At 71.9% G+C, this 457692-nt stretch carries 395 protein-coding genes, 8 tRNA genes, 1 other RNA gene, 5 pseudogenes and 1 riboswitch (1 of these 410 running past the window's edge); of the genes and pseudogenes, 224 read left to right on the top strand and 185 right to left on the bottom strand.

The window, feature by feature from the left end; all coding sequences use genetic code 11:
* Window positions 1-991, top strand: partial view of a PP2C family protein-serine/threonine phosphatase gene (locus tag DEJ47_RS12340; RefSeq protein ID WP_150167739.1) — the 3' portion only. Its footprint begins 155 nt before the window's first position; the window shows 991 of its 1146 coding nt (coding positions 156-1146); the start codon falls outside the window, past its left edge; it ends in the stop codon at window positions 989-991.
* Here DEJ47_RS12340 and DEJ47_RS12335 read toward each other — a convergent pair.
* Entirely contained in the window at window positions 948-2144 is a 1197-nt protein-coding gene (locus DEJ47_RS12335) for a cation:proton antiporter (protein ID WP_150167737.1), read from the bottom strand. The two genes, DEJ47_RS12340 and DEJ47_RS12335, sit on opposite strands and share 44 nt — an antisense overlap.
* 233 nt (window positions 2145-2377) lie before the next feature.
* On the opposite strand from DEJ47_RS12335, the gene DEJ47_RS12330 reads away from it, so the two are divergent.
* The 3 genes from DEJ47_RS12330 to DEJ47_RS12320 are packed head-to-tail and all read left to right on the top strand — an operon-like array spanning window position 2378 to window position 6155.
* Window positions 2378-3223: an ABC transporter ATP-binding protein gene (locus DEJ47_RS12330; RefSeq protein WP_223828323.1), complete on the top strand. Its 846-nt coding sequence runs from the start codon at window positions 2378-2380 to the stop codon at window positions 3221-3223.
* Entirely contained in the window at window positions 3223-5679 is a 2457-nt protein-coding gene (locus tag DEJ47_RS12325) for an FtsX-like permease family protein (RefSeq protein WP_150167735.1), read from the top strand. Before DEJ47_RS12330 ends, DEJ47_RS12325 begins: the two co-directional genes overlap by 1 nt.
* The gene (locus DEJ47_RS12320) at window positions 5676-6155 is read left to right on the top strand and encodes an HD domain-containing protein (RefSeq protein ID WP_150167733.1); all 480 of its coding nucleotides are present in this window, start codon (window positions 5676-5678) and stop codon (window positions 6153-6155) included. The genes DEJ47_RS12325 and DEJ47_RS12320 overlap by 4 nt, the downstream gene beginning before the upstream one ends.
* Before the next feature lie 6 nt (window positions 6156-6161).
* Here the strand turns inward: DEJ47_RS12320 and DEJ47_RS12315 are convergent, their stop codons facing one another.
* Window positions 6162-7370 carry an acyltransferase family protein gene (locus DEJ47_RS12315; RefSeq protein ID WP_150167731.1) on the bottom strand — a complete coding sequence of 403 codons (1209 nt, stop codon included), beginning with the start codon at window positions 7368-7370 and terminating at the stop codon, window positions 6162-6164.
* Window positions 7371-7924: 554 nt separating this feature from the next.
* Between DEJ47_RS12315 and DEJ47_RS12310 the strand changes: the two genes are divergently transcribed.
* Together DEJ47_RS12310 and DEJ47_RS12305 are read left to right on the top strand one after the other, a co-directional pair.
* Window positions 7925-8119, top strand: coding sequence for a hypothetical protein (locus DEJ47_RS12310; protein WP_055570088.1), 195 nt, complete (start codon window positions 7925-7927; stop codon window positions 8117-8119).
* A gap of 87 nt (window positions 8120-8206) precedes the next feature.
* Entirely contained in the window at window positions 8207-10354 is a 2148-nt protein-coding gene (locus DEJ47_RS12305) for a serine/threonine-protein kinase (RefSeq protein WP_150167729.1), read from the top strand.
* A 49-nt stretch (window positions 10355-10403) separates the two neighbouring features.
* Here DEJ47_RS12305 and DEJ47_RS12300 read toward each other — a convergent pair.
* Window positions 10404-10474, bottom strand: a tRNA-Gly gene (locus tag DEJ47_RS12300).
* A 143-nt stretch (window positions 10475-10617) separates the two neighbouring features.
* Between DEJ47_RS12300 and DEJ47_RS12295 the strand changes: the two genes are divergently transcribed.
* The 5 genes from DEJ47_RS12295 to clpX all read left to right on the top strand — a co-directional run bounded on the left by DEJ47_RS12295 (window position 10618) and on the right by clpX (window position 15447).
* Window positions 10618-10694 (top strand) — tRNA-Pro (locus tag DEJ47_RS12295).
* A gap of 126 nt (window positions 10695-10820) precedes the next feature.
* Complete coding sequence (tig, locus tag DEJ47_RS12290) at window positions 10821-12209, top strand: trigger factor (RefSeq protein ID WP_150167727.1); 1389 nt, start codon at window positions 10821-10823, stop codon at window positions 12207-12209.
* 421 nt (window positions 12210-12630) lie between these two features.
* Window positions 12631-13236, top strand: coding sequence for an ATP-dependent Clp protease proteolytic subunit (locus DEJ47_RS12285; RefSeq protein ID WP_190329594.1), 606 nt, complete (start codon window positions 12631-12633; stop codon window positions 13234-13236).
* 61 nt (window positions 13237-13297) lie between these two features.
* Window positions 13298-13993, top strand: coding sequence for an ATP-dependent Clp protease proteolytic subunit (locus DEJ47_RS12280; protein ID WP_150167725.1), 696 nt, complete (start codon window positions 13298-13300; stop codon window positions 13991-13993).
* Window positions 13994-14160: 167 nt separating this feature from the next.
* Entirely contained in the window at window positions 14161-15447 is a 1287-nt protein-coding gene (gene clpX / locus DEJ47_RS12275; RefSeq protein WP_150167723.1) for an ATP-dependent Clp protease ATP-binding subunit ClpX, read from the top strand.
* Between the two features lie 93 nt (window positions 15448-15540).
* Here clpX and DEJ47_RS12270 read toward each other — a convergent pair whose 3' ends face one another.
* From DEJ47_RS12270 to DEJ47_RS12260, 3 genes are all read right to left on the bottom strand, one after another.
* Window positions 15541-16554, bottom strand: a complete 1014-nt coding sequence (locus DEJ47_RS12270) for a hypothetical protein (protein ID WP_150167721.1) — start codon at window positions 16552-16554, stop codon at window positions 15541-15543.
* Between the two features lie 124 nt (window positions 16555-16678).
* Window positions 16679-17746 (bottom strand): hypothetical protein, encoded by a 1068-nt coding sequence (locus DEJ47_RS12265; RefSeq protein WP_150167719.1) that lies wholly within the window; start codon window positions 17744-17746, stop codon window positions 16679-16681.
* Between the two features lie 206 nt (window positions 17747-17952).
* Window positions 17953-18942, bottom strand: a complete 990-nt coding sequence (locus tag DEJ47_RS12260; protein ID WP_150167717.1) for a hypothetical protein — start codon at window positions 18940-18942, stop codon at window positions 17953-17955.
* Window positions 18943-19078: 136 nt separating this feature from the next.
* On the opposite strand from DEJ47_RS12260, the gene DEJ47_RS12255 reads away from it, so the two are divergent.
* Entirely contained in the window at window positions 19079-21703 is a 2625-nt protein-coding gene (locus DEJ47_RS12255; RefSeq protein ID WP_150167715.1) for a valine--tRNA ligase, read from the top strand.
* 282 nt (window positions 21704-21985) lie between these two features.
* Here DEJ47_RS12255 and DEJ47_RS12245 read toward each other — a convergent pair whose 3' ends face one another.
* On the bottom strand, window positions 21986-22693 hold the full coding sequence (locus tag DEJ47_RS12245; protein WP_190415370.1) for a hypothetical protein: 708 nt from the start codon (window positions 22691-22693) through the stop codon (window positions 21986-21988).
* A gap of 189 nt (window positions 22694-22882) precedes the next feature.
* Between DEJ47_RS12245 and DEJ47_RS12240 the strand changes: the two genes are divergently transcribed.
* Window positions 22883-24043 (top strand): sensor histidine kinase, encoded by a 1161-nt coding sequence (locus DEJ47_RS12240; protein ID WP_150167713.1) that lies wholly within the window; start codon window positions 22883-22885, stop codon window positions 24041-24043.
* A 27-nt stretch (window positions 24044-24070) separates the two neighbouring features.
* Here the strand turns inward: DEJ47_RS12240 and DEJ47_RS12235 are convergent, their stop codons facing one another.
* On the bottom strand, window positions 24071-25087 hold the full coding sequence (locus tag DEJ47_RS12235) for a rod shape-determining protein (RefSeq protein ID WP_150167712.1): 1017 nt from the start codon (window positions 25085-25087) through the stop codon (window positions 24071-24073).
* Window positions 25088-25264: 177 nt separating this feature from the next.
* Between DEJ47_RS12235 and folC the strand changes: the two genes are divergently transcribed.
* The 18 genes from folC to obgE all read left to right on the top strand — a co-directional run bounded on the left by folC (window position 25265) and on the right by obgE (window position 48639).
* Entirely contained in the window at window positions 25265-26791 is a 1527-nt protein-coding gene (gene folC / locus DEJ47_RS12230) for a bifunctional tetrahydrofolate synthase/dihydrofolate synthase (RefSeq protein ID WP_150167709.1), read from the top strand.
* Between the two features lie 6 nt (window positions 26792-26797).
* The gene (locus tag DEJ47_RS12225; protein WP_150167707.1) at window positions 26798-27163 is read left to right on the top strand and encodes a DUF4233 domain-containing protein; all 366 of its coding nucleotides are present in this window, start codon (window positions 26798-26800) and stop codon (window positions 27161-27163) included.
* Window positions 27164-27234: 71 nt separating this feature from the next.
* The gene (gene ndk, locus DEJ47_RS12220) at window positions 27235-27648 is read left to right on the top strand and encodes a nucleoside-diphosphate kinase (RefSeq protein WP_150167705.1); all 414 of its coding nucleotides are present in this window, start codon (window positions 27235-27237) and stop codon (window positions 27646-27648) included.
* 356 nt (window positions 27649-28004) lie between these two features.
* Window positions 28005-29024, top strand: a complete 1020-nt coding sequence (locus tag DEJ47_RS12215) for a rod shape-determining protein (RefSeq protein ID WP_030362602.1) — start codon at window positions 28005-28007, stop codon at window positions 29022-29024.
* A 163-nt stretch (window positions 29025-29187) separates the two neighbouring features.
* Window positions 29188-30141: a rod shape-determining protein MreC gene (gene mreC, locus DEJ47_RS12210; protein WP_150167703.1), complete on the top strand. Its 954-nt coding sequence runs from the start codon at window positions 29188-29190 to the stop codon at window positions 30139-30141.
* Window positions 30142-30153: 12 nt separating this feature from the next.
* Window positions 30154-30828: a rod shape-determining protein MreD gene (mreD, locus tag DEJ47_RS12205; protein ID WP_150167701.1), complete on the top strand. Its 675-nt coding sequence runs from the start codon at window positions 30154-30156 to the stop codon at window positions 30826-30828.
* Window positions 30825-32999 carry a penicillin-binding protein 2 gene (gene mrdA, locus DEJ47_RS12200; protein WP_150167699.1) on the top strand — a complete coding sequence of 725 codons (2175 nt, stop codon included), beginning with the start codon at window positions 30825-30827 and terminating at the stop codon, window positions 32997-32999. The genes mreD and mrdA overlap by 4 nt, the downstream gene beginning before the upstream one ends.
* Complete coding sequence (gene rodA / locus DEJ47_RS12195; protein ID WP_150167697.1) at window positions 32999-34195, top strand: rod shape-determining protein RodA; 1197 nt, start codon at window positions 32999-33001, stop codon at window positions 34193-34195. Before mrdA ends, rodA begins: the two co-directional genes overlap by 1 nt.
* 59 nt (window positions 34196-34254) lie before the next feature.
* The gene (locus DEJ47_RS12190; protein WP_150167695.1) at window positions 34255-35811 is read left to right on the top strand and encodes a CYTH and CHAD domain-containing protein; all 1557 of its coding nucleotides are present in this window, start codon (window positions 34255-34257) and stop codon (window positions 35809-35811) included.
* Window positions 35812-35861: 50 nt separating this feature from the next.
* A complete protein-coding gene (locus DEJ47_RS12185; protein WP_150167693.1) occupies window positions 35862-37787 on the top strand; it encodes a TIGR03960 family B12-binding radical SAM protein in 1926 nt (641 codons plus the stop codon).
* 15 nt (window positions 37788-37802) lie between these two features.
* Window positions 37803-38348, top strand: coding sequence for a GNAT family N-acetyltransferase (locus DEJ47_RS12180; RefSeq protein WP_190415369.1), 546 nt, complete (start codon window positions 37803-37805; stop codon window positions 38346-38348).
* 6 nt (window positions 38349-38354) lie between these two features.
* Window positions 38355-39518, top strand: coding sequence for a hypothetical protein (locus DEJ47_RS12175; RefSeq protein WP_398334136.1), 1164 nt, complete (start codon window positions 38355-38357; stop codon window positions 39516-39518).
* A 47-nt stretch (window positions 39519-39565) separates the two neighbouring features.
* Window positions 39566-40363, top strand: coding sequence for a TIGR03936 family radical SAM-associated protein (locus DEJ47_RS12170; RefSeq protein WP_150167690.1), 798 nt, complete (start codon window positions 39566-39568; stop codon window positions 40361-40363).
* A gap of 231 nt (window positions 40364-40594) precedes the next feature.
* Complete coding sequence (locus DEJ47_RS12165; protein ID WP_150167688.1) at window positions 40595-44701, top strand: ribonuclease E/G; 4107 nt, start codon at window positions 40595-40597, stop codon at window positions 44699-44701.
* Window positions 44702-44923: 222 nt separating this feature from the next.
* Window positions 44924-46276, top strand: coding sequence for a phospholipase D-like domain-containing protein (locus tag DEJ47_RS12160; RefSeq protein WP_150167686.1), 1353 nt, complete (start codon window positions 44924-44926; stop codon window positions 46274-46276).
* A gap of 187 nt (window positions 46277-46463) precedes the next feature.
* Window positions 46464-46784 (top strand): 50S ribosomal protein L21, encoded by a 321-nt coding sequence (gene rplU / locus DEJ47_RS12155; RefSeq protein ID WP_055566950.1) that lies wholly within the window; start codon window positions 46464-46466, stop codon window positions 46782-46784.
* Between the two features lie 14 nt (window positions 46785-46798).
* Window positions 46799-47053 carry a 50S ribosomal protein L27 gene (gene rpmA / locus DEJ47_RS12150; RefSeq protein ID WP_150167684.1) on the top strand — a complete coding sequence of 85 codons (255 nt, stop codon included), beginning with the start codon at window positions 46799-46801 and terminating at the stop codon, window positions 47051-47053.
* A gap of 137 nt (window positions 47054-47190) precedes the next feature.
* A complete protein-coding gene (obgE, locus tag DEJ47_RS12145; protein ID WP_150167682.1) occupies window positions 47191-48639 on the top strand; it encodes a GTPase ObgE in 1449 nt (482 codons plus the stop codon).
* An 83-nt stretch (window positions 48640-48722) separates the two neighbouring features.
* Here obgE and DEJ47_RS12140 read toward each other — a convergent pair whose 3' ends face one another.
* Entirely contained in the window at window positions 48723-50813 is a 2091-nt protein-coding gene (locus DEJ47_RS12140) for a hypothetical protein (RefSeq protein WP_150167680.1), read from the bottom strand.
* 310 nt (window positions 50814-51123) lie between these two features.
* Between DEJ47_RS12140 and proB the strand changes: the two genes are divergently transcribed.
* The 5 genes from proB (at window position 51124) to DEJ47_RS12115 (ending at window position 56216) form a co-directional block, all read left to right on the top strand.
* Window positions 51124-52251 carry a glutamate 5-kinase gene (proB, locus tag DEJ47_RS12135; RefSeq protein ID WP_150167678.1) on the top strand — a complete coding sequence of 376 codons (1128 nt, stop codon included), beginning with the start codon at window positions 51124-51126 and terminating at the stop codon, window positions 52249-52251.
* Window positions 52252-52466: 215 nt separating this feature from the next.
* Complete coding sequence (locus DEJ47_RS12130; RefSeq protein ID WP_150167676.1) at window positions 52467-52955, top strand: hypothetical protein; 489 nt, start codon at window positions 52467-52469, stop codon at window positions 52953-52955.
* 88 nt (window positions 52956-53043) lie between these two features.
* The gene (locus DEJ47_RS12125; protein ID WP_150167674.1) at window positions 53044-54336 is read left to right on the top strand and encodes a glutamate-5-semialdehyde dehydrogenase; all 1293 of its coding nucleotides are present in this window, start codon (window positions 53044-53046) and stop codon (window positions 54334-54336) included.
* A gap of 50 nt (window positions 54337-54386) precedes the next feature.
* Window positions 54387-55001, top strand: coding sequence for a hypothetical protein (locus tag DEJ47_RS12120; protein ID WP_150167672.1), 615 nt, complete (start codon window positions 54387-54389; stop codon window positions 54999-55001).
* A gap of 81 nt (window positions 55002-55082) precedes the next feature.
* Window positions 55083-56216, top strand: a complete 1134-nt coding sequence (locus DEJ47_RS12115) for a hypothetical protein (RefSeq protein ID WP_150167670.1) — start codon at window positions 55083-55085, stop codon at window positions 56214-56216.
* Between the two features lie 18 nt (window positions 56217-56234).
* Here the strand turns inward: DEJ47_RS12115 and DEJ47_RS12110 are convergent, their stop codons facing one another.
* Window positions 56235-57335, bottom strand: a complete 1101-nt coding sequence (locus DEJ47_RS12110) for a M48 family metallopeptidase (protein ID WP_150167668.1) — start codon at window positions 57333-57335, stop codon at window positions 56235-56237.
* Window positions 57336-57434: 99 nt separating this feature from the next.
* Between DEJ47_RS12110 and DEJ47_RS12105 the strand changes: the two genes are divergently transcribed.
* The 9 genes from DEJ47_RS12105 to DEJ47_RS12070 all read left to right on the top strand — a co-directional run bounded on the left by DEJ47_RS12105 (window position 57435) and on the right by DEJ47_RS12070 (window position 62252).
* Complete coding sequence (locus DEJ47_RS12105; protein ID WP_150167666.1) at window positions 57435-57692, top strand: hypothetical protein; 258 nt, start codon at window positions 57435-57437, stop codon at window positions 57690-57692.
* Between the two features lie 86 nt (window positions 57693-57778).
* On the top strand, window positions 57779-57943 hold the full coding sequence (locus DEJ47_RS36410; protein ID WP_165283532.1) for a hypothetical protein: 165 nt from the start codon (window positions 57779-57781) through the stop codon (window positions 57941-57943).
* A gap of 51 nt (window positions 57944-57994) precedes the next feature.
* Complete coding sequence (gene nadD / locus DEJ47_RS12100; protein ID WP_055568631.1) at window positions 57995-58633, top strand: nicotinate-nucleotide adenylyltransferase; 639 nt, start codon at window positions 57995-57997, stop codon at window positions 58631-58633.
* Between the two features lie 16 nt (window positions 58634-58649).
* Complete coding sequence (locus DEJ47_RS12095) at window positions 58650-60323, top strand: LCP family protein (RefSeq protein WP_150167664.1); 1674 nt, start codon at window positions 58650-58652, stop codon at window positions 60321-60323.
* Between the two features lie 122 nt (window positions 60324-60445).
* Complete coding sequence (rsfS, locus tag DEJ47_RS12090) at window positions 60446-60889, top strand: ribosome silencing factor (protein WP_150167662.1); 444 nt, start codon at window positions 60446-60448, stop codon at window positions 60887-60889.
* Window positions 60886-61527 carry a histidine phosphatase family protein gene (locus DEJ47_RS12085; protein ID WP_150167660.1) on the top strand — a complete coding sequence of 214 codons (642 nt, stop codon included), beginning with the start codon at window positions 60886-60888 and terminating at the stop codon, window positions 61525-61527. The genes rsfS and DEJ47_RS12085 overlap by 4 nt, the downstream gene beginning before the upstream one ends.
* Before the next feature lie 93 nt (window positions 61528-61620).
* Window positions 61621-61693 (top strand) — tRNA-Ala (locus DEJ47_RS12080).
* 139 nt (window positions 61694-61832) lie between these two features.
* Window positions 61833-62015 carry a hypothetical protein gene (locus DEJ47_RS12075; RefSeq protein WP_150167657.1) on the top strand — a complete coding sequence of 61 codons (183 nt, stop codon included), beginning with the start codon at window positions 61833-61835 and terminating at the stop codon, window positions 62013-62015.
* Window positions 62016-62018: 3 nt separating this feature from the next.
* Window positions 62019-62252 carry a hypothetical protein gene (locus tag DEJ47_RS12070; protein ID WP_023588762.1) on the top strand — a complete coding sequence of 78 codons (234 nt, stop codon included), beginning with the start codon at window positions 62019-62021 and terminating at the stop codon, window positions 62250-62252.
* Here DEJ47_RS12070 and DEJ47_RS12065 read toward each other — a convergent pair.
* Entirely contained in the window at window positions 62221-63432 is a 1212-nt protein-coding gene (locus DEJ47_RS12065; protein ID WP_223828322.1) for a glycosyltransferase 87 family protein, read from the bottom strand. The two genes, DEJ47_RS12070 and DEJ47_RS12065, sit on opposite strands and share 32 nt — an antisense overlap.
* Window positions 63433-63553: 121 nt before the next feature.
* On the opposite strand from DEJ47_RS12065, the gene DEJ47_RS12060 reads away from it, so the two are divergent.
* Window positions 63554-63626, top strand: a tRNA-Ala gene (locus DEJ47_RS12060).
* 65 nt (window positions 63627-63691) lie between these two features.
* Here DEJ47_RS12060 and DEJ47_RS12055 read toward each other — a convergent pair.
* Together DEJ47_RS12055 and DEJ47_RS12050 are read right to left on the bottom strand one after the other, a co-directional pair.
* Window positions 63692-65284: an NADH-quinone oxidoreductase subunit NuoF family protein gene (locus DEJ47_RS12055; protein ID WP_150167655.1), complete on the bottom strand. Its 1593-nt coding sequence runs from the start codon at window positions 65282-65284 to the stop codon at window positions 63692-63694.
* Window positions 65281-66387, bottom strand: a complete 1107-nt coding sequence (locus tag DEJ47_RS12050) for a hypothetical protein (RefSeq protein ID WP_223828321.1) — start codon at window positions 66385-66387, stop codon at window positions 65281-65283. The genes DEJ47_RS12055 and DEJ47_RS12050 overlap by 4 nt, the downstream gene beginning before the upstream one ends.
* A gap of 408 nt (window positions 66388-66795) precedes the next feature.
* Here DEJ47_RS12050 and leuS point away from each other — a divergent pair, with 408 nt between their 5' ends.
* The 6 genes from leuS to DEJ47_RS12020 all read left to right on the top strand — a co-directional run bounded on the left by leuS (window position 66796) and on the right by DEJ47_RS12020 (window position 76638).
* Window positions 66796-69696, top strand: coding sequence for a leucine--tRNA ligase (gene leuS / locus DEJ47_RS12045; protein ID WP_150167653.1), 2901 nt, complete (start codon window positions 66796-66798; stop codon window positions 69694-69696).
* A gap of 190 nt (window positions 69697-69886) precedes the next feature.
* Entirely contained in the window at window positions 69887-70639 is a 753-nt protein-coding gene (locus DEJ47_RS12040; protein ID WP_150167651.1) for a hypothetical protein, read from the top strand.
* A gap of 77 nt (window positions 70640-70716) precedes the next feature.
* A complete protein-coding gene (locus tag DEJ47_RS12035; protein ID WP_150167649.1) occupies window positions 70717-71562 on the top strand; it encodes a DegV family protein in 846 nt (281 codons plus the stop codon).
* Window positions 71563-71732: 170 nt separating this feature from the next.
* On the top strand, window positions 71733-72947 hold the full coding sequence (locus DEJ47_RS12030) for a ComEA family DNA-binding protein (RefSeq protein WP_150167647.1): 1215 nt from the start codon (window positions 71733-71735) through the stop codon (window positions 72945-72947).
* A complete protein-coding gene (locus DEJ47_RS12025; RefSeq protein WP_150167645.1) occupies window positions 72944-75568 on the top strand; it encodes a ComEC/Rec2 family competence protein in 2625 nt (874 codons plus the stop codon). Before DEJ47_RS12030 ends, DEJ47_RS12025 begins: the two co-directional genes overlap by 4 nt.
* 173 nt (window positions 75569-75741) lie before the next feature.
* Window positions 75742-76638, top strand: coding sequence for a YceI family protein (locus DEJ47_RS12020; protein WP_150175577.1), 897 nt, complete (start codon window positions 75742-75744; stop codon window positions 76636-76638).
* A gap of 30 nt (window positions 76639-76668) precedes the next feature.
* Here DEJ47_RS12020 and DEJ47_RS12015 read toward each other — a convergent pair whose 3' ends face one another.
* Complete coding sequence (locus DEJ47_RS12015) at window positions 76669-76914, bottom strand: hypothetical protein (RefSeq protein WP_150167643.1); 246 nt, start codon at window positions 76912-76914, stop codon at window positions 76669-76671.
* 144 nt (window positions 76915-77058) lie between these two features.
* On the opposite strand from DEJ47_RS12015, the gene holA reads away from it, so the two are divergent.
* Window positions 77059-78045, top strand: coding sequence for a DNA polymerase III subunit delta (gene holA, locus DEJ47_RS12010; protein WP_150167641.1), 987 nt, complete (start codon window positions 77059-77061; stop codon window positions 78043-78045).
* A gap of 342 nt (window positions 78046-78387) precedes the next feature.
* On the opposite strand, the gene rpsT is transcribed toward holA, so the two are convergent.
* A complete protein-coding gene (rpsT, locus tag DEJ47_RS12005) occupies window positions 78388-78648 on the bottom strand; it encodes a 30S ribosomal protein S20 (protein ID WP_098242480.1) in 261 nt (86 codons plus the stop codon).
* 218 nt (window positions 78649-78866) lie between these two features.
* On the opposite strand from rpsT, the gene lepA reads away from it, so the two are divergent.
* On the top strand, window positions 78867-80738 hold the full coding sequence (gene lepA / locus DEJ47_RS12000; protein ID WP_150167639.1) for a translation elongation factor 4: 1872 nt from the start codon (window positions 78867-78869) through the stop codon (window positions 80736-80738).
* Window positions 80739-80998: 260 nt separating this feature from the next.
* Complete coding sequence (locus DEJ47_RS11995; protein ID WP_150167637.1) at window positions 80999-82888, top strand: AMP-dependent synthetase/ligase; 1890 nt, start codon at window positions 80999-81001, stop codon at window positions 82886-82888.
* Window positions 82889-82948: 60 nt separating this feature from the next.
* On the opposite strand, the gene DEJ47_RS11990 is transcribed toward DEJ47_RS11995, so the two are convergent.
* Both DEJ47_RS11990 and DEJ47_RS11985 read right to left on the bottom strand, forming a co-directional pair.
* On the bottom strand, window positions 82949-83533 hold the full coding sequence (locus tag DEJ47_RS11990; RefSeq protein ID WP_150175576.1) for a two-component system response regulator: 585 nt from the start codon (window positions 83531-83533) through the stop codon (window positions 82949-82951).
* 12 nt (window positions 83534-83545) lie between these two features.
* Complete coding sequence (locus DEJ47_RS11985; protein WP_150175575.1) at window positions 83546-87640, bottom strand: HAMP domain-containing protein; 4095 nt, start codon at window positions 87638-87640, stop codon at window positions 83546-83548.
* Between the two features lie 219 nt (window positions 87641-87859).
* Between DEJ47_RS11985 and DEJ47_RS11980 the strand changes: the two genes are divergently transcribed.
* Entirely contained in the window at window positions 87860-89767 is a 1908-nt protein-coding gene (locus tag DEJ47_RS11980; protein WP_223828319.1) for a SpoIIE family protein phosphatase, read from the top strand.
* A gap of 41 nt (window positions 89768-89808) precedes the next feature.
* Window positions 89809-91041 (top strand): radical SAM family heme chaperone HemW, encoded by a 1233-nt coding sequence (hemW, locus tag DEJ47_RS11975; RefSeq protein WP_150167635.1) that lies wholly within the window; start codon window positions 89809-89811, stop codon window positions 91039-91041.
* Between the two features lie 26 nt (window positions 91042-91067).
* On the opposite strand, the gene DEJ47_RS11970 is transcribed toward hemW, so the two are convergent.
* Window positions 91068-91886: a DUF3097 domain-containing protein gene (locus DEJ47_RS11970; protein WP_150167633.1), complete on the bottom strand. Its 819-nt coding sequence runs from the start codon at window positions 91884-91886 to the stop codon at window positions 91068-91070.
* Between the two features lie 35 nt (window positions 91887-91921).
* The gene (locus DEJ47_RS11965) at window positions 91922-92659 is read right to left on the bottom strand and encodes an MBL fold metallo-hydrolase (RefSeq protein WP_190415751.1); all 738 of its coding nucleotides are present in this window, start codon (window positions 92657-92659) and stop codon (window positions 91922-91924) included.
* Between the two features lie 185 nt (window positions 92660-92844).
* Here DEJ47_RS11965 and hrcA point away from each other — a divergent pair, with 185 nt between their 5' ends.
* The 17 genes from hrcA (at window position 92845) to DEJ47_RS11880 (ending at window position 111014) form a co-directional block, all read left to right on the top strand.
* Window positions 92845-93861 (top strand): heat-inducible transcriptional repressor HrcA, encoded by a 1017-nt coding sequence (gene hrcA, locus DEJ47_RS11960; RefSeq protein WP_150167629.1) that lies wholly within the window; start codon window positions 92845-92847, stop codon window positions 93859-93861.
* Window positions 93862-95001: a molecular chaperone DnaJ gene (dnaJ, locus tag DEJ47_RS11955; RefSeq protein ID WP_150167627.1), complete on the top strand. Its 1140-nt coding sequence runs from the start codon at window positions 93862-93864 to the stop codon at window positions 94999-95001. It begins immediately after the preceding gene.
* A gap of 206 nt (window positions 95002-95207) precedes the next feature.
* A complete protein-coding gene (locus tag DEJ47_RS11950) occupies window positions 95208-96287 on the top strand; it encodes a nitronate monooxygenase (RefSeq protein WP_150167624.1) in 1080 nt (359 codons plus the stop codon).
* Window positions 96284-97027 carry a 16S rRNA (uracil(1498)-N(3))-methyltransferase gene (locus tag DEJ47_RS11945; RefSeq protein WP_150167622.1) on the top strand — a complete coding sequence of 248 codons (744 nt, stop codon included), beginning with the start codon at window positions 96284-96286 and terminating at the stop codon, window positions 97025-97027. The genes DEJ47_RS11950 and DEJ47_RS11945 overlap by 4 nt, the downstream gene beginning before the upstream one ends.
* 21 nt (window positions 97028-97048) lie before the next feature.
* Window positions 97049-97441, top strand: a complete 393-nt coding sequence (locus DEJ47_RS11940) for a VOC family protein (RefSeq protein ID WP_150167620.1) — start codon at window positions 97049-97051, stop codon at window positions 97439-97441.
* A 63-nt stretch (window positions 97442-97504) separates the two neighbouring features.
* Window positions 97505-98104: a hypothetical protein gene (locus DEJ47_RS11935; protein ID WP_150167618.1), complete on the top strand. Its 600-nt coding sequence runs from the start codon at window positions 97505-97507 to the stop codon at window positions 98102-98104.
* A 45-nt stretch (window positions 98105-98149) separates the two neighbouring features.
* Window positions 98150-101407 carry a S41 family peptidase gene (locus DEJ47_RS11930; RefSeq protein ID WP_161236210.1) on the top strand — a complete coding sequence of 1086 codons (3258 nt, stop codon included), beginning with the start codon at window positions 98150-98152 and terminating at the stop codon, window positions 101405-101407.
* Window positions 101408-101482: 75 nt separating this feature from the next.
* The gene (locus DEJ47_RS11925; protein WP_150167614.1) at window positions 101483-101836 is read left to right on the top strand and encodes a histidine triad nucleotide-binding protein; all 354 of its coding nucleotides are present in this window, start codon (window positions 101483-101485) and stop codon (window positions 101834-101836) included.
* A 15-nt stretch (window positions 101837-101851) separates the two neighbouring features.
* Window positions 101852-102757 carry a ribonuclease Z gene (locus tag DEJ47_RS11920; protein ID WP_150167612.1) on the top strand — a complete coding sequence of 302 codons (906 nt, stop codon included), beginning with the start codon at window positions 101852-101854 and terminating at the stop codon, window positions 102755-102757.
* A gap of 13 nt (window positions 102758-102770) precedes the next feature.
* Entirely contained in the window at window positions 102771-103772 is a 1002-nt protein-coding gene (locus DEJ47_RS11915) for an adenosine deaminase (RefSeq protein WP_150167611.1), read from the top strand.
* 168 nt (window positions 103773-103940) lie between these two features.
* Window positions 103941-105128 (top strand): macrolide family glycosyltransferase, encoded by a 1188-nt coding sequence (locus DEJ47_RS11910; RefSeq protein WP_223828318.1) that lies wholly within the window; start codon window positions 103941-103943, stop codon window positions 105126-105128.
* A gap of 53 nt (window positions 105129-105181) precedes the next feature.
* Complete coding sequence (locus DEJ47_RS11905; RefSeq protein ID WP_150167609.1) at window positions 105182-106486, top strand: glucarate dehydratase family protein; 1305 nt, start codon at window positions 105182-105184, stop codon at window positions 106484-106486.
* Between the two features lie 54 nt (window positions 106487-106540).
* Window positions 106541-107644, top strand: a complete 1104-nt coding sequence (locus DEJ47_RS11900; RefSeq protein ID WP_150167607.1) for a carbohydrate kinase family protein — start codon at window positions 106541-106543, stop codon at window positions 107642-107644.
* 157 nt (window positions 107645-107801) lie between these two features.
* Complete coding sequence (locus DEJ47_RS11895; RefSeq protein WP_150167605.1) at window positions 107802-108821, top strand: PhoH family protein; 1020 nt, start codon at window positions 107802-107804, stop codon at window positions 108819-108821.
* 12 nt (window positions 108822-108833) lie between these two features.
* Window positions 108834-109331, top strand: a complete 498-nt coding sequence (gene ybeY, locus DEJ47_RS11890) for an rRNA maturation RNase YbeY (RefSeq protein WP_150167603.1) — start codon at window positions 108834-108836, stop codon at window positions 109329-109331.
* Between the two features lie 4 nt (window positions 109332-109335).
* Window positions 109336-110661, top strand: coding sequence for a hemolysin family protein (locus DEJ47_RS11885; RefSeq protein ID WP_150167601.1), 1326 nt, complete (start codon window positions 109336-109338; stop codon window positions 110659-110661).
* Window positions 110658-111014, top strand: a complete 357-nt coding sequence (locus tag DEJ47_RS11880) for an MmcQ/YjbR family DNA-binding protein (RefSeq protein ID WP_150167599.1) — start codon at window positions 110658-110660, stop codon at window positions 111012-111014. Before DEJ47_RS11885 ends, DEJ47_RS11880 begins: the two co-directional genes overlap by 4 nt.
* Window positions 111015-111230: 216 nt before the next feature.
* Here DEJ47_RS11880 and DEJ47_RS37360 read toward each other — a convergent pair whose 3' ends face one another.
* The gene (locus DEJ47_RS37360; RefSeq protein ID WP_263398890.1) at window positions 111231-111362 is read right to left on the bottom strand and encodes a hypothetical protein; all 132 of its coding nucleotides are present in this window, start codon (window positions 111360-111362) and stop codon (window positions 111231-111233) included.
* Between the two features lie 423 nt (window positions 111363-111785).
* Here DEJ47_RS37360 and DEJ47_RS11875 point away from each other — a divergent pair, with 423 nt between their 5' ends.
* Both DEJ47_RS11875 and DEJ47_RS11870 read left to right on the top strand, forming a co-directional pair.
* Window positions 111786-112685, top strand: coding sequence for a helix-turn-helix domain-containing protein (locus tag DEJ47_RS11875; protein WP_150167597.1), 900 nt, complete (start codon window positions 111786-111788; stop codon window positions 112683-112685).
* 154 nt (window positions 112686-112839) lie between these two features.
* Window positions 112840-113058 (top strand): DUF397 domain-containing protein, encoded by a 219-nt coding sequence (locus DEJ47_RS11870; RefSeq protein WP_223828317.1) that lies wholly within the window; start codon window positions 112840-112842, stop codon window positions 113056-113058.
* 34 nt (window positions 113059-113092) lie between these two features.
* Here DEJ47_RS11870 and DEJ47_RS11865 read toward each other — a convergent pair whose 3' ends face one another.
* Complete coding sequence (locus DEJ47_RS11865) at window positions 113093-114520, bottom strand: MFS transporter (RefSeq protein ID WP_150167593.1); 1428 nt, start codon at window positions 114518-114520, stop codon at window positions 113093-113095.
* A 106-nt stretch (window positions 114521-114626) separates the two neighbouring features.
* On the opposite strand from DEJ47_RS11865, the gene DEJ47_RS11860 reads away from it, so the two are divergent.
* From DEJ47_RS11860 to era, 3 genes are all read left to right on the top strand, one after another.
* Entirely contained in the window at window positions 114627-115532 is a 906-nt protein-coding gene (locus DEJ47_RS11860) for a helix-turn-helix transcriptional regulator (protein ID WP_150167591.1), read from the top strand.
* A gap of 50 nt (window positions 115533-115582) precedes the next feature.
* Entirely contained in the window at window positions 115583-115936 is a 354-nt protein-coding gene (locus DEJ47_RS11855; protein WP_150167589.1) for a cytidine deaminase, read from the top strand.
* A 63-nt stretch (window positions 115937-115999) separates the two neighbouring features.
* Window positions 116000-116962: a GTPase Era gene (era, locus tag DEJ47_RS11850; protein ID WP_190329322.1), complete on the top strand. Its 963-nt coding sequence runs from the start codon at window positions 116000-116002 to the stop codon at window positions 116960-116962.
* A gap of 16 nt (window positions 116963-116978) precedes the next feature.
* Here era and DEJ47_RS11845 read toward each other — a convergent pair whose 3' ends face one another.
* From DEJ47_RS11845 to DEJ47_RS11830, 4 genes are all read right to left on the bottom strand, one after another.
* Window positions 116979-118226 carry an MFS transporter gene (locus tag DEJ47_RS11845; protein WP_150167586.1) on the bottom strand — a complete coding sequence of 416 codons (1248 nt, stop codon included), beginning with the start codon at window positions 118224-118226 and terminating at the stop codon, window positions 116979-116981.
* Window positions 118223-119590 carry a GH1 family beta-glucosidase gene (locus DEJ47_RS11840; protein ID WP_150167584.1) on the bottom strand — a complete coding sequence of 456 codons (1368 nt, stop codon included), beginning with the start codon at window positions 119588-119590 and terminating at the stop codon, window positions 118223-118225. Before DEJ47_RS11840 ends, DEJ47_RS11845 begins: the two co-directional genes overlap by 4 nt.
* Before the next feature lie 101 nt (window positions 119591-119691).
* Window positions 119692-119958, bottom strand: a complete 267-nt coding sequence (locus DEJ47_RS11835; protein ID WP_150167582.1) for a protealysin inhibitor emfourin — start codon at window positions 119956-119958, stop codon at window positions 119692-119694.
* A gap of 51 nt (window positions 119959-120009) precedes the next feature.
* Complete coding sequence (locus tag DEJ47_RS11830; protein WP_150167580.1) at window positions 120010-121086, bottom strand: M4 family metallopeptidase; 1077 nt, start codon at window positions 121084-121086, stop codon at window positions 120010-120012.
* 292 nt (window positions 121087-121378) lie between these two features.
* Between DEJ47_RS11830 and leuA the strand changes: the two genes are divergently transcribed.
* The 6 genes from leuA (at window position 121379) to DEJ47_RS11800 (ending at window position 132268) form a co-directional block, all read left to right on the top strand.
* On the top strand, window positions 121379-123100 hold the full coding sequence (leuA, locus tag DEJ47_RS11825; RefSeq protein ID WP_150167578.1) for a 2-isopropylmalate synthase: 1722 nt from the start codon (window positions 121379-121381) through the stop codon (window positions 123098-123100).
* 169 nt (window positions 123101-123269) lie between these two features.
* Window positions 123270-124001 carry a TerB family tellurite resistance protein gene (locus DEJ47_RS11820; RefSeq protein ID WP_150167576.1) on the top strand — a complete coding sequence of 244 codons (732 nt, stop codon included), beginning with the start codon at window positions 123270-123272 and terminating at the stop codon, window positions 123999-124001.
* Between the two features lie 16 nt (window positions 124002-124017).
* Window positions 124018-128058: a tetratricopeptide repeat protein gene (locus DEJ47_RS11815; RefSeq protein WP_150167574.1), complete on the top strand. Its 4041-nt coding sequence runs from the start codon at window positions 124018-124020 to the stop codon at window positions 128056-128058.
* Window positions 128059-128178: 120 nt separating this feature from the next.
* The gene (locus tag DEJ47_RS11810; RefSeq protein WP_150167572.1) at window positions 128179-130278 is read left to right on the top strand and encodes an MMPL family transporter; all 2100 of its coding nucleotides are present in this window, start codon (window positions 128179-128181) and stop codon (window positions 130276-130278) included.
* Between the two features lie 62 nt (window positions 130279-130340).
* A complete protein-coding gene (locus DEJ47_RS11805) occupies window positions 130341-131588 on the top strand; it encodes a sensor histidine kinase (RefSeq protein ID WP_317850795.1) in 1248 nt (415 codons plus the stop codon).
* Window positions 131585-132268 carry a response regulator gene (locus tag DEJ47_RS11800; protein ID WP_150167570.1) on the top strand — a complete coding sequence of 228 codons (684 nt, stop codon included), beginning with the start codon at window positions 131585-131587 and terminating at the stop codon, window positions 132266-132268. The genes DEJ47_RS11805 and DEJ47_RS11800 overlap by 4 nt, the downstream gene beginning before the upstream one ends.
* A 31-nt stretch (window positions 132269-132299) precedes the next feature.
* Here the strand turns inward: DEJ47_RS11800 and DEJ47_RS11795 are convergent, their stop codons facing one another.
* Window positions 132300-133532 carry an MFS transporter gene (locus tag DEJ47_RS11795; RefSeq protein ID WP_150167568.1) on the bottom strand — a complete coding sequence of 411 codons (1233 nt, stop codon included), beginning with the start codon at window positions 133530-133532 and terminating at the stop codon, window positions 132300-132302.
* A gap of 61 nt (window positions 133533-133593) precedes the next feature.
* Window positions 133594-134187: a malonic semialdehyde reductase gene (locus DEJ47_RS11790; RefSeq protein ID WP_150167566.1), complete on the bottom strand. Its 594-nt coding sequence runs from the start codon at window positions 134185-134187 to the stop codon at window positions 133594-133596.
* A gap of 160 nt (window positions 134188-134347) precedes the next feature.
* Here DEJ47_RS11790 and DEJ47_RS11785 point away from each other — a divergent pair, with 160 nt between their 5' ends.
* Window positions 134348-134854, top strand: coding sequence for a MarR family winged helix-turn-helix transcriptional regulator (locus DEJ47_RS11785; protein WP_150167564.1), 507 nt, complete (start codon window positions 134348-134350; stop codon window positions 134852-134854).
* A gap of 84 nt (window positions 134855-134938) precedes the next feature.
* On the opposite strand, the gene DEJ47_RS11780 is transcribed toward DEJ47_RS11785, so the two are convergent.
* From DEJ47_RS11780 to DEJ47_RS11755, 6 genes are all read right to left on the bottom strand, one after another.
* A complete protein-coding gene (locus DEJ47_RS11780) occupies window positions 134939-135874 on the bottom strand; it encodes a dihydrodipicolinate synthase family protein (RefSeq protein ID WP_150167563.1) in 936 nt (311 codons plus the stop codon).
* Window positions 135871-136938, bottom strand: coding sequence for an ABC transporter ATP-binding protein (locus DEJ47_RS11775; protein WP_150167562.1), 1068 nt, complete (start codon window positions 136936-136938; stop codon window positions 135871-135873). Before DEJ47_RS11775 ends, DEJ47_RS11780 begins: the two co-directional genes overlap by 4 nt.
* Entirely contained in the window at window positions 136935-138974 is a 2040-nt protein-coding gene (locus DEJ47_RS11770) for a dipeptide/oligopeptide/nickel ABC transporter permease/ATP-binding protein (RefSeq protein WP_150167560.1), read from the bottom strand. The genes DEJ47_RS11775 and DEJ47_RS11770 overlap by 4 nt, the downstream gene beginning before the upstream one ends.
* Window positions 138971-139930: an ABC transporter permease gene (locus DEJ47_RS11765; protein WP_150167558.1), complete on the bottom strand. Its 960-nt coding sequence runs from the start codon at window positions 139928-139930 to the stop codon at window positions 138971-138973. Before DEJ47_RS11765 ends, DEJ47_RS11770 begins: the two co-directional genes overlap by 4 nt.
* A gap of 28 nt (window positions 139931-139958) precedes the next feature.
* Window positions 139959-141578 (bottom strand): ABC transporter substrate-binding protein, encoded by a 1620-nt coding sequence (locus DEJ47_RS11760; protein WP_150175571.1) that lies wholly within the window; start codon window positions 141576-141578, stop codon window positions 139959-139961.
* 274 nt (window positions 141579-141852) lie between these two features.
* The gene (locus DEJ47_RS11755) at window positions 141853-142797 is read right to left on the bottom strand and encodes a LysR family transcriptional regulator (RefSeq protein ID WP_150167557.1); all 945 of its coding nucleotides are present in this window, start codon (window positions 142795-142797) and stop codon (window positions 141853-141855) included.
* Between the two features lie 102 nt (window positions 142798-142899).
* Between DEJ47_RS11755 and DEJ47_RS11750 the strand changes: the two genes are divergently transcribed.
* Window positions 142900-144135: an MFS transporter gene (locus DEJ47_RS11750; RefSeq protein ID WP_223828315.1), complete on the top strand. Its 1236-nt coding sequence runs from the start codon at window positions 142900-142902 to the stop codon at window positions 144133-144135.
* A gap of 148 nt (window positions 144136-144283) precedes the next feature.
* Window positions 144284-145567 (top strand): aminotransferase class I/II-fold pyridoxal phosphate-dependent enzyme, encoded by a 1284-nt coding sequence (locus DEJ47_RS11745; protein WP_150167555.1) that lies wholly within the window; start codon window positions 144284-144286, stop codon window positions 145565-145567.
* 3 nt (window positions 145568-145570) lie between these two features.
* Here DEJ47_RS11745 and DEJ47_RS11740 read toward each other — a convergent pair whose 3' ends face one another.
* The 3 genes from DEJ47_RS11740 to DEJ47_RS11730 form a co-directional block, all read right to left on the bottom strand.
* Entirely contained in the window at window positions 145571-147199 is a 1629-nt protein-coding gene (locus DEJ47_RS11740; RefSeq protein ID WP_398334063.1) for a PH domain-containing protein, read from the bottom strand.
* On the bottom strand, window positions 147196-147711 hold the full coding sequence (locus tag DEJ47_RS11735; RefSeq protein ID WP_150167553.1) for a PH domain-containing protein: 516 nt from the start codon (window positions 147709-147711) through the stop codon (window positions 147196-147198). Before DEJ47_RS11735 ends, DEJ47_RS11740 begins: the two co-directional genes overlap by 4 nt.
* A 65-nt stretch (window positions 147712-147776) precedes the next feature.
* The gene (locus DEJ47_RS11730; protein ID WP_150167550.1) at window positions 147777-148454 is read right to left on the bottom strand and encodes an AIM24 family protein; all 678 of its coding nucleotides are present in this window, start codon (window positions 148452-148454) and stop codon (window positions 147777-147779) included.
* A gap of 71 nt (window positions 148455-148525) precedes the next feature.
* On the opposite strand from DEJ47_RS11730, the gene DEJ47_RS36850 reads away from it, so the two are divergent.
* A complete protein-coding gene (locus tag DEJ47_RS36850; RefSeq protein WP_150167548.1) occupies window positions 148526-149332 on the top strand; it encodes an isocitrate lyase/phosphoenolpyruvate mutase family protein in 807 nt (268 codons plus the stop codon).
* Between the two features lie 17 nt (window positions 149333-149349).
* Here the strand turns inward: DEJ47_RS36850 and DEJ47_RS36845 are convergent.
* Window positions 149350-149868, bottom strand: a pseudogene (locus DEJ47_RS36845) (Scr1 family TA system antitoxin-like transcriptional regulator); the annotation flags it as partial.
* 337 nt (window positions 149869-150205) lie between these two features.
* On the opposite strand from DEJ47_RS36845, the gene DEJ47_RS11710 reads away from it, so the two are divergent.
* Window positions 150206-150436, top strand: a complete 231-nt coding sequence (locus DEJ47_RS11710) for a hypothetical protein (protein ID WP_398334057.1) — start codon at window positions 150206-150208, stop codon at window positions 150434-150436.
* A gap of 3 nt (window positions 150437-150439) precedes the next feature.
* Here the strand turns inward: DEJ47_RS11710 and DEJ47_RS11705 are convergent, their stop codons facing one another.
* On the bottom strand, window positions 150440-150709 hold the full coding sequence (locus DEJ47_RS11705) for a hypothetical protein (protein ID WP_150167544.1): 270 nt from the start codon (window positions 150707-150709) through the stop codon (window positions 150440-150442).
* A gap of 358 nt (window positions 150710-151067) precedes the next feature.
* Here DEJ47_RS11705 and DEJ47_RS37610 point away from each other — a divergent pair, with 358 nt between their 5' ends.
* The 3 genes from DEJ47_RS37610 to DEJ47_RS11685 are packed head-to-tail and all read left to right on the top strand — an operon-like array spanning window position 151068 to window position 152796.
* Window positions 151068-151199, top strand: coding sequence for a hypothetical protein (locus DEJ47_RS37610; RefSeq protein ID WP_398334050.1), 132 nt, complete (start codon window positions 151068-151070; stop codon window positions 151197-151199).
* A complete protein-coding gene (recO, locus tag DEJ47_RS11690) occupies window positions 151196-151948 on the top strand; it encodes a DNA repair protein RecO (RefSeq protein WP_055563156.1) in 753 nt (250 codons plus the stop codon). Before DEJ47_RS37610 ends, recO begins: the two co-directional genes overlap by 4 nt.
* Window positions 151949-151974: 26 nt before the next feature.
* Window positions 151975-152796, top strand: coding sequence for an isoprenyl transferase (locus tag DEJ47_RS11685; protein ID WP_150167542.1), 822 nt, complete (start codon window positions 151975-151977; stop codon window positions 152794-152796).
* A gap of 83 nt (window positions 152797-152879) precedes the next feature.
* On the opposite strand, the gene DEJ47_RS11680 is transcribed toward DEJ47_RS11685, so the two are convergent.
* From DEJ47_RS11680 to DEJ47_RS11665, 4 genes are read right to left on the bottom strand one after another with little or no spacing between them, the layout of a single operon-like run.
* On the bottom strand, window positions 152880-153335 hold the full coding sequence (locus DEJ47_RS11680) for a Fur family transcriptional regulator (protein ID WP_202456735.1): 456 nt from the start codon (window positions 153333-153335) through the stop codon (window positions 152880-152882).
* A gap of 17 nt (window positions 153336-153352) precedes the next feature.
* Complete coding sequence (locus tag DEJ47_RS11675) at window positions 153353-154243, bottom strand: metal ABC transporter permease (RefSeq protein WP_150167540.1); 891 nt, start codon at window positions 154241-154243, stop codon at window positions 153353-153355.
* A gap of 23 nt (window positions 154244-154266) precedes the next feature.
* A complete protein-coding gene (locus DEJ47_RS11670; protein WP_150167538.1) occupies window positions 154267-155049 on the bottom strand; it encodes a metal ABC transporter ATP-binding protein in 783 nt (260 codons plus the stop codon).
* Between the two features lie 32 nt (window positions 155050-155081).
* On the bottom strand, window positions 155082-156068 hold the full coding sequence (locus DEJ47_RS11665; protein WP_150167536.1) for a metal ABC transporter substrate-binding protein: 987 nt from the start codon (window positions 156066-156068) through the stop codon (window positions 155082-155084).
* Window positions 156069-156265: 197 nt separating this feature from the next.
* Between DEJ47_RS11665 and DEJ47_RS11660 the strand changes: the two genes are divergently transcribed.
* Together DEJ47_RS11660 and DEJ47_RS36835 are read left to right on the top strand one after the other, a co-directional pair.
* Window positions 156266-157648, top strand: coding sequence for a glycine--tRNA ligase (locus DEJ47_RS11660; RefSeq protein ID WP_150167534.1), 1383 nt, complete (start codon window positions 156266-156268; stop codon window positions 157646-157648).
* 75 nt (window positions 157649-157723) lie between these two features.
* A complete protein-coding gene (locus DEJ47_RS36835; RefSeq protein WP_150167532.1) occupies window positions 157724-157942 on the top strand; it encodes a hypothetical protein in 219 nt (72 codons plus the stop codon).
* Here DEJ47_RS36835 and DEJ47_RS11650 read toward each other — a convergent pair.
* Window positions 157872-158723 (bottom strand): helix-turn-helix domain-containing protein, encoded by an 852-nt coding sequence (locus DEJ47_RS11650; protein ID WP_150167530.1) that lies wholly within the window; start codon window positions 158721-158723, stop codon window positions 157872-157874. The genes DEJ47_RS36835 and DEJ47_RS11650 overlap by 71 nt on opposite strands.
* Window positions 158724-158801: 78 nt before the next feature.
* Between DEJ47_RS11650 and DEJ47_RS11645 the strand changes: the two genes are divergently transcribed.
* Window positions 158802-159227 carry a hypothetical protein gene (locus tag DEJ47_RS11645; protein ID WP_150167528.1) on the top strand — a complete coding sequence of 142 codons (426 nt, stop codon included), beginning with the start codon at window positions 158802-158804 and terminating at the stop codon, window positions 159225-159227.
* A gap of 36 nt (window positions 159228-159263) precedes the next feature.
* A complete protein-coding gene (locus DEJ47_RS11640) occupies window positions 159264-159899 on the top strand; it encodes a class I SAM-dependent DNA methyltransferase (RefSeq protein ID WP_150167526.1) in 636 nt (211 codons plus the stop codon).
* Window positions 159900-159903: 4 nt separating this feature from the next.
* Here the strand turns inward: DEJ47_RS11640 and DEJ47_RS11635 are convergent, their stop codons facing one another.
* The 3 genes from DEJ47_RS11635 to DEJ47_RS11625 all read right to left on the bottom strand — a co-directional run bounded on the left by DEJ47_RS11635 (window position 159904) and on the right by DEJ47_RS11625 (window position 163091).
* Window positions 159904-160494, bottom strand: a complete 591-nt coding sequence (locus DEJ47_RS11635; protein ID WP_150167524.1) for a TetR family transcriptional regulator — start codon at window positions 160492-160494, stop codon at window positions 159904-159906.
* Window positions 160495-160517: 23 nt separating this feature from the next.
* A complete protein-coding gene (locus DEJ47_RS11630; protein WP_150167522.1) occupies window positions 160518-161534 on the bottom strand; it encodes an aldo/keto reductase in 1017 nt (338 codons plus the stop codon).
* A 138-nt stretch (window positions 161535-161672) separates the two neighbouring features.
* A complete protein-coding gene (locus DEJ47_RS11625; protein ID WP_150167520.1) occupies window positions 161673-163091 on the bottom strand; it encodes an MFS transporter in 1419 nt (472 codons plus the stop codon).
* A 108-nt stretch (window positions 163092-163199) separates the two neighbouring features.
* On the opposite strand from DEJ47_RS11625, the gene DEJ47_RS11620 reads away from it, so the two are divergent.
* The gene (locus DEJ47_RS11620) at window positions 163200-164111 is read left to right on the top strand and encodes a helix-turn-helix transcriptional regulator (RefSeq protein ID WP_398334546.1); all 912 of its coding nucleotides are present in this window, start codon (window positions 163200-163202) and stop codon (window positions 164109-164111) included.
* An 83-nt stretch (window positions 164112-164194) separates the two neighbouring features.
* Entirely contained in the window at window positions 164195-165334 is a 1140-nt protein-coding gene (gene dusB, locus DEJ47_RS11615) for a tRNA dihydrouridine synthase DusB (RefSeq protein WP_150167516.1), read from the top strand.
* A gap of 20 nt (window positions 165335-165354) precedes the next feature.
* Here dusB and DEJ47_RS11610 read toward each other — a convergent pair whose 3' ends face one another.
* Together DEJ47_RS11610 and DEJ47_RS11605 are read right to left on the bottom strand one after the other, a co-directional pair.
* Window positions 165355-166623, bottom strand: a complete 1269-nt coding sequence (locus DEJ47_RS11610; RefSeq protein WP_150167514.1) for a cytochrome P450 — start codon at window positions 166621-166623, stop codon at window positions 165355-165357.
* Between the two features lie 80 nt (window positions 166624-166703).
* Window positions 166704-168095, bottom strand: coding sequence for a glutamine synthetase family protein (locus DEJ47_RS11605; RefSeq protein ID WP_223828314.1), 1392 nt, complete (start codon window positions 168093-168095; stop codon window positions 166704-166706).
* A gap of 317 nt (window positions 168096-168412) precedes the next feature.
* On the opposite strand from DEJ47_RS11605, the gene DEJ47_RS11600 reads away from it, so the two are divergent.
* Window positions 168413-169204: an acetoacetate decarboxylase family protein gene (locus DEJ47_RS11600; RefSeq protein ID WP_150167512.1), complete on the top strand. Its 792-nt coding sequence runs from the start codon at window positions 168413-168415 to the stop codon at window positions 169202-169204.
* A 139-nt stretch (window positions 169205-169343) separates the two neighbouring features.
* Window positions 169344-169922 (top strand): MarR family winged helix-turn-helix transcriptional regulator, encoded by a 579-nt coding sequence (locus DEJ47_RS11595; protein ID WP_398334017.1) that lies wholly within the window; start codon window positions 169344-169346, stop codon window positions 169920-169922.
* 357 nt (window positions 169923-170279) lie between these two features.
* Here the strand turns inward: DEJ47_RS11595 and DEJ47_RS11590 are convergent, their stop codons facing one another.
* Window positions 170280-171062 (bottom strand): gamma-glutamyl-gamma-aminobutyrate hydrolase family protein, encoded by a 783-nt coding sequence (locus DEJ47_RS11590; protein WP_398334014.1) that lies wholly within the window; start codon window positions 171060-171062, stop codon window positions 170280-170282.
* 141 nt (window positions 171063-171203) lie between these two features.
* Between DEJ47_RS11590 and DEJ47_RS11585 the strand changes: the two genes are divergently transcribed.
* The 6 genes from DEJ47_RS11585 to DEJ47_RS11560 all read left to right on the top strand — a co-directional run bounded on the left by DEJ47_RS11585 (window position 171204) and on the right by DEJ47_RS11560 (window position 176718).
* Window positions 171204-172766, top strand: coding sequence for an aldehyde dehydrogenase family protein (locus DEJ47_RS11585; protein WP_150167509.1), 1563 nt, complete (start codon window positions 171204-171206; stop codon window positions 172764-172766).
* Window positions 172759-173673 carry a catechol 1,2-dioxygenase gene (locus tag DEJ47_RS11580; protein WP_150167507.1) on the top strand — a complete coding sequence of 305 codons (915 nt, stop codon included), beginning with the start codon at window positions 172759-172761 and terminating at the stop codon, window positions 173671-173673. Before DEJ47_RS11585 ends, DEJ47_RS11580 begins: the two co-directional genes overlap by 8 nt.
* Window positions 173670-174527, top strand: coding sequence for a fumarylacetoacetate hydrolase family protein (locus DEJ47_RS11575; protein ID WP_150167505.1), 858 nt, complete (start codon window positions 173670-173672; stop codon window positions 174525-174527). The genes DEJ47_RS11580 and DEJ47_RS11575 overlap by 4 nt, the downstream gene beginning before the upstream one ends.
* Before the next feature lie 65 nt (window positions 174528-174592).
* Window positions 174593-174781, top strand: a complete 189-nt coding sequence (locus DEJ47_RS11570) for a ferredoxin (protein WP_150167503.1) — start codon at window positions 174593-174595, stop codon at window positions 174779-174781.
* A 3-nt stretch (window positions 174782-174784) separates the two neighbouring features.
* The gene (locus tag DEJ47_RS11565; protein WP_223828313.1) at window positions 174785-176002 is read left to right on the top strand and encodes an NAD(P)/FAD-dependent oxidoreductase; all 1218 of its coding nucleotides are present in this window, start codon (window positions 174785-174787) and stop codon (window positions 176000-176002) included.
* 131 nt (window positions 176003-176133) lie between these two features.
* Complete coding sequence (locus DEJ47_RS11560; protein WP_150175564.1) at window positions 176134-176718, top strand: DinB family protein; 585 nt, start codon at window positions 176134-176136, stop codon at window positions 176716-176718.
* 95 nt (window positions 176719-176813) lie between these two features.
* Here DEJ47_RS11560 and DEJ47_RS11555 read toward each other — a convergent pair whose 3' ends face one another.
* Window positions 176814-178049, bottom strand: coding sequence for a PucR family transcriptional regulator (locus DEJ47_RS11555; protein WP_150167502.1), 1236 nt, complete (start codon window positions 178047-178049; stop codon window positions 176814-176816).
* Window positions 178050-178415: 366 nt separating this feature from the next.
* On the opposite strand from DEJ47_RS11555, the gene DEJ47_RS11550 reads away from it, so the two are divergent.
* Window positions 178416-179261, top strand: a complete 846-nt coding sequence (locus tag DEJ47_RS11550; RefSeq protein WP_223828312.1) for a DUF4394 domain-containing protein — start codon at window positions 178416-178418, stop codon at window positions 179259-179261.
* Between the two features lie 91 nt (window positions 179262-179352).
* Window positions 179353-179571: a hypothetical protein gene (locus tag DEJ47_RS11545; protein ID WP_190415367.1), complete on the top strand. Its 219-nt coding sequence runs from the start codon at window positions 179353-179355 to the stop codon at window positions 179569-179571.
* 122 nt (window positions 179572-179693) lie between these two features.
* Here DEJ47_RS11545 and ppdK read toward each other — a convergent pair whose 3' ends face one another.
* The 4 genes from ppdK to DEJ47_RS11525 all read right to left on the bottom strand — a co-directional run bounded on the left by ppdK (window position 179694) and on the right by DEJ47_RS11525 (window position 185882).
* Window positions 179694-182429, bottom strand: a complete 2736-nt coding sequence (gene ppdK, locus DEJ47_RS11540; protein ID WP_150167499.1) for a pyruvate, phosphate dikinase — start codon at window positions 182427-182429, stop codon at window positions 179694-179696.
* 387 nt (window positions 182430-182816) lie between these two features.
* Complete coding sequence (locus DEJ47_RS11535; protein WP_150167497.1) at window positions 182817-183686, bottom strand: carbohydrate ABC transporter permease; 870 nt, start codon at window positions 183684-183686, stop codon at window positions 182817-182819.
* Between the two features lie 4 nt (window positions 183687-183690).
* The gene (locus DEJ47_RS11530; protein WP_150167495.1) at window positions 183691-184620 is read right to left on the bottom strand and encodes a carbohydrate ABC transporter permease; all 930 of its coding nucleotides are present in this window, start codon (window positions 184618-184620) and stop codon (window positions 183691-183693) included.
* Complete coding sequence (locus DEJ47_RS11525) at window positions 184617-185882, bottom strand: ABC transporter substrate-binding protein (protein ID WP_190415366.1); 1266 nt, start codon at window positions 185880-185882, stop codon at window positions 184617-184619. Before DEJ47_RS11525 ends, DEJ47_RS11530 begins: the two co-directional genes overlap by 4 nt.
* A 205-nt stretch (window positions 185883-186087) precedes the next feature.
* Between DEJ47_RS11525 and DEJ47_RS11520 the strand changes: the two genes are divergently transcribed.
* The gene (locus tag DEJ47_RS11520; RefSeq protein WP_202456834.1) at window positions 186088-186663 is read left to right on the top strand and encodes a hypothetical protein; all 576 of its coding nucleotides are present in this window, start codon (window positions 186088-186090) and stop codon (window positions 186661-186663) included.
* 108 nt (window positions 186664-186771) lie between these two features.
* Window positions 186772-187209, top strand: coding sequence for a group III truncated hemoglobin (locus DEJ47_RS11515; protein WP_223828311.1), 438 nt, complete (start codon window positions 186772-186774; stop codon window positions 187207-187209).
* Between the two features lie 15 nt (window positions 187210-187224).
* Here the strand turns inward: DEJ47_RS11515 and DEJ47_RS11510 are convergent, their stop codons facing one another.
* The 6 genes from DEJ47_RS11510 to DEJ47_RS11485 form a co-directional block, all read right to left on the bottom strand.
* On the bottom strand, window positions 187225-188154 hold the full coding sequence (locus DEJ47_RS11510) for an oxidoreductase (RefSeq protein WP_150167491.1): 930 nt from the start codon (window positions 188152-188154) through the stop codon (window positions 187225-187227).
* A gap of 89 nt (window positions 188155-188243) precedes the next feature.
* The gene (locus DEJ47_RS11505) at window positions 188244-189023 is read right to left on the bottom strand and encodes an SDR family NAD(P)-dependent oxidoreductase (protein WP_150167490.1); all 780 of its coding nucleotides are present in this window, start codon (window positions 189021-189023) and stop codon (window positions 188244-188246) included.
* Between the two features lie 95 nt (window positions 189024-189118).
* Entirely contained in the window at window positions 189119-189703 is a 585-nt protein-coding gene (locus DEJ47_RS11500; protein ID WP_150167488.1) for a TetR/AcrR family transcriptional regulator, read from the bottom strand.
* 32 nt (window positions 189704-189735) lie between these two features.
* Complete coding sequence (nirD, locus tag DEJ47_RS11495; protein WP_150167486.1) at window positions 189736-190077, bottom strand: nitrite reductase small subunit NirD; 342 nt, start codon at window positions 190075-190077, stop codon at window positions 189736-189738.
* Complete coding sequence (nirB, locus tag DEJ47_RS11490) at window positions 190074-192635, bottom strand: nitrite reductase large subunit NirB (protein WP_150167484.1); 2562 nt, start codon at window positions 192633-192635, stop codon at window positions 190074-190076. Before nirB ends, nirD begins: the two co-directional genes overlap by 4 nt.
* A 1-nt stretch (window position 192636) precedes the next feature.
* On the bottom strand, window positions 192637-193845 hold the full coding sequence (locus DEJ47_RS11485) for an NAD(P)/FAD-dependent oxidoreductase (RefSeq protein WP_223828692.1): 1209 nt from the start codon (window positions 193843-193845) through the stop codon (window positions 192637-192639).
* 554 nt (window positions 193846-194399) lie between these two features.
* Between DEJ47_RS11485 and DEJ47_RS11480 the strand changes: the two genes are divergently transcribed.
* The 3 genes from DEJ47_RS11480 (at window position 194400) to DEJ47_RS11470 (ending at window position 196722) form a co-directional block, all read left to right on the top strand.
* On the top strand, window positions 194400-195641 hold the full coding sequence (locus DEJ47_RS11480) for a ferric reductase-like transmembrane domain-containing protein (RefSeq protein WP_398334541.1): 1242 nt from the start codon (window positions 194400-194402) through the stop codon (window positions 195639-195641).
* Window positions 195642-195714: 73 nt separating this feature from the next.
* On the top strand, window positions 195715-195906 hold the full coding sequence (locus DEJ47_RS11475) for a hypothetical protein (protein ID WP_150167480.1): 192 nt from the start codon (window positions 195715-195717) through the stop codon (window positions 195904-195906).
* 33 nt (window positions 195907-195939) lie between these two features.
* Entirely contained in the window at window positions 195940-196722 is a 783-nt protein-coding gene (locus DEJ47_RS11470; RefSeq protein ID WP_150167478.1) for a sulfite exporter TauE/SafE family protein, read from the top strand.
* 16 nt (window positions 196723-196738) lie between these two features.
* On the opposite strand, the gene DEJ47_RS11465 is transcribed toward DEJ47_RS11470, so the two are convergent.
* The 6 genes from DEJ47_RS11465 to DEJ47_RS11440 form a co-directional block, all read right to left on the bottom strand.
* The gene (locus DEJ47_RS11465; protein ID WP_150167476.1) at window positions 196739-197401 is read right to left on the bottom strand and encodes a class F sortase; all 663 of its coding nucleotides are present in this window, start codon (window positions 197399-197401) and stop codon (window positions 196739-196741) included.
* 114 nt (window positions 197402-197515) lie between these two features.
* Entirely contained in the window at window positions 197516-198085 is a 570-nt protein-coding gene (locus tag DEJ47_RS11460) for a hypothetical protein (RefSeq protein WP_150167474.1), read from the bottom strand.
* Between the two features lie 283 nt (window positions 198086-198368).
* Complete coding sequence (locus DEJ47_RS11455) at window positions 198369-199166, bottom strand: aminotransferase class IV (protein ID WP_150167472.1); 798 nt, start codon at window positions 199164-199166, stop codon at window positions 198369-198371.
* A complete protein-coding gene (gene soxR / locus DEJ47_RS11450; RefSeq protein ID WP_150167470.1) occupies window positions 199163-199693 on the bottom strand; it encodes a redox-sensitive transcriptional activator SoxR in 531 nt (176 codons plus the stop codon). Before soxR ends, DEJ47_RS11455 begins: the two co-directional genes overlap by 4 nt.
* Before the next feature lie 37 nt (window positions 199694-199730).
* A complete protein-coding gene (locus tag DEJ47_RS11445; protein WP_223828309.1) occupies window positions 199731-201014 on the bottom strand; it encodes a sensor histidine kinase in 1284 nt (427 codons plus the stop codon).
* A 14-nt stretch (window positions 201015-201028) separates the two neighbouring features.
* The gene (locus tag DEJ47_RS11440) at window positions 201029-201748 is read right to left on the bottom strand and encodes a hypothetical protein (RefSeq protein ID WP_150167466.1); all 720 of its coding nucleotides are present in this window, start codon (window positions 201746-201748) and stop codon (window positions 201029-201031) included.
* Between the two features lie 246 nt (window positions 201749-201994).
* Between DEJ47_RS11440 and DEJ47_RS11435 the strand changes: the two genes are divergently transcribed.
* Entirely contained in the window at window positions 201995-202483 is a 489-nt protein-coding gene (locus tag DEJ47_RS11435; RefSeq protein WP_150167464.1) for a gamma-glutamylcyclotransferase family protein, read from the top strand.
* A gap of 106 nt (window positions 202484-202589) precedes the next feature.
* Window positions 202590-202880 (top strand): DUF6355 family natural product biosynthesis protein, encoded by a 291-nt coding sequence (locus DEJ47_RS11430; protein WP_150167462.1) that lies wholly within the window; start codon window positions 202590-202592, stop codon window positions 202878-202880.
* 64 nt (window positions 202881-202944) lie between these two features.
* On the opposite strand, the gene DEJ47_RS11425 is transcribed toward DEJ47_RS11430, so the two are convergent.
* Window positions 202945-205152 carry a molybdopterin oxidoreductase family protein gene (locus tag DEJ47_RS11425; protein WP_150167460.1) on the bottom strand — a complete coding sequence of 736 codons (2208 nt, stop codon included), beginning with the start codon at window positions 205150-205152 and terminating at the stop codon, window positions 202945-202947.
* A 147-nt stretch (window positions 205153-205299) separates the two neighbouring features.
* Window positions 205300-206070 carry a vancomycin high temperature exclusion protein gene (locus tag DEJ47_RS11420; protein WP_150167458.1) on the bottom strand — a complete coding sequence of 257 codons (771 nt, stop codon included), beginning with the start codon at window positions 206068-206070 and terminating at the stop codon, window positions 205300-205302.
* Window positions 206071-206408: 338 nt separating this feature from the next.
* Here DEJ47_RS11420 and DEJ47_RS11415 point away from each other — a divergent pair, with 338 nt between their 5' ends.
* The 5 genes from DEJ47_RS11415 (at window position 206409) to DEJ47_RS11395 (ending at window position 213669) form a co-directional block, all read left to right on the top strand.
* Window positions 206409-207437 carry a sirohydrochlorin chelatase gene (locus DEJ47_RS11415; protein WP_150167456.1) on the top strand — a complete coding sequence of 343 codons (1029 nt, stop codon included), beginning with the start codon at window positions 206409-206411 and terminating at the stop codon, window positions 207435-207437.
* A gap of 61 nt (window positions 207438-207498) precedes the next feature.
* On the top strand, window positions 207499-208809 hold the full coding sequence (locus DEJ47_RS11410; RefSeq protein WP_150167454.1) for a deoxyguanosinetriphosphate triphosphohydrolase: 1311 nt from the start codon (window positions 207499-207501) through the stop codon (window positions 208807-208809).
* Window positions 208810-208974: 165 nt separating this feature from the next.
* Entirely contained in the window at window positions 208975-210237 is a 1263-nt protein-coding gene (locus tag DEJ47_RS11405; RefSeq protein ID WP_150167452.1) for an NAD(P)/FAD-dependent oxidoreductase, read from the top strand.
* A 43-nt stretch (window positions 210238-210280) separates the two neighbouring features.
* Window positions 210281-212185 carry a DNA primase gene (gene dnaG / locus DEJ47_RS11400; protein WP_150167450.1) on the top strand — a complete coding sequence of 635 codons (1905 nt, stop codon included), beginning with the start codon at window positions 210281-210283 and terminating at the stop codon, window positions 212183-212185.
* 140 nt (window positions 212186-212325) lie between these two features.
* Window positions 212326-213669, top strand: coding sequence for an RNA polymerase sigma factor (locus DEJ47_RS11395; RefSeq protein WP_150167448.1), 1344 nt, complete (start codon window positions 212326-212328; stop codon window positions 213667-213669).
* A gap of 21 nt (window positions 213670-213690) precedes the next feature.
* Here DEJ47_RS11395 and DEJ47_RS11390 read toward each other — a convergent pair whose 3' ends face one another.
* The 4 genes from DEJ47_RS11390 to DEJ47_RS11375 form a co-directional block, all read right to left on the bottom strand.
* The gene (locus DEJ47_RS11390; protein WP_398333970.1) at window positions 213691-215613 is read right to left on the bottom strand and encodes an ABC transporter ATP-binding protein; all 1923 of its coding nucleotides are present in this window, start codon (window positions 215611-215613) and stop codon (window positions 213691-213693) included.
* Window positions 215613-217346 (bottom strand): ABC transporter ATP-binding protein, encoded by a 1734-nt coding sequence (locus tag DEJ47_RS11385; RefSeq protein WP_150167445.1) that lies wholly within the window; start codon window positions 217344-217346, stop codon window positions 215613-215615. The genes DEJ47_RS11390 and DEJ47_RS11385 overlap by 1 nt, the downstream gene beginning before the upstream one ends.
* A gap of 200 nt (window positions 217347-217546) precedes the next feature.
* Entirely contained in the window at window positions 217547-218977 is a 1431-nt protein-coding gene (locus DEJ47_RS11380; RefSeq protein WP_150167443.1) for a xylulokinase, read from the bottom strand.
* A gap of 84 nt (window positions 218978-219061) precedes the next feature.
* Entirely contained in the window at window positions 219062-219364 is a 303-nt protein-coding gene (locus DEJ47_RS11375; RefSeq protein WP_150175559.1) for a YtxH domain-containing protein, read from the bottom strand.
* A gap of 214 nt (window positions 219365-219578) precedes the next feature.
* On the opposite strand from DEJ47_RS11375, the gene DEJ47_RS11370 reads away from it, so the two are divergent.
* From DEJ47_RS11370 to DEJ47_RS11355, 3 genes are all read left to right on the top strand, one after another.
* A tRNA-Asn gene (locus DEJ47_RS11370) sits at window positions 219579-219651 on the top strand.
* A 5-nt stretch (window positions 219652-219656) separates the two neighbouring features.
* Window positions 219657-219729: transfer RNA gene (locus DEJ47_RS11365), tRNA-Asn, on the top strand.
* A gap of 187 nt (window positions 219730-219916) precedes the next feature.
* Window positions 219917-219993 (top strand) — tRNA-Ile (locus tag DEJ47_RS11355).
* Window positions 219994-220079: 86 nt separating this feature from the next.
* Here the strand turns inward: DEJ47_RS11355 and DEJ47_RS11350 are convergent.
* Entirely contained in the window at window positions 220080-221195 is a 1116-nt protein-coding gene (locus DEJ47_RS11350; RefSeq protein WP_150167439.1) for a YihY/virulence factor BrkB family protein, read from the bottom strand.
* A 160-nt stretch (window positions 221196-221355) separates the two neighbouring features.
* Here DEJ47_RS11350 and DEJ47_RS11345 point away from each other — a divergent pair, with 160 nt between their 5' ends.
* From DEJ47_RS11345 to DEJ47_RS11335, 3 genes are all read left to right on the top strand, one after another.
* Window positions 221356-221766 (top strand): molybdopterin-binding protein, encoded by a 411-nt coding sequence (locus DEJ47_RS11345; protein WP_150167437.1) that lies wholly within the window; start codon window positions 221356-221358, stop codon window positions 221764-221766.
* Window positions 221767-221831: 65 nt separating this feature from the next.
* The gene (gene modA, locus DEJ47_RS11340) at window positions 221832-222626 is read left to right on the top strand and encodes a molybdate ABC transporter substrate-binding protein (protein ID WP_150167435.1); all 795 of its coding nucleotides are present in this window, start codon (window positions 221832-221834) and stop codon (window positions 222624-222626) included.
* A 7-nt stretch (window positions 222627-222633) separates the two neighbouring features.
* On the top strand, window positions 222634-224586 hold the full coding sequence (locus DEJ47_RS11335) for an ABC transporter permease (RefSeq protein WP_150167433.1): 1953 nt from the start codon (window positions 222634-222636) through the stop codon (window positions 224584-224586).
* A gap of 23 nt (window positions 224587-224609) precedes the next feature.
* Here the strand turns inward: DEJ47_RS11335 and DEJ47_RS11330 are convergent, their stop codons facing one another.
* Window positions 224610-226235, bottom strand: a complete 1626-nt coding sequence (locus tag DEJ47_RS11330; RefSeq protein WP_223828690.1) for a GAF domain-containing protein — start codon at window positions 226233-226235, stop codon at window positions 224610-224612.
* Window positions 226236-226292: 57 nt separating this feature from the next.
* Window positions 226293-227330, bottom strand: coding sequence for a rod shape-determining protein (locus tag DEJ47_RS11325; protein ID WP_150167431.1), 1038 nt, complete (start codon window positions 227328-227330; stop codon window positions 226293-226295).
* 649 nt (window positions 227331-227979) lie between these two features.
* On the opposite strand from DEJ47_RS11325, the gene DEJ47_RS11320 reads away from it, so the two are divergent.
* A complete protein-coding gene (locus tag DEJ47_RS11320; RefSeq protein ID WP_150167429.1) occupies window positions 227980-231678 on the top strand; it encodes a S8 family serine peptidase in 3699 nt (1232 codons plus the stop codon).
* 78 nt (window positions 231679-231756) lie between these two features.
* Here DEJ47_RS11320 and DEJ47_RS11315 read toward each other — a convergent pair whose 3' ends face one another.
* The 4 genes from DEJ47_RS11315 to DEJ47_RS11300 all read right to left on the bottom strand — a co-directional run bounded on the left by DEJ47_RS11315 (window position 231757) and on the right by DEJ47_RS11300 (window position 236315).
* The gene (locus tag DEJ47_RS11315; RefSeq protein WP_150167427.1) at window positions 231757-233208 is read right to left on the bottom strand and encodes an acyl-CoA synthetase; all 1452 of its coding nucleotides are present in this window, start codon (window positions 233206-233208) and stop codon (window positions 231757-231759) included.
* A gap of 471 nt (window positions 233209-233679) precedes the next feature.
* Window positions 233680-234750 (bottom strand): YeiH family protein, encoded by a 1071-nt coding sequence (locus DEJ47_RS11310; protein ID WP_150167425.1) that lies wholly within the window; start codon window positions 234748-234750, stop codon window positions 233680-233682.
* Complete coding sequence (locus tag DEJ47_RS11305) at window positions 234750-235319, bottom strand: cysteine dioxygenase family protein (RefSeq protein ID WP_150167423.1); 570 nt, start codon at window positions 235317-235319, stop codon at window positions 234750-234752. Before DEJ47_RS11305 ends, DEJ47_RS11310 begins: the two co-directional genes overlap by 1 nt.
* Before the next feature lie 90 nt (window positions 235320-235409).
* A complete protein-coding gene (locus DEJ47_RS11300) occupies window positions 235410-236315 on the bottom strand; it encodes a LysR family transcriptional regulator (RefSeq protein ID WP_150167420.1) in 906 nt (301 codons plus the stop codon).
* A gap of 106 nt (window positions 236316-236421) precedes the next feature.
* Between DEJ47_RS11300 and DEJ47_RS11295 the strand changes: the two genes are divergently transcribed.
* A complete protein-coding gene (locus DEJ47_RS11295; protein WP_150167418.1) occupies window positions 236422-236742 on the top strand; it encodes a hypothetical protein in 321 nt (106 codons plus the stop codon).
* On the opposite strand, the gene DEJ47_RS11290 is transcribed toward DEJ47_RS11295, so the two are convergent.
* From DEJ47_RS11290 to DEJ47_RS11245, 10 genes are all read right to left on the bottom strand, one after another.
* Window positions 236732-237367, bottom strand: a complete 636-nt coding sequence (locus DEJ47_RS11290; protein WP_150167416.1) for a hypothetical protein — start codon at window positions 237365-237367, stop codon at window positions 236732-236734. The two genes, DEJ47_RS11295 and DEJ47_RS11290, sit on opposite strands and share 11 nt — an antisense overlap.
* The gene (locus DEJ47_RS11285) at window positions 237348-238151 is read right to left on the bottom strand and encodes an FkbM family methyltransferase (RefSeq protein ID WP_150167414.1); all 804 of its coding nucleotides are present in this window, start codon (window positions 238149-238151) and stop codon (window positions 237348-237350) included. The genes DEJ47_RS11290 and DEJ47_RS11285 overlap by 20 nt, the downstream gene beginning before the upstream one ends.
* 29 nt (window positions 238152-238180) lie before the next feature.
* Window positions 238181-238408: a Trm112 family protein gene (locus DEJ47_RS11280; protein ID WP_150167412.1), complete on the bottom strand. Its 228-nt coding sequence runs from the start codon at window positions 238406-238408 to the stop codon at window positions 238181-238183.
* Window positions 238405-239313, bottom strand: coding sequence for a hypothetical protein (locus DEJ47_RS11275; RefSeq protein WP_150167410.1), 909 nt, complete (start codon window positions 239311-239313; stop codon window positions 238405-238407). Before DEJ47_RS11275 ends, DEJ47_RS11280 begins: the two co-directional genes overlap by 4 nt.
* Window positions 239314-239327: 14 nt before the next feature.
* The gene (locus DEJ47_RS11270; RefSeq protein WP_150167407.1) at window positions 239328-240077 is read right to left on the bottom strand and encodes a class I SAM-dependent methyltransferase; all 750 of its coding nucleotides are present in this window, start codon (window positions 240075-240077) and stop codon (window positions 239328-239330) included.
* The gene (locus DEJ47_RS11265) at window positions 240074-241486 is read right to left on the bottom strand and encodes a condensation protein (protein WP_150167405.1); all 1413 of its coding nucleotides are present in this window, start codon (window positions 241484-241486) and stop codon (window positions 240074-240076) included. Before DEJ47_RS11265 ends, DEJ47_RS11270 begins: the two co-directional genes overlap by 4 nt.
* Entirely contained in the window at window positions 241483-245922 is a 4440-nt protein-coding gene (locus DEJ47_RS11260; protein WP_150175557.1) for an alpha-(1->3)-arabinofuranosyltransferase, read from the bottom strand. The genes DEJ47_RS11265 and DEJ47_RS11260 overlap by 4 nt, the downstream gene beginning before the upstream one ends.
* Window positions 245919-246638 carry a class I SAM-dependent methyltransferase gene (locus tag DEJ47_RS11255; RefSeq protein WP_150167403.1) on the bottom strand — a complete coding sequence of 240 codons (720 nt, stop codon included), beginning with the start codon at window positions 246636-246638 and terminating at the stop codon, window positions 245919-245921. The genes DEJ47_RS11260 and DEJ47_RS11255 overlap by 4 nt, the downstream gene beginning before the upstream one ends.
* The gene (locus DEJ47_RS11250) at window positions 246635-247852 is read right to left on the bottom strand and encodes a glycosyltransferase family 4 protein (protein ID WP_150167401.1); all 1218 of its coding nucleotides are present in this window, start codon (window positions 247850-247852) and stop codon (window positions 246635-246637) included. The genes DEJ47_RS11255 and DEJ47_RS11250 overlap by 4 nt, the downstream gene beginning before the upstream one ends.
* Window positions 247853-248062: 210 nt before the next feature.
* Window positions 248063-249097 carry a DUF3068 domain-containing protein gene (locus DEJ47_RS11245; protein ID WP_150167399.1) on the bottom strand — a complete coding sequence of 345 codons (1035 nt, stop codon included), beginning with the start codon at window positions 249095-249097 and terminating at the stop codon, window positions 248063-248065.
* Window positions 249098-249337: 240 nt separating this feature from the next.
* Between DEJ47_RS11245 and DEJ47_RS36400 the strand changes: the two genes are divergently transcribed.
* From DEJ47_RS36400 to DEJ47_RS11235, 3 genes are all read left to right on the top strand, one after another.
* Window positions 249338-249490 carry a hypothetical protein gene (locus DEJ47_RS36400; protein WP_165283971.1) on the top strand — a complete coding sequence of 51 codons (153 nt, stop codon included), beginning with the start codon at window positions 249338-249340 and terminating at the stop codon, window positions 249488-249490.
* Between the two features lie 6 nt (window positions 249491-249496).
* Entirely contained in the window at window positions 249497-250879 is a 1383-nt protein-coding gene (locus DEJ47_RS11240) for a helix-turn-helix domain-containing protein (RefSeq protein WP_223828308.1), read from the top strand.
* 102 nt (window positions 250880-250981) lie between these two features.
* Entirely contained in the window at window positions 250982-251710 is a 729-nt protein-coding gene (locus tag DEJ47_RS11235; protein WP_150167397.1) for a hypothetical protein, read from the top strand.
* A gap of 31 nt (window positions 251711-251741) precedes the next feature.
* Here DEJ47_RS11235 and DEJ47_RS11230 read toward each other — a convergent pair whose 3' ends face one another.
* Window positions 251742-252212 carry a MarR family winged helix-turn-helix transcriptional regulator gene (locus DEJ47_RS11230; protein ID WP_150167394.1) on the bottom strand — a complete coding sequence of 157 codons (471 nt, stop codon included), beginning with the start codon at window positions 252210-252212 and terminating at the stop codon, window positions 251742-251744.
* A 108-nt stretch (window positions 252213-252320) separates the two neighbouring features.
* Between DEJ47_RS11230 and DEJ47_RS11225 the strand changes: the two genes are divergently transcribed.
* Together DEJ47_RS11225 and DEJ47_RS11220 are read left to right on the top strand one after the other, a co-directional pair.
* Entirely contained in the window at window positions 252321-253355 is a 1035-nt protein-coding gene (locus DEJ47_RS11225; RefSeq protein WP_150167392.1) for an NADP-dependent oxidoreductase, read from the top strand.
* A 97-nt stretch (window positions 253356-253452) separates the two neighbouring features.
* Window positions 253453-253881, top strand: a complete 429-nt coding sequence (locus tag DEJ47_RS11220) for an organic hydroperoxide resistance protein (protein WP_150167390.1) — start codon at window positions 253453-253455, stop codon at window positions 253879-253881.
* Between the two features lie 49 nt (window positions 253882-253930).
* Here DEJ47_RS11220 and DEJ47_RS11215 read toward each other — a convergent pair whose 3' ends face one another.
* Window positions 253931-255106, bottom strand: a complete 1176-nt coding sequence (locus DEJ47_RS11215; protein ID WP_150167388.1) for a serine hydrolase domain-containing protein — start codon at window positions 255104-255106, stop codon at window positions 253931-253933.
* Between the two features lie 98 nt (window positions 255107-255204).
* Entirely contained in the window at window positions 255205-257808 is a 2604-nt protein-coding gene (locus tag DEJ47_RS11210; protein WP_150167386.1) for a M14 family zinc carboxypeptidase, read from the bottom strand.
* Window positions 257809-257909: 101 nt separating this feature from the next.
* Here DEJ47_RS11210 and DEJ47_RS11205 point away from each other — a divergent pair, with 101 nt between their 5' ends.
* Window positions 257910-258701, top strand: a complete 792-nt coding sequence (locus DEJ47_RS11205; protein ID WP_150167384.1) for an EI24 domain-containing protein — start codon at window positions 257910-257912, stop codon at window positions 258699-258701.
* Between the two features lie 13 nt (window positions 258702-258714).
* On the opposite strand, the gene DEJ47_RS11200 is transcribed toward DEJ47_RS11205, so the two are convergent.
* Together DEJ47_RS11200 and DEJ47_RS11195 are read right to left on the bottom strand one after the other, a co-directional pair.
* Window positions 258715-259971 (bottom strand): pyroglutamyl peptidase, encoded by a 1257-nt coding sequence (locus DEJ47_RS11200; RefSeq protein WP_150167382.1) that lies wholly within the window; start codon window positions 259969-259971, stop codon window positions 258715-258717.
* Window positions 259972-260030: 59 nt separating this feature from the next.
* Window positions 260031-260267, bottom strand: a complete 237-nt coding sequence (locus DEJ47_RS11195) for a hypothetical protein (protein WP_150167380.1) — start codon at window positions 260265-260267, stop codon at window positions 260031-260033.
* Between the two features lie 131 nt (window positions 260268-260398).
* Here DEJ47_RS11195 and DEJ47_RS11190 point away from each other — a divergent pair, with 131 nt between their 5' ends.
* From DEJ47_RS11190 to DEJ47_RS11180, 3 genes are all read left to right on the top strand, one after another.
* Window positions 260399-260995 carry a TetR/AcrR family transcriptional regulator gene (locus DEJ47_RS11190; protein ID WP_150167378.1) on the top strand — a complete coding sequence of 199 codons (597 nt, stop codon included), beginning with the start codon at window positions 260399-260401 and terminating at the stop codon, window positions 260993-260995.
* A gap of 230 nt (window positions 260996-261225) precedes the next feature.
* Window positions 261226-262104: an NAD(P)-dependent oxidoreductase gene (locus tag DEJ47_RS11185; RefSeq protein WP_150167376.1), complete on the top strand. Its 879-nt coding sequence runs from the start codon at window positions 261226-261228 to the stop codon at window positions 262102-262104.
* 16 nt (window positions 262105-262120) lie between these two features.
* Complete coding sequence (locus DEJ47_RS11180) at window positions 262121-262522, top strand: RidA family protein (protein WP_150167374.1); 402 nt, start codon at window positions 262121-262123, stop codon at window positions 262520-262522.
* A 9-nt stretch (window positions 262523-262531) separates the two neighbouring features.
* Here DEJ47_RS11180 and DEJ47_RS11175 read toward each other — a convergent pair whose 3' ends face one another.
* Together DEJ47_RS11175 and DEJ47_RS11170 are read right to left on the bottom strand one after the other, a co-directional pair.
* Window positions 262532-263521 (bottom strand): aldose epimerase family protein, encoded by a 990-nt coding sequence (locus DEJ47_RS11175; protein WP_150167372.1) that lies wholly within the window; start codon window positions 263519-263521, stop codon window positions 262532-262534.
* Window positions 263522-263567: 46 nt separating this feature from the next.
* Window positions 263568-264479, bottom strand: coding sequence for an SGNH/GDSL hydrolase family protein (locus DEJ47_RS11170; protein ID WP_150175556.1), 912 nt, complete (start codon window positions 264477-264479; stop codon window positions 263568-263570).
* A 344-nt stretch (window positions 264480-264823) separates the two neighbouring features.
* On the opposite strand from DEJ47_RS11170, the gene DEJ47_RS11165 reads away from it, so the two are divergent.
* A complete protein-coding gene (locus DEJ47_RS11165) occupies window positions 264824-265318 on the top strand; it encodes a DUF3145 domain-containing protein (RefSeq protein WP_150167370.1) in 495 nt (164 codons plus the stop codon).
* Window positions 265319-265377: 59 nt separating this feature from the next.
* On the opposite strand, the gene fabF is transcribed toward DEJ47_RS11165, so the two are convergent.
* The 5 genes from fabF to DEJ47_RS11140 form a co-directional block, all read right to left on the bottom strand.
* Window positions 265378-266640 carry a beta-ketoacyl-ACP synthase II gene (gene fabF / locus DEJ47_RS11160; RefSeq protein WP_150167367.1) on the bottom strand — a complete coding sequence of 421 codons (1263 nt, stop codon included), beginning with the start codon at window positions 266638-266640 and terminating at the stop codon, window positions 265378-265380.
* A 70-nt stretch (window positions 266641-266710) separates the two neighbouring features.
* A complete protein-coding gene (locus DEJ47_RS11155; RefSeq protein ID WP_150167365.1) occupies window positions 266711-266959 on the bottom strand; it encodes an acyl carrier protein in 249 nt (82 codons plus the stop codon).
* A gap of 97 nt (window positions 266960-267056) precedes the next feature.
* Window positions 267057-268061, bottom strand: coding sequence for a ketoacyl-ACP synthase III (locus tag DEJ47_RS11150; protein ID WP_150167363.1), 1005 nt, complete (start codon window positions 268059-268061; stop codon window positions 267057-267059).
* A 28-nt stretch (window positions 268062-268089) separates the two neighbouring features.
* A complete protein-coding gene (locus DEJ47_RS11145; RefSeq protein ID WP_150167361.1) occupies window positions 268090-269001 on the bottom strand; it encodes an ACP S-malonyltransferase in 912 nt (303 codons plus the stop codon).
* A gap of 100 nt (window positions 269002-269101) precedes the next feature.
* The gene (locus DEJ47_RS11140; RefSeq protein WP_150167359.1) at window positions 269102-270310 is read right to left on the bottom strand and encodes a PucR family transcriptional regulator; all 1209 of its coding nucleotides are present in this window, start codon (window positions 270308-270310) and stop codon (window positions 269102-269104) included.
* A 71-nt stretch (window positions 270311-270381) separates the two neighbouring features.
* On the opposite strand from DEJ47_RS11140, the gene DEJ47_RS11135 reads away from it, so the two are divergent.
* On the top strand, window positions 270382-271044 hold the full coding sequence (locus DEJ47_RS11135) for a pirin family protein (RefSeq protein ID WP_161237229.1): 663 nt from the start codon (window positions 270382-270384) through the stop codon (window positions 271042-271044).
* A gap of 9 nt (window positions 271045-271053) precedes the next feature.
* On the opposite strand, the gene DEJ47_RS11130 is transcribed toward DEJ47_RS11135, so the two are convergent.
* Window positions 271054-271875, bottom strand: a complete 822-nt coding sequence (locus DEJ47_RS11130; protein ID WP_150167357.1) for a serine hydrolase domain-containing protein — start codon at window positions 271873-271875, stop codon at window positions 271054-271056.
* Between the two features lie 44 nt (window positions 271876-271919).
* Window positions 271920-272255: pseudogene (locus DEJ47_RS11125) on the bottom strand (GNAT family N-acetyltransferase); the annotation flags it as partial.
* Window positions 272256-272349: 94 nt separating this feature from the next.
* Here DEJ47_RS11125 and DEJ47_RS11120 point away from each other — a divergent pair.
* Window positions 272350-272769, top strand: a complete 420-nt coding sequence (locus DEJ47_RS11120; protein ID WP_150167355.1) for a MerR family transcriptional regulator — start codon at window positions 272350-272352, stop codon at window positions 272767-272769.
* Window positions 272770-272772: 3 nt separating this feature from the next.
* Window positions 272773-273789 (top strand): aldo/keto reductase, encoded by a 1017-nt coding sequence (locus DEJ47_RS11115; RefSeq protein ID WP_150167353.1) that lies wholly within the window; start codon window positions 272773-272775, stop codon window positions 273787-273789.
* Between the two features lie 22 nt (window positions 273790-273811).
* Here the strand turns inward: DEJ47_RS11115 and DEJ47_RS11110 are convergent, their stop codons facing one another.
* The 3 genes from DEJ47_RS11110 to DEJ47_RS11100 form a co-directional block, all read right to left on the bottom strand.
* Entirely contained in the window at window positions 273812-274696 is an 885-nt protein-coding gene (locus tag DEJ47_RS11110) for a DUF4429 domain-containing protein (protein WP_190415365.1), read from the bottom strand.
* Between the two features lie 75 nt (window positions 274697-274771).
* Complete coding sequence (locus DEJ47_RS11105; RefSeq protein WP_150167351.1) at window positions 274772-275983, bottom strand: alpha/beta hydrolase; 1212 nt, start codon at window positions 275981-275983, stop codon at window positions 274772-274774.
* Between the two features lie 106 nt (window positions 275984-276089).
* On the bottom strand, window positions 276090-276743 hold the full coding sequence (locus DEJ47_RS11100; protein WP_223828306.1) for a TetR/AcrR family transcriptional regulator: 654 nt from the start codon (window positions 276741-276743) through the stop codon (window positions 276090-276092).
* Between the two features lie 260 nt (window positions 276744-277003).
* Between DEJ47_RS11100 and DEJ47_RS11095 the strand changes: the two genes are divergently transcribed.
* Both DEJ47_RS11095 and DEJ47_RS11090 read left to right on the top strand, forming a co-directional pair.
* On the top strand, window positions 277004-278491 hold the full coding sequence (locus tag DEJ47_RS11095) for an MFS transporter (RefSeq protein ID WP_398334535.1): 1488 nt from the start codon (window positions 277004-277006) through the stop codon (window positions 278489-278491).
* A gap of 167 nt (window positions 278492-278658) precedes the next feature.
* Window positions 278659-279033: a peptidase inhibitor family I36 protein gene (locus tag DEJ47_RS11090; RefSeq protein ID WP_150167347.1), complete on the top strand. Its 375-nt coding sequence runs from the start codon at window positions 278659-278661 to the stop codon at window positions 279031-279033.
* 216 nt (window positions 279034-279249) lie between these two features.
* Here DEJ47_RS11090 and aceE read toward each other — a convergent pair whose 3' ends face one another.
* Window positions 279250-281982: a pyruvate dehydrogenase (acetyl-transferring), homodimeric type gene (aceE, locus tag DEJ47_RS11085; protein ID WP_150167345.1), complete on the bottom strand. Its 2733-nt coding sequence runs from the start codon at window positions 281980-281982 to the stop codon at window positions 279250-279252.
* 369 nt (window positions 281983-282351) lie between these two features.
* On the opposite strand from aceE, the gene DEJ47_RS11080 reads away from it, so the two are divergent.
* The 6 genes from DEJ47_RS11080 to DEJ47_RS11055 all read left to right on the top strand — a co-directional run bounded on the left by DEJ47_RS11080 (window position 282352) and on the right by DEJ47_RS11055 (window position 286918).
* On the top strand, window positions 282352-282783 hold the full coding sequence (locus DEJ47_RS11080) for a DUF3052 domain-containing protein (RefSeq protein ID WP_150167343.1): 432 nt from the start codon (window positions 282352-282354) through the stop codon (window positions 282781-282783).
* A gap of 162 nt (window positions 282784-282945) precedes the next feature.
* The gene (locus tag DEJ47_RS11075; RefSeq protein ID WP_150167341.1) at window positions 282946-283413 is read left to right on the top strand and encodes a peroxiredoxin; all 468 of its coding nucleotides are present in this window, start codon (window positions 282946-282948) and stop codon (window positions 283411-283413) included.
* 113 nt (window positions 283414-283526) lie between these two features.
* Window positions 283527-284102 carry a TerD family protein gene (locus tag DEJ47_RS11070; protein ID WP_055545611.1) on the top strand — a complete coding sequence of 192 codons (576 nt, stop codon included), beginning with the start codon at window positions 283527-283529 and terminating at the stop codon, window positions 284100-284102.
* Between the two features lie 135 nt (window positions 284103-284237).
* Window positions 284238-284813 carry a TerD family protein gene (locus DEJ47_RS11065; protein WP_150167339.1) on the top strand — a complete coding sequence of 192 codons (576 nt, stop codon included), beginning with the start codon at window positions 284238-284240 and terminating at the stop codon, window positions 284811-284813.
* Between the two features lie 64 nt (window positions 284814-284877).
* The gene (locus DEJ47_RS11060; RefSeq protein WP_150167337.1) at window positions 284878-286023 is read left to right on the top strand and encodes a DUF475 domain-containing protein; all 1146 of its coding nucleotides are present in this window, start codon (window positions 284878-284880) and stop codon (window positions 286021-286023) included.
* Window positions 286024-286180: 157 nt separating this feature from the next.
* Window positions 286181-286918 (top strand): Tellurium resistance, encoded by a 738-nt coding sequence (locus DEJ47_RS11055; RefSeq protein ID WP_150167335.1) that lies wholly within the window; start codon window positions 286181-286183, stop codon window positions 286916-286918.
* A gap of 15 nt (window positions 286919-286933) precedes the next feature.
* Here the strand turns inward: DEJ47_RS11055 and DEJ47_RS11050 are convergent, their stop codons facing one another.
* Window positions 286934-287785: a TerD family protein gene (locus tag DEJ47_RS11050; protein WP_150167332.1), complete on the bottom strand. Its 852-nt coding sequence runs from the start codon at window positions 287783-287785 to the stop codon at window positions 286934-286936.
* 246 nt (window positions 287786-288031) lie between these two features.
* On the opposite strand from DEJ47_RS11050, the gene DEJ47_RS11045 reads away from it, so the two are divergent.
* The 4 genes from DEJ47_RS11045 to DEJ47_RS11030 are packed head-to-tail and all read left to right on the top strand — an operon-like array spanning window position 288032 to window position 292823.
* Entirely contained in the window at window positions 288032-289216 is a 1185-nt protein-coding gene (locus DEJ47_RS11045; protein ID WP_150167330.1) for an HpcH/HpaI aldolase/citrate lyase family protein, read from the top strand.
* 14 nt (window positions 289217-289230) lie between these two features.
* A complete protein-coding gene (locus tag DEJ47_RS11040) occupies window positions 289231-291783 on the top strand; it encodes a phosphoribosyltransferase (RefSeq protein WP_150167328.1) in 2553 nt (850 codons plus the stop codon).
* Window positions 291780-292601 carry an HAD family hydrolase gene (locus tag DEJ47_RS11035; RefSeq protein ID WP_150167326.1) on the top strand — a complete coding sequence of 274 codons (822 nt, stop codon included), beginning with the start codon at window positions 291780-291782 and terminating at the stop codon, window positions 292599-292601. The genes DEJ47_RS11040 and DEJ47_RS11035 overlap by 4 nt, the downstream gene beginning before the upstream one ends.
* Window positions 292602-292610: 9 nt before the next feature.
* Window positions 292611-292823, top strand: a complete 213-nt coding sequence (locus DEJ47_RS11030; protein ID WP_150167324.1) for an FmdB family zinc ribbon protein — start codon at window positions 292611-292613, stop codon at window positions 292821-292823.
* Between the two features lie 94 nt (window positions 292824-292917).
* On the opposite strand, the gene DEJ47_RS11025 is transcribed toward DEJ47_RS11030, so the two are convergent.
* The 4 genes from DEJ47_RS11025 to DEJ47_RS11010 all read right to left on the bottom strand — a co-directional run bounded on the left by DEJ47_RS11025 (window position 292918) and on the right by DEJ47_RS11010 (window position 297318).
* The gene (locus DEJ47_RS11025) at window positions 292918-293877 is read right to left on the bottom strand and encodes a sugar kinase (RefSeq protein ID WP_150167322.1); all 960 of its coding nucleotides are present in this window, start codon (window positions 293875-293877) and stop codon (window positions 292918-292920) included.
* On the bottom strand, window positions 293874-294569 hold the full coding sequence (locus DEJ47_RS11020; protein ID WP_150167320.1) for a bifunctional 4-hydroxy-2-oxoglutarate aldolase/2-dehydro-3-deoxy-phosphogluconate aldolase: 696 nt from the start codon (window positions 294567-294569) through the stop codon (window positions 293874-293876). The genes DEJ47_RS11025 and DEJ47_RS11020 overlap by 4 nt, the downstream gene beginning before the upstream one ends.
* Window positions 294570-294892: 323 nt before the next feature.
* On the bottom strand, window positions 294893-296365 hold the full coding sequence (locus DEJ47_RS11015) for a hypothetical protein (protein WP_150167318.1): 1473 nt from the start codon (window positions 296363-296365) through the stop codon (window positions 294893-294895).
* Between the two features lie 77 nt (window positions 296366-296442).
* Complete coding sequence (locus DEJ47_RS11010) at window positions 296443-297318, bottom strand: DUF4097 family beta strand repeat-containing protein (RefSeq protein ID WP_150167316.1); 876 nt, start codon at window positions 297316-297318, stop codon at window positions 296443-296445.
* A 198-nt stretch (window positions 297319-297516) separates the two neighbouring features.
* Between DEJ47_RS11010 and DEJ47_RS11005 the strand changes: the two genes are divergently transcribed.
* Both DEJ47_RS11005 and DEJ47_RS11000 read left to right on the top strand, forming a co-directional pair.
* Window positions 297517-297588: transfer RNA gene (locus tag DEJ47_RS11005), tRNA-Val, on the top strand.
* A 270-nt stretch (window positions 297589-297858) separates the two neighbouring features.
* Window positions 297859-298749: a PRC and DUF2382 domain-containing protein gene (locus DEJ47_RS11000; protein WP_150167314.1), complete on the top strand. Its 891-nt coding sequence runs from the start codon at window positions 297859-297861 to the stop codon at window positions 298747-298749.
* A gap of 125 nt (window positions 298750-298874) precedes the next feature.
* On the opposite strand, the gene DEJ47_RS36395 is transcribed toward DEJ47_RS11000, so the two are convergent.
* Both DEJ47_RS36395 and DEJ47_RS10990 read right to left on the bottom strand, forming a co-directional pair.
* On the bottom strand, window positions 298875-299183 hold the full coding sequence (locus DEJ47_RS36395; RefSeq protein WP_161236499.1) for a hypothetical protein: 309 nt from the start codon (window positions 299181-299183) through the stop codon (window positions 298875-298877).
* Between the two features lie 81 nt (window positions 299184-299264).
* The gene (locus DEJ47_RS10990; RefSeq protein WP_150167312.1) at window positions 299265-299621 is read right to left on the bottom strand and encodes a hypothetical protein; all 357 of its coding nucleotides are present in this window, start codon (window positions 299619-299621) and stop codon (window positions 299265-299267) included.
* 117 nt (window positions 299622-299738) lie between these two features.
* Between DEJ47_RS10990 and DEJ47_RS10985 the strand changes: the two genes are divergently transcribed.
* Window positions 299739-299966 (top strand): DUF2277 domain-containing protein, encoded by a 228-nt coding sequence (locus DEJ47_RS10985; RefSeq protein WP_150167310.1) that lies wholly within the window; start codon window positions 299739-299741, stop codon window positions 299964-299966.
* A 69-nt stretch (window positions 299967-300035) separates the two neighbouring features.
* On the opposite strand, the gene DEJ47_RS10980 is transcribed toward DEJ47_RS10985, so the two are convergent.
* Complete coding sequence (locus DEJ47_RS10980; RefSeq protein WP_150167307.1) at window positions 300036-300662, bottom strand: DedA family protein; 627 nt, start codon at window positions 300660-300662, stop codon at window positions 300036-300038.
* Window positions 300663-300904: 242 nt separating this feature from the next.
* Here DEJ47_RS10980 and DEJ47_RS10975 point away from each other — a divergent pair, with 242 nt between their 5' ends.
* A complete protein-coding gene (locus DEJ47_RS10975) occupies window positions 300905-301528 on the top strand; it encodes a superoxide dismutase family protein (protein ID WP_161236512.1) in 624 nt (207 codons plus the stop codon).
* A 112-nt stretch (window positions 301529-301640) separates the two neighbouring features.
* Here the strand turns inward: DEJ47_RS10975 and DEJ47_RS10970 are convergent, their stop codons facing one another.
* The 4 genes from DEJ47_RS10970 to DEJ47_RS10955 all read right to left on the bottom strand — a co-directional run bounded on the left by DEJ47_RS10970 (window position 301641) and on the right by DEJ47_RS10955 (window position 306666).
* Window positions 301641-302096 (bottom strand): DoxX family protein, encoded by a 456-nt coding sequence (locus tag DEJ47_RS10970; protein ID WP_150167305.1) that lies wholly within the window; start codon window positions 302094-302096, stop codon window positions 301641-301643.
* 79 nt (window positions 302097-302175) lie between these two features.
* A complete protein-coding gene (locus DEJ47_RS10965; RefSeq protein ID WP_150167303.1) occupies window positions 302176-304086 on the bottom strand; it encodes an FAD/NAD(P)-binding protein in 1911 nt (636 codons plus the stop codon).
* Window positions 304087-304216: 130 nt separating this feature from the next.
* A complete protein-coding gene (locus tag DEJ47_RS10960) occupies window positions 304217-305890 on the bottom strand; it encodes an alkaline phosphatase D family protein (protein WP_150167301.1) in 1674 nt (557 codons plus the stop codon).
* Between the two features lie 95 nt (window positions 305891-305985).
* The gene (locus DEJ47_RS10955; protein ID WP_150167299.1) at window positions 305986-306666 is read right to left on the bottom strand and encodes an HNH endonuclease family protein; all 681 of its coding nucleotides are present in this window, start codon (window positions 306664-306666) and stop codon (window positions 305986-305988) included.
* A 546-nt stretch (window positions 306667-307212) separates the two neighbouring features.
* Here DEJ47_RS10955 and DEJ47_RS10950 point away from each other — a divergent pair.
* A complete protein-coding gene (locus tag DEJ47_RS10950; RefSeq protein WP_150167297.1) occupies window positions 307213-307794 on the top strand; it encodes a TMEM165/GDT1 family protein in 582 nt (193 codons plus the stop codon).
* A 210-nt stretch (window positions 307795-308004) separates the two neighbouring features.
* Window positions 308005-308694, top strand: a complete 690-nt coding sequence (locus tag DEJ47_RS10945) for an HAD-IA family hydrolase (RefSeq protein WP_150167295.1) — start codon at window positions 308005-308007, stop codon at window positions 308692-308694.
* A gap of 40 nt (window positions 308695-308734) precedes the next feature.
* Here DEJ47_RS10945 and DEJ47_RS10940 read toward each other — a convergent pair whose 3' ends face one another.
* The gene (locus DEJ47_RS10940) at window positions 308735-309616 is read right to left on the bottom strand and encodes a peptidoglycan-binding domain-containing protein (RefSeq protein WP_150167293.1); all 882 of its coding nucleotides are present in this window, start codon (window positions 309614-309616) and stop codon (window positions 308735-308737) included.
* A gap of 252 nt (window positions 309617-309868) precedes the next feature.
* On the opposite strand from DEJ47_RS10940, the gene DEJ47_RS10935 reads away from it, so the two are divergent.
* Complete coding sequence (locus DEJ47_RS10935) at window positions 309869-311938, top strand: MFS transporter (protein ID WP_150167292.1); 2070 nt, start codon at window positions 309869-309871, stop codon at window positions 311936-311938.
* Window positions 311939-311944: 6 nt separating this feature from the next.
* Here the strand turns inward: DEJ47_RS10935 and DEJ47_RS10930 are convergent, their stop codons facing one another.
* From DEJ47_RS10930 to DEJ47_RS10910, 5 genes are all read right to left on the bottom strand, one after another.
* Window positions 311945-312475: a GNAT family N-acetyltransferase gene (locus DEJ47_RS10930; RefSeq protein WP_150167291.1), complete on the bottom strand. Its 531-nt coding sequence runs from the start codon at window positions 312473-312475 to the stop codon at window positions 311945-311947.
* A gap of 73 nt (window positions 312476-312548) precedes the next feature.
* Window positions 312549-312866, bottom strand: coding sequence for an antibiotic biosynthesis monooxygenase family protein (locus DEJ47_RS10925; protein WP_150167290.1), 318 nt, complete (start codon window positions 312864-312866; stop codon window positions 312549-312551).
* Window positions 312867-312991: 125 nt separating this feature from the next.
* Window positions 312992-313339, bottom strand: coding sequence for a hypothetical protein (locus DEJ47_RS10920; protein ID WP_150167289.1), 348 nt, complete (start codon window positions 313337-313339; stop codon window positions 312992-312994).
* A complete protein-coding gene (locus tag DEJ47_RS10915) occupies window positions 313332-314033 on the bottom strand; it encodes a hypothetical protein (RefSeq protein ID WP_223828305.1) in 702 nt (233 codons plus the stop codon). Before DEJ47_RS10915 ends, DEJ47_RS10920 begins: the two co-directional genes overlap by 8 nt.
* A 125-nt stretch (window positions 314034-314158) precedes the next feature.
* The gene (locus tag DEJ47_RS10910) at window positions 314159-314563 is read right to left on the bottom strand and encodes a DUF1992 domain-containing protein (RefSeq protein ID WP_150167287.1); all 405 of its coding nucleotides are present in this window, start codon (window positions 314561-314563) and stop codon (window positions 314159-314161) included.
* A 111-nt stretch (window positions 314564-314674) separates the two neighbouring features.
* On the opposite strand from DEJ47_RS10910, the gene DEJ47_RS10905 reads away from it, so the two are divergent.
* Window positions 314675-315067 (top strand): FHA domain-containing protein, encoded by a 393-nt coding sequence (locus DEJ47_RS10905; protein ID WP_150167285.1) that lies wholly within the window; start codon window positions 314675-314677, stop codon window positions 315065-315067.
* 22 nt (window positions 315068-315089) lie between these two features.
* Here DEJ47_RS10905 and DEJ47_RS10900 read toward each other — a convergent pair whose 3' ends face one another.
* Together DEJ47_RS10900 and proP are read right to left on the bottom strand one after the other, a co-directional pair.
* Window positions 315090-315767 (bottom strand): O-methyltransferase, encoded by a 678-nt coding sequence (locus DEJ47_RS10900; RefSeq protein WP_150167283.1) that lies wholly within the window; start codon window positions 315765-315767, stop codon window positions 315090-315092.
* A 539-nt stretch (window positions 315768-316306) separates the two neighbouring features.
* Window positions 316307-317713 carry a glycine betaine/L-proline transporter ProP gene (gene proP, locus DEJ47_RS10895; RefSeq protein WP_150175551.1) on the bottom strand — a complete coding sequence of 469 codons (1407 nt, stop codon included), beginning with the start codon at window positions 317711-317713 and terminating at the stop codon, window positions 316307-316309.
* A 491-nt stretch (window positions 317714-318204) separates the two neighbouring features.
* Between proP and DEJ47_RS10890 the strand changes: the two genes are divergently transcribed.
* Window positions 318205-320268 carry a bifunctional glycosyltransferase 87/phosphatase PAP2 family protein gene (locus DEJ47_RS10890; RefSeq protein WP_398333862.1) on the top strand — a complete coding sequence of 688 codons (2064 nt, stop codon included), beginning with the start codon at window positions 318205-318207 and terminating at the stop codon, window positions 320266-320268.
* Here DEJ47_RS10890 and DEJ47_RS10885 read toward each other — a convergent pair.
* On the bottom strand, window positions 320219-321850 hold the full coding sequence (locus DEJ47_RS10885; RefSeq protein ID WP_150167279.1) for a hypothetical protein: 1632 nt from the start codon (window positions 321848-321850) through the stop codon (window positions 320219-320221). The two genes, DEJ47_RS10890 and DEJ47_RS10885, sit on opposite strands and share 50 nt — an antisense overlap.
* A gap of 118 nt (window positions 321851-321968) precedes the next feature.
* Window positions 321969-323228: a cytochrome P450 gene (locus DEJ47_RS10880; RefSeq protein WP_150167277.1), complete on the bottom strand. Its 1260-nt coding sequence runs from the start codon at window positions 323226-323228 to the stop codon at window positions 321969-321971.
* Between the two features lie 276 nt (window positions 323229-323504).
* Between DEJ47_RS10880 and DEJ47_RS10875 the strand changes: the two genes are divergently transcribed.
* Window positions 323505-324674 carry a steroid 3-ketoacyl-CoA thiolase gene (locus tag DEJ47_RS10875; protein WP_150167275.1) on the top strand — a complete coding sequence of 390 codons (1170 nt, stop codon included), beginning with the start codon at window positions 323505-323507 and terminating at the stop codon, window positions 324672-324674.
* Window positions 324675-324769: 95 nt separating this feature from the next.
* Entirely contained in the window at window positions 324770-326083 is a 1314-nt protein-coding gene (locus tag DEJ47_RS10870; RefSeq protein ID WP_150167273.1) for an alpha/beta hydrolase, read from the top strand.
* 90 nt (window positions 326084-326173) lie between these two features.
* On the opposite strand, the gene DEJ47_RS10865 is transcribed toward DEJ47_RS10870, so the two are convergent.
* The 7 genes from DEJ47_RS10865 to DEJ47_RS10835 form a co-directional block, all read right to left on the bottom strand.
* On the bottom strand, window positions 326174-326629 hold the full coding sequence (locus tag DEJ47_RS10865) for a transglycosylase SLT domain-containing protein (protein WP_223828304.1): 456 nt from the start codon (window positions 326627-326629) through the stop codon (window positions 326174-326176).
* Between the two features lie 345 nt (window positions 326630-326974).
* Window positions 326975-327826: an ECF transporter S component gene (locus DEJ47_RS10860; protein WP_223828303.1), complete on the bottom strand. Its 852-nt coding sequence runs from the start codon at window positions 327824-327826 to the stop codon at window positions 326975-326977.
* Complete coding sequence (locus tag DEJ47_RS10855; protein ID WP_150167267.1) at window positions 327820-329514, bottom strand: ABC transporter ATP-binding protein; 1695 nt, start codon at window positions 329512-329514, stop codon at window positions 327820-327822. Before DEJ47_RS10855 ends, DEJ47_RS10860 begins: the two co-directional genes overlap by 7 nt.
* Window positions 329511-330884, bottom strand: a complete 1374-nt coding sequence (locus tag DEJ47_RS10850) for an energy-coupling factor transporter transmembrane component T (RefSeq protein WP_150167266.1) — start codon at window positions 330882-330884, stop codon at window positions 329511-329513. The genes DEJ47_RS10855 and DEJ47_RS10850 overlap by 4 nt, the downstream gene beginning before the upstream one ends.
* A 43-nt stretch (window positions 330885-330927) precedes the next feature.
* Window positions 330928-331623, bottom strand: coding sequence for an SCO2322 family protein (locus tag DEJ47_RS10845; RefSeq protein WP_223828302.1), 696 nt, complete (start codon window positions 331621-331623; stop codon window positions 330928-330930).
* The gene (locus DEJ47_RS10840; RefSeq protein ID WP_150167264.1) at window positions 331620-332855 is read right to left on the bottom strand and encodes a prenyltransferase/squalene oxidase repeat-containing protein; all 1236 of its coding nucleotides are present in this window, start codon (window positions 332853-332855) and stop codon (window positions 331620-331622) included. Before DEJ47_RS10840 ends, DEJ47_RS10845 begins: the two co-directional genes overlap by 4 nt.
* Before the next feature lie 121 nt (window positions 332856-332976).
* A riboswitch (cobalamin riboswitch) is annotated at window positions 332977-333101 on the bottom strand.
* A gap of 24 nt (window positions 333102-333125) precedes the next feature.
* Window positions 333126-334181, bottom strand: a complete 1056-nt coding sequence (locus DEJ47_RS10835; protein ID WP_150167262.1) for an MBL fold metallo-hydrolase — start codon at window positions 334179-334181, stop codon at window positions 333126-333128.
* A gap of 215 nt (window positions 334182-334396) precedes the next feature.
* Between DEJ47_RS10835 and DEJ47_RS10830 the strand changes: the two genes are divergently transcribed.
* From DEJ47_RS10830 to DEJ47_RS37505, 6 genes are all read left to right on the top strand, one after another.
* The gene (locus tag DEJ47_RS10830) at window positions 334397-335863 is read left to right on the top strand and encodes an aldehyde dehydrogenase (protein ID WP_150167260.1); all 1467 of its coding nucleotides are present in this window, start codon (window positions 334397-334399) and stop codon (window positions 335861-335863) included.
* Window positions 335863-336096 carry a ferredoxin gene (locus tag DEJ47_RS10825; protein ID WP_150167258.1) on the top strand — a complete coding sequence of 78 codons (234 nt, stop codon included), beginning with the start codon at window positions 335863-335865 and terminating at the stop codon, window positions 336094-336096. The genes DEJ47_RS10830 and DEJ47_RS10825 overlap by 1 nt, the downstream gene beginning before the upstream one ends.
* A 218-nt stretch (window positions 336097-336314) precedes the next feature.
* Window positions 336315-339029, top strand: a complete 2715-nt coding sequence (gene lanKC, locus DEJ47_RS10820) for a class III lanthionine synthetase LanKC (protein ID WP_150167256.1) — start codon at window positions 336315-336317, stop codon at window positions 339027-339029.
* A gap of 45 nt (window positions 339030-339074) precedes the next feature.
* Window positions 339075-339197 (top strand): SapB/AmfS family lanthipeptide, encoded by a 123-nt coding sequence (locus DEJ47_RS10815; RefSeq protein ID WP_069885518.1) that lies wholly within the window; start codon window positions 339075-339077, stop codon window positions 339195-339197.
* A gap of 135 nt (window positions 339198-339332) precedes the next feature.
* Window positions 339333-341060 carry an ABC transporter ATP-binding protein gene (locus DEJ47_RS10810; RefSeq protein ID WP_150167254.1) on the top strand — a complete coding sequence of 576 codons (1728 nt, stop codon included), beginning with the start codon at window positions 339333-339335 and terminating at the stop codon, window positions 341058-341060.
* Window positions 341057-342958, top strand: coding sequence for an ATP-binding cassette domain-containing protein (locus DEJ47_RS37505; protein ID WP_150167252.1), 1902 nt, complete (start codon window positions 341057-341059; stop codon window positions 342956-342958). Before DEJ47_RS10810 ends, DEJ47_RS37505 begins: the two co-directional genes overlap by 4 nt.
* Here the strand turns inward: DEJ47_RS37505 and DEJ47_RS36390 are convergent.
* Together DEJ47_RS36390 and DEJ47_RS10800 are read right to left on the bottom strand one after the other, a co-directional pair.
* Window positions 342884-343366: pseudogene (locus DEJ47_RS36390) on the bottom strand (LuxR C-terminal-related transcriptional regulator); the annotation flags it as partial. The gene DEJ47_RS37505 and the pseudogene DEJ47_RS36390 sit on opposite strands and share 75 nt — an antisense overlap.
* Before the next feature lie 284 nt (window positions 343367-343650).
* On the bottom strand, window positions 343651-344271 hold the full coding sequence (locus DEJ47_RS10800; protein WP_150167250.1) for a TetR family transcriptional regulator: 621 nt from the start codon (window positions 344269-344271) through the stop codon (window positions 343651-343653).
* Between the two features lie 214 nt (window positions 344272-344485).
* Between DEJ47_RS10800 and DEJ47_RS10795 the strand changes: the two genes are divergently transcribed.
* From DEJ47_RS10795 to DEJ47_RS10785, 3 genes are read left to right on the top strand one after another with little or no spacing between them, the layout of a single operon-like run.
* Complete coding sequence (locus DEJ47_RS10795; RefSeq protein WP_150167248.1) at window positions 344486-345904, top strand: glycosyltransferase family 4 protein; 1419 nt, start codon at window positions 344486-344488, stop codon at window positions 345902-345904.
* Window positions 345898-346656: a class I SAM-dependent methyltransferase gene (locus DEJ47_RS10790; protein ID WP_150167246.1), complete on the top strand. Its 759-nt coding sequence runs from the start codon at window positions 345898-345900 to the stop codon at window positions 346654-346656. Before DEJ47_RS10795 ends, DEJ47_RS10790 begins: the two co-directional genes overlap by 7 nt.
* Window positions 346653-347741: a prenyltransferase/squalene oxidase repeat-containing protein gene (locus DEJ47_RS10785; RefSeq protein WP_150167244.1), complete on the top strand. Its 1089-nt coding sequence runs from the start codon at window positions 346653-346655 to the stop codon at window positions 347739-347741. Before DEJ47_RS10790 ends, DEJ47_RS10785 begins: the two co-directional genes overlap by 4 nt.
* Here DEJ47_RS10785 and DEJ47_RS10780 read toward each other — a convergent pair.
* Window positions 347735-348028, bottom strand: coding sequence for a hypothetical protein (locus tag DEJ47_RS10780; protein WP_150167242.1), 294 nt, complete (start codon window positions 348026-348028; stop codon window positions 347735-347737). The two genes, DEJ47_RS10785 and DEJ47_RS10780, sit on opposite strands and share 7 nt — an antisense overlap.
* A gap of 139 nt (window positions 348029-348167) precedes the next feature.
* Between DEJ47_RS10780 and DEJ47_RS10775 the strand changes: the two genes are divergently transcribed.
* Window positions 348168-348719 carry a hypothetical protein gene (locus DEJ47_RS10775; RefSeq protein ID WP_150167240.1) on the top strand — a complete coding sequence of 184 codons (552 nt, stop codon included), beginning with the start codon at window positions 348168-348170 and terminating at the stop codon, window positions 348717-348719.
* An 18-nt stretch (window positions 348720-348737) separates the two neighbouring features.
* Here DEJ47_RS10775 and DEJ47_RS10770 read toward each other — a convergent pair whose 3' ends face one another.
* The 5 genes from DEJ47_RS10770 to DEJ47_RS10750 all read right to left on the bottom strand — a co-directional run bounded on the left by DEJ47_RS10770 (window position 348738) and on the right by DEJ47_RS10750 (window position 354533).
* Window positions 348738-349748, bottom strand: a complete 1011-nt coding sequence (locus DEJ47_RS10770; protein ID WP_150167238.1) for an LLM class F420-dependent oxidoreductase — start codon at window positions 349746-349748, stop codon at window positions 348738-348740.
* 117 nt (window positions 349749-349865) lie between these two features.
* The gene (locus tag DEJ47_RS10765; protein WP_150167236.1) at window positions 349866-350732 is read right to left on the bottom strand and encodes a hypothetical protein; all 867 of its coding nucleotides are present in this window, start codon (window positions 350730-350732) and stop codon (window positions 349866-349868) included.
* A gap of 195 nt (window positions 350733-350927) precedes the next feature.
* The gene (locus tag DEJ47_RS10760; RefSeq protein WP_150167234.1) at window positions 350928-351959 is read right to left on the bottom strand and encodes an N-acetylmuramoyl-L-alanine amidase; all 1032 of its coding nucleotides are present in this window, start codon (window positions 351957-351959) and stop codon (window positions 350928-350930) included.
* Window positions 351960-352031: 72 nt separating this feature from the next.
* Window positions 352032-352700, bottom strand: a complete 669-nt coding sequence (locus DEJ47_RS10755) for a class I SAM-dependent methyltransferase (RefSeq protein WP_150167232.1) — start codon at window positions 352698-352700, stop codon at window positions 352032-352034.
* A 99-nt stretch (window positions 352701-352799) separates the two neighbouring features.
* Window positions 352800-354533 (bottom strand): MFS transporter, encoded by a 1734-nt coding sequence (locus DEJ47_RS10750; protein ID WP_150167230.1) that lies wholly within the window; start codon window positions 354531-354533, stop codon window positions 352800-352802.
* Between the two features lie 285 nt (window positions 354534-354818).
* On the opposite strand from DEJ47_RS10750, the gene DEJ47_RS10745 reads away from it, so the two are divergent.
* The 5 genes from DEJ47_RS10745 to DEJ47_RS10725 all read left to right on the top strand — a co-directional run bounded on the left by DEJ47_RS10745 (window position 354819) and on the right by DEJ47_RS10725 (window position 361286).
* Window positions 354819-357026 (top strand): acyl-CoA dehydrogenase, encoded by a 2208-nt coding sequence (locus tag DEJ47_RS10745; RefSeq protein WP_150167228.1) that lies wholly within the window; start codon window positions 354819-354821, stop codon window positions 357024-357026.
* 38 nt (window positions 357027-357064) lie between these two features.
* Window positions 357065-358264 (top strand): lipid-transfer protein, encoded by a 1200-nt coding sequence (locus DEJ47_RS10740; RefSeq protein ID WP_150167226.1) that lies wholly within the window; start codon window positions 357065-357067, stop codon window positions 358262-358264.
* A gap of 123 nt (window positions 358265-358387) precedes the next feature.
* A complete protein-coding gene (locus DEJ47_RS10735; protein WP_150167224.1) occupies window positions 358388-359869 on the top strand; it encodes an MFS transporter in 1482 nt (493 codons plus the stop codon).
* 80 nt (window positions 359870-359949) lie between these two features.
* Window positions 359950-360477: a SigE family RNA polymerase sigma factor gene (locus tag DEJ47_RS10730; RefSeq protein ID WP_150167223.1), complete on the top strand. Its 528-nt coding sequence runs from the start codon at window positions 359950-359952 to the stop codon at window positions 360475-360477.
* Complete coding sequence (locus DEJ47_RS10725; RefSeq protein WP_150167220.1) at window positions 360477-361286, top strand: hypothetical protein; 810 nt, start codon at window positions 360477-360479, stop codon at window positions 361284-361286. Before DEJ47_RS10730 ends, DEJ47_RS10725 begins: the two co-directional genes overlap by 1 nt.
* 33 nt (window positions 361287-361319) lie before the next feature.
* Here the strand turns inward: DEJ47_RS10725 and DEJ47_RS10720 are convergent, their stop codons facing one another.
* Both DEJ47_RS10720 and DEJ47_RS10715 read right to left on the bottom strand, forming a co-directional pair.
* Window positions 361320-361961 carry a response regulator transcription factor gene (locus DEJ47_RS10720; protein WP_190415363.1) on the bottom strand — a complete coding sequence of 214 codons (642 nt, stop codon included), beginning with the start codon at window positions 361959-361961 and terminating at the stop codon, window positions 361320-361322.
* A 49-nt stretch (window positions 361962-362010) separates the two neighbouring features.
* On the bottom strand, window positions 362011-363327 hold the full coding sequence (locus tag DEJ47_RS10715) for a sensor histidine kinase (RefSeq protein WP_150167218.1): 1317 nt from the start codon (window positions 363325-363327) through the stop codon (window positions 362011-362013).
* 383 nt (window positions 363328-363710) lie between these two features.
* Between DEJ47_RS10715 and DEJ47_RS10710 the strand changes: the two genes are divergently transcribed.
* From DEJ47_RS10710 to DEJ47_RS10700, 3 genes are all read left to right on the top strand, one after another.
* On the top strand, window positions 363711-364565 hold the full coding sequence (locus DEJ47_RS10710) for a MaoC/PaaZ C-terminal domain-containing protein (RefSeq protein WP_150167216.1): 855 nt from the start codon (window positions 363711-363713) through the stop codon (window positions 364563-364565).
* Between the two features lie 128 nt (window positions 364566-364693).
* Complete coding sequence (locus DEJ47_RS10705; RefSeq protein ID WP_150167214.1) at window positions 364694-365770, top strand: Zn-dependent alcohol dehydrogenase; 1077 nt, start codon at window positions 364694-364696, stop codon at window positions 365768-365770.
* A gap of 15 nt (window positions 365771-365785) precedes the next feature.
* The gene (locus DEJ47_RS10700) at window positions 365786-366727 is read left to right on the top strand and encodes a 3-oxoacyl-ACP reductase (protein ID WP_150167212.1); all 942 of its coding nucleotides are present in this window, start codon (window positions 365786-365788) and stop codon (window positions 366725-366727) included.
* A gap of 111 nt (window positions 366728-366838) precedes the next feature.
* Here DEJ47_RS10700 and DEJ47_RS36385 read toward each other — a convergent pair whose 3' ends face one another.
* Together DEJ47_RS36385 and DEJ47_RS10695 are read right to left on the bottom strand one after the other, a co-directional pair.
* Entirely contained in the window at window positions 366839-367012 is a 174-nt protein-coding gene (locus DEJ47_RS36385; protein WP_164440882.1) for a hypothetical protein, read from the bottom strand.
* A 44-nt stretch (window positions 367013-367056) separates the two neighbouring features.
* A complete protein-coding gene (locus tag DEJ47_RS10695; protein WP_223828301.1) occupies window positions 367057-368349 on the bottom strand; it encodes a hypothetical protein in 1293 nt (430 codons plus the stop codon).
* 393 nt (window positions 368350-368742) lie between these two features.
* Between DEJ47_RS10695 and DEJ47_RS10690 the strand changes: the two genes are divergently transcribed.
* From DEJ47_RS10690 to DEJ47_RS10680, 3 genes are read left to right on the top strand one after another with little or no spacing between them, the layout of a single operon-like run.
* Window positions 368743-369594: a Nif3-like dinuclear metal center hexameric protein gene (locus tag DEJ47_RS10690; protein ID WP_150167209.1), complete on the top strand. Its 852-nt coding sequence runs from the start codon at window positions 368743-368745 to the stop codon at window positions 369592-369594.
* Window positions 369591-370334: a zinc ribbon domain-containing protein gene (locus tag DEJ47_RS10685; protein ID WP_190415748.1), complete on the top strand. Its 744-nt coding sequence runs from the start codon at window positions 369591-369593 to the stop codon at window positions 370332-370334. The genes DEJ47_RS10690 and DEJ47_RS10685 overlap by 4 nt, the downstream gene beginning before the upstream one ends.
* A 36-nt stretch (window positions 370335-370370) precedes the next feature.
* The gene (locus DEJ47_RS10680; RefSeq protein ID WP_150167205.1) at window positions 370371-371663 is read left to right on the top strand and encodes a bifunctional RNase H/acid phosphatase; all 1293 of its coding nucleotides are present in this window, start codon (window positions 370371-370373) and stop codon (window positions 371661-371663) included.
* Here DEJ47_RS10680 and eda read toward each other — a convergent pair.
* A complete protein-coding gene (gene eda, locus DEJ47_RS10675) occupies window positions 371660-372292 on the bottom strand; it encodes a bifunctional 4-hydroxy-2-oxoglutarate aldolase/2-dehydro-3-deoxy-phosphogluconate aldolase (RefSeq protein ID WP_190415361.1) in 633 nt (210 codons plus the stop codon). The genes DEJ47_RS10680 and eda overlap by 4 nt on opposite strands.
* Window positions 372293-372381: 89 nt before the next feature.
* Complete coding sequence (gene yaaA / locus DEJ47_RS10670) at window positions 372382-373188, bottom strand: peroxide stress protein YaaA (RefSeq protein ID WP_150167201.1); 807 nt, start codon at window positions 373186-373188, stop codon at window positions 372382-372384.
* Between the two features lie 201 nt (window positions 373189-373389).
* Between yaaA and DEJ47_RS10665 the strand changes: the two genes are divergently transcribed.
* The gene (locus DEJ47_RS10665; RefSeq protein ID WP_150167199.1) at window positions 373390-374832 is read left to right on the top strand and encodes an RNB domain-containing ribonuclease; all 1443 of its coding nucleotides are present in this window, start codon (window positions 373390-373392) and stop codon (window positions 374830-374832) included.
* On the opposite strand, the gene DEJ47_RS10660 is transcribed toward DEJ47_RS10665, so the two are convergent.
* Window positions 374814-375485, bottom strand: coding sequence for a hypothetical protein (locus DEJ47_RS10660; protein ID WP_190415359.1), 672 nt, complete (start codon window positions 375483-375485; stop codon window positions 374814-374816). The two genes, DEJ47_RS10665 and DEJ47_RS10660, sit on opposite strands and share 19 nt — an antisense overlap.
* A complete protein-coding gene (locus DEJ47_RS10655; protein ID WP_150167198.1) occupies window positions 375482-376393 on the bottom strand; it encodes a MerR family transcriptional regulator in 912 nt (303 codons plus the stop codon). Before DEJ47_RS10655 ends, DEJ47_RS10660 begins: the two co-directional genes overlap by 4 nt.
* Window positions 376394-376538: 145 nt before the next feature.
* On the opposite strand from DEJ47_RS10655, the gene DEJ47_RS10650 reads away from it, so the two are divergent.
* The 6 genes and pseudogenes from DEJ47_RS10650 to DEJ47_RS10625 all read left to right on the top strand — a co-directional run bounded on the left by DEJ47_RS10650 (window position 376539) and on the right by DEJ47_RS10625 (window position 381276).
* Window positions 376539-376970: a DUF4260 family protein gene (locus DEJ47_RS10650; protein ID WP_150167196.1), complete on the top strand. Its 432-nt coding sequence runs from the start codon at window positions 376539-376541 to the stop codon at window positions 376968-376970.
* A complete protein-coding gene (locus tag DEJ47_RS10645) occupies window positions 376963-377493 on the top strand; it encodes a TetR/AcrR family transcriptional regulator (protein WP_223828300.1) in 531 nt (176 codons plus the stop codon). Before DEJ47_RS10650 ends, DEJ47_RS10645 begins: the two co-directional genes overlap by 8 nt.
* Before the next feature lie 26 nt (window positions 377494-377519).
* Window positions 377520-378401 (top strand): annotated as a pseudogene (locus DEJ47_RS10640) (AraC family transcriptional regulator).
* A 19-nt stretch (window positions 378402-378420) separates the two neighbouring features.
* Window positions 378421-379203 (top strand): annotated as a pseudogene (locus DEJ47_RS37605) (DMT family transporter); the annotation flags it as partial.
* A gap of 136 nt (window positions 379204-379339) precedes the next feature.
* An RNA gene (gene rnpB / locus DEJ47_RS10630) (RNase P RNA component class A) lies at window positions 379340-379757 on the top strand.
* Window positions 379758-379872: 115 nt separating this feature from the next.
* The gene (locus tag DEJ47_RS10625; RefSeq protein WP_150167192.1) at window positions 379873-381276 is read left to right on the top strand and encodes a DEAD/DEAH box helicase; all 1404 of its coding nucleotides are present in this window, start codon (window positions 379873-379875) and stop codon (window positions 381274-381276) included.
* Window positions 381277-381307: 31 nt separating this feature from the next.
* Here DEJ47_RS10625 and DEJ47_RS10620 read toward each other — a convergent pair whose 3' ends face one another.
* Entirely contained in the window at window positions 381308-381526 is a 219-nt protein-coding gene (locus tag DEJ47_RS10620) for a response regulator transcription factor (RefSeq protein WP_150167190.1), read from the bottom strand.
* Between the two features lie 256 nt (window positions 381527-381782).
* Between DEJ47_RS10620 and DEJ47_RS10615 the strand changes: the two genes are divergently transcribed.
* The 5 genes from DEJ47_RS10615 to DEJ47_RS10595 all read left to right on the top strand — a co-directional run bounded on the left by DEJ47_RS10615 (window position 381783) and on the right by DEJ47_RS10595 (window position 395359).
* Window positions 381783-383075: an MFS transporter gene (locus DEJ47_RS10615; protein ID WP_150167188.1), complete on the top strand. Its 1293-nt coding sequence runs from the start codon at window positions 381783-381785 to the stop codon at window positions 383073-383075.
* Complete coding sequence (locus DEJ47_RS10610) at window positions 383072-386356, top strand: type I polyketide synthase (protein ID WP_150167186.1); 3285 nt, start codon at window positions 383072-383074, stop codon at window positions 386354-386356. The genes DEJ47_RS10615 and DEJ47_RS10610 overlap by 4 nt, the downstream gene beginning before the upstream one ends.
* Window positions 386353-393678, top strand: a complete 7326-nt coding sequence (locus tag DEJ47_RS10605; protein ID WP_150167184.1) for a non-ribosomal peptide synthetase — start codon at window positions 386353-386355, stop codon at window positions 393676-393678. Before DEJ47_RS10610 ends, DEJ47_RS10605 begins: the two co-directional genes overlap by 4 nt.
* Window positions 393679-393882: 204 nt before the next feature.
* Window positions 393883-394356 carry a hypothetical protein gene (locus tag DEJ47_RS10600; protein WP_150175547.1) on the top strand — a complete coding sequence of 158 codons (474 nt, stop codon included), beginning with the start codon at window positions 393883-393885 and terminating at the stop codon, window positions 394354-394356.
* Window positions 394357-394429: 73 nt separating this feature from the next.
* The gene (locus DEJ47_RS10595; protein WP_150167182.1) at window positions 394430-395359 is read left to right on the top strand and encodes an aminoglycoside phosphotransferase family protein; all 930 of its coding nucleotides are present in this window, start codon (window positions 394430-394432) and stop codon (window positions 395357-395359) included.
* A gap of 200 nt (window positions 395360-395559) precedes the next feature.
* Here the strand turns inward: DEJ47_RS10595 and DEJ47_RS10590 are convergent, their stop codons facing one another.
* Together DEJ47_RS10590 and DEJ47_RS10585 are read right to left on the bottom strand one after the other, a co-directional pair.
* A complete protein-coding gene (locus DEJ47_RS10590; protein ID WP_150175546.1) occupies window positions 395560-396351 on the bottom strand; it encodes an SAM-dependent methyltransferase in 792 nt (263 codons plus the stop codon).
* Between the two features lie 186 nt (window positions 396352-396537).
* On the bottom strand, window positions 396538-397134 hold the full coding sequence (locus DEJ47_RS10585) for a DoxX family protein (protein WP_150167180.1): 597 nt from the start codon (window positions 397132-397134) through the stop codon (window positions 396538-396540).
* A 160-nt stretch (window positions 397135-397294) separates the two neighbouring features.
* Here DEJ47_RS10585 and DEJ47_RS10580 point away from each other — a divergent pair, with 160 nt between their 5' ends.
* Window positions 397295-397618, top strand: a complete 324-nt coding sequence (locus DEJ47_RS10580) for a nuclear transport factor 2 family protein (RefSeq protein WP_150167178.1) — start codon at window positions 397295-397297, stop codon at window positions 397616-397618.
* 115 nt (window positions 397619-397733) lie between these two features.
* Here DEJ47_RS10580 and DEJ47_RS10575 read toward each other — a convergent pair whose 3' ends face one another.
* The gene (locus DEJ47_RS10575; RefSeq protein ID WP_150167176.1) at window positions 397734-398204 is read right to left on the bottom strand and encodes a lamin tail domain-containing protein; all 471 of its coding nucleotides are present in this window, start codon (window positions 398202-398204) and stop codon (window positions 397734-397736) included.
* 158 nt (window positions 398205-398362) lie between these two features.
* A complete protein-coding gene (locus DEJ47_RS10570; RefSeq protein WP_150167174.1) occupies window positions 398363-399184 on the bottom strand; it encodes an SDR family oxidoreductase in 822 nt (273 codons plus the stop codon).
* Window positions 399185-399317: 133 nt separating this feature from the next.
* Between DEJ47_RS10570 and DEJ47_RS10565 the strand changes: the two genes are divergently transcribed.
* The 4 genes from DEJ47_RS10565 (at window position 399318) to DEJ47_RS10550 (ending at window position 404666) form a co-directional block, all read left to right on the top strand.
* On the top strand, window positions 399318-400952 hold the full coding sequence (locus tag DEJ47_RS10565) for an alkaline phosphatase D family protein (RefSeq protein ID WP_150167172.1): 1635 nt from the start codon (window positions 399318-399320) through the stop codon (window positions 400950-400952).
* An 83-nt stretch (window positions 400953-401035) separates the two neighbouring features.
* Window positions 401036-402334, top strand: a complete 1299-nt coding sequence (locus DEJ47_RS10560; RefSeq protein ID WP_150167170.1) for a multidrug effflux MFS transporter — start codon at window positions 401036-401038, stop codon at window positions 402332-402334.
* The gene (locus DEJ47_RS10555; RefSeq protein WP_150167168.1) at window positions 402265-403464 is read left to right on the top strand and encodes a serine hydrolase domain-containing protein; all 1200 of its coding nucleotides are present in this window, start codon (window positions 402265-402267) and stop codon (window positions 403462-403464) included. The genes DEJ47_RS10560 and DEJ47_RS10555 overlap by 70 nt, the downstream gene beginning before the upstream one ends.
* A gap of 182 nt (window positions 403465-403646) precedes the next feature.
* Window positions 403647-404666 carry a small ribosomal subunit Rsm22 family protein gene (locus tag DEJ47_RS10550; RefSeq protein ID WP_150167166.1) on the top strand — a complete coding sequence of 340 codons (1020 nt, stop codon included), beginning with the start codon at window positions 403647-403649 and terminating at the stop codon, window positions 404664-404666.
* 1 nt (window position 404667) lies between these two features.
* On the opposite strand, the gene DEJ47_RS10545 is transcribed toward DEJ47_RS10550, so the two are convergent.
* Window positions 404668-405153 (bottom strand): hypothetical protein, encoded by a 486-nt coding sequence (locus tag DEJ47_RS10545; protein ID WP_202459228.1) that lies wholly within the window; start codon window positions 405151-405153, stop codon window positions 404668-404670.
* 190 nt (window positions 405154-405343) lie between these two features.
* On the opposite strand from DEJ47_RS10545, the gene DEJ47_RS10540 reads away from it, so the two are divergent.
* Window positions 405344-407353: a glycoside hydrolase gene (locus DEJ47_RS10540; protein WP_150167162.1), complete on the top strand. Its 2010-nt coding sequence runs from the start codon at window positions 405344-405346 to the stop codon at window positions 407351-407353.
* A gap of 12 nt (window positions 407354-407365) precedes the next feature.
* Here DEJ47_RS10540 and ddaH read toward each other — a convergent pair whose 3' ends face one another.
* A complete protein-coding gene (gene ddaH, locus DEJ47_RS10535) occupies window positions 407366-408199 on the bottom strand; it encodes a dimethylargininase (RefSeq protein WP_343242341.1) in 834 nt (277 codons plus the stop codon).
* A gap of 227 nt (window positions 408200-408426) precedes the next feature.
* Here ddaH and DEJ47_RS10530 point away from each other — a divergent pair, with 227 nt between their 5' ends.
* The gene (locus DEJ47_RS10530; RefSeq protein ID WP_150167160.1) at window positions 408427-409071 is read left to right on the top strand and encodes a TetR/AcrR family transcriptional regulator; all 645 of its coding nucleotides are present in this window, start codon (window positions 408427-408429) and stop codon (window positions 409069-409071) included.
* A gap of 20 nt (window positions 409072-409091) precedes the next feature.
* Here the strand turns inward: DEJ47_RS10530 and DEJ47_RS10525 are convergent, their stop codons facing one another.
* The gene (locus DEJ47_RS10525) at window positions 409092-409955 is read right to left on the bottom strand and encodes a glycerophosphodiester phosphodiesterase (RefSeq protein WP_150167158.1); all 864 of its coding nucleotides are present in this window, start codon (window positions 409953-409955) and stop codon (window positions 409092-409094) included.
* 171 nt (window positions 409956-410126) lie between these two features.
* Between DEJ47_RS10525 and DEJ47_RS10520 the strand changes: the two genes are divergently transcribed.
* A complete protein-coding gene (locus DEJ47_RS10520) occupies window positions 410127-410864 on the top strand; it encodes a bifunctional DNA primase/polymerase (RefSeq protein WP_150167156.1) in 738 nt (245 codons plus the stop codon).
* Window positions 410865-410876: 12 nt separating this feature from the next.
* On the opposite strand, the gene DEJ47_RS10515 is transcribed toward DEJ47_RS10520, so the two are convergent.
* The 6 genes from DEJ47_RS10515 to DEJ47_RS10490 form a co-directional block, all read right to left on the bottom strand.
* Window positions 410877-411884, bottom strand: coding sequence for a hypothetical protein (locus DEJ47_RS10515; protein ID WP_150167155.1), 1008 nt, complete (start codon window positions 411882-411884; stop codon window positions 410877-410879).
* A gap of 70 nt (window positions 411885-411954) precedes the next feature.
* Window positions 411955-412293, bottom strand: coding sequence for a hypothetical protein (locus DEJ47_RS10510; RefSeq protein WP_150167153.1), 339 nt, complete (start codon window positions 412291-412293; stop codon window positions 411955-411957).
* Window positions 412254-413153: an FTR1 family protein gene (locus DEJ47_RS10505; RefSeq protein WP_150167151.1), complete on the bottom strand. Its 900-nt coding sequence runs from the start codon at window positions 413151-413153 to the stop codon at window positions 412254-412256. The genes DEJ47_RS10510 and DEJ47_RS10505 overlap by 40 nt, the downstream gene beginning before the upstream one ends.
* Window positions 413154-413224: 71 nt before the next feature.
* Window positions 413225-414094 carry a heme ABC transporter ATP-binding protein gene (locus DEJ47_RS10500; RefSeq protein WP_150167149.1) on the bottom strand — a complete coding sequence of 290 codons (870 nt, stop codon included), beginning with the start codon at window positions 414092-414094 and terminating at the stop codon, window positions 413225-413227.
* Window positions 414091-415188, bottom strand: a complete 1098-nt coding sequence (locus tag DEJ47_RS10495) for a FecCD family ABC transporter permease (protein WP_150167146.1) — start codon at window positions 415186-415188, stop codon at window positions 414091-414093. The genes DEJ47_RS10500 and DEJ47_RS10495 overlap by 4 nt, the downstream gene beginning before the upstream one ends.
* Window positions 415185-416204: a hemin ABC transporter substrate-binding protein gene (locus DEJ47_RS10490; RefSeq protein ID WP_150167144.1), complete on the bottom strand. Its 1020-nt coding sequence runs from the start codon at window positions 416202-416204 to the stop codon at window positions 415185-415187. Before DEJ47_RS10490 ends, DEJ47_RS10495 begins: the two co-directional genes overlap by 4 nt.
* A gap of 177 nt (window positions 416205-416381) precedes the next feature.
* Between DEJ47_RS10490 and DEJ47_RS10485 the strand changes: the two genes are divergently transcribed.
* The 3 genes from DEJ47_RS10485 to DEJ47_RS10475 all read left to right on the top strand — a co-directional run bounded on the left by DEJ47_RS10485 (window position 416382) and on the right by DEJ47_RS10475 (window position 420097).
* The gene (locus DEJ47_RS10485) at window positions 416382-417824 is read left to right on the top strand and encodes an HtaA domain-containing protein (RefSeq protein ID WP_150167143.1); all 1443 of its coding nucleotides are present in this window, start codon (window positions 416382-416384) and stop codon (window positions 417822-417824) included.
* 68 nt (window positions 417825-417892) lie between these two features.
* On the top strand, window positions 417893-419425 hold the full coding sequence (locus DEJ47_RS10480; protein WP_150167141.1) for an HtaA domain-containing protein: 1533 nt from the start codon (window positions 417893-417895) through the stop codon (window positions 419423-419425).
* A gap of 15 nt (window positions 419426-419440) precedes the next feature.
* Window positions 419441-420097 carry a PhzF family phenazine biosynthesis protein gene (locus DEJ47_RS10475; RefSeq protein WP_150167139.1) on the top strand — a complete coding sequence of 219 codons (657 nt, stop codon included), beginning with the start codon at window positions 419441-419443 and terminating at the stop codon, window positions 420095-420097.
* Window positions 420098-420139: 42 nt separating this feature from the next.
* On the opposite strand, the gene DEJ47_RS10470 is transcribed toward DEJ47_RS10475, so the two are convergent.
* Window positions 420140-420811: a heme oxygenase (biliverdin-producing) gene (locus DEJ47_RS10470; RefSeq protein WP_150175544.1), complete on the bottom strand. Its 672-nt coding sequence runs from the start codon at window positions 420809-420811 to the stop codon at window positions 420140-420142.
* 143 nt (window positions 420812-420954) lie between these two features.
* Complete coding sequence (gene map, locus DEJ47_RS10465; protein ID WP_150167137.1) at window positions 420955-421812, bottom strand: type I methionyl aminopeptidase; 858 nt, start codon at window positions 421810-421812, stop codon at window positions 420955-420957.
* Window positions 421813-421891: 79 nt separating this feature from the next.
* On the opposite strand from map, the gene DEJ47_RS10460 reads away from it, so the two are divergent.
* Window positions 421892-422119, top strand: coding sequence for a hypothetical protein (locus DEJ47_RS10460; RefSeq protein WP_150167136.1), 228 nt, complete (start codon window positions 421892-421894; stop codon window positions 422117-422119).
* Window positions 422120-422128: 9 nt separating this feature from the next.
* On the opposite strand, the gene DEJ47_RS10455 is transcribed toward DEJ47_RS10460, so the two are convergent.
* Window positions 422129-423442: an MFS transporter gene (locus DEJ47_RS10455; protein ID WP_150167134.1), complete on the bottom strand. Its 1314-nt coding sequence runs from the start codon at window positions 423440-423442 to the stop codon at window positions 422129-422131.
* Window positions 423443-423513: 71 nt separating this feature from the next.
* On the bottom strand, window positions 423514-424116 hold the full coding sequence (locus DEJ47_RS10450; protein WP_150167132.1) for a hypothetical protein: 603 nt from the start codon (window positions 424114-424116) through the stop codon (window positions 423514-423516).
* A 79-nt stretch (window positions 424117-424195) separates the two neighbouring features.
* On the opposite strand from DEJ47_RS10450, the gene DEJ47_RS10445 reads away from it, so the two are divergent.
* From DEJ47_RS10445 to DEJ47_RS10435, 3 genes are all read left to right on the top strand, one after another.
* Window positions 424196-425272 carry a sialidase family protein gene (locus tag DEJ47_RS10445; protein ID WP_150167130.1) on the top strand — a complete coding sequence of 359 codons (1077 nt, stop codon included), beginning with the start codon at window positions 424196-424198 and terminating at the stop codon, window positions 425270-425272.
* A gap of 24 nt (window positions 425273-425296) precedes the next feature.
* Window positions 425297-426001: an NADPH-dependent F420 reductase gene (gene npdG, locus DEJ47_RS10440; RefSeq protein ID WP_150167128.1), complete on the top strand. Its 705-nt coding sequence runs from the start codon at window positions 425297-425299 to the stop codon at window positions 425999-426001.
* 116 nt (window positions 426002-426117) lie between these two features.
* Window positions 426118-426312: a hypothetical protein gene (locus DEJ47_RS10435; protein ID WP_150167126.1), complete on the top strand. Its 195-nt coding sequence runs from the start codon at window positions 426118-426120 to the stop codon at window positions 426310-426312.
* A gap of 19 nt (window positions 426313-426331) precedes the next feature.
* Here the strand turns inward: DEJ47_RS10435 and DEJ47_RS10430 are convergent, their stop codons facing one another.
* Entirely contained in the window at window positions 426332-427135 is an 804-nt protein-coding gene (locus tag DEJ47_RS10430) for a site-2 protease family protein (protein WP_150167124.1), read from the bottom strand.
* 97 nt (window positions 427136-427232) lie between these two features.
* Here DEJ47_RS10430 and DEJ47_RS10425 point away from each other — a divergent pair, with 97 nt between their 5' ends.
* Together DEJ47_RS10425 and DEJ47_RS10420 are read left to right on the top strand one after the other, a co-directional pair.
* Window positions 427233-427715 carry a DUF6578 domain-containing protein gene (locus DEJ47_RS10425; protein WP_150167122.1) on the top strand — a complete coding sequence of 161 codons (483 nt, stop codon included), beginning with the start codon at window positions 427233-427235 and terminating at the stop codon, window positions 427713-427715.
* Window positions 427716-427897: 182 nt separating this feature from the next.
* Window positions 427898-431227 carry an ATP-binding protein gene (locus DEJ47_RS10420; RefSeq protein WP_150167120.1) on the top strand — a complete coding sequence of 1110 codons (3330 nt, stop codon included), beginning with the start codon at window positions 427898-427900 and terminating at the stop codon, window positions 431225-431227.
* Between the two features lie 23 nt (window positions 431228-431250).
* Here DEJ47_RS10420 and DEJ47_RS10415 read toward each other — a convergent pair whose 3' ends face one another.
* The 3 genes from DEJ47_RS10415 to panB all read right to left on the bottom strand — a co-directional run bounded on the left by DEJ47_RS10415 (window position 431251) and on the right by panB (window position 434149).
* Complete coding sequence (locus DEJ47_RS10415; RefSeq protein WP_150167118.1) at window positions 431251-432081, bottom strand: ABC transporter permease; 831 nt, start codon at window positions 432079-432081, stop codon at window positions 431251-431253.
* Entirely contained in the window at window positions 432078-433100 is a 1023-nt protein-coding gene (locus tag DEJ47_RS10410; RefSeq protein ID WP_150167116.1) for an ATP-binding cassette domain-containing protein, read from the bottom strand. The genes DEJ47_RS10415 and DEJ47_RS10410 overlap by 4 nt, the downstream gene beginning before the upstream one ends.
* Window positions 433101-433267: 167 nt before the next feature.
* Window positions 433268-434149 (bottom strand): 3-methyl-2-oxobutanoate hydroxymethyltransferase, encoded by an 882-nt coding sequence (gene panB, locus DEJ47_RS10405; RefSeq protein WP_150167114.1) that lies wholly within the window; start codon window positions 434147-434149, stop codon window positions 433268-433270.
* A gap of 199 nt (window positions 434150-434348) precedes the next feature.
* On the opposite strand from panB, the gene DEJ47_RS10400 reads away from it, so the two are divergent.
* The 4 genes from DEJ47_RS10400 to DEJ47_RS10385 all read left to right on the top strand — a co-directional run bounded on the left by DEJ47_RS10400 (window position 434349) and on the right by DEJ47_RS10385 (window position 439305).
* Window positions 434349-435947 (top strand): MFS transporter, encoded by a 1599-nt coding sequence (locus DEJ47_RS10400; protein ID WP_150167112.1) that lies wholly within the window; start codon window positions 434349-434351, stop codon window positions 435945-435947.
* A 143-nt stretch (window positions 435948-436090) separates the two neighbouring features.
* Window positions 436091-436693, top strand: coding sequence for a TetR/AcrR family transcriptional regulator (locus DEJ47_RS10395; protein ID WP_150175543.1), 603 nt, complete (start codon window positions 436091-436093; stop codon window positions 436691-436693).
* A 185-nt stretch (window positions 436694-436878) separates the two neighbouring features.
* Complete coding sequence (locus DEJ47_RS10390; protein WP_150167110.1) at window positions 436879-437907, top strand: endonuclease/exonuclease/phosphatase family protein; 1029 nt, start codon at window positions 436879-436881, stop codon at window positions 437905-437907.
* 180 nt (window positions 437908-438087) lie between these two features.
* Window positions 438088-439305, top strand: coding sequence for an MFS transporter (locus DEJ47_RS10385; protein ID WP_150167108.1), 1218 nt, complete (start codon window positions 438088-438090; stop codon window positions 439303-439305).
* A gap of 102 nt (window positions 439306-439407) precedes the next feature.
* Here DEJ47_RS10385 and DEJ47_RS10380 read toward each other — a convergent pair whose 3' ends face one another.
* From DEJ47_RS10380 to DEJ47_RS10365, 4 genes are all read right to left on the bottom strand, one after another.
* On the bottom strand, window positions 439408-441168 hold the full coding sequence (locus tag DEJ47_RS10380) for an NAD+ synthase (protein WP_150167106.1): 1761 nt from the start codon (window positions 441166-441168) through the stop codon (window positions 439408-439410).
* A 46-nt stretch (window positions 441169-441214) separates the two neighbouring features.
* Window positions 441215-442003, bottom strand: a complete 789-nt coding sequence (locus DEJ47_RS10375; RefSeq protein WP_150167104.1) for a DUF4190 domain-containing protein — start codon at window positions 442001-442003, stop codon at window positions 441215-441217.
* Between the two features lie 171 nt (window positions 442004-442174).
* Window positions 442175-443833, bottom strand: a complete 1659-nt coding sequence (locus tag DEJ47_RS10370; RefSeq protein WP_150167102.1) for a multicopper oxidase family protein — start codon at window positions 443831-443833, stop codon at window positions 442175-442177.
* Between the two features lie 162 nt (window positions 443834-443995).
* Window positions 443996-444598, bottom strand: a complete 603-nt coding sequence (locus tag DEJ47_RS10365; protein ID WP_150167100.1) for a hypothetical protein — start codon at window positions 444596-444598, stop codon at window positions 443996-443998.
* Window positions 444599-444668: 70 nt separating this feature from the next.
* On the opposite strand from DEJ47_RS10365, the gene DEJ47_RS10360 reads away from it, so the two are divergent.
* Genes DEJ47_RS10360 through DEJ47_RS10350 form a run of 3 tightly spaced genes read left to right on the top strand, consistent with a single transcriptional unit; the run spans window position 444669 to window position 447764 of the window.
* Window positions 444669-446135 carry an APC family permease gene (locus DEJ47_RS10360; protein WP_150167098.1) on the top strand — a complete coding sequence of 489 codons (1467 nt, stop codon included), beginning with the start codon at window positions 444669-444671 and terminating at the stop codon, window positions 446133-446135.
* Between the two features lie 43 nt (window positions 446136-446178).
* The gene (locus tag DEJ47_RS10355) at window positions 446179-446907 is read left to right on the top strand and encodes a DUF998 domain-containing protein (RefSeq protein ID WP_150167096.1); all 729 of its coding nucleotides are present in this window, start codon (window positions 446179-446181) and stop codon (window positions 446905-446907) included.
* Window positions 446904-447764: an alpha/beta fold hydrolase gene (locus DEJ47_RS10350; protein ID WP_223828299.1), complete on the top strand. Its 861-nt coding sequence runs from the start codon at window positions 446904-446906 to the stop codon at window positions 447762-447764. The genes DEJ47_RS10355 and DEJ47_RS10350 overlap by 4 nt, the downstream gene beginning before the upstream one ends.
* Here the strand turns inward: DEJ47_RS10350 and DEJ47_RS10345 are convergent.
* From DEJ47_RS10345 to DEJ47_RS10330, 4 genes are read right to left on the bottom strand one after another with little or no spacing between them, the layout of a single operon-like run.
* Window positions 447730-448776, bottom strand: coding sequence for a LacI family DNA-binding transcriptional regulator (locus tag DEJ47_RS10345; protein WP_150167092.1), 1047 nt, complete (start codon window positions 448774-448776; stop codon window positions 447730-447732). The two genes, DEJ47_RS10350 and DEJ47_RS10345, sit on opposite strands and share 35 nt — an antisense overlap.
* Before the next feature lie 55 nt (window positions 448777-448831).
* The gene (locus DEJ47_RS10340; RefSeq protein ID WP_150167090.1) at window positions 448832-450469 is read right to left on the bottom strand and encodes an extracellular solute-binding protein; all 1638 of its coding nucleotides are present in this window, start codon (window positions 450467-450469) and stop codon (window positions 448832-448834) included.
* A gap of 49 nt (window positions 450470-450518) precedes the next feature.
* The gene (locus tag DEJ47_RS10335) at window positions 450519-451382 is read right to left on the bottom strand and encodes a carbohydrate ABC transporter permease (RefSeq protein ID WP_150175542.1); all 864 of its coding nucleotides are present in this window, start codon (window positions 451380-451382) and stop codon (window positions 450519-450521) included.
* Window positions 451383-451423: 41 nt separating this feature from the next.
* Window positions 451424-452278, bottom strand: coding sequence for an ABC transporter permease (locus DEJ47_RS10330; protein ID WP_150167088.1), 855 nt, complete (start codon window positions 452276-452278; stop codon window positions 451424-451426).
* 299 nt (window positions 452279-452577) lie between these two features.
* On the opposite strand from DEJ47_RS10330, the gene DEJ47_RS10325 reads away from it, so the two are divergent.
* On the top strand, window positions 452578-453621 hold the full coding sequence (locus DEJ47_RS10325; RefSeq protein ID WP_398333698.1) for a hydroxyacid dehydrogenase: 1044 nt from the start codon (window positions 452578-452580) through the stop codon (window positions 453619-453621).
* Between the two features lie 597 nt (window positions 453622-454218).
* Here DEJ47_RS10325 and DEJ47_RS10320 read toward each other — a convergent pair.
* Window positions 454219-454845, bottom strand: a complete 627-nt coding sequence (locus DEJ47_RS10320; protein WP_398334524.1) for a DUF305 domain-containing protein — start codon at window positions 454843-454845, stop codon at window positions 454219-454221.
* Window positions 454846-454879: 34 nt separating this feature from the next.
* Window positions 454880-455545 carry a DUF3105 domain-containing protein gene (locus DEJ47_RS10315; RefSeq protein ID WP_150167084.1) on the bottom strand — a complete coding sequence of 222 codons (666 nt, stop codon included), beginning with the start codon at window positions 455543-455545 and terminating at the stop codon, window positions 454880-454882.
* Between the two features lie 221 nt (window positions 455546-455766).
* On the opposite strand from DEJ47_RS10315, the gene DEJ47_RS10310 reads away from it, so the two are divergent.
* Window positions 455767-456213 (top strand): RrF2 family transcriptional regulator, encoded by a 447-nt coding sequence (locus DEJ47_RS10310; RefSeq protein ID WP_150167082.1) that lies wholly within the window; start codon window positions 455767-455769, stop codon window positions 456211-456213.
* Window positions 456214-456224: 11 nt separating this feature from the next.
* On the opposite strand, the gene DEJ47_RS10305 is transcribed toward DEJ47_RS10310, so the two are convergent.
* Window positions 456225-457442 (bottom strand): globin domain-containing protein, encoded by a 1218-nt coding sequence (locus tag DEJ47_RS10305; RefSeq protein WP_150167080.1) that lies wholly within the window; start codon window positions 457440-457442, stop codon window positions 456225-456227.
* Between the last annotated feature and the right edge of the window lie 250 nt (window positions 457443-457692).

The raw sequence follows: 457692 nt of genomic DNA, 5'->3' as shown, positions 1-457692 counted from the left end.
CATCACCACCTGCACGATCATCAACAACGAGTGGTTCTCACCGTCCGCGCTCGTCCTGCCGATCGTCGCGGGCGGCCTGCTGCTGCGCCCCGCCAGCCTCCTCGGGCTCTACGCCGCCTCGGCGGTGGCCCTCATCGTGGAGTCCGTCCGGCTCGGCCCGTACACGGAAGGCGCCGCCCGCGTCACGCCGGGCACGGTCCTCGTGGTCGCCGCCTGCGGCTTCTTCGGACTTCTCATCGCCCAGTTCCGCAGCCGGGTCGGCGTGCCCTGGCGCGGCGGCGGCACCATGCTCTTCGACCTGCGCGAACGCATCCGCGTCCAGAGCAAGCTGCCGAAGCTGCCACGCGGCTGGCACCGTGAGATGGCACTGCGCCCGGCCGGCGGGCAGTCCTTCTCCGGCGACTTCGTGGTCGCGGCCCGTACGAACGGCGGCCGGACCCTGGAGGCGGTCCTCACCGACGTCTCCGGCAAGGGCATGGACGCGGGTTCGCGCGCGCTGCTCCTGTCCGGCGCGTTCGGCGGCCTGCTCGGCTCCCTGCCCCCGCACGCCTTCCTGCCCGCCGCCAACGGGTACCTGCTCCGCCAGGACTGGGACGAGGGCTTCGCGACCTCCATCCACCTGGTCCTCGACCTGGAGACCGGCGACTACGAACTCTTCTCCGCGGGCCACCCGCCGGGCCTCCAGCTCAGCGCGGGCAGCGGCCGCTGGGAGGAGAAGACCGGCCAGGGCCCGCTCCTCGGCGTCTACGACGGCGCCCAGTTCGACCCCGTCAAGGGCGTCCTGCGCCCCGGCGACGTCCTGATGCTCTTCACCGACGGCCTGGTCGAGACCTCCGACCGCGACATCGCCGAGGGCATGGACCGCCTGACCGGCGAGGCCGACCGCTACGTGGCAGGAGGCTTCCACGGAGCGGCCTGGCACCTCATCGAGGCCGTGGCGAAGGACGTCAACGACGACAGGGCACTGCTGCTGATCTGCCGGGAGGCGTGAAGTCCCCGTCGCCGTCCCCGCCCCCCGGCAGGATCCGTGCCAGCCACTCCGACCGCCCCGCGGCCAGGGGCCCGAGGACCGCGAGGAGCAGGACGTACCCGGCGATGAAGGGGGACAGGCGTTCGTCGAGGCCCGCGCCCGCTGCCATCGTGGCGAGGATGAGGGCGAACTCGCCGCGTGCGAGGAGCGTCGTGGAGATGTTCGCCGCGGGGGCCGGGCCGAAGCCGTAGACGCGTGCCGCGCCGAGGCCCGCGAGGATGTTCATCAGGAGGGTGAGCGCCACCGCCGCCAGGACCGGCCAGAGCACGACCGGGAGGTCGCCCGGGTCGATGGAGAGGCCGAAGGCGAAGAAGAAGATCGCGCCGAAGGCGTCCCGCAGGGGGTGGACCAGGGTGCGGATGCGGTCGCCGGATGCCGTGCTGCCGAGCATCAGACCGACCATGAACGCGCCGATCGCGTCGGCGACGCCGAACCATTCGGAGACTCCGGCGACGAAGACGGCGACGCCGAGGAACGAGATGACGAGGAGTTCGTCGTCGCGGGTGTCCATGAGGCGGCCGACGAGCCTCGTGCCGAAGCGGGCCGCCAGGGCGAGCAGGAGCAGAAAGCCGAAGGCCTTGCCGCCGTCCATCACCGCGGCGGCGAGGCTGTCCGCGCCGGAGAGGATGGGCTGCAGCGCCGCGAGGTAGAGGGCCAGGAAGATGTCCTCGACCACGATGATGCCGAGGATCGGCTTCGTCTCGGGGTTGCCGAGCCTGCCCGTGTCGACGAGGACTTTGGTGACGATCGCCGACGAGGAGATGCCGAGGACCCCGGCGAGGACCAGCGCTTCGGAGGTGCCCCAGCCGAGCGCGAATCCGAAGCCCAGGCCGGCGCCGACGTTCAGGGCGAGGTAGGTGCCTCCGGCGACGGCCATCTTGCGGCCGCCGGTCTTGAGGTCGTCCATGTGGAACTCGAGGCCGAGGTAGAAGAGCAGCAGGACCAGGCCGAGCGCCGAGAGCATTTCCAGGTCGTGGGGGTCGGAGACCAGGACCACGCCGGGGGTGTGGGGGCCGAGGAGGATCCCGGCGAGGATGAAGAGCGGGATGGTGGGGAGTCCGATGCGGCCGCCGAGGCGGGCGAGGACGGCGGCGGCGAGAAAGGCGCCGCCCATGGCTATCAGGGTGTCTGCGTGTCCGATGGGCCCGTTCCTCCCATAGGTGGGGATGGCAAAGGTAGCGTCAAGAACGCGTCAATACTTAGATTACCAAACGATCGGATCGCTGATCCTGAACGCGCTTGGTGGGGTTCTCCCCACCGCGGGTCCGCCAGCCGCCCTCATGGTCCACATCACCCCCTCTCCGTAGGTTCAAGGGGTCGAATTCGTACGGAGAGGTGGACACGCGCATGGGGCTGCGGCGGAAGAAGAACCGAGTCGTCGAGGAGGACGTCCGCGTCCTCGGCGGGACACCCGGCGACCGGACCGTCGGCGGCGGGACGCCCGGCGACTGGGCCGTCGAACTGCGCGGCGTCCGCCGACAGTACGGCCGCGGCTCCGGCGCCGTGCACGCCCTCGCCGGCATCGACCTGGCGCTGCCCCGCGGCAGCTTCACCGCCGTCATGGGCCCCTCAGGATCCGGCAAGTCGACGTTCCTGCAGTGCGCCGCGGGCCTCGACCGCCCCAGCGGCGGCACCGTCCACCTCGGCGGCACCGAGATCACCGGCATGAGCGAGAACAAGCTCACCGCCCTGCGCCGCACCCGCCTCGGCTTCGTCTTCCAGGCCTTCAACCTGCTGCCGTCGCTGACCGTCGAGCAGAACGTCGTCCTGCCGATGCGCCTCGCCGGCCACCGCCCCGACCGGCGCAAGGCCGCCCAGATGCTCACCCGCGTCGGCCTCGGCGACAAGGGTGGCCGCCGCCCCGGCCAGCTCTCCGGCGGCCAGCAGCAGCGCGTCGCCATCGCCCGCGCCCTGGTCACCGAGCCCGACGTGATCTTCGCCGACGAGCCGACCGGCGCCCTCGACACCACGACCGCCGTCGAGATCCTCGGCCTCCTGCGCTCCGCCGTCGACGGCATGGGCGCCACCGTCGTCATGGTCACCCACGACCCGGCCGCAGCGGCCTACGCCGACCGCGTCCTCTTCCTCGCCGACGGCTCCATCGTCGACCGCCTGGAGCGCGCCTCCGCACAGCAGATCGCCGCCCGCATGACCACCCTGACCGCGCCCGCCTACGCGGGGGTGGCAGCGTAATGGCGTACGTCCCCAACGGCCTCGCCCGCGCGGCGGTCCGCTTCAAGCCCGCCGCCTTCGCCGGCACGTTCGTCGCCCTCATGATGGCTTCGCTGATCGTGGCCGCCTGCGGCATCCTCCTGGAGACGGGGCTGCGCGCCTCCGTCCCGTCCGAGCGGTACGCGGGCGCCCCCGTCGTCGCCGCCTCGAAGCAGTCCGTCCATTTCGTCGCCGGCAGCGGCGACAGCAAGTCCGAGTCCGACGTACCCCTGCCCGACCAGGCCCGCGTCGACAACTCCCTCGTCGCCAAGGCCGGTTCCGTGCCCGGCGCCCGCACCGCCGTCCCCGACGTCACCTTCCCCGTCAAGTCCGGCGACAAGGACGTCACCGCCCACGGCTGGGGCTCCACCTCCTTCACCGGCGAGAAGCTGACCGCGGGCCGCGCCCCCCACCCCGGCGAAGTCGTCCTCGCCGCGCCCGGCGCCTCCGTCGGCGACCGCACCACCCTCACCACCGCCGACGGACCGCGCACCTTCCGCGTGTCCGGCACCGTACGCGCCGGAGAGACCGCCCCCACCGCCTGGTTCGCCGACTCCGAGGCCGTCCGCGTCTCCGGCCACCCCGGACGCGTCGACGCCATCGCCGTCCTGCCCGAGAAGGGCGTTACGGCCGACACCCTCAAGTCCCGCGTCGCGCACGCCCTCGGCGACAAGGCCGAGGTCCACACCGGCGACGACCGCAGCGAGGCCGAGGGCTCCTCCCTCGCCTACGCCAAGGAGATGCTCACCGGCCTCGGCGGCTCCTTCGGCGGCATCGCCGCCCTCACGGCCGTCTTCACCGCCGCGGGCACCGTCGCCCTCTCCGTCGGCCAGCGCGCCCGCGAGTACGCCCTGCTGCGCGCCATCGGCACCACACCCCGCCAGATCCGCCGCACCATCGCCACCGAGACCCTGCTCGTCGCCCCCGCCGCCGGGCTCGTCGGCCTGCTGCCCGGCCTCGCCCTGGCCCACTGGTGGTTCGGGCAGCTGAAGGAGAAGGGCGCGATCCCCGAGGCCGTCGACCTGTCCGTCTCCTTCATCCCGCTCGTCGCCGCCGTCGGCGTCGCCGTCCTCACCGCGCTCGGCGCCGGATACATGGCCGCCCGCCGCCCCTCCCGCATCAAGCCGGGCCAGGCGCTCAGCGAGGCCAACGTGGAGCGCGTGCCGTTCGGCTGGATCCGTACGCCCCTGGGCATCGCCGCAGCCATCGGCGGCGTGATCTTCGCCGGGTTCGCCGCCAACAACACCGGCGACGACGCGGCGAACGCGGCCCTCGGCATCGTCATGCTCTTCATGCTCGCCGTCGCCCTGCTCGGCCCGCTGGTGGCCCGCGGCTGCGCCGCCCTGTTCGGCCTCCCGCTGCGCGGCGCAGGCGCGTCCGCCTCGCTCGCCGCCGCCAACTCCCGTACCAACGCCCGACGTCTGGCCTCCGCGATCACCCCGATCGTGCTCGCCATGGCCTTCTCGTCCGTCCTCGTCTTCGTGCACACCAGCGAGGAACGGGTCGCCGCCGACCAGCAGCGCGCGGGCATCACCGCCGACCACATCATCACCTCCGACGGCGGCCTCGCCCCGGGCACGCTGGCGAAGGCCGCCGACGCCAAGGGCGTCACCTCGGCCGTCGGCCTGCTCAAGTCCTCCGTGCTCGTGCCGGTCGGCTCGGGCGCCGACCGCTATCTCGCGACCGCGTCGACGCAGGGCGTCGACGGCACGGCCGCCGGGCTCGCCAAGGTCCAGGACCTGAAGGTCGAGACGGGCACCCTGAAGCTCGGCAAGGGCCAGATCGCCGTCGACGCCACTCTCGCCGACTCCGCCCACGTGAAGACCGGCGACCGCCTCGGCATCCGCCTGCCCGACGGCACCAAGGCCTCGCCGACCGTCGTCGCCACGTACGGCAGGGGCCTCGGCCTCTCCCAGGTGACGATGCCCGCCGCCGACCTGAAGCAGCACGTCACCTCGGCCTTCACCACCGAGATCTGGACCACCGGCGGCTCCGCGCAGGCGCTCTCCGGACTCGGCGCCCTCAAGGACCGCGACGGCTACGCCACCGCACGCTCCATGGACAACGAGCTCAACGCCTGGGCGAACACCACCATGGCGGCCGTACTGGGCGGCTTCGCGGCCATCGCCGCGATCAACACCCTGGTCATGACGGTCCTGGACCGCCGCCGCGAACTCGGCACGCTGCGCCTGATCGGCTCCACACGCCGCCAGGTGCTCCGGATGATCCGCTGGGAGGCGCTGCTCGTCGCCTGCGCGGGCATCGTCATCGGCTCGGCCATCGCGTTCGCCACGCTCGTCCCGATGATGAAGGGGCTGACCGGCGAGTCCCCGTACGTCCCGCCGCTCGTGTACGGCTCCTTCGTGGGCGCGGTCCTGGTCCTGGGCCTCGCCTCGGCGACGATCCCGGCGAGGGCCGCGCTAAGGTCGGCCGCATGACGCCCGCAGGCCGGAGCCCCGAGTCGCTGTCCCTGCCCGAGGTGGAGGCCCTCGCCCGCGAGGCCCACGCCGCACAGAGGGACAAGGCGGGCCGCCCCTACGCCGAACACCTCCGGGCCGTGGCCGAGGGGGTGCGGCGGCGGGGCGGCGACGCCGACCAGATCGCCGCCGCCTGGCTGCACGACTCCGTCGAGGACGACGTCCTGTCGGAGCGGTGGCTCGCGGACGCCCCGCTGTCCCGGCGTACGAAGGACATCGTGCTGGCTCTCACCAAGCGCGCGGGCGAGCCTCCGGAGGCGTACGCCGAGCGCATCCTCGCCACCCCGGGCGCCCGCCTCGTGAAGGAGGCGGACCTGGCGCACAACGCGGACCCGGCCCGCCTCGCGGTCCTCGACGCGACGACAAGGGCGCGCCTGACGGCGAAGTACGCCACCATGCGCGCCCTGTTGGGACTCGGGGAGACCCCGGTTCCGTAGCGTTCGCTATGCCGACCTGGCCCGTTCGCGGGCGAGTTCTGCCGCATCCCGCTTGAACGCCCACTCCATCCTGGGCTCCATCGCGAACCGGAACATCCGCTGCACCGGCGGCGTGCACAGCGCGGTGACCACGGTCGCGGCGATCACCGACACGAAGATCTCGCCGAGCGGCTTGTGCAGCCACTCGTAATCCTCGAACCAGCCCCAGAAACGGGAGCCCTTGGCGAGGAAGCCGTGCAGCAGGTAGCCGTACAGCGTGCCGGCGCCGAGGACCGTGAACCACATCTTGCGGCGCGGCACCCACGCGAAGAAGCACGCGGTGAGGACGACGGAGCAGCCGAAGAGCGCCAGGGTCATCACGACACCGGCCCACCACGGCGCCCCCAGTTCCTGGGCGCTGTCCCGGCGGTAGAACCAGGCCGAGGTCATCCGGGGAGCCGCCCAGTACGCCAGGAGCAGCGCGCTCGCGAAGACCGGGATGGACAGGAGACGCACCTCGCGGCGGCGCACCAGCTGGAAGTACTCGGGCTTCATGAAGAGGCCGAGTACGAAGAACGGCAGGAACTGCAGGACGCGCTGCAGGTCGAGGTCGTCACCGATGTCGGGTGAGATCACGGCGAGCATGGCGATGGCCAGGGCGAGCGGCACCGGCCAGCGGACGATCTTCCACAGCGGCACGGTGAGCCGCCACACGAAGAGCGCAACCAGGAACCAGGTGAGGTACCAGGGGTCGAGCAGGCTGATGGGCTGGCCGGGGTCGTCGTCCGCCCAGCGCTTGAAGAGGGTGTACGCGATCTCGAAGATGACGTACGGCACGGCGACACCGGTCACGAGGCGCTTGAGGCGGTCGGCCCGCATGTCGAAACTGCGCGAGAAGTAGCCGGAGATGACGATGAACGCCGGCATGTGGAAGGTGTAGACGGTCATGTACAGCGCTTCGGCCGTACGGCTGTGATCGGTCAGCGGTTCCCATGCGTGGGCCATCGCCACGAGGACGATCGCCAGGTACTTGGCGTTGTCGAAGAACGCGTCGCGCTGTTTGGCGGGCTTCGGCCCGCCGTGGGCGGTGCTGCGGCCTGCCGGAGTGGGGGGAGTGGTGGGGGCGGCCTGCGGGGGCGGGTGGGGGGCGCGGGGAGTGGGGACTCCGGCCGCCGGCACCTGGGCCGGTGGGAGGGGCGCCCGGTGGCGTCCGTGCGGGTGCACCGAGTTGGTCACAGGCCCTCCCACCGAGAGCTCGGCGAGACGACCCGGAACCGCACTGCGCCTACGGGGGTGGTGGCAGCGTGGAACATCTGAGGCACCCTAGCGTCGCCCCGGCGTATTCGTAAAACCCCCGTCACTTCTCCCGACTCAATCTCCTGCAATCACGCCGGTTAATCCCGCGGGTCGACAAAGAGACGTGATGGTTCGCGACCCGACCCTGTCCAGTACGTCACAACTCATCCGGTTTAAATGGTGCATAACGCGCTCTCTCGGCGCCTGTCGGATGTGCCCTCCATGACAATTCGAATTTCCTGCGAACGTCGTGTGTGGCGGTGGCAACGATCACGTCGAATTCCGATGACTTCGGATACTCGAATTGCTGTACGACGCCGCGCTGCCCGTGCGCCCCCTGGGCGCCCTTGTGCGCAGGGGCCGTCACGTGTCGGCCGACGTTGCGTCACCGGCCGCATGGAGGAGGCCTGTTGGTGGCACGATGGTCCGTGGCGGGGGTGTGCGGGGTCGTACCCCCCGGGCCGGGAGAGCGACCGACCTAGGGTGTGATCAGTGTGGCCATTTCGCTGTCAGTGGTGCTGCTGTTGGCGATCATCCTCGTGGTGCTGATCCGCGGGGGGTCGCTCAAGGCGGGGCCCGCGATCGTCGCGGTGCTCTTCGGCTTCTTCCTCGCCTCCACAGGTATGGCGCCCTCCATAAACCGTTTCCTGAACGAAGTGGCGGAGACCATCAACTCGATCAGCTTCTGACGCCCCGCGGGGGAGTGTTCTCGAACCGGCGTACGCTGCGGTGAACCGGAGAGCGAGGGCATGGACCGAGGGGCGGGGGCGTTAGGGATGGTGCTGCGCGACTCGGACCCGGAGGAGATCGGCGGATATCCGATCGAGGACCGGCTCGGCTCCGGCGGCATGGGCGTCGTCTATCTCGGCCGCTCCGCGTCGGGACGCCGCCTCGCGCTGAAGGTCGTCCACGGCCAGTACGCCGACGACCAGGAGTTCCGCATCAGGTTCCGCCGCGAGGTGGCCGCCGCCCGCCAGGTCAGCGGAGCCTTCACCGCCCCCGTCGTGGACGCCGACGCCGACGCGCCGAGCCCCTGGATGGCCACGGTCTACATCCCCGGCGAGGACCTCGGCACCCACGTCCGCCGCGAGGGACCGCTCCCACTGGACCGGCTCCAGGAACTGGCCGCGGGCCTCACCGAAGCGCTCCGCGACATCCACCGCGTCGGCGTCGTCCACCGCGACCTCAAGCCCGCCAACGTCATGCTCGCGGAGGACGGACCGCGCGTCATCGACTTCGGGGTCTCCCGCGCCGCCGAAGCCCTCGGCGCCGACGCGCTCACCCAGACCGGCCGCGTCATGGGGACCCCGCCCTACATGTCCCCGGAACAGCTCACCACCCCGCGCGACGTCGGTCCCGCGTCCGACGTCTTCTCCCTCGGCGCCGTCCTCGCGTACGCGGCGACCGGGCGCGGCCCCTTCGACAGCGACAGCCCCTACGAGACGGCCACCCGCGTCGTCCAGGGCACCCCCGAACTCGACGACGTGCCCGCCCCGTTGCGCCGCTTCGTCGAATGGTGCCTCGACAAGGACCCCGAGGCCCGCCCCACCCCCGACGAACTCCTCGCCCTCCTCAAGGGCGAACCGATACCGCCCAGGACCACCGGCGCCCCGGCCGCCGGGGAGAAGCCCTCGGAGGCCACCGGAGCCCCCGCTCCGCGCCGCCGCCGAAGACTCCTCCTGACGGCCGCCGTGGGCGGGCTGCTGCTCGCCCTGGCAGGGACGGCGGCCGTCGTGCGTCTCGGGGGCGACGACGGACAGGTGGCGAGCCAGTTGCCCGCCGGGTGGCGGGACTGGACCACGAAGGACACGCTCACCGCCGCCAAGGGCGAGGACCCCTCACCCTCGGGCCCCTTCACGCGCTGCGCCGCCGCCCGCGCGGGCCTCATCTGCGCCGGCGACGACGTCAAGGCCGTCCGTTTCTCCCTCGCCACGGGCAAGCGGGAGTGGGGCCTGCCCGTCGACAGCGTCCCCGACGACAGCAGCAGCATGGAGGGCGACGTCATCGGCACCGCCGGCGACCGCGTCTACGTCTACCGCAACGACCAGAGCGTCCCGGAAGAGGACAGCGGTACGACGTACGAGAAGTACGCGATCGAAGCCGTCGACGCCCGGACCGGCGACGTCCTGTGGACCGCGCCCACCCAGAGCGGCACCGGCGCCATGGCGCCCGACCTCACCCCGGACACCGGCACCGCCGCCGCCACGAAGGACGGCGTCCTCACCATCCACGGCGCCCTGGGCGACTCGTACGCGCTCCTCGACCCCCGGGACGGCGACCCGCGCTGGGAGCGTCCGCTGCCGGACGGCGAGTGCAGGCTGCGGGCGGCCGCGGGAGAGGGCTACCTGCTCTGCGCCGCGGGGAGATCGGAGACCCGGCTCTCCCGCCTCGACCCCGCCACCGGCAGGCCCGCCTGGACGGTCACCGTCCGCGGCACCTTCAACCTCCTCGGCGCCGCCGGTGACCGTCTCGTCCTCGCGGACACCTCCGGAACCACGCACCGCAGCGTCGTCACCGTCACCGCGAACGGCAGCCACACGCGGCGCACCGTCGCGCTGGACCGCCCCCAGCCGGCCGCGGCGATCCCCACCCTCAGCCGGGACACGCTGTACTTCACGCTCTCCAGCGGCAGCGTGCGCGCCGTCGACCCCCGCACCGGCCGCCAACGGTGGAGCCGCAACTCCACCGTCGAGTTCCCCGGCCAACCCCTCGCCTCCGCCACGCACGTCTACGTGGCCTCGCCCAGCGGCCGCCTCGCCGCCCTGGACGGCAGGACCGGCGACGTGGCGTGGACCCGGCCCGGCAGAGGCGTCAGCACGTCCTGGATGGGCGACCAGGGCGCCCGCCTCACGCTGGTGGGCGACGCGCTGTACGTCCCGTACGGCACACGCTCCGTGTACACCGTCGACGTGCGCCACCCCTGAGCACGAACGAAGAAACCCCAGGCCACACGGCCTGGGGTTGCTTCACGAGAGCGGGCGACGGGAATCGAACCCGCGTAGCTAGTTTGGAAGACTAGGGCTCTACCATTGAGCTACGCCCGCACAGATCGCGCCACGAGCGGATGCCGCGGCACGACAGGCATCGTAGCGGGTCCTGGCCCCTCGCCGCACGTGCCCCCCGGAACCGGCCCCGTTCAACGGGGAGCCGCACTGCCTGCGGGCATGTACCCTACGTGTCGCACCGACGGGGTGTGGCGCAGCTTGGTAGCGCGTCCGCTTTGGGAGCGGAAGGCCGTGGGTTCAAATCCCGCCACCCCGACCAACGAAATCCTCCCCACAAGATCGCATTGTGGCTCGGCTCCTGCTTGCCGTTACTATGCAAGCTGTGTGCCCGTGTGTCTCTGAGCCGGGCAGAATCCCAAGAAGTCAGCCCCAAGGAGACCGAACCGTGAAGAGCGCCGTGGAGACCCTGAACCCGACCCGGGTTCGGCTCACTGTTGAGGTGCCCTTCGAGGAGCTCAAGGACAGCCTCGACGCGGCCTACAAGAAGATCAACCAGCAGGTCACGGTGAAGGGCTTCCGCAAGGGCAAGATCCCGGCCCGCGTCATCGACCAGCGGTTCGGCCGTGGCGCCGTCCTCGAAGAGGCCGTCAACGACGCGCTCCCGAAGTTCTACACCGAGGCCGTCAACGAGGCCGAGCTCAATGTCCTGGGCCAGCCCGAGGTGGACATCACCGAGCTGAAGGACAACGAGACCCTCAACTTCACCGCCGAGGTCGACGTCCGTCCCTCCATCGAGATCCCGGACTACTCCGGCATCGAGGTCGAGGTCGACGCGATCGAGGTCAGCGACGAGGACGTCGACAAGGCCGTCGAGGAGCTGCGCGAGCGCTTCGCCTCCACGTCCCCGGTCGAGCGTGCCGCCGAGGACGGCGACGTCGTGACCATCGACCTCGAGGCCAAGGTCGAGGGCGAGGTCCTGGAGGACGGCGTCGCCTCCGGCGTCTCCTACACGATCGGCTCCGGCGAGCTCCTCGAGGGCATCGACGACGCCGTGAAGGGCCTGGAGGCCGGTGGCGAGGCCACCTTCACCTCCGAGCTCAAGGGCGGCTCGGCGGCCGGCAAGGAGGCCGAGGTCACCGTCAAGGTCACCCAGGTCGCCGCCCGTGAACTGCCGTCCCTCGACGACGACTTCGCGCAGCTCGCCTCCGAGTTCGACACCCTCGACGAGCTGAAGGCCGACAGCCGCAAGCGCCTCGAGAACATGAAGCAGTACGACCAGGCGACGCAGGCCCAGGAGCGCGTCCTGGAGAAGCTGCTCGAGCTGGTCGAGGTCCCCGTCCCCGAGAAGCTCCTCGCGGACGAGATCCAGACCCGCACGCACAACCTCGAGCACCACCAGCTCGGCCAGATGGGCCTCGACCTGGACAAGTACCTGGAGATCCAGGGCAAGTCCCGCGAGGAGTTCGACGCCGAGACCAAGGAGCAGGCCGAGAAGGGCATCAAGACGCAGTTCGTCCTCGACGAGCTCGTCAACAAGGAGAAGCTGAACGTGAACCAGGAGGAGCTCACCGAGCACCTCATGCGTCGCGCGCAGTCCTCCGGCATGTCCCCCGACCAGTTCGCCCAGGCCGTCGTCGAGGGCGGCCAGGTTCCGATGCTCGTCGGCGAGGTCGCCCGCGGCAAGGCCCTCGCGGTCGTCGTCGAGGCGGCGACGGTCAAGGACACGAACGGTGAGGTCGTCGACCTCGAGGACGAGGACGACGAGACGGCTGCCGCCGAGGGCGAGCAGACCGAGGCGACCTCCGACGCCGCCGAGGAGAAGACCGAGGCCTGAGCCTCGCTCTGACGCTCGCGCACCGGGCCCCCAGGACTTCTCGGTCCCGGGGGCCCGGTGTCTTCAGGGGCGTGGGGAACCGCGCGAGCAACCCCCACAAGCCGCACCCGCCACTGGGCCCTGCCGCGGGCAGACCCGCTTGCGGCCCGGCGGGGGCCGATCGCGCAGTTCCCCGCGCCCCTTACGGGCCACGACCGGCACTGTTCAAGGCGCCCCCGCCAGAACCTGCGCTCACAGCGAACAGTTGGTTCTCCGGGATTCCCGGAGGGACCCCGCGCGTTAGGGTCCATGAATACGAGGGCAGGGGAGTCCCCGACGCCGCCCCGGAGCGGCGCCGCACGCGGGCCCCCGCGCCCCAGCTGAAGACGTGAGACGGCCCGGCGCCGTCGTAAGACGAGCAGGTGGATACGTGACGAATCTGATGCCCTCCGCCGCCGGCGACCCCTCCATCGGTGGTGGCCTCGGCGACCAGGTCTACAACCGGCTGCTCGGCGAGCGGATCATCTTCCTCGGCCAGCCGGTCGACGACGACATTGCCAACAAGATCACCGCGCAGCTGCTGCTCCTTGCCTCCGATCCGGACAAGGACATCTACCTCTACATCAACAGCCCCGGCGGCTCGATCACGGCCGGCATGGCGATCTACGACACCATGCAGTACATCAAGAACGACGTGGTGACGATCGCGATGGGCATGGCCGCCTCCATGGGCCAGTTCCTGCTCAGCGCGGGCACGCCCGGCAAGCGCTTCGCGCTGCCGAACGCCGAGATCCTGATCCACCAGCCGTCCGCGGGCCTCGCGGGCTCCGCGTCGGACATCAAGATCCACGCCGAGCGGCTGCTGCTGACCAAGAAGAAGATGGCCGAGCTCACGGCGTTCCACACCGGTCAGACCGTCGAGCAGGTCACGCGCGACTCGGACCGCGACCGCTGGTTCGACCCGCAGGAGGCCAAGGAGTACGGCCTCATCGACGACATCATGTCCAGCGCCGCAGGCATGCCGGGCGGGGGCGGCACCGGAGCCTGAGCCCCGTGCTCAGCGCCCCGCAGCCGACACCTAAGCCCCTCGCTTCTCAGGAGAACCAGAGATGAACAACTTCCCCGGTCGCGGCCTCTCCGGCCGTGCACAGGCCGAGAGCGGCCAGGCCGAGTTCACCGGCACCGGCGCCGAGTCGCGTTACGTGATCCCGCGTTTCGTGGAGCGCACCTCGCAGGGCGTGCGGGAGTACGACCCGTACGCGAAGCTCTTCGAGGAGCGCGTGATCTTCCTCGGCGTGCAGATCGACGACGCGTCCGCCAACGACGTCATGGCGCAGCTCCTGTGCCTGGAGTCGATGGACCCGGACCGCGACATCTCGATCTACATCAACAGCCCCGGCGGCTCGTTCACGGCCCTCACGGCCATCTACGACACGATGCAGTTCGTGAAGCCCGACGTGCAGACCGTCTGCATGGGCCAGGCCGCGTCGGCCGCCGCCGTGCTCCTCGCGGCGGGCACGCCCGGCAAGCGCATGGCGCTGCCGAACGCGCGCGTCCTGATCCACCAGCCCTACAGCGAGACCGGCCGCGGTCAGGTCTCCGACCTGGAGATCGCCGCCAACGAAATCCTCCGGATGCGTTCGCAGCTGGAGGAGATGCTGGCCAAGCACTCCACGACGCCGATCGAGAAGATCCGCGACGACATCGAGCGCGACAAGATCCTCACGGCCGAGGACGCGCTCTCGTACGGCTTGGTCGACCAGATCATCTCCACCCGGAAGATGAACAATTCCGCGGTTGCCTGACACTGAGCTGTAGCATCTGCCGCTCCACGGCACGGTTCGCGCACGACCCGCGTCGAAGCGAACCGTGCCAAGGGGGGCCCGAACGGGGGGCCCGGCAGGGTACCGTCGGATATGAGGCACCAGGAGCCGCTGAACGTGGCGTCTCCCAGGCGAAGGGGAAGCACCTCGTGGCACGCATCGGTGACGGCGGCGATCTGCTCAAGTGCTCGTTCTGCGGAAAGAGTCAGAAGCAGGTCAAGAAGCTCATCGCAGGCCCCGGTGTGTACATCTGCGACGAGTGCATCGACCTCTGTAACGAGATCATCGAGGAAGAGCTCGCGGAGACGAGCGAGGTCCGCTGGGAGGAACTCCCCAAGCCTCGCGAGATCTACGAATTCCTTGAGGGCTACGTCGTGGGCCAGGAGCCCGCGAAGAAGGCCCTCTCGGTAGCGGTGTACAACCACTACAAGCGGGTCCAGGCAGGAGAGAACGGCGGCGCCCAGGGCCGTGACGACGCGATCGAACTCGCGAAGTCCAACATCCTGCTGCTCGGCCCGACCGGCTCCGGCAAGACCCTCCTCGCGCAGACGCTCGCGCGCATGCTGAACGTTCCGTTCGCCATCGCGGACGCGACGGCGCTGACGGAGGCGGGCTATGTCGGCGAGGACGTCGAGAACATCCTCCTGAAGCTGATCCAGGCGGCCGACTACGACGTCAAGAAGGCCGAGACCGGGATCATCTACATCGACGAGATCGACAAGGTGGCCCGCAAGAGCGAGAACCCGTCGATCACCCGCGATGTCAGCGGCGAGGGCGTCCAGCAGGCGCTCCTGAAGATCCTGGAGGGCACCACGGCGTCGGTGCCCCCGCAGGGCGGCCGCAAGCACCCGCACCAGGAGTTCATCCAGATCGACACGACGAACGTGCTGTTCATCGTGGGCGGTGCCTTCGCGGGCCTGGAGAAGATCATCGAGTCCCGCGCGGGCGCGAAGGGCATCGGCTTCGGCGCCACCATCCGCTCCAAGCGCGAGATGGAGGAGAAGGACCAGTTCGAGGACATCATGCCGGAGGACCTGGTGAAGTTCGGGATGATCCCCGAGTTCATCGGCCGCCTCCCCGTGATCACCTCGGTCCACAACCTCGACCGCGAGGCCCTGCTCCAGATCCTCGTCGAGCCGCGCAACGCGCTGGTGAAGCAGTACCAGCGGCTGTTCGAACTCGACGGCGTGGAGCTGGAGTTCGAGCGCGAGGCACTGGAGGCCATCGCGGACCAGGCGATCCTGCGCCAGACCGGCGCGCGCGGTCTGCGCGCCATCATGGAGGAAGTCCTCCAGTCGGTGATGTACGAGGTGCCGTCCCGCAAGGACGTGGCCCGCGTCGTCATCACGGCGGACGTCGTCCGCTCGAACGTCAACCCGACCCTGGTGCCGCGCGATGTGCGGGGCGGCGGTGCGGGGGAGCAGAAGTCCGCGTAGGCGGCACGTACGCGCGAAGGGGCGCCCGGCGATCCGATCGCCGGGCGCCCCTTCGCGTTGTGGCGGGTGCGGGACGTCGCGCCGGAGCCCGCGTCAGACCTTGACGCGGAGGGCCTTGCGGGCGCGGAGCGTGGTGTCCGAGGCGTCGTCGAGGGAGACCTTGCCCGCCATGGCGTCGGCGACCGTGAGCGGCACGACGACGCCGACGGTGCTGTGGTCGCCCCAGACGCAGACCGGCATGCGGATCTCCTTGGGGCCCGAGGACGTGCCGCCGCCGTTGCTGTTCTCCATCACGGACTCCTGGCACTTGAGGACGGTGTCCTTCGTGCTGAAGTCCTTGGGGCTGCCGACGAGCTTGCCCGTGTCCGAGCCGTTCTTCTGCGAGTCCTTCTTGATCTTCGCGAAGACGGCGTCGACGACGGGGTCCGGGTTCTCGATCTCGCCGTAGACGCCCATGAACTGGAGGGCCTTCTGCGCGAGCGGGTTGCTCTCGTCCCCCGACTGGTAGCCGGCGTCGACGTCCTGCGGGTCCTTCACGCCGGCCTTCTCGACGGCCGCCAGGTCGCTGGAGTTGAAGCCGCCGTCCATGTCGTCGCTCTTGTCGTACTCGTTGAGGATCGTGGGCGGCGTCGTCAGCGTGTGCGGGCCGTCGTCCTTGACGCCGCCGTCCGCGACGTTCGAGGAGCCGCCGTTCTTGCCGCCCTTGTCGTCGTCGCTCGCGAAGACGAAGTAGCCGCCGACAGCGGCGGCCGCGACGACGGCGACGGCGGCGATGACGAGCCCGGTCTTCTTGCCGCTTCCGCCACCGGGAGGCGGGGGCGGGACCTGCCCGTAGGGGGCCTGGCCGTAGGGGGTCTGCGGGGGGAACTGCCCGTAGGGGCCGGGCTGCTGGGGCTGGCTGTAACCACCCTGCTGCGGTGCCTGCTGCGGGTAGCCGTAACCGGGCTGAGGCGGCGGGGGCGGGGGAGCCTGCTGGGGGTAGCCGTAGCCGGGCTGGGGCGCCTGCGGCGGCTGGCCGTAGGGGCCGGGCTGCTGCGGCGGCTGACCGTAAGGGCCGGGCTGCTGCGGCTGCTGCCCGCCGTACGGGCCCGGCTGGTGGTAGCTCATGGGGGTTCCCCTCCGAAAACGCTCAGGTGTCGCCGCCATCCTGACGCAACAGGGCCCGGCCGTATGACCGGGTCCTGCCGCGTGAACACCGGCGGGCTCCGAGAAGCCCGACAGGTGCCGGATGTCAGATCTTCACGCGGACCTCGCCGCGGAACTTGGCCGTGGTGCCCGCCGACTCGTCGAGGTCGGCGGACGCACCGGACAGCGCGCTGGCGACGTCCGTGGTGACGACGTAGCCGAGGGTGCTGTGGTCGCCCCAGATGCAGGTCGCCGCGGACATCTTGCCCGAACCGCCGGACCCCGCCGTGGAGCCGGAGGTGCCCGCCGTGGAGCCGGAGGTGCCCGCCGTGGAGCCGGAGGTGCCCGCGCCCGCGCCCAGGTCGACCTTCATCTCCTGGCACTTCAGGACCGCGCCGTCGAGCCCGTCCGGCGTGTACTCCTTGGGCTCGCCGACCAGTTCGACGCTCTGGCCGCTGCTGCCGCCCGCCTCGTTCTTCTCCTTGGCATTGGTGAACATGTGGTCCACGACGCCCTCGGGGTCCGCGATGTCGCCGTAGACACCGCCGAAGGTCAGTATCTTCTGCGCCATCGGGTTGTCCTTGCTGCCCGACTGGTACTGGGCCTGCACGTCCTTGGGGTTCTTCACCCCGGCCGCCTCGGCCTTGTCGAGGTCGACGCCGTTCAGACCGCTGGAGCGGGTCTCGTCCTTCTTGTAGTCGCCCATGACGAGCGACGGCGTCGTCAGCTTGTGCGGCCCGTCGTCCTTGATACCGGAGCCGTCGCCCCCGCCCCCGGCCACGTTCGAGGAGCCGCCGCCCTTCTTGTCGCCGTCGTCGTCACCGCCCGCGAAGACGAAGTAGCCGCCGACGGCCGCTGCGGCGACCACGGCGACGGCGGCGATGATCAAGCCCGTCTTCTTCTTGCCGCCACCGGGGGGCGGGGGCGGGACCTGTCCGTAGGGGGCCTGCGGCTGCTGGCCGTACGGGGGCTGGGGCTGCTGCCCGTAGGGGCCGGGCTGCTGGGGCTGGCTGTAGCCGCCCTGCTGGGGCGGGGCCTGCTGGGGGTACCCGTAGCCGGGCGGGGGTGCCTGGGGCGGCTGGCCGTAGGGGCCGGGCTGCTGCGGCTGCTGGCCGTACGGCCCGGGCTGCTGGGGCTGCTGCCCGCCGTACGGGCCCGGCTGGTTGTAGCTCATCGCTTGGGTTCCCTCCCAGAACTTACGTGGTCCGAACATCCTGGCGGATGGGCACGTGGGGTGGGGCGGCCGGACGAGATCGATGCGGAGTTGTTGAAGGGCTGTTCCAGAGGGCGGACGTACGAAGGGCCCGGGGCGGATCGTCCGCCCTGGGCCCTTCGTACGCCTCGTGCTCCGTGGCCGCTCCCGCGCGGCCCGCCCGCTCGCTACGCCTTCACGCGCGCCGCCTTGCGCAGATCGGCGGCGAAGGACGAGACCTCGTCCGTGGCCATGCCGCCATCGCCCTTGATCATCGCCTCCACGTCCATGCCGAAGACGATGCCGTAGGTGCTGTGATCAGCCCATATGCAGATCGGCACCTTCGTCTCCTTGCCGTCGTCCGAGATGCTCCCGTTCTGGCACTTCATGATCGCGTTGTCGAGTCCGTCGGGTTCCACGGACTCGGGGCTGCCGACGAGCTCGAACGCCTCGTCCGAGTCGCCTTCCTTCTCCGCCGACTCCTTCTTCGCGTTCTCGTCGGCCTTGGCGAAGCCGCCGTCGATGGCCTTCTCCGGGTCCTCGATCTCGCCGTACATGCCGTGGAAGCTGATCTGCTTCCCCTTGAAGGCTTCACCGAACTCGTACGCGGCCGCCACACTCTGCGGGTTCTTGATGCCGATCTCGGCGGCGGCCTTCTTGTCGTCGGAGCCGAGCGGGCCGTCGTCTCCGCCGCCTCCCTTGTCGCTCTTCTTGTACTTGCCCACGGAGGCCGGCGGCACCAGCTTGTGGGCGCCGTCGTCCTCGACCGAGGCGGAGCCGTTGTCGCCGCCGAGGACGAAGTACGCGCCGACGCCGAGCGCGGCGACCACGGCGATCGCGCCGATCACGAGCCCGGTCTTCTTCTTGCCCCCACCGCCGGCGCCACCGGCCCCGCCCTGAAGCGGCTCCGGATAGGGGGTCTGCCCGTAGGGGCCGGGCTGCTGGGGCTGGCTGTAGCCGCCCTGCTGGGGCGGGGGCTGCTGCGGGTAGCCGTATCCGGGCTGGGGCTGCTGCTGCGGCGGCTGCTGTGGGGGCTGCCCGTAGGGGCTCCCGTACGGCCCCGGTTGCTGCGGGGGCTGACCCCCGTACGGCCCCGGTTGCTGCGGAGGCTGACCCCCGTACGGCCCCGGCTGCTGGGGCTGCTGGCCCCCGTACGGGCCCGGCTCGTTGTAGCTCATGACGTGGGGTCCCCTCCGAATGCTGATGTGTCCCGGACATCCTGAACGAAATACCGGCCCCCCGGACCCTCCGGCCGCAAGCGATGTCGAACATTCCGGTTTCGGGACCGCTCCGTCGCCCCTCTAAACTGGCCGCGTGACCGAGAACGCTCAGCAGCAGCCCCCAGCGACCACCCCCGAACTGCCGACCCAGTACGCGCCGGCCGAGGTAGAGGGGCCGCTGTACGAGCGCTGGGTAGAACGGGGCTACTTCTCCGCGGACGAGAAGAGCGAGAAGCCGCCGTACACCGTCGTCATCCCCCCGCCGAACGTCACGGGCGCGCTCCACCTGGGCCACGCCTTCGAGCACACGCTGATCGACGCCCTCACCCGCCGCAAGCGGATGCAGGGCCACGAGACGCTCTGGCAGCCCGGCATGGACCACGCGGGCATCGCCACCCAGAACGTCGTGGAGCGCGAGCTCGGCAAGGAGGGCAAGTCCCGCCACGACCTCGGGCGCGAGGCGTTCATCGAGCGCGTCTGGAAGTGGAAGGGCGAGTCCGGCGGCCAGATCTCCGGCCAGATGCGTCGCCTCGGCGACGGCGTCGACTGGGACCGCGAGCGCTTCACCATGGACGAGGGCCTCTCGCAGTCCGTCCAGACCATCTTCAAGAAGCTCTACGACGACGAGCTGATCTACCGCGCCGAGCGCATCATCAACTGGTGCCCGCGCTGTCTGACGGCGATCTCGGACATCGAGGTCGAGTACCAGGACGACGACGGCGAGCTGGTGTCGATCAAGTACGGCGAGGGGGACGAGACGCTCGTCGTCGCCACCACCCGCGCCGAGACGATGCTCGGCGACACCGCCGTCGCGGTCCACCCCGACGACGAGCGGTACAAGCACCTGGTCGGCAAGCAGATCAAGCTGCCGCTGACCGACCGCACCATCCCCGTCGTCGCCGACGAGCACGTCGACCCCGAGTTCGGCACCGGCGCCGTCAAGGTGACCCCGGCGCACGACCCGAACGACTTCGAGATCGGCCGGCGCCACGACCTGCCGAACATCGCGGTCATGGACGAGCACGCCGTCATCACCGCGCACGGCCCCTTCCATGGCCTGGACCGCCTCGAGGCCCGCTCCGCCATCGTCGGCGCGCTGCGTGCCGAGGGTCGCATCGTCGCCGAGAAGCGTCCGTACACGCACTCGGTCGGCCACTGCTCGCGCTGCAAGACCACCATCGAGCCGCGCCTGTCGATGCAGTGGTGGGTCAAGGTCGGCCCGCTCGCGAAGGCCGCCGGTGACGCGGTCCGCGACGGCAAGGTCAAGATCCACCCGCAGGAGATGGAGAAGCGGTACTTCGACTGGGTCGACAACCTCCACGACTGGTGCATCTCGCGCCAGCTCTGGTGGGGCCACCGCATCCCCGTCTGGTACGGCCCGAACGGCGAGGTCGTCTGCGTCGGACCCGACGACGAGGCGCCCACCGGCGAGGGCTGGCGCCAGGACAACGACGTCCTCGACACGTGGTTCTCCTCCGGCCTGTGGCCCTTCTCCACCCTGGGCTGGCCCGAGCAGACCGAGTCGCTCGCGAAGTTCTACCCGAACTCCGTCCTGGTCACCGGCTACGACATCCTCTTCTTCTGGGTCGCCCGGATGATGATGTTCGGCCTGTACGCGATGGACGGCACCCCGCCGTTCCACACGATCGTGCTGCACGGCATGGTCCGCGACCAGTTCGGCAAGAAGATGTCGAAGTCCTTCGGCAACGCGGTCAACCCGCTGGACTGGATGGACAAGTACGGCTCGGACGCCCTCCGCTTCACCCTCGCCCGCGGCGCCAACCCCGGCACCGACGTGCCGATCGGCGAGGACTGGGTCCAGGGCTCGCGCAACTTCGCCAACAAGATCTGGAACGCCACGCGCTTCGCGATGATGAACGGCGCCACGATCGAGGGCGAGCTGCCCCCGGCGGAGCAGCTGTCCGCCACCGACCGCTGGGTGCTCTCGCGCCTCAACGCGACGGTCGCCGAGGTCGACGCGCTCTACGACGACTACCAGTTCGCCAAGCTCTCGGACGCCCTCTTCCACTTCGCGTGGGACGAGGTCTTCGACTGGTACGTGGAGCTGTCCAAGACGACGTTCATGGCGGGCGGCGACGGCGCGAAGGTCTCGGCCCGCGTCCTCGGCGAGGTCCTCGACGTCACGCTGCGCCTGCTCCACCCGATCGTCCCGTTCGTGACGGAGACGCTCTGGACGGCGCTGACCGGCGGCGAGTCGCTCGTCATCGCCGACTGGCCCGCCGACAGCGGCTTCCGAGACGCCGCCGCGGAGCGCGAGATCGAGACCCTCCAGCAGGTCATCACGGAGGTCCGCCGCTTCCGCGCCGACCAGGGTCTCCAGCCGGGCCAGAAGGTCCCGGCCCGCCTCACCCTGGACGGTACGGCGCTCGCCCCGCACGAGGCCGCCATCCGCCAGCTCCTGCGCCTCCAGCCGGAGGGCGACGGGTTCACCGCGACGGCGACCCTGCCGGTCTCGGGTGCGACGGTCGCGCTGGACCTCTCCGGCACGATCGACGTGGCCGCCGAGCGCAAGCGCCTCGCCAAGGACCTCGCCGCCGCCGAGAAGGAGAAGGCGCAGGCCGAGGCGAAGCTGGGCAACGAGGCGTTCCTCGCCAAGGCGCCGGACAACGTGGTCGACAAGATCCGCGGCCGCCTCACGAAGGCGGAGGCGGACATCGCGCGGCTGCAGGCGCAGCTGGAGGCGCTGCCGGCCGCGTAACGCCCTCAGGGTGTACGTGAACGAGGGCCCCGGGACCGTCATCGGTCCCGGGGCCCTCGCGTACGTCCAGGCCTCCGTGGCCACCGGCCCCGCGCCCACCGCCTCCGCGTTGCGCCGCGTCTCGGCCCAGCCGTACCTCCCGCGCAGGACGCGCCGAGCGGACCGGCCATCCGCACCCATGGCGAGCCCGAGGACGTGTCGACGTCCAGCGCGCCCTCGGGCACCGCGGCGAGCAGGGCCTCGGCCACCTGCGCGGTCAGCCGCGGGTTCTGGGGTACGGCTCTAGCCGACGGACCCGGTGACGGTTCCGGACACCCCCGCGCCCCCGGCGGCCTCCTCCGCCCCCGCGGCCTCCGTGGCCTGGGCCGGAACCGGCCGGACGAGCACCTCGTGGGCCACCTGGGAGGGCGCGGTCGGCACCGGGGGTCCCAACGGCGTGAAGTCGAGACCGAGCCGTTCCAGTTCGGCCTCGGCCAGCGCGTCCAGCGTCTCGGGGTCACCGTGCCGCCAGCCCCAGGCGAGGCTGCCCGGCGTCGCGTCCGGGATCTCCGACGCGGTGAGGGCCACCTCGTGCAGCGGCCGGAGCAGGGTGCGCAGGGCGAGCAGTTCGCGGCCGTCGTCGGACGCGGCCAGGTCACGGGCGGCGCCCGCCTGCCGGATCCACCGCAGCCGGCGCGGCAGCCAGGCGCTCAGCACGAGGCCGACCGGGACGACGAAGAGGGCGACGGCACCCACGGCGACGGCGGTCCGTACGGTCACCGGGTCCATCGCGTCGACGAAGCCCGCGATGCGCCGCATCGCGTTGTCGACCCGGCCGCCGACCAGCGGCAGCGGCGCGCTGTGCCGTTCCAGGGCGCGGGGGAGGGCGAGCAGACAGGCCAGCCTGTACGCGACGACGGCCGCGGTGGCCCACAGCGCGGTCCACAGGAGGACCCCGGCGTCACCGGCGAGCTGATGGGTCCGCCTGGCGGGATTCTGGGCATACCACATGGTCCGATTTGACCCCCGGCACGCGCCGGGAGCGGGCAGCCGCGCCGAAAATACACCCGTTGTGTGCACGCACAAGTGGTTCGACCGTGTTCATCGTGTTCATCCGCAAAGGGCGGGAGTGCGGCACATCACCAAATCAGGGACGTAGGTCCGGTGGAACGGGCCGAAAGACCTTGGATGATGGAGAGCATGCGCACCTTGCCCGCCGCCCAGGCGATTCGCCAGGCGGCGGCCACGGCCGGCCGCCTCGGCGGGCGCTGGTCGCGCGAGCCGCGCGCCCTGGACGTCCTCACCGCGCTGAGCGCGTTCGCGCTGATGAGCCTGGACGTCCCCGGGCTCGCCGAGGCGGACAACTCCCTCAACGGGCCGCTGGCCGTGCTGGCCCTCGCGGGCGGCGCGTGCTCACTCCTCGTGCGCCGCAGGGCTCCCTGGCTGACGTACGCGGTGGCGCTCTGCTACCTCGGCTGGCTGCACGAGCTGACGCTCGCGCAGTTCGCGCTGTACTCGCTGGGCCGCTACCGGGGCCGTCTCGCGGGGGCGGTCGGCGTCGTCGGATACGTCGCGTTCGCGTACGTGATGTTCAACCTGCCGGGCTGGCCGGTGCACCGGGGGGACACGCTCGGCGAGTTCTCCAGCCTCGTCGTCCCGATCGGGGTGCTCGCGGCGGGCGTCGGCGTCGCCGCGAACCGGCAGGACCTGGTCCGCGCCCTGGAGGCGCAGCGCGTGGAGACGGAGACGCTGCAGGCGGTGCAGCGGGAGCGGGTCCGCATCGCGCGGGACGTGCACGACTTCGTGGGGCGCGAGCTGACGCTGCTGAGCGTGCGCTCGCAGGTGCTCGCGCGCAGGGCCGAGGGCGGGCCGTTCGAGGACGGCTTCGAGGAACTCTCGGAGACGGCGCGCAGCGCGCACCGGATGCTGAACGAGATCATCGTGCAGCGCGGCACGGACGGCGCCCCGACACCCGGTCTCGCCGCGCTGCCCGAACTCGCCGAGCGCAGCGCCCGCGCGGGCAGCCCCGTCGACCTGCTGGTCGACGACGAGGCGCACGCCCTCTCGCCGCTCCGTCAGGCGGCCGTGCACCGGGTGGTCCAGGAGTGCCTGACGAACGCGGCGAAGCACGCGCCGGGCGAGCGGGTCACCGTCCGTGTGGCCCTGGACGGCGGCCGACTCCACATCACGGTCACCAACCCGCTTCCCACCACGGCCCCACCCGCCGCCCCGGTCTCCGCCGGCACCGGCACGACGGGCATGGCGGAACGGATCAAGGCGGTGGGCGGCACGTTCGAGGCGGGCCCGGGGACATCGACGTACGAGGTCCACGCGACGCTCTCGACGGGTGAGCCGGCCTGACGCGCGACACCCCCGGCCGGGGCGCCCCTACGCCGCCGACATCACCCGCTCGAGCCCGTCGAAGTCCTCCACGCACTTGCCGCACCCCATGGCCACGCTGTCCAGCGGGTCGTCCGCCACGAACACCGGGATGCCCGTCGCCGACGCGATGCGCAGGTCGAGGGCGGGGAGCAGGGCGCCGCCGCCCGTGAGCACGATGCCGTGCTCCATGATGTCGCCGGAGAGCTCCGGCGGGCACTCCTCCAGCGTCGTCTTCACCGCCGCGATGATCTGCTCGATCGGCTCGTCCAGCGCGGCCCGCACCTCACGTGCCGTCAGGTCGAGCGTCTTGGGGAGGCCGCCCACCTTCTCGCGCCCCCGCACGGTGAACGTCCGCATCTCCAGGGCGTCCTCGCCCGGCACCGGCCACGCCGACCCGATGCCGACCTTGATGTCCTCGGCGGTGCGCTCGCCGATGAGCAGCGCGTGCTCCTTGCGGACGTAGTCGGTGATGGCCGTGTCGAACCGGTCGCCGCCCACCCGCAGCGACTGGGCCGTGACGATGCCGCCCAGGGAGATCACCGCGACCTCGGTCGTCCCGCCGCCGATGTCGACGACCATCGACCCGCGCGGCTCGGCGACCGGCAGCCCCGCGCCGATGGCCGCGGCCATCGGCTCCTCGACCAGGTGGACGGCGCGCGCCCCGGCCCGCTGCGAGGCGTGCACGATCGCGCGCCGCTCCACGGGCGTGACGCCGCTCGGCACGCAGACGACCATGCGCGTACGGGGGCGGCGCCCCGGCACGGCCTTGCGCACGAAGTGCCGGATCAGTTCCTCGGCCGCTTCGTAGTCACTGATCACGCCGTCGCGCAGCGGCCGGATGGCGGTGATGGACCCGGGCGTCCGCCCGATGGTCTCCTTGGCCTCCGTCCCCACGGCGAGCACCCCGCTCTTGCCGCCCTTGTCCGCCCGCACGGCGACCACCGACGGCTCATTGAGCACGATCCCCTTGCCGCGCACATAGAGGAGGGTGTTCGCAGTGCCGAGGTCGATACCTATGTCCATGATCGCCAAGTTTGCCGGGCGGCTCCCCGAAGCGGAGGGGCCAAGGTCCCGAATCGGACGGGCCGAAAGTCCCGACGAAGGTCCCGTGACCGCACCGGCGGAGGCCCCGCACCCGGACCGGAGGGTTCCGCCAGGTCCTGACGACGGCTGTCCGTGCCGCTCCGTAGACTGGCCTGCGTGAGTGATCTCCCCCCGCGCGACGACCATGCCGACCGCCCCGCCGACCCGGACGACGCCTTCGAGGACATTGTCGGGGCCGAAACCGACCGCGACCCCGACCTCGCCGTGATCGAGGCGGGCAGCCGCACCCTGCGCACCCAGGCGGGTCCGCCCGAGAGCGGTGTCCCCGCGCGCCCCGCCGACCCGGAGGTGGACCGGGCGCTGCGCGAGGTGGAGACGGAGCTCGCGGGCCGCTGGGGCGAGACGAAACTGGAGCCGTCCGTCAGCCGCATCGCCGCGCTGATGGACGTCCTGGGCGAGCCCCAGCGCGCGTACCCCTCGATCCACATCACGGGCACGAACGGCAAGACGTCCACGGCCCGCATGATCGAGGCCCTGTTCTCCGCCTTCGACCTGCGCACGGGGCGGTACACCTCGCCCCACGTCCAGTCGATCACCGAGCGCATCAGCCTGGACGGCGCCCCCATCGAGGCCGAGCGCTTCGTGGAGGCGTACCAGGACATCAAGCCGTACGTGGAGATGGTCGACTCCCAGCAGGAGTACCGCCTCTCGTTCTTCGAGGTCCTCACCGGCATGGCGTACGCGGCGTTCGCGGACGCCCCCGTGGACGTGGCCGTCGTCGAGGTCGGCATGGGCGGCAGCTGGGACGCGACGAACGTGATCGACGGCTCCGTCGCCGTCATCACCCCCATCGACCTGGACCACACCGACCGCCTGGGCGACACGCCGGGCGAGATCGCCAAGGAGAAGTCCGGCATCATCAAGCAGGACGCCACGGTGATCATGGCGCAGCAGCCGGTGGACGCCGCGCAGGTCCTGCTGAAGAAGGCCGTCGAGGTCGACGCGACGGTCGCCCGCGAGGGCCTGGAGTTCGGCGTCGTCTCCCGCCAGGTGGCGGTCGGCGGCCAGCTCCTGACGCTCCGCGGCCTCGGCGGGGAGTACGAAGAGGTGTTCCTGCCGCTGCACGGCGAGCACCAGGCGCACAACGCCGCGGTGGCGCTCGCCGCCGTCGAGGCGTTCTTCGGCATCGGCTCGCAGCACGCGCGCCCGCTGGACATCGACGCCATCCGCAAGGCGTTCGCGACGGTCTCCTCGCCGGGCAGGCTCGAAGTGGTGCGCCGTTCGCCCACCGTCGTCCTGGACGCCGCGCACAACCCGGCCGGCGCCCGCGCCACCTCCGCCGCGATCAGCGAGGTCTTCGACTTCAGCCGGCTCATCGGTGTGGTCGGCGCGAGCGACGACAAGGACGTGAAGGGCCTCCTGGAGGCCTTCGAGCCGATCTTCGCCGAGGTTGTCGTCACGCAGAACTCCAGCCATCGCGCGATGGACGCGGACACCCTCGCCGGACTCGCCGTCGAGGTGTTCGGCGACGACCGCGTGCAGGTCGAGCCGCGCCTGGACGACGCCCTGGAGGCGGCGATCACCCTCGCCGAGGAAGAGGGGGAGTACGCGGGCGGCGGCGTCCTCGTCACTGGTTCCGTCATCACGGTCGGCGAGGCCCGACTGCTCCTGGGGAGAGGCTGAAATCCTGTGCGTACGCTCTGCGCTTCGACGCTGATCGGCGAGTTCTTCGTGATCGGCTTCGCGGGCCTGGTCGCCATGAAGGACGACGACCTGTCCATGGGCACGGTCTGGACGGTCTGCGGCATCGCGATGGCGGTGAGCCTGCTGCTCTGCGGGATGGTCACCCGGCCCGGCGGGGTGCAGCTCGGCTGGGCCCTCCAGGTCGCGCTGATCGCGAGCGGTTTCGTGGTGCCGACGATGTTCTTCCTCGGCGCCGTCTTCGCGGCCATCTGGTGGGCTTCGGTCCACTTCGGCCGCAAGATCGACGAGGCCAAGGCCCGCTTCGCGGCCATGGCGGAGGGGCAGCCGGAGGCCGGAGGTAACGCGGCGTAGCCGACCCCGGTATCGTGCGGCCCAATCCCACCCGATCGCATCGATCGTACGAACACCTCTTGGAGCCGCACATGAGCCAGCGCACCCTCGTCCTGCTGAAGCCCGACGCCGTCCGCCGTGGCCTGATCGGCGAGATCATCGGCCGCATCGAGCGCAAGGCGGGCTGGACGATCTCCGCGCTGGAGCTGCGTTCGCTGGACCAGGAGACCCTGGAGCAGCACTACGGCGAGCACAAGGGCAAGCCCTTCTACGAGCCGCTGGTCGCCTTCATGTCGTCCGGGCCCGTCGTCGCGCTCGTCGTCGAGGGCGAGCGGGTCATCGAGGGCGTGCGCGCGCTCGCCGGACCGACCGACCCGATCGCCGCGGCGCCGGGCTCGATCCGCGGCGACTTCGGCACGATCGTCCGGGAGAACCTGATCCACGCCTCGGACTCGGAGGAGTCCGCGGAGCGCGAGCTCAAGATCTTCTTCCCGGGCGTCGGCTAGTCCGATCAGCCGGACCAGTCAGGCCGGTCAGACCAGTCGGACCAATCGGATCAGCCCGACACGCGACTTTCTGACTTCATGTCAGAAGTACGCCGTTCCTGCCCCGGACGGCCGAAGGAATTCGGCCGTCCTTTGGCATATGCGCCCCCATTGGGGGAACCCGTGCCTCCGATGGCACGTCTCCAAGAGCGAGGCGGCCCATCATCTGCTGACAATGGCGAAGACCCTAGCGCCGTGTTCGCGCAGCCGAGACTACGATGGAAGCCTCCACTGCCACACAGCACCCACCTCGCCTACCTAAAAAGCCATCACACGCTCCACTAGGGAAGGCCAGACGCATCCTCATGGGGAACAACATGTCGTTCATCGGCCGTGACATGGCTGTCGACCTCGGGACCGCCAACACGCTGGTGTACGTCAGGGGTCGGGGGATCGTACTCAACGAGCCGTCCGTCGTCGCGATCAACACCAACACCGGTGGCATTCTCGCGGTCGGCGCAGAAGCGAAGAAGATGATCGGGCGCACGCCCGGCAACATCGTCGCGGTGCGCCCGCTGAAGGACGGCGTGATCGCCGACTTCGAGATCACCGAGCGCATGCTCCGCTACTTCATCCTGAAGATCCACAAGCGGCGCTACCTCGCCCGTCCGCGCGTCGTCGTCTGCGTGCCCTCCGGCATCACCGGCGTCGAGCGCCGCGCCGTCATCGAGGCCTCCTCGCAGGCCGGCGCGCGCCAGGTGCACATCATCGAGGAGCCCATGGCCGCGGCCATCGGCTCCGGCCTCCCGGTCCACGAGGCCACGGGCAACATGGTGGTCGACATCGGCGGCGGCACCACCGAGGTCGCGGTCATCAGCCTCGGCGGAATCGTCACGGCACAGTCGATCCGCGTCGCCGGCGACGAGCTGGACAACGCGATCATCCAGCACATCAAGAAGGAGTACTCCCTCCTCCTGGGCGAGCGCACCGCCGAGCAGATCAAGATCACCATTGGTTCGGCGTACGACATGGACGCCGACGAGCACACCGAGATCCGCGGCCGGGACCTGGTCTCCGGGCTGCCCAAGACCGTCGTCATCTCCGCCGCCGAGGTCCGCAAGGCCATCGAGGAGCCGGTCAACGCGATCGTCGACGCGGTCAAGACCACCCTCGACAAGTGCCCGCCCGAGCTGTCGGGCGACGTCATGGACCGAGGCATCGTCCTCACCGGCGGCGGCGCCCTGCTGCGCGGCCTCGACGAGCGGCTGCGCAGGGAGACCGGTATGCCGATCCACATCGCCGAGGACCCGCTGGACAGCGTGGCGCTCGGCTCCGGAAAGTGTGTCGAGGAGTTCGAGGCGTTGCAGCAGGTGCTGGACGCCCAGCCGCGCAGATGACCTGACGCGCGAAGATCCGCCGTACGAGTGCCTGCCGACTCGTGCGGCGGATCGTTGATATAGAGGCAAGACACGCAATTCCCCTGAGGCACGACAATTCCCCAGAACCTCGTGGAACCCGCAGTTTCCACGGAATCCGATTGAGGAAGGCACGCCGCCGCACGTGAGGGACACACGAGAGAGCCGGCTGCTCCTGGTGCTGCTGGTAGCCATCGCGTTCGCTTTGATCACGGTGGACATCCGCGGCGGTGAGGACTCACCGGTCGACGGTGCCCGCCAGGCCGCCGCCACCGTCTTCGGTCCGGTCGAGGAGGGCATGTCCTCCGCCGTCGACCCGATCGGCAACGCCATCGGCGCGGTGCGCGACTCCGGTGAACGCCACAACCGCATCGCCGAACTGGAGCGCCAGAACGCCGCGCTGAAGGCCAAGCTCGGCAGCGACGACCGCAACCGCAGCCGCGTACGCCAGCTCGACAGCATGCTGAAGACAGCGGGCGCCGGGCAGTACGGCATCAAGGGCGCCGAGGTCATCGGGATAGGAGCGGCCCAAGGCTTCTCCTGGACCGTCACCATCGACGCCGGCGCCAACGACGGCATCAAGCGCGACATGACCGTCCTGAACGGCGACGGCCTGGTCGGCCGCGTCACCACGGTCGGCCCGAACACCTCGACCGTCCTGCTCGCCAACGACCCCGACTTCACCGTCGGCACGCGCATGGAGAAGACCGACGAGCTCGGCTTCGCCACCGGACAGGGCGACCGCCCGCTCTCCGTCCAGCTGCTCAACGGCAAGGCCGAGGTCAAGAAGGGCGACCGCCTGGTCACCTTCGGCTCGCGCAAGGACAAGCCGTTCGTGCCGGGCGTCCCGGTCGGCGAGATCGTCCGCGTCGACCCGTCGGGCGGCGACCTGACCCGCAACGTCTACGTGAAGCCGTACGTCGGGTTCACCAAGCTCGACATCGTCGGCGTCGTCGTCGAAGCACCCCGCGAGGACCCGCGCGACACGGTCCTGCCGAAGAAGCCCGAAAAGCCCAAGCCGACCCCGACCGTGACCGTCACGGCCACCCCGTCGGGACGGCCGGTGGACGGCGCCGACGCCGGCAACGACGAGCAGTAGGAGACCGGACCCATGCGCTTCAACCGAATCCTGCTGTCCGCCACCCTCGTCGTCGTCGCCCTGGTCATCCAGGTCAGCGTCCTGGCGCGGCTCCAGCTGCCGGGCGCCGTCCCGGACCTCGTCCTGCTCACCGTCCTCGGCCTCGCCCTGGTCTACGGCCACGTCGGCGGCGCCCTCGTCGGCTTCGGCGCGGGCCTCCTCGCCGACTTGGCACCGCCCGCCGACCACGCCGCGGGCCGGTACGCGCTCGTGCTCTGCGTCATCGGCTACCTCGCGGGCCTCGCCAAGCCCGACGGCGGCCGGCTCCGTTCCGCCACCGGGCCGCTCGTCGTGGTGGTCAGTGCCGCCATCGGATCGACGCTGCTGTACGCGGGCGTCGGCGCCCTCGTCGGCGACACCGCCGCCCGCCATGTGGGCCTGGTCGGACTCCTGTTCACCGCCGCGCTCTACGACCTGCTGCTCGCCCCGTTCACCGTGCCGCTGATCATCGCGCTGGCCCGGCGTGCCGACAACGACCCGCTCGGGGAGAACGGACCCGCCAACAAGGCGGCCGACGTCTCCTCCGGCTGGCTCTCCTCCGGCACCGGCCTGAGCATCGGCAACCAGCGCGGCAGCGGCCTGCGCGCGAAGGCCGCCAAGGCCCGCGTCGCCCGCGCCGGACGCATCAAGGGGGTCAAGCGCCTGTGACCAACATCCCCGAGACCGGACGGACCCCACGCGTCCAGATCCGTCTCGTCATCATCCAGATCCTCGTCGTCTCCCTCCTGCTCACCCTCGGCGGCCGCCTCTGGTACCTCCAGGTCCGCAACGGCGACGAGTACGCCGAGGAGGCCTCCGGCAACCACGTCCAGCAGGTCGTCCAGCCCGCCGTGCGCGGCTCGATCCTCGACGCCCGGGGCGTGCCCATCGCCGACAACGAGACCCGACTCGTCGTCTCCGCGTCCCGCACCGACCTGATGAAGATGAAGGACGACGGCAAGGCGGTCCTCGCCAAGCTCGCCGACGTCCTCGACATGACGCCCGAAGAGGTCGAGGGCAAGGTCCGCCTCTGCGACGCCAAGACGCCGCAGCCCTGCTGGAACGGCTCGCCCTACCAGCCCATCCCGATCACCGACGAGGCGACGCCCAAGCAGGCCCTGCAGATCCGCGAGCGCTCCGAGGACTTCCCCGGCATCACCGCCGAACCCACGGCCGTCCGCCGTTACGCGGCCCCCGGCAAGTCCAACACCGCGCAGGTCCTCGGCTACCTCTCGCCCGTCACGGACGAGGAGATCAAGAAGGCCGAGAACACCGACTCGCCGTTCCTCCGCTCGGACATGGTCGGCCGCTCGGGCCTGGAGCGCACGTACGACAAGCAGTTGCGCGGCAAGGCCGGCGTCACGCGCTACGAGGTGGACAACCTCGGCCGTGTCATCGGCGAGGCCGACGCGGACGCCGCGCGGCCCGGCGCGAACGTCGTCACCAGCATCGACGCGCGCGTGCAGGCCGTCGCCGAGTACTGGCTGAACGACGCGATGAAGAAGGCCCGCAAGGAGTTCGACAAGAACACCAACGAGAACTACAAGGCGGACGCGGGCGCCGTCGTCGTCATGGAGAACAAGACCGGACGCGTCGTCTCCATGGCCTCCAACCCGACGTACGACCCGAACGCCTGGGTCGGCGGCATCACCGGCAAGGACTACGCGCGCCTCACCGGCAAGAAGTCCAACTATCCGCTGCTGAACCGCGCCATCCAGGGCCAGGCCGCCCCCGGCTCCATCTTCAAGGTCATCCCCACGACCGCGGCGGTCAACGCGGGCTACGACTTCAACGACCGCTACCCGTGCCCCAGCTCGTACTCCATCGGCGGCCAGACCTTCAAGAACTACGAGTCCAAGGGCCACGGCTCCATCACCCTCGGCCAGGCCCTCGAGGTCTCCTGCGACACCGTCTTCTACAAGCTGTCGCACGACCAGTGGCGCAAGGACGGCGGCAACAAGCCCGTCAAGGACCCCAAGGACTGGTTCTACAAGACCGCCCACCAGTTCGGCCTCGGCAAGGAGACCGGCATCGACCTCCCCAACGAGGTCACGGGCCGCGTCCCCGACCGCCAGTGGAAGAAGGACTACTGGAAGGCCAACAAGGACGCCTGGTGCAAGCAGGGCAAGAAGAGCGGCGGCGACTACGCCGAACGCATCGCCTACGAGAACTGCCTCGAAGGCATGAAGATGCGCGCCGGTGACTCCGTCAACTACTCCATCGGCCAGGGCGACACCCTCGTGACGCCCATACAGATGGCCACGATCTACGCGGCCATCGCCAACGGCGGCACCCTGTACGACCCCACCGTCGGCAAGGCGATCGTCAGCGCCGACGGCCGCCAGGTCGAGGAGATCGCACCGAAGTCGCACGGCAAGCTGCCGTTCGACGCCAAGACGCAGAAGGACATAGACGGTGCCCTCGCCGACGTCGCCACGCGCGGCACGGCGGCCTGGCGGTTCCAGGGCTGGCCGCAGGACAAGATCCCGATGCACGCCAAGACCGGTACCGCCGAGGTCTACGGCAAGCAGACCACCTCGTGGTTCGCGACGTACACCAAGGACTACACGATCGTCATGACGATCTCCCAGGGCGGTACGGGCTCCGGCGCCTCGGGACCCGCCGTCCGCCAGATCTACAACGCGATCTACGGCCTGGACGACGAGGGCAAGCAGGACCTGAAGAAGGCCCTCCTGCCCGAGCCGCAGAAGAACCTGCCGAAGATCAAGCCCGACGGCTCCATCGCCTCCCCGAAGATCAAGCCGTACAAGCCCGCGGCACCCAAGCCGCCGACGGAGCAGCAACTGGCCGGCCCGCCGGCCGACTGGAGGCGCGACTGATGACCGGCAACGGCTTCTCCGTCTCCGGATACGGTCCCGAGCGCTCCGGGGTGTCGCGGCTCCTGGCCCGCGACTCGATAGTGCGTCGGCTGGACTGGCCGATGCTGATCGCGGCGATCGCCCTCTCCGGGATCGGCACCGCGCTCGTCTACTCGGCGACCCGCAACCGCACCGAGCTCGTCGGTGACGACCCGTACTCCTTCGCGCTCAAGCACGTCCTGAACACCGGCATCGGATTCGCCCTGATGATCGGCACCGTCTGGCTCGGCCACCGCACCCTGCGCACGGCCGTGCCGATCCTCTACGGCATCTCCGTCTTCCTGGTCCTGCTCGTCCTCACCCCGCTCGGCGCGACGATCAACGGTGCGCACGCGTGGATCGTGCTCGGCGGCGGCTTCTCGCTCCAGCCCTCCGAGTTCGTGAAGATCACGATCATCCTGGGCATGGCGATGCTGCTCGCGGCGCGCGTCGACGCGGGCGACCGCGAGCACCCCGACCACCGCACGGTGGTGCAGGCGCTCGGTCTGGCCGCCGTCCCGATAGCGATCGTCCTGCTCATGCCCGACCTCGGCTCGGTCATGGTGATGGCGATGATCGTCCTCGGCGTGCTGCTCGCCTCCGGCGCCTCCAACCGCTGGGTCTTCGGACTGCTCGGCGCGGGCGTCGCCGGTGGCGTCGCCATATGGCAGCTGGGCGTCCTCGACGACTACCAGATCGCCCGCTTCGCCGCCTTCGCCAACCCCGCCCTCGACCCGGCGGGCGTCGGCTACAACACCAACCAGGCGCGCATCGCGATCGGCTCGGGTGGTCTGACCGGCACGGGGCTGACCAAGGGCTCCCAGACCACCGGCCAGTTCGTCCCCGAGCAGCAGACCGACTTCGTCTTCACCGTCGCCGGCGAGGAGCTCGGCTTCGTGGGCGCGGGCGCCATCCTGGTCCTGCTCGGCGTCGTCCTGTGGCGCGCCTGCCGCATCGCCCGCGAGACCACCGAGCTGTACGGCACCATCGTCGCCGCCGGCATCATCGCGTGGTTCGCCTTCCAGTCCTTCGAGAACATCGGGATGACCCTCGGCATCATGCCGGTCGCGGGTCTGCCGCTGCCCTTCGTGTCCTACGGAGGGTCGTCGATGTTCGCGGTCTGGGTGGCCGTCGGACTGCTCCAGTCGATCAAGGTGCAACGGCCGATGTCGGCCTAGTGGGGTCCGGTGACGCCGCAGGCATGTTTGCCGTTCGATTTCGCGTCTAGATTCAACTCATGGCGGAGACGAAGCGCGAGATTGAGCGGAAGTACGACGTCAAAGCGGGCACCGAGCTGCCGGACCTCACCGGGGTCGCGGGCGTCGTCGACAAAGGCACGGCGGACCTGGACGCCGTCTACTGGGACACCCCCGACCAGCGGCTCGCCGCCGCCTCCATCACCCTGCGGCGCCGCACCGGCGGCCACGACGCGGGCTGGCACCTGAAACTCCCCGTGTCGCTCGCCGACGGCGTGCGCGACGAGGTCCACGCGCCGCTCTCGGACACGGTGCCGCGCGCTCTGCTCGGCCTCGTGCGCGCCCGGGTGCGCGAGGCCGAACTGGCGCCGCTGCTCCGTCTGGAGACCACACGGCACGTACGGCACCTCGTCGACGCCGAGGGCACCCTGCTCGCCGAGGTCAGCCTCGACGCGGTGCGCGCCGAGCGGTGCGCCCCCGGCGGGGAGCGCATCGGCTGGTCCGAGCTGGAGGTCGAGCTCGCCGACGACGGCGACCCGCGACTGCTCGACAAGGTCGACAAGAAGCTCCGCAAGGCGGGCGTCCGGCGCTCGCTGTGGTCCTCGAAGCTGAACCGGGCCCTGCGCACGACGGCACCGATGGACGGCAAGACCAAGCGGACCGACGACGAGGGCACGGGCCACGCCGTCGTCCACCTTGAGGACGACACACCCGTCTCCTCCGGAGACCACGTCCTCACCCGCCTCCGCACCCAGCGCGACGCCCTCCTCGCCCTCGACCCCGCCGTCCGCCGCGACCTGCCCGACTCCGTGCACCAGATGAGGGTCGCCACGAGGCGGCTGCGCAGCGCCTTCAAGTCGTACCGGAAGATCCTCGACCGCACCGTCACCGACCCCATCGGCGAAGAGCTCAAGTGGCTCGCCGCCGAGCTGGGCGTCGACCGTGACCAGGAAGTCCTCACCGAACGGCTCACCGACCGCATCGGCGCGCTGCCCAGGACCCTCCTCCTCGGGCCGGTCCGCGGCCGTCTGCGCATCTGGACCGTCGCCCGCAGCGCCGGATCCCGCCGCAGGACGGTCGCCGTCCTGGAGAGCAAGCGCTACCTCGCCCTCCTCGACAGCCTCGACGCCCTGCTCGCCGACCCCCCGCTGCGCCCCGCGGCCGCCGCGCCCCCCGAGAAGGCCCTCGTCAAGGCGGCCCTCAAGGACTACGAACGCCTCGCCACCCGTATCGAGCACGCCCTCGGCCTGCCCCCGGGCCAGGAACGCGACGTGGCCCTGCACGACGCCCGCAAGGCCGCCAAGCGCGCCCGGTACGCGGGCGAGGCCGCGACCCCCGCGCTCGGCAAGCCCGCCAAGAAGTTCGCCAAGCGGATGAAGTCCGTCCAGAAAGTGCTCGGCGACCACCAGGACAGCGTCGTCGCCCGCGAGGCCCTGCGCGCCCTCGCCATCCAGGCACACCTGGCGGGGGAGTCCGCCTTCACCTGGGGCCTGCTGTACGGGCAGGAGGAGGCCGCGGGCAAGGACCGCGAGCGGGAACTGCCCGAGGCGTGGGCCGAGGCGTCCCGGGCGAAAGTGCGGTCGGCGCTGGGGAGCTGAACGCCGGGGTACGCTTGATGGTCACCCCTGCCAGCTCATGAAGGTTCGCGATGTCTGCCGAGTCGGTCTTCCCACAGCTCGAAGCTCTGCTCCCGCATGTGCAGAAGCCCATCCAGTACGTCGGCGGTGAGCTGAACAGCACCGTCAAGCCGTGGGAATCCTGCGATGTCCGCTGGGCGCTCATGTACCCCGACGCGTACGAGGTGGGGCTGCCCAACCAGGGCGTCATGATCCTCTACGAGGTCCTGAACGAACGCGAGGGCGTGCTCGCCGAGCGCACCTACAGCGTCTGGCCCGACCTGGAGGCCCTGATGCGCGAGCACCAGGTCCCCCAGTTCACGGTCGACAGCCACCGCCCCGTCGGCGCCTTCGACGTCTTCGGGCTCAGCTTCTCCACCGAGCTGGGCTACACCAACATGCTGACCGCCCTGGACCTCGCGGGCATCCCGCTGGAGTCCAAGGACCGCACCGTCGACCACCCGATCGTGCTCGCCGGCGGCCACGCCGCGTTCAACCCCGAGCCGATCGCCGACTTCATCGACGCCGCGATCATCGGCGACGGCGAGCAGGCCGTCCTCGACATGACCGAGATCATCCGCGCCTGGAAGGCCGAGGGCCGTCCCGGCGGCCGCGAAGAGGTGCTCTTCCGCCTCGCCAGGACCGGCTCGGTCTACATCCCGGCGTTCTACGACGTCGAGTACCTCCCGGACGGCCGCATCGGCCGCGTCGTCCCCAACCGCAGCGGCGTGCCGTGGCGCGTGTCCAAGCACACCGTCATGGACCTCGACGAGTGGCCCTACCCCAAGCAGCCCCTCGTCCCGCTCGCCGAGACCGTCCACGAGCGCATGTCCGTGGAGATCTTCCGCGGCTGCACCCGCGGCTGCCGTTTCTGCCAGGCCGGCATGATCACGCGCCCCGTGCGGGAGCGAAGCATCACCGGCATCGGCGACATGGTCGACAAGGGTCTCAAGGCGACCGGCTTCGAAGAGGTCGGCCTGCTCTCGCTCTCCTCCGCCGACCACAGCGAGATCGCCGACGTCGCGAAGGGCCTCGCCGACCGGTACGAGGAGGACAAGATCGGCCTGTCCCTCCCCTCGACCCGCGTCGACGCCTTCAACGTGGACCTGGCCAACGAGCTGACCAGGAACGGCCGCAGGTCGGGCCTGACCTTCGCCCCCGAGGGCGGCTCCGAGCGCATGCGCAAGGTCATCAACAAGATGGTGTCCGAGGAAGACCTCATCCGCACCGTCTCCACGGCGTACGGCAACGGCTGGCGGCAGGTGAAGCTGTACTTCATGTGCGGCCTGCCCACCGAGACCGACGACGACGTCCTGCAGATCGCCGACATGGCGACGAAGGTCATCCAGAAGGGCCGCGAGGTCTCCGGCTCGAACGACATCCGCTGCACGGTCTCCATCGGCGGTTTCGTGCCCAAGCCGCACACGCCGTTCCAGTGGGCCCCGCAGCTCTCCTCCGAGGAGACGGACGCCCGCCTGGAGAAGCTCCGCGACAAGATCCGCGGCGACAAGAAGTACGGCCGCTCGATCGGTTTCCGCTACCACGACGGCAAGCCCGGCATCGTCGAGGGCCTGCTCTCGCGCGGCGACCGCCGCATCGGCGCCGTCATCCGCGCCGTCTACGAAGAGGGCGGCCGCTTCGACGGCTGGCGCGAGCACTTCTCGTACGAGCGCTGGATGCGCTGCGCCGAGAAGACGCTGCCCGAGATGGGCGTCGACGTCGACTGGTACACCACGCGCGAGCGCACCTACGAAGAAGTGCTGCCCTGGGACCACCTGGACTCCGGTCTCGACAAGGACTGGCTCTGGGAGGACTGGCAGGACTCGCTCGACGAGACCGAGGTCGAGGACTGCCGCTGGACCCCGTGCTTCGACTGCGGCGTCTGCCCGCAGATGGACACGCACATCCAGATCGGCCCCACCGGCAAGAAGCTCCTGCCGCTCACCGTCGTGAAGTAACCGAGACACCTGACAGTGCCTCGACTCGCCCCGCCCTCCGGCCTGGTGCACCGCTCCTTCATCGCCGCGATGGAGGAGTTCCGGGCCGAGGGCCGGGGCGGGCCCGACGACGACACGACACTCGGCGCCACCCTGCGCGACTACGGTCCGCGCTGGCGCGACCCCGCGGTCTTCGAGGCGTACGTCGCCGAGGTCCGTGCCGCCGCCCACCCCGCCGCGCCGCACTCCGTCCCCGTCACGACCCTCTGGTACGTCGACGGCGCCGACTACCTCGGCAGGATCGCCATCCGGCACACCATCGCCACCCGCTTCCTGCGCGAGTACGGCGGCCACATCGGCTACGACGTCCGCCCCACCGCCCGGCTCCGCGGCCACGCCACCGCCATGCTGCGCGGCTGCCTCCCGCACGCCGCCGGACTCGGCCTGGAGTCCGTCCTGGTGACCTGCGACACCGACAACACCGGCTCGCGCAAGGTCATCGAGGCGGCGGGCGGCACGTTCGAGGACGAGCGGAGCGGGAAACTGCGCTACTGGATCCGAACCGGCGCCGCGCGCGTCTAGGACAACATGGACCTGGAGAAACGGCCTGACCAACAGGTCGCGCAGCCCGTGCTGCCCGCACAGCCTGCGATGCCCGCACAGCCTGCAACGCCCGCGCCGCCCATGGCACCCGCGCAGGCCGACGGGTGTCTCGCCGTCGCGATCCGCATCCCGGTGCGCATCGTCGTGCTCGTACTCGTCGTTCCCGTACGCCTGGTGTGGGACGCGCTCGCCGTGTGCGGCGCCTTCCTTTACCGCAACGCGCTGCGTCCCGTCGGACGGGCCATCGGCGCCGTACTGACGTGGCTGTGCAAGGCCGTCTTCGTGTGGCCGTGGGTGGGCCTGTGGCGGTACGTGGTCGTGCCCGTCGGAAAGGGCCTCGCCTGGCTGGGCCGCGGCCTGTTCGTCGTCCCCGCGACATGGCTCTACACGCGCGTGCTGACCCCCATCGGACACGGCATCGCCTGGCTGGGCCGGGTCCTCTTCGTCATCCCGGCGACGTGGCTCTACGCGCGCGTGCTCACGCCGATCGGACACGCCCTGTGGGACGGCCTCGTGTGGCTCGGCAAAGCCGTCTTCGTGTGGCCGTGGGTGGGCCTGTGGCGGTACGTGGTCGTGCCCGTCGGCATCGCGATCGCCTGGCTGGTGCGGACGCTGATCGTGGTGCCCGCCGTCTGGCTGTACAGGGCCGTGCTCACACCGGTCGGACGCGGCATCGCCACGCTGCTCCGCTGGATCTTCGTCGTGCCCCTCGTCGCCCTGTGGCGCTGGGTCCTCGCCCCTGCAGGAAAGGCGATCGCCGTCGTCGCGCGGGAGATCGCCGACGCCTTCGGACACGCGTGGCGCATCGCCGGGCACATCTCCCTCGTCGTGGGCCGCTTCCTCGGCACACTCCTTCGGTGGATCTTCGTCGAGCCGGTCCGATGGGTGTACCGCACCGTGCTCACGCCCGTCGGACACGTCCTCCGTGACGCGCTGTGGAAGCCCGTCGCCGCGGCCGTCCGGAGCGTCGGCCGCACCACGCGGCGCGCGCTCACCTCGGCCAGGGACACCGTCCGCCAGACGCGCGCCGACATACGCCGCATGCTGTTCGGAGCGCCCCGCGAGGCGGTCCCGGTGGCCCGGCGGGAACCCGACACGCCCGAGACACGTACTCTAGGCAGCAGTACGACCGCACTCATGAAGGACTGACGACACTGGGCAAGCGACAGCCCGTAGGCCCGCCGCCCGCACCCGCGGTGCAGCGCATCCGACTGCGCTACACCAAGCGCGGCCGCCTCCGGTTCACCAGCCACCGTGACTTCCAGCGCGCCTTCGAGCGTGCGCTGCGCCGCGCCGAGGTGCCCATGGCGTACTCGGCGGGCTTCACCCCGCACCCCAAGGTGTCGTACGCCAACGCCGCACCCACGGGCACGGGCAGTGAGGCCGAGTACCTGGAGATCGCGCTCACCGCACCGCGCGACCCGGACAAGCTCCGCGAGCTCCTCGACGAGTCGATGCCCGCCGGGCTCGACATCGTCGACGCCGTCGAGTCCCGCACCTCGGGGCTCGCCGACCGGCTGACGGCCTCCGTCTGGGAGCTGCGCCTGGACGGCGTGGAGCCCGCGGCGGCGCAGCGCGCCGCCGAGCAGTTCACGACGGCCGAGAAGGTCGAGGTCCAGCGCCGCACGAAGAACGGCATGCGCACCTTCGACGCACGCGAGGCCGTGGTGAGCCTGACGACCGTCGACGGCGGACCCACCGCCGCCGACACCGATAGGCCGAGCGACAAGCCCTGTGCGATACTGCGGCTGGTTGTTCGGCACGTGACACCTGCCGTACGACCTGACGACGTCCTGTCCGGTCTCCGAGCTGTGGCCGACCTGGCGCCGCCGGTCCCCGCAGCGGTGACCAGGCTGGCGCAGGGGCTTTTCGATGAAGAGACCGGCACGGTGACCGACCCGCTCGCGCCCGACCGCGAGGCAGACACGGCCGCTCCACCCACGGCCGCCGTACCTGCCGCCGCGAAGGCGCCGGCGCCGGAAGGCCCCCGGTAAGGACGTACGTCACCGCGCAGCCCTCGTACTCGGGAGCCACCTGGGTCGGGCAGCGCACTGACCGAGACTTTCGCCAGGCCGTCCGCACATGGGCGTACGGAACCGGCGAGACAAGACATAGAGCTCCCGTGCGGCGCCCACGCCCCCGGATGGCGGCCCCGCGCACAGCGCGAGCCGCGACATCACCGGACCAGGCGCGGCGCCCGGGAGCGTGACGGGAGAACCGCCCGCATGCTTGAGCCGAACGAACCCACCGAGGGCTCGGACAACAACACCCCCAGCGACACCCTGCCGCCGCGTCGCAGGCGCCGCGCCGCATCGCGTCCCGCAGGCCCGCCGGCCGGCGCCGCCGAAGCCGCGGCTCCGGCCATACCGGCCACCCCCGCCGCCGACGAGGCACCCGCCGCGGCAGCGGCCGAGGAGCCCGCGCAGACGCCCGAGGCCGCCGAGGCCCCCGCGCCGCGCGCACGCCGCCGTGCCACCCGCCGCGCCTCCGCCCCGGCTGGCGCGCCGCAGACCACCGAGACCACCGAGGTCACGGAGCCCGTCGCCCAGGCAGCGCCCGAGGCCGCTCCGCAGGAGCAGCAGCAGGAGGAGGCCGTCGAGGCCCCCGCTGCCCGCCCGCGCCGCCGTGCCACCCGCCGCGCCTCCGCCCCCGCCGGTGCGCCGCAGGCCGCCGTCGAGGAGGCTCCCGCGCAGGCTGAGCCGGTTGCCGAGGAGGATGCGCCGAAGGGGCGTACGCGCCGTCGTGCGACTCGCGGTACTTCCGCGCCCGCCGCGGAGGCTCAGGCCGCCGTCGAGGAGGCTCCCGCGCAGGCTGAGCCGGTTGCCGAGGAGGATGCGCCGAAGGGGCGTACGCGCCGTCGTGCGACCCGTGGTACTTCCGCACCTGCCGCGGAGCCGCAGGCCGCCGAGCACGAGGTGGCCGCCAAGTTCGCCGAGCAGCCGGCCGCCGCCGAGAAGGCACCGGCCGACGAGACCGACGCCGCCGAGGACGACGCGCCCCGCGGCCGTCGCCGCCGCGCCACCCGCAAGACCGCGGCCACCGGGTTCTCCGCGCCGTCCGGACACAAGGCCCGCAAGGCCCAGCGTGCCGACGAGGCCGGTGAGGACGGCGGCCGCAAGCCCGCCCGCCCCGCCGTCGCCGTCTTCCAGGCCCCCGTGTTCGCCGAGCCGATGTTCCAGACCCCGGAGCGCGCCGCCGCGGCAGCTGCCGCCGAGGCCGCCGAGGACACGCCCGCCGAGCCCGAGGCCGAGCCCACGCCCGCCCCCGTCGCCGAGGAGGAGACGACGCCGCGCCGTCGCCGCCGCCGTCGCGCCGCGGACGAGCAGCCCGCCGCCGAGGAGCGCGAGCCGGTCAAGGCCGCAGCCGTCGAGGAGCAGCCGGCCGAGGAGTCCGAGGAGGCCGCCGTCGAGCAGGCCGAGTCCGACGACGACACGGAGGAGTCCGGCGAGCGCCAGGGCCGCCGTCGCCGTCGCGGTGGCCGCCGCCGTCGCCGCGGTGACTCCGCCGACCAGGACAGCGAGCAGAACGACGCGTCGGGCGAGTCCGACGACGACGCCGAGCAGCAGGAGCGCTCCGACGAGGGCGCGTCCGACGAGGCCGACGAGTCCGAGGAGCCCGACGACGGCAACGCCGCCGACGACGCCGCGGAGTCCGGCGGCGCCGGTTCCAGCAGCAGCCGTCGCCGTCGTCGCCGCCGTCGCCGCGCCGGTGACTCCGCCGAGGGCGAGCCGGGCGACGGCGACCCGGAGCGCACGGTCGTCAAGGTCCGCGAGCCCCGCAAGAAGGAGGAGCGCGAGCCCGGCACCGGCGCCGACGAGGTCCAGTCCATCAAGGGCTCGACCCGCCTGGAGGCCAAGAAGCAGCGCCGCCGCGAAGGCCGCGAGCAGGGCCGCCGCCGCGTCCCGATCATCACGGAGGCCGAGTTCCTGGCCCGCCGTGAGGCCGTCGAGCGCGTGATGGTCGTCCGCCAGAACGGCGAGCGCACCCAGATCGGCGTCCTGGAAGACAACGTGCTCGTGGAGCACTACGTCAACAAGGAGCAGGCCACCTCGTACGTCGGCAACGTCTACCTGGGCAAGGTCCAGAACGTGCTGCCGTCCATGGAGGCCGCCTTCATCGACATCGGCAAGGGCCGCAACGCCGTCCTGTACGCCGGCGAGGTCAACTTCGAGGCGCTCGGGATGGCCAACGGCCCCCGCCGCATCGAGTCCGCCCTGAAGTCCGGCCAGTCGGTCCTCGTGCAGGTCACGAAGGACCCGATCGGCCACAAGGGCGCCCGCCTGACCAGCCAGGTCTCACTGCCCGGCCGCTACCTGGTCTACGTGCCCGAGGGCTCGATGACCGGCATCAGCCGCAAGCTGCCCGACACCGAGCGCGCGCGTCTGAAGACCATCCTCAAGAAGATCGTCCCCGAGGACGCGGGCGTCATCGTGCGCACCGCCGCCGAGGGCGCGAGCGAGGACGAGCTGCGCCGCGACGTCGAACGGCTCCAGGGGCAGTGGGAGGACATCCAGAAGAAGGCGAAGGCGATCTCCACGAGCTCGCCGAGCCTCCTGTACGGCGAGCCGGACATGACCGTCCGCGTCGTCCGCGACATCTTCAACGAGGACTTCTCCAAGGTCATCGTCAGCGGCGACGACGCGTGGCAGACCATCCACGGCTACGTCTCGCACGTCGCGCCGGACCTCGCGGACCGCCTCACCAAGTGGACGTCCGAGGTCGACGTCTTCGCGACGTACCGGATCGACGAGCAGCTCGCCAAGGCCCTGGACCGCAAGGTCTGGCTGCCGAGCGGCGGCTCGCTGGTGATCGACAAGACCGAGGCGATGATCGTCGTCGACGTCAACACCGGCAAGTTCACCGGGCAGGGCGGCAACCTCGAAGAGACCGTGACGAGGAACAACCTCGAAGCGGCCGAGGAGATCGTGCGCCAGCTGCGTCTGCGCGACCTGGGCGGCATCGTCGTCATCGACTTCATCGACATGGTCCTGGAGTCGAACCGGGACCTGGTCCTGCGGCGTCTCCTGGAGTGCCTGGGCCGGGACAGGACCAAGCACCAGGTCGCCGAGGTCACCTCGCTGGGCCTGGTCCAGATGACCCGCAAGCGCGTCGGGCAGGGCCTCCTGGAGTCCTTCTCCGAGACCTGCGTGCACTGCAACGGCCGCGGCGTCATCGTGCACATGGAGCAGCCCACCTCCACCGGTGGCGGCGGCAAGCGCAAGAAGCGCGGCCGCGGCGGCTCCGACCAGCAGGACCACGGTCACGAGCACACGCACGAGGTGGAGACGGCGGACGCCGCCGCCGAGCCGGAGACCGAGACCGCGGCGGAGATCGAGGCCGAGGTCGCCGATCCGGTGGCACTGCCCGAGCCCGAGTTCGTCCCGGACGAGGAGCTCTACAGCAGCGCGGCCGAGGCCGAGGCCGCCGCGTCGTCCCGCGGCCGTTCGCGGCGGCGCGCGACGCGCCGGGCGTCGGCCCCGGCGGGTGCTCCCCGCGCGGAGGCCGCCCCCGTGGAGGACGCCCCGCAGGCGGACACCGCCGAGGACGAGGCTCCGAAGGCCGCGAAGAGGTCGGGCAAGAAGACCAAGGCCGCCCAGAAGGCGGAACGGGCCGCGAAGGCCGCTGCCAAGGACGCCGAGGTCCCGGTCGTCGAGTCCGATGTCGCCCGCACCGAGGCACCGGCGGTCGAGGACCCGATGGTCGGCAGCCCCGCGGCCGTCGAGGCGGCCCAGGAGGCACACGCCGAGGCCACCGCCGCTCCGGCGGCCCCCGAGCCGCCGGTGGACGACGCCGCGCCGAAGGGACGCACGCGCCGCCGTGCGGTCCGCAAGGCCACGTCGCCCGCGGGTTCGCCGAAGGCCGCCGAGCCCGAGGCCGCCGAGGTCGTCGTGACGGAGGCCCCGAAGGCGGAGCAGGTCGCCGAGCCGGTGACCGAGACTGTCGCCGAGGCGCCCGTCGCCGACGTCGCGCCGCCGCGTCCGCGCCGTCGCGCGGTGCGCAAGGCCGCCGCGCCGACCGCGTCCGCCGAGGCGGCCGTCATGGTCGTCCCGTCGGCCGAGAAGCCGGCTGCGAAGACCGCCGAGCAGCCCGCCGAGAAGGCCGCGACGGAGTCCGAGGCGCCCGCCGAGGAAGCCGCGCCGGCCAAGAAGACGGCGCGCAAGACGGCGGCCAAGAAGGCGCCCGCGAAGAAGACGGCCGCCAAGAAGACCGCGGCCAAGAAGACGGCCGCCAAGAAGACGACGGCCAAGAAGGCGACGAAGGCGACGGCGAAGAAGGCCGCAGCGGCGGAGCAGACGCCGTCCGGCGTCTCCGCCGGCACCGACGAGGTCTGACCTCTTCGCACACCGGTGCCCCCTGCACGGCGTTCTCCCGCCGGGCAGGGGGCACCGGCGTGTCCGGCAAACAAGTCAATACACCCCGAAAGCGTGAACGAGACGCCCCGGTCTTGGAGCAAGGGGAAGCACCTGTAAAACTCATGAGGTCTGGTAAGTGAACAGGGGCGTGAGCACACGGTTGGGGAGACGGTGCGTCCGCGTCCGGGGGAGGGATGACTGATGGCGCACGCGCGCCTGCGAGGCACGGGACGACACCGTGCGGTGAAACCGGTCAAGGGCGGCCGTCAGGCCGTGGCACTCGCCACGGTCCTCTCGGCGGCCGGGATCCAGGCCGCGGGGTCCGTGGGGACCGCGTCGGCGGACGGCGGGCCCACCTGGATCGAAGGGCCGATCTTCAACGACCCGAAGGGCGACGTCGACGCGCAGCACGCGATCCGGGCCCGCCTGATCGAGCTGACGAACTCCGCCGTGCCCGGCTCGACGATCAAGGTCGCCGTCTATCACGTGTGGGAGGCCTCGGTCGTCGACGCGCTCGTCGACGCGAAGAACCGCGGCGTGCACGTGCAGATACTGCTCGACGAGACCAGCAGGAGCGACCGCCCCACGAACACCTCGTACGACACGCTGAAGACGGCGCTCGGCACGGACAAGGCCAAGTCGTCGTTCGTGTCGCTCTGCCCGAAGGACAAGTCCTGCCTGGGCGACCCCAGGTACGGCAAGTCGATCATGCACAACAAGTTCTGGCTGTTCTCGGAGGTCGAGGGCGCCAGGGACGTGGTCGTGCAGACCACGTCGAACTCGACGCCGTCGGCGCACACCAAGTTCTTCAACGACGCGCTGCTGCTGCCGAACAACCCCGCCATGTACGACGCGTACGCGGAGTACTTCACGGACATGCTCGGCAAGCGCTGGGCCGACTGGGACTACCGCACGGTCAGCAGCGGCCGCTACAAGGCGTACTTCTTCCCGCGCGACGGCACGGTCAACGAGACCGACACCATGTACTCGGTCCTGAACAACGTGAAGTGCACGTACAAGGACGCCGCGGGTGTCACGCAGCACACCAAGGTCCGCGCCGCGATCTTCAAGATCACGCGGAAGCAGATCGCCGACAAGCTCGTCTCGCTGAAGAAGGCGGGCTGCTCGGTGAGCATCCTGTACGCGGAGACGGACAGCGCCAAGAGCCAGGGCGGCACCCCGGGCACCTGGGAGCAGCTGCACACGTCGGGCGGCCCCTCCGTGCGCTGCTACAACGACGACAGGGACCCGCTGCACCCCGGCACCCGCCTCACGACGCCGTACATCATCCACTCGAAGTACCTGCTGGTCGACGGCGTGTACGACGGCAAGCGGAACAAGGTCTCCTTCACCGGCTCGCAGAACTACACGGCGCCGGCGCTCCGCGAGAACGACGAGGCGATCGTCAAGATCGACGACGACTCGGTGCACGACACGTACCGCTCGCACTTCGACCGCACGCGCGCCGTCGCCTGGCCGGGCAGCGCCGACAAGACGGACCTGTGCAAGGGCGTCAAGCCGCTGCCGCCGGACGGTGAGAAGCAGGTCACGTGACCGGGGGCGCGGGGCCGGTTTGACCCTTCCGGGGCGGCCCCGTAACCTTGACCGTCGGCGTGTTCCTATGCACGCCCGCCCCCTGTAAACCTTTTTCCTCTCGTGGCTCCGGCCGTGGGAGAGGCCGCTCCGCTTCTGCGGGCGGCTGGACTGCGGGGGTCCCGTTCCGAGCGAGAGAGAGATCCGCGTGTACGCCATCGTGCGCAGCGGTGGTCGCCAGCACAAGGTTGCTGTCGACGACATCGTTGAGGTTGACAAGATTTCCACTGCCAAGGTTGGCGACACGGTCGAGCTCTCGACCCTGCTCGTTGTCGACGGCGATGCCGTGACCAGCGACCCGTGGGTGCTGGCCGGCATCAAGGTCCAGGCCGAGGTCGTGGACCACCACAAGGGCGCGAAGATCGACATCCTTCGCTACAAGAACAAGACCGGTTACCGCCGTCGTCAGGGTCACCGCCAGCAGTACACGGCGATCAAGATCACCGGCATCCCCACGGCTGCGAAGTAAGGGACTGAGACAAGATGGCACACAAGAAGGGCGCATCGTCCACTCGGAACGGGCGCGACTCCAATGCTCAGCGGCTCGGCGTGAAGCGCTTCGGCGGTCAGCTCGTCAACGCCGGTGAGATCCTGGTCCGCCAGCGCGGCACCCACTTCCACCCGGGCTCGGGCGTCGGCCGCGGCAAGGACGACACCCTGTTCGCGCTGGACGCCGGTGCGGTGGAGTTCGGTACCCACCGTGGCCGCAAGGTCGTGAACATCGTTCCGGCCGCCTGAATCCGTCTTTCTGACTGATCAAGGCGCTCGTCGAGCGAGTTCTGCGAGGGCGGACCTCTTCCCGGTGATCGGGAAGCGGGTCCGCCCTTCGCGTGTTAGACGTAAGACAATTCCGTAAGTTTCTGGAGGCACCCACCATGACCACCTTCGTGGACCGCGTCGAGCTGCACGCCGCCGCGGGTAACGGAGGCCACGGCTGTGCCTCCGTCCACCGTGAGAAGTTCAAGCCGCTCGGCGGACCCGACGGCGGGAACGGCGGCCGCGGCGGTGACGTGATCCTGGTCGTCGACCAGGACGTCACCACGCTCCTCGACTACCACCACAGCCCGCACCGCAAGGCCACCAACGGCCAGCCCGGCGCCGGTGACAACCGCTCCGGCAAGGACGGCCAGGACCTGGTCCTGCCCGTGCCGGACGGCACGGTCGTCCTCGACAAGCAGGGCAACGTCCTCGCCGACCTGGTCGGCCAGGGCACCACCTTCGTCGCGGGCCAGGGCGGCCGCGGCGGCCTCGGCAACGCGGCGCTGGCCTCCGCCCGCCGCAAGGCCCCCGGCTTCGCGCTCCTCGGCGAGCCCGGCGAGGCCCGGGACGTCGTCCTGGAGCTCAAGACCGTCGCCGACGTCGCGCTCGTGGGCTACCCGAGCGCGGGCAAGTCCTCGCTGATCTCCGTGCTGAGCGCCGCGAAGCCGAAGATCGCGGACTACCCGTTCACGACGCTCGTCCCGAACCTCGGCGTGGTCACGGCGGGCTCGACCGTCTACACCGTCGCCGACGTGCCCGGCCTCATCCCCGGCGCCAGCCAGGGCCGCGGCCTCGGCCTGGAGTTCCTGCGGCACGTCGAGCGCTGCAGCGTCCTCGTCCACGTACTCGACACGGCGACCCTGGAGTCCGACCGCGACCCCGTCTCCGACCTCGACGTCATCGAGGCCGAGCTGCGGGAGTACGGCGCGGGCCTGGAGAACCGGCCGCGCATCGTCGTCCTGAACAAGATCGACGTACCCGACGGACAGGACCTCGCCGAAATGGTCAGGCCCGACCTGGAGGCGCGCGGCTACCGCGTCTTCGAGGTGTCCGCCGTCGCCCACAAGGGTCTCAAGGAGCTCTCCTTCGCCCTCGCCGAGCTGGTCGGCGAGGCGCGTGCCGCGAAGCCGAAGGAGGAGGCGACCCGCATCGTCATCCGTCCCAAGGCCGTGGACGACAGCGGCTTCACCGTCACCCGCGAGGAGATCGGCGGCGAGCCGCTGTACCGCGTGCGCGGCGAGAAGCCGGAGCGCTGGGTGCGCCAGACCGACTTCAACAACGACGAGGCCGTCGGCTACCTCGCGGACCGCCTCAGCCGCCTCGGCGTCGAGGACGAGCTGATGAAGGCGGGCGCCCGCAACGGCGACGGCGTCGCCATCGGCCCCGAGGAGAACGCGGTCGTCTTCGACTGGGAGCCGACGATGATGGCGGGCGCGGAGATGCTCGGCCGCCGCGGCGAGGACCACCGCCTCGAAGCGCCCCGCCCGGCCGCGCAGCGCCGCAGGGACCGCGAGGCGGAGCGGGACGAGGCGCAGAAGGAGTACGACGACTTCAAGCCCTTCTAGTCACCGGTCACCGGGCCACAGCACACGAGAGGGCCCCCGGAGCTTCCGAGCTCCGGGGGCCCTCTCGCTGTTGCTGCGGACCGTCACGCCGTGACGGAGTCCTCCGCGCCGTTCGACTCCGACGGGTCCTGCGCCATCTCCTCCGCCGCTTCCTCCGCGACGCGCTGGCCCGGGATGTCCGCGTCGACGCGGGTGGCCATGCGGGCGCGGCGGGCGTCGGCCTTGGCGCTCAGCGCGAGCGCAGCCGCGTTGAAGCGGACCAGGGAAGGCGGGTCCGAGGGGCCCAGGAGGTGCTCCTTGAGCTCCGCGCGGGCCTCGGCGTGCGAGTCCAGCTCCGGCGCGCGTACGGCCTTCAGAAGGGCGGCCACGCCGTCCGCCTCGGGGGTCAGGATCGTCGCTGCGGACGCCGTCGGGAAGCTCGCGCGGAACTCCGCCTCGGACATGCCCGCCGTGTTGGCGACCGCGTACGGCTTCTCGCTGCTCAGCCAGTCGGAGACGACCGAGGAGACATCGCTGATCAGCAGGTCGGCCTGGTTGAAGCAGCTGAAGATCGCGGGACGCGCGGTGGTGATGATCTGGTGCTCCCACTCGGGGAACGACGCCCAGAAAGCGGCCTCCCACGCGGCCGTCGCGGCCGTCACCGCCGCCTGCTGGTCGCCCTCGGGGGCGCCCTGGAGCATCATGCGCTCCTGTTCGTCCGCGCTCTTGCGGAAGCTCCGCGCGGTCAGCCGGTCCAGCTCCGCGGTGCGGCGCACCAGCTCGGCCGCGGCGTCGGCGCCGGGACGGGCACCGGAGCGCTTGGCGTTGGCGGCCAGGATCATCGCCTTGATGCGCTCGTTCGCGGCGCCCGCCGCCGGGTTCTGCGAGCCGGTCATCGGGTGCGGCTTGTAGAGGAGGCGCACGCCCGGGTCCGCGAGGAGCTCACGGACGATGTTCTCACCGGCCAGGACGACCGACGTGTTGCCGGGGTTGCCGTCCCAGCCCTCCCAGGTGGGTGCGTACAGCACGGTCGTGTACGCACCGGTGGGCGCGCCCGAGAACGGGCGGATCGGCGACAGCTGCGGACGGCCGACCTCGACGACGTCCTTGTCGTCGACGCCGATGTCCGCGAGCTGGTAGCGGTCGCGGGCCGCGGGGCCCGCCACCCACACCTCGTCGTACGCCTTCGCGTACGGGTTGCAGGAGGAGAGCTTGTCGCTCTCGCCGTGGTTGATGAAGGCGTGCTTGATCGTCGGGATGCGCAGGACCTGCGAGGTCTTCGCGGCGTTCGCCGGGTGCAGCATCATCTTCAGCGTCGACGTCTCCAGGGAGAACATCGTGGCGACCTTCGGGAAGCAGATGATCGGGACGTCCGTCGCGTCGATCTTCTGGACCATGAAACGTTCGCGCAGCACGATCAGCGGCTTGCCGTCGAGCTCGGAGAGCGTCGAGAGCCACATGTTCGCCTGGTACGCGGACGTGGTGCCGCCGGAGAAGTACATGGCGACGGTCGGCTTGTACTCCGCGAGCCACGCGTCGAGCCACTCCATGACCTTCTCGTCGCTCTTCGCCCGCTTCTTCGGCAGCAGCCAGGTCGCGAGGTAGAGCGCGCCCGCGCCGATCAGGACGAGGGAGACGGCGAGCCCGATGCCGCCCCAGTACGCGTCGGTGGTCGCCGCGGTGACCAGCAGGCCGACCGTCGTCGGGACCGAGAAGGTCAGCAGGCGGTGGGCCTGGCGGCGGGAGAGGATCCGCGGCGGGGCGGCCGACAGGTGCAGCTTCGACGTGTCGATGTTGCGCGTGACGATCGGCAGCGAACGGGTGCGGCGCACCAGCACGGCGACGGCCTGGCAGCCGAAGTGCAGGGCGTAGAAGGAGAGCAGCCCGATCGTCAGCGGCGACTGCTCGGCCAGCGGCTCGATGCCGTCGATGCGCAGCAGGCCGACCAGGATCAGCATGTCGCGCAGGAGCTGGCGCACCGTGACGTCGAAGCGGATCTTGCCAAGGAGGGAGAGGAGGCCCGGCTGCTTGTACTGCAGATAGATGTCGAGCGCGAGGTTCGCGGCGGCCGCGGCGACGAACACCGGGACGTAGGGGATCAGCGCGGTCGCGAGCTGTGTCGCGAAGAGCGCGAACATCGCGAACAGCGCTGACAGCTGCACGATGCGACGGGGGGCGAGTCCGGCAGAGGGCACGGGCTTTGGCTCCTGGCGGGGATGAAGAGGGGATGGGGGGAACCGAGGAAAGACGAAAGAAGTCGAAAGTCGACCACTGACCGTATGACGCGCAGTGGGTCCCTAGCAATCTTCCGTGACGTCAATCACCGGATAAAGGGGCAAACGGACTGAACCTCGGAGGTGTATTTCGCCTCCGACGGGGGAACGCCCACCCGCCCCCCGGCCCCGGTCCGCACCTCGGAATGGGCAGGCGCCCGGCCCGCGCCCTCACGTAGATTGCAGGTCCGGGACCACGGGTCCGGGGCAACGGGATCATTTGGGGAACAGCGTGGCATCGGCAAGGCAGTCAGTGGCAGAGGCCCGGCGGGTCGTCGTCAAGGTCGGGTCGTCGTCCCTGACCACCGCGGCGGGGGGCCTGGACGCGGACCGTGTCGACGCCCTCGTCGACGTGCTCGCCAAGAGCCGCGACGGCGGCCTGCGCGAGATCGTGCTCGTCTCCTCCGGCGCCATCGCCGCCGGACTCTCCCCGCTCGGCCTCGTGCGCCGCCCCAAGGACCTCGCCCGCCAGCAGGCCGCGGCCAGCGTCGGCCAGGGCCTGCTCGTGGCCCGCTACACCGCTTCCTTCGCGCGCTACGGCGTCCGCGTCGGGCAGGTCCTCCTCACCTCCGACGACATGGCCCGCAGGGCCCACCACCGCAACGCCTCGCGCACCCTCGACCAGCTGCTCGCCATGGGCGCGCTGCCCGTCGTGAACGAGAACGACACCGTGGCGACCGACGAGATCCGCTTCGGCGACAACGACCGGCTCGCCGCCCTCGTCGCCCACCTCGTCCATGCCGACCTCCTCGTCCTCCTCTCCGACGTGGACGGCCTCTACGACGGCGACCCCGCGAAGCCCGGCACCTCCCGCATCGACGAGGTCAGGAGCCCCGCCGACATGGCGCACGTAGAGATCGGCAGCGCGGGCAAGGCCGGCGTCGGCACCGGCGGCATGGTCACCAAGGTCGAGGCCGCCCGGATCGCCGCCGCCGCGGGCATCCCCGTCGTCCTGACCTCGGCGAGCCACGCCGGTGACGCCCTCGCGGGCCGCGCCACCGGCACGTACTTCCACCGCACCGGACGCCGCTCCGCCGACCGTCTCCTGTGGCTGCAGCACGCCTCCGAGCCGCGGGGCGCCCTCACCCTGGACGACGGGGCGGTGCGCGCGGTCGTCGAGGGCCGAAAGTCGCTGCTGCCCGCCGGGATCGCCGCCGTCGAGGGCGAGTTCGCCGCGGGCGACCCCGTCGAGCTGCGGGACGCCGCGGGCCGTGCGGTGGCGCGCGGTCTGGTGAACTTCGACGCCAAGGAGATCCCGTTGCTCATCGGGCGCTCCACGCGGGACCTCGCCAAGGAACTCGGACCTGCGTACGAGCGGGAAGTCGTGCACCGGGACGACCTCGTCCTGCTGCCCGGATAGCGGTCGGGAAAGCCCCAGGTCGCGTCGGACCGTCCGTCCCCCACGCCTCGTGCGCCCCGGCTGAAAACCGTCGCGCACGGCCCCCGCCGCCGGGCCCGCGGAAGGTGAAACTCCCCAAAACCGCCCCGCGGCACTGCTTGGCCTGCTCAACTTTGTTGAAGACAGTTCTGCACGACCGTTGCGTATCGGCACACCATTGCGTAAAGGAGGCCGTCGTGAGACGAGTGCGCCCTGGGGCGGCGTCCCGCGGCTCGGCTGAGCGGGCGCTGACGAGCGTCGCCGCGGGGACGGCGTACGAGAGCGAATCGCACCAGCCACACGCGGCCGACGCGGGCGAGAGCCGCGATGCCGAGCCGACGGAGACGCCCCGCCTGTGGCACGTCACGCTGAGCGTCTCGGGCAAGGAAGCGCCGTTGGACGAGGTCAGGCGGAGCCTCGAACAGCTCGCCCACGACCACCCCTTTCTGCTGACCAGCAGATACGCGCCGGACCACGCGGAGATCCGCTACTGGGAAGAGGCCCGCGACCTGCACGACGCCGCCGCGGTCGCCCTGCGTCTGTGGGGCGAGCACCGGCAGAGCGCCCAGCTGCCCCCGTGGGAGATCGTGGGGCTCGAAGTGATCGGCCGCGACACATATCACCAGCGCATCGCCGAGGGTTACGGACCGTTACCGGCCACCCCCGTCGGCGTGCACCCCTTTTGAGCCGTAGTCCCGCAGGACACCGGACGGACCGGTCTCGGGGAGTGGAACAGCGGGTGGACGCCCCGCGCACGGGGATTACCCTGCGGGCATGACGTCGCTCTCTCCCGTCTCGCCCTACGACAACCTCTCGCCGGTCGCCCAGACCGCCTACCGCGCCCGCGGCGCCGCCGCCACGCTCGCCCCGCTGCCGCGCTCCGCCAAGGACGACGCGCTGCTCGCGATCGCCGACGCGCTCGAAGTGCGGACCGCCGAGATCGTCGAGGCCAACGGCAAGGACACGGAGCGCGCCCGCGAGGCCGGCACCAGCGAGTCCATCGTCGACCGGCTCACCCTCACCCCCGAGCGGGTCCGCGCCATCGCCGCCGACGTGCGCGACGTGGCCGCCCTGCCCGACCCGGTCGGCGAGGTCGTCCGCGGCTCGACGCTCCCCAACGGCATCGACCTGCGCCAGGTGCGCGTCCCCCTCGGCGTCGTCGGGATCATCTACGAGGCCAGGCCCAACGTCACCGTGGACGCGGCGGCCCTCTGCCTCAAGTCCGGCAACGCCGTCCTGCTCCGCGGCTCGTCCTCGGCGTACGCGTCGAACACGGCCCTCGTGCGCGTCCTGCGCGACGCCGTGCACGGCGCGGGGCTGCCCGCCGACGCCGTCCAGCTCGTCCCGGGCGAGAGCCGCGACTCCGTGCGCGAGCTCATGCGCGCCCGCGGCCTCGTCGACGTCCTCATCCCGCGCGGCGGCGCCTCGCTGATCAAGACCGTCGTCGAGGAGTCCACCGTCCCCGTCATCGAGACCGGCACCGGCAACTGCCACGTCTACGTGGACGCCGCCGCCGACATCGACATGGCCGTCGACATCCTCATCAACTCCAAGGCGCAGCGCCCCAGCGTCTGCAACGCCGCCGAGACCCTGCTCGTGCACCGCGACATCGCCGACGCCTTCCTGCCGCGCGCGCTGGACGCCCTCGCCGAGGCCGGCGTCACCGTCCACGCCGACGAGCGCGCCATCACGTACGCCGAGGGCAGCAAGGCCACCGTCGTCCCCGCGACCACCGAGGACTGGGAGACCGAGTACCTCTCGTACGACATCGCGGCCGCCGTCGTCGACACCCTGGAGCAGGCCGTCGAGCACATCCGGCTGTGGACCTCCGGGCACACCGAGGCCATCGTCACCACCTCGCAGCAGGCAGCCCGCCGCTTCACCCAGCTCGTCGACTCCACCACGGTCGCCGTGAACGCCTCGACGCGCTTCACCGACGGCGGCCAGTTCGGCTTCGGCGCCGAGATCGGCATCTCCACCCAGAAGCTGCACGCGCGCGGCCCGATGGGACTGCCCGAGCTGACCTCCACCAAGTACATCGTCACGGGTGACGGCCACATCCGCTGAATTCCCCTTTGCCCTGCCCAAATTGACCCTTCCAGGTCTAGGCTGGAGGGGTGCCGGAGGACGTGGGGGGCACGCCGTCGTTCCCTGACGGCTGGGAGCCCGACGACGACCGCGACCGCGGGGGTGCGGACGAAGAGTTCGCCTCCGTGGTCTTCGACGAGGACTTCGTGCGGGCCGCGGAGATCCATGAACCGACCGCCGTGGAGCGGCTGTTGGCCGCTGCCGAGGCGCGCGCCGCGGCCTCCGAGGCGGAGGCCCGCAGGGCGCGCACCCGCGGCCGGTCCCACGACACGGCGGACGACGAGCTCTACGAAGACGGCTTCGGCCCCGACGACGGAGCCGAGTTCGCCCGCGACGACGACCTCGACGACGCCTACGAACACGGCCCCCCGGACGGGCGGTACGGCCGCCCGGGCCGCCACCCGGGACAGGCGCGCTGGCACCGCCCCATAGCGTGGATGCTCGCCCTCGTGATGGGCATCGGCATGGTCGCCCTCGCCTTCACCGCCGTCTACCGCGGGGCCTCCTCCGGCGGCCAGGGCCAGGTGCCCGCGCCCGCCTCCACCGAGGTCGGGCAGAGCGCCGGTGACGAGGCGTCGCCCAGCCCCTCCGTCTCCGCCGAGTTCAGCCGGTCCGCGGCGCCCGCGACGCCCCGTACGCCCTGAGGCGCACCCACGTGATGCCGTGTCAGAAGTTGTCGTGTACCAGGGCGTTTACCTGACGGCCCGGAGACCTACCCTGAAGGTATGGGCGGGCCAGGAGATCCACCCGCGGGGACACCCGAGGGCGCTGCCGGTGGCGGCGAGGACGAGTACCGATCGGTTGTCTTCGACGAGTCGTTCGTGCGGGCTGCCCGCCTCCAGGAGTTCTCCGCACAGGAACGCATAAGCGACCACACGCGCGCCGTGCGCCGCCGCCCCGGACTCCACCGGACGCTCTCCCGGCAGCTGTTGATACTCGTCGTCCTGATAGCCGTCGCCTTCGGCACCGCGATCTACATGGGCCTGCGCAGCCCGTACCAGTCCCCGGCCGCCAAACGCCCAGAGCCCCTGCGCATGACGGTGACACCCCTCGCACCGACCGGTCGCGTACCCGGCTCGAAGAGCGTCTCCGACCTGTACGCGCACAGCCCCGCCGCCGAGTTCCGCGTCGGCGCCGAGGGCATCAATCTCCCGCCCGCGCGCCGCACTTCGCACTTCTCGGACAGTCAGGTGATGGGCGCCCTCGTCACCGCCAAGGACTACCTGGTCGAGTCCGCGCTCGACCCGGACGTGCTCGCCGGCGGCTCCCCGCGCGACGTACGCCTTCTCATCGATCCGCAGCAGTACGCCCAGTTCGACCGCAGCTTCAACCGTCCGGCGGCCGACGGACGGCACGCGGCGACGGGGTGGCTCGTGCGGTTCGACCCGGCGCGGACCGCGCTCGCCGACCGCCGGGTCAGGACCGAGGGCACGCTGCGGATCGTCGAGACCGACAAGAACACGCTCGAGGTGACCTCGGACCACACGTTCGTGTACGCGTTGCGGGCGGTCGAACGGGGGGACCGCGCGGACGCCCGGCGGGCCAAGGGAACCGACGACGCGCGGGCGCGGGCGTCGCTGTTCACCGTCCGCCGCGAGCTGCACTTCCGCTTCGACCGCGACGACCTGCGCATGCACCGCGCAGAGGTGCTGACCTCCGTGACGCAGGCGGGCCCGCTCGCCTGTGCCGCAGGGACGGCGGACCACCTGCGGCCGCTGCTCGCCGGGGAGCGGGCGAAGACGGGCGGCCCGGCCGGCACGGATCCGTACGCGACCGGGGGAGCGACGCCGCTGTGCGGCTCGCTCGCGGCGTCGGCCCAGCCTTCGCTGTCGGCCCAGCCCTCCCTGTCGGCGTCCTGAAGCGGTGTGGCGCGACGGCTACGGCTGCTTGTCCTCCGGCGGCGTGCTGGTGCCGTTGTCCGGGCCCGTGCCGCTCTGTCCCGAGAACTTGCCGCGGAGCTTGCCGCCGAGGTCGCCCGCGCCGCCCGCGATGTCGGTGACCAGCTTCATCAGCGGGTCCTTGCTGTTGCGGACATCGTCGGCGTACGACGACGCGGACTGCCGGAAGGAGTCGGAGACCGACGTGTCCTTGTCCTCGTCGCGGCGGGGGTAGTGGCCGTCCATGATCCGCTGGAAGTCCCGCGACTCGGCCCACTTCTTCAGCTCGGCGGCGCGGACCGCGGCGAAGGGGTGCGTGCGCGGCAGGACGTTGAGGATCTTCAGGACGGAGTCGCGCAGGTCGCCCCCGGCCTCGTACTCCTCGGCCTGCTCCAGGAACGCGTCCACGTTCATCTCGTGCAGGTGGTTGCCGCCCGCGAGCTTCATCAGGCCGCGCATCGAGGCCTTCAAGTCCTGCCCGACCAGCAGGCCCGCCCGGTCCGCCGACAGCTCGGACTTGCGGAACCACTCGCGCAGGCCCGTCACGATCGCCATGATCGCGACGTTGCCGAGCGGGATCCACGCGACCTTCAGGGCGAGGTTCGTGAGGAACAGCAGGATCGTGCGGTAGACGGAGTGGCCGGAGAGGGCGTGGCCCACCTCGTGGCCGACCACCGCCCGCATCTCCTCCTCGTCGAGCAGCTCGACCAGGCCCGTGGTCACGACGATGATCGGCTCGTCCAGACCGATGCACATCGCGTTCGGGTTCGGGTCCTGGTTCACGTACATCGGCGGGACCTTCTCCAGGTCCAGGATGTAACAGGCGTCCCGCAGCATGGTGTTGAGATGCGCGAACTGCGCGTCGGACACGCGTACGGAGTCCGACAGGAACAGAAGCCTCAGGCTCCGCTCGGGGAGCAGGCCGCTGAGGGCCTTGAAGACCGTGTCGAAGCCGCTGAGCCTGCGCAGGGCCACCAGGGCCGAACGGTCCGCCGGGTGCTCGTAGGCGCGCGACGAGATGCCGGGAAAGCGCCTGCGCTGCCGGCTGGGCATCCGCTCGTGGCCCTCGCCGCCCCCGCCGCGGTGGTTGTCGTCGGTCATGCCGCATCCCCCATGTCTCGTCCTCTCGTGCCCCCGAGGTGGGGCCAAGCCTAGGCGGAGATACCGTGACAGGGCAGCACACAGAAGGAGTCTTCCGTCATGGAGCACAACCCTGGGGCCGACTGGCTCACGGAGGCGGCCAAGGCCGCGGAGCAGCAGGGACCGGGCAATCTGCTGCGGATCGTGCTGATCGTCATGGTCGTCGGATGCGTACTGGTCGGCTGGTTCCTCCTGCGGGGGTACCGCAAGGGCGCCTCCGAGGATGCTTCCGGGGATGTCCGCAAGGGTGCCGACGAGGGCGCCGGCAGGAGCGCCGACGAGGGCGCCGACAAGGGTGCCGACCACCGCAACGGCTGAGTCGGCGTAAGGCGAGGCGGGCCTCCCGCTTACGATGGGCCGGAAGTCTTTATGTCCATCCCACCTCCGGATAGGTCCTGCCTGAGATGAGCCTCCACAGCAACGCCGCCCAGCTGGTCACTCTCGCCTCCGAGGGCGGCGAGCACGGCGGCAACCACGAAAGCCTCAGCCCTCTCCTCACCGGAGGCGGCGCGCTCGTCGTCCTCCTGCTGCTCCTGTGGATCACCACCCGCTTCAACCGGGACCGCTGAACGGGACCGCTGAAACAGAGCCCGTCCGCCGGGCCGGTAGGGTCTGCACGCATGGGAGAGCAGGACATGCCTACCGGTCCGGAGACCGGTCCGGTGAGCAACGGCAAGCGCCGCCTGGGCGTCATGGGCGGAACGTTTGATCCGATCCACCACGGACACCTCGTGGCGGCAAGCGAGGTCGCCGCGCAATTCCACCTCGACGAGGTGGTGTTCGTGCCGACCGGCCAGCCGTGGCAGAAGAGCGACAAGCAGGTCTCGCCCGCCGAGGACCGCTATCTCATGACGGTCATCGCGACCGCGGAGAACCCGCAGTTCTCGGTCAGCCGCATCGACATCGACCGCGGCGGGGCCACGTACACCACGGACACACTGCGCGATCTGCGTGCCCTCAATCCCGACACGGACCTCTTCTTCATCACGGGCGCCGACGCCCTCGGCCAGATCCTCACCTGGCGGGACACGGAAGAGCTGTTCTCCCTCGCGCACTTCATCGGGGTCACCCGGCCCGGCCACACGCTGGCCGACCCCGGGCTGCCCAAGGGCGGTGTCTCCCTGGTGGAGGTGCCCGCCCTGGCCATCTCGTCCACGGACTGCCGCGCGCGCGTCGCCAAGGGCGATCCGGTCTGGTACCTGGTGCCCGACGGTGTGGTGCGTTATATCGACAAGCGTGAGCTGTACCGCGGCGAATGAGCCGAGAGGGGCACCGGTGAACGACCGACAGTACGACCCTTATGCGGGCACCGACCCGTATGCGGGCGAGTACGCGGGTGAGTACGCGGCCGACCAGTACCAGGTCGTCGGGTACGACGAGTACGGGCGGCCGGTGTACCAGCAGGTTCAGCAGGCCCAACAGGTCCAGCAGGCCCAACAGGTCCAGCAGCCACAGGTGCCTCAGCAGTCCCAGCAGCCTCAGGGGTACGGGTACGACCCGTACGCGGGCGGGCAGCAGGGGTACGACGGGTACGGCGGGGCCGGAACCTCGTACGACACCGGCCATAGCCCCTATGGGGCGGCCACGCCCCAGGACACCGCCTGGATCCCACAGCAGCAGACGCAACCCGAGCCGCCGGCACCGGAGCCCGCGCCGACGCCCCCGCCCCGTCGCGAGCAGCCCGGTGAGTACAAGACCGAGCAGTTCTCGTTCATCGAGGAGCCGGACGAGGAATCCGAAGACGTCATCGACTGGCTGAAGTTCACCGAGAGCCGCACCGAGCGGCGCGAGGAGGCCAAGCGGCGCGGGCGTTCCCGAGTCGTCGCGCTGGTCGTGGTCCTCGCCTTGGTGATCGCCGGCGGCGTCGGCTACCTGTGGTTCGCGGGCAAGCTCCCCGGCCGGTCCGGCGACGACGGCGGTGCGGCCGCCGCGTCAGGACCGCAGAAGCGCGACGTGATCGTTCTGCACCTGCACGACACCAAGGGCGGCGGCACCTCGACCGCGCTCCTGGTGAACAACGCCACCACGGAGCGGGGCGCCACCGTCCTGCTGCCCAACACCCTCGCCGTGTCGGACGACGACGGCACGCCGACGACGCTCGGCAAGTCCGTCGACGACGACGGCTCGACCGGCACCCGCGACGCGATCGACACGGTGCTGGGCACACAGGTCGAGGGCACGTGGCGGCTCGACACCCCGTACCTGGAGAACCTCGTCGAGCTCGTCGGCAACATCGACATCGACACGAACACCGACGTGCCCGACCCCAAGGCCAAGAAGGGCGAGGCCCCCCTCGTCAAGAAGGGCGAGCAGCAGACCCTGAGCGGCAAGATGGCCGTCGCGTACGCCACGTACCGCGCGTCCGGAGAGCAGGAGGCCGACCAGCTCCAGCGCTTCGGAGCGGTCATGCAGGGCGTCCTGCGCAAGCTGTCGTCGGACCCGCAGGCGGCCACGACCACGGTGCAGTCGCTCGCCCAGATCCTCGACCCGTCGCTGGAGGACAAGGACCTCGGCGCCTTCCTCGCCAAGCTCGCCGACCGCGCCAAGGGCGGCGACTACAAGACGACGCTGCTGCCGGTGGGCCAGGGCGGCACCCTGACCGACGGCGCCGGAGAGGCCGTGGTCAAGGACGTGCTCGGCGGCGCGGTGACGAGTCCGGAGAAGGACGCGGCCGTGCGGGTCGGCGTGCGGAACGCCACCGGGAAGAAGGACGCGACCCAGGACGCCCGGGTCTCCCTGGTCAACGGCGGCTACACCTTCATCGACGGCGGCGCGGGCCCGGCCGCCCGGCCCGCCTCGCAGGTCACCTACGCCGACGCCGACAAGAAGGAGCAGGCCACCGAGGTCGCCAAGACCCTCGGCCTGCCGGAGAGCGCGGTCCGCAAGGGGACGACGGCAGCCAACGCCGACGTGTCCGTGGTGCTCGGACAGGACTACAGGACCAGGTGAGAGCGGTCGGCGCGGGCCATGCCGACGGGCCCGCGCCGGGGCGGTGACGTAATCGTCTGGGGCGCTGTCGGCGGTCCGTGAGACCCTTGGGTTGTATCCACCAGCCGAAGGAAAGCTCACTAGTGACCGCCACGGACCGCTCCACCGAGCTCATCACCGTCGCCGCCCAGGCGGCTGCCGACAAGCTCGCGCACGACATCATCGCGTACGACGTCAGCGACGTGCTGTCGATCACGGACGCCTTCCTGCTCGCCTCCGCACCCAACGACCGCCAGGTCAAGTCGATCGTCGACGAGATCGAGGAGCAGCTGAACAAGCAGCTCGGCGCCAAGCCGGTCCGCCGTGAGGGCGACCGCGACGCCCGCTGGATCCTCCTCGACTACGTGGACATCGTGGTGCACGTCCAGCACAGCGAGGAGCGTGTCTTCTACGCGCTGGAGCGCCTCTGGAAGGACTGCCCCGAGATCGACCTGCCCGAGGACGCCAAGGCGACCCGCGGCAAGGGCGCCGAGCACGCCGAGCAGCAGGCCGCGGAGGAGGCCGACCTGGACGGTGAGCTGCGTTGACCCACCGCGGCCCGCGGATCATCCTGTGGCGGCACGGCCAGACGGCGTGGAACCTGGAGCGCCGCTTCCAGGGCTCCACGGACATCGAGCTGACCGAGACGGGCGTCGCCCAGGCCAAGCGCGCCGCCCGGCTGCTCGCCTCCCTGAAGCCGGACGCCATCATCGCCTCCGACCTCAAGCGCGCCGCCGCCACGGCCGGTGAGCTCTCCGCGATCACCGGTCTCCCCGTCACGCACGAGGAGGCGCTCCGCGAGACGTACGCGGGTGAGTGGCAGGGCCTGACGCACGACGAGATCATCGCCCGCTTCGGCGACCAGTACGCCGCGTGGAAGCGCGGCGAGGCGGTGCGCCGCGGCGGCGGCGAGCTGGAGACCGAGGTCGCCGACCGGGCCGCTCCCGTCGTCTTGCGCCATGCCGAGAAGCTGCCCGAGGACGGCACGCTGGTGGTGGTCAGCCACGGCGGCACGATCCGTACGACGATCGGCCGTCTCCTCGGCCTGGAGCCCCACCACTGGGAGGGACTCGGAGGCCTCACCAACTGCTGCTGGTCGGTCCTCGGCCGCGGCGCGCGGGGCTGGCGCCTCCTCGAGCACAACGCCGGCACGCTGCCGGAACCGGTGCTCGGCGACGACGACTGAGCCCCCGGGCGGGCGCCCGGACCCGGATTTCACATTCCGGCTGGTCGCAGGCTAAAGTTCTTCTTGTTCGCCCGCCGAGCGGGAAGAACGCAAGGGGCTATAGCTCAGTTGGTAGAGCGCCTGCATGGCATGCAGGAGGTCAGGAGTTCAATTCTCCTTAGCTCCACAGTCCCGGAAATCCCGTCCCCGTCAGGGGGCGGGATTTTTCTGTGTACTCCGCCACGACCTCTTCACTCCGGTCCGCGCAGACCGTGGCAGAATCGGACGGCCGGAAGGGGACGCAGCCCGACGGGAGGGAGAGAGCGATGCCTGCGAGCATCTTCGGAGAGGTCGACCACCCCTCCGAAGCGGCGGCGGTAGGACAACGGTCCGCGCTCCGCACGCTCCTCGACTGCCCTTCCTGCGGCTCGTCCCACGTCGCCCAAGTACTCGGTGACAACGGCGGCGTCTCGTACGTGTGCACCGCCTGCGGCCACAGCTGGAGCTGATCGATGGGTGCACACCGGCGGAAATGCGATTGGTGCGGCAGTGGTACGCCGATCGTCCGCGACATGGAACCGGTCAACCCGGAGTACCAGTACTGGTGCGAGGAATGCGCGCGGGCGCTGATCATAAAAGGCGACCCCATCGAGACGTACCGCGAGCTGGAGGGGGAGCCGATCTACGGCAGGCTCCTCGACGAGCACTGCACCCTCAAGCGGTTCTACTCGTTCGCCACCGCGTGACGGCGACCCACAGGAACGTAGAAGCGGTCACTGCGTAGAGGGCGGACAGCGTCATCTGGCCATAGTTCTGGTCGAGTTCGAGCCGCCCCACGCCGTGGGGCACCCACCACAGGGCGTACGAGCAGAAGACCAGGCACACGGCCCCGGCCGCCGCCCACCGTGGCCGACCGCCCCACCGCTCCGCCTCCGCCCACAGGAGCAGCGCCATCGGCACGCACCACACCCAGTGGTGCGACCACGACACCGGGCTCACCAGAAGCGCCGTCGCGGCGCAGCAGAGCACCGACCGGGCCCGCTCTCCGCGCAGCGCGGCGGCCACCGCCACAGCGAGGCCCCACGCGCCGGTCACGGCGGCCGTCAGGACCCAGGCGGTGCCGGGCTCCCCGGTGTGCAGGAGCCGCGCCAGGACGCCGCGCAGCGACTGGTTCGCGGTGTCCTCCGCAAGCCCGACACGGCCCGCCTCGAAGACCATCCGGGTCCAGAACCGCCATGAGTCGTACGGCAGGACGGCTGCCCCGAGCAGTGTCGCCCCGGCGAACGAGACGGCCGCCACGCACGCGTGCCGCACGGCGGGCCGCCACGGCCCGCGCCGCACCGCCTCGGCGGTCCCGGTGAGCAGCAGGAGGGCCGCGAAGAGCGCGGGCGTGAGCTTGACCGCCGCGGCGACACCGATGCCCACACCCGCCCAGCGGTGACCGGTGCGCCGGGTCAGGTCCCACAGGACGAGGACGGCGAGCAGCAGGTTGACCTGTCCGTAGCGCAGCGTCGTCCACACCGGCTCGCACCACACGGCGAGGGCGGACGCCCACAGAACGCTCTCCACGCGCGCGTGCCGTTCGTCGACCAGCCGCAGGGACAGGTGCACGAAGGCGACCAGGAGCGCCAGGTTGCCCAGCGTCGCGAGGGCGCGCATGGCCGCCGTGTCCAGCAGGGTCAGCGGGGTGAAGAGGAGCGCCGCGAACGGCGGGTAGGTGGTGGGCAGATGGGCCTCGGTGGTGCGCAGCGCGTAGAGGTCGCCGCCCGCGCGCACGGTCTCGCCCTCGGCCCGGTAGACCATCAGGTCGATCATCGAGACGTCGGCGGCGCGCTGGGCGAGCCAGAAGGCCGTGAAGGAGAGCAGGCAGGCCCCGGCGGCCAGGGGTACGCGGCGGCGGGCGGCGGGGAGCGCGAGCACGGTCACGAAGGCTGACAGTACCGCCCGTATCCGCCCACACCGGCCCAGACCGGAAACGATTTGGTGGAGCACGGGTATGACCGTGTAATGTTGGCGGAGCCGCCGGGGAAACCGGGCGGACAAGCAAGGGGCTATAGCTCAGTTGGTAGAGCGCCTGCATGGCATGCAGGAGGTCAGGAGTTCAATTCTCCTTAGCTCCACAGGATATGAGCGGGCCACCCGAATCGGGTGGCCCGCTCTTTCGTGTCCGGCAGCTGCTGTCTCCTCACTGCCTTCCGCTGCCGAGCGCGCGGCGGCTCCGGCCCGCCGGGAGCGCGGCGGGCAACGCCGTGCGGGACGGAGAGGTCTCCTTCGGTGCCTCCTCGATGCGCAGGGCCAGCGCGGGGCAGCGCCGCACGGCGCGGGTGGCGCGTGCTTCGGAGTAGCGCGGTACGGATGCTTCCGCCACCGACGGGAAGCCGTCGGGGCCCAGCTGGATCAGCTCCGGGACGATGTCCGCGCAGAGACCGTGTCCCTGGCAGAGCGTCCAGTCGACGGCCAGGGTGCGCCCACTGGGAGCCTCTGCCGGCGGCGTGTCCTCCTGGAGGGGGAGGACGCCCTCGACGGGGCGGCCGCATCCGCCGCCCAGGACGTGCGCGGCGAGGTCGTCCGTGAACGCCGAGATCGACGACTCCAGGAAGGCCGCCGAACCGTCCGGGTGCTTGCACGCGCCGCGCCGCTTCACGGCCCGTGTCACCTCGCGCAGCGCCTCGAGAGCGGTCGGTCCGCCGCCCTGAAGGACGTCGGAGAGGCCGCGGGCCGCCGCGGGCAGGCCGAGGTAGCAGGGACCGCACTGCCCGCTGCTCTCGGCGGCCAGCCAGTGCGCGACCCGCAACGACTCGCCGAGCGGGCATGTGCCCTCGCCGATCGGCAGGATCGCGCCCGCGCCGAGCGCGCCCCCGCACGCGTCCAGGGAGGCGCGGGAGACGACCGCGTCGTGTGCCGTCACCCCGTCGAGCCACCTGCCGTGATAGCCGCCCGTCAGCACGCCCTGGGGAAGCGCCGGTGCGCCGGCCAGCTGCAGGACGTACTGGAGGGGCACTCCGGTGGGGACCTCGACGACCATCGGCCGTGCGACCGCTCCGGAGAGGGTCAGCAGGACGGTGCCCGGTTCGTCGCGCAGGCCGGTGCGGCAGTAGCGGTCGGCGCCGGTCCTCGCTGCGACGGCGAGCTGGGCGAAGGTCTCCGCGTTGGAGAGCAGGGTGGGGGCGCCGCCCACTCCGGAGTCGGACGTCCGCACCTTGCGGCCCGGCGGCAGCGGGGGACCGCCGTCCGCCGAGCGGACGAGGGCGGAGGACTCCCCGGTGACCATGCGCACCGGATTGCGCTGCACGCGCGCGCGGAGGGCCGCTCCGCGGCGGTTGCCGAGTCCGCGCTCGGCCAGCGCGGTGCGCATCGACGCCTCGGTCGAGTCGCGGGTCAAGCCGACGACCAGGGTGCGCGCCCCGAGGGCCTCCGCGGCGAGGAGGGCGCCGTCGAGGATGAGGTGCGGCGCGCGGTTGATCAGGACGGTGTCCTTGCGGCAGGCGGGCTCGTCCTCGCTGCCGTTGACGACGACCACGGGCCGTACGCCACGACGGATCGCCGCGTCGGCGACGGACCGCAGCTTCCGGGCGAAGGGGAAGCCCGCGCCGCCGCGGCCCCGCAGGGCGATGTGTTCGGCGAGGCGGGCGAGCGGTTCGCCGGCCATCGGTTCCAGCGGGCCGTGCACCTTCAGGTGCATGGCGAGGTCGAGGCGTTCGACGAGGTCGAAGCCCGAGGTGAGCAGGGGCAGACCGACGACGCGGACTTCGGGGACGTCGGGGAGCGAGGCGTTCACGGGTGGCCTCCGGTGGCGGCGTTCCAGGGCTCGCCCGAGCTGGGGGCCTGAAAGGGCCGGTGCAGCGGTTCGGTGGCGGGGCCGCGGTCGTACGCGGGGTCGAGGGGGGCGTCGTACGAGGCGTCGTAGACGGGCTGGGGCGCGGTGTCGTAGGTCGGCTGGGGCGCGACGTAGGGCGACTCGGCGGGCGGCGGCGGGGAGGGCGCGGGCCAGCGGCACGCGGGTTCGGCGCGGGGCGGCGGGACGGTGGGGTGCGGCGGGGGCGCGGTGACGCTCACGGCGCGGTAGGCGGCCGAGATGCCGACCACGGGGTCCGTCGCGGGGGTCGGGGCGTTCGTGCCGGGCAGCGGGGTGGAGAGGGTGTCCCGCGCGGGAGGCTCGTCCCGGTGCGGGGTCGCGCGTTCCGGTTCGAGCAGGGAGAGGATGCGGGCGGCGACCTTCCGCTTGACCGGTCGCGGTGCCGCGCGGAGGGCGACTGCCCCGGCGACCGCGACCAGGCACAGGGCGTACAGCGTGACCACCCAGGGCTTCGGCTCGCGGCCCGCGTACAGACCGTGGATCAGCGCCGAGCACCAGGCGGGGTAGGCCAGCATGTGCATGGCCCGCCAGCGCGACGCGATCCGTGCGGGTGAGGCGAAGGCGCTGCGGAGGGCGCCGGTGACGGCCGTGGCGACCATCAGGAGGCCGGCGAGCGAGCCGAGGCCGATGAGTCCGGCGCTGCCCGTGACGCCGAGCCCGAAGGGCATCAGGGCCCCGAACAGCGACACGTGGTCGAGGGCGACCTTGACGGTGCCGTGCAGCAGCAGGAAGCCGACGGAGGCGATGGCGGTCGCGCGGTGGACGGCCTGGGCGAGCAGCCGCTGGCGTGAGTGCAGGAACAGCCGGTCGGTGGCCACCAGGCCCCAGACCACGGCGGCGGTCAGTGAGACCAGGGAGAGGACGCCCGCGGTGAAGTCGATGGCGGCCCGCAGGGCGTCACCGCCGGCGAAGACGAGCAGGGGTATCAGGAGCAGAGCGCCGATGCCGAAGACCCGTGGAACGGGCGAGCGGGCTGCGGAACGCGGGAGGGAACGGCTCTTGCGGTGCGGGTGCAGAGGGTTCATGGGGCGGCTCCGAAGTGGTTCGGTCCCGCCGCATGCTAAGTCGCTCCATACCGGTGGGTACGGGGTTTGAGTTATTGCGTTGTTATCAAAGCGCGACGCGATCTTGGTGTTGCCCCGATAGTGGGCGGTACGCGGAGTAATCCTTGGCCAACGCCTAAAGGTGGCATCAGTGCGGCGGTCCGTCGCGGCGACGGCGCGGAAGCTCGTCGCGGGCCGCGGGAGCGCTGCGGTACCCTGACGCCATGCGTGCCGTACGCCTTCTGCTTAGCGGGCCGCGCTGATCAGTCCCGACCGCCGGTGAATCGCGGTCGGAATCGGCGCGGCGTCCCCTCCTGTGCGAGGGGCATTTTTGTTTGACCAGCACGGTCAATTCCGCAGGCAGAGACGATCGATGGAGCTTTGAGGATCATGAGCGAGACGAATTCTGCTGCCGCCTCCGAGGTGGCCGCGCCGCACCGCTATACGGCCGCTCTGGCCGCCGACATCGAGGCACGCTGGCAGGACTTCTGGGACGCCGACGGCACCTACGAGGCGCCGAACCCGAGCGGGGACATGGCCGCGCGGGACGAGGCCGAGGCCGCGCTGGTGGCCAAGCCGAAGAAGTTCATCATGGACATGTTCCCGTACCCCTCCGGAGCGGGCCTGCACGTCGGTCACCCCCTGGGATACATCGCCACGGACGTCTTCGCGCGCTTCCAGCGCATGACGGGACACAACGTCCTGCACACCCTGGGCTTCGACGCCTTCGGCCTGCCCGCCGAGCAGTACGCGGTCCAGACCGGCACCCACCCGCGGGTCTCCACCGAGGCCAACATCGAGAACATGAAGTCCCAGCTGCGCGCGCTGGGTCTGGGCCACGACAAGCGGCGCTCGTTCGCGACGATCGACCCCGAGTACTACAAGTGGACCCAGTGGATCTTCGTCCAGATCTTCAACTCCTGGTACGACACCGACGCCGCGAAGGCCCGCCCCATCGCCGATCTGGTCGCCCAGTTCGAGAGCGGTGAACGCGCCGTACCGGACTCCACGCGCGCGTGGAGCGAGCTGGACGCCGCCGAGCGCGCCGAGGTGCTCAGCCAGTACCGCCTGGCCTACGCCTCCGACGCGCCCGTCAACTGGTGCCCCGGCCTGGGCACCGTCCTGGCCAACGAGGAAGTCACCGCCGACGGCCGCTCCGAGCGCGGCAACTTCCCCGTCTTCAAGGCCAAGCTGCGCCAGTGGAACATGCGCATCACGGCGTACGCCGACCGCCTGCTGGACGATCTGGACGCGCTGGACTGGCCCGAGGCCATCAAGCTGCAGCAGCGCAACTGGATCGGCCGTTCCGAAGGCGCCCGCGTACGTTTCCCCGTGGGCATCGAGGGCGACGCGATCACCGTCTTCACCACCCGCCAGGACACCCTGTTCGGCGCGACCTACATGGTCCTGGCGCCCGAGCACGACCTGGTCGACAAGGTCATCCCGGACGCCTGGCCCGAGGGCACCCACGAGACGTGGACCGGCGGGCACGCCACCCCGGCCGAGGCCATCGCCAAGTACCGCGCGTTCGCCGCTGCCAAGTCCGACGTCGAGCGCCAGGCCGACGCCAAGGAGAAGACCGGCGTCTTCACCGGCGTCTACGCCACCAACCCGGTCAGCGGCGAGCAGGTCCCGGTCTTCATCGCCGACTACGTACTGATGGGCTACGGCACCGGCGCGATCATGGCCGTCCCGGCGCACGACAGCCGCGACTTCGCCTTCGCGCGCGCCTTCAACCTGCCGATGCGCTGCGTGGTGGAGCCGTCGGACGACCGCGGCACCGACCCGCGCGCGTGGGACGACGCCTTCTCCTCGTACGAGGCGAAGCTGATCAACTCCGCGAACCAGGAGATCTCCCTCGACGGCATGGACGTCGCGGGCGCCAAGGCCCGCATCACGGGCTGGCTGGCCACCCGCGGCATCGGCGAGGGCACCGTCAACTTCCGGCTGCGCGACTGGCTGTTCAGCCGCCAGCGCTACTGGGGCGAGCCGTTCCCGATCGTCTACGACGAGGACGGCGTCGCCCACGCGCTGCCCGAGTCGATGCTGCCCCTGGAACTGCCGGAGGTCGACGACTACTCCCCGCGCACCTTCGACCCGGACGACGCGAACACCTCCCCGGAGACGCCGCTGTCCCGCAACGAGGACTGGGTCAACGTCACCCTGGACCTGGGCGACGGCCCGCGCACCTACCGCCGCGAGACCAACACCATGCCCAACTGGGCGGGTTCGTGCTGGTACGAGCTGCGCTACCTGGACCCGCGCAACGACCAGCAGCTGGTCGACCCGGCCGTCGAGCAGTACTGGATGGGCCCGCGCGAAGGCCAGCCGACCGGCGGCGTCGACCTGTACGTGGGCGGCGCCGAGCACGCCGTGCTGCACCTGCTGTACGCGCGCTTCTGGTCGAAGATCCTGTTCGACCTGGGCCACATCTCGTCCGCCGAGCCGTTCCACAAGCTGTACAACCAGGGCATGATCCAGGCCTACGTCTACCGGGACAGCCGCGGCTTCCCGGTGCCGGCCACCGAGGTGGAGGAGCGCGACGGCACGTTCTTCTTCGAGGGCGAGCCGGTCAAGCGCGAGCTGGGCAAGATGGGCAAGTCCCTGAAGAACGCCGTCACGCCGGACGAGATCTGCGACGAGTACGGCGCGGACACCCTGCGCCTGTACGAGATGGCGATGGGCCCCCTGGACGTGTCGCGCCCCTGGGACACGCGCGCGGTCGTCGGCCAGTACCGGCTGCTGCAGCGGCTGTGGCGCCTGATCGTCGACGAGGCGACCGGTGAGGTCACCGTCGCCGACGTCGCCGAGGCGGACATCGACGAGTCCACCCTGCGGGCCCTGCACAAGGCCATCGACGGGGTGCGCCAGGACCTGGACGGGATGCGGTTCAACACCGCCATCGCCAAGATCACCGAGCTGAACAACCACCTGACGAAGGTGGGCGGCGCGGTGCCCAGGTCCGTCGCGGAGCGCCTGGTGCTGCTGATCGCGCCGCTGGCCCCGCACATCGCCGAGGAGCTGTGGCGCAAGCTGGGCCACACCGACTCGGTGGTCCACCAGGACTTCCCGGTCGCCGACCCGGCGTACGTCGTGGACGAGTCCGTGACCTGCGTCGTGCAGATCAAGGGCAAGGTCAAGGCGCGCCTGGAGGTCTCGCCTTCCATCTCCGACGCCGAGCTGGAGAAGGTGGCGCTGGCCGACGAGCGGGTCGTGGCGGCACTGGACGGCGCGGGCATCCGCAAGGTGATCGTGCGGGCGCCGAAGCTGGTGAACATCGTTCCTGCGTGACGGCTCGCGTGTGCCGGACGGTTCGCGTGTGCCGGACGGCTCGCGTGTGACTGTTCGCGCGTAGCGGTATAGGGGTCTTCCCTTACGGGCAGGTTGGGGGTTCCGCTGGAACCTCCGGCCTGCCTTCTCCGTTTACGGTGGAAGAGGTCGATGGAGCGGACCGAGCCGACCGGATGCGGAGAGGAGCGTCATGGAAGCCGTGGGCGCGATCGTGGCGCTGCTGTTCGTGCTGTTCCTGGTGGTGGGCATCTACGCGACGGTGAAGGTCGTCAAGGCGGCCAAGCGAGGCGTGGACCGCACCATCACGGAGGCCCGCCGGACCGTGGAGGACACCACACTGCGGGCGAAGAGCTTCGCGCAGACCGGCAGCGCCGGGGAACTGGCGCAGCTGCGACTCTCCTTGCGCACTTCCATGCGGGCCACGCAGGACGTCCTCCAGGCGGGGGCCCCCGACGACGCCTCGCTGAAGGAGACCCTGCAACTGTTCGAACGGCTCAGCGTCCACGGACACGAGCTGGACGACGAGCTGCGTCGCCTTGAGCGCGACCCGGACAAGGCGGCCCTGACCGAACGGCTTCCCGCGCTGCGGGAGCGCACGGAACAGATCACGAAGGCCGCCGACTCCCTGCGGTGGTCGGCGCGCGACCGGGCCCGGCGATTCGCCGACGACGACCTGGACTCGCTGAGCACACAGATCGACATGGAGGCGGGTGCCCTGCGGCACTGGACGACGGAGCCGGCGCCCGACCGGGCCGCGGCCCCGGCCGCCTGGCCCGACCCCGCGTCCGGCCCTTCGTTCGAGCCCTCGCCCGAGCCCTCGCCGGAAGAGCCCGGGGCGGCCCGTCGGGCGGCCCAGGAGCCGACGCGGCCCGCGATCACTCCGCCCGGCGCGCGGGTGACGTATCCGTGGGAGAAGAAGGCCAAGCCCGAGAGCACGACCTGATCCGCCCGGCGCCGGAGCACCGGGGCGGGGAGGGCCCGGACTGCCACCCGACGGCGCAGACAGGTAACCTCCAGCTCATGTCCCGCCATGTCGCGATCGTCACGGATTCAACGGCCTACCTGCCGCAGGAGACGATGGAGCGGCACAACATCACCGCGGTGCCGCTGACCGTGGTCCTGGGGGACCAGGCGCTGGAGGAGGGCACCGAGATCTCGGCCCGCTCCCTCGCCCTGGCCCTGCAGAAACGCAAGTCGGTGACCACGTCCCGGCCCAGCCCTCAAGTCTTCGCGGACACTTACCGCAGGATCGCCGAGACGGGCGCGACCGACATCGTCTCGCTCCACCTGTCCGCCGAGTTCTCCGGCACGTACGACGCCGCGGTCCTCGCCGCGAAGGAGTCGCCGGTGCCGGTGCGGGTGGTGGACACCGGCATGGTGGCGATGGCGCTCGGCTTCTGCGCCCTCGCGGCGGCCCAGGCCGCGGAGGCCGGCGACTCGGCGGAGGAGGCGGTGGCCGCCGCCGAGAAGCGGGCGGCGGGAACGTCCGCGTTCTTCTACGTCGACACGCTGGACTATCTCCGCAGGGGCGGCCGCATTGGCGCGGCTCAGGCGCTCTTCGGCTCCGCGCTCGCCGTCAAGCCGCTGCTGAAGCTGGACGGCGGCCGCATCGACATGCTGGAGAAGGTACGGACGGCGTCGAAGGCGATCGCCCGTCTCGAGGAGATCGTGGTCGAGCGCGCCGGTTCCGGCCGGGTCGACGTCGCGGTGCACCACCTGGCGGCCCCGGACCGGGCGTCGACGCTTGCCGAGCGGCTCAGGGAGCAGGTGCCGGACCTCGGTGAACTGCACGTGAGCGAGGTCGGAGCGGTGATCGGGGCGCACACGGGGCCGGGACTGCTGGGGGCTGTGGTCTCGCCTCGTTGAGGTGGGGCCCGCTGTCGTGTCAGACCCCTGTCACGTCAGACCCCTGTCGCGTCAGACCGCTGTCGTGTCAGTCCCACGTATGGGTGGCGGAGTTATCCACAACTGCCGGGTAGTCCACGGAATTTGAGCAAGATCAACACGTGGTGCGGGCGGTCCGTAGCGTCGTCGGCATGACGACTCGATCAGTTTCCCGGACAGTTTCCGCGACGAGCGGGCCTGGGCGTGGCCCGGGGTCCGACGGGCGTGCGGCGGACGGGCGCGCGGCGGGCGGGCGTGCACTTGATGGCCGCGCCGGTACGCGGCACGCTCGCGGGCGGGCCCGGCGCCGACGTGCGTCGGGCGATGCGGTCAGGCGGCGGGCGGAGAGCCTGTTCGCGGAACCACAGCCACCGCCTTGGCCTGCGGTGCCTCTGCCCTCGCCCTCCCCGCAGCACCCGCCCTCGCCCTCACCCTCGCCGAGGCTGGAGGTGGCGGGTCCGGATGCGGCGCTGGTGGGCGGGAGCTGGGGCACGAAGGAAGAGGCGCCGGTAGAAGTAGCGGCCTCGTGTGAAGTAGTGGCCTCGTGTGAGGGGGAGGGCGCGCAGGCGGGGACCTCGCGGAAGGAGCGGCTGGGGCTTGCCGTGCGGGAGCGGCTGCCGATGTGGGTGCAGGCGAGGTGCGGGCTCGAACGACGAGCCGTGGTGGCGCTCGTCCTGGTCCTCGGGGTCGCCGCGGTCTTCGCCGCCCAGCATTTCTGGACGGGACGGGCCCAGCCGGTACGGCCACCGGACGTGGTCCGTGAGGCGGGGGCTGACGCCGAGCGGGGCGCGCAGCCCGCTCCGTCGCCGGGACCTGCGGTGCAGGCGGGGAGGACGTCGGCGGGTGCGGGGGCGGCTGCGGGAGACGCCGGTGCCGCGGGCGTGATCGTGGTGGACGTCAGCGGGAAGGTCCGCAAGCCGGGCGTTCATCGGCTGCCCGCCGGATCCCGGGTGGCGGACGCGCTGCGGGCCGCCGGCGGGGTCAGTCCGGGCACGAAGACGGGCGACCTCAATCGGGCGCGGTTCCTGGTGGACGGTGAGCAGGTGGTGGTGGGCGGGACGAGTGGCGTGGGGGCCGGGTCGGCTGGACCGGGTTCCGGCGGGTCGGGGACGACCGGACCAGGTGCGGCCGGTCCGGGTGCGGCCGGATCGGGTGCCGCCGGGACAGGAGCCGCCGGTCCCATCGGCCTGAACACGGCGACCGCGGAGCAGCTCGACGAACTCCCCGGAGTAGGCCCCGTATTGGCGCAGCACATCCTCGACTACCGCGCTCAGCACGGCGGTTTCCGCTCGGTCGAGGAGCTCCGCGAGGTCAACGGCATCGGTGACCGGCGCTTCGCCGATCTCCAGGGTCTCGTACGGCCATGACGCGCCCGGCGGTTCACCTCGCGTCGGGCCACCGCCTCGGCGCCTCGCATCCCCGGCAGGAGGGCCCGGCGGACCTGCGGCTCGTGCCGCCCGCGCTGGCGGCGTGGGGTTCTGCGGCCCTGATGCTGGACGCCCCACCGCGCTGGGCGATCACCACGGTGGCGGTCGGCGTACTGGCGGCCGGAGTCCTGTTGGTGACATGGACGGCTCGGGGTGCCGGAGGTGGCGGACCCGCTCGGACAGGGCCCGGCGGACCGAGACGGTGGGGCCGCTTCACAGCCGCCGCGGCTCTGCTGTGCGCCGCTGGGGCGGCGGCCTCGGCGGCGCTGCACGGGGCGGACCTGAGGCGCGGGCCGGTACCGGCGTTGGCAGGCGAATACGCTCACGTGGAAGCGGAGTTGAGGGTCACGTCCGATCCTCGGCGCACCCGTCCCCGCGTGGCCGGCGCACACGCCATGCCGCCGGCCGTGCTTCTGGACGCGGAAGTCCTTCAAGTCCTACAGGCGGACGGCACATCGACCGGGACCCGCACCCCGGTCTTGGTGGTGGTGCGAAGGGAGGCCGACGGGCCTGCCTCCGCCGCGCCCGCCGCCTCCGACCAGGATGTGGCCCACCTCACTACCCCCACTCCCTCCTGGACCGCCCTTCTGCCGTCGACGCGCGTACGGGTGAAGGGGCGGTTGGCGCCGCCGATGTCGGACGGGGGCCGGGCCGCCGCTGTGCTGCGGGTGGACGGGGAGCGGGCGCCCCGGATCGTGGGGGCGCCTTCCGGGGCGCAGCAGGTGGCCGGAAAGCTGAGGGGCGGATTGCGGGAGGCAACGGACGGCCTGCCGGCCGATGCCCGTGCGTTGCTCCCCGGGCTCGTCGTCGGGGACACCTCACGGGTGCCGGCCGAGCTGGACCAGGCGTTCCGGGCGACCGATCTCACGCATCTGCTCGCTGTGAGCGGGGCGAACCTGACGATCGTCCTCGTCCTGCTCATCGGGCCGCCGGGTCTCGCCCAGCGGGCCGAGCGGCGCGGTCTCGCGCCGAGGCTGGGCATCCCGTTGCGCACGACCGCGGCGCTCGGCGGGGTGCTGACCATCGGGTTCGTCATTGTCTGCCGACCGGACCCGAGCGTGTTGCGGGCCGCGGCCTGCGGGCTGATCGCGTTGCTCGCCATCGTCACGGGACGGCGCCGGTCGCTCGTTCCGGCGCTGGCGACGGCGGTGCTGGTGCTGGTCCTGTACGACCCGTGGCTGGCCCGGAGCCCCGGATTCCTGCTCTCTGTCCTGGCCACCGGTGCCCTGCTCACCCTCGCGCCGCGCTGGGGCGCGGCGTTGCGCGGCAGAGGGGTGCCGGCGAGGTTGGCCGACGCGCTGGCCGCCGCGGCCGCGGCTCAGGCGGTCTGCGCACCCGTCGTCGCCGTCCTCGCGGCGCGGGTGAGTCTGGTCGCGGTGCCGTGCAATCTCCTCGCCGAGTTCGCCGTCGCGCCTGCCACGGTGCTCGGGTTCGCGGCGCTGGCGGTGGCGCCGGTCGCGATGCCCGTTGCGAAGGCGCTCGCGTGGGGCGCGAGTTGGCCGACGGAGTGGATCGCGGGTATCGCTCGCACGGGGGCGGCGCTGCCGGGGAACGGTGTCGACTGGCCGGGCGGCTGGCGCGGGGGGCTCGTGCTCGCGGTGGTCACCGTGGTCCTCGTCCTGCTGGGGCGCCGGATCGTGCGGCATCCCTGGGTGGTCGCGGCCTGTGCCGCCCTGTTCTTCCTGGTGGTCGTCCAGCCCCCGCCCGTCACGCGGGTGATCACGGGGTGGCCGCCGCCGGGGTGGCGGCTTGTGATGTGCGACGTCGGGCAGGGGGACGCGACGGTGCTCGCGGCGGGGGACGGCGCGGGGGTGGTGGTCGACGCGGGGCCCGACCCGCTGTCGGCGGACCGGTGCCTGCGCTCGCTCGGGATCACACGGGTGCCGCTCGTCCTGCTCACGCACTTCCACGCGGACCATGTGGCGGGGCTGCCCGGGGTGCTGCGGGGACGCGAGGTGGGGGAGATCCAGACGACGGGGTTCCGGGAGCCGCCGGAGCAGGCCGACTTCGTGCGGAGGCAGGCGGCAGTCGCGCGGGTTCCGGTGGTGTCGGCCGTGGCGGGGGAGCGGCGCAGGGCCGGGCCTCTGGACTGGCAGGTGCTGTGGCCTCCGGCGGGGCCGGTGCCGAGACCCGAGGGGCCGAACGACGCGAGCGTGACGCTGCTCGTGCGGACGGGTGGGCTGACGATGCTGCTTCTCGGCGACTTGGAACCGCCCGCGCAGAGGGCGTTGTTGCGGAGCCCGGCCGCGGCGTCGCTCGGCTCCGTGGACGTGCTGAAAGTCGCTCACCACGGCTCGGCCCACCAGGACCCGGGCCTGCTGCGCAGGGCGGCGCCGAGGCTGGCACTGATCTCGTGCGGTGCGGACAACTCGTACGGCCATCCGTCGCCCCTCACCCTGGCGGCGCTGCGGGCCGGGGGAGCGCAGGTGCTGCGCACGGACACGGATGGGGCGGTCGCGGTGATGGGGGAGGGGACGGAGCCCCGGGCGGGGACGGGGTCCCGGGCGGGGGTGGGGTCCCGGGGTGCGCCCAGGCTCGAAGTGGTCACGCGCCCGCCGTGAGCGTCTCCTCCCACGCCCGTCGTGGCCAATTCGGGCCAGTCGCGACACTTCGCGGCGCATCGGCAGCATTCCCGTGATCTGGGTCCGTGTTGCATCGAAAGCCGCAACGGTGATCGAATGCCCTTTCGTTGCAGTTTGCAGGTGTTGTCAAGTAAGGCGGGGGTGTGTCGCGCGTGTTCGGCCGCTGGCTGGGAAACCGTACGAATCGGACCGGACGGGTGGGGGCCTTGTCGGCGCTCACGGTCCCGTCGAGTGCGGGGGTGCTCAGCTGCCGGGTGCTCGACCCGGTGAGCGAGCCCGTGCGGAACGCGGAGTTCGTCGTCAGTGATGCCATGGGGCGCAAGGTCGTCGGTGGGGGCACCGACCCCTTCGGGTCGTTCGTCACCGCTGTTCCGGCGGGGGACTACCGTCTCGCGGTCTCGGCGGAGGGGTTCACTCCGTATCGGGCGAGCGCCACGGTGGCGGAGGACGCGCACGCCTCGCTCGGCGACGTCACGCTCCAGGTCGCCGCGCCCCCGACGCTCCCCGAGCCCGGCGACTGGGAGGTCGACCCGCTGCACTCGTCGGTCTGCTTCACCGCGCGGCACATCGGTCTGGCCCGGATCCGTGGCCGGTTCAACAGCTTCGCGGGTGCGATCCGGATCGGGGAGCGGATGGAGGACTCCGCGATGCACGTCGTGATCGACGCCGCGTCCATCGACACGGCGGTCCAGATGCGCGACGACCACCTGCGCTCCGGTGACTTCCTCGACGTGGGGCGGTTCCCGACGATGGAGTTCTACAGCGACCGCTTCGTCCACAAGGGCGGCAGCCGCTGGGCGATATCCGGCGGCCTGACGCTGCACGGTGTGACGCGGACGGTCACGCTCGACACGGAGTACCTCGGGGTCGGCAAGGGCCTTGAGGGCGAGACCCGCGTCGCCTGCCGCGCCACCACCGAACTGCACCGGGACGACTTCACGATCACCTGGCAGACGATGCTGGCCCGTGGGATCGCCGCCGTCGGGCACAGCATCACCATCGACCTCGACATCCAGGTCATACCGAAGAGCGGTCCGCAGGGCGGCTGACCGTTCGCCACGGGAGCCGGCCTCCGGTCGCTACGGGGCCTCCAGCCAGCCCTCGTGTTCCGCGGCCAGTTCGTCGAGCGCCGACGGGTCGAGGCGGGCGTCGGGGTCCTCGACCACGACCAGCCACTGGGCGTCCTCGGCGTCGTCCTCGCCCGCCAGGGCGTCGCGGACCAGCTGCGGCTCCTCGGCCACGCCGAAACGGTCGGGGAGCTCTTCGGCGACCACCTCCGCGGCATCGCGGTCGGGCAGCACCAGGACATGTCGTACGTCGCTCACCCGACCATTCTCCGACACCGGACGAGACCTCAAGGCCGTAGGGCCGCACCTCAGGGCCGCACCTCAGGGGCGGACCCCGGGCGGGGTCCGGCCTCAGGGCCGTACGGGACGGGCTGTCAGTGGCGCGTGGGATGCTTGACCGCGATGGCCAGGAAGACAGCACACGACGATCCGCTCGCTCCGCTCACGCTCGCCGTGGGGCAGGAGGACCTCCTCCTCGACCGCGCCGTGCAGCAGGTGGTCGCCGCCGCCCGCGCCGCCGACGCGGACACGGACGTGCGCGACCTCACCCCCGACCAGCTGCAGCCCGGCACGCTCGCCGAGCTGACGAGCCCGTCGCTCTTCGCCGAGCGCAAGGTCGTCGTCGTGCGGAACGCGCAGGATCTGTCGGCCGACACGGTCAAGGACGTGAAGGCGTATCTGGGGTCGCCGGTCGAGGAGATCACCCTCGTCCTGCTGCACGCGGGCGGCGCCAAGGGCAAGGGGCTGCTCGACGCCGCGCGCAAGGCGGGCGCGCGCGAGGTCGCGTGCCCCAAGATGACCAAGCCCGCGGACCGGCTGTCGTTCGTGCGCGCGGAGTTCCGTGCGACGGGCCGCTCGGCGACCCCGGAGGCCTGCCAGGCGCTCGTCGACGCGATCGGCAGCGACCTGCGCGAGCTCGCTTCCGCGGTGTCCCAGCTGGCGGCGGACGTCGAGGGCACGATCGACGAAGAGGTCGTGGGACGGTACTACACGGGCCGCGCGGAGGCCTCCAGCTTCACGGTGGCCGACCGGGCCGTGGAAGGCCGGGCGGCCGAGGCGCTCGAAGCGTTGCGCTGGTCCCTGGCGACCGGCGTCGCCCCCGTCATGATCACCAGCGCTCTCGCACAGGGCGTCCGCGCGATCGGCAAGCTCTCCTCCGCGCGCGGGGGGCGCCCCGCCGATCTCGCCCGCGAGCTGGGCATGCCGCCGTGGAAGATCGACCGCGTGCGCCAGCAGATGCGGGGCTGGACCCCGGACGGGGTGGCCGCGGCGCTCACGGCGATCGCCGCGGCCGACGCGGGCGTCAAGGGGGGCGGTGACGACCCCGAGTACGCGCTGGAGAAGGCCGTCGTCGCGATCGCCCGTGCGGCGCGTTCACGTCGCGCCTAGCGGCTACCGGCCGTGGGCCCACCGTCTGCGGGGCTCGTGTGCATTTCGTCTGCGGCGTGCGTCGTGGCTGGTCGCGCAGTTCCCCGCGCCCCTGACAGAGCACCCCTGCCCTCAGCGACAGAGCACCCCTGCCCTCAGCGCACCGCCCGCCCCGCCCTGAAGCCCCGCCCGAATTCCAGCACCGCCCCCGGACACAGCAATGCCCCCGGAGTGGGTCCGGGGGCATCGTCGCAGCGTGGCGTACTGCGTGGTCTGTCCGCGATTCGAGGTAGAGGGCTCGAATTACCCTCGCGGGAAGGATTGATCAGCGCCCCGGCGAGCCGGGGCCGAGGACGTCAGTCCTTAGAGGGACGCGGCCTTCGAAGCAAGCGCCGACTTCTTGTTGGCGGCCTGGTTCTTGTGGATGACGCCCTTGGAGACGGCCTTGTCCAGCTGACGCGTGGCCTCACGCGTGAGCTCGGCGGCCTTCTGGGTGTCACCGGCGGCAACGGCCTCGCGGGCCTTGCGGATCGCGGTCTTCAGCGAAGACTTGACCGCCTTGTTGCGCTGACGCGCCTTCTCGTTGGTCTTGATCCGCTTGATCTGGGACTTGATGTTCGCCACGAAAGAGCCTTTTCAGGTTCAGGTACTGCAGAGGTGACTGCAGATGAGTGTTATGACACGCGTCTCGACGCTTGAGAGGGCTACGAGACACAGCTGTCCACGGTACCAGCCGCCCTCCTACCGGCCCAAACCGAGCGCAGTGGCCCACCCATGGGACGATGGAACCTACGTATAGATCCGACCCGAGGCGACAGGCGCCTCAAGAGACAGGACCCTGCGTGCCCGCGACCCCTAAGAATGTGCCCGAGCCGAGCCGTACCGACCCGGCGCTGATCCGCAATTTCTGCATCATCGCGCACATCGACCACGGCAAGTCCACGCTCGCCGACCGCATGCTCCAGCTCACCGGAGTGGTGGAGCAGCGGCAGATGCGTGCTCAGTACCTCGACCGCATGGACATCGAGCGCGAGCGCGGCATCACGATCAAGTCCCAGGCGGTGCGTCTGCCCTGGGCCCCGACAGAGGGCCCGAGCGAGGGCAGTACGCACATCCTCAACATGATCGACACCCCGGGCCACGTGGACTTCACCTATGAAGTCTCGCGTTCGCTCGCGGCCTGCGAGGGCACGATCCTCCTGGTCGACGCGGCCCAGGGCATCGAGGCGCAGACTCTCGCCAACCTCTACCTGGCGATGGAGAACGACCTCAAGATCATCCCCGTACTGAACAAGATCGACCTGCCCGCCGCGCAGCCCGAGAAGTTCTCCGAGGAGCTCGCCAACCTCATCGGCTGCGAGCCCGAGGACGTCCTGAAGGTCTCCGCCAAGACCGGCATGGGCGTCGAGGCGCTGCTCGACAAGGTCGTCGCCGAGATCCCGCCCCCGGTCGGCGTCGCGGACGCCCCGGCGCGCGCGATGATCTTCGACTCGGTCTACGACTCCTACCGCGGCGTCGTGACGTACGTCCGCGTGGTCGACGGCCAGCTCAACAAGCGCGAGCGGATCCGGATGATGTCCACCGGGGCCACGCACGAGCTCCTCGAGATCGGTGTCTCGTCCCCCGAGATGACCCCGGCCGACGGCATCGGCGTCGGCGAGGTGGGCTACATCATCACCGGCGTGAAGGACGTCCGTCAGTCCAAGGTCGGTGACACGATCACCTCCCTGAGCAAGGGCGCCACCGAGCCGCTCGGTGGTTACAAGGACCCGAAGCCGATGGTGTTCTCGGGCCTGTACCCGCTGGACGGCTCGGAGTACCCGGACCTGCGCGAGGCTCTCGACAAGCTGCAGCTCAACGACGCCGCGCTCGTCTACGAGCCGGAGACCTCGGCCGCTCTCGGCTTCGGTTTCCGCGTCGGCTTCCTCGGGCTCCTGCACCTCGACGTGATCCGCGAGCGCCTGGAACGCGAGTTCGGGCTCGACCTGATCGCCACCGCCCCCAACGTGGTCTACCGCGTGATCATGGAGGACGGCACCGAGCACACGGTCACCAACCCGAGTGAATTCCCCGAGGGCAAGATCGACCAGGTCTTCGAGCCGGTCGTGCGTGCCACGATCCTCGCGCCCAGCGAGTTCATCGGCTCGATCATGGAGCTGTGCCAGAACCGGCGCGGCGTCATGCTCGGCATGGACTACCTCTCCGAGGACCGCGTCGAGATCCGCTACACGCTGCCGCTGGCCGAGATCGTCTTCGACTTCTTCGACCAGCTGAAGTCCAAGACGCGCGGTTACGCGTCCCTGGACTACGAGCCCACGGGCGAGCAGTCCGCCCAGCTCGTCAAGGTCGACATCCTGCTCCACGGTGACAAGGTCGACGCGTTCTCGGCGGTCACGCACAAGGACCAGGCGTACGCGTACGGCGTGCGGCTCGTCGCCAAGCTGCGCGAGCTCATCCCGCGGCAGGCCTTCGAGGTGCCCGTCCAGGCGGCGATCGGGTCCCGGGTCATCGCCCGCGAGACCATCCGCGCCATCCGCAAGGACGTCCTCGCCAAGTGCTACGGCGGTGACATCTCCCGTAAGCGCAAGCTGCTCGAGAAGCAGAAGGAGGGCAAGAAGCGCATGAAGATGGTCGGCTCCGTCGAGGTGCCGCAGGAAGCCTTCATCGCCGTCCTCTCCAGCGACGACAGCGGCCCCGGCAAGGCCAAGAAGTAAATGCCCCGGCGGCGGGTCCGCCGCCGCCCCGCGGGCCCGGTGCGCACACGCACCGGGCCCGCGGCGCGTTGCGGCGGGCCTGCCCGTTCCGTTTGGGTGTCTGTAGGAAGTGACAGGCAGATGCCCCTTACGCACCGGGCGTCGGCGCTCTACCCTGATCACCACTCGTAGGTTACTCGCAAGTTAAACAAGTAGCCCTGAGGGATGTAAGAAGCAGCCGCCAGCCAGTTCGCCGCACTGACGTGGGCCCGGAGGATGTCGTGAGCGACACACAGACCTTGATCGAGAACCGTCCGCCGTCCGTGGCGCATCTCTTCCTGGAGCGCGTGGCGGCCACCCCGGATGCCGAGGCCTACCGCTATCCCGTCCCGGCGGCGTCGGGCGAGGGCCCCGACGAATGGAAGTCCCTCAGCTGGGCGCAGGCCGCCGAGCGCGTCGACGCCATCGCGGCGGGCCTCGTCGAGCTCGGCCTGCGGGCCGAGGACCGCGTCGCCCTCGCCTCCTCGACGCGCGTCGAGTGGATCCTCTGCGACCTCGCCATCATGTGCGCAGGCGCGGCCACCACGACCGTGTACCCGCAGACCAACGCCGAGGAGTCGGCGTACATCCTGGCCGACTCCGGCAGCCGTGTGCTGATCGCCGAGGACGCCGCGCAGCTCGCCAAGGCCCGCGAGAAGCGCGCGGACCTGCCCGAGCTGCGCCACGTCGTCGTACTCGACCCGGAGGGCGCGGCCCCCGCCGAGGGCGACCCCGACGGATGGGTGCTCACCCTCGCCGACCTGGAGGCCCGCGGCGCCGCGCACCTGGAGAAGAACCCGGGACTCGTCAAGGAGCGCATCGCGGCGATCACCAAGGACCAGCTCGCCACGATCATCTACACCTCCGGCACCACCGGTAGGCCCAAGGGCGTGCGCCTGCCCCAGGACAACTGGTCGTACATGGCCAAGGCCATCGCGGCGACCGGCCTGCTCGGCCCCGACGACGTGCAGTACCTGTGGCTGCCGCTCGCCCACGTCTTCGGCAAGGTGCTGACCTCCGGGCAGATCGAGCTGGGCCACGTCACCGCCGTCGACGGCCGCGTCGACAAGATCATCGAGAACCTGCCGGTGGTGCAGCCGACGTACATGGCGGCCGTCCCCCGCATCTTCGAGAAGGTCTACAACGGCGTCGCGGCCAAGGCACGGGCCGGCGGCGCGGCCAAGTACAAGATCTTCCAGTGGGCCGCGGAGGTCTCCCGCGAGTACGCGAAGGTCAGCCAGGACAACTTCCGCAGGACCGGCACCGCGTCCGTGCCGTTCGGGCTGCGCGCCAAGCACAAGACGGCCGACGCCCTCGTCTACTCCAAGCTGCGCGAGGCCTTCGGCGGCAGGCTGCGCGCCGCCGTCTCCGGCTCCGCCGCGCTCGCCCCCGAGATCGGCTACTTCTTCGCGGGCGCCGGCATCCACATCCTCGAGGGGTACGGCCTCACCGAGTCCTCCGCCGCTTCCTTCGTGAACCCCGGCGAGGCCTACCGCACCGGCACCGTCGGCAAGCCGCTGCCCGGCACCGAGGTGCGCATCGCCGACGACGGCGAGATCCTGCTGCGCGGCCCCGGCATCATGGAGGGCTACCACGGCCTCCCGGAGAAGACGGCCGAGGTCCTGGAGTCCGACGGCTGGTTCCACACCGGGGACATCGGCGAGCTGTCCGTCGACGGCTACCTGCGGATCACGGACCGCAAGAAGGACCTGATCAAAACCTCCGGCGGCAAGTACATCGCGCCCGCCGAGGTCGAGGGCCAGTTCAAGGCGGTCTGTCCCTACGTCTCCAACATCCTCGTGCACGGCGCCGACCGGAACTTCTGCACCGCCCTCATCTCCCTCGACGAGCCCGCGATCCTGCAGTGGGCCAAGGAGAACGGGCAGGAGGGCAAGTCCTACGCGGAGGTGTGCGCCGCGCCCGCGACGGTCGAGCTCATCGACGGTTACGTGCGCGAGCTCAACGAAGGCCTGCAGCGCTGGCAGACCATCAAGAAGTTCCGGCTGCTGCCGCGCGACCTGGACGTCGAACACGGCGAACTGACGCCCAGCCTGAAGCTGAAGCGCCCGGTGGTCGAGCGCGAGTACAAGCACCTGATCGAGGAGATGTACGCGGGGTCGCGCGAGGCCTGAGCGACCGCAGGGCATGGCCCCGGGGTCCGGGAGCCTGCCCCGCGCGGCCGGGGCTGCCGTCTAGACGCCCCGGCCGCGGCGCATCTCCTGCACCAGTTCCTCCATGTGCGTCACGTGGCGGCGCAGTTCGAGGACGTCCTTCAGGCTGCTCGCGGCCATGTGGGTCTCGATCGCCGAGAGACGGGCGGCGAGCTCGTCGAACTGGCGCTGCTCGCGGGCCAGTATCCGTTCCAGCTGCCTGTTCTTGCGGTGCAGTTCGAGGAAGACGGTGACCTTGGCGCGCAGCACCCACGGGTCGAAGGGCTTGGTGAGGTAGTCCGCCGCTCCCGTCGCGTAGCCGCGGAAGGCGTAGCCGGAGTCGTTGTCGGTGCCCGTCAGGAAGATGATGGGCACGTCCTTGGTCTGGTCGAGCCGTTTGATGTTCGATGCCGTCTCGAAGCCGTCCATGCCGGGCATGCGGACGTCCAGGAGGATCACGGCGAATCGTTGCCGCAAAATCGCCTTCATCGCCTCCTCGCCCGAACGAGCCCGCACCAGGGGCTCGTTCAGTGATCCGAGGACGGCTTCCAGCGCCATCAGGTTGTCCTCCATGTCATCGACCAGGAGGATGCTCGCGCGGTTGTCGGTGGTGGCCTCTGCACTCATGGTCACGGTGCCTCACTCGGTCGTCGGCGGGACAACGCTCTCTCCTTGAACGCTGTCCCGCTCCTGAACGACGGTCTCTGGATCGGGGGTCGTGGGTTGCTCGTCGGCCGACGAGCCGGCCGGGTCCAGGAGGGCACAGACGACGCCGAGCAGCTGATCCACGTCCACGGGTTTGGGGACGTAGTCGGTGGCGCCCTGGGAGATCGCCTTCTCGCGGTCCCCGGGCATCGCCTTGGCGGTGAGGGCGACGATGGGCAGGCCCCGCCAGCGTGGGCTGCGACGGATCGCGGCCATGGTCTCGTACCCGTCCATCTCCGGCATCATGATGTCCATCAGCACGATGTCGACATCGGGGTTGCGTTCCAGGGTCTCGATGCCCTCGCGGCCGTTCTCCGCGTACAGGACGGGCATGCCGACACGGCTGAGGACATGGGTGAGGGCGAAGACGTTGCGGATGTCGTCGTCGACGATGAGCACCCTGCGACCCGGCAGTATGCGGCCCGCGTGGCCTTCCTTCCACTCCTCCAGTTTGGTGGGCGTGGGCCAGCTGTCGTCCGGTTCGAGGGCAGTGTGTGGGCGCAGGGCGGCCTGTTCGACCGGTTCCGGGAGGTGCTGGGTGTGTGCCGCGGCGTACGCGATGGCGGCCGCGCCGTGGCCCGGGTGCACCACGGGGACGTAGAGCGAGAAGGTCGAACCCTGGCCGGGGCTGCTCTCCGCGGTGATACGGCCGCCGAGCAGGCCCGCGATCTCACGGCTGATGGAGAGGCCGAGGCCCGTGCCGCCGTACTTGCGGTTGGTGGTGCCGTCGGCCTGCTGGAACGCCTCGAAGATCACCGGGAGCTGCTCGGCGGGGATGCCGATGCCGGTGTCGCTGACGGCGAAGCACAACAGGTCCTCGTTGTCGTGCAGCAGCCGGTCGCCCGAGGACTCCTTGACGCGGCTGACGCGCAGCTCGACGCTGCCCGCCGAGGTGAACTTCACCGCGTTCGACAGCAGGTTCCGCAGGATCTGCTGGAGGCGCTGCTCGTCGGAGAACATCTCGCGCGGCACGTCCTCGCCCACCGACACGTCGAAGGCGAGGCCCCGGTCGAGGGTGAGCGGGCGGAACGTCGCGTGGACGTAGTCGAGGACCTTGATGAGGGGGAGCTTCTTGGGGCGTACGTCCATCCGGCCCGCCTCGATCTTCGACAGGTCGAGGATGTCGTTGATGAGCTGCAGCAGGTCGGAGCCGGAGCGGTGGATGGTCGTCGCGAACTGCACCTCCTGGTCGGAGAGGTGGTCGTCGGGGTTGTCGGAGAGCAGCCGGGCGAGGATGAGCAGCGAGTTGAGCGGCGTGCGCAGCTCGTGCGACATGTTCGCCAGGAACTCCGACTTGTACTGGGAGCTCGTGGCCAGCAGCGCGGCCTTCTCCTCCAGCTCCGCGTTGGACCTGCGCAGTTCGGCCTGTTGGCGCTGGAGTTCGTCCGAGCGCTCCTGGAGCTGGATGGCGAGGCGCTGCGACTCGCCGAGCAGCGACTCCGTGCGGGAGTTGGCGATGATGGTGTTGATCGCGACACCGATGGTGTTGACGAACTGGTCGAAGAACGCCAGGTGGACGTCGGAGAAGCGGGAGAACGTCGCCAGCTCGATGACGCCGAGCAGCTTGTCCTCGAAGAGGATCGGGATGATGACGACCGTCGCCGGTGCCGCGTCGCCGAGCCCCGAATGGATCTTGATGTAGTCCGGCGGCACCTCCTCGACGAGGATGCGCTTCTTCTCCAGCGCCGCCTGGCGCACCAGACCCTGCGCGGGCATGCCGCCCGTGTCGACGACCGAGCCCTGCGCCGCTCCGTACCCGGCGATGAACGCGAGGCCCTTGGCGGTCACCTGGCTGGGCGCGGGCGCCTCCGCCGTGTCCGGGTCGGCCAGGAAGAACGCGCCGTACTGCGCGTTCACCAGCGGTGTCAGCTCGCGCAGGATCAGGTCGGCGACCTCCATCAGGTCGCGGTGGCCCTGCATCAGACCGGCGAGGCGGGCGAGGTTGGACTCCAGCCAGTCCTTGGCGCGGGTGGTCTCACGGAGGTTGTTGACCATGAGGTTGATGTTGTCCTTGAGCTCGGACACCTCACCCCGGGTCTCCACCGTGATGGAGCGGGTCATGTCGCCCTGGGCCACGGCGGATGCGACCTCGGCGATCGCGCGGACCTGAGTGGTGAGGTTCAGCGCGAGCTCGTTCACGTTCGTCGTCAGGCGCTTCCACGTGCCGTACACGCCCTCGACCCGGGCCTGACCGCCCAGCTGGCCCTCGGAGCCCACCTCGCGGGCCACGCGGGTGACCTCGGAGGAGAACGACGACAGCGTGTCCACCATGGTGTTGATGGTGGTCTTCAGCTCCAGGATCTCGCCGCGCGCGTCGACGTCGATCTTCTTGGAGAGGTCGCCCTGGGCCACCGCGGTGGCGACCTGCGCGATGTTGCGGACCTGGCCCGTCAGGTTGTCCGCCATGTAGTTGACGTTGTCGGTGAGGTCCTTCCACACGCCGGACACACCGAGCACCTGCGCGCGGCCGCCGAGCCTGCCGTCCGTGCCGACCTCGCGGGCGACGCGGGTCACCTCGTCGGCGAAGGCGCGCAGCTGCTCCACCATGGTGTTGACGGTGTCCTTCAGCTCCAGGATCTCGCCGCGCGCCGTCACGGTGATCATCTTGGAGAGGTCGCCGTTGGCGACGGCGGTGGTGACCTGGGCGATGTTGCGGACCTGGGAGGTGAGGTTGGACGCCATGAAGTTGACGTTGTCGGTGAGGTCCTTCCAGACGCCCGACACGCCCCGCACCTGGGCCTGACCGCCGAGGTTGCCCTCGGTGCCGACCTCGCGGGCGACGCGCGTGACCTCGTCGGCGAACGCGGACAGCTGGTCGACCATCGTGTTGATCGTCGACTTCAGCTCCAGGATCTCGCCCTTCGCCTCGACCGTGATCTTCTTGCCGAGGTCGCCCTGCGCCACGGCCGTCGACACGAGCGCGATGTTGCGGACCTGGGAGGTGAGGTTGTCGGCCATGAAGTTGACGTTGTCGGTGAGGTCCTTCCACACACCGGACACGCCCCGCACCTGGGCACGGCCGCCGAGGTTGCCTTCGGTGCCGACCTCGCGGGCGACACGGGTGACCTCGTCGGCGAAGGCGGACAGCTGGTCGACCATCGTGTTCACCGTCGACTTCAGCTCCAGGATCTCGCCCCGGGCGTCGACGGTGATCTTCTGGCTCAGGTCGCCGTTGGCGACGGCGGTGGTGACCTGGGCGATGTTGCGGACCTGGGAGGTGAGGTTGGACGCCATGAAGTTGACGTTGTCGGTGAGGTCCTTCCACACGCCCGACACCCCGCGCGCCTGAGCCCGGCCGCCCAACTGGCCCTCGGTGCCGACCTCGCGCGCCACACGCGTCACCTCGGCGGCGAACGCGGAGAGCTGCTCCACCATCGTGTTCACGGTCAGCTTCAGTTCGAGGAGCTCGCCCGTCGCCTCGACGGTCACCGTGCGCGTCAGGTCGCCCTGTGCCACCGCCGTCGTCACGAGCGCGATGTCCCGCACCTGCGCGGTGAGCCGGGACGCCATCGTGTTGACGGCCTCCGTCACGTCACGCCAACTGCCCGACAGACCGCGCACCTTCGCGCGCCCGCCGAGCCGCCCCTCCGTGCCGACCTCGCGGGCGACCCGCGTGACCTCGCCGGTGAAGAGCGACAACTGGTCCACCATCGTGTTGACGGCACGGCCCAGGCGCCGTAAGTCACCGCGCAGTTCACGGGTGCCGTCGTGCAGGTCGACGCGTTGCGTGAGGTCGCCGCCCGCCACCGCGTTCAGCACCCGGGTCGCGTTCGCCGCGGGGGCGACCAGCGCGTCCAGCAGGGTGTTGACCTCCGAGACACGGGCGGCCCACCGGCCCTGGCCGGGGCTCGCGCCGAACCGCTCGTCCAGCCGGCCGTGCCGTATGATCTCGCGCCGCACGCGCACCAGCTCGCCGTCGAAGTGCAGCGAACGGTCCAGCATCTCGTTGAAGACCGAGTACAGCTCGGCGGTCAGACCGTCACCCACCGGCGCCACTTTGGTGAAGTCGCCGTCCCGCGCGGCACGCATGGCGGCGAGAAGCGGGCGCAGCTGGGCGTTGGCTGAATCCATACCGGACTCGGCACTCTGCGTCGGGACCGGGAGCCGGTCTTTTCCAAGCACAGGCATAGCACTGTTCTCACTCATAACGGCCCACTTCGGTAACTCGGTGCTTATGAGCGTGGCCAGTCTGTCACTCTGTCGGTGTCGCCTGAGGCGTATTCGCCCGAACTGCTCAGGAGCCGCACCGTGGGGTCCATTCCGATGCAACGGGAGGCCGATATTCGTGCCTCCGCCACGGACCCGGGCCGCCCCGGGCCACCGGCGGTCGTGCGCACGTCACTGCCCGGAAACCCGCTGGCGCCCGCCGCCGCGCGGAGATTCGTGCGGGCGGCGCTCGCCGACTGGACCGAGCTCGGCGTGCCCGCGGCCGCGGGCATCACCGACCGGCTGGCCGACGACGCGGTGCTGTTGGTCAGCGAGTTGGTGACCAACGCCGTCGTGCACGCGGGCACGGCCGTCGAGCTGATGTGCCGGCTCGACGACGTGCTCCCCGGCGAGCTGACGGAGACCCTCCTCATCGAGGTCGCCGACCACCACCCCTCACGCGCCGTCCGCGGCGACCACCGTCCGCCGTCCCTCGGCACGCCCGAGTACGGCCGGGGCCTCCACCTCGTCGCGACCCTCTCCGAGTCCTGGGGCATCACCTACCGCACCGGCACGAAATCCGTCTGGGCCCGGCTGCCCGTCGAGGGCGTCCAGGCCGTCCACGAGATCGAGTCGTACGCGAGCGAGCAGGCGCTGCAGCGCGGACTGCGGGCCGCCGAGATTCTCGCGCCGCTGCCCAACCAGGCCTCGCAGGACACCGATTGGGTCAACAGGGGCGCGCTCTCCTTCCTCGCCGAGGCGTCCGACCTGCTGGCCGGACAGTTCGACCAGGACCTGGTGGCCGCACTCGCCGGACAGCTCCTCGTGCCGCGCCTCGCGGACTGGTGCGCGGTCTGGCTCGACGACGGGACGGCGCACAACTCCGTGGGCCTGCAGGGGGCGCGGCTCGCCCGGGTGTGGCACACCAGCGAGCACCGGATAGAGGAGCTGCGCCGCGTCCTGGAGAAGGAGCCGCCCCACGTCCCGGACACGGCGGGCTCCGGCGCCTTCCCGCTGCCCTGGCCCGGTGAGGCGCTGACGGGAGGGCCGGCCGGCGCGGCCCTGGCGTACCGGCTGACGGCCGGCGGGCGCGTCCTCGGCACGCTCGTCATCGGCCGGTCCGGGCTCGTCCGCTTCCCCGACGAGGTCACGGGTCTCGTCGAGGACTTCAGCCGCCGCGTCGCCCTCGCCATCAGCACCGCCCGCCGCTACCAGCGCCAGGCCAACATCAGCCAGGTGCTCCAGCGCGGCCTGCTGCCCAGCAAGGTCGCGGACATCCCCGGCGTCGAGAGCGGCCTCGTCTACGAACCGCAGGACAAGGGCGGCCCCGGTGGCGACTTCTACGACGTGTTCCAGGCGGGTGACGGCCGCTGGTGCTTCGCGCTCGGCGACGTCCAGGGCAAGGGGCCCGAGGCGGCCGTCGTCATCGGTCTCGCCCGCCCCTGGCTGCGGCTCCTCGCCCGCGAGGGGTACCAGGTCGCGGAGGTCATGGACCGCCTCAACCAGCTGCTCCTCGACGACGCGACCGAGGCGGCGGACGCGGCGGCGGCGGTCGTCGCGGTCGCGGGCGGGCAGGGCGTGCCGCCCGACAGCCCCACGTCGCGCTTCCTCTCGCTCCTGTACGGAGAGATCGTCCCGTACGAAGGAGGGGTCCGCGTCACCCTCGCCTGTGCCGGGCATCCGCTGCCGCTCGTCATGTCCGCGGCGGGGGAGGTGCGGGAGGCGGCCACTCCGCAGATGCTGCTCGGGGTCGTCGACGACGAGACGTACACGAGCGAGAGCTTCGACCTGCGGTCCGGCGAGACGCTCCTGTGCGTCACGGACGGCGTCACCGAGCGCCGGACGGGCCGCCGCCAGTTCGACGACGGAGACGGCCTCGCCAAGGCCCTCTCCGGCTGCGCGGGCCTCGACGCGCAGCTGGTGGCGGAGCGCATCAGACGCCTAGTCCACGAATTCTCGGAGCGGCCACCGGACGACGACCTGGCCCTGCTGGTGCTGCGGGCCCGGTGAGGGGGAGGGGGCGTGGCGTCGGGTGGGGGACAATCGACGGTATGCCCTCCGCACTGCCCGATGGTGAGCCCATGCCCGAGGACGGCGCGCTGCCCGCGTCCGCCCTCGACGGCGCGGCCTCCCGCCCCCTCGGCTTCTACCTGCACGTCCCGTACTGCGCCACGCGCTGCGGCTACTGCGACTTCAACACGTACACCGCGACCGAGCTGCGCGGCTCCGGCGGCGTCCTCGCCTCCCGCGACAACTACGCGCAGACCCTCGCCGACGAGGTGCGGCTCGCCAGGAAGGTCCTGGGCGACGACCCGCGGCCCGTGCGGACCGTCTTCGTCGGGGGCGGTACGCCGACGCTGCTCGCCGCCCGCGACCTCGTGGCGATGCTCGCCGCCGTACGGGACGAGTTCGGGCTCGCGGACGACGCGGAGATCACGACGGAGGCGAACCCGGAGTCGGTCGACGAGGCGTATCTGAGCGAGCTCCGCGAGGGCGGCTTCAATCGCGTCTCCTTCGGCATGCAGAGTGCGAAGCAGCACGTCCTGAAGGTGCTGGACCGCACGCACACGCCCGGCCGCCCCGAGGCGTGCGTCGCCGAGGCGCGGGCCGCCGGCTTCGAGCACGTCAACCTCGACCTGATCTACGGCACGCCCGGCGAGACCGACGACGACTGGCGCGCCACGCTCGACGCGGCGATCGGCGCGGGACCCGACCACGTCAGCGCCTACGCGCTCATCGTGGAGGAGGGCACGCAGCTGGCGCGGCGCATCCGGCGCGGCGAGGTGCCGATGACCGACGACGACGTGCACGCGGACCGGTACCTGATCGCCGACGAGGTCCTCGGGAACGCGGGCTTCTCCTGGTACGAGGTGTCCAACTGGGCCACCTCCGACAGCGGCCGCTGCCTGCACAACGAGCTGTACTGGCGCGGCGCCGACTGGTGGGGCGCGGGACCCGGCGCGCACAGCCACGTCGGCGGTGTGCGGTGGTGGAACGTCAAGCATCCCGGTGCGTACGCGGGAGCGCTGGCGGGCGGCGGGTCGCCGGGGGCCGGACGTGAGGTGCTGTCGGCGGAGGACCGGCGGGTGGAGCGGATCCTGCTGGAGCTCCGGCTGCGGGAGGGCTGCCCGCTGTCGCTGCTGCGCGAGGCGGGGCTCGCGGCGTCCGTACGGGCCCGGGACGAGGGGCTCCTCGATGCCGGGCCGTACGCGGAGGGACGCGCCGTCCTGACGCTCCGAGGGCGGCTCCTCGCCGACGCCGTGGTGCGGGACCTGGTGGACTGAGGGCGCGCCCCCGGGCGTGGATCGGTCTACGGGAGCGTGACGAAGTCGATCAGTTCTTCCACGCGGCCCAGGAGCGGGGGCTCCAGGTCCTTGTAGGAGTGGACCGAGTTCAGGATGCGCTGCCAGGCCGCGCCCGTGTTGGGCGGCCAGCCGAGGGCCTCGCAGACGCCCGTCTTCCAGTCCTGGCCGCGGGGGACGCGGGGCCAGGCGGGGATGCCGACCGAGGACGGCTTCACCGCTTCCCAGACGTCGATGTAGGGGTGCCCGACGACCAGGGCGTGGGCGCTGGTGACCTGCGCAGCGATGCGGGACTCCTTGGAGCCGGGGACCAGATGGTCGACCAGGACGCCGAGGCGGGCGTCCGGTCCGGGGGCGAACTCGGCGACGATCGCGGGGAGGTCGTCGACGCCCTCCAGGTACTCCACGACGACGCCCTCGATGCGCAGGTCGTCGCCCCAGACGCGCTCGACGAGTTCGGCGTCGTGCCGGCCCTCCACGTAGATGCGTCCCGCGCGGGCGACCCTGGCCCGCGCCCCGGGCACGGCCACCGAGCCGGACGCGGTGCGGGACGGACGTACGGGAGCCGCAGCCCGGGAGGGGCGGACCAGGGTGACCGGGCGGCCCTCCAGGAGGAAACCGCGCGGTTCCATCGGGAAGACGCGGTGCTTGCCGAAGCGGTCCTCCAGCGTCACCGTGGGGCCCTGCGCCGTCTTCTCGCAGCGGATCACCGCCCCGCAGAAACCGGTGCTCAGCTCCTCGACCACGAGGCCGGCGTCCGCCGCCACCTCCGGCACGGGCTTCGGCTTCTTCCAAGGGGGCGTGAGGTCGGCGGAGTACTGGCGCATTCTCGTGACGATAGGAAGAGCGGTGGCGTCACGCGTCACGACACGCCGAAGCGGGCGGCCAGTGTGGCGCGTTGGGCACGGACAAAAGCCGCATCCACCGTCGCGCCGTGCCCGGGTACGTAGAGCGCGTCCTCGCCCCCCAGGTCCAGGAGGCGGTCGAGCGCCGCGGGCCAGTGGTTCGGCGCCGCGTCCGGGCCCGCCTGCGGCTCACCCGACTCCTCCACGAGGTCGCCGCAGAAGACGACCTCCCGGCCGCCCCCGGTGCCGGGCACGAGGACCGCGAGGTCGTGGCCGGAGTGGCCGGGCCCGAGGTTGGCGAGCAGCACCCGCACGTCGCCGCCGAGGTCCAGCGTCCACTCCCCGCACACCAGGTGGTGCGGGCGGACCAGGAGGTCGGCCGCCTCAGCCGCCGCGTCCGGGTCCAGACCATGCCGCACGGCGTCCTCGCGCAGCTCGTCGCCGCCCCTGGCGAAGACCGTGTCGATGCCCACCGCCCCGTACACCTCCACGCCCGCGAACGCCGCCGCTCCGAGGACGTGGTCGAAGTGCGGGTGCGTCAGCGCGAGGTGGGTGACCCTGCGGTCGCCGCCCAGAATGCGCCGGGCCTGCGTGCGCAGCGCCGCACCCTCCGCGAGGCTCGACCCCGCCTCGATCAGGAGGGCCGCGTCGTCGCCGACGACGAGCCCCGCCGTGCAGTCCCAGACGGGCAGACGGCACCGTCCCACGCGCGGTGCGAGCCGCTCCCAGCCCGCCGCTTCCCATGCCGGCGTCACGTTCATACGGTGACGCTATCCGTACGCGCGGTGTTCGGCAGCCCGCGTCTTGCCGGGTCCGTACCCGACGGCCGTACACTGACCTTTTGAAGTGCTGGCACTCGCCCGCGGGGAGTGCCAGGCGAGGGGGCTCGGGGGATGCCGGGGCCCGTCGTGAACGACGGAGACAGCTGGAGGTGTGCGCGATGCTCAGTGAACGCAGGCTCGAGGTGCTGCGCGCCATCGTCCATGACTACGTGGGGACGGAGGAGCCCGTCGGCTCCAAGGCGCTCACCGAGCGCCACCGTCTGGGGGTCTCCCCGGCCACCGTCCGCAACGACATGGCGGTGCTGGAGGAGGAAGGGTTCATCGCCCAGCCGCACACCAGCGCGGGGCGCATCCCGACCGACAAGGGCTACCGCCTCTTCGTCGACAAACTCGCGGGCGTCAAGCCGATGACCGCGCCCGAGCGGCGCGCCATCCAGAACTTCCTCGACGGCGCCGTCGACCTCGACGACGTCGTGGGGCGCACGGTGCGGCTGCTCGCGCAGCTCACCCGGCAGGTCGCCGTCGTGCAGTACCCGTCGCTCACACGGTCGACGGTGCGGCACGTGGAGCTGCTCTCGCTGGCCCCCGCCCGGCTGATGCTCGTGTTGATCACGGACACGGGCCGGGTCGAACAGCGCATGATCGACTGCCCGGCGCCGTTCGGCGAGAGCGCGCTCGCGGACCTGCGGGCCCGGCTGAACAGCAGGGTGGCGGGGCGTCGCTTCGCCGATGTGCCACAGTTGGTGCAGGACCTTCCCGAGGCCTTCGAGGCCGAGGACCGCGGCACCGTCGCGACGGTCCTTTCCACCCTCCTCGAGACGCTCGTGGAGGAGACGGAGGAGCGGTTGATGATCGGCGGCACCGCCAATCTCACCCGCTTCGGACATGACTTTCCCCTCACCATCCGGCCCGTTCTCGAAGCCCTTGAGGAGCAGGTCGTGCTCCTCAAGTTGCTTGGGGAAGTGCAGGATTCGGGCATGGCCGTACGGATCGGTCACGAGAACGCCCATGAGGGGCTCAGCTCCACGTCCGTGGTCTCGGTCGGCTACGGTTCGGGAAGCGAGGCAGTCGCCAAACTCGGCGTGGTCGGACCGACCCGCATGGACTATCCGGGAACGATGGGAGCAGTACGCGCAGTGGCACGTTACGTCGGACAGATCCTGGCGGAGTCGTAAGTGGCCACGGACTACTACGCCGTACTCGGCGTGCGCCGCGACGCTTCCCAGGACGAGATCAAGAAGGCCTTCCGGAGGCTGGCGCGTGAGCTTCACCCGGACGTGAATCCGGACCCGAAGACTCAGGAGCGCTTCAAGGAGATCAACGCCGCGTACGAGGTGTTGTCGGACCCGCAGAAGAAGCAGGTCTACGACCTCGGCGGCGACCCGCTGTCCCAGGCGGGCGGCGGCGGAGGCGCGGGTGGCTTCGGCGCCGGCGGCTTCGGCAACTTCTCCGACATCATGGACGCGTTCTTCGGGACGGCGTCGCAGCGCGGGCCGCGTTCGCGCACGCGCCGTGGCCAGGACGCCATGATCCGCCTGGAGATCGACCTCGAAGAGGCCGCCTTCGGGACCACCAAGGACATCCAGGTCGACACGGCCGTCGTCTGTACGACCTGTAGTGGTGAGGGTGCCGCGCCCGGTACCTCCGCCCAGACCTGTGACATGTGCCGCGGTCGCGGCGAGGTGTCCCAGGTCACGCGGTCCTTCCTCGGTCAGGTCATGACCTCGCGGCCCTGCCCGCAGTGCCAGGGGTTCGGCACGGTCGTGCCGACGCCGTGCCCCGAGTGCGCGGGCGACGGACGGATCCGCTCGCGGCGGACCCTGACGGTCAAGATCCCGGCCGGTGTCGACAACGGCACGCGGATCCAGCTCGCGGGCGAGGGCGAGGTCGGCCCCGGCGGAGGCCCCGCCGGTGACCTGTACGTCGAGATCCACGAGCTGCCGCACGCCGTCTTCCAGCGGCGCGGCGACGACCTGCACTGCACGGTGACGATCCCCATGACCGCGGCGGCCCTCGGCACGAAGGTGCCGCTGGAGACGCTCGACGGCCTGGAGGAGATCGACATCCGTCCCGGCACGCAGTCGGGGCAGTCCGTCCCGCTGCACGGGCGCGGCATCACGCATCTGCGGGGCGGCGGTCGCGGTGACCTCATCGTGCACGTCGAGGTCCTCACGCCGACGAAGCTCGACCCCGAGCAGGAGCGGTTGCTGCGGGAGCTGGCGAAGATGCGGGGGGAGGAACGGCCCACGGGGCAGTTCCAGCCCGGTCAGCAGGGCCTGTTCTCCCGCCTCAAGGACGCGTTCAACGGGCGGTAGCGCCTTGAGCGGTGTTTTCCTGGCCCCCGGCGACGGTTCTTACCGTTGCCGGGGGCTTTGTCTTCGCCTGCGGGTGCGCGGGAACCGCGCGACCAGCCCGGGACGGGCCGCAGCCGCCGACGCGGGAGAAGGGGCAGAAGAGGCCGCGCACACCGGCGCGGAGTGCGCGATTCGGCGCCCAGTGAGGACCGTGGCACGATGCCGTCATGTCCTCCGCACTGACCGAGCTCTGTCGTCTTCCGATCGTGCAGGCCCCCATGGCGGGCGGGGCCTCCGGGCCCGCGCTGGCCGGGGCCGTCGCCGAGGCCGGAGGGCTCGGGTTCCTCGCTGCCGGGTACAAGACCGCCGACGGGATGTACCAGGAGATCAAACAGCTTCGGGGGATCACCTCGCGGCCCTTCGGCGTCAACCTGTTCATGCCGCAGCCCGACACCGCGGACGCCGCGGCCGTCGAGGTGTACCGCAACCAGCTCGCCGGCGAGGCCACCTGGTACGAGACGGAGCTCGGCGACCCGGACAGCGGGCGCGACGACGGGTACGACGCCAAGCTGGCGATCCTGCTCGACGACCCCGTGCCGCTCGTCTCCTTCACCTTCGGCTGCCCCACCCGTGACGTCCTCGACGCCTTCGCCCGCGTCAACACGCTGACCGTCGTCACCGTCACCACCGCGGAGGAGGCCCAGACCGCCCAGTGGGCGGGCGCCGACGCCGTGTGCGTCCAGGGCATCGAGGCGGGTGGGCACCAGGGGACACACAAGGACAATCCCGAGGCCGACGGGGCAGGGATCGGGTTGCTGTCCCTGATCACGCAGGTCCGCGAGACCGTGCAGATTCCCGTCGTCGCCGCCGGCGGGCTCATGCGCGGCGCGCAGATCGCCGCCGTGCTCGCCGCGGGCGCCGACGCCGCGCAGCTCGGCACCGCCTTCCTCGTCACCCCCGAGTCGGGCGCCAACCCGCTCCACAAGCAGGCCATGACCAATCCGCTGTTCGTGCGGACCGAGCTGACCCGGGCGTTCTCCGGGCGCCCCGCGCGCGGCCTCGTCAACCGGTTCATGCGCGAGCACGGCCCGTACGCCCCCGCCGCCTACCCGCAGGTCCACCACCTCACCAGCGCCCTGCGCAAGGCCGCGGCGAAGGCAGGGGACGCGCAGGCCATGGCGCTCTGGGCCGGGCAGGGCCACCGACTCGCCCGCGAGCTGCCCGCCGGACAGCTCGTCGAGGTCCTCGCCGCCGAACTCGTCGAGGCGAGGACGAAGGCCGCGTCGGACGCGGAGGGCGCCGCATGACCGCCCCGGTTTTCGTCGTCGAGCACTTCGACGCGGGTGACGGCGGACGCTATGTGCTCGACGGGCCGGAGGGACGGCACGCCGTCTCCGTGAAGCGGCTGCGCGCCGGTGAGGACGTCGTCCTGACCGACGGCGCCGGGCGCTGGACCGAGTGCGTGGTCGTGGACACCGAGGGCAAGGACCGGCTGATCGTCCACATGGACTCCGTCGCCGAGGAGCCCGCGCAGTCGCCCCGCATCACCGTCGTCCAGGCCCTGCCGAAGGGCGACCGCGGCGAACTCGCCGTGGAGACCATGACGGAGACGGGCGTCGACGCCGTCGTGCCGTGGACCGCGTCGCGCTGCATCACGCAGTGGAAGGGCGAGCGCGGCCTCAAGGCCCTCGCCAAGTGGCGGGCCACCGCGCGCGAGGCGGGCAAGCAGTCGCGCCGGGTCCGCTTCCCCGAGGTCGCCGACGCCGCGTCGACGAAGCAGGTCGCCGCGCTCCTCGCGGACGCCGACTTCGCTGCCGTCCTGCACGAGGAGGGCAGCAGCGACCCGCTGGCCACGGCGGAACTCCCCACCGCCGGGCACATCGTGCTGGTCGTCGGGCCCGAAGGGGGTGTGTCGCCGGAGGAGCTCGCGGTGTTCGCCGAGTCGGGCGCGAAGCCGTACCGGCTCGGGCGTAGCGTGTTGCGCACGTCGACCGCCGGGACCGCGGCGACGGCGCTCCTCCTCGGACGCACCGGCCGCTGGTCCTGACCGAACCCCACGGGGGATGCGTTGGAACTCGCCCAGGTGCGTCTGCTCGTCGCGGACTTCCCCGCCTGCTACCGCTTCTACGGCGAAGTGCTGGGCCTCAAGCCCCAGTCGGGCGCCCAGGACGGACCGTACGAGAAGTTCAGCCCCGCCGTCGGCTCGGCCGGCATCGCGCTGCAGGACCGGGCGATGATGGCCGGCCTGCTCGGCGAGCTGGCCGACGCGGCGACCGGGCACCGCTCGCTGGTGGTGCTCAGGGTCGACGACCTGGACGCGTACTGCGCGGAGATCGTCGGACGAGGGGCGGTCCTCGCGCACGGGCCCGCGCCCATGACGGAGCGCATGCGGGTCGCCCACCTCAAGGACCCCGAGGGCAACCTGGTGGAGTTGCAGGAGTGGCTGCTGCTGCGCACCTGAGCTGTGGACAGATGGCCGCAAGCGGTCTACCACACCGGCGTGCGCGGTGGCACTCTGCCGCCCATGGGGGCATTGAGGCGGTTACGCGGCCAGGTGCCGGGGACGCGGCGCGGGACGATCCTGTACGCCGTCGGGCTCGTCGGCGCCGCCGCGCTGGGAGTCTCCGCGTGCGACCCGGTGGACGGTGGGATGAACACCTCCGCGGTCGCGCTCACGGTGGACGAGATGGGGACCAAGGAGCTGGAGCGGCAGGGGGCCGACGTGTCCTGGCTCAGCTGCACCGCGAGCTACAAGGACAAGGTCACGCCGCACAGCGGGTCCGCCGGGACGGAGTCCGTGATCGAGGTGGACTGCCAGGGCGAGACCGACGACGGTACGGACATCAGCATCAAGGGCCGGGTGAGTTCCGTCGTCGACGGGGCCTGCGTCCGCGGCAGCCTCACCGCGAAGATCGGCGGCAAGCAGTGGTTCCAGGTCGATGTGCTGGGGAACTGCGAGGCGGGTGACGGAGACGGCAACGGCGACGGTGGGAACGACGGGGGCGAGCAGTCCTCCGCCCCGCCCACCCACCAGGAGCCTGACCCCACCCCCACCGTCACCGTGACCGTCACCGCCGACCCGCCGCCACCCCGGCCGACCTGCGACTGTCTGCCCGGGAAGTGATCGTGCCCCTGTCGGCACGCCCGGCGCCTGCCTAGGCTGGTCGGTGTGACAGAGGCAGCGCACCGCGCATATCTCCGGTTCCCGCACATCCACGGCGAGTTGCTCACGTTCGCGGCAGAGGACGACGTCTGGGTCGCGCCCCTCGACGGGGGCCGGGCCTGGCGGGTCAGCGCCGACGACACACCCGTGAACCATCCACGCATATCCCCGGACGGCACGACAGTCGCCTGGACCTCCACGCGCGACGGGGCCCCCGAGGTGCACATCGCACCCGTCGACGGCGGCCCCTCCAAGAGGCTGACGTACTGGGGGTGTTGGCGTACCGCCGTGCGCGGCTGGACCCCCGACGGGCGGGTCCTCGCCGTCAGCGCGACGGGACAGGCCTCCCTGCGCCGCGGCTGGGCGCGAGCCGTACCGCTCGACGGCGGCCCCGCCACCACCCTGCCGTACGGTCCCGTCGGCGACGCCGTCCACGGCGCCGACGGGCAGGTCCTGGTGCTCTCCGCCCCGATGGGCCGGGAGGCAGCCTGGTGGAAGCGGTACCGGGGCGGCACCGCGGGCAAGCTGTGGATCCGGCGCGCCGACGGGGACGGTGACGCGGGCGGCGCGACTCCCGACGACGGAGAGCCCCGTTTCGTGCGCGTCCACGAAGACCTCGACGGCAACATCGAGTACCCCCTCTTCGTCGGCGGGCGCATCGCCTTCCTCTCCGACCACGAAGGCGTCGGCGCCCTCTACTCCTCCCTGCCCGACGGCTCCGACCTGCGCCGCCACACCCCCCTCGACGGCTTCTACGCGCGCCACGCGGCCACCGACGGCACCCGCGTCGTCTACATGTCCGCGGGTGAACTCTGGCTCCTCGACGACCTGTCGGACGCCGAACCCCGCCGCGTCGGCCTGCGCCTCGGCGGCCAGCGCACCGACCTCCAACCGCACCCCGTGAGCGCCGCCCGCTGGTTCGGGGCCGCCGCGCCCGACCACACCGGACGCGGCAGCGCCGTCTCCGTGCGCGGCTCCGTCCACTGGGTCACGCACCGCGAGGGCCCCGCCCGCGCGCTCGCCGCCGAACACGGGGTGCGCGCCCGGCTGCCGCGTACGTTCCGCGTGCAGGGCGAGGAGCACGTCGTGTGGGTCACGGACGCGGAGGGCGACGAGGCCCTGGAGTTCGCACCCGCCACCGGTTCCGCGCCCGGCGCCACCCCGCGCAGGCTCGCCGCGGGACAGCTCGGCCGGGTCCTCGGGCTCGCCGTCGCCCCCGACGGCTCCCGCGCCGCCGTCGCCTCGCACGACGGGCGCGTGCTGCTCGTCGAGCGCGAGAGCGGCGAGGTCCGCGAGGTCGACCGGAGCGAGGACGGCGAGGCGACCGGGCTCGTCTTCTCGCCCGACTCCGCCTGGCTCGCCTGGTCCCACCCCGGCCCGCGCCCGCTGCGGCAGCTGAAGCTCGCCAACACCGCCGACCTGTCGGTGGCGGAGGCGACGCCGCTGCGCTTCCGCGACTACGCGCCCGCGTTCACCCTCGACGGCAAGCACCTCGCGTTCCTCTCCGCCCGCTCCTTCGACCCGGTCTACGACGCGCACGTCTTCGACCTCGCCTTCGTCGGCGGATCGCGCCCGTACCTGATCACGCTCGCCGCGACCACGCCGTCCCCCTTCGGACCGCAGCGCCACGGCAGGCCCTTCGACGCGCAGGACGGCGCCGAGACCCCCGACAGCGAGGGCGCGCCCGTCACCCGCATCGACTTCGACGGACTCGCCGACCGCATCGTGCCGTTCCCCGTCGAGGCCGCCCGCTACAGCACGCTGCGGGCCGCGAAGGACGGCCTGCTCTGGCTGCGCCACCCGGTGCGCGGCGTCCTCGGCGCCTCCCGCGCCACGCCGCACGACCCGGAACCGAGGACCGAACTGGAGCGGTACGACTTCGCGGAGCGCCGCGTCGAGGAACTGTCCGCGGACGCCGACCACTTCGCGGTCACCGGCGACGGCAAGCGGATCCTGCTGTGGACCGACGGCAAGCTGAAGGTCGTGCCCAGCGACCGGCGCGCGTCCGGCGACGAGGACAGCGCGTCGAACATCACCGTCGACCTCACCCGCATCCGCCACACCGTCGACCCGGCCGCCGAGTGGCGGCAGATGTACGACGAGACGGGCCGCCTCATGCGGGACAACTTCTGGCGGCCCGACATGGGCGGCGTCGACTGGCACGGCGTACTGGAGCGCTACCGTCCCGTCCTCGACCGCGTCGCCACCCACGACGACCTCGTCGACCTGCTGTGGGAGGTGCACGGCGAACTCGGCACGTCGCACGCCTACGTCACGCCGCGCGGCGGCGGGGGCGGGGCGCTCCGGCAGGGGCTCCTCGGCGCGGACCTCGCGCGCGGCGAGGACGGGCTGTGGCGCATCGCCCGGATCCTGCCCTCGGAGACGTCCGACCCGGACGCGCAGTCGCCGCTCGCCGCGCCCGGCGTCGCGGTCCGCCCCGGTGACGCGGTCGTCGAGGTCAACGGCAGGACGGTCGACCCCGTCACCGGGCCTGGCCCGCTCCTCGTGGGCACCGCGGGCAAAGCCGTCGAGTTGACGATCTCGCCGTCGGGCGGCGGCGATCCGCGGCACGCCGTGGTCGTCCCCGTCGACGACGAGGAGCCACTGCGCTACCACGCCTGGGTCGCCGACCGGCGGGCGTACGTCCACGAACGCTCGGGAGGCCGCCTCGGCTATCTCCACGTGCCCGACATGCAGGCGCCCGGCTGGGCGCAGATCCACCGCGACCTGCGCGTCGAGGTCGCCCGCGAGGGCCTGGTCGTGGACGTCAGGGAGAACCGCGGCGGGCACACCTCGCAGCTCGTCGTGGAGAAGCTGGCGCGCCGCGTCGTCGGCTGGGACCTGCCCCGCGGTTCCCGCCCGTTCAGCTACCCGGCGGACGCGCCGCGCGGCCCGGTCGTCGCCGTCGCCAACGAGTTCTCCGGCTCCGACGGCGACATCGTCAACGCCGCGATCAGGGCACTCGGCATCGGACCCGTGGTGGGCACCCGCACGTGGGGCGGCGTCATCGGCATCGACAGCCGCTACCACCTGGTCGACGGGACGCTGGTGACACAGCCCAAGTACGCGTTCTGGCTGGAGGGCGAGGGCTGGGGCGTCGAGAACCACGGCGTCGAACCGGACGTCGAGGTCGTCACCACCCCGGACGACCATGCGGCGGCCCGCGACCCGCAGCTGGACGAGGCGGTACGCATCGCACTGGCCGCACTGGCGCAGAACCCGGCGAAGACGCCCCCGGAGCTGCCGGGCGCGGGCGCGGAGTGACCTCTCCCGGGCCCCCTGACCCCGGGCCGATAGCATGCGGAACGTACTGATCTTTCCCGATCCAGGAGGCGGCCCATGGCGGGCGAAGCGCAAAGCGACTGTCTGTTCTGCAAGATCGTCGCGGGTGAGGTGCCGGCGACCGTCGTCCGGGAGACCGAGACGACCGTGGCTTTCCGTGACATCAACCCGCAGGCGCCGACCCACGTCCTGGTGATCCCCAAGGCGCACTATCCGGACGCCGCGTCGCTCGCCGCCGCCGAGCCGGTGATCGCCGCGGACGTGCTCCGGGAGGCGGGTGAGGTCGCCGCGCAGGAAGCGGCCGACAGTTACCGCATCGTCTTCAACACGGGGTCCGGCGCGGGCCAGACCGTCTGGCACGCGCACGCGCACGTCCTGGGCGGCCGCGGCCTCCAGTGGCCCCCCGGATAGCGGGGACCGTCCTCCTTGTCCGCACGTGAACTGGTGGTGCTCGGCACCGCCAGCCAGGTCCCCACCCGCCACCGCAACCACAACGGCTACGTCCTGCTCTGGGACGGCCAGGGCATCATGTTCGACCCCGGCGAGGGCACGCAGCGCCAGATGCTGCGCGCCGGGGTCGCCGCCCACGACCTGCACCGGATCTGCGTCACGCACTTCCACGGCGACCACTCCCTGGGCCTGGCCGGCGTGATCCAGCGCATCAACCTCGACCGGGTCCCGCACCCCGTCACCGCCCATTACCCGGCGTCGGGCCAGCGGTTCTTCGACCGGCTGCGGTACGCGACGGCGTATCGGGAAACCGTGCGGCTCACCGAGGCGCCGGTCGCCGCCGACGGGCCCCTGGACGTCACGCCCGCGTACACCCTCGACGCGATGAGGCTCTCCCACCCCGTCGAGTCGTACGGCTACCGCCTCACCGAGCCCGACGGGCGCCGCATGCTGCCCGAGCTCCTCGCCGAGCACGGGATCGGCGGGCCCGACGTGGGCCGGCTCCAGAAGGAGGGCAGCCTGCGCGGCGTGACCGTCGAAGAGGTCAGCGAAGTACGCCGCGGACAGCGCTTCGCCTTCGTGATGGACACCCGGCTCTGCGACGGCGTGCACGCCCTCGCGGAAGGCTGCGACATGCTCGTCATCGAGTCGACGTTCCTCGACGAGGACGAGCAACTCGCCAGTGATCACGGCCACTTGACCGCTGGGCAGGCTGCCCGCGTCGCCGTCGAGGCGGGCGTCCGCCACCTCGTCCTCACCCACTTCAGCCAGCGTTACCCCGACCCCGGCCTCTACGAGCAGCAGGCCCGCGCCGCCGGGTACGACGGCGAACTCACCGTCGCCCGCGACCTGTTGCGCGTACCCCTCCCCAAACGAACCTGAGCGAGACCGCACCATGCCGATCCCCAAGGCCGAACTCCACCTCCACATCGAAGGCACCCTCGAACCCGAGCTCGCCTTCGCGCTCGCCGCACGCAACGGCGTCGAACTCCCGTACGCCGACACCGAAGAGCTCCGCAAGGCCTACCTCTTCGACGACCTCCAGTCCTTCCTGAACCTCTACTACAGCCTGATGGCCGTGCTGCGCACCGAGGCCGACTTCGAGGAACTGGCGGACGCCTACCTCGCCCGCGCCGCCGCGCAGGGCGTCCGGCACGCGGAGATCTTCTTCGACCCGCAGGCCCACACCGCACGCGGCGTCCCCATCGGCACCGTCGTCGAGGGCCTCGCCCGCGCCCTGGACCGCAGCGAGGAACGGCACGGCGTCTCCACGCGCCTCATCATGTGCTTCCTGCGAGACCAGTCCGCCGAGTCCGCGATGGGGACGCTGGAGGCCGCCGAACCGTACCTCCACCGCATCATCGGCATCGGCCTGGACTCCGCCGAGGTCGGCCACCCGCCGGCGAAGTTCAAGGAGGTGTACGAGGCGGCCGCCGCCCGCGGCCTGCGCCTCGTCGCCCACGCGGGGGAGGAGGGCCCGCCCGCGTACATCACGGAGGCCCTCGACGTCCTGCGTGTCGAGCGCATCGACCACGGGCTGCGCTGCGTGGAGGACCCGGAACTGGTGGAGCGCCTGGTCCGCGACCGCGTCCCGCTCACGCTCTGCCCGCTCTCCAACGTCCGGCTCCGCACCATCGACGTCCTGGAGGACCACCCGCTGCCGCGGATGCTCGACGCGGGCCTCATGTGCACGGTCAACTCCGACGACCCGGCCTACTTCGGCGGGTACGCGGACGACAACTTCCACGCCGTGCGCGAGGCCCTCGGCCTCGACCCGGAGCGGCTGCGCACGCTGGCCCGCAACTCCTTCCTGGCGAGCTTCCTCGACCGGGACGCGGCGGACGAGGCGCTGCGGGCGAAGTACCTCGCCGAGGTCGACGCCTATTCCTTCGACTGATATTCGGTCGACCGGCCGCCGGGTGCCCGATTAAGGTGCGCGGCATGGACTCCATCGCGCAGATCTACGGCTGACACGGCCCCAGCAGGCCCCCGCCCGTCCGGACAGGACCGTGGCGGCGGGCCGCCGTGTCCTCTTCCGTAGCTCTCCGTTCCTGGAGGAACCCCCATGCCCCGTCGGCTCTCCCGCCGCCCTGCCCACATCGCCATGATCGGCGTCCCGATGGTCAGCCACGTGCTGCCCGGCCTCGAAGTCATCCGTGAACTGGTGGCGCGCGGCCACCGCGTGACCTACGCCAACGACCCCGCGACCGCCGGGCTCATCGAGCCCACCGGCGCCGAACTCGTCGCGTACGGGTCCACGCTCCCGTTCCGCGACAACATCTGGCCCGACGACCCGATCGAGGCCAGTGCGCTCTTCCTCGACGACGCGATGGCGGTCCTCCCGCAGCTCCGCGCGGCGTACGACGACGACCCCGCCGACCTGTACCTGTACGACATCGGCGCTTACGTCGCCCGTGCGCTCGCGGAGGCGCAGGGGCGGCCGCTCGTCCAGCTGTCGCCCACCTTCGTGGCCTGGGGCAGCTACCAGGAGGACGTGGGCGCTCACCTGGCCCGACTGCCGGGCGCCGACGCCCTGGAGGCCCGTTTCAAGGAGTGGCTCGCCGGGTGCGGGGCCACCACCCTGGACGTCGCGGAGTTCTCCGGGGTGCCGCCGCGCGCCCTCGCCACCGTTCCGCGGGCCATGCAGCCGCACGCCGACACCGTCGACCCCGCGCGGGTGGACTTCGTCGGGCCCTGCCTCGGTGACCGCGCCGCGCGGGAGAGCTGGGTGCGGCCCTCGGGCGCCGAGAAAGTGCTTCTGGTGTCGCTCGGTTCGGCGTACACCGTGCAGCCGGAGTTCTACCGGCAGTGCGTGGCCGCCTTCGGGGACCTGCCGGGGTGGCACGTCGTGCTGCAGATCGGCAGGCACGTGGATCCCGCAGAGCTGGGCGGTGACGTGCCCGGCAACGTCGAAGTCCGCTCGTGGGTGCCGCAGTTGGCCGTCCTCGCGCAGGCCGACGCCTTTGTCACCCACGCGGGGATGGGCAGCAGTGGCGAGGGACTCCATGCCGGCGTGCCGATGATCGTCGTGCCGCAGGGCGCCGAGCAGCCCATGAACGCGGACCGGCTCGTGGAGCTCGGCGTCGCGCGGCGCCTCGACACGGCCGAGGCGACCGGTGAGGTGCTGCGTGCCGCGCTGCTCGAACTGACCTCGGACCCCGATGTCGCGCGCAGGTGCGCCGAGTTGCGGGAGGAGGTCCGCGCCGAGGGCGGTGCGGTGCGTGCCGCCGGTCTGATCGAGGCCGAGCTGTAGCACCCCGCGCCCACCATTGACCGTCCCGGTTCGCGTATCTAGTCTCCGTTCCCATGCATGGACAGAGTCTCGTCATCGCGGATGTCCGTCTCACCCCCGTCCTCGTCGCCGATCCGCCGCTGCTCAACACGCAGGGCGTCCATCAGCCCTACACGCCCCGCCTGATCGTCGAAGTGGTCACCGCAGGTGGGGTGGTGGGGATAGGGGAGACGTACGGGGACTCGAAGTACCTGGAGCTCGCCCGGCCGCTGGCCGGGCGGCTCGTCGGGCGCGAGGTGTCCGATCTGAACGGGCTGTTCACACTCGCGGACGACGTGTCCGTGGACGCCGCGCGGGTCGACGCCTCCGTGGACGTCGGCGGTCTGCGCGGTGTGCAGACCGCCGACAAGCTGCGGCTTTCCGTCGTCTCCGGGTTCGAGGTCGCCTGCCTGGACGCCCTCGGCAAGGCGCTCGGGCTGCCCGTGCACGCGCTGCTCGGCGGCAAGGTGCGCGAGGCCGTGGAGTACAGCGCGTACCTGTTCTACAAGTGGGACGGACACCCCTCCGGTGTCGCGAGCGAGAAGGACGACGGGTGGGGAGCCGCGCTCGACCCGGCCGGGATCGTCGCGCAGGCCCGCCTCTTCACCGAGCGGTACGGCTTCACCTCCTTCAAGCTCAAGGGCGGCGTCTTCCCGCCCGAGGAGGAGGTCGCCGCGATCCGCGCCCTCGCCGAGGCGTTCCCCGGCCTGCCGCTGCGGCTCGACCCCAACGGCGCCTGGTCCGTGGAAACGTCCCTGAAGGTCGCCGCCGAACTCGGCGACGTACTCGAATACCTGGAGGACCCGGCGCTCGGCACGCCCGCCATGGCGCAGGTGGCGGCCGGCACGCGGGTGCCGCTCGCCACGAACATGTGCGTGACCACCTTCGAGGAGATACCGGAGGCCTTCGCGAACGGCGCCGTGCAGGTCGTGCTCTCCGACCACCACTACTGGGGCGGCCTGCGCCGCACCCGCGAACTGGCCGCCGTCTGCCGCACCTTCGGCGTCAGCGTGTCCATGCACTCCAACACGCACCTCGGCATCAGCCTCGCCGCGATGACCCACGTGGCGGCCACCGTCCCCGGCCTGCACCACGCCTGCGACTCGCACTACCCGTGGCAGGCCGAGGACATCCTGACCTCCCGGCTCCGGTTCACCGACGGCAAGGTCGCCGTCACCGACACCCCCGGCCTCGGCGTCGCACTCGACCGGGACAAGCTCGCCGCCCTGCACGCGCGCTGGCTCGACGACGACTTCCGCGCCCTGCGGGAGCGCGACGACGCGGCGGCGATGCGGGCCGCCGACCCGGACTGGACGACTCCGGCCGTGCCACGCTGGTAGGTCCACGGCCGGCAACCGCGGGCCTCCGCGGGCATCGTCCGTTACGTTGCCTGCATGGTCGTACCCGTACAGCCCACCGTCGACCCGCTGAAAGCGGCCCGCAGAGCCGGGGATCCGGACTGCGACGTCTACCTCACCGGCACGGTCTTCCTCGACATCATCTTCACCGGCCTCGACTCGGCGCCCGTGCGCGGCACCGAGTCCTGGGCCCGCGGCATGGGGTCGAGCCCCGGAGGCGTCGCCAACATGGCGACCGCCCTCGCCCGGCTCGGCCTGCACACCTCCCTCGCCGCCGCCTTCGGGGACGACCACTACGGCGAGTACTGCTGGGACGCCCTCGAACAGGGCGAGGGCATCGACCTCACCCCGTCACGCACCGTCCCCGGCTGGCACTCCCCGGTGACCGTCTCCATGGCGTACGAGGGCGAACGCACCATGGTGAGCCACGGCCACGAACCGCCGCCCGACGCCGACGCCCCCGACGGCGGCGCCCCGACCTGCCCGCCCCGCGCGCGTGCCGCCGTCGCCTCCCTCACCCCCGGCACCCGCGCCCCCTGGATCGCCCAGGCCGCCCGCAGCGGCACCCGCATCTTCGCCGACGTCGGCTGGGACGACACCGGCCGCTGGGACCTCGCGGGCCTCGCCGACCTGGAGCACTGCGAGGCGTTCCTGCCCAACGCGGAGGAGGCGATGCGCTACACCCGCACCTCCTGCCCCCGCGCGGCGGCCCACGCCCTCACCGAGCACGTGCCGCTCGCCGTGGTGACCCTCGGCGCCGAGGGCGCGTACGCCGTGGACGGGCGGACCGGCGAGACCGCGGAGGTCCCGGCCATCGAGGTCGAGGCGCTCGACCCCACCGGCGCCGGAGACGTCTTCGTCGCCGGATTCGTCACCGGCACCCTCGCCGAGTGGCCCCTCGCGGACCGGCTCGCCTTCGCGGGCCTCACCGCGGCGCTCTCCGTCCAGGAGTTCGGCGGCTCCCTGTCGGCGCCCGGCTGGGCCGAGGTCGGCGCGTGGTGGCGCCGGGTCCGCGAATTCGACGACCAGGACCCCCTGGCCCTGCGCCGCTACGCCTTCCTCCAGTCCCTCCTGCCCGCCGCGGCCCGCCCGTGGCCGCTGCGCAGGGCGGTGCCGACGATCGGGTTCCGGTCGGCGTAGCGGACGGGGCGAGACGGCCGGGCGCAAGAGCTGAGGCGGAAGGGAGGAAAAGGCCTACGGTCTGTCCCGTGCCGCGTCGTACTCTTGGGGGAGCAAGGCTGTCGAGCGGCCACCAAGCCCCGCACGAGGAGGATGAGCAGGCCTACAGAGCCGGCCCATGACTCAGACACCCACGACTCACACCGACGCGCAGGACCGGGCCCGAGCCCACTTCACCGTCCCGGCCAACCACCCGATGGTGACGGTTCTCGGCTCCGGCGACGCCCTGCTACGGGTGATCGAGAAGGCCTTCCCGGCGGCCGACATCCATGTCCGGGGCAATGAGATCAGCGCCGTGGGCAGCGCCCCCGAAGTCGCACTCATCCAGCGCTTGTTCGACCAGATGATGCTGGTGCTCCGCACCGGACAGCCGATGACGGAGGACGCAGTGGAACGCTCGATCGCCATGCTCAGGGCGGACGAGAACGGCAACGGCGCGGAGGAGACCCCCGCCGAGGTCCTCACCCAGAACATCCTCTCGTCCCGGGGCCGCACCATCCGCCCCAAGACCCTCAACCAGAAGCGGTACGTCGACGCGATCGACAAGCACACCATCGTCTTCGGGATCGGGCCCGCGGGCACGGGCAAGACCTACCTCGCCATGGCCAAGGCCGTGCAGGCCCTGCAGTCCAAGCAGGTCAACCGCATCATCCTGACGCGCCCCGCGGTCGAGGCGGGCGAACGCCTCGGCTTCCTGCCCGGCACGCTGTACGAGAAGATCGACCCGTACCTCCGCCCGCTGTACGACGCGCTGCACGACATGCTCGACCCCGACTCGATCCCGCGTCTCATGGCCGCGGGCACCATCGAGGTCGCCCCCCTCGCGTACATGCGCGGCCGGACGCTGAACGACGCGTTCATCATCCTCGACGAGGCGCAGAACACCAGCGCCGAGCAGATGAAGATGTTCCTGACCCGCCTCGGCTTCGACTCGAAGATCGTCATCACCGGTGACATCACCCAGGTCGACCTGCCGGGCGGCACGAAGAGCGGCCTGCGCGAGGTGCAGCGGATCCTCGACGGCGTGGAGGACATCCACTTCTCGCGGCTCACGTCCAACGACGTGGTCCGGCACAAGCTGGTCGGCCGTATCGTCGACGCGTACGAACAGCACGACAGCCGCACCAACGGGAAGTAGACCAGCAGCACCATGTCGATCGACGTCAACAACGAGTCCGGAACCGAGGTCGACGAGCAGGCGATCCTCGACATCGCCCGCTACGCCCTCGCACGGATGCGCATCCACCCGCTCTCCGAGCTCTCGGTGATCGTCGTGGACACCGACGCCATGGAGCAGCTGCACATCCAGTGGATGGACCTGCCGGGGCCCACGGACGTCATGTCCTTCCCCATGGACGAGCTGCGGCCGCCCATGAAGGACGACGACGAGCCCCCGCAGGGCCTCCTCGGCGACATCGTGCTCTGCCCCGAGGTCGCCACGAAGCAGGGCAAGGACGCCCCCACGCAGCACTCCATGGACGAGGAGCTCCAGCTCCTCACCGTCCACGGCGTCCTGCACCTGCTCGGGTACGACCACGAGGAGGCCGACGAGAAGGCCGAGATGTTCGGCCTGCAGGCCGCGATCGTCGACGGCTGGCGCGCCGAGAAGGGCCTGACCGGCCCGTCCCCGGCGCCCACGGTCTCCTAGCGCCATGAGTCCTCAGCTGATCGCCGGCGCGGTCGCCCTGGTCGTCGTGGCCTGGCTCGCGGCGTGCGCCGAGGCGGGCATCGCCCGGGTCTCCAGCTTCCGCGCGGACGAGGCGGTCCGCTCCGGGCGGCGCGGCAGCGCGAAGCTCGCGCAGGTCGCCGCCGACCCGACGCGGTACCTGAACGTGGCGCTCCTCGTGCGCGTGGCGTGTGAGATGGCCGCGGCGGCCCTGGTGACGTACGCCTGCCTCCAGGAGTTCGCCGAGACCTGGCACGCCCTCGCGGTCGCCATCGGTGTGATGGTCCTGGTCAGCTATGTCGCCGTGGGGGTGTCCCCGCGCACCATCGGCCGCCAGCACCCGCTGAACACGGCGACCGCCGCGTCCTACGTCCTGCTGCCGCTCGCCAGGATCATGGGCCCGATCCCGCCGCTCCTGATCCTCATCGGCAACGCGCTCACACCCGGCAAGGGCTTCCGGCGCGGCCCGTTCGCCTCCGAGGCCGAGCTGCGCGCGATGGTGGACCTCGCCGAGAAGGAGTCGCTGATCGAGGACGAGGAGCGGCGCATGGTCCACTCCGTCTTCGAGCTCGGCGACACGCTCGTACGGGAGGTCATGGTCCCGCGCACCGACCTGGTCGCCATCGAGCGGTTCAAGACGATCCGCCAGGCCCTCACCCTCGCGCTGCGCTCCGGCTTCTCGCGCATACCCGTGACGGGTGAGAGCGAGGACGACATCGTGGGCATGGTCTACCTGAAGGACCTGGCCCGCAGGACGCACATCAACCGCGACAGCGAGTCCGAGCTGGTGTCGACGGCGATGCGCCCGGCCACCTTCGTCCCGGACACGAAGAACGCGGGCGACCTGCTGCGCGAGATGCAGCAGGAGCGCAACCACGTCGCCGTGGTCATCGACGAGTACGGCGGCACGGCCGGCATCGTCACCATCGAGGACATCCTTGAGGAGATCGTCGGCGAGATCACCGACGAGTACGACCGCGAGCTGCCGCCCGTCGAGGAGCTGGCCGACGGCTGCTACCGCGTGACGGCCCGCCTGGACATCGGCGACCTCGGGGAGCTCTTCGGGTTCGACGAGTTCGACGACGAGGACGTGGAGACCGTCGGCGGTCTCCTGGCCAAGCAGCTGGGCCGCGTCCCGATCGCGGGTGCCTCCGCGACCGTGCCGCTGCCGGACGCGCGCGAGCTGAGGCTCACCGCGGAGTCCGCGGCGGGCCGCCGCAACCGCATCATGACGGTGCTCGTGGAGCCCGTGACGGAGGGCTCCGGCGCCCACGCCGAGCCGGACGCGGAGAAGGCGGAGGAGAACGGGTGACGCCCGAGGGCCTGCGCGCGTTCTGTCTCTCCTTCAACGGAGCGGTGGAGGACTTCCCCTTCACGCCGGAGACGTCGGTCTTCAAGGTGGCGGGGAAGATGTTCGCGCTCACGGCCCTCGACGGGCGCCCGCTCACCGTCAACCTGAAGTGTGAGCCAGACATCGCCGACCGGCTGCGGGTGGCGCACCCGGAGATCGTGCCGGGCTGGCACATGAACAAGCGCCACTGGAACACGGTGACCGTCGACGGCGCCCTGCCCGACCGGCAGGTGCGGGAGCTCATCGAGGACTCGTACGACTTGGTGGTGGCGAAACTGCCGCGGGCGCAGCGACTGCGGCTCGACCGTCCCTGAGGGGCGTACGCGGTCGGGCGCGGGGCCCGGGGAGCGCCCGGCGAAGTGTCCCAACAGCCCCTCGCCATCGGGGTGGTGGGGCAGGCAGAATGGAGTGACAGGCGGATCCGAAACGCTCCCACTCCGGGCTGCCGGCCAAGGAACTCGGAGTGGAAACGTCTGTGCGATGGCGTCCGCCGCAGCCGGCCCCGGCCTCAGGTCGGGGCCAGTTCGCGTTCACACGTGGGGCAGCACCCATTTGTCGATGATCTCCTGGACCATCACCAGGAGGCTCACCCACGGAGCCGACAGTGCGGCCCTCTCGGTCCACGTGCGGATGGTGCGGCGCCCGTCAGGCTTCTCGGCCATCGGGCTGTACTCCTTCCTGGTTCCACGCAAGTCGTGGATACCGCGGCGAGCCACGAACGGGCGGCGCCAGGAAGGGGGACATCGGCGGTCGAACGCACTCGATGGAGTGATTCCGTGCCGTGTCGGCTCTGTTCTCAACCTCCTTGCGAATGTGGCCAGTTGAGCAGGCTACCCTCTGCCATATCGTAGCCCGGACGCTGCGACATGGGTAGTACTGAAGTCCACGTTGCTCATCGAAGGCTCGCCAAGTGCGATATAGCTACTCGGCACCTGTCGGCCTCGGACCCGCCCCTGTGGTTGCGCACCTCCGCGTTCCGAGGTCTCCTGACAGTGGCGTGAACTGTCGTCCCGGAAGGTCTCGATGAGTAAGCTGCTAGTCTGCTATGTTGCACCTCGCACGGTCCGGTTGGGGGTGGAGCCATCATGAGCGCGCCAAGTGCGGCACTTCAGCGGCTGCGGCTGCGCACCGAGCTCCGAAAGGCGCGGACCGCCGCGCGTCTCACTCAGCGGCAGGTCGCCGCGAAAATGGAGTGGAGCCCCTCCAAGCTGATCCGGATCGAGGCCGGCGAGGTCGGCATCTCCGTCAACGACCTGCGTCCCCTCCTGGACGCGTACGGAATCCGGGACCGCCGCAAGATCGAGGAACTCCTCGACCTGGCGCGCGGCAGCCGCAAGATGCCGTACACGGAGTACCGCGACCTGTACAGCAAGGAGTTCCTGCAGTTCCTGGCGCTGGAGTCGTCGGCGTCGATCGTGCGGGCGTACAACTCCCTTCAGGTGCCGGGGCCGTTGCAGACCGAGGAGTACGGCCGGGCGATCATGAGGGCGTATGAGAAGGGCATCGACGACGAGGTGGTCGAGCGTGCCATCGAAGTGCGGCTCTCACGTCAGGAAACGCTGACGTCGGGCGACCGCGAGATCTTCTACATCCTCGATGAGTCGGTGGTGCGCAGGCAGGTCGGTGGACGCGGCATCATGCGGGCCCAGTTGGAGCGCCTCGCGGAGCTCGCGGCCCTGCCGAACGTGAGTATCCAGATCCTGCCGTTCAGTGTCGGCGCCCATCCCGGAATCCAAGGTCCTTTCACGCTCTTCGAGTTCGCGGCGGACGAGATGCCGGACACGCTGTATCTGGAGAACCCGCGCGGCGACTCCTACAGCACCAACGCGCCGGAGGAGAGCGGGCGTTACCTGGAGAGGTTCTGGGAGCTCGAGGACCTCGCCATCAAGGAGCGCAACGTGGACATGCTGCGGATGCTGGCGGCCAGGGCGGAGGAGGGCGTCGACGAGCTGGAACGGCTGCTCTCGCCGGTCGAGGCCGCCTGACGCCACACCAACCTCCCTGTGTGCGGGCGACCTTGGCGCGAAACCGGTCGTTCAGATCTGTATGACGCACCGTTATCCTGGAAGAGGTGCTACGTCCCTCTGCACCAGCCGTGCTGGGCCGGCTGGCCTTCCGCACCCGGGGTGGAGGAGAAGCGTGGTCAGCACATGGGGATGGCGCAAGAGCAGTGCGAGCGGGGCTCATGACGACGACTGTGTGGAGATCGCCTGGACCGGCAGCACGGTCCTGATCCGCGACTCCACGCGCCCCCGCGGCGCGGTCGTCGCGGTCGGCCCGGACACCTGGGCCGCCTTCCTCTCCGCGGTCGCCCGGGGCCCCGTCCCGACGCGTGACGTGACGGCGGCCCGGCCCTGACGGAGCCGGGCCGGACCGTGCCGCCTCGCGGGTCTCACGCGCGCTCGCGCCCGCCGAGCCCGGCCGCCACCGCGGCCGCCGTCGCGAGGACCACCGCCGCGTCGATCGCGAGGACCGTCCGCGTACCCGTGAGCAGGTCGGGACCCGTCGTCGCGAGGACCCCCAGCACCGGGATGCCGACGGTGAGGCCCACCTGCTGGGTGGAGGTGACCAGGCCCGTCGCCAGGCCCTGCTCCTCGTCGGGGACGCCCGACGTGACCGTCACGCCGTACGACACGATCGCGCCCAGGTGGAACATGCTCGCCACCGACACCGCCGCCGTGGCGAGCCACACCGACCAGCCGCCCTCGCCGACGCCGAGCAGCGCGGCCCCCAGCAGGCCCTGGCCGACCAGTGAACCGACCAGCGTGCGGCGTGCGCCGAAGCGGCCGATGATCCTCGGCGCGTACACACCGGCGACCACCGACAGGACGCCCTGCACGCCGAAGATCAGGCCGGTCGCGAAGGCCGACAGGCGCAGGACCTCCTGGAAGTAGAGGGTCAGCACGAACACGACCGTCGACATCATCGAGAACGTGACCAGACCGCCGAGGTTGCCCCACGCCACCGTGCGGCGGCGCAGCATGGGCAGCGACACGAGCGGGGATTCGGCGCGCGACTCGACGTGTCCGAAGAGGGCCAGGAGCAGCACGCCCGCCACCAGCGTGGCGATGACGTCCGTGCCGCCGAAGCCGCGCTGGGCCGCCGTGGACAGCGCGTAGATCAGGGAGAGCAGACCGCCGGTGACCGTCACGGCGCCGGGGACGTCCAGGCGCGGGCGGTCCGGGGTGCGCGACTCGGGCAGCAGGCCCGGCGCGAGCGGCAGGACGATCAGCGCGAAGAGGGTCAGCAGGCCCATCGTGGAGCGCCAGCCGAGGGTGTCGGTCAGTACGCCGCCGAGCACCATGCCGACCGTGAAGCCGAGCGAGAGCAGCGTGCCGGAGATGCCGAGCGCGCGGTCGCGCTGCGGGCCCTCGGGGAACGTGGTCGTCAGGAGGGACATGCCGGTCGGCACGATGGCCGCCGCGCCCACGCCCTGCAGCGCGCGCCCGGCGAGGAACGACGCCGGGTCCCACGCGAACGTGGCGAGCAGCGAGGCGAGACCGAAGAGCGCGAGACCCGCGAGGAACAGCTTGCGGCGGCCGAAGAGGTCGCCGGTCCTGCCGAACAGGAGCAGGAAACCGCCGGACGGCAGCGCGAAGGCGGTCACCGCCCACTGCAGCGCGGAGTGGCTCATGCCGAGGTCGGGGCCGAGCACGGGCAGCGCGACGTTCAGCACGGAGAAGTCGAGCGCGACCATGAACTGTGCCGCGCAGAGCACGAAGAGGACGAGCTTGTCGCGGGTGGAGAGCTTCGCCGCGTGCGGCGGCGGCGCCGGTGGCGCGGCCTGGGGGGACGGGGCGGTGGTGGTGTCTGTCGCCATGGTCAAGAGCGTGCTCCGGCCGGAATAGACGTGGGGAGCGGGAACTTATGCTGGTGGTCGGAACACCAGTCACCACAGTGGCTCTTAGGGCTTGGGGGAGCGCCATATGGCAGCAGCGGTGTCGGTCGCGTCGGGCACGGACGATGCCAAAGCGCGGCGGCTCGGGGAGCTCAGGGAGTTCCTGATGAGCCGGCGCGCGCGGGTGAGCCCCGCGGAAGCCGGGCTTCCGGACGGCGGGGCCCGCCGTCGGACGCCGGGGCTGCGCCGCGAGGAGGTCGCCGTGCTCGCCGGGGTCGGGGCGTCCTGGTACCAGTGGCTGGAGCAGGGCCGCGACATCTCCGTGTCGCCGCAGGTCCTGGACTCCGTGGCGCGCGTCCTCAAGCTGAGCGGCGCCGAGCGGCGCCATCTGTACGTGCTCGCCGGGCTCAACCCGCCGCGGCCCGAGGTCGCCAGGGACGACCAGGAGATGTGCGAGGGGCTGCACCGGCTCATCGACACGTGGATGCCGCAGCCCGCGCACATCATGGACGCGTACTGGAACTGCGTCATGTACAACGACGCGGCCGCCTCCGTGCTCGGGATGCGCTCGGAGACGTCCGAGAACTGTCTGCTCACCTTCTTCACCGACCCCATCTACCGGGCCCGCGCGCGCAGCTGGCGGCGGAACGCGCCGCAGGTCGTGGCGATGTACCGGGCCGCGTGCTCGGAGCACCCCGACGACGACGGGTTCGCGGCGGTGATCGCCGAGGCGAAGTCGGTGAGCCCCGAGTTCGTGGAGCTGTGGGAGCGGCGGGACATCCTGCCCGGCGGGCAGGTCGCCAAGGAGATCGAGCACCCGGTGGTGGGGACGCTGTTCCTCGAGTCGACGCAGCTGAAGGTGCCGGCCAGGCCCGACCTCACGATCGTGCTGCACACGCCGATGCCGGACGCCGAGGTGGACAGCGCGGGAAAGCTGGCGTGGCTGGCCTCGCCGGAGGGCAGGCGCGGGTCGATCCACCCGGTGGCCGGGTAACCGATCAATCCGGTGGCGGGGCAGTCGTACGTGCTCCGTATGCTCGGGGCATGACTGAGAGCGCCGCGCTTGACCCCGAGGACCGCAAGATCGTCACCCTGGCCCGCTCGGCCAGGGCCCGCAACGGTGTGCCCGAGGGGGCGGCGGTGCGGGACGAGACGGGGCGCACGTATGTGGCGGGAACGGTCGCGCTCGACTCGCTCCAGCTGTCCGCGCTGAGGACGGCGGTCGCCATGGCCGTGGCGTCCGGGGCGGAGTCCCTGGAGGCGGCCGCGGTCGTCTCCGGCGCCGAGGCGGTCACCGACGAGGACCTCGCCGCGGTGCGGGACCTGGGCGGGGCCGGGACGCCGGTGTTCCTGGCGGGGGCGGACGGCGAGGTCCGGGCGCGGGTCGAGGCGGGCTGAGGCAGCCGTCCCGTCCACCCCTTCGGGCCGGGCGGTGCGGCGGTGCTCCGGGGATCAGGGACAATGGGCGCCATGAGCGTTCGTACCCCGTCTTCAGCCGAGCCGTCCGAGGCCGTCCACCGCGCCGGCTTCGCCTGCTTCGTCGGCCGCCCCAACGCGGGCAAGTCCACCCTCACGAACGCTCTGGTCGGCAAGAAGGTGGCGATCACCGCCAACCAGCCGCAGACCACGCGGCACACGGTGCGCGGCATCGTGCACCGGCCCGACGCGCAGATGATCCTGGTGGACACGCCGGGGCTCCACAAGCCGCGCACGCTGCTCGGCGAGCGGCTCAACGACGTCGTGCGCACGACGTGGGCCGAGGTCGACGTGATCGGCTTCTGCCTGCCCGCGAACGAGAAGCTCGGCCCCGGCGACCGGTTCATCGCCAAGGAGCTCGCCTCCATCAAGAAGACGCCGAAGATCGCGATCGTCACGAAGACGGACCTGGTCGACAGCAAGACGCTCGCCGAGCAGCTCATCGCCATCGACCAGCTCGGCAAGGAGCTCGGCTTCGAGTGGGCCGAGATCGTGCCGGTGTCGGCGGTCGGCGACCAGCAGGTCGGGCTGCTCGCGGACCTCATCGTGCCGCTGCTGCCCGAGGGCCCCGCGCTCTACCCCGAGGGCGACCTCACGGACGAGCCCGAGCAGGTCATGGTCGCGGAGCTGATCCGGGAGGCGGCGCTGGAGGGCGTGCGGGACGAGCTGCCGCACTCCATCGCGGTCGTGGTCGAGGAGATGCTGCCCCGCGAGGACCGCCCCGCCGACAAGCCGCTGCTCGACATCCACGCGTTCGTCTACATCGAGCGGCCCAGCCAGAAGGGCATCATCATCGGCCCGAAGGGCAAGCGCCTCAAGGACGTCGGCATCAAGTCCCGCAAACAGATCGAGGCGCTGCTCGGCACGCCGGTCTTCCTCGACCTGCACGTGAAGGTCGCCAAGGACTGGCAGCGGGACCCGCGCCAGCTGCGCAAGCTCGGCTTCTGAGCGGGGCGCGCGGGGCTCAGTCGACCCCCTTGATCCGCGTCACCAGCCCCGCCCCCGCGAGGCCGATCACCGCCGCCGTCAGGTACAGCACCCGGTAGCCGCCCAGGTGGGTCACGATCGGGGCCGCCAGGGCGGGGGCCGCCACCTGGGGGAGGGAGTTGGCCACGTTGATGATGCCGAGGTCCTTCCCGCGGTCCGCCGCCGTCGGCAGGACGTCCGTCATCAGGGCGAAGTCCACCGACGTGAAGACGCCGAAGCCGATGCCGAGCACAGCCGCCGCGACGATCGCGCCGGGCCAGGTCTGCCAGAGCGCCAGCAGCGCCGTCGCCACCGCCATGAGCCCGCCCGACCACATCACGAACGGTTTGCGGCGGGCCGTCCGGTCCGACCAGGCGCCGCCCACGACGACCGTGGCGAGCATCGTCGCGCCGTTCACCGCCGTCAGGATCAGCACCCCCTCGTCCGGATCCGGGCGGTGCAGGCCGTCGCGGAGGAAGTAGAGAAGGTAGAGCAGCACCAGGGAGTTGCTGACGTTCAGCAGGAACCGGGTCAGCCACGCCCACGCCAGGTCCGGGTGGCGGCGCGGGCTCAGGCGGAACCCCGCGAGGAAGCCGCGCAGGGACCACGGCGGCCGGTCGGCGACGGACAGGCGCAGGTCGCGGTGGCGTACGACGTACGGCAGGACGCCCGCCAGGGTGAAGACCGCGCAGGCCGCGTACCCTCCGCCCGTGCCGCCCGCCGCCGTCGCGAGACCCGTCCCCACCACCACGCCGAGCAGCTGCGCCGCGCCGAGCCACCCGCCCACCGAGCCCCGCTGCAGGCGCGGCACCCGGTCCGGCACGGCCGCCGTCACCGCCGCGAACGCGGCGTTCAGGGTGAGCTGGACCAGGCACCACCCCGCCGCCAGCCACCACACCGAGTCCGCGGCGGACAGGAGCAGGAGCGACAGCGCGCCGCCCGCCGTACCCGCCACGATCCACGGTGTGCGCCTGCCCCAGCGGGACGTCGTGCGGTCCGAGACCGCGCCGAAGAGCGGGTTCGCGGCGAGCGAGACGACCGCGCCGACGCCCGTCACCCAGGCGAGGACGGTCTCCTTGGACGTGCCCGCGGGCGCGAGGTCCTCCGCCTGGACGGCGAGCAGGATCTGCAGCGGCCCGTACCAGCCCACCCAGATCGCGCCGTTGGCGAGCGACAGCGAGGCTGTCCAGCCCCGCCCGACCCGCTCCGACGGCTCGCGCAGCGCGAGCGACGGGTTCGGCGTCATGGGCGGCGCGCCCGCAGGGTCTCGCGCAGCCAGTGGTACGACGCCTTGGGCGTGCGCACCTGCGTGGCGTGGTCGACGTGCACGAGACCGAACCGCTGCCGGTACCCCTCGGCCCACTCGAAGTTGTCGATCAGCGACCAGACGAAGTAGCCGCGCACGTCCGCGCCCGACTCCAGCGCCCCGTGCAGCGCCCGCAGGTGGCCGTCGAGGTAGGCGATGCGGTCCTGGTCGTCGAGTCCGTCGTACGAACAGCCGTTCTCGGTGATGACGAGCGGCGGGAGACGGTCTCCGTACCGGTCGCGGAAGACGGCGAGGAGTTCGGGGAGCGCGTCGGGGACGACCGGCCAGCCGAAGGCCGTGACCGGGTAGCCGTCGATCGGCCGCGGCGAGAAGGGGAGTTCGGGCGGGAGCGTGACGCCCGCGAACTCGGCGGCCGTGCCCTCGGGGAGCGGCGCGCCCACCTTCGTCGGCTGGTAGAAGTTGATCCCGTACCAGTCGAGCGGCTCGGAGATCACCTTCAGGTCCGCCGCGAGGTCCCGCGACGGCATCAGCTCACCGATGCCCTCCGGGTAGGCGCCGAGGAGCAGCGGGTCCGCGAAGAGTCGGTTGAGGAGCAGGTCGTAGAAGTCCGCGGCGGCCGTGTCGTCCTCGGCGCCGGAGGCGGGCCACGTCGGGCCGTGCGAGTTGGCGATGCCGATGTCGCGGGCGCCGGCCGCGCGCAGCGCCCGTACGGCGAGGCCGTGGGCGAGGAGCTGGTGGTGGGCGGCGGGCAGCGCGTCGAACAGGAGCCGCTCGCCGGGGGCGTGCTGGCCGAGGGCGTGGCCGAGGAGGGTGTGCTCGGCCGGTTCGTTGAGGGTGATCCACTTGGTGACACGGTCGCCGATGCGGGCCGCCACGACTGCCGCGTACTCGGCGAACTTCTCGGCGGTGCGCCGGTTCAGCCAGCCGCCCGCCTGCTGCACGACGAGCGGGGTGTCCCAGTGGAAGAGGGTGGGGACGGGCCGTACGCCCGCCGCGCACAGCTCGTCGACGAGGCGGTCGTAGAAGTCGAGACCCGCCGGGTTCACCGCGCCCGCCCCGGTGGGCAGCACGCGCGGCCACGAGACGGAGAAGCGGTACGCGTCCACGCCGAGGTCGCGGACGAGCGCCACGTCCTCGCGGTAGCGGTGGTAGTGGTCGCAGGCCACCGCGGCCGTCGAGCCGTCCTTCACGTTCCCCGGCACGGCCGTGAACGCGTCCCAGACGGAGGCGCCGCGCTCGTCGGCGGCGCCCTCGATCTGGTGGGCCGATGTGGAGACGCCCCACAGGAAGTCGCGGGGGAACTCAGGGAACGGTGGTCTCGCCGGTGCCGCGCTCGATGCCATGGCCGGGATCTTCCGTACCGGTGAGTACGGAAGTCAATGGCCGTGCACGGAAAAGGTGAACAATCCTCAGGTTCCTGCGGGGCCTGCCCGCCGGGTCTGTCCTACGAGCCCTCCTTCAACACCCGTGAGATCAGCTTCCGCTGCGGCTCCGTCAGCCGCGGGTCCGAGCAGTACACCGTCCGCCCGTCCACCGTCAGCTGGTAGTTGAAGCCGTCCGGCACCCCTATCGGCGGGGCGCTCCGTCCCTCGGCCACGGCCTGTTCGGCCAGGGCGTGCCATTCCGGGGCATCGGCCAGCTCCGAGGTGTCCACCTCGGCGTGCCGGTCGATGCCCGCGAATCCTCCGGTCCGCTTCACCTGGATACGCATGGGTCCTGTCTACTCCACCGGGCGGGCGGCCGGTAGCGCGCCGTCAGGCCGTCACTCGCTCGTCGGCACCTTGACCGTCGACCACGCGTCGACGACGGCCTTGAGCTCGTCCCCGTCGCCGTACTTCGTGCGGGCGGCGGCCACCGTCAGCTTCGCGAAGTCGGCGAAGGACGCGTCCTGCGCCAGCTCGCCGCCGGTCAGGACCGTGTACCAGATCTGTCCGGCCCGCTCCCAGGAGTGACCGCCGAGGGCGTCGGCGACCAGGTAGAACGCGCGGTTCGGGATGCCGGAGTTGATGTGCACGCCGCCGTTGTCGCGGCCCGTGCGGACGTAGTGGTCCATGTCGGCGGGCTGCGGGTCCTTGCCCAGCACGTCGTCGTCGTACGCCGTGCCGGGCTCCTTCATGGAGCGCAGCGCCTTGCCGGTGACGCGCGGGGCGAGCAGGCCCGCGCCGATCAGCCAGTCGGCCTCCTGGGCGGTCTGGCCGAGCGTGTACTGCTTGATCATCGAGCCGAAGACGTCCGCCATCGACTCGTTCAGGGCGCCCGGCTGGCCGAAGTACGTCAGGTTCGCCGTGTACTGCACCACGCCGTGGGTGAGCTCGTGGCCGATGACGTCCACCGGGATGGTGAAGTCGAGGAAGATCTCGTTGTCGCCGTCGCCGAACACCATCTGTTCGCCGTTCCAGAAGGCGTTCCCGTAGTCCTCGCCGTAGTGGACCGTCGCGTTCAGCGGCAGGCCGCTGCCGTCGATGGAGTCGCGGTCGTACGACTTCTGGAACAGCTCGAAGGTCGCACCGAGGCCCGCGTACGCGCGGTTGACGGTCGCGTCCTTGCCGGGCTTGTCGCCCTCGCCGCGCACCTTGCGGCCCGGGAGCTCCGTGCGGTGCTTGGCGTCGTAGATCGTGCGGTGCGGTTTGCCCGCCGCGGCTTCCTTGGGGGCTGCGACGGAGGGCGCGCCGATGACGGTCGTCAGGCGGCGGTGGGTGCGCTCGATGGAGTCCCGCTCCAGGGTGCGGCGGGCGGGTGCGGCGAGCGCGGGGTCCTGGCTCTGGGCGAGGGTGTCCAGGACGTGGGGCGGCACGATGGTGCAGAAGACGGGCTCGAAGGCTCGTGGGTTGGCGGTCATGGCGGCAATGTGGCACTGGGTCATGCCGCTGTCACTACCTGCAACCATGATTGCTGAAATAGAGGGATAGATCACCACTGGGGGTTTATCCGGCCACGGTCCCGCATACTGATACGGGCCCGCGCGATCGAGCGCGGCTCGGCTAGGCTGCGGCACATCATGCGATTCGGGCTGCTTCTCCTTAGCTGCCGCGGCGAGGGCCTGTAGTCGAGGCCGACCCCCTCCCCGCGGAGTTCGGCGTTGCGCTAAGACCGTCGGCCGTCCTTCAGGACACTTCCGAGGAGCCCCGCACATGCCGAACTTCCAGCGCCCCACTTCCATGCCGGTCCACAAGTACGGGCAGTACGAGCAGGTCGACATCCCCGACCGCACCTGGCCGGACAACCGGATCACGGTCGCTCCCCGCTGGCTCTCCACGGACCTGCGCGACGGCAACCAGGCGCTGATCGACCCGATGTCCCCGGTCCGCAAGCGCGCCATGTTCGACCTGCTGGTCCGCATGGGCTACAAGGAGATCGAGGTCGGCTTCCCCTCCTCGGGCCAGACCGACTTCGATTTCGTACGGTCGATCATCGAGGACGAGAACGCGATCCCCGAGGACGTGACCATCTCCGTCCTGACGCAGGCGCGCGAGGAGCTCATCGAGCGCACGGTGGAGTCCCTGAAGGGCGCCCGGCGCGCGACCGTCCACCTGTACAACGCGACCGCGCCCGTGTGGCGCGATGTGGTCTTCCGCGGCTCGCGCGACGCCGTGAAGCAGATCGCCGTCGACGGCACGCGCCTGGTCATGGAGTACGCCGACAAGCTGCTGGACGACCGTACGACCTTCGGCTACCAGTACAGCCCCGAGATCTTCACCGACACCGAGCTGGACTTCGCCCTGGAGGTCTGCGAAGGCGTCATGGACGTCTGGCAGCCCGACGCCGACCGCGAGATCATCCTCAACCTGCCCGCCACGGTCGAGCGCTCCACGCCCTCCACCCACGCGGACCGCTTCGAGTGGATGTCCCGCAACCTGTCGCGGCGCGAGTTCGTCTGCCTCTCCATCCACCCGCACAACGACCGCGGCACCGCCGTCGCCGCCGCCGAACTGGCCGTCATGGCCGGTGGTGACCGCGTCGAGGGGTGCCTGTTCGGCCAGGGCGAGCGCACCGGCAACGTCGACCTGGTGACGCTGGGCATGAACCTCTTCTCGCAGGGCGTCGACCCGCAGGTCGACCTGTCCGACATCGACGAGGTCCGCCGCGTGTACGAGTACTGCACGCAGATGGAGGTCCACCCCCGCCACCCGTACGCGGGCGACCTGGTCTACACCGCCTTCTCCGGCTCCCACCAGGACGCCATCAAGAAGGGCTTCGACGCGATGGAGGCCCGCGCGGCCGCCGCGGGCAAGACGGTCGACGACATCGAGTGGGCCGTCCCGTACCTGCCCATCGACCCCAAGGACGTCGGCCGTTCGTACGAAGCCGTGATCCGCGTCAACTCGCAGTCCGGCAAGGGCGGCATCGCGTACGTCCTGAAGAACGACCACAAGCTGGACCTGCCCCGCCGTATGCAGATCGAGTTCTCCAAGATCATCCAGACGAAGACGGACGCCGAGGGTGGCGAGGTCACGCCCGACGCGATCTGGAGCGTCTTCCAGGACGAGTACCTGCCGAACCCCGCGAATCCCTGGGGGCGTATTCAGGTCAAGAACGGCCAGACGACGACCGACACGGACGGCGTCGACCGCCTCACCGTCGAGGCCACGCTGGACGGCACGGACACCGTCCTGACCGGCACGGGCAACGGCCCGATCTCCGCCTTCTTCGACGCGCTGCAGGGCATCGGCATCGACGTACGCCTCCTGGACTACCAGGAGCACACGATGAGCGAGGGCGCGTCCGCGCAGGCCGCCTCGTACATCGAGTGCGCGATCGGTGACAAGGTGCTGTGGGGCATCGGCATCGACGCGAACACGACGCGCGCCTCCCTCAAGGCCGTCGTCTCCGCCGTCAACCGCGCGGCGCGCTAGTCCGCCACCCTCTTCCGCCCGGCCCCGTCCGCCCTTCCGGCGGGCGGGGCCGCGTCATCTCCCGGCCATGTCGGCTCGCTCTCCTGTGCGAGGTGCTGACGCCGCATCATCGATGTGGCTAACATCACGCCAACACGGCAATGCAGCCGGGGAGTTACGGAGGTGCGTGATGCTGCCAGATCGGGGACGAAACGGCCGGAATTCCCGCATCCCCGCCAAGCCGGTCTCACGTGGGCGAGCGCTGTGCAGGCGCGTGATCGGCATGAACACGGCCTGGGACGCCGTCGGCGACGGCGAGTTCTTCTGCCCCGCGTGCGGCGGCGACCGCAACTACCAGCGCCTCACGGGCCGGCGCCGCTTCGTCCTGCTCGGCGTGCCCGTCGTGCCGCGCGGCACCCGCGGCCCCGTCATCCAGTGCGCCGCCTGCCAGGACCTGTTCGACCCGGACGTCCTGGACCACCCCACCACCACCCGGCTCTCCGCGATGCTCCGCGACGCCGTCCACACGATCGTCCTCGCCGTCCTCTCCACGGGCGGCACGGGCTCACGCACGGTCCTCGAAACAGCCGTCTGCGCACTGCAGGGCGCGGGCCACGAGGACTGCACGGAGGACCGGCTCGTCGCCCTCGTCGACGCGCTCGCCACGGACGCCGGACGCGCCACCGAGCCCGACTGCGGCCCCGGCCTCGCCATCGAACTCCACGAGGCGCTCGGCCCCCTCGCCCCGCACCTCGCCCCCGCGGGCCGCGACGCGCTGCTCCTCCAGGGCGCCCGCATCGCCCTCGCCGACGGCCCTTACACCCCCGCCGAGCGCGACGTGCTCAGCACGGCGGGCTGCGCCCTCACCATCTGCTCGGAGGACGTGACCCGGCTCCTCGCGACGGCACGGACCCCGTCCTGAGCCGACCCCCGCGCGCGTGCACAAGGACGGGGTCCGCTGGGCGGCCGTGATCCTCCTGAACACCCTGGCGTTCGCCGGGGTGTTCGTCCTGTTCTACGCGGTGCGCGCGCCGCTGCTGCCGTCGGCGGAGGACGGCCGGGTCGCCGTCGGGGTCGCGGCGGCGACCGTCGTGGCGACGCTCGGGGGGACGGCGGGGGCGGCGTGGGTGGGGCGACGGGGCGTGGGAGCGGGGCGGTCGCCGGAGCCGCCGAATGCCGCGCCCGGACGGGAGGGCGAGCCAGGGCCCACGGGCGAGGCCTTGCCGGACGGGTCCGTCAGGGACGGGTCCGCCGTCGGCGGGTCTTCCGACGTGTGCGTCCGCATGGGGGCACTTCCCTTGCGGCCCAAGGGGTTCCAGCCGCGTCCGGATCTCGTGGCCGGCCTCGAACAGGCCGCCGACGCACCCGGCCTCACCGTCGTGCACGCTGTCACCGGCGCGCGCGGGGTCGGCAAGACGCAACTCGCCGCGGCCTACGCGCGACGCCGCATCGTGGAGGGCTGGCCCATCGTCGCGTGGATCGCGGCGGAGAGCGGCGGGCGCCTCGCAGCCGGATTGGCCGACCTCGCCGCCGAGCTGGGCGTGCGAGGCCCCGAGGACGACGTGGCCACCGCGGCACGCGCCGCCCTCGCCTGGATCGGCCGCAACTCCGACGTGCCGTGCCTCATCGTCGTCGACAACGCCACCGATCCGGACGAGGTGGCCGCCTGGCTGCCGGTCGCCGGGCGGGCGCAGATCGTCGTGACGACGACGGTGCGGTCCTTCGGGAACATCGCGGGCGCGCAGGTCGACGTGGACGTGTTCACGGCGGAGGAGGCGCTGGACTTCCTGGCCAAGCGGTCGGGGTGTGCGGCGGACGCCGACGGTGCCGCCGAACTCGCAGCCGAACTCGGCCACCTGCCGCTCGCCCTCGCACAGGCCGCCGAAGTCATCCGGGGACGCGGCGGCGACTACCGCAGTTACCTGGAGCGGCTCCGGGCCTACCCCGTGCGCGAGGTGCTGGCGAAGGTGCCGGGGGAGCGGTATCCGCACCGGGTGGCGGAGGCGGTCCTGCTGGCGGTGGACGAGGCGGAGGGACGGTGCGGGGAAGGCGGCGGGCTCGTACGGCTGCTGCTGGACATGCTGGCCCTGCTCTCGCCCGACGGGGTGCCTCGCGAAGTGCTGGCCGGGGCGGTGGGGACGGGAACCGCGCAGGACGCGGCAGCGGTCGACGGCGCGCTCGGCGCGCTCGCCGACGCGTCGCTCCTCACCCGGGTCGGCGACGACGCGGTCGCCGTGCACCGGCTCGTGCAGCGGGTGCTGCGGGAGCGGGCTCGGCAGGAAGGAACGTTGGACGGGGTGGCCGACCGGCTCGTGCGGCACTTGGACGACCGCCTGATGCCGTTGCTGCACGTGTGGCGGCTGCGCGAGCGCCGGGGCCAGGTCGTGGGTCAGATCGAGGCGTTGTGGAGTGCGCTGCGTCCTGAGATCGAGGAGCGGGGCGCCGCGGCGATGGAGGCGCTGCTCCTGCTGCGGAGCTGGGCGGCCGAAGCGCACCTGGCCGAGGTGGGGGACCTGGCGCGGGCGCTGCGCATGGCTCGGGAGGTCGTGGCCGTGTGCGAGGGCGCCCCGGAGCGCGCGGGATCGGTCACCGAGTCCGCTCTGCGGGCACTGGGCGAAGTCTGCATGCGGGCGGGCCGTGGTGGGGAGGCCGTCGCGGTGCGCCGCCGGCGTCTCGCATTGCTGGAAGGCGCGGCGGACCGCGACGAGGACGACGTCCGCCTGGCCCGTGAGGAGCTTGCGGACGCCTGCCAGGCGGCCGGCATGTTCGAGATGTCCCTGCCCCTCTACGAGAGCCTGATGCGCGACACCGAGCGGCTGTTGGGCTCCCAGCACGCGGCCACCCTCAACGCACGGGGCCGGCTCGCGCGTTCCTACGCCGCCGCGGGCCGCCTCGCCGACGCCGTCGCCCTCTCCGAGCGCATGCGCTCCGAGCTGACGGAACGCGTGCGCGCCGAGGTGTCACCGGGAGCCGATCCCGACACGGCCAGGGAGCTGTGGCCCTGGCGGACTCTCGCGGACGCCTACGGGTCGGCGGGCCGGGCGGAGGAGGGCGTGTCGCTGCTGCGGCAGTTCCTCGCGGAGCGCGTGCGGGCGGAAGGGGAGAGCGCCCCCGAGACCATCCGCACCCGGCACCAACTCGCCCTGAACTGCCTCTCCGCCGAACGGTACGACGAGGCTCTGACGGAGGCCCGACAGGCCGAGGCCGACGCCGTCCTGGTCTTCGGCGACATCTCCGAGGACACCGCGGACATCAGGGACACCGTCGCGCTCTGTCTGCTGCGGATGGACCACGACGAGGAGTCGATCGGCCTGCACCGGCGAGTCGTGGACGACCTGACCGAACTGCACGGCCCGGACCACCCGGGTGTCCTCTCCGCGCGGTTGAACCTGGCGCATGCCCTGGACAAGGGGCTGCGGGAGAGCGAGGCGTACCAGGTCCACCGCCACGTACTCGACGACTGCACACGCCTGTTGGGGCCGGACCATCCGGACACGCTGAACGCGCGGGCCCAGTACGTCGACGTCTGCGCCTCCGTGGGGCGCACCGCGGAGGCGGTCGCCGTCGCGCGGGAGGCGCTCACCGACGCGGAGGCCGTGTTCGGTCCCACGCACCGCCGCGTTCTGGCCATCCGGATCGACCTCGCCATGGTGCTCGTCGAGGAGGGGCGCGGCGAGGAGGCCGTCACCCTGCTGCGACAGACCCTCACGGACACGACACGGGCCCTCGGCTCAGGCCATCCGCAGGCTCTGCGGGTGCGCGCCGGTCTCGCCCGCGCCTTGGGCGATCCGGGCCGCTGGACGGAGAGCTGCGCGCTGCAGGAGGAGAACGTCACCGAACTGGCCCGGCTCTACGGAGAGGACCACGTGGAGGTGGTGCGGACGCGCGCCGCTCTCGCGGTCTCCTACGGGGAGTGCGGACGGTACGGGGAAGCCCTGGCGCTGCGCACGCAGGTGCTGGACGACATGATCAGGCTGCGCGGCTCCGATCACGGCGACACCCTCCTGGCGCGCCGCAGCCTTGCATGGACCTACGGAACACTGTGGCGCTACCGGGAGCAGACGGAGCTCGTGGAGGAATCCCTCGACGAGAGTCTGCGGGTATACGGCACGGACCATCCGGTGACGCTCGCCGTCAGGGGCGAGTACGCGTCGGCCCTGACCAGGATGCAGAGGTGGCGTGACGCGAGACGGGTCGGAGCGGAGCTGTACGCGTCCTACCTGCGCATCCTCGGCCCCGACCACCCCTACACCGTCACCGCCCTCAGCAGGACCGCGTACTCCCTGCGCAGACGCCAGCGCCGCATCAAAGCACTCACCGTCCGCAGACGGGTCCTCGCCGCGCGCGAACGCCGTGCGGGACCCCTGAGCGACGAAGCCGTCATCGCCCGCCGCAATCTCGGCGCCGCCTACGTATCCGTCGGCCTGGTGTGGAAGAACGTCACCGTGCAGCGGTGCCTGCTCGACGACCTCACCGAGGAGTTCGGCCCCGAACACCCGTGGACGCTCGCCCAGCGGAACTGGTGGGCGACCAGCGCCCTGCGCTACTCCGGGCGTTGGCGGGCGGCGCTCACCGTGATGCGGGAACTCGCCGCCGACCACGAGCGTATCCACGGACCCGAGCACCGGTGGACCCTCGAAACCCGCCTCGAGTTGGGCCGACTGGCCCGGCGCACCGGTCGCGGCCGTACCGCTGTCGCGGAGCTCGCCGCACTCGTCGCCGACCACGAGCGCCTGCACGGACCCGACCACGTCTGGACCTGGCTGGCCCGCACCAGTCACGCGTACGCCCTGCTGTGGTCCCTGCACCCACGCCGCGCGGCAGACCGCTACGGCCCCCTCCTCCAGGACGCCACCCGCATCTTCGGCCCCCGCAGCCTCCAGGTACGGACCGTCGGGCGGCGGTACGTCCTTCTCTGCCTCGGGACCGGGCGCTGGGGCCGACTCCGGGAGGCGGTGCGCCTACTCCGCGGGGAGTAGTTCCGGTCCGGCGCCTTCCCCGGTCGTAGCCCATGACTGGGACCCCAGCCCGACGGAAAGGCGGTCGCGCGGCGGAAGGGTGGAGCGTGAACCTGTCACCTCTGCCGAAGGGGGCCCGTCATGGGGGCCGTACAGACCAAGGCCGCGTCGGCGCGGCGACGGCGCGCCGTGCCCTGGGTGTTTCTGGGGCTGTGGATCGTCGTGCTCGCGGTCGCCTCGCCGTTCGCGTCGAAGCTCGCCGACGTCCAGAAGGACCGGGCCGTCGACTACCTCCCGGCGAGCGCGTCCTCCACCGAAGTCGCCCAGCTGCAGGAGAAGTTGCCGGGCGGCGAGGCCACCGAGCTCGTGCTCGTCTACCACCGGGACGGCGGGCTCACCGTAGCCGACCGCAAGACGGCCGCGGACCAGGTCGCCGAGGTCGCCGACGCCCACACGCTCGTCGGCAAGCCCGAGGCCGTGCCCTCCAAGGACGGCGCCACCCTCATGTACCCGGTCGCGAGCACCGAGCCCGGTCAGGACGAGGACAAACGGGACGCGCTGGTCAACGACGTGCGGGACATCGCGCACGGCGAGGGCGGGCTGAGCGTCGACGTCGGCGGGTCCGGCGCCCTCGACACCGACGCGAGTGAGGTCTACAACTCACTCGGCGGCCCGTTGCTGTACACCACCGCGGGCGTCGTCGCCCTGCTGCTCATCGTGATCTACCGCAGCCCCTTCCTGTGGCTCGTGCCGCTCGCCGTCGCGGGCGTCGCCGACTACCTGGCGATGGGCGTCGCGTACGGCCTGAACCAGGGCTTCGGGACGTCGGTCAGCGGACAGAGCTCCGGCATCATGACCATCCTCGTGTTCGGCGCGGGCACCGACTACGCGCTGCTCCTCGTCTCGCGGTACCGGGAGGAGCTGCGCAGGATCGAGCGGCCCTACGACGCGATGATCGCCGCCCTGCGCGGCTGCGGGCCCGCCGTGCTCGCGTCCTCGGGCACCGTCGCCGCCGGACTCCTCTGCCTCCTCGCCGCCGACCTCAACAGCAGCCGCGGCATGGGCCCCCTCGGCACCGTCGGCGTGCTGTGCGCGCTCGTGACCATGCTGACGCTGCTGCCCGCCGTGCTCGTCCTGCTCGGACGGCGCGTGTTCTGGCCGCTCGTGCCCGCGTTCGGCAGCACACCCAAGCGGCGCCGCAGCCTCTTCGCCGCGATGGGCGGCTCCGCCGGACGCAGGCCGCTCACCGTGCTCGCGAGCGGAGCGGTGCTGCTCGGAGCACTCGCCGTCGGCGCGTTCAACCTGCCCGGCGCGCTCAAGCAGGAGGACTCCTTCACCAAGACCCCCGAGTCCGTGTCCGCCATGAAGACCCTCGCGAGCGCCTACCCCGAGCAGGGCACCCAGCCCATCACCGTCATGACACCGGACGGGCGGGCCGGTGAATCCCTGGCACGCATCCGCGCCACGGAAGGCGTCGGCAGCGCCGAACGGGGACGTACCGCCGGAGGCTGGACCGAGATCACCGTCACCGCCACGTCCGCGCCCGAGTCCCAGGGCGAGACCGCGACCATCGAAGCGCTGCGGGACGGGCTCGACGGCTCGCACGTCGGCGGCCCCAGCGCGCAGCAACTCGACCTCCAGGACACCAACGTCCGCGACCGGAACATCGTCGTGCCGCTCGTCCTCGGCGCCGTCCTGCTCGTCCTCGTCGCCCTGCTCCGCAGCCTCGTCGCACCCCTGCTGCTGCTCGCCGCGGTCGTCGCCGTGTGGGGCGCCTCGCTCGGCATCGCGGGCCTCGTCTTCGAGCCGCTCTTCGGCTTCGACGGCACCGACCCGGGTCTCGGGCTGCTGTCCTTCGTCTTCCTCGTCGCACTGGGCGTGGACTACGGCATCTTCCTGATGCACCGGATGAGGGAGGAGTGCCTGCGGGGCGCCGAACCGGGCGCCGCCGCGCTCACCGCGCTGCGCACCACCGGCGGCGTCATCGCCTCCGCGGGCCTCGTCCTCGCCGCCACGTTCGCCGTGCTGACCAACATGCCGCTGGTCCAACTCGTCGAGCTGGGCTTCGTCATCGCCGTCGGTGTCCTCCTCGACACCTTCCTGGTCCGCACGTACCTGGTGACCAGCGCGAGCGTGGCGCTCGGCAGGAAGGTGTGGTGGCCGGGGCCGCTGTCCCGGCCCGCCGCGCCCGTCCCGCCACCGGCCCACGAGGCCGAGCCCGTCAGGGTCCCCACGCCTTGAGCCGGTCGTTCCGGGCGCCCCTCCTCTCCCGGAGGGGCGCCCGCGTGCCCGAAGATGGGGCGGTGGAATCTCTCGTCGAGCGCGTCCTCGGCCCGGCCGCCCCCGGCGAACGGCTGCGCACGGACACCCTGTTCGCCCTCGCGATGGCCGTCAGCGCCGTGGTGATCGTGCGGTCCGTGCGGGACAACGGGCACGTGCCGGACGTCCTCGGCTGGGCGCTGCTGCTCGTCGCCCACGTCGTCATCGTGTGGCGGCGCCGCGCCCCGGTGCGCGTCATGGTCACCCTGATGGCGATCCTGCTGGTCTACCACTCCCTGGACAACAACCACACCGCGCCCATGGCGGTGTCGATGGTCGCGCTGTTCACCGTGGCCTCCCGCACCCGTCCCCGCAACACGCTCCTGATCGGCGTGGGTGTCATGGGCGTCATGCTGACCGTGAAGTTCAGCGAAGGCATGGCCGAGGGCGCCGAGTCACTGCGGATCTCCGGCTGGATCGTCGCGTTCCTGCTGCTCGGTGTGTACGTGCGCATCCATCGGCAGTACGTCGCTTCCGTGGTGGGGCGGGCCGAGCGCGCCGAACGCACCCGCGAGGAGGAGGCGCGCCGCAGGGTCGCCGAGGAACGCCTGCGGGTCGCCCGCGACCTGCACGACCTGCTCGCGCACAGCATCACGCTGGTCGGCGTCCAGACGTCCGTCGCCGCGCACGTCCTCGCCGCCGACCCGGACCGGCTCGACCGGGCCGCGGTCGCGAAGGCCCTCGACGACGTCGCGGAGACCTGCCGCGCGGCTCGCGGTGAACTCCGCGCCACGCTCCAGGTGTTGCGGTCCGGCTCCGACGACGACGAGGGCGGGGCGGGCACGGACGAGGCACGTGGGCCGCTGCCCGGCCTCGACGGCCTGCCCGACCTCGCCGACGCGGCCCGTACCGCGGGCGCCCGCGTCGAACTCGCGGTGGCGGACTGCCGGGCACCGGCCGCCGTCGGCGCCGCCGCCTACCGCATCGTGCAGGAGGCGCTCACCAACGTCGTACGGCACGCGGGACCCGGCATCACCGTGCGGGTGTCGGTGCGCACCGAGGACGCGGCGCTGTGCGTGCGGGTCGCGGACGACGGGCGCGGCGGGCGCGAGGGGCGTGATCCAGAGGGCGGGCAAGGGGGCGGTCATACGCCGGGGTTCGGGCTTCTCGGAATGCGGGAGCGGGCCCGTACGGTCGGTGGGACCCTGGACGCGGGCCCGCGGCCCGAAGGGGGTTTCCTGGTGTCCGCGGTGCTGCCGCTCGCACCCGTGTCCCTGGGAGGTCTGTCGTGACGTCGCCTGTCCGCGTACTGCTCGCCGACGACCAGACGCTGGTGCGGGCCGCGTTCGCGATGCTCGTCGACTCGGCGCCCGACATGGAGGTCGTGGGGCAGGCGGGTACGGGGCGCGCGGCGGTCGACCTGGCCCGCTCCGAACGCGCCGACCTCGTCGTCATGGACATCCGCATGCCCGACCTCGACGGCATCGAGGCGACACGGCTGCTCGCCGCCGACGAGGACCTGGCGGGCGTGAAGGTCCTGATGCTGACCACGTACGACACGGACGAGCACGTCGTCGACGCGCTGCGCGCGGGCGCGTCCGGGTTTCTGGTCAAGGACACCAAGCCGGCCGAACTCCTCGACGCCATCCGTACGGTGGCGGCCGGCGACTCGCTCCTGTCGCCGGGCCCCACGGCCCGGCTGATCGCCCGTGTGCTGCGGGCGCCGGACACCGGGGTGCCCGTCGCGGGCGGGCCCGACGGGCTCTCGGAGCGGGAGCGGCAGGTGCTGCGGCTCGTCGCGCGCGGTCTGAACAACCAGGAGGTGGCCGACACGCTCGGCCTCAGCCCGCTGACGGCGAAGACGCACGTCAGCCGCATCATGGGGAAGCTCGGCGCACGCGACAGGGCCCAACTCGTCATCATCGCGTACGAGTCGGGCCTGGTCGCGCCGGGATCGGTGGTCTCGCCCTGAGGACCGGCGGTCGCCACGGTCGGCATGGTCGTCAGCTCAGGGCGACGGCGGCGGCGACGGCCGGGCCGAAGGCGCCGCCCAGCTGGTAGCAGAGGCTGAACAGGCCGATGGCGGTGGGGCGTTGCGCGGCGGGCGTGGCGGCAGTGGCGTACACCGCGAGCGTCGCCTGGCCCGCGCTGGTGGTGAAGACGGCGAGCGTCGCGACGAGCAGGAGCAGTGGCGCCCACGGGGTGAACACCGCGGTGAGCGGTGCGGCGGCGCCGAAGGCGAGCAGGATCGCCAGGACCCGCGGGCGGGTCATCCGGGCGGCGGCAGCCGCCAGTGCCATGGACAGCGCCGACCCCACGAGGAGCGCGACCAGCTGGTAGGTGCCGATCGTGGACGACGACCAGTCGGTGCGGTCGCGCAGCAGCTGCGGGACGGTGAAGAGCAGCGCGAAGTACGAGGTCGCGAGGGTGCAGGCCAGCGCGGCCGACAGGACGAACACGCGGGAGCGCAGGAGCGCGGCGGGCACGAAGCCGGTGGGGCGTGCGCGGACGTGCAGGGCGAGAAGGGCGGCGGACACCAGCGCGGCGGCGACCGCGGGCAGCGGGTGGCGCGGGACGAGCACCAGGGACGTCACCGTCAGGACGAGCAGAACGGCGCCCCGGCCGTCGAACGGGGCGGAGCGGGACGGTGCCGACAGGTCGGCGCGGCGCATGACCGCGGGCAGCGCGAGCAGGGCGACCGCTCCCGCGGACAGGGCCACCCGCCAGGACGCCGCGTCCGCGACCGTGGAGCCGAGCAGCGGCCCGACCGCACCGACCGTCCCGAACCCCGCGGTGATCACCCCCATCCTGCGGACCGAGCCCGCCAGGCTCATCGCCGCGGTGACCAGGCCCGCACCGCCCGCGGCCTGCGCCGCCCGGGCCGCCATGGCCAGTGGCAGCCAGGGCGCCGCGGCGAGCACCGCGGTGCCGGCCACGATCAGCGCGGCGCTCAGCCCGAGGGCGGCGCCGAGACCCCTGCGGCGCAGCAGGCCCGCCATGAGCGGGGTGCCGACGGCCATGGCCCAGGCGAAGACGGTGACGAGCCAGGTCGCGTCGGCCGTGCGGACGCCGAGCGACCCCGCCATGTCGGGAAGGATCAGAACGGCGCTGTTGGCCCCGGCGGCGACCGGCGCGGCGAGCAACGCGAGCCAGAGGGCGGGGACTTGGCGCGGGGTGGCGGTGGCTGTGTGGACGGATGTGGGGGCGGTGTGGGTGGTCGCTGGGGTCGAGGACATGCCGGTGGCTCCGGGAGGTGGCAGGGAAGGTGCGGGGGAACGAGGGGGGCGAGGGGAACGCTCAGACGGTCGTGACGACCTGGTCGTAGGCGAGGCGCGGCGAGCGCGGGTACCAGGCGTCCGGAGCCGGGCGGCCGATGTTCACGACCATCAGCGGCGTGTGGTCGTCGTCGAGGAACTCCTTCTGTACGCCGGGGAAGTCGAACCCCGTCATCGGCCCGGCCGCGAGCCCCGCCGCGCGCACGCCGAGGATGAAGTACGCCGCCTGGAGCGTCGCGTTCAGGTACGCCGACTCCTCACGGACCGGGCGTTCGGCGAAGAAGAGGTCCTTGGCCTGCGGGAAGTGCGGGAGCAGTGACGGCAGTTCCTCGTGGAACTCGTTGTCCGCGGCGAGTATCGCGACGAGCGGGGCGGCCAGGGTCTTCGCCCGGTTGCCGTCGTCCATGAGCTCCCCGAGCCGCGCCGTGCCCTCGGTCGAGCGGACCAGGACGACCCGCAGCGGCGACTGGTTGTAGGCGGTCGGCGCGTACTTGACCAGGTCGTACACCGCCTGGATCTGCGCCTCGGTCACCGGCTCCGCGGTGAAGGCGTTGGCGGTGCGGGCCTCGCGGAAGAGGAGGTCCTGGGCGGTGGGGTGGAGGGCCAGCTCGGACATGGGGTGCTCCTGTCGTTCAGTTCCGACAATCTCGATGGTGAGATAGAAGCAGATGGCACTCTTAGAATCAAGTATCTCGAAACTAAGAGACCTAATAATGAGAGAGTAACCGCTGATAGGGTTTGCGCCGAGACAGTTCGTACCGAGAGGAGTGGCGGCCATGGGTGACGTCGTGGACGCGGTCATCGACCAGTGGGTCGCGGAACGCCCCGACCTGGCGGAAGCCCTCTGGCCGGTCGAGCTCTTCGGGCGCATCCAGCGACTGGGTCTGCTGGTCGACAGGACGGTCAAGGCCACGGCCGCCCAGCACGGCCTGGATGTCGGGGAGTTCGACGTCCTGACCACGCTGCAGCGCTCGGGCCCGCCCTACGCCCTCACCGCCGGAACCTTCCTCAAGGCCTCCATGGTGTCCTCCGGCACCATCACCAACCGCATCGACAAGATGGAGGCCAAGGGCCTGGTCGTGCGGGTGCGCGACGGCGAGGACCGGCGCACCGTCAAGATCCGCCTCACCGAGCGCGGCCACGAGGTCACCCGTGCCGCCTTCGCCGACCACCTGGCGAACTATGCGCGGGTGCTCGGCGAGGTGGACCGCGAACTGGTCGAGAACGCGGCGGACGGACTGCGGCAGGTGCTGGAAGCGCTCGGCGACACGTCGCTGAAGTAAGCGTCAGGCGTCCAAGTACGCCTCATTCGTTCGAGCAAGCCCCAGGCGTTCGAGCAAGCCGCGAGGCGTCCGCGGGCCTGCGCCTCACAGCAGCCCCGCCGTCGCCAGGTGCTTGCCCACCCGCTCCGTCTCCGCCGCCGACAGCGGGATCTGCGGCTCCGCCGTGGCCGGGCAGTCGATGACGCCGCGCAGGTGCAGCGCCGCCTTGAACGCGCCGAGCGCCGCGGAACTGCCGCCCATCCGCGTCGGGTCGCCCGCCGTCACCATCCCGAAGAGGCCGCACAGCCGCTCCTGTTCGGCCCGCGCCCGCTCCCAGTCACCCTCCCGGCAAGCGCGCAAGAGCCGTACGTACCCCTCCGGGTCGACGTTCCCGAGCCCCGGCACGACGCCGTCCGCGCCCATCGCGAGCGCCGAGTCGACCGTCAGCTCCGACCCGGTCAGGACACCGAACCCCGCGAGTCCCGGCTCCGCCCGCTTGCCGAGGACCACGCGCCGGAACGCGCCCTCGTCGCCGCTGGAGTCCTTCAGGCCCGCGAGGACGCCGTCCCCGGCCAGCTCCAGGACCAGCTCCGCGGGCAGCTTGGTGTGCACCGCCATCGGAATGTCGTACGCGACGACAGGCACCCCGCAGCCCTGCGCGACGAGCCGGAAGTGCCGGGCGATCTCGGCCGGGTGGGTCCGTGTGTAGAAGGGCGCGGTGACGACGACCGCGTCCGCGCCCGCCTCGGTGACGGCCCGCGCGCGGTCGAGGACGCGCGGCGTGGTCATGTCGATGGCCCCGGCCAGGACGGGGAGCCGTCCGCCCGCACGGCGGACGACCGTCTCGACGACGAGGGTGCGCTGCCGGTCCGTCAGGTACGCGACCTCGGAGGTGGAGCCGAGCACGAAGAGACCGTCGACCCCGGCCGTGACCAGGTGGTCGACGAGCCGGACGAGGGAGGGGACGTCCACCTCGCGGTCCGGTGTCAGGGGCGTGCAGACGGGCGGGACGACACCGGTCGGCGGGGCGGACATGGTCATGGGTGCTCCCTGGGGGTGTCGCCGCTGTGCGGGACAGGGGCGGTGGCCGTGGCGGCGGCCTGGGTGACGAGGTCGTGGGTCGATTCCCCCTCGGCGACGGGATGGAAACAGCGGAACAGGTGTCCTTCGCCCGCCCGCCGGTTCTCCGGCATCGCGGTGGCGCACACCTCGTCCGCCTTCCAGCAGCGGGTGCGGAACGGGCAGCCGCTCGGCGGCCGGGTCGCCGACGGCACGGGACCGACGAGCGGGATCGGGTCGATGGGGTCGAGCAGCCCCGGTGTGGCGGAGAACAGGGCGCGCGTGTACGGATGGCGGGCGTGGGTCAGGCTCTCGCCGGCCGGCGACTCCTCGACGATCCGGCCCAGGTACATCGTGACGACGCGGTCGCTCATCCTGCGTACCGTCTGGATGTCGTGGGACACGAAGACGAGCGCGAGTCCCAGACGCTCCTTCAGGTCCAGGAGCAGGTTGAGGATCTGGGCGCGCACGGACACGTCGAGGGCGCTCGTCGGCTCGTCGGCGACCACGAGGTCGGGTTCGAGCGCGAGGGCGCGGGCGATGGCGACGCGCTGGCGCTGCCCGCCGGACAGCTGCCCCGGGAGGCCGTCCGCGAGGCTCTTCGGCAGACCGACCAGCGACATCAACTCCCGCACGCGTTCGTTTCTCTCCTTCGGGGTGCCCCGTCCGTGTACGTCGAGGGGGTCCCGCAGGATCCGGGCCACCGGGAGGCGGCGGTTCAGGGCGGTCGACGGGTCCTGGAAGATCATGCCGGTGCCGGTCCCGATGGAGGAGCGGCGCTCGGCCGGAGGCATCGTCCACAGGTCGCGGCCCCGGAACGACACGGTGCCCTCGGTGGGGCGCTGGGCGCCGACGAGGACCTTCGCGAGGGTCGACTTGCCGCAGCCGGACTCGCCGACGATGCCTACGGTCTCGCCGGGGGCGAGGGCCACGGTTGCTTCTGTCAGGGCGTACACGTGGTCGCGGGAGAGGAGGCCTCCCGAGCGGGCCTTGTGCACCACGTGCACGTTGTCCAGTTCCACGATGGGGGGTTCGGGGGTCGTCATGTCGGCTCTCGGTCCGTCGTGGCTTGTCGCGCAGTTCCCCGCGCCCCTGAAAGGCCCCCCGGAGGCGCCCCTGAAAAGCCCCCCGCCGGGTGGTGGCATGCCGTGGAGTGTGACGGTGTGCCCGCCAGCCGCGGCGGCGTCTCGCGACACACCTCGCTCGCCAGCGGGCAGCGGTCCGCGAATCTGCAGCCCGGGGGGAAGTCCGCCGGGGACGGGACCACGCCCTTGATCTGCGTGAGGCGTTGCGCCGCCGACTCCAGGGACAGCACCGAGCCGAGCAGGCCCCGCGTGTAGTGGTGGGCGGGGGACTCCACCATGTCCGCCGTCACGCCCGTCTCGACGATCTGTCCGCCATACATCACCACCACCCGGTCGGTGACGTCGGCGACGAGCGCGAGGTCGTGCGAGACGAGGATCAGCGCGAAGCCCAGCTCCTCGCGCAGCCGCAGCAGGAGCTGGATGATCTGTGCCTGCACGGTGACGTCGAGCGCGGTCGTCGGCTCGTCGGCGACGATCAGTTTCGGGTCGCGGGAGAGGGCCATGGCGATCAGGACGCGCTGACGCTGGCCGCCGGAGAGTTCGTGCGGGTAGCTGCGCAGGGTGCGGTCGGGGTCCAGGCCGACCAGTTCGAGGAGTTCCGGTGCCGTGCGGCGGCCACCTCGCCGTACGACCTGTTTGAGCTGCGAGCGGACCGTCATCGCGGGGTTCAGCGAGGACAGGGCGTCCTGGTAGATCATCGCCATGTCGTGGCCGAGCAGCCGGCGCCGGGCGCGCATCGGCAGGGCGGTCAGGTCCTGTCCGTCGAAGACGACGCGGCCGCCGACCCGGGCCCCCTTCGGCTCCAGGCCCATCACGGTGAGCGCGGTCAGGGACTTGCCGCAGCCCGACTCGCCGACGAGGCCGAGGACTTCACCGGGCCGGACGTCGAAGCTGATCCCGTCGACGATGTCGACGCCCCCGTGGCGCTGCGGGAAGGAGATGGTGAGCCCGGTGACGGCGAGGACCGGGGCGCCGGTGGGGAGGGGCCGGGCGCGGGAGCGGAGGCGGTGGGCGGCCCGGGTCAGGCCGGGCAGTTCGAGGACGCGTCCGCTGCCGGGTTCGGGGGCCTCCAGGCGGTCCCGGTCGCGGTCCGTGCCGGTGACCTCGCGGGTGGAGGGGGCGGCCCACGCGTCGGAGACGCCTTCGGAGAGGACGTTCAGGGCGAGGACGGTGATCAGCATGAGGAGGCCGGGGAAGACGGTGGCCCACCAGCCGCCGATGAGGACCATGTTCTTGCCGTCCGCGATGACGCTGCCCCAGGACGGGTCGGGCGGCCGTACGCCCGCCCCGATGAAGGAGAGCGACGCCTCGAAGACGATGGCCTCGGCGACCTGCACGGTGCAGAAGACCAGGATGGGCGCGGCGCAGTTGACGGCGACGTGGCGGACGAGGATGTGCGGGGTACGGGCGCCGACGACGCGTTCGGCGACGACGTAGTCCTCGCCGTACTGGTCGAGGACGTTGGCGCGTACGACCCGTGCGATCGGCGGCGTGAACAGGAAGGCGATGGCGCAGATCAGGACGGTGATGCCGCCGCCGAACACGGCGACGAGCACGGCGGCCAGCGCGATGCCGGGGAACGCCATGACGACGTCCAGGCAGCGCATCAGCGTCTCGTCGACGGCCTTGCGGGAGGTCGCCGCGACCGCGCCGATGACGGCGCCCGCGACGAGCGCGAGCAGGGTCGCGCCGAGCCCGATGGCGAGGGACCAGCGTGCCCCGTACATCAGTCGGCTGAGGATGTCGCGGCCCAGGCTGTCCTGGCCCATCCAGTGATCGGCGGAGGGCGCGCCGGTGCCGCCGGCCTGGGGCTGCTGGTCGAGCGGGTCGTGCGGGGCGAGGAGCGGCGCGAAGAGCGCCACGAGGACGACGAGGGCGACGACGCCGACCGCGACGCGGGAGAGGACGGGGAGCTTGCGCAGGGAGCGGAGGCGGATGCCGGGCACGGAGAGCCGTTCGGCGAGCGCCTTCCGGGACCTCGGCTGGGTGTGCGTCAACTCGTCCCCCTCAGGCGTGGGTTGACCAGCAGGTAGAGGACGTCGATGACGAGGTTCACGACCACGAAGCCGACGGCGGTGGTGATGACGACGCCCTGCACGACGGCCGGGTCGCCGTTCTTGACGGCGTCGATCATCAGCTTCCCCATGCCGGGCAGCGAGAAGATCGTCTCGATGACGACCGCCCCGCCGAGCAGGTAGCCGACGCGCAGGCCGAGCACGGTGAGCGGGTTGATGAGGGCGTTGCGCAGGACGTTGCGGCCGACGACGACCACCGGGGGCAGGCCGTTGCCGATGGCCGTGCGGACGTAGTCCTTGTCGAGCTCCTCGACCACGGCGGTGCGGATGATGCGGGTGAGGCCCGCGGCCACGGGCAGGGAGAGCGCGAGAGCGGGCAGCGTCATGGTCTTGAGCCAGCCGGTGAAGGAGTCGGCGGGGTTGATGTAGCCGCCGGTCGGGAACCAGCCGAGGTCGACGGCCAGGTACTGGATCATCAGCAGCGCCAGCCAGAAGCCGGGCGCGGCGACGCCGGTGAGGGAGACGACGCGGATCAGCTGGTCCGGCAGCCGGTCGCGGTAGATGGCGGCGGTGATGCCGAGGGAGAGGGAGAGGACCACGGCGATGCCGAGGCCGAGGAAGGTGAGCTGCATGGTGAGGGGCAGCGCGGTGGCGATCTGGTCGACGACGGGGGCGCGGTTGAGGACGCTGATGCCCAGGTCGCCCTGGAGCAGGTCGCCGACGAAGGCGAGGTAGCGGACGGGCAGCGGGTCGAGGAGCCCGTTCTCCTCCCGGAACTGGTGGAGCTGCTCGGGGGTGGGGTTGGCGCCCTGGAAGAACGCGGACGCCGGGTCGACGTCGGAGAAGCGCATCACGAGGAAGACGAAGAGCACGATGCCGAGCAGCAGCGGCACGAGCAGGGCGACGCGGCGGGCCAGGATTCTGAGGACAGCGGTCACGACGTACGACTCCTGAACTGGCCTGCCGTCATACCCACTTGGCCTGCAGCAGATTGATCCCCGGATAGGGCTGGGCCTTGACGCCGGTGATCCTCTTCGGGTCCCACGCCGTCATGAGCTCGTTGTGCACGACCGGATAGAGCACGGCCTGCTGGGCGACGGTGTCGATGTAGTCCTGGATCATCGCCCGCTTCTTCGACGCCTCGGGTTCGCGGGTGGCCTGGTCCATGTCCCGGAAGAGTTTCTTCGCGACAGCGTTGTCGGCCCAGCGCGCGTAGCCCATCCAGATGTTCTCGGGGCCGTAGTTGTAGTGCATGATCAGGTCGGCGTCGAGCCCGAACTGGTTGGGGTTGGAGGCGGCGGCGACTACCTGGAAGTCCTTCTTCTGGTCGAGCTTGGTGAAGACGGCGGTGGTTTCCTGAGGGTCGAGGGTGACGTCGACGCCGAGCTTCTCCCAGCCGTCCTGGATGGTGGGCAGACAGTCGACGATCCAGCTCACGTTGACGGCCATGAGGTTGACGCTGAGCTTGCCGACACCGGCGTCGTCGAGCAGCTTCTTCGCCTTCTCCAGGTCGTACGCGTACACGGTCCTGGCGGGCCGGTAGGTGGGGTTGGACTCGTTGAGGAACGAGGTCGCCGCTCTGCCGTGCCCCTTGAGGGCGGCCCGGATCATCTTGTCGCGGTCTATGGCGTAGTGCAGGGCCTGCCGGACGCGGACGTCGTCGAACGGTTTGTGCGCGGTGTTGAACAACAGAAACAGGTTGTTCATCCCGGCTCCGCCCTCGACGGTCATCCCGCTCTTCTTCAGCTGCCCGATGTTGGCGTACGGGATGTTGTCGGCGATCTCCGCCTCGGCGCTGCCGCCGGAGATCTTCGCGACGCGGGGCGCGGCGTCCACGATGGTCAGCCAGTTCATCTTCTTGAACGCGGCCTTGCGGGGTCCGTTGTAGTCGCCGAAGGCCTCGAAGGTCGTGTTCGACTTCGGGTGGTGCGAGGCCATCGTGTACGGCCCGGAGCCGACGGCCTTGCCCTTGGTCGCGTCGTCCCAGGCGCCCGGCTTCGAGAAGACGTGCTTCGGCATGATCTTGGCGAGGGAGAGCCGGGCGACGCCGTCGGGGAACGGAAACCTGAGGATCAGCTCGACGGACGTGGCGCCGGTCTTCCGCACCTCCTTGAGCCACCCCGCGAAGAAGCCCTTGGCGAGGGTCTGGGTCTTGGGGTCGAGGATCCGTTCGAAGACGAACACGACGTCGTCGGCGGTGACGGGCTTCCCGTCGTGCCACTTGGCCCCCGGGCGCAGCGTGAACTTCCACGTCGTCGCCTTCGGGTCGTTCGGGAGCTCGGTGGCGAGCGCGGCGTACGGCTCACGGCTGATCGGATCGGTCCCGAGGAGCCCCTCGTAGATGTGCTCGTTCCCGGCCATCGCGAAGGCGGACGCGGTCTGGGTCGGATCCCAGCTGCCGTCGTTCCCGTACCCGATGACAGCGGTGAGCGTCGCGTCCCCGCCCTGCCCGCCGCCCCCGGTCTCGTTGGTGGACTCGGGCCCCGCGGAGCAGGCGGAGAGCGTGGTGGTGACGGCGGCGGCGGCGCCCAGCGCACCCGTGTACTTGAGGAAGGACCGTCGTCCCGGCAGGACGGCACGGCACATGGTCGGAGAGGTCAGATCGGTCACTGTTTCTCCCTTGCCTACCTGAGAGGTCCCACGTCCTACGTCATGGGTGGCGTGGCGACGATAGGAGGGGCGGGAGGGCCGGTCAAGGTCTCCGGCGCGGCGCCCCAGCGGTACTGGGCCGGATGGGGGGTGAGGAGGTCAACTCGGGCTACACGTACGGGTGTGCGGCGCTTCGTTGCGACAGGAGGAGGGGCTTCGGCGCGGCAAAGGTCGGATGATGTGACCGACCGGGAGGTGTGCGGATCGTCGGCTACAGCGGCCGTGTGTCGCCGCTGATGGCGGCGCCCAGTTCGCGCGCGAGCGCCACCGCGAGCGCACGGAAGATGTGCACCTCGGGGTTGTCCTCGTCCGCGCGCACCGCGAGGTGGCTGCTCTCCCACGGCGCGTCGATGATCGGTACGAACGCGGCGCCCGGCCAGGCGTAGTAGCGGGCGAAGGACCTCAGGCCCGACCCCGCGGCGCGGCCCGTGATCACACCGGTCAGCACTTCCTGCGGCGTCACCGCGTAGTCCGTGCTGCGGCGCCGGCCCTCCTCGCCGAAGTACAGGTAGTCCGTGAAGGGGCGCGGGGTGTGGCCGGGGACGCGGAAGAACGGGAGGGCGGCGACGTCCGCGAGCGTCGCGCCGGTCTGCCCGGCCGCCGCGAGCGGGGAGCGCTCCGGGACGACCACGATGCGCTGCTCCGTCGTCAGGACGTCGGCCACCACCCGCTCGTCGTCCGGGCCCGGACGGACGAACGCCACGTCCACGCGGTCCTCCGTCAGCGCCGTCACGTGCTCGGTGAAGTCCAGCTGGCGGATCTCGACCCGGACTTCGGGGCGGGCCCGCCGGTACGCGTTGATCGCCGCCGGGGTCAGTTCCGCCGAGCCGTGCCCCATGATGCCGACCCGCAGCGGCCGCCCCGCCCCACCGGCGCCGGGCCGCACCGCCTCCGCCATGTCGTCCAGCGCGGCGTTCGAAGCGGCGAGCAGGACCCGCGCGTGACCCGCGAGACGCACGCCCGCCGGGGTGGGCGACACCGGATTCGTGCGCCGGTCGACCAGAAGGGTGCCGAGCTCCGTCTCCAGGCGGCGCACATGCTGCGTCACGGCGGGCGGGGAGAGGAAGAGACGGGCCGCGGCCCTGCCGAAGTGACCCTCCTCCACCACCGCGAGGAACGACGACAGAAGTCGCAGATCGAGCGGTGCGGAGGACATGCGTACCAGCGTAGACCCGGAGGTCAGCGGCGTGCGCGTCGTCTTCACGAATCGTGAACGGGGGAGGCGGGCGCGGGCGCGGCGCGCCTACTACTGGGTGCCATGAGCAGCATCACCACCACTCCGCCCACGCCCCTCGCAGAAGGGACCCCCTCCGACCCTCCCCGCCGCCGGTACGGGCTGCGGGCGGCCTGGATCATGATGGCCTCCGGGTGGAGCGCCAACCAGTTCTCCGCGCTGCTCGGCGCCTACCGCTCCGAGCTCGGCCTCTCCGAGTCCGCCGTCACCGGCCTCTTCGCCCTCTACGTCGTCGGGCTCATCCCGGGCCTCCTGGTGTGCGGGCCGCTGGCCGACCGCGTCGGGCGGCGCCCGGTCGCCTCGACGGCACTCGCGCTGAACCTGCTCTCCACCGGCGCGCTGATGCTGGGGGCGGGAGCCACGGGGTGGCTGTGGCCCGGCCGGTTCGTCACCGGGGTGAGCGCGGGTGCGCTGCTCGCGGCCGGCAGTGCGTGGATCAAGGAGCTGTCCTCGGAGCCGTACGTCCACCTCGATCCGAGGACCGCTTCGACGGCCTCGCGCCGCGCCGGTCTCTTCGTCTCGGCCGGTTTCGCCTCCGGGGGTCTCGTGGCGGCGCTGATCGCCCGGTGGGCCGGGGCGCCGATGGTCACGGCGTACGTACCGCACCTGCTGCTCGCGGCAGGCGCGGGCCTCGCCGCGCTGACCGCGCCCGAGACGGGAACCCGGCACCGGGGAACGCACGCGGAGCGGCATCCCGGCGTCGGACGCCTCTTCCGGCGCGGCGTCCTCCCCGTCGCCCCCTGGGTCTTCGCCGCCCCCAGCGTCGGCTTCGTGACGCTGCCGGGCCTCGTGCACGGCGGCCTCGTCTACACCGGCGTCGCCACCGCCCTCGTCCCCGGCACCGGCCTGCTCGTGCAGCCCCTCGCCCGCCGCGTCGCGCAGCGGCACCGCCTCGCGACCGCCGTCGTGGGCCTGCTCGTCGTCACCGTCGGGTTCGGCGCCGCCGCACTCGCCGCGGCGACGGAGGACCCGACGACCGCCCTCGCCGCCGCCGCGGTCCTCGGCGCGGGCTACGGCTTCGTCCTGACGTACGGCCTCACCGAGGTCACCGCCCTCGCCCCACCGCACCGGCTCGCCCGCCTCACCGCGTACTTCTGGACGGCCGCGTACGTCGGGATGCTCGCGCCCTACGCGATGACGCTCCTGTCCGGCGCGGCGCCGCCCCCCGCCCTCCTGGGCGCGGCGGCCGTCCTCGCGGCCCTGTCCTGTGTGCTCCTGATCACGCTCCACGCCCGGCGTCCGGACCCGGCACGCGGGTAGCAGCGCAGCGGAGCCGCGGTCTCGCGGTGCGGTCGTGCGCGGCGCGTTCCCGCACCGGTACGTATCCTCGGCACGCTCCATCGATCGAATCCACGACGCCCGAAGTCCACGACGTCCGCCGAAGCGGCACCTTGCGAGAGGCACCACCATGACCACCGAGCTGAGCCCCGACGCCCCGGCCCTGGGCGGCCTGCTGGAGCAGGCCCGGAAGGACTACGACGACCTCGTCGCACGCGGCCTCTCCCTCGACCTGACCCGGGGCAAGCCCGCCCCCGAGCAGCTCGACCTCGCCGAGGAGCTGCTGAGTCTGCCCGGCGGGCGGCACACCGCCGCCGACGGCACCGACGTCCGCAACTACGGCGGGCTCCAGGGCCTGCCCGAGCTCCGCGAGATCTTCGCCGAGCTGCTCCAGGTGCCCGCCGACCGGCTGCTCGCCCTCGGCAACTCCAGCCTCGAGCTGATGCACGACTGCATCGTGCACGCCCTCCTCGGCGTGCTGCCCGGCGCCGAGTCGCGCTGGGCCGACCAGGAGCGCATCGCGTTCCTGTGCCCCGTCCCCGGCTACGACCGGCACTTCGGCCTCTGCGAGCGGTTCGGCATCGACATGATCCCCGTGCCGATGACGGCCGACGGACCCGACATGGACGAGGTCGAGCGGCTCGTCGCCGAGGACCCGGCGGTCAAGGGCATCTGGTGCGTGCCGAAGTACAGCAACCCCGACGGCGTCGTCTACAGCGACGAGACCGTGGCCCGCCTCGCCGCGATGCCCACCGCCGCCCCCGACTTCCGGATCTTCTGGGACAACGCGTACGCCGCCCACCACCTCACCGACGAGCCCGCCGAGATCGCGGACCTGCTCGCCGCCTGCGCCGCCGCCGGGCACGAGGACCGCGCGTTCGTCTTCGGCTCCACCTCGAAGATCACCGCCGCGGGCGCGGGCGTCGCCTTCTTCGGCTCGTCGCCCGCCAACGTGAAGTGGCTCCTCGCCAACAACCAGAAGCGGTCGATCGGCCCCGACAAGGTCAACCAGCTGCGGCACGTCATGTTCCTGAAGGACGCGGACGGCGTACGCGCCCACATGGAGCGCCAGCGCGCCCTGCTCCAGCCCAAGTTCGAGACGGTCGCCCGCATCCTCGAAGCGGAGCTCGGCGGGACCGGTCTCGCGACCTGGACGTCGCCCAGGGGCGGCTATTTCGTGACCCTCACCGTCCCGGACGGCTGCGCCAAGGAAGTCGTACGCCGCGCCGCCGAAGCGGGCATCGTGCTGACCCCCGCCGGCGCGACGCACCCGCACGGCGACGACCCCCGCGACGCCGTCATCCGCGTGGCCCCGAGCTACCCCGGCCTCCCGGAGCTCGATCAGGCGATCAAGGGCCTCACCGTGTGCGTGCGCCTCGTCGGGTACGAGAAGCAGGCTCGGGCGGCCCGCTGAGGTTCAACCGGACGTGTGCCGGGGACTGTGCGGGCCCGTCGTGGCCGGTCGCGCAGTTCCCCGCACCCCCTCGGGGCTCGGGCCCCGGACCAGGAACGGGCCGAGCAGGCCCGGTACCGCTCGCTCCGCGAACTCCAGACCCTCCGCCTCCCCCACGTCGTACGCCGCGTACGCCTGCGCGCCCGCGGCCGTCGTCGCGCTCAGCGTCACCAGGCCCGCCCGCCGTTGCAGCACGGACTGCTTGACGGTCCACCCGATGACCCCGCCACGCCGCAGCGCCACCGTGGAGCGGCGCAGGGTCCCGGACCGTACGACGAGGTAGTCGGCGTCGATCGCGTGCCCCAGACTGCGGTACGCGTCGCAGGCCAGCGCCACCGAGACCGGCACGAGCAGCACCGCCGTGCCCGCCCCCAGACACATGAGCACCCGCACGTCGAGCAGCGCCCCGAGCAGCAGCAGGACCAGGGCGGGCGCCAGCGACGCCGACACCGCCCACCGGATCCTGCGGGCCCGCGCCGCCCGCGGATGCGGGGCGAGCCGCACCGCCGTGGGCGTCACCGGCTCGCGCAGGACCTGCGCCGCCACCTCGTCGGCGAGCCGCCGGGGCGCGGCGGGCAGCAGCGTGCTCGGCCCCGCCTGGTCCTCCTCGTCGCGGCGCGACAGACCCGTGGCCACCGCGTCCAGGCGCGCCGCGCCCGAGAGCCGCAGGCCCAGCGGCTCCACCACGTCGACACCGCGCAGCCGCGCCTCCTCCAGGGAGACCGACCGGGTCGTCAACAGTCCGCGCCGCACCCGCAGCGTCCCGCCGGGCTCCCGTTCCAGGCGGTAGTTCCACCACATCTCGATCCACAGCCCGAGCGCCCCCACCGACCCGGCGGCGAGCCCGATCGCGATCAGCGCCAGCACCACGCCCGTCACGGACATCCCGCGGAACACGTCGCCCACCCACTCGATGACGTCCTCCTGCACACCGAACCACTCACTGACCTGCATCACCGCACCGCCCGCCGCCGCGGCGAGCGCGGAGGTCACGAAGGACAGCGGCGCGTACCGGATCCAGCGCGGGTCGAGGGAGGCGATCGTGCCCTCCACCTCGGACGCGCCGCCCGGCGCCGCCCGGCTGAGCAGCTCGTGCCGCAGCCGCTCGCCCTCCGCCCTGCGCACGGGCCGCAGTTCGAGCGTGGCCTCCTGGCCCGCGCTCTGCTCGCCCGTGCCTATGCGGACCTCCACCAGACCGAGGAGGCGGAGGAGCGGGTGGGCGACGAGGTCGACGGAGCGTATGCGCTCCCGGCTCAACGAGCGGTGCTTGACGAAGAGGATGCCGCTGCGCAGCTCGGCCCGCTCGGGTCCGACGCGGTACCGGCTGTGACGCAGCCGCAGCGCGTCGATGCCGACACCGCACCCGATGACGAGCAGGCTGAGCCCCACCGCCCAGGCGATCACGGGCCCCATGGCCACCCACCCCTGGAAGCTGAGGGTGATCGGCACGCCGACGGCGGTCACGACGCCGCCCGTCATCTGGACGGTGACGAGCAGCGAACGCGGGTCGAGCCGCCGCCAGCCGCCGTCCGCCCCGGCGTCGTCGGGGCCACCCGCTTCCGCCGCCGCCTCGGCGGTCGCGAGCCCGCTCACGTCGCGTCCCCCGGCGTCGCCTGGGTGACGAGCGCGAGCCGCTCCGCGAGCTCGGCGGCCGTCGCGTGGTCGAGCCCCTTGACCTTCAGGGCACCCCGAGCGGACGCGGTGGTGACCGTCACGGTGGTCAGCCCGAAGATCCGCTGGAGGGGCCCGCGCATCGTGTCGACGGTCTGCAGCCGCGACATCGGCGCGATCCGGCCCTCCATCCAGAAGAACCCGGTCCGCACGTACACCGCGTCGTCGGTGACCTCCCAGCGGTGCACCTTGTACCACCACAGCGGCAGCAGCACACCGACGACCAGCCCCGGCGCGGCGATGACGGCGGCCGGCAGCAGCAGCCAGAAGCGGGCCGGCGCGATGAGCGCGCCGAGCAGACCGAGAACGGCCACGGGCGCGGCCACCGTCAGCAGCAGCTGCGTGCGCCACCAGGCGACGGCGCGCCGGTCCAGGGGGTTGCGCGGCGGACGCAGCCGCAGATCCTGCTTCCGGTTGCCTTGGTCAAGAACCATGAGACGAAAGGTACTTGGCGCGCGTGCACGTCGGCGTACCGGCGGGCCCCGGTGAGGGCCATGGCTCAGTGCTGCTGCGGCTTCTGCGGAGTCGCCTCGCTCGGCCGCACGATGACGTACCCCTCGCCCTCCAGCTTCAGCTGCACCGCCTCGCCGGAGCCGCCGCGGATCATCGAGCCGATGGACTGCGAGCGGTGCAGGGAGGTGGCGAGGTGGGCGGTCCAGCCGACCACCGCGTCCGTGTCGACGTACACGGGCTGCTGCGGCGACACGGGGATCACCAGCGGCGTGCCCTCGCAGACCAGACCGAGGCGGCCCGCGCCGGTGAAGACGCTGTTGAAGAGGCCGCCTCCGGTCATGCCCGCGCCCTTCACCGTCTTGATCTCGTACGAGAGGGTCGCGTCGAAACAGAGGACGTTGCGGCCGTTGACGGTGAGGACGTCGCCGGGCTCGACGTCGACGATGAAGCAGTTCTGCGCCTCGTGCGCGAACCACGCCTCGCCCTGCCCGCGCACGGCCATCAGCGGCAGCCCCTCCCCGGTCACCGCCCGCTTGAGCATGCCGCCGACGCCCTGGCTCTTCCGCTCGAACTGCAACTCGCCCCGGTAGGCGATCATCGCGCCCTGCCGGGCGTGCATCTCGCCGTTGACCGCGTACTTGATGGACTTGGCGTTCTGGAGGGTCATGCCGGGCGCGTGGGCCGGCTGGGCCATGTGGTCGCTGGAGAACAAGTCACTCTTCATGCCCACATCTTGAGCCACACGTTGTGCCCGCGGAAGCGCAGCGCACCGCTGCGCGCCCTTACGGTCATGCCATGACGAAGCATGCGTACGACGAATTCCGGGCCCTGCACCACACCGACGCGCCCCTCCTCCTGCCGAACGCCTGGGACCACGCGTCGGCCGCGGCACTGGCCGCCGCCGGGTTCCGTGCGGTGGGCACGACCAGCCTGGGCGTGGCGGCCGCGGCGGGCCTGCCCGACGGGACGGGGGCGACCCGGGCGGAGACGGTGCGGCTGGCCCGGCGCCTGACCCGCCTGGACGCGCTGATCAGCGTCGACGTGGAGGGCGGCTTCAGCGACGAGCCGGGGGAGGTCGCGGCGCTGGCGGCGGAACTGGCGGAGGCGGGCGCCGTCGGCATCAACATCGAGGACGGCCGCGCGGACGGCACGCTGCGGGACGCCGCGCACCAGGCGGAGATCCTGGCGGCGGTGCGGGAGGCGGTGGGAGGCCGCGTGTTCATCAACGCCCGGACGGATACGTACTGGTTGCGGGGCGCGGGGAGGACGGCGTCGGAGACGGGGGAGCGACTGGAGGCGTACCGGGGGGCGGGCGCGGACGGGGTGTTCGTGCCGGGCCTGCGCGACCTGCGGTTGATCGCAGAGTTGACGTCGGCTTTGAGGAACACCCCGCTCAACATCCTGCACGCCGCCGACGGACCTTCGATGCCGGAGCTGGCGGAGGCGGGCGTCCGACGGGTCAGCTGCGGCTCGCTCCTGTTCCGCGCGGCGCTGGGGGCGGCGGTGACGGCGGTACGGGCCGTGGCGGACGGTACGGCGCAGGCGGAGGGCATCCCTTCGTACGCGGAGACGCAGGCGTTGGCGGGCGGATTCGCCCCGTAGGCGGCGACCATCGCGACGAACGCGGTCCACGCGCCGGGGCCGATCATCAGGGCGGGGCCCTCGGGGACCTTGCTGTCCCGTACGGGGACGACATGGGGGACTCCGTCGGCGACCTCGACGCATTGTCGGAAGTCCTCCGCCGCAGAGTCGATCAGGGTCAGGGACGCCTCCGGTGGCAGCGCGACGGCCCTGAGCAGATCGTAGGACGCCTGTACTCGCTTCACCACTGTCGGTTCATCGAGCAGGTGCGCCGAATGCACGCCATCTGTATAGCGCAAAGTACTCGCTAAAGAGTTGGTCCTTGATCAGCTTTCGCCACAACCGCTCGAAAAGACCGTCGGTTCTAGCACCGCATCAATACGTGGCGCCACATCCAGCTGAGATTTTCGCATCGCCCGCTCGAACCGGCCGATGTAGCCCCCTGAAACGAATACACGGACCCCCAGCGCCGACTGGCTGAGTCCCGCGTCCTCCCGTCTCCGCTTGAGCTCCGCGCCGAAGAACTCCCACGCCGCCTGCCCCGAACCATTGGCCATGGCCAACCGCCTTTCGCTGCCTCGCAGTTGTAGAGGTCAGACCCCTGCAGAGTGTAGGCCGCGTACGTCACCGTAGGGGCGAGAAGAGTGAAATCCGAAGGCGAAGGGGAGCCCCCGTGAAGACGGACGGAAAGCAGCACGCAGTGGCATGTATCGAACAGGCGGAGGACACCGTGAAGGAATTGCGCGCCGCACTCGCACGAGGGGGAAATACCTTGCCGTCACTGAGGATGGATCCCTCGTCGATCGCGAGGGAAACCCCGTGTCCGAGGATCGCATTGGGGGGTTGTTCGGTCGACGCGGCGGCACGACTCGCCGCCGTGCTGAGGAGTGCGCCATGAATGACCTGCCGCTGGAGCCGCCCGTAGGGGCGTACGTCGTGGATACCCGGAGCGGCCAGGTGGGCCGGGTGATGGGCCACGAGGGCCCGTACGTCCAGCTGCGCCCCTACGGGGGCGGCCGGGAGTGGGACTGCGCCCCGGAGGCGGTCCGCACGGCGACGACCGCGGAACGCCTGCGCGCGGCGACGGCATACGCGAACGCGAGGAGCCGGGGCGAGGTGACTTGACGGTCAGCCGTACCAGGTGATGTCGCAGACGTAGCAGACGTAGACGCGTTCGTGACGAGGCGCGGGCGGGAAGTCGATGAAGCCGCGGTCGCCGAGGAAGTCGAACTCGCGCAGTCCGCCCTCGCGATCGGTCGGCCTGCCGACCCGGACGGATTCAGGGCCGAGTGCCGCGAGCTCGGTGGCCGGCCGTTCGACCTCGGCGACGACGCCGGAAGGAACTCCGTCGGTGAGGTACTCCTCGCTCGGGTTCCAGTCCCGGGACCAGTCCGTCACAGACCGGCCTCCGCCTCCGCCGCGTCCCGAATGCGGCGGATCTCGACGATGGCAACCGCGGGGTCCTGTTCGGCTGCGTCCACCAGCCGTTCCAGTTCGCGCGAGCGGGCCCGCGCGCTGCGGATGGCGCTCGGTGGCTACGAAGACGGCCCACGAGTGGACGAAGGCGCGGAGGGGGGCCAGGCTCTGTGTCTGCTGGGCGTTCGTCGTCGCCTCGAACAGGTGCTGGGTGGTACGGATGGGACGTCCCTTCGTACGCTGCCGCTCCGCCGACGGAGGGAGCCGGCGTACGAGACGAACGGGCCCCGGACGCGCACCCCGGCCCGGGGACCCCCCGGCATACGGGAGAATGGACCCCATGAGTCTGTTCCGCGACGACGGCATCGTGCTGCGCACCCAGAAGCTGGGCGAAGCGGACCGCATCATGCTGCTGTCTCCCGGGGGGCCACCCCCGTACCCCCGGCCGCACACCCGTGGTGGCGGGCGATGAGTCTCTTCAGGGACGACGGGATCGTCCTGCGGACCCAGAAGCTCGGCGAGGCCGACCGCATCATCACCCTGCTCACCCGCGGTCACGGCCGCGTACGCGCCGTCGCACGCGGCGTGCGGCGGACCAAGTCGAAGTTCGGGGCACGGCTTGAGCCGTTCTCGCACGTCGACGTGCAGTTCTTCGCGCGGGGGAGCGAGCTCGTCGGGCGCGGGCTTCCGCTCTGCACGCAGAGTGAGACCATCGCTCCCTACGGTGGGGGCATCGTGACCGACTACGCGCGGTACACCGCCGGGACGGCCATGCTGGAGACCGCCGAGCGGTTCACCGATCATGAGGGCGAGCCCGCCGTGCAGCAGTATCTGCTGCTCGTCGGCGCGCTGCGCGTCCTGTCGAGGGGGGAACATGAGCCCCACCTCGTACTGGACGCCTTTCTGCTCCGCTCTCTCGCCGTCAACGGCTACGCGCCCAGCTTCACGGACTGCGCGAAATGCGGCATGCCGGGCCCGAACCGCTTCTTTTCGGTCGCCGCCGGCGGCTCGATTTGCGTCGACTGCCGGGTGCCCGGCAGCGTCGTCCCGTCGGCGGAGACGCTCACGCTGCTCGGCGCGCTGCTCACCGGCGACTGGGAGACGGCGGACGCGTGCGAGGCGCGGCACGCCAGGGAGGGCAGCGGGCTCGTTTCCGCCTATCTGCACTGGCACCTGGAGCGCGGACTGCGCTCATTGCGGTACGTAGAGAAAAGCACGTGAACAGCTAGGTAGGAGAGAGACCCCCCATGGCACGACGCGGAATCCTCGGACGGTCCCGCCGCGAGTACCAGCTGCCCGAGCCCCACCCCTCGGGCGCGCGACCGCCGAAGATCCCCGGCGAGCTGGTCCCGCGGCACGTGGCGATCGTCATGGACGGGAACGGACGGTGGGCGAAGGACCGCGGCCTGCCGCGCACCGAGGGGCACAAGGTCGGCGCCGAGCGCGTCCTCGACGTACTGCAGGGCAGCATCGAGATGGGCGTCGGCGCGATCTCGCTGTACGCGTTCTCCACCGAGAACTGGAAGCGGTCCCCGGACGAGGTGAAGTTCCTGATGAACTTCAACCGCGACTTCATCCGCAAGACCCGCGACCAGCTCGACGACCTCGGTGTACGCGTGCGCTGGGTGGGCCGGATGCCCAAGCTGTGGAAGTCGGTCGCCCGGGAGCTGGAGATCTCCCAGGAGCAGACCAAGGACAACGACAAGCTGACCCTGTACTTCTGCATGAACTACGGCGGCCGCGCCGAGATCGCGGACGCGGCCCTGGCCATCGCCGAGGACGTGAAGGCGGGCCGGCTCAACCCGTCCAAGATCAACGAGAAGACGTTCGCGAAGTACCTGTACTACCCGGACATGCCGGACGTCGACCTCTTCCTCCGCCCGAGCGGCGAGCAGCGCACCTCGAACTATCTCCTCTGGCAGAGCGCCTACGCCGAGATGGTCTTCCAGGATGTTCTGTGGCCGGACTTCGACCGGCGCGACCTGTGGCGCGCCTGCCTCGAATACGCGTCGCGCGACCGCCGCTTCGGCGGGGCGATCCCCAACGAGGAGCAGATCGCCAACAGTTAGGGACGCCCGTGTACGGGAGAGGGGCCCGCACCGTCAGGACGACGGTGCGGGCCCCTCTCCCGTACGCGTACACGTACGCACGCCTACTTGTTCGCGCACTCCTGGCACGTCCCGAAGATCTCCACCGTGTGCGCCACGTTCACGAAGCCGTGCTCCGACGCGATCGCCTCGGCCCACTTCTCGACCGCGGGGCCCTCCACCTCGACGGCCTTGCCGCAGACGCGGCAGACCAGGTGATGGTGGTGATCGCCGGTCGAGCAGCGGCGGTAGACCGTCTCGCCCTCACTCGTGCGCAGCGCGTCGACCTCGCCGGCGTCGGCCAGGGACTGGAGGGTGCGGTAGACCGTGGTCAGACCGACCGAGTCGCCCTTGTGCTTGAGCATGTCGTGCAACTCCTGCGCACTGCGGAACTCGTCCACGTCGTCGAGTGCCGCGGCCACCGCCGCACGCTGGCGGGTCGACCTGCCTCGAACCGGGGCTCCCACGGTTGCCTCCTCGCGTCTGCGCTCTGGTCTGGGCCTGCCGGGCCATTGTGCCAGGTCGGCCTGGACGCAGGTCAGGTCTTGGCCACCGGCTGGGCCGGTACCGAGCACTCCGCGGGATCACCGGCCGCCGCCGCGGCGGCGGCGGCCCGCGCTCTGCGCCTGGCCAGCGGCGTCGCGAGGACCGTGAGGGCGATGAAGACACCGATGGTCAGGAGCACGATCGTCGCGCCGGGAGGCACGTCCTGGTAGTACGACGTCACCGTGCCGCCGAGCGTCACCGCGATGCCGATCGCCACCGAGACCGCGAACGTCGCCGCGAAGCTCCGGGTGAGCTGCTGGGCGGCCGCCACGGGCACCACCATCAGCGCGGAGACCAGGAGCAGGCCCACGACGCGCATCGCGACCGTGACCGTGACCGCGGCGGTGACGGCGGTGAGCAGGTTGAGGGCGCGGACCGGCAGGCCGGTGACGCGCGCGAACTCCTCGTCCTGGCTGACCGCGAACAGCTGGCGGCGCAGCCCGACCGTGACGAGGACCACGAACGCGGCGAGCAGGCAGATCGCCGAGACGTCCTCCTCGGAGACCGTCGAGAGCGAGCCGAAGAGGTACGACTGGAGGTTCGCGTTCGAGCCGCCGGGGGCGAGGTTGATGAACATGACGCCGCCCGCCATGCCGCCGTAGAACAGCATCGCGAGGGCGATGTCGCCGCGCGTCTTGCCGTACCAGCGGATCAGCTCCATGACGACGGCGCCGACGATCGCGACCGCCGTCGCCATCCACACGGGGGAGGTGGAGAGCAGAAAGCCGAGGCCCACGCCGGTCATCGCGACGTGCCCGATGCCGTCGCCCATCAGGGCCTGGCGGCGTTGGACCAGGTAGATGCCGACGGCGGGCGCGGTGATGCCGACCAGGACGGCGGCGAGCAGCGCCCGCTGCATGAAGGCGTAGTTGAGGAGTTCCATGAGTGACTCTCGCGTCCTCGGGCTCAGGTGAGCAGGCCGGTACGGACCGGCTCCGCGTCGGCGGTGTGCGGGTGGACGTGGTCGTGCCCCGGCAGCGCGTGCTGGCCGACCGCGCGCGGGGGCGGGCCGTCGTGCAGGACGCAGCCGTCGCGCAGGACCACGGCGCGGTCGATCAGGGGCTCCAGGGGGCCGAGCTCGTGCAGGACGAGCAGGACGGAGGCACCGCCCGCGACCTGCTGGCGCAGGGTGGCGGCGAGGACCTCCTGGCTGGCCAGGTCGACGCCCGCCATCGGCTCGTCCATGATCAGCAGCTCCGGCTCGGAGGCCAGCGCGCGGGCGATGAGGACCCGCTGGTGCTGACCGCCGGAGAGGGCGTTCACGGAGTCCTTGGTGCGGTCCGAGAGCCCCACGAGGTCGATGGCGCGGGCGACGGCCTCGCGGTCGGCCTTGCGCAGGATGCCGAGGCGGGCACGGGAGAGCCGCCCCGAGGTGACGACCTCGTTGATCGTGGCGGGGACGCCGCCCGCGGCGGTGGTGCGCTGCGGTACGTACCCCACGCGGGCCCAGTCGCGGAAGCGGCGGCGCGGGGTGCCGAAGATCTCGACGTCGCCGCCGGTGACGGGGACCTGCCCTATGACGGTGCGGACCGCCGTGGACTTGCCCGAACCGTTGGCGCCGAGGAGGGCGACGACCTCGCCGCGGCCGACGGTGAGGTCGATGCCGCGCAGCACGGGGCGCGAGCCGAGCTCGGCCGTCACCTTGCGCAGGGATATGACGGCCTCGCCGGTGTCGGCCTTCTCATTCATGGCTCGTGCCTCCGTAGCCGCGGGAGTGGGGGTCACTTGGCGCCCAGGGCCTTCTGCAGGGCCTTGAGGTTGGACTCCATGACCTGGATGTAGTCCTCGCCCTTGGAGTCGTCGGTGATGCCCTCGACGGGGTCGAGCACGTCGGTCTTGAGGCCGGTGTCCTTGGCGAGGGTCTTCGCCGTCCTGTCGCTGACGAGGGTCTCGTAGAAGACCGTGGTGACGCCGTCGGCCTCCGCCATCTTCTGGAGGTCCTTGACGCGCTTCGCGCTCGGCTCGCCCTCCGGGTCGAGTCCGCTGATGGCCTCCTCGATGAGACCGTAGCGCTCGGCGAGGTAGCCGAAGGCGGCGTGGGTGGTGATGAAGACCTTGGAGTCGGTGTTCTTCAGGCCGTCCTTGAAGGACTTGTCGAGACCGCCGAGCTTCTTCACCAGGGCCGCGGTGTTCTTCTCGTACGTCTTCGCGTGGTCCGGGTCGGCCTTCTCCAGGGCCTTGCCGACGCCCTCGGCGACCTCGGCGTACTTCACCGGGTCGAGCCAGATGTGGGGGTCGGCGCCTTCGTGGGAGTGGCCGTGGTCGTGCCCTTCGTGCCCCTCTTCGCCGTGTCCCTCGTCCTCGTGCTCATCGGCGTGCCCGCCGACTTCGTTGCCGTGCTTCTCCGTGCTGGTCAGCGACGCGGCGTCGACCTTGGTCCCGATGCCGGACTGGTCGATGGCGTTGTCGACGGCGGGCTGCAGGCCCTTGAGGTAGAGGGCGACGTCGGACTCCTCGAGTTCGCCGCGCTGCTTGGCGGAGACGTCGAGGTCGTGGGGCTCCTGTCCGGGCCCGGTGAGGGTGGTGACGGAGACGTGGTCCCCGCCGATCTGCTCCGCCAGGTACTGCATGGGGTAGAACGACGCCACGACGTCCAGCTTGCCGTCCTTGTCGTCCGCGGCGGAGGTGGAGCAGGCGGTCAGGGCGGTGAGGCCGAGGACCGTGGCGGAGGCAAGGGCGGCGGTGGGTATCAGGCGTCGTACGTTCATGACACTCATTTTCAACAAATGTGGAAACGATTGTCAACAAGGTCTCCACGCGGGCCCTCGCGAGGGGTGCGCGGGGACGGGTACGGGGAACCGATTTGATTAGGGGGGTAAGGCCGCCGGTAACCTGAAGCATTCGCTCCCGAAGCCGTTGCTCCAGCAGCACTTGCTTCGCCCGCCGTCATAATGAAGAGAGCACCGTGGCCGCCGACAAGATCGACACCATCGTCAGCCTGAGCAAGCGCCGTGGCTTCGTTTTTCCCTGCAGTGAGATCTACGGCGGTCAGCGCGCCGCCTGGGATTACGGACCGCTCGGCGTCGAGCTGAAGGAGAACCTCAAGCGCCAGTGGTGGCGCTACATGGTCACCTCGCGCGAGGACGTTGTCGGTATCGACTCCTCGGTGATCCTGGCGAGCGAGGTCTGGGAGGCCTCCGGCCACGTCAAGACCTTCTCCGACCCGCTCACCGAGTGCCTCTCCTGTCACAAGCGCCACCGCGCCGACCACCTGGAAGAGGCCTACGAGGCCAAGCACAACCGCCCGCCGGCCAACGGCCTCGCGGACGTCAACTGCCCCAACTGCGGCACCAAGGGCCAGTTCACGGAGCCCAAGCAGTTCTCCGGCATGCTCGCCACGCACCTCGGCCCCACGCAGGACAGCGGCTCCGTCGCCTACCTGCGCCCCGAGACCGCGCAGGGCATCTTCACCAACTTCGCCCAGGTCCAGCAGACCTCGCGCCGCAAGCCGCCGTTCGGCATCGCGCAGATGGGCAAGTCCTTCCGCAACGAGATCACGCCCGGCAACTTCATCTTCCGGACCCGCGAGTTCGAGCAGATGGAGATGGAGTTCTTCGTCAAGCCGGGCGAGGACGAGAAGTGGCAGGAGTACTGGATGGAGCAGCGCTGGAACTGGTACACCGGCCTGGGCCTGCGCGAGGAGAACATGCGGTGGTACGAGCACCCGAAGGAGAAGCTCTCCCACTACTCCAAGCGCACCGCTGACATCGAGTACCGCTTCCAGTTCGGCGGCAGCGAGTGGGGCGAGCTGGAAGGCGTCGCCAACCGCACGGACTACGACCTGACCGCGCACTCCAAGGCGTCGGGCCAGGACCTGTCCTACTTCGACCAGGAGGCCGGCGAGCGCTGGACCCCCTACGTCATCGAGCCCGCGGCGGGCGTCGGCCGCACCATGCTCGCCTTCCTCCTCGACTCCTACATCGAGGACGAGGCCCCCAACGCCAAGGGCAAGCTGGAGAAGCGGACGGTCATGCGCTTCGACCACCGCATCGCGCCGGTGAAGGTCGCGGTCCTCCCGCTCTCCCGCAACCCGGAGCTCTCTCCGAAGGCCAAGGGTCTCGCCACGGCCCTCCGCCAGAACTGGAACATCGAGTTCGATGACGCGGGCGCCATCGGCCGCCGCTACCGCCGCCAGGACGAGATCGGCACGCCGTACTGCGTGACGGTCGACTTCGACACGCTGGACGACAACGCGGTGACGGTGCGCGAGCGCGACACGATGAAGCAGGAGCGGGTCTCCCTCGACCAGATCGAGGGCTACCTCGCGACGCGTCTCGTGGGCTGCTGACACTCTGTCCGAGTCGCGCCGAGAAGCCCCCGGTTCCGGGTTATGGAACCGGGGGCTTCCGTGCACACTGAGCCCATGCCTACGCCCACGGCCATGAGCAGGGTCAGACGATGGGACCACCACGGGCGCGAGCACGTCGTCCGGGTCCAGAAGGCGGGTGTGCTGCGGGAGTTGAGCTGCGGGACCTGCGGGTGGCGCAAGAAGGCGCAGTTCCTGCCGTGGCTCAAGGCCGAGGAGCACCTGACGCTGGAGCACCAGGCGACCCTGGGGCTCGGGGGGTCATCACGAGGATGACGGCGCCCCGCGGCCCCTGCCGGGTGTGCAGCAGGTTCATGCCGTACGAGCGGGGTGCCGGGTCCCGGTGCGAGGTGAGCCGGACCGTCCGCGGGGTGAAGTCCCCGACGGACCGGCAGGCCCACCAGTCGTCGAGCTCGGGCCGGGCGCTGCGCAGCCGCGCGGTGAGCCGCTCGAACGCCTCGTCGCCGGGGTGGCGGTCGGCACGGCTGCGCAGATGCCGGTAGAGATCGACGACGACGGGCTCCCACTCGCCCAGCACGCGCTGATGAGCCCCGTCACCGACGAGCAGGAGCAGCAGATTGCGCCGGCCGTCGTCGGGGAAGCCGGTGGGGTCGGGCCATACGTCGACGTAGGCGCGGTTCCACGCGAGGAGGTCGAGGGTGGGCCCGAGGACGACGGCGGGGCTGTCGGGCCAGCTCTCGATCATGTCGACGAGCCCTGGCTCGACCGCTGCCGGGACGTCGGCGGTCGCCACCTCGCCGGGGGCGAACCCGGCGAGGACGAGGGCGTGCCGGTGGGAGGCGTCGTCGAGGCGCAGGGCGCGGGCGACGGCGTCGAGCACGTGACGTGAGGTGTCCACGCGCCCCTGTTCGAGCCAGGTGTACCAGGCGACGGAGACACCGGAGAGCGCGGCGACCTCTTCGCGCCGCAGCCCCTTCGCGCGGCGGCGTGCGGTGTCGGGGAGCCCGACGTCACCGGGGGAGACGCGCTCGCGATGGGCGCGCAGGAACCCGCCAAGTCCCGACCGCAGCGCGGAGGTTGCCCTAGTGGTCGCCATGGCCCCAGCGTATGACCTGGAGTCACCCCCATGAACGCCTGGCTGGCCAGGGTCGCGGGGGAGGGCGAGCCTGAACCCATGACTGAGACCCCGACGATGTGGCGCCACCGCAACGACTCCACGCACCTGCCCGAGCCCCGCCCCCTCATCCGCGTCTACACACCGCCCGGCACGCTGGACTCGCTGGCTTCCTCCTACGAGCGCCTGCTCGGCACGGAACGGGACATGTGGTTCGCGTACCCGGAGAAGGGGCTGAACCTGGCCGTGGTCGGGGCGTTCCTCCTGATCGAGGGCGCGGAGGAGATCCTGGCCCCCTTCCGCGCGGTCGACGGCACACTGCTCGTGGACTCGGCCCAGACGTACCTGACGCGTCTGGCGGCGGAGGGCGCGGAGATCACGGACCCGCTGACCAAGGTCCCCACGGGCTCGGGCTTCACGGCCCGCCACCGGGACGGCACGGTGATCGAGTACGTGGAGCACAGGCCGACGGAGGAGGGCCTGTAGGACCGGCTGTCAGTGGCAGCCCCTAGGGTCCCGCCTGTGACTGACTCCTCCACCTACCTCAGTGCCACGGCAGACGCCTACGACTCCATCGCCACGGTCTACGCCGATCTGCCCCGCGACGACCTTCGCGCCCCTTCTCTGGACCACGCGTGGATCACCGCGTTCGCCGAACGGGTACGGGCCGAAGGCGGCGGCACCGTCGCGGAATTCGGCTGCGGGCCGGGCCCCGTGACGGCCCTCCTCCGGGACCTGGGCCTGAACGCGTTCGGCGTCGACGTCTCCCCGGCGATGATCGACCTGGCCCGACAGACCTACCCGGACATTCGCTTCGAGGTCGGCTCGACGGAGTCGCTGGCCCGGCCCGGCGAGGAGCTGCGGGGCATCGTGTCCTGGTACTCCCTGATCCACACGCCACCGGAAGAAGTGCCCGCGTATCTCGCGGAGTTCCACGGCGCCCTGCCCCCCGGCGGCCACCTCCTGCTCGCGTTCTTCGAGTCGGAGGGCGCCCCGGTCACCCCGTTCGACCACAAGGTGACGACGGCGTACCGCTGGCCGATCGACGACCTCGCGGACCTCGCCCGCCGAGCGGGCTTCACGGAACTGGGGCGGATGCTGCGGGAGCCGGGGGAGGGGGAGCGGTTCAGGCGGGGGCATCTGTTGATGCGGAGGTGAGGACTCAGTCCGTGCGCAGGCCGCGCAGCGTGAGGTCCAGGACTGCCGTGAACGCGTCCTCGATGCCCGGCCGGGACCAGTGGGACGCGTAGCACGGGTCGTGGAAGCGGGAGGTGGCGTCGAAGACCGCGCGGGCCGAGAGGGCGGGGTCGGGGGACGTGAAGTCGCCCGCTTCCACGCCCTCGTGGATGATCGAGGTGAGCTGGGACGTCAGGTCCGCGATGTGCGCGTCCACCACGTCACTGTTCTCGTCCACCAGGACCGAGTACGTGGCGAAGAGCTCCGGGTCGTCACCCGCCTTGTGCTGCTTCGCGTCGAAGAGGCCTGCGAGCCAGTCGCGGAGCTTCGTCTCGGGGGGCTCCGTGCCGGTCACGATCGCGGAGAGCGTCTGCGACGTACGGTCCAGCCAGCGCCGCGTCACCGCGCCGCGCAGCTCCGCCTTCGTGCGGAAGTGGCGGTACACCGTGCCGTGGCTCACCCCGAGCGCGCGGGCCACGTCGACCACCGTGGCCTTGGCCGCGCCGTGCCTGCGCAGCACCTCCTCGGTCGCTTCGAGGATGCGCTCGGGGGTCAGGGGAGCCGCGGTTGCTGCCATGGCTAGACCGTACCCGGGGGCGATCAGTGCTCGCTGTCGAGGTGTGCCATCTGGGAGTCCGGGTAGCGGGACCCGGCCGCCGCGCCCGCGGGGACCGCTTCCTCGATCGCGGCCAGGTCCGCGGCGTCGAGCGTCACGTCGAGCGCGCCGAGCGCCTCGTCCAGGCGGGCGCGCGTCCGTGCGCCCACCAGCGGCACGATCGACGCGCCGTGCCGCGGGCCCTGCGCCAGGACCCAGGCGATCGCGGTCTGCGCCACGCTCACGCCCTTCTGGTCGGCGATCTTCCGCAGCGCCTCGACCAGGTCGAGGTTGCGGTCGAGGTTCTCGCCCTGGAAGCGGGGGCTCATGGCGCGGAAGTCGTTCGCCGCCAGCTTGCGGTCGCGGGTGAAGTGGCCGGAGATCAGGCCGCGGGACAGCACCCCGTACGCCGTCACGCCGATGCCCAGCTCCGCGACCGTCGGCAGGATCTCCGCCTCGATGCCGCGTGAGATGAGCGAGTACTCGATCTGGAGGTCGGAGATCGGCGCTGTGGCCGCCGCCCGGCGAATCGTGCCCGCGCCGACCTCGGAGAGGCCGATGTGCCGCACGTACCCCTTCTCGACCAGCTCCGCGATGGCGCCCACCGTCTCCTCGACCGGCACGTCCGGGTCGATGCGGGCGATGCGGTAGACGTCGATGTGGTCGACGCCGAGGCGCTGGAGGGAGTACGCGGCGAAGTTCTTGACCGCCGCCGGGCGGCCGTCGTAACCCGACCAGCCGCCGTCCGGGTCGCGGAGGGCGCCGAACTTCACGCTGGTCAGCGCCTGTTCGCGGCGGGCCGCCGGGGCGGAGCGCAGGGCTTCGCCGATCAGCATTTCGTTGTGTCCCATGGCGTAGAAGTCGCCGGTGTCGAGGAGCGTGACGCCCGCCTCCAGGGCGGCGTGGATCGTCGCGATGGACTCCGTGCGGTCCGCCTCTCCGTAGAGCGCGGACATGCCCATGCAGCCGAGGCCGAGGGCGGAGGTCCGAGGGCCGGTGTTTCCGAGAGTGAGAGTGCGCATGCCTCCACCATGGCATGACGGATGACAGATTTCAATATCTGTCATTTGATACCTGTCATTCGACGCCTGGTGTCTGGCGCCCTCGTCTGGTGCCCGTCGTCTGGTGCCTGTCGGCTGGCCTTCGTGCCTGCCGCCTGCTCACCGCACCCCCCGCGGCAGCCGCAGACTCAGCCCCGCCAGGCCCACCAACCCCGCCACCTGCACCCCCAGCGCGCACACGAACGCCTCCCGCGCGCCCATCTCCGGCACCAGTGCCAGGAAGAGCGAGCCGACCGTCGCCACGCCCAGGGCCAGGCACGCCTGCTGCACGGTCGCGGTGAGCCCGCTGCCCGCGCCCGCCCGTGCGGCGGGCACGGCCGAGAGCGCGATGCGGTAGTACAGCGCCAGCTCCACTCCCTGGCCGAGACCGCACAGGAGCAGCCCGGGGGCGAAGGGGAGCGGGCCGGAAGCGGACCGCAGCACCGTCAGTGCCAGCACCACCAGCCCCGCCACGTGGACCAGCGCCGCGCCCGTCATCGCACGCGTCCCCCATCGCCGCACGAGCCGCGGCACCAGCATCGACGCCACGGCCTGTGTCAGGCCCATCGGGATCACGGTCAGGCCCGCCTCCAACGCCCCGTGGCCCAGGGCCTGTTGGAGGGTGATCGCGAAGCAGAACATGAAGCCGCTGAAACCGACGAAGACCGGCAGGCCCAGGACCAGACTCCTGCGCACGGCAGGGTCGCGCAGCAGCGACGGGGGCAGCAACGGGCTGCCGCCGGCACGTTCGGCGCGCCCCTCCACCGCCCCGAACGCCCGGCCGAGCAGCGGCGCCGCGATCAGCAGGAGCACGGACCACAGCGGCCACCCCGCCGTACGGCCCTCCGTCAGCGGCAGCAGGAGCGCGGTCAGCGCGGCGGCGAACAGGACCGTGCCCAGGGCATCGCTGCGGGCGGGCCGCTCGGCGCGGCTGTCGGGCACCGCGCGCACCCCGGCGAGCAGGGCCGCGCCCGCGACCGGCACGTTGACGAGGAACGCCGCCCGCCAGCCGGTGCCGCCCAGGTCGGCGGCGACGAGCGCGCCGCCGAGGACCTGGCCGACCAGGCCTGCGATGCCGCTCACCGCGCCGTACAGGGCGACGGCCCGCGCCCGGCGCTCGCCCCGCGTCGTCGCGTGCAGCGTGCCGAGGACCTGCGGCAGCATCAGCGCGGACGCGGCGCCCTGCGCCACCCGGCCTCCGACCAGCCACCACGCGCCGGGCGCGAGCCCGCAGGCCAGCGAGGTCACGCCGAAGGCGGCCACGCCCCACAGGAAGAGCTTCCTGCGTCCGTATGTGTCGCCGAGCCGGCCGCCGAGCACGAGCAGCACGGCGTACGCCACCGCGTACCCGGCCACGACCATCTCCAGCGTGGCGGGCGAGGCGTGCAGGTCGCGCTCGATGCCGGGCAGGGCGACGTTGACGATGAAGAAGTCGATGCTGGAGAGGGAGGCGCCGAGCAGGAGGGTGAGCAGGCCGAGGGCGGTGAGGGGGGAGGGGGAGCGGGTGGGGGCGGCGAGGGAGGAGGGCGTGAGAGTCACGGAGACGAGGGTCGTCCGCGCCCGCAGGGGGGTACCAGAGTCTCTTCATCCTGGTAGCAGGCGCACCTGGAAACAGGCTGCGGTATGGGTCACGCTGAGAGGGTGACTATTACATCGGGGACTACGGGGACTACGGGGACCAGGGCGGCCGGACCGGCGGAGCCCGCCGCAGCCATCCGCCGCCAAGAGCTCGCCGCCTTCCTCCGCAGCCGCCGCGAACGCGTCACCCCGGAGCAGGTGGGGCTGGTGCGCGGCACCCGGCGCCGTACGCCGGGCCTGCGGCGCGAGGAGGTCGCCCAGCTCTCGAATGTCGGCGTCACCTGGTACACGTGGCTGGAGCAGGCCCGCCCCATCAGGGTGTCCGCGCAGGTCATCGACGCGATCGCGCGGGCGCTGCTCATGGATCCCAGCGAGCGCGCGCACCTCTTCGCGCTCGCCGGCGCCGTCGACACGCGCCCCGAGGCGGAGTGCGACTCCCTCTCCGCGGAGGTACGACGACTCCTGCGCCGCCTCAGCCCCTACCCGGCCACCGTGCAGAACGGCCGCTACGACGTCCTCGCGTACAACCGCTCCTGGACCCACGTCTTCGGTGACTTCGACGCGATGGACCCCCGCGACCGCAACTGCCTGTGGCTCCTCGCCACCGGCGAGAGCTGGCGGGAGACCTTCCTCGACCGGGACGAGATGCTGCGCGACCTCGTCGCGAAATTCCGGGGCTCCATGGCCGAGCACGGCGCCGAGCCCGCGTGGAAGGAGCTGCGCGACCGGCTCGTCGGGGAGTCCGCGGAGTTCCGCGCGCTGTGGGAGCGGCACGAGGTGGCGACGATGTCGCCGCACGTCAAGCGCTACCAGCACCCGAAGGTCGGCCTGCTCCGCCTGGAGCACCGGATGCTGTGGATGGCCCCGCTGGCGCAGGCCCACCGCCTCATCGCGTACGTCCCCGCGGACGACGCGACGGAGGAGCGGCTGGAACGCCTTGCGGAGCTGTCGGAGCTGTCGGAGCCGTCGGAGCCGTCGTAGTCGTGGTGTTCCGGGCGTGTGGGACGGACGGTCCGCGCGTGAGGGACAATGGAGGGTCCCGTCGTCCGTCCCGGAGATCATCGATGCCGTCCCTGCCGCAGCCCCTGTCGATCGGCCCGCACACCGTGCAGCCGCCCGTCGTGCTCGCCCCCATGGCGGGCATCACGAACGCGCCCTTCCGGACGCTGTGCCGTGAGTTCAGCGGGGGCAAGGGGCTCTTCGTCAGCGAGATGATCACCACGCGCGCCCTGGTCGAGCGCAACGAGAAGACCATGCAGCTGATCCACTTCGACGCGACGGAGAAGCCCCGCTCGATCCAGCTGTACGGCGTCGACCCGGCGACCGTCGGCAAGGCCGTCCGCATGATCGCGGAGGAGGACCTCGCCGACCACATCGACCTGAACTTCGGCTGCCCCGTCCCCAAGGTCACCCGCAAGGGCGGCGGCTCCGCGCTCCCGTACAAGCGCCCGCTGCTCCGCGCGATCCTCCGCGAGGCCGTCAGCGGCGCCGGGGACCTGCCCGTCACGATGAAGATGCGCAAGGGCATCAACGACGAGCACATCACCTTCCTCGACGCGGGCCGCATCGCGGTCGAGGAGGGTGTCACGGCGATCGCCCTGCACGGCCGCACGGCCGCCCAGCACTACGGCGGCACCGCCGACTGGGACGCCATCGCCCGCCTCAAGGAGCACGTCCCCGAGATCCCCGTGCTCGGCAACGGCGACATCTGGTCCGCGGCGGACGCGGTCCGCATGATGAACGAGACCGGCTGCGACGGCGTCGTCGTGGGCCGCGGCTGCCTCGGCCGCCCCTGGCTCTTCGGCGACCTGGTCGCCGCCTTCGAGGGCACGGGCGCACCCAAGGCGCCGACCCTGCGCGAGGTCTCGACCGTGATGCTGCGCCATGCGACGCTGCTCGGCGAGTGGATCGGCGACGAGGCGCGAGGGGTCATCGACTTCCGCAAGCACGTGGCCTGGTATCTGAAGGGCTTCGCCGTGGGCTCGGAGATGCGCAAGCGTCTCGCGATCACCTCCTCGCTCGCCGAGCTGGAGGACGGTCTGGGCGAGCTGGATCTGGACCAGCCCTGGCCCGCCGGTGCCGACGGACCCCGTGGACGCACCTCGGGAAACAACCGCGTGGTGCTGCCCGACGGCTGGCTGAAGGACCCGTACGACTGCGCGGGCATCAGCGAGGACGCGGAGCTGGACACGTCGGGCGGCTGAGGTCCGCGGTCCGGCCTCGTTCAGGTGAGCGTCACCGTCACGGGAAGCTCCTTGATCCCGTTGACGAAGTTGGACCGCACGCGCCGCACCTCGCCCGCGACGCGGATGTCCGCGAGCCGCGGCAGCAGCTCCTCGAACATGATCCGCATCTCCAGGCGGGCCAGGGAGTTGCCGAGGCAGAAGTGCGGGCTGCCCTTGCCGAAGGTGACGTGGTCGTTGTTCTCGCGGGTGACGTCGAAGCGGTACGGGTCGGGGAAGACGTCCTCGTCGCGGTTGCCGGAGGCGAACCACATGACGACCTTGTCGCCCGCCCTGATCGGCTTCCCGCCGAGCTCGACGTCGCACGTCGCCGTCCGCCGGAAGTGGTAGACGGGCGAGGCCCATCGCAGGCACTCCTCGACGGCGTTCGGTATGAGCGAGGGGTCGCGGACGAGCCGCTCCCGCTCCTCCGGGTGCTCGATGAGCGCCAGCATGGAGTGCGAAATGGCGTGCCGGGTGGTCTCGTTGCCGGCGACGACGAGCAACAGGAAGTAGTTGTCGAAGTCGGTGGCGGAGAGCGGCACGCCGTCCTTGGGCGAGCTGTTGACGAGCGCCGTCACGAGATCGTCCCCGCTCCCGCCCCGCCGCCGGGCCGCCAACTCCCGCCCGTACGCGAAGACTTCAAGAGACGCGGGCGACCTGAAGGGCAGATTGCGGTACCGTCCGCTCTCCTCGCTCTCCAGGAGTACGTCGGCGTAGTCGGGGTCGGTGTTCCCGATGATGCGGTTGCCCCAGTCGATGAGCTGCCGCGTGTCGCCTTCCGGGACGTCGAGCATGCGGGCGAGCACGTTGATGGGGAAGTCGGCGGATACTTCCCGTACGAAGTCGAACGTGCCCTTGGGGAGGGCGGCGTCGAGCGTACGGGCGGTCAGGCCCCGCAGGAACGTCTCGTACGCCGCGACGGCGCGCGGCGTGAACCGCTTCTGCAGGATGAGCCGCATCGCCCGGTGCCGCAGCCCGTCGGTCTCGAGAAGCGACCGGCGCAACGCGATGTAGTCGTCGTCCACCTCTTCCAGGTTGGTGAACATCTCGGAGGTGAAGGTCTCGGGGTCGCGGTCGACGCGCACGATGTCGGCATGCCGGGTGACCGCCCAGAAACCGGAGTTGGGCGGGGGTTCGGGCTGCCAGTGGACGGGGTCCTCGCGGCGCAGCACGTCGAACATCCGCCAGGGCAGGTCGCGGTCGGTGAACCGGTCGTTGTCGGCGAGGTCGACGTCGGCGAGAGGGAGGGGCGGGGTGTCCGTGCGCATGGGGGTGCTCCCTTACGTGCTCGGCCTTTCGGAGGCTGTCCGGTCCGGGCCGGACCGGGTGCGGTCCGGTTCGGCGGCGGTCAGATCAGGAACGCGTACTCCCCGAACTCCCAGTCGGTGACGCTCTGTTGATACCGCTCCACTTCGTTGCGCTTGTACGTCAGGAACGCGCCGGTGAAGTCCTCGCCGAGGAGACAGGTCAGCGCCCCGTCGGCCTCCAGCGCGTCGAGGGCCTCGGGGAGCGTGGCGGGGAGGCGGGGTGCGGAGGACTCGTCGTATCCGTACCCCTCCAGCGGGGCCGGCGGGTCGGGCCGGTCGCGGAGACCGAGCAGAACGGCGGCGACGGTGCCCGCGACGAGCAGGTAGGGGTTGGCGGAAGCGTCGCCCAGGCGCAGCTCCAGGCGGGTTCCGGCGCCGCGCTCGGGCGGGACGCGGACCATGGCGCTGCGGTTGTCGAGCCCCCAGTCGATCAGCCAGGGGGCGAGGGTGTCGGGTCCGAAGCGTTTGTAGGAGTTGACGGTGGGGTTGAGGAGGGCGGCGAGCGCGGGGGCGTGCCGCAGGACGCCGCCGATCGCGTGCCGGGCGGCGGCGGAGAGCCCGTTCTCGGCCTCCGGGTCGTCGAAGATGTTCCGGCCCTCGCCGTCGACGAGCGACAGGTGCACGTGGAACCCGGAGCCGCCGAGCCCGTTGAACGGCTTGGCCATGAAGGTCGCGAGGCGCCCCTCGTGGCGGGCGGTCTCCTTGACGGCGGCCTTGAAGAAGAAGGCGCGGTCGGCGGCGTCCAGGGCGCCGGAGTGATCGAGGTTGATCTCGAACTGCCCGCCGTCGAACTCGTGGTTCCCGGCGATGACGCCGATGCCGAGTGCCTCCAACTGGCGGAGTGTACGCAGGAGATGGCCGTCCGGGTCGCCTCGGCGGCCCGCGCTGTAGACGTTGCCGGTGGCGGCGCCGTAGGGGGTCCAGCCGGAGGGGGTGGTGGGGGAGGAGTCGCAGAGGAAGTACTCCAGTTCGGGGCCGACCACGGCGGCGAGGGGGCCGCGCCCCGCGGCGCCGTGGTGGTGGGCGGCGTAATCGTCCGCGTGCGCGAGTACGCGCTTCAGGAGTGCGCGCGGGGACTCCGGTACGGGGCCCTCGGTGAGCGGGTCCACGCTGTCGCCCAGGCACCAGGCGACGCCCGGCTCCCACGGCAGGGGCTTCACGGTGGCCAGGTCCGGCTGTACGCAGATGTCGGGGAGTCCCGCGTCGAGTCCGCCCGCGACGGGGACGACGTCGCCGCGGGGGGTGGTGTGGTAGACGGCCCTGCAGAAGGTGAGGCCGTGCGTGCAGGCGCTGGGCAGCTGGGTCAGGAGGACGTCTCTGCCTCGGTCGGCGCCGAGGAGGTCGGGGTAGACGACGCGGACGACGTCGGTGCCGGCGGCCCGGAGGTTCTCCACGGTCGCGGTCGCGGTGGCCGTGGCCTGACGGGTTGTCACCCTGCCCTGTGGTGGTGCGCTCGCTTCACTCACCCGTGGCCCAGCCTTTCTGGGGGCGCGACGCGCGATTTGTTTGACCTCAAACGGTAGGGAGGGCGGGGTGGGGTCCGCAAGAGGTCGGGCGGAGGTGTTCTCCGCGGGGCGCGGCTGCTTCGGCCCCGTCGCTTCGCGGCGGATCTTCCCCACTCGCCCGCCCGTTTGCCCCGCGACGTCCTGCGGGAGCAGGGGCCCGCCCCTGCCGGAGCCCGTGACAGGATCACGCTCCCGGCGTATCGTACGGGCTCAAACGAATGCGCCCGGGAGGGAGCGTGCCGATCATGATCGGAGCCCGCGGGTTCTACCCGCCCAAGAGTGCCACCGGCCGCTCCTCCCTCATCCCCGCACCCCCCTGGCACTACTCCGGCGACCTCCTCACCGTCGAGTACCGCACCGACCCCGCACGCGTCCGCGAACTCCTCCCCGAACCACTGGAGATGGCCCCCGAGGACCCCGGTGCCGTCGCCCTCATCTGGGCCGACTGGCAGTCGTGCGGTGCCGACAGGGCCGAGCTGCTCGACCCCGTCCGCGCCCAGTACAAGGAGTGCTTCGCGGTGGTCCGCTGCGCCTACCGCGCCCGCACCTACTCCCGCTGCGTCTACATCTGGGTCGACAAGGACTTCGCCGTCGCCCGCGGCAACCACCAGGGCTATCCGAAAAAGCTCGGCTCCATCCACCTCACCCGCCCCCACCCCTACGGTCCCGCCCCCCGCATCGAGTCCGGTGCCGTCTTCGGCGCGACGCTCGCCGCAGCCGACCGCCGCCTCGCCGAGGCGGTGGTGACCCTGCGCGAACCCTCCGAGACCGACGGGTTCGTCAACGCGCACCCCATGGCCCATCACCGTCAGCTGCCCGCGATCGACGGCAAGGGTCTCGCCCTCGACGAGCTGATCGCTTCGGGCGCCGCCGCGTTCGAGGGCGGCCGGGCGTGGTCGGGCGACGCGGACCTGGCTCTCTTCGACGCGCCCACGGAGGAGCTGGCCGAGCTCACGGTCGACGAGCCCATCGCCGCGTACTACCGCCAGGTCGGCGTCACCTGGAACGGCGGCACACTGCTGGAACGAGGCCTTTGAGGACCGGCGTTGCTCCGCCCCTGTTCCGTCTGTTCCGTCGCTCGCCCCCGCTCCGAGCATCAATGCACGCGGGACGCGTTATCGTTCGACCCCGTACGAGATGTATGCACCGCGGCGGCGGCAGGAGGAGGGCGAGGACGTGACAGGCGATCGCACCATCCACGAGACCGAGAAGGCGGTCAGGGTCAAGCTCGGCGGCACACCCGTCGCGTACGAGCAGATGGCCGCGGTGTCGAACATCTACCGGGCGGCCGCGGCGGTCCGGCAGCACTTCGAGAACTCCGTGCTGCGCGGGGCCGAACTGACGTGGACGTCGTTCGTCGTGCTCTATGTGGTCTGGATCTGGGGCGAGATGGAGACGCGGTACGTCGCCGAGGAGGCCGGCATCTCCAAGGGCACGTTGACGGGCGTCGCCCGCACGCTGATGGGCCGGGGCCTGCTCGAACGCCGGGGCCACCCGGACGACGGCAGGCTCGTCCTGCTCCGGCTCACGGAGGAGGGGGAGCGGACGATGAACGAGGTCTTCCCCGCCTTCAACGCGGAAGAGGCCTTCGTCACGGAGGGGTTGACGGACGCGGAGTGCGAGACGCTGGCGGACCTGCTCCGCAAGATCGTCGTTCGGACGGAGGAGAAGGGCGACGACCGCCGCCAGGACCTCCTGAACGGCGCACCCCCGGCCCCCCGCCGAAGCGGCCGCAAACCCAGACCAGCCGCCTGACCCCCGCGCGAGAGACTCCCGTCACCCGCCACCCCGCCGGGGCCACTGCCCCTGTCGGTTTACGCGCGGTCCGGCACCCGTGAGTGCAGCCGCCCGGCCCCCCGACAGCGGCCAACTGCCCCGCACGTTCCGCGCCGCCTCCAGGCGAAGACCGCCCAGCCCCCCCGGTCACCCGTCACCCGCCGTACCCGTCTCGGCTCTCCCGTGCGGCGTCCGCCCCCCGCCACCCTTCAACTGCCGCACTCCCACGCCGCCCCCAGGCCAAGCGGCCGGGTCGCCGCCCCCCTCACCGACGCACCCCTCCCGCCCTCCGCCGTACCGCGAGACCGTCTGCCCTCCCCAGGACCCCCACCCCCCTCAACTCACCCACGCGTCCCGCTCCGTCCAAGCCCCCGCCGCCCGGACCAGCCCTCCGAACAGGCCCTGCTGTCCCGCGTCCGCCGTCGCCGTGTCCTCCGGGTGCCACTGGACCGCGGCGAACCAGCCTCTGCCGTCCGGCAGTTCGAGGGCCTCGATCGTTCCGTCGGCCGCCCACGCCGAGGGGGCGAGGCCCCGGCCCGGGAGTTCCACGCACTGGTGGTGGTAGCAGGACACGTCCGCCCGCGTGGCGCCGAGCGTCCGCCCCACCACCGACCCCGCCGCAACCCGCACCGCATGCACCTTGTGCCGGTGTTCCGCCGCCGGGCCTCCCATGTCCTGCCGCAGCGTCCCGCCGAGTGCGACGTTGACCACCTGCATGCCCCGGCAGACCGCCAGGGTCGGGAGTCCCCGGGACAGCGCGCACCGGGCGAGCGCCAGGTCGAAGTCGTCCTGCGCGTCGTCGACGTCGTACACGGCGCCGTGCACCTCGACCTCGGTCCCCGCACCGGCGGCCCCGGCCCCTGCCCCCGTCGCGTATCGCCAAGGCGCGACGTCCCCGCCGCCGGGGAGCAGCAGCCCGGCGCAGCGCGCGAGGCGTTCGGCCGCCTCGTCCGGCGGGCCCGGATGCATCATGAACGGCTCGCCGCCCGCGCGGTACACCGCGTCGGCGAGGGCGCGTGCCGTGACGACGGCGGCGTAGCGCAGGGCGGAGGTCGTCGCGGCGTACCGCTGGGGGAGAGCGATGAGCGGGCGGGCGCGCGCGGGCCGGGGCATCGGCATGGCTGGCTTCCGAAGGCGTGCGGTCGTTCGTTTGGGTTCAAACGGTAACTCAACGCCCGCGTGCCCACTAGGGGTTGACCCCACCCCGACCCCTCCCTAACGTTGTTTGGGTTCAAACGAACTGGAGGATCGGAGGCAGAGATGGCTCCTCCCGCCGCCAAGCCCCCGGGGAACCCACCGCCCGCAGGGAACCCCACGGCGACCCCCCACACGGCGACCGTCGCCAATGTCCCCGTCGACACCCGCCACTGGATCGCCGGCGCCCGCGTCACCTCCGCCACCCACGCACCCACTGCCACCTTTACCGACCACTCGCCCATCGACGGCGCCCCACTCGCCGAGATCGCCCGCGGCACCGCCGCCGAGGCCCGCGCGGCGGTGGCCGCCGCGGACGCCGCGTTCCCCGGCTGGGCCGCCACACCCCCGGCGGAGCGCGCCGCGCTGCTGCACGCCGTCGCCGACGGCGTCGACGCCCGCGCCGAAGAGCTCGCCGCCGTAGAGACCGCCGACAACGGCGCCCTCCTCCGCTCGCACCGCCACGGCGTCCTGCCCCGCGTCGCCCACAACTTCCGCTACTTCGCCGACCGCCTCCTCGCCCTCTCCCGCCCCGACTTCGAGACCCGCGGCCACACCAACCACGTCACCTGGGACCCCGCGGGCCCCGCCGTCCTCATCACGCCGTGGAACGCCCCGCTGATGCTGGCCAGCTGGAAGATCGCCCCGGCGCTCGCGTCGGGCTCGACCGTCGTGCTCAAGCCCGCCGAGTGGACGCCGCTCACCGCCTCCCTCCTCGCGGACATCACGCACGAGGCGGGGCTGCCGCCCGGGGTCTTCAACGTCGTGCAGGGGTACGGGGACGAGGTCGGCGCACCCCTCACCGCCCACCCCGCCGTGCGCCGCATCAGCTTCACCGGCTCCGTGCCCACCGCCCACCGCATCGCCACCGCCGCCGCCGCGCACCTCACCCCGTGCAGCTTCGAGCTCGGCGGCAAGTCGCCGCTGCTCGTCCTCGCCGACGCCGACCTGGACCTGGCCGCCGACCTCGCCGTGGAGCAGTACGACAACGCGGGCCAGGTCTGCCTCGCCGCCACCCGCATCCTCGTGGAGGAGTCCGTGCGCGACGCCTTCCTCGGCCGCTTCCTCGACCGCGTCGCCAAGCTGACCCGGGGCGACCCGCGCGACGAGGCCACGGACATCGGGCCCAGCATCCACCCCCGGCACGTGGAGCGCGTGGACGGATTCGTACGCCGAGCGCTCGCGGCGGGAGCCGAAGCCCTCGTGGGCGGCGCCCCCGACACCCGGCTGTCCGACGCATCGGGCGGAAACTACTACTTCCCCACCCTCCTCACCGACGTCGACCAGGACTCCGAGATCGTCCAGGAAGAGGTCTTCGGCCCCGTCCTCACCCTCCAGACCTTCCCCGACGGCGACGAGGACGAGGCGGTGCGCCTCGCCAACGGCACCCGTTTCGGGCTCGCCGCCACCCTCGCCGCCGGGGACCGCGAGCGCGCGGCGCGGATCGCCGCACGGCTCGTCGCGGGCACGGTCTGGGTCAACTGCTTCTACGTACGCGACCTCTCCGCACCCTTCGGCGGCTCGCGCCGCTCCGGCATCGGGCGCGAGGGCGGCGACTGGTCCTTCGACTTCTACTGCGACCTGAAGAACACGGTGACGGCGCCGAAGGGGTGGTCCGACCATGGGTGAGATCGTCGGCGCGGGCCTCCTCGCCCACGTCCCCACCATCGTGCTGCCCGAACCCACCCGCAGAGAGCTCAACGACGGCCGGGAGATCAGCCTCGTCCCCGGCCTGCGCAGGCTGCGCGCCGACGTCTTCGAGACGCTCGACTACGACACCGTCGTCGTCCTCGACTCGCACTGGGCGACCACCGTCGAGTTCGTGGTCTCCGCACAGGCCCGCCGCGCCGGCCTGTTCACCTCCGAAGAGCTGCCGCGCGGCATGTGCCGCATGCCGTACGACTACCCCGGCGATCCCGAACTCGCCCACTCCGTGGCCCGGTTCGCCGAGAAGCACGACACCTGGATCACCCCGATCGACGACCCCTTCCTGCCCGTGTACTACGCCACCATCAACCTGTGGACGTACCTGGGCCACGGCCTCCCCGCAAAGAAGTGGGTCTCGATCGGGGTCTGCCAGACCGGTGACGCCGAGGACCACCTGCGGCTCGGCCGGGCGCTCGCCGACGGCATCGGCGCGCTCCCCGGACGCAGGGTCCTGCTCATCGCGTCCGGCGCCCTCTCGCACACGTTCTGGCCGCTGCGCGAACTCCGCGCCCACGAGTCCAGCGACCCCGCCCACATCCGTACACCCGAGGCGCGCGCCGCCGACCGCGCGCGGATCGCATGGCTCGAACGCGGCGACCACGCCCAAGTCCTGCGCACCATGCCGGAGTTCCTGACGTACAAGCCGGAGGCACGGTTCGGGCACTACCTCATGATGATCGGCGCGCTGGGCGAAGAGCGCTGCACCGCTCCCGGCCGCGCCTACAGCGCGTACGAGAACTCCATCGGCACGGGCCAGATGCACCTGTGGTTCGACCGCCCGGCCACGGGCTGGACGGGTTCGTACACGGCGGCGGAGGCGACGACATGAGGGCGACCACGACCGAGTACCGCCGCATCCTGCTCGACGGCTCCGCCGTCCAGGTCGTGCGCGAGGGCGACGAACTGATCGCCCCCGACGGCCGCCGCGTCAAGACGTCCGAGGCCCACCACCTCCCACCCGTACACCCGTCCAAGGTGATCGCCGTCCACCTCAACCACCGCAGCAGGGTCGAAGAGTTCGGCGCCGCCCTGCCACCCGCCCCCACCTACTTCCACAAGCCGGTCTCGGCCCTCAACAGCCACGGCGGCGCCGTCGTACGCCCCGAAGGGTGCAAGTACCTCAACTACGAGGGGGAGATCGGCATCGTCATCGGCCGCACCTGCCGCAACGTGGCACCGGACGAGGCGGGTGCGTACATCGCGGGCTACACCGTCGCGAACGACTACGGCCTGCACGACTTCCGGGACACCGACGCCGGTTCGATGCTCCGCGTCAAGGGCTCCGACACGCTCTGCCCGCTCGGACCGGGCCTGGTCACAGGCTGGGACTTCCGCGGCAAACACCTCCGCACGTACGTCAACGGCGAACTCGCGCAGGACGGCTCGACCGACGAGATGCAGTGGGACATGCACTACCTCGTCGCCGACATCGCCCGCACGATCACTCTCGAACCCGGGGACGTCCTGCTCTCCGGCACGCCCGCGGGCTCCCGCCCGGTCCGCCCCGGCGACGTCGTCGAGGTCGAGGCGGAGGGCCTGGGACGCCTCACCAACCACGTCGTCACCGGCCCGACAGCCATCCGCCGAGACGTCGGCGCCCAGCCCACGGAGTCGGAGGAGGTCCTCTCCACGGCGCTGGGCGGCGACTGGGAGTACCGGGGCATCAGACCACCACGCCGCTGAACGGAATCCGCACAAGGAACCAGCGAGTCAAAGCAACCTGCGAGCCGAGGGAGTTGACCGGCCAGATGAGGGTGACAGTCGACCTGGACGTCTGCCAGGACCACGGGCAGTGCGTCTTCGCCGCACCGGACATCTTCCGGCTCGACGACGAGGGCCGCCTCGCGTACGTGGACTCGCCCGACGCGGCGCTGCGCGCCGACGCCGAGGACGCGGCCGACGTATGCCCGCTGCAGGCCATCCGGGTCGAGGGCTGAGACGTGGCGGGGGCGAGCAGGGGGGAGAGCCGCGGCATCGCGGTCGTGGGAGCGTCGCTCGGCGGTCTGCGCGCGGCCGAACAGCTCCGCGCGGCGGGCTGGCACGGTGCGATCACCGTCTTCGGCGACGAGCCCCACCTCCCGTACAACCGCCCGCCGCTGTCCAAGGCGGTACTCGCGGGACACGCGCTCGCGGCCGGCACGGAACTGCGCAGGCGCCCCAGCGTCGAGGACGTCGAGTGGCGACTCGGCTCCGCCGTGACGGCCGCGGACCTCACGGCGCGCACGCTCACACTGACCGACGGATCGGTCCACATGTACGAGGGTCTGGTGGCCGCGACGGGGGTGCGGCCACGCAGGCTCCCGATGCCCGGGGGCCCGCCCCGGCACGTCGTCCGCACGCTGGAGGACTCGACGGCCCTGGCCGCCGGGCTGGCGGCGGGCGCCCGGGTATCAGTGATCGGGTCGGGTTTCATCGGCTGCGAGGTGGCGGCCACCGCGCGCACGGCGGGGTGCGCGGTGACCGTCGTGGCGCCGGAGACGGAACCGATGGCGTCGGCGCTCGGCCCGCACCTGGCGCGGGCGCTCCGCCTCCGCCACGAGGCGCGGGGAGTACGTTTCCACATGGGCCGCCTGGCCACGGAACTCACCCCGGAGGGCTGCGTCCTGGACGACGGCACGGAACTACGGGCGGACCTGATCGTCGAAGCGATCGGCTCGCTCCCCAACACGGAATGGCTGGCGGCGACGCCGGGGCTGGACCTGACCGACGGCATCCTCTGCGACGCCCACCTGCGCATAGGCGGCCTCCCGCACGCGGTGGCCGTCGGCGACGTGGCCCGCTTCCCGAATCCGCGCTACGGCCCCGTACCGCGCCGCGTCGAACACTGGTCGGTCCCCGGCGACACGGCACGCCACGCGGCCCGCACGCTGGTGGCGGCCCTGACCGGCACGCCCCGCGACCCGGCCCCCTGCGCCCCGCTCCCCTCCTTCTGGAGCGACCAGTACACCCTGCGCCTCCAGTCGTTCGGCCGGCCCTCCCTGGCCGACCGCTGCGAACTCCTGGAAGGCGACCCGACCACTCCGGAGGGCGACCTCCTCTACGCCTACTACCAGGGCCCCCGCCTCATCGGCGTGGCCGCGCTGGGCGGCCCGACGGCGACCGCCGCGGCAGCCCGCCACCGCGCCCACCTCATGACGCTGCCGGAGCCGGTGGCCTGACCCGGCACCGGTATGCGGCGGGGGCGGCATCCCCGCACGCGGGCGCCGCCCCTTCAAGGTCACCCCGCCGGCCGGGCCATGTCTCCACAGGACCTTGAGGCCAAGACCGGCCCATGGCAGGCTCCTGCCGCGTGATCGACGAATTCGCGAAGAACAACCTGCACGGGCGACTGCGGCGGGACCGCGAGGCGCTGCTCTGGAAACTCGACGGCCTGTCCGAGTACGACGCCCGCCGGCCTTTGACAGCGACCGGGACCAACCTCCTCGGCCTGGTCAAGCACGTGGCATTTGTCGAGGCCAGGTACTTCGGCGAGGTCTTCGGCCGCCCGTCACCGGAAGCGCTGTGCCGATGGCAGGACTCCGACGGCAGCGATCTGTGGGCGGCGGAGGACGAGACCCGCGACCAGATCATCGCCCTCTACCGCCGTACGTGGGAACACTCGGACGCGACGATCAACGAGCTCCCCCTCGACGCCCCCGGCCACGTGCCGTGGTGGCCGGAGATCTGCCCCAACACGAACCTGTTCGCCGCCATGACCCATGTCCTCGGCGAGACCACCCGGCATACCGGACACGCCGACATCCTGCGCGAGAGCCTCGACGGCCGGACCGGGGTACGCCCCGAACACGAGACACAGATCGACGAGAAGGCCCGCGCGGCCCACCACGCCGAACTCGAAAGGACCGCCAAATCGGCCGCGCCCGTCGCGGCTTAGGGTCGCTTCGTGGTGGTGAGACTGATGACCGGTCGCTCCTGGACGTTCGCCCCGCCCTTGAGGCGTGAACTCATGCGATGGAGGCAGAACAGGGTTCAGTGCCACGTTCCCGACAGGTAGCGCGTGACGACCGAGCTGAAGATGCGTACGCCGCGCGTCGAGCCGGGGTCGATGCCGGTGAGCTCCCGTACCCGGCGGAGGCGGTAGTCCAGGGTACGGGGGTGGACGACGAGGGCTGCCGCCGTGGCGCCGCGGTGCATGTCGTGGCGGTAGTACGCGTCCAGCGTGACAAGGAGGTCCGGGCCGGACTGCAGGCTCCGGCCCACGGCTTGCAGCCATGCGTCGACGAACGGCGCGTCGGCGACGGCGAGTTCCACGAACAGGTCCGACATGGTGTACGGCCGCAGCCGAGAAGACGCCCGCCGCAGCGGCGCCGCCCTGCTGACCCGCCGGGCCAGGTCGAGGGCGTCGGCGACCTCGGACAGCGAGGAGGTGGCGGCGCCGACGGCGCAGGGGCGACCCAGGGCCTGGGCGAAGTCCCGTACGAGATCGGATACCCGGTCGGGCAGGGGGTCGTCGGCCGTGCGCGAGCCCGGGGAGTCCGGGGGTGTCGCGGAAATCAGGGGAATCAAGGCGATCAGCTCACCGCCCCCACGTCCCTCGCCCGGCCCCCACGTGATCGGCGCGTGGTGGGTTTTCACCAGTGCCTCGATCTCGCTTTCCAGGTCGCGATCGTCGGCGGGACGGTCCGGCACCCGGATCACCACCACCGCACAGCGCTCGGGCAGTTCCATGCCCAGAGCCGAGGCGAGTCCCGTCGATATGGGGTCTCCTTTCAGCAACGACCTGGCCAGCAGGGCAGCCTGCTCGACGTACGGCAGACGGTGTCGCAGCGCCGTCACGAATCCCTGACTGTAGGCACGGATACCGCGTTCTCCCTGCGGGGCGAACCAGTGCATCATTCGCATGAGTTCGCCGACTCCGCCTCCGACTCCACGCTGCGCTTCGGTCGCTTCGTTGATCTCGCGCAGCATGAGCGAGGTGTGCAGTCGCAGGACCCGCTGTCGTGCGTCCAGCGTCATCCCCGCTTCGGCCCGGGACTCGCCGATCGCCGCGATGTATCCGAGATCGTCGTCGCTCAGTTCGCTGTTGTCCGGGGAGAGTGCGACCGTACGGCGGCGCAACCACAACGCGTACTCCAGTGTCTCGGCCCGTGCCCGGGAGTTCGTGTCCAGGAATCCGAACTCCGCGATCTCGCGCGCGTACGTCTCGACCTCCCGGCGCGCGTTGACCGACGCCTGCCGGGCCAACTCGGCGAAAAGGCTCCCCATGGGCGCGAGCATGCCATTCCGATCTTGGAAACACACAGGGGAAAACCAGACGGCATATATCACTCTGCGCACATCGGGGACGAGCACGTCCGAAGCGCTTTGTCACAGTGCGCAAAATTCCTTGATCGGGGGATTCGCGTCGCTCGTTCTCCTTGTGAGGGCATTGCGGACCGGCCTTAATTGGAACCGCGTACAGCCCGCCCGGCCGGCAGTACATCGTTCATTCCGGCCACTGCTCCGGATCAGCGCGGGAATCGGTACGGACATCTCTCATCCGCGCGCCAATTCAGGGGTGCCGGATCAATCGGGAGGGAAACACTGATGAAAGCGGGAACGAGAAAGAGAATCGCGGCGGCGGTAGCGGTCATGACCACGTCGACAGCGCTCATGCTGAGTGCGCCGGGCAGTGGCTCGGCCGCTCCCGCCGCCGCTCCCAGCCTCCGCGCGTTCGGGATCACAGGTGACGGCACCCAGATGGCCACGTTCACCACCGACCGGCCGAACGTGCTCGACTGGGTCAGGGACATCGTCGGCCTCAGCGGCGACACGGCCCTCATCGGCATCGACTTCCGGGTGCAGAACGGCCTGATGTACGGCGTCGGCGACAAGGGCGGCATCTACACCGTCAAGACCCCGCCGGCCGTCCCGGACGTCGTGATCACCAAGGTGTCCCAGCTCCAGTACTCGCTGCACGGCACCAACTTCGGCGTCGACTTCAACCCGGCCGCCGACCGGCTGCGCGTGGTCAGCGACAACGGCCAGAACCTGCGGCACAACCTCAACGACCACACGACCGTCCAGGACCTGAACCTCACCACCCCGCCGACCGAGGGCACGACCAAGGGCGTCTCCGCCGCCGCCTACACGAACAACGACCTCAACGGGGCCACCGGGACCACGCTCTTCGACGTCAACACGGCGAGCGACCAGATCGTCATCCAGTCGCCGGCCAACAACGGCACGCTGGCACCGACCGGCAGCCTCGGCGTCGACGCGCAGAGCAACGCGGGCCTGGACATCTTCAGCAGCCCCTCGGGCGGCAAGACGGTCAGCAACGCCGCCTACGCCACGCTCACCGCCTCCGGCGCCGCCAGACCCTCCCTCTACAGCGTCAACCTCTTCACCGGCGAGGCCACGCTGGTGTCCGACACCCTCGGATCCAGGTTCCCCCTAAACATCACGGACCTGGCCATCTCCCTCACCGGCAACTGAGCCCTCGCACAGGCCACTTGCCCGCGACCAATGATCACTGCCGTGGTGCCTGAATCACCGCTCCGCCGCATGTCTGGGCTCGGGTCGGGCCATGAACGACGACGCGCGACGCCTGACGCAGGAGGAGGCCGGCCTCATGAGGGAGCTCGGCACAGCGCTCAACGCGGCCGCGGGCCAGGCGCCCCTCGACACCGATGCCGAGCACCTCGCGGCAGCGTCCTGGCCCGACGTCGTGGCCGTCGCCGGACGGCTCGCTCATGTCATGGTGGGCAACGACCTGGCCGAACTCGTCGCGCTGCACGAGGCCTGACCCGAGAGCGACAGAGGAAGAGGCGGCACCCCCGCACAGGGTGCCGCCTCCTCATCGTGAACCGGAACCGCCGCCGCATCGGTACTGAGGGTCGGGGACGCGGCAGCGGTCCCGGAGTGTGGTCACCGGTGGTCGCTGCCCGTGGAGTGGGACGCGGCGCGGCCGGCCTCCAGGCGGGCCACCGGGATGCGGAACGGGGAGCAGGAGACGTAGTCCAGGCCCACCTCGTGGAAGAAGTGGACGGACTCCGGGTCGCCGCCGTGCTCGCCGCAGACGCCGAGCTTGAGGTCGGGGCGGGTGGCACGGCCCGCCGCCACCGCGTCGCGGACCAGCTTGCCGACGCCGTCCTTGTCGATCGTCTCGAAGGGGGAGACCCCGAAGATGCCCTTCTCCAGGTACGCCGTGAAGAACGAGGCCTCCACGTCGTCGCGGGAGAAGCCCCAGACCGTCTGCGTGAGGTCGTTCGTGCCGAAGGAGAAGAATTCAGCCGCCTCCGCGATCTGGTCCGCGGTGAGCGCGGCGCGCGGCAGCTCGATCATCGTGCCGAGCGCCAGCTTCAGGTCGACGCCGGTCGTCTCCACGACCTCCGCGATGACCTGCTCGGCCTCCTCGCGGACGATCTCCAGCTCCTGGACCGTGCCGACGAGCGGAATCATGATCTCCGCACGCGGGTCGCCCTTGGCGGTCTTGCGCTCGGCCGCGGCCTCGGCGATCGCACGGACCTGCATGGTGAACAGGCCGGGGATGACCAGGCCGAGGCGTACGCCGCGCAGACCCAGCATCGGGTTCTGCTCGTGCAGGCGGTGGACGGCCTGGAGCAGGCGCAGGTCGTTCTCGTTGGCGTCCTTGCGGGACTCGGCGAGCGCGACACGGACCGAGAGCTCCGTGATGTCGGGGAGGAACTCGTGCAGCGGCGGGTCGAGGAGGCGGACCGTGACCGGGAGGCCGTCCATCGCCTCGAAGAGCTCCACGAAGTCCTGCTTCTGCAGGGGGAGGAGTTCCTTCAGGGCGTCCTCGCGCTCGCCGTCCGCGTCCGCGAGGATCAGCCGCTCCACCATCTCGCGGCGCTCACCGAGGAACATGTGCTCGGTGCGGCACAGGCCGATGCCCTGGGCGCCGAAGCGACGGGCGCGGAGCGCGTCCTCGGCGTTGTCCGCGTTGGCGCGGACCCGCAGGCGACGTACCCGGTCCGCGTACGCCATGATCCGGTGCACCGCGGCGACCAGCTCGTCCGCGTCGTCGGCTCCCGCGTGCATGCGGCCCTCGAAGTACTCCACCACCGGCGAGGGGACCACGGGCACCTCGCCCAGGTAGACCTTGCCCGTCGAGCCGTCGATGGAGACGACGTCGCCCTCCTCGACGACGGTGTCGCCCACCGTCATCCGGCGGCGCTTCGTGTCGACCTCCAGGTCCTCGGCGCCGCACACACAGGTCTTGCCCATGCCGCGCGCCACGACGGCGGCGTGGGAGGTCTTGCCGCCGCGCGAGGTCAGGATGCCCTCGGCCGCGATCATGCCGTCGAGGTCGTCGGGGTTGGTCTCGCGGCGGATCAGGATGACCTTCTCGCCCGAACGCGACCACTTGATCGCGGTGTACGAGTCGAAGACCGCCTTGCCGACCGCGGCACCGGGTGACGCGGCGATGCCGCGGCCCAGCTGCTCGACCGACGCGCCCTCGTCGAAGCGGGGGAACATGAGCTGCGCGAGCTGGGCGCCGTTGACGCGCTGCAGCGCCTCGGCCTCGTCGATCAGGCCTTGGTCCACGAGCTGCGTGGCGATGCGGAAGGCGGCGCCGGCGGTGCGCTTGCCGACGCGGGTCTGCAGCATCCACAGCTGGCCGCGCTCAATGGTGAACTCGATGTCGCACAGGTCCTTGTAGTGCGTCTCGAGGGTCTCCATGATCTGCATGAGCTGGTCGTACGACTTCTTGTCGATCTGCTCCAGATCGGCGAGCGGGACCGTGTTGCGGATGCCCGCGACGACGTCCTCGCCCTGCGCGTTCTGCAGGTAGTCGCCGTACACGCCCTGGTGGCCGCTGGCCGGGTCGCGGGTGAACGCGACGCCCGTGCCGGAGTCGGGGCCGAGGTTGCCGAAGACCATCGAGCAGATGTTGACGGCCGTGCCGAGGTCGCCGGGGATGCGCTCCTGGCGGCGGTAGAGCTTGGCGCGGTCGGTGTTCCACGACTCGAAGACCGAACGGATCGCGAGGTCCATCTGCTCGCGCGGGTCCTGCGGGAAGTCCCGCCCGGCCTCCGTCTTGACGATCTTCTTGAACTTCGTGACCAGCTTCTTCAGGTCGGCGGCCTCGAGGTCGGTGTCGACCGCGACCTTCTTGGTCTCCTTGGTCTTCTCCAGGGCGTCCTCGAAGAGGTCCCCGTCGACGCCGAGGACGGTCTTGCCGAACATCTGGATGAGGCGGCGGTAGGAGTCCCACGCGAAGCGGTCGTCGCCGGACTGCTTGGCGAGGCCCGTCACCGACTTGTCGGAGAGGCCGATGTTCAGGACCGTGTCCATCATCCCGGGCATCGAGAACTTGGCGCCGGAGCGGACCGAGACGAGCAGCGGGTCGTCGGCCTGGCCGAGCTTCTTGCCCATCTTCTTCTCGAGGGCGTCGAGGTGCGCACTCACCTCGTCCCGCAGCTCGACGGGCTCCTCGCCGCTGTCGAGGTACGTCTTGCAGGCCTCGGTGGTGATCGTGAAGCCCGGAGGGACGGGCAGCCCGAGGTTGGTCATCTCGGCGAGGTTCGCGCCCTTCCCGCCGAGAAGGTCCTTGAGGTCCTTGTTGCCCTCGGTGAAGTCGTAGACGAACTTCACGCTCTCGCTCGTGTGAGCTACGTGGGGATCTTTGTTTTCCGACACGGGTCTCGACTCCTCGAGAGCTCGGTGGCTGCCCTGACGGCGAGGAACATACCCAGATCGAAGGCACCTGGGTACGTCCACTTGTGCGTCATGCGGCCGTAACCACCCGTCCGCCGCTAGATCGAAAGTGACTGAGCGGTAGCCGAGACCTCGCGAGTTCGTTCAAGTCTTGAACGAGCACCCCCCTCTGTGTCCACTAAACGCTCAGATGAGCGGCACGAACTCAGATGTGAGTTCACCTCATGAATGATCGAGCGGTGGCACTGAGTGCCACCCCTTGGAGAAGTGCAGCCGCCGGAGAGCCGCTCATCTGAGCGCAAGCCCTATCAGGGGTGGCGAGAATCACGCCTTTCGCAGACGCCGGATGTCAGCATCCGGACCCCGGTCTCAGTCGTCGATCCCCGACCTCTCCACCCCCGCCACGATCCACCGCTGGAAGAACAGGAAGACCACCAGCAGCGGCACGATCGACACCGCCGCCGCCACGAACAGCACGTGGAGGCGGATGACCTGGGACGTCGTGAACGTGGCCAGGGCGACCTGGACCGTCCACGCGTCGCGGTCCTGGCCGATGACCAGGGGCCACAGGAAGGAGTTCCACGCGCCGATGAACACGATCGTGCCGACCGCGGCGAAGACGGGGCGTGAGTTCGGGACGACGACGCGCCAGTACGTACGCCAGTAGCCCAGGCCGTCCACCCGCGCCGCGTCCTCCAGCTCCCGCGGGAAGCCCAGGAAGTACTGGCGGAAGACGAAGCACGCGAAGGCCGAGAAGAGCGTGGGGACGATCAGGCCGCGCAGGGTCGAGACCCAGCCGAGGGACGAGACCAGGACGAAGCTCGGGACGAAGGTGACGGCCGCCGGGACCATCATCGTGCCGAGGATGGCATAGAAGACGTGGTCGGCGTAGCGGTAGGGGATGCGGGCCAGGCCGTAGCCCGCGAGCGAGGCGAGGAGCAACGTGCCGATCGTTGTCGCCACCGCGATCAGGGACGAGTTGAGCAGGGCCCTGGCCATCGGGACCGTCGGGTCGTCGAAGAGCTCCGAGATGTTCGACCAGTGCAGCGTGGAGGGGAAGAACGTCCAGTCGGGGGACGTGATGTCGTCCTCGGACGCCAGGCCGTTGCGTACGAGCAGGTAGAAGGGGATCAGGAAGAGGAGCGCCAGGGCGACGAGGAGGACGACGCGCAGGGCGCGGCCCGCTCTGACCAGGGCGTCGTCCGTAGACCTGTGGGACTGCCTGAGGGGTGCGGTCATGGGATCAGTCCTCCTTCCGGCCCAGGCCGAACCAGCGCGCCTGCCCGATCGTCACCACCGCGATGATCAGCGCGAGGAGCACGGCGCCCGCGCTGCCCAGTCCGAGGTTCTGCTCGCGGCCGAGCGCCGTGTAGTAGAGGTAGACGAGCGGCGGGCGGGCGTGGGGCGGGTAGCCACTGGACGTCGAGAGCAGGTTGTAGAACTCGTCGAAGGCCTGGAACGCGTTGATGACGAGCAGCAGCGTGACGGCGACGGAGGTCGCGCGCAGCTGGGGGAGCGTGATGTGGCGCAGGACCTGCCAGCCGGGCCGGGCGCCGTCCACCGCCGCCGCCTCGTAGAGGGTGGGGGAGATGCGCTGCAGGCCCGCCAGGAACAGGATCATGTAGAAGCCGGCCTGGAGCCAGAGCCGTACGGTGACGATGACCAGCCAGTACCAGGGTGGGTCCGTCGTCGACAGCCACGCCGTCTGGTCGACGCCGAACCAGCCGAGGACGGTGTTGGCGAGCCCGAACCGCACCCCGTTGAAGATCGACAGCTTCCAGATCATCGCCGCCACGACGTAGCTGCACGCCGCCGGGAGGAAGAAGACCGAGCGGAAGAACGCCTGGGCGCGGCGCAGGCGGTTCACCATGAGTGCGAGCGCGAGCGACAGGACGAAGGTCGTGGGGACGATGAACGCGGAGAACACCGCGAAGGTGACGAGGCTGTCGGTGAACGCGTCGTTCCGCAGCATCGACGTGTAGTTGTCGAAGCCGACGAAGTCGTCGGGCGAGACGGTGTTGTGGGCGTCGAAGAAGCTGAGGTACACGCTCCAGGCGAGCGGTACGTACGTGAAGAGGACCAGGCCCAGCGCGAACGGGCCGACGAAGACCCAGAACCAGAGGGTGCGGTTCTGGGTGCCGAGGAGTCGGCTCTTGAGGGGGGTGTGGGTCACGACTTCTTCTTGACCCGGTCCAGCTCCGCCCGCACCTTGCGCACGACGGACTTGACCTCGCTCTCCGGATTCGCGCCGGACTTGATGATCCGGCTCAGCGCGTCCTGGTACGCGGTGCGGCTCGCCGGGGTCCACAGCAGCGGCTCGGAGTAGCCGTACTCCGTGGAGTAGCGCACCGCGTCCGCCGCCGCGCCCTCCTTCAGCTTGTCGGCCTTCTTCGCGAGGGAGAGCCTGGCCGGGATGTGGAAGCCGTACGAGAGCGCGAAGTCCTCCTGGTACTCGGTCCGGTCGACCCACAGCCACTTGAGGAAGTCCTTCGCCGCCTCCTTGTGGTCGCTGCGGGCGCTCACCGCCGCGCCGTACGACCCCACGGGCAGCGACGGTTTACCGCCGGAGCCGTCGGCGGGCAGCGCAAGCACGCCGAAGTCGTCGCCCAGCTCCTTCTTCACGGCGGGCAGCGCCCACAGGCCGCACCACTGCATGGCGGTCAGCTCCTGGACGAACGCCGACGGGTCCGACCAGTCGGCGGGTGCCCCGAGCAGCAGCGACTTGTCGGCGTACAGCTGGCGCAGCTTGCCGAGGGTGCGGGCGGCTGCCGGGTCGTCGAAGCCGACCCGGCCGTCCTCGGTGACGGAGGACAGGCCCGCCGCGTACAGGGGCGTGACGCCGAGCGCGCCCGCTCCGCCGTCGTTGCCGAGGAAGAGGCCCTTCACGTCCTTCGTGGTCAGCGCCTTCGCCGCGTCGACCAGCTCGTCCAGGCTCTGCGGCGGCTCGACGCCCGCGTCGTCGAGCAGACTCTTCCGGTAGTAGAGCAGGTGCATGTCGACGACCTGCGGGATCGCCCAGATCTTCCCGTCGTACGTCTTCGGGGCGAGGACCACCGGGTTGAAGTCGTCCTTCACGCCGTCGAACAGATCGGTGAGGTCGACGACCTGACCCTCGCGGATCTGGTCCAGGGACGGGCCGTTGACCTCGAAGACGTCGGGGCCCGATTCGGTGAGGAGCGCGGCGGCGGTCTGCTCGTCGTAGTTGCCGGGTCGCCACTGGACGCTGACGTCCGCCTTCTTGTACGCGGCCGCGTACCGCTTCACGGCCTGCTCGGTGCCCGGCTCCCCGTACTGGTGGTACCACTGCGCGAGCCGCGGGCCCTTGCCGCCCGAGCCGCCGCCGTCGCGCCCTGTGTTGGACCCGCACGCGGTGAGCAGCCCGAGGGCGGCACCCGTCGCACCCGTCCCGAGAAGTGTCCTGCGGCTGATGGCCATGCTGGTCGTCCCCCTGCGTGACGTAGGTGTGTGCCGGGCCCAACGATCAACCATGCAGAGGGATTACGACAGGGGTGTTGCGGCCGAGTGTCGGCCCACCCGGACTCCGTGGATCCGTCAGTGCCGCGTAAAGGAGGCCCCATCGTGTGTATGCACCACGTCAAGGACGGCGCCGGGACCGCGCGGACGTTCTACGGTGCCGCACATGGGACACAACAGGACGAGACAGGGCGTCGTACGGGTCGGGCCGGGGGAGCCGTACGGGCCCGACACTCCGTACGCGACCGTCTCGGACCGCAACTGGGCGCACGACGTGCGCGCCGGCGTCTTCTGCGCCCTCGCGCTCCTCGGGCTCGTCCTCCTCATCGACTGGGCCAACGGCACGCTCGGCCTCGTCCGCGCCGCCTGCCTCTGGGTGCCGCTCTCCGCACTCCTGTACGCGGTGCTGCACCCGGTGCGGGTGACGGCGGGCCCCGGCTGGCTGGCCGTACGCGGCCTCGGCCGCCGCAAGCACGTCTGCACCTGCCTCCTCACCGCCGTGCGGTACGACGAGGGTGTCGCCGCGCGCCTCGTCCTCGGCGACTCGCTGGGCAACCGCGTCGAACTCGACCCGCAGATCCTCGTCGACAACCCGCTGCTCCTGCACCGCCTCGACACGGGGGCCCGCTCCGCGCTTGAGGCCGGGCTGCTCAGGACCGGCCATGTCGAGCTGCGCAGGCTCACCGAACGCGCCGACGACACGGCGGCGCGCGGCGTCTTCGAGGCGTCCGACCTGCATTGAGCGGGACCTTCGGCCCTGGGAGCGGCCGGGCGGGCGGCGGACCGTGGAAACATGGACAAACCGTCTTCCGCGGACACGACACCCGCTGCCCGTGTCACAGTCGAAGGTGTGGACATCACGACCCGCGCCGACCTCGACGTGCTCCTGCGCCGCTTCTACACGGAGGCGTTCGCCGACCCGCTGATCGGCCCCTTCTTCACGGAGATCGCCGGTACCGACCTCGACGTGCACATGCCGCGCATCACCGACTTCTGGGAGCGCGCTCTCTTCCGTTCCGCCGAGTACCGCCGCAACGCGTTCGCTCCGCACGCCGCGCTGCACTCCGCCCGCCCCCTCACCGCCGAGCACTTCGGCCGCTGGGTGCAGCTGTGGCGCGCCACGGTCGACGGACTGCACCGGGGGCCGAACGCGGACCGCGCGAAGGCGCAGGGCGAGCGGATCGCGGTCGCCATGCTGCGCCGCCTCCACGGCAAGGACGCGTCGACCGAGGGCGAAGGACCCGGCTTCATCCCGCTGGCCGCGCTGGAGCTGCGCGGAGCGGCCTGATGCCCCCGGGGAAGCTCAGGTGCTCTTGAGGCCCTCGTACCGCACCCCCGTCAGCCCCTCGGACGCCGCCCACAGCCGCTCACCGGCCACGTCGTTCCGCGTCCACTTCGCCCGCCAGGACCGCGTGGGCGCCCCGCGCCACCCGAGGGGTCCCGGGCCGATGAACGCGTCGGGCCGGACGCCATGCGCCGTCGCCGCGTACAGGGTCGGAAGGGCACCGGCCGCCGCGGACTGCGCGACGAGACGGTTGCCGAGTTCCATGAAGCGTTCGACGCCCCTGCGGCCCTCTATCCTGGGTCCCGCGCTCTGCAGGTTGGTCGAGGCGTAGCCCGGGTGGGCGGCGGCCGCGACGGTGTCGGCGCCGGTCGCGGCCAGGCGGCGGGCCAGCTCGTGGGTGAAGAGGAGATTGGCCGTCTTGGAGCGGGCGTAGGCGACCCAACGGCGGTAGTGCCGCTCGCTGCTGAGGTCGCCGATGTCGATGTCCGCGAGCGCGTGCAGGCCGGACGAGACGGTGACGACCCGCGCGCCGGGGGCCTCCATGAGGCGGGGGAGGAGCAGCCCGGTCAGGGCGTAGTGCCCGAGGTGGTTGACGCCGAACTGCGTCTCGAAGCCGTCGGCGGTGCGGCGGTAGGGGAGCGCCATGACGCCCGCGTTGTTGATCAGCAGGTCGAGGCGGGCGCCGTCGAACTCGTCCGCGAACCGCCGTACGGACGCGAGGTCCCCGAGGTCGAGGGCGCGGAACTCGGCGTGCGCGCCGGGGACTTCGCTGAGCAGCCGCCCGACCGCCGCGCCCCCGCGCTCCTCGCTGCGGCAGGCGAGGACGGTGCGGGCGCCGCGGCGGGCGAGTTCACGCGCCGTGACGTAGCCGATGCCGCTGTTGGCGCCGGTGACCACGGCGGTGCGGCCGCTCTGGTCCGGGATGTCGTGCGCGGTCCACGCCGCCATGGCAGGGCTCCCTTGTCGTCGGCTTCTCGGCCACCGTTGCTTACTCAACGGTAAGTCGAGTGGGGGAGCCCACGGCAGGGGGCCGCCCGTCAGGCCGATGCGCCGCCGTCGATCACCAGGTCGGTGCCGACCACCGAACCGGATTCGTCGGACGCCAGGTACAGCACCGCGGCGGCGACCTCCTCCGTCGACGACACCCGGCCCAGCGGCGTCGTCTCCTTCATGCGGGCCGCCCGCCCGGCCTCGGTCTCACCGGGGCGGAACGACATCGACGTGTCGGAGGAGCCGGGGCTGACGGTGTTGATGCGGACGCCGTCCCGGATGTGCTCGGCGGCGGCCGCGCGGCTCAGTGCGGAGACGGCGGCCTTGGTCGCGCCGTAGGCGGCCAGACCCGGCGCGCTGGTGTGCGCGCCGAGGTTCGAGCCGATGTTGACGATGGCGCCGCCCGAGGGCTGTGTGCGCATCTGCCGCACCTCGGCCTGGAGGGCGAGCAGTACGCCGGTGACGTTGATGTCCAGCATCGTGCGCCAGTCCTCCTCGGGCAGGTCGGCGACCGGCTGTCCGGCCCGCAGGACGCCCGCGTTGTTCACGGCGACGTCGAGGGAGCCGAAGCGGTCGACGGCGGCGGCGACGAGCGCGGCGAGGTCGGCGGAGCGGGAGACGTCGGCGGTGACGGCGAGCGCCTTGCCGCCCGCGGCCTCGACGAGGTCCGCGGTCTCCTTCAGGGTGCCCTCGGTGCGTCCGGCGACGACGACGTTCGCGCCCTCTGTGGCGAAGGCGAGCGCGATGGCACGGCCGAGGCCGGAGCCGCCGCCGGTGACGAGGGCGGTGCGGCCGGCGAAGCGGGCGCGGGGGGCGTGAGCAGTCATGGTGGGCTCTTTTCTTGAACGATCGGTTCAGTATGAGGGCACATGAAAGATGGCAGCGCAAGGGGTGAGGAAAAGGGGGTGAGGAAAGTGGTCCGTCAGTCGAGCAGGGCCAGTGCCTGCTCCACCGCGTCCCGCACCCGCGCCGGGTCCCTGGACGCCTTGCCGACCACCCGCAGGCCCTGCATCACGACGAGCAGCATGCGGGCGAGCGTCAGCGGATCGCGGTCCTCCGGCAGCTCGCCCTGTGCCCGCGCCCGGACGAGCGCGGAGTGCAGCAGCGTCTCCAGGTGCTCCCAGCTGCGCTCGACGCGACGGGCCGCGGACTCGTCGTGCGGGCCGAGCTCAGCGGCCGTGTTCGTGATGAAACAGCCGTTCAACCGCTCCTCGCCGGTGGACGCCTCGGTTCCGAAGCGGCGCAGCAGCGCGCGGACGGCGGGCAGGGCCGGGCCCGGCCGGGAGAGCTCGTCGAGCAGACGCGGGTTCTGGTGCGTCGCGTACCGCTCCAGCGCCTTCAGGTACAGCTCGTGCTTGTTCCCGAAGGTCGCGTAGATGCTGGCGCGCCCGATGCCGAGCGCCTCGACGAGGTCCGCCATCGACGTCGCCTCGTAGCCGCGCCGCCAGAACAGCTCCAGGGCCGACTGCAGCGCGGCGTCCGGATCGAATTCCTTGGTCCTGGCCACGAGGCAACAGTAGGTGTTTCTGGAACGAGCGGTCAAGCAACTCGTACCGGGTGCACCGCGACCGACACCTCCTCGTCGTCCAGGCACCGCCCGGTCTCCAGGTCGAACCGCTGCTTCAGGAGCGGCGAGGCGACGAACGGCCGCCCCCGCTCCGTCCCGAGCAGGCCCCGGGAGAGGACCGCCGCGCCCGTGAACGGGTCTCGGTTGTCGATCGCGTACGCGCGGCCCTCGCGGTCGAGGAAGAGGGCGGCCTGCCGGCCGTCGGGCAGCAGCGCCGCGAGTCCCCGGCCCGGCACGAGCTGCGTACGGTCGCAGATCTCCAACCAGTCCTCGTCGAGGCGGAGGTGAATCCTGACGGGGGTCGAGCCGCTCATCGTGTGGCTCCTTCCAGGGGGCGGGGTCCGATGGACAGAAGGGGCAGGTCGGGCTTGATCTGGTCGCGCTCGGGGACGAAGCCGACCGTGGGGTCGGGCACGCCCGGCGCGTTCACGAAGGAGACGAAGCGCGCGAGCCGCTCCGGGTCGTCCAGCGTCTCGGCCCACTCGTCGCGGTAGTGGGTGACGTGCGCGGCCATCAGTGACTCCAGCTCGTCGCAGATGCCGAGCGAGTCGTGGACGACGACGTCCCGGACGTGGTCGAGGCCGCCGTCGATCCGGTCGAGCCAGGCGGCGGTCCGCTCCAGGCGGTCGGCGGTGCGGATGTAGAACATCAGGAACCGGTCGATGAGCCGCACCAGTTCGGCGTCGCTCAGGTCCTGCGCGAGGAGGTCCGCGTGGCGCGGGGTCGCGCCGCCGTTCCCGCCGACGTACAGGTTCCAGCCGCTCGCCGTGGCGATGACGCCGAAGTCCTTGGACTGGGCCTCCGCGCACTCGCGGGCGCACCCGGACACCGCCGACTTCAGCTTGTGCGGGGCGCGCAGCCCCCGGTAGCGCAGCTCCAGGTCGATGGCCATGCGCACGGAGTCCTGCACGCCGTAGCGGCACCAGGTCTGCCCGACGCAGGACTTCACGGTGCGCAGCGCCTTGCCGTACGCGTGCCCCGACTCGAAGCCCGCGTCCACGAGCCGCGTCCAGATCATCGGCAGCTGCTCGACCCGCGCCCCGAACAGGTCGATGCGCTGGCCGCCCGTGATCTTCGTGTAGAGCCCGAAGTCCCGCGCGACCTCACCGATGACGATCAGCTTCTCCGGTGTGATCTCGCCGCCGGGGATGCGCGGCACCACCGAATAGGAGCCGTTCTTCTGGAGGTTGGCGAGGAAGTGGTCGTTGGTGTCCTGCAGCGCGGCCTGCTCGCCGTCCAGGACGTAGCCCGTCGCGCCGATCGACGGCGCGAGCGACGCGATGATCGAACCGACCGCCGGCTTGCACTCGTCGCAGCCCTCGCCGCCGCGCGCCGCCTCGCGGCCGTGCCCGTCGAGCAGCTCACGGAAGGACGTGACGCGCAGGGCGCGCACGATCTCGTACAGCTCCTGGCGGGTCTGCGCGAAGCACCCGCACAGCCCGTCGTCGCCGCTCTTCGGCAGCAGCTGCCCGATCACCTTGAGACAGCTGCCGCAGCCCGTACCGGCCTTGGTGCACTTCTTCACCTCGGGCAGGCTGGAGCAGGCGCAGATGGCGTCCTTGGTGACGTTGTGGCAATTGCAGATCACCGCGGAGCCGGGCAGCGCCTCCGGGCCGAGCGCGACCGGGGCGCCCGCTCCGGCGGGCAGCACCAGCTGTTCGGCGGGCACCGGCGGTACGGTGCCGGTGAGCGGCCGCAGCACCCCGTACTGCTCCGCGTCACCGACGAGGATGCCGCCGAGCAGCTCGCCGTCGGGCGACATCACCAGCTTCTTGTACGTGCCCGAGCGCGAGTCCGTGTAGACGACGTCGAGGCAGCCCTCCGCCGCGCCGTGCGCGTCGCCGAACGACGCGACGTCGACGCCGAGGAGCTTCAGCTTGGTGGACAGGTCGGCGCCGGTGAAACTCGCCTCTTGGGCGGCGATGTCGGCGGCAGCGGTCTGCGCCATCTCGTAGCCGGGTGCGACCAGGCCGTAGACGCGGCCGTCCGCCGCCAGCGCGCACTCCCCGATCGCGTACACGTCCGGGTCGCTGGTGCGGCACTGCTCGTCGACCGTGATGCCACCGCGCTCACCCACCGCGAGACCGTGGTCGCGGGCCAGCTGGTCGCGCGGCCGCACGCCTGCCGAGAACACCACGAGATCCGTGGCGAGTTCGCTCCCGTCGGACAACCTCATGCCCCTCACGGAGCCGTCCTCGCCGGTCACGATCTCCTGCGTGCCGGTGCCGGTGTGGACGCTCAGACCCATGCCGGTGATCGTCCGCAGAAGCGCGGCGCCGCCGCCCTCGTCGACCTGTACCGGCATCAGCCGGGGCGCGAACTCCACGATGTGCGTGGCGAGTCCGAGGCCCTTGAGGGCGCCCGCCGCCTCCAGGCCGAGCAGCCCGCCGCCGACGACCGCGCCGGTCGTCGCGTGCCGCTTCGCGTACTCCTCGATGGCCAGCAGGTCCTCGATGGTGCGGTAGACGAAACAGCCCGTCGCGTCCTTGCCGGGCACCGGCGGCACGAACGGGTAGGAGCCGGTGGCGAGGACGAGCTTGTCGTACGCGAACACGGCGCCCGAGCGCGCGGTGACCGTCCGCGCCTCGCGGTCGAAGCTCTCCGCCGCGTCGCCGACGTACAGCTCGATGCCGTGCTCGTCGAGGAACCCGCGGTCGGTGAGCGAGAGTTCGTCGGGTGTGCGGCCCGAGAAGTACGAGGTGAGCTGCACCCGGTCGTAGGCCGGGCGCGGCTCCTCGCACAGGACCACGATGCGGTGGCTCGACGTGAGGCCCTGCGCGGCGGCGGCTTCGAGGAAGCGCTGGCCGACCATGCCGTGGCCGACGAGTACGAGGGTGGGGCGGGGGAGCGGGTTCTGTGCGGGCGTTGGCATGTCAGCGGCCTCCGTCGGAAGTGAGCAGGTGGAGCAGGGGGCTGTCGTCGTCGGGCAGCGGGTCGTCGGCCTCCCAGGCGCGGGCGAGCGCGCCGACCGCGGCGAGCTCGCCGAGCAGCACACCGCCGACGAGCCGGCCGCCGCGGACGACGACCTTGCGGTACGTGCCGCGCGTGGCGTCGGCCAGCTGCACGACGTCGTCGTCGGGGCGCGGCTCCGGGTCACCGAACGCCGCGATGTCCAGCGGGCCGGGGCCCGGCAGGGTGAGGCGGGTGAGGGTGCGGGTGCCGGTATAGGGGCGCGGGGCGGCCTCGCCCCCAGGTGTGTGCCCCAGCGCCGCGGCGAGCGTGTCGGCCTGCTCGACGGCGGGCGTCGCCAGCCCGTACACCCGGCCCGCGTGCTCCGCGCAGTCCCCGACGGCCCGGATGTGCGGGTCCGACGTCCGCAGCAGGTCGTCGACGACGACACCCCGGCGCACGTCGAGCCCGGCTGCCTGAGCGAGTCCGGTGCGGGGCCGCACACCGCAGGCGAGGACGGTCACGTCGGTGTCCAGCAGATACCCGTCGGCGAGTTCGACGCGGCGCACGGCCCCGTCCGTGACGCCGACGCCGCGCACCCGGCACTCGGTGTGCACCTCGACGCCGAGGTCCGTGAGGTGCCGCCGCACCAGCTCCGACGAGGCCGGGTCGAGCTGCCGCTCCATGAGCCGCTCGGCCTGCTGGGTCAGGACGACCTGCGCACCCCGCACCGCCAGGGCGCGGGCCGCCGAGACGCCGAGGAGGCCGCCGCCGATGACGACGACACGGACGCCCGGCGCGACCGCCGCCGACAGGGCGAGGCAGTCGTCCATGGTCCGGAACGCGTGCACGCCGCCCGGGAGTTCCCGGGCGCCCGGCGCGAACAGGCCGCGCAACGGGGGGAGCACCGGGTTGGAGCCGGTGGCGAGGACGAGGGTGCCGTAGGGGACGACGCCGCCGTCCGCGCACTGCACCTGCCGCTCCGCACGGTCGATGCGGACCGCGCGGGTGCGGAGCACGGTGCCCGCCGGGCTCGGCAGGGCGATCACGTCGGGCCCGTACCGGCCCGCGAGGACCTCGGCGAGCAGGACACGGTTGTACGGGGCGTGGTTCTCCTCGCCGATCAGTACGGTGCCCGCGCCGAGGCGCTGGGCCACGCGGGCGCCCGCGAGGCCCGTGCCGATCACCACCACACCGTCCGCCGGTGCGGCGCCCGGGGCGGTGCCGGCGGCTGTCGGCTGCGCTGAGGAGGTCATGCCGTGCAGCCTGCGGTGCCGGTGTTACCCGGCAGGATCGCCCCTGTTTCCCCGGCGGAACGCTGCCCTCAGCGGGGGCCCGGGACGGTTGTGAGGGCCCGTGGCTTAACCACCGTTGAGCCGATCCTCAAGGCTGCCTTAAAGAACCGTCGGAAGCCGCTGACCAGCGGCTTCCACGCCCTCACCGCGCCTAGTGTGCCGCCGTGACCACCGACGCAGCCGACCCCCGACTCGCCGCGTATCCGGCCCTCGCCGCGTACCTGCGCCAGCTGGACGCCCCGCCGGACCGGGGCATTCCGCCGATGCCCCGGCCGGTACCCCAGGAGCCGCCGCGTACCTCGTCGCGTACGTCCTCCAGGCGCACGTCGCCGCGTACGTCCTCCCGGCGCACGTCGTCGCGAACCGCACGGACGACACCCGCCTCGCCCGTCCGCATCCCGCCCCGCACCCTCCACACCGGCATCGTCAACGGCGCCCTCGGCGTCACCGCGATGGGGGCCGTCCAAGCGGAGCCGTCCGCACGGCTCGACGTCCTCTTCGCCACCGGGGCGCACCTGACGGGACTGCTCGCCGGATACGGCGTCCTCGTCATGCTCTTCCTGATGGCCCGCGTCCCCGCCGTCGAACACGGCGTCGGCGCCGACCGCCTCGCGCGGACCCACGCACTCGGCGGCCGGTACGTGCTGAGTCTCTGCGCCGCCCACGCCGTCCTCGCCCTCTGCGGATACGCCGCCCACGCCGACACCGACCTCCTGCGCGCCGCCGTCGACCTGCTCGGCTACCCGGGGCTCGCCGCCGCCACCGCGGGCACCGTCCTCCTCGCGGCCGTCGGCGCCACCTCCGCCCGCGCCGTGCGCCGCCGCGTCCGGCACGAGACCTGGCGCGCCGTGCACCTGCTGACCTACGTGGGCGCCGCCCTCGCCTTCGCCCACCAGCTCGCGGGGCCCGACATCGCGGGCGGCGTCCTCTCCCTCGGCCTCTGGTCGCTGCTGCACGCCACCGTCGCCGTCCTCCTCGTCTGGTACCGCGTCGTCGTACCCGTACGGCAGGCACTGCGGCACAGCCTGCGCGTCCTCGGCGTACACGACGAAGGACCCGGCGTCGTCTCCGTCGTCGTGCAGGGCATCGGCGTCGACGCGCTGCGCGCCGAACCCGGCCAGTTCTTCCGCTGGCGGTTCCTGCGGCGCGGGCTCTGGTACACCGCGCTGCCCTTCTCGCTCTCCGCGCCCGTCCGCGACGACACCCTGCGCATCACCGTCAAGGCGGCCGGCGACCACACCCGCCGCATCCGGCGCCTCAGACCCGGCACGCGTGTCCTCGCCACCGGCCCCTTCGGCGCACTCACCGCGCACCGGCGCACCCGGCGCAAGGTGCTGCTCCTCGCGGGCGGCGTCGGCATCACCCCGATACGGGCGCTCTTCGAGACGCTGCCCGGGGGCCCCGGCGACCTCACCCTGCTCTACCGCGCGGCCGGCGCCGGACAACTCGTCCTCAAGGAGGAGCTGGAGGCCATCGCGCGGAGGCGGCAGGCAGGCCTGCACTATCTGCTCGGCCGCTCCGACGAGCCGTTCGACCGGCTGGCCCCGCAGGCCCTGCGCAACCTCGTCCCCGACCTCGCCGACCACGACGTGTACCTGTGCGGGCCGCCCGGCATGGCCGCGGCGGCGACCGCGGCGCTCGTACGGGCGGGCGTTCCGGAGGAGCGCATCCACGCCGAGTGCTTCACGTTCTGAGAGCGCCCTTCACCCCAGTCACCCCGAGCACCCCAATCACCCCAGTCACCCCGAGCATTCGAGAAGGCAGGTCATGGGACGTCACCGCAGACCCTCCGCCCCCGCGCAGGGGCCCACCCTCCAGGCCCGCAGGAAGCTCGCCGCGGGGCTTGCCGGGGCGAGCGCGCTCCTCGCCGCGGCCCTCGCCGTCGCGGTCGACCCGGCGGCGCCCCCGGCCCCCGACCGCCCCTCGGCGGGCGTCCCGGCACCTCAGGCCGCCCCCTGAGCCGTCCCCTGATCGCGGGATAAGGTCGCGATCATGCCTGACATATCCCTGACCACGGTCGTCGTCCTCTGTCTCGCCGCCCTCGCGGCCGGCTGGATCGACGCCGTGGTCGGCGGCGGGGGACTGCTGCTGCTCCCCGCCCTGCTGCTCGGCCTGCCGGGCGGCACCCCGGCCGCGCACGCCCTCGGCACGAACAAGGCCGTCGCGATCGTCGGGACGACAGGTGCCGCGGTGACGTACGTCAGGAAGACACCCGTCGACGTGCCGACGGCCGTGCGCATCGGCCTCGCCGCGCTCGCCGGTTCGATGGGCGGCGCGTTCTTCGCGGCAGGGATGAGCACGGACGTGCTGAAGCCGGTGATCATGGTGGTGCTGCTCGCCGTCGCCGCCTTCGTGATCTTCAGGCCTTCGTTCGGCACGGCTCCCGCCACCGGCCCCGCGTCCCCGAAGCGGATTCTCGCCGCGATCGGCCTCGCGGGCCTCGGCATCGGCTTCTACGACGGGCTCATCGGGCCCGGCACCGGCACGTTCCTCGTCCTGGCCCTGACCGCCGTGCTCCACCTGGACCTGGTCTCGGCCTCCGCGACCGCGAAGATCGTGAACTGCTGCACCAACGCGGGCGCCCTCGCGATGTTCGCCTGGCAGGGCGCGGTCCTGTGGCAGCTGGCCGGGCTCATGGCGCTCTTCAACCTGGCGGGCGGCATGTTCGGCGCCCACACGGCCCTGAAGAAGGGCAGCGGCTTCGTCCGCGTCGTGCTCCTGACGACCGTCTTCGGGCTCGTGGTGAAGATGGCGTACGAACAGTGGCTGGCCTAGAGGGCTGTCCTGTGCGTCAGCGGACCGCGGTGAGGTGGGCGAAGACCACCACGTTGCCCTGGTAGCCGGTCTGCTTCGAGTACTTGCCGCCGCACGTGATGACCCGCAGTTCCGGGCGTGACGCGGCGCCGTACACCTTCTCGTCGGGGAAGTCCGCGGCGTCGTACACCTCGTTCGCGTGGACCGTGAAGACGGCGACGCTGCCGTCCCTGCGCTCCACCTCGATCGTGCGACCCTTCCGCAGCGCGCCCAGTTCGTAGAAGACGGCGGGTCCCTCCTTGTTGTCGACGTGGCCCGCCACGATGGCGGTGCCGCGCTCACCGGGCGTGGTGCCGGCCTCGTACCAGCCCGCGAGGTTCTTCCGCTCCGGCGGCGGCACGTCGAGGCTGCCCTGCCGGGTCAGGCCGAGCCCCATCAGGGGTGTGTCGACGCCGATCGCGGGGATCCGCACGCGGTCGGGCGGGGACGGGGGGAGGGGGGCCGTACCGTGCTCGCCCGTCGAGGGCGCCGTGGCTCGCCCGGTCCGCCCGGTATCCGGGGTCCGCGCGGCTTGCGCGGCGGACGGCTGGGGCGGCGGGTGCGACGCGGAGCCGCTGCTCAGCAGCCACGCCCCGGAGCACAGCGCCACCGCGCTGACCGTGCCTATGACGGCGTTGCCGGCCTTTCGCGTGCGGCGCATACGGCTACCTCCTCGGGGCGGGCGGGCCGGTCCCCTCGTCCCCCTCCCGCCCACGGGGGATATGGGCGGGAGGGGGCGGGGGCGGCGGTACCGGTGGACAGCGGAGGGTGTCCGTCAGATCCTGTCGCCTCTCGCCCGGCGATGCAGGAGCCAGGTACCGCCCGCGGCGGCGACGGCCAGGGCCGCCACTCCCGCCGCGGTCTGCACGGGGTCGGGACCGAGTGCGCCGCCGACCCCCGTCTTCACGTGCCCCTTGGGGAGCTGCCCCTGATGCCGTTCACCCGCGGCGGCGGTGGAGGTGATCGTCACCATGAGATCGCCCGCGACCCGCTTGCCCTTCGCACCCGAACCGCCGGACCCGGAGCACTTCGCGACGATCTCGTACGTGCCCGGTTGCGCGGACGGCGGCACCTCGAACCGTCCCGCGGCGGCCTCGCCGCCCTCCGGACGCCTGCCCGGCGCCATCGTGAACGTGCCCGCGCCGACCGCGCTCGCGTCGCCGGCCGCCGTGCCGCCCGGACCGCAGGCGGTGGTGTGCACGGTGACGGAGGAGCCGGGGGTGACGGTGGCGGGGCGGATCTCCAGGCTCCCGGCGGGCGGGCCGGGAGCGGCGGCCGCGGGGACGGCCAGAGCGCCCGCCGCCACGGCGAGAGCGGTACCGGTCAGCAGACGGGCGTAGCGCATGTGGTCGTTCCTCCGAGGGCCTTCGCACGGGCACGGCCCGCGGCACCCCCAAGTGCCGCTGCGTCGGTCGAACCCCGCTCTACCGAGGTAAGTGGCACTCGGCGGCCCACGCCTCCTGATGGGCCATCAGAAAGGTGGTGAGGGTTCGCCCCCTGACGGGGCGGAGGGAACGTTCCAGCAGGTCACCGGCGTGCCGAACCCCCGTGCCCGAAGGGTGCGCGGCGCGGCTGTGAATGGGTGACCCGGGCCCGCGGCGCGACTCGACGCCGAGGCGACCCGGCCGTCAGACGGTGTCCCACGGCACGTCCTCGTACACCCCGGCCACCCGCGCCATCAGCCGCTCGTCGACCCCGTACGCCACGTCGTCGATCCGCCGCACGGGACGCACTCCCCACGCGTTGGTGACGAAGGCCGCCCGGTACGTGGGGAGGTCCGCGAGGGTCACCGGGGCGTGCCGGGTGGGCAGCCCCGCGGCGGGCAGGCGCGACGCGACGAGCCGCATCGTGATGCCGGCCAGGTGCGGCGCGTCCGGCCACACGACGCCCGTGCCGTCGAAGAAGGCGATGTTCGTGACCGCGCCCTCGCTGACCTCCCCGCCGGGGCCGGTGAGCAGGACCTCGTCGAACCCGTCGGCCCGCGCGAGCTCCGCGTGGCGGGCCTGCCCGAAGCCGCCCAGGTGCTTGATGTGCGCGAAGGGACGCTGATACGCGACGGAACGCAGCGACTGCGCCCGTTCCCCCATCGTCGCGGGCAGCTCCGTGGGCGGCCGGACGGTGACCAGGTGGGACGGCTTTCCGTCCGGGGCGTGGACGTGGACCCGTACGGACGCGTCGGTGATGTCGTCGCGCAGGATGTGCCGGACGAGACCGCGCACGTGCTCGCCCTCGACCCCGTGTCCGAACAGTTCACGCGTCGCCGCGTCGAGCCGCGCCAGGTGCAGGTCGAGGCCGCGCACCCTGCCGCCCCTGACCTGCATCGCGGTGAAGTGCCCGGTCTGGACGAGGGCCGGCCACAGGAGGCTCTCGGCGGTCGCGGGCCGCCCGTCGACCTCGACGCGCTGTGCCGGTGCGGGGCCGGTCACGCGGACACGTCCTCCTCTTCCTGGTCGTTGTCCGCGGTGCCGTCGCAGGCCCCGGTCGCGCAGGGGACCTTCTTCTCCACGAGGCGCCGCGGGCCGGGGCCGCGTGAACCCAGCGTGTCCCACGTGTTGGACAGCGCGCACCTGGACAGGGAGAGGCAGCCGCAGCCGATGCAGTCGGTGAGGTTGTCGCGGAGCCGCTGAAGAGTGCGTATGCGGGTGTCGAGGTCCTCGCGCCAGCACTCGGAGATCCTCGCCCAGTCCGCGCGGTTCGGCGTGCGGTCCTCGGGGAGCAGGGCGAGCACCTCGCGGATCGTGGCGAGCGGCATGCCGAGCTGCTGGGAGGTGCGGATGAAGGCCACCCGGCGCAGGGTGTCGCGGCTGTAGCGGCGCTGATTGCCCGAGGTGCGGCGGGACTTGATGAGCCCTTCGGCCTCGTAGAACCGCAGGGCGGAGGGGGCGACCCCGCTGCGCGCTGCGAGCTCGCCGATGGTGGCTTCCTTGGCTTTCGGTGCGAGGCGGTGCGTCATGCGGTCAGCGTAGTGAGCCGTGCGGGGCCGCCGCCGGTCACGCCCGGGGCAGCCGCACCACCGCGACCGCCCCGCCGTCCGCCGCGTTGGAGAACTCCACGCGGGCGCCGATCACCTGGGCCTGCCCGCACGCGATGGTCAGACCGAGGCCGGTGCCCTGGCCGCGCTCCCGCGCGCCGGTCTGGAAGCGTCGCGGGCCGTCGTCGAGGAGGTGGCCGGGGAAGCCGGGTCCGTGGTCGCGGACCGTGACCTCGACGCCGTCGACCCGCACCTCGACCGGGTCGTCGCCGTGCTTGCGGGCGTTGCCGACGAGGTTGGTGACGATGCGCTCCAGGCGGCGCGCGTCGGTACGGACGAACGTGTCGTACGCGCTCTCCGCGCCCACCGCCGTGAACCCGGCCGCCGACCCGCCCGCGCGCTCGGCGATGGACTCGACGAGCGGCCCCAGCCGGTGCACCCCCAGGTCGGGCTTCTCCACCTCCGCGTCGAGGCGCGCCACTTCGAGGAGGTCCTCGGTGAGGGTGCGCAGGGCGCGGACCCGGTCGCGCACGAGCTCGGTCGGACGGCTCGGCGGCAGCAGCTCGGCCGCCGTGTGCAGTCCGGTCAGCGGGGTGCGCAGCTCGTGGGCGACGTCGGCGGTGAAGCACTGCTCGGCCTCCAGACGCTGCTGGAGGGAGGCGGCCATCGTGTCGACGGCGGTGGCCAGTTCGGCCACCTCGTCCTTGCCGTGCCGCGCGCCGGGCGCACGCGGATGGTCGATACGGGCGTCGAGGTCGCCCTGGCTGATGCGGCGCGCGATGGCCGCAGCGGTACGCAGCTCACGGCTCAGCCTGCTCGAGAGCCCGGCGCCGCCGAGCGCGGCGAGACCGACGACGACGGCGCCCGAGACCAGCAGCTGCCGGTCGAACTCCGCCATGTCGTCGGCCTGTTCGTGCAGCGGTTCCCGGACGGACAGGACGTGCCGGGGGTTGTCGCCGACCGGCCGCGCCGCCCACACGCACGGGTCGTCCGACGTCATGTCGAGGTAGGTGGTGCGCTGCCCGGCCAGCGCGGCCCTGCGCAACGGCGCGGGCACCTGCGGGTCGTCGACACCGGCGTCCGTGTCCGCCTGGTCGACCTGACCCGTCAGCTCGTACAGCTGCCGTACTCGCACGAGTTGGGCGATCGCACCGGACCGGGCGCCCGACGAGATCTGGTCGAGCCGCGCGTGGTGGATGAGCAGCCCGATGGCGACGGCGACCACCGCGCAGCCCGCGGCGAGCAGCGCGGCGATCTTCCAGCGCAGCCCGAGACCGTTGAGCGTGGCACGGGCCCTGGCCACGGGGCCGCACGCCATCAAGGGCCCCACGGGGAGGGGGAGTCGGCGGGCGAACCGGACGGTCCGGGCCGCCGGTCGTCCGTACCGGTCGGGTGGGGCGACCGCTTGTAGTTCTTGATGTCGCTGACCGTGGACATCCGCGCGCCGTCCCAGTGGAAGCGGACCGCCTGCTCGCCGCCGTCGGCACACGGCGTGCGCACCAGCAGGTCGGGGCCGATCGTCTCCACGCTGACGCTCCTGCCGGAGGTGAACAGGATGGGGTAGACCTTCCCGCCGCGCTCGGTGTAGACGGCGAGGATCGACCGGCCGCTCTCCGTGTCGGCGGCGACCAGCATGTCCGGCTTCTTGTCGCCGGTGAGGTCCAGGAACATCGGCGGCCGTATCCCGGCCCGCCCCGGGCGGTCGATCATCCCGCGGTCGGCGAGCGGTCTCGTACGCGGGTCGGCCCGCAGAACGGCGTGCACGTCCATCGAGGCGAGCCCGCCCGCGTGGACCTTCAGGCCCCGCAGCGGCTGCGGGGGCGGCTGGCGCGTGGACGCCTCGGCGCCGGGCGCGCGCGACGTCCTGCCCGCCCAGGCGGGCCAGACCGCCTCCGGGCGCGGCTGCACGGAGACGGACGGCGCGGAATCACCGTGCCCGAGACCGTCCGTACCGGCGCACCCCGTGAGCACGAGGACCGCCACGACGGCGAACAGGGCGGCGCCCGGCAGGAGCAGGCGGCGAGGCATCGGATTCATGGGTGGCTGACCGTCACGTGGGGGGCGCTGGTGGTGGCCGGTCCGGGGCTGCGTCCGGGATTCGGCAGGGGGACCGGCCACCGCTCCCGACGTTAGGAACCCTCCATCACGAAAATCAGGAGATTGTGTAACAACTGCCCCTAAGCCGGTCGTCGGCACCGTGCTCGGGACCTAAGCCCAGGCCCCACGACCCGGACCCCGGACCCACACCCCCACTGCGCCACGCCCCCGCTGGACAATCGCCGTATGAGCGACGACGAACCCGGCACGGCCCGGCTGCCGTTCTTCGTGTACGGCACGCTGCGCCCCGGCGAACCCAACCATGCGGTCCACCTGCACGGCAGGACCGCGAAGGAGGAGTCCGCCCTCCTGCCGGACGCGCTCCTCTACGACGGCCCCGGCTACCCGTACGCCGTCGAGCACCCCGGCAAGGGCCCGGTCCGCGGCGAACTCCTGACCGCACTCCCCACCGCCAACGCCCCCCTCCTGACCGCCCTGGACCTCCTGGAGGAGTACATCCCCGGCGACCCGCACAACCTCTACGAACGAGTCGTACGCGACGTACTCGACCGGACCGGCGCCCCCGTCCGCGCCTGGGTCTATGTAGCGGCCCCGCGCATCGCCGCCGGCCTCCGCGCCTCCGGCTCGGTCATCGGGACGGGCGACTGGGCCGCACACCGAAAGGCCCAGCTCAAACGCTTACGCACCCGATCCAGTGATCTGAATCACTCGTGAGAGCGAGTTGACGAGACTACGGACAGTGAGCACCGCGAAGCTCTGCGTGTGCACCTCCAGGTGCGCGTGTCGGTGCCAGTGCACCTTGTCCTTGAAGGAGCCGCTCATGCGAGTTCGCCGTTCCCTGCCGGCCATCATCGGCGCCCTGGCCGTCGGCCTCGGTATGACCATGGCGTCCTCGGCCTCCGCCGAGCCCGCGGCCGTCCAGAACCCCTGCGGGTTCTACGAGACCCACAGCGACGCCTACTACAACCACTGCACCAGCGACGGTTCGCGCATCGTCATCGAGATCGACGACTGGGGCCCCAACAGCGAGCGGTGCGTGGGCCCCGGCGTGACCTGGATCGGCTCCGCCTCGGGCGTCGACGGCGCCTGGTACACGGGCCGCACCTGCTGATTCGCACCTCCCCTTGCACGACCGCGGACCCGGGGCACCAGTCCCGGGCCCGCACCATTCCCCCTCACACCCGCTCCACCCGCACCGCGCACACCTTGAACTCCGGCATCCGCGACACGGGATCCAGCGCGGGATGCGTCAATGTGTTGGCCCGACCCTCGCCCGGCCAGTGGAACGGCATGAACACCGTGTCGGCGCGGATCGCCGACGTCACCCGCGCCGGCGCCACCGCCCGGCCGCGCCGTGAGACGACGGCGACCGGATCGTCCTCCTCGACCCCCAGACGCGCGGCGAGCCGCGGATGCAGCTCCACGAAGGGCCCCGGAGCCGCAGCGTTGAGCTCGTCGACGCGCCGCGTCTGGGCCCCGGACTGGTACTGCGCGAGCACCCGTCCCGTCGTGAGCAGCACCGGATACTCCGCGTCCGGCTCCTCCGCCGCGTCCCGGTGCACCACCGGCACGAACCGCGCCCGCCCGTCCTCGGTGGCGAACCGCTCCAGGAACAGCCGCGGCGTCCCCTCGGCCCGCCCGCCCTGGGCCCGTCCACCTTCGGCCACCGCACCCCCGGCCCCCTCGGGGCACGGCCAGAACACCCCCTTCCCGTCGTCCTCCCTCAACCGCTCGTAGCTGATCCCCGAGTAGTCCGCGGGCCCGCCCGCGCTCGCCCTGCGCAACTCCTCGAACACCTCCTCCGGGTCGGTCGGAAACCCCTTCCCGTGCCCGAGCCGCTCCGCGAGCCCGTGCAGCACGTCGAGATCGCCGCGCACCCCGGCCGGCGCGGTCACCGCACGCTGCCGCAGCAGCACCCTCCCCTCCAGGTTCGTCACCGTCCCCGTCTCCTCCGCCCACTGCGTCACCGGCAGCACCACGTCCGCGAGGCACGCCGTCTCCGACAGGACCACGTCCGCCACCGCGAGGAAGTCCAGCGACCGGAGCCGCTCCTCCACGTGCGCGGCCCGCGGCGCCGACACGACCGGGTTGGAGCCCATCAGGAGCAGCGACTTGATGTCCCCGCCCAACGCGTCGAGCAGTTCGTACGCCGACCTGCCCGGACCCGGCAGCGAGTCCGGGTCCACTCCCCACACCCCCGCCACATGAGCCCGCGCCGCCGGATCGGTCAGCTTCCGGTAGCCGGGCAGCTGGTCCGCCTTCTGGCCGTGCTCCCGCCCGCCCTGCCCATTGCCCTGCCCCGTCAGGCACCCGTACCCGGAGAACGGCCGTCCGGCGCGCCCCGTGGCGAGACACAGATTGATCCACGCCCCCACCGTGTCCGTGCCCTTGGACTGCTGCTCGGGACCGCGCGCCGTGAGCACCATCGCGGCGTCGGCGCCGCAGAAGAGCCGCACCGCGTCCCGCAGTCGGGGCACCGCCACCCCCGTGATCCGCTCGACGTGCTCCGGCCAGTGCGCCATCGCCGCCGCCCGTGCCTCCTCCCATCCGCTCGTCCGCTCCTCGATGAACGCCTCGTCCGTGCGCCCCTCCGCCACGACCAGGTGCAGCAGGCCGAGCGCCAGGGCGAGATCCGTACCCGGCCGCGGCGCCAGGTGCAGGTCCGCCTGCTCGGCGGTCCTGGTCCGCCGGGGGTCCACGACGATCAACGTGCCGCCGTTCTCCCGCAGCTCCGTCAGATACCGCAGCGCGGGCGGCATCGTCTCGGCGAGGTTCGACCCGACGAGGATCACGCATCCGGTGCGCGGGATGTCCTCCAGCGGGAACGGCAGCCCCCGGTCGAGCCCGAACGCCCGCTGCCCGGCGGCCGCGGCCGACGACATGCAGAACCGTCCGTTGTAGTCGATCTGCGACGTGCCGAGCGCGACCCTCGCGAACTTGCCCAGCGCGTACGCCTTCTCGTTGGTCAGACCGCCCCCGCCGAACACGCCGCACGCGTCCGCGCCGTACTCGGCCCGTGTGCGGGTCAGCCCGTCGGCGACCCGGTCGAGCGCCTCCTCCCAGGTGGCCGGGGTGAGCTCACCCGTGGCCCGGGACCGCACGAGTGGCTCCGTCAGCCGCACCCGCGAGGAGAGCACCGCGGGTGCCGTGCGCCCCTTGCCGCACAGGGCGCCCTTGTTCACCGGGAACCCGGTCCGCTCCACGACCTCCACCCCCTGGGGGCCCGTGACCAGGTCCATCCCGCACTGCAGCGCGCAGTACGGACAGTGGGTCGAGGTCGCGGGCGAACCGGAGGTCTCTGGTGCTGCGGGGGGCGCTGGGGTCGCGGACGTCTCGGGTGTCGCGGGTGTCGCGGGTGTCACCGGTGTCGCCGTGGAGTGCATGCGGTCCAGCCTCCGCCGGACTTGTTACACGCCCCGACCCGCTCGCGTTACGCACGCGGTAAGCCGACCTCAGCGAGGACCGCGGCTCACTGTGAGACGCCCGCGCCGCACTGCGAGGTGCCCGTGTCCCGCTTGGGCGGCCCGGCTTCAGCGCGGAGCGGCCAGTGCCCTGGGCACACCCGGCTCCCGCTTCCCCAGGAAGCGCGGGTCCGGTTCGAACACCGCGTCGACCGCCGCCTTGCCCGCCGCGAGGACCTCCCGCGCGCCGCCGTAGTACCAGGTCTCGTCGTGCTTGGCGTCCACCGCGACCCCGTACGACGAGACGCCCGCGGCGTCGCACAGCGCGACCGCCCTGCGTATGTGGAAGCCCTGGCTGACCAGCACCGCCCGGTCCACGCCGAATATCTTCTTGGCGCGCACGCAGCTGTCCCACGTGTCGAACCCGGCGTAGTCGCTCACGATCCGGCGGTCCGGCACCCCGTGCTTCTTCAGGTAGGTGCGCATCGCGTCCGGCTCGTCGTACTCCTCGCGGCTGTTGTCACCCGTGACGAGCACGACCTCTATGCGGCCCGTGCGGTACAACTCCGCTGCCGCGTCGAGCCGGTGCGCCAGGTATGGAGACGGCTCGCCCTGCCACAGTCCGGCGCCGAAGACCACGGCCACGTGTGCGCGCGGCGCATCGGCGACCGACCCGATCCTGTCCTTCGTCGACACGAACAGCCAGGTCGCGGGCAACAGTGCGAGCACGCACAGGGCCATCACCGCCTGTACCGTCCGCCGCTGTTCCTTCCGCGTGCGCGGCAGCCGCAGCCACGCGGGCCTGCGCGGCCTCCCCGCCCGGCGTCCTGCCTGTCGCCCCGCCGGTCGTCCCGTCCACCGCGCCGCCCATCGCGCCGAAAGCTCCCCACGTCTCTTCATCGGCGATCCGCCCCCGTGCCCCGTGTCCCGCCGGATCCCCCCGATCCGATCAATGCCTCAACGGTAAGCCGCCCCGCCGGCCACGTCAGCGACCCGTGCCCCCGAAACACCCCCCACGCGCCCCCCCCACATCACCCCCACACCGCCCCGAAGACCACGCGTCCCGCCCCTGAGACCACGCCCGTCCTGCCCCTGAGACCACCCCCGCCCGCCCCCGAGACCACCCCCCGCCTCTCCCCCCGCCCCTGACATCGCCCCACCACCCGCCGTGAGCCCGGTGAAAACAGTCGTCACCGCCGCGCAACGCCCCGGCAACACGTCCCGGCCATCCTCGGTTCATGACGCCGTCGAACCCTCTTCGCGACGAGTCCGGCAGCACTCACCTCGACAGTACGGCGCAGATCATGGACCGCATCTCCAGCCAGCTCGGCACACAGCTCAGCCTCGTCTCACCGGACGGCACCCGTCGTCGCCACCCCCGCCGCGCCGCCCACCCGGGCCTCCGCCCGGACCCGAGCCCAGCCCCGAGCCCGGACTCGCGCCCCACCCTCGTCCTGGTCGCCCACGGCAGCCGCGACCCGCGGGCCCTCGCCACCGTCACGGCCCTCGCCGAGCGCGTCCGCGAGCAGCGACCCGGACTCGCCGTCCGGCTCGGTCACATCGAGCTGAACGAACCGCTGCTCACCGACACGCTGCAGGACCTCACGGCCCAGGCCACCGGTCAAGCCGTCGGCCGAGCCGTCGGCCAAGCCGTCCTCGTCCCCCTCCTCCTCTCCCGGGGCCAGCACGTCAAGCGCGACATCCCGGCCGCCGCCGCCCGCTTCCCCGACCTCGGTACCCGCGTCGCCGCCCCGCTCGGCCCCCACCCGCTGCTCGCCGAGGCGCTGCACGCCCGGCTCCTCCAGGCCGGCTGGCCCGAGAGACCTGCCGGGGCCGGGGCCGGAGGTGGGTCCGGGGCCGGGTCCGGGTCCTGGGTCGGTGCGCGACACAGGCACGCCGTGGTCCTCGCCGCCGCGGGCTCCCGCGACCCGGAGTCGGCCGCCGACACGGAGACCGCCGCCGGGCTGCTCGCCGAACGGCTGCGTGTCCCCGTCGTCCCCGCCTACGCCGCACCCACCCCGGCCTGCCCCCGAAGCGTCCCCGAAGCGCTCGAAGCGCTGGCCGCGCAAGGGCGGACACGTACCGCCGTCGCTTCCTACTTCACCGCCCCCGGGCGCTTCGCCACCCAGAGCGCGGGCGCCGCCCCCTGGATCGCCGCGGCCCCCCTCGGCCCACACGCCGCACTCGCCCGTCTCGTCCTGCTCCGCTACGACCAGGCACGCAGCGCCCCCGTATCCGTCTCCCGACGCACCCTCAGCAGCGTCTGACCGAGGCCGAATCCATGAGGCCAGATCCCTGTTTGTCACTGCTTGCGTCTACTGTCGGTGCATGGAAGGCACAGCACCGAACGCGCGATACGAGGCGTACAGCGCCTATGACGAAGCAGCCGTGGAGCGGTGGGCCACCGAGCCCGACAAGAGGCCGGGGCGCACGGCCTTCCAGCGCGACCGCGCGCGCGTCCTGCACTCCGCGGCCCTGCGCCGCCTCGCGGGCAAGACCCAGGTCGTCACGCCGGGCACCCGCAGCCAGGCCTGGGACGCCAGTGCGCGTACGCGTCTGACGCACTCCCTGGAGTGCGCCCAGGTGGGCCGTGAGCTCGGCGCCGCGCTCGGCTGCGACCCCGACCTGGTCGAGACGGCCTGCCTCTCCCACGACCTCGGGCACCCCCCGTTCGGGCACAACGGCGAGCAGGCGCTGAACGAAGTGGCACGGGACTGCGGCGGTTTCGAGGGCAACGCCCAGTCGCTGCGGCTGCTCACCCGCATCGAACCGAAGCGGTTCATCCGCTCCGAGGCCACCGACGAACTGGTCAGCGTGGGACTCAACCTCACGCGTGCCGCCCTCGACGCCGCCACCAAGTACCCGTGGCCGCTCGGCGCCCACCCCACCGACCCGTCGTCGGTGAAATTCGGTGTCTACGAAGACGACCGTCCCGTCTTCGACTGGATCCGCAAGGAGGCCCCCGGGCAGCGCACCTGCTTCGAGGCGCAGGTCATGGACTGGTCGGACGACGTCGCGTACTCGGTCCACGACTTCGAGGACGGCCTGCACGCCGGGCACATCGACCCGAACGCGCTGCACGCCGAACCGGAGCGCCAGGACGTCTTCGCCGTGGCCCTGGGGCGGTACGTTCCCGAGGACACCGACCCCGAAGAGCTCGCCCAGGCCCTCGACCGCCTCCTGGACCAGGAGTGGTGGCCGCACGGGTACGACGGATCGGCGGTCGCGCAGGCCCGGCTGAAGGACGCCACCAGCCAGCTCATCGGCCGCTTCTGTCTGGCGGCGGAGACGGCCACGCGCGTGCGGTACGGCCAGGGCCCTCTCACGCGGTACGCCGCCGAGCTCGTCGTGCCCCGCGAGGCACGGCACGAGTGCGCGGTCCTCAAGGCCGTGGCCGACCGCTACGTGATGCAGCGCCCCGCCCAGGAGCGGCTCCGCGCGGACCAGCGCATCGTCGTCGCCGAGCTCGCCGAGGCGCTCACCGCCCGCGCCCCCGACGGTCTCGACCCGCAGTTCCGCGCGCTGTTCGACGCGGCGCCCGACGACCGTGCCGCGCGGCGCGTCGTGATCGACCAGATCGCGTCCTTGACGGACGCCGCCGCGCGCGCCCTGCACACCCGCCTGACGTCGAGGCCCTGAGCGGGGGGACGTGGGTGACGGGATGTGGCCGGTCGGGGGCGGGCCCCCTTCCGCCCGCACGCCGCGTGCGGGACGCTCCCAGTGGCGGCAAGCCCAGTTGGCAAGTGTGGCAAGACTGAGTTCTTCCGGGGTACATCCCCGGTACCCCGGGCAAGGAGGCATCAAGTGGTCGACGCGGATCAGACGTTCGTCATTGTCGGAGGAGGGCTGGCCGGAGCCAAGGCGGCCGAAACGCTCCGCTCCGAAGGATTCACCGGCCGGGTGATCCTCATCGGCGACGAGCGTGACCACCCCTACGAGCGTCCGCCCCTGTCCAAGGGGTACCTCCTCGGCAAGGAGGAACGCGACAGCGTCTTCGTCCACGAACCCGGCTGGTACGCGCAGGCCGACGTCGAACTGCACCTGGGCCAGACCGTCGTCGCCATCGACCGCGAGGCGAAGAGCGTCCGTCTGGGTGACGGCGCCGTCATCCACTACGACAAGCTCCTGCTGGTCACCGGTGCCGAGCCGCGCCGCCTCGACGTTCCCGGCACCGACCTCGCAGGCGTCCACCACCTGCGCCGCCTCGCGCACGCCGACCGCCTGCGGCACGTCCTCGCCTCCCTCGGCAGGGACAACGGCCACCTCGTGATCGCGGGCGCGGGCTGGATCGGCCTGGAGATCGCGGCGGCCGCCCGGGAGTATGGCGCGGAGGTCACCGTCGTCGAGGCCGAGCAGACCCCGCTGTACGCCGTCCTCGGTCCCGAGGTCGGCCAGATGTTCGCCGACCTGCACGCCGAGCACGGCGTCCGCTTCCACTTCGGCGCGCGCCTCACCGAGATCGCGGGCCAGGACGGCATGGTCCTCGCCGCCCGCACGGACGACGGCGAGGAGCACCCGGCGCACGACGTCCTCGCCGCCATCGGAGCAGCCCCCCGCACCGCCCTCGCCGAGTCCGCGGGCCTCGCCCTGGTCGACCGCGCCGCCGGCGGCGGCATCGCCGTCGACGCGTCGCTGCGCACCTCCGACCCCGACATCTACGCGGCGGGCGACGTGGCCGCCGTCCACCACGCGCTCTTCGACACGCGGCTCCGCGTCGAGCACTGGGCCAACGCGCTCAACGGAGGCCCGGCCGCCGCACGCGCGATGCTCGGCCAGGACGTCACGTACGACCGCGTGCCGTACTTCTTCTCCGACCAGTACGACGTCGGCCTGGAGTACTCGGGCTGGGCGCCTCCGGGGACGTACGACCAAGTGGTGGTGCGCGGCGACACCGGAAAGCGCGAGTTCATCGCGTTCTGGCTGCGCGACGGAGAGGTCCTCGCGGGCATGAACGTGAATGTGTGGGACGTCACGGACCCCATCCAGCAGCTGATCCGCAAGGGCGTGCGCCCCGACCCGGACGCCCTCGCGGACCCGTCGACCCCTCTGGCGTCGCTCCTGGGGTGACCGGCCGGACAGGAGTGTCACAGGCGAGCCGTAGTATTCCTACGTGGCAGGCAGGATCAATGACGAAGACGTGAAGGCGGTTCGGGACGCGGTCCCGATCGACGCCGTGGTCTCCGACTACCTCCAGCTGCGCAACGCGGGGGGCGGAAACCTCAAGGGCCTGTGCCCCTTCCACGACGAGAAGTCCCCGTCCTTCCAGGTCAGCCCGAGCAAGGGTCTCTTCCACTGCTTCGGCTGCCAGGAAGGCGGCGACACGATCGCCTTCGTGATGAAGATCGACCACCTCACGTTCTCGGAGACGGTCGAGCGCCTCGCCGCCCAGGCGGGCATCACGCTGCGCTACGAAGAGGGTGGGTACAACCCCGCGCACCAGCGCGGCGAGCGGATCCGCCTCGTCGAGGCCCACAAGATCGCCGCGCAGTTCTACGTGGACCAGCTGGAGAGCCCCGAGGCCGAGATCGGCCGGAAGTTCCTCGCCGAGCGCGGCTTCGACCAGTCCGCCGCCGCGCACTTCGGCGTCGGGTACAGCCCGGCCGGCTGGGACCACCTCACGCGCTTCCTGCGCGGCAAGGGCTTCACCGACAAGGAGCTCACCCTCTCCGGCCTCTCCCAGGAGGGCCGCCGCGGCCCCATCGACCGCTTCCGCGGCCGTCTCATGTGGCCGATCCGCGACATCGGCGGCGACGTGGTGGGCTTCGGCGCGCGCAAGCTCCGCGACGACGACAACGGCCCGAAGTACCTGAACACGCCCGAGACGGCGATCTACAAGAAGTCCCAGGTCCTCTACGGCATCGACCTGGCCAAGAAGGAGATCGCCAAGACCAGCCGCGCCGTCGTCGTCGAGGGCTACACGGACGTGATGGCCTGCCACCTGGCCGGCATCACCACCGCCATCGCGACCTGTGGCACGGCCTTCGGCGGCGACCACATCAAGATCCTCCGCCGCCTCCTGATGGACAACGGCTCGGCCCGCGTGATCTTCACCTTCGACGGTGACGCGGCGGGTCAGAAGGCGGCCCTGCGCGCCTTCGAGGACGACCAGAAGTTCGCCGCCGAGACGTACATCGCGATCGCCCCCGACGGCATGGACCCCTGCGACCTGCGGCTCGCCAAGGGCGACGCGGCCGTCGCCGAGCTCGTCGAACCGCGGACACCGCTCTTCGAGTTCGCGCTGCGCCAGATCGTCGCGCGGTACGACCTGGAGACCCCCGCGGGCCGCGCCGCCGCCCTCGACGAGGCGGGCCCCGTCGTGGCCCGCATCAAGAACAGCGGCGCGCAGCACGAGGTCGCCGTGCAGCTCGCCGGCATGCTCGGCATCCTCGACACCCAGTTCGTCGTCAAGCGCGTCGCCCAGCTCGCCCGCTGGGCCCGCGACCGCGGCGGCCGGGGCCCCGCCCCCGCACCGGCGGCCCAGCGCTCGGCGGGGGCGTACGAGAGCGCGCCGCAGGGCTTCAGCGGCCCCGCGCTCAACCTTCGCAGCCCCGCCCACCGCACCGAGCGGGAGCTCATCAAACTTGCTCTGCAGTACCCGCAGTTGGTCTCCCCGGCCTTCGACGCGTACGGCGTCGACGAGTTCACCGCCCCGCCCTACGCCGCGGTGCGCCGCGCCATCGAGGAGGCGGGCGGCGCGGAGTACGGCGCACAGGACCCGCAGGAGTACCTCGTACGCGTCCGTGAGGCGGCGCCCGACGACGCGGTCCGCGCGATGGTCACCGAACTCGCCGTCGAGGCGATCCTGCGCAAGACCGTCGACGAGATGTACGCGGGCATCCAGCTCGTGCAGGTCCGGCTGCGCGCCGTCGACCGCCGCATCCGCGACGTGCAGGGCACCCTCGCCCGCCTCGGCGCGGGCGGCGACCCGCAGCATCTGACCGCCGTGCAGAACGAGTTGTGGGTCCTCCAGCAGTACGGGCAGGCGCTCCGCGAGCGGGGCGCGGACGCACTCTGACGCGTCCACCGGGCTCCCCGGCGATTGAGTTCGGGGAACCGGGGTTACCCGTCGGGTAACCACGCGGTCACGGACCGGACTCAAAAAGTCACCGCACGCCCCTCGTGGCGGCCGTGTGTCGTGCCCCACACTGGGTTCCGGTGCCTGAGTCCTCGGAGCGCGGCCGACCCGCCGACAGCGGGTCCGAGACCCCCGCGGTTCCACAATTCGTGTTCGGGACGGACAGCGGCGAGGCCGCCGTCCCTCTCCCGTTGCCGCACGCCTCAGATGCGATCACCCTGGAGGTCGCCCCCGTGCAGACCCAGACCCTCACCCAGACCGACACCGCCCCGCGCGCGGATGCGGATACGGACGTCCTGGAGTCGGTCCCGCCGCAGCGCCGGGCCGCCCGGCACCCCGAGGCCTCGGCAACGCAGGAAACGGCCCCGGAGACTGCGCGGAAGACCCCCGACACGGCCGCCGCGCGGGACGACACCGAGGACCCCGAGGCTCCCGAGGCCCCTGAGACACCCGAAGCCCTCGCGCCCGAGATCCTCGACCTGCCCGCGCCCCGCAGCCGCGCCGACACCGGCGGCCCGTCCTCGGACCTGTTCCGCCAGTACCTGCGCGAGATCGGGCGGATCCCGCTGCTCACCGCCGCCGAGGAGGTGGAGCTGGCCCGCGCCGTCGAGGCCGGTCTCTTCGCCGAGGAGAAGCTCGGCAACACCCCCGACCTGGACTCCCAGCTCGCCCTGGACCTCGACAAGCTGGTCGTCATGGGCCGGATGGCCAAGCGCCGCCTCATCGAGGCCAACCTCCGCCTGGTCGTCTCCGTCGCCAAGCGGTACGTGGGGCGCGGGCTGACCATGCTCGACCTCGTCCAGGAGGGCAACCTCGGCCTGATCAGGGCGGTCGAGAAGTTCGACTACGCCCGCGGCTACAAGTTCTCGACGTACGCGACCTGGTGGATCCGCCAGGCCATGTCCCGCGCCCTCGCCGACCAGGCGCGCACGATCCGCGTCCCCGTGCACGTCGTGGAGCTCATCAACCGGGTCGTACGCGTCCAGCGGCGCATGCTCCAGGAGCGCGGGTACGAACCCACGCCCGAAGAGGTCGCCGCCCACCTGGACCTCCCGCACGAACGCGTCAGCGAAGTCCTGCGCCTGGCCCAGGAACCCGTCTCGCTGCACGCCCCCGTCGGCGAGGAGGACGACGTCGCGCTCGGCGACCTCATCGAGGACGGCGACGCCACGAGCCCCGTGGAGTCGGCGGCGTTCCTGCTGCTCCGCGAGCACCTGGAAGCGGTCCTCTCCACGCTCGGCGAACGCGAACGCAAGGTCGTCCAGCTGCGCTACGGCCTCGCGGACGGCAGGCCCCGCACTCTGGAGGAGATCGGCCGCATCTTCGGCGTGACGCGCGAGCGGATACGGCAGATCGAGTCCAAGACCCTCAACAAGCTGCGGGACCACGCCTTCGCGGACCAGCTCAGGGGCTACCTCGACTGAAGGCAGCCCCTGAGAGCCTCGCTAGTCCACCTCGGCGACGGCCTGCGCGAACTGCGCCGCGTACAGCCGTGCGTAGGCCCCGTCGGCCGCCAGCAGGGTGTCGTGCGAGCCCTGTTCGACGATCGACCCGTTCTCCATCACCAGGATCGTGTCCGCGTCCCGGATCGTGGAGAGCCGGTGCGCGATGACGAACGACGTCCGCCCGTGCGCCAGACGCGCCATCGCCTTCTGGATCAGCACCTCCGTACGCGTGTCGACCGAGCTCGTCGCCTCGTCGAGGACCAGGATCACCGGGTCGGACAGGAACGCCCGCGCGATGGTGATGAGCTGCTTCTCGCCCGCGCTGACGCCCGCGCCGTCGTCGTCGATCACCGTGTCGTAGCCGTCGGGGAGCGTGCGCACGAAGCGGTCGGCGTGGGCGGCGCGCGCCGCCTCCTCGATCTCCTCGCGCGTGACGTCCTTCGGCGCGCCGTACGCGATGTTCTCCGCGATGGTGCCGCCGAACAGCCAGGTGTCCTGCAGCACCATGCCGATCCCGGACCGCAGCTCGTCGCGGGACATCGCCGCGATGTCGACCCCGTCCAGGGCGATCCGCCCGCCCGTCACGTCGTAGAACCGCATCAGCAGGTTGACCAGCGTCGTCTTGCCGGCGCCGGTGGGCCCCACGATGGCGACCGTGTGTCCCGGCTCGACGACCAGTGACAGGTCCTCGATGAGCGGCTTGTCCTTGTCGTAGCGGAACGAGACGTGCGACATCTCCACGCGCCCGCGCGGCTTCTCGGGCCGCGCGCCGGGCACCGGGTCGGCCTCCTGCTCCTCGGCGTCGAGGATCTCGAAGATCCGCTCGGCGGACGCGACACCCGACTGCACCAGGTTCGCCATCGAGGCGACCTGTGTCAGGGGCATCGAGAACTGCCGCGAATACTGGATGAAGGCCTGCACGTCACCGATCGACAGCGACCCCGACGCGACCCGCAGACCGCCCACCACGGCCACCAGGACGTAGTTCAGGTTCGAGATGAAGAACATCAGCGGCTGCATGACACCGCTGTTGAACTGCGCCTTGAACGACGCCTCGTACAGCTGCTCGTTCTGCTCGGCGAACGCCTTCGCCGACTGCTCCTGCCGTCCGAAGACCTTCACCAGGGTGTGCCCGGTGTACATCTCCTCCACATGGGCGTTGAGCGCGCCGGTCGTCTTCCACTGCTGCACGAACTGCGGCTGCGACCGCTTGCCGACCTTCGTCGCCACGAAGAACGACAGCGGCACCGTCACGAGCGCCACCAGCGCGAGCAGCGGCGACACCCAGAACATCATCACCAGGACGCCGATGATGGTCAGCAGCGAGTTGATGAGCTGCCCCATCGTCTGCTGCAGCGTCTGGTTGAGGTTGTCGAGGTCGTTCGTGGCGCGGCTCAGCACCTCGCCGCGCTGCCGCTTGTCGAAGTACGACAGCGGGAGCCGCGAGAGCTTCGCCTGTACGTCGCCGCGCATCCGGAAGACGGTCTTGTTGATGGCGCGGTTCGACAGCCGTGTCGCCACCGCCATCAGCAGGCCCGCCACCACGAACGTGCCGAGCGCGAGCAGCAGGACCTCGCCGACCGCGCCGAAGTCGATGCCCTCGCCGGGCGTGAAGTCGACGCCGGAGAGCATGTCGGCCGTGCCGCCGTCGCCGCGGGCGCGCAGGCCGTCGAGCGCCTGCTCCTTCGTCGTCCCGTCGGGCATGTCACGGCCGACGATGCCCGCGAAGAGCAGGTCGGTCGCGCGGCCGAGGATCTTGGGGCCGAGCACGGAGAGGGCGACGCTCAGGACGGCGGCGACGAGCATCGCGTACATCGTGGCGCGCTCGGGTCTGAAGTGCCCGAGCAGCCGCTTGCCCGAACCCTTGAAGTCCATGGAACGGGAGTCGGGGCCCAGCATGGGCCCACCGATGCCAGGGGGCATTACGCGGCCTCCGCTTCCGTCAGCTGGGAGAGCACGATCTCCCGGTAGGTCTCGTTGCTCTCCATCAGCTCCCGGTGGCTGCCGGTGCCCACGACGCGGCCCTCGTCGAGGACGACGATGCGGTCGGCGTCCCGGATCGTCGACACGCGCTGGGCGACGATCACGACGGTCGCCTCCGCGGTCTCCCGGCCGAGCGCGGAGCGCAGCGCGGCGTCGGTGGCGTAGTCGAGCGCGGAGAACGAGTCGTCGAAGAGGTAGATCTCCGGGCGCTGCACGAGCGTGCGCGCGATGGACAGACGCTGCCGCTGGCCGCCGGACACATTGGTCCCGCCCTGGGAGATGGGCGCGTCGAGCCCTTCTTCCAGACCCTCGACGAACTCCTTGGCCTGGGCGACCTCCAGCGCGTGCCAGAGCTCCTCGTCGGTGGCGTCCGGGTTTCCGTACCGCAGATTGGACGCGACGGTCCCGGCGAACAGGTACGGCTTCTGCGGGACGAGGCCGACCGTCCTCGCGAGCAGCGCGGGATCGATGGTCGCCACGTCCACGCCGCCGACCAGGACTTCGCCCTCCGTCGCGTCGATCAGCCGCGGTACGAGGTTCAGCAGCGTCGACTTGCCGCTGCCGGTCGACCCGATCACGGCGGTCGTCTCGCCGGGCCGCGCGACCACGTGGACGGACTTCAGGACGGGCTCCTCGGCGCCGGGATAGCGGAAACCGGCGTCCCGTATCTCCAGGTGGCCGTGGCTGCGCAGCTCGCGCGCCGGGGCGGTCGGGGGCACCACGCTGCTGGCGGTGTCCAGGACCTCCTCGATGCGTTCTGCACAGACCTCCGCGCGCGGCACCATCATGAACATGAAGGTGGCCATCATCACGGACATCACGATCTGCATCAGATAGGCGAGGAACGCGGTGAGCGCACCGATCCGCATGCCGCCGCCGTCGATCCGGTGCGCGCCGAACCAGACCACCGCGATCGAGGAGATGTTCACGACGGTCATGACGATCGGGAACATCAGCGCGAGCAGCTTGCCGCTGCCGAGGGAGACCTCGGTCAGGTCGGCGTTGGCCTTGCGGAAGCGCTCCTTCTCGTAGTCGTCGCGGACGAAGGCGCGGATGACGCGGTTGCCGGTGATCTGCTCGCGCAGCACGCGGTTCACGGTGTCGAGCCGCTCCTGCATGGCACGGAACAGCGGACGCAGCCGCCGCACGATCAGGCTGACACTGATGCCGAGGACGGGCACGACGGCGACCAGGACCGTGGACAGCGGCACGTCCTGGCCGAGCGCCATCACGATGCCGCCCACGCACATGATGGGCGCGGTCACCATCAGCGTGAACGACATCAGGACCAGCATCTGCACCTGCTGGACGTCGTTGGTCGTCCTCGTGATCAGCGACGGGGCGCCGAACTGCCCCACCTCGCGCGCCGAGAACGACTGGACCCGGTCGAAGACGGCGGCCCGCACGTCGCGGCCGAGGGCGGCGGCGGTCCGCGCGCCGTAGAAGACGGCGCCGATGTTGCAGACCATCTGCACGACGGTGACGGCGATCATGATGCCGCCGAAGCCGAGGATGTAACCCGTGTCGCCCTCGACGACACCGTTGTCGATGATGTCGGCGTTCAGGCTGGGCAGGTAGAGCGCGGCGCAGGTCTGCAGGAACTGCAGCAGCACCAGCAGGACGATGGGTTTCTGGTACGGACGCAGATGTGTCCGCAGGAGTCGTATGAGCACGCTCGGTCTCTCGAGGAGTCGGGTGTCGGCGAGATGGGGGCGGCGGGCAAGGCCGCACCCATCCTCCGACACCCGGCCAGGGGCCGCGCAACCGATTAACCCATGACCCGGTCAAATTTCAGCCCGGGTAAAGAACTGGGCGGATCCACGAGTCATCCAAGAGACGTGCGAGCCGCGGACGGCTCGCCCGAATGTTCGCCTCAGTACGCGAAGGCCCCCGGATGGGACTGCTCCCGCACCGTCACGTACTGCTGCCGTACGGCCTGCCCCACCGCGAGCTCCTCGCCCGGCTCGAAGACCTGCGCCGAGGCGCCCTGCCAGAGCGGCAGCTGTCCGGTCAGCGCCCACGCGGCCTGCCGTGCCGCACCGATCGCCGCGTAGTCCGCGGGCTGGGGCACCACGACCTGCGTCCCGAACAGCATCGGAGCCGCGGCCTGCACGGCGGGCAGCTCGGCGGCGGCGCCCAGCAGGAACACGCGCCGGACCTCCACCCCGCGCCCCCGCAGGACGTCGAGCGCGTCGCCGAGGCCGCACAGCATGCCCTCGAAGGCGGCACGCGCCAGGTGCTCGGGCTTCATGGACTCGCGCCGCAGCCCGGTCAGCGTCCCGGCTGCGTGCGGCAGGTTGGGCGTCTTCTCACCCTCCAGGTAGGGGAGGAGGACCAGTCCGTGGGCGCCGGGAGTCGACTTCATGGCGAGCGCGGAGAGCTCCTCCAGGTCGGTGAGCCCGAGCATCTCGGCGGAGCCGCGCAGGACGCGTACGGCATTCGAGGTGTGGACGACCGGCAGGTGCATGCCGGTGGCGTCCGCGAGGGAGGTGATGTTGCCCGCCGCGTCGACGAGCGCCTCGTGGTGCACGGCCATCACGGAGCCCGAGGCGCCGAGCGACACCACGGCGTCGCCCCGCTGGACCCCGAGCCCGAATGCGGCGGCCATGGTCTCGCCCGTTCCGGCCGAGATCAGGAGCCCTTCGGGCGTCGTCCCCGCGGCCTCGGCGGGCCCGATCACCTCGGGCAGCATCGCCTGGTGCCCGAGGGCCATCTCGACGAGATCGGGGCGGTACGTTCCGCTCGCCGCCGACCAGTACCCGGTGCCCGACGCGCCGCCGCGGTCGGTCGTGCGCCGGGCGGGCCGGCCGAGCAGCTGCCACACGAGCCAGTCCGGCGCCTGGAGGAGGGCGGCGGTGCGGCGCGCGGACTCCGGTTCGTTCTTCGCCAGCCAGCGCAGCTTGGTGACCGGGTGCGGCGCCTGCGGCACGCATCCGACGGACTGCGCCCAGGCCTCCCGGCCGCCGAGTCCGTCGATCAGGTCGACGGCGGCCACCTGCGCCCGTCGATCGTTGCCGACGAGCGCGGGCCGCACGGTGTTGCCGTGCTGGTCGAGCGGTACGAGCGCGTTCTGCTGGGCGGACACGCCGATGGCCTGCACGCCTTCCAGCAGCCCGCCCCCGGCGGCTTCGCCGAGGGAGAGCAGCCAGGCCTGTGGATCCACGTCGGAGGGCCGCCCGCCGCCCTCGGCGTTCTCCAGCGGATGCGGTGCGTACCCCTGCTTCAGTACGGCACCCGTGTCCGTGTCACAGACCACGATGCGCGTGAAATCGGGCGAACTGTCCAACCCTGCGACTATCCCCATGCCAGGAATTCTGCCGCACGGGGGCCGGTGTCCCGTACCCCTGTTCGCTCTACGTGATCCACGCGGTGGTCCGTGCGGGTGCCGCTAGGTGTTGCTGGTGCCCCAGTCGTCCCCCGCGCCGCCCTGGCCCTTCTCGCGCAGGGAGCGGACGCGCTCGGCGACCGAGTCGGGCATCTTGTCGCCGACCCGCTCGGAGACGGTGTGGAACGCCTTGCCCGCCACCTCGCGGCCCTGCTGCGTCGCGGACTCGACGGTGTTGCGCACGGCCGGGTTCTGCGAGATCTCGCGGGCGGACTTCCGCAACTGCTCATAGCGCTCGCGTCCGGCCCGGGTTCCGAGCACGTACCCGAGGGCCAGTCCCGCCACGAATGTGAGCCGGTACCGCATGGCTGCCACCCTTTCCTTGCGTCGGCTTCGCACGTGTGTCGCGCGTCTGTCTGTTGTCTGCCGGTCGTCTGCCGGTGGTCTCTCGCTTGCCCGCTGATCGCCGGAGGGATACCGATTGGCGGAGCACCCCCCTGCTTGCGCTAATGTATGTGTCGCAGCGAGCGCGCGCCGCCCGGAGAGTTCCCAGGTAGGTGCGTTCGATGCAACGAGACGATCCCCTGTAGCTCAATTGGCAGAGCAGCCGGCTGTTAACCGGCAGGTTACTGGTTCGAGTCCAGTCGGGGGAGCTCGGTCTCCTGTAGCTCAATTGGCAGAGCAGCCGGCTGTTAACCGGCAGGTTACTGGTTCGAGTCCAGTCGGGAGAGCTGTGACGAAGGACCCCCGAGATGCCTCTCGGGGGTCCTTTTCCGTGCGTGTTCCGCGCCTGATGGAACCATCCGGGCAGCCCTGCGGTCCTCATGGTCGAGCGAAGCCGACCATCCGAAGCAGGAGATCGTATGAGCGGCTATGCTGCGGCAGACGGCGCGCACAAATGTGCGCGACGCGCCGTTAGGGGCGGTAGCTCAGCCGGTTAGAGCAGCGGACTCATAATCCGTCGGCCGTGGGTTCGAGTCCCACCCGCCCCACCACAGCGCTAGGCCGCAGGAACGTTTCCACCTGCGTCAACCGCGCAAACCTCCGGGGGCCGCCCGTTCGGGCGAAGTCCGGGTGGCACCTAGGCCTTCCGTGTCACGCGCTGCTTGCGGCGGCGGGGCCATTTGCGGGTGTCGCGGGGTTCCACGTACGGCTCCTCCTCCGGGGGCATGCCGCCGGAGATCGCCCGCTGGCGGGCCAGTTCCGCGTCGAACTCCAGGCCCAGCAGGATCGCCAGGTTCGACAGCCACAGCCAGATCAGGAAGACGACGACGCCCGCGAGGGTGCCGTACGTCTTGTTGTACGAGGCGAAGTTGGCGACGTACAGGGCGAAGCCGCCGGAGGCCAGCAGCCAGAGCAGGACCGCGACGGCGCTGCCGGGGCTCAGCCAGCGGAAGCCGGGGCCGCGGACATTGGGGGCCCGCCAGAAGAGCAGGGCGATCATCAGGATCACGAGGACCAGCAGGACCGGCCACTTCGCGATGGACCACACCGTCAGCGCCTCGTCGCCCACACCGATCGCGTCGCCGGCGCGTTCGGCCAGCGGGCCCGTGAAGACGACGATCAGCGCGCTGATGGCGAGCAGGACCATCAGGACCACGGTCAGCGCTATCCGCAGCGGGGTCAGTTTCCACACCGGTCGGCCTTCGGGGAGGTCGTACACGGCGTTGGAGGTACGGATGAACGCCGCCACATATCCGGACGCCGACCAGAGCGCGAGCACCAGGCCCACGATCGCCATCACCCCGCTGGTGCCGCCGCTGTCGCTCAGCTGCCGCACCGAGTCCCCGAGCAGGTCCCGCACCGGGCCCGGCGCCAGGTCCTGGAGGTTGTCCAGGACCTTGTGGGTCGCCGACTCGCCGATCACGCCGAGGAGCGAGACGAGGACCAGCAGCGCGGGGAAGAGGGAGAGAACGCCGTAATAGGTGAGGGCGGCGGCGCGGTCGGGGAGCTCGTCGTCCATGAACTCCTTGCCGGTGCGCCGCAGCACCGCCCACCAGGAGCGTGCGGGCAGCTCGGTGGGTTCGTCGGGGGCGGCCCGCTCGACCTCCGGGTCCGGACCGGTGCCGAGGGCGGGCTCGGTCTCGTCCGGCGTGTGCTCGTCCGGCGTGAGCCTGTCCCGGGTCTGCTCGTCCCGCGTCTGCCCGTCCCGGGTCTGCTTGTCCCGTGGGTGCTTGTCCTCGTCGAAGAGTGCCATGAGGTGGCGAGTTCTCCGGTTCGGGCCGGCTATGCCTGTCCGTGGGGGCGGGGCGGCGGCTTGGAGGATTCTCCAGGAGCGGCGGTGCGTAGTCGCATCTGCCATGGAGATACGGCTCAACTTTTACATCTGCCAGGCGATCGCGATTATCTTGTCGCATATGCAGTCCTACACAATCGGGCGGGCCGCCCGTCTGCTCGGGGTCAGTCCCGACACCGCTCGTCGTTGGGCCGATGCCGGACGGGTCGCCACGCATCGGGACGAGGGCGGGCGGCGGCTCATCGACGGGCGCGATCTCGCCGCCTTCGCCGTAGAGGTCGGGCAGGGCGCGGCGGCGGGTGCGGGTGGGGGTGACGAGGAGGTTTCGTACACCTCTGCCCGGAACGCCTTTCCCGGGATCGTCACCGCCGTGAAGCTCGGCGACGTCGCCGCTCAGGTCGAGATCCAGGCCGGGCCGCACCGGCTCGTCTCACTGCTCACCCGCGAGGCCGTGGAGGAGCTCGGCCTCGAAGTCGGGGTCGAGGCCACTGCCCGGGTCAAGTCCACCAGTGTGCACATCGATCGTGCGTGAGCAGTGCCCGCGCAGTGCCTGAGTGCGTTGCTTTGTCGTGTTCTTCGTCCGCAAGGAGCCGTGCCATGTCCCCGAAGTTCTCCGGCCGCACCGTCCGCCGTGCCGTCGCCGCTGCCGCCACCGCCGCGCTGCTCGTTCCGCTCGCCGCCTGTGGCAGTGGCGATGACGGTGACAGCGACGGTGGCGGGGAGAAGGACGTCAGTCTCACCGTTCTCGCCGCTTCCTCCCTCACCGATGTCTTCGCCGTCGCCGAGAAGGCGTACGAGAAGGAGCATCCGGGGACGAGGATCACTGTCTCCGCCGCCGGGTCGCAGGAGCTTGCCGCGCAGGTCAAGCAGGGGGCGCCCGCCGATGTGCTCGTCACCGCCGACACCAGGACCATGGACGGGCTCAAGGGTGAGACCGGTGAGCCCACCGTCATTGCAAGGAACCGGCTGGTCATCGCCACTCGGGAAGGCAATCCTGAGGGGATCAAGGGGCTCAAGGATCTCGGCAGCAGCGGGTTGAAGGTTGTTCTTGCCGACGACACCGTGCCCGTCGGGCGTTACAGCAAGCAGGTCCTCGACCGGCAGGGCATCGCCGTCCAGCCGGTCTCCAAGGAGGCCAACGTGCGGTCCGTGCTCAGCAAGGTCGAGCTGGGCGAGGCCGACGCGGGGATCGTCTATCGGACCGATGCCGCCGGCGCGCCCGGCAAGGTCGACGCCGTCGAGATCCCCGACGCGCAGAACGCCGTCGCCTCCTACCCGGCCGCGACCCTCAAGAACTCCGAGCACAGTGATGAGGCCGCCGCGTTCGTGAAGTGGCTCAGCACGCCCGAGGCACAGAAGATGCTGCGGGACGCCGGGTTCCAGAAGCCGTAGCAAGGAGATGAACCTGCCCCGACTTCGTTCTCGCGCGCGCGTGCGGTCCCGCGCGCCGCTCACGCTCGCTGTGCCCGCGGTGCTCGCCGTCGCCTTCCTGCTGATGCCGCTCGTCGGCATCCTCGCCCGGACCGAGTGGGGCGACCTCGGAACACACCTGACGGCTCCCGGGGTCACCCAGGCCCTCAGGCTGTCGCTGCTCGTGTCGTTCTGGGCCCTCGGGCTCTCGCTCCTGCTCGGGGTGCCACTGGCCTGGCTGCTCGCGCGGGTGGAGTTCCGGGGGAAGGCGCTCGTACGGTCCCTCGTGCTGCTGCCGATGGTGCTGCCGCCGACCGTCGGCGGCGTCGCGCTGCTCCTCGGGTTCGGGCGACGCGGGCTCCTCGGGCCGTGGCTGGAGGACACCTTCGGGATCGTGCTGCCCTTCCACACGTCGGGCGCGGTGGTCGCGGCGACGTTCGTCGCCATGCCGTTCCTCGTCATCAGTCTGGAGGGCGCGCTGGGCGGGCTTCGGCCCGGGTTCGAGGAGACCGCGGCGTCGCTGGGAGCCTCGCCGGTACGGGTGTTCCTCACCGTCACCCTGCCGATGGTCGCCCCCGGACTCGCCGCCGGAGCCGCGCTGACCTGGGCGCGGGCGCTCGGCGAGTTCGGTGCCACGATCACTTTCGCGGGGAACCTGCCGGGGACGACGCAGACTCTGCCGCTCCAGGTGTACCTGCTGTTGCAGGACTCCCCGGAGGCGGCGACTTCGCTGTCGTTGCTGCTGCTCGCCATCGCCATGGCCGTGCTCGTCGGGTTGCGCGGGCGGTGGACGGCGGGGGGCGGTCCGGGGCGGGTACGGGAGCCCATGCGGGGCGGCGGCGAGGAGGAGGGCGGGGAAGCGGCGACCGCGGCTCCGTCCGTGGCGGTCGCCGGGGCGGACGAGAAGTGGGGGCTGCACGCCGACGTCAGCGGCTACAACCAGCTCACCCTCGACGCCAGGCCCGGCACCACCATCGCCGTCGTCGGGCCCAACGGTGCGGGCAAGACGACGTTGCTGCGCGCGCTCCTCGGCCTCACCCCACGCGCCCACGCGGAGCTCCGGCTCGGCGAACGCGACGTCACCGCGCTGCCCCCGCACCGGCGCGGGGTCGCCTGGGTGCCGCAGGAAGGCGCGCTCTTCCCCCATCTGAACGCGCTCGGCAACACCGCGTACGGCCTGCGGGCACAGGGCGTACGGCGTGCCGACGCACGGCGCGAGGCGCAGGCCTGGCTCGACCGCCTCGGCGTCGGGCACTTGGCGCACCGTCGGCCCGCGCAGCTCTCCGGCGGGCAGGCCCAGCGGGTCGCCCTGGCCCGTGCCCTGGCCGCCCGCCCCCGGCTGCTCCTCCTCGACGAGCCGCTCGCCGCCCTCGACCAGACCACCCGCGCCCACGTCCGGCACACCCTGCGCCGCCACCTCGACGGGTTCGGCGGCGTCTGCCTCATCGTCACGCACGACCCCGTCGAGGCGGTATCGCTGGCGGACCGGGTCCTCGTACTCGACGAAGGACGTACGTTGCAGGACGCGCCGCCCGCCGAGGTCACCCGGCACCCGCGCTCGCCCTGGGTGGCCCGCATGCTCGGCCGCAACGCCTGGCCCGGCACCGCCGCCTCCGACGGGACGCTCGCGCTGGCGGGGGAGGGACGCCTGGTCGTCGCCGATCCGCTGGAGGAGGGCGCGCGGGCGCTCGCGGTCATCGCTCCGGAGGCCGTGTCCCTGCACCGAGAGAAGCCGGAGGGCAGCCCGCGCAATGTGTGGCCGGGGACAGTGCGTGAGATCACCACGGCGGGCAGTCGACTGCGCGTCCTCGTCACCTCGGGCGAGGCGCCGGACCTGGTCGCCGAGATCACCCCGCAGGCGGCGGTGGAGCTCGGGCTCGTGGAGGGGGCCGGGGTGTGGACGAGCGTGAAGGCGACGGAGGTGTCGGTGGTGGGGCTTTGAGGGTGGCGTAGCTGTGCGGCGCGTTACAGCGGGGCCTGCCACGTCACTGTCGTGCCCGCCTCCACGCCGTCCGTGTCCCCGTCGTCGTACACCGTCAGCCGTACCCCCGCGCGGCCGTCCGGCAGCGTGGCCCGCGCGTCGACCGCGACATCCACGCGGGTGACGCCGGTGCGGCGGGACGTCGCGGCCAGGGCCCGGCGCAGGGCGGCGAGCAGGCGGCCCGCCGCGGGCTCCGTGACCTGCGTGTCGACGGCCCCGGCGAAGTGCACGGACGGCTGGACGCCGAGGATCGCGGACGCGCCCGCCGTCTCGCGCAGCACCTTGCCCCGGAAGGTGGCGGGGGCGTCGGCGGGGGGCTGCTGGAGCGCGAAGATGGCGGTGCGGACCTCCTGGATCGTGGACTCCAGCTCGTCCACGGCGTGGTCGAGGGTCGACTCGACCTTGGCCGACTCCGCCTTGCGGCGCGTCGCGTCCAGCATCATGCCGGTCGCGAAGAGGCGCTGGACCACGAGGTCGTGCAGGTCGCGGGCGATGCGGTCGCGGTCCTCGAAGACCGCGAGGCGCCGACGGCTCTGCTGGGCGTCGGCGAGGACGAGGGCGAGCGCGGCCTGTGAGGCGAACTGGGTGGCGAGCAGGCGTTCGGCGGAGGTGTAGGCGGGGGCGCCGCGCCTGCGGGGGAGTGCGAGCGTGCCGATGAGGCGGCCACCCGCCTGCAGCGGCAGCATCATGCTGGGGCCGAAACGGGCGCGCACGTGCGTGGTCATACGGGGGTCGGTCGCCGAGTCGTCGATGTACACGGGTTCGCCGCCGAGCAGCTGGGTGAGGACCGCGCTGCCGGGCTCGATCGTGGTGCCGATCAGGTCGTTGTGGTGGGTGTGGGTGTTTGGGTCGGGAGTGGGATCGGGGGTGGTGCGTGAGGGTGGGCGGGGTGCGTCCCCGGGCTCTCCCGCGGGGCGTGACGTACCGTCCCCCGTCGGCGCACGCCTGTGTGCCGATGCCCCCCACCCGTGCGGCTCCCCGTCCGTCGCCGCCGCGACGATCCGCATGCCGCCCGCCTCCGTGGGCTGCAGGATCACGCCCGCCGCGGCGCCCGCGAGGATCCGCGCCCGGTCCGCCACCGTCATCAGCGCGTCCGCCGCCGCCTCGCCGGTGAGCAGGGCCGTGGTGACCGCCGCCGCGCCCTCGATCCAGCGCTCCCGTTGCCGGGCCGCCTCGAACAGGCGGGCGTTGCCGATCGCGATGCCCGCCTGGCTCGCCAGGACCCGCAGGAGCTGGCGGTCCTCGTCGGTGAAGGGCCCGCCCCCGGCCTTCTCGGCGAGCAGCAGCGTGCCGAACGGGTCGTCATGGACGTGGATGGGTACGTCGATGACGGTGCCGTCCGCGGTCGGGCGTACGCACGGCACGCCGTCAGGGCGGCACCCGGGGCCGCCCGCCACGAACAGCTCGGCCGGGCCCGCGTGACCGGGGGCGTCGACGCCGAGCGTGCCGAGCCCGGCGCCGGTCAGCCGGGCCGCGCTGTCCACGATGTGCTGCAGGGTCGCCTGGAGTTCGAGGTCCGTGCCGACGCTGAGGACCGCTTCGAGGATCGGCTGCATCGAGGGCCGCGGCGCGTCGTCCTCACCTTCGCCTTCGCCCTCGCCCATCGGCATCTCGGTCACGTACGACGTACTCCATGGTCGTGGTGGGGCGCGCGTCGGCCGTTCGGCTCAGCCGGACAGGGGCGCCAGCGCCAGTGGTTGGATCTTGCCCTCAAGCATCGCACCAAGTCCCAGAACAGCGCATACATCCGGCCGTTCCGCGATATGTACGGGCATTCCGGTCGCGTCCCGCAGCATCTGGTCGAGCCCCGGCAGCAGCGCGCTGCCGCCGACCATCATGATTCCGCGGTCCGCGAGGTCGGCCACCAGGTCCGGCGGGCAGTCGCGCAGCACCTTGCCGATGCCGTCGAGCACGGCGGTGAGCGGGGTGTGGATGGCGTCGCGGACGGCGGCCGTGTCGACCTGGACGGAGCGGGCGAGGCCGGTCGCGACGTCCCTGCCGTGGATCTCCGTCGACTCCGGGCCCTGCGGGGTCAGGCCGTTGCCGCGCAGCGCGAGCTGGAGGGGGCGTACGGACTGGGAGGGCAGCATCAGTTCATGGTGGTGGCGCAGGTGCTGCACGATCGCGTTGTCGATGGCCTCGCCGCCGACGGGAATGCGTTCCGCGGTCACGATCGAGCCGAGGGAGAGGACCGCGACCTGCGTCGTGGCGGCGCCGCAGACGAGGATCATCGTCGCCTCGGGGCGCTCCACGGGGAGCCCGCAGCCGACGGCCGCCGCGATGAGCGTGTCGACGAGTTCCACGCGGCGCGCCCCGAGCCCGACCATCGTCTCGACGGCGGCGCGCTGGGCCAGCGGGTCCGCGTCGTGCGGCGTGCAGGCGGCGGCGCGCAGCCGGGGCTTGCGGCGCAGGGTGCGGCGGAGCTTCTCGCCGATCAGGTTGCGCAGCATGCGCTGCGCCATCTCGATGTCGACGACGGTGCCGCCGGAGACGGGGCGCACGACCCGGATGTAGCCGGGCGTACGTCCCGTCATCTGCTCGGCGAACTGGCCTACCGCGATGAGCGCGCCCGTGCGCGTGTTGACGGCGGCGGCGCTCGGCTGGTCGACGACGAGGCCCGCGCCCTTCACGTACACGCGGGTCCTCGCGGCTCCCAGGTCGACGGCGATGTGGCAGCGGCGCAACTGCTCCAGACTGACGGTCATGGCAGATCCTCCCGAGAGCGCAGACCGTACGGGCCGTCGGACGACGGTCCTGTCTCGCATCGTGCGGCGGCCGGGCGCGGCGCGCGCGCTGGACTGAGCCGGGCGGGGTGCCGCCGCACGGGTGGTCTTGGGGCGGCGCGGGCGGTACGGCGGTGGGGCGGGGCGGTGTGGTGGTTCGGGGCGAGACAGCGCGGTGGCCGGGCTCGGCCCTCCCGACTGATTTCACGGTCTCGCTCGACCTCGCCGTCCCGCGTCGGCCCTGGTCGTCCCTGCCCGACGGACCGTGCTGGCCGTGCTGGTCGTTCCTGTCTGGCGGACGGTGCTGGCCGTCCTGGCCGCCCCGGCTGCCCTGACCGTCCTGGCCGCCCGGACCGACCCGACCGCCCCAGCCGCAGCCGCCAAAGGCGACCGCGTGTGCGGCATGCCGCGTGCGGTGTCTTGGTGGCCAAGGGTGCGGGCCCCCTGGCGCGCCCACGCCGTCACCGCACGGCCACCCGTGGCGGTTTGTCCCCCTGGCGGCTTCCCGCCACCTCCGCCAACTGCCGTGCCCCACATGCCTCCTGACACTCTTCGCAGCACTCGGGCACCACTCCTGCCCCGCCCCGCCCGGGTCCGCCGAAGAGACGAAGAGACGAAGAGAGGCAGCCCCATGACCAGAGCCCCCGTGCGGCGGAGAGCCGCGCTCGTGGGCGTCGCCGCCGGTCTCGCGTTCGCCCTGCTTCCCGGCGGGCAAGGCGCAGTCGCCGACGACGCGTCCGAGTCCAAGTCCGCAGCCCCCCGCACCGACGGTGCGGCCGGTGCCGCCCACACCGTCACCCTCATCACCGGGGACAAGGTCACCGTCACCCGGCTCCCTGGCGGACGGCAGACCGTCACCGTCGACCGGCCCGCCGGTGAGGTGCGAGGAGCCGTGCGGAGTCAGGTCGTCGACGGGCACGTCACCGTCGTGCCGGACGAGGCGCGGCCGTACCTGCGCTCCGGCGTCCTGGACGAGCGGCTCTTCGACGTGACCGAGCTGATCCGGCAGGGGCTCGTGGACCGGGGCGGGGCCCCCGCGGAGCTGCCCCTCATCGTGATGTACGACGCCGGGGACAAGAGGGCGCGGGGCGACGGGCAACTGCCCGACGGTGTCGAGAGAGTGCGCTCTCTGAAGAGCGTCAGCGGCACCGCAGTCCGCGTCGAGCGCCCCCGCGCCCTCTGGCGCGCCCTGCGCGCCGAGTCGTCCGGCGTCGACAAGGTCTGGCTCGACGGGCGCGTCGAAGCCGACATGGCGCGGAGCAACGAGCAGATCGGCACGTCCAAGGCCTGGGACGCCGGGCTCACCGGCAAGGGCGTCAAGGTCGCCGTCCTCGATACCGGCGTCGACGGTGACCACCCGGACCTGAAGGGGCGCGTCGGCGAGAGCAAGAGCTTCATACCGGGTGAGGAGGTCCCCGACCGCAACGGGCACGGCACGCACGTCGCCTCCACCGTCGGCGGCAGCGGCGCCGCCTCCGACGGCGGCAAGGAGAAGGGCGTCGCGCCCGGTGTCTCGCTCGCCGTCGGCAAGGTGCTCAGCGACGAGGGCTTCGGCAGCGAGTCGGAGATCATCGCCGGTATGGAGTGGGCCGCGAGGGACGTCCGCGCCAAGGTCGTCTCCATGAGCCTCGGCTCGTCGGAGCCGAGCGACGGGACCGACCCGATGGCCGCAGCCGTCAACTCCCTCAGCAAGGAGACCGGCGCCCTCTTCGTCATCGCCGCGGGCAACACGGGCGCCCCCTCCTCCATCGGCTCGCCCGGCGCCGCCGACTCCGCGCTGACCGTCGGCGCCGTCGACTCCGACGACAAGGCCGCGTACTTCACCGGCCAGGGCCCGCGCGCCGGCGACCACGGACTCAAGCCCGACCTGTCGGCGCCCGGCGTCGACATCCTCGCCGCCCGTTCCGGGCTCACCGCGGGGGAGGGCTTCTACACCGAGATGAGCGGTACGTCGATGGCGACCCCGCACGTCGCGGGCGTCGCCGCCCTCCTCGCCGAACGGCACCCCGACTGGACCGGCGCGCAGCTCAAGGACGCCCTGATGTCCAGCTCGAAAGGGGTGGAAGCGTCGGTCTACGAACTGGGCTCCGGTCGAGTGAGCGTGCCCGACGCCGTCGACACCCCCGTCACCGCCACCGGCAGCGCCGACCTCGGCTTCTACGGCTGGCCGTACGACGACAACGAGCCGGTGGAGAGGACCCTCACCTACCGCAACCACTCCGACCGCGACATCGCGTTGAGCCTGGCCCCGCGCGGTGCCTCCGACGGCGTCGTCACGCTCGCCGACCCGACCCTCACCGTCCCCGCCCACGGCACCGCGTCGACCACCGTCACCGGTGACGGCTCGAAGGCGCCCGTCGGGAACACGAGTGGCGCCGTCGTCGCGAGCGCGGGCGGCAAGGAGGTCGCGCACACCGCGTTCGGGCTGGTCAAGGAAGAGGAGCGGTACAGCCTCACCGTCCACGTCAAGGACCGCGACGGCGCCGCGTCCGCCGCCGATCTCGTCGTGCAGCAACTCGCCGGGGGCACCGAGCCGTTCCCGGCCGCCGTGGGTGACTCCGGCACCCTGAAGCTGCGTCTGAAGCCCGGCACGTACGCCCTGTCGACCTTCCTCGACGTGCGCGGCAGCCACGGGAAGGACTCACTGGGACTCGGGTTCCTCGCCGATCCGCAGATCCGCCTCGACCGGGACCGCACCATCACCCTTGACGGGCGGAAGCTGCGCGAGATCAAGGCCGACGTCGACCGGCGCACCGAGACCCGGCAGCTGCTCATGGAGTACGACCGCAAGGCCGGCGGCGCCGACCTCATGGGCGCCGTCCAGGTGCCCGTGAAGTACGACAGCGTCTTCGCCGCGCCCACCGCGAAGGTCTCCGACGGCAGCTTCGAGTACCGCACCGTGTGGCGGCTCGGCAAACCCCTCGTGGACGTGAAGGGCCTGCGCGAGGCCGTCGCCCAGCCGGGCGGGACGATCGCCGAGGGGCGGGAGAGGTGGGCGCTCGTCGATGCCGGAGACGGCACGCCGGCCGCGTACGAGGGCAAGGATGTCCGCGGCAAGGCCGTCGTCGTGCGCCGTACGGACGCGGTCACCCCGGCGCGGCTGGGGCAGGCCGCCCAGGACGCGGGCGCGCGGGCGCTGTTCGTGACGGACGACCGGCCGGGCCGCCTCAACGCCTGGTTCGGCACGGACGACAACGGTGACCGGCCGCTGCAGATCGTCACGGTCGACGCCGCCGACGGGGTCCGGCTCATCGCGGCCGCGCGGGCGGGGAAGCGGGTGGAGAGCACCGGGACGCTCAACACCCCCTATGTGTACGACCTTTCGGAAGGACATGAAGGCGGCATCCCGAAAAGGGACCTCACGTACGAGCCCTCCGCACGCGAACTCGCCACGCTGGACACCAGGTTCCACTCGGTGAAGCCCGCGGCGGGCGGCGAGTACCGCTACTCCCTCACCGACACCTTCCCCGTCGGCCTCGGATTCCAGGAGAAGATCGATCTCCCGGCCGAGCGCACGGAGTACGTCTCCACGGGGCGGGGCCAGGTGTGGCACGAGTCGGTGTCCACCGGGCCCGGCGCGCTGGAGGAGCGCAGCGGCCTGGTCGCCTACAAGGGCGGCGGGCGCACCGGGCTCGACTGGTTCAAACCGGTCCTGCACCCCTGGCTCGGCACGGGGCTCGGCTGGGGTCAGACGCGCACGGGCGACGACCTGGCGTTCAACGTGCCGGGATGGGGCGACTCGGGCCCCGACCACACCGGCTTCGGCGACGTCTGGAACGAGGAGTCGATGACGCAGGTCAGCGAGGTCTTCGTGGACGGTGTGAGCGCCGACCGGCGCAAGAGCTCCGGCGTGTACGTGTGGGACGCGGACCCCGCCGAGCACACGTACAAGGTCGTCACCGACACGACGCTCGCCCAGGACCGCTGGCAGCTCGCGACGAAGGGCCACGCCGAGTGGACCTTCAAGTCGAAGCGGACCCCAGAGGACAGGAAGACGTTCCTGCCGCTGATCAACCTCGGCTTCGACGTCGACACGGACCTCGCGGGCACGGTGCGGGGCGGCCGGACCGTCGACGTCGGGCTCTTCGCCGAGTACGTGAAGGGGGCGGCGGCCACGGGCACCATCGGCGGCGGCGGGCTCTCCGTGTCGTACGACGAGGGGAAGACCTGGCGGGACGTGCGGCTCGAGCGGGACGGGAGCAAGGCGGCCTGGGAGGGTGAGGTGAAGGTGCCCCGCGACGCCCGGTCCCTGTCGCTGCGTGCCTCGGCGCGCGACGACCGGGGCGGGGCCGTCTCCCAGGAGATCGTCCGGGCGGTGGGGGTGCGGTAGCCCCGCGAGGGAGCCCCGCGCCGGTGACCGGCGCGGGGCTCCCTCGCGGGACCTGTTCTCAGGACGCGGAGGGAGGCATCACTGCCCGGTCAGTGACCGCTTCATGATCTTTCCCATGTCGTTGCGCGGCAGGGACTCCAGGTAGCGCACCACCCGTGGGCGCTTGTGCGGGGCCAGGGCCGCGGCCACGTGGTCCGCCAGGGCCGCGGCGGACGGCGGGGAGTCCGGGTCGGTGGGGACCACCCAGGCCACGATGCGTTCGCCGAGGTCGGGGTCCGGTTCGCCGGTGACCGCGGCCTCCCGTACGCCCTCGTGGGCGAGGAGCGCGTTCTCGATCTCGCCCGCGCCGATCTTGTAGCCGCCGCTCTTGATGAGGTCGGTGGCCTTGCGGCCGACGATGCGCACATAGCCGTCGGGGTCCCGCACCGCCATGTCGCCGGTGCGGAACCAGCCGCCGGGCGCGAAGGCCGCCGCGGTCGCGTCCGGGCGGTTCAGGTACTCCGTGAACAGGTTCGGGCCGCGCACCTGGATCTCGCCCACCGCCTCCGGGCCGTCCGCCGCGACCTCCTCGCCCGCCTCGTCCACCAGGCGCAGCTCGACACCGGGCAGCGGCACGCCGACCGCGCCCGCGCGCGGCGCGCCGTCGGCGCGGACGCTGGTGTTCATGAGGGTCTCCGTCATGCCGTACCGCTCGATGACGCGTCGGCCCGTGGCGGCGGCGATGCGCTCGTGGTCGTGGACCGGGAGCGCCGCCGAGCCGGACACGAGCAGGCGCGCCCCGGCCAGGGCCTTCGCCAGCTCCGGGTCGTCCGGGAGGGCCTCTGCGATCCGGTGGTACATCGTCGGCACCCCGAACAGCATCGTCGCCCCCGCACCGAGCTCGCGCGTCACGCCCGCGGTGCCGAACCGCCCCAGATGCCGCACGGAGCCGCCGCGGCGCAGCGGGCCCAGCGTGCCGAGGATCAGGCCGTGCACGTGGAAGAGGGGCAGGCCGTGCACCAGGACGTCGTCGGCGGTCCACTGCCAGGCGTCCTCCAGCGCGTCCAGCGTGGCGGCGATCGCGCGACGGGGCAGGACGGCGCCCTTGGGCGGGCCCGTGGTGCCGGACGTGTAGACGATCAGGGCGGGGGACTCCGGGGGCGGTTCGGGGAGGGAGGGGGCGGGCCGGGTCGCGCCGCCGTCCTGTACGTCGATGTCGTGGCGGTCCAAGGACGCCAGCGCGGGCGGGAGTTCCGCGCCCGGTTCCGCGAGGACCAGCGTCGGCGCGCTGTCGCGCACGATGTGGGTGAGCTCGGAGTCGCCCGACTTCGGGTTGAGCGGCACGGCAGGTACGCCCGCGAGCAGCGCCGCGACCACGCCCACCGCCGTCTCCAGGGACGGCGTCGCCCACACGGCGACCCGGCCGGCGTCCCGCAGCCGCTGTGCCGAGGAGGCGGCGGCCGAGGCCAGTTCGGGGTAGGTCAGGGAGCGGTCGCCGAACCGGAGCGCCTCGCCGCGGGCGGTGTGCAGGGCCGGGAACAGGGGATCCACGTCTCGTACTCCTCGTTGTCGTCATCTGCGCCGGTCGTCAGGAGAGTCTTACGCCGATGAGGGGGCAGACGCGACATACGGCGACGCCGCCTCCCCTGGGACGGGGGAGGCGGCGTCGCTGCGGATCGGTGCGGGTGACGTCAGACGAGCCAGCCCAGGAAGTGGGCGAGACCGGCGACGACGTCAGTGATGAGGTTCATGGTGGTGCTTCTCCTTGTGGGACTTTCAGGGATGCTCAGGACCTGGATCCGGGTCCTGCTCCCCGGCCTTGTATGGGACATGGGCCGGGGGGCGCGGTCACGGTCTGCAGTCCGTCGCTCGCGCACCGTCAGCATCGTCAATCACGTGCGCCTCGCGCAATTCCTGGCGCGACGATCACCTGTTCCAGGGAACAACTGCCCAGTCGTTCGCATCGGTTGTTCGGGTCGCGCCAACTGGGTGCGTCCTCCAGTACGCCCTTGAGCGCCGCCCTCAGTACGTCAGCACCACACCCACGTACGACACCCCCGCGATCACGCCCCACGAGACCAGGCCGAGCGCCGCGACCCGGCCGCCCGTGCGCGTGAGGGACGGCAGGTCGACCGCGCTGCCCAGGCCGAACAGGGCGGCGGCCAGCAGGAGTTCCTGCGCCGTCCCCGCCGCGTCGATCGCACCGCCGGGGAGCCATCCGGTCGTGCGCAGCGCCACCATGGCGAGGAAGCCGACCACGAAGAGCGGCACCAGAGGCGGCCGTTTGGTGCCAGTGCCCCCCTCGGCCGAACCGCGTCCCTGCCGGCGCGCGCGTACCGAGAGGGCCACCGCAGCGACGAGCGGCGCGAGCAGCGCCACCCGCATCAGCTTGACCAGGACCGCGTCGCCCAGCGCCCCCGCGCCCGCGGTCTGCGCCGTCGCCACGACCTGGCCCACATCGTGCACGCTCGCCCCGACCCAGCGCCCGAACTCCGCGTCGTCGAGCCCCAACGGGTGCTGCAGCAGCGGGAGTACGGCGATGGCGAGCGTGCCGCACAGGGTCACGAGCGCCACCGAGGTGGCCGTGTCCCGCTCGTCGCTCTCGGACACCTCGCTGACCGCGCCGATCGCGGAGGCGCCGCAGATCGAGTAGCCGGTGGCGATCAGCAGCGGCTGGTCGCCGCGCAGTCCCATCCGGCGGCCCAGCCACCACGTGCCGAGGAAGGTCACCGCGACCACGGCGAGCACCATCCCCACCGACGCCCAGCCGAGCCCCAGCACGTCGTCCAGACCCAGCTTCAGGCCGAGCAGCACGACACCTACCCGCATCAGCCGCTTGCCCGCGAACGTCAGGCCCGCCTTGCCGGGGCCGCGGACGAACGCGTGCGCCGCGCCCGGCACATGGGCCGCCGCGATGCCGAGGACCACGGCCGCCGTGAGCATCGGGACGCCGGGCACGAAGTGGTGCACGGTCCATGCGGCGGCGACGCCGGCGACCGCCAGCGCCAGGCCGGGCAGCTTGCCGGGCGGTCTGGCGGCGAGTGAAGCGATCGGTGTCGTACGGGACTTGGCGCGTTCCCCGAGCAGCGCCATTACCGGTCGGCCGGGAGTTCGTACACGCGGCGGACGCTGCTGCCCAGGCGGGCTATGTCCGCGCCGTAGATGTGGATCGATATCGCGAGCGTGCCGCAGGCGTTCCACACCCGGTGGATGTCGCCGGGCGGCGCGAAACCGCACACCGAGCCCTGCGGGTTGACGACGTCCTCCGTCGCGACGAGGCGGGCCGCGCCACCGGGTCCCGCGGCGGGCACCAGGCGGTAGCGGCGCTCCTGCTCCTCGCCCTCGTGCACGCCCGTGACGCACCACGACACGTGGTCGTGGACGGAGGTCCGCTGTCCGGGCAGCCAGACCAGCGCCACGATCGAGAAGCTGCCGTCGTGCTCGGCGTGCAGGACGTGCTGGCGGTAGTGCTCGGGATCGCCCTCGCGCTGTTCGTCGGTGAGCAGGTCGGCTGAGCCCAGGTGGGGGGCGAGCCGTTCGCCCACCAGGTACGCGGTCAGATCGGGGGGCAGGCCGCGCCCCACCGCCTCGCGCACGTCGGCGACGAGGGTGTCGAGGCGCTCTGTGGTCCGGGCGGCCCGGTACGCGGTCGGAGTGCTCATACGGGCAGCGTCGCGCCGCCCGATCCATCACGTCCAACGACAGTCTTTTGGCGACCCCCCAACTTCCCCTTATGGAAACGCCGGGGGTGATCAGCAGCCGACGCGGTTCGCGGCCACCGTCCGCAGCTCGTCGAGCACCAGCGCCGTGGCCGGAATCCGCAGATGGTCCTTGAGGACATACGCCGACACCTGGCGCCGCGACGCCGGATCGAGGGCACGGCCCGTCACCTTCTTGTGGCAGAGGAAGTTCAGGACGAGACCCGGCATCATCGCGATGCCGAGCCCCTCCGCGACCAGGCTCTGCACCACCAGGTTGTCGTCGGTGGTGAACGCGATCTCGGGCGCGAAGCCCAGCTCGGCACACTCGTGCAGGAAGTTCGCGCGGCAGCGCGGGCAGCCCGCGATCCACCGCTCGTCGGCCAGTTCGGCGAGCTTGACCGAACGCTGGCGCGCCATGCGGTGCCCGGACGGCAGCAGCACGGTCAGCTGGTCCTCCATGAGCGGGATCTCCGCGAGCTCCTCGGGCACCTCGTCGTGCAGACCGGGGTACGTGAAGGCCAGCGTGATGTCGCACTCGCCGCGCACCACGCGCCGCAGCGACTCGGGCGGCTCGTCCTCCAGGAGCTCCACGCGCACCCCCGGGTGCCCCGAGGCGAGCCGCGCGAGGGCCTCCGGGATGAGCGTCGCGTTGGCGCTGGGGAACGCGCAGACCCGGACCCGCCCCGAGCGCAGCCGCGTGATCGCGTTCATCTGCTGCTGCGCGGCGGAGATGTCGTCCAGGATGATCCCCGCGTGCCGCGACAGCGCCTCACCGGCCTCCGTCAGGCGCATGCGGCGCCCGACGCGGGTGAACAGCGGAGTGCCGACGGACCGTTCGAGGGCCTTCATCTGCTGGGTTATCGCCGGCTGGGTATAGCCGAGGGAGCGGGCGGCCGCCGAGTACGAACCGGCCCGGACCACCTCGTGGAACGTCTTGATGTGCCGCGAATCGAACACCGCCGAATCATAAGCAGATGTTGGAGGCGGCGAACAAGCCCGCGTACCGGCTTCTGCCACCAGGACGGCCCGCACGGTGCGTGCTCGAACCGCTACGCTGCGCGACATGAACGTGAAACGACGACGCATGACCGCCGTGGCCGGACCGGCCAGGACGCTCGGGGCGCTCGCCATCGCCGCGGCTCTCGCCCTCACCGTGCCGAACTCGGCGTACGCGGCGGAAGGGATCCTGAACATCAACGGCCAGGACTATGTGAATCCGAGCGGCTGCTACGGATTCGACTGGTTCCCGGCCTCGATCACCAACAACACCGACGCCATCGTCGAGGTCCACTCCGGGCCCGACTGCACCGGCTCGGTCGAGTGGCTCGTGTACCCCGGCGAGACGTACCGGACGGAGACCGCAAGCAGCGTCTTCATTCTCTGACGTCCACCCGCTGCAGCAGTCCCCAGGTGAACTCCGCCACGCAGTGCCGCCGTTCACCGGCCCCGTCCACCGCCTCGAACGCGAGGCCCCACCGCGTCGGCGCCGTCCCCTCCATGGGGCGCGCCGGCGCGAACGCGCGCGCTGCCTCGTCGACCGTGCACGACCAGGGCGTGAGGTCGTCGAGCGTGCGCAGCTCGGGACCGGCGGTCCCCGGCGCGCGCACCAACCTCCCCCATAGCTCGAAAAGCATGGGAGGTGCCCCCATGTTCCACACCGCTCCGTTCGGTGCCCGCAGCACCTCGAAGCGCAGCTCGGGCCAGAGCGGCACCGGCCACAGCAGCGCCTCGCACTCCAGGTCGCCGATCCGGCGGCGGACCGTCGCCTCGGGCGGGCCGAGGACCGAGCGGTACCGGGAGGCAGCGCTCCGCGACCGCGAGGAGCGGGTCATCGCCTGCCAGCGGCGGTTGGCCTCCCGCATCTCCGCGACGGAGACACCCAGCGTGTGCCGTGCGCGCTCCACGAGGTCGGCGTTGTGGTCGGCCATCCGGCGCAGCAGGACCAGCTGGAAGTCCAGCGCGGTGAACGGGCCGGAGGCGGGCGAAGAGCTAGCGGGCATGCACCCCATCGTCGCGCACCGCGAGCGCTCCCGGGCGGTGCCCGTCGGGGAGGAACAGGACCGAGTTGACGTAGCGGGGGTGGCGCGGCGTGAGGACGCGGCGCAGCAGTCCCTGCGACACGACGTACGACGTGCCGGACTGGTGCGTCTCCAGATCGAACGCGTCGAGCGGCACCCAGCTGTCGTGCGGCAGCACCCAGCCCCGGTAGCCGTGCCGGGCGGTCAGGAGTTCCACGATCGGGGCGGTCGGCTGGATGCGTGACTCCAGCTCCAGGAAGATCGCCGGACGGTCGCGGGCGATCAGCTCGCGCGCGCCGTGCAGGACCCGCAGCTCGTTGCCGTCCACGTCGATCTTGACGAAGTGCACGTCCCGCAGGCCCAGGCCGTCCAGGGTCAGACACGGCACGTCCACCGCCACGTGGTGGATGTCCCTGCGGACCAGGGACGACACACCTCTCTCCCCGCGGTCGCCGCGCGGCAGCCAGAGCCTGGCCGTGCCGGGCCGGTCCGTCGCCGCGCCCTGGATCACCCGGACGTTGCGGGGTGTACTGGCCGCGAGGAGCCGCGCCAGATGCGGCACCGGCTCGACGGTCACCACGCGCTGCGCGCGCGAGGCGAGCCGGTGCGACCAGGGGCCGTACCAGCCGCCGACGTCCACCGCGGTGCCGCAGCCCGGCGGGCAGAGGTCGGCGAGCCTGCCGAGCTCCGGCTCGAAGCGCGGATAGACGAGACGGGCCAGGGAGGCGATCAGACGGTCGGGGACATAGGGCGCCACGCGGGCGGCGAAAGTCATGCGGACCCTCTCGTCACGGGGTGTTCTCGTCACGGGGACATGCGCTGGAGCAGCTGCTCGTGCTCCTCCTCGGGGACCTGCTCGCCGGAGGAGGGGAGCAGCTGGGGTATGCCGTCGAGGACCGGGTAGCGGCGCCGCAGCCGGGGGTTGTACAGCGACTCCTCCGGTACGAGGGGTTCCTCGGCGGCGAGCAGGTGCAGGGGGCCCTTGTCGAGCGGGCACGCGAGGATCTTCAGCAGCGGGTCTTCGGGGTTCATCCGCTGGTCAACTCCTTGGGAGCGGTCGAGGGAGGGGGAGGTGCCGTGTCGTGCTTCGGCATGGCGACGAGGACGGACACGGCGAGGACCGTGCCCGCGATGCGCAGCGTGAGGCGCACCGGTTCGTGCGGCAGTGCCTCGCCGAACGCCAGCGTCCCCAGCACCGCCGTGAACAGTGACGTCACCGTGGTGCACACGGGGACGATGAGGGACGCCCGGCAGCGCTGGAGGGCCGCCTGCGACATGACCAGGCCGAACGCGCCGGTGAAGAGCAGCAGGTAGGGGTAGGGCGAGCGCAGCAGGTCGCCGACCGCGCCGCCGATGTCCTCCGTCGTCAGATAGCTGGACACGCCTTTGATGGCGAGTGAACTCACCCCGTACAGGAGCCCGACCGCGACGCCGTACTCGACGCCCGCCGTCGGCATGCGGTGCCGGTGCTTGGCGCGGCGCTCCGCGGAGCCGTACAGCCAGACGCCCGCGGCGAGCGAGGGCAGGCACACGGTGAGGATCAGTGGCACGGGCGCGCCGTGGCCGACCGTGTCGTTGTCCTCGTTGAGGGAGAGGACCACCATCAGGAGCGCGATCAGGATCCCGGCGACCGCGTACCGCTCACGGCCCGACGTCCGCTCGCCGAGCAGGACGGAGGAGAGCAGCAGGAGAAGGACGAGACCCGACACGAAGATGCCCTGCGCCGCGGCGATCGGCAGTGTGCGGTACACGGCGAGCTGCGCGCCGAAGCCCGCCGCGAGGGCCAGCGAGCCGCCGATCCACAGCGGGCTGCCGAGCACCTGGCGCAGCAGCCGCGCGGGGCTGCGGACGCTCACCGACGGCATCGCCGTCAACGCCCGTTTCTCCAGGACGAAACCGGTGCTGTAGAGCAGGTTCGCGATCAGCGCCGCGGCCACGCCCCACCACATGGTCAGGCCTTTCGGGCGTGCAGCAGGAGGATCGACGCGGCGCTCGGTACGGCGCAGGCCAGCCGGTCCAGGGCGCGCAGCGGGCGTGGCACGCCATGGAAGGGTGCCCCCGACAGGCGTACGACCTCGAAGCCGGACGCGGCGACGAACTCGCGCAGCGCGCGTGCCGTGTAGAGCCGCAGGTGCCCCACGACCTCCTTGCCCGGCCTGCCGTGGATGCCGCGCAGGCTCACCTCGGAGAACACGGGCTGCACTCCGGCGAGAAGCAGGCCGCGGTTGTACCAGGCGGCGAGGTTCGGGGTGGACAGCATCAGGTGCCCGCCCGGTCGCAGCACCCTTCTCAGCTCGTCCAGGGCGCTGTCCGGGTCGACGAGGTGCTCGACGACCTCGCTGAACAGCACGGCGTCGGCCGCCCCGTCGGCGAACGGCAGTCCGCCGTCGGAGAGTTCGCCGCGCACGACGTACGGCAGGCGGGCGTGTGCGCGCTTCAGGGCGTCCTGCGACCAGTCCACGCCGACGACGCGGTGCCCGGCGAGGAGCGGCGCCGCGGTCGCCGCCGCCGTGCCGTCGCCGCAGCCGATGTCGAGGACCGTGGCGGTGCGGGTGGTGGCGGGGCCGAGCGCGGCGGCGAGGATGCGGGCCTGGCGGATGGAGCGGGCGTCGCCCGACGCGACGGGGACGGCCGGGTTCTCGTAGAAGTCCCGGAGTCCTTTCGGGCGTTGGCGGGCGGTGGTCGTGGGGGCGCTGGTCACGTGGACCCCCCGTGGGTCTCGTGGGGTTCGGTGTGTTCCGTCGCGTGGAGGTAGTGCTCGAACAGGTCGCGCAGGTGCGAGCCGTCGCCGTGGCTGAGCAGCGTCTTCGACCAGCGCAGGGCGAGGTGCAGCCGGCCCGCCGTCGACGCGGTGGTCACGGTGAGGCCGCGTGGCAGCCGGGCGGGCGCGGAGAACCAGACGGCGTGCGCGCGGCCCGCGTCGCCGAAGTCCAGGGCGTAGGGGACCCGGCCGATGTTGCTCAGGAGCGTCGTCGACGTCCAGGGCGCGGCGGCCCTGCGCAGGCCCCGCGTGACGGCGGCGCGGAGGGTGACGGGCAGGACGGGCGCGGTCAGGAGCGTCGCGCCGTGGCCCAGTTGGGGGCGGGAGAGCGCCTTGAGGGCGCGGGTTCTCTCGGAGGTGCGGCGCAGGAGGTCGCGGGTGGCCTCCGGGGTCCAGTCCCGTGCGGCCAACTCGTCCGCGCCGAAGGGGACTTCCACCAGCCGGGTGCCGTTGCCGATCGGCATGGTGGCGTCCCGGGGACGGTCGTCCACGGGCATCGTGATGCGGAACGGGCGCGGGCGGGCGCCGTGCTCACGGTTCCAGTGGGCGATCATCAGCGCGGTGGCGACCATGAGCTGGTCGTTCACGGTGAACGGGGACCCCTTGGGGCGCTTCGGCACGGGCAGCTCCGCGACGAGCATGCCGTTGCCGGGGGAGGGCTCGGGCCGCCCCTTCGCGACCCGGGCGGGGGGCGCCCAGCCCGAGGGCGCGTCGGCAGGGGTCTGCTCGGCCGTCGCCTGTGGCGCGGCGGGGGCTCGGGTGGGGGGCGCCGCCGGGGAGTTGTCCTCGCCCCCGTACAGCTCGGCGGCGGTGGCGAGCACGCGGAGACAGGCGGGGCCGTCGAGGGCGGTGTGGTTGATGGTGAGGAAGAGGACGGAACCGGGGTCCTTCGCAGAGGAGCTTCCGTCGCCTTCCCCGGACGCGGTGTCCTCGGCGGCCGGGACCTGTGCCACCACCTCCAGCCGGATCGGCGGTGAGGAGGTCAGGGGTGGGGCCTCGGCCAGGGCGCGTTCGCGGGCCCGCTTCAGCGCGTCCGGTTCCGGCGGCGGGAACGTCACCACCTCCACGTCCGGGTCCGGGGTGAGTTCCCACTCGTAGCGGCGGCGGTACCAGGGGCCCCGCGCCTCCCGCATCAGGATGCGCGGGTGACGGCGCAGGGCCTCCGTGAAGGCGGCCCGGAGGCGGGCCTGGTCCGGCGTGCCCGGCAGGTGCACCTCGATGTGCACGGTCTCCGGCTCCTCCTCCTGGAGGCAGTGCCGTGAGACCTCGTCGACGACGGGGAACGGCACGCGCGCGGGCGGCCGCCCGGGTCCTTCCGCGCGTCGTGCCGGGTGTTCCAGTGCGGTCATCGCTGGGTGCCTTCTCCTGTCGTGGACGGGCGCCTGCGGCGCGGGAAACGCATCGTCCGGCCGGGTGGCGCGGGCTCCGGCTGGGCCGATGCCGGGCCACGGGCCGAGACCGTCGGGCCCGCGGCCGTCTCCGGCGCGCCGTCCGTGCCGTCGTCCGCGCGCTTGCGGCGGGGCAGCGGCGGCGTGTGCGCGGCCGGGTCGCGGTCCGTGCCGAGCGGGGGCGTCGCCGGGTCGTGGGTCGGTGCGGGGGCGGGTGTGTACGGCGGGGGGCCGCCGACCGTGTCCGGGCCGTACTCCAACGTTTCCACGGTGCGCCGCCGTGTCTCCCCTACGGTCACCAGCGCCGCGAACAGTGCGATGAGGGCCAGGAGTTGGGCCGCGTGGCCGAACGCTCCCTCGTCGGACGCGACCGGCTCGCCTGCTCCCGTCGCCGCCGCGATGCCCGCCCCCGCCATCGCGAGGAACGCGATCGGCACCAGCAGCGCGTGCCGCCACCACGCGAGGAGGGCGAGCGCGGGGACCAGGAGTGCGAACGGTCCCGCGATCACCGCGGCCACCAGCGTGAGCGCCACCGTGCCGAGGACGATGCCCGGGGCGGGCGGCGCGGCGGTCGGGCCGTCCGTGTTCGGGTCGCGCCGCCGTACGAGGACCAGCGCCACCAGGGCGAGGACGCCGACACCGGCGAGGATCAGGCCGATCTCGTAGATCTGCGACGGCTCGTAGGTCAGCTTGACCGTGCCGCCCTCGCCGTTCGGCACCAGCCAGCCCTGCTGCCAGCCGTCGAGCCGGACGGACGTCAGCTCCTTGCCGTTGAGCGTCGCCTTCCAGCCGTCGTTCACGTTCTCGTACGTCGTGAGGTACGAGGCCGCGCCCGAGCCGACCGTCAGCTCGCGGCGGTCGCCCAGCCAGTCCTTGACCTTCAGCTCGCGCGCGGCCGTGTCGGGCGCCGCCGGCGTGCCGGTGGTCAGGGACGCGTCCATGACGGCGAGCGGACCCGCGTCACCCGTCTCCAGGCTGTGCGCCCCCGCGTCGAGGCGGACCGACGGCGACTTCTCGCCCTCCTGGCAGAGCGTGATGTCGACCGGGCGCCGGTCGGTGAGGTCCCGGACCCTGCCCTTCGCGCTCGTCTCGTACAGCTCGCCGTCGATCGAGAGGACCGGGCCCTGGCCGCACGGCAGCGAGAAGCGGTCCTTCGGGTCGGGCTGCTTCGTGCGGTACTTGTCGAGCGCGGGGACGTACACCTCGGTGAGACCCACCGGCAGCTGGAGGTCGTCGTCCGCGACCGGGTTGTGGACCGTCAGCGGCGCCGTCTCCGTGATGGTGATGTCCATCTCGTCGGTGGTGATCGGCGCGAAGCGGGCGTTGCCGTTCTCGTCGACGCCCGCGGTCGCCGCGCCGTCCGGCGAGCTGATCTCGATCTTCACGGGCCGCGTGGACAGACCGCCCGCCGCGGGCAGCACGATCTCGCCGACCGGCGTCTTGCCCGGCCACTTGAGGTGGATGACGGGCCGGTTGTCGCTGCCCGCGACCCACGCCGTGGTCAGGTCGCCGTCGGTGAGGTTGCGCGGCGAGAGACCGCTGCCGAGCTTCGCGGTGGAGTCGGCCGTCGCGATGATCTGCTGCTCCTGCTCGGGCGCCACCTTGTACAGCAGCTCGTCGAGTTCACGGCCCGGCACGGCCACCGCGCTCGCCTTCACGTCGTACGCGCCCTCCGCCGTCGTCGTGAAGCGGCGGTGCAGCCCCGATTCGGTGTCCACCTGCGAGAAGGCGCCCGGGTCGGACGTGCGGTGCAGGGAGTACGTCGTGGACTTCGCGTCGGTGGACTTCTCCGCGTCCGTCGGGAGCTGGAGGAGGCGGGTGACCCGCACCTCGGGGATGGAGATCTCCGAGAAGCCCGCGCCGGTGAGACCGGGCCGTGCCACCTGCGTGTCCAGGATCGTGATCTTCACGAAGTCCGTGGAGCCGGCCTTGGCCTTTACGCGCTGCGGCTGCCCGTCGGGCCGGAGGGGGCTGGTGATGCTGCCGTGCTCCGTCTCCACCCGGATCCGGGTGGGCGCCGCCCGCGTGCCGTTCTGCGGCAGCGGGGTGACGCGGAACGAGGAAGGCACCGTGACCTTCGTGGTGAACTCCGCCTTGATCCACTCGCCGTCCGCCGACCCGGCGTTGCCCTCCGCCCAGGCCGTGGCCGGGTTTCCGTCGAAGGCGTTCGCCGGGTCGTACTGCGGCAGGTGGAAGAGCCAGTTGCCGTAGCTGGACGCCGACACCGACTTGGCACCCCGCAGCTCCGACGTCGTCTGGTGCTCGACGCCCTTGCTCGGCAGGATCTGGTGCGGTTTCTCGTCGGGGTTCTGCAGCGCGTCGACCGCGTTCCGCTCGTCACGCCCGTACGTGTACGAGGTGTTGGAGTTGACCAGCCCGAAGCGGGTGTCGGCGCGGCGCATGCCGTCACCGACCGCCTGCAGGGCGGGGGCTCCGATGCCCGGATGGTTGTCTCCGGTCAGGACGGTGGGGCGGTCGCGCATCGACGGGTCGGCGGAGAGCGGAAGCAGGGATTCGGGGCCGCCGCTGACGACCGCCGTGTTCGACACCGGCTTCAGGCCCGCCTGGCCGGGTCGCTCGGCGCCCTCCGCGGGGGCGTAGATCTCGACCGCGCGCTGGCGCGGGTAGAGGCCCTCCACCTGGACCGGGGTGTCGTCGGGGATGATGCCGCCGGTGGTCTGCGGTCCGAAGCCGGTGACGCGGCGGAAACCGGACTCCTCCAGGGTCCGCTTGACCGTCGCGGTGGGCACGTTGCCGACCTGGTCCGGGTCGAGGTCGTTGCGCACGACGACGTAGTACAGACCGGCCCGCGTCACGAAGTCGCGCAGACCGGGCACTTCGGCGCCGGTCATCAGCGCCTGCTCGACGGCGTCCATCGCGCGCCGGTTGCCCGGGGCGCCGAACGGCACGTAGTCGCGCTGCGCCCAGCGCGAGTCGGCGAGCACGTCGAGGGGCTGGTCGATGGGGGAGCCCCAGGTGTAGATGCCGTGCGCGGTGGCGGGCACCACGAGGGCGCGCGAGTCGGGCGAGTACTTCTCCAGCCAGTCGGCCGTCGTCTGCCAGTACGTGGGCAGCTTCTGGAACGAACCGGGCTGCAGGATCGACCCGTTGACGTAGGGCAGGGCGAGCCCGGGAAGGACAAGGACCGCCGCGATCAGCGGCGCGTACCGCCTGCCGCGCACCCGCCGGGCTCCGCGCGCCTGCGCGGCCACGCCCACCAGGTGCATCAGGCCGAAGACCAGCGCGAGTGCGAGACCCGTCTGGAACTTGTAGATGTTGCGGAAGGGGACGAGTCCGCCGTCGAGCCACGACTGGACCGTGCCGTGGAAGGGTGCGCCGAACGCGCCGCCGTACCCGGCGAGCGTCACCAGGGCGACCGACAGGACGGTCAGGACCAGCCAGCGCCGCTCCGGCAGGTCACGTCGCGCAAGACCCGCGAGCCCCAGTGCGGCGGCGAGCGCCGAGCAGACGACGGCGACGACGGCCGTCGCCACGGTCCACCCCGCGGGCAGCCAGGCCTCGCCGAAGTGCAGGTACGCGACCCAGTTGCCGGCGCCGCGCAGCGCCTCGGTCGCCGACATCGTGCCCGTCGTGGTCGCCGAGTCCTCGACGAACGGCAGGAAGTTCTCGCCGTAGATGCCGAGCATCAGGAGCGGTACGACCCACCACGCCGTGGCCAGGACGACGCCCGGCACCCACCACGTGATCAGCTTCCGCTTGCGTGGGCCGTTCGGGCGGGACAGCAGGTACAGGCCCACGGGCAGCAGCGAGGCGAGCGTCGCCGCCGCGTTCACACCACCCATGAACGGGATGATCAGCGCCGAGCGGCACGCCGCGATGCGCGCGCTGAACCGGTCGTCGGCCAGCGGCAGCAGCACCCACGGCAGGAACGCGCCGGGCAGCGCCGCCGCCGACGTCGAGCCGATGACCACGGTGAACGTCGGCCACAGCGCGTACACCACCGCGCCGAGCAGCCGGCTGTGGCGGCTGCCGATGCCCAGGCGTTCGGCGAGCCGCAGCGCGCCCCAGAACGCGACCGCCACGATCAGCGAGAACCAGAGCCGCTCCGCCAGCCACACCGGCAGCTGCACGAGGTCGGCCAGGCCGTAGAACGGCAGCATCGGGAAGGCGTAGCCGACGTACTGGTCCTGGATGCCGCCGAAGCCGCCCCTGTCGTGCCAGAGCTGCCCCAGGTCGGAGAGGAACTGCCAGGGGTCGACGGCGACACCGAGTTTGGTGTCGAACGTCATCCGCCCCGGCTTCACCGCGAGGAAGGAGACGAACACCACGGCCCAGAACCCCACGAGCCAGCGCCGCGAGCGCGGCCCCCGCGAGGGTTCAGGGGCAGCGGTCGTGGGTCTTGCGGCCGCCGGGGGTGGGGCCTGGACCGTGGTCATGGACACCGCCTGAGGATGAGGAGGAGATTCCAGGTCGCGAACTCGCGCACACCCGGCACCTTGGTGATCGCCCCGGCCAGGAAGGGCCAGTAGCGGGAGCGCGCCGACACGATCTCCACGTCGTCGCGGCCGCGCACCTGGCGCAGCGTCGCTCCGACGTGGTGGACGAAGAGGTTCTCGCCGAGCGTGTGCTTCGCGGCCTTGCCGTTACGTCGTTCATAGCGGGCCCGGGCCCGTTCGGCGCCCAGATAGTGCCAGGGCGCCCATTCGTGACCGCCCCACGGGGACAGCCAGTTGGTGAACGAGACGTAGATCAGTCCGCCGGGCCTGGTGACCCGGACCATCTCGCTCAGGAACGTCTGCGGGTCGTCGACGTGCTCCAGGACGTTCGAGGAGAACGTGACGTCGGCGACGCCGTCCGCGAGGGGCAGCAGGTACCCGTCGGCGACGACCGCGCCCTCGGGCGGCTTGGGCCCCAGCTCGGCGGGGTCGGGCTCGAAGAGGAAGGACTGCGCGCCGCGCCGCCGGAACTCCTCCGTGAAGTAACCGCCACCGCCGCCGATGTCGACGACGACGCGGCCGTTCACCGGTCCGTACGCCTCGACCTGGTCGGCGGCGTCGCGGGCGAGGAGTGTGTAGCACCGCTCGGGCTCCTGCTGCTCGCGCAGGAAGGCCCGGAAGAGCGTGGCGGAGCGGCGCAGCGAAGGGTCCTTCACGCAGACCTCGGGGGAGTCGGGGGTCCTTGGGGCGCCTGGTCCTTGGACACGGGGCGTCCCTGGGACACCTGGTGTGCGGCGACCGCTTCGGCCGCCACGGCCTGGAACTGCCGCACGGTGTTGCCCCAGCGGAACTGGACGGCCCGCTCCCCGGCGGCCTTGCCGAGGGCCCTGCGGCGCTCGGCGCTGAGCGCGAGGGTGCACCAGGCGGCGGCGAAGGAGCTCTCGCCCCGGGCGAGGAGACCGGTCACACCGTCCTCCACGGAGTCGCGTACGCCCGGCACGTCGAAACCGATGGAGGGCGTCGAGCGGGTCGCCGCCTCGGTGATGACGAGCCCCCAGCCCTCCACCGCCGACGGATGCAGCAGCATCCACGCCTCACAGAGCAGCCGGTGCTTCTCCGCCTCCGAGACATGTCCCTTGAACTCGACTCCGGGACCGGCGAGTTGTTCGAGCCGTTGCCGTTCGGGGCCGTCGCCCACGATCACGAGGCGGCCGCCCGTGACGGGTCTGACCCGCTCCCAGAGCCGCAGCAGCAGATCGATGCGCTTGTACTCGACGAGCCGGCCCATCGCCAGGAACATCGGGTCGTCGGAGCGGGCGTGCAGCGGGCCCGGCTCCTCCACCCCGTTGTGCACGATGCGGATGCGGTCCCGGTCGACGCCGATGGCGCGCAGCGCCGTGGCCGTCGACGGCGAGACGGCCACGAGGAGATTGCCGCGCTGCGCGCCCGAGAGCGCCCAGTGTTCGAGTCTCCGGCCGATCCGGGCCGCGGGGGCGAGCGCGCCCTGGAAGCGCATCCCCCACAGGTCGGTGTGGACGTGGTTGACGAGGCACAGGGTGGGCCCGCGGTGCCACAGCGGCGCCAGGTACGGCATGCCGTTGCAGACCTCGACGAGCAGGTCGCAGTCGCCGACCTGCCGCGTGAACGCGGTGCGGGCCCGCAGGTAGTGGCCGAGGTCGCCGCCGGCCGACACGACTCGGTAGTCGCGGTAGGCGGCCGGCCCGCCGCACAGCAAGGTGACCTGGTGGCCCTGTTTGCTGAGGCCGTCGGCGAGCCGGTCGACGAGGAGTTCGGAGCCGCCCGCGGCCGGGTTGCCGAGGTCGCGGTGGGCGAGGAAGACGATCCGGCGCGGCTGTGGGGGAAGCGCCGGAACACGCTCCGCGCGGCGTGGGGTGGCCGCGCGCAGCGAGGACGGTACGTGCTGGGGCATGCGTGCTCCAACTCGTCTCAGGGTGCGGAACTGTGGGGGGTCCGGTCGGGCGGAACGATCCTGCTGGGTTCTGCGGGGTGGTGCTCCATGCGGGGTCGTGCGGTGGTGCGGGGACTGTGCGCGGGTGGGGGTGGATAGTTTTCGCCGACCCGTACCGCGCGGCTACTCACCGAAGTGACAATTTCTGCGCTTTCAACAGCTGACGTCTCATCACATCGTGCTGGACTGCAGGGCGGTCGGTGACGTTTCCGGATTCGGACTGTCCGGCTCCGCTCCGCCTCCGCGCCGCCCGGGACCGTTCGCCCCGTCGTCCTGACGCCCTCGTACGACGAGCACGATGCCCGCCACGGCGAGTACCCCGCCCAGCACGCCCGCACCGAGCGGCAGCGTCTCGCCGACCAGTTCCAGCCGACTGCTGTCGTCGTCCGCGAGCTTCACCTGAGCCTTCTGCGTGGCGGGCGTGAACGCGATCCGGTCGCTGTCGAGCAGCACCGTCGCGTCCTTCTCCGACCCGGGCGCGCGCAACGTCTTGCGGGGGCCGATCGCGGCGTAGATGATCCGGCCGGTGCGCTGGTCCGCGACGAGCTCGATGCCGTGGTTGGCGTAGTACTCGTCGGCGATGACCTGGCTCTTCTTCGGCTGCCCGACCATCCGCCCCGGCACCTGGCGCGTGCCCGTCTTGGTGGGCTTCACCGTCGCCGTGAACCTGTATCCCTCGTACCCCTGGATCTTCTTCGTGCCGCGGTACGTGAGCGGCACGGTCGCGCCCAGCGTGTTGTCCCACCAGGTGTAGGACCGCTTCTCCACGTCGAAGGGGAACTTCAGGTACGCCTCGCCCTCGAAGTACGGCTCCTCGCCGCAGCAGTGCACCGGCGCGTTCGTCTTCCGGTCGGTGACCCAGCGCTCCAGCGTCCACTGGAGCGAGTCGTGCGGGTCGGCCGCGGGCAGGGATTTGTCCGGATCCACCGAGGTGGACACGTCCCAGACCGCGCGTCCGCTGTCCTCGCTGTCGGCCACGTCGCCGCGCACCTGACGGGTGATGGTGAGGTCCTTGTCGTGGACCGTCTTGATCTTCTCGGTGTCGAAATAGCTTCCCTTGCCTTTGAAGACGGTCGTGATGTCGACATCCACGGGCGTGCGTTTCGCGCGTGGCTCGACGTACCAGGCCAGCATCGGTGCCAGGACCAGAAGAAACGCGCCGAGCCCGAGAAGGATCAGCGACAGAGGAGAGGCGGTGCGGCGCATTGGGGTCACTCCTGGGCTGAGGGCGGGAGAGTGTTACCGAGCCGTATGGGCCGGGAACCGTAGGCCGACCCTTGACGAAGTGTCAATGCATTGCAGAGACTGAGGACTTGCCGGGCGGGGCCGGCGCGGGCTGTGTGACCAGGACTTCGGCCAGGACTTCGTGGCCGGAACCGGGCCACCGGCCGAGGGACTGCGCGACCGGGGTGGGGACGACCTCCGACAGAGAGGCTGACCCTCGCAATGCACCGACTGCTCGCCGCTTCACTCACCGTCGCCGCCGCGGCGCTCCTCGCCGTGGGCGCGGCCCTCGGCATCGTCGCCCTCCTCGACGCCACGCCGGACCAGCCGAACACGCCACTCGTGCATTACGAGGCCCCGGCTCAGGGGCAGTGAGCGACCGTGGCCGCGACTCATGCCAAGGCGTCCGACGACCTGACGGCTGACGGAGCCTTCCCGGACGGCGGCACTCCGGATGCCGCCCGCACCCGGGACGACCGCCCTTCGGGCGACCGCGCCCCCTTCCGCTCGGCGTGGCGCGACGTACCGCCCCGGCAGGTACGGGAGTTCGCCGCGCTCGCCCTGGAGGAGGTGCCCGCGCTCGCCCAGGACATCCTGCGTGAGATCCGCGCCGAGTACCCCGGCCTGCCCGTCGTCCTCGACGACTCGGGCGAGCCGATGGCGCTGATCGGCATCCGCCGCGCCCTGGAGGGCTTCGTGCAGCAGTTGGCGTCGCAGGAGGGCCGCCCGCGCTACCACCTGGAGGTCTTCCAGGAGTTCGGCCGCGGCGAGGGCCTGCACGGCCGCAGCCTCGACTCGCTCCAGGCCATCTACCGCCTGGGTGTACGTCTCGCCTGGCGCCGCCTCGCCGAGATCGGCCAGCAGATCCAGATCCCGCCGCCCGCCATGTACGAACTCGCCGAGTCCGGTTTCGAGTACCTGGACGGCCTGGTCGACCAGTCCGTACGCGGCTACGCGGAGGCGGCGGCCCGCGAGGCGGGGGAACGGCTGCGCCTGCAACGCAAGTTGATGGAGCTGCTGCTCTCCGAACGGCGCTCCGACAGCGTGCCGGGCTCGTCGTACGGCTCGGGTCACGGCTCAGGCTCGGGCTCCGGAGCCACGGCTCTCGGCAACGGACTCGGCGAGCGCGCCGCCCGCGTCGGCTGGCAGCTGCCCGAACGCGTCGCCGTCGGCGTCCTGCTGCGCCCCGCACCGGAGGCCGTCGCACCCGCCGTCGGCGAGGGCGTCCTGCTCGACATGGAGGCGGAGCAGCCCCGCATGGTCGTGCCCGACCCCGACGCGGCGGGCCGCCCCGAACTGCTGCGCCGCGCCATGACCGGCTGGTCCGGCGCCATCGGCCCGCCCGTGGCCCTCGCCGACGCCGCGAAGTCGCTGCGCTGGGCGGAGGCGGCGGTGCGCCTCATGGAGCGCGGACTGCTGCCCTCCGGCGAGGTCCTGCACTGCACGGAGCACACCGAGGCGCTGGTGCTGCTCCAGCCCGAGGAGCTGATCGAGGACCTGGCCCGCCGCTGCCTGGCACCCCTGGAGCACTGCGGCCCCGCTCACGGCCGCCGCCTCGCGGAGACCCTCCTGGCCTGGCTGGAGACCCGCGGCGGCGCCCCCGAGGTGGCGGCCCGGCTCGGCGTGCACCCCCAGACGGTCCGCTACCGCCTCCGTCAGATAAGGGAACTCTGGGGCGACGAGGTGGACGACCCCGACCGGCGATTCGAGCTGGAACTCGTGCTGCGGGCCCGCAGGTTGAGGGGACAATTGGGAAGGGCGTGAGCAGGCCGGTGCCCGGAATGGGCCGGACTGCTCGATTCCGCACACAACTTTCACAGCGGCGGCTTCCGCAGTCACCGGCACGGCACTTAGCCTCCATGCCTCATGGACTACTGCCACCCGTGCCGCAGGCACCTCAACGGCGCCCTCGCCTGCCCGGGGTGCGGAACCCCGGCCGAAGCCTGCCGGGAGTACGCGCAGTCCGTCGCCGGGCCGCATGAGGAGCCCGACGCCCACGACGGCGCGTACGAGGAGTCGTCCCCGCGCGTCCGCGGTCGCCGCAAGGAGCGCACCCGCAGGGCGCACCGGCGCAGACGCCGCAAGATCCTGTTCGCGACCGCGGGCCTCGCCCTCGCGGCGGGCGGCCTGAGCCTCGCCGAGCTGGGCACGGAGGGGAGCTCCGGCGACCGGGCGGCCTCCGCGCCGGACGGCGGCGCCGCGGACCCGTCCCCCTCGGAGTCCGCGGGCGCGGACGGGAGCGCTCCCGGCGGCACGACGGCCGAGGACGCGGCGGCCACGTCGTCCCGCCCGAGCGCGGACGCTTCCAAGGACGCCGAGGCGCGGGACAAGGACGGGCAGGGAGAGAAGAAGCGGGACGACGCCGAGGCCGGGGACGGCGACGCCGGCAGCGGCGAGCGGGACCCGGGAAGCGAGGCGGGCGGGGGCGACGACGGTCCCGGTGCGCCCACCTCCACCGCGCCCCCGCCGCAGGGCGGCACCCCGGACACGCCCGACCCGACGTCCCCGCCTCCCGCGGACGACCCGGAGCCGACGCGCCCTCCGGAGCCCGAGCCCACCGAGACGTGCGACCGCTTCCTGTGGTGGTGCACGTAAGCGGTGTCGCCGTGAGCGGCGGCTCGGCCGCTCAGGTCGTCGCCCCGCCGGCCATCCTCCGCAGCAGCCCGCGCAGCACCAGCCGCTCCTCGCGTGACAGTTCCGCCAGGGGCTCGCGTGCGAAGTCCAGGGACTCCCGCAGGCTCCGTGCGACCTCCGCGCCCTGTGCCGTGGGCGCCGCCAGCTTGACGCGGCGGTCGGCCGCGTCGGGGCGCCGCTCGACGAGCCCGCGCGCCTCCAGGCGGTCGACGATGCCCGTGATGTTCGAGGGCTCGCACTTCAGCTTCTGCGCGATGCGGCGCATGGGCATAGGTTCGAGGGAGAGCAGCCCGAGGACGCGGGCCTGTGCCCCGGTCAGCGCGTGCCCGGCGGCGGCCTCCTCGTACTCCTCGTGGTAGCGCGCCACGACCGTGCCGATGAGCTCGACGACTTCGAGCGTCAGCGGGTCGGTGTGAGGAGGGCGGTCGCGAGGTACGCGGTCGCCTGAGCTACTGGTGGCCATGCTGACCAGGCTACCCGTTTACTTGACATCATGAAATATCCAGGAGCATGGTTGTTTTACAACCTCAAGTATTTTCCTGACGCTGATCCGCAGTAGGAGGACGCCCCCATGACCGTCACCCCCGAGCAGCAGCTTCCCTCCGTCAGTCGCGAGTGGCACCTCGTGCGGCGCCCCTCCGGCTGGCCGGTGCCGGAGGACTTCGCGCTGCGCGAGGTTCCCGTGGAGGCCCCCGCCGAGGGCCGCGTCCTCGTGCGCAACCTGCACTTCTCCGTGGACCCGTACATGCGGGGCCGGATGAACGACGTGAAGTCGTACGTGCCGCCGTTCCAGCTCGACCGCCCCATGGAGGGCGGCGCGGTCGGCGAGGTCGTCGCGTCGAACGCCGAGGGCTTCGCCGTGGGCGACCACGTCCTGCACTTCGCGGGCTGGCGCGAGTACGCGTCCGTGCCCGCCCAGCACGCCACGAAGGTCGACCCGGAGGCCGCGCCACTCTCCGCGTACCTCGGCGTCCTCGGCATGACGGGCCTGACCGCGTACGCCGGGCTGCTCGAAGTGGCCTCGTTCAAGGAGGGCGACGCCGTCTTCGTCTCCGGCGCCGCCGGTGCCGTCGGCGGCCAGGTCGGCCAGATCGCCAAGCTGAAGGGCGCCTCGCGCGTCGTCGGCTCGGCCGGCTCGGACGACAAGGTCAAGCTCCTCGTCGAGGAGTACGGCTTCGACGCCGCCTTCAACTACAAGGACGACAAGCCCGTCGCCGAGCAGCTCAAGGAGGCGGCCCCCGACGGCATCGACGTCTACTTCGACAACGTCGGCGGCGAGCACCTGGAGGCCGCGATCAGCCGCCTCAACGTGCACGGCCGCGTCACCATCTGCGGCATGATCGCGGGCTACAACGACACCGAGCCGACCCCCGCCCCGCGCAACCTCGCCCTGGTCATCGGCAAGCGCCTGCGCCTGACGGGCATGCTCGTCCAGGATCACGCGGCGCTGCAGCCCGAGTTCGTGCGCGAGGTCGGCGGGTGGATCCGTTCCGGCGAGCTCAAGTACCGCGAGACGGTCGTCGAGGGCGTCGAGAACGGCGTGGAGGCGTTCCTCGGCATGCTCCGCGGCGAGAACACCGGAAAGATGATCGTCTCCCTCGGCTGAACTGCCCCACCGGCCCACTTCCGGCATCCGATAACCTGATTCCGCAAACCGTGGTTGTGGGCGCGCACCACGTCACATCTCAGGAGGAAAGAGCGTTATGTCCATCCAGAAGATCGACGTCAAGTACACCGCCGTGGCCACCGCGGAGAACGGCCGCGACGGCCGTGTCGCCAGCGACGACGGCAAGCTCGACGTCGTCGTGAACCCGCCGAAGGAGATGGGCGGCAGCGGCGCGGGCACCAACCCGGAGCAGCTCTTCGCCGCCGGCTACAGCGCCTGCTTCCAGGGCGCCCTCGGTGTCGTCGCCCGCAAGGAGAACGCCGACATCTCCGGCTCGACCGTGACCGCGAAGGTCGGCATCGGCCAGAACGAGTCCGGCGGCTTCGGCCTGGAGGTCGCCATCACCGCCTCCATCCCGAACGTGGACGCGGCCACCGCGCAGTCGCTGGTCGAGAAGGCGCACCAGGTGTGCCCGTACTCGAACGCCACGCGCGGCAACATCAAGGTCGAGGTCTCGGCCGCCTGACCGCAGGCCGTACGTCCGTGAGGGCCGCACCCCGCCCCGGGGGCGGCCCTCACGCGTGCCCGGCTCGGCCCGCCGCGATCGCCGCCTCATGGATGGCCCTGACCAGCCGCTCGTTCTCGAAGGCCGGGCCGCCCGGATAGGCGAACCGGCGCCGCGTGTAGCCGTAGGCGAGGCCGCTGCGCGGGTCCGCGAACGCCTGCGACCCCGCCACGCCGCTGTGCCCGATCGTGCCCGCGCCCAGGAACGGGTACACGGCCACCGACGTCGCCTGGAAACCGACCGCGAACGCCTTGAAGGCGCCCGCGACCAGGTCGTGCCCGACGGACTGGACCTGCCCGAACGCGGCGATGGTGTCCGGCGTGAGCAGCGCCTCCCGGCCACCGAGGCCGGTGACCGCCGCCGCGTACATCCCGGCGAGGCCCCGCGCGGACGCCACGCCGCCGATCGACGCGTTCCCCTCGGCGCGCAGGAGCCGGGAGTTGGGCGCCGCCTCCAGGTCGGTGGGCTCGGCCGCGTGCCGGTTGAACGCGAGGGCGTTGAAGGTGTGCGGCTGGGCCGGTTCCGCGTCGAGCAGGGCAGCCTGCTCGGGCGTGGGCGCCATCGGCTGCACGGACCGGAACCGCTTCTCGTGCTCCTCGGGCAGCCCGAGGAAGAAGTCGAGGCCGTACGGTGCGCGGACCCGCTCCTCGTACACCTCCCGCAAGGTCCGCCCGGTGGCGCGGAACACCACCTCGCCGGCGAGGGCCCCGATGGAGAAGGCGTGGTAGCCGAAGGCGCTCCCCGGGCGCCACCACGGGCGCTGCGCGGCGAGGCGCGCGGCGATGGCCCGGTCGTCGGCGAGCTCCTCGGGCGAGAAGCCGACGTCGGGGCCCGCGACGCCCGCCCGGTGCGCGAGCAGCTCCCGCAGGGTCACCGCGCCCTTGCCCTCGGCGGCGAACTCCGGCCAGTACGCGGCGACCACGCGGTCCAGGTCGAGGACGCCGTCCTGCACGAGCAGGGCCACGACGAGGTGGGCGGCGCCCTTGGTGGACGAGAACACGCCGTACAGACTCTCCCCGGTGACGTCCGGGCCCACCCACAGGTCGACGACCCGACGCCCCCGCACGTGGGCGGCCAACTGACCCTCGTATTCGGGCAGTTCGTTCGCGAGTACGGCGGTGAACTCCTCGCGCACCGCCTCGTATCCGTCGGCGACCGTTCCCTGCACTCGGATCTCACGGGTCATGGCGGCGGAACCTCCGGGGCGCGGCGGTGGGACAGTGCCCCGATGAACCGCCGCGCCCCGGCAGTGCATTCCCGCTATCGGCGGGAGGGTGCTCCCGCCTACCGGCCCACGCTCAGCAGCGCCCGCCCGACCTGCGGGAACGCCCCCTTCGGATGGTCGCGGAAGAGCGGCTCCGTGCCGAAGAGCACCACGTCCGCGCCGCCCGCGGAGCCGCTGACGGCCGAGGCCCGGCCCGCCGCGTCCGCAGGACCGCCCGAGCCGTCCTCCGTGGCCCGCCAGTGCCCGGAGACCAGCGGGTCGCCGGTGCCGTACCTCTGCTCGACGCGCACCCCGCGCCCGAGGTCGGTGAACCACGAAGGGGAGTAGACGAAGCTGTGGTCCGGCGCCCCGCCCGTGACCGTGCCGCCCGCGTTCACCACGCGGACCACGCCGTTCGCGTCGCCGTTGCCGGTGACGGCCTTCACGGGCAGCAGCCCGGCGTCGGCGTTGAGCGCGGCACCGGTCCCGCCGCGCCCGACCAGGCCGCCGCCCCCGGCGAGGAACCGGTCGAGCGCGGCCCTGGCCGCCGCGTTCAGCTTGCCCCGGTCGAGCCCGGCCGACACGAAGAGGACATCCGCCTTCTGCCAGTCGAAGCCGGAGTTGAGCACGGTGGTCGACACGGGCACCACGTCGAAGTTCATCTCCCGCAGCGCGAACAGCTCGCCCGGCGTGACAGCCGCGGCGACGCGGGTCCGGTGCAGGGCCGGGCCGCCCTTCGCCTTCGTGGCGTCGAACGCGACGTCGTACTTCTTCGCGGCGGCGGTCGCGGCACGGCGCGCGGACGACGGCACGACGACGCTCCCGTCACGGTCCCGGCGTACGGAAACCCCCTTCTCCAGGAGGGAGTTGAGAGCGGCGATCTCGCGGGGGTCGTCGAGACGCAGCCGCAGGTCGCCGTGCGGCGCCACGTACCCGACGCGGGACGCGGCACGCACCGTACGACCGTGCACGCCCCGCAGGTCGCCGCGCTCCACGGAGTCCACGCTCGCGCCCCACAGCCGTCCGAGGCTCCACCCCGAGATGTCGTACATGGTCGACACCTTGTCGCTGATGTCCCGCCCGTCGGCCAGCATCACATTGGCGAGGCCGCGCTTCGGCTGGTGCATGTCGACGACGTACGAGCCCTTCGGATACGTCCGCCCGCCGAGCCGGAAGCCGTGGCTCGCGCGCTCCACCCGCACGTCGTTGGCGATCAGATGGTCGACGAGCCGCGCTGCCGCCGGCGCGGACCGCTGCCCGCGCCCGTGCGCCGGGATCACGTACGCGCGCGGGAACTCGGTCGTGTAGACGTCCTCGGGGCCGATCCCCGGCACCCCCGGCACGGTCTCCTCCGACACCGGCACCTGCTCGGCACCCGCCGCGCCCCGCCGGAACACCTCGATCTGGTCGGCGATCACCGAGGTGCGGTGGTGGTCGGTCCAGTCGAGGGTGGCGCGCATCGCGGCGCCCGCGATGTCCACGTTGACGGCGGCCCTGCGGCGCAGCTCGGCGACCGGCTGCGACTCGTACGCGCTGTTGTTCACCTGCAGTGGGAACTCGATGGTGTGCGTCGCGACCGCGCCGTGGAACGGCATGTACTGCGGCGTGAAGATCGGCGGCCAGTCGTCCCACCCCTCCTGCTGGTCGCGGAAGGGGATGACGGCGGGTTTCACGCCGTCCTTCTCCTCGGTGTAGCCGAGACCGTTGACGGCGGCCTCCATGCCGAGGGCGTTGGCGTAGGAATTCTTGAGGAAGAGGTCGTACTCGTAGTTCTCGCCGTGCGGGGGAGTGGTCGGCTCGATCAGCGTGCCGTTGACGTACCCGTGCAGGTCGATCATGACCGCTGGCTGCTTGTCGACGGCGATCCGCCGGACCGCGCGGGCCTCGGGCTGCGAGGCGGTGATGAAGTCGCGGTTCAGGTCGAAGCCGTTGGCGTTGGCGCGGGTGCCCGCGATACGGCCGTCGGGGTTGGTGGTGATGTTGAAGTAGAGCCGGTTGCGCGCGAGCAGCTCCCGACTGTCCTTGTCCTCGGCCTTCGCGAGCCTCTCGATGAGTCTCAGGGCCGCGTCCGTGCCCTCCCACTCGTTGCCGTGGATGTTGTTGTTGACGAAGACGGGTGTCTTGTACGAGGACTTGATCGCCCGGTCCTTCGCGGCTCGCGCGGGGTCGTTCTCGATCCGCTCCCGCATCCGTGTCTGCCGGGCCGTCTCGCGCGCGGACTCGGGTGCGGTGACGGTCACGAGGTAGAGCTGGTGACCGCCCGCCGAACGGCCGGCGATCTCCACGCTCACGCGGTCGCCGACGCGCTGGAGGGCGTTCAGTTTCGGGGCGATGCCGTGGTACGGCGTCAGCCCCAGCTTTATCGACTTGTCGGCAGGATTGGCCGGGGGGACGTCGAGCTTGCGCTCGCGCGGGTACCCGCGGCCGTTGTCGGTGCCGAGTCCCTGCGCGGCGGATGACGCATCCCTGAGTGCGCGCTCGGCGGCGGCCTCCGGGGTCGTGGCGGCCCGGTCGGCGCCGAGCGGCGAGCCCTCGCGGGTGACCGGGCGCGGTGTCGGATCGGCGGTCGCGCTGCCCGGCGCGAGCGCGGTGAGGACCAGCGCGCCGACCGCTGCGGTCACGGTGAGCGGAACGGGTCTGAACGGCCGGGATATGGACGGTGATATTCGCCCTGATGTACCCATACGTACCTCCGGAAGATCGGTACGCGAGGTCTACCGGTTCAACTCACGTTCAACAAGAGGGCGTTACTGCCAGGCCCTGACCTGCGGCTAAGGTGTGCCGCATGCGCGATCTGGGTGTGGGCTTCGGCTACTTGATGAAGGGGCAGCGCTGGGTCGCCCAGCACGGCAAGCAGTACGGATGGGGGCTGCTGCCCGGCCTCATCACGCTCGTCCTCTACGCGGCGGCGCTCGTCTCGCTCGCCCTGTGGGGCGGCGACCTCGTCGGCTGGGCCACGCCGTTCGCCGACGACTGGTCCTCGCCCTGGCAGGGCGTCTTCCGCGGCTTCCTGACGGCGCTCCTCTTCGCCCTCGCGCTGCTGCTGTCCGTCCTCACGTTCACCGCGGTGACGCTGCTCATCGGCGAGCCGTTCTACGAGTCGCTGTCCGAGCAGGTCGACATCTCCGAGGGCGGACACGCGCCCGAGTCGGGCCTGCCGCTCTGGCGTGACCTGTGGATCTCCGCGCGGGACAGCCTGCGCATCGTGGTGCGCGCCCTGGTCTGGGGCGTGCTGCTCTTCGCCCTCGGCTTCATCCCCGTCGTCGGCCAGACCGTGGTCCCGGTGATCGGTTTCTGCGTGACGGGTTTCTTCCTGGTGGAGGAGCTCACGGCGGTGGCCCTGCAGCGCCGGGGCGTGGAACTACGGGAGCGCCTCGCCCTGTTGCGGGCCCGCAAGACGCTCGCCTGGGGCTTCGGGACGCCGCTCGCCGTCGCCTTCCTGGTGCCGTTCGTCGCGGTGTTCCTGATGCCGGGCGCGGTCGCGGGGGCGACGCTGATGGCGCGGGACCTGATGGGCGAGAACGACGAACGCACCGAGGACGGCGACGGCTCACGTACCGCCGTGGCCGGCGCCTAGGAAGAGGCGCTGCTCAGGACGAGGCGGCGGTCCGGAGGATCCCCCGCACCTGGGCGATGATGTCGAGCCGGTTCCGTACGAACTCGGGGTCGGTGACGTCGCCCGTCGCCGGGTCGGTGTTGCCCGCGCCGAACTGGAGCACCGGCGTGTGGACGTGGCCGCCGGGCAGCCGGTCGTGCAGGCCGAGCCGGTCGCGGAGCAGGGTCGCGCGGTAGGCGATCTCGTTGGAGAGGTAGTCCCCGCCGCCGCCCGCACGGGCCGTGGACCCCTCGGTGGGGCCGTCGGGCCGGACCACGGGGGCGCCGCCGCCCGCCGGTATCTCGGTCACCGACGTGTTGTCGTACACCGGGAAACGCCCCGTCTTCGCGGCCACGATCTCCTTGTACGGGAGGGTCGTCGACGTCCACTGGGGCTGCGTGGCGGGATCGCTCACCGGCACGGTCCCGGTCCGTGACAGGTTCTCGTTGTCGGCGAAGCCGCCGCGCCAGGCGCCGTTGGTCCGCTCGATGTCGAACTTGCCCACCCGCCCCTGGCTGATGGTGGTGAAGAGGTCGACGCGGGGCAGGTACGGGCGCAGCGCCCGCTCAACGGCACCGTCGGCGAAGTCGTCCCACCGGACGGGGAAGACGACGGCCTCGACGCGGGCGGGCCCGTCGGCGGTCCGGATCGTGGTCCCGTCGAGGGCGAGGGCTGCGGCGCCGGACGGATTGCTGATGCGCACGTCGCGGTCGAGGGTGAACGGGTCGAACCCGGTCACGAGGATGCGCTTGACGTGCCCGTGCCCCCGCTCGCGTGCGTGATGGCCGACGGAGTCCTGCCCCCGGGAGGACCGCTCCAGGGCGCCCATGAGCCGGTTCCGCCGCTCCGGGGTGAGGGCGAAACGATCCGGCTCCCACTGCCGCAGCGCTCGCGTCATCCCGAGCCGCGCCCAGTAGAGCGGCCGGTCGTCGTCCGCGCTGATGCCGGTCTGCTGCTCGCCCTGGGCCCGGTCGACGGCCCGCTGCCACAGAGACCGGCCTTCGCGTACGACGACGCGGCGCGCGTGGTCGTAGGAGCGGGCGTTCTTCAGGGCCTCGGTGAACTCCGGGGCGACGGAGTCGAATCCGCTCTTCCGCAGGATCTCCCGCGGCGCGGCACGGTCGAGGCGGGCCTCCTCGGCGGTGGGCGCGGCGGTGCGTCCGGCGGGGGCGGTGGTGGCGGAGGCGGAGGCCGGGACACCGATCCCGGCGAGGAGGGCGGCGACGCCGAGGGCGCCAAGTCGTGAGAGCACGCGAGTCCTTCCGTGACGGGTGAGGTGGCGGAAGTATCGCGGGGCGGGAGGGGTGAGCGCTACGGCGCGTCGCGCAGACCGCGGGCGCGGGCCGCGGCGACGAGCAGCGCGCAGCCGACGGCTCCGACGGCGAGGTCGACCCAGGCGGGCGCGCCGGCTTCCCGCAGCAGGGCGGAGACGCCGAACGAGGTGTCCCACCCGGCTTCCGTGATCGCGGAGCCGAACCCCTGCACGACGAGGATGGCCCCGAAGAGGGCGAGGAGTCCGGCGGAGGACTTCTTGGTCTGAGCAGCCATGTGCGTGTGCCTGTTCCGTTCGTTTCGGATTCCTGGTTTCCGATGCGATCGCATCGAATCGTGTCGCACAGATCATGCACGGGCTTTCGATACGATGCAACCGCATCGAAAAAGAAGGGGTGCTGCCCGCCATGCCCAAGCAGGTCGACTACGAGGACCGCCGCGGTCGTATCGCCGAAGCGGTCTGCCACCTGATCGCCCGCTCTGGGATGGAGTCCGTCAGCCTGCGGGACGTGGCCGCCGAGGCGGGAGTGTCGATGGGGGCGGTGCAGCGCTGCTTCCGCACGAAGGACGAGATGCTCCAGTTCGCCCTGGAGGGCATCTCGGACCGGATCGGGGAGCGTGCGAGATCCCGCATCGAGGCGTCGGGCACGCCGGAGTCGGCACTGACACTGCTGGACCAGACCCTGTCGGCGCTGGCGCTGCTGGAGCCGGAGGACAGGACGGAGGCGCAGGTCTGGGGGGCGTTCGTCGCGCGGGCGGCGGTCAGCGACGACCTGGCGACGGTGCTCCGCGACACGTACGCGAAACTCCACGACCTCCTGGTCTGGCTCCTTGACTACGGCGGCTCGACGGGGGAACTGCGCCCGGGGCTGGACACGCAGGCGGAGGCGAGGACGCTGCTGGCCTTGACGGAGGGCTTGACATCGCAGGTTCTGGTTGGTCATCAGACAGGGGAGGGGGCGCGGGGGTTGCTGAGGGGGTACGTGAAGGGCTTGAGGCGGTAGAACCCTCGAGTTGCCCAACCGGCCTCGACCAGCGCGCCCCACTCGTCCTTGCTCCCGCTGGACGTCGCGGGGTGAACAGGCGGGGGGGTGGGAGTGATCCGCCGCGAAGCGGCGGGCTCGGCGCTCCTGCGGGGCTGGACCAGTTGGGCGGTACGGCATGCGGGTTCGGCATGTCACGCGTGCTGGACATTCGCTTGTCGCATCACGGGGCCCGGCCTAGCGTCGGGCCCATGGAAAAGATCGCATTCCTCGGTCTGGGGCACATGGGCGAGCCGATGGCCCGCCAACTGGTGGCGGCCCGGCTCCCGTTGACCCTCTGGAACCGCACCCCGGCGAAGGCCGACGCCCTCGCCGCGGAGGCGCGAGCGGAAGTGGAAGCGGAGGCAGAAGCCGCTCGGGGCACCGGGACCGTCACCGTCGCCGCGAGCCCCAGCGAGGCCGTCCGTGACGCCGACGTCGTCATCACCATGCTCGCCGGGCCCGACGCCGTGCGCGCGGTCGCCGACGCCATCCTCCCGGCGCTGCGCCCCGGCGCGTACTGGGTGGAGATGTCGACCATCGGGCCGGACACGGTGAAGGAGCTGGCGGAGCTCGTACCGGAAGGGGTCACCCTCGTCGACGCGCCCGTCATGGGCAGTACGGACAAGGCCGCCGCGGGGCGGCTCGGCGTCCTCGCGGGCGGTGACGCCGCAGGCGTGGAGCACGTGCTCGCCCGCTTCGGTCCCGTCACCCGTACCGGCCCACTCGGCTCGGGCGCCGCGCTCAAGCTCGTCGTCAACACCGCCGTCATCGGCGGCGTCGCCCTCGTCGCCGAGGCGATGAGGCTCGCCGACGCGCTCGGCCTGGACGAGGGCGCCGCCAGGAACGCCCTCGCCGCGGGCCCGCTCGCCGGCGCCGTCGCCCGCGCCTTCGCGACCGACGTGCACTTCGGCAGCGACCTCGCCGTGAAGGACGTCTCCCTCGCGACGCGCACCACACAACTACCCGCCATGGAGGCGGTGTTGGGGTACTTCCGGGCTGCCGCCGCCGACCCCGACGTCGTCCACGAGGACATCGCCCGCGCCGTCACTTACATCCGTACCCGCGACCTCACCCACCGCGACAGCTGAGGAGAGCGCACCAGACATGCGGACATCCATCGACAACCCCGCCGGCGCCCCGCAGCCCTTCGGGCCCTACTCGCAGGTCGCCCGCGTCGAACACGCCGACGGGGGAGTCCTGTTGTACGTCTCCGGGCAGTGCGCGGACGGGGACGACATGGCCGCCCAGTCCCGCGGGGTCTTCGAGGCCCTCAAGCTGCTGCTCGCGGCGCACGGCGCAGGGCTCGACGACATCATCAACATCCGTACGTACCTCACGGACATGGACGGCTTCGCCGACTACGCCGCCGTCCGCAAGGAGTTCCTCACCGCGACCCCGCCCACCAGCACGACCGTCGCCGTCTCACGGCTCGTCCCGCCGCGTGCGCTGGTCGAGGTCGAGGTCGTCGCGGCCCTCACCGGCGCCACAGGGGCGGCCGCCCGGTAGCTCCCCCATTCACCACGAGAAGCCGTACACCGTCTCCGACCGGTACGCCCCGCCCGGCCGCAGCTCCGTCCCAGGGAACTCCGGCCGGTTCGGGGAGTCCGGGAAGTGCTGGGTCTCCAGCGCGATCCCGGCGCCCGGCGCGAAGGGGAGGTCCGGCGCGAAGTGGTCCGCCGTGTAGAGCTGGAGTCCCGGCTCCGTCGTCGAGACCGTCAGCGTCCGGCCGGAGGCGGGATCGCGCAGCTCGGCCACCTCGACCGGGTCCGGCGTGACACCCTTGTCCAGGACGTAGTTGTGGTCGAAGCCGGGCCCGGCAGCGCGTGCCGCGCGGAAGTCGCAGCGCGTCCCGGCCACCTCCGCGTACTCCCCGGTGGGAATCCCGGTGCCGTCCACCGGGGTGAAGCGGGCGGCGGCGATCCGCACCTCGTGTCCGAGCGCGGTCCCGGCCGCCGCGCCCGCGAGGTTCCAGTACGTGTGGTTGGTGAGGTTCACGACCGTCGGCGCGTCCGTCGTCGCCTCGTAGGCGATGCGCAGCGCACCCGACTCGTCCAGCGTGTACGTCACCGAGACCGCGAGCCGCCCCGGATAGCCCTCCTCGCCGTCGGGGGAGATCCGCGAGAGCCGCACCCCGAGCCCGCCGTCCGCGGGCTCCGCGTCCCAGACGTGCTGGTCGAAGCCGCGCTCGCCCCCGTGCAACGCGTTGGGCCCGTTGTTGCGCGCCAGCCGGTACGTACGTCCGTCGAGGGAGAACGAGCCGCCCGCGACGCGGTTCGCGTACCGTCCCACCAGCGCCCCGAAGTACGGCCCCGGATGCGCCAGATACCCGCCGAGGTCCTGGAACCCGAGCGCCACCGGCGCCACCCGCCCCGACCGGTCGGGCACGTCCACCGACTGCACGATGCCGCCGTAGGTCAGGACGCGCGCCCGCACCCCGGCCCTCTCCAGAGTCCAGCGGTGGACCGGGCTGCCGTCGGGAAGCGTCCCGAAGAGTTCACTGCGCATGATCAAGACCCTACGCGGACGCCGCCGGGACCCGGGCCGCCAAGACCTACGTCACCGGCTTCCTCGACGTCACCTGCCGGTACGCGATCTCCGCCAGCCGCGCCTGACCGTTCTTGCTGGGGTGGAACCAGTCCCAGTGGCTCAACTGGTCGCCGTCGAAGCGGTAGTCAAAGACCGCCCCGCCGTCGTAACGACAGCGCCGTTCCTTGTCGCACACGTCTTCGAGAACCTTGTTGTACGCGATGACGCGGTCCTGCACCGACGCGCGCCGCTGCGTCGCCGAGGCGTTCAGGTCGTCGGGGTCGGCCAGCATGGAGGCGCAGATGCCCAGCTTCCACACCTGCTTGCCCAGCGGGTTCGTCCGCCCCTGGGACCAGAGCCGCTTCAGGTCCGGCACGGACGCCACGTACACCTGCGCCTTCGGCAGCTCGCGGCGCAGGGTGCGCATCGCCTCCTCGAAGTCGGCACGGAACTCGCCGACCGGCGTCATCGACGCGGCCGTCGGACGGCACGCGTCGTTGGCACCCGTCATCACCGTCACCAGCTCCGGACGGTCCGCGGCGGCCACCTCGACCTGCCGGGTCAGATCCGCCATACGCGCGCCGGTCTTCGCGTGGTTCCAACTGTGCGACGCGGCCCGCCCCTTCCCGAGCAGCCGCGTCGCCAGGCTGTCGACCTCGGTGTCCGTGCCGGTCGCCCAGGACGCCTCGGGGCAGTCGGACAGCACCGAGCAGGCGTCGAAGCCGCGCGTGATGGAGTCGCCGACGGCGGCCAGCGAGCGCGGCGAGGTGTCCCACGTGGGAGTGGGTTTCGGCGACGGCTTGCGGGGCGCGGACGAGCCGCCCGGCGCCCCCGAGTTCCCGCCCTGCGCGTCGCACGCGGTCAGCGCTCCGCCACAGAGCAGAGCCGCCGTCGCGAGGGCGACGACGGCGCGCGACCGGCGCCTGCGGTTCCGCATCCCCATGCTCCCCTCGGTCGTTCAACGTGACGTCGTGCGCGTGCCCGGGGTTGCGCCCCGCCGGGTGAAAGGTCGGAGTTTCCTGGCCTTCGGACCGACGGTACGTCACACTCCTTGCGCCGCCGCACGGTAGCCTCGGGCCCGTAGCCGCCGGGCCCCTGCTGTCACGGCAGCGACAGGGCGGGTGATCCACCCGGTGGCGCCTCGCTCTAGTGGTTCCGCTAAATTACATCACGTCACATCTGTCCCCTTTTCCCAGGTTTATCTAGTATTTGGGGAAAACTGCTCGGCACGGGCGCGAGGCCGCTGGGGAAGGCGAACCTCGACCCACACTGGAGGTCCCGGTGACGACACGTGGAGTTCTGTACGTGCACTCCGCTCCGCGCGCGCTGTGCCCACACGTCGAGTGGGCCGTCGCGGGCGTGCTCGGCGCGCGCGTGAGCCTCGACTGGATCAGGCAGCCCGCCGCGCCGGGCACCTGGAGATCCGAATTCTCCTGGCAGGGCTCGGTGGGCACCGCCTCCAAGCTCGCCTCCGCCCTGCGCGGCTGGGATCTGCTGCGGTTCGAGGTCACGGCGGAGCCCTGCGCCGGCGCCGAGGGCGAGCGGTACAGCGCCACGCCCGAGCTCGGCATCTACCACGCCGTCACCGGAATGCACGGTGACATCCTCATCCCCGAGGACCGGCTCCGCGCCGCACTGGCGCGCTCGCAGCGCGGCGAGAGCGACCTGGAGGCGGAACTCGCCAAGCTCCTCGGCAAGCCCTGGGACGACGAACTCGAACCGTTCAGGTACGCGGGCGAGGGCGCGCCCGTGCGGTGGCTCCACCAGGTGGTCTGACATGCGCGAAGGGCCCCCACCACGTGGTGGGGGCCCTTCGCGTACCTACTGCGGCGAGGTCAGACGGTACGGAACGCCAGGACGACGTTGTGACCGCCGAAACCGAACGAGTCGTTCAGCGCCGCGATCCTGCCCTCGGGCAGCGCACGCGCCTCGCCCCGGACGATGTCCGCGTCGACCTCGGGGTCGAGGTTCTCGACGTTGATCGTCGGCGGGGCCATCCGGTGCTTCAGCGCGAGGACCGTCGCCACGGTCTCCACGCCGCCGGCGCCACCGAGCAGGTGACCGGTCATCGACTTGGTGCTGGCGATCGCCATGTGGTCCACGTCGTCGCCGAACGCCTTGCGCAGCGCCTTGATCTCCGCGACGTCACCCTGCGGCGTCGAGGTCGCGTGCGCGTTCACGTGCACGATCTCGGCGGGCTTGAGGTCCGTCGTGTCGATCAGGTTCTGCAGCGCCGCGGCGATGCCGTTGCCGGACGGCTCGGGCTGCGTGATGTGGTGCGCGTCGGCCGAGATGCCCTGGCCGACGGCCTCGGCGTAGACCTTCGCGCCGCGGGCCTTGGCGTGCTCCTCGGACTCCAGGACGATCACACCGGCGCCCTCGCCGAGCACGAAGCCGTTGCGGTCGGCGTCGTAGGGACGCGACGCGCCCTGCGGGTCGTCGTTGTTCTTCGACATCGCCATCATGTTGCCGAACGCGACGATCGGCAGCGGGTGGATCGCCGCCTCCGTGCCGCCCGCGACGACGACGTCGGCGCGGCCGGTGCGGATCATCTCGATCGCGTAGCCGATGGCCTCCGCGCCCGAGGCGCAGGCCGACACCGGGGTGTGGACACCCGACTGGGCGCCCAGCTCGATGCCGACGTTGGCCGCCGGGGAGTTGGGCATCAGCATCGGCACGGTGTGCGGGGAGACGCGGCGTACGCCCTTCTCCTTCAGCACGTCGTACTGGTCGAGAAGCGTGGTCACGCCGCCGATGCCGGAGGCGATGACCGCGCCGAGACGGTGCGGGTCCACCGAGGCGTCCTCGCCCGCCTTGGCGGTGAAACCGGCGTCCGCCCAGGCCTCCTTGGCCGCGATCAGCGCGAACTGCGCCGACCGGTCCAGCTTGCGGGCCTGCGGGCGGGGGATGACCTCGCCCGGCTCCACGGCGATCTGACCGGCGATGCGGACGGGCAGCTCGGCTGCCCAGTCCTGTTCCAGCGTGCTGACGCCGGAGCGGCCCGCGAGCAGGCCCTCCCACGTCGACGCTGCGTCGCCACCCAGCGGTGTGGTTGCGCCGATACCGGTGACGACCACGGTGCGATTGGTCGAGTTCACAGGAAATTTCTCCACGGTGTTGAGGGGATCAGCGGCGCCACCGCCGGGTGGCGACAGAGCACGAGCTGGGTCAGCTCTGGTGCTCGAGGATGTACTTGGTCGCGTCGCCGACCGTCTTGAGGTTCTTGACGTCGTCGTCCGGGATCTTCACGTCGAAGCGCTCTTCGGCGGCGACGACGACCTCGACCATGGACAGCGAGTCGACGTCCAGGTCGTCGGTGAAGGACTTGTCCAGCTGGACGTCCTCGACCGGGATGCCGGCGATCTCGTTGACGATCTCCGCGAGACCGGCGACGATCTCTTCCTGAGTGGCGGCCATGTTGGCGCTCCTTCTTATGTATCCAGAGGGTGTGGCGCCCGCCGCGGCAGCGGCAGGTTGGTTGCGACGCCCGGACCGGATGATCCGGACGTGATGCCTAGGGGAGGGTAACGACCGTGGCTGCGTAGACGAGACCCGCCCCGAAGCCGATGACGAGGGCGGTGTCGCCGCTCTTCGCCTCGCCGGTCGCCAGGAGCCGCTCCATCGCGAGCGGGATCGAGGCGGCCGAGGTGTTCCCGGTGGTGCGCACGTCACGGGCGACCGTGACGTGTTCCGGCAGTTTCAGAGTCTTCACCATCGAGTCGATGATCCGCTCGTTGGCCTGGTGCGGAATGAAGACGTCCAGGTCGTCCGCGGTGATTCCGGCCGCGTCCAGCGCCTGCTGGGCGACCTTCGCCATCTCGAACACGGCCCAGCGGAAGACCGCCTGGCCCTCCTGGGTGATGGCAGGGTACTTCGCGGGCGCGCCACCGTTGCGGTACACGTCCCACGCCTCGGTCTGCTTGATCGTCTCGGCCTTGTCGCCCTCCGAGCCCCACACCGTCGGACCGATCCGCGGCTCCTTGGAGGGGCCGACGATCACGGCGCCCGCGCCGTCACCGAAGAGGAACGCCGTGGCACGGTCGTGCAGGTCGGTGAGGTCGCTCAGCCGCTCCACACCGATCACCAGGACGTACTCGGCGGAACCGTCGACGACCATGCCCTTGGCGAGGGTCAGACCGTAACCGAAACCGGCGCAGCCCGCGGAGATGTCGAACGCGGCGGGCTTGCCCGCGCCGACCTTGTCCGCGATCTCGGTCGCGATCGCCGGTGTCTGCTTGAAGTGCGAGACGGTGGAGACGATGACGGCTCCGACCTGCTCGGGCGTGATGCCGGCGTCGGCGATCGCCTTGCCCGCGGCCTCGACGGACATCGCGGCCACGGTCTCCTCGTCGGAGGCCCAGTGGCGGGTCGCGATGCCGGAGCGGGAACGGATCCACTCGTCGGACGAGTCGATCGTCTCGAGGATGACCTCGTTCGGCACGACCCGGGTGGGACGGTAGCCGCCGACGCCCATGATCCGCGCGTACGGATGGCCCTGTGCGGCCTTGATCTTCGACATGCGCTACGGCTCCTTGTCTGTCGTCGGCTCAGGAATGCTCGGCGACGAGCGCGCGGGCCGCGTCGAGGTCGTCGGGGGTCTTCACCGCGAGGGTCTGGACGCCCTTGAGGGCGCGCTTGGCCAGACCGGTCAGCGTGCCGCCGGGGCACACCTCGATCAGCGCCGTCACGCCGAGCTCCTTGAAGGTCTCCATGCACAGGTCCCAGCGGACCGGGTTGGCGACCTGCCCGACCAGGCGGGAGATCACGTCGGTGCCGGTGGCGACCGTCTTGCCGTCGCGGTTCGAGACGTATGCGAAACGCGGGTCGGCGACGGTGAGGTCCTTGGCAGCCTCCTCCAGCGCGGCGACCGCGGGAGCCATGTGCTCGGTGTGGAACGCGCCCGCGACCTTGAGGGGAACGACCTTGCGGACGCCCTCGGGCTTGTCCTCCTGCAGCGCCGCGAGCTGCTCCAGGGTGCCTGCGGCAACGATCTGGCCGGCGCCGTTCACGTTGGCCGGGGTCAGCCCGAGCTTCTCCAGGTGCGGGACGGTGACCTCGGGGTCGCCGCCGAGGAGGGCGGCCATGCCGGTCTCCGTGACGGCGGCCGCCTCGGCCATGGCCAGACCGCGGGCGCGGACGAGACCGAGGGCCGCGTCGTCGGAGAGCACTCCGGCGTACGCGGCGGCCGTGATCTCGCCGACGCTGTGTCCGGCGACGGCGCCCGGCGTGATGTCACCGAGTGCCGCGGCCGAGAGCAGACCGGCGGCCACGAGCAGCGGCTGGGCCACGGCCGTGTCACGGATCGCGTCCGCGTCGGCCTGGGTGCCGTAGTGGGCGAGGTCGAGCCCGATGGCGTCCGACCAGGCGGCGATGCGGTCGGCAGCACCGGGGAGGTCGAGCCAGGGGGTCAGGAAGCCGGGCGTCTGAGCGCCTTGGCCGGGAGCGACGAGTACGAGCACTCTTACACTCTCTCTTGTGGACGGTGGGACCCGCCCGTGGGGACAGGGACGAAGAACCGGTGGGGGATTTGTAGGAGGCCGACAAACCCGCCGACAAACCCTACGACTGAGGATCGCCGTCGGCCAGCCGCCCCAGGATCAGCGCGATCCGCAGCGTGAAGGCCGAGCGGACATCGGAAGGTGACCAGCCGGTGACGTCAGTCACACGTCGGAGCCGGTAGCGCACGGTGTTGGGGTGGACGAAGAGCATTCTGGCCGCGCCTTCGAGACTGCTGGCTTGTTCCAGATAGACGCTGAGCGTCTCCAGGAGCGCGGAGCCCGCTTCCTCCAGTGGTCTGTAGATCTCCTCCACCAACTGCTCGCGCGCCGCCGGATCCCCGGCGATCGCGCGTTCGGGCAGCAGATCGTCCGCGAGGACCGGCCGCGGGGCGTCCTGCCAGGCGGCGGAGGCCTTGAGTCCGGCGGCCGCGGCCTGCGCGGAGCGGGTGGCGGCGAGCAGGTCGGGGACGATGGGACCGGCCACCACGGGACCGGCGGCGTACGGCCCGATCAGGGACTTCGCGACGTGCAGCGGATTGTCGTTGCCGCCCGCGATGACGACCAGGCGGTCCCCGAGCACACCCGTCAGGACCTGCAGCTTCGCGTGCCGGGCGGCACGGCGGATGGCCTCCACGGTGAGCTCGCTGTCGCCGTCGGGCGCGGTGCCGAGGACCACGCAGACGTGTTCGGGCGAGTTCCACCCGAGGGCCGCGGCCCGCGAGACGGCGCCCTCGTCGGCCTCGCCGGAGAGGACCGCGTTCACGACGAGCGATTCGAGCCGGGCGTCCCAGGCACCGCGTGCCTCGGCGGCCTGCGCGTACACCTGCGCCGTGGCGAAGGCGATCTCGCGGGCGTAGACGAGGAGGGCCTCCCGCAGCACCGACTCGTCGCCCGGCGCGGCGACCTCGTCGATCGCCGACTCCATGACCTCGATCGTCGTACGCACCATCTCCACGGTCTGGCGCAGGGTGATCGCCCTGGTCAGTTCGCGCGGGGCGGTGCCGAAGACGTCGGTGGAGATGGCCTGGGGGGCATCCGGGTGCCGGAACCACTCGGTGAACGCGGCGATACCGGCCTGGGCCACCAGGCCGATCCAGGAGCGGTTCTCCGGCGGCATCGCCCGGTACCAGGACAGCGTCTCGTCCATGCGCGCGATGGCCTGCGCCGCGAGGCTCCCGGACGACTTCTCCAGGCGCTTCAGGGTCGCGGCATGGGCGTGGGCGGACCGTCGGGCGTCCTGATGGGCTGCGTTCGCTGAAGGTTCGGGCACGGGGACAAGACTGCCTTATCGGGGCGGGGACATGCGGTGCAGGGGCCAGGACCTGTCCTACCGTGGGGGGCGTGATTGACGTACGGCGCTCCGGCGACCGGTACCGCGGCGGGGAGACCGCGGCCGGCATCGAGTCCTGCCACGCCTTCTCCTTCGGCCCCCACTACGACCCCGACAACCTCCGCTTCGGCGCGGTCCTCGCCTGCAACGAAGAGCGTCTCGCGCCCGGCGCGGGCTTCGACGAGCATCCGCACAGCCACACGGAGATCGTGACGTGGGTCGTGGAGGGCGAGCTCACCCACCGCGATTCGCGGGGCCACGCGTCCCGGGTCCGCCCCGGCGACGTGCAGCACCTGTCGGCCGCGGGCGGTGTCCGCCACGTGGAACGCAACGACGGCCCGGACCCGCTGGTCTTCGTCCAGATGTGGCTGGCCCCGCTCGCCCCGGGCGGCGACCCGTCCTACGAGGTGGTGCGCGGGATCGCCGACTCGACGCCGTACGCGGTGCCGGACGCGGGGGCGCTGCTGCACGTGCGGCGGCTCGCGACGGGGGAGCGCCTCGCGGTGCCGGAGGCGCCGTTCGTGTACGTCCACGTGGTACGCGGCAGGCTGTCCCTCGCGGGCGACCTGCTGGGCCCGGGGGACTCCGCGCGGATCAGCGCGGAGCCGGACCTGGAAGGGGAGGCCCGGGGCGCGGCCGAGATACTGATCTGGGAGATGACGAGCGCCGCCTGACCCGATGCCCTAGTCGCGGAGGTCGGCGAGCACCGCGTCGGTGAACGGGGGCCACACCTCGGCGGCCCACGGCCCGAAGGGCCGGTCGGTGAGCGCGACGCAGGCCGCCTGCGCGTCGGGGTCGATCCACAGGAACGTACCCGCCTGCCCGAAGTGCCCGAAGGTCCGGGGCGAGGACGAACTCCCCGTCCAGTGGGGCGACTTGGAGTCCCGGATCTCGAAGCCGAGCCCCCAGTCGTTGGGGTTCTGGTGCCCGTACCCGGGAAGGACGCCCTTCAGCCCGGGGTACGTCACGGTCATCGCCGCCGCCACGGTCCGCGCGTCGAGGAGGCGGGGTGCCTGCACCTCCGCCGCGAACCGCACCAGGTCGTCGACCGTCGACACGCCGTCCTTGGCGGGCGAGAGGTCGCCCTCCAGCGTCGTGTACGTCATCCCCAGCGGCGTCAGGACCGCCTGCCGCAGGTACTCCGCGAAGGGGATGTCGGTCGCCTTGGCGATGTGGTCGCCGAGCACCTCGAACCCCGCGTTGGAGTACAGCCGCCGTGTCCCCGGCGCCGACGTCACCCGGTGCTCGTCGAACGCGAGGCCGCTGGTGTGCGCGAGCAGGTGCCGCACCGTCGACCCCTCGGGCCCCGCGGGCTCGTCGAGCTCGATCGCCCCCTCCTCGTACGCGACGAGTGCGGCGTACGCAGCGAGGGGCTTGGTGACCGAGGCGAGCGCGAACCGCCGGTCCGTGGGGCCGTGCGCCCCCACGACGGTGCCGTCCGCCCGGACGACGGCCGCTGCGGCGGTGGGAACGGGCCAGTTCTCGATCAACGCGAGGCTCTGCATGCCCCCGAGCCTAAGCGGCTCACAGGTTGAGCCGCATCGAGGGGTCGGGCTTGCGGACGAAGCCCAGCGACGCTGAAGACGGAGCCGGTCAGGCCGTGCGGGTTGCCCGCGCGCCCGATCCGGTGGTCGAGCGTGCCGACGGCCGGCGCGGCGAGCCCGCCGGGGCGCTCCGGATGATCGACGACGAACGCCGCGAAGTCCCCGTCGGGTTCGCCGAGCCGACGCCGTACGGTCGGCAGGGACTCGGCGTGCCAGCCCGTGTCCGACGCGGTGGCGCTTCCGGCCGCTGAGCGCCCCGCGAAGACGGAGTCGATCATCACCTGCCTCAGTCTGAGCAGTTCCTCGGCGTCTTCCGGCGTGGCACGGCGTACGGAATTCATGCCGGGACCGTAGTGACCAGGCGCGGAGGTGTCTTCCGGATTTCCACCAAATCCGCTTGCTTGGAGTGCACTCCAAGGTTCTAGCGTGTGGTTCATGACGGTGACGGAGACCAGGACCCAGGCGAAACCGGACGGGCAGGACCACTACACGATCAGTGAAGTCGTCGACCGGACCGGTCTCTCCGCCTACACCCTGCGGTGGTACGAGCGGATCGGCCTGATGCCGCACATCGACCGCTCCCACACGGGCCAGCGCCGCTACCGCAACCGCGACCTCGACTGGCTGGCGTTCGTCGGGAAGCTGCGCCTGACCGGGATGCCCGTGGCGGACATGGTCCGGTACGCGGAGCTGGTGCGCGAAGGGCAGCACACCTTCCCGCAGCGCCAGGAACTCCTGGAGCGGACCCGGCGCGACGTCCGCGCGCGGATCGCGGAGCTGCAGGACACCCTCGCCGTCCTCGACTACAAGATCGATCACTATGCGGGCGCCCGCAAGGCGTCGGAAAGGCCCTGACTGATGACGGACAAGGCAATAGCGAAGGTGCGGCTCGGCACGGGCGGCCCCGAGGTCGGCGTCCAGGGTCTCGGCTGCATGGGCATGAGCTTCGCCTACGGCCCCACGGACACCGACCAGGCCCGCGCCACCCTGGACCGCGCCCTGGAGCTCGGCGTCACCCTCTACGACACCGCCGACGTCTACGGCATGGGCGAGAACGAGAAGTTCCTCGCCCCCTTCGTCAAGGCACACCGCGACGAGATCGTCCTCGCCACGAAGTTCGCCCTGGCCATCGACCCGGCGGAGCCGACGAAGCGGCGCATCGACAACAGCCCCGCGTACATCCGCGCCAGCGTCGACGCGAGCCTGCGCCGCCTCGGCACGGACGTCATCGACCTCTACTACATGCACCGCCGCGACCCGGACGTGCCGATCGAGGAGACCGCCGGCGTGCTCGCGGAGCTCGTCGCCGCGGGCAAGGTCAAGCACATCGGCCTGAGCGAGGTCACCGGCCCCGAACTGCGCGCCGCGCACGCCGTCCACCCCGTCGCCGCCGTGCAGTCGGAGTGGTCGCTGTTCAGCCGCGACATCGAGCGCGGCGTGGTCCCGGCGGCGGCCGACCTCGGGGTGGCCCTCGTGCCGTACTCCCCACTCGGCCGCGGCTTCCTCACCGGCGCGTTCGTCAGCGCCGACAAGGAGCTCGGCGAGGACGACTTCCGGCGCCGTCAGCCCCGCTTCACCGGCGACAACGCCACCGCCAACGCGGCCCTCCTCGCCCCCGTCCGCTCCGTCGCCGAGGCGCACGGAGCCAGCCTCGGCCAGGTCGCGCTCGCCTGGGTCCAGCAGCAGGCGGACATCCACGGCCTGCCCGTCGTCCCGATCCCCGGCACCCGCAAGGCCACCCGGGTCGAGGAGAACACCGCGGCCACCCGCATCACCCTCACCGAGAACGACCTCGCCGCCCTCGAACCGATCGCCGCGGGCGTCGCGGGCGACCGCTACGCCGACATGTCCTTCACGTCGGCGGGACGGGAGTAGCGGCAGCGGAACGGCACGGGGCTCACAGCTCGGCGAGCAGCTCGGTCTTCTTCACCGTGAACTCGTCGTCCGTGAGCAGACCGGCCCGGTGCAGCTCGCCCAGGTGCCGGATGCGCTCCGCGATGTCCGCCGGATCGCGCCGCACGGCGGGCGTCACGGCGGCGGCGACGGCGCCCAGGCCGTCGGAGTTCGGCGCCGGGCCCGACGCCCGCACCGCGGCGAGGACCGACGCGGCGAACGGCAGTGACTCGTGGACCGGGCCGTAGCCGAGGCCGAAGACGACGGCCGCCGGGTCCTGGTCGGCCTGTGCGGGCTGCGCCACCGGCGTCTCGCGGCGCAGCAGCCGCAGATGGCCCTCGAACACCTCGGGCGAGCGCCACTCGATGCCGCTCAGGTCGGTGACCGGGAAACTCTGGTCACCGGCCTTCCACTTCGCCGAGGACGCGCCCGTCCAGAACCAGCGGAACGACACCAGCTTCCCGTCGAAGGACGCCTTGCCGTCGTACGCCTTGAACTGCAGCGGCGCCTCGGGCGGCGCCACCAGGAAGCGGTCCGGGCTCTCGCCGTCGTCCGGCGGGAGCTGCGCCCGCAGCTCGTCCGCGTAGTACTCGGCGAGCGTCTCCCGCTCCGCGGGCAGCACCAGGCGGTACGGGTCGCAGTTCTCCTTGAGCTGCCCCGCCGCGGCCTCCATCAGAGGATCGGCGCCCGGTCTCGGCACGGCATGCAGGACCACGGTCCCGCGCTTGCCGGAGGAGAGCGTCACCGCCGAGATCGCCTCATGGGGGATGCGCCGTTCGCCGAGCGCCTGGAACAGCTTCGGCGTGCGGATTCCCCGTTCGAAGCGGATGAGCACGGAGTCGGACTCGAACTCCCAGGCGGCATGAAATCCGGCCAGAACATCACCCATGCGGCTCATCGTAGGCGGCACGCGCTCCTCCGTCCCTCCCGCGGCGGGCCGCTGTTTCATCGATTTCTACGCGCGTCAGGCCGCTGCCCCACCGGAAATGTTCTTCCGGCAGGCACCGTCCCCGCTCGCGCACCGCACCGCGTGGTACGAACCAGTCCCGATTTCGGCGAAGTTCCGCAGGCTCTCCGTGCCCGGCTCGAAATAGCCGGTGTGCCCCCGCGCGCCCGCCGCGGAGAACACGCGCGCCCCGAAGCCCTCGGCCACCGGGTCGGCGCCGTGGCCGAGCCCGCCGAATTCCATGTTCGGGACATCCTGGATCCAGTCGTCGCCGTCCCGGGTCGCCCAGACCCGGGCGCCCGTGCCCAGCTGGGAGGCCGAGTCGGCCCGCATGCCGGGGCTTCCCGCCACCGCGATGTCCGTGACCCGCGGGGGCAGGTTCCGCGCGGCCACACCGCACACCACGGAGCCGTAGCTGTGGCAGTACAGCGCGACCGGCGTACGGCCGGGCAGGCCGCGCACCAGCGCTTCGAGGCGGGTGGCCCCGTCCTCGGCGCGCATGGCGGTGGCCGCGTCCACGCCGATGCCGACGGGCGCGGTGTAGTCGGCCCAGGCGATCACGGCGGTACGCGCGCGTGGGCTGACCGCGCGCTCCGCGCGGTAGAGCGACTTCGCCATGCCCACCGGTGCCGAGTACTTGCGGAACGTCCGCTCGAAGGTCAGCACGTTGGTGTCGACGCCGGGCACGACGACGGAGACGCGGCGGGCCTTGTCCAGGTCTCCGAAGACCTCCGCCATGCGTCCGGAGCCCATCGGGTCGAAGGCGAGGACCTGGCGCCCCGGGCGCATCATCACGCCGAACCGCTTCATCCTGCGCTCGGCCTCCTGCTGCCCCAGCGGGGAGAGGCGCTTGTCGTGCATCCGTTCACGCTCGACCTTGCGGGCCTGCCCCAGCGCGATGCGGTTCGCCCGGTAGCGGAGCGTGGCGGGCGCGCCGTTCATGTTGCCGACCGCGAGCGGGTAGCGGCCGGCGAGCCGGTGGCGCTGGTGCCCGTCGAGGGAGGCGAAGAATCGGGCGAGCCGGCCCGCGGGGGCATCGGCGTCGGGCAGCGCGCGCCCGTCGATGCTTCCCCGCTCCCAGGCGGAGAGCGCGGCTTGCAGGGGCGACGCGTTGTCCTTGTTGTGGCGCACGGCGGTCCAGCCGGTGGTCGCCAGCATGACGAACACGACGGCCAGCGCGAGCAGAGCGCGCCATGCGTTGAGTTGAGGGGAGGAGTCGAAGGAAGTCACTACGGAACACCCTAGGAGAACCGTGATGTTTACCGTGCATCGCGTGGTGCAGATCACGTTTCTGAAGGGTGAATCGAGGCATAGCGGGCGCATGTGCCGCGAGGGGTCACGCTCTGTGTGTGCCGCGCCAGCCCTCCGCCAACGCGGGCCCCAGGTGGTCGAGATACGTCTCCGTCAGCGCGCGGATCGACTCGGGGCTCGTGTCCTGGCCCGCGCCCCACTGGCGTCCCGTGATCCGCATGACCCCGCTGAACGCGGCCACCGCCACGCGCGGCCGCGGGTCGGTCTCCAGGTCGAGCCCCTCGCGCTCGGCGATCACGCGGGCGACCTCGTCCTCGGTCTCGATGGAGCGGCGCAGGTGGACGGCGAGCAGCGCGGGCGTCGACTCGATCATCTGGTAGGTGCGCATGTGGAGTTCGACGGGGACGACCTCCTCGATGGACTGCCCCATCGCCTCCCAGGTGCCGAGGACGGCGCCGCGCAGCGCTTCCAGCGGGGCCTCGTGGGCGGGGCGGTCGCGCACGGCCTGGACGAAGCGCGCCTCGATCATCTCCTGGACGGCGAAGGCGGCTTCCTGCTTGTTGGCGAAGTAGCGGAAGAAGGTGCGCTGCGAGACGTCGACGGCCTCGACGATCTCGTCGACGGTCGTCTCCTCGTACCCCTTGGTCGTGAAGAGTTCGAGAGCCACGCGCAGGAGGGTGTCGCGGGTGCGCTGCTTCTTGAGCTCGCGCAGTCCTGTCGCCGGCTGGGTCGTCTTCACACCGTGGCCCTCTTCCTCGCGCACCGCTCGCGTTCTTCGTCGCGTTTTCCCAGTTCACCATACCTGTGAGCGATGTGACAGTGACCGGCATGCGAAATGGTTTGTCAACTGTCAGCCGCTGTCACTAGCCTCCCGGTATGACTAGTCAGATCACCGTCGACAAGGCGGACAAGGCGCCGGAACCGGCATCCGGTCCGGCCCCGGCCAAGGGGCTCCGTGGCCACCCCTGGCTGACGCTGTTCGCCGTGGCGATCGGCGTGATGATGGTCGCCCTCGACGGCACCATCGTGGCGATAGCCAACCCGGCCATCCAGAAGGACCTCGGCGCCACCTTCGCGGACGTCCAGTGGATCACCAACGGCTACTTCCTCGCGCTCGCCGTCGCGCTGATCACCGCGGGCAAGCTGGGCGACCGCTTCGGCCACCGGCAGACCTTCCTCATCGGCGTGGTCGGCTTCGCCGCCGCCTCCGGAGCCATCGGCCTCTCCGACAGCATCGCGTTCGTGGTCACCTTCCGCGTGCTCCAGGGACTCTTCGGAGCCCTGCTGATGCCCGCCGCGCTCGGCCTCCTCAGGGCGACGTTCCCGGCCGAGAAGCTCAACATGGCCATCGGCATCTGGGGCATGGTCATCGGTGCCTCCACGGCCGGCGGCCCGATCCTCGGCGGCCTCCTGGTCCAGCACGTCAGCTGGCAGTCCGTCTTCTTCATCAACGTGCCCGTCGGCGTCATCGCCCTGGTGCTCGGCATCGTCATCCTCAAGGACCACCGCGCGGAGAACGCGCCGAAGTCCTTCGACGTCGTCGGCATCGCGCTGCTCTCGGCGGCCATGTTCTGCCTGGTCTGGGCGCTCATCAAGGCCCCGGAGTGGGGCTGGGGCGCGGGCCTGACCTGGACCTTCATCGGCGCCTCCGTGGTGAGCTTCGCGCTCTTCGCGGTCTGGGAGTCGAAGGTCGAGGAGCCGCTCGTCCCGCTGGCCCTGTTCCGCTCGGTGCCGCTCTCCGCCGGCGTGGTCCTGATGGTGCTCATGGCCATCGCGTTCATGGGCGGACTGTTCTTCGTCACCTTCTACCTGCAGAACGTGCACGGGATGAGCCCCGTCGACAGCGGCCTGCACCTGCTGCCGCTCACCGGCATGATGATCATCGGCTCGCCGCTGGCGGGCGCCATGATCACCAAGATGGGTCCGCGCATCCCGCTGGCGGGAGGCATGCTCTGCACCGCCATCGCCATGTACGGCATGTCCACGCTGGAGGCCGGCACCGGCAGCGGCCTCATGTCGGTCTGGTTCGCCCTCCTCGGCCTCGGCCTCGCCCCCGTCATGGTCGGCGCCACCGAGGTCATCGTCGGCAACGCGCCGATGGAGCTCTCCGGCGTCGCGGGCGGCCTCCAGCAGGCCGCCATGCAGATCGGCGGCAGTCTCGGCACGGCCGTCCTCGGCGCCGTCATGGCCTCGAAGGTCGACAGCGACCTGCCCGAGAACTGGGCCGACGCGAAGCTCCCGCCGCTCAGCGAGGCCCAGCTCGACCAGGCGGCGGAGGCCGTCCAGGTCGGCGTGGCACCGGTGCCGCCCAAGGCGCCGCCGTCCGTCGCCGACCAGATCACCACCGTCGCGCACGACACGTTCATGTCGGGCATGGGCATGGCCTGCCTGGTCGCCACCGGCGTCGCCGTGGTCGCGGTCTTCGTCGCGTTCCTGACCAAGCGCGGCGACAACGCGGAGGCGGGCGCGGGCGTCGGTCACATCTGAGCCCCCCCCCGGGGATCAGGGAAAGCCCCTCAGGGACATCCTGGGGGGCTTTCGCCTATCAGGATGAGCGGCGTCCGTACCCCTTCCGGCGCGCCGACAAGCGGGTCCACAGTGCGGTCAGAAGAACCGAGCAATCAGAAGATCCGCAGCACACGGGGGTTCGACACATGCGTACGACCATGCCCGCGGCCGTCACGGCAGCCGCACTCGCCGCCGTCATCCTCACACCCGCCCACGCCGGAGCCGCCGCCCCGCCGACGCTGCGCGCCTGCGGCCCCGGAGAGCTCTGTCTCTGGCAGAAGGCGCAGTTCAAGGGCGCACGCCAGGTGTACGAGCTGTCGGACATCGACATCGAGAGCTGCACCGCGCTGCCGGAGGGGGGCAGCGCGCAGGCCCTCGCCAACCGCACCGGACGACCCGTCACCACGTACCAGTCGGCGGAGTGCGCGGAGACCGGCGAGTTCGACACGTACCCCGGCGGCGGCACCTGGGCACCCGAATCGCCGTACCGCATCCGGGCCTTCAAGGTCTGGGAGAGCTGAAGGCGGGTACCCGGAGGGTGGCGGGCCCCGGACGCACCAGGCGCAAGCTCCCCGGCTCACGCGGCCGTACGGGGTCGCGGAGTCGGCCGGATCGCGCGACGCAGGACGAGTCCTGACGGGCCCGCGGGTGACATGGGAAGAAAGCCGGAGGGCGACGGGATCCCATCCCGTCGCCCTCCGGCTTCCGTATGTGCCCTGCCGGGCGTGCCGCAACGGCTACGCGTCGCCGCCCGCCGCACCCGGGTCGGCCGCCGCGACGTCGAGGAGCTGGTAGCGGTCGACCGCCTGCTTCAGGACGGAGCGGTCCACCTTGCCCTCGCGCGCCAGCTCGGTCAGCACGCCCACCACGATCGACTGCGCGTCGATGTGGAAGTAACGGCGGGCCGCACCACGCGTGTCCGCGAAGCCGAAGCCGTCCGCGCCGAGCGACTGGTACGTACCGGGAACCCAGCGGGAGATCTGGTCCGGAACGCTCCGCATCCAGTCCGAGACGGCCACGAACGGCCCTTCGGCGCCGGACAGCTTCCGCGTCACGTACGGCACGCGCTGCTCCTCCTCCGGGTGCAGGAGGTTGTGGCGCTCCACGTCCACCGCCTCGCGGCGCAGCTCGTTCCAGGAGGTCGCCGACCAGACGTCCGCCTTGACGTTCCACTCCGAGGCCAGGATCTGCTGCGCCTCGACCGCCCACGGCACCGCGACACCGGACGCGAGGATCTGCGCCGGGATGGCGCCCTGCTCGCCCGCCTTGAAGCGGTAGATGCCCTTGAGGATGCCGTCGACGTCCACGTCGGCGGGCTCGGCCGGGTGCTGGATCGGCTCGTTGTAGACGGTGAGGTAGTAGAAGACGTCCTCACTGTCGGGGCCGTACATCCGGCGCAGGCCGTCCTTGACGATGTGCGCGATCTCGTAGCCGAACGCCGGGTCGTAGGCGACGCAGCCCGGGTTCGTGGAGGCCAGCAGCTGCGAGTGGCCGTCCGCGTGCTGCAGCCCCTCACCGGTCAGCGTCGTGCGTCCCGCGGTCGCGCCGAGGACGAAACCGCGCGCGAGCTGGTCGGCCATCTGCCAGAACTGGTCGCCGGTGCGCTGGAAGCCGAACATCGAGTAGAAGACGTAGACGGGGATCAGCGGCTCGCCGTGCGTCGCGTAGGCCGAACCGGCGGCGATCAGGGACGCCGTGCAGCCCGCCTCCGAGATGCCGTCGTGCAGCATCTGGCCCGTCGGCGACTCCTTGTACGCGAGGAGGAGCTCGCGGTCCACCGCCTCGTACTGCTGGCCGAGCGGGTTGTAGATCTTCGCGCTCGGGAAGAACGCGTCCATGCCGAAGGTGCGGTACTCGTCGGGGGCGATCAGCACGAAGCGCTTGCCGATCTCCTTGTCCCGCATGAGGTCCTTCAGGATGCGGACGAACGCCATGGTGGTGGCGATCGACTGCTGGCCCGAGCCCTTCTTCGCGGCCGCGTACGCCTTGTCCTCCGGGAGCTGGAGGGGCTTGGAGCGCACGACGCGGGTCGGGACGTAACCGCCCAGGCCCTTGCGGCGGTCGTGCATGTACTGGATCTCTTCGGAGTCGCGGCCCGGGTGGTAGTACGGCGGGGCGCCGCCCTCCAGCTGCTTGTCCGTGATCGGGATGTGCAGCCGGTCGCGGAAACCCTTGAGGTCGTCGACCGTGAGCTTCTTCATCTGGTGCGTGGCGTTGCGGCCCTCGAAGTTCGGGCCGAGGGTCCAGCCCTTGACCGTCTGCGCGAGGATCACCGTCGGCTGGCCCTTGTGGGCCTTCGCCGCCGCGTACGCCGCGTAGACCTTCTTGTGGTCGTGACCGCCGCGGCCCAGGTGCAGGATCTGCTCGTCGGTCATGTTCTCGACCATGGCGCGCAGCCGGTGGTCGTCGCCGAAGAAGTGCTCGCGGATGTACGCGCCGGTCTCGGTCGCGTACGTCTGGAACTGGCCGTCGGGCGTGGTGTTGAGCCGGTTGACCAGGACGCCGTCGCGGTCCTGCGCGAGCAGCGGGTCCCAGCTGCGGTCCCAGACCAGCTTGATGACGTTCCAGCCGGCGCCGCGGAACTGCGACTCCAGCTCCTGGATGATCTTGCCGTTGCCGCGCACCGGACCGTCGAGGCGCTGCAGGTTGCAGTTGACGACGAAGGTCAGGTTGTCCAGGCCCTCGCGGGCGGCGATGGAGAGCTGGCCGAGCGACTCGGGCTCGTCCATCTCGCCGTCGCCGAGGTAGGCCCACACGTGCGACTTGGAGGTGTCGGCGATGCCGCGCGCCTCCATGTAGCGGTTCATGCGGGCCTGGAAGATCGCGCCGAGCGGGCCGAGGCCCATCGAGACGGTCGGGAACTCCCAGAAGTCCGGCATGAGGCGCGGGTGGGGATAGGACGAGAGACCGTTGGGGGCCTTCGACTTCTCCTGGCGGAACGCGTCGAGCTGCTCCTCCGAGAGCCGGTCGAGGAGGAAGGCGCGGGCGTAGATGCCGGGGGACGCGTGCCCCTGGAAGAAGATCTGGTCGCCGCCGTCGCCCTCGTCCTTGCCGCGGAAGAAGTGGTTGAAGCCCACGTCGTAGAGCGAGGCGGAGGAGGCGAAGGTGGCGATGTGGCCGCCGACGCCGATGCCGGGGCGCTGGGCGCGCGAGACCATCACCGCGGCGTTCCAGCGGGTGGCGTTCAGGACCTTGCGTTCGATTTCCTCGTTGCCGGGGAAGAACGGCTCGTCCTTGGTGGCGATCGTGTTGACGTAGTCCGTACTGCGCATCTCCGGCACGGCGACGCGCTTCTCCCGCGCGCGCTCGATCAGCCGGAGCATCAGGTACCTGGCCCGCTCACGGCCGCGTTCGTCGACCGCGGCATCGAGGGAGTCGAGCCACTCCTGGGTCTCTTCGGGATCGAAGTCCGGGACCTGACTCGGCAGGCCGCCAATGATGATCGGGTTGCGATCGGATCCGGAAGCCACGCTGTTCCTTCGCTGTTGGGGCTCTCGCCTGGGTCATGCCTGGCCTTGCACCGCTCCCCATCGTGTACCTCGCGGACGCAAACGTCATGTCTACCGAGAGGTAACCGAGACGCCCGGTCGGCCGTCCCTGGGGTAGGCTCGGCCCAAATCGCAACGATACGCCCATCCTGCCTAACCGCTTCGCAGAGCCGTTCGGTCTCGTACGGATGTGGCGACAGTTGCGGCGACACGGTCGGGAACGTCACCGTTTCGGCGGTCTCGGCGGCCGGGTACTTGCGCGATCGGTCCCGCCCGTGTGGACTACGGCCAACGCCCCGCGCACGCGCGTGGCTGACAGGCATTCCCAAAAACATGATCAGGAGGCAATCCGTGAGCGCGACCGCGGACCACGCGGAGACGAACCTGGCCGTAAGGCTTGGTTTCCAGCCCGACCAGGTGGTCCAGGAGATCGGCTACGACGACGACGTCGACCAGGAGCTCCGCGAGGCCATCGAGCAGGCCACAGGCACTGAGCTCGTCGACGAGGAGTACGACGACGTGGCCGACGCCGTGGTGCTCTGGTTCCGTGAGGACGACGGGGACCTGACTGATGCGCTGGTGGATGCCATCGCGTACATGGAGGAGGGCGGCTCGATCCTGCTGCTGACTCCGAAGACCGGTCGTGACGGTTACGTCGAGCCGAGCGAGATCGGCGAGGCGGCCACCACCGCGGGTCTGTCGGCGACCAAGAGCGTCAACGCCGGCAAGGACTGGAGCGGCAGCCGTCTCCTCACGCCGAAGGGCGCCGCCAAGAAGCGATAGCGCTCCGCCGGAACGAGTGCTGGTGAGGCTCCTCGCCGACCTGCTGGTCGGCGGGGAGCCTCGCGCATGCGTGGGGTACGGGCCGCGGGGAACGCGCGGACGTAGGGTGGGGTCACCCGAACAGCCCCATTCGAATGGGCCCCGTCGAAGGGATGCGTACACATGGCGCTCGATGGAATCGCGGCCGGCACCAAGGCCCCGGATTTCGAGCTGAAGGACAACCACGGCCGGACCGTGCGGCTGTCCGACTTCCGCGGTGAGAAGAACGTGGTGCTGCTGTTCTACCCGTTCGCCTTCACCGGCGTGTGCACCGGGGAGCTCTGCGCGCTCCGCGACGAGCTCCCGAAGTTCGTCAACGACGACACCCAGCTGCTCGCCGTCTCCAACGACTCCATCCACACGCTGCGCGTCTTCGCCGAGCAGGAGGGCCTGGAGTACCCGCTGGTCTCCGACTTCTGGCCGCACGGCGAGGTCTCGCGGGCGTACGGCGTCTTCGACGAGGAGAAGGGCTGCGCGGTGCGCGGCACCTTCATCATCGACAAGGAGGGCGTGGTGCGCTGGACCGTCGTCAACGACCTGCCCGACGCGCGTGACCTGAACGAGTACGTCGAGGCGCTCGAAACGCTCTGAGCAAGCCCTGTTTTCGCTCGCGGCCGGGAACCGGTCACTAGGATCCACACGTTGATCCGATGGCAACGCAACGCTTGGGGCTCCCCGCCCCTGGACACCAATTGGGAGGACTCGTGGGAGTCAGCCTCAGCAAGGGCGGCAACGTATCGCTGAGCAAGGAGGCGCCGGGCCTGACCGCGGTTCTGGTCGGCCTCGGCTGGGACGTCCGCACCACCACCGGTACGGACTTCGACCTCGACGCAAGCGCGATCCTGACGAACGCGGAGGGCAAGGTCAGCAGTGACCAGAACTTCGTCTTCTTCAACAACCTGAAGAGCCCCGACGGCTCCGTCGAGCACACCGGTGACAACACGACCGGTGAGGGCGAGGGCGACGACGAGGCGATCAAGGTCGACCTGGCCGCGGTCCCCGCCGACGTCGAGAAGATCGTCTTCCCGGTCTCGATCTACGACGCGGAGAACCGCCAGCAGTCGTTCGGCCAGGTGCGCAACGCGTTCATCCGCGTCGTGAACCAGGCGGGCGGCGCGGAGATCGCGCGGTACGACCTCTCCGAGGACGCCTCGACGGAGACCGCCATGGTCTTCGGCGAGCTGTACCGCCACGGCGCCGAGTGGAAGTTCCGCGCGGTCGGCCAGGGCTACGCCTCGGGTCTGCGCGGCATCGCGCAGGACTTCGGCGTCAACGTCTGAGCCGAGCACGCCCCAGCGCTCTCCGTCCGGCGCCGCACAGTTTCGAGGTGCGGCGCCGGACGTGCTCACGCTCACCACCCCGCGCGCGGTCACCGCTGTCCGGGGGTTTCCGTTCACCACGGGGAGGACTTCACCATGGGCGTCACGCTCGCCAAGGGAGGCAATGTCTCCCTCTCCAAGGCCGCACCGAACCTCACCCAGATCCTCGTCGGCCTGGGCTGGGACGCGCGCTCCACCACCGGCGCCCCCTTCGACCTCGACGCCAGCGCGCTGCTGTGCAACGCGGGCCGGGTCCTCGGCGACGAGTGGTTCGTCTTCTACAACAACCTGAAGAGCCCCGACGGCTCCGTCGAGCACACCGGCGACAACCTCACGGGCGAGGGTGACGGCGACGACGAGTCGCTCCTGATCGACCTCTCCAAGGTCCCGGAGAACTGCGACAAGATCATCTTCCCGGTCTCGATCCATGACGCGGACAACAGGGGCCAGACGTTCGGCCAGGTCAGCAACGCGTTCATCCGCGTCGTGAACCAGGCGGACGGCCAGGAACTCGCCCGTTACGACCTCAGTGAGGACGCCTCCTCGGAGACGGCGATGATCTTCGGCGAGGTGTACCGGTACGGGGGAGAGTGGAAGTTCCGTGCAGTCGGGCAGGGGTACGCGTCGGGTCTGCGCGGTATCGCTCTAGACTTCGGGGTCAACGTTTCGTAAAGCAGGGGACCGGCGCGGGGGAGACCGCTACACGGGAGCCCGTACACACACGATTGGGTAGCCAGTGCTTCTGAAAACCTTCGGCTGGTCGTTCGCGGTCACCGCGCTCGGCCTGGTCGCCGCGGTGTTCTACGGGGGGTGGACAGGCTTCGGCGTCGTGGCGATCCTGTCCGTCCTCGAGATCTCGCTGTCCTTCGACAACGCGGTGGTCAACGCCGGAATCCTGAAGAAGATGAATGCCTTCTGGCAGAAGATCTTCCTCACCATCGGTGTGCTGATCGCGGTCTTCGGCATGCGGCTGGTCTTCCCCGTCGTCATCGTGGCCGTCAGCGCCAAGATCGGCCCGATCGAGGCCGTCCGTCTCGCGCTCAACGACAAGGACCAGTACCAGCAGCTGGTCACCGACGCGCACCCGTCGATCGCCGCCTTCGGTGGCATGTTCCTGCTGATGATCTTCCTCGACTTCATCTTCGAGGACCGGGACATCAAGTGGCTGGGCTGGCTGGAGCGTCCGCTCGCCAAGCTCGGCAAGGTCGACATGCTGTCGGTCTGCATCGCGCTCGTCGTGCTCCTGATCTCCGCCATGACCGTCGCCACCCACGCCCACCAGCACGGCGGCGTGCATGTGGACAAGGCGCAGACCGTCCTCATCTCGGGTGTCGCGGGTCTGATCACGTATCTCGTGGTCGGCGGCCTCTCCAGTTACTTCGAGAACAAGCTCGAGGAAGAGGAGGAGCGCGAGCACGAGCAGGAGGAAGCCGCCGCGAAGTCGGGCAAGAAGGTTCCTGCCGTCGTCCTGGCCGGCAAGGCCGCGTTCTTCATGTTCCTCTACCTCGAGGTCCTGGACGCGTCGTTCTCCTTCGACGGTGTCATCGGCGCCTTCGCCGTCACCAACGACATCGTGCTGATGGCTCTCGGCCTCGGTATCGGCGCCATGTACGTCCGGTCCCTCACGGTCTACCTGGTCCGCCAGGGCACCCTGGACGACTACGTGTACCTGGAGCACGGCGCGCACTACGCGATCGGCGCCCTCGCCGTGATCCTCCTGGTCACGATCCAGTACGAGATCCACGAGGTCATCACCGGTTCCGTCGGCGTCATCCTGATCGCCTGGTCCTTCATCTCGTCGGTGATCAGGAACAAGCGGATCGCGGCGGCCGAGGGGCAAGGGAGCTCCGGAGACAAGGCGGAGGTCTCCTCGGGCGTCTGAGACTGACCGATTCCCTCACCGCGCTGTCCGATTCCGGTTCCCGGAGTGTGACGACGGCCAAGGCGAGGAACGCTCTGTGCGGGGCGGCCGTCGAGGAGATGTCCTCATGGCCGCCCCGTCGGTATTCGTAGGCGGCACAAGGGCACTTGGGGGCGGAATGTCCTTCTGGGACGGACTGTGGCGTGGGCGTTCGACGGACTATGAATCGGGCAGCGCCGCCACCAACTCCATCGAACTGACCAAGCGGCACCCGACGGTCTCGCTCTCCAAACAGGGCGCGGCCACCGGCAACCTGCGCGTCAACCTGTCCTGGCAGATGCGGACGTCCGACCTCATCGGCAAGCCGCGCGGCGGCGGCCTGCTGCGGCACCCCCTCCAGATGTTCCGGCCCGAGCCGGTCCAGGCGCACACGCAGAGCATGGTCAACGTCGACCTCGACCTGGGCTGTCTGTACGAGCTGGCCGACGGCGACAAGGGCGTGGTGCAGCCGCTGGGCCACTTCCTCGGGAGCCTCAACTCCCCGCCGTATGTGAAGGGCAGCGGCGACGACCGGTTCGGGTCGGGCTCGGGCGAGACGCTCTACGTGAACCTCGACCACCGCGAGGCGATCAAGCGGCTGCTGGTCTTCGTGTACATCTACGACCAGACGCCGGCGTTCGACCGTACCCACGCGAAGGTCACGCTCTACCCCAGCAACGGCCCCCGGATCGAGATCGACCTGGACGAGCGGCAGCCGCAGGCCCGCTCGTGCGCCGTGGTCTCCATCGAGAACGTCAAGGACGAACTGATCGTGCGCCGCGAGGTCAAGTTCGTCTACGGCTTCCAGGCCGAGCTCGACCGGCTGTACGGCTGGGGGCTCCAGTGGGGCCGGGGCTACAAGTCCAAGGTGGGCTGACCCGTGCGGGCCCCGTCAGCGGGACAGGAACTGCGGCCCCTGCGGAGGCAGCCGGAAGTTCGGGTCCGGCATCGGGGCCACCGGCTGCGGATAGCCGTACGACGGCTGGGCGACGGGGGCCGGCTGCACGACCGGGGTCGGCTGGGTGGGCGCGGCCGGCGGATAGCCGTAGGAGGGCTGGGGCGCCGGGTGCCGGGGCGGCTCGGGCGGGTAGCCGTACGAGGGCTGCGGCGGCGACTGCGGGGCGGGCTGGTGCTGCGGCATGGGCTGCTGGGGCGGCAGCGGGAAGGATGCCGAGGGCGAGGGCTCCGGAGCCGCGGAGTCCGAGTCGTCCACGGAGATGCCGAAGTCGGAGGCGAGGCCCTCCAGGCCGTTGGAGTACCCCTCGCCGAGGGCGCGGAACTTCCAGCCCTCGCCACGGCGGTAGAGCTCCCCGCAGATCAGCGCGGTCTCCTCACCGGTCTGCGGGGTGATGTCGAAGTGGGCGAGCGGCTCGCCGTCGGTGACGGTGGCGTCGTACAGCAGGATCCGCAGCGCCGGCACGTGTTCGAAGGCGACGCCCTCCGCCGACGCGGCGAGGAGCACGCGGCTGACGGCCGGGTCCATGCCCGCCAGGTCCGTCTGGATGGTGTCCGTCAGACCCTCCGCGGTCCGCTTCTTGCCGAGCCGCCAGACCTTGCCCGCCGGGTGGCGCGGCTGGTTGTAGAAGACGAAGTCCTCGTCCGAGCGCACCCGCCCGTCGCCGCCGAGCAGCAGCGCCGACGCGTCGACGTCGGGGACGCCCTGTCCGGGGGTCCAGCGCAGCACGGCCCGGACGGCCGAGGCTTCGAGAGGGACGTTCGACCCCTTCAACATCGCGTGCGTCATGCGGTCATCCTGCCTTCCCCCGCAGGGGTGGGACAACGCGGGGGGCCCAAGGTCCCGGCCGCGTCACCATGCTCCTGACCTGCGGGTGGTGCGAGCGTGCGACGGTTGTGTGGTGAGCATGTGTGACATGGCCGGGTTACCTGAAGTTCATGCCCGGAGGGAACCCCCGGCACCCGTCTCTACGTACTATTACCGGCCACATCAGAACGGCCCACGTCGACGAAACAGGCGATAGCAGGGAATCACATGCGTCATTTCGGGCATATCGCCCCAGAGGTGCGGCACCGCCTCTTCCACCGGGAGCCGTGTGCCTTCACCGCGGACTCCCCGCCCCACCTGCTCGCGCCCGCCCTGGGCGCCACGCTCTACAGCCCGGCCACCCGTCCCCGGCTCGCCGAGGACATCCTGAAACAGGCCGCGCGCGGTGTGGTCTCCATGGTGGTCTGCCTGGAGGACTCCATCGACGACGCCGAGGTCGCCGACGCCGAGGAGAACCTGGTCCGGCAGTTCGCCGACCTCGCGGAGCGGGGCGTCGAGCCGCCGCTGCTCTTCATCCGGGTCCGCGCCGCCGAGCAGATACCCGACCTGGTCCGCAGACTCGGCCCGAGCATCCGGCTGCTGTCCGGATTCGTCCTGCCCAAGTTCACCGAGGAGCGCGGCGTTCCGTTCCTGGAGGCGCTGATGGCCGCGGAGGCGGAGCTTCCGTCGGGGCCGGACGGCCCGGCGCGGCGGCTCTTCGCCATGCCCGTCCTGGAGTCGCCCGAGCTCCTCCACCTGGAGAGCCGCGCCGAGACCCTCTCCGGCATAGCCCGCACCGTCGACAAGTACCGCGACCGCATCCTCGCGCTGCGCCTCGGCGTCACCGACTTCTGCTCGGCGTACGGACTGCGCAGGCCGCCGGACATGACCGCGTACGACGTGCAGATCGTCGCCTCCGTCATCGCCGACGTCGTCAACGTCCTCGGCAGGGCCGACGGCACCGGCTTCACCGTGACGGGACCGGTCTGGGAGTACTTCCGCGTACAGGAGCGGATGTTCAAGCCGCAGCTGCGCCGCAGCCCCTTTCTGGAGAGCCGCGCCGAGGAACTCCGCCAGGCCCTCATCGAGCACGACATGGACGGCCTGCTCCGCGAGATCGAGCTCGACCGCGCCAACGGTCTGCTCGGCAAGACCTGCATCCACCCCTCCCACGTGCTGCCCGTGCACGCGCTCTCCGTGGTCAGTCACGAGGAGTTCAGCGACGCCGAGGACATCCTGCGCCCGGAGCGGGGCGGCGGCGGGGTCCTGCGCTCCTCGTACACGAACAAGATGAACGAGGTGAAGCCGCACCGCGCCTGGGCCGAGCGGACCCTGCGCCGCGCCGAGGTCTTCGGCGTCGCCAGGGAGGACGTCGGCTTCGTGGAGCTGTTGACGGCCGGGCTGCCCGGCTGATGAACAAGAGGGACATGACGCACATATCTGAGAACGAGAACGAGAACAACGAGGACGGGAACGCGGTGCCGGACGCGCCGGTGTGGTCGGGGAGCTGGGTCGCCGAGCGGCTCGGCGTCGTCCTCGACGGCGACGACGCGCTGCGCGGCATGCTCGGCCTCGCCCTGCGCCGCAACCCCAAGCGGGCCCACCTGCTGGTGTCGAACGTCCTGGGCAAGCACGTCCCGCAGCTCCCGTCGGTCGTGTACGCGGCCGGGCACGACCTCGGCGTCCGGGTGCGGAACCTCCTCGGCGACGAGGAGGCCGGGCGCGCCGTCGTCCTCGGCTACGCGGAGACCGCGACGGGCCTCGGCCACGCCGTCGCCGACGGCGTCGCCCTCGCGCCCTACCTGCACTCCACCCGGCGCCCCGTCGAGGGTGTCGCGCGCGCGGGCGGCTTCGAGGAGTCCCACTCGCACGCCACGTCGCACCTGCTGCTGCCCGAGGATCCCCGGCTGCTCGCCGGGGACGGCCCGCTCGTCCTCGTCGACGACGAGTTCTCCACGGGCAACACCGTCCTGAACACCGTCCGCGCCCTCCACGAGCGCTTCCCGCGCGAGCGGTACGTCATCGTGGCGCTCGTCGACATGCGCTCGCCGGAGGACCAGGGGCGGCTCGACGGCTTCGCCCGCGAGATCGGCGCGCACGTCGACCTCGTCGCGGCCGCGTCCGGCACGGTGCGGCTGCCCGACGGCGTCCTGGAGAAGGGGCAGGCGCTGGTCGCCGAGCACGAGGGCCACGCGGGTCACGAGGACGCTGCCGCGCTGCCCCTCCCGCAGCCCCGGCAGGGGCGCGGCCCGATCGGTCACGTCGACCGCGTCGGCCGTGTCGAGCTCGGCTGGCCCGCGGGTGTCCCCGACGGCGGGCGGCACGGCTTCACGCCCGCGCACCGCGCGGCCCTCGACGCGGCGCTGCCCGGCATGGCCGCCCGGATCGCGGACGCGCTGCCGGAGAGCGCGCGCAGCGGTCGCGTACTCGTCCTCGGCTTCGAAGAGCTCATGTACGCGCCGCTGGCGCTCGGCGTCGAGCTGGAGCGGCGTACCGGCGCGGAGGTGCGGTTCTCCACCACGACCCGCTCACCCGTCCTCGCCGTGGACGACCCCGGCTACGCGATCCGCACCCGCCTCGCCTTCCCCGCGCACGACGATCCCGCCGACGGGCCCGGCACGCGGTACGCCTACAACGTCGCGGGCGCCGGCTTCGACGCGGTCGTCGTGGTCGTGGACTCGGTCGCCGACACGCCCGAACTGCACGCCCCGGACGGGCTGTTGGCGCAGCTCGCCGCACACACCGGACACGTCCTGCTGGCCGTGGTCCCGTCGTACACACCTGAGTGCGCACCTGAGCACGTCTCCGAAAGGTCCCGCATGCTTCCCGAGCCACTCCGTGGCCCCGCCTTCTCCTCGTACGCCCCCGAAGACGTCGGCTGGCTGCTCCAGGACCTCTCGGACGTGACGCTCGAAGCGCCCACGGAGGAACGCGAGGAGGCGATACAGAGCGGTGGCGCGCACTACGCCGAGTCGCTGCCCGTCGAGTACCAGCCGAGCGAGCGCTACCAGGAGCTGTTCCACGCCGCGCTCGACACCTCGGCCGCGCGCATCGCGCACGCCGTCGGCACGGTCACCGAGACGGTCCTCGCCGAGCGGTCGCCGCGCCCGGTCCTGGTCTCCCTGGCCCGCGCGGGCACGCCCGTCGGCGTCCTGATGCGCCGCTGGGCCGCGCACCGGCACGGCCTCGACCTGCCGCACTACGCCGTGTCGATCGTCCGCGGCCGCGGCATCGACGCCAACGCCCTGCGCTGGCTCGCCGCCCACCACGACCCGGCCGACATCGTCTTCGTCGACGGGTGGACCGGCAAGGGCGCGATCACCCGTGAACTCGCGGACGCGGTGCGGGAGTTCGAGGCCGCGGGCGGTCCCGCCGGCTTCAGCCCCGAGATCGCCGTGCTCGCCGACCCCGGCTCGTGTGTCCGCACCTACGGCACCCGCGAGGACTTCCTCATCCCCTCCGCCTGCCTCAACTCCACGGTCTCCGGCCTGATCTCGCGTACCGTCCTCCGCGCCGACCTGGTCGGCCCCGACGACTTCCACGGCGGCAAGTTCTACCGCGAGCTCGCCGACGCCGACGTGTCCCGGCACTTCGTCGACGCGGTCGCCGCGCGCTTCGACGAGGTCGCGGACGCGGTGGACGTACGCGTCAAGGAGCTGCTCTCGGCCGACCGCGCGCCGACCTGGGAGGGCTGGGCGGCGGTCGAGCGGATCAGCGAGGAGTACGGTATCCACGACGTGAACCTCGTCAAGCCGGGCGTCGGCGAGACGACGCGCGTGCTGCTGCGCCGCGTGCCCTGGAAGATCCTGGCCCGCAAGGGCGCGGGCGCGGACCTCGACCACGTGCGCCTGCTCGCCGAGCAGCGAGGCGTGCCGGTCGAGGAGGTCGACGAACTCCCTTACACCTGCGTCGGGTTGATCCACCCCCAGTACACGCGCGGTGCGACGGGCGCGGACGGCAAGGCGGTGTCGTCCCGATGACCCCGACCCCGACAACTGTTGTCGCCAGCGACCTCGACCGCACCCTCATCTACTCCACCGCCGCGCTCGGCCTGACCATGCCGGACGCGCAGGCGCCGCGGCTGCTGTGCGTCGAGGTGTACGAGGGCAAACCGCTGTCGTACGTCACCGAGACCGCCGCAGGACTGCTGGCGGAGCTGGCCCGCACGGGCGTCTTCGTGCCGACCACGACGCGCACGCGCGAACAGTACGGGCGCATCCACCTCCCCGGCCCCGCGCCGAAGTTCGCGGTCTGCGCCAACGGCGGGCACCTGCTCGTCGACGGCGTGTCCGACCCCGACTGGCAGGCGACCGTCGCCCGCCGCCTCGCCGCGGAGTGCGCGACGCTCGACGAGGTCCGCGGCCATCTGGTGCGGACCGCCGACCCGGCGTGGCTCCTCAAGGAACGCGTCGCCGAGGACCTCTTCGCGTACCTCGTCGTCGAACGGGCACTGCTGCCCGAGGAGTGGGTCAAGGAGCTCGCCGTCTGGGCGGAGGAGCGCGGCTGGACGGTCTCGCTGCAGGGCCGCAAGCTGTACGCCGTACCGAAGCCGCTCACCAAGAGCGCGGCCGTGCGGGAGGTCGCGCGGCGGGCCGGGGCGGACGAGATCCTCGCCGCGGGCGACTCGCTGCTCGACGCGGACCTGCTCCTCGCGGCGGACCGGTCCTGGAGGCCGGGACACGGGGAGCTCGCGGACACGGGGTTCGTGGCGGCGGGGCTCACGGTGCTGCCGGAGCGGGGGATCGCGGCGGGGGAGAAGATCGCCGGGGCGTTCCTCTCTGCGGTGAGGCCCCAGTAGCCTGGGGCCATGCCTCGTTATGAGTACCGGTGCCGGTCCTGTGGTGACACGTTCGAGCTGTCGCGTCCGATGGCGGAGTCCTCCGCTCCGGCGACGTGCCCCGCGGGGCACGGGGACACGGTGAAGCTTCTGTCGACGGTGGCGGTGGGGGGTTCGGCGTCGTCGTCGCCCTCGCCTGCGGCGGGCGGGGGCGGATGCTGTGGGGGTGGATGCTGCGGCTGAGTCGGTGAGCTGCGGGTGCGTGGGGGATGGTCGCCGGGTTCCCCGCGCCCCTGAGCGGTCCACCGCGGCCTGCGCCGCAGCCGTGACCCCGCTGTCAGCGGACCACGGTTCCCGGGTCCGCGGACAGCAGCCGTAGTTCCGCTCTCGTGGGGGCTCCCTCCCAGTCGCCTCGGGAGGCCACCGCGAACGCGCCCGTCGTGATGGCGCGGTCCAGGCGGGTCGCCACGTCCGCGCCGTCGAGCAGCGCCGACAAGTAACCGGCGACGAACGCGTCGCCCGCCCCTACCGCGTCCACCGCGTGGACCTGCCGCGCGGGGGAGTGCAGCGTGTTGTCGGCCGTGTGGACGGTGGCGCCCCGGGAGCCGAGCTTGACCACGAGTTCGCGGATTCCCCCGGCCAGGAGGGTCTTCTCCGGCTCGGGGGAGGCCGTTCTGGCGGACGGGAGGCACAGGGGGAGTTCGTCGTCGGAGGCGATGAGTACGTCGACGTGGGGGAGCCACCCGCACAGCTCCGCCGACGCCTCGTCGGAACTCCACAGACGTGAACGGAAGTTGACGTCCAGGCAGACCTGCGTGCCGTGGTCGCGGGCGAGCCGCAGGGCCCGTCGGCACGCCTCCGCCGCCGACGGGCCGAGGGCCGGGGTGATGCCCGTGAGGTGCAGGACGCGCGGCGCCCCCGCCGCGAACGCCGCGTCCACGGCGTCGGGCGTCAGCCGCGAGCCCGCCGAGCCCGCCCGGTAGTAGTGCACGCGGGTCACGTCGGGCAGCCGGGGCTCGAAGAGGAGCAGCCCCGTCGGCGCCGACGGATCCCGCGTCGCGGCGCCGACGTCGACGCCCTCCGCGCGCAGCGTGCGCAGCACCAGCTCACCGGCCTCGTCGTCACCGACCGCCCCCGACCAGCGCACGGCGTGGCCGAGGCGCGACAGGCCGATGGCGACGTTGCTCTCGGCGCCGGCCACCGACACGTCCATGGAACCGCCCAGCTTCAGGGGGCCGTTGCCGCGCAGGGCGACCATGGTCTCGCCGAAAGTGAGGACGTCGGGCGCGTTGCTCATCGGGTCGCCGCCTCCTCCGTCACCCGTACGAACTCCGCCGCCCGCCCGCGCAGCCCGTCCAGGTCGCCGCCGTCGGCCGCGTCGCCGATCAGCGGTGAGCCGACGCCCACCGCGACCGCGCCGAGCTCCAGGTACGCCTCCGCGGCCACCGCGTCGACGCCGCCGACCGGCACGAACGGGACGTCCGGGAACGGGGCGCGCAACGCCTTGAGATAGGTGGGGCCACCCATCGCCGACGCGGGGAAGATCTTCAGCGCCGTCACCGCCGCCGTGCGGGCCGCGATGACGTCGGTGGGCGTGAGGACGCCGCCGAGCACGGGCAGGCCGAGGCGGACGGCCTCGTCGACGCCCGCGCCGAGACCGGGCGTGACGATGAGGTTCGCACCCGCGTCGGCCGCGCGGTGCGCGTCGTCGGCGGTGAGGACCGTACCCGCGCCGAGCCACGCGTCCGCACCCAGCTCCGCTCGCGCCCGCCGCAGCACGCCGGGCGCGTCGGCACCGCTGAGGGAGACCTCGACGAGGGGAACGCCGGACTCCACCAGCGTCATCACCGTACGGAAGGAGGCGTCGGGGTCGGACCCGCGCACAATGGCGACGAGCCGCCGCGCCCGGAGAGCCGCGAGGAAGGACGGCGAGGAAGGCGAGGGAGGGGAGGACGGAGAGGACGGAGAGGACGGGGCAGAGTCGAACATCTGCCCACATTCGCACAGCCGTTTGCGGCGGAACGACCCGGGTGGCAAGCCCGCCGGTGGGCGACGGCACGCAGTCGTGCGGGGCCTGAGCGAGACGGGGGCGGGGCGCCAGGTGCCGTCAAGGGGCGCGGGGAACTGCGCGATCAGCCACGACGGACCCGCACCCGAGGGACGGCCCCAGGGCTGCGGGGCCTCAGCGAGACGGGGGCGGGGCGCCAGGTGCCGTCAAGGGGCGCGGGGAACTGCGCGACCAGCCCCGACGGACCCGCACCCGAGGGACGCTGCCAAATGTGCGGGGAGTGGCGCGCGGAGGTCCGGCGCCGTCAGGCGCCCTGCCCCCGCTCCTCCCGTATCTGCGCGACCACGCGTGCCACGGTCGTGCGGACCGCCTCGGTCTCGGTCAGGAAGTGCCAGTAGTCGGGGTGGCGGCCCTCCAGGGACGCGACCGCACGGTCCAGGCGGGCCACGGACTCGTCGAGCGGGCGGGCGTGGCGCTGCTCGGGTGTCTGGCGGCCCGCCATCGCCAGGCGCTGCGCGTCCCGGATCGCGAAGCGGGTGCGCTCGATCTCCTGCTGCGGGTCCTTCGACACCGCGTTGAGCCGCTGCAGGCGGTCGCCCGCCGCGGAGACCGCCTCGTCCGTGGTGTTCAGGAGTGCCCGGACCGTGGAGAGGCGCGAGGTCGCGTCGGGCCAGCGCTGCTCGTCGCGCGCCTGCTGGGCCTCCTTCAGCTTGGCCTCGGCCTGGCGCACGTTCTCCGCGGCCTGGTCGGGGACGTGCTGCAGGTCCTGCCAGCACGCGGCGGTGAACCGGCGCCGCAGCTCGCTGAGGACCGGATCCACCTGGCCCGTACGGGTTGTGAGGGCCTGCGCACGGGTGCGCAGCGAGACCAGGCGCCGGTCGATCTCGGCGGCCCGCTCGGGCAGGCGCTCGGCCTCGGCACGCACGGACTCCGCGTCGCGCAGGACGCGGTCGGCGCGCTGCAGCGTCTCCGGTACGCCATGGCGGCCCGCGCCCTGGTTGAGCTTGGTCAGTTCGCGGCCGAGGGCCGCGAGGCGAGCGGCGAGGTCGTCGGCCTTGAGACCGGCCGCACGCACGGAGTCGAGCGCGTTGCTCGCGGCGAGCAGCGTCTGGCGGGCCCGCTCCACCGCGGGTGCGAGCCGGGCGAGTTGTGTCTCCGCCTTGTCGAGGAGCGGCCCGAGGCCCTGCTGGAAGCGCTCCAGGTCCTGCTTGGCCTTGCCCAGCTCCGTCTTCGCGGCGGTGAGCTCGGTCCTCGCGCGGGCGGCGACGGAGGACTCCAGGTCGTCCCGGTCCAGGTCGTGGGCGTCCACCGCGCTGATGTACTGGTGGCTGACCTCGTCGATGCGGTGCCCGATCGCCTCGAAGTCGGAGACGGCGCGCCGGGCCGCGGGCGACGAGTCGACGGCGACGATCGTCTCGATGGAGATGCGGAGGTCGCGCTGGGCGGTGTCCAGTTCGTAGAAGGCCGCGGCGGCGGCGTCCTTCGCGGCCTGCGCCTCGGCCCGCAGACTCTCGCCGCGCCCGCCGAACCAGCGCCGGGTGCCGCCGCCCGCGAAGGCGGCCGGGACGGCGAGGGCGAGCAGGGGCAGGGAGAGGGTGACGGCGGTGACGAGAGCGAGGGTGTCGTGCAGGGGGCCGCGGCGTGCGCGCCTACGGAAAGGACGGGGGGCCCGAGCCGCGGAAACCCCGGCCGCCCCCTGTGCCCTGCCCGTGCCCGGCGCGCTCCCGACCCCTGCTCTGCTGTCCGGTGTGTACGGCTGCGAAGGTGTCGCCGTCACTATCCCTCTCCCGTGCTGTCATCCGCCCTGCCCGGTGTCACATTCTCCCACCGGTTAAGGACGAATACACGGGCCCGTTAGTTCGCGCTGCGCACCGTGACTTTGCCGTCGGCGCTGTGGACGGAGACGTGGTGGGGGCTGCTGTCGTCCTTGGGCACCGACACGTCGACGGCGCTGTCGGAGGTCTCGGTCCGCACGTCGTACCGGACGCGCTCACCGTCCTTCGAGCCCGGCACCGCGATGTCGACGGAACCGTCCTTGCTGCGGGCCTCGACGCGGTCCGGCACGGCGGCCAGCTCCAGCCGCACGGACCCGTCCCTGGCGTCGACGCCCACGCGCCGGGACGTCACGTCGCGCGCGGTGACGGACCCGTCGGAGCTGCGCAGGTCCAGGGCCCCCGTGACCCCCTCGACGGTGATGGCCCCGTCGGAACTGTGCAGGTCGAGCGCGGCGCGTGCGTCCTTGACGGTGACGGAACCGTCCCGCGAACGCACCTTCATGGCGTCCCGGAACCCGCTCGCCGTGACCCGGCCATCCTTGTTCTCGACGTTGACGGAGACCCCGCGGGGCACCTCCACGCGGTGCTTCGCCGAGCAGTTGGCGATGATGCCGGAGCACGACATGCCCAGCTTGAGCCGGTCGCCGTCCATCTCCCACGTCACCTTGGGGTCGCCACCGAGCACGGTCTCGCCGTGGAACCATCGGGTCACCTTCACGCCCTTGGCGCCCGGCCCCGCGGGGACCAGCTCCAGCGACGAGTCGCTGGACTCGACGGTCAGCGTCTTGCCCGCCTGCGTGAACGTCCGCTGCTCCGGCTCCGTGTCGTCGTCGGCGTCCGCCCCGCACGCCCCGACGAGCAGGACGACGGCCACGGTTCCGCCGACGGCGGCGAGGGCGCGGGCGGCGCGTGGGCGACGGGCGTCGCGCGGACGTCGGGTGCGGACAGCGGCCATGACGGACTCCCCCTGGAGATGATCTTGCTCTCTCCGACAGACTCTACGGAACACTCCGAGCCGGGAGGATCCGGGCCGCCACCGGATCCAGGTGGGGTTAACCCCCGAACGCCGCCCTCCCGTCGCCCCGCCCGCCGACGACGCAAAAGGGGTTTGCGGGGCACGGCCTGCGGCAAGGTAGGCTGTCCACTCGTTCCCGGGCGCGTAGCTCAGGGGTAGAGCGCCTCCCTTACAAGGAGGATGTCGGCGGTTCGAAACCGTCCGCGCCCACCGGGTCGTACAGCGGCGGAGCCCCTCACCATCCAGTGGTGGGGGGCTCCGCCGCGTTACCTCGAATGGGCTAACCGGCCGCTCGGCGGCCAGATCGCGCCGATCGCCCCAGGCGTGCCGTCGAAGCGGGTTCGCGGCGCGCTGCGTGTACGTTCCGTCACTTTCCTGGTTGCGGTGTGCCGTGTGGCGGAGCGCGATGGAGGGGAAGCGCGCGTCTGCCGTGGCGAGTAACGACATCGCCCGTCGCGCGCTCCGAGGGAGTGATCACCCATGACGCAGGGCGAAGGCTTCACCAACCCCGACGGGCTCACGGGCCTGACGGCCTACGACCGCACCGGCGAGAAGATCGGCAGCGTCGAGCAGGTCTATCTCGACGACCGCAGCGGCCGCCCCGAGTGGGTCACCGTCAAGACCGGTCTCTTCGGCATGAAGCAGAGCTTCGTCCCGCTCGCCGGGGCCCGCCGCCAGGACGACCAGCTGCACGTGGCGACGACCAAGGAAGCCGTCAAGGACGCTCCCCGCATCGACGCCGACCAGCACATCGAGCCGGGCGAGGAGCACGAGCTCTACGCCCACTACGGGCTGACCCGGCCCGAGTCGACCACCCGCGGCGCGGCCGGTCGTGCGCCGGCCGCCGGGATGCGTGGCCGTGAGGGCATGCGTGAGCGCGAGGGCATGGCGGGTGCGGGAGCGGGCGCGGGCATGGTCGGAGCGGGTGCCGCGAGCCGCTCGACGGGGCGCGACGACAGCAAGTCCGACGAGATGATCCGCTCCGAGGAGCGGCTGCGCGTCGGCACGGAAGAGGAAGTGGTCGGACAGGCGCGGCTGCGCAAGGTCGTCGTCACCGAGGACGTCAAGACGTCCGTGCCGCTGTCGCACGAGGAGGTCCGCGTCGTCCGCGAGCCCATCCGCGAGGGCGACGGCACGCGCGCGACCATCGGCGAGGCCGAGGCCGAGGTGACCCTGCACGCCGAGAAGGCGGTCGTCCGCAAGGAGTCCGTGCCGGTCGAGCGCGTGCGCCTCGAGACGGAGCGGGTCACCGAGACGGAAGAGGTCTCGGACACGGTCCGCAAGGAGCAGATCGAGTACGACCGCGCCAAGGGCGAGCGCGGCGCGAAGGGCGAGGGCTGGCGCGACCGGAAGCAGGGCCCGCGTCACTGACGCGCCGAAGTCTCAGCTCCCGCGTGCGCGCGGACACCGTGCCGGTGTGCCGAAGGCCCCCCGCCGATTCCGGCGGGGGGCCTTCGCGGCGTCGGGCCTGCGTGTCGTCTCGTGGCGAGGCAGGGTCAGCGGCCGGATCCCGGGTGCGTTCTGCGGTACCTGCGGTCCCAGCGTTCCTGACGCTCCTTGCGGATGCGGTAGTCGCGGTAGGTCTTGGGGTAGCCGCCGCCTCCTCCTCCGCTGCCGCCGCCTCCACCCATGCCTCCACTGCTGCTCGCGGCGCCGCTGCCCGAACCGCTCTTCTTGGCGGCGGAGCCGCCTTCGTAGAAGCGCACCAGGTAGAAAGCGAGTGCCGCCGCGGCGAGCCAGAGCAGAGGCTGGCTGAAGCCCAGGCCGAAGAGGGCCAGGATCGCGACGACTATCAGGACGTTCAAGGCTGCACCTCCGTGGCTCGAAGGGGGCTCTCGTGCGTGGCTGGTAGCGAGTCAACGCCCGCCTCCCGCGGCTGTCAATGGCTAGGAGGACAGGGACTCGTCCGGCGTCTCGTGGGCGTGCTTGAGCGCGGCGCGCGCGGCAACGTTGTCCGATCCGGTGACCTGTTCCCAGTACTTGTGGCACGTCACGAAAACGGCCAACTCCCGCTCTTTCGCGCGCAGTTCCTCCACCTCGGCCTGCTCTTCCGGAGTCCACCCCGGGGAGGCGGGGCGTTCCGTTCTGCGCCAGCCGGTGGAGTCGCTGAACCCGTCGTGGGGCTCGACCGACCAGGGCAGGCGTTTGAGCAGCGCCAGGAGCACGGAGCGGACCTGGTGCAGTTCCTCCTGGCCGGCGAGGAGGTCGCTCGGGAAGTCATGGGGGGCTGGGGTGGCAGGCACACCGTAATGGTACTCCTGTTCGAATTAGGTGTGCGAGTGAAGCGCGCGAACGATCGAGCCGGGTTCTGCCAGGGACAGCCGGGGCGCGCGGACGAGGCGCGGTGGCAAGCTGGAGGCATGTGCCGAAGCATCAAGACGCTCCGTCCGCCCGCGATCCCCGAGGACGCCACCGAGGAGGAGATCCGCGCGGCCGCGCTCCAGTACGTCCGCAAGGTCTCCGGCTTCCGCGCCCCCGCCGCCCATAACCGCGAGGTCTTCGACCAGGCGGTGGACGCGGTGGCGAAGGCGACGACGGAGCTGCTGGCGGGGCTGGAGGTACGGGGGGCCGCGGCGCGCGCGTCGTAAGCCTTCGTACGCCAACTCTCGTACGCGAGGTCTCCTGCGCGGGCCCTCGTGCGCGTACGACGCGTCCCGTCAGCCCGCCGTCGTCGTCGGCTTGGGGCGCCGGACCAGGAAAGCCGCACCCGCCCCCGCCGCGAACAGGGCGAGGAGCGAGACGCCCGTCGCCAGCCACGTCGCGCCCAGCCACTGGGCGCCGAAGTAGCCGAGGGCGACGCTGTAGCCCGCCCAGGCCACGCCCGCCAGGGCGGACCAGGGGAGGAACTCGCGGAGCTTGCGGTGGGCCGCGCCCGCGCCGAGGGAGACGATCGAACGGCCGGCGGGCGCGAAGCGGGCGATCACGACCAGGACGCCGCCGCCCCGCGCGAGCGCCGTGCCGAGGCGTTCCTGCGCGGTGGTCAGGCGCCGGGAGCGGGCGATGGCGCGGTCGAGCCGTTCGCCGCCGCGCCAGGCGAGCCGGAAGGCCACCATGTCGCCGAGCACGGACGCCGTGGCCGCGCAGAGCGTGAGCATCATGATGTCGGGCACGGCGTGCGGGACCTGCCCGGCCGCCCCCGTCCCCGCCGCCGCGGCGGCGGTCGCCGACATGATGACGATGACCCCGCTCGGCAGGACCGGCACGAAGACGTCGAACAGGACGGACAGGGCCACGACCGCGTAAATCCACGGACTGCCGGTCAACGCCCCCACAATCTCAAGCACCGTAACTCCCCGTTACTCCCCGATCGGCAGCGCGTTGCCGCTGTTGTCGCGGAGTACGGCAGGGGCGGCCTTGGTGACAGCTGTACAGCGTACGCCGCATGCGGGGCGCAGAGATCCACTGGGGCTTAGATGTTCCCTACATCACGTTCACCCGGCTGCCTCCCCCGATGCGGCGTACGGCCCCGAAGTCCCGTACGAACGAGGAGACGGCGGCACGCGAGCGAGGGATGTGGGTGCGGGCGATGGTGACGGCGACAGTGGCCAGGGCGCGGGTCGTGACGGGCGCGGTGGCGGTGGCGGCGGTCGTGCTGGCCGCGAGTGGCGGCCCCGTGGGCGCGGCGCACGCGGCGGCCGGTTCCGCATGGGTGAGGGCCGAGGCGTGGTTCGCGCCGCCCGCCGCCTTCATCCCGTCACCGGCGGTGACGTACGACACGGCCCTGGTGCCCGCGGCGTCGTGGATCGAGGTCGTGCAGCGCGGCGTCGAGGGCGGCGACACGGCCGTGATGCTGCGGGTCAAGGGGATGAAGGCGGGGCACGCGTACGGCGTGCACGTGCACCAGAAGCCGTGCGCGGCGAATCCGGAGGCGGCCGGTGGCCACTACCAGCACCGCGTCGACCCGGTCCAGCCCTCGGAGGACCCCGCCTACGTCAACCCCGAGAACGAGGTGTGGCTCGACTTCACCGCCGGAACGGATGGCTCCGGGAAGGCGACCGCCCGGCACGGCTGGGGGTTCAGGCCCGGGGAGGCGGCCTCCGTCGTGCTGCACGACGAGCCGGGCGGCGCCGGTGACCGGGCCGCGTGCTTCACGGTGCCGTTCGCGGCCCTCCCCGAGGCGCAGGAGTCGGACGGGGCGTGGGGGGTGTAGGGCGACGGGCGTGGGTCGTCGGGCGGCTCGGGGCGCGTACGGCGACGGCGCCCTCTTCCCCGTACGTGCCGGGGAAGAGGGCGCCGTCAGGTGCCGGGGCGTGCCGCGCGGGTCAGGCCGCGACCGGCGTGCGCTTCGCGTCCGCGTCCTCCTTGTCGCCGCTCTCGCCGCGCGAGGCGAAGAGCCGGTCGAGGCCGAGCGCGCCGGACCCGGTGAAGACGAAGAGCAGCATCGCCCAGCAGAAGATGGCCGCGGCCTCGCCGCCGTTCTCCATGGGCCACAGGGCCTCGGGCTGGTGGACCTTGAAGTAGGCGTAGGCCATCGAGCCGGACGAGACGAACGCGGCGGCGCGGGTGCCGAGGCCGAGCAGGACCAGGATGCCGCCGACGAGCTGGATGACGGCCGCGTACCAGCCGGGCCACGTGCCGGCGTCGATCGTGCCGCCGCCCGCGGCGCCGCCGAGGACGCCGAAGAGGGACGCGGCGCCGTGGCAGGCGAAGAGCAGGCCGATCACTATGCGGAACAGGCCGATGGCGTAGGGCTGGGCGCTGTTGAGACGTCCAGTCATGGTGGGGGACTCCTTCGGTTGGGGGACGGTAACCGAGCGGAGGCCCAAGATTAGGGCAACCTAATTAGTGCTTGCAAGTTCAACATTCGGTCATTCGGAGGTTCCGCTTCGGCTCGGTGCGAGGTTCGGGAGGCGCCGCGGCGGTGCCGACGGCCGTGCGCAGGGCGGCCCGCGCCACCGCGTCGGCGTCCGCCAGCGTCACCGAGTCGACGCCGGGTCTCGCACCGGCCGCGGTCACCCAGTGAACCCCTTCCGTGGGCACGCCGAACGCGAACAGGCGGGCGTGGGAGCGCCCTTGACGGTCAATCAGGCGGTAGGGGCGAGGGGTCACGTCCAGGCCTCCGGTTTCGTACCCGTCGACCACATGGGTCCGGCACCTGCCGTCCGCGAGGAGGTCCCGCAGCAGTGCGTCGCCGGTGCGCCGCAGGTCCGGCTCCGGCAGCCGTGCCTCGATCAGGGAGGTGACCCGGACGGCCGAGTCCGGCACGTCGGGGGAGTGCGCGAAGAAGGACCCGCCGTCGGGCCGCACCGTCAGACGCGGTCCGAGCACGTCCAGGACCCCCGCCTCGATCAGGGCCGCCATCTCCTCGATCCGGCGGCGCGGCGGGCCGATGGAGAGGAAGGCGTTGAGCGGCGTGTACCAGCGGTCGAGGTGGTCGCGGCGCGAGGCCCCGGAGAGCCCGCCGTGGTCGACGATGCCGCGGAGCTCGTTGCGCAGATCGCGGAGCACGTCGAGCGCGGCCTTCAGCGGCCCCGCGACATTGCCGAGCGCGGCCTGCGCGGCGTCCTCGCGCAACCGCCCGAGCAGCCACGCGCGGTGCTCCCTCGGGGAGGCGAAGGGCAGGGGCGGGTGCGGTGCGGAGAGCCGCTCCCAGGACCAGCGGTCGGCGCCGCCCACACCGAACTCGTCCAGCACGAGGCGCTCCTCCGGGCTCCCGTGCGCGGTCGCGAGGAACCGGTCCCGGAAGTCCCGCACCCCGACCAGCGCCATGTAGTAGACCGTCTCGACCTCCTTCGCGATCAGCGGCCATATCTCGGCGAGGAAGTCGGGCGCGTCACCGCTGTCCGCGCGCTTGCGGAAGCGGGCGACCGCGTCGGCGGTGAGGACGGCCGGCTCGTGGCGGCCGTAGGGGCCCTTCGCGTTGTCGCCGCGCGCCTGGTAGGGGACGCCGCGGCGCGATCCCGCGTACAGGCGCGGCTCGCGGCCCGACGGCTCGTACCGCAGGGTCCCGTCGGGCGTGCGTACGTACCGGCCGCCGCGGGCCTCCGTCAGGAGCGCCATGTGGTCGAAGAAGTTGAGGCCGAGGCCGCGCAGCAGGACCCGCTCGCCGGGGGCGATGACGGACAGGTCCAGGTCGGCGGGGTTGGCGGGCGGGAAGTGACGCAGGCCGTGCCGGGCCGCATGGGCCGCCAGACGCCGCTGCTCCGGGCCGGCGGCCGTCGGCAGGTGGCCCTGCGCGAGGACGACCGCGGAGAGCCCGGACAGTTCGATGCCGTCGTCCAGTACGAGGGTCTGGAGGCCGTCGGCCGTCTCGTCGAGGCGCACCGCGCGCGCCGCGTGCACACGCACCCGTACCGTGCCGGGGGCCCGCCGCACCGCCTCCGCGAAGACCCACTCCAGATAGCGGCCGTAGCAGGCACGGGTCGGATAGTCGTCGGGCCCGAGCCCCGGGACCCGCCCCGCGGCGGCCCATTCGTACAGGCTCGGGCCCGTGCGTATCGGCCCCGAGCAGTCGACGCTCGCGTCGGTGAAGAGGGTCACCTGGGAGGCGACCGTGTTCATCAGGAGCTCGGCGGGCTGCGCCGTACGCCACACGCGGCCCGCGCCCGGCGGGTCCGGGTCCACGACGTGGACCGTCAGGTGTGTCCCGGACGCGAGGAGTTCGTCCGCCGACGCGCAGAGGCGTTCGAGCACGCTGGTGCCGCGGGGGCCCGCCCCGACGAGGGCGAGCGCGGGTGCACGTACAGACGTAGACGCAGACGCAGACAAAAGCGTGACTCCCGGGGCATTGCGGACGCTGGAACCGGACGGTCCGCCTCATCATGCCGTCGGCGCCCCCGCCGTCGAACCCCGCCCGTGTAAGGGACTCGTGTCCCGGGAACACCACCCCTTCACGTATTCACGTGAGTCGCCTCTCCTCCGCGGTCTCCAGCCGTACGCCCCCGCCCCGCACCGTCCGCGCCTGATCGAGGCGCAGCCGGGCCGAACGGCCGCGCAGCGTCAGGGTCATGAGCTGGTTGCCGAACCAGGGTCCGCCCGTCCTGCGCCAGTCGATGCCCGCCTGCGACACCTTGGCGTGCCGGGCGAACCGTCGTCCGAGGCTGCGTCCCACCCGGCTCCAGCCGAAGCGGAACCCGAGCCTGATCGACTTGGGGATGGAGTTGTGGACGGGCGAGCAGGTCAGCTGGAGCACCCGGGCGTCGGGCCCGTTGCCCGCGGGCCAGCTCGGCTCGGCGACGTAGGCGTGGTGGACGTCGCCGGAGAGCACGCAGATCGTCGCGGGTGCCCCCGGCCCCGAGCCCGCCTCCGCGATCAGCGCGGTCAGCGCTTCGAACGAGGCGGGGAAGGCGGCCCAGTGCTCCAGGTCGGAGCGCCGGCGCAGGTTCTCCCCGAACCGGGCCCACCGCTCGCCGCGCTCACCGCGGCACAGCGCGGCGTTCCACCCCTCGGCGTCGTGGATGAGGTGGGGGAGCAGCCAGGGCAGCGAGGTGCCGATGAGGAGGTGGTCGTACGTCCCCGGATCCGCGAGCGTCTGCTCGCGCACCCACTCGGCCTCGGCGGCGTCGAGCATCGCGCGCTCGCCCTCCGCGAGGACACGGGCGGCCCGGGTGTCCACCATGAGGAGCCGGACCCGCCCGAAGTCCCGCCGGTAGCTCCACCGGGCGGCGCCCGCGTCCGCGTCGGCCGCGGCGGCGAAGGCCCGCAGCACGTCCGTGCCGTCGTGGGCGGCGCACACGGAGGCGTACAGCTTGTCGCGGGCCAGCTCGTCGGGCGGCAGATTGCCGAGGTGCTGGTGGACCCAGTACGACATGAGGCCGCTCAGGATCCGCTCGCGCCACCAGGGCGTGGCCCGCATCTCGGCGACCCAGGCGGCGCTGGTGTTCCAGTCGTCGATCACGTCGTGATCGTCGAAGACCATGCTGCTGGGCACGGTCGACAGGAGCCAGCGCACCTCCGGGTCGAGCCAGGACTCGTAGTAGAGGTGCGTGTACTCCTCATAGTCCGCGACCTGGGCCCCCGGGGGACCGGTCAGGTCGCGGCGGGCCGCGAGCCAGCGCTGGGTGGCCTTGGAGGTCTGGTCCGCGTACACCTGATCGCCCAGGAGCAGCAGGACGTCCGGGCGCTCGGCGGCCGGGTCGGCGGCGATGTGGGCGGCGAGCGTGTCCAGCGCGTCGGGCCCCACCGGGTCGTGCTCGCCGGAGGGTGGTGCGGCCCACCGGCAGGAGCCGAACGTGACCCGCACCTCATCGGCGGCCTCACCGCCCGCACCGGGCGCGGCGGGCGCGCGGATGGTGCTCGGGGGGAAAGGCGCATCGGGCAGCGGCCATACGGCGGCCGCGGCCTCCGCGCCGTCGCCGAGCCGCACCTCGTACGCCGTCTCCGTGCCCGGGGTGAGTCCGGTGACCGGGACGAGCGCGTAGTGGTGGCCGGAGATCTGGAAGGTCCGGGCCGTGCCGCCCGCGCCGTCCGCGCACCGCACCTCGGCGGTGCAGGGCCGGTCGGCCTCGACCCAGACGGTCGCCGTGGAACCGTCGACGTACCTCAGCAGTGGACCCAGGCGCAGCCGTGGCACAGGTGATCACCCTCCTCCGTCGCCCCGTACGGTACGGAACGACGGGGAGGAGCGGGCCGGTTCCGCGAGAACCGGCCGACGATTGCGGGAACGGTTCAGCAGCCGCTGAGGACCGAGGAGAGCTTGCTCTTCTCCTCGGTGTTCACGGTCAGCTTGTAGTGGTGCTTCACGTCCACCCACATCCGGGCGTAGTAGCAGTGGTACGAGGCGGTGGGCGGCATCCACTCCGCCGGGTCCTTGTCGCCCTTGGCCTGGTTCACGTTGTCGGTCACGGCGATCAGCTGCGGCCGGGCCAGGTCGTTGGCGAAGCCCTCGCGCTGCGCGGTGGTCCAGCCGTTCGCGCCGGACTTCCAGGCCTCGGAAAGCGGCACGACGTGGTCGATGTCGAGGTCGGACGCGACGGTCCAGGTCGCGCCGTCGTAGGCGGACTTCCAGGTGCCGGAGGTGGCGGCGCAGCTGGAGTCCTGCTCCACGTTCGTGCCGTCGCGCTTGAGGACGACCTCGCGCGTGTTGCAGGCGCCGGACTGCGTCTTCCAGTGCGGGAACTTGTCGCGGCTGTAGCCGTCGGAGGAGCCCTCGGCCTTGACGGTGAGGTCGGCGAGGTAGGTCCGTGCGGTGGCGGCGCTGACCGGGGCCGGGGGAGCGGCCTGGGCGGAGGTGCCGGTGAGGAGGGTGGCGGCGGTGGCGAGGACGACGGCTGCGGCGGCGAAGGCGGGCCGGGTACGTCGGGTGCGGGCGGTGTGCCGGGTGCTTCGACGCGCGTAGACAGCGGGCATGCGAACTCCCTTGATGTGGGGGGCGGTTGACCGGTGGAGCGGTCAGCGTCGCGGGTCGGGGTTACGGACGGATGTGCGTCCAGTGACAGGGTCGCGTCAAAGAGGTGCCGACTTCAAGAGTTCTGGCGCGGCGTCAAGTGCATTGGGCGGGACGGAAGTTGCATTCCCGCGCATTTCCCGCGCGTTGTGGGGCGGCCAGTGACCCGGGTCACTCCGGCGCGGGACCGAAAGCCCCTGGCCGCGACCTGTGCGCCGTCCCGTACGATGGACGGCGCAGAAGGGGAGTAGCTCTTCGCCGGACCGTCGACATACTGCTCAGCTCGTCTGAGCCGGCGCCCGGAGGCAGGCCCCGCGGGGCAGGCCAGCGAGACCTTCGGCAAGCAGTGCAGGCGTACGCATCACATGACGCGTACGTCGTGACGTCCACATCCGTGTACGTCCAGACGTCCACACCCGTGTGCGTCCGTGTGCGCTGCCGTGCCGAGGTGTCGTACGCGAAACGGTGGAAGACTCTCGGTGGGGCGGCCCCGACCGATTGAGGAACCCTTGATCAGCATCAGCGTGACGGCGCTCGTCTTCGGCGTCGTCTTCCTGGCCGAGCTGCCGGACAAGACGGCACTGGCCGGTCTCGTCCTCGGCACGCGCTACCGCGCCTCCTACGTCTTCGCCGGTGTCGCCGCCGCCTTCACCGTCCACGTGGTGCTCGCCGTCGCGGCGGGCAGCGTCCTGACCCTGCTCCCGCAGCAGCTGGTCCACGCGCTGACCGGCGTCCTCTTCCTGGCGGGTGCGGCGATGCTGCTGCTCAAGGGCGGTGAGGACGAGGAAGAGGTCAAGCAGCCCGAGAACCAGAGCTTCTGGAAGGTGTCCGGCGCGGGCTTCATGCTCATCCTCGTCGCCGAGTTCGGCGATCTGACGCAGATCATGACCGCGAACCTGGCCGCCCGCTACGACGACCCGCTCTCCGTGGGCCTCGGCGCGGTGCTCGCCCTGTGGGCGGTGGCCGGGCTCGGCATCGTCGGCGGCAAGGCGCTGATGAAGCGGGTGCCGCTGGCGCTCATCACGAAGATCGCGGCCCTGCTGATGCTGGGGCTCGGGGTGTGGAGCCTTTACGAGGCGATCGCCGGGTGACGGCGGGCCGGGGGCCCGGTCGGCCGCCCTTCTCGGCGCGTCCTTTTTGGGGCGCTTGGGCGGTGTGACCTGCGGCGTTGGCTTTTGCGGCCCGCGTTTTGTACCGTGCAGGAACAAAGTGGCTCCGCCCGTACTCCCTGACCGGCGGGCGGGGCCGCCTTGATCTTCGCCTCGTTCTTCCGCCGCCACTTCTGCGCCTGGAGCACTTCCATGACGGCCACGGCCACGACCGCCGACCTTGTCGCACCCGTCCTGACCGCCCGCGCCGTCCTCCTCGACATGGACGGCACCCTCGTCAACTCCGACGCCGTCGTCGAACGCTGCTGGCAGCGCTGGTCCGCGCGGCACGGCCTCGACTTCGACGAGGTCATCGAGGTCGTCCACGGGCGGCAGGGCTACGCGTCCATGGCGGTGCTGCTGCCCGAGCGGCCCATGGAGGAGAACTACGCGGAGAACCGCGAGATGCTCGCCGCCGAGACCGCCGACATGGAGGGCGTCGTCCCGGTTCCGGGCGCCCCCGCGTTCCTGGCGGCCCTGACCGACCTGGGCCTGCCGCACGCGCTCGTGACCTCCGCCGACGTGCCGCTGTCCACCGGACGCATGGCCGCGGCCGGGCTCGCCCTGCCGGACGTGCGGGTGACCGCGGAGAGCGTCGGCGCGAGCAAGCCGGACCCCGAGGGGTTCCTCAAGGGGGCCGCCGCGCTCGGCCTCGACCCGGCCGACTGCGTCGTCTTCGAGGACTCCGAGGCGGGGATACGCGCCGGGCAGGCGGCCGGTATGCGCGTCGTGGGCGTGGGCCCGCGCGCCGGGCGCTTCGGTCCCACGGTGCACGTCGACGACCTGACGACGGTGGGGGTCGCCGACGCGGGTGACGGGTCGATACGGCTCACGTTCGGCTGAGCCCTCCCTCTCCCCGCGCAGCCCCCTCGCGGGGCTCCTCTCAGGGTTCCGTCGTCTCCGACTCCAGGCTGCGACGCGTCTCGCGCCCGTACACACCCGGCGCATCGTCCCTGAGGCCGCGGGCCCACTGGTAGCGACGTACGGCCGCCGTGACCTCGTACGTGTACGAGCCGTCCCGCTCACCCACGTACAGGTACAGCTGCGCCAGCCTGCCCTGCAACTCCCTGACCTGCGTCCCCTTGTCCCCCTGCCGCAGCGTCGCGTCGGCCGTCCCGCGGGGCGGTGACGCGGACGCCTCGACCGAGCCCGTCGCCCGCGCGGTCGACGGCGGCACGGACGAGGGCGAGACCGGGGACGGGGGCGCCGTCGCGCGGGTGGGAGACGCCGACCGCGAGGGCCGGACGCTCGGCGAGGCGGCAGAGGCGCGCGAGGACGACGTACGCGGGTTCGTGGAGGGTGCCGCGGGCCTGGTCGGGTCCGCGTGGGCCGACGCGACATCGTCCGGCAGCGCCCTGTCCCGGGTCGGCCCGCCCGAGGCCGACGAGAGCAGCCCGACCGCGAAGACGGTGGCGGCGGTCACGGCGGTGACGGCGCCGGCGAGGGCGAGCAGGGCGAGGGGGCGTTTGCGGAGACTCCGTTTCTCGTGCGAACCGGCGCCTCCGTGCAGGTCGGCCTCGGCTGCCGTACCCGTACCGGCATCCGTCCCCACCTCCCCACCTGCGGCGACGGGGCGTACACCCCAGGCCGCCACCGGAGGGCGGCCCGCACTGGGAGCGGTGTCCTCGCCCCGGGGACGCCCGCCGGACGACCCGGCGGGATCGGGGAGCGAAACGTACGGCCGTATCCGCAGCGGATCGAAGTCCGCCGCGGCGGCAGCGGCGGCCGACCGCGCCCGCGCCCGGTCCACGGCGTCGCCCTCCACGCCGCCTCCGCCCCTTGCGCCCCCCTCGCCCCCTGTGCCGCCTCCGTCCTCAGCGGCCCGTTCCTCGTCTCCCGGTCCGGCCACGGCCGGTCCTCCCCTCGTACGTCTCGTACGCCTCGTACCTCTCGTACGCACCGCCGTCCCGTCCGCCCCCGGAGCATCCAAGGATTATGCAGAGCCTCGCTTCAACAGGCCATAACGGGAGACACGGACCAGGATGGAAAGAGACCGCGGACCCCTCGGGAGGTGTCCATGCCGCAGGAAGTCAGTGCCCGCCCCATCGGGGAGGGACCCGGCCCTGTCCCCGTACACACAGGCAACGGGCATCCGCCCGGAGGCGTACTGATATCCATCGGCGCGCTGCTGCTCGGCATGCTGCTCGCGGCGCTCGACCAGACCATCGTCTCCACCGCGCTGCCGACGATCGTCAGCGATCTCGGCGGCATGGACCATCTGTCGTGGGTCGTCACCGCGTACATGCTGGCCGCGACGGCCGCCACCCCTCTGTGGGGCAAGCTCGGCGACCAGTACGGCCGCAAGAAGCTGTTCCAGACCGCGATCGGGATCTTCCTCGTCGGGTCGGCGCTGTGCGGCATGGCGCAGAACATGCCGCAGCTCATCGGCTTCCGCGCGCTGCAGGGACTCGGCGGCGGCGGCCTCATGGTGCTGTCCATGGCGATCGTCGGCGATCTCGTGTCGCCGCGCGAACGCGGCAAGTACCAGGGCCTGTTCGGCGCGGTCTTCGGTGCGACGAGTGTCCTCGGACCGCTGCTCGGCGGGCTGTTCACGGAGCACCTCAGCTGGCGCTGGGTCTTCTACATCAACCTGCCCATCGGCGTGATCGCACTCGTCGTCATCGCCACCACCCTGCACATCCCGGTGCGCGGCACCCGGCACACCATCGACTACCTGGGCACCTTCCTCATCGCGTCCGTCGCCACCTGCCTCGTCCTCGTCGCCTCGCTCGGCGGCACCACATGGTCCTGGGGATCACCGCAGATCATCGGGCTCGCGGTGCTCGGCGTGGTGCTCGCCGCGGTGTTCGTGGCGGTGGAGCGCAGGGCCGCGGAGCCGGTCCTGCCGCTCAAGCTCTTCCGGATCCGCACCTTCACCCTGTCCGCGGTGATCAGCTTCATCGTGGGCTTCGCGATGTTCGGGGCCATGACGTATCTGCCCACGTTCCTGCAGGTCGTGCAGGGGGTCACGCCCACGATGTCGGGCGTCCACATGCTGCCCATGGTGGCGGGCATGCTGCTCTCCACCACGGCGTCCGGGCAGATCGTCAGCCGTACGGGCCGCTGGAAGGTCTTCCCGGTCGCGGGCACGGCCGTCACCACGATCGGCCTGCTCCTCCTCCACCGGCTGGACGAGAACAGCGGCACCGGCGAGATGAGCGTGTTCTTCTTCGTCTTCGGCCTGGGACTCGGCCTCGTCATGCAGGTCCTCGTCCTCATCGTGCAGAACGCCGTCAGCTACGAGGACCTGGGTGTCGCCACGTCCGGCGCGACGTTCTTCCGCTCCATCGGCGCCTCCTTCGGCGTCGCGATCTTCGGCACGATCTTCACGAACCGGCTCGGTGACAAACTGACCGACGCCCTCGCCGGGCAGCAGCTGCCGCCGGGCCTGAGCGTGAGCACCCTGGAAGCGGACCCGCGCGGCATCGCACGGCTCCCGGCCGACCTGCGCCCCGACGCCCTGCACGCGTACGCCTCATCGATCACGGACGTCTTCCTCTACGCCGCGCCGGTCGCCTTCGCCGCCTTCGTCCTCGCCTGGTTCCTGCGCGAGGACAAGCTGCGCGCCTCGGTCACGGCGCCCGACCCGACGCAGACGCTGGCCAGCAACCCGGTGGAGCGTTCGTCGTACGACGAGTGCGCGCGGGCCCTTTCGGTGCTGGGGACGCGGGAAGGCAGGCGCGCGATCTACGAGAAGATCACGGCGCGGGCCGGCCAGGACCTGCTGCCCGCGTCGAGCTGGCTGCTCCTGCGCATCGCCCGGCACGGCTCCGTGGAACCCGGCGTGCTCGCCGAGCGCACCACGGTGCCGCTGACGGTCATCACGGCGGCGGCCCGCCAGGTCGAGGAGCGGCGGCTCGCCCGGCGACGCGGCCTGGAGATGGTCCTCACTCCCTACGGCCACGAGGTCGCGGCCACGCTGGCCAAGGCCCGCGAGGAGTCCCTGTCGGAGCTGCTCGGCGACTGGTGGAACCCCGACCGCCCCACGGACCTGAACCGGCTGGTCGCGGAGCTCAGCTCCGAACTGTGCGGCTCGGAGTCGGAGCGGCCGCGGGACGGCGGGGCGACGGTGGTACGCGCGGCGTGACCGCGGTCAGCCCAGCTCCTTGCGGAACCAGTGCTCGGCGTACGGCCGCACGGTCAACGGCTCGGTCTCCACGTATCCGTGCCGTGCGTACAGCGCACGGGCCTCGACGAGATCCGTACGGGTGTCGAGGACGACCCGCTCGGCCCCGAGCGAGCGGGCGGCGTCCTCGGCGGCGGCGAGGAGGACGGCGGAGCCGCCCTTGCCGCGCATGTCCTCGCGTACGAAGACACGCTTGAGCTCGGCGGTCGACGCGTCGAGCATCCGCACACCTGCGGTACCGACGGCCTCGCCCCCGTACCGCGCGACGAGCAGCACCCCGTCGGGCGCGGCGAGATCGCTCCCGCTCTCGGCGGCGATCTCCCGCTCCAGCTCGGCGGGTTCGGTGACCCGCCCCTCGTGCAGCAGATACCAGCGATCGCTGACCTCGGTGTAGTACGCACGCCAGAGCGCGCGAGCGGCATCGGAGTCATACGCCTCGGCCGCGACACTCCAGGTCGCGGCGTCGGGGGTGGGGGCGACGGTGACAGGCTCGGTCATACGCGCATTCTGAGCCGAGGGGGACGGGGTCCCGCAAGGGATTTGCCCCCGGCCCGCCCCGCGGCGTCGCGCGCTACTCGCCCTTGGGGGCTGCCTGCTGGACGACCTCGAAGGACCAGACCGAGGAGCCGCTCGCGGCCGGCTTCGGGCGGTCGCCGCCGCCCTGGTGGGCCGACTTCATGGGGCCCTCCATCCATGCCTGGAACGACTCCTCGTCACGCCAGCGCGTGTAGACCAGGTAGTCGTCGGTGCCCTCGATGGGGCGGAGGAGTTCGAACCACTCGAAGCCGTCGGAGTTCTCCACGGCGCCGGCGCGGGAGGCGAAGCGCTTCTCCAGGGTTTCGCGCTGGTCGGCGGGGACGGTGAGGACGTTGATCTTGACTACGCTCATACGCCCATCCTGCCGTACGGAGGTGTCGGAGCGGCGTGAGCCCCGGGACCCTGCGGCCGGATGTCACGGAGGTCCGGCGGGCGGGGTCCCGGGGCTCGGTCCGGGGGCCTGTGATGGGCCTGCTGTTACAGGCGGAGGAGGCGTTCCGCTGTCTCGCGGTAGTCCTGGAGGGCCAGGCGGAGTTGTTCCGTGTCGCCCGCCGGGGCCGTCTCCGAGGTGGCGGCCGGGGTGCCGGTCTCGCCCGGGGGGACTTCCGCCGCGTGGGACTGCCACGTCGTGCGCAGGGCGTTGCGCCGCTCCGTCAGGGTGTGGGTGAGGTCGGCGATCGCCTCCTCCAGGATGCGGTCCGCGTTCTCGACGGCCGCGCGCGGGCCGTCCACGAAGCCGTTGACCGCGTTCTGGAGCCGCAGCGCCAGCTTGTCGCGTGCGTCGATCGGGAAGAGAGCGGTCCCTTCGGGATGTACGTCAGCCATGCTGAACTCCCTTGTGGGTGATGCCGGTCGAGCGCTTACGGGTGTCGTGCCGGTCCGTCGTGGAGGTCGTGGGGGTCGCGTCGGTGTCGGAGCGGTGCTCGGCCACCAGCGCCTCGAAGAGCCCGCGCGCCTCGAGCAGCGCCGCGCGCATCTCCTCGGTGCCGGCGCCGCCGGTGCGCTCCACGCCCGTCGCCTCCGTGCCCATGGGGTCCGTGCCCATGGTGCCCGTCGTGCCGAGGGCCGCGCGGTGCACCTTGCGGTAACCCTGGACGTGGTGGGCGTGGTGGACGGAGAGCGCGTCGATCTGGTCCTCGTAGTGCCCGGCGTCGGGGAAGCCGCGGGCGCCGGCCAGCTCGGCGATCAGGCGGTCCGCCTCGGCCACCGCCTCGCGCGGGGAGTCGACGAAGCGCTCCTGGGCCACGGTCCAGCGGGCCGTGTACTGCTCACGCGCGGCGGGGTCCAGCGGCCGCACACGCAGGGAACCGTGGCGCTTCACCCGCTCGCCGAGGTCGCGCTCGGCGGCCTTGGTGTCGCCGTCGTGGCGGGCGACCGCGCGGTCGTACTCGGGTCCGAAGCGGCGCTGCAGACCGCGCCTGCCGCCCGCACCCTGTTGCCTGCGGTTCAGCACGACGAACGCGGCGGCGGCGATGACGACGACGGCCACGATCAGCAGAATGATCATGAGTGTGGACATGGGTGGGTGCCCTTTTCGGCTCGGGGATCGGCCTGGGGCGCGGGGCCCGGCAGAGGCCCCGACACCCGTTCCCCGGAACGAGTTGCCCGGAATCGGGCCGCCAAACGACCCGTGCGCGCCGTGCCTCAGCGCGGGTGGCGGTCCCGCCAGTCGCGGGCCACCTCGTCGACGTCGTAGGGGGCGAGGCCGAGCGGCGGGCCCGGCGGTGGCGTGCGGAGTGCGGCGCGGATCTTCTCGTTGAGTTCCGTCACGAGCCTGCGCGCCACGCGTTCGGAGGGCGCGTCGGCGGCAGCGGCCATGGTGTCCTCGGCCTCTTTGCGCAGGGCGAGCGTGGGGGAGAGGCAGGAGAGGCCCTCGCGGGCCATCTTCCGTTTGACCCACCACATTTCGTCGTACGTGGGGTCGGGGCCCTCGGGAAGCGGCCGGCCCCTCCCCGGCAGGGACGCGAAGTCCCCGCGTTCTTCCGCCTCGCGGATCTGCTTGTCGATCCAGGACTCGAAATTGACTCCGGGTGGCTTGCGCTCGGTCATGGGTCCATTGTCCCAGGGAGGTCGTGCGCCCGCCCGGCGGCCCCTAGGATGCGGCAGCGCGAGAACCGTCAATCACGTGCGTGCCGTGGTGAGTTGAAGGAGCGTGTCCACGTGCTGGAACTGACCATGGCCTCGGTGTCCGAGGCGGACGCGGGCGCCACCGCGGGCATGCTGATGGCCGAGGCGCCGAGCCGGCCGGGTGCGGTGCTGCGGGTCGGGCGGGACAGGAACGTGTGCCGTCTGGTGACACCCGACGACTGGCTGTTCGTCTCCCGTACGCATCTGGAGTTCCGCTGTGGGCCCGACGGGGCGTGGTCCGTGAGCTGGCTGCGCGGTTCGAACCCTGATCCGGCGTCCGAGGTGCGGCTGCTGTCCGGCGGTACGGCGCGGGCCCTCGTGTACGGAGGGGCCGCGCCGTTGGTCCGGGGTGGCTCCGGGGAGGTCGTCATCCAGGAACGGTCCGGGCCGCGGAGCGTGAACGTCGGGTACTTCCACGAGGGTTGAGGGGACGGGTTCCTGTGCGAGGTCAGGCGAGTACGCGGGCCAGCGCGAAGCCGTCGTAGCCCTTGCTGCCCACCGTCTGCACCGCCGTGCCGGTCAACTTCGGGTGTTCCGCGATGAGTTCGAGTGCCGAACGGGTGCCGAGGATGGCCGGGTCGGTGCTGGCGGCGTCGGTCACCGCGCCGCCCCGTACGACGTTGTCGAGGATGATCAGGCTGCCGGGGCGGGTGAGTTCGAGCGCCCACCGCAGGTAGTGCGCGTTGTTGGCCTTGTCGGCGTCGATGAAGACGAGGTCGAAGGGCTCGGGGTGCGCGGCGTGTTCGGCGCCGAGCACGGTGAGCGAGTCCAGGGCGGGGCCGACGCGGACGTCGACGATCTTGTCCAGGCCGGCGCGGGCGAGGTTGCCGCGGGCGACGTCGGCGTGCTCGGGGTTGTACTCGAGGGTGACCAGGCGGCCGTCGGCGGGGAGGGCGCGGGCCAGCCAGATGGTGCTGTAGCCGCCGAGGGTGCCGATCTCCAGAATGCGGCGGGCGCCCTGGATCTGGGCGAGGAGGTGGAGCAGCTTGCCCTGGTTCGGGGCGACGGCGATGGGGGGCAGGCCGGCGGTTTCGCTGTCGCGGAGGGCGGCGGTCAGGGTGGCGTCGGCGGGGGTGAGGAGGGCGGTGAAGTAGTCGTCGACGGAGTCCCACTGTTCCTGGGTCATGTGTCCTGACGTTCCCTTCGGCTGAGCGGTGGTCGGACTGTACGACTGTCCCGTCAGTTTCGCAGGGTGGGGCAGGGCGTGGGGGTCCCCCGGGGTGGGGGGCGGCCAGTTGTGTGTTGTCTGCGGGTGGGCTTTGGCTGGTCGCGCAGTTCCCCGCGCCCCTAGGTCGTCCCCCGCATGCACCCCGGATTGTGAGCCTGGGCGGTTCCCCCGCGTGCATCCCGCATTGCGGGCCTGGGTCGTTCCCTCCCTTACGCGCGCCGCTTCGGGGCCTAGGCAGCCCCCCTCACGCGCGCCGCTTCGTGGGCCCGGGTGGTTGCGCTTGTTTGCGCCGTTTCGGGAGGTCGGGTGTCGTGCGCGGAGGTGGGTTGCTCAGGGGCGCGGGGAACTGCGCGATCAGCCACCGGCGGCTCGCAGGCAACCCGCAAGCCGCAACCGGCTGCCACGCCACGCCCCGCCCCGCCCCGCAGGGGGCGAACCCTGCCGCCACGCCCCGCCTCACCCCGCAGGGGCGAGGCCCCGTTCCGGGGTGCGGGTGGTCACCTGGTGCCGCGCAGAGCCATCGTCCTCGCCTCGGCCACCGTCTCCACCGCCGGCGGCGAACCCGGCAACGGCTTGCGGGCCGATTCCGTCATGTACCAGACGGCGATCCCGCCGATGACTGCCGCCGCCATCATGTAGTACGCGGGCATCATCTTGTCGCCCGTCGCGCCGATCAGCGCCGTCACGACCAGCGGAGTCGTACCGCCGAAGACCGAGACGGAGATGTTGAAGCCGATGGAGAGGGAGCCGTAGCGGACCTTCGTGGGGAAGAGGGCCGGGAGGGCCGACGGCATCGAGGCCGTGAAGCAGACCAGGAGCATGCCGAGCGCGCCGAGGCCCAGGGCGATCGCCCACAGGGAGCCGTCACGGATCAGGAGGAGCGCCGGGACCGAGAGCACGAAGAAGCCCGCGCAGCCCGCGGCGATGACCGGGCGGCGGCCCACCCGGTCCGTGAGCGCCCCCATGAACGGCTGGGCGCACATCATCAGTGCCATCACGGCCAGGATGACCAGGAGGCCGTGCGTCTCGTCGTACTTGAGCTCGCTGGTCAGGTAGCTCGGCATGTACGACAGGAGCATGTAGTCCGTGACGTTGAAGACGAGGACGAGGCCCATGCAGAGGAGGAGAGCCTTCCACTGGCCCGTGACCATGTCGCGCAGCCGCACCTTCGCGCGGGTCTGCTCGGACTGGTGGGCCTTCTCGAGTTCCGCGGCGAACGCCGGGGTCTCCTCCAGTTTCATGCGAAGGTAGAGCCCGATCAGGCCCATCGGGCCCGCGATCAGGAACGGGATGCGCCAGCCCCAGGACAGGAGGTCGTCGGAGGAGAGCAGGGCCGTCATCAGGGTGACCAGGCCCGCGCCGCCGATGTACCCCGCAAGCGTGCCGAACTCCAGCCAGCTGCCGAGGAAGCCCCGCTTCTTGTCGGGCGCGTACTCGGCGATGAACGTGGAGGCGCCCGCGTACTCGCCGCCCGTCGAGAAGCCCTGCACCAGGCGGGCCGCCAGGAGCAGCACCGGCGCCCAGACGCCGATCGACGCGTACGACGGGATCAGGCCGATCGCGAACGTGCCCGCGGCCATCATGATCATGGTGAGCGCGAGGACCTTCTGGCGGCCGACGCGGTCGCCGAGCGGGCCGAAGACCATGCCGCCGAGCGGCCGGATCAGGAAGGCCGCGGCGAACGCGCCGAACGTGGAGAGCAGCTGCGCCGTCGGGTTGCCCGAGGGGAAGAAGACCTTGCCGAGCGTCACGGCGATGTAGCTGTAGACCCCGAAGTCGAACCACTCCATCGCGTTGCCGAGGGCGGCCGCCTTCACCGCGCGCTTCACCATCGCGGGGTCCGTGACGGTGACGTCGGCGGTGGCGCCCTGGCGGGGGGCTGTTTCGGCGCCCGGTCCGGGCAGGGGTGCGTCCGACGGCTCGGGCTTCCGTAGTGCGACGGGGGTGGCGCTCGCCAAGGGTTCGCTCGCCTGCTTTCGGTCGACGACAAAGACAGGGGCCGCACCCGGTGACCCGGAGCGGCCCGAAAAGCGACCATAGGGGCAAGCGGCGTCATTACGGTCGGTGTCCGGACGGCCGCACAGTGACGCAAAACCGCTGCTATGCAGGTCAAACGGTGTTTCCCCGGGCGGGGACAGTTATGCGCGCATGTGATCTTTGTCGCGGCCCGGGGCCGGAACCGCGGAGGCCCGGAGTCCACAACCGTCCACAACCGCCTCTGACCAGGGGCCGGGAACCGTCGGCGCCCGGCAGGGGCGCTGTTGGGCGTTCTGGACGAAAGCGATAGAAAGCGATGTGACTGCCAGGTGAAATGGTGGTTGCGGACGTCCTCACATCAGGGACGAGAACTTCACACCAGAGGCGAGGACTGACGCGGACGGAGGGTCGACGGCGCGTGGCGAACGTTGAGCACAGAGGGCCGGGCGATGTCCTGGGAGCCGGGCGGGCCGACGGACCCGGGACACGGACGGGAGCGGCCCGTGTCCTCCTCTGGCTGGTCGCCGCCGTCCTCGCGGTCCGGCAGGTCGCCGTCATCCTGCGGACCCCCGAGGGCGACCGGCTGACGGACCTGGAGACGTGGATCGGGCCCGAGGGCGTCCTGCACGTGAACGGGTCCTTCTACGACGCGGACAAGTTCACCGGCACCCCGTTCGCCGGACTCGTCCTCAAGCCCCTCACCCGAGCGGGCGAACAGGCGCTCGGCTGGGGGTGGACGTTCGGGACGCTCGGCCTCGTCGTCGTGCTCGGCGTGGTCGCCGCCCGCGCCCTGCCGCAGCCCGTCACCCGCCGCACCTCGCTGCTCGCCGCCCCCGTGGCGGTCAGCCTGCTCATCCTGTCGCTGCCGGTCCGCAACACCCTGTACCTCGGCCAGACCAGCATCCTGCCCGTCCTGCTCGTGCTCCTCGGCCTCTTCGCGGTCCGCGGGCAGCGGAGCTGCGGTGTTCTGATCGGCGTCGCCGCCGCCCTGCAGCCCACCGTGCTGCTCTTCGCGGTGCTGCTCTGGTTCACCGGCCGCAAGGAGGCGGCCGCTGTCACCGGTGGCTCCTTCGCCGCCGTCACCGCGCTCGTCTGGGCCGCGATGCCGAGCGACTCGACGACGTACTGGATCCATCACCTGGCCGGCGCCGGCCTCGGGGCCGACCCGGACGCCAACGCCAACCAGTCCCTGCACGGCATGCTGCTCCGCGCCGGTCTCGAAGGCCCGCCGGAGATCGCCGTCTTCCTGGTGGCGAGCGCGGCCGTCGTCGCCCTCGGGCTCCGCCGCGCCGTGCGCTACGCGCGTGACGGACAGCTGCTCCTCGCCGTCGCCATCACCGGCTGCGTCGCCGTCGCGGTGTCGCCGACCACCTGGCAGCACCAGCTCCTGTGGGTGCTCTTCGCGGTGGTCGGCCGGGTCGGCAAGCGTCAGTCCGACCGCTACATGTGGCCGGTGGCCGTCATCCTCGTGTCGACGCTGCCCGCCAAGATGATGCTGCCGAACATGTCGGTCACCGCGCCGATCCGCGACAACGTCGTGCTGATCGCGGCGCTCGCCGCGGCCGTCGTCGTGCCGTTCCTGTCCCGGTCCCACCCGCAGTACCGCGAGCCCATCCCCACCGAGTACGCCGCGCCCGTCCCCGCCCGCTGGAGCCGCGTCCCGCTCGTCCCGTTCTGGCGGCGCGTCCTCGCCCGCCCGAACCTCCTGCTCGAACTGCTCCTGATACGCGTCGGCTACTCCGCGTACCAGCAGGTCAGGCTCGCGGCGACCGGCGGCACGATCTCCGGGGGCCGGGCCGACGCGGAGCACCACGGCGCGCAGGTCCACGCGATCGAACAGTTCCTGCACATCGACATCGAGCACTGGTTCAACCACCTGACGGCGCGGACCGGCTGGATGGAGGACTTCTTCAACTTCTACTACACGTCGTTCCACTTCCTGGTGCCCCTGAGCGTCCTCGCCGTCCTGTACATCCGCAGGCCCGCCGACTACCGCTGGGCGCGCTCCGCCCTCGGCTTCGCGACGGTCCTCGCGCTCGTCGGCTTCTGGGCGTACCCGCTCGCGCCGCCGCGCCTCATGCCGGAGCTCGGCTTCATCGACACCGTGCACGGCGTGCAGGACTTCACCCAGCCGGACTACGGCACGCTGACGCAGCTCACCAACCAGTACGCGGCGATGCCCTCGCTGCACTTCGGCTGGTCGCTGTGGTGCGGTCTGGTCATCGCGGTCCTCGCGCCGCGCTGGTGGATGAAGGCGCTCGGCCTGCTGCACCCGTTCTTCACGGTCTGCGCGATCGTCGGCACCGGCAACCACTGGGTCCTCGACGCGGTGGGCGGCGCGGCCGTGGTGGGCGCGGGCTTCGGCCTGACCTACGTGCTGTCGGGCCCGCGGGTGCGACAGCCGTCGAAGGCGGCCACCGGCGAGCAGCCCGTCACCGGCACGTCGAATCCCGGTTCCGCGAAGGGCCGTACCCGGAGCTGATCTCGTACGTGCCGGGCGCGGGCACCGACAGACGCGTGAACTCGCCGTGCGGCTTCAGGCAGGCGCCCTCCGCCCGGAGCCACGGCGAGTACACGAGGCGCACCGTCACCGAGCCGCGCTTGGGCACCCGCACCACCACGTTCGACCCGGTGGAGCGGACGACGGCGGCCGGTTCGGACACCAGCGGCACCGGGTCCTTCACCTTGAAGATCTGCCAGTGCTGGTCCTTCCACACCGGTTTCAGCCACGCGGGCCTGCTCGCCACCAGCGCCGCCTCGTCCTCGGCGAAGCCGTCCGGCTTGCCCGAGGGCAGCACCACGTATCCGACGGCCCACCGGTCGAGCCACTCGCGGTAGGTGGTGGCCGAGAACGAACCGTCGTAGAAGAGCCGTCCGCGTTCGATGTCGAGCTGGCGGTTCCAGCCGCGCGCCATGTTCACGTACGGGGCGAGGGCGGTGGCCTCGCGGTGGTTGCGGGTCGGGACGACCTCCACGCGGGTGCGGTTGGCCTCCAGGCGCTCCAGCTCCCGCACCACGCCGTGCGTGTCGACCGCCCACTTCGGGACCTTCGTGGAGATCCGCAGGTCGTCGAGGGTCTTCTGCGCCACCCAGGCCGAGGACAGCACGAGCGCCACCGTCAGGGTGATCCGGCGGGCCCGGGTCAGGCCGGGGGCGAGCAGCGCGGCGAGCAGCACGGCGGGCCCGACCAGCTCGGCGAGCCGCTCGACGTTGGTGCCGATGGGGGAGGGGATGAGGTACGTCAGGACGGTCCCGACCGCGTAGACGCCCGCGCCCCACCGCAGCACCCGCCACTCGCGCGGGCCCGCGACGATCAGCGCCAGGCTGAACAGGACGGGCGGGAAGATCCGGTCGAAGGGCATCAGGTGCTCGCCGGTGAACGGGAAGAGCAGCGTGGTCGCCCCGACGACCAGGAACGGCGGCAGGATGAGCGCGGCCGACCGCACCCAGTCGCGTACGAAGAAGTACCCCGCGCCCGCGACGACGAGGAAGAGCCCCGCGACCGGGGAGCCCATGGTGGCGAGCGCGGCGCACACCACCGCGACGACGGTGCGCCGACGGCCCACCAGGGCGAGACAGGCGGCGAGGCCGAAGGCGAGACCGAGCGCGAACGTCGTCCGCCCCGAGGCGACGTTGCACCAGACGGCGAGCGAGGCGAGCACGGCGGGCCACAGGGGTCTGCGGACGCCGGTGCGCACGATCAGGACGGCGACCAGCCAGGCGCCCGCGATCCCCGACACCGCCGTCACGGTCTTCACGCCGAGCGCGGCCATCAGATACGGCGAGATCAGGCTGTAGTTGGCGGTGTGCATGCCGCCGTACCAGAAGAGGTTGTACGCGGCCGTGCCGTGCTCGGAGGCGAACCGCGCCCAGGCCTCCTGCGCCGCGAGGTCGCCGCCGCCCGTCGCGAGGAACGTCACCCACACGGCGTACAGGGGAAGAGTGGGGACGGTGGCCAGGAGCGGAACGCGGTAGCGCCGGAGGAAGTGCCGGAGCGGGGGGTTCCGGCCGGTGGACGCAGTGCCGGACGGGGCGAGCGAGACGTCGGCAGAGACCACGGTCACCGTTTCCGTTCGAGTCCTGGGAAGCCAAGGTTCACTTCTCAGGACGCTTCTTGCAACGGAAACGTTGGTTCCGTAAAGGTGATTGACCTGATAGGTCGCCTTCTGGCGCTCTATCGGCTCATGGGCGGGCGCCGGGTCCTGTGCTGACCCGGAGCTCCTTGACGCCGTTGAGCCAGGCGGAGCGGAGTCTGCGCGGGTCGCCGGTCAGGCGCAGGCCGGGCATGGTGTCGGCGATCGCGTTGAAGATGAGGTTGATCTCCAGGACGGCGAGGGACTTGCCGAGGCAGAAGTGCGGGCCGCCGCCGCCGAAGCCGAGGTGCGGATTGGGGTCGCGGCCGATGTCGAACTTCTCGGGCGACTCGAACACGTCGGGGTCGTGGTTGGCCGACGAGTAGAAGATGCCGACCCGGTCGCCCTTCCTGATCCGCGCGCCGCCGAGCTCGGTGTCCTGGGTGGCCGTGCGCTGGAAGGAGACCACCGGGGTCGCCCAGCGCACGATCTCCTCCGCCGTCGTGGCGGGGCGCTCGCGCTTGTAGAGCTCCCACTGGTCCGGGTGCGTGAGGAAGGCGTGCATGCCGTGGGTGATGGCGTTGCGGGTGGTCTCGTTGCCGGCCACCGCCAGCAGGATCACGAAGAAGCCGAACTCGTCGGAGGAGAGGTTGCCCTCGTCCTCGGCGGCCACCAACTGGCTGACGATGTCCTTGGCGGGGCACTCCTTGCGGGCCGCGGCGAGGTTCATCGCGTACGCGACGATCTCCATGGCCGCCTCGGCGCCGATCTCCTCGGTGATGGCGTACTCCGGATCGTCGTACGCCGCCATCTTGTTGGACCAGTCGAAGATCTTGGAGCGGTCCTCCTGGGGCACGCCGATCAGCTCGGCGATGGCCTGCAGCGGCAGCTCGGAGGCGACGTTCGTGACGAAGTCGAAGGAGCCGTCGTCGGCCGCGCCGGCGAGCGCCGTCTCCACGATGGAGCGGGCGCGGGCACGCAGCGCGTCCTCCAGGGACCGGATGGCGCGGGGCGTGAAGCCGCGCTGCACGATCTGCCGGACCCGGGTGTGCTCGGGCGGGTCCATGTTGATCATGATCAGCTTCTGGACCTCGATCCGGTCCCGGTCCATCGACTCGTTGAAGCGGATGATCGCGGTGTTGACGTTGGTGGAGAACAGCTCCGGGTGCGTGGAGACGTACTTGACGTCCTCGTGTCGCGTGACGGCCCAGTAGCCCGCGTCGTCGTAGCCGGAGACGCGGTACGGCTGGGTCACCCAGTGCACCGGCTCCGTCTGCCGCAGCCGCGCGAACTCCGGCAGGGGGATCCGGTCCTGGATCAGGTCGGGGTCGGTGAAGTCGAACCCGTCGGGCAGCGCTGGACAGGGCATCGGCAACTCCAGGCGTGAACTGAGTTCCGACGGGCCGCCCGGACTCTGTCCTGACGGTCAGTCAGAAGGCTTGGCCCGCAAGGTAGTAACGGGTTCTACAAGACACAAGGCCCAGGGCGGGTCCGGTTGCGTGTGGATCCCGCGCAAGGTGCGTGCAAGACCCTTGCGGCACCGGGGCTCCGCTCAGCAGACTGCTGAACGGAACTAGAACGCGTACTAGTTCTACCCGCGAGCCGCCGGGACGGCTCGTGGGACGTGGAGAGGGAGGACGAGCCCATGGCCGCGGAACCCGTCATCGTCGAAGCAGTACGCACGCCCATCGGCAAGCGCTCAGGCGCGCTCGCCAATCTCCACCCCGCCTATCTGCTCGGTGAGACCTACCGCGAACTCCTCGGCCGGACCGGCATCCACGCCGACTGCGTCGAGCAGATCGTCGGCGGCACGGTGACGCACGCCGGGGAGCAGTCCATGAACCCGGCGCGCACGGCCTGGCTCACCATGGGCCTGCCCTACGAGACGGCGGCGACCACCGTCGACTGCCAGTGCGGCTCCTCCCAGCAGGCGAGCCACATGGTCGCCAACATGGTCGCGGCCGGCGTCATCGACGTCGGCATCAGCTGCGGCGTCGAGGCGATGTCGCGGGTGCCGCTCGGCTCCGGTTCCAAGCACGGGCCCGGCAAGCCCTTCCCCGACGAGTGGAACGTCGACCTGCCCAACCAGTTCGAGGCCGCCGAGCGCATCGCCCGCAAGCGCGGCCTCACCCGCGAGAACGTGGACTCGCTCGGCCTCATCTCACAGGAGCGGGCGGCCGTCGCCTGGGCCGAGGAGCGCTTCAAACGCGAGACATTCGCCGTGCAGGTGCCCACCACGGAGGAGGAACAGGCCGCGGGGCAGGGCATGTGGCGGCTCGTCGACCGCGACGAAGGGCTGCGCGACACCACGATGGAGGGGCTCGGCCGCCTCAAGCCCGTCATGCCGACCGCCGTGCACACCGCGGGCAACTCCTCGCAGATCTCGGACGGCGCGGCCGCCCTCATGTGGGCGTCCAAACGGATGGCGCGGGCCCTCAAGCTGAAGCCGAGGGCGCGCATCGTCGCGCAGGCCCTCGTCGGCGCGGACCCGCACTTCCACCTCGACGGCCCGGTCGACGCCACGCGCGCGGTGCTCGGCAAGGCGGGGATGTCCTTGAAGGACATCGACATCGTGGAGATCAACGAGGCGTTCGCGTCCGTGGTGCTGAGCTGGGCGCAGGTCTTCGGCCAGGACCTGGAGAAGGTCAACGTGAACGGCGGCGCGATCGCCCTCGGCCACCCGGTGGGGGCGACGGGGGCGCGGCTCATCACCACGGCCCTGCACGAACTGGAGCGCAGGGACAAGGAGTTCGCGCTCATCACGATGTGCGCGGGCGGGGCGCTGGCGACGGGGACGATCATCCAGCGGCTGTAGGTCCGGGCGGTGTACGCGGGTGGCGTCAGGTACACCCCGCGGCCGGGGGGTTCTCGGATGTCGCCCGCGCGGTGACTCTTCGTAACGTCGTACCCATGGACGCCGAGCGCACGAACACCGCCAACCCCAACCCTGCCAGGGCCCGTTCCGCACGCCGAGGGGGCGCCGCCCTCGCCGCGCTGACGCTCGCGGGCCTCGCGGGGCTCACCTCGGCGCCCGCCGCGCAGGGCGCCGAGGGCGCCGAGGGCACGCAGGGTGCCGCAACCCGCCCGGCCGTCGCGCACCGCGCCGACCGGGGTGCCCTCCTGGACGTCACCCCGGTCGCCGACCTGAGCCGCGCCGAGGTCGCCGCCTTCCTCAGGAAGGGCGAGTTCGGCACGGAGACAGTGCGGTACGGCGTGCGGGCGTACCGCCTCACCTACCGCACCGTCGACACCGAGGGCCGCCCCACCACCGCCACGGGCCTGTTCGTGCTGCCCAGGACGGACTCCGGCACCCGGCGCCACCGCGCCCTCGACCTCGTCTCCGACGCCCGCGGGACGATGGTCCACCGCGACTACGCCCCCTCGGTCGCCGAGGACTCCGGGCGGCTCAGCCCCTACCTCCACGCCGCCGCGGGCAAGGCCGTCGCCGCGCCGGACTACCTCGGACTCGGCAAGGGCCCCGGCGTCCACCCGTACATGGACGCGCGCGCGGCGGTCACCGCATCCGAGGACATGCTGCGGGCCTCGCGCACCGCGGCGCAGCACGAGGGGCGCACCCTCTCCGGCGACCTGTACCTCACCGGCTTCTCACAGGGCGGCCAGGTGACGATGGCGCTCGCGCGCGAGGCGGACCGCGGACTCGCCGGATTCACCCTGCGCGCCGTCGCCCCCGTCAGCGGCCCCCACGACCTGTCCGGTGAGGAGTTCCCGGCCCTCTTCGACGGCCGGGTCAACGACACGAGCGCCGTCTTCTACCTCTCGTACTTCCTGGTCGCCCAGAACCGCCTGCACCCGATCTACAAGGACCCGTCGGACGTGTTCCGCGCGCCCTACGCGGACCGCATCGAGCGGCTCTTCGACGGCGGGCACACCGAGGAGGAGGTCCTGCCCGCGCTGCCCGAGACGCTGAAGGAACTGCTCACACCCGCCTTCCACGAGCGCATGCAGCAGCCGACGGGCGGCCTGAAGGAGGCGCTGGCGGCGAACGACGGCTTCTGCGACTGGAAGCCGGCGGCTCCGGTACGGCTCTACGCCGCGCGCGGCGACACCGACGTGCCGATCCAGAACGCCCGCAGCTGCGCGTCGGCCCTGGCCGCGCACGGGGTGCGGGCGCCGGTCCTGGATCAGGGCGCGGTACCCCACATGCAGTCCGTGGGGAAGGCGGCGCCGAAGATCGCGCGGTGGTTCGCGCGGGTGGGGTCGTAGACAGCGGGCGGTACACGAAAGAGGCGGCGACCCTCATGGGGTCGCCGCCTCTCTCAGTGGCGGTGCTCAGTGGCGGTCCGGGCAGGCTGCTCAGTACCAGCCGTTCGCCTGCCAGTGGTTCCACGCGCCGACGGGGCTGCCGTAGCGGTCGTTCATGTACTTCAGACCCCACTCGATCTGGGTCTCCGGGTTGGTCTTCCAGTCCGAGCCCGCCGACGCCATCTTCGAGGCGGGCAGGGCCTGGACCAGGCCGTAGGCGCCGGACGAGGAGTTCGTGGCGCTCGGGTTCCAGCCGCTCTCGTGCGAGACGATCTTGTCGAACGCGGCGAACTGCGCCGGGTCCGCGATCTTCTTCTTGGCGATCGCCTTGGCGGACGCGGGGGCGGCGGCGGGAGCGGCGGCCGGGGCGGCGGCCTTCGCGGTGGTCGGGGTGGCTGCCTGGGCCGGGGCCGCGGCGAAGACCATGCCGGAAGCGGCAGCGGCGACGAGGCCGCCGGTGATGGCCTTCTTGGGGGAAGCGATGCGGCGGATGAGCGAGGCGGACACAGAGGACCTTCCGGTGGGGAACGGGGCTGTCGCGGTGCACGCCGTCCGACACGGAAGTGTGGGGGACATGCGGCGGCGCCGAGGCCCGGGTGGGCTGTCGGCGCCGTGCGACTCATCCAGAGAAGCAGGGCTGTTACGTCGCCGCAATGACCCCATTTACTAGTGGAAGTCGCATCCGAGGCGAATGTCCTTCATGTGACCTGGCTCTCAACGCGCAGGTCAGCGCCGCGATTGACGCATGCACATCAAGGATCGCGATCTACGGGCCTCCTTAGTAGAGGACCAAGGTCCTGTGGGCCGCCTCACTCGGGAGGGCCGCGAAGGTGACGGAGTGTGTCGGGGTGCTTACGCCTTCGGCGCCTCGAATGTGACCGGCGTCTCGAACGCCGCCCGGCGTGTGGCCCGGCGTAGCGCCTTCAGTACGGCCGGGCCGAGCGCGAGGCTCAGCAGCACGGTGACGACCGCCCGTGGCAGGTCCCAGCCGAGCGAGGTCGCCAGGCAGTACGCGACGAACCGCCCGAGGTTCTCCACGAGGGGGTCGCCCGGCACGAAGGAGACGCCGGTGGCGAGACCGCCGAGGTAGGGCCAGCCCTGGAGGTTCATCACCGTCCCGTACAGCACGGAGGCCACCGCTCCGTACCCCGCGAGCAGCCACAGCTCGCCCCGCCCGCGCAGACTCTCGTGCCCCGGGAGCAGCCCCGCGCCCATGCAGACCCAGCCCATGGACAGCATCTGGAACGGCATCCACGGCCCCACGCCGCCCGTCAGGAGCGCCGACGCGAACATCGACACCGCGCCCAGCACGAACCCGAAACCGGGGCCGAGCACGCGTCCGCTCAGCACCATCAGGAAGAACATCGGCTCGATGCCCGCCGTCCCCGCGCCCAGCGGGCGCAGCGCGGCGCCCGCCGCGGCGAGCACGCCGAGCATCGCGATCGCCTTCGCGTCGAGACCCACGTCCGCGATGGTCGCCACGACGACGGCGAGCAGCAGCGGAAGCAGCGCGGCGAACAGCCAGGGCGCGTCCTGCGCGTGCTCACCGATCCCCGAGTCGCCCGCGGCGAGCAGCGGCCACCCGAAGGCGGCCACGCCGACGGCGCTGACCAGGGCGAGAGCGGCGACCGAGCGGCGGCCGAGACGGATGGGCCGGGCCTGGCGATGTGCCCGGGACCGCGCTTTGCCGGCACCCGTCACCAAGGCTCGCCCCCTCCCGCGTCCAGGGCTCGGCGGACCTCGGAGACCGTCAGCCACTCCTGCGGCGCCAGGATCTTCGTGACCTGCGGCGCGAAGGACGGCGACGACACCACGATCTGCTCGGTCGGCCCGTCCGCGACGACCTCGCCGTCCGCGAGGATCACCACGCGGTGGGCGATCTCGGCGGCCAGCTCCACGTCGTGCGTGGCGAGCAGGATCGCGTGCCCGTCGGCGGCGAGCCCGCGCAGGATCGTGACGAGGCGCGTCTTGGCCGCGTAGTCGAGGCCGCGGGTCGGCTCGTCGAGGAGCAGGAGCGGTGGGCGCGTGGTCAGGACGATGGCCAGGGCGAGCGTCAGCCGCTGGCCCTCGGAGAGGTCACGGGGGTGCGTGTCGTCCGCGATGCCCGGCAGCAGCTCGTCCACCAGGGCGCGGCAGGTGCCGGGCGGCGCGTCCGCGTCGTGGTCGGCGGCCGCGCACTCGGCGGCCACGGTGTCCGCGTACAGCAGGTCGCGCGGTTCCTGCGGGACCAGGCCGACGTGCCGGATCAGCTCCCGCGGGGACGTGCGGTGGGGGACGGCGCCGCCGACGCGGACGGTGCCCGACGCGGGTTCGAGGAGGCCGACGAGGGTGGACAGGAGCGTGGACTTCCCGGCGCCGTTGCGGCCCATCAGCGCGACGGTCTCGCCGGGGGTGACGGTGAGATCGACGCGCCGCAGCGCCTCGACCCGGCCACGCCGCACGGCGAGCCGCGCGACGGAGGCGGCGACGACGCCGGGCAGTGCCTCTGCCGTGCGTTCCCTGCGCAGACCGGCCCACCGGCGTCCGGTGCCCGGCGCCGGGGTCGGCTCGGTCGGCGTCGCCCGGCGCGGTTCCGCGCCCGCGAGCCGCTCCCGCAGCGCGCCCGCCCTGCGCCGCGCGTCCCGCACGGTCAGTGGCAGCGGTGACCAGCCTGCGATGCGGCCGAGGGCGACGACCGGCGGGAAGACGGGGGAGCGGGCCATCAGCGCGGCGGGGTCGCCGAGCACCGGCGCCTCGCCCGGCGCGGCGAGCAGCAGCACCTGGTCCGCGTACTGCACGACCCGCTCCAGGCGGTGCTCGGCCATCAGCACGGTCGTCCCGAGGTCGTGCACGAGCCGCTGGAGCACGGCGAGGACTTCTTCGGCGGCGGCGGGGTCGAGGGCGGACGTCGGCTCGTCGAGGACGAGTACCTGCGGGTGCGGGGTGAGGACCGAGCCGATGGCGACGCGCTGCTGCTGGCCGCCGGAGAGGGTGGCGATGGGGCGGTCGCGCAGGTCGGCGAGGCCGAGCAGGTCGAGGGTCTCCTCGACGCGCCGTCGCATCACGTCCGGGGCGAGCCCCAGCGACTCCATTCCGTACGCCAGCTCGTCCTCGACGGTGTCCGTCACGAAGTGCGAGAGCGGGTCCTGACCCACGGTCCCGACGACGTCGGCGAGCTCACGCGGCTTGTGCGTACGGGTGTCACGCCCCGCCACGGTCACGCGCCCGCGCAGCGTGCCCCCGGTGAAATGCGGCACGAGCCCGCTGACCGTCCCGAGCAGTGTCGACTTCCCGACCCCGGACGGCCCGACGAGCAGCACGAGCTCCCCTTCGGGAACGATGAGGTCGACGCGCTGGACGGTGGGGCCGGGCGCCGCGTCGTAGGTCACCGAGACATCCTCGAAGCGGATCATGAGGTCTCCTCGGAGGAAGTGGGGGAGGGGGCCGGGCGCGGGGCCGTACGCCAGGCGGCGGCCGACTTCCGTGGGCGGGGAGCGGGAGCGGGCCCGGACGTCTCGCGTACGGGGGGCGCTTGCGTGGTGTCGGGATCGGCAGGCGGCGTGGTCCCGGGCTGCGCGGGGCGGGGCTCCGCGGGCGTGACCCGGGTCGCGTCGTCGGACGGGGCGGGCGGCGGGTTCCGGGGTGCGGTGGGCCGGGTGTGGCCGGTCGGCACCGGGGCCACGAACGCCGGGAGGAGGCCGAGCAGGGCCGCCGCCGCGGGCCACAGCGGCAGGGTGGGGGCCACCAGGGGGACCACGCCCGGGTGCAGCGCGGACGGGGCCCGCGTCGCCGACCAGATCGTCAGGGCCGCCACCGCCACCCCGGAGCCCGCGACCAGCCAGGCGCGGGGACCCCACGGGTCGGGGCGGTAGCGGGTGCGTACCGCGCGGCGGCCGCCCAGGCGCAGGCCCGCGAGTGCGCAGGTGAGTCCCGCGGCGAGGGCGGGCAGGCCGTAGGACGTGCCCTGGGCGGTCAGCAGGCCGTACGTACCCACGCAGACGCCCATGAGGCCGCCGAGGGTCAGGACGGAGATTGCCCTGCGGACCCTCGCCGGGACGGGGGACGTGCGGCCGAAGCCGCGCGCGTCCATCGCCGCGGCCAGGGCGACCGACCGCTCCAGCGCGCCCTCCAGGACGGGCAGACCGACCTGGAGGAGGCCCCGGATGCCACGGTCCGGGCGGCCCCGCAGGCGGCGGGCCGCACGCAGGCGCTGCACGTCGACGATCAGGTTCGGAGCGAACGTCATCGCCACGACGACCGCCACCCCGACCTCGTACAGCGCACCCGGCAGCGACTTCAGCAGCCGCGCCGGGCTGGCCAGCGCGTTCGCCGCGCCGACGCAGATCAGCAGGCCGGCGAGGCGGATGCCGTCGTAGAGCGCGAACAGCAGGCCTTCCGCCGTCACCCGGCCCCCGATCCGCACGCCCCTCGCCCACTCCGGCAGCGGCACCTCCGGCAGTGTCACGACGGTGTGCGTGCCGGGGATCGGCGAGCCGAGCACGATCGCGAAGACCAGCCGGATCGCGATGACGGCCAGACCCAGCTTCACGAACGCGCCGTACGACTTCGCCCACGGCGCCGACGTCCGCCGCGCCGCCACCACGTAGCCCGCGACGCCGATCAGCAGGCCGAGCAGCAGCGGATTGGTCGTGCGGGACGCCGCCGTGCCGAGGCCGATGGCCCACACCCACCACGCGCCCGGGTGCAGCGCGTTGCCGCGGTGCGCCTCGGGGGCGAGGCGGCGCCGCAGGAGGGCGGGCGCGCCGCCGCCGTGGTCCGTCATGGTGCTGTCCGTGTCGTGTTCGTCGTCCGTACGCAGCCGCGCGTCAGCCGCGGCGGCGGGCCTGCCAGATCCCGGCGCCGCCGAGCAGCGCGACGGCGGCGATCCCGGCGATCAGGCCGACGGAGGGGCCGCCGTCGGCGCCGTCCCCCGCACCGTCGTCCGCGTTCCCCGTCCCCGTCTGCGGCTGTGTCTTCGTGGTCGTTCCGTCGTCGGCGACCTGTTCGCCGCAGCCCCTCTTCGGGTAGCCGTCGATCGCGCACAGCAGCGCCTTGCTGTCGTAGCGCAGCGGCTTGGCGACGGAGGCGAGGGCCTCCGCGCTGGTGGCGTCCTCGCCGACCTGCGCGCAGGCGGTCCGCCGCTTCGGCGGCGTCTCGCCGCCGGGCGCGTCACCCGCCGTGCCGAAGTCGACGACGAGGCCCACCCGCTTGCGGCCGTCCTTCGCCGGGGTGCCCGCGCAGATGGCGTCGAAGTCGGCGGGACCGCGCGGCTTCGCCGAGTCCTTCGAGTCGTCGGAGACCGAGAAGCGGAACCCCTGGACGTCGCCGTCCTCGGGACGCGCGGTGCCGGGGCCCTGGCTGGCGTACGTCCACTGCGCGCCGTCCCGCTCCCAGAACGACCAGTAGCGGTAACCGGCGGCCTGGGCGGGCACGGCGGCGAGAACGCCCAGGAGCGCGGCGAGGAACACGCCGACAGTCAGCCGCCCGCGCCCCCGTCCGCGCCGCTCACGGTCCCGCGTCACGGCTGCTGCTTCTTGCGGTTGCCGCTGTACAGGAAGCCGATGCCGATGCCCGCGACCATGCCGACGCCGATGATCCACCAGACGCTGACGCCGCCGTCGTCGTCCTTCTTCTCGTCCGAGTCCGCGTCGGACGGGGACTTCGAGGAGGTCTCGGGGGCCGGACCCGTGGCGTTCAGCTGCTTGACAAGGTCGGCGCCGCCGAAGTCGCGCGCGTCCAGACCGGCCGCGTGCGCGGCGAAGATCAACTTGGAGTAGGCGGCCGGGCCCGACTGCTTGGCCCAGTCCGCAGAGTTACCGGCGAGCCACTCGGCGGACTTCTTCGCCCGCTCGCCCTGTCCGGCGGCGGCGAGGGCGAGCACGGAGTCGGCGGTGGTGCCGAAGTCCGGCTGGTCCGTGGAGCCCGGCATCGACGACATCAGGTGGTCGTCGGTCTTGCCGAGGGTGTCGAGCAGATAGCCGACGCCGTTGCTCGCGGCCTGCGTGGCCGTGTCCGGCTTCGCGCACTTGGGCGCGGCGTCCTCGGACTTCTTGGGGGCGGAAACGACGAGGCCCTTGCCGAGGCTGCCGAGCACACCGGCGGCGGTGGCGTAGGCGTTCGGCGCGAGCTTGCCGGACTTCATGTCGGCGAGGCCGAAGGCGCCGCCGTCCTTGCCGCAGTCCATGGCGAGCTTCGGCAGCGCGTCGTAGGCGGACTTGCCGTCCTGGGACTTCACGTCGGCGGGGTTGCGGCCCGCGGCGACGAGCGCGCCGACGACGATGCCGGTGGAGTTCGCGTCGGAGGGCAGTCCCGGGGTGTTGCCCCAGCCGCCGTCCTTGTTCTGCACGGACTTCAGCCAGTCGACGCTCTTCTTGACCGTCTTGTCCTGGCCGCCGAGCGCGGCGAGGGCCTGCACGGCCGCCGCGGTGGAGTTGCTGTCGACCGCCGTCTTGGAGTTGCACGGCTCGGAGGAGTCCGCGCGGTACGCCGCGAAGCCGCCGCTCGCACACTGCTGGCCGGTCAGCCAGTCCACGGCCTTCGCGGCGGGCTCGACGCCCTCGGTGTGCTGGGCGAGCAGGGCGTACGACTGGCGGAAGACGCCGTCGAACTTCGGGTCGGACTTGCCGTAGAGGCCCGAGGGGAGAGCGGCCGACGGCGACGGCTTCGCGTCGTCCGCGAAGGCGGCCGGTGCCGCGGCCGAGCCGAAGACGGCGACGGCGGCGGCCAGGACCGCTGCGCTGCGACGAACGTTCATGATGGGGCGGGTTGCCTCTCCCTGCGGGGAGCGGGGCGGCACGGACCGTGCGAGCACGGCGACCGGGCGGCTCCGGCTCCGTATACCTCGACGGTGCCGCTCATCGGGGGCCCGATGAAGCGAGCCGGTCACGTTCCGCGCCGGGCATTCCGGCTCACCACGTTGCGTGGCACACGGCTGCGGGTCAGCGCCGGATTCGCACCGGCTTCCCCCTTGGCGGACGTGAGGACGACGCCCTCACTCTACCGGCCGGTCCGCGCACCCCTCGGGTCACACCGCCACGAACGCGACCGGATCGCTCCCCGGCACGGCCTCGGCGCGCCCCAGCTTCACCAGCCGCCGCACATGCGCCTCGGCCTCCGACACGGCGATGGTCCTCGACCCGTAGGGGATTTCGTCCCAGGGCCGGTTCCACTCCATGCGCGCGGCGATCTGCCACGGGGTGAGGGGCTCGGCGAGCAGGGCGAGCAGCCCGGTCAGGCGCTCCTCGTGGTGGGCCAGGAGTTCGTGGACGCGGGCCGGCGCGTCGGTGAACGCGCGCTGGTGGGCGGGGAGGATCTCCGCGGGGCCGAGGCGGGCGACGCGCTCCAGGGAGTCCAGGTAGTCGCCGAGGGGGTCGGTCACCGTCTCCGAATCGGGGTCCTCGTACAGGCCGATGTGCGGGCTGATGCCGGGCAGCAGATGGTCGCCGGAGAAGAGGCGGCCGTTGCCGCGCAGGCCCGCGGGGTGGTCCTCCTCCAGGTGGAGGCAGACGTGGCCGGGCGTGTGGCCGGGGGTCCAGACGGCGCGCAGGCGGCGGCCGGGCAGGGCGAGGAGTTCGCCGGGGGTGATGGAGCGGTCGGGCAGGGCGGGGGCGAGGCCGGGGAGCTTGCGGGGGCGGCCCTCGTCGCGGGCGCGGAGCAGCGGGGCGAGGTGGTCGGCGGGCGCGCCGGCGGCCGTGAGCTTGTCCACGAGGTACGCGTACCAGCGGTCCGGCGGGTTCGAGCGGGTGCGGCGGACCACGGACGCGTCGGCGTCGTGCATGGCGATCCACGCTCCGGACGCGTCGCGGACCTGGCCGGAGAGGCCGTGGTGGTCGGGGTGGTGGTGGGTGATGACGACGCCGTGCACGTCGGCGACCGCGACGCCGCACGCGGCGAGCCCGGCGACGAGGGTGTCCCAGGACGCCGGGTCGTCCCAGCCGGTGTCGACGAGGACCGGTCCCGCGTCGGTGTCGAGGAGGTGGACGAGGGTGAAGCCGAGGGGGTTGTCGGGGATCGGGACCTTGATGCTCCAGACGCCGCCGCCGTGCTCGGTCACCGGCGGGTCCGTCACCTGCGGGGTCATGAGGGCCTCGTCTCTCGTCGCCGGTCCCCTCGCCGGGGTCCTTCACCCTCGCCGGGGCTCCTCACTATAACTAGAACTAGTTCCAGTGGTCGCCCAAGTCGACTGCTTGGAGCGCGCGTTGCCCCTTCCGTCCGTGGACTCCACGAACTAGAACTGGTATCAGTTCCTCAGTCCTGAAACCGTGTCAGGAAACGCTCCGCAGGAGGCAGTCAGCCATGACCGAGCTCGTGGAACACGGACAGCTGTTCATCGGCGGGGAGTTGGTCGACCCGCTCGGCAAGGACGTCATCGACATCGTCTCCCCGCACACCGGAGAGGTCTTCGCCCGCGTGCCGCACGCGGCCCCCGCCGACATCGACCGCGCCGTCGCCGCCGCCCGCAAGGCGTTCGAGCACGGACCCTGGCCGCGCATGACCCTGGACGAGCGCATCGAGGTCGTCACGAAGATCAAGGACGGCTTCGCGGTGCGCCACGAGGAGATCGCCCGCGTCATCAGCACCGAGAACGGCACCCCGTACACCTCCAGTGTGATGGTGCAGGCCCTCGCCGCGATGATGGTGTGGGACGCGGCGATCACCGTCGCGCGCGACTTCCCGTACGAGGAGCAGCGGGACGGCGTCCTCGGCAGGCTGCTCGTCCGGCGCGAACCCGTGGGCGTCGTCGCGGCCGTCGTGCCGTGGAACGTCCCGCAGTTCACCGCCGCCGCCAAACTGGCCCCCGCCCTCCTCGCCGGCTGTCCCGTGATCCTCAAGACCTCCCCGGAGGCGCCCCTGGACGCCTACATACTCGCCGAGCTCGCCGCCGAGGCGGGCCTGCCCGAGGGCGTGCTGTCCATCGTCTGCGCCGACCGCGAGGTCAGCGAGTACCTCGTCGGGCACCCCGACGTCGACAAGGTGTCCTTCACCGGATCCGTCGCCGCGGGCAAACGCGTCATGGAGGTCGCCGCCCGCAACCTCACCCGCGTGACCCTGGAACTGGGCGGCAAGTCCGCCGCCGTCATCCTGCCGGACGCCGACACGGCCACGGCCGTCGCGGGCATCACCCCGTTCGCCTGGATGATCAACGGCCAGGCCTGCGTGGCCCAGACCCGCATCCTCGTCCCCCGCACCCGCTACGACGAGTTCGCCGAGGCCTTCGCCGCCGCAGCGAGCGCCCTCAAGGTCGGCGACCCCCTCGACCCCGCCACCGAACTCGGCCCGCTCGTCGCCCGGCGGCAGCAGCAGCGCTCCCTCGACTACATCCGCATCGGCCAGGAGGAAGGCGCCAAGATCCTCGCGGGCGGCGGCCGTCCCGCCGGACTCGACCGGGGCTGGTACGTCGAGCCGACCCTCTTCGGCGGCGTCGACAACTCGATGCGCATCGCCCGCGAGGAGATCTTCGGCCCCGTCATCTGCCTGCTGCCCTACGGCGACGAGGACGAGGCGGTACGCATCGCCGACGACTCCGACTACGGACTCAGCGGCAGCGTCTGGACGGCCGACACCGAGCGTGGCATCGACATCGCGCGCCGCGTGCGCACCGGCACGTACTCCGTGAACACCTTCAGCCTCGACATGCTCGGCCCCTTCGGCGGCTTCAAGAACTCGGGCCTCGGGCGCGAGTTCGGGCCCGAGGGATACGGCGAGTACTTCGAGCACAAGATGATCCACCTCCCCAACGGCTATGAGGGGAGCGGTGCCTGATGGGAGACCGCTGGCACGTCGAGGTCGACCGGTCCGTCTGCATCGGCTCCGGGATGTGCGTGCTCACCGCGCCCGGCGGCTTCGCACTGGACACCGCCCGCCAGTCGCACCCCACCGCCCCCGAGACCGACGCCAACGAGAAGGTCCTCGAAGCGGCGGAGGGCTGCCCGGTCGAGGCGATCACGATCACGCTGGCCCACGGCGGGGAGGTCGTGTTCCCGCCGGAGGAGTGACCAGGCACGTTCCCGACTCGTTGACACCCGCGCCCCGTTCATCCCATGTCGGCGCGGGTGTCGCCATTTGTCCGGGCCGCGAATATTCTGTGCTCTCGAACATGAGCGAACGTGACTTTACCCATGCGTTTCGCACAGCGATCTGATGACAGTCGTGACTGTTCCGTCCCTTTGCGCCCTGGAAATCTCTCTGCCACGCCGAGCGGAGAGGGGACGCCATGGACAAGCGGTACGAGGTCTACTGTCTGGCCGACAGGCATTTCTACGAGACCCCGGACCGGCTGTCGTCCAAGGGCGCCGCGGGCGCCACCGAGTTCCCGGTGGCAGGCAGGACCGTCCCCCAGGGATGGCGCTCCGGACGCGTCGGCGACTGGCTCTCGCTCGTCCCCGTGGACGGCGAAGGAGCCGCGCTGCCCTCGCCCCAGCAGGGCTGGAAGATCCACGTCTCCGCGACCCTGGAGAACGCGGACCGCGTCGCCTCGATCGTCTGGGACTACTGCGTGCCCCGCCGCATCCCGTTCAAGTTCGTGCCGGGCAAACACCTCCTGCACCTGCGCAACAGCAAGTACGCGGGCCGCGACCACAGCGGCAAGGCCGTCACGGTCTACCCGGCGGACGAGGCGCAGCTGCGGGAGATCCTCGACGACCTCGGCGACCGCCTGGAGGGCACCGAGGGCCCGTACATCCTCACCGACCTGCGCTGGCGCCAGGGCCCGCTGTACGTCAGGTACGGCGCGTTCACCCGCCGCATGTGCGACAACGGCAAAGGCACGATGGTCCCGGCCATCGAGAACGCGGACGGACAGCTCGTGCCCGACCCCCGCGACCCCGCCTTCAAGGTCCCCTCCTGGGTGACCCTGCCGGCGTTCCTCGAACCGGCGCTCGCGGCCCGCAACACGACGACCGTCACCGACCTGCCGTACCGCATCGAGAAGGCCCTGCACTTCTCCAACGGCGGCGGTGTCTACGCGGGTACCGACACCCGCGACGGCCGCAAGGTCGTCCTCAAGGAGGGCCGCCCGCACGCGGGTCTCGCCTCCGACGGAGCCGACGCCGTCACCCGCCTCGAACGCGAGAAGGCCGCCCTGGAGAAGCTCTCCGGACTCGGCGTCGCCCCCGAGGTGCGCGACTGGTTCCTCCTGGACGGCCACCGCTTCCTCGTCATGGACTTCCTCGAAGGGTCCACCCTCAACTCGTTCTTCGCCCACCGGCACCCGCTGTGCACCAGCGAGCCGGACCCCGCCGCCATCGCCGAGTACACGACGTGGGCGCTGCGCATGCACCGCGCCGTGGAAGACGCCGTCACCGCCGTGCACGAACGGGGCGTCGTCTTCAACGACCTGCACCTCTTCAACATCATGGTCGCGCCCGACGAACAGTCCGTCTCCCTCCTCGACTTCGAGGCGGCGACGGCCGTGGGCGACGCGGGCCGCCAGGTCGTCGCGCACCCCGGGTTCCTCGCGCCGCCCGACCGCACCGGCACCGACGTCGACCGCTACGCACTCGCCTGCCTGCGCCTCGCCCTCTTCCTGCCGATCACCTCACTGCTCTCCATCGACCGCGGCAAGGCCGCCCACTTCGCCCAGGTGATCGCCGCCGAGTTCCCCGACGTACCCGCGGAGTTCCTGGCCGAGGCCGTCGCCGAGATCGAACACGGGCCGCGCGGCCGGACCGGGGACCACGAGCGGGCGCCGGTCCGCGCAGCGGGAGACACGGAGGCCCCGGTGGGGGGCGTCCTGAAGGGGGACCGGACCGGCGCCATCCGGCACTCGGCCGGGGCGACCGCGCCCCTGGTCGACCCCGCCGACTGGCCGTACAGCCGCGACTCGATGGTCAAGGCCATCCTCGCCTCCGCGACACCCGAACGCGACGACCGGCTCTTCCCCGGCGACATCGCGCAGTTCTCCGACGGCGGCGGCCTCGGCCTCGCACACGGCGCGGCCGGCGTGCTGTACGCGCTCGCCGAGAGCGGCGCCGAACGCTACGAGGAAGGCGAACGCTGGCTCCTCGAGCACACGGAGCCCGCCCCGCGCGGCACACCCCTGGGCCTGTTCGACGGTCTCGCGGGCGTCGCCCACGTACTGGACCGCCTGGGCCACCGCACCCGCGCCCTCGACCTCACCGACCTGGTCCTCCAGGAGAAGTGGGAGCGGCTCCCCTCCGACCTGCACGGCGGCCTCGCCGGACTCGGCCTCGCCCTCGACTCCCTCGCCCACAGCACGGGCGAGGAGGAACTCGCCCGGCATGCGCTGAGGGCCGCCGAAGTGCTCGGTGAGCGCCTGACCGCGGACAGCGCAGGGCAAGACGGCAAACGCCGTCGCGCCGGGCTGCTGCGCGGCGCCACCGGACCCGCCCTGCTCTTCCTGCGCCTGTACGAGCGGAACGGCGACACCGCGCTCCTCGACCTGGCGGCCCGCGCCCTGCGCACGGACCTCGGCCAGTGCGTGGCGCAGGAACGCGACGGCAGCCTCGCCGTCAACGAGGGCTGGCGCACCATGCCCTACCTCGGCGACGGCAGCGTCGGCATCGGCATGGTCCTCGACGACTACCTGGCGCACCGGGACGACGCGGCGTTCGAGGCGGCACGCCCCGGCATCCTGGCCGCCGCGCGCTCACGCTTCTGCGTGCAGCCCGGCCTGTTCCAGGGCCGCGCCGGACTCCTCGCCCACGTCAACCGCACCACCACCCCGGGCATCACGCCCGAGGACGTCGCGGAGCAGATCGGGGCACTCGGCTGGTTCGCCATGTCGTACGCGGGCCAGCTGGCCTTCCCCGGACACCAGATGCTGCGGCTGTCCATGGACCTCAACACCGGGACGGCGGGCTGCCTCCTGGCACTCGCCGGCGCCCTCGGCGACGACGGAGCGCACGTCCCCTTCCTGCCGCCCCCGCGGCGGCCCCAGAGCCGGTCCCGCCTCACGGCGGGGTCGTGACACAACCCCATGAAAAGCAACTCCCCCAAGAGAGAGGTTAGTTTCATGGCACTCCTCGACCTGCAGAGCATGGAATCCGACGAGATGACCGGTGGCGGCGGCGGTGGCGGCAGCGTGGCCAGCCTCCTCCTCTGCTGGAGCGACGCCAGCATCGTGCTCTGCCTCTGACGTCTGCCCCCAGCTGAACGGCTAGGCGTTTGAAGGCCCGGGCGGCACCCCGCAAGGGGCCCGCCCGGGCTTCACCCCTGCCACCGGCCCCCTGCCAACGCCTACGGCCCACGAGGCGACGGAGACCCGTACCGCATGGCGACGACCACCACCCGCCCCGAACAACCCGCCACCTCCGCACACCTGTTGGGCGCCGCGACCCGGTACAGCGCCGCCCGCTGCACCGTCCTCGCCCTCTGCGCCGTCGCGGGATCGGGCGCCGCCCTGCTCCTGCCGCTCGCCATCGGCCGCGCCCTGGACGCCGTCCTCACCGGCCACCTCACCGGCCGCGGCGACACCGACGCCACCCGCTGGATCCTCGCCTGCGCCGCACTGATCGCCGCGAGCGCACTCCTCGACGCCCTCGACGGCGTCCTCACCGGCACCACCAACGCCCGCACCACGGCCTGGCTGCGCGGACGCGTCGTCCGCCACGTGCTCGCCGTCGGACCGCGCACCACCGCCCGCTTCGCCCCCGGCGACCTCGTCGCCCGCCTCATCGACAACGCCGCGCACGCGGGCATCGCGCCCGCCACCGCCGCCGCGCTCCTCGCCGCCCTGGTCACCCCCGTCGGCGCCGTGGTCGCCCTCGCCCTCATCGACGGCTGGCTCGCCGTGGCGTTCGTCGCGGGCGCACCCGTCCTCTTCTTCCTCCTGCGCGCGTTCGTGCGCGTCTCCTCCGACTGCGTGGCCCGCTACCAGCAGGTCCAGGGCGACATCGCGGGCCGCCTCAGCGAGGCGATCGGCGGGGCGCGGACCATCGCCGCCGCGCACACCGAGGACAAGGAGGCGGCACGGGTCCTGCGGACGCTGCCCGAACTCTCCCGCCAGGGCCACCGGATGTGGCGCGTCCAGGGCCGCTCCCAGGCCCAGGCCGTCGCCGTCGCACCGCTGCTGCAGATCGCGGTCGCCGCGGTGGCGGGCCATCTCGTGCTCCAGGAACGCATCAGCGTCGGCGACCTGCTGGCCGCGTCCCGGTACGCGGTGCTCGCCACCGGCGTCGGCATGCTCGTCGGACAGCTCGGCGGCCTGGTACGGGCGCGGGCCGCGGCGCGACGTCTGGAAGAGGTGCTCGCGGAACCCGAGACGGTCCACGGGACTCGTGGACTCCCGCCCGCCGGCGGCCGGTTGGAGCTGCGCGGGGTGCGGGCGAGCCGCGGCGGGCGCACCGTGCTCGACGGCGTCGACCTCACGGTCCCCGCGGGCTCCACGGTCGCCGTGGTCGGCCGGTCCGGCGCCGGGAAGTCCCTGCTCGCCGCCCTCGCGGGCCGCCTCGCCGACCCCGACGAAGGAGACGTGGCCCTCGACGGCGTCCCCCTCGACTCGCTCAGCCGCGAGGAACTGCGCCGCGAGGTCGGCTACGCCTTCGAGCGGCCCGCACTGCTCGGCGCCACCCTGGAGGGCACCATCGGTTTCGGCGCGCCCCGCCCGGCACCCGAACGCGTCCGCGAGGCGGCCCGCGCCGCCCGCGCCGACCCCTTCATCACCCGCCTCCCCGACGGCTACGCCACCCCCTGCGCCGAAGCACCCCTGTCCGGCGGCGAGGCCCAACGCCTCGGCCTGGCGCGGGCGTTCGCGCGCGGCGGGCGGTTCCTCATCCTCGACGACGCGATGTCCAGCCTGGACACGGTCACCGAGCACCACATCGCCGAGGCCCTGCTCCGCCACACCCCGCACCGGAGCCGCCTGATCATCGCCCACCGCGCGGCGACGGCGGCCCGCGCCGACACGGTGGCCTGGCTGCACGAGGGCCGGATCCGGGCCGTGGGCACGCACGCGGAGCTGTGGCAACGGGCTGAGTACCGGCAGGTGTTCGGCTCGTGAACCGGTCCTCCGAGGCCACACCGACGCCGCCACCGGGCCCGTACCGCAGGGGTGTCCGCTTCCTGTGGCGCAGGTGGCGGGTCGTACTGCGGCTCGCGCTGTGGTCCGTCCTGGAGACCGGGCAGACGTTCCTCACCGGGTACGCCCTCGCGCACGCACTCGACGACGGATTCCTCGACGGACGCGAGTCGGTCGGCCTCGGCTGGCTGGGCGCGGCCGCGCTCGGCGTGCTCGTCGCCGCGTACGGCACGGGGCGCGTGTACCGCGCGGTCGCCGACCTGGTGGAACCGCTGCGGGACTCCCTGGTGCGGCAGGTGGTCGGGCGCGGGCTGCGGGAGGCGGACGGCGGCGCCGTGTCGCGGCTCACCCAGCAGGTGGAGATCGCCAGGGACACCTTCGCGGGCCTGGTGATGGTCTCCCGCTCCTTCGTCTTCACGGCCGTGGGCGCGCTGGTCGGCCTGTTCTCGCTGGACCCGCTGCTTCTCCTGGTGGTCGCGCCGCCGCTGCTCGCCGGGATCGGCCTGTTCGTGGCGACGCTGCGCCCGCTGGCCCGCAGGCAGGAGGAGTTCCTGGTCGCGGACGAGGAGCTGGCGGGACAACTGGGCGTCGTGGCGCCGGGGTTGCGGGACGTGGCCGCGGCGGGCGCGGAACAGGACGTGGCCGAGGGGATCGACCGGGGCGTCGCCGCGGAGTACGCCGCGGCCGGCACCCTCGCCCGCTGGGGCGTCCTGCGCACGGCGGCCCTGGCGATCGGCGGCCAGCTCCCGCTGGTGCTGCTCCTCGCCACGGGCCCCTGGCTCCTGGCCAACGGGGTCACCCCGGGCGCGCTGGTGGGCGCCCTCGCGTACGTCACGCAGGCCCTGCTCCCCGCTCTCCACAACCTGGTCCACGGTCTGGGCGCGAGCGGTTCGCGTCTGGCGATCGTCCTGCGGCGCCTGATCTGGGACGCGCCGGGGAACTCCGCACCGTGTGAGGACGTGACACCCGAGCGCCGGACCTCCCCGGCCCCCGCCCTCCGTCTCTCCGCCCTCACCTTCGCCTACGGCCCCCACGCCGAACCCGTCCTGAAGGACCTGGAGCTCACCGTCGCGCGGGGCGAGCACCTCGCCGTCGTCGGACCCAGCGGCATCGGCAAATCCACTATGGCCGGAATTGTTGCCGGACTGCTCGAACCGGACGCGGGCGACGTACGCGTCGACGGGCACGCCGTGCGCGGGCCGGGGGCCGTCGGGCGACGCGTCCTCATCCCGCAGGAGGCGTACGTCTTCACCGGGACGCTGCGCGACAACCTGCGCTACCTCCGGGAGGACCCCGTCCCGGATCCGGAGCTGCTCGCCGCCGCCGAGGCGATCGGCCTGACCCCGCTCGTCGAACGGCTCGGCGGCCCGGACGCCGATCTGGTCCCGGCCGAACTGTCGGCGGGGGAGCGCCAGCTGATCGCGCTGACCCGCGCCTACCTGTCGTACGCCCCGCTCGTGATCCTCGACGAGGCGACCTGTCACCTCGACCCGGTCGCGGAGTCCCGCGCCGAGCGCGCGTTCGCGGCCCGTCCGGGCGGCACGCTGGTGGTCATCGCCCACCGCATCAGCTCGGCCCGCCGTGCCGACCGCGTCCTGGTGATGGACGGGGCGCACGCCCTGTGCGGCCGGCACGACGAGCTGATGGAACGTTCCCCTCTCTACCGGGACCTCAACGGTGCGGGGGAGTGGGGTGCGGCCCCGGACGAGGAGGCCGCCGTGTCACACCCACCCCTCTCCCTGCGAGATCCGTATCGCGTCGATCCTGTTCCGCGCCCCGGTCTTCCGGGTGATCGCGGCCATGTAGTTGCGCACCGTTCCGTGGGACAGATGGAGGCTGTTGGCGATCTCGGCGACCGACGCGCCCCCGGCGGCGAGTGAGAGCACGCTCAGCTCGCGCCGGGTGAGCGGCATCTGCGCCGCCTTGAGGAAGCCGAAGCCCAGTGAGTCGTCGACGAAGCGCTGGCCCGCCGCCACCTGTCTGATCCCCGCGAGCAGCCGGTCCGGCGCGCTCGCCTTGTTCACATAGCCGAGTGCGTCCGCCTCGGCGGCCCGGCGCAGCTGGCCCGGACGGTTGGCGGTGGCGAGCACGAGGACCCGACACCCTCTCCCCACCGCGGACGGTCCGGTGAGGTCGCCGAGCGGAGCATGCGCGTAGGTGGCCTCATCATCGAGGTCCACCACGCATAAGTCCGGTCGTACGCTCCGGTACCGCCCGCGCGCATGGGACCACGGCGCGTGGAACACCTCCAGATCCGGCTCGCGGGCGAGTTGCTCCGCCAGAGCCATTCGCAACAGACAGGCGTCGTGCACGAGAAGAACCCGGATCACGCTCTGCCCCTCCAGCTCCAAGCTCCGGTTGCTCCGTTCAAGCACGGTGACATTCATAGCGGTGAGTACCCCGGTCGTGACGCAGAGAACTGGCCAAGGGGAGGGGCAGGGGCGCATTTGCCATACGGTTGTGCGCCCCCCGTGCGTCGGACAGGTGACGGACGGCTTATGGGCACGCGGGCGCCGACAGGCTATGCGTGAAACCCCGCTGCGAGGCTATGGGCAGGGCTTGGTCCGACAAGCTATGGGCAAGGCTTCGCCGTCAGATCGATCAGGCGGCAGACCGTCTCGATGTCGATCTTCACCTGGGCGATGGAGGCGCGGCCCGACAGCCAGGTGATGAGCGCCGAGTGCCAGGTGTGCTCGATGACGCGCACCGCGGACAGCTGCTGCGCGGTCGGCGTCTCCTCCAGGCCCATCGCGTCCAGGATGATCGCCGTCGTCAGCCGCGACACGGTGTCCACCTCGGGGCTGACGGAGCGGTCCGCGAAGGTCAGCGCCCGCACCATCGCGTCCGCCAGGTGCGGCTCGCGCTGCAACGCCCGAAAAGCCCGCATCAGCGTCTCGGCGACCCGCTCGGCGGGCGTCTCACCGGCCGGCGGACGCTTCCGGATCGTCGTGTGCATGTGCTGCAGCTGGTCCTGCATCGTGGCGACCAGCAGATGGACCTTCGAGGGGAAGTACCGGTACAGCGTGCCGAGTGCGACACCCGCCGCCTCGGCGACCTCCCGCATCTGCACCGCGTCGAAGCCGCCCCGGCTGGCCAGTTGCGCGCTGGCGTGCAGGATGCGGCGGCGGCGCGCCTCCTGGCGCTCGGTGAGGGCGGGCGCCGCAGGGTTCGCCGCCTTGGCTTCCGCTGTCATGTCGATGCCCCTCCGCTACGCCTCGCGAGATCGCACAGCATGGCAGGGAGCCCGTCGTGGCGCGAATCACCTGATCCGGGCCTTACACCTCGCCTACCTGCCGGTAGATTCAAAGCTCGTCCAGCGATCATTCAGCGATCCAGTCTGAAACTTGTTCTAGATTACCGTCCCGGCGTAACCTCGCGGAGAACTGCAGGGAGAAGGGGGCCCGAGAGTGACCGCTGAGGCCATGGAGGCACGCTCCCGCAAGGGCTCCGGCGCCGACGGCGAGCGCCCGTTGCGCATCGCGCTCCTCACGTACAAGGGGAACCCGTTCTGCGGGGGACAGGGTGTCTACGTACGGCACCTCTCCCGCGAACTCGCCCGGCTCGGCCACAGCGTCGAAGTGATCGGCGCGCAGCCCTACCCCGTCCTCGACGAGGGTGAGGACCTGGCGGGCCTCAAGCTCACCGAGCTCCCCAGCCTCGACCTCTACCGCTCGCCGGACCCCTTCCGCACCCCGAAGCGCGACGAGTACCGCGACTGGGTCGACGCCCTCGAAGTGGCGACGATGTGGACCGGCGGCTTCCCCGAGCCCGCCACCTTCAGCCTGCGCGCCCGCCGCCACCTGCGCGCCCGGCGCGGCGACTTCGACGTCGTGCACGACAACCAGACCCTCGGGTACGGCCTCCTCGGCGACCTCGGCGCGCCCCTGGTCACCACGATCCACCACCCCATCACCGTCGACCGGCAGCTGGAACTGGACGCCGCGCCCGACTGGAAGCGCCGCGCCTCCGTCCGCCGCTGGTATGCGTTCACGCGCATGCAGAAGCGCGTCGCGCGCCGCCTCCCCTCGGTCCTCACCGTCTCCGGCACGTCCCGGCAGGAGATCGTCGACCACCTCGGCGTCCGCCCGGACCGCATCGAGGTCGTCCACATCGGCGCCGACACGAACCTCTTCTCACCGGACCCCGCGGTCCCTGAGGTGCCCGGCCGCATCGTGACCACGTCCAGCGCCGACGTGCCGCTCAAGGGCCTCGTCCACCTCGTCGAGGCGCTCGCCAAGGTCCGCGCCGACCACCCCGGCGCCCACCTCGTCGTCGTCGGCAAGCGCGCCGAGGACGGCCCCGTCGCCCAGGCCATCGAGCGCCACGGCCTCGAAGGCGCCGTCGAGTTCGTCAAGGGCATCACCGACGCCGAACTCGTCGACCTCGTCCGCTCGGCGCAGGTCGCCTGCGTCCCTTCGCTGTACGAGGGGTTCTCCCTCCCCGCGGCGGAGGCGATGGCGACCGGCACGCCGCTCCTCGCCACCACCGGCGGCGCGATCCCGGAGGTCGCGGGCCCCGACGGGGAGACCTGCCTCGCGGTGCCGCCGGGCGACGCGGGCGCGCTGGCGCACGGCCTGAACCGGCTGCTCGGCGACGGCGACGGCGACCTGCGGGCCAGGCTCGGCGCGGCGGGCCGCGAACGCGTCCTGGCCAAGTTCACGTGGGCGCGCGCCGCGCAGGGCACGGCGGAGCTGTACCGCGCGGAGATCGAACGCTCCGCGGGACGCGGCGCCGCCCGCGCGGTCGCGCGCGGCCACGCCCTTCCCGCGGCCGAGGCCGCCCCCGAAGTTGCAGGACCTCACCACGAAAGCAGGGCCACGTGCTGACCGTCGACTTCACCCGCTTCCCGCTCGCCGCAGGCGACCGTGTCCTCGACCTCGGCTGCGGCGCGGGCCGGCATGCCTTCGAGTGCTACCGGCGCGGCGCGCAGGTCGTGGCGCTCGACCGGAACGCCGAGGAAATCCGCGAGGTCGCCACGTGGTTCGCCGCGATGAAGGAGGCCGGCGAGGCGCCCGCGGGCGCGACGGCCACCGCGATGGAGGGTGACGCGCTCAACCTGCCCTTCCCCGACGCGTCGTTCGACGTCGTCATCATCTCCGAGGTCATGGAGCACATCCCCGACGACAAAGGTGTCCTCGCCGAGATGGTGCGCGTCCTCAAGCCGGGCGGCCGCATCGCGGTGACGGTCCCGCGCTACGGACCCGAGAAGGTCTGCTGGGCCCTGTCCGACGCCTACCACGAGGTCGAGGGCGGCCACATCCGCATCTACAAGGCCGACGAACTCCTCGAAAAGATGCGGGAGTCGGGCCTCAAGCCGTACGGCACGCACCACGCGCACGCGCTGCACGCGCCGTACTGGTGGCTGAAGTGCGCGTTCGGCGTCGACAACGACAAGGCGCTGCCTGTCCGGGCGTACCACAAGCTGCTCGTCTGGGACATCATGAAGAAGCCCCTCGCGACGCGCGTCGCCGAGCAGCTGCTCAACCCCGTCGTCGGCAAGAGCTTCGTGGCGTACGCGACCAAGCCGCACCTCCCGAAGACCTCGGCCGACGCCGACGCCGCGGCGGCCGCCAAGTGACGAGCCCGGAGCGGACCGAACACCTCGTCCTGCCCGGCGTCCTGACGGCCGATCAGGCCATGGCGACGGTACGCGGCATCCTCGCCGTGCAGCGCGAGGACGGCGCCATCCCGTGGTTCCGCGGCCACCACCTCGACCCGTGGGACCACACCGAGGCCGCGATGGCGCTGGACGCGGCGGGCGAGCACGCCGCCGCCGAGAAGGCCTACGACTGGCTCGTACGCCACCAGAACCCGGACGGCTCCTGGTACGCGGCGTACGCCGACGGCGACCCGCACGACGTCACCGACCGCGGCCGCGAGACCAACTTCTGCGCCTACCTCGCCGTCGGCGTCTGGCACCACTACCTCTCCACCGGCGACGAGGCGTTCCTCGACCGCATGTGGCCCGCCGTGGTCGCCGCCGTCGAGTTCGTGCTCGCGCTCCAGCAGCCGGGCGGACAGATCGGCTGGAAGCGGGAGCCGGACGGCACGCCGGTCACCGACGCGCTCCTCACCGGCTCGTCCTCGATCCACCAGGCGCTGCGGTGCGCCCTCGCCATCGCCGAACAGCGCGAAGAGCCGCAGCCCGACTGGGAGTTGGCGGCGGGCGCTCTCGCGCACGCGATCCGCCACCACCCCGAGCGGTTCCTCGACAAGGACCGCTATTCGATGGACTGGTACTACCCGGTCCTGGGCGGCGCGGTCACCGGCGTGGCCGCCAAGTCCCGCATAGAGGAGGGCTGGGACCGCTTCGTCGTCCCGGACCTCGGCGTGCGCTGCGTGGTGCCCAACCCGTGGGTCACCGGCGGCGAGAGCGCCGAACTCGCCCTGGCTCTCTGGGTGATAGGCGAGTCCGACCGCGCCCTGGAGGTCCTCCAGTCCATCCAGCACCTGCGCGACCCGGAGTCGGGCCTGTACTGGACGGGCTATGTCTTCGACGACAGGACCATCTGGCCCGAGGAGCTCACCACCTGGACGGCGGGCTCACTCCTGCTCGCCGTGGCGGCACTCGGCGGCGACGAGGCGACCTGCGCGGTCTTCTCGGGCGACCGTCTGCCGAGGGGCCTCGACCCGGACTGCTGCGAAGCCGAGGCGCCTCAGTAGCGGCGCAGGCGGCCCGCCAGGGCGTGGCCCACCAGGAGGTAGACGATCGCGGCCAGGCCGTAACCCGCCACGACGCGCGCCCAGTCCTCGTCGAACGTGAAGAGGTCGTGGGACCAGCCGGCCAGCCAACGGGCCACGTCGTGGATGAACTGGACGAGGTCGTTGGCGCGGTTCGCGTCCAGCAGGTACATCAGGATCCACAGGCCGAGGATGGCGGCCATGACGTCGGCGACGATGACGATGACTCGCGCCGCAGTGCTGCTGTGGGAGTTCCGCGTGGGAGACATAGGGCCCGGATACCTGGGAACGCCCCGTTGAAACCCGGACGGGCGCATCCCGGTGGCGGGGCACGGGCGCCGGGGTGAGGCTGCGGGAGAGGTCCGCGCACTCCCGCGGGCCGCTCGGCTCCCGTCTGGAGGACCTGTCGTGCCCAGCTCCGTACCCGTCCGCCGTGCCGCGGTCTCCCTCACGCTCTGCGGCACCCTGCTGGCCGGCGCGACGGCCTGCGGTGGCAGCAGCGAGGACACCGCCACCGCGGCGGCGCCGTCCACGAGCAGCAGCGCCGAGAAGCAGAAGTTCGCCAAGACCCGCTTCGTCGCCAACGCGGGCCTGGCCGCCGGGGCGACGTACCAGTGGATCGTGAAGCCGTACCGCGCGGGCAAGTTCAAGAAGGGCGCGGGCGGTCGCAAGTTCGCCCTGATCAAGGCGGGCCTCGCGGGCGCGTTCACGTACAACAGGCTGAAGGCGGCGACGAAGAACGCGAAGGGCGACCCCACGCTCTCCAAGGCCGTGGCCCCGCTGACGTCCGGCATCGACGCCCTGAAGGACCTGCCGTCCAAGCTCCGCAAGGGCGAGGGGACGGACTCGGTGGTGAACTCCTTCGACGACATCATCAAGGACGTCAAGGGCGCGGGCAGCAGCGCGGGCGCCGAGGTCAAGGACAAGGTGCCGTCGGCGGGCGAGCTGACCAAGGGCTGAGCAAGTACGGTCCGCGGCCTACCCGTTGAGCTCCGCCAGGGCCCGCAGCGTGTGCGGGTCCGGCGCGAGCACGAGCAGATCCGTCACCGGCCCCTTGCGCCACAGCGCGAGCCGCTCCGCGATCCGCGCACGCGGCCCGACCAGCGAGATCTCGTCGGCGAAGGCGTCCGGCACCGCGAGCACCGCCTCCTCCCTGCGGCCCGCGAGGAACAGCTCCTGGATGTGCCGGGCCTCGTCCTCGTACCCCATGCGCGCCATCAGGTCCGCGTGGAAGTTGCGCGCCGCGTGCCCCATCCCGCCGATGTAGAAGCCGAGCATCGCCTTGACGGGCAGCAGGCCCTCGGCGACGTCGTCGCACACCTTGGCCCGTGCCATGGGGGCGATGAGGAACCCCTCGGGGACGTCGGCGAGCGACGCCTCGTACACATCGGTCCGCAGCGGCGACCAGTACAGCGGCAGCCAGCCGTCCGCGATCCGGGTCGTCTGGGCGATGTTCTTGGGCCCCTCGGCACCGAGCAGGATCGGCAGGTCGGCGCGGAGGGGATGGGTGATCGGCTTCAGTGCCTTGCCCAGCCCGGTGCCGTCCTCGCCGGTGTACGGGTGGGAGTGGAACCGGCCCGCGACCTCCACCGGGCCCTCGCGGCGCAGGACTTGCCGGATCACCTCGACGTACTCGCGCGTCGCGGTCAGCGGCGACCTCGGGAACGGCCGCCCGTACCACCCCTCCACCACCTGCGGCCCGGACAGCCCGAGCCCCAGCATCATCCGGCCGCCGGAGAGGTGGTCGAGGGTGAGCGCGTGCATGGCGGTGGTGACGGGGGAGCGCGCCGCCATCTGCGCGACGGCCGTGCCGAGCCGGATCCGCGAGGTCTGCGCGGCGATCCAGGTCAGCGGCGTGAAGGCGTCGGAGCCCCAGGCCTCTGCGGTCCACACGGAGTCGTAGCCGAGCCGCTCGGCTTCCTGGGCGAGGGCGACGTGTCCGGGGTCGGGGCCGCGTCCCCAGTAACCGAGTGCGAGCCCGAGGCGCATAGGCCTGCCTCCCTGGTGAGCTGACGGCGTGTCAGGTCTGATCCGTAGGGGAGGGACTGTACGACAGCGGCCCCCCGCCCGGAAGGGCGAAGGGCCGCGAGGTCATAGCTGGGGTGATCAGCCGCGCTGGATTCCCGTGGTGTCCTGAAGGACGCCGCGACGGCCGTCCTGCGTCTGAGCCACGAGGCCGGGGCCGCGCTGCTCGACGGCCAGGTACCAGGTGCCCGGCGCCAGCTCGGCGATCGGCGTCGGCGAGCCGTCCTCCGCGTACAGCGGACGCGGCACCGGCACGGCGAACCAGAACGGCGAGAAGTCACCGGCGGGCTGCGCCTGCGCGGGCGGCGGGGTCTGCCCGGCCTGCGGCTGCGGCTGGCCACCGAAGGACTGGCCCTGCGGCTGGCCCGGCTGACCGCCGTACGGGGCGCCCGGCTGCGGCTGACCCGCACCGGCGCCCGGGTAGCCGTAGCCACCCTGCGGCTGACCGCCGTAGGGCTGCGGGGCCATCGGCTTCGGGCCGCCCATGAGCGGAGCCTTCAGCGCAGGAACGATCAGCCCGGCGACCGCACCGGCGGCCAGCACGAGGGCGGCGATCAGGCCGAGGATGAGGCCGACGCCGGCGTCCGGGGAGTCTCCGCGGACACCGAGCGAGCTGTCGAAGAAGAAGCCGTAGGACTGGTCGGTGTCGAAGATCGCACCGAGCGAGCTCCACGCGGCGGCGATGGCGAAGCCCACACCGAGCTGGCCGAGGTCGAGGCCCGCGACCTTGCGCTGCTGCGGCAGCGCGCGGCCGACGACGATGAGGGCCGCACCGATGATGCCGAGCAGGTACACGCTCAGCAGCAGATTGCCGTTTTCCCAGGCGTTCGGGATCTTGTCATCGGGAGCGCCGTCGATGTCGAGGGTGTCGAGGAACGAGGCGATGAAGAGCAACACCGCTGCTCCGATCACCACGCCGTCGCCTCGAGTGAGGGAGCGGAAATTCACTTCAGGGTCCTTCGTCAGTCGTCTCGTCAGTGGAGGCGTCGCTGTCGCCGTAGTCGCGGTCGTGTCGCGGTGCGCGAAGCGCGGGGGTGGCCCCTCATCGTAGGGAGGACAATATCGTCCGGACGTGCGGGGTGTCTGCTCGGGATAAAGACGTCCACGCTTCATGGCGAAGACGTTCACCTTCCGCTTCCGCCCCTACTTCCGCAGGAACCCCGCGATTCCCTCCGAAATCCCCTGCGCCGCCTTCTGGCGCCACGCGGGGCTCGTCAGGAGGGCCTCGTCCTTCGCGTCCCGCATGTTCCCGCACTCGATGAACACCTTGGGGACCGTGGAGAGGTTGAGGCCGCCGAGGTCCGTGCGGGTGTCGAGGCCGGTGCCACCGCCGATGTAGTTGGAGGGGGCGCTGCCCGTCGCGCTCAGGAACTTTCCGGCGACGCGCTCGCCCAGTTCCTTCGAGGGCCCGACGATCGCGGAGGTGTCGGCCGAACCGGACCGCACCTTCCCCGGCATGATCACGTGGTAGCCGCGGTTGCCCGCACCCGAGCCGTCGGCGTGGATGGAGACCACCGCGTCGGCGTGCGCCTTGTTGCCGATCCGGGCGCGCTCGTCGACGCACGGGCCCCACGGCCGGTCGCCGTCCTGCGTGAACTCGACCGTGGCGCCCTGCTTGTGGAGCAGGGTCCGCAGCTTGCGCGCGACGTCCAGGGTGAACTTCGCCTCGGTGTAGCCGTGGTTGGTGGACGTGCCCGTCGTGTCGCACTCCTTGCGGTTCGTCCCGATGTCCACCTGCCGGTTGATCTCCGACGCGTGGCGGAAGTTGCCGGGGTTGTGTCCGGGGTCGATCACGACGACCTTGCCCTTGAGGGGGCCGTTGGCGGCGGGTCGGCCACCGGACGGCTTCGTGGCCGAATCGTTGTCGTCGGCGTCCCCGCCCTTGCCGTCCTTGTCGTTCTTGTCCTTTTCCCTGGCCTTGTCGGAGGGGTCGGTTCCGGAAGAGAGGGATGAGGAAGGCGAGGAGGAGCCGGACGGCGTGTCCGGATCCGCGGACGCGCTCGACGAGGCGGGCAGCGATCTCGCGGGCTCGTTCCCGTCGGGCCCGCTCGTCGCCTGGTAGACGAGGTAGCCCGCCAGGCAGGTCGGCACCAGCGCGGCGGCTACCGTCAACGGCCGGCGGATGCTGCGCCGGGGCGGCTGGGAGGGATCGAATTCCGGACCTACGTACGACACGAGGGCGAGCCTATCCGTGAGGCCGGGCGCCCCGCTCCCGTTGAGGTCAGATACCCGGCACTCCTGTCGAGGTCAGATCCCCGGCGCCGTGCGCCGCAGCACGCGCAGCGAGTCCGTCACCGCGACCTCCGTGAACGCACCGGACTCCAGCGCCCGGAGGTAGACGCGGTACGGCGCCTGCCCGGTCATGATGTCGACCGGGTCGGGGAACACGTCGTGGATGACGAGCAGCCCGCCCTCGGCGACGTGCGGCGCCCACCCCTCGTAGTCCGCCGTGGCGTGCTCGTCCGTGTGGCCGCCGTCGATGAAGACCAGGCCGAGCGCGCCGCCCCACGCCTTCGCCACCTGCGGCGAGCGACCGACGACCGCGATCACGTGGTCCTCGAGGCCCGCCCTGCGCAGGGTGCGGCGGAAGGTGGGCAGCGTGTCCATCAGGCCGACCTCGGGGTCCACCGTCTCCGGGTCGTGGTACTCCCAGCCGGGCTGCTGCTCCTCGCTGCCGCGGTGGTGGTCGACGGTGATCGCGGTCACCCCGGCCCGCCGGGCCGCGTCGGCGAGCAGGATCGTGGAGCGGCCGCAGTACGTGCCGACCTCCAGGAGCGGCAGCCCGAGCGCGGCGGCCTCCGTCGCCGCCGCGTACAGCGCGAGCCCCTCGCCGCGCGGCATGAAGCCCTTGGCGGCCTCGAAGGCGGCGAGGATCTCCGGCTCGGGCACGGGCGTGGGCTCGGCGACGGCGGCCATGGGGTTCCTCCAGGTCAGGTCGTACGCGGGTACGGCCGCCCATGATGCACGGCACCCCCGCCACAGGCGTGACGGGGGTGCGGGTTCCGGGCGTGTGCCTCAGGCCGGTACGTCGCTGCTGCCCGGCAACGACAGGTCGAGCTCGACCGGGCGGTCCTGGCCGGGGTGGGCCGCCGCCGACGCCAGCGGACCGTGACCCGCGGCCCGCACGGCGAGGACGTACGAACCGTCGCCGGGCACGGCCAGCTCGTACCGCCCGCCGTCGTCCGTCAGGGCCGCGCCCGCCTGGCGCCCGCTGCGGTCGATCAGCGTCACCTTCGCGCGGGCGACGGGCGTCCCGTCCGCGCCCCGCACCTGCCCGTGGAACCCCGCGAGCACCTGCGCGGCGCGCTCCAGGTTCGCGTCCTCCTCGCTGCTGGCCCGCAGCTGCGTGGTGGCCGGACGGCGCGCGGAGGGCAGCATGAGCGCGAAGAGCAGACCGATGGCGACCGCACCCCCGGCGATCAGGAACGACACGCGGAAGCCGTGCATCGTGGGCACCGCGACACCCCCGACATGGTCGGCGGTGTTGGCGAGGACCATGCCGATCACGGCGCTCGACACCGACGTGCCGATCGAGCGCATCAGGGTGTTGAGGCCGTTGGCCGCGCCCGTCTCGGACGGGTCGACCGAGCCGATGATGAGCGCGGGCAGCGAGGAGTAGGCGAGGCCGATGCCCGCGCCGAGGAGCACCGAGATGACGACGGTCTGCCAGGCGGCGCTCATCAGGCCGAGCCCGGCGCCGTAGCCGATCGCGATGATCAGCATGCCGAGGATGAGGGTCACCTTCGGGCCGTACTTCGCCGAGAGGCGGGCGTAGACCGGCGCGGTGAACATCATCGTCAGGCCGAGCGGCATCACGCACAGGCCCGCCACGACCATCGACTGGCCGAGGCCGTACCCGGTCGCGGTCGGCAGCTGGAGCAGCTGGGGCAGGACCAGCGAGACGGCGTAGAAGGCGACACCGACCATGATCGAGGCGAGGTTGGTGAAGAGCACCGAGCGGCGGGCGGTGGTGCGCAGGTCGACCAGCGGGGCCTTGACGCGCAGCTCCATCACGCCCCACAGGGCGAGGACGACGGCCGCGGCGCCGAAGAGGCCGAGCGTGGTCGGGTCACCCCAGCCCCAGTCGCTGCCCTTGGTGATCGGCAGCAGGAACAGGACGAGTCCGGCGGAGAGGCCGAACGCGCCGAGCACGTCGAAGGTGCCCTCGGCGCGGACCGGGCTCTCGGGGACGAAAACGAGGGTCAGCACGATCGAGACGACGCCGAGGCCCGCGGCGCCGAAGAAGAGGGCGTGCCAGTCGGCGTGCTGGGCGATCAGTGCGGCGACGGGCAGGGCGAGGCCGCCGCCGACGCCGATGGAGGAGCTCATCAGGGCCATCGCCGAGCCGAGCTTCTCGCGGGGCAGCTCGTCGCGCATCAGGCCGATGCCGAGCGGGATGGCGCCCATCGCGAAGCCCTGCAGCGCGCGGCCCACGATCATCACGACGAGATCGTCGGTGAAACCGCAGACCAGCGAGCCGACGACCATCACGGCGAGGCTGCCGAGCAGCATCTTCCGCTTGCCGTACAGGTCGCCTAGGCGGCCCATGATCGGCGTGGAGACGGCGCCGGCGAGGAGGGTCGCCGTCATGACCCAGGTGGCGTTGGACGGCGAGGTGTTCAGCAGCTCGGGCAGGTCCTTGATGACCGGCACGAGAAGGGTCTGCATCACCGCGACGACGATGCCGGAGAAGGCGAGCACGGGGACGACCCCGCGTATGCCGCGTGAGTGGTTCGTCGACATCGACATCGACATTGCGTGGGGCCTCCGGGGCGGAAGGTCGGGCTCGGCAGGAGCGGGGACGTACAGGAGCGGGAACGTAAAGGAGCGGGAACGTACGTGTAAGCCGAACTTGTTTCCCTGGGCGACTATTCCGACGGATGTCGTACGAGGGGAATTCTTGACCCTTTGTTAACCGAGTCGTCAGTCGGGGCCACGCCCCGTTCCGCTGCCGGACCTCACCTGACCTTCCGTCAGATTGAAACGTGTTCTACTCTGTCGCCGTCCCGGCAGCTGCTACCGGCGAGGATGCCCATGGGGATCGGAATCACGCGGGAACAAGGGGAGTTGGCGTCGGCGGTACGCGGCTGGATCGCGCGCGCCGTGCCGCCCGAGGAGGCGCGCGAGCTCCTGGACGGACCACCCGCCGGCGGCCGTCCCGCCCACTGGGACGGACTCGCGGAGCAGGGGCTGCTCGGCGTCCACCTGCCCGAGGAGTACGGGGGCGGGGGCGGCGGCCTGCTCGACCTGGCCGTGGTGCTCGAAGAGGCGGCGCGGGCCGCGCTCCCGGGACCGTTCGCGGCGAGCTCCCTCGCCTCGCTGGTGCTGCGCCGGACGGGCGCGCACGGTCTCGCCGCGGAGCTGGCACGGGGTGAGCGGATCGGCGCCGTCGCCCTGGACGCGGGCACGCTGACAGCCGTCGCCGCCCCCGGCGGCGGGTACGTCCTCGACGGGACGGCGCCGCCCGTGCTCTCCGGCGGTGAGGCGGACCTGCTGATCCTGTCGGCCGCGTCGGGGGAGGGGCCGGTGTGGCTGGCCGTGGACGCCGTCGCGGGCGCCAACGCGCTGACCGTACGTCCCCACGACAGCGCCGACCCCACCCGGCCCACCGCCGAAGTGAGTGCGCAGGGAGTCCGCGTCCCCGCCGACCGGGTGCTCGCCGTGGATTCCTCGACCGTCCGCGACCTGGCCGCCGCCGTACTCGCCGCCGACGCGTGCGGCACTGCCGCGTGGGCGCTGCACACCGCCGCCGAACACGCCAAGGTGCGCGAGCAGTTCGGGCGGCCCATCGGGCGGTTCCAGGGCGTCAAGCACCTCTGCGCGGACATGCTGGTCCGCGTCGAACAGGCGCGGGCCCTGGCGTGGGACGCGGCCCGCGCGGCGGACGAACCCGACGTGCCCGCCGACGTGCGCGGGCTGGTCACGGCCCTCGCCGCGGGCACCGCCCTGGACGCCGCGTACTCCTGCGCCAAGGACTGCGTGCAGATCCTCGGCGGCATCGGCTTCACCTGGGAGCACGACGCCCACCTGTATCTGCGCCGGGCGGTCGTCGCGCGGCAGCTGCTGGGTGCCGGGGACACGCACCGGCTGCGCGCCGTGCGGCTCGCGGAGGGCGGCGCGCGGCGCGAGCTGCGCATGGAGCTCCCGGAGGAGACGGAGACGTACGCGCACCGGACCCGGGCCCGCGAGGCGGTCGCCGCCGCCCGCGGACTCGACCCGGCCGCGGCCCGCAAGGCCCTCGCCCCCACGGGGTACGCGGCCCCGCACCTCCCCGCGCCGCACGGCCTGGGCGCGGGCCCCGTCCAACAGCTCGTCATCCAGGAGGAGTTGAAGGCGGCCGGGGTCGAACTCAGCGACCTCGGCATCGCGACCTGGGTGATCCCCTCCCTCATCGCGTACGGCACCGAGGCGCAGCGGGACCGCTTCCTCGCCCCCACCCTGCGCGGCGAACTGCTCTGGTGCCAGCTCTTCAGCGAACCGGAAGCGGGCTCCGACCTCGCGTCGCTGCGCACGCGCGCCGAACGCGTCGACGGCGGGTGGCGCGTCAACGGGCAGAAGGTGTGGACGAGCGCCGCCCAGTGGGCCGACCACGGCATCCTTCTCGCCCGTACGGATCCGTCGGCACCCAAGCACAAGGGGCTGACGTACTTCCTCGTCGACATGAAGGCGGCGAGCGGCATCGACGTCCGCCCCCTCAGGGAGATCACCGGGGACGCCCTCTTCAACGAGGTCTACTTCGACGACGTCTTCCTGCCGGACGAAGCGGTCGTCGGCGAGATCGGCGACGGCTGGCGGGTCGCACGCCACACCCTCGGCAACGAACGCGTCCACATGGCGGACCAGTTGACGTTCGACACGGGCCTGGAGGCGCTCATCTCACGGGCCGGCGGACTCGACGGCGCCTGCCGTGCGCGCATCGGGGCGCTGGCCGCCGAGGCGCACGCCCTCGCCTGCATCGGGCTGCGCACGACGATTCGGCAGGTGGCGGACGCGGACACCGAGTCAGGTGCGGGACCGGGTGCGGGCGCCTCGGTACGCAAACTCGTCCAGACCCCGCACCAGCAGAAGGTCGCCGAGCTCGCCCTCGAACTCCTCGGCACGGCGGGCGCGGTCCGCGAGGGGCCGGGGGAGCGGGCCCTGCACGGCTTCCTGATGTCGCGCTGCCTGACGATCGCGGGCGGCACCACCCAGGTCCAGCTCAACGTCGTCGCCGAGCGCATCCTCGGCCTGCCCCGCGACTGACCTCCGTCCGCCCCTGTGACCGAAGGAGTACGAGCGTCATGAAGAGCTACATCGTCGGCGTCGGGATGACGAAGTTCGAGAAGCCCGAGACGCGCGACTGGCAGTACTGGGACATGGTGAAAGAGGCGGGCACCCAGGCCCTTCAGGACGCCGGAATCACGTACGACCAGGTCGAACAGGTCCCTGTCGGCTATTGCTTCCAGCCCTCGACGGCCGGCCAGCGCGCCGCCTACGAACTCGGCCTGACGGGCGTCCCCGTCTACAACGTCAACAACAACTGCGCGACCGGGTCGACCGCGTTGATGATGGCGCGCCAGTTCGTCGAGGGCGGCCTGAACGACTGCGTGCTCGCGCTCGGCTTCGAGAAGATGGCGCGGGGGGCGCTGGGCGGCGGCGGGGACGGGGGAGGCGCGAGTGACTTCAAGACGTCGCCCGTGGCCCGCCACTACGGCATCATGGCCGCCCGCCACGGCTTCGAGATGACCCCGCCCACCGCGCAGATCTTCGGCAACGCGGCCCGCGAGCACATGGAGAAGTACGGCACGACCGAGGCGCAGCTCGCAGCGGTCGGCGCCAAGAACCACCGGCACTCCACGAACAACCCGTATGCGCAGTTCCAGGACGCGTACACCGTCGACGAGATCCTCGCCGCCAGGACCGTCCACCGCCCGCTCACCAAGCTCCAGTGCTCCCCGACGTCGGACGGCGCGGCGGCGGCGGTGGTGGTCTCGGAGCGGTTCGTGGAGCGGCACGGGCTCGCATCGAAGGCGGTCGAGATCGCCGCGCAGGCCATGACCACCGACACCGGCGAGTCCTTCGCCTCCGGGTCCTGCGTCGACGCCGTCGGGCAACCGATGTCGCGGGAGGCAGCGCGCCGGGTGTACGAGGCGTCCGGACTCGGCATCGAGGACGTGGACGTCGTCGAACTGCACGACTGCTTCTCCGTCAACGAACTCCTGACGTACGAGGCGCTGGGCATGTGCGCGCCGGGCGAGTCGGGAAAGCTGGTCGAGAGCGGCGCGACGACGTACGGCGGCCGGTGGGTGGTGAACCCCTCCGGCGGCCTCATCTCCAAGGGCCATCCGCTCGGCGCGACGGGCATCGCGCAGGCCGCGGAGCTGACCTGGCAGCTGCGCGGGGAGGCGGGTGCACGGCAGGTGGAGGAGGCGCGGGTGGGGCTCGCGCACAACATCGGGCTGGGCGGGGCGGCGGTGGTGACGGTGCTGCGGAGGCCGTAGGGCCCGGCGGTGCGGGGAGAACGACCCCTGCACCGGCCCTGATGGTCCTAGTCCTGACGGCCGAGGCCCCGTCGAGCGAATTTCCGATGCGTCGCTCGAGTTTCGCTTGAGAGGATGGCTGTCATGGTCCAGACGCCCTCCACCACTTACTCATCCCCTTCGCCGTCGTCACGTCCCTCGTCCACAGGCGCCCCGCACCCCTCCGGGCCCGCACGGAATCGGTCCGTCCCCGTCTGGGCCGTCCTGCTCACCGCGTGCGCGGGCCAGTTCCTCGTCGTCCTGGACGTGTCCGTGGTGAACACGGCGCTGCCGTCGATGCGGTCCGACCTCGGCATGAGCGCGGTGGGGTTGCAGTGGGTCGTCAACGCGTACTCCATAGCCTTCGCCGGGTTCATGCTGCTCGGCGGACGCGCCGGGGACCTCTTCGGGCGGAAGCGGATGTTCCTCGTCGGGCTGGGCCTGTTCACCGCCGCCTCCCTGGGCGGCGGCCTCGCGCAGGCCGAGTGGCAGCTCCTCGCGGCGCGCGCCGTGCAGGGTCTCGGCGCGGCGGTCCTCGCCCCCTCGACCCTGACGATCCTCACCTCGGCGGTGCCCGAGGGCCCGGCGCGGGCACGGGCCATCGGCGTCTGGTCTGCCGTCGGCGCGGGCGGCGGCGCGGCGGGCGGCCTGGTCGGCGGCGTCCTGACCGATCTGCTCTCGTGGCGCTGGGTGCTCCTGATCAACGTACCGATCGGCGCCCTCGTGATCGTCGCGGGCATGGCCTGGCTGACCGAGAGCAAGGCCGACAGGACCCGGCGCCTGGACGTGCCGGGAGCGGTACTGGTGACGGCCGGACTCGCCACCCTCGCGTACGGCATCGTGCAGACCGAGGAGAAGGGCTGGACGGCGGCCGCGACCCTCGTGCCCCTCGCGGCGGGCCTCGCCCTGCTCGCGGCGTTCCTCGTGGTGGAGGCGCGCACGAAGGCGCCGCTGATGCCGCTGAAGCTGTTCGGGGTGCGGACGGTGTCGGCCGCGAACGCGGCGATGTTCGTGTGCGGCGGCGGCATGTTCGCCATGTGGATGTTCATGACGCTCTACACCCAGAACGTCCTCGGGTACTCCCCGCTCAAGGCGGGCCTCGCCCTCATGCCGTCCTCCCTGACCGTCGTCCTCGGCTCGATGCTCGCGCCGCGCCTGATGCCGGCGCTCGGGCCGAAGAACGTGTCCGTGATGGGCATCGTCGTGGCGTCCGTGGGCTTCGGATGGCAGTCGACGATGACGGTCGACGGCGCGTACGTCACCGCGATCCTGCTGCCCGGCCTCGTGATGATGTTCGGCGCGGGCCTCGCGACGACCCCGCTGGCCTCGCTCGCCACGTCGGGCGCCCGGCCCGGCGACGCGGGACTCGTCTCCGGCCTGGTCAACACGTCGCGCACGATGGGCGGCGCGCTGGGCCTCGCGGTGCTCTCCACGGTGGCCGCCGCCCAGATGAACGGCTCGACGTCGCCGCAGGCACTCACCGACGGCTACGCGATGGCGTTCAGGACCAGCGCGTGCATCCTGCTGGCGGGGGTGGCGGTGCTGCTGGTGTGGATGCCGGGGCGCCGGGCCTCGACGGAGGCGTGAGCGCCGCGGGCCGAAATGGCTCGCGGGGGTGAGGCAACGGTTCGGGCCCCTCATGGACTCCACTGTGCAAGGAGGCATTCATGGGGGAGCGAGAGCAGACCGACTTCCAGGGATTCATCACCAGCCGCTGGCCGCAACTGATGCGGACGGCGTTCCTCCTCACGGGGCAGCAGCACGCCGCGGAGGACCTGGTGCAGTCGTCCCTGGAGCGGACGTACGTGTCGTGGCGAAGGGTGAGCACGGCGGGTGATCCGGACGCGTACGTACGCCGGATCATGATCAACATCCATGCGCGCAAGCACCGCCGCAAGCTCAAGGAGTTCCTGACACTGCAGGACTCGGGCCCGGTGTTCGACAGACCCGAGCACGGCGACCGTATGGCGCAGGCGGACGACCGCGCGGCGCTGCTGCACGCCCTCGCCCAGCTGCCCGCCCGCCAGCGCGAAGCGGTCGTCCTCCGGTACTGGGAGGACCTGAGCGAGACCCAGACCGCCCAGGCCATGGGCTGCTCGATCGGTGCGGTGAAGAGCAATGCCGCCAAGGGGATCGCCAAGCTGCGCGCCATACCCGCACTGACCGACAAGGTCGGAAGCCGAGGGGAGAAGTAATGACCAGGGACCAGGACCCGGCGCGCCTCGGCGCGGACGTGGAAGCGCACGGTGACATCGCCCACCGCCTGGCGGACGTGGCGGACGAGGTCGAGATCGGCGCGGCCCCGTACCAGGCGGTGTTGCGGGGCGGCCGGCGCAGGAAGGCGCGCCGCTGGGCCCTCGGTGCCCTGGCGGCCGCCACGATCGTCGCCTCGACCGGTTCGCTGGCGCTGGCCGTGGTGGACGGCAGGGACCGGACGCAGACGGCGTCGGAGCGCGGCACCGCCCAGGACCGACACGTCTACACCCCGCGGTACACACCGCTGACGGAGGTGCGCGACGGCTCGGGCAACCGGTCGGCCCGTGTGGAGCTGCAGGTGTGGGGCGCGCCGCGTGGCGAGAGGGAGGCGCACGGCCAGAAGGTGGCGATGATGGCGGCAGGCGTATGGGACGAGCGGAAGACCGACCCCGTCCCGGACTTCGACCGGCCCTGGTACGCGATCGTCGTCACGGCCGACGGCAAGGAGAAGGTGACGTCCTTCGGACTCCAGGACGAGGAACCGGGCGGGGACGACGGGTTGGGCTTCGCCTCGGTGGAGTTCGAGGTGAAGGGCAGGACCGTCACTGTCGGGCACGTGGGCCCCAGGACGAAACGTGTCGAGTACGAGTACGAGGACGGCACGTCCGAGCCGGAACTCCACAGGGCGGCGGGTTCCGCGTACCTGTGGTTCACCCGGCAGGAGGGCGAGCCGGGCCCGTCGGGCGAGCTCGTGTCCATCAGGCTGTACGGCGAGGACAAGGTGGTGACGACGGTGCAGGAGGACTGACGGCCTGCCACGCCGTGGCCGTGCACGCCGGCCTCACAACCACCCCTGCTGCCGGGCCTCCCGCACCGCTTCCATCCGGTTCCGCGTCCCCGTCTTGCCGATCGCCGCCGACAGATAGTTCCGTACGGTCGACTCCGACAAGTGCAACGTGCCCGCGATGTCGGCGACCGTCGCCCCGTCCACGGAGGCCTTCAGGACGTCCGCCTCACGGCCGGTCAGCGGATTGGGCCCGGCGCTGAGCGCGGCCGCGGCGAGCGCCGGATCGATCACCGTCTCACCCCGCAGCGCCCGCCGAACCGCCTCGGCGAGCTCCTCCACGGGCCCGTCCTTGACGAGAAACCCGACCGCACCCGCCTCCATGGCACGCCGCAGATACCCGGGCCTGCCGAAGGTCGTGAGGATCAGCACCCGGCAGTCCGGGCACTCCTCACGCAACTCGGCAGCGGCGTCCAGACCGCTGCGCCCCGGCAGCTCGATGTCGAGCAGCGCGACGTCCGGGCGGGCGGTGAGCGCCGCGTCCACGATCTCGTCGCCCCTGCCGACCTGAGCGACGACCTCGATGTCCTCCTCGAGCCCGAGCAGCAGCGCGAGAGCGCCCCGCATCATGCCCTGGTCCTCGGCGAGGAGCACTCTCACGGACTTCGCCGGGCGGTGGTCCCGGGGCATCTCGTTCATGGGGTCAGGCTACGGCTCGGTACAGCCCCCTCGCTTCTGGTGTGGTGGGTCAACCCCTGAGTTCGGCGGCTGCGCCGTCGGGGGTGTCGGCAGCGGCCGGGGGTGCGGTGTTCTCGGCCGTCGGGAGGGTCGCCGTCACGCGGAAGCCCGCGTGGGACGTCGGGCCCGAGGTGAGGGAGCCGCCTGCTGTGGTGAGGCGTTCGGACAGGCCCTTCAGGCCGCTGCCGGGTGGGCCCGAGCCCTCGCCGCGGCCGTCGTCCGTGATGACCAGGCGCGTTTCGTCGGGCGTGCCCGTGACCTCGATCTCGCAGTGGGCGGCGCCGGAGTGGCGTACGACGTTGGTGGCGGACTCGCGGACCACCCAGCCGAGGAGCGCCGCGGTCTGCGGGGCCAGAGGCGGGCCCGACTGGCGGACGACCGTGCCGATGCCGGCGGCTTCGAGGAGGTCGCGGGCGCGGTCCAGCTCCGTGGCGAGGCTGCCCTCGCGGTAACCGGTGACGGCCTCGCGGATCTCCGTCAGCGCCTGCCTGCCGACGGACTCGATGTCGGCGACCTGGCCGAGCGCCGCGTCCAGGTCGCGCGGGGCGAGACGGCGCGTGGCCTCCGCCTTCACCACGATCACGGAGAGGGTGTGGCCGAGCAGGTCGTGCAGGTCGCGGGAGAAGCGGAGGCGTTCCTTCTCGACGGCCGTGCGGGCCAGCTCCTCGCGGGTGTCCCGGAGTTCGCGTACCGCCTCGGAGAGGGAGAGGATCGCGGCGGTCACCATGGTGGAGAGGAACGTGCCGTACGCGACGTTCAGCCCGGTCCAGCCCTCCCGGAGCCCTCCGATGACGCCCGCGAGCGTGCTGAGGGCGAGGCTGACGGGGCCGAGGCCACGCCCGCGCACGATGGCTCCCGTGGCCAGGCCGAGCAGGGGGAAGAAGAGCAGCCAGTTGCCGCCGTAACCGGCGGCGAGGGCGACGGTCAGCAGGCCCAGGAGGACGAGCGCGATCCTCGTGGCGCGAGCCTCGCGCGTGCACCTGTCGAAGGCGCGGAAGGCGATGAAGACGTAGAGGGAATTGAAGAGGAGGACACCGAGGCCACCGATCCACGGGTTGGGCGTCTCGCCCTGGAGGAGGTGCGAGATGGCGCCCAGGCCCATGAGGAGCCAGGGCAGGAGCACGAAGCCGTTGGGCGGCGGGCCGAGGTGCTCGGTCCGCCTGCCGATTTCCCGCCCCTCACCTCCCCACCCCTCAACTCCCCGCCCCTCGTCTCCTCCCCGTCCCTCGCCGCCTTCGCCCCCTTGGAGCCCTCCGCCCCCGTCGCGCCCTACGTGCCGCTCGGGCCACTCCCGCAGTCGGCAGCTGACCCTGTTCTTCCGGGCCATGTCCAGATTCCCCGCCTTCCGGGTCCTTCGTCTCACGCGGTCCGTGCGGAGCGCCGTACGCGACCACAGCGTACGAACCGGACGCAGGCGAGCGGCAGGGCCGGCCGTACGGACCTGGCCGGTACAAATGTCACCGGTGCTGATGCGGACAGGCGATCTGACGTTGCGTCAGGAGGGTTCACAAGTCCTGGGGCCTCGGCTATACATGGGATCGCCGGACTGGAACGCGTTCTAGAACCGGTCGGCGTCGCGGACCGGTGCACGGACCGGTTCATGGTCCGCGCGCGGACCGGCCACCCGGCCCTGTTGCGACCTCGGTGCGGCCGACGGTGCGGACGGCCGCGCCGAGGTCTTCTCCCGTCGGCCCAAGGAGCTGCCACCCGATGCCCATCGACGCCGAGAAGGCCGTGGCCGCCGAGCCCCGGTCCGCCGAGATCACCTGGGACCACAAGGACATCCAGCTCTACCACCTGGGCCTCGGTGCCGGACGGCCCGCCACGGACCCGGCCGAACTGCGCTACACCCTGGAGTCGCGGCTGCACGTCCTGCCCAGCTTCGCCACCGTCGCGGGCGCGGGCATGGGTGTCGTCGGCGGGCTCTCCGCGCCCGGCATCGAGGTGGACCTGGCCGCCGTCCTGCACGGCGGCCAGAGCATCACCCTGCACCGTCCGATCCCGGTCGCGGGCAAGGCGGTGACGACGTCCAGGGTCGCCGCGGTCTACGACAAGGGGAAGGCCGCGATCCTCGTCCTGCGCTCCGAAGTCGCCGACGGCGACGGGCCGTTGTGGACGAGCGACGCCCAGATCTTCGTGCGCGGAGAGGGCGGGTTCGGCGGAGACCGCGGCCCCTCCACCCGCCTCCCCGCACCCGAGGGCGACCCGGACCTGGAGGTCGAACGCCCCGTCCGCGAGGACCAGGCCCTCCTCTACCGCCTGTCCGGCGACTGGAACCCGCTGCACGCCGACCCCGAGTTCGCCGCGCTCGCCGGATTCGACAGGCCGATCCTGCACGGCCTGTGCACCTACGGAATGACGCTGAAGGCCGTCGTCGACACCCAGCTCGACGGCGACGTGTCACGGGTCCGCGGCTACAGCACCCGGTTCACCGGTGTCGTCTTCCCCGGCGAGACGCTGCGGATCCGCATGTGGCGTGGCGACGGTCGCGTGCAGGCCACGGTCACCGCGGCCGAGCGGGGCGACGCGCCCGTCCTCGCCGACACGCTCGTCGAACACGCCTGAGCCATCCGGGCCCCCGGACCGGACCAGCCCGGACCAGCCCGGACCGGACCAGCCCGGATCGGCCCGGCCCGCCCGATCTCCGCACTCCGATCTCCGCACTCCGCACTCCGCACGAGAGGAGCCGCACCATGCGCGCAGCCGTACTGCACGAGACAGGCCAGGAGAAGCTAGAGGTCCTCGACGACATCGAGACGGCGGGGTTCGGCCCCGGCAAGGTCAAGATCCGTGTCCGGGCCACCGGGCTGTGCCACTCCGACCTCTCGGCGATGAACGGCGTGCTCCCGCAGCCCGCCCCCTTCGTCCCGGGACACGAGGGCGCGGGCGAGATCATCGACGTCGGCGACGGCGTGACCGGGCACTCCGAGGGCGACCGGGTCCTCCTCTGCTGGCTCCCCGCGTGCGGCGTCTGCCCCGCCTGCAAGCGCGGGCAGACCCAGCTCTGTCTCGCCGGGTTCATGAACGCGGGCACCCCCAACTTCAGGCGCCCCGGCGGCGACGTCTTCGGCTTCGCGGGCACCGGCACCTTCGCCGAGGAGGTCGTCGTCGACGCGGGTTGCGCCGTCCCGATCCCCGACGACGTGCCCTTCGACATCGCCGCGCTCATCGGCTGCGGCGTGACGACGGGGCTCGGCGCCGCCATCAACACGGCGGACGTGGCGGCCGGTTCATCGGTCGCCGTCATCGGCTGCGGCGGCGTCGGCATATCGGCCATCCAGGGGGCCCGCCTCAAGGGCGCGGCGCAGATCGTCGCCGTCGACCCGGTCGCGTCGCGCAGGGAGTCGGCGCTCACGTTCGGGGCGACGGAAGCGGTCTCGCCCGATGAACTGGCCGACGCCAAGCAGCGGGTCACCGCGGGCGAGGGCTTCGACTACGTCTTCGAGGTCGTCGGCAAGTCGGCCACGGCCCGCACGGCGTACGAGACGACGCGCCGCGGCGGCACGATGTGCGTCGTCGGCGCCGGCGCCATGGACGACCAGCTGCAGTTCAACATGTTCGAGCTGTTCTTCGACGAGAAGCGCATCCTGCCGTCCATGTACGGCGGGGGCGACGTCCTCACGTCGTACGAGCGGGCCATCGCCCTCTGGCGGGCCGGCCGCATCGACCTGGAGGGCCTGATCACGCACCGGGTGCGGCTCACCGAGGTCAACGAGGCCCTGGACCAGATGCGGACCGGTGTCTCCCTGCGTACCTGCATCGAGATCTGATCTGAGAGGACTTTGATGTCACTGCCACTTGAGGGCCTGTCCGCGATCGTCACCGGCGCGGGCCGCGGGCTCGGCCGCGCCGAGGCACTGGAACTGGCCCGGCTGGGCGCGGCCGTCGTCGTGAACGACTTCGGGCAGCCGGGCCGCGACGGCTTGGGCGAGGCGTCGGCGGCGCCCGCGGAGGAAGTCGCCGCCGAGATCGCGGCGGCGGGCGGCCGGGCCGTCGCCCACACCGGCGACGTGGCGGACCACGAACAGGCCCGCGAGCTGGTGGGGCTGGCGATCGACACGTACGGAAAACTCGACATCCTCGTCAACAACGCGGGCATCCTGCGGGACCGGATGATCTTCTCGATGACCGAGTCCGAGTGGGACTCGGTCATCCACGTCCACCTCAAGGGCCACTTCAACACCACTCACTTCGCGGCGGCCCACTGGCGGGAGCGTTCCAAGGCGGCGGGCGGTCCGGTGTACGGCCGGATCGTCAACACCTCCTCCGAGGCCTTCCTCGCCGGGTCGGCGGGTCAGCCGAACTACGCGGCGGCGAAGGGCGGCATCGTCGGCCTGACGACGTCGACGGCGCTGGCGCTCGCCAAGTACGGGGTGACGGCGAACGCGATCTGTCCCCGGGCACGTACGCGGATGACGGAGGACGTCTTCGCGGGCTTCGCGGAGCCGTCGGAAGGCAGGCTCGACCCGTTGGCGCCCGAGCACGTCTCGCCGCTCGTCGGGTATCTGGCCTCGCCCGCGGCGGGGCGGGTCAACGGGCAGCTGCTCGTGGTGCACGGCGGCATGGTCGCGGTCGTCGAGCGGCCGAGGGTGGCGGCGAAGTTCGACTCGGCGAAGGAGGCGTTCACCTTCGACGAGCTGGACGAGGCGCTCTCCCCGTACTACGCGGACCGCCCGCCGAACGAGACGTTCGCGGCGGCGGAGGTGCTGGGCCTCAAGAGGGGCTGACCCCGTCAGGGGCCCTCAGGCGGGGATGAACGCGTCTCGCCCCCGCGCTGCTCGTGGCGGCGCGGGGGCGAGACGTTTCTGCAGAGCGGCGGGCGAGCCCGGTCGGGCCGGTCAGGACTGGTGGTCCTGCCTGCGGTGCCGCCCCCGCGGCGCCGCCTGCTCGTCGTGCTCGGACACCGGTCCCCGGTGCCGGCCCGCGCCGACGTGCGCGCCGGTGGACGCGGTCGCCGACATCGCCGGTGCGGTGTTCTGCTGTGTCTCCGTGACGGTCTCGGTCGTAGTCAAGCCATTCACCCCGTAAAGAAGATCGTTCGTACAGCCGGGCGAGTCTAACCGCCCGCCGTCCGCCCGCCGAGGGGTGCCTGTTGCAGCGGGACCGGGCGTGTCGCGGAGGGTTTCGGGGGATCCGGTGAAGGCGGCGGGGAGGCGGGCGGGACGTCGCCCCGCGGCGCTTCGGCGGCCGGGGAATCGACCGATGCAGCGGCGGCCGGGGGATCGGCAGGGGGGCCGAGCGGAGAGGCGACGGTGGGCGCGACCGCGGGTACGGCGGGGCCCCTCACCCGCGCCACCCCGCACGGCGCGGCCCCCGTCGCGTACGGCAGGCAGAGCTCGCCGTCGCGCGTCCACCACCCCGAGCCGGTCAACCACCCAGCGGGCGCCGCCAGTTGCTGGACCTGCCGGGCGGCGGGCCGCCATACCCCGAGCCAGCTGCGCGAGCCCGCGGGGTCCGCGGGGCCCGGACCGTCGATCCGCAGCGCGACCCCGCACGCCTCCGGAGTCAGGACCTGCCCCGGCTGGATCGCGAACGGCGTCACGGTGAGGTCGGGCAGGCGCAGGCTCTCCGGGAACCGCACCGGACGCGTACCGCCGAGGACGCCCCAGCCCAGGCGGCTGTCGCCCGGGGCGTCGGAGCGGATGAGCAGGAGGCCGCTGTCGGCGTCGGCGAGCAGCAGCCGGTCGTCGCTGTCCTCGGCGATCTGCAGCAGTGGGGAGACCTCACCGCCGCGCTCCAGATCCACCGCGACCGTCTTGGTGCGGCCGTCCAGTTCGCGGTCGAGGGCCAGCATGCGGTCGGTGCCGCCCAGCCAGACCCCGCCGGAGCAGCGGCCCGGCACGGCGGCGAGGTGCTCGGGACCGAAGGCGCCGCCCGCCACGAGCCAGATGTCCGAGGAACGGGAGCCGGGTGCGACGGCGTAGGCGCGGGTGCCGCCGGGCGCGGGCGGCAGCAGACTCAACTCCCCGCACTCCACGGCCCCCAGCGGCACCTCTCCCGTGCCGGGGCCCGTCGGGTACAGCAGGGTGAAGACGTGCCGCTCGCCCGCCACGCGGTGGACGAGGACGCGGCCGTCGGCCATCGGGAGCACTTCCGTGGACGGTTCCTCGGGCTGGTTGCCGGGGAGCGGCACGGCGTACGGCTCGGCGGAGCCGAGGGTCCAGCGTTCGGGGTACCAGGCGTCGGGCGATCCGGCGGCGCGGGCGAGGCGCGCGGCGTACGACCCGTCCGCCGAGACGGTGCAGCCCGCGGTGCGGGCGGTCGCGCGGACCCGGATGCGGGCCTGCACCGGTGGCGGCGGCTGCTTCGGCGGCGCCGGGGGCGCCGTCGGTGCTGGTGGCGCTGTCATCGTGAGTGTCACCTCCGGCCAAGAAGCTAGTTTTCGCCCGCACTGACGTGGCACCGACGGGCGTCCGCTTCACACAGAAGGGTGGCGATCTCCTGATTCGCCTGAGAAGGCAGGGACGATTGTGCTGTGGCCGAGGGAACCGAGCGCCCCGTAAGGGGGCGCGGGGAACTGCGCGATCAGCCCGGGAGGACCCGCAGCCGCACGACCCGCGCGCCGGGCAGACGCGTCCGCGCCAGCGGGGGAGCCGCAGCCGCACGACCCGCGCATCGGGCAGACACGTCCGCGCCGGTCGGCGTGCCGAGCGCGAACCCGTGGCGGGCCCGGTCCGTAGCCGCCGCGTAGCGGTGAGTAACGCGCGACATGCCGGGCGCAGCGGGAAGGTAGCCTTTCTCCGTGCCCCGTCTGTCTGAAGTCATCGCCGCGCTCGACGCCCTGTGGCCCGCCGATCTGGCCGAGAGCTGGGACGCGGTCGGCACGGTCTGCGGAGACCCCGACGCGGAGGTCTCCCGCGTCCTCTTCGCCGTCGACCCCGTCCAGGAGATCGCCGAAGAGGCCGTCGCGCTCGGAGCCCAGCTCCTGGTCACCCACCACCCCCTCTACCTGCGGGGTACGACGACGGTCGCGGCGTCCACCTTCAAGGGCCGGGTCGTCCACGACCTGATCAAGCACGACGTCGCGCTGCACGTCGCGCACACCAACGCCGACCGCGCCGACCCCGGCGTCTCCGACGCCCTCGCGGGCGCGCTCGACCTCCGTGTCGTACGGCCGCTCGTGCCGGACCCCGCCGACCGGCAGGGCCGCCGCGGCCTCGGCCGGGTCTGCGAGCTCGATCACCCCGTGACCCTCGCCGAGCTGGCCGACCGCGCCGCGAAGCGGCTGCCCGCGACCGCGCAGGGCATCCGCGTCGCGGGCGACCCCGACGCGCCGATCCGGACCGTCGCGGTCAGCGGCGGCTCAGGCGACAGCCTCTTCGACGACGTGCGCGCCGCGGGCGTGGACGCCTTCCTCACCGCGGACCTGCGCCACCACCCGGTCTCCGAGGCCCGCGCGCAGACCCCCCTCGCGCTGCTCGACGCCGCGCACTGGGCCACCGAGTGGCCGTGGTGCGAACTGGCCGCCGCGCAGCTCGACGAGATCTCCGACCGTCACGGATGGGGACTGCGCGTCCACGTCTCGAAGACGGTCACCGACCCCTGGACCGCCCACGCGGCCGCACCTCACGACTCAACTGGAGCCCCCAACTGAACGCCGCGCCCGCCGACCAGATCCGACTGCTCGACCTCCAGGCCCTGGACGTACGCCTGCAGCAGCTCGCGCACAAGAAGAAGTCGCTGCCCGAGCACGCCGAGATCGAGTCGCTGAACAAGGACCTCACGCAGCTGCGCGACCTGCTCGTCGCCGCGACGACCGAGGAGAGCGACTGCGCCCGCGAGCAGACCAAGGCGGAGCAGGACGTCGACCAGGTCCGCCAGCGCGCGGTCCGCGACCAGCAGCGCCTGGACTCCGGTGCCGTCACCTCGCCGAAGGACCTGGAGAACCTCCAGAGGGAGATCGCCTCGCTGGCCAAGCGCCAGGGCGACCTGGAGGACGTCGTCCTGGAGGTCATGGAGCGCCGTGAGTCCGCGCAGGAGCGCGTCACCGAGCTCACCGGCCGGGTCGCGTCGGTCCAGTCGAAGATCGACGACGCGACGGCGCGCCGCGACGCCGCGTTCGAGGAGCTCGACGGCGAGACCGCGACGGTCGGCAAGGAGCGCGAGGTCGTGGCGGGTTCGGTCCCGGCCGACCTGCTCAAGCTGTACGACAAGCTCCGCGAGAAGGAGGGCGGCGTCGGTGCCGCCAAGCTCTACCAGCGGCGCTGCGAGGGCTGCCGCCTGGAGCTCAACATCACCGAGGTCAACGAGGTGAAGGCGGCCTCGCCCGACACGGTGCTGCGGTGCGAGAACTGCCGCCGCATCCTGGTCCGTACGTCCGAGTCCGGCCTGTAGGGGTCCGGCCCGCAACGACGTAAGGACCCTTTCTCCATGCGCGAGTTCATCGTCGAGGCCGACGGCGGCTCCCGGGGCAACCCGGGGCCCGCGGGCTACGGCTCGGTCGTCATCGACGCGGCCACGGGGGAGACCCTGATGGAGGCCGCCGAGTACATCGGCGTCGCGACGAACAACGTCGCCGAGTACAAGGGTTTGGTGGCCGGTCTCAAGGCGGCCCACGATCTGGACCCGGCCGCGACGGTGCGCGTGCGCATGGACTCCAAGCTCGTCGTCGAGCAGATGTCGGGCCGCTGGAAGATCAAGCACCCGGACATGAAGCCGCTGGCCGCGGAGGCGGCGCGCGTCTTCCCCTCGTCGCAGGTGACGTACGAGTGGATCCCCCGCGACCGGAACAAGCACGCGGACCGGCTCGCGAACGAGGCGATGGACGCGGGCAAGCGGGGGGAGCAGTGGTCGCCGTCGGCGTCCACGGCGGACCTCGACACACGCGCGGCCCGCGCGGCGGCCGAGGCGCCGACGGGCCCGCCGGGCGACGCGGCGGCGGGCGCGGCCCGCGCGCGGGCGGCGATGGCGGGACGGGGCGGCGGAGTCGCCCTCGGTGAGGCTTCACCGACTCCCTCTGCGCACGGCGGAACGGCCGAGGACGCGGACCGGCGCGCGGCGCGCAACGCCCCGCAGGTCGGCTGGGCCGCACCGGCCGACCTCGGTGCGCCCGCGACCTTCGTGCTGCTGCGGCACGGGGAGACCGCGCTGACGCCCGAGAAGCGGTTCTCCGGGAGCGGCGGGTCCGATCCCGCCCTCTCGGACGTGGGGCGCGAGCAGGCGGAACGCGTCGCCGCCGCGCTGGCCGCGCGCGGCACGGTCCAGGCGGTCGTCTCCTCGCCGCTCAAGCGCTGCCAGGAGACCGCGCACACCGTCGCGGCCCGCCTCGGACTCGACGTACACCTCGAAGGCGGCCTGCGCGAGACGGACTTCGGGGCGTGGGAAGGGCTGACGTTCGGCGAGGTGCGCGAGCGTCACCCGGAGGAGCTGAACGCCTGGCTCGCCTCGCCGGACGCGGCGCCGCCGGGCGGCGAGTCGTTCGCCGAGGTCACCCGGCGCGTATCGGCCGCACGCGACCGCCTGACCCGCGCCTACGCGGGCCGCACCGTGCTGCTCGTCACGCACGTCACGCCCATCAAGACGCTGGTGCGGCTCGCCCTCGGTGCCCCGCCGGAGTCCCTGTTCCGCATGGAACTCTCGGCGGCATCGGTGTCGGCCGTGGCGTACTACGCCGACGGCAACGCGTCGCTGCGCCTGCTCAACGACACGTCGCATTTGCGCTAGAGCAGGCCCGCCGCCTCCCGGGCCAGGGACTCCACGCGGGCCCAGTCCTTCGCGGCGACCGCGTCGGCGGGCAGCATCCAACTGCCGCCCACACAGCCGACGTTCTTCAGCGCGAGGTACGACGGCGCGGAGTCCGGCGTGATGCCGCCCGTCGGGCAGAACCGGGCCTGCGGCAGCGGGGCGCCCAGCGACTTCAGGTAGGCGGTGCCGCCGGCCGCCTCCGCCGGGAAGAACTTCATCTCCCGTACGCCGCGTTCGAGCAGCGCCACGACCTCCGAGGTCGTCGAGACACCCGGCAGGAACGGCACGCCGGAGCCCCGCATCGCGTCGAGCAGCGTGTCCGTCCAGCCCGGGCTGACGAGGAACCGGGCACCCGCCTCCACGGATTCGGAGACGTTCCGCGCGGAGATGACGGTGCCCGCGCCGACCACCGCGTCCGGCACCTCCGCGGCGATGGCGGAGATCGCGTCGAGCGCGACGGGCGTCCGCAGGGTCACCTCGATCGCGGGCAGCCCGCCCGCGACGAGGGCACGCGCCATCGGGACGGCGTCGTCGAGATCCGAGACGACGACCACGGGGACGACGGGGGCGAGGTCGAGGACGGAGGCGGGGGCGGAGTCGGAGGTCATGGGGGCATCCTGCACCCGAGCATGCAGCATGCGCAAAGCCCGTTGCGCATGCTGCAACGGGCTTCGGTGGTGAGCGGCGGGTCCCGGGCTCAGTGGATCTCGCGCACCACGACATCCAGCGCCCACGGCTTGCCCGCCTTCGCGGGTGCCTCCGCCTCCACCACGTGCCCGAGGTCGCGCAGCGCCTCGACCAGCTCGGCCGGGTCCTTGGGGTTGGCCCCCGTGGTCAGCAGGGACCGGACGATCCTGCCCTTCGTCGCCTTGTTGAAGTGCGACACGACGGACCGCTTCTCGGTGCCGGTCTCGTCGTCGACCTGTGCGTGCAGCACACGCACGGTCGCCGTCCGTGCGGCGACGTCCCCCTTCGGCTTCCACGCGGCGGCGTACGCGGACGACCTCAGGTCCAGGACGAGGCCGTCACCGGCGGCCTCGGGCATGACGGAGGCCATCGGCGTACGCCAGTACGCGCCGAGGGCCCCGAGGCCGGGCAGCTTGACGCCCATCGAGCAGCGGTACGAGGGGATCCTGTCGTTGACGCCGACAGCGCCCCACAGCCCGGAGAAGACGAGGAGTGAGCGGGTGGCGCGGCGCTTGGCGGCGGTGTCGAGGGAGGCGAGGTCGAGGGCGTCGTAGAGCACGCCGGTGTAGACCTCCCCCGCGGGGCGGGCGCCGGCGGTGCGCAGCGCGGCGTTCTTCGCGACCTCGCCGCGCAGCCCTTCGCTGAGGCCGAGCACGGTGCGCGCCTTCTCCTCGTCCGCGGCACACAACTCGACGAGCTCGTCGAGAACGGCCCGCCGCGCCGGGGTGAGACCCGGCAGCGACAGTTCTTCCGCCTTGAGCGGCGCACCACGGCCGGAGGAGGCCTTGCCTTCGGACGGCGGCAGCAGGACGAGCACGGTGGAACTCCTTCAGGGGGTACGGGGGAGGGGTGCGGCCCCTGCGAAAGGGTACGGGGGCCGGGGGCCGCTTCGAGCAGCCCCGGTCCCTGGTCCGCTGGACGTCGCGGGGCGGACGGGTCGGCTCCCCCACCCGCACAGGGGCGGAACGGCGCACCGCAAAACCGCCCAAGCCGGGCATGCCCCCGTTACGCTCACCCCATGCCCCGCCGCCACTACCGCGTGACCGCCACCGCGGACGCCCCCCTGCGCGCCGCGCTGCGTGATCTGCGTACGAGACTCGACGTTCCCGAGGAGTTCCCCGCCGACGTCCTCGCGGAGGCGGACCGGGCCGCCGCGTCCCCGAGGCTCCCGGAGTACGACGCCACGGACCTGCCCCTCTTCACCGTCGACCCGCCCTCCTCCGTCGACCTGGACCAGGCGATGCACCTGGCCCGGCGGGCCGGAGGCGGGTTCCGCGTGTCGTACGCGATCGCGGACGTCGCCGCGTACGTGACGCCCGGCGGCCCCCTCGACGCCGAGGCCCACCGCCGCGTCACCACCCTGTACTTCCCCGACGAGAAGGTTCCGCTGCACCCCACCGCGCTCAGCGAGGGCGCCGCCAGCCTGCTGCCGGGGCAGACCTGCCCGGCCGTGCTGTGGACGATCGACCTGGACGGGGACGGCCGCGCCGAGCGCACCGACGTGCAGCGCGCCCTCGTCCGCAGCCGCGCCAAGCTCGACTACGAAGGGGTGCAGGCCGCCATCGACGGCGGCACCGCGGAGGAGCCCGTCGCGCTGCTGCGGGACATCGGGGGGCTGCGCGAGCAGTTGGAGGTCGAGCGCGGCGGGATCTCCCTCGACGTACCGGAGCAGGAGATCGTCGAGCGCGACGGGACGTACGAGCTGGGTTTCCGCGCCCCGCTCCCCGCCGACGGCTGGAACGCGCAGATCTCCCTGCTCACCGGCATGGCCGCCGCCGACCTCATGCTCGCCTCCGGTGCCGGCGTCCTGCGGACGCTGCCCACCGCCCCCGACGGCGCCGTGGGCCGCCTGCGCCGGACCGCGCGGGCGCTGCACATCGACTGGCCGCACCACATGTCGTACGCGCAGCTCGTACGCTCCCTCGACCCCCGCGTCTCGCACCACGCCGCCTTCCTCCAGGAGTGCACGACCCTGCTGCGCGGCGCGGGCTACACGGCGTTCCGCGACGGCCGTCTGCCCGAGCTGACCACGCACGCCGCCGTCGCCGCGCCCTACGCCCACTGCACCGCCCCCTTGCGCCGCCTCGTCGACCGCTACGCCGCCGAGCTCTGCCTCGCCGCCTGCGCGGAGGCCCCGCCCCCGGAGTGGGCGCTCGCCGCCCTGGACGAGCTGCCGAAGGAGATGGCGGACGGCACGCGGCGCGGCAACACGGTGGAGCGGGAGTGCGTGGACATCGTCGAGGCCGCCCTGCTCCAGGGGCGGGTCGGTGAGATGTTCGACGCGGTCGTGGTGGACGTGAAGGACGGCGAACCTGCCGTCGGGACCGTGCAGTTGACCGAGCCGGCGATCGTGGCCCGGATCGAGGGCGGCACGTCGAGGCTGCCCCTCGGGGAACGGCTGAGGGTCCGCCTCACCCAGGCGGACCCCGGCGCGGCGAAGGTTCAGTTCGCGCCCGTGTGAGGCGCGCGGGCGGCCGGATTCCCTCTCAGTGCCTCGTACAGCCGCTCCGGTTCGTCCGCCTGCAGCCGGACCGTCGTCACCTCGCGCCCCTTGCCCAGGAGGTCGACGGCCGTGACGGGTTCGGTCAGGGTCAGGGTGAGTGACGTCGTGGAGGCGACGGGCAGGGCGAGGACGCCGTCGGCGGGCTCGTGCGTGAAGAGCCGCTCGGAGCGTACGGCGCCGACCAGGGCGAGCGGTATGCGCAGGTCCCGGTGCGCGCCCTGGCGCACCCGCAGCGTGTCCGGGGTGAGCACGTGCGGGCGGGTGACGGACGCGGCGTGGACGCCGATCATCAGGATCACGCTGTAGACGTCGATGAACAGCATCACGGCGTGCGCGGTCGGACAGCCGCGCAGCAGGACCGACATCCCGAACGCCTCGACGACACAGAGGAACGCCAGGCCGTACATGACCGGCGCCTGTCCGCGGGCGTGCCCGAAGGCGCGTTCTCCCGCCGCCTCGTTCACCCCGTGCCGCCGCCGCGCCACCCACAGCACGAGGCTGACCAGTACGCGCAGTTCGTGCCCGGCGAGGTGCCGGAGGGGGGTCGGGACTGCCGACCTGAGCCGGTCCGTCCAGCGGTGCGGCCTCGTGCGGGAGGGCATGGCCATCATGGCCCGGCCTCCGTCTCCGCGCCGCGTTCCGTCTCCGCGCCGCGTTCCGTCTCCGCGCCGCGTTCCGTCTCCGCGCCGCGTTCCGTCTCCGCGCCGCGTTCCGCGAGCATCCGCATCGCGCGGCGCACCGCCTCCGCCTGCGCGGGGGCGAAGTCGGCGAAGAAGGCCTCCAGAAAGCCGTCGTCACGCACCCCGCGGCCCTCGGCCACCGCCGACGCGCCCTCCGTCCCGAGCTCCGCGAGGAGCGAGTCCGGCAGCATGTCGGCGAGCGTCCGCGCGGCCGCGTCCACCGCGGCGTCCGTACGCGCGTCCGCCGGGTCGGCGTCGGCCAGCGCGTCGAGCCGCGCGTACACCTCGTGCGCCCGCTCCACCGCGTCCGGCGTGCCGAGGGCCGGGCGGAGCGCGGCGAGGAAGGCGTCCCGGTCCTCCGGCGACGCGGTGGTGTCGAGCAGGACGAGGAACTCGCGGTCCTTCGCCGCCATCACGGACTCCGGACCCGGCCGCCCCTGCGTGGACCTCGCCATCTCGCCGAAGAAGTCGGCCAGTTCGGGGGAGACGGGGCCCTCGGGCGAGAGGCGCCCGCGCCCCGCCTCGTCGAGCAGCGACCGCAGCCGCTCCCTGCGCGCGCGGATCGCCGCCTCCTGCCGTGCGAGGTCGGCGTCCAGTTCGCCGAGGACCTCGACGAGCTCGCGGCCCGCGTCGTCCGCCAGTACGTCCCGCACCTCGGCGAGGCCGAGGCCGAGCTCGGTCAGGCGGCGGACGCGGGCCAGGACGACGGCGTGCCGCAGCCCGTACTCGCGGTAGCCGTTGGGGCGCCGCTCGGGTTCGGGCAGCAGGCCCTGGTGGTGGTAGTGCCTGATGGCACGCGTGGTGACGCCGACCAGGCCGGCGAGTTCTCCGATCCGCATGAGCTCAGTAGAAACGTTGACGCTGCGGCAAGGTCAAGCGACCTCTTGACGGCTAACGCTGTTAACCGTACGTTTTGGCTAACAGCGTTAGCCGTATGGCCGCACGGAACAGCCGCAGATTTTCCATTCCTCGAAGGAGGCCCCCATGAGCGCCCTGACCCACACCCCCGCCCGCACCGACACCACCGCCAGGCGCGCCCTCGCCGTCACCCGGCGTACCGCCTGGTTCGCCAACGCGCTCCTCTGGACCGCCTTCGCCGTGCTGGAAGGCGTCAACCACGGCTGGCTCGCGGGCCTGCTCGCCGGAGCGTTCTTCATCGCCCCCGACCTGACGTTCCTCGTGGCCCTGCGCGACGCGCCCCACATGGCGAAGGGCCAGCTGCCGCCCCGCGCCGTCCCGTACTACAACGCCGCCCACCGCGCGCTGCTCCCCGTCGCGCTCATCGCCCTCCACACGTTCACGCCCGTCGACTGGGCGCCCGCCTTCGCCGCCCTGTGCGGGTGGCTCGCCCACATCTCGTACGATCGCGCCTTCGGCTATGGACTGCGGACGAAGGACGGCTTCCAGCGTGTCTGACCAGAACGAGCGCCTCACCCCCCGCGCCAGGGAGATCGTGGCGGCAGCCCGCGACCTCCTGGAGGAGTCCGGTGCCGAGAAGCTCACGATGCGCTCGCTCGCCGACCGGCTCGGCATCAAGGCCCCGTCCCTCTACAAGCACTTCCCCGACAAGTCCGCCGTCGAGGTGGAGCTCGTCGCGCAGATGCTCGACGAGTCCGCCGCCGCCTGCGAGGCGGCCGAGGCCGCCGCCCCCGGTTCCCTCGACGCCCTCACCGAGGCCTACCGCGCCTATGCCCTGCGCCACCCGCACCTCTACCGCCTGGCCACCGAACGCCCGCTGCCGCGCCACGCCCTGCCGCAGGGCCTGGAGGAACGGGCCGCCGCCCCCCTGATGCGGGTCTGCGGCGGCGACACCGACCTGGCCCGCGCCGCGTGGGCGTTCGCGCACGGCATGGTCATCCTGGAGATCCACGGACGGTTTCCGGAGGGCGTGGACCTCGCGGCGGCATGGAAGAGGGGCGCGCGGGCGTTGGACCGGTGAGACGACACCGGGGGAATGGACAGCGCATGGACCACGGGACCACGAGGACGAGCGGACGACCCCGCGAACAAGCCGTCTGGGCCCGCGCCCCGCTCGGCCCGTGCGACCCGCCCCTCGACCTCCTCACCGCCCGCTTCGACCGGCACCGCTACGCACCGCACTTCCACGAGGAGTTCACCGTCGGCGTCTGTGTCTGAGGCTGCGAGGTCATCGACTACCGGGGCGGTCGCCTCGACGTGGGGCCCGGCTCCATCGTCGTCCTCGCCCCCGGCGAGGTGCACACCGGCGGCCCCGGCGCGACGGGTGGTTACGCGTACCGCGCCATGTATCCCGCGCCGCTCCTCCTGACCGAGGGCACCACCGCCCCGCCGCACTTCCGCGACCCTGTGGTCGACGACCCCGAACTCGCCGCCGCCCTGCGGGCCGCCCACACGGAACTGAGCGCGCACGCCGACCCGTTGGAGGCCGAGTCCCGGATCCCGTGGCTGCTCGCCGCGCTCGCCCGCAGGTACGGCACCGCACGCCCCCTCGACGACCGCGTCCCCGGCGCCGACCGCATCGCCCGCACCGTGCGCGGCCGGCTCGCCGACGAGCTCCTGACCCCGCCCACCCTCGCCGAACTCGCCGCCCCGCTCGGTCTCTCCCGCTACCAACTGCTGCGCGCCTTCCGTACGTCGACGGGGATGCCGCCCTACGCCTGGCTCGCCCAGCACCGCGTGACCCTGGCCCGCGCGCACCTGGAGGCGGGCCTGCGCCCCGCCGAAGTGGCCCCGCTCGTGGGCTTCGCCGACCAGGCGCACCTCACCCGCTGGTTCCGCCGGGTGCTCGGGGTGACCCCGGCGGCGTACCGCAGCAGCGTCCGTAGCCACACCATCCGTCGCAACAGCGTTCAAGACACCGGACACTGACGCGGCCGAAACTGCCCGCATGACGGCACGCGCCTGGTTCCTCTTCTCCCTCATGGGTGTCCTGTGGGGCATCCCCTACCTCATGATCAAAGTGGCGGTCGACAGCGATCTGACGCCGTCGTTCGTGGTCTTCACGCGCTGTGCGCTCGGCGCGGCACTGCTGCTGCCGTTCGCCGTACGGCAGGGCGGGCTCACCGGCGTACTCAGGACGCACTGGCGGCCCATGCTCGTCTTCGCCTGCGTGGAGATCCTCGGCCCCTGGTGGACACTGACCGACGCGGAGCGCCGCATCTCCAGCTCCACGGCGGGGCTCCTCATCGCCGCCGTCCCCATCATCGGCGCACTCCTCGCCCGCTTCTTCGGCGACACGGAAAGACTCGGCGCGCGCCGCCTCACCGGTCTCGGTCTCGGGCTCGCGGGCGTCGGCGTCCTCACGGTGCCGCACCTGACGGGCGGCGACGCCTGGTCCCTCACGGAGGTCATGCTCACCGCCCTCGGCTACGCCATCGCCCCCCTGATAGTGGCCCGCCACCTCCGCGACGTCCCCACCCTGCAGCTGATCGCGCCGTGCCTGGCCCTGGCCGCGCTCGTCTACGCCCCGGCCGCGGCGGTTTCCCGGCCCACCGCCGTGCCCGACGCCGCGACCCTGGCCTCCCTCGCGGGGCTCGGCGTCATCTGCACGGCGCTGGCCTTCGTCGTCTTCCTCGAACTGATCAGGGAGGCGGGGCCGACCCGCGCGGTCGTGTTCACGTACGTCAACCCGGCCGTCGCGGTGGCGGCGGGCGTCACGTTCCTCTCCGAACCGCTGACGGGCGACGTCGTGGCGGCGTTCGCCCTGATCCTCGCCGGATCGGTCCTGGCGACGGCGAAGACGCAGGCGACGTCGGCCGCGGCGCCGACCCGGGGGGACCGGCGGGTACCATGGTCGGCACGGCAGACGAGCCGGGCGGGCGGCCGCGTGAAGACCCCTTCGGGGGCCCTTCCCGAGGAACGTCCGGGCTCCACAGGGCAAGGTGGTGGCTAACGGCCACCCGGGGTGACCCGCGGGACAGTGCCACAGAGAACAGACCGCCGGGGACCGCAAGGCCCTCGGTAAGGGTGAAACGGTGGTGTAAGAGACCACCAGCGCCTGAGGTGACTCAGGCGGCTAGGTAAACCCCACCTGGAGCAAGGTCAAAAGGAGACGCCTCTTCTCAGGAAAAGGCGCCTCTGCGCGGACGATCGAGGGCTGCCCGCCCGAGTCCGCGGGTAGACCGCACGAGGCCGGCAGCAATGCCGGCCCTAGATGGATGGCCGTCACCGCGACGTCCGCGAGGACCCGCGGTACAGAACCCGGCGTACAGCCCGACTCGTCTGCCCCACCCGCCCCGGCCCGCCCGGAGCGGCGCACCACCCCGGCCCGCGCCCGCTGGGCCGCAGCCTGCCGGGCCTTCCTCGGTACGCGTACGCCCCCCGATGCGGAAGGCTCGCCATGACCCCGACCCCCCAGGACGACCGCCCCGGCACCGACGCCGGTCCGCCCGCCGTCTCCTCCTTCGCGGACCTCGACCTGCCGGCCGCGCTGCTGCGGACGCTCGACGAACTCGGCGTCACCGAGCCCTTCCCGATCCAGGCCGCCACGGTGCCCAGCGCCCTCGCGGGCCGGGACGTCCTGGGCCGCGGCCGTACCGGCTCCGGCAAGACACTCGCCTTCGGCCTGCCCCTGCTCGCCCGCCTCGCCGGACGGCGCGCCGAGTCCAAGCAGCCCCTCGCGCTGGTCCTCGTGCCCACCCGTGAGCTGGCGCAGCAGGTCACCGAGGCGCTCACGCCGTACGCGGAGGCGCTGCGGCTGCGGTTGGCCACCGTCGTCGGCGGCATCTCGATCGCCCGCCAGGCCGCCGCGCTGCGCGACGGCGCCGAGGTCGTCGTGGCCACCCCCGGGCGCCTGCACGACCTCATCGACCGCAGGGGCTGCCGGCTCGGGCACGTGCGCGTCACCGTCCTCGACGAGGCCGACCAGATGTGCGACATGGGCTTCCTGCCGCAGGTCACCGAGGCCCTCGACCAGGTGCGCCCGGAGGGGCAGCGGATGCTGTTCTCGGCCACCCTGGACCGCGACGTCGACCAGTTGGTCAGCGACTACCTGAAGGACCCCGTCGTCCACTCCGTCGACCCGTCCGCGGGCGCCGTCACGACGATGGACCACCACGTCCTCGTCGTCCACGGCCCCGACCGGTACGCCGTCGTCACCGAGATCGCCGCCCGCGACGGCCGCGTCCTGCTCTTCCTCGACACCAAGCACGCCGTCGACCGCCTCACCAAGCACCTGCGGGACAGCGGGGTCCACGCCGAGGCGCTGCACAGCGGCAAGTCCCAGCCGCAGCGCTCCCGGACCCTCGCCCGGTTCAAGGACGGCCAGGTCACCGTCCTCGTGGCGACCAACGTCGCGGCCCGCGGCCTGCACGTCGACGACCTCGACCTCGTCGTCAACGTCGACCCGCCGACCGACCCCAAGGACTACCTGCACCGCGCGGGCCGCACCGCGCGCGCCGGCGAGTCCGGCCGCGTCGTCACCCTGGTGCTCTCCGGGCAGCGGCGCGAGACCGTCCAGGTCCTCGCCGAGGCAGGCATCGAACCGAGGACGACCAAGGTCCGCTCGGGCGAGGCCGAGCTGTCCCGCATCACCGGCGCGAAGGCGCCCTCCGGCACCCCGCTCGACGGCGGCACCGCCGCGGGCCGCGCCAAGAACCACAACGCGCCCTTCCGCGGCCTCGGCAGCACGAAGGAGAGCCCCGGCGGCAAGGGGGGCGGCGGCAAGTCGTCCTCGCGGAAGACCGCCGAGGCCCGCAAGCTCGCGGAGGCCCGCAGGGCGGCGCGGGTACGGCGCGGGGGCTGACCCGGAGCCCGACCCCTCGCACACAGGGCCGTCAGCAGTTCTCCGTGTGGTTGAGGTGGATCAGATGGGCCACCGTGGGCGCGGTGCGCTTGCTGCGGATGCGGCGCAGGTACGTGCTCACGGTGTGCACGCTGATGCCCAGACGCCGGGCGATCTGCTTGTGGGAGAGGCCTGCCGCGATATGGGCCAGCACCTGACGCTCCCTGTGGGACAACGCCGGCGGGTTCGGCGGGCGGCTGCTTACTGGCATCTTCCCTCCGGGAGGGACTGTCAACACGTACGACGGCTGTAGCCGCAACGTGATCTAACCACGCTTGTGAAGAAACAGAAAGGAACCCCACACACCCTGGGGAAACGTCGCGCTACTGAGCGCGACAGGCGGTGTCAAGTCCCCAATTCGAGGGACTGTGAGCGGGGTTCGGCGCGGGTGAATGTGAAGGCGGCCTCGGCTGAGCGCGGCCGTGCACGTTCTCAAGGCAGCCCGGCGCGTGGACCAGGGGGGAAGCTTGCGGCACTTTCGCCTGCTCGTCGTGGGCAACGGCATATCGGCGTACGGCAGTTACCTGAACATGGTCGCCCTCAACGTCTTCGTCTATGACGTGACCGACAGTGCTCTCGCCGCCGGGATCTTCATGGCCGTACGGCTCCTGACCAGCGTCGTCTCCGGCTTTGTGAGCGGGCGGCTGGTCTCGGCGCACGACCGGAAGATTCTGATGGTCGGCGCCGATCTCACGCAGTGCGCCGCCATGATAGCGCTGCTGATCGCGCCCGACGGGGGGCGTGCGGGGCTTCTGTACGTACTCGCCGTCGTGACCGGGTTCTGCTCCACCCTCTCCGGTGTCGCGCTGCGCAGCAGCATCCCCGAGATCGTCGGGGGCGACCTGCGCCTGCGGGCCAACTCGCTGCTCGCGACCGGCCGTTCCCTCGCCATGATCGCCGGATTCGCCTCCGCGGGCGTCGTGGTCGCGCAGCTGGGTTACGTCGCCGCGATCTCCCTCGACGCCGCGACCTTCGCGGTCTCCGCGTGCGTCCTGCTCTCCCTGCCGATCCGTACGCGGGCGGACGAGGGGGCCTCGACGGGCGACTCCAAGGGGGACTCCGGACGGCGCGGGGTCGGGGCGATGCTGTTGCTGCGGGCCACACCCGTTCTCGCCGTGATGATCGCGCTGAGGGCCGCCGACGGTCTCGGCTCGTCCTCCCACAACGTGGCCCTTCCGGTCTACTCCAGCGACCTCGACCCGTCCCATCCGGCCACGTTCGTCAGCCAGTTCTGGGCGACGTGGGCCATCGGCAACATCGTCATGCAGCAGGTGTGCGGGCGGTGGGCCGGGCGCGGTGGGCGGCAGGGGCCGGGGGAGCGGGCGTTCGCGGTCGGGGCGTGCGTGATGTCGGCCGCGTTCATCGTGGTGTTCGCCGGGCTGCCCACATACGTGGCGGTCGCGGCGGCGCTCGTGGCGGGCATGGCCGACGGCCTCACCGAGATCGCCTACGTGACCCGGCTGCAGGCCGCCCCCGACGCGCAGCGCGGGAGGCTGTTCGGGCTCTCCGCGTCGGTCGAGAACACCGGGTTCGGCCTCGGCATGCTGGTCAGCGGTGCGTTGCTCGACCGTTTCTCGCCGTTCCACGTCGTGGGCATGCTGCACGGGCTGGCCATCGCGTTGTGCTTCGGGATGTTCGTCGTGCTGGTGCGCCAGGGGCGGAGAGCGGCGTCCGGTGATCCGTTACCCGAAGTGGTGCGGGAGCCGCCGGACCGGCGGGGCAGTGAATCCGCGGAACGCGAGAGCGAGGCACCCCGATGACCACCGCCCCCACAGCCGCCTCCCCCGCCGTCACTGTCGCCGCCCGTGACGCGGTAGCCGTCATCGGCATGTCCTTCCGGTTGCCCGGCGCAGACACCCCCGAGGAGTTCTGGCGCACGATCCACGACGGCACCGACCGCATCCGCCGCTTCACCGAGGCCGAACTCGCCGCCGCGGGCGTGCCCGAGGAGGTGTACCGGGCCGAGGAATTCGTCGGGGCGAGCGGGGTTCTCGACGGGATCGCGGGTTTCGACGCCGCGTTCTTCGGGATGAGCGCGCACGAGGCCCGGATCACCGACCCGCAGCAGCGGCTGTTCCTGGAGTGCGTGCACCATGCGCTGGAGGACGCGGGGTACGCGGGCGGTCCGGGTGGAGGCGCCTGTGACGTGGGGGTCTACGCCAGCACCGGCTATCACCTCTACTCCCTCCAGACGTATCTCCAGAACAACGTCCTGCGGGGCGGCATCGCGGACTGGGTCGCAGGGCTCCAGGTCACCATCGGCAACTTCACCGACTTCACCGCCAACCGCGCCGCCTACCGTCTCGGCCTGACCGGGCCCGCCGTCAACGTCCAGACGGCGTGCTCCAGTTCGCTCACCGCGGCGTATCTCGCCGCGCAGTCCGTGGTCTCCGGCGAGTGCGACATCGCCGTCGCCGGAGCAACCGCCCTGCACGTGCCGCAGGTGATCGGCTACCAGTACGTCAAGGGGTCCATCCTCTCCAAGAGCGGCCGCCTGCGCCCCTTCGACGCCGACGCCGACGGCACCGTCGGCGGCACGGGAGTCGTGGCACTGGTGCTCAAGCGCCTCGACCGGGCCGTCGCCGACGGCGATCACATCCACGGCGTCATCCGCGGCTGGGGCGTCAACAACGACGGCGCCGACAAGAAGGCGTTCAGCGCGCCCAGCGCCTCCGGGCAGCGCGGCGCGATCCGCCGCGCCCTGGACCGGGCGGGCGTCGGCGCGGACACGGTCGGCTACCTGGAGACGCACGGCACCGGCACGTTCAAGGGCGACCCCATCGAGTTCGAGGGTGCCACGGCCGCGTTCCGCGCCGACACCGACCGTACGGGCTACTGCGCCCTCGGCTCGGTCAAGGCCAACATCGGCCACCTCGACGTGTGTTCGGGCCTCGCTAGCCTGGTCAAGGCACTCCTGGTCCTGCGGCACCGCGTCATCCCGCCGATGGCCAACTTCCGCCGCCCCAACCCCGCCCTCGACCTCGCGGCCAGCCCGTTCTACATCCCCGAAAGCGCACGACCGTGGCCCGCGAGCGCCACCCCGCGCAGGGCGTGCGTCAGCTCGTTCGGCGTCGGCGGCACCAACGTCCACGTCGTTCTGGAGGAGGCACCCGAGCCCGCGCCGCGGGCCGCCGACGAGCCGCGCGCGCCGGGCGTCCTGGTCCTCTCCGGCCACACGGAGGAGGCACTCGCCGACAACGCCGCCGCCCTCCGCGACCATCTGCGCGACCACCCCGCCACGCACCACGCCGACCTCGTGACCACACTGGCCCTGGGCCGCTCCCATCGCGGACACCGGCTCGCGGTGCGCGGCGACACGGCGGCGGCGCTGACGGGCGCGCTGGACGACTGGCTCGCGGGGCCCCGGCCACGGCCGGCCGGCACAGGTGGTGTCGGGTTTCTCTGCACGGGTCAGGGCAGTCTCCACCGGGGTGCGGCCCGTCCCCTGTACGGGCGTTTCGCCGTCGTACGTGAGGTCCTGGACGCCTGCGAACGGCAGTTCGCCGACCTCACCGGCGGGGGCAGCATCCTCGGCCCGCTGCTCGGTGACACCGGCGGCGCGGACCCGGGGGAGCCCGTCCTGGACACGGAGGTGGCGCAGCCCGCCCTCTTCGCGCTGCAGTGCGCGCTCGTCCGGCTGTGGCGGGAGGCCGGGGTCGAGCCTGACGTGGTGGCGGGGCACAGCGTGGGGGAGTACGGCGCGCTGTACGCGGCCGGGGCGCTGAGCGCCGAGGACGGGCTGCGGCTGACGGCGGGGCGGGGCAGGCTCATGCGGGAGCGGTGCGCGCCCGGTGCGATGGTCGCCGTCCCGACGGACACGCACACGGCACGCCGGCTGGCGGCGGAGGTGCCGGGCGTGGAACTCGCCGTCACGAACGGCGAGCACAGCCAGGTCCTCGCGGGCCCGGCCGCCGCCATGGCACGTCTGACCGAACTCCTCGCGGAGCGCGGCATCCACGCACGCACGCTTCCGGTGCTCCACGCCTTCCACACGGCCGTCATGGACCCGGCGCTGGACGGGCTGAGGGAGCTGGTCGGCGGGGTGGAACCGCGGCCGGTCCGCGTGCCGTTCGTGAGTGGGCTCGACGGGCGCACGCGGCCTGCCGGGTGGGTGCCGGACGCCGACTATCTCGTACGGCAGACGCGCGAGCCGGTCCGTTTCGCCGACGTACTGGGCGAGTTGGGAGCCTCATACGACAACGTTGGCACGCTGGTGGAGATCGGCCCGCACACGACGCTCAGCGGCCTCGCACGCCACGCGCTCCCCGGTCGGGCCGCGCACCCGACGCTCCGGCGCGGCGCGGGACTCGCACCGCTGTGGGACACGGCCGCCGGGCTGTACCGGGCGGGGGCGCCGGTCGACTGGCGGGCCTTCATGGCGGGGACGGGCGGCCGCAGGATCCCGCTGCCCGGATACCGCTTCCAGCACAAGGACTACTGGACGGGGCCGGAGAACCACCTTCCCCGGCCCGCACAACCCGAACAACCCGTACTACGCGAACAACCGACTAGGGATGGGGCGGAAGTGGCACAGGACGAGGCAGCGGTCGAGCGAGTGCTCCAGCACATCATCAAGGTGACCGCGAAACACCTCAGCTACGACACCAGCGAGATAGCCGAGGACGCGTCCTTCTTCGACCTCGGCGCGGACTCGTTGCAGATGATCGGGGTGCTGCGCGAGCTGGAGGAGGAGCACCGGGTCAAGGTGTCGATGCGGGAGCTCTTCGAGGAGGCGGGGACGGCGCGGGGGCTCGCGGTGATCATCGCGGGCAAGGCGACCCCGGCCCCCGCCACAGCCGCCTTCCCTGCTCCTGTCGCGGCCCCTGCCCCTGTTGCGGAGGCCGAGCGGCGGGCCGCCCACGACACTCCGCCCGCCCCCGTGGACGCCACGCGTCAGGACGCCTACGCCACCCGGGAAGACGCCTACGCCACCCGGCAAGAGGTCGAAGAGCTCCGGCGGCAGCTCCGGCAGCTCACGCAGGTGCAACTCCAGCTGATGGGACAGCTCTCCCAGCTGCTCACCGCGCAGGCGGGCCGATGACCGGGGGAGCGGACACCGTCTCCGCCGCCGTCGACCAGGACCTCGCCGCGATGGCGGAGCTGTCGGAGCGCATCGCCCTCCAGATCGGCGGCACCCCGCAGGAGGCCGAGCCCCCGGCGCCCCGCCCGGCCCAGCACGGCCCGCGCCTGGAGGTCGCCCGCGGCTCCGGCATGATCCGCGGCAACGCATCCGACACCCAGCGGGCCCACCTGGACGACCTGGTGCGCCGCTACACCGCGAAGACGCCCACCTCGAAAAGCATCGCCCAGCGCTACCGGCGCGTGCTCGCCGACAGCAGGGCGGCGGTCGGCTTCCGCAGCAGTACGAAGGAGATGCTGTACCCGATCGCGGGGCGGCGGGCGCGCGGGTCGTGGCTCGAGGACATCGACGGCAACCGGTACGTCGACATCACCATGGGCTTCGGCGTCCTCCTCTTCGGGCACGAGCCCGCCTTCGTCAGCGAGGCGGTCCGCGAGCACCTCTCGCGCGGCATCCAGCTCGGCCCGCGCAACGTGGAGACCGGTGAGGCCGCGGAGCTGCTCGCCGAGCTGACCGGCATGGAGCGCGTCGCCTTCGCCAACTCCGGTACGGAGGCGAATTCCGCGGCGATCCGGCTCGCCCGCGCCGCCACCGGACGCTCCCGCATCATCACGTTCGAGGGCGCCTACCACGGCCACAACGACAACGTGCTCGGCCGCTCCCCGCGCACCGGCGGCGAAGGCCTGACGACCGTCCCGATGTCCGCGGGCGTCCCGCACAACGCCGTCGCCGACCTGCTCGTCCTGCCGTACGGCGGTGAGGAGAGCCTCGCCGTCATCGAGCAGCAGGCCGCCGACATCGCCGCGGTCGTCGTCGAACCCGTGCAGAGCCGCCACCCGTCGCTCCAACCCGCCGACTTCGTGCGCCGTCTGCGCGAGCTGACCCGGCGGCACGGCATCGTGCTGCTCTTCGACGAGATGCTGACCGGCTTCCGTCCCGCGCCGCGCGGCGCGCAAGAGCTCTACGGCGTCACGCCCGACCTCGCCACGTACGGGAAACTGCTCGGCGGCGGCTTTCCCATCGGTGCCGTCGCGGGCCGCGCCGACATCATGGACGGCATCGACGGCGGCCACTGGAGCTACGGCGACGACAGCTACCCGGCCGCCGACACCACGTTCTTCGGCGGCACGTACATCCAGCACCCGGTGTCGATGGTCGCCACCCGCGCCGTGCTCGCCCACCTCAAGGAGCACAGCCCGCACCTCCAGGAGCGGCTGAACGCCCGCACGGACGAACTGGCCGCCACGCTCAACTCGTTCTTCGAGGCGGAAGGGTACGCGCTGAGCATGAGCCACTTCGGCTCGATGTTCCGCTTCGAGCACCGCGCGGACATGGAACTCCTCTACCACCACCTGATGCTGCGCGGCGTGCACGTGTGGGAGTGGCGCAACTTCTTCCTGTCCACCGAACACTCCGATGCCGACTGCGAGTTCATCGTGGACGCGGTGAAGGACTCGCTGCGGGAGCTGCGCGGGGCGGGCTTCCCGCTCGGGAACAAGCCGACGGGCAAGCCGACGGACAAACGGGCGGGCAAGCCTGCGGACGAACCGGTCGTTCCGGCGGCGAAGCCGAAGGCCATGGCCTGGAACCGCGCAGCCGCCACGACTGCCGAGCGACGACCGGAACGGCTGGAACAGAAGCCCCGTCCCCTCGACTTCGGCATCTACTTCTTCGGCGACTATCCGCAGGACGACGGGGCGGCCTCCCGGCACGGCAAGTACGACCACCTCCTGGAGACCGCCCGGTTCGCCGACCGCCACGGTTTCCACTCCCTGTGGATCCCCGAGCGGCACTTCCACTCCTTCGGCGGCCTCTTCCCCAACCCCGTCGTCCTCGCCGCCGCGCTCGCCCGCGAGACCGGACGCATCCGCATCAACGCGGGCTCCGTCGTGCTGCCGCTGCACGACCCGATCCGTGTCGCCGAGGAGTGGTCGATGGTCGACAACCTCTCCGGCGGCCGGATCGGCATCGGCTGTGCGAGCGGCTGGCACGCCAACGACTTCGTCTTCTTCCCGGAGCGCTTCGGCTCCCACAAGGAGATGATGTACGAACAGGTCGCGGAGGTACGGAAGCTGTGGCGCGGCGAGCCCGTGCGCCGTGCCACCGGCAACGGCGAGAGCGACCTGCGGCTCTTCCCGCGTCCCGTGCAGGACGCGCCGCCGATGTACACGGCGGTCGTCGGCAACCCCGCGTCGTACGAGCTGGCGGCCCGCAACGACGTCGGCATCGTCACCAACCTCATGACCCAGAGCGTGGAACAGCTCCGCGACAACGTGGCGCTCTACCGCCGTACGCGCGCCGAGTGCGGCCTGGACCCGGACGCCGGGCACGTCGCCGTGCTGCTGCACACGTACCTCGCCGAGGACCACGCGGCGGCCCGCGCCGTCGCGCGCGACCCCCTGGCCCGGTACATGCGCTCGTCGCTGTCCCTGTTCGGCAACGTGGCGAACAGCCTGGGCCAGAAGATCGACATGTCCGCGATGAGCGAGGACGACCTGGACGTGGTCTTCCGCCGCGCCTACGACCGCTACTGCGACCAGCGCGCCCTCATCGGCAGCCCCGAGAGCGTGCGGCCCGTCGTGGACGCGGTGCGCGCGGCGGGCGCGGACGAAATCGTCGGTCTCGTCGACTTCGGCGTGGAGCCGGGGGCGCTGCGGGAGGGGCTGCGGCACTTCGACGGGTTGCGGGGCGCGTACGAGAGCGCACCCGTGCCGACGGCCGTCGACCGGGGCGCGCCGCTCTCCCCGGGCCAGCAGCGCGTCTGGTTCCTGGAGCGGATGCTGCCGGGCCGCACCGCGTACAACGAGACGAAGGCCATCGAGCTCGAAGGCCCGCTGGACGTCCCGGCGCTGCGTGCCGCGCTCCGCGACCTGGCCGCGCGCCACGGTCAGCTGCGCACCGTCTTCCGTGAAGTGGCGGGCGAGCCGCGCCAGTTCACGCGCGCGCCCGGCGAGGTGGACTTCGAGGTCCTCGACGGCACGGGGAGCGGGGACGCGGTCGGTGCCGTGCTGCGGGAGGAGAGCGAGCGCCGCTTCGACCTGGCGGAGGGCCCGCTGTTCGTCACGCGCCTCGTCCGGCTCGGCGAGCGGCGGCACGTGCTCGTGCTGTCCCTGCACCACATCGTGATGGACGCGGCGTCGGCGGCCGTGCTGGCCCGGGACGTGTCCGCCCTCTACGGCGCGCACCTGCCGGGCGGGCGGCCGGCGGACCTGCCGACCCTCACCCGCACCTACCCGGACCACGCCCGCGAGCAGCTCGACTCGCTCGGCGGCCCGAAGGCGGCCGAGGACCTGGCGTACTGGAAGAAGGCGCTCGACGGCGACCTGCCCGTCCTGGACCTGCCGACCGACCGGCCGAGACCCCCGGTGATGACGTCCAACGGCCGGGCCCTGTTCCGCACACTGGACGGTGAACTGACCGCGCGCCTGCGAGAGTTCAGCCGCTCCCACCGCAGCACCCTCTTCATGACGCTGCTCGCCGGGTACGCCGCCGCGCTGCACCGGGCCACCGGCCAGGACGACCTGGTCATCGGCACGCCGATGTCCGACCGCGGGCCCGAGTACGAGGACGTCGTCGGCTTCTTCGTCAACACGCTCGCGCTCCGCCTCGACCTCTCCGGGGACCCGGACTTCGGCACGCTCCTGGACCGGGTGCGCGGGGTGGCCCTGGACGCGTACGACCACGCCGACGTGCCCTTCGAGGCGGTCGTACGGGAGCTGGCGCCGCCGCGCGCCCTCGACCGTACGCCGGTCTTCCAGACCCTCGCCGAGTTCGAGACGGGGGACCCGTTCCGCTTCGACCTGCCCGGGGTGCGGGCGACACCGCTCGACTCGGGCCCGGACAAGGCGCTGACCGACCTCAGCGTCTACTTCACCGATCTGCCGGACGGCATCCGCTGCCACCTGGAGTACCACACGGACCTCTTCGACGAGTCGACGGTCGACGCGCTCTTCGGGACGTTCAGGGACATCCTCGCGGAGGCGGTGGGTGCCTCGGAGGCGGTGCCGGGGGAGTGGCGCCGCGGCCCGGTCCGGCAGCGGACGAGCAGCACCGTCGACTCGCTGACGTCGCGGTGGGCGCAGGTGGCCCCCGGCCGTACGGCGGTGATCAGCGACGAGGGCGAGCTGACGTACGGCGAGCTCGAGGAGCGGGCGGAACGGCTCGCGGCGGTGTTCCGCACGGTCGAGGGGGCGGGCGCACCGGTCGCCCTGTGGCTGCCGCGCGGGACCGACCTGATCGTCGCGATGCTCGCGTCCCTCAAGGCGGGCCGCGGCTACGTCCCCCTGGATCCGTCGCAGGGCACGGCACGGGCCGAGACGATCCTCGCGGAGAGCGGCGCGCGCATCCTGGTGACGCGGGGGAGCGCGGGCGCGGACGCCCGCCGACCGGAGCCCCCTGCCGGAACGACCCTGATGGACGTGACGGCAAGCGCGCCGGAGCCCTCACCCGGGGCCACGGCCTCCGGCACGTCTGCTGGCACGCCCGGCGGCACCGCCGCGCACCGGCCCGGCACGACGGCGACCGCGCCCGCCGCCTCCGACTCCCTCTGCTTCGTCATCTACACGTCCGGCAGCACCGGCACCCCCAAGGGCGTCGCCATTCCGCACCGGGCCGTCGTCGATCTCTGTCAGTGGCATCACGAACGGTTCGGGTTCACCGTGGACGATCGCAGTGCCGCCGTCTGTAGTCAGGGCTTCGATGCCGCGGCACTGGAGATCTGGCCCGCGCTGACCGCGGGCGCCACCGTCGTCGTGGCCGACGAGGCGGTCCGCAAGGATCCCGCCGCGCTGGCCCGCTGGTACACGGACCGGCGCGTCACCTTCTCGATCCTGCCGACCGCCCTCGGCGAGGCGGTCCTCGCGCTTCCCGAGCCTCAACAGCCGCCCCTGCGACACCTGTTGCTCGGCGGCGACGTGATGCGCTCCCGTCCGCGCCCCGGCGCACCGTACGAGACGGTCAACGTGTACGGGCCCACCGAGGTGACCGTGCTGTGCACGGCCGCGACGGTCGGGCCGCGGACCCCGGACGGTCCCGACCGGCCGATCCCCATCGGCCGGCCCGTCCACAACGTCACCCTCCGGGTGCTCGGCGCGGACGGCCGTGAGGTCCCCGCGGGGGAGGTCGGGGAGCTGTACGTCGGCGGGCCCGGCGTCGCCACCGGCTACCTGGGACGGCCCGAGCCGACGGCCGAACGTTTCGTCCGTGACCCCCGCGGCACCGACGGGCGGATGTACCGCACCGGCGACCTCGTGTGCTGGAACGCCGACGGCGCGCTGGAGTTCCGCGGCCGTACGGACGACCAGGTGAAGGTGCGCGGTTACCGTGTCGAGCCCGAAGAGGTGTCCCGCGCGCTCAACGGCCTCGACGGAGTCCGCGACGCCGTCGTCCTCGCCCGCCGCGACCACCACGGCGACGCCCACCTCGTGGCGTACGTCGTACGGGACGGCGTACACGAACAGGACGCGCCCGCACAGGCGCTCTGCGACCGGCTGACCGCGGGCCTCGCCGCGCGCCTGCCCGACCACCTCGTGCCCCGCGCCTGGGCCGTCCTGCCCGAGCTGCCCCTCTCCGGCAACGGCAAGCTGGACCGTGCCGCGCTGCCCGCGCCCGGCATCGTGACGAACCCGGGGGCACCCCCGCGCACCGCCGGAGCCGGGAAGCCCACCCGCGCGCCCGTCCCGGCCTCCGTCTCCGCCTCCGTCGAGGCGCGGCTCAAGCAGCTGTGGGCCCGGGAGTTCGACGTCGACGTGGCGGCGATCGCGCCGGACGCGTCCTTCTTCGAGCTCGGCGGCCACTCCCTCACCGCGATCCGGCTGGCCAACGGCGTGCGGGAGGAGTTCGGCACGGAGTACCCCGTGGCGCGCTTCTACGAGGAGCCCACGTTCCGGGCGATGGCCGCCCACCTGGAGGGAACGGCCGCCGACGAGGAAGGGGGCGGCGAGGCCGCGGCACCCGGCGACAGGCCTGCCCGCGCCCCCCTCACCGCCCAGCAGTCAGCCTTCCTCACCCGCCACCGCACCCACCCGCGCCCGCAGATCTACAACGTGGCGATGCGCCTCACCCTGACGGGAACGCTCGACGTACCGGCCCTGCGCACCGCGCTCTCCGAACTCGGCGCCCGGCACGAGGCGTTGCGGACCCGGTTCGTCGAGGACGGCTACGGGGAGTGGTCGCAGGAGGCGTTGCGGGCGCGGCCCGTGCACCTTCCGGAGGAGGACCTGTACGCGCGGCTCGGCTCGGCGGACGCGGCGGCCGAGGAGGCGGAGCGGCTCGCGGGCGAGACGGCGGCCGTCCCCTTCGACATCGAGGCCGAACTCGCCCCCGTGTTCCGTCTGATGCGGGTGGACCGCGACCGCTGGGTGCTGCTCTTCGTCCTGCACCACGCGGCCTGCGACGGCTGGTCGGTCAGCCTGCTGCTGCGTGAACTGGCCGCGCTGTACGGGTCCGAGGCCACGGGGACCCCGCACGGCCTGCCTGCCGCCGAGAGCCTCCCGCAGCCCGGCGAGTACGCGCGCTGGCAGCGCGAGCACAGCCGTACGCAGGACAAGGGCCGCCTGACCGACTACTGGGCGCGGGAGTTGAAGGGCGCCCCCTACGGAATGCCGCTGCCGCTGGACCGGCCCCGTCCGGCCGAGCTGAGCGGCGCGGGCGACGTGATCCTGTTCACGGTGGACGCGGAGACCCGCGCCGACGTGGAGGCGCTGGCCCGACGGCACCGTACGACCCCCTTCGTGGTGACGGCGGCCGCGTTCGGACGGTTGGTCGCCGAGGTCGGGGAGGAGGGGCCTGACGTCGTGCTCGGCATCTCCCACGCCAACCGCGAGCGGCGCGAGTTCGAGGCGCTGGCCGCATGCACGGTGTCGTCCTTCACGCTCCGGGTCCGGGGCGACACCGCCACGTCGTTCGGGGCGCTGGTGGACCAGGTGGCGCGGAGCGCGGTCGGTGCCCTCGACCATGCCGCGCCGCTCCGCGCGGTCGCGGCGGACGTGAGCGCCGTGCTGGGCACGGAGGTGCCGGACCGGCTGCCGCTCGGTTTCCAGTATCAGAGCTCTCTGGAGACGGAGGTCGAACTGCCCGGCCTGGTCGCGGCGGTCGAGGATCTCGCGGTGCCGGGCGCGCGCTCGGAGTTCAACCTCGGGCTCATCCCGACGGGCGGCGTGCTCTCCGGGTACCTGGAGTACTCGACCGATCTGTGGGACCGGTCGACGGTCGAGGCCTGGACCGAGGCGTACGTGCGGCTCCTGGCGAGGGAGGTGGGGGAGGCGCTCCGGGGCGAGGGGTGAGCCCCGGGTGAGGAGAGGCGTGTGGCGCGCGGCCTGAATTGGTCGTGACATGTCAAGAACTCAGGGGCCTTGCCTTGTGGCCACAAGGTCCCTGTGCCTCAATGGGCGGCGGCCCGACCAACTGACTGCCCGTCAGGACGCCGGGTCGCATCCCCCCATCCCCCCCACTCCTCACCCCACAAAGGCAGGTCCCCCATGCGGAACATGCGGAACGGCAGGCTCGGCAGAGGAATCGGCACGGCTCTCGGCGTCGGCGCCCTCGCCGTCGGCGCACTCGCGACAGCACCCGCGGCGGGCGCCGTGGAACCGCAGAGCGCCACGCTCTCGTTCGACTGCGGCACGTACGGCTCGGGTACGGCGACCCTCACCGCGAGCCAGGACGGCACCAGCGCGACCATCGCCGTGTCGACCACGGCGATAACCGCCCCCATCGACATCGGGGCGGGCGCCGTGAACTCGACGCTCACACTCACGAAGAACGGCACGGGGACGACCGACTTCACCGGCAGTTCCAACCCGGCCATCCCGGCGGGCGGCGCCGTCTCCACCGGACCGCTCACCGGGACCGTCGCCGCGGGCGACAGCCTGGAGGGCAAGTCACTGAAGATCGTCGTCTTCGGCCTCACGGTGACCTGCGACGCGACGTCGGCGCAGGCACCCGGGCCGTTCGTCTTCTGACCCGCACCATCCGCGCCCCTCCCGCTGCGAAACCCGGTCGCCGTCACGCCCCGCCGCCGCTACCGTGCCGATCATGCTGCCCGAAGTGAACACGGACGAAGAGTGGGACCGCGTGGTCCCCGACGACACGATCGTGCGGCCCGGCGCCGAAGACCTCTGCGCCCGCCTCGGATTCGCCGGGGCGGGTCTCACCCGGTACCCGGCGGGCTCCCAGCCGGTCTACGCCGTCGGCGACTCCCATGTACTGAAGTTGTTCCCCGGCATGGACGCGCAGGACGCGGTCACCGAGGCCCGCGTCCTGCGCCATGTGGACGGCCGCCTCCCCGTCCCCACGCCCCGGGTGCACGGCGAGGGAACGTACGACAACGGCTGGCGCTACGTCCTGATGTCCCGGCTGCCCGGCGAGGATCTCGCCGTCGCCTGGGCGCGCATCCCGCGCGCCGACCGCGAACGCGTCGTCACCGACGCCGCCGAAGCGCTCGCCGCACTCCACGCCCTCGACCCCGCACCGCTCGCCGACGTCCTCGGACCCGGCGACTGGGGCGCGTTCACCGCCGGGCAGCGGGCCGGAGCGGTCGACCGGCAGCGGAGGTGCGAACTGCCGGACGGCTGGCTGGAGCAGATCCCCGGATACCTGGACTCCGTGCCGCTGCCCGACGCCGGGAGCGTACGACCGGCGCTGCTGCACACCGAGTTCATGCGCCAGCACCTGACCGTCGACCCGGCCGACGGCTGGCGGCTCACCGGGCTCCTCGACTTCGAGCCCGCCATGATCGGCGACCCCGCGTACGACTTCGTGGGCGTCGGCCTTTTCGTGACGCGCGCCGAGCCGGGCCTGCTCGCCCGCTTCATGAAGGCGTACGGCCGGTCCTTCGAGCCGCGCGTGCTCCTCGCCTACACCCTGCTGCACGTCTACAGCAATCTGCCCTGGTACCTGCGGGAGCTGCCCGCTCCGCCGGAGCCGACGTTGGACGCTCTGGCGGAGACGTGGTTCGGGCAGTAGAGCCGGCGGCGGAGCCAGGGGCGTCAGACCGTCGGACGGTTTCGACGAGACGGTGCGGGCCCTCCGGCAGGACGATGCCGACCGCGTCGCCGGGGCGGACCTCACCGCCCCGGCGCACTCGTCACTCCCGCCTTGTGGAGGACGGCGCCCGCCGCGTCTCAGCCGACGACGCTGCCGCGGGTGGCGACGTCCTCGCCGCGTCAGCCCACCGGCACCAAGGTCAGATAGGCGATGCCGAGCACGCCCCGGTAGCCGCGCAGCCAGGACGAACGCTGGGCGTCCACGCGGGCGCGGGTCGCGGCGGCCTCCGGATGGCCGGGGTACGCCGCCAGCCACTCCTCGACGTCGGAACGGTAGCCCGACTCGAACTCCTCCCACTCGTCCGCGCTCGCCGTCTCCACCCACAGCGGGCGGAATCCGGCCTCGACCGCCGCGTCCACGAGGTCGCCCAGGTACAGGTGATCACCGGCACCGGCGTCCGGCCACATCCCGGCGAGCTCCCGTGCGGTGGGCTCGCGCTCCCAGAAGCCCTCGCCGAGTACGACACGGCCGCCCGGATTGACCAGCCCACGCAGCGCTCGGAGCGCCTCCGCGGTGGCCTCCGCGGGCGCGGCGGAACTGAACGCCTGGCTCGCGCCGACGCAGAGGACGACATCGGCGGGGCCGCGGGCGGTGTCCTTCGCCGTCTCCTCGACGAACCGGACCCGGCCGTCGAGCCCGCGCTCCTGCGCGGCGGCGCGGCCGCGGTCCAGGTCCTCGCCCTTGATGTCGACGCCGATGCCGGTGGCGTCGGGGGCGGCCTCCAGGACGCGGAGCAGCAACTCGCCCCAGCCGCAGCCCAGATCGAGCACGGTGCGTGGACCGGTGGCGGCCAGACGCCCGACGATCCGCTGTGCGCGGGCCTCGGAGAGCGGGCCGTGGAAGGTGAGACGGGTCAGGCGCGGCGGCAGATCGCCGTCGCCGGAAGTGTCGGTGATCTCGGGAGTCTCCATGGTCATGGACGGGCACGCTAGCCTGCGGATCACCCTCCCGAACAGCGGTTTTGGCGCTGCCCCGCATCGTGCAGGAGCGTTCGTCGTCCCGGCTGTGCGTGGTGCCCTCGCGCGACACCCGCGGCAACAGGGCCTCCTGGGGCGGCTGTTGAACGTGCGAGTCGACGGCCGCCACGGGCCCGCGGGCTACGCGCCCCGCGCCGCCGTCTCGTCGTTCCCCGCCGCCGGCTCGTCGGGTCGCGCCGCCGGCTCGTCGGGTCGCGCCGCCGCGCGTACGTTCTTGTTCCTGGCGCCGATCGTCACGAGGACCCCGACCGCCGTGCCCGCGAGCGCGGCCGGGACCATCCAGGCGCGGTTGAGGGAGTGGCCGAGCGCGTGGTCGGCGGAGTAGCGGCCGGGCCCTGTGACGGCGAGGGCCGCGGAGACCATGCCGAGGAACGCCGGGTATTCGTAACCGCCGCCCTGACTGAAGAAGCCGTTCGGCGCGTGCACGGCCGCCGCGCCCGCCATCGCGCCCGCGGCCGCGGAGCCCGCCGCGGGCGTCGCGAGGCCGAGGGCGAGGAGTGCGCCGCCGCCCGCCTCGCAGACGCCCGCCACGACGGCGTTCAGGCGGCCCGGCGCGTACCCGATGGACTCCATGAAGGCGCCGGTGCCCGCGACTCCGCCCCCGCCGAACCAGCCGAACAGTTTCTGGGCGCCGTGTGCGGCGAGTACGCCGCCGGTGCCCGCGCGGAGCAGCAGCAGCCCGAGGTCACGGCGGTCCAGGCACGTGCAGGTGGTCATGGGGAACTCCTGGTTCGGCCCCTCGGCGGGGTGGCGGTCGCGTCCGCCTCCACCGTCCACCGGACGGGCCCCGGGCACCCGGCCCCACGGGCCGTACGGGTGACGCCCGTCCGGCGGGGCAGCGGTGGCGGGCGGCTCCGCCCGGTGTGACCGTGAACCCATGAGCATCCAGGTGAACCGGCTCGCCGACCCCACGGTCCGCGCCTTCGTGACCGCGGTGAACTCCCATGACAAGGCCGCCTTCGACGCCCTGCTCGCGCCGGGCGCGACCATGGCGGACGACGGCACCGACCGGGACGTCGCCGACTGGGCGGACCGCGAGATCTTCTCGTCCAACGGCCACATGGACATCGATTCGGAGTCGGACGGGGGCCGCGTGCTGACGGCGTCGTACCGCAACGACACGTGGGGCGAGATGCGGACGAAGTGGCACTTCACCGTCGACGACGGAAAGATCACCCGCTTCGAGACGGGGCAGGCCTGACCGTCCTGAGGTCCCTGTCGCAGGGCGACCGTTCCGCGGCGTGGTTCGTTCCCGCGGCCCCGACCGCGGGGCCCCACCGCGGAGCGGCCGCCCTTCCCCCACCCCCTGATGATGGTCAGTGGCAGCTGATGGAGCCCGAGCCCTGCCGCGTCCACTTGCAGGAGTCGAGCTGCGAGCCGCTCGGCTTGATCAGGCGGGCCTTGTCGCCGGTGTTGTTCCAGACGTAGTTGGAGCGGCCCCAGTAGCGCACGCCGGACGCGTCGGAGCCCTTGCCGGTGCGGACCTTGACGGTCTTCCCGGCGCCGATCTTGTAGCTGCCGAAGGTGTACGTGTAGCCGGTGTCGTCCTTCAGCTTGTAGCCCTTGAGCTGGATCGCCGAGCGGCTGCTGTTGTGGATGTTCACCCACTCCGCGTTCAGCGAGGAGTTCGAACGGGTGTCCCGGCCCGGACTGTCGTACTGGATGGTCCCGAGGTGCAGCCCGCCCTGATGACGTGCCGTCGCCGCGGAGGCGGGGGACGCGGCGAGCAGCGACACCGAAAGGGCGGCGGCGGCGAGGACGGCGGGGGCCGTGGTGCGTATGCGCAAGGAGTGCTCCAAGTGTGAAGTTCTCGTGGAGAGGAACTGAGCATAAGGGGAGCGCTCACCCGGATTGATGCGGTAGTTCCTAGTCCACTTGTGGAGATCTCGCGTAGGCCCGCGGCCCGTGGCCCGGTCTCGTGTCGGCCCCGGGCCCTGCCGCCGCCTCAGCCCCGTCCCACGTACGGCATGTTCGTCGCGAGGACCGTCGCGAACTGGACGTTCGCCTCCAGGGGCAGTTCCGCCATGTGGCGCACGGTGCGGGCCACGTCCGTCACGTCCATCACCGGCTCGCTCGCCAACTGGCCGTTCGCCTGGAGGATTCCGGACTGCATGCGTGCGGTCATGTCGGTCGCGGCGTTGCCGATGTCGATCTGACCGACCGCGATCCGGTACGGCCTGCCGTCCAGGGAGAGGGACTTCGTCAGGCCGGTCAGGGCGTGCTTCGTCGCCGTGTACGCCACCGAGTTCGGGCGGGGGGCGTGGGCCGAGATGGAGCCGTTGTTGATGATGCGGCCGCCCTGCGGGTCCTGCTCCTTCATCTGGCGGAACGCCGCCTGCGCGCACAGGAACGCGCCGTTCAGGTTGGTGTCGACGACGTGGCGCCACGCGTCGTAGGGGAGCTCCTCGACCGGGACACCGCCGGGGCCGAACGTGCCGGCGTTGTTGAAGAGGAGGTCCAGGCGGCCGAAGCCGGCGACGACGCGGGAGAAGAGGGCGGTCACGTCCTCGGGGCGGGACACGTCCGTGCGTACGCAGAGCACCGCGTCGTCCCGTGCGCCCGGTCCGGCCGCCGCGAGGGCCGCCGTCTCCTCCAGGGTCTCCGTGCGGCGGCCCGCGAGCGCGACGGACCAGCCCGACGCGAGCAGTTCGAGGGCGACGGAGCGGCCGATTCCGGACCCGGCGCCGGTCACCACGGCGACCTTGGACGAGGCTCCGGAAGGGGTGGTCCCCGGCCCGTTCGATGCGTCAGTTCGCTCAGCGTTCATGGCCCCGCAGCGTACGGGAGGGGCGTCCACACGGACATCATCCGCCCGCCATACGGGTGTTGTGTACGCGACAGTCGCGCGTCGTCCCCCACCACTTCCATGCCCCTGACACCAATCGTCAGGGGAGGGCCACATGACCAACACAGGCCAGCAGCACGCACCCGAGATCCGGGCCGCCGCCCAGCACCTGGGACGCCGCCGTTTCCTCACCGTCACGGGCGCCGCCGCGGCGCTCGCCTTCGCGACCAACCTGCCCACCGCGGGCGTCGCGGGCGCCGCCGAGCTCGACGCCCGCCGCATCGCGGACAACCCCTTCACTCTCGGTGTCGCCTCGGGCGACCCGCAGCCGACCTCGGTCCTGCTCTGGACCCGGCTCGCCCCCGCCCCCTACGAGCCCGGCGGCGGTCTCCCGAGGCAGCGCGTCACCGTCCAGTGGGAGGTCGCCCACGACGCCCGCTTCCGGCGCGTCGCCAGACGGGGCACGGTCACCGCGCACCCCGAGTTCAGCCACACCGTGCACGTCGAGGCGGACCACCTGCTCCCGGGCCGCACCTACTGGTTCCGCTTCAGGACCGGCAGCTGGATCAGCGAGACGGGCCGCACCCGCACCGCGCCCCAGCCGGTCAGCCGCCCCGGCAGCCTCACCCTCGCCGCCGTCTCCTGCCAGGCGTACCACGACGGGTACTTCACCGCGTACAAGCACCTCGCCCAGGACGACGTCGACGTCGTCTTCCACCTCGGCGACTATCTCTACGAGTACGCGGTCAACGCGGTCGGCGGCGCCCGCAACTACACCGACCGCACGCTGCCCGCGCACTTCAACAAGGAGACGAAGACCCTGGAGGACTACCGCCTGCGGTACGCCCTCTACAAGCACGAACCCGACCTGCGCGCCGCACACGCCGCGCACCCCTTCGTCGTCACCTGGGACGACCACGAGACCGAGAACAACTACGCCGACGACATCTCCGAGAACGACGATCCGCCGACCGAGTTCCTGCTCCGCCGCGCCGCCGCCTACCGCGCCTACTGGGAGAACCAGCCGCTGCGCCGCGCGCAGCTGCCGAGCGGACCCGACCTGCAGCTCTACCGGCGCCTCACCTGGGGCCGCCTCGCCCAGTTCGACATCCTGGACACCCGCCAGTACCGCTCCGACCAGGCCTACGGCGACAAGGCCCACGTCCCGGGGCCCGAGTCGGACGACCCGGCGCGCAGCATCACCGGCGCCACCCAGGAGCGCTGGCTCCTCGACGGCTGGCGGCGCTCGAACGCCCTGTGGAACGTCGTCCCGCAGCAGGTCGCCTTCTCCGAGCGGAGGCTGGACCTCAACGCGCGGGCGAAGCTCTCCATGGACGCCTGGGACGGCTACCGCGCCTCCCGCAACCGGGTCCTCGCGGGCGCCGAGGCCGCGGGCGTCGACAACCTCATGGTCCTCACCGGCGACGTGCATGTCGCCTACGCCTTCGACATCAAGGACGACTTCGACGACCCGTCCTCGAAGAACGTCGGCACGGAGATCGTCACCACGTCCGTCGCGAGCGGCAAGGACGGCGCCGACAAGCCCGCCAACTGGGACACGCTCACGAAGGCCAACCCGCACATGAAGTTCTACAACGGCCGCCGCGGCTACGTGACCGTCACCCTCGACCGCGACTCCGCGCTCGCCGACTACAAGACGGTCCCGATGATCACCAAACCGGGCGCCCCCATCAGCACGGCGGCGTCCTTCGTCACGGAGGCGGGAAACCCGGGCCTGCACCCGGCATAGCCCGAAACCGGTCCGGACCACCCACCCACAGCTGCGACGATAGAACCCGGCAGAGGCGAGACGCAGCGACTGGGAGGGGCGCGATGCCTGAGCTCGGGCAGGCCACCGAAGACCACGCGATAACGAAGGCGGCGGAGCCATCAGGCCCCGCCGCCCTCCGCCGTACCGGGGCTCTGGTCACCCTCGTCCTCGGCGGCCTCACCGCCGTCCCGGCGCTCTCCATGGACATGTACCTGCCGGCGCTGCCGGAGGTCACCGACGCCCTGAGCTCCCCGGCCGCGACCGTCCAGCTCACCCTGACCGCCTGCCTCATGGGCATGGCACTCGGCCAGCTCGTCGTCGGCCCCATGAGCGACAAGTGGGGCCGCCGACGCCCGCTCCTCATCGGCCTCCTCGTCTACGTCGTCGCCACCGCGACCTGCGCCTTCGCCCCCACCGCCGAACTCCTCATCGGCTTCCGCCTGCTCCAGGGCCTCGCGGGCTCCGCCGGCATCGTCATCGCCCGCGCCATCGTCCGTGACCTGTACGACGGCGTGGAGATGGCCCGCTTCTTCTCCACCCTCATGCTGATCTCCGGCGTCGCCCCCGTCGCCGCGCCCCTCATCGGCGGCCAGGTGCTCCGCTTCACCGACTGGCGCGGCATCTTCGTCGTCCTCACGGTCGTCGGCACCGCCCTGACCCTGCTGGTCTGGCGCCGCCTCCCCGAGACCCTCGCCCCCGAGAAGCGGCACAGCGGCGGCACCGTCGAGGCGCTGCGCACCATGAGGTCGCTCCTCGCCGACCGCGTCTTCGCCGGCTACATGATCGCGGGCGGCTTCGCGTTCGCCGCGCTCTTCGCGTACATCTCCGCGTCGCCCTTCGTGATCCAGGAGATCTACGGCGCCTCCCCGCAGACCTTCAGCCTCCTCTTCGGCGTCAACTCCGTCGGACTGATCGCCGCGGGCCAGATCAACGGCAAGGTCCTCGTCGGCCGCACCAGCCTCAACAAGGTCCTCGCCGTCGGCCTCGCCATGGTCACGGTCGCCGCGATCGCGCTCCTGCTCATGACGACCGGCGTCTTCGGCGACGTCGGCCTGGTCCCCGTCGCCGCGGGACTCTTCGTCCTCATGTCGTCGATGGGCCTCACCCTGCCCAACACCCAGTCCCTCGCCCTGCTCCGCACCCCCCACGCCGCGGGCTCCGCCTCCGCGCTCCTCGGCACCTCCTCCTTCCTCGTCGGCGCCGTCGCCTCGCCGCTCGTCGGCATCGCGGGCGAGGACACGGCCGTCCCGATGGCCGTCGTCCAACTGGCCTGCGCGCTGGCAGCCATCGCATGCTTCGTAGGACTGTGCCGCCCCTGGCAGCACGGACCCACGACGCACGCGACGGAGGCGGACCACTGAGCGCACCCAGACTCCTGCGCCCCGGCACCCCGGACCGCGCGGGCCTCGACCCCGACGAGATCGGCCGCCTCGTCGCCGAGGTGGCCGACCTGACGCGCGGACCCCGGCCGTGGTGCGCGGGCGCCGTCGTCCTCGTCGGCCGCGGGCCCGTCATCGCGGCGGAGGAGGCGGCGGGGTGGGCGGTGCGGTACGCCTCGTACGACCCGGAGACCGACCGCGGCGTCGAGCTGCCCCCCGAATGGCGGGTGCCGACGCGCACGAGCACGCCCTTCGACCTGGCCTCGCTCACGAAGCTCTTCACGACGGTCGCCGCCGTGCAGCAACTGGAACGCGGCACGCTCGGCATCGACGCGCTCGTCGGGGCGTACGTTCCCGAGTTCACGGCCGCGGCACAGCACCGCGTCACGGTGCGCCAGCTGCTCACCCACACCTCCGGGCTGCGGCCCGAGCTGCCGCTGTACGACTGCGCCGACGACGCGGCACGCCTCGCGGCGCTGCGCGCGGAGGCCCCCGTCACCGAACCCGGCGACTACGTCTACTCCGACCTGAACATGCTGCTCCTCCAGCACATCCTGGAGCGCCTCACCCGCCGCCCCCTAGACGACCTCATCCGCGAGGGCATCACCCGGCCGCTCGGCATGACCGCCACGGGCTTCGGGCCGCGCCCCGACGCGGCGGCGACGGAGGACCAGCGCAGGCCCTGGGCGAAGGCCGACCGGGGGATGCTGCGCGGCACCGTCCACGACGAGAACGCGTGGGCGCTCGGCGGTGTCGCCGGGCACGCGGGGCTGTTCTCCACGGCGCGCGACCTGGCGGTGCTCTGCCGCACGCTGCTGTGCGGCGGGTCGTACGGCAGGGCCCGCATCCTCGGCCCCGACTTCGTCGAGCTGATGTTCGCGGGGTCCGGGCTCGGCTTCGGCATCGACCAGCCGTGGTTCATGGGCGAGCTCGCGGGGCGCGGGGCGGCGGGCCACACGGGGTTCACCGGCACGTCGCTGGTCCTGGACCCGTCGACGGACACGTTTCTGGTTCTGCTGGCCAACACGGTCCACCCGCGCCGTCGCGCACCGGACAACGCGCCCCGGGCCGCGGCGGCGACGCGGCTCGCCCGCGCGGCGCGGGGGAGGTAGCGCGGGCTCGTCCGCCCGGCTGGGCCGTGTCGGCGGGTGCGGACCGGCGGTGGCTGATCGCGCAGTTCCGCGCGCGCCCCCGAGCAGCCCCTGCGGGGCTGTGCGCGAGCGGGCACGATGGGGTCGCACCCGCTGGACCGCCCGAGCCGGGCAGACGCGGCGCGTCCCCGTAGAATCACCGGGTGAACGCCCCCACCCCCCAGGCCACAGCCGCCGCCTCCACGGCCGAGACTCTGCGCGCCGCCCTCGCAGGGCTTCTGGACGGTCTTCCGCCTCGACAGGCGACCCAGGCCGTCGAGCGGCTGATCGCCAACTATCGGGGGCGGACTCCTACCGACGCGCCGATCCTGCGGGATCGGGCGGACGTCGCGGCGTACGCGGCGTACCGGATGCCCGCGACGTTCGAAGCCGTCCGGGGTGCGCTCGGCGCGCTCGCGGACGCGGCGCCGGAGGGGTGGGCGCCCGGGAGTCACGTGGACGTGGGAGGCGGGACCGGCGCCGCCACGTGGGCGGTCGCCGCGACCTGGGCGGGGGAGCGGCCCGTGACCGTGCTCGACTGGGCCGAGCCCGCGCTCGCGCTGGGACGGGAGCTGGCCGGTGCGGCGCCCCAGCTGCGCGGTGTGCGGTGGCAGCGCTCCCGTATCGGGTCGGCGCTCGCCATCGAGAGCGCGGATCTCGTGACCGTGTCCTACGTGCTGGGAGAGCTCACCGAGGCCGACCGGCGTTCCGTCGTCGACGCCGCCGCGGACGCGGCGGAACAGGCCGTCGTCGTCATCGAGCCCGGCACCCCCGACGGCTACCGGCGCGTCATCGAGGCACGCGACCGGCTCATCGCCGCGGGCTACCGCATCGCCGCGCCCTGCCCGCACAGCGCGGCCTGCCCCATCGAGCCCGGCACGGACTGGTGCCACTTCTCCGCGCGGGTCAGCAGGTCGTCCCTGCACCGCCAGGTCAAGGGCGGCTCCCTGGCGTACGAGGACGAGAAGTTCAGCTACGTCGCCGCGGTCCGCTTCGGCCCGGACCCCGCGCCCACGCGCATCGTGCGCCGCCCGCAGATCCGCAAGGGCCAGGTCCTCCTCGACCTGTGCGAACCGGACGAGGCCCTGCGCAGGAGGACCGTGACCAAGCGCCACGGCCCCCTCTACCGCGCGGCGCGCGACGCGGACTGGGGCGACGCGTGGCCGCCCCCGTCCGCGGAGTGAACTACCTCGGGCCCCAGGTCCCCTGGTTCACCGCGCAGTTCCAGCCGGTCCCGCGCAGCGTGAACTTCACGCCGAACGAACGGGTGTTGAGCAGCCGGGTCTGCACCTTGAAGCCGAGCTTCTGCTTGCCCTTGAACGTCTTGTCGTAGACCGAGACGGTCTTCGTCGTGCGGTGGGTGATCTTGCCACCCGTCGGCGTCGCCCTCTTGAAGCGGACGTTCTTCGTGTTGGTCACCGTGAAGGTGACCTTCTTGATGCTCTTCGTCGTCTTGCTCTTGATGCCGAAGTACAGGCCACCGTTGGTCACGTTCCCGTACCGGTCGTACGAGAAGCGCTTCGGGTAGACGATGTCGATCGGGCAGCCGTTGGCGGCCCGCGGCGCGGACTTGACGGTCGGCCCGGACGCCGCGGAAGCGGACCCGGCCAGGCCCAGCTGAGCGGCGGTGAGCGCCCCCGCGGTGGCCAGGACTGCGGCGGACGTGCGCATGCGGTTCACTGCGCTGATACCTCTTCTTCCCCCTGGGCCCCGGTGGGGCCCGACTTTTTGGTTGTGGTGGTGCGGTGTTGCGTTCGTATTGTTAGCACGAAGTCGGCCAGGTGGCTGAACCGCCCCTGTTCGTGGCCGATCCGCACCTGTTCTTAGAAGGTTCTTAAGGGCGGTGACTATCCACTGCTCCATGCCGAACAAGAGCAGTTCTCCCGGCCACGCCCGCAGGCGGTCGGAGACCCGTTTCCTCGCCCTGTCCATCGCCCTGGCGGTCGCCGCCGCGGGTGCCACCACCTACGCCTTCACCGCGGGCGCGGAGCAACCGCGCGGCCGCGCCGTCGAACTCTCCCTCGACGGCGGCACCGCCGTCGTCGACACCGCGACGCTCGCCGTCCGCGCCCGCACCGGCGCGGGACGCGACCTCACCCTCTCCGACGCCGCCGGCACCGACCTCGGCAAGCCCGGCCCCGTGACCCGTACCGGCAGGGACCGGGCGCGCTGGAGCTACCCCGAGCGCGGCATCGACGTCACCGCGCGCACCGACCACGGCCGCCTCTCCCTGAGCATGAAGGCGCACCGCGACACCAGGCTCAGCTGGCCCGTCACCGGCACCGACGCCGCCGCCATCTCCCTGCAACTGCCGCGCGGCGAAGGCCTGGACATACCCGTCGGGGACGCGTTCTGGACGGAGGGGAAAGGACAACTCGCGGGCAGCACCGTCGACATGAGCGAAGGGCTGACCCTGCCCCTGTGGGGCTACTCCCTCGGCAAGCGGGCCGGCGTCAGCTACCTCACCCCCACCGACATCGGCACGGACCTCGCCTTCACCGCGGACAAGGGACGGCTGCGCACCACCGCCGAGCACACCTTCGACCGCGGCGAGGGCACCCGCGCCTACACCGTCACGTTCGCCCTGACCGACGGCAACGCCGTCGCGCCCGCCGCCGACTACCGCTCCTGGCTCGCCGAGCGCGGCCGGCTCGGCAGCCTGAAGCGGAAGATCGCGAAGAACCCGGCCACGGAGAAGCTCCTCGGCGCCTTCCACGCCTACACCTGGGGCACCGCCCGCACAGCGGAGGGTGTGCGGCAGCTCCGCAAGCTCGGCGTCGACCGGATGTGGCTCGGCTACGACGCGGGCCCGGACCCCATGGACAAGGCGGCGGTCGACGCCGCCAAGAAGGCCGGCTATCTCGTCGGCCCCTATGACTCCTTCGCCAACGGCCAGGACCCGAAGAGCGCCGACAGCCCCACCTCCGCCTGGCCCGGCACCGTCTACCCCGACTACTGCGTGCGGGACGCCGAGGGCAGGCCCGAGACCGGCTTCGGCGGTCGCGGCTGCTACCTCAGCTCCCAGGCCTTCGAGCAGTCCGAACCACGCCGGCACCACCTCGCGGACCGTACCCGCTCCATGGTCGCCAACGGCGCCGACAGCTACTTCCTCGACGTGGACGCCACCGGCGAACTCTTCCGGGACCACGCCAAGGGCCACCGCATGACCAAGGCGAAGGACCGCACGAACCGCCTCGCGCGGATGAAGCGCATCGCCGAGCACGGGAAGGGCGGCCTCGTCCTCGGCTCGGAGACCGCGGGAGCCTGGGCCAACCAGGCCCTCGCCTTCGACCACGGCGGGGGCACCCCCGTCGCCGACGGCCTGTGGAAGCTCCAGAAGGACCGCGAGAAGTGGGGCGGCTACTACCCGGAGGCCGCGCCCGGCATCTTCTTCAAGCCCGTCGACCTGCCCGCCGACCTCGCCAGGGCGATGTACGACCCGCGCTACCGCGTGCCGCTCTACGAGACCGCACTGCACGGCTCGCTCGTCAACGCCGAGCGCTGGGAACTCTCGTACGAGAAGCTGCCGCAGCAGAAGACCGACCGCGCGCTGACCGCGATGCTCTACAACACGCCCCTCAACTATGTCCTCGACGGTCCGTCCCTGAAGCAGCACGGGGCCGAACTCGCCGCCCTGCAGAAGTACTTCGCCCCGCTGCACAAGGCCGCGGGCACCGAGCCCCTCACCTCGTATCGCCGCCTGACCGCCGACAACACGGTCCAGCGCACGGTGTTCGGCGGGGGCACGCTGACCGTCACGGCCAACTTCGGCACCAAGGCGTACGACGGGCTGCCGGGCGGCTGCGTCGACGCCCGCATCGAGGGCGACGACGAGCCGCGCCGGATCTGCCCGGCCGACCTGCGGGGCTAGCCGTCCGGCCGGCTAGCCCCGCAGCTCCTGCGTGCAGCACTTCACGCTGCCGCCGCCCTTGAGCAGTTCGCTCAGATCCATCGGGACGGGTTCGTAGCCGCGCTCGCGCAGCGGCTGGAAGAGCCCCGCCGCGGCCTGCGGGAGCAGCACGTGGAGTCCGTCGGACACGGCGTTGAGCCCGAGCGCCTCGGCGTCGGGCTCCTCGGCGATCAGCGCGTCGGGGAAGAGCCGCCGCAGGACCGCGCGGCTGCCCGGGGAGAAGGCGGGCGGGTAGTACATGACCTCGTCCGCCGCGTCGTCGAGGACGGCGAGCGCGGTGTCCAGGTGGTAGTAGCGGGGGTCGACGAGGTCGAGGCCGATGACCGGGCGGCCGAAGCACTCCTGTGCCTCGCCGTGGGAGAGCGGGCTGGCCCGGAAGCCGCGGCCGGCCAGGACGTAGGAGGCGGTGACGGCGAAGTCGCCCTCGCCCTCGTTGATGTGGACCGGTTCGTGGATCTCGGTGAAGCCGTGGGCGCGGAACCACTCCAGGTGGGCCACGGCTTCCTGCTCGCGCTCGGCGTAGGCGAAGCGGGCGCCGAGCACGCGGCCCCCGACGACGGTCGCGCCGTTCGCCGCGTAGACCATGTCCGGCAGGCCCGGCCGCGGGGTGAGCTCCTCGACGGTGTGGCCGAGCGAGCGGTAGCGGTCGCGCAGGTCCTCCCACTGGGCGACGGCGAGGGGGACGTCGACCGGCTTGGCGGGGTCCATCCAGGGGTTGATGGAGTAGGTGACCTTGAAGTGTGCCGGTGGGCACATCAGATAGCGCCGGGGTGTGGCGCGCCGAGGAGAGCGAGGATTGCGGGACAAAGAAGGCTCCTCACGTACCGCAGGGTCATGTGCTGCCCTTGGTGGGGCAGTTGATGCCCATAGTGCGGTGTGGGAGGCCTTCGCGCTGTGCACCGAACGGGTGGTTGCCGAAATGGTCACCGCACCATCCGTGCCATACCGCACGGTCTCCCGCGCGCCTCGCCGCGTCCTCTGCGGGCGTTTTGCGAGACGGGACGTCTCGGCTCGCCCGCTGCTACATTCGACGTATGGCCCAGAAGACTCCCCCCGACTCCACGCGCCGCAGCGAACGCTCGCGCCGCGCGATCTACGACGCCGCCCTCGCCCTCGTCACCGAGGTCGGCTACGCGAAGCTCACGATCGAGGCCATCGCCGCCCGCGCGGGCGTCGGCAAGCAGACGATCTACCGCTGGTGGACGTCCAAGGGCGCCGTCCTGCTCGACGCCTTCCTCGACCTCGGCGACCAAGCCGCCCGCGCCGCCGGCGAGAACGCGGGTCAGGCCGAGATCCAGAGCGAGATCCCGAACTCCGGTGACCTGGAGGCCGACCTCAAGTACGTGCTGCGGGCCACCGTCGACGAGTTCAACGACGCCAAGTACGACGCCCCCTACCGCGCGCTCGCCGCCGAGGGACTGCTCAACCCCGAGCTGGGCGCAGAATTCGTCGAGAAGCTCCTGGAGCCGCAGCTCCAGCTCTACGTGAAGCGCGTCGAGCAGGCCCGCGACGCCGGCCAGGTCGCCCCCGGCGTCGACCCCCGCATCGCCCTCGAACTGTGGGCCGGCCCCCTCGCCCAGCGCTGGCTCATGCGCTCGGGCCCCCTCACCCACGACTACGCCGACAAACTCGTGGAGTACGCCCTCTACGGCATCGCCCCCCGCCCCGAGACCTCCTGACCGGGTTCAAGGACAGGCTCTCAGCGCCGGACGGGCCCGCCCGCCCTCACCGGCTTGTACTTCTTGACCGGCGTCCGCGAGAGCAGGCCCGGGGCGTCCGTGATCACGCCGTTGCAGCCGAGCCACAGCACCCGGTCGCGCTGCTTCGGCTTGGTCACCGTGTGCGCCCACACCCGGGGGATGCCCGAGTTCACGGCCCGCAGCAGGTCGCCGTCGCGCGCCTTGTAGTCCACGTCCAGGACGTCCACGAACGCCGCCCACCCCTCGGGACGGTCGGTGAGCATCTGCCGCCGGGAACGCCACAGCTGGGCCAGCAGGCCCAGCCGGTGGGCACGCCGGGCGACCGCCGGGTCGTTGGTGTTCACGAACACCGAGCGGGTCAGCTTGCGCGAGCGGATCAGCCGGGCGAGCGGATCGAGGCTCCTGGGGTCCTTGGCCTCCAGCATCAGCATGATCTTCCCGCCGAACCGGTCGAGGACCTCCGCGACCGTCGGCGGCCGCTCCGGGCGCCAGTTGCCCGGCAGCGCCGCCCCCGGCCGCAGCCGGACGGCCAGCCAGTCCCACCGGTCCATGGTGCGGACCGAACCCGACGCGTACGTGGTGCGGTCCACGGTGTCGTCGTGCATGACCACCAGCGTGCCGTCGCGCAGCATCCGCGTATCGAAGTCGATGACCTGCGCCGTGCCGCGTTCATAGGCCGCGAGGAGGCCCGACATGCTGTTCTCCGGCACCTCCAGGGCTCCGCCGCGGTGCGCCGTGTAGACGACGCGGGGGAGCGCGTCCACGGTCAGGGGCCCGCCGCCCCACTCGATCGGGGCGAGGAAGCCGTTCGGTGCCGTGAGGGTGAGCGCCGTGAGCCCCGTCAGCACAGTCCTGATGACCATGGCGACCACGGTAGGCCGGTACATCCCTCCTTGCACTGCAATAGGCCGCTATGTCACCCACAGGCTGGCATGCCCCCCGGAGACCCCGGATGTGAGCTCCGGCCCCCCGAGGCGCAGGATGGTGCGACCATGGGGTCATGCTTTCGGCACAACGGCGAGGTGAGGGGCTAGATGGGCGTGGAGTTCGGCAGCCGGTCCGGCGGGCGGAGCAGGATTTCCCAGTGGCTCCGGCGGAGTCCCAAGGACACATCGGCGGATGACCGGGCCCGCGAGGAGCTGCTCCTCGCCGCCGCGGGGGCCGGGCTGCCCCTCGCGCCCGCCGCGTATCCGTCGGGGTACCGATGTTCCTGCGACCGCATCGGCTGCCCCACACCGGCCAGGCACCCCGTCTCCTTCGCCTGGCAGACGCAGTCCACGACCGACCGCGGCCAGATCGAGCGGTGGGCACGCCACCAGCCCCAGGCCAACTTCATCACCGCGACCGGCATGGTCCACGACGTCCTCGACGTACCGCTGGACGCGGGCCTCGAAGCCCTGGAGCGGCTCCTCGCGGCCGGCATCGAGGTCGGCCCCGTCGCAGAGTCCGGCGGCAGCAACGGACACGGCAGGCTCCTCTTCTTCACCGCGACCCGCGGCACCCCCGAGGACGAGGACGAGTGGTGGCCCTGCGAGCTGGACTGCCACCCCGAGACGATGGACGAACACCCGGGCCTGCGCTGGCACTGCCGGGGCTCCTACGTCCTCGTGCCGCCCGCCCGGCTCCCCGGTGACCTGGAGGTGCGCTGGCTGCGCGGCCCCGAGCACCCGCTGCCGGACCCGCTGACGCTCCTCGCGACGCTCACCGACGAGTGCGCCCGGGTCGCGGGGGAGCCCCAAGAGGACATCGCGGCCTGGCCGTTGCGGGGCTGAAGGGGGCCGGGCCTACTCGCCCTTCGCGCCCGTAAGGCCCTGGATGCGGCCGAGGAACGCCACCTTGCCGCCGTCCGCGCCCTTGGCGCCCCGCGCGGTCTTCTTCGGGTCGACGACCACCTGGTTGGAGACCCGCTCCAGCATCACGGTCTGCCGCACCGTGCCCTTGAGCAGCGCCTTCGCGTCCGCGTCGACCTTCGGGCTGAGGCCCTTGAACGCGGTCTGCTTCTCGTAGTGGTGCGTGGAGAAGAACATCAGCGCGCCGCCGTCCTCGGTGCGCAGGCCCAGCGGCGCGAACGCGCCGTCGTTGCGCGGCTCGTCGACGTACTGCACGGCGAGGCCGGCCCGTTTGCTGTTGCGCTCGCGGAACGCCTTCCAGCGCGTCGTGTGATCGCCCGGCGCGAAGCCGTCGCCGCCCGACTTCAGGTACGTCGTGTACTGCTCGCCGAGGTCCGTGGGGGCCATCGCGAGATCCTTCGCGGTCGGCGCCACCGGCACGGCCCAGCCGTCCTCGTCCTTCTTCAGCTCCGGCATCTTCTGCGGCGACACGAGGTTCAGGTAGGTGGCCCGCCACAGCTGGTCGGGGCCGCTCTTCGTGAACACCCACAGCCAGCGCAGGTCCGAGCGGCGGTTGGCCTTCGTGTCGGCCATGAACCAGCGCGGCCAGCCGGCCTTCTTCGGGATCGAGTAGGTCGCGTCGGTGAGTTCGAGCGGTACGTGCCCCGCGTTGCCGTCCGGGTGCTGCACGCGCCGCGACTTCAGGCCGCCCTGGTTGATGGCGCCGAGCGGCCCGGTGATGCGGGGGGCGTCCAGGGCCGGGTCGTACGCCTTGTCCGCCGCGTTGTACGCCTTGAGGAAGTCCTTGAGGGCGCGCTCCGCCTCCGGCTTCGTGGCGTTGGGAACGATCTCCCGCTCGCCGTGCACGGTCACGCATCCGCTCGCCGTGAGCGCGAGTGCCGTCACCGCCGCCGACACCATGACGGGACCGCGGAGACGCCGGGCCCTGCGAACGTTGCTCATCGGAATTCCTCCACCTACCCCTTCCCGGGCCCGAACCTTATCGGGCCCGGCAAAGGGTGCGGGGTGCGGGTCAGATCTCCTGGAGGAGCGTCGCGTTGACCCAGCCGCGCTTGCTGGTACGGGGCAGGTCGCCGTAGTACCACTGGGTGCCGCGCTTCACCGTGTAGCAGCGGACGTAGACGTTGTCGAACCACTCGAGGCGCTTGCGCTTGCTGTAGCTCGTGCCGGGGCCCGAGTACGCAGTGGCGCCCACGTTGATGACCATCATGTTGTGGTTCTTGACGTTCTTGGTGCAGGCGCTGCCGCCGACCGCGGAAGCGGTCGGAGCGGTGATGAGCGAGGCGCCGAGCGCCACCGCGGTGGCCGCGGTCAGCGTGGCAAGGCTCTTCCCGAATCGGGAGGTTCGCATGGGGGGATCCTCGGATGTCGATCAACTGATGAACGACGATCATAAGCACGGGAGTTCGACCCGCTCGCGGTGCGGTCGTCCTTGTTCCGGAACTGTTGCTCTCCCCGCCTCCACCGCCGCACCAGCAGGATCAGCACGGGCACCGCGTACAGCAGCCAGACCGCGACCTGCACCGTCGTCGGGTCGGGCCGGAAGCCGAGGGCGCCGGCCAGGAACGCGCCGTACCAGCTGTCCGGCGGGACGAGCGTGCCGACGTCGAACGCCGTGCCGCGCGGACCGCCCAGAACGTCCCCTTCCTGCAGGCGGAACACGCCGTGCGCGAGGACGCCCGCCACCACGAGGACGGACAGCACCCCGACCCGCGGGAGCAGTTGGGCGGACCGGACACGGACCGCGCCCCGGTACAACAGCAGGACGGGCACGAGCGCGGTGAGCAGCCCGAGCAGTACGACGAGCAGCGGCCCGTGCGACCCGTCCAGGGACGCCCGCACCGAAGCGCCCACGAACAGGGCGGTGTCCAGCCCCTCCCGCACCACGGAGAGGAATGCCGCGGCGGCGAGCACGGCCCCGGCATGCCGTGCGGGCCGCCGGGCCCGCAGCCCCGCCCAGGTCAGCAGCGCCACGACGGCGACCGCTGCCATGCCGCCGAGCGTCTCCCGTGCCCGCGGCGTCAGTTCGGCCGGGCCGAAGGTGAACGCCCAGCCGAGGCCGAGCACCAGCGCCGCCCCCGACCCGGTCCCGGCCCGCACCGGCCGCAGCACGTCGCGCCGCCCGCTCCGCACCCCGTACGCGAGGAGCAGGCAGGCGACCACGCCCGCCGCGAGACCGCCCCGCAACCCGGCCAGATAGTTCTCGAACATCGCCCGACGCCTCCCCGGTGACCGGCTCCCGCCCCACCGGGAAGAGTGGCCACGACCCGCGGCGGTTCCCGTCAGGCGTTCCGGAGCGGAGCGACCACGGGGGCGCCGGTGCGCGGGTGCGGGAAGACCTCGACGGGCTGCCGGTACACCTCGGAGAGCAGTGCTCCCTCGAATACGTCGCGGGGGGCGCCCTCCGCCGCGACGGTTCCGCCGCGCAGCACCGCGACCCGGTCCGCGTACGCTCCCGCGAGCCCCAGGTCGTGCAGGACCACCACGACCGCGTCGCCGGACGCCGCCCGGTCCCGGCAGATCCGCAGGACCAGCTCCTGGTGGCGCAGGTCGAGGGCGGCGGTCGGCTCGTCGAGCAGGAGCAGGGGGGTGCGCTGGGCGAGGACGCGGGCCAGCGCGACCCGGGCCCGCTCGCCGCCGCTGAGCGCGGAGAAGGGGCGCGCGGCGAACTCCGTGACCTCGGTGGCCGCCATCGCCTCGCGCACGATCCGGTCGTCGTCGTCCGCGGCGCGGGTCCCGGCCCAGGGCGCGCGGCCCATGCGGACGACGTCCTCGACGGGGAAGGGGAAGGACAGCGCGGCGGACTGCGGCAGCACGGCCCTGCGCAGCGCGAGCTCCCGGGCGGGCCAGTCGGCGGCGGGCCTGCCGCAGACACGTACGACCCCTTCGGCGGGCGGCAGATCGGCGGCGAGCGCGGCCAGCAGGGTCGACTTCCCCGCGCCGTTGGGCCCGACGAGCGCGAGCACCTCACCCGCGCGGATCGCGAGCGACACCCCGCCGGGTGTCCCGCCGGGCTCCCCGCCCAGCACGTCCCGCCCGCCGAGCCGCACCCGCAGCCCCGCGGCCTCGGCGAGGACGTCGCCCGGAGCGGACGGTGCGGGCAGTGCCCGGTCGCGGGCTGCGAAGAGCCTCCTGCCCAGCTGTCCGATCATGCCCAGCCCCCTTGCCTGCGACGGGTCCTGCGGAGCAGCCAGAAGAAGAACGGGCTGCCGAAGAGCGCGGTCAGCACACCGAGCGGCAGCTCGGCGGGCGCGGCCACCGTGCGTGCGGCCAGATCGGCCGCGACGAGGACCAGCGCACCGCCGAGCGCGCTCCCGGGCACGAGGAAGCGGTGCCCGGGGCCCGCGGCCATCCTCAGCAGATGGGGGACGAGGAGGCCGACGAAGGTGATGATCCCGGCGACGGACACGGCCGCCGCGGTCAGCAGCGCCACCACGAGGACCAGGACGAGCCGCAGCCTTTCCACGTCCACGCCCAGATGTCTCGCGGGCCGTTCGCCGAGGGCGAGGAGGTCCAGCTTCCGGGAGTACAGCGGCGCGACGGCGAGACCGAGGAGCGCGCACGGCAGCACGGCGAGGACCTTCGGCCACGTCGCCTGTGCGAGCGAGCCGAGCTGCCAGAACGTGATCTGGCTGATCTGCGCGTTGTCCGCGAAGAAGATGCACAGGCCGATGAGGGCGCCCGCGAAGGCGTTCACGGCGATGCCGGTGAGGATCAGCGTGACGACCTCCGTGCGGCCGCCCTCGCGCGACATGGCGTACACGAGCAGGACCGTCGCGAGCCCGGCGACGAACGCGCAGACGGTGACGGTCCAGTTGCCGAAGAAGGAGAAGCCGAGCGCGATGGAGGCGACGGCGCCGACAGCGGCGCCCGACGAGATCCCGATCACGCCGGGTTCGGCGAGCGGATTGCCGAACACGCCCTGCATCAGCGCGCCCGCGCAGCCCAGCGAGGCGCCGACGAGGAGGGCGAGCACGACGCGCGGCAGCCGCACGTTCCACAGCACGCTCTCGCCGACCCGGTCGAGCGCGGACCCGCCGAGTCCCGTGCGGTGCCGCACGGAGGAGACGACGTCGCCGAGCGGGATGTCGTACGCGCCGACGCCGGCGGAGACCAGACACAGGACGACGAGGGCGGCGACGAGACCGACGGTGAGGGGGACGGCGGCGCCGCGGCGGGGCCGGGGGGACTTCTCCGCGGCCGGGGGAGCGGTCTCTCGGGTTCCGGGTCCGGTCAGCAGGCTCATGCGGAGCCGTCCTCGTACAACTGCTTGACGAGGGACTTCAGGACCCGGTCGGTGCGTGGCCCGTAGTTGAGGAGGACACCGTCGTCGACAGAGACGACGCGGCGGTCCAGGCCCGCGGGGGTCTCGGCGACGCCCGGCACCTTCAGGAGCCCGTCGACGCCGCCCACCGAGTCCAGGCCCTTCGTCATCACGAGGATCGCGTCCGGCGCCGCCTTGGCGAGCGCCTCGCTGGTGATCGCGGTGAAGTCCTTCTTCAGCCCGGACTCCTTGCCCGCGTCGACCGCGCCCGCCGCCTCCAGGAGCGAACTCGCCCCGGACTCACGGCCGCCGAGGAGATAGACGGAGGCGGAGCCGCGCAGGTAGAGGAAGGCGACCCGCGGCTTCTTCCCGCGGGTTCCGCCGGGGATGTCCGCCCGGACCTCGGCGATCCGCCGCTCGGTGCGCGCGGTCAGCTCGGCGCCCGCCTTCTCGACGCCCAGGGCCTTCGCCACCGCGTCGATGCGCGGGCCCACGTCGTCGAGACCCTTCGCCGGGTCGAACACGACGAGGGGGATGCCCGTGTCGCGGATCTGGTCGACGGCCTCGGCCGGTCCGGTGGTGGAGTCGGCGAGGACGACGGTCGGTTCGAGCGAGAGCACGCTCTCCGCCGAGACGTCGTGCGCACGTGTCACCACCGGCAGTTTTCTCGCCTGCTCGAAGGTTGCGGTGATGTCGCGGGCGACGACGTTGTCGCCGAGGCCCAGGGTGAAGACGATCTCGTTCAGGCTGCCGGTGAGCGGCACGATGCGGCTGGTGTCCCGCACCGTCACCCGGTGGCCGTCGGCGGAGGTGACGGTGGCGGGGAGTTCGGCCTTCGGCCGGGTCCCGAGCGGTTCGACCCGGTCGGGCGCCGAGGCCGCCGCCTCCGCGCCCGTCTTCGGTGTCCGCCCGCCGCCGTCGTCCGACGTCCCGCACCCGGTCAGACCGAGCGCGAGCACGGCGGCCCATGCGCCGGCGATACGGAGAGAGCGCGCCATACGCACCGAAGTCCACCGTCCTGTCGCGTAGTTGATGTCCGCACCCGTGCCCGGGTCCGGCCGGTACCGGCCGACGTGCGGCCGGATTCCGGTTGAGGTCTTCCAGTCCGGAGTGATCGTAGTTTAGGTTAGCCTTACCTAATTAGCTAGGCCCTGTCAGACCTGGAGGAGCCCCCCATGCCGTCGTCCGGACAGGCGCGCGCCATCCGCCGCGCAGGAACCGTGGCCGCGCTCGCCGCCCTGACCGGAGCCCTGCTCCCGGTGGCCACCGCGCGCGCCGACGACCGCACGGTCCGGGGCGGCCGGCTCGACTGGGGCATCAAGTCCTCCTTCCAGAGCTACGTCACCGGACCCATCGCCCACGGCGCTTCGACCCTGCAAGGGGGCGCCGCCACGGTCGGCGGCAGCCGGTTCCGCTTCCACTCCGCGAAGGGCTCGTACGACCCGGACAGCGGGACGTTCACCGCCGGGTTCTCGGGAGGGGTGCGCTTCACCGGCCACAAGAAGGGCGGCTCGTACGAGCTCGACCTCACGATCAGCCGCCCCACCGTGAAGGTCTCGGGCGGCTCCGGCACGCTCTACGCCGACATGGTGAGCAAGCAGAAGGGCACCGGCAAGATCACGTCGACCCCGCGGGTGCCGCTCGCCTCCCTCAATGTCTCCGGCATCGACATGAAGGGCGGCACGGGGCCGATCGCCCTCGACAACATCCCCGCGACGCTCACGTCACAGGGCGCCGAGGCGTTCGCCGGGTACTACACGGCGGGCACCGCACTCGACCCGGTGAGCCTGTCGACGGACCTCGTCACGAAGAGCGCGCCCAAGTCCGAACCCGAGCAGGCTCCTTCGCGCCGTGCGGCGACATCGGGGGAGAAGGCGGGGCGCATCGAGAACGCCGCCGTCGACTGGGGTGTGCGCCGCACCTTCCGCGAGTACGTCACCGGGCCCATCGCCAAGGGCGAATGGAAACTGTCCGCCGGTGCCCAGGACGGCGGCGCGCTCTTCCGCTTCCCGAAGGGCGAGGGCACGTACGACGAGAAGAAGCACACTCTCGCCGCGGACTTCGCCGGATCCGTGCGCTTCACCGGGGCGCACGGCCTCGACCTGACGCTCGCCGGGATCACCGTCGACGTGCGGGACGGCAAGGGCACGCTGTCGGCGGACGTCGTGAGCAAGGGCGACCGCGGCACCACCCTGAAGGACGCCCCGCTCGTCACCTTCCCGGCGGCGGAGAAGGAGTTGAAGCCGGAGGACGGCCTCGTCTCCCTCACCGAGGTGCCGTCGAAGCTCACCGCCGAGGGCGCCGAGGCCTTCGGCGGCATGTACAAGGCGGGCTCCTCGATGGACCCCCTGTCGCTCGCCGTCGCCCTCGACACGCAGGCGAAGCTGCCCGCGCTGCCCGACCTCGGCTCGTCCGCGGCTCCGGAACCCGCCCCGGAGAAGCACGCGCGGCCGAAGACCGAGAACGCCGCGGACTCCGCCGACTCCTCGTCGAACGCCGTGCCCATCGGTGTCGGCGCGGGCGTCGCGGTGCTGCTCGCCGCGGCGGTCGCTCTCGGGTTCGTACGCAAGAGGCGCGGGTCGACGGGGACGGACACGCCGCCCGCCGACGCATCCTGACCCCCCGCCCGCACCCCGCTGGTCCCCCTCACCCCCCCTCACCCTCTCTCCCAAGGAGAAGCCTGATCATGGCCGCCACCCGTCGTCCCATGACCCTCGCGGCAGCCGTCGCGACCGCTGTCGCCCTCGGCGCGAGCGTCCTGACGCTGCCCGCGCTCGCCGCCGACCGCGGTGCCGAGAAGCCCGCCCCGCCGAAGCTGGAGCTGAAGGACGGCACGCTCCAGTGGGGCGTGAAGGAGTCCTTCCGCAAATACGTCATGGGCATGGCCCACGGCAAGATCGAGGCCAAGGGCGGGGCCACGCAGGCCGCGGACAACGGGGTGTTCACGTTCTCCGGTGGCCTGGGGACGTACGACACGGGCACGCACGCCACCGACACCGCCTTCAAGGGAAGCGTCCGCTTCACCTCCGCGCTGCACAAGTTCGACATCAGCATCGCCGACGTCAAGGTCCGTACCCAGGGGAAGACCGGCGCGATCCGGGCCGACGTGACCCTCAACGGCGCCGTGCAGAACGACATCGACCTGGCCCGGCTCGACCTGAGCGCGGTCCGCCCGGGGCAGGGCGGGGGCGAAGGCGGTGCGATGGTCTTCAAGGACATACCGACGACGCTCACCGAGAAGGGCGCGAAGGCGTTCAACGGCATGTACGAGAAGGGTGCGCAGCTGGACCCGGCCACGCTCACGGTGACGCCGGGCGGGCCCGTGCCCGGGAAGCCCACCGAACCCTCCACGCCCACGGAACCGACGAAGCCCGCCGAGACGCCCAAGCCTCCGAAGCCGTCCAAGCCGTCCAAGCCGTCCAAGCCCTCCAAGCCGTCCGAGCGCCCCGAGCCGCGGCAGCCCGCCGGTGTCGTCGACGGCTCGCTGTCCTGGGGGCTGAAGGAGTCCTTCCGCACGTACATCTCCACCGGCGGCGAGGCGACCGTCGCGGGTGGTGCGAAGAAGATCTCCGACGGGTACCGGTTCCCCTACGCCAAGGCCGACCTGGACTCCGGCGCGAAGAAGATCGACGCCTCCTTCGGCGGCAGCGTCCGCTTCACGTACAAGGCGCACGGCATCGACATGAAGTTCAGCGACCTCAAGGTGCGGGCGAACGGTGCCAAGGGCACGCTGCTCGCCGACGTCACCACGCCCAAGGGCACCAACAACGACGTGCGGTTCGCGGCGCTCGACCTGTCCGGGGTCTCCTACCGGCCCAAGAACGACGTCGTGCACCTCGACAAGGTGCCGGCGACCCTCACGGCCGCGGGCGCGGAGCAGTTCGCCAACGACACGACCGGCTCCCCGTACAAGCCGGGCGAGAAGCTCGACCCGGTGACGGTCACCCTCGCCTCCAAGGCGGGTGCCACCCTGCCGGAGGCCGACGGCGGAGAGGCGGGCGGTACGGGTACGTCAGGCACGGGCGCGACGGGCACCGGCACGACCGGGTCCGGCTCGGTGGGCGGCGGGGGCACGGTCGGCGGCGGCACCGGCACGCTCGCGGCCACCGGCTCCTCCGTCCCTTCCACCGCGCTGCTGGGCGCGGCGGGCGTGGCGCTGGCGGCGGGCGCGGGCGCGGTCGTCGCGGCGCGACGGCGGCGGGGCTCCGAAGCGGTGTGATGCTTCAATGCCCGGATGACTGAACCACTGGACGTACTGCGCGTCTTCTGCGGGCCCGACGGTCGGCACGGCAACGAACTCGGTGTCGTGCGCGACGGGGCCCGCACCCCTGTCCGCGAGGACCGCCAGGCGCTGGCCGGGAAGTTCGGCTTCAGCGAGACGGTCTTCGTCGACGACCCCGAGCGCGGCGTCATCGACATCTACACGCCCACCCTGCGGCTGCCCTTCGCGGGCCACCCCTGCGTCGGCGCGGCCTGGCTCCTCGACGTGCCCGAACTGGTGACGTCCGCAGGGGTGGTGACGGCGCGTCAGGACGGCGAGTTCACGTGGATCACGGCACGCGCGGAGTGGGCGCCGCCGAGGACGCTGCGACAGTACGGGACAGCCGCGGAGGTCGACGCGCTCGACGTACCGCCGCCGGGGGAGTGGGTCTACGCCTGGGCCTGGCAGGACGAGGCCGCGGGCCGCGTGCGCGCACGGGCGTTCCCCGGCCGTGCCGACGGCATCGACGAGGACGAGGCGACGGGCGCGGCGGCGCTCCTGCTCACCCGCGAACTGGGCCGCGCCCTCAACATCACGCAAGGACGCGGCTCACAGCTCCTGACGGCGCCGGGACCGGGCGGCATGATCGAGATGGGCGGCCGAGTGGATTTCAGCCCCTCCGGCGCTTGAGGAGCGGGGGCCCGGGGGCAGAGCCCCCGAGTCGCCCACCTCTCAGGCGCTCAGCGGAAACTCGTCCCCGAGCTCCCGGAACACCGCCGTATTCAGAGCGAAAGCACGCTTGCACTCGTCGACGATCCGCTTCTTCTCCAGGTCGTCCGTGACCACCGTGTCGATCCCGTCGAGCAGCTCGCGGTAACCCCGCTTGAACGCGGCGGGGTTGGCGATGCCCTCGAAGACGTAGAACCGCACGCCGTCGCCCTTGCGGGCGAAGCCCCACGTGCGCTCGGCCTTGCCGCGGATGATCTGGCCGCCGGAGAGGTCGCCCAGGTAGCGCGTGTAGTGATGGGCGACGTATCCGCCGGGCCAGGTGCGGGCGCATTCCTCGACGCGGGCCGCGTACGCCTCCGTGGCGGGCAGGGGGGTGAGGCCCGCGCGCCAGTCCGTGCCCCGCAGATGCGCGAGGTCGCGCTCCAGTTCACCGACGCGGGCCAGCTCGGGCCGTATGAACGGCCCGGCGACGGGGTCCTCGTGCAGCGACCGGGCGCCGTCCTCCAGGGCGCGGTACACGAACCACAGCTGCTCCGTGTACCGCGTGTACGCGTCGACGCCGAGCCTGCCGCCGAGGAGGTCGCTCATGAAGGACGACGTCTCCGCCTCGGTGTGCTCCTCGTGGGACGCGGTGCGGATGACCGTCGAGAAAGGTGTGAGCGGCGAGTGCGGCATGACCATGCGGTGCCTCCAGGGGAGCCGGGGACTGACGGAATGGCGGGAACCGGTGCGCCCTCTGCAGATCATGCAAGTTAGGCTTACCTAAGTCAATTGGTTCCCGACATCCTGTCGGTAAAAACGCCACCCGCCCGCCGGGATCAGGGCAGCGTGAGGATCTCCGCCCCGGTGTCCGTCACCACCAGCGTGTGCTCGAACTGAGCGGTCCGCTTCCTGTCCTTGGTGACGACGGTCCAGCCGTCCTCCCACATGTCGTACTCGTGCGTGCCGAGCGTCAGCATCGGCTCGATCGTGAACGTCATGCCGGGCTGGATGACGGTCGTGGCGTGCGGGCTGTCGTAGTGCGGGACGATCAGGCCGGAGTGGAAGGACGTGTTGATGCCGTGGCCGGTGAAGTCGCGCACCACGCCGTACCCGAAACGCTTGGCGTACGACTCGATGACCCGGCCGATGATGTTGATCTGGCGGCCGGGCTTGACGGCCTTGATGGCGCGGTTGAGGGACTCCTCGGTCCGCTCGACGAGCAGCCTGGACTCGTCGTCGACGTCGCCCACGAGGTACGTGGCGTTGTTGTCGCCGTGCACGCCGCCGATGTAGGCCGTCACGTCGAGGTTGATGATGTCGCCGTCCTTCAGGACGGTCGAGTCCGGGATGCCGTGGCAGATGACCTCGTTGACCGAGCTGCACAGCGACTTCGGGAAGCCGCGGTAGCCGAGCGTGGAGGGGTAGGCGCCGTGGTCGCACATGTACTCGTGCGCGACGCGGTCCAGCTCATCGGTGGTCACGCCCGGCGCGATGTGCTTCGCGGCCTCTTCCATGGCGCGGGCGGCGATGCGGCCCGCGGTACGCATCAGCTCGATGGTCTCGGGGGTCTGCACCTCGGGTCCCGAGTACGGGGTCGGCGCGGGTTTCCCCACGTACTCCGGGCGCCGGATGTTGCCGGGGACGGAACGGTGGGGAGAGAGCTCCCCCGGGACGAGCAGTGACTGGCCAGACATGCCAGCGAGTTTAGCGAGCCGTCGTGGGGCAGCATGGTCCCGGAGAGCGGTACCCGATCGGGGACGGAAGGAGCGGGGCATGGCGCTGTTCAAGAAGCGGACAGTCGGCAAGCCGGGCGAGTGGTTCTACTGCCTGGAGCACGGGAAGGTCGAGGAGGGTCCCGACTGCCCCGGCAAGAACCGCATGGGCCCCTACGGCTCGCGCGAGGAGGCCCGGCACGCGATGCAGACCGCCGCGGACCGCAACCTGGAGTGGGAGACCGACCCCAGGTGGCACGACAAGGCGGGGCGGGGCGAGGACGAGTAGGACCGGGCGTCAGGACGTGGTGCGGACGGGAGCGGTGCCGGAATCGTCGCGCGCCGCAGCCCTCTCCTCGTCCCGCTCCCGCCGCCGCCGCGCGTCCGGATCCGTCGTCGCGTCGTACGAGACGAGCTTCGGCAGCACCGCCGCCAGGATGCCGACCGAGGCCAGGCAGGCGAGGCCGCCCGACCAGATCGCGGGCCGCGTGCCCGTCCAGCCCGCCGCCGTGCCCGCGCGGACCTGACCGAGCTGCGGGCCGACGCTGTACGACAGGACCTCGATCCCGGCGAGCCGCCCGCGCAGCTCGTCCGGGATCGTCTGGTTCCAGATCGTGGAGCGCCCGAGCCCGCTCGCCATGTCCCCGGCGCCCGCGAACGCGAGGCAGACGAGCACCACCCAGACGTTCGAGAACCAGCCCGCCGCGGTGATCGCGAGCCCCCAGCCCGCCGCCCCGAACACGACGAGCAGCCCGTGCCGCCGCACCCGCGACGTCCATCCGCTGGTGAGGCTGAACACGAGGGAGCCGACCGCCCCGGCCGCGTACATCAGGCCGAGCGCCCACTCGGCGTCCAGGTCGTCCGCGAGGAACGGGAAGATCGTGTTGGGGAAGGCGAAGAACATCGCCGCCATGTCGATCGCGTACGTGCCGAGCAGCACCGGACGCGACCACGCGTACCGGGCGCCCTCCGCGAGCCCCCTCAGCGACGGCTTCTCCGCGTCGTGCGCGGCGGGCGCGGGCGAGAGTCGGGTGCACAGGGCGACGGACAGCACGAAGCAGACGGCCGTGACCCCGTACGCCGAGGCGTGGCCCGCGTACGCGACGACGATGCCCGCGAGGGACGGCGCCGCGATGGCGCCCACGTTCCACCGCAGCGAGTTCAGCGCGGCGGCCGCCGTCAGCTGGTCGTGCGGCACGATCCGCGCCATCAGGGAGTCCAGGGCGGGCCGCTGCAGCCCGGCGAGCGCGGAGACACCGGCGGCCACGACGTACAGCGGCCAGAGCATCGGCTCGGGCAGCAGCGCGTTCACCAGGAGGACGGCGGCGAGGAGCCCGAGGCCGGCCTCGGTCAGGAGGATCACCCTGCGCCGGTCCACGGCGTCGGCGAGCGCCCCGCCGTACAGCCCGAAGACGATCAGCGGCACCAGCTCGACCGCGCCCATCGCGCCGACCGCGACCGGTGAGTCCGTCAGTTCCTTGATCTGGAGCGGCAGGGCGACCAGGGCCATGAAACTGCCGAACGTGGTGACGAGCCCCTGCACCCACAGCAACCGGAAGTCACGGGTGGAACGCCAGGGAGAGAGATCGGGCAGTATCGCGGAGAGAGGCACGAAGAGTCATGTTCTGCGCAGACCCGTGCGGCGAGCAACTCATTTCCGCCCCCGCCGGTCTCATCCCACGCTCACCACCGCGTCGGCGGCGGTGATGTCAGCTGGTCGGCGAGCCGGGAGAGGCGGTCGCGCAGCCGTCTGCGGCCCCGCGCCTCGGGCAGCGCGTTCTCGCCCGCCGCCGCGCTCACCAGGTGCTGGACCGTGTCGAGGTCGAGCTCCGGCGTCTCGGGCACGGCGAGGACCTCGTGCGAGAGCGCGGCCAGGTCCCGGTCGCCGGAGTCGAGGGCGAGCACCGTCGCGCCGGCCCGCCGCGCGTCGTGCACCCGCGTGAGCAGCTCCGTGTCCGGCGCGTCCGGCGCCACGACGAGCAGCGTCTCGCCGCGCCGGGCCGCCTCGATGCGGCCGAGCCCCGTCGACAGGTGGGCCGGGTCCGTGGCGAGGACCCGGTGCCGCACGAGCGTCGGGGTCAGCTCCGGCGTGCCCGACCAGGCCGCCTCGTCGACGAGGTGCGCCGCCAGGTGCCACGGCTCGTACGCCTGCGTGCCCACGAGCAGCAGCCCGCCGCCGTGCGGCACGACGGAGGCCCGCAGCGTCCCCGCGAAGCGGCGGGTGGCGACCGGCCACTCGGTCCCGGCGAGCACTTCGCGCAGCAGCGCGACCCGTACGGCGTCCATGGCGCCGCATCCTCCGGCAACAGGCCACTCGTCACCGGGCGTTCACGCGGAATTCCCCCGCGCGGGGGAAGGGCGGGGGATGACCGTTGAGACATCTGTTCCCTTCCGCGCGGGCCGCGAGGGATACGCGAGCTTCCGCATCCCCGCCGTCGTCACCAGCGCCGCCGGTACCGTCCTCGCCTTCTGCGAGGGCCGCGTCGGCTCCCAGGCGGACTTCGGCAACATCGACATCGTCCTCAAGCGCTCCGCCGACGGCGGCCGCACCTGGGGCCCGCTCCAGACCGTCGCCGAGAACGGCGCCGACCTCGCGGGCAACCCGGCCCCTGTCGTCCTCGACACCGGACGCGTCCTCCTCGTCCAGGTCAGGAACGCCGCGGCGGCCACCGAGGACGCCATCCGCCGCGGCCAGGTCTCCGCCGCCGCCGGACGCCGCGTCTGGGTGCAGCACAGCGACGACGACGGCCTCACCTGGAGCGCGCCGCGTGAGATCACCGGCCAGGTCAAGAGAGCGAACTGGCGGTGGTACGCGACGACACCCGGGCACGCCGTGCAGCTCAGCACCGGCCGGGTGCTGGTCCCCGCCAACCACTCCCTGCCGCCCTCCGGCTCGGACAACGGCACCGAGGGCAAGTACAACGGCGGACACTGCCTGCTCAGCGACGACGCCGGCGCGACCTGGCGCATCGGCTACATCGACGACAACACCAACGGCTACATCAACGTGAACGAGACCACCGCGGCCGAACTCCCCGACGGCCGCGTCTACCTCAACACCCGCAACGACTCCCCGGCCCCCGGCACCCGCGGCGACGCCCACTCCCACGACGGCGGCCGCACCCTGGCCAAACCGTTCCGCCCCCAGGCAGGCCTCACGGGACCCGTCGTCGAGGGCAGCGTCCTCCAGCTCCGCGACCCCGACGTGCTCCTCTTCTCCGGCCCCGCCGACCCGGGCTTCCGCGCGCTCATGACGGTGCGCCGCTCCACCGACGGCGGCACGACCTGGCAGGTCGCCCATACGGTCGACGGCCTCCCCGCGGCCTACTCCGACCTCACCCGCCTCGACGCCGCGACCGTCGGACTGCTCTACGAGACCGGGGACTTCAGCGCCTACGAGACGATCACGTTCCGCCGCGTACCGGTCGCGGAGCTGGCGTGACGTACGGCTGAGTAAGGTCGCCGTATGACCTCTACCGACAGTGTGCAGAAGGCCCCCGCCAAGGATCCCTGGGAGCTGCCCGACGTCTCCGGGCTCGTCGTCGGCGTGCTCGGCGGCACCGGCGACCAGGGGCGGGGGCTCGCCTACCGCCTCGCCCGCGCGGGCCAGAAAGTGATCATCGGCTCCCGCGCCGCCGAACGCGCGCGGGCCGCCGCGGACGAGCTCGGCCACGGCGTCGAGGGCGCCGACAACGCGGAGTGCGCGCGGCGCAGCGACATCGTGATCGTCGCCGTGCCGTGGGACGGCCACGCCAAGACCCTCGAAGGACTCCGCGAGGAGCTGAGCGGCAAGCTCGTCGTCGACTGCGTGAACCCGCTCGGCTTCGACAAGAAGGGTGCCTACGCCCTCAAGCCCGAGGAGGGCAGCGCCGCCGAGCAGGCCGCCGCGCTCCTCCCCGACGCGCGCGTCACCGCCGCCTTCCACCACCTGTCGGCCGTGCTGCTCCAGGACCCGGAGATCGACGAGATCGACACGGACGTCATGGTCCTCGGCGAGAGCCGCGCGGACACCGACACGATCCAGGCGCTCGCCGCCCGCATCCCCGGCATGCGCGGCGTCTTCGCGGGCCGCCTCCGCAACGCCCACCAGGTCGAGTCGCTGGTCGCCAACCTGATCTCCGTGAACCGCCGCTACAAGGCGCACGCGGGCCTGCGCGTCACGGACGTATAGGGGCTGCGACGACGGCCGGCGGCATCCGGGGACGGGGACGGGTGCGGGGCCGGGGCGGGGCATGGGGGACACTGGACGCGTACGACAGCACGCTTCCCCGACAGGAGCCGACCCCCATGCCCCGCCTCGCCGTGTACGCCCTCGTCGTCTGCGCCCTCGCCGTCGCCGCGGCCGTGATCTCCTTCGTGCAGGGCAGCTGGCTCGGCATCGTGTGGGTGCTGCTCGCCGGGCTCTCGTCGAACATGGCCTGGTTCTACCTGCGGCGGGCCAAGGCGGAGCGGGACGCGCAGCGGGCGCGGACGCAGGCGTAGGTGTACGAGGGCGCAGGGATCAGCTCCCGGAGACCCCCGGGATCTCCTGGGACCCTTCCCAGAAGCGGTACAGCTCGTGCCCCCAGTAGGTGTCCCACTCGGTGACGCCCAGGGCGCGCAGGACCGCGTCGACCGCGTCGAAGAAGGCGCGGTTGACCTCCGGGATCCACAGGACGACGAAGACCGCGATCAGCCCGAACGGGGCGAACGGCTCCACCTGGCGGCGGATCCTGTGGGACAGCCACGGTTCGATGACGCCGTACCCGTCAAGGCCCGGGACGGGCAGGAAGTTCAGGATCGCGGCGGTCACCTGGAGCAGGGCGAGGAACCCGAGCGCGTACCGGAACGTGTCCGGGACGCCGTCCAGGGCGTCCAGCCAGAACGGCGCCGTGCAGACGACGGCGAACAGCACGTTCGTCAGCGGACCCGCCGCCGAGATGAGGCTGTGCCGCCAGCGGCCCCGGATGCGGCCCCGCTCGATGAAGACGGCGCCTCCGGGCAGGCCGATACCGCCCATGATCACGAACAGCACGGGCAGCACGATGCTGAGCAGGGCGTGCGTGTACTTCAGCGGATTGAGGGTCAGATAGCCCTTCGCGCCGATGGTGATGTCACCGCTGTGCAGGGCGGTGCGCGCGTGCGCGTACTCGTGCAGGCAGAGCGAGACGATCCACGCGGCCGTCACGAAGAGGAAGACGGCGAGCCCGGGATTGTCGGCGAAACCGGTCCAGGCGGCCCAGCCGGAGACCGCCGTGACGGCGGCGATCCCCAGGAAGACGGGGCTGATCCGCCGGTCGGTGCGGCGGATGGGGGCGGTGGTCATGGGGCGGTGCTCCTGGGATCTGGCGGCGTCGGCCGGGCGTGCCGACCGTACCGAAAACGTCTCGCACGCCGCGCCGGGTTCCGGGGAGGCTGGGGACATGACCGTATGGAACGTGATGTACCAGGACTGGCAGCTGGAGTGCTGCGGTGACCCCTTCTCGGTGGGCGACGAGGTGACGTGGCAACTGCTCGTCGACACGACAGTGCCCGAACGCGAGTGGGCGGCGGAACTCACCGAGATCGAGGGCCCGGTGGAGTCGGCGGGCGGCGGCCCGGTGGTGTGCTCGGGCGGAGTCACGGTGCCGTGGACGGGCTCCGGCGACTGGCCCCCACGACTGCGCCTGAAGGGCCTGTTGACGGTGGAACGGCACGGCGGCGAGTGGCCGCGCACGAAGGGCGTGGTCCGCGGCATCCACGTGGTCGGCCAGGCCTACTCGGAGGAGAACCTGGTCCCGGGAAAGCGGACCCTCCGCCCGGTGGACAGCTGCCCGAAGCGGTTCGAGCACGTGGGGCGGGCGGCGGCGGGAGCGAAGCTGCGGAGGGAGGAGACGGGGGTGCTGATGGAGCTGGAGGTGGAATAAGAGGCAACCTGCAACAGGCCCCTACTCTCACGGGACGCCGCAGGGCGAACGGGCGGGTGGGAGCGATCCGCCGCGAAGCGGGCGGGCCCCTGCGCGCGCTGGACGGTGCGGGGTGAACGGGCGGGTGGGAGTGATCCGGCGGGCTCGAAACGCCCCCACCGGGGGTCAGGGAGAATGGTCCGGTGCGATACCGCGTGCTGGGGACGACCAGAGCCACCCGCCCCGACGGAACCCCCGTTCCCGTCGGCGGCGCCCGCCTCCGCGCCCTCCTCACCGCCCTCGCCCTCCGCCCCGGCGCTCTCGTCCCCGCCCAGACCCTCGTCGACGACGTATGGACGGGCGACGATTCCCCCGCGGACGCGACCGGCGCGCTGCAGGCGCTCGTGGCCCGGCTCCGCAGAGCGCTCGGCGCGGACGCCGTCGCCTCGGCGGACGGCGGCTACCGCCTCCACGCCCACCCCGACGACATCGACGTCTTCCGCTTCGACCGCCTCGTCGCCGACGGCACCCGCGCCCTCGCGGACGGCGACGCGGCGAAGGCCGCCACCGCCCTGGACGACGCGCTCGCCCTGTGGACCGGCGACCCCCTCGCCGACCTCCCCGAACGCACCGCGGACGCCGCCCGCTGGCAGGCCCGCCACCTCGACGCCCGCCGCGCCAGGATGACCGCGGCCCTCGCCCTGGGGGACGCCGGGCGGGTCCTGCCCGAGCTCGCCGAGCTCTGCGACACCTACCCCCTGGACGAACCGATGCAGGTCCTGCGGCTGCGCGCCCTCCGCGACACGGGCCGCGCGGCGGAGGCGCTCTCGGCGTACGAAGACGTGCGGCGCACCATCGCGGACCGGCTCGGCGCGGATCCGGGGCCCGAACTCCGCGCCCTGAACGAGGAGTTGCTGAGCGAGCCACCCGCCTCCCGGGTCCCCGCCCCCTTCACCGCCCGCGACCGCGCCCCCGGAAACCTCCGGGCCCGCCTCACCTCCTTCGTCGGGCGCGAGGCCGACATCGACGCGCTCCGCGGCGACCTCGGCGGCGCGCGGCTCGTGACGCTCCTCGGCCCCGGCGGCGCCGGAAAGACACGGCTGTCGCAGGAGGCGGCCGAGGCCGTCGCGGGAGACCACCCCGACGGCGTGTGGCTGGCCGAGCTCGCCCCGGTCGAGGACCCCGCGGACGTCCCCGCCGCCGTCCTCACCGCCCTCGGCGCCCGCGAGACCGTGCTGCGCGGTGCCGGCGCCGAGGAGATGCGGGCCATGACGGAGCGGCAGGGCAAGGATCCCGTCGCCCGGCTCGTCGAGCACTGCGACACGCGCCGCATGCTGATCGTCCTCGACAACTGCGAGCACGTCGTCGAGGCCGCCGCCCGCCTCGCCGACGAACTCCTCGCCCGCTGCCCCGGGGTGACGGTGCTCGCCACGAGCCGTGAACCCCTCGGCGTACCGGGCGAGTTGCTGCGGCCCGTCGAGCCGTTGCCCGAACCCGTCGCGCTGCGCCTGTTCGCCGAGCGCGGCGCCGCCGCCCGTCCTGGCTTCACCGTCGAGGCGGACCCGGCGGCCGCAGCCGAGATCTGCCGCCGCCTCGACGGCCTGCCGCTCGCCATCGAACTGGCCGCGGCCCGCCTTCGGATGCTCGGCCCACGCCAGATCGCCGACCGCCTCGACGACCGTTTCCGGCTGCTCACCAGCGGCGCCCGCACGGTCCTGCCCCGTCAGCAGACCCTGCGGGCCGTCGTCGACTGGTCCTGGGACCTCCTCGACGAGGCCGAACGTACGGTCCTGCGGCGCCTCTCGGTCTTCGCGGGCGGCTGCGACCTGACCGCGGCGGAGGAGGTGTGCGCGGCCCCCGGAAGCACGCCCGATGTCGCGAACCTGCTCGGTTCCCTCGTCGACAAGTCCCTCGTCGTCGCCGCCCCCGCACCGCTCGCCGACGGCGGCATGCGCTACCGGCTCCTCGAAACCGTCGCGGAGTACGCGGGGGAGCGGCTCGACGAGTCGGGGGACCGGGCCGCCGCCGAGCGGGCGCACCTCGTGCACTACCGCGAGGTCGCCCGGACCACCGACCCCGAGCTCCGGGGCCGCGGGCAGCTCGCCGCCGTGGAGCGTCTGGAGGCCGAGTACGAGAACCTGCGCACCGCCCTGCGCCACGCGGTCGCCGCACGGGACGAACAGGAGGCGCTCTGCCTCGTCCTGTCCCTGTCCTGGTTCTGGCAGATCCGCGGCCTGCGCCTGGAGACCCGCAACTGGTCCCGCGACGTCGCCGCCCTCGGCCCCGACCCGTTCGCCCCGCCCGTGGAGCCCGCCCCGGCGCTGTACGAGTCGTGCACGGAGGCGCCCCCGCCGATGCGCCCCGAGGTCCTCGCGGAGGCCCGCCGCGAGGTGCATCTGCTCCTCGTCTCCTGCATGGAGATGGACCTGGTGGACTGGCAGTCGCCGGAGGCGGCGTCGAAGCTGGAGGGCGTCCGGCGCGCGTACCGTCCCGGCCTCCCGCAGACCTGCCGGACACCCGGCAACCTGTGGTTCTTCGCCGTGCTGCTCGGCGGTGGCATGGAGGCGCTGCGGGTCACCCTCGACGAGACGGTCTCCGCCTGCCGTGCGTTCGGGTACGAGTGGGAGCTCGCCGCCGCCCTCCAGACGCGGGCCAACATCCTCGCCAACCGCAGCGACTGGGCGGGCGACGCACTGCGTGACGCGGACGAGGCGCTGCGGGCGTTCCGGCGGATCGGCGACGTGTGGGGCGTCGCCGAGGCGCTCGCCGCGCGGGGCGAGTCCCGGGAGCGGCGCGGCGAGTTCGCGGCGGCCGCGGAGGACTACGAAGCCGCCGTCGAGTACGCCACGCGGCTCGACGCGCAGAATCAGGTGGCGCTGCTCAAGGCCCGGCTCGGCTCGATCCTCACCGACTCGCCGGAGCGGCGGGACCTCTTCGAGCGGGGCGAGGCGCTGCTGCGGGAGGTCCTCGACAACCCGGGCCGGCACCGCACGGGCGACGCCGTCCCCGCCGCCCGGCTCTTCCTCGCCCTCGCGCTCGGCCGCAGCCGCCGTCTCGACGAGGCGCGCGATCAACTGCGGCTTCTCCGCCTTGAGTTCAGCGGCATCGGATACGCGGTCTTCGACAGTTCCGTGCTCGGCATCACGGCGTGGCTGGACGCGTTGGACGGGCGGCACGCCGAGAGTCTGACGGGGGCGTGCGAGGCCTTCGCGAAGGCCCTCGACCCGCTGTCGCGGATCGTCGCCCCGCACATGGTGGCCGTCCATCTGGCGATCGTCGCGATGGCGCTGGCGTCGGACGACGACGGCGGTCGCGCGCACGACGCCGCGCGGCTCCTGGCCGTCGCCGACGGCGAACTGCCGTCCGGGCACTTCGCGAACACGATGGAGCGGGAGATCCGCGAGGGCGCGGAGGAGCGGTGCAGGGCCGCGCTCGGGGACGGCCCGTACGAGGCGGCGTACGCCAAGGGCGGCGGCCTCTCCCTCGAAGAGGCCGCCGCCCTGTGCGCCGCATGGGCGCAAACGCCCCGGTGATCCGTGAGACCGGTGATCCGTGATCAGTTCTTCGTACGGAACTTGTGGATCGCGATGGGTGCCATGACCACCGTGAGCGCCACCGACCAGCCCACCGTCACCCACAGGTCGTGGGCCACGGGGCCGCCGACCATCAGACCGCGGGCGGAGTCCGCGAGCGCGGACAGCGGGTTGTAGTCGGTGAAGCCCTGCAGCCAGCCCGGCATGGACTGGGTCGGCGCGAAGATCGACGAGCCGAACTGCAGCGGCATCAGGACCAGGAAACCCATCGCCTGCACGGACTGGGCGCTCTTCATGGAGACACCGAGGACCAGGAAGATCCACATGATGGACGTGCCGAAGAGGGCGGAGAGGCCGACCGCGGCGAACAGGCCGCCCCAGTTGGTGATGTCGAAGCCCACCAGGACACCGACGATCATCATGATCGTCGTCGCGATGAGCAGCCGCATCAGCTCCACCACGATCTTGGCGAAGAGCACCGATCCCTGGCCGATCGGCAGGGTCCGGAAGCGGTCCATGATGCCGTTCTGGAAGTCCTGGTTGAAGCCGGTGCCGACGGCCATGGCGATGTTCATGCTCATCATCGCCATCATGCCGGGCACCACGTACTGCACGTACTGGTCCTGACCGCCGCCCAGCGCCTGCCCGATGGAGCCGCCGAAGACGTACACGAACAGGAGCGTGAAGACGATCGGCATCAGGACCGCGTCGAACATCGACTCCGGGTCCTGCCGGATCCACAGGAGATTGCGGCGGACCAGCGCGCCGGTGTGCCGGACGTGGCCGCGCAGGCCGATGCGGGCGTCCGCCTCGTCCTTCTTGAGGGGGGCGGCCGTGAGTGTGGTGGCGCTCATACGGCGACCTCCTCGAGTTCCGTGGGGCGGGCGTCCTGCGGTGCACTGGCCTTCTGGCCGGTGATGGACAGGAACACCTCGTCCAGGCTGGGCAGTTCGGTGGCTATCGAGCCGATGGTGATGCCGCGCGCGGTGACCGCGCCGACGACGGCGGTCAGCTGCTCGTCGCTGAGGATCGGGACGAGGACCGTGCCGGACTCGGTGTCCACCGTCGTGGTGGCGAGACCGGTCAGGCCCAGGTCGTCGAGGGCATTCGCGAGCGGGCCGAGCTCCAGCGGGTCGGCGGGGCGGACGCGCAGGGTCCGGCCGCCGACCTTCGCCTTCAGCTCGTCGATGCCGCCGTTGGCGATGACCTTGCCGCGGTCGATGACCGTCAGCTCGGAGGCCAGCTGCTCGGCCTCCTCCATGTACTGGGTGGTGAGCAGCACGGTCACGCCGTCGCCGACCATCCGCTTGACCTCGCCCCACACCTCGTTGCGGGTGCGGGGGTCGAGGCCGGTCGTCGGCTCGTCCAGGTAGAGCACGGACGGACTGCCGATCATCGACGCGGCGAGGTCGAGGCGGCGGCGCATACCGCCGGAGTACGTGCTGGCGGGGCGCTTGGCCGCCTCGGTGAGCGAGAACCGTTCGAGGAGACCGTCGGCGCGTGACCTGGCCTCCTTGCGGGACAGGTCGAGCAGTCGCCCGATCATGTAGAGGTTCTCGCGGCCGGACAGCTTCTCGTCCACCGCCGCGTACTGCCCGGTGAGGCCGATGACGCGGCGGAGCTGGCGGGGCTGACGCACCACGTCGTACCCGGCGACCAGCGCGGAGCCCGCGTCCGGGGTGATGAGGGTGGAGAGGCAGCGCACCAGGGTCGTCTTGCCTGCGCCGTTGGGGCCGAGGACGCCGAGGACGGTGCCCTCGCGCACGTCGAGATCCACGCCGTCCAGTGCTTTGGTCTCGCCGTAGTGCTTGACCAGTCCCCTTACGGTGACCGCGCTCCCTGCGCCGCCGGGGTTCATGTCGATTCGCTTCATGCCCCCAAGGTGTCAGAGGCCACCGACAAACCACCGACAGCCGACCGACAGACGCCTGACGCCCGGCGGACAGGAGAGCGGACCGGGCGGCGCACGGGAAAGCGGCAGCCCGCCGACGGGGGAAGTTCGGCGGGCTGCCGTGGTGCCGCGATGGACTCAGGCGGTCATCAGTGGACCGCGTGCTCGGGTGCGGGGAACGCGCCGCCGACGACGTCCTCGGCGAACGCCTTCGCCGCGCCGGCCATGGCGCCGCGCAGCTCCGCGTACTTCTTCACGAAGCGCGGCATCTTCCCGCCGGTCAGGCCCATCATGTCCGTCCAGACGAGGACTTGGGCGTCGCAGTCGGAGCCCGCGCCGATCCCGACGGTCGGGATGTGCAGGGACCGGGTGACCTCGGCCGCGAGCTCCGCCGGGACCAGTTCCAGGACGACCGCGAACGCGCCCGCGTCCTGCGCGGCCTTGGCGTCGTTGAGGAGCCGGTGGGCCGCCTCGTCGCCGCGGCCCTGCACGCGGTACCCCATGGTGTTCACGGACTGCGGGGTCAGGCCGAGGTGGGACATGACGGGGATGCCGGACTGCACCAGCAACTCCGTCTGGGCCAGGGAGCGTTCGCCGCCCTCCAGCTTCACCGCGCCGACGCCCGCCTCCTTCACCAGGCGGGTCGCCGACCGGAGCGCCTGGACGGGGCCCTCCTGGTACGAGCCGAACGGCAGGTCGCCGACGATCAGGGCGCGGCTCGTGCCCCGTACGACCGCGGCGGACAGCATGGTCATCTCGTCGAGGGTGACGGGCACGGTCGTCTCGTACCCGAGGTGGCAGTTGCCCGCCGAGTCGCCGACGAGCATGACGGGGATGCCCGCCTCGTCGAAGACGGACGCGGTCATCGCGTCGTAGGCGGTCAGCATGGGCCACTTCTCGCCGCGCTCCTTGGCGGCGGTGATGTCGCGCACAGTGATGCGCCGGGTGCCCTTGCCGCCGTACAGCGCCTTGCTGCTGTCGGGGTTCCGCGGGGCGTCGGCGCTCTTCTGGGCAGCCGAAAGCTGCGTCATCGCAACGGCTCCTTCTGTCATCTCGAGGCGCCCTGACGGCGTCCCCGGATCCCCTCCATGGTGACACCACGTGCCGCTCCGGGGCTAGTGCGGTGCTCTGTGACGCCGTCGGGTAAAGCGTGTCTCTACCGTTCGGCAAGGATGTCCCATACTTTCGATACGAGACGGTCTCGTATCGAAATTGCTCTACGCTGGTTCCATGTCCTCCCCTGCCATGCCCACCCCGTCCCGCGTACCGGAAGCCGTCCACCGGCGCCGGTGGGCGATCCTCGGGGTGCTGATGCTCAGCCTGCTGATCGTCGTCCTCGACAACTCGATCCTGAACGTCGCCATCAAGACGATCTCCACCCCCGCACCGACCGGCCTCGGCGCCACCCAGAGCGAGCTGGAATGGGCGATCAACGCCTACACGCTCGTCTTCGCGGGCCTCCTCTTCACGGCGGGCCTGCTCGGCGACCGGCTCGGCCGGAAGAAAGTCCTGCTCGGCGGCCTCGTCGTCTTCGGCATCGGCTCGGCGCTCGCCGCCATGTCCGGCTCGCCGCTCCAGCTCATCGCCTTCCGGGCCGTCATGGGCCTCGGCGCGGCCTTCGTGATGCCGGCGACCCTCGCCGTCCTCATGAACGTCTTCGAACGCGACGAACAGCCCAAGGCCATCGGCATCTGGGCCGGCGGCGTCGGCCTCGCCATCGCCATCGGGCCCATCACCGGCGGCGTGCTGCTCGACCACTTCTGGTGGGGCTCGGTCTTCCTGATCAACGTACCGATCGTGATCGTCGCCCTGGCGCTGATGGTCTGGCTGGTGCCCGACTCCCGCGACCCCGCGCCCGGCCGCATCGACCTCTTCGGCGTCGCGCTCTCCGTCGTCGGCCTGGTGCTCCTCGTCTACGGCATCATCAAGGGCGGCCAGCTCGCCGACTTCACCGATCCGGCCGTCCTCGGCACGGTCGGCGCGGGCCTCGCCGTGCTGGTCGCGTTCGTGCTGTACGAGAAGCGCAGCGACCACCCCTCCATCGACATCACGTACTTCAAGAACCGGGTGTTCTCCGCGGCGATCAGCGCCATCGCGCTCGTCTTCTTCGCGCTGATGGGCGTCACCTTCTTCTCCGTCTTCTACACCCAGAGCGTGCGGGGCTACTCGCCGCTGCAGACGGGTCTGCTGATGCTGCCGCTCGCCGTGGCCCAGCTGATCTTCGCGCCGCGCGCCCGGCTCGTCGTCGACCGCTTCGGCGTACGGGCCGTGTGCACGGGCGGACTGCTCCTCCTGACGGCGACCCTCGCGGCCTTCACCCTCCTCGACGCCGACACGCCGATCTGGTTCCTGGAAGTCGTGTTCTTCCTGATGGGCACCGGCATGGCGCACATCATGACGCCCACCAGCGTCGTCATCATGCAGGCCCTGCCGCGCGAGAAGGCCGGCTCCGCGTCCGCGCTCAGCAACACGTTCCGGCAGGTCGGCGGCGCCCTCGGTATCGCGGTCCTCGGCTCCGTGCTGTCCACGGCGTACCGCAACGGCGTCGAGGACAAGCTGACCCTGCTGCCCGAAGGGGCGCGGCACACCGCGGGCGAGTCCATCGAGGCGACCCTCGGCGTCGCCGCGAAGCTCGGCCCCAAGGGCGAGCCCCTGGTCTCCGCGGCCAACGACTCCTTCCTGCACGCCATGCACGTCACGGCGCTGTGCGGCGCGGGCGTCGCCGTGCTCGGCGCGCTGGTCGTCTTCCTCTTCCTGCCGGGCCGCACGCCGCCGGAGGCGGACCCGGTCGAGGAGACGGGTGAGCCGGTGGGGGCCGCCGGGCGCTGAGGGAGAATCGGCCGGGCGGCCGGGCCCCGGCCGCCCGCGGGCAGAGAGGGAGGGACGACGTGGTCCACAAGGGCGCGAGTGTCACGAGCGGCGGTGGCGTCGCGGACAGCGGTGACGCCGCGGAAGGCGGTGACTTCGCCGGCGTGGCGCCCCTCTCCAAGGGCGGCCGGGGGCGGCCCAGGAGCGAGGCCGTCGAGCAGGCGATCATCGAGGGAGTCGTACGGCTCCTGGAGGACGGCGTCTCCCTCACCGAGCTCTCCATCGAACGGATCGCCCGCACCGCGGGCGTCGGCAAGGCCACCATCTACCGGCGCTGGGACGGCAAGGAAGCCCTCTTCGTCGACGTCCTGCGCGCCTTCGAGGAGCCCGACCTGGAACGGCCCGGCACCTCGATGCGCGACGACCTCGTCTGCGTCCTGGAGAGCCTGCGCCGCCGCGGCCTGACCATGCGCTCCTCGGCCCTGCTGCACAACGTCTTCGCCCAGATGAAGACCCTGCCCAAGCTCGCCGAGGCGTACCAGGAGACGGTCGTCGCGCCCCGCCGCCGCATCATCGTCGACGTGCTGCGGCGGGGTGTCGAGGACGGCGAGCTGCGCGCGGACATCGACCTGGAGATGGCCAACGACCTCTTCGTCGGACCCATGCTGCTGCGCACGATCCTGCGTCCCGGCGCACCGCTCGACGACCATCTCGCCGAACGGATCGTCGACACGGTCCTGGAGGGACTGCGGCCCCCGCAACGCTGACCCGCGGTTATGCGCATTTCGTCACAGAGGCCGCTCTGCGCCGCTGTTCAGGAACCCGTCGCGGCGCACTGTTCGTCCTGGTGCCTGTACGGCCGTCGTGGACGGCAGGGACGACACCGGATCATCGCCTAGGGTTTCCTGGGCGGGACAGACGGTGTGCACGGCAGCAGTGAGGCGACGAGAGCATGGCGCAGGCGTACATGACGGAGACGGGCAGCGGCGGCTCGGGCCCCGAGCGTCCGGGGACCCGGTTCCGACGCCTGCTCGACGGCTGGCGGGGCGACCCGGGCATCTGGCGGCGCGGCCTGGTCACGGCCGGTGTGGCCGTCTTCCTCGCGCTGGTGATGCTGTTCCACGCGCAGATCCCCAACAACGTGGGCAACCTCGGCTCCCTGACGGAGACGTTCCTGCCCTGGCTCGGCCTCTTCATCCCGGTGCTGCTGGTCATCGCGGTGGTCCGCAAGTCCGCCACCGCGCTGATCGCGCTGCTGCTTCCGGTGATCATCTGGGTCGACTCGTTCGGCGGCCTGATCACCGGCAAGTCGGGCACCGGCGGCGACCTCACCGTCGCCACACACAACGTCAACGCGGACAACGCCGACCCGACGGGCACCGCCAAGGACGTCGCCGCCTCCGGCGCGGACATCCTCGCCCTGGAGGAGCTCACCCCGTCCGCGGTGCCCGTGTACGAGAAGGCGCTGGCCGGCACGTACAAGTACCACGCGGTCAAGGGCACCGTCGGCCTCTGGAGCAAGTACCCGCTGTCCGACACCCGGCCCGTCGACATCAAGCTCGGCTGGGTCCGCGCGATGCGCACGACCGTGACGACGCCGAAGGGCGAGGTCGCCGTCCACGTCGCGCACCTGCCGTCGGTGCGCGTGAAGCTCGACGCGGGCTTCACCGCCAACCAGCGGGACAACAGCGCCGACGCCCTCGGCGAGGCCATCGCCGACGAGAAGATCGGCAAGGTCGTCCTGCTCGGCGACCTCAACGGCACGATGAACGACCGCGCGCTGAACGCCGTCACCTCGCAGCTGCGGTCCACGCAGGGCGCTGCGGGCGACGGCTTCGGTTTCAGCTGGCCCGCGTCGTTCCCGATGGCGCGCATCGACCAGATCATGGTCAAGGGCGTCGAGCCGGTCTCCTCCTGGACGCTGCCGGAGACGGGCAGCGACCACCTGCCGATCGCGGCACGGGTCGACCTCTCGTCGTGAAGCGGTAAGGGCACGGGGGCGGAATACGCGGGGACGACATAGGCGGGGACGGAATACGTGGCGGGCGCGGCTTTGTTCCGCAAGTAAACTTACGGGTTCTCCGTATCCCCCCGCTCCACACCCTCTCCCCGCCCCACACCCTCCCCCCACTGCCCCCGCATCCGTGGAAGGTACTTCTTCATGCCCCTGGCCCTGCTCGCCCTCGCCGTGGGCGCCTTCGGCATCGGCACGACCGAGTTCGTGATGATGGGCCTGCTGCCCAACGTCGCCGACGACCTGGACATATCCATCCCGGTCGCCGGACACCTCGTCTCCGCGTACGCGCTCGGCGTCGTCATCGGAGCCCCGCTGCTCGCCGCCGTCACCGCGAAGCTCCCGCGCCGCCGCGTCCTCATCGGCCTCATGGTCCTGTTCGTCGTCGGCAACGCACTCTCGGCGGCAGCCCCCGACTACCACCTGCTCATGGCCGCGCGCTTCCTCAGCGGACTGCCGCACGGCGCGTTCTTCGGCGTCGGCGCGGTGGTCGCCACCGGGCTCGTCGCGCCCGAGCGAAAGGCCCGCTCGGTCTCCCTGATGTTCCTCGGCCTGACCGTCGCCAACATCGTGGGCGTGCCGGTCGCCACCGCGATGGGACAGCAGCTCGGCTGGCGCGCCACGTTCCTCGCGGTGAGCGCCATCGGGCTCGCGGCCATCGCCGCGCTCGCCCTCCTGGTCCCCGCCGACCATGCCCACGGCGACGCGGCAGGACTGCGCGGCGAACTCAGGGCGCTGCGCAGCGTCCCGGTCTGGCTGGCGCTCGGCACGACCGTCGCGGGCTTCGGAGCGCTGTTCTCCGCGTACAGCTACATCACGCCGATGCTGACCGACACGGCCGGCTACGCCGAGTCCAGCGTCACCCTCCTCCTCGCCCTGTTCGGCGTCGGCGCGACCGCGGGCAACCTCCTGGGCGGCCGTCTCGCGGACCGCTCCCTGCGCGGCACGCTCTTCGGCGGGCTCATCTCGCTCGCCGTGGTCCTTGGCTTCTTCCCGCTGCTCATGACCGCGGCGTGGAGCGCCGCGCTCGGCGTCGTGCTGCTCGGGATGGCGGCGTTCACGACGGGCTCGCCGCTGCAGCTCATGGTCATGGAGAAGGCGGCGGCCGCGCCGTCGCTGGCCTCCTCCGCCAACCAGGGCGCCTTCAACCTCGCCAATGCGGGCGGCGCGTGGATCGGCGGCCTCGCGCTGGCGGCGGGCTTCGGCACGACGTCGCCCGCGGTGACCGGCGCGGTTCTCGCGGTGCTCGGCCTCGCGGTGGCGGGCCTGGCGTACGCGGTGGACCTGCGGAGGGGGCCCGTGCGGGGTGCGGAGCGGTTGGTGGCGTCGTCGACGCCCGAGCACCGCGAACCGGCCCGCTCCTGACCGGCTCGCCCGCGCACGCGTGCCCTACAGCTCCGTGCGGTGCCGGGAAAACGGATGGGTGTTCTGGGCCGCCACGAAGCGGCGGCCCGGAACACCGCCCCCTCAGCCGGAGGCGGACTCCCGCCAGCGGTTCGTGATCGGGAGACGGCGGTCCTTGCCGAAGCCCTTCGCCGAGATCTTCGTCCCCGGCGGGTACTGCCGCCGCTTGTACTCCGCGGTGTCCACCATCCGCAGCGTCTTGGTGACCAGCTCACGGTCGTAGCCCGCGGCCACGATCCTGTCGGCGCCCTGGTCACGGTCGACGTAGAGCTCCAGGATCGCGTCGAGGACCGGGTAGTCGGGGAGCGAGTCCGTGTCGACCTGGTCCGGGCGCAGCTCGGCGCTCGGCGGCTTGCTGATGGAGTTCTCCGGGATCGGCGGCGTCTGCCCGCGCTCCTCGGCCGCACGGTTGCGCCACTTGGCGAGCCGGAAGATCGCCGTCTTGTAGACGTCCTTGATGGGGCCGTACGCGCCGACGGAGTCGCCGTAGAGCGTCGAGTAGCCGACGGCCAGCTCGGACTTGTTGCCCGGCGCGAGCACGATGTGGCCCTCCTGGTTGGAGAGCGCCATCAGCATCGTGCCGCGCAGCCGCGACTGGAGGTTCTCCTCGGCGAGACCGGTGAGCCCGAGCGAGCCCATGTACGCGTCGAACATCGGCGCGATCGGCACGGTGCGGAAGTTCAGCCCGGTGCGCCGCGCCAGCTCCTCCGCGTCGCCGATGGAGTGCTCCGAGGAGTAACGGGACGGCATGGCGACGCCGTACACGTTCTGCGCGCCGAGCGCGTCGCAGGCGATGGCGGCGGTGAGCGCGGAGTCGATGCCGCCGGAGAGCCCGATGAGGACGCTGCTGAAACCGTTCTTCGCGGCGTACGCGCGCAGGCCCACGACCAGCGCCGAGTACACCTCCTCGTCGTCGTCGAGCCGCTCGGCGTACCCGCCGGTCAGCTCGCCCTCGTACGCGGGAAGCGGCTCCTGCGACAGCGTCACGTGCTCGATGCGCAGCCCGTCGTCCACGACGCCGGACGGCGGCACGGGCGCGGCGGCCGGCAGCTCCAGGTCCAGCACGATGCAGCCCTCGGCGAACTGCGGGGCCCGCGCGATGACTTCGCCGTCCTTGTCGACGACGATCGAGTCCCCGTCGAAGACCAGCTCGTCCTGCCCGCCGATCATCGCGAGATAGGCGGTGGTGCAGCCGGCCTCCTGCGCACGCTTGCGCACGAGCTCGAGCCGCTGGTCGTCCTTGTTCTGCTCGTACGGCGACGCGTTGATGGAGAGCAGCAGCCCCGCCCCCGCACTGCGCGTCGCCGGCACGCGGCCGCCGTCCTGCCAGAGGTCCTCGCAGATGGCGAGCGCGACGTCCACGCCGTGCACGCGCACGACCGGCAGCGTCTCGCCCGGCACGAAGTAGCGGAACTCGTCGAAGACGCCGTAGTTGGGGAGGTGGTGCTTGGAGTAGGTCAGGACGGCCTCGCCGCGGTACAGCACGGCGCCCGCGTTGCGCGGGGCCCCCGCGGGCTGGCCGAACTTGGGCTTGGCCTCCTCGGTACGGTCGAGATAGCCGACGACGACCGGCAGCTCCCCGAACCCCTCGTCTCTCAGCCGCACGGCGAGCGCGCGCAGCGCGTCCCGCGAGGCCTGGACGAAGGACGAACGCAGAGCGAGGTCCTCGACGGGATACCCGGTCAGCACCATCTCGGGGAACGCGACGAGATGCGCCCCCTGCTCGGCGGAGTGCCGGGTCCAGCGGACGACCGCCTCGGCGTTCCCGGCGAGATCGCCGACGGTCGAGTCGATCTGATTCAGAGCGAGGCGTAGTTGAGGCACGGAATCAGTGTAATCGTCAGAGCGACGCGATGGCCTGTCGGTGATCTCACCTAACGGGCCCGGACCAACTCTCGCTGTCGTACGCGAGCAGGCCCGGCTCGACCTGGACCTCCAGGACCGACGCCGCGTCGGAGGGAAGACTCACCGCGTACGTGGCGGTGGACCGCTCGCCGGGCTGCAGTTTGCCGCCCAGCTCCCTCGGCATGTCGCCGGAGAAGATCATCTCGCCCTGTGCGCCGTCGGCGTCCTTGAACGTCACGGTGGACAGATCCAGGTCGATGGTGTTCCCCGAGCCGTTGACCACGGTGATCTTGACGGTCAGGGCCTTGTTGCCGTCGGCGTGCCCGACCGCGTAGGGGCCGGGCCGGTAGGGAGAGGGCTTCGCGACGGTCACCTTCACGCCGTCGTCGTACGCGAACGCCTCCCCGAACCGCAGCGCATCGGAGTCGGGCCCTCTTGCCGTGGAGGACTCCTTCTTGCCGCCCGTACTGTGCAGATCGTCCACCGTGTCGTTGACCACCGTGACCGTGATGGCGAGCCCGACCACCGCGAGGATCGCGGCGACCGCGCCGAGCGACGTGCCCCAGATCGCCACGCCCTTGTTGTCCGCCTGTCCCTTGCGGGCGCGCCCGATTCCGACGCACCCGAAGACCAGCGCCAGGACGGCGAGGACGCCGGCGGCCCAGAACAGCAGCGGGATCAAACCGCACAGCACCCCGATGATGCCGAGCACCAGGGACGCGACGCCGAGGCCGTTGCGGAGCGGCTGCGGCGGCGGTTCTGGTGGCCGTTGCCCCCATTGGGGCGGTGGGGGAGGGGTGCCGGGCGTGGTCATGGCAGGGCCCCTTCGGGAAGGGGCAGGTCAGGTGGCGGCCTGCGGGTGTTTATGCCGTCATTGTCCCTCTTTCTGGCGTGAATGCCCACATTTATGGTGGCCCGGGGCGACGCCCCCGGACGGGTGTCCGGGAGCGCGCCCCACGCGGGTCCCGGCCCGCGTGACTGCCCGTCAGGTGCGGTAACCGAGTACCGTCATCATTCCCGCCTCCGCGTGGTAGACATTGTGGCAGTGGATCATCCACAGGCCCGGGTTGTCCGCCTCGAAGTCCACCGAAAGCGTGCCGTTCGGCAGCACGATGGCCGTGTCCTTGCGGGGGCCGCCGCGCACGCCCGCCAGGGCGAAGGTGTGGCCGTGGAGGTGGACGGGGTGCCACATCGACGTCGAGTTGGCGAACGTCAGGCGGACCCGCTCACCCGCGCGGACGGGGTGACGCTGTCCCGGGGCGTAGGGCTTCTTGTCGAAGGCCCAGTCGTACTTGGCCATGCCGCCCGTCAGTCGGAGCCGGATCGTGCGGTCCGGCCTGCGGGAAGGCAGCGCCACGGACTCGTGCGCGCGCAGCTTGTCCGCCGTCAGGAGGCGGCCCTTCAGCTCGGCGGGGCGGGCCGACGCCGTGGGTGTGGCGCCGCCGCCCGTGCGCAGCACCGCGAGGGCCGCTTCCTTCTTGCCCTCGGCCAGTGCGGTCAGCGGGAAGACACCGTCCTTGGCGGTGACCAGCACGTCGTACCGCTCACCCATGCCGAGGAGCAGCGCGTCCGTCGCCGTGTGCCGCACGGGGAAGCCGTCGGTGTGCGTCACCGTCATCTCGTGGCCGCCGAGCGCGACGCGGAACGCGGTGTCACCGCCGGCGTTGATGACGCGCAGGCGGATGCGGTCGCCGGGGCGGGCGCGGAACTGCGTGGGCGCCTTGGCCGTACGCCCGTTGACCAGGTAGTGCGGGTAGGCGACGTCGCCCGCGTCGCCGCCGAGCAGGCCGCTCGTGGCGCCCATCATCATGCGGGAGGGGCCGGGGGCGGGGGAGCCGTCTGCCCGCAGGGCGGCGTGGGTCATGTCCGCCATGTTCGACATGTCGTGTCCGCCGTGGCCGCCGCCATCGCCCCCCGAGTCACCGCCCATGTCATGGTCCGCCATGCCCTTGCTCAGTTCCGCGAGCACGCCGTCCGGGGTTGATCCGTCCACTCCGTCGACCCAGTCGTCGAGGACGACGACCCACTCCTTGTCGTACTTCAAGGGCTCCCTCGGGTCCTCCACGATCAGGGGTGCGTACAGGCCTCTGTCCTGCTGGGTTCCGGAGTGGGGGTGGAACCAGTACGTCCCCGGGTGCGGCACCGCGAAGCGGTAGGTGAAGTCCGCGCCGGGCTTGATGTCCTGCTGGGTGAGGCCGGGGACGCCGTCCATGTCGTTGCGGAGGGCGACGCCGTGCCAGTGCAGGGACGTGGCCCGCGGCAGGTGGTTGGCGAGGGTGAGGGCGAGGGTGTCGCCCGCGGTGACGCGGACCTCCTTGCCGGGGAGCCGGTCCCCGTACGCCCATGTCCTGACGGTGGGCCCGCCCAGGTCGAGCCCGGTCTGTGCGGCCGTCAGTCTGACCTCACGGGTGCGGCCGCCACGGCCCCGCTTCTTCTCGGCGTCCGCGACCTCCCTGCCCGCGGGGTCCACGTATCCGTCAGGGCCGGAGGCCCCGCCCTGACCGTGACTGCCGTGACCGCCGTGCCCTGTACGGCGGCCCGGGTCCGCGTCGGAACAGGCCGTCAGGATCCCCGTCCCGGCGACCGCGGCGGCGGCGCCGAGCACGGCGCGCCGGGAGGGGCCGCGTCCGGAGGGAACGCGCATGGAAACTTCATTACGCATGACTGAGTGACACCTCGTCGTGTGGTGCGTGTGGTGCGTGCGGCTGGACACGTCTGCTGCTTCTGGTGCACGGCTCGGCGCCCGCGGGTCCCCATCGGGACGCCACGAGTTCCACGGGCAGCGCGAAGCAGCCGGTGCGCAGGCCTAAATACGCAGCACCGACAGGTGGGAGAGGAGTGTGCGAGGCGGCGGCGGGTTCGGCCGCAGGGCGTGCAGGAGCCGTCCCGGCGTACGCGAACGGTCGACGACCCCACCCGGCCGCAGCAGCCCGGCCCGCACCAGCACGAGCAGCGTGAACGCGCCGAGCACCGCGAGGCACACGGACAGCGGATCCATCGCCATCCCGTCGCCCGACCCGTGCGAAGCATCGGCAACGAGCCGGTCCCCGACGCCACGCCGGTGCGCGGCGGCGCCGCTGTACTGAACGGCGGCCCCTGCCTGGTGGGCGGCGGCGCCGAGTTGTCGCTCGTTGGCGCCGGGCCGAGGATCGGCGGCCCCCGTCCCGCGGGCAGCCGCGTCGCGTTCGGGCTGTGCCGTGTCCGTCCCGTGGGACAGTGCGTCGAGACGGGGTGGGTGCGGGGGTGGCGTGGTGACCCCGGTGTGCCGCATCGCGGCCGGTTCCGGGGCGCCCCCGTGGTCGCCCGAGGGATGCCCCAACGTGTGCATCGTCACGATTCCGAGCAGCAGCGCGGCGAGCAGCAACAGCCGCCCGGTCCCGTCGCCGATCCTCGGCCCCGTCCTCGCCATGCGGCCGACCTTACCCCCGCCGGGTATGCGGCGACATGCGGGCCCCCGCCGCTCCGACGATCATGAGCGCATGACGAACACGGACGAACCGCAGCAAACCCGTGCGGGAAGCCTGCCGGAACCGGACCCCGCCATTCCGAGGCAGTTCATCTCCTGGGTGACGCTCGCCCTGATGACCACCGCGTCCGTCGCCAGCCTGCGTCCCTCGCCGTCGATGGCCATCTACGGACTGGCCGCCGTCTTCCTCTACCTCCTGCCCGCCGTCGTCTTCCTGCTCCCCACCGCCCTCGTGGGCGCCGAGCTCGCCTCCGGATGGTCGGGCGGCATCTACAGGTGGGTGAGCGAGGCGCTGGGCAGGCCGCTGGGGTTCGTCGCCGTGTGGTGCCAGTTCGCCATGACCATCGCGTACTACCCGAGCCTGCTCGCCTACGTGGCCTCGACGTTCGCGTACGTCATCCATCCGAGCCTCGCCGAAAACGGCCCCTACGTAGCGATCGTCATCGTCGTCATCTACTGGACGGGTGTCTGGGTGACCTGCCGGGGCACCAAGACAGTCGCCGGGCTCTCCTCCTCGGGGCTGATCATCGGCACCCTCGTCCCCGGCGTGGTCCTCGTCGTCCTCGGCATCGTCTTCCTCGGGCAGGGCAACGAGTCCGCCGCGCCCATGAGCCCCGACCACTGGCTGCCCCCGTGGACCGGCCTCGCCAGCCTCGTCCTCATCGTCAACAACTTCCTCTCCTACGCGGGCATGGAGATGAACGGCGTCCACGTGTCCTCGCTGCGCCACCCCCGCGCCGAGTACCCGCGCTCGATCTTCCTCGCCACCGGCCTCGTCCTGCTGATCTTCATCCTTCCGGCCCTGGCCATCAGCTGGGTCATGCCGTCGGAGGAGCTCAGCCTCACCGCCGGTCTGATGCAGGCCTTCCAGGCGTTCTTCGACCACTTCCACGTCGGCTGGCTGACGAAGGTCGTCGGGATCATGCTCGTCATGGCGGCGCTCGGCGGCATGCTCACGTGGCTCGCCGGGCCCGCGAAGGGCCTGGTCACGCTCGCCCGCCAGGAGGGCTACCTGCCGCCGGTCCTGCAGAAGTTCAACAAGGCGGGCGTCCCGCGCAACATCATGGTCGCGCAGGGCGTCGTCACCACGCTGATCGGCGTCCTGTACGCCTTCAGTGACGACGTCTCCAGCGCGTACTGGATGTTCTCCGTCATCACCGTGCAGATCTACCTCATCGCGTACCTGCTGATGTTCGTGGCCGTCGTACGGCTGCGGGCTTCACAGCCGGAGGTGCCGCGCGGCTTCGTCGTCCCCGCCGTGAAGGTCGTCGCGGCCGTCGGATTCGTCGCGTCGCTCGCCGCGCTCGCCATCGGCTTCGTACCGCCCGACCAGTTCGGCAAGGGCCCCCTGTGGCGCTACCTCCTGATCGTCGGCGGCGGCCTGCTCGCACTCGGCGTCCTGGCGCCCGCCGCCTTCCTCAAGTTCCGCAAACCCGGCTGGATCCACCCCGACCACAGGGCGACACATGAGCCGAGATAGCGCCTGTACGCCGATGCCCTCTCCCGCGACGACAGCCGCCCCCATGGCGAAACAGCAGCCCCCCGCCGCGTGGCGGCCCGCCCGGACCTCGCGGTCCACCGCCGCGCGCGTCCTCGCGGGCCTCCTGCTGGCCGGCGCCCTCGCGTACAGCACCTGGCCGGCGGAGATGTTGCTGCCGACCGGGCTCTCGCCCCGCACGGCGTACGTCAGTGAACTCGCCGCCGAGGACCAGCCGTACGGGACGTTCTTCCGCACCGTGGACCTCCTCGCCGGGCTCCTCGTCCTCGCGGGCGCGGTATGGGCGTCGACGGCCCGGAGGACGCGCGCAGGACGGCTCCCCGCGGTCGGCTGGGCGGGGCTCGCGCTGTTCGGCGCCGCCACCGCCGCCGACTCACGGCTGCCGCTGAGCTGCGCGGCGACCGCCGACCCCGGCTGCCTCGCGCGGGAGCGGGCGGGCGACGTGCCGTGGACGCACACCGCGCACGCGGTCAGCAGCAGCCTCGCCGTCGCGGGGGCGCTGGTCGGCATGGTGCTCCTCACCGTCGCGGCCCGCCGCCGTGCCGCGTCCTGGCGCGCGCTCGCGCGCACGGGGCCGTTCCTCGTCGCCCTCGAACTGGTCGCCACCGGCTGGACCCTGACGTCCATCGCCGCGTTCGAGGCCGGCCTCGGCACATGGGGACTCGGGATCGGGCAGCGGCTGCAGGTGCTGGCCATCGCGGTGTGGCTCGTCGTCCTCGCGTGGTCGGCGGCGGCGGAGGCGCGGCGGGAGTGACGACGTTCGTACGGGGCGGGTTCACTCGGGCCGGGTTCGTACGGGTCGGGGGAGTGCCGCACCACGTCGAGGTGACGGGCCGCGGACCGGTGTGCGTGCTCGGTGCCGGGCTCGGGCTCGGCTGGTTCGACTGGGACCCGGTGGTGCCGCTGCTGGCCCCGCACCGGACCGTGGTCCGCTTCGACCGGCCCGGCCTCGGACTCAGCGGCCACGCGCGCGTGGCGCCCACCGCGCGGGACGAGGCGGAGCGGATCGTGCGGGTCCTGGACGCGGTGGGTCTCGGCGGGGCGCCGGTGACGGCGGTCGGGCACTCGCTCGCCGGATTCCACATGGAGGCGTTCGCGCGGCTGTTCCCGGAGCGCACGGCGGGGCTCGTCCTCGTCGACTCCAGCGTCGAGGAACGGCCCCGCACCCTCCTGCCGCGCGGGATGCGGGTGGCGGCCACGCGCGCGTGCGGCACGCTGCTGTGCACGACGGGACTGCCGCGGGCGGTGGGACCCGCCCTGCGCCGCCTGACGGCACCGACGCCGTGGGCGTGGCTCTACGGGAGCAGCCGGGTGTGGCGGGCGGCGCTCATGGAGTACGTGACGTACGGCGACACGGCCCGCGAACTCGCCGCGCTCCGCCGCCGCCTGCCCCTTCCCGAGGGGGCCCCGGTGACGGTGCTCGCCGCGTACGGAGGCGGCTCGCGCCGCTGGCTCGGCCGCCAACGACGACTCGCCCACGCCCTCGACGCGTCCTTCCGCGTGGCGGCCCCGTCGGGCCACCTGGTGATGCGCGACCGTCCCGCGGAGGTGGCGCGAGCCGTGCTCGCCGGGGGACCTATCCCCGAACCCGCCGCACACTGTCCCGGATGACGATGTGCGTGCCCAGCACGTGCCGCTCCTGGCCCGCCCGCGGGGAGCCCGAGAGAGCGCGGCGCACGGCCGTGCGGCCCATCTCCTCGGCGGGGATGTGGACCGTCGTCAGGCCCGGCGTGATGTCGCCCGCGACCGGGTCGTCGTTGTAGCCGACCACCGACATGTCCTCGGGGACCCGCAGCCCGTACTCCCGCAGCGCGACGACCGCCGCGGCGGCAGCCCGGTCGTCGCCCGCGAAGACCGCTGTGAAGTCCGGCCTGCCGTCAGCCTTCCGGAGGAGGTCGCGCATCGCCTCGTAGCCGTGGTTCTGCCCGAAACCCGTCCCGTGCAGGACCGCGTCGCCGCGCGGCACCCCGTGGTCGTTGAGCGCCCGCAGGAACCCGGCGAGACGGTCCTCGCCGGTCGTGTTGCCCGGCTCGTAGCCGAGCAGGGCGATCCGCCGGTGCCCGGCGCCGAGCAGGTGGCTGGTCACCGCGTGGGCGCCCGCCTCGTTGTCGTACTCCACGACCAGCGCGGGCACGTCGGGCGTCGGCGCCGGGCGGCCGCACAGCACGAGGCGGGAGCCCGCCGCCGCGAGCGCCTCGGCGTAGCGTGCCATCCGCTGCCGGTACTCGTCGTCCTGCACGACACCGCCCACCAGCATCACCGCCTCCGCGGCCTGCTCGCGCATCATCTGGACCAGGGCCAGCTCACGGGCCGGGTCGCTGCCCGTGGACGCGACCAGGGTGAGCCTGCCGCGCTGCGCGGCCTCCATCTCGACGCCCTGCGCGACCTGCGCGTAGAACGCGCCCACCACGTCGAACATGAGGACCGCGATCGTCTTGCGGCCCGCGCCCGCCAACGCGCGCGCGTGCGCGTTGGCGACGTAGTCCAGGTCCTTGACCGCGCGCAGCACCTTGGCCCGCGACGCCGTGGACGTCGGGTAGTTGCCCGCGAGGACCCGCGAGACGGTCGCTACCGAGACGCCCGCGCGCGCGGCCACCTCGCGGATGGTGACCCGCTCACCCACTGTGTCTCCCTCTCCTGCCCATCGGCCGACCGTACCCCGTCCCCGTACCCGTGGGTCAGTGCGCGGCCTCGTACTCCGCGAGGAACTCCTCGGCGGCCCGCTTGCCGCCCTGCGACTGCCACTTGCGGTGGATGCCGTCCCAGTCGGAGAGCTTCTTGCGGCCGGAGACGACCGCCGTCACGCCGTCCTCGATGATCTGCTGCATCGTGGCGCCCTGCCGGTTGAACGTCTCCGACATCAACCCCCAGTGGTCGTCGGGCACGAGGAGCGGGACGACCTTCTTCTCCCAGGCGTGCAACCGCTTCGTGAGGTCCGGGAAGCCGGGGAAGTACAGCGGCTGCGGGGCGTCCATCAGGTACGGGAAGGGCAGGTTGGTCCTGGAGTCGATGAGGCCGGTCTCCGTGGCGACCGGATCGCCGTCCTTGTTGTACGTGAAGTGGGTGCCCTCCACTCCGTAGTGCATGAGCTCGTACTCCTTCGTGCCGAACGGCGAGGCGAGCCAGTTCAGTACGCGGAGCATCAACTCGATGCGCTCCTTGGAGGCCTTCTTGACGACGGTGTAGCCGAAACAGCCGCGGTTCTGCTGATAGACGGGCGTCACGCCGTCGACCGTGTAAGGCTCCGCCACATCGAGGGTGAACTCGTCCTTGATTCCTTGCGCGTTGGAGATGACGGCGCCCCAGCCGTCGGTCATCGAGCGGACGGTCCCGTTGTAGAACTGCGTCTTCAGGTCGACCTGGGAGATCGACGTGGCGTCCGGGTTGTACGCACCGGCCTCGCGCAGCTTCGCCATGTACTCCAGCGCCGCCTTGAACGCGTCGGTCCCGTACATGTCGGTGGCCTTGCCGCCCTTGAGCTGCCACTGGTTGGGCGCGCCGTGCCACATCGCGTGGTACAGATATCCGTAGAAGCCCACCGTGGAGGCGCCGAGGGCGAACTTCTTGCCCTGCGATGCCTCGGCGGCCATCGCGTGGAAGTCGGGTGCGGACATGCCCGGCCGGTACCCCGCCGCGTCGAACGCCTCACGGTTGATGAACATCGCGCCCTGCACCTTGGCCCGCTCGATCGGCAGCCCGTAGATGTGCCCGGCGATGCGCCCCATGCCCTCCCAGGCGTACGTGGGGATGTTGGCGAGGTTGGGGTAGTCCTTGACGGCGTCGCCGGACAGGTGGTCGCTGAGGTCCGCGCACCGCGCCTTCACGAACTGCGACTCGCGCGGCAGTACGTACCCGCCCCCGAAATTGATCATGTCGGGCAGGTCGTCGCCCGACATGAGCGTGGACATCTTGGCGCGGAAGTCCGCGTCGGGCACGACGGTGAACTCGACCTCGACGCCCAGCGCCTCGTTGACGGCCTGCCAGTACTCGTTGCGGCCGACCGGCTTCGGCGGGGTGCCGTACGTGATCGTCATGACCTTGATCTTCTGCTTGCCGGTGCCCGCCTTCTCGGCCGTCGCGCGGACCAGCTTCTCCGGGTACGTGGTGTACCCGGGCTGCACGCCCTCGGCGGTCGGCGCGAGATCGGGGGTGGGACCCTTCGCCGGTGCGTACGTCGGCCAGGGCGCCGCCTTCTTGCCGGCGTTGGAGACGTTGCCTCCGCCGCCGGCCCCGGTGGAGCAGGCGGTGAGGACGGCGGGCGCGGCCAGGGCGGCGCCGCCGACGGCCATGGAACGGAGCAGGGTGCGGCGCGACATCGAGGAACCGGACACGGGAAGGAGCCCTTCTGTACGACGAGGTGAGGTATCAGCTCTTGATGGCGCCGGTGAGCACGCCCTTGGTGAAGTACTTCTGCAGGAAGGGGTAGACGAGCAGGATCGGCACGGTGGCGATCACCAGGACGGCCATCTGCGTCGTCTGCGGCGCGGAGACCATGCCGGCCTCGCTCAGGCCGGTGTCGGCGATCTGCGAGCCGCCGATGACGTACGTGCGCAGCACCTGCGACAGCGGCCAGTGGCCGGACTCCATGTAGATGGAGGCGTGGAACCAGGCGTTCCAGTAGCTCACGGCGTAGAAGAGGGAGACCACGGCGAGCGCCGCCTTGGAGAGCGGGAGCACGATCCGCCAGAGGATCTGCCAGTCCCCGGCGCCGTCGAGCCTGGCCGCCTCGTACAACTCCTCGGGTATCCCCTGGAAGAAGCCGCGCAACACGATCAGGTTGAAGACGTTGATGAGCACGGGCGCGATGAGCGCGGCGTACGTGTCCATCATTCCCATGCCCTTGACCAGCAGGAACGCGGGGATCATGCCGGGCGGGAAGAGGAAGGTGAACAGGATCAGGAGCAGCACGGGCTTGCCGCCGAAGACACCGGGGCGGGCCAGCGCGTACGCGAGGAAGGTGGTGCACGCGAGCGAGAAGAGCGTGCCGATGACGGTGAGGCCGACGCTGACGCCGAGCGCCTTGGTGACGATGCCGCCGTTGAGGATGGTCCGGTAGGCGCGCAGGGTCGGATCGCTCGGCCACAGCACCCAGCCGCCGTTCTCCACGACCTCGCGGTTGGAGGCGAGGGAGGTCGAGACGATGACGAGGAACGGAACGAGCACGAGCGCGAGAACGACGGCCACCGCGACGCCCTTGGCGACCTTGGTCGCGGCCCGCGGCTTCTCCATCCAGGCGGGACGCGTGACCTTTGCCGCACGGGTACCGATGCTCACTTGTAGACCCCCTGTTCGCCGAGCCGGTGGGCGATCCGGTTGGCGGTGAAGACGAGCGCAGCGCCGACGACGCCCTTGAACAGGCCCGCGGCCGCGGCGTAGCCGGTGTCGCCCCCGACGATGCCCTGCCAGAAGACGAAGGTGTCGAGCACCTCACCGACCTCGGGGCCCACCGACTGCCGCTGCAGCAGCATCTGTTCGAAACCGACGGAGAGGATGTCACCGAGCCGCATGATCAGCAGCAGGATGACGATGGGCCGGATGCTCGGCAGCGTGACGTGCCAGAACCGCCGCCAGGGGCCGGCCCCGTCGATCGCCGACGCCTCGTACAGCTGCTCGTCGACCTGCATCAGCGCGGCGAGGAAGATGATCGTCCCCCACCCGGCGTCCTTCCAGATCACCTCGATGACGACGAGCGGCTTGTACGCGTCCGGGTTGCCGATGATGTCGACGGTGTGCAGCCCCGAGTCGCTCAGGAACGTGTTCAACAACCCCGTGTCACTGAGCACTTGCTGAAAGAGTGCGACCACGACGACCCACGACAGGAAGTGCGGCAGATAGATCACGGACTGCGTGAAACGACGCAGCAGATCCGAGGTCAGGCTGTGCAGGAGCAGCGCCAGGGCGAGCGGTGCGGGGAAGAAGAAGACGAGCTGCAGCACGGCGATGAACAGGGTGTTCCACGTCGCGTGCCAGAAGTCCGGGTCGCCGAACATCCGCGAGAAGTTCTCCGTGCCCACCCACGGGCTGGCCCACAGTCCGTCGAAGGGGACGTACTCCTTGAAGGCCACGGCGTTGGCGACGAAGGCGCCGTAGTGGAACACCAGGAAGTACACGAGGCCCGGCACCATGAGCAGCACCAGGACGCGCGTGCGCTGAAACCGTTTCCACAGTGCGCCGCGCCCTGATGTGGTGGCATTTGATCCGTTATCGCTTCTCCCGGGCGGCTTCACCGCCCCGGTTTCCGCCCGTTCCTTCGTCACCGTCGGCACGGCAACCCCTCCGTCGTCGGAATAAGGTGCCCGGAATCTAAAGCGGTTACTTCGCCCGGTCAACCCCCTTCGCCTCGTGTTCTCTTGACCACTCTCCCGGATTGGTCCTAGCCTCCAGACGCTGGTTGGTAACCGGTTACTACGAGGGACGGTCACGCGTGGCAGAAGAGGCAGAGCGGGCGGATCGGCGGGAACGGAGCGGGGGCGGGCCGCCGTTCGCGGCGCTGGCCATGGGCGTCGAGGTCGCGGACCGCGTGTTCACGGCCGACCTCCGCGAACGGCTCGCCCGCAGCGTGGCGTTGTCCCCGCTGCTGCTGTCCGGACCGCTGACGACGCCCGAGGCGCGGGCGGTGCTCGCGGACACGGAGATCCTGGTCACGGGGTGGGAGTGCCCGCCCCTGACCTCAGAGATCCTCGCCTTCGCGCCCCGGCTGCGCGCGGTCGTCCACGCGGCGGGCTCCGTCAAACCGATGGTCACCGACGCGGTCTGGGACCGGGGCGTCGTCGTGTCCTCGGCGGCGGACGCGAACGCGGATCCCGTCGTGGCGTTCACCCTCGCGGCGATCACGTTCGCGGCGAAGGGGGCGCTGCCCGCGGCGGCCGGCTACGCCTCCGGGTGGCCGTCCTTCACCGACCGCACCGGCGCGGACGCGCGCACGATCGGCGTCGTCGGCGCGTCGCGGATCGGGCGGCGCGTGATCGCGGCGCTCCGGTCCTCGGATGCGGGCTGCCGCGTTCTCCTCACGGACCCGTACGTGGCTCCCGCGGACGCCGTGGCGCTCGGCGTGGAACTCGTGGAGCTGGCGGAACTGTGCGCCCGCAGCAGCATCGTCACCGTCCACGCGCCCCAACTCCCCGAGACGGAGGGGCTCCTGAGCGGCGACATGCTGAAGCTGATCCCCGACGGCGGCGTCGTCATCAACACGGCTCGGGGGGCGTTGGTCGATACGGAGGCGTTGGCGCGGGAGTGCGGTTCGGGGCGGCTGGACGCGTTCCTGGACGTCACGCATCCGGAGCCGCTCCCTCCGGGGCACGCGCTCCTTTCCCTGCCCAACGTGCTGGTGACCCCGCACATCGCGGGGGCGCAGGGGAGTGAGGTGCGGAGGCTGGGGGAGTACGCGGTGGGGGAGGTCGAGCGGTACGTGGCCGGCCTCGCTCTGCGCGGGCGCCTTCTTCGTGGGGATCTGGCCCGCCTGGCGTGACCTGGCCCCTGGGCCTCAGGCACCCCGACCCCGCCGCTCCGCGGCGGATCACACCCACCCGCCCGCTCACCCCGCACCGCCCTGTGCGGGTAGGAGCGCCACCCACGCCGCTTCGCGGCGGATGCTCCCCACCCGCCCACCCGTTTGCCCCGCGACGTCCAGCGGGAGTAGGGGCGGGTGGGGGGGGCTGCTGCACCGATCGGGCCGGTAGGCGCGGCCCACCCCCACCCGGCCGCAGGCGCAAGCGCTCGCGAGGGGACGTGGGGGTATGTGCGCACGGAGCACCGAGCCCACCGGGGCGGCAAGGGGCATTGTGCGTGGCGCAGGGATGGCGAGTACGTACATACCCCCGCGGCCCCGCCCCTCCGACGGGCCCTGGGCGCCCCCGCCCCCACCGGGCCGCAAGCGCAAACGCCCCCGCCCCACAGACGGAAGGCGCCCCCGCCCCGCCCCCACCGGGCCGCAAGCGCAAGCGCGCCCCGCCTCGCAGACGGACCGCAAGCGCGCCCCGCCTCGCAGACGGACCGCAAGCGCGCCCCGCCCCGCAGACGGACCGCAAGCGCCCCCGCCCCACCCCGGCCTACCGCCCCCCGCCAGTCACCGCTTCGCGCCCCGCGCCTTCAGCATCGACGACATCAGCTCGATCTCCGACTCCTGCGACTCCACCATCCCCCGCGCCAGCCTCCGCTCCGCGGACACCTCGCAGCGGTCCACGCACCCCTGCGCCATGTGGACCCCACCCCGGTGGTGCCGGGTCATCAGTTGGAGGTAGAGGATCTCCGCCTTCTCGCCGCTGAGTTCGCCGAGCCGCTTCAGCTCCGCCCCCGTAGCCATCCCCGGCATCAGCGCGCCGTCCTTGCCGGGTGGCATGTCGCCCATGCCCATCCACTCCATCGGCGCCCCTTCCGGCACCTTCGGCAGCTCCCACAGGTCCAGCCATCCCAGCAGCATCCCGCGCTGGTTGGCCTGCGTCTGGGCGATGTCGTAGGCGAGGCGCCGTACGTCCTCGTCGTCGGTACGGTCCCGCACGATGTAGGACATCTCCACCGCCTGCTGGTGGTGGACCGCCATGTCGCGGGCGAACCCCGCGTCGGCCGACGAAGTCGCGGGCGAGCCGCCCGAGTCGGAGTCCGTCGAGGCCACCGCCGCCGTGATCCCGCCCCCGGCGACGACCGCCGCGACGACCCCGCCGACGATCCAGTTGGTACGCCGCCTCACGCCGATCCCCACTTCACCGCGCCCGTCCCGCCCACCGGCCTCACTGTCCCAGACCGTTCGTGCACGCCGCCCCCGGCTCCGGCGTCTGCTTGCCCTGGACGTACGTCGAGAAGAACTCCTTGACCTTCGGGTCGTCCGCGCCCGTGACCGTCCGCTGGTGTGCCCACGCGGTCAGCATGACGGGGTCCTTCTGGTCCTTCACCGGGCTCATCAGCGAGTACGGCGTTGCCTTCACCTTCGCTTCGAGCTTCTTCAGGTCGGCCGGCTTCGCCTTGTCGTTGTACGTGACCCAGACGGCACCGTGCTCCAGGGAGTGCACGGCGTTCACCTCCGGGATCTCCTTCTTGTAGACGTCGCCGTTGCAGTTCATCCAGACCTGATTGTGGTCCCCGCCCACGGGCGGCGTCATCGGATAGTCCACGGTCTTCGTGACGTGCGTACGGCCGAGCTTGCCCCAGACCTTCTCGCCGTCCGCCGAGACCTTGTACTTGGGCCAGTCCTGCGCGCTGTTCTTCGAGTCGGAGTCCGAGTCGTCGGAGGCCTTGTCGACGAGGAAGTAGCCGCCCACGCCCAGCGCCGCGACGACGACCGCGCTGACCGTGATCGTCAGGGCCCGGCCCCGGCGCTCGCGTGCGCGCTCGGCCCGGCGCATCTCCTCTATCCGGGCCTTGCGGGAAGCGTTGCTCGTGTTCTTGGCGGAACCCATGGTGTGTCCTTCTGCGGAAAGGGACGGACGGGACGACGAACGAGTCCGCTGATCGTAATCGGAGGAGGGGCCGTACCACAGGGCGTACCGCACGCCGTCCTACCGGACGTCCTACATGACGTACGACAGCCCGTACCACGGAACGGCCTTCCGGCTCCGTCCTCCCACCGGCGCGACGGAGCAATTTGAGCCACCGCCGCGCGTTCCCTACGCTCGGCCGTATGCGGCTCCTGCGCTCCACCGACCTGGCACTGCGCACCCTCATGCGCCTGGCCGTGGTGGACGGCGCGGACGGCGCCCCCACGACGCGCGAGGTCGCCGCCGACATGGCGGTGCCGTACACCCACGAGACGAAGGTCGTCGCCGAGCTCCAGAAGATGGGGCTCCTCGAGGCCCGCCGGGGCAGGGGCGGCGGGCTCGCGCTGACCGAGGCGGGGCGCCGCGCGTCGGTCGGCGCGCTGGTGCGGTCCTTCGAGGGCACGGGCGACGTCGTGGACTGCGAGAGCGGCACGCCGTGTCCCCTGAGCCCGGCATGCCGCCTGCGTGACGCGCTGCGCAGGGCGCAGGAGGCGTTCTACGCCTCGCTGGACCCCCTGACGGTGGAGGACATGGTCGCGAGCCCGACGGGTCCGCTCCTCCTGGGCATCACGACCCGCCCCACCGCCTGACCCATCGGCGCTCAGCTCCGGGCCAGCCAAAGGTCCGGTCCGAACACCTCGTAGTGGATGTCGGCCGCGGCGACCCCGCGTGCGAGCAGCTGGGAACGGATCGCCCGCATGAACGGCAGCGGCCCGCACAGGTACGCGCGCGTGCCGGCCGGGACCGCAGGCAGGGCCGCGAGATCGGCGTACCCCGTGAGCTCCGCGGGGTGGCCCTGCTCCGGCCGCTCGTAGAAGAAGTACGCCGAGCCGTCCGGGAGCTTGGCGGTGTACGCCTCGTGGTCGGCCCGCAGCGCGTGCTCCGCGGGTGAGCGGTCGGCGTGTACGACGGTCACCGGCGCCCGGTGCCCCGACGTGGCGAGCTGCTCCAGCATGGCGATCATCGGCGTGACACCGATCCCCGCGGTGGCGAGCAGCAGCGGAACATCCGCGTCCGTCTCGCCGAGGACGAGATCGCCGTACGGCGCGGAGACGCGGAGGACATCGCCCTCCCGCACGCGCGCGTGCAGATGGTTCGAGACCTCTCCGTCGGGCGTGCCCGCCTCGCCCCGCACCCGTTTCACGCAGATCTGCCGTACGTCGAGCCCGCCGTGTCCCGCCCCCGACAGGCTGTACTGCCGTATCTGCCGCGCCCCGTCGTCGAGGCGCACCTGCACGGACACGTACTGCCCCGGACGGAACCCCGGCGCGGGCGCCCCGTCGGCGGGCCGCAGCCGGAACGTGGCGACGTCCTCCGTCTCCTCCACGCGCCCGACGACCTCCCACTCGCGCCACGTGTTCTCGCCCGCCGTGACGCCCTGCTCGGCGTAGAGGCGGGCCTCGATGGCGATGAGGGCGTTGGCCATGAGCCAGTAGACGTCGTCCCACGCCGCGGCGACCTCGGGCGTGACGGCGTCGCCGAGCACCTCGACGATGGCGGCGAAGAGGTGCCGGTGCACCGTCTCGTACTGGTCGGGGGCCACTCCGAGCGACGCGTGCTTGTGCGCGATGCGGTTCAGCATCACGTCGGGCCGCTCGTCGGGGTGCTCCACCAGGTGCGTCGCGAAAGCGGCGATGGAGCCTGCGAGGGCCTGCCGCTGCGTGCCCGCGGCCTGGTTGCCGCGGTTGAAGAGGTCCCTGAGCAGCTCGGGATGGGCGGTGAAGAGCCGGTCGTAGAAGCGCTCGGTGATCGCACCGATCGCCGCTCCGACGACGGGAAGCGTGGCTCGGACGGTCGCGGCCGACGGTTCTGACAGCAACGTGGGCTCCTCGGTGCCTGGTGGCGATGGGCAGGGCTCGGTAAGGGAGGGTTGCGCCCCCCTTGTCTGCTTCGATCCTCAAATTAGCATCTCAAATGCAACTTATAGAGGCGGGGGTCGGGCCGACGATCGGGTGGCAGTCGGAGCCCGCCGCCGTTACGGCCGACCGGCGCAGCAGGCACTATGGGCACAGAGCGGCAAGCGAAACGGCTCGAACGCCGCGCACGGGGCCCGCAACGCGCACGAAACC

This window comes from Streptomyces venezuelae (assembly GCF_008642355.1).
Taxonomy (GTDB): Bacteria; Actinomycetota; Actinomycetes; order Streptomycetales; family Streptomycetaceae; genus Streptomyces; species Streptomyces venezuelae_B.
The sequence above is the reverse complement of the archived record's forward strand: the minus strand, read 5'-3'. Positions and strand labels throughout refer to the sequence as shown.

Coding starts and splice junctions, on each gene's coding strand:
- DEJ47_RS10415 (WP_150167118.1), bottom strand. CDS start 432,081: ATGAGCGCCACCACACTCACGGCCGCCCCCCTCAAGAAGGACGAGGCG.
- DEJ47_RS10375 (WP_150167104.1), bottom strand. CDS start 442,003: ATGACCACGCCCGGCACCCCTCCCCCACCGCCCCAATGGGGGCAACGG.
- DEJ47_RS10585 (WP_150167180.1), bottom strand. CDS start 397,134: ATGACCACCTGCACGTGCCTGGACCGCCGTGACCTCGGGCTGCTGCTG.
- DEJ47_RS11420 (WP_150167458.1), bottom strand. CDS start 206,070: ATGAAGAGACGTGGGGAGCTTTCGGCGCGATGGGCGGCGCGGTGGACG.
- DEJ47_RS11600 (WP_150167512.1), top strand. CDS start 168,413: ATGATCGGAGCCCGCGGGTTCTACCCGCCCAAGAGTGCCACCGGCCGC.
- DEJ47_RS11335 (WP_150167433.1), top strand. CDS start 222,634: ATGAACCTGCCCCGACTTCGTTCTCGCGCGCGCGTGCGGTCCCGCGCG.
- nirD (WP_150167486.1), bottom strand. CDS start 190,077: ATGAGCGGCTCGACCCCCGTCAGGATTCACCTCCGCCTCGACGAGGAC.
- DEJ47_RS11260 (WP_150175557.1), bottom strand. CDS start 245,922: ATGACCACGGTCCAGGCCCCACCCCCGGCGGCCGCAAGACCCACGACC.
- DEJ47_RS12115 (WP_150167670.1), top strand. CDS start 55,083: ATGGGCGGGCCAGGAGATCCACCCGCGGGGACACCCGAGGGCGCTGCC.
- DEJ47_RS12110 (WP_150167668.1), bottom strand. CDS start 57,335: ATGACCGACGACAACCACCGCGGCGGGGGCGGCGAGGGCCACGAGCGG.
- DEJ47_RS10460 (WP_150167136.1), top strand. CDS start 421,892: ATGGCGCTGTTCAAGAAGCGGACAGTCGGCAAGCCGGGCGAGTGGTTC.
- DEJ47_RS10470 (WP_150175544.1), bottom strand. CDS start 420,811: ATGCCGCACTCGCCGCTCACACCTTTCTCGACGGTCATCCGCACCGCG.
- DEJ47_RS11050 (WP_150167332.1), bottom strand. CDS start 287,785: ATGACGCACGCGATGTTGAAGGGGTCGAACGTCCCTCTCGAAGCCTCG.
- DEJ47_RS10560 (WP_150167170.1), top strand. CDS start 401,036: ATGCCTGAGCTCGGGCAGGCCACCGAAGACCACGCGATAACGAAGGCG.
- DEJ47_RS11830 (WP_150167580.1), bottom strand. CDS start 121,086: ATGACCGCCAACCCACGAGCCTTCGAGCCCGTCTTCTGCACCATCGTG.
- DEJ47_RS11810 (WP_150167572.1), top strand. CDS start 128,179: ATGGGGGCCGTACAGACCAAGGCCGCGTCGGCGCGGCGACGGCGCGCC.
- DEJ47_RS11905 (WP_150167609.1), top strand. CDS start 105,182: ATGCATGGACAGAGTCTCGTCATCGCGGATGTCCGTCTCACCCCCGTC.
- DEJ47_RS11075 (WP_150167341.1), top strand. CDS start 282,946: ATGGCGCTCGATGGAATCGCGGCCGGCACCAAGGCCCCGGATTTCGAG.
- DEJ47_RS11130 (WP_150167357.1), bottom strand. CDS start 271,875: ATGCAGAGCCTCGCGTTGATCGAGAACTGGCCCGTTCCCACCGCCGCA.
- DEJ47_RS11630 (WP_150167522.1), bottom strand. CDS start 161,534: ATGCGCACTCTCACTCTCGGAAACACCGGCCCTCGGACCTCCGCCCTC.
- DEJ47_RS11970 (WP_150167633.1), bottom strand. CDS start 91,886: ATGCGCCAGTACTCCGCCGACCTCACGCCCCCTTGGAAGAAGCCGAAG.
- DEJ47_RS10780 (WP_150167242.1), bottom strand. CDS start 348,028: ATGTCTCCCACGCGGAACTCCCACAGCAGCACTGCGGCGCGAGTCATC.
- DEJ47_RS11025 (WP_150167322.1), bottom strand. CDS start 293,877: ATGAGCAACGCGCCCGACGTCCTCACTTTCGGCGAGACCATGGTCGCC.
- DEJ47_RS10330 (WP_150167088.1), bottom strand. CDS start 452,278: ATGGTGCCGGGCCTCGTGTACTTCCTGGTGTTCCACTACGGCGCCTTC.
- DEJ47_RS11635 (WP_150167524.1), bottom strand. CDS start 160,494: ATGGCAGCAACCGCGGCTCCCCTGACCCCCGAGCGCATCCTCGAAGCG.
- DEJ47_RS11510 (WP_150167491.1), bottom strand. CDS start 188,154: ATGGCGGCGTGGACCGCGCACGACATCCCGGACCAGAGCGGCCGCACC.
- DEJ47_RS36400 (WP_165283971.1), top strand. CDS start 249,338: ATGCACCGACTGCTCGCCGCTTCACTCACCGTCGCCGCCGCGGCGCTC.
- DEJ47_RS11290 (WP_150167416.1), bottom strand. CDS start 237,367: ATGGGGTGCATGCCCGCTAGCTCTTCGCCCGCCTCCGGCCCGTTCACC.
- DEJ47_RS10680 (WP_150167205.1), top strand. CDS start 370,371: ATGCGCGAGTTCATCGTCGAGGCCGACGGCGGCTCCCGGGGCAACCCG.
- DEJ47_RS10545 (WP_202459228.1), bottom strand. CDS start 405,153: ATGCGCACGTCCGCCGCAGTCCTGGCCACCGCGGGGGCGCTCACCGCC.
- DEJ47_RS12305 (WP_150167729.1), top strand. CDS start 8,207: ATGGTGCTGCGCGACTCGGACCCGGAGGAGATCGGCGGATATCCGATC.
- DEJ47_RS11645 (WP_150167528.1), top strand. CDS start 158,802: ATGACTGAGACCCCGACGATGTGGCGCCACCGCAACGACTCCACGCAC.
- DEJ47_RS10475 (WP_150167139.1), top strand. CDS start 419,441: ATGACTGAACCACTGGACGTACTGCGCGTCTTCTGCGGGCCCGACGGT.
- DEJ47_RS11020 (WP_150167320.1), bottom strand. CDS start 294,569: ATGTTCGACTCTGCCCCGTCCTCTCCGTCCTCTCCGTCCTCCCCTCCC.
- DEJ47_RS10825 (WP_150167258.1), top strand. CDS start 335,863: ATGGGAGACCGCTGGCACGTCGAGGTCGACCGGTCCGTCTGCATCGGC.
- DEJ47_RS12320 (WP_150167733.1), top strand. CDS start 5,676: ATGACGCCCGCAGGCCGGAGCCCCGAGTCGCTGTCCCTGCCCGAGGTG.
- DEJ47_RS10710 (WP_150167216.1), top strand. CDS start 363,711: ATGCCCATCGACGCCGAGAAGGCCGTGGCCGCCGAGCCCCGGTCCGCC.
- DEJ47_RS11480 (WP_398334541.1), top strand. CDS start 194,400: ATGGGGGCCGTCCAAGCGGAGCCGTCCGCACGGCTCGACGTCCTCTTC.
- DEJ47_RS11550 (WP_223828312.1), top strand. CDS start 178,416: ATGACCACGTCGACAGCGCTCATGCTGAGTGCGCCGGGCAGTGGCTCG.
- DEJ47_RS11945 (WP_150167622.1), top strand. CDS start 96,284: ATGACCGCCCCGGTTTTCGTCGTCGAGCACTTCGACGCGGGTGACGGC.
- DEJ47_RS12070 (WP_023588762.1), top strand. CDS start 62,019: ATGGGTGCACACCGGCGGAAATGCGATTGGTGCGGCAGTGGTACGCCG.
- DEJ47_RS10700 (WP_150167212.1), top strand. CDS start 365,786: ATGTCACTGCCACTTGAGGGCCTGTCCGCGATCGTCACCGGCGCGGGC.
- DEJ47_RS10360 (WP_150167098.1), top strand. CDS start 444,669: ATGACGAACACGGACGAACCGCAGCAAACCCGTGCGGGAAGCCTGCCG.
- DEJ47_RS12245 (WP_190415370.1), bottom strand. CDS start 22,693: ATGTGGTATGCCCAGAATCCCGCCAGGCGGACCCATCAGCTCGCCGGT.
- DEJ47_RS10695 (WP_223828301.1), bottom strand. CDS start 368,349: ATGACAGCGCCACCAGCACCGACGGCGCCCCCGGCGCCGCCGAAGCAG.
- DEJ47_RS11120 (WP_150167355.1), top strand. CDS start 272,350: ATGACGGTGACGGAGACCAGGACCCAGGCGAAACCGGACGGGCAGGAC.
- DEJ47_RS11440 (WP_150167466.1), bottom strand. CDS start 201,748: ATGAATCCGATGCCTCGCCGCCTGCTCCTGCCGGGCGCCGCCCTGTTC.
- DEJ47_RS10850 (WP_150167266.1), bottom strand. CDS start 330,884: ATGACGGACCACGGCGGCGGCGCGCCCGCCCTCCTGCGGCGCCGCCTC.
- DEJ47_RS12280 (WP_150167725.1), top strand. CDS start 13,298: ATGAACAACTTCCCCGGTCGCGGCCTCTCCGGCCGTGCACAGGCCGAG.
- DEJ47_RS10315 (WP_150167084.1), bottom strand. CDS start 455,545: ATGGGTTCCGCCAAGAACACGAGCAACGCTTCCCGCAAGGCCCGGATA.
- DEJ47_RS10730 (WP_150167223.1), top strand. CDS start 359,950: ATGGGGGAGCGAGAGCAGACCGACTTCCAGGGATTCATCACCAGCCGC.
- DEJ47_RS10705 (WP_150167214.1), top strand. CDS start 364,694: ATGCGCGCAGCCGTACTGCACGAGACAGGCCAGGAGAAGCTAGAGGTC.
- DEJ47_RS10430 (WP_150167124.1), bottom strand. CDS start 427,135: ATGACCACCGCCCCCATCCGCCGCACCGACCGGCGGATCAGCCCCGTC.
- DEJ47_RS10655 (WP_150167198.1), bottom strand. CDS start 376,393: ATGCGGATCGGAGAACTCGCCGGCCTGGTCGGCGTCACCACGCGTGCC.
- DEJ47_RS11110 (WP_190415365.1), bottom strand. CDS start 274,696: ATGGGTGATGTTCTGGCCGGATTTCATGCCGCCTGGGAGTTCGAGTCC.
- DEJ47_RS11755 (WP_150167557.1), bottom strand. CDS start 142,797: ATGTCCTCCGCACCGCTCGATCTGCGACTTCTGTCGTCGTTCCTCGCG.
- DEJ47_RS11285 (WP_150167414.1), bottom strand. CDS start 238,151: ATGACTTTCGCCGCCCGCGTGGCGCCCTATGTCCCCGACCGTCTGATC.
- DEJ47_RS10985 (WP_150167310.1), top strand. CDS start 299,739: ATGTGCCGAAGCATCAAGACGCTCCGTCCGCCCGCGATCCCCGAGGAC.
- DEJ47_RS11190 (WP_150167378.1), top strand. CDS start 260,399: ATGCCCAAGCAGGTCGACTACGAGGACCGCCGCGGTCGTATCGCCGAA.
- DEJ47_RS10520 (WP_150167156.1), top strand. CDS start 410,127: ATGGGCGTGGAGTTCGGCAGCCGGTCCGGCGGGCGGAGCAGGATTTCC.
- DEJ47_RS11030 (WP_150167324.1), top strand. CDS start 292,611: ATGCCTCGTTATGAGTACCGGTGCCGGTCCTGTGGTGACACGTTCGAG.
- DEJ47_RS11470 (WP_150167478.1), top strand. CDS start 195,940: ATGCCTGACATATCCCTGACCACGGTCGTCGTCCTCTGTCTCGCCGCC.
- DEJ47_RS10605 (WP_150167184.1), top strand. CDS start 386,353: ATGACCGGGGGAGCGGACACCGTCTCCGCCGCCGTCGACCAGGACCTC.
- DEJ47_RS12175 (WP_398334136.1), top strand. CDS start 38,355: ATGGACCTGGAGAAACGGCCTGACCAACAGGTCGCGCAGCCCGTGCTG.
- hemW (WP_150167635.1), top strand. CDS start 89,809: ATGCCCTCCGCACTGCCCGATGGTGAGCCCATGCCCGAGGACGGCGCG.
- DEJ47_RS36410 (WP_165283532.1), top strand. CDS start 57,779: ATGAGCCTCCACAGCAACGCCGCCCAGCTGGTCACTCTCGCCTCCGAG.
- DEJ47_RS11115 (WP_150167353.1), top strand. CDS start 272,773: ATGACGGACAAGGCAATAGCGAAGGTGCGGCTCGGCACGGGCGGCCCC.
- DEJ47_RS10625 (WP_150167192.1), top strand. CDS start 379,873: ATGACCCCGACCCCCCAGGACGACCGCCCCGGCACCGACGCCGGTCCG.
- DEJ47_RS11675 (WP_150167540.1), bottom strand. CDS start 154,243: ATGGAACTCCTCAACTACGCCTTCATGCAGCGGGCGCTGCTCGCCGCC.
- DEJ47_RS11785 (WP_150167564.1), top strand. CDS start 134,348: ATGGGTGACGTCGTGGACGCGGTCATCGACCAGTGGGTCGCGGAACGC.
- DEJ47_RS37610 (WP_398334050.1), top strand. CDS start 151,068: ATGAGTCTGTTCCGCGACGACGGCATCGTGCTGCGCACCCAGAAGCTG.
- DEJ47_RS10900 (WP_150167283.1), bottom strand. CDS start 315,767: ATGACCCAGGAACAGTGGGACTCCGTCGACGACTACTTCACCGCCCTC.
- DEJ47_RS10870 (WP_150167273.1), top strand. CDS start 324,770: ATGGACGCCGAGCGCACGAACACCGCCAACCCCAACCCTGCCAGGGCC.
- DEJ47_RS10310 (WP_150167082.1), top strand. CDS start 455,767: ATGCGGCTCCTGCGCTCCACCGACCTGGCACTGCGCACCCTCATGCGC.
- DEJ47_RS11505 (WP_150167490.1), bottom strand. CDS start 189,023: ATGACTGCTCACGCCCCCCGCGCCCGCTTCGCCGGCCGCACCGCCCTC.
- DEJ47_RS11210 (WP_150167386.1), bottom strand. CDS start 257,808: ATGGGTACATCAGGGCGAATATCACCGTCCATATCCCGGCCGTTCAGA.
- DEJ47_RS12105 (WP_150167666.1), top strand. CDS start 57,435: ATGGAGCACAACCCTGGGGCCGACTGGCTCACGGAGGCGGCCAAGGCC.
- DEJ47_RS11045 (WP_150167330.1), top strand. CDS start 288,032: ATGCGTCATTTCGGGCATATCGCCCCAGAGGTGCGGCACCGCCTCTTC.
- DEJ47_RS10955 (WP_150167299.1), bottom strand. CDS start 306,666: ATGCCCGCTGTCTACGCGCGTCGAAGCACCCGGCACACCGCCCGCACC.
- DEJ47_RS10715 (WP_150167218.1), bottom strand. CDS start 363,327: ATGGCCCGGAAGAACAGGGTCAGCTGCCGACTGCGGGAGTGGCCCGAG.
- DEJ47_RS11835 (WP_150167582.1), bottom strand. CDS start 119,958: ATGCGTATCCAGGTGAAGCGGACCGGAGGATTCGCGGGCATCGACCGG.
- DEJ47_RS11545 (WP_190415367.1), top strand. CDS start 179,353: ATGAACGACGACGCGCGACGCCTGACGCAGGAGGAGGCCGGCCTCATG.
- DEJ47_RS11430 (WP_150167462.1), top strand. CDS start 202,590: ATGCGAGTTCGCCGTTCCCTGCCGGCCATCATCGGCGCCCTGGCCGTC.
- DEJ47_RS10565 (WP_150167172.1), top strand. CDS start 399,318: ATGACCAACACAGGCCAGCAGCACGCACCCGAGATCCGGGCCGCCGCC.
- DEJ47_RS11055 (WP_150167335.1), top strand. CDS start 286,181: ATGTCCTTCTGGGACGGACTGTGGCGTGGGCGTTCGACGGACTATGAA.
- recO (WP_055563156.1), top strand. CDS start 151,196: ATGAGTCTCTTCAGGGACGACGGGATCGTCCTGCGGACCCAGAAGCTC.
- DEJ47_RS10530 (WP_150167160.1), top strand. CDS start 408,427: ATGGCCCAGAAGACTCCCCCCGACTCCACGCGCCGCAGCGAACGCTCG.
- DEJ47_RS10815 (WP_069885518.1), top strand. CDS start 339,075: ATGGCACTCCTCGACCTGCAGAGCATGGAATCCGACGAGATGACCGGT.
- DEJ47_RS11585 (WP_150167509.1), top strand. CDS start 171,204: ATGGCTCCTCCCGCCGCCAAGCCCCCGGGGAACCCACCGCCCGCAGGG.
- DEJ47_RS11250 (WP_150167401.1), bottom strand. CDS start 247,852: ATGCCCCAGCACGTACCGTCCTCGCTGCGCGCGGCCACCCCACGCCGC.
- DEJ47_RS11525 (WP_190415366.1), bottom strand. CDS start 185,882: ATGGCCATCAGCCGCAGGACACTTCTCGGGACGGGTGCGACGGGTGCC.
- DEJ47_RS11150 (WP_150167363.1), bottom strand. CDS start 268,061: ATGTCGAAGATCAAGGCCGCACAGGGCCATCCGTACGCGCGGATCATG.
- DEJ47_RS11985 (WP_150175575.1), bottom strand. CDS start 87,640: ATGCGTGCCGCGCGGGACGGCGACTTCACCAAAGTGGCGCCGGTGGGT.
- DEJ47_RS12125 (WP_150167674.1), top strand. CDS start 53,044: ATGACGTCGCTCTCTCCCGTCTCGCCCTACGACAACCTCTCGCCGGTC.
- DEJ47_RS10385 (WP_150167108.1), top strand. CDS start 438,088: ATGCCCCTGGCCCTGCTCGCCCTCGCCGTGGGCGCCTTCGGCATCGGC.
- DEJ47_RS11265 (WP_150167405.1), bottom strand. CDS start 241,486: ATGACCGCACTGGAACACCCGGCACGACGCGCGGAAGGACCCGGGCGG.
- DEJ47_RS10755 (WP_150167232.1), bottom strand. CDS start 352,700: ATGGCCGCCGTCGCCGAGCCCACGCCCGTGCCCGAGCCGGAGATCCTC.
- DEJ47_RS11790 (WP_150167566.1), bottom strand. CDS start 134,187: ATGTCCGAGCTGGCCCTCCACCCCACCGCCCAGGACCTCCTCTTCCGC.
- DEJ47_RS11390 (WP_398333970.1), bottom strand. CDS start 215,613: ATGCCCCCTGGCATCGGTGGGCCCATGCTGGGCCCCGACTCCCGTTCC.
- DEJ47_RS10935 (WP_150167292.1), top strand. CDS start 309,869: ATGCCGCAGGAAGTCAGTGCCCGCCCCATCGGGGAGGGACCCGGCCCT.
- DEJ47_RS12265 (WP_150167719.1), bottom strand. CDS start 17,746: ATGAGCTACAACCAGCCGGGCCCGTACGGCGGGCAGCAGCCCCAGCAG.
- DEJ47_RS10620 (WP_150167190.1), bottom strand. CDS start 381,526: ATGCCAGTAAGCAGCCGCCCGCCGAACCCGCCGGCGTTGTCCCACAGG.
- DEJ47_RS11295 (WP_150167418.1), top strand. CDS start 236,422: ATGAACGTGAAACGACGACGCATGACCGCCGTGGCCGGACCGGCCAGG.
- DEJ47_RS12075 (WP_150167657.1), top strand. CDS start 61,833: ATGCCTGCGAGCATCTTCGGAGAGGTCGACCACCCCTCCGAAGCGGCG.
- DEJ47_RS10370 (WP_150167102.1), bottom strand. CDS start 443,833: ATGCGCGTTCCCTCCGGACGCGGCCCCTCCCGGCGCGCCGTGCTCGGC.
- DEJ47_RS11875 (WP_150167597.1), top strand. CDS start 111,786: ATGAGCGCGCCAAGTGCGGCACTTCAGCGGCTGCGGCTGCGCACCGAG.
- DEJ47_RS10745 (WP_150167228.1), top strand. CDS start 354,819: ATGGGGATCGGAATCACGCGGGAACAAGGGGAGTTGGCGTCGGCGGTA.
- DEJ47_RS10975 (WP_161236512.1), top strand. CDS start 300,905: ATGGTGACGGCGACAGTGGCCAGGGCGCGGGTCGTGACGGGCGCGGTG.
- DEJ47_RS10510 (WP_150167153.1), bottom strand. CDS start 412,293: ATGCGAACCTCCCGATTCGGGAAGAGCCTTGCCACGCTGACCGCGGCC.
- leuA (WP_150167578.1), top strand. CDS start 121,379: ATGCCGAACTTCCAGCGCCCCACTTCCATGCCGGTCCACAAGTACGGG.
- DEJ47_RS10800 (WP_150167250.1), bottom strand. CDS start 344,271: ATGACAGCGGAAGCCAAGGCGGCGAACCCTGCGGCGCCCGCCCTCACC.
- npdG (WP_150167128.1), top strand. CDS start 425,297: ATGACCTCTACCGACAGTGTGCAGAAGGCCCCCGCCAAGGATCCCTGG.
- DEJ47_RS10505 (WP_150167151.1), bottom strand. CDS start 413,153: ATGTTCGAGAACTATCTGGCCGGGTTGCGGGGCGGTCTCGCGGCGGGC.
- dusB (WP_150167516.1), top strand. CDS start 164,195: ATGCCGTCCCTGCCGCAGCCCCTGTCGATCGGCCCGCACACCGTGCAG.
- DEJ47_RS10720 (WP_190415363.1), bottom strand. CDS start 361,961: ATGAACGAGATGCCCCGGGACCACCGCCCGGCGAAGTCCGTGAGAGTG.
- DEJ47_RS11950 (WP_150167624.1), top strand. CDS start 95,208: ATGTCCTCCGCACTGACCGAGCTCTGTCGTCTTCCGATCGTGCAGGCC.
- DEJ47_RS11900 (WP_150167607.1), top strand. CDS start 106,541: ATGGTCGTACCCGTACAGCCCACCGTCGACCCGCTGAAAGCGGCCCGC.
- DEJ47_RS11845 (WP_150167586.1), bottom strand. CDS start 118,226: ATGACGCCGAACCCGTCGCTCGCGCTGCGCGAGCCGTCGGAGCGGGTC.
- DEJ47_RS11380 (WP_150167443.1), bottom strand. CDS start 218,977: ATGGGGATAGTCGCAGGGTTGGACAGTTCGCCCGATTTCACGCGCATC.
- DEJ47_RS10915 (WP_223828305.1), bottom strand. CDS start 314,033: ATGTCCACACTCATGATCATTCTGCTGATCGTGGCCGTCGTCGTCATC.
- DEJ47_RS11775 (WP_150167562.1), bottom strand. CDS start 136,938: ATGACGACCCCCGAACCCCCCATCGTGGAACTGGACAACGTGCACGTG.
- DEJ47_RS11865 (WP_150167593.1), bottom strand. CDS start 114,520: ATGGCGACAGACACCACCACCGCCCCGTCCCCCCAGGCCGCGCCACCG.
- DEJ47_RS11910 (WP_223828318.1), top strand. CDS start 103,941: ATGCCCCGTCGGCTCTCCCGCCGCCCTGCCCACATCGCCATGATCGGC.
- DEJ47_RS10810 (WP_150167254.1), top strand. CDS start 339,333: ATGGCGACGACCACCACCCGCCCCGAACAACCCGCCACCTCCGCACAC.
- DEJ47_RS11795 (WP_150167568.1), bottom strand. CDS start 133,532: ATGTCCTCGACCCCAGCGACCACCCACACCGCCCCCACATCCGTCCAC.
- DEJ47_RS11435 (WP_150167464.1), top strand. CDS start 201,995: ATGAGCGACGACGAACCCGGCACGGCCCGGCTGCCGTTCTTCGTGTAC.
- DEJ47_RS11040 (WP_150167328.1), top strand. CDS start 289,231: ATGACGCACATATCTGAGAACGAGAACGAGAACAACGAGGACGGGAAC.
- DEJ47_RS11885 (WP_150167601.1), top strand. CDS start 109,336: ATGAGTCCTCAGCTGATCGCCGGCGCGGTCGCCCTGGTCGTCGTGGCC.
- DEJ47_RS11685 (WP_150167542.1), top strand. CDS start 151,975: ATGGCACGACGCGGAATCCTCGGACGGTCCCGCCGCGAGTACCAGCTG.
- DEJ47_RS10770 (WP_150167238.1), bottom strand. CDS start 349,748: ATGCGCCTCGGGCTCGCACTCGGTTACTGGGGACGCGGCCCCGACCCC.
- DEJ47_RS10410 (WP_150167116.1), bottom strand. CDS start 433,100: ATGAAGCGAATCGACATGAACCCCGGCGGCGCAGGGAGCGCGGTCACC.
- map (WP_150167137.1), bottom strand. CDS start 421,812: ATGTCTGGCCAGTCACTGCTCGTCCCGGGGGAGCTCTCTCCCCACCGT.
- DEJ47_RS12260 (WP_150167717.1), bottom strand. CDS start 18,942: ATGAGCTACAACGAGCCGGGCCCGTACGGGGGCCAGCAGCCCCAGCAG.
- DEJ47_RS11235 (WP_150167397.1), top strand. CDS start 250,982: ATGGACTACTGCCACCCGTGCCGCAGGCACCTCAACGGCGCCCTCGCC.
- DEJ47_RS10390 (WP_150167110.1), top strand. CDS start 436,879: ATGGCGCAGGCGTACATGACGGAGACGGGCAGCGGCGGCTCGGGCCCC.
- DEJ47_RS11410 (WP_150167454.1), top strand. CDS start 207,499: ATGGAAGGCACAGCACCGAACGCGCGATACGAGGCGTACAGCGCCTAT.
- DEJ47_RS11220 (WP_150167390.1), top strand. CDS start 253,453: ATGTCCATCCAGAAGATCGACGTCAAGTACACCGCCGTGGCCACCGCG.
- DEJ47_RS10355 (WP_150167096.1), top strand. CDS start 446,179: ATGGCGAAACAGCAGCCCCCCGCCGCGTGGCGGCCCGCCCGGACCTCG.
- DEJ47_RS10450 (WP_150167132.1), bottom strand. CDS start 424,116: ATGGACGCCGTACGGGTCGCGCTGCTGCGCGAAGTGCTCGCCGGGACC.
- DEJ47_RS11225 (WP_150167392.1), top strand. CDS start 252,321: ATGACCGTCACCCCCGAGCAGCAGCTTCCCTCCGTCAGTCGCGAGTGG.
- obgE (WP_150167682.1), top strand. CDS start 47,191: ATGACCACCTTCGTGGACCGCGTCGAGCTGCACGCCGCCGCGGGTAAC.
- DEJ47_RS10650 (WP_150167196.1), top strand. CDS start 376,539: ATGAGCGCCCTGACCCACACCCCCGCCCGCACCGACACCACCGCCAGG.
- ybeY (WP_150167603.1), top strand. CDS start 108,834: ATGTCGATCGACGTCAACAACGAGTCCGGAACCGAGGTCGACGAGCAG.
- DEJ47_RS11570 (WP_150167503.1), top strand. CDS start 174,593: ATGAGGGTGACAGTCGACCTGGACGTCTGCCAGGACCACGGGCAGTGC.
- DEJ47_RS12185 (WP_150167693.1), top strand. CDS start 35,862: ATGTCTGCCGAGTCGGTCTTCCCACAGCTCGAAGCTCTGCTCCCGCAT.
- DEJ47_RS10830 (WP_150167260.1), top strand. CDS start 334,397: ATGACCGAGCTCGTGGAACACGGACAGCTGTTCATCGGCGGGGAGTTG.
- DEJ47_RS11465 (WP_150167476.1), bottom strand. CDS start 197,401: ATGCGCCGCACGCGAAAGGCCGGCAACGCCGTCATAGGCACGGTCAGC.
- DEJ47_RS12165 (WP_150167688.1), top strand. CDS start 40,595: ATGCTTGAGCCGAACGAACCCACCGAGGGCTCGGACAACAACACCCCC.
- DEJ47_RS11760 (WP_150175571.1), bottom strand. CDS start 141,578: ATGTGCCGTGCCGTCCTGCCGGGACGACGGTCCTTCCTCAAGTACACG.
- DEJ47_RS10500 (WP_150167149.1), bottom strand. CDS start 414,094: ATGATCGGACAGCTGGGCAGGAGGCTCTTCGCAGCCCGCGACCGGGCA.
- DEJ47_RS10750 (WP_150167230.1), bottom strand. CDS start 354,533: ATGTCGATGTCGACGAACCACTCACGCGGCATACGCGGGGTCGTCCCC.
- DEJ47_RS10515 (WP_150167155.1), bottom strand. CDS start 411,884: ATGAGCAACGTTCGCAGGGCCCGGCGTCTCCGCGGTCCCGTCATGGTG.
- DEJ47_RS11860 (WP_150167591.1), top strand. CDS start 114,627: ATGGCAGCAGCGGTGTCGGTCGCGTCGGGCACGGACGATGCCAAAGCG.
- DEJ47_RS11330 (WP_223828690.1), bottom strand. CDS start 226,235: ATGCCGATGGGCGAGGGCGAAGGCGAAGGTGAGGACGACGCGCCGCGG.
- DEJ47_RS11245 (WP_150167399.1), bottom strand. CDS start 249,097: ATGCGCCGCACCGCCTCTCCTCTGTCGCTGATCCTTCTCGGGCTCGGC.
- DEJ47_RS10365 (WP_150167100.1), bottom strand. CDS start 444,598: ATGGCGAGGACGGGGCCGAGGATCGGCGACGGGACCGGGCGGCTGTTG.
- soxR (WP_150167470.1), bottom strand. CDS start 199,693: ATGACGCACCGCCTCGCACCGAAAGCCAAGGAAGCCACCATCGGCGAG.
- DEJ47_RS11555 (WP_150167502.1), bottom strand. CDS start 178,049: ATGGGGAGCCTTTTCGCCGAGTTGGCCCGGCAGGCGTCGGTCAACGCG.
- DEJ47_RS12335 (WP_150167737.1), bottom strand. CDS start 2,144: ATGGGCGGCGCCTTTCTCGCCGCCGCCGTCCTCGCCCGCCTCGGCGGC.
- DEJ47_RS11750 (WP_223828315.1), top strand. CDS start 142,900: ATGAGCAGCATCACCACCACTCCGCCCACGCCCCTCGCAGAAGGGACC.
- DEJ47_RS12035 (WP_150167649.1), top strand. CDS start 70,717: ATGTCCCGCCATGTCGCGATCGTCACGGATTCAACGGCCTACCTGCCG.
- DEJ47_RS10600 (WP_150175547.1), top strand. CDS start 393,883: ATGCGGAACGGCAGGCTCGGCAGAGGAATCGGCACGGCTCTCGGCGTC.
- DEJ47_RS10925 (WP_150167290.1), bottom strand. CDS start 312,866: ATGAGCGTAGTCAAGATCAACGTCCTCACCGTCCCCGCCGACCAGCGC.
- DEJ47_RS10945 (WP_150167295.1), top strand. CDS start 308,005: ATGACGGCCACGGCCACGACCGCCGACCTTGTCGCACCCGTCCTGACC.
- DEJ47_RS11155 (WP_150167365.1), bottom strand. CDS start 266,959: ATGGCCGCCACTCAGGAAGAGATCGTCGCCGGTCTCGCGGAGATCGTC.
- DEJ47_RS11180 (WP_150167374.1), top strand. CDS start 262,121: ATGCGGACATCCATCGACAACCCCGCCGGCGCCCCGCAGCCCTTCGGG.
- DEJ47_RS10335 (WP_150175542.1), bottom strand. CDS start 451,382: ATGGAGAAGCCGCGGGCCGCGACCAAGGTCGCCAAGGGCGTCGCGGTG.
- DEJ47_RS10660 (WP_190415359.1), bottom strand. CDS start 375,485: ATGATGGCCATGCCCTCCCGCACGAGGCCGCACCGCTGGACGGACCGG.
- DEJ47_RS11205 (WP_150167384.1), top strand. CDS start 257,910: ATGCGCGATCTGGGTGTGGGCTTCGGCTACTTGATGAAGGGGCAGCGC.
- DEJ47_RS10540 (WP_150167162.1), top strand. CDS start 405,344: ATGCCGAACAAGAGCAGTTCTCCCGGCCACGCCCGCAGGCGGTCGGAG.
- DEJ47_RS11305 (WP_150167423.1), bottom strand. CDS start 235,319: ATGAGCACTCCGACCGCGTACCGGGCCGCCCGGACCACAGAGCGCCTC.
- DEJ47_RS10490 (WP_150167144.1), bottom strand. CDS start 416,204: ATGGCGCGCTCTCTCCGTATCGCCGGCGCATGGGCCGCCGTGCTCGCG.
- DEJ47_RS11095 (WP_398334535.1), top strand. CDS start 277,004: ATGATGGTCGCCCTCGACGGCACCATCGTGGCGATAGCCAACCCGGCC.
- DEJ47_RS10855 (WP_150167267.1), bottom strand. CDS start 329,514: ATGATCCGCTTCGAGGATGTCTCGGTGACCTACGACGCGGCGCCCGGC.
- DEJ47_RS11345 (WP_150167437.1), top strand. CDS start 221,356: ATGCAGTCCTACACAATCGGGCGGGCCGCCCGTCTGCTCGGGGTCAGT.
- DEJ47_RS10485 (WP_150167143.1), top strand. CDS start 416,382: ATGCCGTCGTCCGGACAGGCGCGCGCCATCCGCCGCGCAGGAACCGTG.
- DEJ47_RS10435 (WP_150167126.1), top strand. CDS start 426,118: ATGCCCCGCCTCGCCGTGTACGCCCTCGTCGTCTGCGCCCTCGCCGTC.
- DEJ47_RS11320 (WP_150167429.1), top strand. CDS start 227,980: ATGACCAGAGCCCCCGTGCGGCGGAGAGCCGCGCTCGTGGGCGTCGCC.
- DEJ47_RS11710 (WP_398334057.1), top strand. CDS start 150,206: ATGAATGACCTGCCGCTGGAGCCGCCCGTAGGGGCGTACGTCGTGGAT.
- DEJ47_RS12190 (WP_150167695.1), top strand. CDS start 34,255: ATGGCGGAGACGAAGCGCGAGATTGAGCGGAAGTACGACGTCAAAGCG.
- DEJ47_RS10970 (WP_150167305.1), bottom strand. CDS start 302,096: ATGACTGGACGTCTCAACAGCGCCCAGCCCTACGCCATCGGCCTGTTC.
- modA (WP_150167435.1), top strand. CDS start 221,832: ATGTCCCCGAAGTTCTCCGGCCGCACCGTCCGCCGTGCCGTCGCCGCT.
- DEJ47_RS10880 (WP_150167277.1), bottom strand. CDS start 323,228: ATGCCCTGTCCAGCGCTGCCCGACGGGTTCGACTTCACCGACCCCGAC.
- DEJ47_RS11925 (WP_150167614.1), top strand. CDS start 101,483: ATGGCGGGCGAAGCGCAAAGCGACTGTCTGTTCTGCAAGATCGTCGCG.
- DEJ47_RS10610 (WP_150167186.1), top strand. CDS start 383,072: ATGACCACCGCCCCCACAGCCGCCTCCCCCGCCGTCACTGTCGCCGCC.
- DEJ47_RS10665 (WP_150167199.1), top strand. CDS start 373,390: ATGCCCCGCCGCCACTACCGCGTGACCGCCACCGCGGACGCCCCCCTG.
- DEJ47_RS10425 (WP_150167122.1), top strand. CDS start 427,233: ATGACCGTATGGAACGTGATGTACCAGGACTGGCAGCTGGAGTGCTGC.
- DEJ47_RS10555 (WP_150167168.1), top strand. CDS start 402,265: ATGCTTCGTAGGACTGTGCCGCCCCTGGCAGCACGGACCCACGACGCA.
- DEJ47_RS10495 (WP_150167146.1), bottom strand. CDS start 415,188: ATGAGCCTGCTGACCGGACCCGGAACCCGAGAGACCGCTCCCCCGGCC.
- hrcA (WP_150167629.1), top strand. CDS start 92,845: ATGCTCAGTGAACGCAGGCTCGAGGTGCTGCGCGCCATCGTCCATGAC.
- DEJ47_RS36835 (WP_150167532.1), top strand. CDS start 157,724: ATGCCTACGCCCACGGCCATGAGCAGGGTCAGACGATGGGACCACCAC.
- DEJ47_RS12030 (WP_150167647.1), top strand. CDS start 71,733: ATGACGACTCGATCAGTTTCCCGGACAGTTTCCGCGACGAGCGGGCCT.
- DEJ47_RS11745 (WP_150167555.1), top strand. CDS start 144,284: ATGACCACCGAGCTGAGCCCCGACGCCCCGGCCCTGGGCGGCCTGCTG.
- DEJ47_RS11375 (WP_150175559.1), bottom strand. CDS start 219,364: ATGCGGTACCGGCTCACATTCGTGGCGGGACTGGCCCTCGGGTACGTG.
- DEJ47_RS12330 (WP_223828323.1), top strand. CDS start 2,378: ATGGGGCTGCGGCGGAAGAAGAACCGAGTCGTCGAGGAGGACGTCCGC.
- DEJ47_RS11415 (WP_150167456.1), top strand. CDS start 206,409: ATGACGCCGTCGAACCCTCTTCGCGACGAGTCCGGCAGCACTCACCTC.
- lanKC (WP_150167256.1), top strand. CDS start 336,315: ATGGACAAGCGGTACGAGGTCTACTGTCTGGCCGACAGGCATTTCTAC.
- DEJ47_RS10920 (WP_150167289.1), bottom strand. CDS start 313,339: ATGGCTGACGTACATCCCGAAGGGACCGCTCTCTTCCCGATCGACGCA.
- DEJ47_RS11610 (WP_150167514.1), bottom strand. CDS start 166,623: ATGCGCACGGACACCCCGCCCCTCCCTCTCGCCGACGTCGACCTCGCC.
- DEJ47_RS11935 (WP_150167618.1), top strand. CDS start 97,505: ATGGGGGCATTGAGGCGGTTACGCGGCCAGGTGCCGGGGACGCGGCGC.
- DEJ47_RS36850 (WP_150167548.1), top strand. CDS start 148,526: ATGACGAAGCATGCGTACGACGAATTCCGGGCCCTGCACCACACCGAC.
- DEJ47_RS12160 (WP_150167686.1), top strand. CDS start 44,924: ATGGCGCACGCGCGCCTGCGAGGCACGGGACGACACCGTGCGGTGAAA.
- DEJ47_RS37360 (WP_263398890.1), bottom strand. CDS start 111,362: ATGGCCGAGAAGCCTGACGGGCGCCGCACCATCCGCACGTGGACCGAG.
- DEJ47_RS11215 (WP_150167388.1), bottom strand. CDS start 255,106: ATGACCCGTGAGATCCGAGTGCAGGGAACGGTCGCCGACGGATACGAG.
- DEJ47_RS12235 (WP_150167712.1), bottom strand. CDS start 25,087: ATGGACATAGGTATCGACCTCGGCACTGCGAACACCCTCCTCTATGTG.
- DEJ47_RS10445 (WP_150167130.1), top strand. CDS start 424,196: ATGACCGTTGAGACATCTGTTCCCTTCCGCGCGGGCCGCGAGGGATAC.
- DEJ47_RS12040 (WP_150167651.1), top strand. CDS start 69,887: ATGGAAGCCGTGGGCGCGATCGTGGCGCTGCTGTTCGTGCTGTTCCTG.
- eda (WP_190415361.1), bottom strand. CDS start 372,292: ATGACCTCCGACTCCGCCCCCGCCTCCGTCCTCGACCTCGCCCCCGTC.
- DEJ47_RS10525 (WP_150167158.1), bottom strand. CDS start 409,955: ATGGTCATCAGGACTGTGCTGACGGGGCTCACGGCGCTCACCCTCACG.
- nadD (WP_055568631.1), top strand. CDS start 57,995: ATGGGAGAGCAGGACATGCCTACCGGTCCGGAGACCGGTCCGGTGAGC.
- DEJ47_RS11535 (WP_150167497.1), bottom strand. CDS start 183,686: ATGACCGCACCCCTCAGGCAGTCCCACAGGTCTACGGACGACGCCCTG.
- DEJ47_RS10835 (WP_150167262.1), bottom strand. CDS start 334,181: ATGACCCCGCAGGTGACGGACCCGCCGGTGACCGAGCACGGCGGCGGC.
- DEJ47_RS10875 (WP_150167275.1), top strand. CDS start 323,505: ATGGCCGCGGAACCCGTCATCGTCGAAGCAGTACGCACGCCCATCGGC.
- DEJ47_RS11090 (WP_150167347.1), top strand. CDS start 278,659: ATGCGTACGACCATGCCCGCGGCCGTCACGGCAGCCGCACTCGCCGCC.
- DEJ47_RS11855 (WP_150167589.1), top strand. CDS start 115,583: ATGACTGAGAGCGCCGCGCTTGACCCCGAGGACCGCAAGATCGTCACC.
- DEJ47_RS10590 (WP_150175546.1), bottom strand. CDS start 396,351: ATGGAGACTCCCGAGATCACCGACACTTCCGGCGACGGCGATCTGCCG.
- DEJ47_RS12285 (WP_190329594.1), top strand. CDS start 12,631: ATGCCCTCCGCCGCCGGCGACCCCTCCATCGGTGGTGGCCTCGGCGAC.
- DEJ47_RS10910 (WP_150167287.1), bottom strand. CDS start 314,563: ATGACCGAGCGCAAGCCACCCGGAGTCAATTTCGAGTCCTGGATCGAC.
- DEJ47_RS12325 (WP_150167735.1), top strand. CDS start 3,223: ATGGCGTACGTCCCCAACGGCCTCGCCCGCGCGGCGGTCCGCTTCAAG.
- DEJ47_RS11280 (WP_150167412.1), bottom strand. CDS start 238,408: ATGAACCCCGAAGACCCGCTGCTGAAGATCCTCGCGTGCCCGCTCGAC.
- DEJ47_RS11350 (WP_150167439.1), bottom strand. CDS start 221,195: ATGGCACTCTTCGACGAGGACAAGCACCCACGGGACAAGCAGACCCGG.
- DEJ47_RS11730 (WP_150167550.1), bottom strand. CDS start 148,454: ATGAAGAGTGACTTGTTCTCCAGCGACCACATGGCCCAGCCGGCCCAC.
- rodA (WP_150167697.1), top strand. CDS start 32,999: ATGACCGGCAACGGCTTCTCCGTCTCCGGATACGGTCCCGAGCGCTCC.
- DEJ47_RS10930 (WP_150167291.1), bottom strand. CDS start 312,475: ATGACCGAGCCTGTCACCGTCGCCCCCACCCCCGACGCCGCGACCTGG.
- DEJ47_RS11035 (WP_150167326.1), top strand. CDS start 291,780: ATGACCCCGACCCCGACAACTGTTGTCGCCAGCGACCTCGACCGCACC.
- DEJ47_RS11010 (WP_150167316.1), bottom strand. CDS start 297,318: ATGGCCGCTGTCCGCACCCGACGTCCGCGCGACGCCCGTCGCCCACGC.
- DEJ47_RS11325 (WP_150167431.1), bottom strand. CDS start 227,330: ATGACCGTCAGTCTGGAGCAGTTGCGCCGCTGCCACATCGCCGTCGAC.
- DEJ47_RS11170 (WP_150175556.1), bottom strand. CDS start 264,479: ATGCGGAACCGCAGGCGCCGGTCGCGCGCCGTCGTCGCCCTCGCGACG.
- DEJ47_RS11195 (WP_150167380.1), bottom strand. CDS start 260,267: ATGGCTGCTCAGACCAAGAAGTCCTCCGCCGGACTCCTCGCCCTCTTC.
- DEJ47_RS11460 (WP_150167474.1), bottom strand. CDS start 198,085: ATGCGCTACGCCCGTCTGCTGACCGGTACCGCTCTCGCCGTGGCGGCG.
- DEJ47_RS11895 (WP_150167605.1), top strand. CDS start 107,802: ATGACTCAGACACCCACGACTCACACCGACGCGCAGGACCGGGCCCGA.
- DEJ47_RS10570 (WP_150167174.1), bottom strand. CDS start 399,184: ATGAACGCTGAGCGAACTGACGCATCGAACGGGCCGGGGACCACCCCT.
- DEJ47_RS11670 (WP_150167538.1), bottom strand. CDS start 155,049: ATGAATGAGAAGGCCGACACCGGCGAGGCCGTCATATCCCTGCGCAAG.
- DEJ47_RS10400 (WP_150167112.1), top strand. CDS start 434,349: ATGTCCTCCCCTGCCATGCCCACCCCGTCCCGCGTACCGGAAGCCGTC.
- DEJ47_RS11840 (WP_150167584.1), bottom strand. CDS start 119,590: ATGGCATCGAGCGCGGCACCGGCGAGACCACCGTTCCCTGAGTTCCCC.
- DEJ47_RS11580 (WP_150167507.1), top strand. CDS start 172,759: ATGGGTGAGATCGTCGGCGCGGGCCTCCTCGCCCACGTCCCCACCATC.
- DEJ47_RS11990 (WP_150175576.1), bottom strand. CDS start 83,533: ATGAGTGCAGAGGCCACCACCGACAACCGCGCGAGCATCCTCCTGGTC.
- DEJ47_RS12215 (WP_030362602.1), top strand. CDS start 28,005: ATGTCGTTCATCGGCCGTGACATGGCTGTCGACCTCGGGACCGCCAAC.
- DEJ47_RS10725 (WP_150167220.1), top strand. CDS start 360,477: ATGACCAGGGACCAGGACCCGGCGCGCCTCGGCGCGGACGTGGAAGCG.
- DEJ47_RS11230 (WP_150167394.1), bottom strand. CDS start 252,212: ATGGCCACCAGTAGCTCAGGCGACCGCGTACCTCGCGACCGCCCTCCT.
- nirB (WP_150167484.1), bottom strand. CDS start 192,635: ATGCCAACGCCCGCACAGAACCCGCTCCCCCGCCCCACCCTCGTACTC.
- DEJ47_RS11780 (WP_150167563.1), bottom strand. CDS start 135,874: ATGACCATGTCCGCCCCGCCGACCGGTGTCGTCCCGCCCGTCTGCACG.
- DEJ47_RS10740 (WP_150167226.1), top strand. CDS start 357,065: ATGAAGAGCTACATCGTCGGCGTCGGGATGACGAAGTTCGAGAAGCCC.
- DEJ47_RS11520 (WP_202456834.1), top strand. CDS start 186,088: ATGGGACACAACAGGACGAGACAGGGCGTCGTACGGGTCGGGCCGGGG.
- panB (WP_150167114.1), bottom strand. CDS start 434,149: ATGACGCAGCTTTCGGCTGCCCAGAAGAGCGCCGACGCCCCGCGGAAC.
- rpmA (WP_150167684.1), top strand. CDS start 46,799: ATGGCACACAAGAAGGGCGCATCGTCCACTCGGAACGGGCGCGACTCC.
- DEJ47_RS11065 (WP_150167339.1), top strand. CDS start 284,238: ATGGGCGTCACGCTCGCCAAGGGAGGCAATGTCTCCCTCTCCAAGGCC.
- DEJ47_RS11310 (WP_150167425.1), bottom strand. CDS start 234,750: ATGGCGCTGCTCGGGGAACGCGCCAAGTCCCGTACGACACCGATCGCT.
- DEJ47_RS11650 (WP_150167530.1), bottom strand. CDS start 158,723: ATGGCGACCACTAGGGCAACCTCCGCGCTGCGGTCGGGACTTGGCGGG.
- leuS (WP_150167653.1), top strand. CDS start 66,796: ATGAGCGAGACGAATTCTGCTGCCGCCTCCGAGGTGGCCGCGCCGCAC.
- DEJ47_RS11185 (WP_150167376.1), top strand. CDS start 261,226: ATGGAAAAGATCGCATTCCTCGGTCTGGGGCACATGGGCGAGCCGATG.
- DEJ47_RS11915 (WP_150167611.1), top strand. CDS start 102,771: ATGCCGATCCCCAAGGCCGAACTCCACCTCCACATCGAAGGCACCCTC.
- DEJ47_RS11475 (WP_150167480.1), top strand. CDS start 195,715: ATGGGACGTCACCGCAGACCCTCCGCCCCCGCGCAGGGGCCCACCCTC.
- DEJ47_RS10480 (WP_150167141.1), top strand. CDS start 417,893: ATGGCCGCCACCCGTCGTCCCATGACCCTCGCGGCAGCCGTCGCGACC.
- DEJ47_RS12270 (WP_150167721.1), bottom strand. CDS start 16,554: ATGAGCTACCACCAGCCGGGCCCGTACGGCGGGCAGCAGCCGCAGCAG.
- DEJ47_RS11820 (WP_150167576.1), top strand. CDS start 123,270: ATGCTGCCAGATCGGGGACGAAACGGCCGGAATTCCCGCATCCCCGCC.
- DEJ47_RS10595 (WP_150167182.1), top strand. CDS start 394,430: ATGCTGCCCGAAGTGAACACGGACGAAGAGTGGGACCGCGTGGTCCCC.
- DEJ47_RS11425 (WP_150167460.1), bottom strand. CDS start 205,152: ATGCACTCCACGGCGACACCGGTGACACCCGCGACACCCGCGACACCC.
- ndk (WP_150167705.1), top strand. CDS start 27,235: ATGAGCCAGCGCACCCTCGTCCTGCTGAAGCCCGACGCCGTCCGCCGT.
- DEJ47_RS11000 (WP_150167314.1), top strand. CDS start 297,859: ATGACGCAGGGCGAAGGCTTCACCAACCCCGACGGGCTCACGGGCCTG.
- DEJ47_RS12050 (WP_223828321.1), bottom strand. CDS start 66,387: ATGAACCCTCTGCACCCGCACCGCAAGAGCCGTTCCCTCCCGCGTTCC.
- DEJ47_RS11575 (WP_150167505.1), top strand. CDS start 173,670: ATGAGGGCGACCACGACCGAGTACCGCCGCATCCTGCTCGACGGCTCC.
- DEJ47_RS11590 (WP_398334014.1), bottom strand. CDS start 171,062: ATGCCGATGCCCCGGCCCGCGCGCGCCCGCCCGCTCATCGCTCTCCCC.
- DEJ47_RS10580 (WP_150167178.1), top strand. CDS start 397,295: ATGAGCATCCAGGTGAACCGGCTCGCCGACCCCACGGTCCGCGCCTTC.
- holA (WP_150167641.1), top strand. CDS start 77,059: ATGGCCAGGAAGACAGCACACGACGATCCGCTCGCTCCGCTCACGCTC.
- DEJ47_RS11175 (WP_150167372.1), bottom strand. CDS start 263,521: ATGCGCAGTGAACTCTTCGGGACGCTTCCCGACGGCAGCCCGGTCCAC.
- DEJ47_RS10735 (WP_150167224.1), top strand. CDS start 358,388: ATGGTCCAGACGCCCTCCACCACTTACTCATCCCCTTCGCCGTCGTCA.
- DEJ47_RS10840 (WP_150167264.1), bottom strand. CDS start 332,855: ATGAACGTTCGTCGCAGCGCAGCGGTCCTGGCCGCCGCCGTCGCCGTC.
- DEJ47_RS12240 (WP_150167713.1), top strand. CDS start 22,883: ATGCGCACCTTGCCCGCCGCCCAGGCGATTCGCCAGGCGGCGGCCACG.
- mreD (WP_150167701.1), top strand. CDS start 30,154: ATGCGCTTCAACCGAATCCTGCTGTCCGCCACCCTCGTCGTCGTCGCC.
- DEJ47_RS10340 (WP_150167090.1), bottom strand. CDS start 450,469: ATGTCGCGCCGCACCCTGCTCCGTTCCATGGCCGTCGGCGGCGCCGCC.
- era (WP_190329322.1), top strand. CDS start 116,000: ATGGGCGCCATGAGCGTTCGTACCCCGTCTTCAGCCGAGCCGTCCGAG.
- DEJ47_RS11735 (WP_150167553.1), bottom strand. CDS start 147,711: ATGGTTCTTGACCAAGGCAACCGGAAGCAGGATCTGCGGCTGCGTCCG.
- DEJ47_RS12025 (WP_150167645.1), top strand. CDS start 72,944: ATGACGCGCCCGGCGGTTCACCTCGCGTCGGGCCACCGCCTCGGCGCC.
- DEJ47_RS11665 (WP_150167536.1), bottom strand. CDS start 156,068: ATGAACGTACGACGCCTGATACCCACCGCCGCCCTTGCCTCCGCCACG.